Origin of the sequence: Pseudomonas sp. TMW22091, assembly GCF_022496705.1 — a bacterium.
GTDB classification, from domain to species: Bacteria; Pseudomonadota; Gammaproteobacteria; order Pseudomonadales; family Pseudomonadaceae; genus Aquipseudomonas; species Aquipseudomonas saxonica.
In genome coordinates this window covers 57,672-467,233 of sequence record NZ_SCFI01000004.1, presented here as the reverse complement: position 1 = coordinate 467,233, position 409,562 = coordinate 57,672, and the positions used below count along the sequence as shown (strand labels likewise).

Annotated in this window: 350 protein-coding genes, 3 tRNA genes and 1 pseudogene (1 of these 354 only partly in view); 202 read left to right on the top strand and 152 right to left on the bottom strand. The window is 55.5% G+C overall.

The window, feature by feature from the left end; all coding sequences use genetic code 11:
* Positions 1-51: 51 nt before the first annotated feature.
* The 8 genes from EQV93_RS11110 (at position 52) to EQV93_RS11075 (ending at position 10,324) form a co-directional block, all read left to right on the top strand.
* Positions 52-127 (top strand) — tRNA-Gly (locus EQV93_RS11110).
* A gap of 191 nt (positions 128-318) precedes the next feature.
* On the top strand, positions 319-1,260 hold the full coding sequence (locus EQV93_RS11105; RefSeq protein ID WP_240891562.1) for a fatty acid desaturase: 942 nt from the start codon (positions 319-321) through the stop codon (positions 1,258-1,260).
* Between the two features lie 18 nt (positions 1,261-1,278).
* Positions 1,279-2,070, top strand: coding sequence for a phosphate/phosphite/phosphonate ABC transporter substrate-binding protein (locus EQV93_RS11100; RefSeq protein WP_146426745.1), 792 nt, complete (start codon positions 1,279-1,281; stop codon positions 2,068-2,070).
* Between the two features lie 141 nt (positions 2,071-2,211).
* Entirely contained in the window at positions 2,212-2,760 is a 549-nt protein-coding gene (locus tag EQV93_RS11095) for a sigma-70 family RNA polymerase sigma factor (protein ID WP_240891561.1), read from the top strand.
* The gene (locus EQV93_RS11090; protein ID WP_122783928.1) at positions 2,757-3,779 is read left to right on the top strand and encodes an ABC transporter substrate-binding protein; all 1,023 of its coding nucleotides are present in this window, start codon (positions 2,757-2,759) and stop codon (positions 3,777-3,779) included. The genes EQV93_RS11095 and EQV93_RS11090 overlap by 4 nt, the downstream gene beginning before the upstream one ends.
* A gap of 21 nt (positions 3,780-3,800) precedes the next feature.
* Positions 3,801-4,652: an ABC transporter permease gene (locus tag EQV93_RS11085; RefSeq protein ID WP_122783929.1), complete on the top strand. Its 852-nt coding sequence runs from the start codon at positions 3,801-3,803 to the stop codon at positions 4,650-4,652.
* A gap of 5 nt (positions 4,653-4,657) precedes the next feature.
* Complete coding sequence (locus tag EQV93_RS11080) at positions 4,658-5,479, top strand: quaternary amine ABC transporter ATP-binding protein (protein WP_425281161.1); 822 nt, start codon at positions 4,658-4,660, stop codon at positions 5,477-5,479.
* A 114-nt stretch (positions 5,480-5,593) separates the two neighbouring features.
* Complete coding sequence (locus EQV93_RS11075; RefSeq protein ID WP_240891560.1) at positions 5,594-10,324, top strand: dermonecrotic toxin domain-containing protein; 4,731 nt, start codon at positions 5,594-5,596, stop codon at positions 10,322-10,324.
* A gap of 110 nt (positions 10,325-10,434) precedes the next feature.
* Here the strand turns inward: EQV93_RS11075 and EQV93_RS11070 are convergent, their stop codons facing one another.
* Positions 10,435-10,851 (bottom strand): PA2817 family protein, encoded by a 417-nt coding sequence (locus tag EQV93_RS11070; protein ID WP_122783932.1) that lies wholly within the window; start codon positions 10,849-10,851, stop codon positions 10,435-10,437.
* A 62-nt stretch (positions 10,852-10,913) separates the two neighbouring features.
* Entirely contained in the window at positions 10,914-13,361 is a 2,448-nt protein-coding gene (locus tag EQV93_RS11065) for an acyl-CoA dehydrogenase (protein WP_240891559.1), read from the bottom strand.
* A 133-nt stretch (positions 13,362-13,494) separates the two neighbouring features.
* Between EQV93_RS11065 and EQV93_RS11060 the strand changes: the two genes are divergently transcribed.
* The 3 genes from EQV93_RS11060 (at position 13,495) to EQV93_RS11050 (ending at position 15,972) form a co-directional block, all read left to right on the top strand.
* The gene (locus EQV93_RS11060; RefSeq protein ID WP_146426792.1) at positions 13,495-14,118 is read left to right on the top strand and encodes a glutathione S-transferase; all 624 of its coding nucleotides are present in this window, start codon (positions 13,495-13,497) and stop codon (positions 14,116-14,118) included.
* Between the two features lie 145 nt (positions 14,119-14,263).
* Positions 14,264-15,196 (top strand): ABC transporter ATP-binding protein, encoded by a 933-nt coding sequence (locus EQV93_RS11055; protein WP_122783935.1) that lies wholly within the window; start codon positions 14,264-14,266, stop codon positions 15,194-15,196.
* On the top strand, positions 15,193-15,972 hold the full coding sequence (locus EQV93_RS11050) for an ABC transporter permease (RefSeq protein ID WP_146383910.1): 780 nt from the start codon (positions 15,193-15,195) through the stop codon (positions 15,970-15,972). The genes EQV93_RS11055 and EQV93_RS11050 overlap by 4 nt, the downstream gene beginning before the upstream one ends.
* A 41-nt stretch (positions 15,973-16,013) precedes the next feature.
* On the opposite strand, the gene EQV93_RS11045 is transcribed toward EQV93_RS11050, so the two are convergent.
* A complete protein-coding gene (locus tag EQV93_RS11045) occupies positions 16,014-16,529 on the bottom strand; it encodes a DUF2062 domain-containing protein (protein WP_240891558.1) in 516 nt (171 codons plus the stop codon).
* A gap of 132 nt (positions 16,530-16,661) precedes the next feature.
* On the opposite strand from EQV93_RS11045, the gene EQV93_RS11040 reads away from it, so the two are divergent.
* The 8 genes from EQV93_RS11040 (at position 16,662) to EQV93_RS11005 (ending at position 23,804) form a co-directional block, all read left to right on the top strand.
* The gene (locus tag EQV93_RS11040; protein WP_240891557.1) at positions 16,662-18,878 is read left to right on the top strand and encodes a DNA internalization-related competence protein ComEC/Rec2; all 2,217 of its coding nucleotides are present in this window, start codon (positions 16,662-16,664) and stop codon (positions 18,876-18,878) included.
* Positions 18,879-19,055: 177 nt separating this feature from the next.
* A complete protein-coding gene (locus tag EQV93_RS11035; protein WP_146426791.1) occupies positions 19,056-19,691 on the top strand; it encodes a MotA/TolQ/ExbB proton channel family protein in 636 nt (211 codons plus the stop codon).
* Positions 19,688-20,116 carry an ExbD/TolR family protein gene (locus tag EQV93_RS11030; RefSeq protein WP_240891556.1) on the top strand — a complete coding sequence of 143 codons (429 nt, stop codon included), beginning with the start codon at positions 19,688-19,690 and terminating at the stop codon, positions 20,114-20,116. Before EQV93_RS11035 ends, EQV93_RS11030 begins: the two co-directional genes overlap by 4 nt.
* On the top strand, positions 20,116-21,120 hold the full coding sequence (gene lpxK, locus EQV93_RS11025; RefSeq protein ID WP_240891555.1) for a tetraacyldisaccharide 4'-kinase: 1,005 nt from the start codon (positions 20,116-20,118) through the stop codon (positions 21,118-21,120). The genes EQV93_RS11030 and lpxK overlap by 1 nt, the downstream gene beginning before the upstream one ends.
* A gap of 29 nt (positions 21,121-21,149) precedes the next feature.
* Entirely contained in the window at positions 21,150-21,335 is a 186-nt protein-coding gene (locus EQV93_RS11020; RefSeq protein ID WP_122783941.1) for a Trm112 family protein, read from the top strand.
* A complete protein-coding gene (gene kdsB / locus EQV93_RS11015) occupies positions 21,332-22,099 on the top strand; it encodes a 3-deoxy-manno-octulosonate cytidylyltransferase (protein ID WP_122783942.1) in 768 nt (255 codons plus the stop codon). Before EQV93_RS11020 ends, kdsB begins: the two co-directional genes overlap by 4 nt.
* Positions 22,100-22,118: 19 nt before the next feature.
* On the top strand, positions 22,119-23,138 hold the full coding sequence (gene murB, locus EQV93_RS11010; protein ID WP_122783943.1) for a UDP-N-acetylmuramate dehydrogenase: 1,020 nt from the start codon (positions 22,119-22,121) through the stop codon (positions 23,136-23,138).
* 54 nt (positions 23,139-23,192) lie between these two features.
* The gene (locus EQV93_RS11005; RefSeq protein ID WP_208727488.1) at positions 23,193-23,804 is read left to right on the top strand and encodes a transglycosylase SLT domain-containing protein; all 612 of its coding nucleotides are present in this window, start codon (positions 23,193-23,195) and stop codon (positions 23,802-23,804) included.
* Between the two features lie 71 nt (positions 23,805-23,875).
* Here the strand turns inward: EQV93_RS11005 and rne are convergent, their stop codons facing one another.
* Positions 23,876-27,160: a ribonuclease E gene (gene rne / locus EQV93_RS11000; protein WP_240891554.1), complete on the bottom strand. Its 3,285-nt coding sequence runs from the start codon at positions 27,158-27,160 to the stop codon at positions 23,876-23,878.
* A 712-nt stretch (positions 27,161-27,872) separates the two neighbouring features.
* Here rne and rluC point away from each other — a divergent pair.
* Genes rluC through EQV93_RS10985 form a run of 3 tightly spaced genes read left to right on the top strand, consistent with a single transcriptional unit; the run spans position 27,873 to position 30,494 of the window.
* Positions 27,873-28,832, top strand: a complete 960-nt coding sequence (rluC, locus tag EQV93_RS10995) for a 23S rRNA pseudouridine(955/2504/2580) synthase RluC (RefSeq protein ID WP_122783945.1) — start codon at positions 27,873-27,875, stop codon at positions 28,830-28,832.
* A complete protein-coding gene (locus EQV93_RS10990; protein ID WP_122783946.1) occupies positions 28,822-29,484 on the top strand; it encodes an HAD-IA family hydrolase in 663 nt (220 codons plus the stop codon). Before rluC ends, EQV93_RS10990 begins: the two co-directional genes overlap by 11 nt.
* A gap of 20 nt (positions 29,485-29,504) precedes the next feature.
* On the top strand, positions 29,505-30,494 hold the full coding sequence (locus EQV93_RS10985) for a S49 family peptidase (protein ID WP_122783947.1): 990 nt from the start codon (positions 29,505-29,507) through the stop codon (positions 30,492-30,494).
* A 256-nt stretch (positions 30,495-30,750) separates the two neighbouring features.
* On the opposite strand, the gene EQV93_RS10980 is transcribed toward EQV93_RS10985, so the two are convergent.
* Entirely contained in the window at positions 30,751-31,329 is a 579-nt protein-coding gene (locus tag EQV93_RS10980) for a Maf family protein (protein ID WP_240891553.1), read from the bottom strand.
* A 105-nt stretch (positions 31,330-31,434) separates the two neighbouring features.
* On the opposite strand from EQV93_RS10980, the gene EQV93_RS10975 reads away from it, so the two are divergent.
* The 25 genes from EQV93_RS10975 (at position 31,435) to EQV93_RS10855 (ending at position 54,759) form a co-directional block, all read left to right on the top strand.
* Positions 31,435-31,962, top strand: coding sequence for a YceD family protein (locus tag EQV93_RS10975; RefSeq protein ID WP_122783949.1), 528 nt, complete (start codon positions 31,435-31,437; stop codon positions 31,960-31,962).
* A gap of 13 nt (positions 31,963-31,975) precedes the next feature.
* Positions 31,976-32,158: a 50S ribosomal protein L32 gene (rpmF, locus tag EQV93_RS10970; RefSeq protein ID WP_003442519.1), complete on the top strand. Its 183-nt coding sequence runs from the start codon at positions 31,976-31,978 to the stop codon at positions 32,156-32,158.
* A gap of 4 nt (positions 32,159-32,162) precedes the next feature.
* On the top strand, positions 32,163-33,173 hold the full coding sequence (gene plsX / locus EQV93_RS10965) for a phosphate acyltransferase PlsX (protein ID WP_122783950.1): 1,011 nt from the start codon (positions 32,163-32,165) through the stop codon (positions 33,171-33,173).
* 126 nt (positions 33,174-33,299) lie between these two features.
* Positions 33,300-34,238 carry an ACP S-malonyltransferase gene (gene fabD / locus EQV93_RS10960; RefSeq protein ID WP_146383903.1) on the top strand — a complete coding sequence of 313 codons (939 nt, stop codon included), beginning with the start codon at positions 33,300-33,302 and terminating at the stop codon, positions 34,236-34,238.
* A 19-nt stretch (positions 34,239-34,257) separates the two neighbouring features.
* Positions 34,258-35,001, top strand: a complete 744-nt coding sequence (gene fabG / locus EQV93_RS10955; RefSeq protein WP_122783952.1) for a 3-oxoacyl-ACP reductase FabG — start codon at positions 34,258-34,260, stop codon at positions 34,999-35,001.
* Positions 35,002-35,192: 191 nt separating this feature from the next.
* Positions 35,193-35,429, top strand: coding sequence for an acyl carrier protein (acpP, locus tag EQV93_RS10950; protein ID WP_122783953.1), 237 nt, complete (start codon positions 35,193-35,195; stop codon positions 35,427-35,429).
* Between the two features lie 111 nt (positions 35,430-35,540).
* A complete protein-coding gene (gene fabF, locus EQV93_RS10945) occupies positions 35,541-36,785 on the top strand; it encodes a beta-ketoacyl-ACP synthase II (protein ID WP_122783954.1) in 1,245 nt (414 codons plus the stop codon).
* A complete protein-coding gene (gene pabC / locus EQV93_RS10940; RefSeq protein ID WP_240891552.1) occupies positions 36,785-37,603 on the top strand; it encodes an aminodeoxychorismate lyase in 819 nt (272 codons plus the stop codon). Before fabF ends, pabC begins: the two co-directional genes overlap by 1 nt.
* A 3-nt stretch (positions 37,604-37,606) precedes the next feature.
* Positions 37,607-38,701: an endolytic transglycosylase MltG gene (gene mltG / locus EQV93_RS10935; protein WP_240891551.1), complete on the top strand. Its 1,095-nt coding sequence runs from the start codon at positions 37,607-37,609 to the stop codon at positions 38,699-38,701.
* Between the two features lie 12 nt (positions 38,702-38,713).
* Positions 38,714-39,346, top strand: coding sequence for a dTMP kinase (gene tmk / locus EQV93_RS10930; protein WP_122783957.1), 633 nt, complete (start codon positions 38,714-38,716; stop codon positions 39,344-39,346).
* Entirely contained in the window at positions 39,339-40,325 is a 987-nt protein-coding gene (locus EQV93_RS10925) for a DNA polymerase III subunit delta' (RefSeq protein WP_122783958.1), read from the top strand. Before tmk ends, EQV93_RS10925 begins: the two co-directional genes overlap by 8 nt.
* A gap of 31 nt (positions 40,326-40,356) precedes the next feature.
* Complete coding sequence (locus EQV93_RS10920; protein ID WP_240891550.1) at positions 40,357-41,139, top strand: TatD family hydrolase; 783 nt, start codon at positions 40,357-40,359, stop codon at positions 41,137-41,139.
* 371 nt (positions 41,140-41,510) lie between these two features.
* A complete protein-coding gene (locus EQV93_RS10915) occupies positions 41,511-42,152 on the top strand; it encodes a TetR/AcrR family transcriptional regulator (protein ID WP_122783960.1) in 642 nt (213 codons plus the stop codon).
* Between the two features lie 89 nt (positions 42,153-42,241).
* The gene (locus tag EQV93_RS10910; protein ID WP_240891549.1) at positions 42,242-43,210 is read left to right on the top strand and encodes a GTP 3',8-cyclase MoaA; all 969 of its coding nucleotides are present in this window, start codon (positions 42,242-42,244) and stop codon (positions 43,208-43,210) included.
* Between the two features lie 236 nt (positions 43,211-43,446).
* Entirely contained in the window at positions 43,447-44,265 is an 819-nt protein-coding gene (locus EQV93_RS10905; protein ID WP_146426780.1) for an SDR family oxidoreductase, read from the top strand.
* Between the two features lie 60 nt (positions 44,266-44,325).
* Positions 44,326-45,330, top strand: a complete 1,005-nt coding sequence (locus EQV93_RS10900) for a substrate-binding domain-containing protein (RefSeq protein ID WP_240891548.1) — start codon at positions 44,326-44,328, stop codon at positions 45,328-45,330.
* A gap of 13 nt (positions 45,331-45,343) precedes the next feature.
* Entirely contained in the window at positions 45,344-46,885 is a 1,542-nt protein-coding gene (gene araG / locus EQV93_RS10895) for an L-arabinose ABC transporter ATP-binding protein AraG (RefSeq protein WP_240891547.1), read from the top strand.
* 10 nt (positions 46,886-46,895) lie between these two features.
* Positions 46,896-47,867 carry an L-arabinose ABC transporter permease AraH gene (gene araH / locus EQV93_RS10890; protein ID WP_146383897.1) on the top strand — a complete coding sequence of 324 codons (972 nt, stop codon included), beginning with the start codon at positions 46,896-46,898 and terminating at the stop codon, positions 47,865-47,867.
* A gap of 80 nt (positions 47,868-47,947) precedes the next feature.
* Complete coding sequence (locus EQV93_RS10885; protein ID WP_146426778.1) at positions 47,948-48,553, top strand: DUF4823 domain-containing protein; 606 nt, start codon at positions 47,948-47,950, stop codon at positions 48,551-48,553.
* A 15-nt stretch (positions 48,554-48,568) separates the two neighbouring features.
* Entirely contained in the window at positions 48,569-49,135 is a 567-nt protein-coding gene (locus EQV93_RS10880; RefSeq protein WP_122783967.1) for a DUF1285 domain-containing protein, read from the top strand.
* Between the two features lie 206 nt (positions 49,136-49,341).
* Complete coding sequence (locus EQV93_RS10875; protein WP_240891546.1) at positions 49,342-50,331, top strand: 2-dehydro-3-deoxygalactonokinase; 990 nt, start codon at positions 49,342-49,344, stop codon at positions 50,329-50,331.
* A gap of 1 nt (position 50,332) precedes the next feature.
* Entirely contained in the window at positions 50,333-50,962 is a 630-nt protein-coding gene (locus tag EQV93_RS10870) for a 2-dehydro-3-deoxy-6-phosphogalactonate aldolase (RefSeq protein WP_240891545.1), read from the top strand.
* Between the two features lie 40 nt (positions 50,963-51,002).
* Positions 51,003-52,151: a galactonate dehydratase gene (dgoD, locus tag EQV93_RS10865; protein ID WP_122783970.1), complete on the top strand. Its 1,149-nt coding sequence runs from the start codon at positions 51,003-51,005 to the stop codon at positions 52,149-52,151.
* 189 nt (positions 52,152-52,340) lie between these two features.
* Positions 52,341-53,645 (top strand): MFS transporter, encoded by a 1,305-nt coding sequence (locus tag EQV93_RS10860; protein ID WP_122783971.1) that lies wholly within the window; start codon positions 52,341-52,343, stop codon positions 53,643-53,645.
* A gap of 328 nt (positions 53,646-53,973) precedes the next feature.
* Complete coding sequence (locus EQV93_RS10855) at positions 53,974-54,759, top strand: IclR family transcriptional regulator (protein WP_122783972.1); 786 nt, start codon at positions 53,974-53,976, stop codon at positions 54,757-54,759.
* A gap of 686 nt (positions 54,760-55,445) precedes the next feature.
* Here the strand turns inward: EQV93_RS10855 and EQV93_RS10850 are convergent.
* The gene (locus EQV93_RS10850) at positions 55,446-56,504 is read right to left on the bottom strand and encodes an NAD(P)-dependent alcohol dehydrogenase (RefSeq protein ID WP_146383891.1); all 1,059 of its coding nucleotides are present in this window, start codon (positions 56,502-56,504) and stop codon (positions 55,446-55,448) included.
* 180 nt (positions 56,505-56,684) lie between these two features.
* Here EQV93_RS10850 and EQV93_RS10845 point away from each other — a divergent pair, with 180 nt between their 5' ends.
* Entirely contained in the window at positions 56,685-57,578 is an 894-nt protein-coding gene (locus EQV93_RS10845; RefSeq protein ID WP_240891544.1) for an AraC family transcriptional regulator, read from the top strand.
* Between the two features lie 191 nt (positions 57,579-57,769).
* Here the strand turns inward: EQV93_RS10845 and EQV93_RS10840 are convergent, their stop codons facing one another.
* The gene (locus tag EQV93_RS10840) at positions 57,770-59,434 is read right to left on the bottom strand and encodes an electron transfer flavoprotein-ubiquinone oxidoreductase (RefSeq protein WP_240891543.1); all 1,665 of its coding nucleotides are present in this window, start codon (positions 59,432-59,434) and stop codon (positions 57,770-57,772) included.
* A gap of 559 nt (positions 59,435-59,993) precedes the next feature.
* On the opposite strand from EQV93_RS10840, the gene EQV93_RS10835 reads away from it, so the two are divergent.
* The 11 genes from EQV93_RS10835 (at position 59,994) to EQV93_RS10785 (ending at position 68,972) form a co-directional block, all read left to right on the top strand.
* Positions 59,994-60,743 carry an electron transfer flavoprotein subunit beta/FixA family protein gene (locus EQV93_RS10835; protein ID WP_146383889.1) on the top strand — a complete coding sequence of 250 codons (750 nt, stop codon included), beginning with the start codon at positions 59,994-59,996 and terminating at the stop codon, positions 60,741-60,743.
* 2 nt (positions 60,744-60,745) lie between these two features.
* Positions 60,746-61,675: an electron transfer flavoprotein subunit alpha/FixB family protein gene (locus EQV93_RS10830; protein ID WP_122783977.1), complete on the top strand. Its 930-nt coding sequence runs from the start codon at positions 60,746-60,748 to the stop codon at positions 61,673-61,675.
* 137 nt (positions 61,676-61,812) lie between these two features.
* Positions 61,813-62,640 (top strand): substrate-binding periplasmic protein, encoded by an 828-nt coding sequence (locus tag EQV93_RS10825; RefSeq protein ID WP_240891542.1) that lies wholly within the window; start codon positions 61,813-61,815, stop codon positions 62,638-62,640.
* Positions 62,640-62,996: a DUF4398 domain-containing protein gene (locus EQV93_RS10820; RefSeq protein ID WP_146383887.1), complete on the top strand. Its 357-nt coding sequence runs from the start codon at positions 62,640-62,642 to the stop codon at positions 62,994-62,996. Before EQV93_RS10825 ends, EQV93_RS10820 begins: the two co-directional genes overlap by 1 nt.
* On the top strand, positions 62,993-63,808 hold the full coding sequence (locus EQV93_RS10815) for an OmpA family protein (protein ID WP_122783980.1): 816 nt from the start codon (positions 62,993-62,995) through the stop codon (positions 63,806-63,808). The genes EQV93_RS10820 and EQV93_RS10815 overlap by 4 nt, the downstream gene beginning before the upstream one ends.
* A 167-nt stretch (positions 63,809-63,975) precedes the next feature.
* Positions 63,976-65,415 carry an aminotransferase-like domain-containing protein gene (locus EQV93_RS10810; protein ID WP_122783981.1) on the top strand — a complete coding sequence of 480 codons (1,440 nt, stop codon included), beginning with the start codon at positions 63,976-63,978 and terminating at the stop codon, positions 65,413-65,415.
* A gap of 103 nt (positions 65,416-65,518) precedes the next feature.
* Positions 65,519-65,980 (top strand): translation initiation factor 2, encoded by a 462-nt coding sequence (locus EQV93_RS10805; RefSeq protein WP_240891541.1) that lies wholly within the window; start codon positions 65,519-65,521, stop codon positions 65,978-65,980.
* Between the two features lie 152 nt (positions 65,981-66,132).
* On the top strand, positions 66,133-66,387 hold the full coding sequence (locus EQV93_RS10800) for a YkgJ family cysteine cluster protein (RefSeq protein ID WP_122783983.1): 255 nt from the start codon (positions 66,133-66,135) through the stop codon (positions 66,385-66,387).
* 46 nt (positions 66,388-66,433) lie between these two features.
* Positions 66,434-67,039, top strand: a complete 606-nt coding sequence (locus EQV93_RS10795; RefSeq protein WP_146383885.1) for an START domain-containing protein — start codon at positions 66,434-66,436, stop codon at positions 67,037-67,039.
* A 269-nt stretch (positions 67,040-67,308) separates the two neighbouring features.
* The gene (locus EQV93_RS10790) at positions 67,309-67,650 is read left to right on the top strand and encodes a ribonuclease E inhibitor RraB (RefSeq protein WP_146383884.1); all 342 of its coding nucleotides are present in this window, start codon (positions 67,309-67,311) and stop codon (positions 67,648-67,650) included.
* Positions 67,651-68,252: 602 nt separating this feature from the next.
* Complete coding sequence (locus EQV93_RS10785) at positions 68,253-68,972, top strand: amidotransferase (RefSeq protein WP_240891540.1); 720 nt, start codon at positions 68,253-68,255, stop codon at positions 68,970-68,972.
* A 67-nt stretch (positions 68,973-69,039) separates the two neighbouring features.
* Here EQV93_RS10785 and EQV93_RS10780 read toward each other — a convergent pair whose 3' ends face one another.
* From EQV93_RS10780 to EQV93_RS10770, 3 genes are all read right to left on the bottom strand, one after another.
* Entirely contained in the window at positions 69,040-70,011 is a 972-nt protein-coding gene (locus tag EQV93_RS10780; RefSeq protein ID WP_122783987.1) for a magnesium and cobalt transport protein CorA, read from the bottom strand.
* A gap of 80 nt (positions 70,012-70,091) precedes the next feature.
* Positions 70,092-70,874, bottom strand: coding sequence for a lysophospholipid acyltransferase family protein (locus tag EQV93_RS10775; RefSeq protein WP_122783988.1), 783 nt, complete (start codon positions 70,872-70,874; stop codon positions 70,092-70,094).
* Between the two features lie 210 nt (positions 70,875-71,084).
* Positions 71,085-71,774 (bottom strand): crotonase/enoyl-CoA hydratase family protein, encoded by a 690-nt coding sequence (locus EQV93_RS10770; protein ID WP_240891539.1) that lies wholly within the window; start codon positions 71,772-71,774, stop codon positions 71,085-71,087.
* A 307-nt stretch (positions 71,775-72,081) separates the two neighbouring features.
* Between EQV93_RS10770 and EQV93_RS10765 the strand changes: the two genes are divergently transcribed.
* Positions 72,082-72,171 (top strand) — tRNA-Ser (locus EQV93_RS10765).
* A gap of 223 nt (positions 72,172-72,394) precedes the next feature.
* Here EQV93_RS10765 and EQV93_RS10760 read toward each other — a convergent pair.
* Complete coding sequence (locus EQV93_RS10760; RefSeq protein ID WP_240891538.1) at positions 72,395-72,868, bottom strand: DUF6392 family protein; 474 nt, start codon at positions 72,866-72,868, stop codon at positions 72,395-72,397.
* A gap of 275 nt (positions 72,869-73,143) precedes the next feature.
* Between EQV93_RS10760 and EQV93_RS10755 the strand changes: the two are divergent.
* Positions 73,144-73,275, top strand: a pseudogene (locus tag EQV93_RS10755) (DNA adenine methylase); the annotation flags it as partial.
* Positions 73,276-73,523: 248 nt separating this feature from the next.
* Positions 73,524-74,042 carry a DUF4142 domain-containing protein gene (locus EQV93_RS10750; RefSeq protein ID WP_240891537.1) on the top strand — a complete coding sequence of 173 codons (519 nt, stop codon included), beginning with the start codon at positions 73,524-73,526 and terminating at the stop codon, positions 74,040-74,042.
* Between the two features lie 54 nt (positions 74,043-74,096).
* On the opposite strand, the gene EQV93_RS10745 is transcribed toward EQV93_RS10750, so the two are convergent.
* The 5 genes from EQV93_RS10745 to EQV93_RS10725 all read right to left on the bottom strand — a co-directional run bounded on the left by EQV93_RS10745 (position 74,097) and on the right by EQV93_RS10725 (position 77,245).
* Entirely contained in the window at positions 74,097-74,516 is a 420-nt protein-coding gene (locus tag EQV93_RS10745) for a low affinity iron permease family protein (RefSeq protein ID WP_122783994.1), read from the bottom strand.
* A 142-nt stretch (positions 74,517-74,658) separates the two neighbouring features.
* Complete coding sequence (locus EQV93_RS10740) at positions 74,659-74,991, bottom strand: hypothetical protein (RefSeq protein ID WP_240891536.1); 333 nt, start codon at positions 74,989-74,991, stop codon at positions 74,659-74,661.
* Positions 74,992-75,113: 122 nt separating this feature from the next.
* Positions 75,114-75,410 carry a DUF6388 family protein gene (locus EQV93_RS10735; RefSeq protein WP_146383877.1) on the bottom strand — a complete coding sequence of 99 codons (297 nt, stop codon included), beginning with the start codon at positions 75,408-75,410 and terminating at the stop codon, positions 75,114-75,116.
* A gap of 166 nt (positions 75,411-75,576) precedes the next feature.
* The gene (locus EQV93_RS10730) at positions 75,577-76,779 is read right to left on the bottom strand and encodes an MFS transporter (RefSeq protein ID WP_122783997.1); all 1,203 of its coding nucleotides are present in this window, start codon (positions 76,777-76,779) and stop codon (positions 75,577-75,579) included.
* A 145-nt stretch (positions 76,780-76,924) separates the two neighbouring features.
* Positions 76,925-77,245, bottom strand: a complete 321-nt coding sequence (locus EQV93_RS10725; RefSeq protein ID WP_122783998.1) for a DUF883 family protein — start codon at positions 77,243-77,245, stop codon at positions 76,925-76,927.
* 189 nt (positions 77,246-77,434) lie between these two features.
* Here EQV93_RS10725 and EQV93_RS10720 point away from each other — a divergent pair, with 189 nt between their 5' ends.
* Positions 77,435-77,686: a hypothetical protein gene (locus EQV93_RS10720; RefSeq protein ID WP_122783999.1), complete on the top strand. Its 252-nt coding sequence runs from the start codon at positions 77,435-77,437 to the stop codon at positions 77,684-77,686.
* A gap of 9 nt (positions 77,687-77,695) precedes the next feature.
* On the opposite strand, the gene EQV93_RS10715 is transcribed toward EQV93_RS10720, so the two are convergent.
* Positions 77,696-78,178 (bottom strand): GreA/GreB family elongation factor, encoded by a 483-nt coding sequence (locus tag EQV93_RS10715; protein ID WP_146427815.1) that lies wholly within the window; start codon positions 78,176-78,178, stop codon positions 77,696-77,698.
* 127 nt (positions 78,179-78,305) lie between these two features.
* Here EQV93_RS10715 and earP point away from each other — a divergent pair, with 127 nt between their 5' ends.
* From earP to EQV93_RS10700, 3 genes are all read left to right on the top strand, one after another.
* Positions 78,306-79,439, top strand: coding sequence for an elongation factor P maturation arginine rhamnosyltransferase EarP (earP, locus tag EQV93_RS10710; RefSeq protein ID WP_240891535.1), 1,134 nt, complete (start codon positions 78,306-78,308; stop codon positions 79,437-79,439).
* A 49-nt stretch (positions 79,440-79,488) separates the two neighbouring features.
* Positions 79,489-80,061: an elongation factor P gene (locus tag EQV93_RS10705; protein WP_048382289.1), complete on the top strand. Its 573-nt coding sequence runs from the start codon at positions 79,489-79,491 to the stop codon at positions 80,059-80,061.
* A gap of 132 nt (positions 80,062-80,193) precedes the next feature.
* Positions 80,194-80,946, top strand: a complete 753-nt coding sequence (locus EQV93_RS10700; protein WP_146383874.1) for a sulfite exporter TauE/SafE family protein — start codon at positions 80,194-80,196, stop codon at positions 80,944-80,946.
* On the opposite strand, the gene EQV93_RS10695 is transcribed toward EQV93_RS10700, so the two are convergent.
* The gene (locus EQV93_RS10695) at positions 80,936-81,793 is read right to left on the bottom strand and encodes a LysR substrate-binding domain-containing protein (RefSeq protein ID WP_122784003.1); all 858 of its coding nucleotides are present in this window, start codon (positions 81,791-81,793) and stop codon (positions 80,936-80,938) included. The two genes, EQV93_RS10700 and EQV93_RS10695, sit on opposite strands and share 11 nt — an antisense overlap.
* Positions 81,794-81,889: 96 nt before the next feature.
* Here EQV93_RS10695 and EQV93_RS10690 point away from each other — a divergent pair, with 96 nt between their 5' ends.
* Positions 81,890-82,069, top strand: a complete 180-nt coding sequence (locus EQV93_RS10690) for a DUF1127 domain-containing protein (RefSeq protein ID WP_146384605.1) — start codon at positions 81,890-81,892, stop codon at positions 82,067-82,069.
* Positions 82,070-82,129: 60 nt separating this feature from the next.
* Here EQV93_RS10690 and EQV93_RS10685 read toward each other — a convergent pair whose 3' ends face one another.
* The gene (locus EQV93_RS10685; RefSeq protein ID WP_122784005.1) at positions 82,130-83,476 is read right to left on the bottom strand and encodes a class II 3-deoxy-7-phosphoheptulonate synthase; all 1,347 of its coding nucleotides are present in this window, start codon (positions 83,474-83,476) and stop codon (positions 82,130-82,132) included.
* A gap of 155 nt (positions 83,477-83,631) precedes the next feature.
* Here EQV93_RS10685 and EQV93_RS10680 point away from each other — a divergent pair, with 155 nt between their 5' ends.
* Both EQV93_RS10680 and EQV93_RS10675 read left to right on the top strand, forming a co-directional pair.
* Positions 83,632-84,387, top strand: a complete 756-nt coding sequence (locus EQV93_RS10680) for a spermidine synthase (protein WP_122784006.1) — start codon at positions 83,632-83,634, stop codon at positions 84,385-84,387.
* 371 nt (positions 84,388-84,758) lie between these two features.
* Positions 84,759-86,429, top strand: coding sequence for a DEAD/DEAH box helicase (locus EQV93_RS10675; protein WP_122784007.1), 1,671 nt, complete (start codon positions 84,759-84,761; stop codon positions 86,427-86,429).
* A gap of 106 nt (positions 86,430-86,535) precedes the next feature.
* Here EQV93_RS10675 and EQV93_RS10670 read toward each other — a convergent pair whose 3' ends face one another.
* Positions 86,536-87,303 (bottom strand): DODA-type extradiol aromatic ring-opening family dioxygenase, encoded by a 768-nt coding sequence (locus EQV93_RS10670; protein WP_240891534.1) that lies wholly within the window; start codon positions 87,301-87,303, stop codon positions 86,536-86,538.
* A 101-nt stretch (positions 87,304-87,404) separates the two neighbouring features.
* On the opposite strand from EQV93_RS10670, the gene EQV93_RS10665 reads away from it, so the two are divergent.
* Positions 87,405-88,070 (top strand): thiopurine S-methyltransferase, encoded by a 666-nt coding sequence (locus EQV93_RS10665; RefSeq protein WP_240891533.1) that lies wholly within the window; start codon positions 87,405-87,407, stop codon positions 88,068-88,070.
* Between the two features lie 63 nt (positions 88,071-88,133).
* On the opposite strand, the gene htpX is transcribed toward EQV93_RS10665, so the two are convergent.
* Both htpX and EQV93_RS10655 read right to left on the bottom strand, forming a co-directional pair.
* Positions 88,134-89,021, bottom strand: a complete 888-nt coding sequence (gene htpX / locus EQV93_RS10660; protein ID WP_122784010.1) for a protease HtpX — start codon at positions 89,019-89,021, stop codon at positions 88,134-88,136.
* 313 nt (positions 89,022-89,334) lie between these two features.
* Positions 89,335-90,546: a pyridoxal phosphate-dependent aminotransferase gene (locus tag EQV93_RS10655; RefSeq protein ID WP_122784011.1), complete on the bottom strand. Its 1,212-nt coding sequence runs from the start codon at positions 90,544-90,546 to the stop codon at positions 89,335-89,337.
* A gap of 222 nt (positions 90,547-90,768) precedes the next feature.
* Between EQV93_RS10655 and msrB the strand changes: the two genes are divergently transcribed.
* On the top strand, positions 90,769-91,167 hold the full coding sequence (gene msrB, locus EQV93_RS10650; RefSeq protein WP_122784012.1) for a peptide-methionine (R)-S-oxide reductase MsrB: 399 nt from the start codon (positions 90,769-90,771) through the stop codon (positions 91,165-91,167).
* 20 nt (positions 91,168-91,187) lie between these two features.
* Positions 91,188-91,676 (top strand): glutathione peroxidase, encoded by a 489-nt coding sequence (locus tag EQV93_RS10645; RefSeq protein WP_240891532.1) that lies wholly within the window; start codon positions 91,188-91,190, stop codon positions 91,674-91,676.
* Between the two features lie 64 nt (positions 91,677-91,740).
* On the opposite strand, the gene EQV93_RS10640 is transcribed toward EQV93_RS10645, so the two are convergent.
* A complete protein-coding gene (locus EQV93_RS10640) occupies positions 91,741-94,056 on the bottom strand; it encodes an ATP-binding protein (RefSeq protein WP_240891531.1) in 2,316 nt (771 codons plus the stop codon).
* Positions 94,057-94,224: 168 nt separating this feature from the next.
* On the opposite strand from EQV93_RS10640, the gene EQV93_RS10635 reads away from it, so the two are divergent.
* Together EQV93_RS10635 and EQV93_RS10630 are read left to right on the top strand one after the other, a co-directional pair.
* On the top strand, positions 94,225-95,115 hold the full coding sequence (locus EQV93_RS10635) for an ATP-binding protein (RefSeq protein ID WP_240891530.1): 891 nt from the start codon (positions 94,225-94,227) through the stop codon (positions 95,113-95,115).
* Entirely contained in the window at positions 95,112-95,594 is a 483-nt protein-coding gene (locus tag EQV93_RS10630; RefSeq protein WP_240891529.1) for a GAF domain-containing protein, read from the top strand. Before EQV93_RS10635 ends, EQV93_RS10630 begins: the two co-directional genes overlap by 4 nt.
* A gap of 12 nt (positions 95,595-95,606) precedes the next feature.
* On the opposite strand, the gene EQV93_RS10625 is transcribed toward EQV93_RS10630, so the two are convergent.
* The 8 genes from EQV93_RS10625 to EQV93_RS10590 form a co-directional block, all read right to left on the bottom strand.
* A complete protein-coding gene (locus EQV93_RS10625; RefSeq protein WP_240891528.1) occupies positions 95,607-98,555 on the bottom strand; it encodes an HD domain-containing phosphohydrolase in 2,949 nt (982 codons plus the stop codon).
* 107 nt (positions 98,556-98,662) lie between these two features.
* On the bottom strand, positions 98,663-102,277 hold the full coding sequence (locus tag EQV93_RS10620) for a transporter substrate-binding domain-containing protein (protein ID WP_240891527.1): 3,615 nt from the start codon (positions 102,275-102,277) through the stop codon (positions 98,663-98,665).
* A gap of 8 nt (positions 102,278-102,285) precedes the next feature.
* Entirely contained in the window at positions 102,286-102,912 is a 627-nt protein-coding gene (locus tag EQV93_RS10615; RefSeq protein ID WP_122784019.1) for a response regulator transcription factor, read from the bottom strand.
* 357 nt (positions 102,913-103,269) lie between these two features.
* Positions 103,270-104,601 carry a deoxyguanosinetriphosphate triphosphohydrolase gene (locus EQV93_RS10610; protein WP_122784020.1) on the bottom strand — a complete coding sequence of 444 codons (1,332 nt, stop codon included), beginning with the start codon at positions 104,599-104,601 and terminating at the stop codon, positions 103,270-103,272.
* Between the two features lie 102 nt (positions 104,602-104,703).
* On the bottom strand, positions 104,704-105,042 hold the full coding sequence (locus EQV93_RS10605; RefSeq protein WP_122784021.1) for a hypothetical protein: 339 nt from the start codon (positions 105,040-105,042) through the stop codon (positions 104,704-104,706).
* Positions 105,039-105,416: a phage holin family protein gene (locus EQV93_RS10600; protein ID WP_122784022.1), complete on the bottom strand. Its 378-nt coding sequence runs from the start codon at positions 105,414-105,416 to the stop codon at positions 105,039-105,041. The genes EQV93_RS10605 and EQV93_RS10600 overlap by 4 nt, the downstream gene beginning before the upstream one ends.
* A 1-nt stretch (position 105,417) precedes the next feature.
* Positions 105,418-105,732, bottom strand: coding sequence for a DUF883 family protein (locus EQV93_RS10595; RefSeq protein WP_122784023.1), 315 nt, complete (start codon positions 105,730-105,732; stop codon positions 105,418-105,420).
* Between the two features lie 152 nt (positions 105,733-105,884).
* Positions 105,885-107,621 carry a cation:proton antiporter gene (locus EQV93_RS10590; protein WP_240891526.1) on the bottom strand — a complete coding sequence of 579 codons (1,737 nt, stop codon included), beginning with the start codon at positions 107,619-107,621 and terminating at the stop codon, positions 105,885-105,887.
* Positions 107,622-107,823: 202 nt separating this feature from the next.
* Here EQV93_RS10590 and EQV93_RS10585 point away from each other — a divergent pair, with 202 nt between their 5' ends.
* A complete protein-coding gene (locus tag EQV93_RS10585) occupies positions 107,824-108,060 on the top strand; it encodes a glutaredoxin family protein (RefSeq protein WP_122784025.1) in 237 nt (78 codons plus the stop codon).
* 54 nt (positions 108,061-108,114) lie between these two features.
* Here the strand turns inward: EQV93_RS10585 and EQV93_RS10580 are convergent, their stop codons facing one another.
* The 4 genes from EQV93_RS10580 to EQV93_RS10565 all read right to left on the bottom strand — a co-directional run bounded on the left by EQV93_RS10580 (position 108,115) and on the right by EQV93_RS10565 (position 116,700).
* Positions 108,115-113,079 carry a DNA repair ATPase gene (locus EQV93_RS10580; RefSeq protein WP_240891525.1) on the bottom strand — a complete coding sequence of 1,655 codons (4,965 nt, stop codon included), beginning with the start codon at positions 113,077-113,079 and terminating at the stop codon, positions 108,115-108,117.
* Between the two features lie 93 nt (positions 113,080-113,172).
* Complete coding sequence (locus tag EQV93_RS10575; RefSeq protein WP_240891524.1) at positions 113,173-115,221, bottom strand: flotillin family protein; 2,049 nt, start codon at positions 115,219-115,221, stop codon at positions 113,173-113,175.
* Between the two features lie 85 nt (positions 115,222-115,306).
* Positions 115,307-115,951, bottom strand: coding sequence for a hypothetical protein (locus EQV93_RS10570; protein WP_240891523.1), 645 nt, complete (start codon positions 115,949-115,951; stop codon positions 115,307-115,309).
* Between the two features lie 47 nt (positions 115,952-115,998).
* Positions 115,999-116,700, bottom strand: coding sequence for a PspA/IM30 family protein (locus tag EQV93_RS10565; protein ID WP_240891522.1), 702 nt, complete (start codon positions 116,698-116,700; stop codon positions 115,999-116,001).
* 290 nt (positions 116,701-116,990) lie between these two features.
* Here EQV93_RS10565 and EQV93_RS10560 point away from each other — a divergent pair, with 290 nt between their 5' ends.
* Positions 116,991-117,881: a pseudouridine synthase gene (locus EQV93_RS10560; RefSeq protein ID WP_240891521.1), complete on the top strand. Its 891-nt coding sequence runs from the start codon at positions 116,991-116,993 to the stop codon at positions 117,879-117,881.
* 59 nt (positions 117,882-117,940) lie between these two features.
* On the opposite strand, the gene EQV93_RS10555 is transcribed toward EQV93_RS10560, so the two are convergent.
* Both EQV93_RS10555 and mobA read right to left on the bottom strand, forming a co-directional pair.
* Positions 117,941-118,162 (bottom strand): YgdI/YgdR family lipoprotein, encoded by a 222-nt coding sequence (locus EQV93_RS10555; protein WP_122784031.1) that lies wholly within the window; start codon positions 118,160-118,162, stop codon positions 117,941-117,943.
* Between the two features lie 104 nt (positions 118,163-118,266).
* Positions 118,267-118,836: a molybdenum cofactor guanylyltransferase MobA gene (mobA, locus tag EQV93_RS10550; protein ID WP_240891520.1), complete on the bottom strand. Its 570-nt coding sequence runs from the start codon at positions 118,834-118,836 to the stop codon at positions 118,267-118,269.
* Positions 118,837-118,915: 79 nt separating this feature from the next.
* On the opposite strand from mobA, the gene moaB reads away from it, so the two are divergent.
* The 5 genes from moaB (at position 118,916) to EQV93_RS10525 (ending at position 123,546) form a co-directional block, all read left to right on the top strand.
* The gene (moaB, locus tag EQV93_RS10545; RefSeq protein ID WP_122784033.1) at positions 118,916-119,455 is read left to right on the top strand and encodes a molybdenum cofactor biosynthesis protein B; all 540 of its coding nucleotides are present in this window, start codon (positions 118,916-118,918) and stop codon (positions 119,453-119,455) included.
* A gap of 22 nt (positions 119,456-119,477) precedes the next feature.
* Positions 119,478-120,665, top strand: a complete 1,188-nt coding sequence (locus tag EQV93_RS10540) for a molybdopterin molybdotransferase MoeA (protein ID WP_240891519.1) — start codon at positions 119,478-119,480, stop codon at positions 120,663-120,665.
* A gap of 97 nt (positions 120,666-120,762) precedes the next feature.
* Positions 120,763-121,701 carry a lipid kinase YegS gene (gene yegS / locus EQV93_RS10535; protein WP_122784034.1) on the top strand — a complete coding sequence of 313 codons (939 nt, stop codon included), beginning with the start codon at positions 120,763-120,765 and terminating at the stop codon, positions 121,699-121,701.
* 23 nt (positions 121,702-121,724) lie between these two features.
* On the top strand, positions 121,725-122,660 hold the full coding sequence (locus EQV93_RS10530) for a chemotaxis protein CheV (protein ID WP_122784035.1): 936 nt from the start codon (positions 121,725-121,727) through the stop codon (positions 122,658-122,660).
* A 79-nt stretch (positions 122,661-122,739) separates the two neighbouring features.
* Complete coding sequence (locus tag EQV93_RS10525) at positions 122,740-123,546, top strand: MOSC domain-containing protein (RefSeq protein ID WP_240891518.1); 807 nt, start codon at positions 122,740-122,742, stop codon at positions 123,544-123,546.
* Positions 123,547-123,691: 145 nt separating this feature from the next.
* On the opposite strand, the gene EQV93_RS10520 is transcribed toward EQV93_RS10525, so the two are convergent.
* A complete protein-coding gene (locus EQV93_RS10520; protein WP_122784037.1) occupies positions 123,692-125,620 on the bottom strand; it encodes a transglycosylase SLT domain-containing protein in 1,929 nt (642 codons plus the stop codon).
* A gap of 215 nt (positions 125,621-125,835) precedes the next feature.
* Here EQV93_RS10520 and EQV93_RS10515 point away from each other — a divergent pair, with 215 nt between their 5' ends.
* Entirely contained in the window at positions 125,836-127,752 is a 1,917-nt protein-coding gene (locus EQV93_RS10515; protein ID WP_122784038.1) for an ATP-binding cassette domain-containing protein, read from the top strand.
* 77 nt (positions 127,753-127,829) lie between these two features.
* Here EQV93_RS10515 and EQV93_RS10510 read toward each other — a convergent pair whose 3' ends face one another.
* Positions 127,830-128,288, bottom strand: coding sequence for a universal stress protein (locus tag EQV93_RS10510; protein ID WP_146383856.1), 459 nt, complete (start codon positions 128,286-128,288; stop codon positions 127,830-127,832).
* 102 nt (positions 128,289-128,390) lie between these two features.
* On the opposite strand from EQV93_RS10510, the gene EQV93_RS10505 reads away from it, so the two are divergent.
* The 7 genes from EQV93_RS10505 to EQV93_RS10475 all read left to right on the top strand — a co-directional run bounded on the left by EQV93_RS10505 (position 128,391) and on the right by EQV93_RS10475 (position 136,747).
* Positions 128,391-128,828 carry a hypothetical protein gene (locus tag EQV93_RS10505; protein WP_122784040.1) on the top strand — a complete coding sequence of 146 codons (438 nt, stop codon included), beginning with the start codon at positions 128,391-128,393 and terminating at the stop codon, positions 128,826-128,828.
* 424 nt (positions 128,829-129,252) lie between these two features.
* A complete protein-coding gene (gene fadB, locus EQV93_RS10500; RefSeq protein WP_122784041.1) occupies positions 129,253-131,400 on the top strand; it encodes a fatty acid oxidation complex subunit alpha FadB in 2,148 nt (715 codons plus the stop codon).
* A 27-nt stretch (positions 131,401-131,427) separates the two neighbouring features.
* Complete coding sequence (gene fadA / locus EQV93_RS10495; protein WP_122784042.1) at positions 131,428-132,603, top strand: acetyl-CoA C-acyltransferase FadA; 1,176 nt, start codon at positions 131,428-131,430, stop codon at positions 132,601-132,603.
* Between the two features lie 85 nt (positions 132,604-132,688).
* Entirely contained in the window at positions 132,689-132,940 is a 252-nt protein-coding gene (locus tag EQV93_RS10490; protein ID WP_122784043.1) for a DUF1653 domain-containing protein, read from the top strand.
* Between the two features lie 99 nt (positions 132,941-133,039).
* Complete coding sequence (gene topA, locus EQV93_RS10485; protein WP_240891517.1) at positions 133,040-135,667, top strand: type I DNA topoisomerase; 2,628 nt, start codon at positions 133,040-133,042, stop codon at positions 135,665-135,667.
* Positions 135,668-135,873: 206 nt separating this feature from the next.
* Complete coding sequence (locus tag EQV93_RS10480) at positions 135,874-136,395, top strand: DUF6586 family protein (RefSeq protein WP_240891516.1); 522 nt, start codon at positions 135,874-135,876, stop codon at positions 136,393-136,395.
* A gap of 118 nt (positions 136,396-136,513) precedes the next feature.
* Positions 136,514-136,747: a hypothetical protein gene (locus EQV93_RS10475; protein ID WP_122784046.1), complete on the top strand. Its 234-nt coding sequence runs from the start codon at positions 136,514-136,516 to the stop codon at positions 136,745-136,747.
* A 78-nt stretch (positions 136,748-136,825) separates the two neighbouring features.
* On the opposite strand, the gene sulA is transcribed toward EQV93_RS10475, so the two are convergent.
* Positions 136,826-137,299, bottom strand: coding sequence for an SOS-induced cell division inhibitor SulA (gene sulA / locus EQV93_RS10470; RefSeq protein WP_122784047.1), 474 nt, complete (start codon positions 137,297-137,299; stop codon positions 136,826-136,828).
* A gap of 12 nt (positions 137,300-137,311) precedes the next feature.
* A complete protein-coding gene (gene lexA, locus EQV93_RS10465) occupies positions 137,312-137,920 on the bottom strand; it encodes a transcriptional repressor LexA (protein ID WP_029611310.1) in 609 nt (202 codons plus the stop codon).
* Between the two features lie 261 nt (positions 137,921-138,181).
* Between lexA and EQV93_RS10460 the strand changes: the two genes are divergently transcribed.
* The 3 genes from EQV93_RS10460 to EQV93_RS10450 all read left to right on the top strand — a co-directional run bounded on the left by EQV93_RS10460 (position 138,182) and on the right by EQV93_RS10450 (position 140,820).
* Positions 138,182-138,889, top strand: coding sequence for a TetR/AcrR family transcriptional regulator (locus EQV93_RS10460; RefSeq protein WP_240891515.1), 708 nt, complete (start codon positions 138,182-138,184; stop codon positions 138,887-138,889).
* A gap of 169 nt (positions 138,890-139,058) precedes the next feature.
* Positions 139,059-140,069, top strand: a complete 1,011-nt coding sequence (gene nagZ, locus EQV93_RS10455; RefSeq protein WP_122784049.1) for a beta-N-acetylhexosaminidase — start codon at positions 139,059-139,061, stop codon at positions 140,067-140,069.
* A gap of 13 nt (positions 140,070-140,082) precedes the next feature.
* Positions 140,083-140,820, top strand: a complete 738-nt coding sequence (locus EQV93_RS10450; protein WP_122784050.1) for an S-methyl-5'-thioinosine phosphorylase — start codon at positions 140,083-140,085, stop codon at positions 140,818-140,820.
* Between the two features lie 81 nt (positions 140,821-140,901).
* Here the strand turns inward: EQV93_RS10450 and EQV93_RS10445 are convergent, their stop codons facing one another.
* Together EQV93_RS10445 and mfd are read right to left on the bottom strand one after the other, a co-directional pair.
* Entirely contained in the window at positions 140,902-143,604 is a 2,703-nt protein-coding gene (locus EQV93_RS10445; RefSeq protein ID WP_240891514.1) for a DEAD/DEAH box helicase, read from the bottom strand.
* Between the two features lie 21 nt (positions 143,605-143,625).
* A complete protein-coding gene (gene mfd, locus EQV93_RS10440; protein ID WP_240891513.1) occupies positions 143,626-147,075 on the bottom strand; it encodes a transcription-repair coupling factor in 3,450 nt (1,149 codons plus the stop codon).
* A 287-nt stretch (positions 147,076-147,362) separates the two neighbouring features.
* Between mfd and EQV93_RS10435 the strand changes: the two genes are divergently transcribed.
* On the top strand, positions 147,363-148,826 hold the full coding sequence (locus EQV93_RS10435; RefSeq protein ID WP_122784053.1) for a glyceraldehyde-3-phosphate dehydrogenase: 1,464 nt from the start codon (positions 147,363-147,365) through the stop codon (positions 148,824-148,826).
* Between the two features lie 197 nt (positions 148,827-149,023).
* Here EQV93_RS10435 and EQV93_RS10430 read toward each other — a convergent pair whose 3' ends face one another.
* Together EQV93_RS10430 and EQV93_RS10425 are read right to left on the bottom strand one after the other, a co-directional pair.
* Entirely contained in the window at positions 149,024-150,322 is a 1,299-nt protein-coding gene (locus EQV93_RS10430; protein ID WP_122784054.1) for an MFS transporter, read from the bottom strand.
* Between the two features lie 154 nt (positions 150,323-150,476).
* Positions 150,477-151,040, bottom strand: a complete 564-nt coding sequence (locus EQV93_RS10425) for a chalcone isomerase family protein (RefSeq protein WP_240891512.1) — start codon at positions 151,038-151,040, stop codon at positions 150,477-150,479.
* Between the two features lie 278 nt (positions 151,041-151,318).
* Here EQV93_RS10425 and sthA point away from each other — a divergent pair, with 278 nt between their 5' ends.
* On the top strand, positions 151,319-152,713 hold the full coding sequence (sthA, locus tag EQV93_RS10420; RefSeq protein ID WP_122784056.1) for a Si-specific NAD(P)(+) transhydrogenase: 1,395 nt from the start codon (positions 151,319-151,321) through the stop codon (positions 152,711-152,713).
* Positions 152,714-152,755: 42 nt separating this feature from the next.
* Here sthA and EQV93_RS10415 read toward each other — a convergent pair whose 3' ends face one another.
* Positions 152,756-153,478, bottom strand: coding sequence for a glycerophosphodiester phosphodiesterase (locus EQV93_RS10415; RefSeq protein WP_146383850.1), 723 nt, complete (start codon positions 153,476-153,478; stop codon positions 152,756-152,758).
* Between the two features lie 36 nt (positions 153,479-153,514).
* Positions 153,515-154,099 carry a PilZ domain-containing protein gene (locus EQV93_RS10410; RefSeq protein ID WP_240891511.1) on the bottom strand — a complete coding sequence of 195 codons (585 nt, stop codon included), beginning with the start codon at positions 154,097-154,099 and terminating at the stop codon, positions 153,515-153,517.
* A gap of 94 nt (positions 154,100-154,193) precedes the next feature.
* Between EQV93_RS10410 and EQV93_RS10405 the strand changes: the two genes are divergently transcribed.
* The 3 genes from EQV93_RS10405 (at position 154,194) to EQV93_RS10395 (ending at position 157,441) form a co-directional block, all read left to right on the top strand.
* Complete coding sequence (locus EQV93_RS10405) at positions 154,194-155,444, top strand: lipoprotein-releasing ABC transporter permease subunit (RefSeq protein WP_122784059.1); 1,251 nt, start codon at positions 154,194-154,196, stop codon at positions 155,442-155,444.
* A gap of 7 nt (positions 155,445-155,451) precedes the next feature.
* On the top strand, positions 155,452-156,135 hold the full coding sequence (gene lolD / locus EQV93_RS10400; protein ID WP_167654225.1) for a lipoprotein-releasing ABC transporter ATP-binding protein LolD: 684 nt from the start codon (positions 155,452-155,454) through the stop codon (positions 156,133-156,135).
* A 61-nt stretch (positions 156,136-156,196) separates the two neighbouring features.
* Positions 156,197-157,441 carry a lipoprotein-releasing ABC transporter permease subunit gene (locus EQV93_RS10395; protein ID WP_122784061.1) on the top strand — a complete coding sequence of 415 codons (1,245 nt, stop codon included), beginning with the start codon at positions 156,197-156,199 and terminating at the stop codon, positions 157,439-157,441.
* Positions 157,442-157,547: 106 nt separating this feature from the next.
* On the opposite strand, the gene EQV93_RS10390 is transcribed toward EQV93_RS10395, so the two are convergent.
* On the bottom strand, positions 157,548-158,912 hold the full coding sequence (locus EQV93_RS10390) for a heavy metal sensor histidine kinase (RefSeq protein ID WP_272492594.1): 1,365 nt from the start codon (positions 158,910-158,912) through the stop codon (positions 157,548-157,550).
* On the bottom strand, positions 158,912-159,592 hold the full coding sequence (locus EQV93_RS10385) for a heavy metal response regulator transcription factor (protein WP_122784063.1): 681 nt from the start codon (positions 159,590-159,592) through the stop codon (positions 158,912-158,914). Before EQV93_RS10385 ends, EQV93_RS10390 begins: the two co-directional genes overlap by 1 nt.
* Before the next feature lie 147 nt (positions 159,593-159,739).
* On the opposite strand from EQV93_RS10385, the gene copI reads away from it, so the two are divergent.
* Both copI and queF read left to right on the top strand, forming a co-directional pair.
* A complete protein-coding gene (gene copI / locus EQV93_RS10380; protein WP_146383847.1) occupies positions 159,740-160,261 on the top strand; it encodes a copper-resistant cuproprotein CopI in 522 nt (173 codons plus the stop codon).
* Between the two features lie 82 nt (positions 160,262-160,343).
* Positions 160,344-161,174, top strand: a complete 831-nt coding sequence (gene queF, locus EQV93_RS10375) for an NADPH-dependent 7-cyano-7-deazaguanine reductase QueF (protein ID WP_146383846.1) — start codon at positions 160,344-160,346, stop codon at positions 161,172-161,174.
* Positions 161,175-161,370: 196 nt separating this feature from the next.
* Here the strand turns inward: queF and EQV93_RS10370 are convergent, their stop codons facing one another.
* Both EQV93_RS10370 and EQV93_RS10365 read right to left on the bottom strand, forming a co-directional pair.
* Complete coding sequence (locus tag EQV93_RS10370; RefSeq protein WP_240891509.1) at positions 161,371-161,844, bottom strand: peroxiredoxin; 474 nt, start codon at positions 161,842-161,844, stop codon at positions 161,371-161,373.
* A gap of 12 nt (positions 161,845-161,856) precedes the next feature.
* Positions 161,857-162,417 (bottom strand): glycine cleavage system protein R, encoded by a 561-nt coding sequence (locus tag EQV93_RS10365; protein WP_016780071.1) that lies wholly within the window; start codon positions 162,415-162,417, stop codon positions 161,857-161,859.
* A gap of 318 nt (positions 162,418-162,735) precedes the next feature.
* Here EQV93_RS10365 and dapA point away from each other — a divergent pair, with 318 nt between their 5' ends.
* From dapA to EQV93_RS10340, 5 genes are all read left to right on the top strand, one after another.
* A complete protein-coding gene (gene dapA / locus EQV93_RS10360; RefSeq protein ID WP_122781965.1) occupies positions 162,736-163,614 on the top strand; it encodes a 4-hydroxy-tetrahydrodipicolinate synthase in 879 nt (292 codons plus the stop codon).
* Between the two features lie 17 nt (positions 163,615-163,631).
* Positions 163,632-164,747: an outer membrane protein assembly factor BamC gene (bamC, locus tag EQV93_RS10355; protein WP_122781966.1), complete on the top strand. Its 1,116-nt coding sequence runs from the start codon at positions 163,632-163,634 to the stop codon at positions 164,745-164,747.
* Between the two features lie 6 nt (positions 164,748-164,753).
* A complete protein-coding gene (locus tag EQV93_RS10350; protein WP_122781967.1) occupies positions 164,754-165,512 on the top strand; it encodes an MBL fold metallo-hydrolase in 759 nt (252 codons plus the stop codon).
* Positions 165,513-165,540: 28 nt separating this feature from the next.
* Positions 165,541-166,254, top strand: coding sequence for a phosphoribosylaminoimidazolesuccinocarboxamide synthase (purC, locus tag EQV93_RS10345; protein WP_122781968.1), 714 nt, complete (start codon positions 165,541-165,543; stop codon positions 166,252-166,254).
* Positions 166,255-166,346: 92 nt separating this feature from the next.
* Positions 166,347-166,436: transfer RNA gene (locus EQV93_RS10340), tRNA-Ser, on the top strand.
* Between the two features lie 181 nt (positions 166,437-166,617).
* On the opposite strand, the gene EQV93_RS10335 is transcribed toward EQV93_RS10340, so the two are convergent.
* The 5 genes from EQV93_RS10335 to EQV93_RS10315 form a co-directional block, all read right to left on the bottom strand.
* Positions 166,618-167,067 (bottom strand): DUF2846 domain-containing protein, encoded by a 450-nt coding sequence (locus EQV93_RS10335; RefSeq protein WP_240891508.1) that lies wholly within the window; start codon positions 167,065-167,067, stop codon positions 166,618-166,620.
* A 630-nt stretch (positions 167,068-167,697) separates the two neighbouring features.
* Positions 167,698-168,993 carry a cytochrome c gene (locus EQV93_RS10330; RefSeq protein ID WP_240891507.1) on the bottom strand — a complete coding sequence of 432 codons (1,296 nt, stop codon included), beginning with the start codon at positions 168,991-168,993 and terminating at the stop codon, positions 167,698-167,700.
* Positions 168,994-169,003: 10 nt separating this feature from the next.
* Positions 169,004-169,543 (bottom strand): (2Fe-2S)-binding protein, encoded by a 540-nt coding sequence (locus EQV93_RS10325; protein ID WP_231984400.1) that lies wholly within the window; start codon positions 169,541-169,543, stop codon positions 169,004-169,006.
* 2 nt (positions 169,544-169,545) lie between these two features.
* Positions 169,546-172,479, bottom strand: coding sequence for a xanthine dehydrogenase family protein molybdopterin-binding subunit (locus EQV93_RS10320; protein ID WP_122781971.1), 2,934 nt, complete (start codon positions 172,477-172,479; stop codon positions 169,546-169,548).
* Positions 172,480-172,631: 152 nt separating this feature from the next.
* The gene (locus EQV93_RS10315; protein ID WP_122781972.1) at positions 172,632-173,645 is read right to left on the bottom strand and encodes an XdhC family protein; all 1,014 of its coding nucleotides are present in this window, start codon (positions 173,643-173,645) and stop codon (positions 172,632-172,634) included.
* A gap of 526 nt (positions 173,646-174,171) precedes the next feature.
* On the opposite strand from EQV93_RS10315, the gene EQV93_RS10310 reads away from it, so the two are divergent.
* From EQV93_RS10310 to cyoD, 4 genes are read left to right on the top strand one after another with little or no spacing between them, the layout of a single operon-like run.
* Positions 174,172-175,113, top strand: a complete 942-nt coding sequence (locus EQV93_RS10310; RefSeq protein WP_240891506.1) for a COX aromatic rich motif-containing protein — start codon at positions 174,172-174,174, stop codon at positions 175,111-175,113.
* A gap of 11 nt (positions 175,114-175,124) precedes the next feature.
* Complete coding sequence (locus EQV93_RS10305; RefSeq protein WP_425281164.1) at positions 175,125-177,236, top strand: cbb3-type cytochrome c oxidase subunit I; 2,112 nt, start codon at positions 175,125-175,127, stop codon at positions 177,234-177,236.
* Entirely contained in the window at positions 177,233-177,865 is a 633-nt protein-coding gene (locus tag EQV93_RS10300) for a cytochrome c oxidase subunit 3 (protein WP_240891505.1), read from the top strand. Before EQV93_RS10305 ends, EQV93_RS10300 begins: the two co-directional genes overlap by 4 nt.
* Positions 177,862-178,197 carry a cytochrome o ubiquinol oxidase subunit IV gene (cyoD, locus tag EQV93_RS10295; RefSeq protein WP_122781975.1) on the top strand — a complete coding sequence of 112 codons (336 nt, stop codon included), beginning with the start codon at positions 177,862-177,864 and terminating at the stop codon, positions 178,195-178,197. Before EQV93_RS10300 ends, cyoD begins: the two co-directional genes overlap by 4 nt.
* Positions 178,198-178,340: 143 nt before the next feature.
* Here cyoD and EQV93_RS10290 read toward each other — a convergent pair whose 3' ends face one another.
* A complete protein-coding gene (locus EQV93_RS10290; protein ID WP_146383835.1) occupies positions 178,341-179,063 on the bottom strand; it encodes a pirin family protein in 723 nt (240 codons plus the stop codon).
* Positions 179,064-179,214: 151 nt separating this feature from the next.
* Between EQV93_RS10290 and EQV93_RS10285 the strand changes: the two genes are divergently transcribed.
* Positions 179,215-180,165 (top strand): GlxA family transcriptional regulator, encoded by a 951-nt coding sequence (locus EQV93_RS10285; RefSeq protein WP_146383834.1) that lies wholly within the window; start codon positions 179,215-179,217, stop codon positions 180,163-180,165.
* Between the two features lie 152 nt (positions 180,166-180,317).
* Positions 180,318-181,694, top strand: a complete 1,377-nt coding sequence (locus EQV93_RS10280) for an ATP-binding protein (protein WP_122781978.1) — start codon at positions 180,318-180,320, stop codon at positions 181,692-181,694.
* On the opposite strand, the gene EQV93_RS10275 is transcribed toward EQV93_RS10280, so the two are convergent.
* On the bottom strand, positions 181,624-184,410 hold the full coding sequence (locus EQV93_RS10275) for an ATP-binding protein (RefSeq protein WP_240891504.1): 2,787 nt from the start codon (positions 184,408-184,410) through the stop codon (positions 181,624-181,626). The genes EQV93_RS10280 and EQV93_RS10275 overlap by 71 nt on opposite strands.
* 121 nt (positions 184,411-184,531) lie before the next feature.
* Between EQV93_RS10275 and EQV93_RS10270 the strand changes: the two genes are divergently transcribed.
* The 4 genes from EQV93_RS10270 (at position 184,532) to ycaC (ending at position 188,642) form a co-directional block, all read left to right on the top strand.
* Positions 184,532-185,356 carry an alpha/beta fold hydrolase gene (locus tag EQV93_RS10270; protein ID WP_240891503.1) on the top strand — a complete coding sequence of 275 codons (825 nt, stop codon included), beginning with the start codon at positions 184,532-184,534 and terminating at the stop codon, positions 185,354-185,356.
* Positions 185,357-185,555: 199 nt separating this feature from the next.
* Positions 185,556-186,143, top strand: coding sequence for an antibiotic biosynthesis monooxygenase (locus EQV93_RS10265; protein ID WP_240891502.1), 588 nt, complete (start codon positions 185,556-185,558; stop codon positions 186,141-186,143).
* Complete coding sequence (locus EQV93_RS10260; protein ID WP_240891501.1) at positions 186,140-187,978, top strand: amidohydrolase; 1,839 nt, start codon at positions 186,140-186,142, stop codon at positions 187,976-187,978. The genes EQV93_RS10265 and EQV93_RS10260 overlap by 4 nt, the downstream gene beginning before the upstream one ends.
* Before the next feature lie 37 nt (positions 187,979-188,015).
* Positions 188,016-188,642 (top strand): isochorismate family cysteine hydrolase YcaC, encoded by a 627-nt coding sequence (gene ycaC, locus EQV93_RS10255; RefSeq protein WP_122781983.1) that lies wholly within the window; start codon positions 188,016-188,018, stop codon positions 188,640-188,642.
* A gap of 54 nt (positions 188,643-188,696) precedes the next feature.
* Here the strand turns inward: ycaC and EQV93_RS10250 are convergent, their stop codons facing one another.
* From EQV93_RS10250 to EQV93_RS10225, 6 genes are all read right to left on the bottom strand, one after another.
* The gene (locus tag EQV93_RS10250; protein WP_240891500.1) at positions 188,697-190,835 is read right to left on the bottom strand and encodes a lipase family protein; all 2,139 of its coding nucleotides are present in this window, start codon (positions 190,833-190,835) and stop codon (positions 188,697-188,699) included.
* A gap of 66 nt (positions 190,836-190,901) precedes the next feature.
* On the bottom strand, positions 190,902-191,708 hold the full coding sequence (locus EQV93_RS10245) for a hypothetical protein (RefSeq protein ID WP_240891499.1): 807 nt from the start codon (positions 191,706-191,708) through the stop codon (positions 190,902-190,904).
* The gene (locus tag EQV93_RS10240) at positions 191,705-192,478 is read right to left on the bottom strand and encodes a hypothetical protein (protein ID WP_240891498.1); all 774 of its coding nucleotides are present in this window, start codon (positions 192,476-192,478) and stop codon (positions 191,705-191,707) included. The genes EQV93_RS10245 and EQV93_RS10240 overlap by 4 nt, the downstream gene beginning before the upstream one ends.
* Positions 192,475-193,329 (bottom strand): DUF4123 domain-containing protein, encoded by an 855-nt coding sequence (locus EQV93_RS10235; RefSeq protein ID WP_240891497.1) that lies wholly within the window; start codon positions 193,327-193,329, stop codon positions 192,475-192,477. Before EQV93_RS10235 ends, EQV93_RS10240 begins: the two co-directional genes overlap by 4 nt.
* Positions 193,326-195,395 (bottom strand): type VI secretion system tip protein TssI/VgrG, encoded by a 2,070-nt coding sequence (tssI, locus tag EQV93_RS10230; RefSeq protein ID WP_240891496.1) that lies wholly within the window; start codon positions 195,393-195,395, stop codon positions 193,326-193,328. The genes EQV93_RS10235 and tssI overlap by 4 nt, the downstream gene beginning before the upstream one ends.
* Positions 195,396-195,575: 180 nt before the next feature.
* Positions 195,576-196,994: a mechanosensitive ion channel family protein gene (locus EQV93_RS10225; RefSeq protein WP_240891495.1), complete on the bottom strand. Its 1,419-nt coding sequence runs from the start codon at positions 196,992-196,994 to the stop codon at positions 195,576-195,578.
* A gap of 120 nt (positions 196,995-197,114) precedes the next feature.
* On the opposite strand from EQV93_RS10225, the gene EQV93_RS10220 reads away from it, so the two are divergent.
* From EQV93_RS10220 to EQV93_RS10210, 3 genes are all read left to right on the top strand, one after another.
* A complete protein-coding gene (locus EQV93_RS10220) occupies positions 197,115-198,011 on the top strand; it encodes a LysR family transcriptional regulator (RefSeq protein ID WP_146383825.1) in 897 nt (298 codons plus the stop codon).
* A gap of 259 nt (positions 198,012-198,270) precedes the next feature.
* Positions 198,271-199,647 carry a pyridoxal-phosphate dependent enzyme gene (locus tag EQV93_RS10215; protein ID WP_122784440.1) on the top strand — a complete coding sequence of 459 codons (1,377 nt, stop codon included), beginning with the start codon at positions 198,271-198,273 and terminating at the stop codon, positions 199,645-199,647.
* Positions 199,644-200,822: a trans-sulfuration enzyme family protein gene (locus EQV93_RS10210; RefSeq protein ID WP_240891494.1), complete on the top strand. Its 1,179-nt coding sequence runs from the start codon at positions 199,644-199,646 to the stop codon at positions 200,820-200,822. Before EQV93_RS10215 ends, EQV93_RS10210 begins: the two co-directional genes overlap by 4 nt.
* 53 nt (positions 200,823-200,875) lie before the next feature.
* Here EQV93_RS10210 and map read toward each other — a convergent pair whose 3' ends face one another.
* The 3 genes from map to poxB all read right to left on the bottom strand — a co-directional run bounded on the left by map (position 200,876) and on the right by poxB (position 203,742).
* A complete protein-coding gene (gene map, locus EQV93_RS10205; RefSeq protein ID WP_240891493.1) occupies positions 200,876-201,667 on the bottom strand; it encodes a type I methionyl aminopeptidase in 792 nt (263 codons plus the stop codon).
* Positions 201,664-201,906: a ParD-like family protein gene (locus EQV93_RS10200; RefSeq protein WP_146383822.1), complete on the bottom strand. Its 243-nt coding sequence runs from the start codon at positions 201,904-201,906 to the stop codon at positions 201,664-201,666. The genes map and EQV93_RS10200 overlap by 4 nt, the downstream gene beginning before the upstream one ends.
* Before the next feature lie 114 nt (positions 201,907-202,020).
* Positions 202,021-203,742, bottom strand: a complete 1,722-nt coding sequence (poxB, locus tag EQV93_RS10195; RefSeq protein ID WP_240891492.1) for a ubiquinone-dependent pyruvate dehydrogenase — start codon at positions 203,740-203,742, stop codon at positions 202,021-202,023.
* Positions 203,743-204,028: 286 nt separating this feature from the next.
* On the opposite strand from poxB, the gene EQV93_RS10190 reads away from it, so the two are divergent.
* The 5 genes from EQV93_RS10190 to EQV93_RS10170 all read left to right on the top strand — a co-directional run bounded on the left by EQV93_RS10190 (position 204,029) and on the right by EQV93_RS10170 (position 208,122).
* Entirely contained in the window at positions 204,029-204,514 is a 486-nt protein-coding gene (locus EQV93_RS10190; RefSeq protein WP_146383816.1) for an Hcp family type VI secretion system effector, read from the top strand.
* Entirely contained in the window at positions 204,511-205,233 is a 723-nt protein-coding gene (locus tag EQV93_RS10185) for a DUF4225 domain-containing protein (RefSeq protein ID WP_240891491.1), read from the top strand. The genes EQV93_RS10190 and EQV93_RS10185 overlap by 4 nt, the downstream gene beginning before the upstream one ends.
* A complete protein-coding gene (locus EQV93_RS10180; RefSeq protein ID WP_240891490.1) occupies positions 205,226-205,534 on the top strand; it encodes a hypothetical protein in 309 nt (102 codons plus the stop codon). The genes EQV93_RS10185 and EQV93_RS10180 overlap by 8 nt, the downstream gene beginning before the upstream one ends.
* A 410-nt stretch (positions 205,535-205,944) precedes the next feature.
* On the top strand, positions 205,945-207,324 hold the full coding sequence (locus tag EQV93_RS10175; protein ID WP_240891489.1) for a glutamine synthetase family protein: 1,380 nt from the start codon (positions 205,945-205,947) through the stop codon (positions 207,322-207,324).
* A 150-nt stretch (positions 207,325-207,474) separates the two neighbouring features.
* Entirely contained in the window at positions 207,475-208,122 is a 648-nt protein-coding gene (locus EQV93_RS10170; RefSeq protein WP_122784450.1) for a class I SAM-dependent methyltransferase, read from the top strand.
* Here the strand turns inward: EQV93_RS10170 and ampC are convergent.
* Positions 208,119-209,282, bottom strand: coding sequence for a class C beta-lactamase (gene ampC, locus EQV93_RS10165; RefSeq protein WP_240891488.1), 1,164 nt, complete (start codon positions 209,280-209,282; stop codon positions 208,119-208,121). The genes EQV93_RS10170 and ampC overlap by 4 nt on opposite strands.
* A 291-nt stretch (positions 209,283-209,573) precedes the next feature.
* Here ampC and rnd point away from each other — a divergent pair, with 291 nt between their 5' ends.
* From rnd to EQV93_RS10150, 3 genes are all read left to right on the top strand, one after another.
* Positions 209,574-210,707 (top strand): ribonuclease D, encoded by a 1,134-nt coding sequence (rnd, locus tag EQV93_RS10160; RefSeq protein ID WP_122784452.1) that lies wholly within the window; start codon positions 209,574-209,576, stop codon positions 210,705-210,707.
* Entirely contained in the window at positions 210,704-210,997 is a 294-nt protein-coding gene (locus tag EQV93_RS10155; protein WP_122784453.1) for a YcgL domain-containing protein, read from the top strand. The genes rnd and EQV93_RS10155 overlap by 4 nt, the downstream gene beginning before the upstream one ends.
* Before the next feature lie 127 nt (positions 210,998-211,124).
* The gene (locus EQV93_RS10150; protein ID WP_122784454.1) at positions 211,125-212,057 is read left to right on the top strand and encodes a D-2-hydroxyacid dehydrogenase; all 933 of its coding nucleotides are present in this window, start codon (positions 211,125-211,127) and stop codon (positions 212,055-212,057) included.
* Positions 212,058-212,205: 148 nt separating this feature from the next.
* Here EQV93_RS10150 and EQV93_RS10145 read toward each other — a convergent pair whose 3' ends face one another.
* Positions 212,206-212,799, bottom strand: a complete 594-nt coding sequence (locus tag EQV93_RS10145; protein WP_122784455.1) for a nitroreductase family protein — start codon at positions 212,797-212,799, stop codon at positions 212,206-212,208.
* Positions 212,800-212,955: 156 nt separating this feature from the next.
* On the opposite strand from EQV93_RS10145, the gene EQV93_RS10140 reads away from it, so the two are divergent.
* The 9 genes from EQV93_RS10140 to EQV93_RS10100 all read left to right on the top strand — a co-directional run bounded on the left by EQV93_RS10140 (position 212,956) and on the right by EQV93_RS10100 (position 224,016).
* Entirely contained in the window at positions 212,956-213,405 is a 450-nt protein-coding gene (locus EQV93_RS10140; RefSeq protein WP_122784456.1) for a YcgN family cysteine cluster protein, read from the top strand.
* Between the two features lie 29 nt (positions 213,406-213,434).
* Entirely contained in the window at positions 213,435-214,667 is a 1,233-nt protein-coding gene (locus EQV93_RS10135) for a hypothetical protein (RefSeq protein ID WP_146383810.1), read from the top strand.
* 108 nt (positions 214,668-214,775) lie between these two features.
* Positions 214,776-215,780 carry an RHS repeat-associated core domain-containing protein gene (locus tag EQV93_RS10130; protein WP_240891487.1) on the top strand — a complete coding sequence of 335 codons (1,005 nt, stop codon included), beginning with the start codon at positions 214,776-214,778 and terminating at the stop codon, positions 215,778-215,780.
* A 180-nt stretch (positions 215,781-215,960) separates the two neighbouring features.
* The gene (gene kdpF / locus EQV93_RS10125) at positions 215,961-216,050 is read left to right on the top strand and encodes a K(+)-transporting ATPase subunit F (RefSeq protein ID WP_146383808.1); all 90 of its coding nucleotides are present in this window, start codon (positions 215,961-215,963) and stop codon (positions 216,048-216,050) included.
* An 8-nt stretch (positions 216,051-216,058) separates the two neighbouring features.
* On the top strand, positions 216,059-217,753 hold the full coding sequence (kdpA, locus tag EQV93_RS10120; protein ID WP_240891486.1) for a potassium-transporting ATPase subunit KdpA: 1,695 nt from the start codon (positions 216,059-216,061) through the stop codon (positions 217,751-217,753).
* Positions 217,754-217,763: 10 nt separating this feature from the next.
* On the top strand, positions 217,764-219,836 hold the full coding sequence (kdpB, locus tag EQV93_RS10115; RefSeq protein WP_240891485.1) for a potassium-transporting ATPase subunit KdpB: 2,073 nt from the start codon (positions 217,764-217,766) through the stop codon (positions 219,834-219,836).
* 17 nt (positions 219,837-219,853) lie between these two features.
* Positions 219,854-220,405: a potassium-transporting ATPase subunit KdpC gene (gene kdpC, locus EQV93_RS10110; protein ID WP_240891484.1), complete on the top strand. Its 552-nt coding sequence runs from the start codon at positions 219,854-219,856 to the stop codon at positions 220,403-220,405.
* Positions 220,406-220,623: 218 nt separating this feature from the next.
* Entirely contained in the window at positions 220,624-223,290 is a 2,667-nt protein-coding gene (locus tag EQV93_RS10105) for a sensor histidine kinase (RefSeq protein WP_240891483.1), read from the top strand.
* Between the two features lie 36 nt (positions 223,291-223,326).
* Positions 223,327-224,016: a response regulator gene (locus EQV93_RS10100; RefSeq protein WP_122784464.1), complete on the top strand. Its 690-nt coding sequence runs from the start codon at positions 223,327-223,329 to the stop codon at positions 224,014-224,016.
* On the opposite strand, the gene EQV93_RS10095 is transcribed toward EQV93_RS10100, so the two are convergent.
* Positions 224,013-225,050 (bottom strand): patatin-like phospholipase family protein, encoded by a 1,038-nt coding sequence (locus tag EQV93_RS10095; RefSeq protein WP_146383803.1) that lies wholly within the window; start codon positions 225,048-225,050, stop codon positions 224,013-224,015. The genes EQV93_RS10100 and EQV93_RS10095 overlap by 4 nt on opposite strands.
* 161 nt (positions 225,051-225,211) lie before the next feature.
* Between EQV93_RS10095 and EQV93_RS10090 the strand changes: the two genes are divergently transcribed.
* From EQV93_RS10090 to EQV93_RS10080, 3 genes are all read left to right on the top strand, one after another.
* Positions 225,212-225,493, top strand: a complete 282-nt coding sequence (locus EQV93_RS10090) for a hypothetical protein (protein WP_122784466.1) — start codon at positions 225,212-225,214, stop codon at positions 225,491-225,493.
* Positions 225,494-225,521: 28 nt separating this feature from the next.
* Complete coding sequence (locus tag EQV93_RS10085) at positions 225,522-226,286, top strand: CHAD domain-containing protein (RefSeq protein ID WP_146425774.1); 765 nt, start codon at positions 225,522-225,524, stop codon at positions 226,284-226,286.
* A gap of 96 nt (positions 226,287-226,382) precedes the next feature.
* Complete coding sequence (locus tag EQV93_RS10080) at positions 226,383-227,180, top strand: acyl-CoA thioesterase (RefSeq protein WP_240891482.1); 798 nt, start codon at positions 226,383-226,385, stop codon at positions 227,178-227,180.
* Here EQV93_RS10080 and EQV93_RS10075 read toward each other — a convergent pair whose 3' ends face one another.
* The 3 genes from EQV93_RS10075 to EQV93_RS10065 form a co-directional block, all read right to left on the bottom strand.
* A complete protein-coding gene (locus tag EQV93_RS10075; protein ID WP_122784469.1) occupies positions 227,181-227,447 on the bottom strand; it encodes a terminase in 267 nt (88 codons plus the stop codon). It lies immediately after the preceding gene.
* Positions 227,448-227,563: 116 nt separating this feature from the next.
* Positions 227,564-228,958 carry a methyl-accepting chemotaxis protein gene (locus EQV93_RS10070; protein ID WP_240891481.1) on the bottom strand — a complete coding sequence of 465 codons (1,395 nt, stop codon included), beginning with the start codon at positions 228,956-228,958 and terminating at the stop codon, positions 227,564-227,566.
* Positions 228,959-229,139: 181 nt separating this feature from the next.
* Positions 229,140-229,961, bottom strand: a complete 822-nt coding sequence (locus tag EQV93_RS10065; RefSeq protein WP_240891480.1) for a TatD family hydrolase — start codon at positions 229,959-229,961, stop codon at positions 229,140-229,142.
* Between the two features lie 236 nt (positions 229,962-230,197).
* Here EQV93_RS10065 and EQV93_RS10060 point away from each other — a divergent pair, with 236 nt between their 5' ends.
* The 3 genes from EQV93_RS10060 (at position 230,198) to EQV93_RS10050 (ending at position 232,703) form a co-directional block, all read left to right on the top strand.
* On the top strand, positions 230,198-231,616 hold the full coding sequence (locus EQV93_RS10060; protein WP_146383800.1) for a transglycosylase SLT domain-containing protein: 1,419 nt from the start codon (positions 230,198-230,200) through the stop codon (positions 231,614-231,616).
* 101 nt (positions 231,617-231,717) lie between these two features.
* Positions 231,718-232,152, top strand: a complete 435-nt coding sequence (locus EQV93_RS10055) for a DoxX family protein (RefSeq protein WP_122784473.1) — start codon at positions 231,718-231,720, stop codon at positions 232,150-232,152.
* A gap of 242 nt (positions 232,153-232,394) precedes the next feature.
* The gene (locus EQV93_RS10050; RefSeq protein WP_146383799.1) at positions 232,395-232,703 is read left to right on the top strand and encodes a class I SAM-dependent methyltransferase; all 309 of its coding nucleotides are present in this window, start codon (positions 232,395-232,397) and stop codon (positions 232,701-232,703) included.
* Between the two features lie 5 nt (positions 232,704-232,708).
* On the opposite strand, the gene greB is transcribed toward EQV93_RS10050, so the two are convergent.
* Genes greB through EQV93_RS10035 form a run of 3 tightly spaced genes read right to left on the bottom strand, consistent with a single transcriptional unit; the run spans position 232,709 to position 236,428 of the window.
* Entirely contained in the window at positions 232,709-233,206 is a 498-nt protein-coding gene (gene greB, locus EQV93_RS10045) for a transcription elongation factor GreB (RefSeq protein WP_122784475.1), read from the bottom strand.
* Positions 233,207-233,240: 34 nt separating this feature from the next.
* Positions 233,241-235,745 carry an ABC transporter permease gene (locus EQV93_RS10040; protein ID WP_240891479.1) on the bottom strand — a complete coding sequence of 835 codons (2,505 nt, stop codon included), beginning with the start codon at positions 235,743-235,745 and terminating at the stop codon, positions 233,241-233,243.
* The gene (locus EQV93_RS10035) at positions 235,745-236,428 is read right to left on the bottom strand and encodes an ABC transporter ATP-binding protein (protein WP_122784477.1); all 684 of its coding nucleotides are present in this window, start codon (positions 236,426-236,428) and stop codon (positions 235,745-235,747) included. The genes EQV93_RS10040 and EQV93_RS10035 overlap by 1 nt, the downstream gene beginning before the upstream one ends.
* 10 nt (positions 236,429-236,438) lie before the next feature.
* Here EQV93_RS10035 and EQV93_RS10030 point away from each other — a divergent pair, with 10 nt between their 5' ends.
* The 3 genes from EQV93_RS10030 to EQV93_RS10020 all read left to right on the top strand — a co-directional run bounded on the left by EQV93_RS10030 (position 236,439) and on the right by EQV93_RS10020 (position 238,506).
* The gene (locus EQV93_RS10030) at positions 236,439-237,044 is read left to right on the top strand and encodes an arylesterase (protein ID WP_146383798.1); all 606 of its coding nucleotides are present in this window, start codon (positions 236,439-236,441) and stop codon (positions 237,042-237,044) included.
* A gap of 58 nt (positions 237,045-237,102) precedes the next feature.
* A complete protein-coding gene (locus EQV93_RS10025; protein WP_003446817.1) occupies positions 237,103-237,396 on the top strand; it encodes a hypothetical protein in 294 nt (97 codons plus the stop codon).
* Between the two features lie 96 nt (positions 237,397-237,492).
* Positions 237,493-238,506 (top strand): L,D-transpeptidase family protein, encoded by a 1,014-nt coding sequence (locus EQV93_RS10020; RefSeq protein ID WP_122784479.1) that lies wholly within the window; start codon positions 237,493-237,495, stop codon positions 238,504-238,506.
* A 122-nt stretch (positions 238,507-238,628) separates the two neighbouring features.
* Here EQV93_RS10020 and oprI read toward each other — a convergent pair whose 3' ends face one another.
* Positions 238,629-238,880 carry an outer membrane lipoprotei OprI gene (gene oprI / locus EQV93_RS10015; protein ID WP_003172710.1) on the bottom strand — a complete coding sequence of 84 codons (252 nt, stop codon included), beginning with the start codon at positions 238,878-238,880 and terminating at the stop codon, positions 238,629-238,631.
* Positions 238,881-239,297: 417 nt separating this feature from the next.
* On the opposite strand from oprI, the gene EQV93_RS10010 reads away from it, so the two are divergent.
* Positions 239,298-239,579, top strand: a complete 282-nt coding sequence (locus EQV93_RS10010; RefSeq protein WP_122784480.1) for a GNAT family N-acetyltransferase — start codon at positions 239,298-239,300, stop codon at positions 239,577-239,579.
* A gap of 60 nt (positions 239,580-239,639) precedes the next feature.
* On the opposite strand, the gene EQV93_RS10005 is transcribed toward EQV93_RS10010, so the two are convergent.
* Both EQV93_RS10005 and EQV93_RS10000 read right to left on the bottom strand, forming a co-directional pair.
* Entirely contained in the window at positions 239,640-240,716 is a 1,077-nt protein-coding gene (locus tag EQV93_RS10005; protein ID WP_240891567.1) for a 3-deoxy-7-phosphoheptulonate synthase, read from the bottom strand.
* A 131-nt stretch (positions 240,717-240,847) separates the two neighbouring features.
* The gene (locus EQV93_RS10000) at positions 240,848-241,291 is read right to left on the bottom strand and encodes a PilZ domain-containing protein (protein WP_240891478.1); all 444 of its coding nucleotides are present in this window, start codon (positions 241,289-241,291) and stop codon (positions 240,848-240,850) included.
* Here EQV93_RS10000 and EQV93_RS09995 point away from each other — a divergent pair.
* The 4 genes from EQV93_RS09995 to cysB all read left to right on the top strand — a co-directional run bounded on the left by EQV93_RS09995 (position 241,290) and on the right by cysB (position 244,302).
* Positions 241,290-241,676, top strand: coding sequence for a thioredoxin (locus tag EQV93_RS09995; protein ID WP_122784482.1), 387 nt, complete (start codon positions 241,290-241,292; stop codon positions 241,674-241,676). The genes EQV93_RS10000 and EQV93_RS09995 overlap by 2 nt on opposite strands.
* Positions 241,677-241,700: 24 nt before the next feature.
* The gene (locus EQV93_RS09990; RefSeq protein ID WP_122784483.1) at positions 241,701-242,618 is read left to right on the top strand and encodes a 5'-nucleotidase; all 918 of its coding nucleotides are present in this window, start codon (positions 241,701-241,703) and stop codon (positions 242,616-242,618) included.
* A 94-nt stretch (positions 242,619-242,712) separates the two neighbouring features.
* A complete protein-coding gene (locus EQV93_RS09985; protein WP_122784484.1) occupies positions 242,713-243,213 on the top strand; it encodes a universal stress protein in 501 nt (166 codons plus the stop codon).
* A 114-nt stretch (positions 243,214-243,327) separates the two neighbouring features.
* Entirely contained in the window at positions 243,328-244,302 is a 975-nt protein-coding gene (gene cysB, locus EQV93_RS09980) for an HTH-type transcriptional regulator CysB (RefSeq protein ID WP_122784485.1), read from the top strand.
* A 106-nt stretch (positions 244,303-244,408) separates the two neighbouring features.
* On the opposite strand, the gene EQV93_RS09975 is transcribed toward cysB, so the two are convergent.
* Together EQV93_RS09975 and EQV93_RS09970 are read right to left on the bottom strand one after the other, a co-directional pair.
* Positions 244,409-245,545 (bottom strand): catalase family protein, encoded by a 1,137-nt coding sequence (locus EQV93_RS09975; RefSeq protein ID WP_240891477.1) that lies wholly within the window; start codon positions 245,543-245,545, stop codon positions 244,409-244,411.
* A 39-nt stretch (positions 245,546-245,584) separates the two neighbouring features.
* A complete protein-coding gene (locus EQV93_RS09970) occupies positions 245,585-247,399 on the bottom strand; it encodes a di-heme-cytochrome C peroxidase (RefSeq protein ID WP_240891476.1) in 1,815 nt (604 codons plus the stop codon).
* 267 nt (positions 247,400-247,666) lie between these two features.
* Between EQV93_RS09970 and EQV93_RS09965 the strand changes: the two genes are divergently transcribed.
* From EQV93_RS09965 to EQV93_RS09950, 4 genes are all read left to right on the top strand, one after another.
* Positions 247,667-248,404: an FKBP-type peptidyl-prolyl cis-trans isomerase gene (locus tag EQV93_RS09965; RefSeq protein WP_122784488.1), complete on the top strand. Its 738-nt coding sequence runs from the start codon at positions 247,667-247,669 to the stop codon at positions 248,402-248,404.
* 396 nt (positions 248,405-248,800) lie between these two features.
* Positions 248,801-249,163 carry a helix-turn-helix domain-containing protein gene (locus EQV93_RS09960; protein WP_122784489.1) on the top strand — a complete coding sequence of 121 codons (363 nt, stop codon included), beginning with the start codon at positions 248,801-248,803 and terminating at the stop codon, positions 249,161-249,163.
* Positions 249,160-249,528: a hypothetical protein gene (locus EQV93_RS09955; protein ID WP_122784490.1), complete on the top strand. Its 369-nt coding sequence runs from the start codon at positions 249,160-249,162 to the stop codon at positions 249,526-249,528. The genes EQV93_RS09960 and EQV93_RS09955 overlap by 4 nt, the downstream gene beginning before the upstream one ends.
* The gene (locus EQV93_RS09950; RefSeq protein WP_122784491.1) at positions 249,529-249,975 is read left to right on the top strand and encodes a sel1 repeat family protein; all 447 of its coding nucleotides are present in this window, start codon (positions 249,529-249,531) and stop codon (positions 249,973-249,975) included.
* A gap of 69 nt (positions 249,976-250,044) precedes the next feature.
* Here EQV93_RS09950 and EQV93_RS09945 read toward each other — a convergent pair whose 3' ends face one another.
* On the bottom strand, positions 250,045-252,126 hold the full coding sequence (locus EQV93_RS09945; protein WP_208727485.1) for a carboxy terminal-processing peptidase: 2,082 nt from the start codon (positions 252,124-252,126) through the stop codon (positions 250,045-250,047).
* A gap of 139 nt (positions 252,127-252,265) precedes the next feature.
* Here EQV93_RS09945 and EQV93_RS09940 point away from each other — a divergent pair, with 139 nt between their 5' ends.
* Positions 252,266-253,228 carry a zinc-binding dehydrogenase gene (locus EQV93_RS09940; RefSeq protein ID WP_240891475.1) on the top strand — a complete coding sequence of 321 codons (963 nt, stop codon included), beginning with the start codon at positions 252,266-252,268 and terminating at the stop codon, positions 253,226-253,228.
* Positions 253,229-253,290: 62 nt separating this feature from the next.
* On the opposite strand, the gene EQV93_RS09935 is transcribed toward EQV93_RS09940, so the two are convergent.
* From EQV93_RS09935 to EQV93_RS09910, 6 genes are all read right to left on the bottom strand, one after another.
* Entirely contained in the window at positions 253,291-253,944 is a 654-nt protein-coding gene (locus EQV93_RS09935; RefSeq protein ID WP_240891474.1) for an HAD family hydrolase, read from the bottom strand.
* A 34-nt stretch (positions 253,945-253,978) separates the two neighbouring features.
* Positions 253,979-254,968: an ABC transporter ATP-binding protein gene (locus EQV93_RS09930; protein WP_122784495.1), complete on the bottom strand. Its 990-nt coding sequence runs from the start codon at positions 254,966-254,968 to the stop codon at positions 253,979-253,981.
* A complete protein-coding gene (locus tag EQV93_RS09925; protein WP_122784496.1) occupies positions 254,965-255,765 on the bottom strand; it encodes an ABC transporter permease in 801 nt (266 codons plus the stop codon). The genes EQV93_RS09930 and EQV93_RS09925 overlap by 4 nt, the downstream gene beginning before the upstream one ends.
* On the bottom strand, positions 255,752-256,588 hold the full coding sequence (locus EQV93_RS09920) for an ABC transporter permease (RefSeq protein ID WP_240891473.1): 837 nt from the start codon (positions 256,586-256,588) through the stop codon (positions 255,752-255,754). Before EQV93_RS09920 ends, EQV93_RS09925 begins: the two co-directional genes overlap by 14 nt.
* Positions 256,585-257,400, bottom strand: a complete 816-nt coding sequence (locus tag EQV93_RS09915; RefSeq protein ID WP_240891472.1) for an alkaline phosphatase family protein — start codon at positions 257,398-257,400, stop codon at positions 256,585-256,587. Before EQV93_RS09915 ends, EQV93_RS09920 begins: the two co-directional genes overlap by 4 nt.
* Before the next feature lie 174 nt (positions 257,401-257,574).
* Entirely contained in the window at positions 257,575-258,642 is a 1,068-nt protein-coding gene (locus tag EQV93_RS09910; protein WP_240891471.1) for an ABC transporter substrate-binding protein, read from the bottom strand.
* A gap of 335 nt (positions 258,643-258,977) precedes the next feature.
* On the opposite strand from EQV93_RS09910, the gene EQV93_RS09905 reads away from it, so the two are divergent.
* Complete coding sequence (locus EQV93_RS09905) at positions 258,978-259,700, top strand: UTRA domain-containing protein (RefSeq protein ID WP_122784500.1); 723 nt, start codon at positions 258,978-258,980, stop codon at positions 259,698-259,700.
* Between the two features lie 45 nt (positions 259,701-259,745).
* Here the strand turns inward: EQV93_RS09905 and EQV93_RS09900 are convergent, their stop codons facing one another.
* The 7 genes from EQV93_RS09900 to minC form a co-directional block, all read right to left on the bottom strand.
* The gene (locus EQV93_RS09900; protein ID WP_122784501.1) at positions 259,746-261,905 is read right to left on the bottom strand and encodes a mechanosensitive ion channel family protein; all 2,160 of its coding nucleotides are present in this window, start codon (positions 261,903-261,905) and stop codon (positions 259,746-259,748) included.
* 117 nt (positions 261,906-262,022) lie between these two features.
* The gene (locus EQV93_RS09895; protein ID WP_122784502.1) at positions 262,023-262,205 is read right to left on the bottom strand and encodes a hypothetical protein; all 183 of its coding nucleotides are present in this window, start codon (positions 262,203-262,205) and stop codon (positions 262,023-262,025) included.
* Between the two features lie 143 nt (positions 262,206-262,348).
* On the bottom strand, positions 262,349-263,638 hold the full coding sequence (locus EQV93_RS09890; RefSeq protein ID WP_122784503.1) for a M18 family aminopeptidase: 1,290 nt from the start codon (positions 263,636-263,638) through the stop codon (positions 262,349-262,351).
* Positions 263,639-263,824: 186 nt separating this feature from the next.
* Positions 263,825-264,460: an RluA family pseudouridine synthase gene (locus EQV93_RS09885; RefSeq protein WP_122784504.1), complete on the bottom strand. Its 636-nt coding sequence runs from the start codon at positions 264,458-264,460 to the stop codon at positions 263,825-263,827.
* A 90-nt stretch (positions 264,461-264,550) separates the two neighbouring features.
* Positions 264,551-264,805 (bottom strand): cell division topological specificity factor MinE, encoded by a 255-nt coding sequence (minE, locus tag EQV93_RS09880; RefSeq protein WP_019410761.1) that lies wholly within the window; start codon positions 264,803-264,805, stop codon positions 264,551-264,553.
* A gap of 3 nt (positions 264,806-264,808) precedes the next feature.
* A complete protein-coding gene (gene minD, locus EQV93_RS09875; protein ID WP_122784505.1) occupies positions 264,809-265,621 on the bottom strand; it encodes a septum site-determining protein MinD in 813 nt (270 codons plus the stop codon).
* Positions 265,622-265,810: 189 nt separating this feature from the next.
* Positions 265,811-266,551 carry a septum site-determining protein MinC gene (gene minC / locus EQV93_RS09870; protein ID WP_122784506.1) on the bottom strand — a complete coding sequence of 247 codons (741 nt, stop codon included), beginning with the start codon at positions 266,549-266,551 and terminating at the stop codon, positions 265,811-265,813.
* A gap of 118 nt (positions 266,552-266,669) precedes the next feature.
* Between minC and EQV93_RS09865 the strand changes: the two genes are divergently transcribed.
* Positions 266,670-267,602: a lipid A biosynthesis lauroyl acyltransferase gene (locus EQV93_RS09865; RefSeq protein ID WP_146383791.1), complete on the top strand. Its 933-nt coding sequence runs from the start codon at positions 266,670-266,672 to the stop codon at positions 267,600-267,602.
* 76 nt (positions 267,603-267,678) lie between these two features.
* Here EQV93_RS09865 and EQV93_RS09860 read toward each other — a convergent pair whose 3' ends face one another.
* From EQV93_RS09860 to EQV93_RS09835, 6 genes are all read right to left on the bottom strand, one after another.
* A complete protein-coding gene (locus EQV93_RS09860; protein ID WP_240891470.1) occupies positions 267,679-268,770 on the bottom strand; it encodes a fimbrial protein in 1,092 nt (363 codons plus the stop codon).
* A gap of 71 nt (positions 268,771-268,841) precedes the next feature.
* Positions 268,842-271,358 carry a fimbria/pilus outer membrane usher protein gene (locus EQV93_RS09855; protein ID WP_240891469.1) on the bottom strand — a complete coding sequence of 839 codons (2,517 nt, stop codon included), beginning with the start codon at positions 271,356-271,358 and terminating at the stop codon, positions 268,842-268,844.
* A gap of 19 nt (positions 271,359-271,377) precedes the next feature.
* Positions 271,378-272,118: a fimbrial biogenesis chaperone gene (locus EQV93_RS09850; RefSeq protein ID WP_122784510.1), complete on the bottom strand. Its 741-nt coding sequence runs from the start codon at positions 272,116-272,118 to the stop codon at positions 271,378-271,380.
* Between the two features lie 74 nt (positions 272,119-272,192).
* Positions 272,193-272,744, bottom strand: coding sequence for a fimbrial protein (locus EQV93_RS09845; protein WP_122784511.1), 552 nt, complete (start codon positions 272,742-272,744; stop codon positions 272,193-272,195).
* A gap of 221 nt (positions 272,745-272,965) precedes the next feature.
* Entirely contained in the window at positions 272,966-277,909 is a 4,944-nt protein-coding gene (locus tag EQV93_RS09840) for an RHS repeat domain-containing protein (protein WP_240891468.1), read from the bottom strand.
* Between the two features lie 26 nt (positions 277,910-277,935).
* A complete protein-coding gene (locus tag EQV93_RS09835; RefSeq protein ID WP_240891467.1) occupies positions 277,936-278,466 on the bottom strand; it encodes a hypothetical protein in 531 nt (176 codons plus the stop codon).
* A 192-nt stretch (positions 278,467-278,658) separates the two neighbouring features.
* On the opposite strand from EQV93_RS09835, the gene EQV93_RS09830 reads away from it, so the two are divergent.
* The 4 genes from EQV93_RS09830 to EQV93_RS09815 all read left to right on the top strand — a co-directional run bounded on the left by EQV93_RS09830 (position 278,659) and on the right by EQV93_RS09815 (position 290,053).
* Positions 278,659-280,446, top strand: a complete 1,788-nt coding sequence (locus EQV93_RS09830) for a hypothetical protein (RefSeq protein WP_240891466.1) — start codon at positions 278,659-278,661, stop codon at positions 280,444-280,446.
* 46 nt (positions 280,447-280,492) lie between these two features.
* The gene (locus EQV93_RS09825) at positions 280,493-282,871 is read left to right on the top strand and encodes a hypothetical protein (RefSeq protein WP_240891465.1); all 2,379 of its coding nucleotides are present in this window, start codon (positions 280,493-280,495) and stop codon (positions 282,869-282,871) included.
* Positions 282,872-282,964: 93 nt separating this feature from the next.
* Positions 282,965-286,372, top strand: coding sequence for a hypothetical protein (locus EQV93_RS09820; RefSeq protein ID WP_240891464.1), 3,408 nt, complete (start codon positions 282,965-282,967; stop codon positions 286,370-286,372).
* Between the two features lie 75 nt (positions 286,373-286,447).
* Positions 286,448-290,053 carry a sugar-binding protein gene (locus EQV93_RS09815; RefSeq protein ID WP_240891463.1) on the top strand — a complete coding sequence of 1,202 codons (3,606 nt, stop codon included), beginning with the start codon at positions 286,448-286,450 and terminating at the stop codon, positions 290,051-290,053.
* Between the two features lie 105 nt (positions 290,054-290,158).
* Here the strand turns inward: EQV93_RS09815 and EQV93_RS09810 are convergent, their stop codons facing one another.
* The 3 genes from EQV93_RS09810 to EQV93_RS09800 form a co-directional block, all read right to left on the bottom strand.
* Positions 290,159-290,794 (bottom strand): response regulator transcription factor, encoded by a 636-nt coding sequence (locus EQV93_RS09810; RefSeq protein ID WP_146425822.1) that lies wholly within the window; start codon positions 290,792-290,794, stop codon positions 290,159-290,161.
* Positions 290,795-291,008: 214 nt separating this feature from the next.
* Positions 291,009-291,797 carry an MlaA family lipoprotein gene (locus EQV93_RS09805; protein WP_122784519.1) on the bottom strand — a complete coding sequence of 263 codons (789 nt, stop codon included), beginning with the start codon at positions 291,795-291,797 and terminating at the stop codon, positions 291,009-291,011.
* Positions 291,790-293,088 (bottom strand): serine/threonine protein kinase, encoded by a 1,299-nt coding sequence (locus EQV93_RS09800; protein WP_122784520.1) that lies wholly within the window; start codon positions 293,086-293,088, stop codon positions 291,790-291,792. Before EQV93_RS09800 ends, EQV93_RS09805 begins: the two co-directional genes overlap by 8 nt.
* A gap of 230 nt (positions 293,089-293,318) precedes the next feature.
* On the opposite strand from EQV93_RS09800, the gene EQV93_RS09795 reads away from it, so the two are divergent.
* Positions 293,319-293,684 carry a hypothetical protein gene (locus tag EQV93_RS09795; protein ID WP_122784521.1) on the top strand — a complete coding sequence of 122 codons (366 nt, stop codon included), beginning with the start codon at positions 293,319-293,321 and terminating at the stop codon, positions 293,682-293,684.
* A 121-nt stretch (positions 293,685-293,805) separates the two neighbouring features.
* Here the strand turns inward: EQV93_RS09795 and EQV93_RS09790 are convergent, their stop codons facing one another.
* Positions 293,806-295,353 (bottom strand): glycoside hydrolase family 17 protein, encoded by a 1,548-nt coding sequence (locus EQV93_RS09790; RefSeq protein ID WP_240891462.1) that lies wholly within the window; start codon positions 295,351-295,353, stop codon positions 293,806-293,808.
* A 279-nt stretch (positions 295,354-295,632) separates the two neighbouring features.
* Here EQV93_RS09790 and EQV93_RS09785 point away from each other — a divergent pair, with 279 nt between their 5' ends.
* From EQV93_RS09785 to EQV93_RS09775, 3 genes are all read left to right on the top strand, one after another.
* The gene (locus EQV93_RS09785; RefSeq protein ID WP_240891566.1) at positions 295,633-296,487 is read left to right on the top strand and encodes a glycine betaine ABC transporter substrate-binding protein; all 855 of its coding nucleotides are present in this window, start codon (positions 295,633-295,635) and stop codon (positions 296,485-296,487) included.
* Between the two features lie 224 nt (positions 296,488-296,711).
* Positions 296,712-297,023, top strand: coding sequence for a DUF485 domain-containing protein (locus tag EQV93_RS09780; RefSeq protein ID WP_122784524.1), 312 nt, complete (start codon positions 296,712-296,714; stop codon positions 297,021-297,023).
* Positions 297,020-298,678: a cation acetate symporter gene (locus tag EQV93_RS09775; RefSeq protein WP_122784525.1), complete on the top strand. Its 1,659-nt coding sequence runs from the start codon at positions 297,020-297,022 to the stop codon at positions 298,676-298,678. The genes EQV93_RS09780 and EQV93_RS09775 overlap by 4 nt, the downstream gene beginning before the upstream one ends.
* A 221-nt stretch (positions 298,679-298,899) precedes the next feature.
* Here the strand turns inward: EQV93_RS09775 and gltA are convergent, their stop codons facing one another.
* The gene (gene gltA / locus EQV93_RS09770; protein WP_122784526.1) at positions 298,900-300,189 is read right to left on the bottom strand and encodes a citrate synthase; all 1,290 of its coding nucleotides are present in this window, start codon (positions 300,187-300,189) and stop codon (positions 298,900-298,902) included.
* A gap of 349 nt (positions 300,190-300,538) precedes the next feature.
* On the opposite strand from gltA, the gene sdhC reads away from it, so the two are divergent.
* The 10 genes from sdhC (at position 300,539) to brnQ (ending at position 313,684) form a co-directional block, all read left to right on the top strand.
* Positions 300,539-300,925: a succinate dehydrogenase, cytochrome b556 subunit gene (sdhC, locus tag EQV93_RS09765; protein WP_199750930.1), complete on the top strand. Its 387-nt coding sequence runs from the start codon at positions 300,539-300,541 to the stop codon at positions 300,923-300,925.
* Positions 300,919-301,287, top strand: coding sequence for a succinate dehydrogenase, hydrophobic membrane anchor protein (gene sdhD / locus EQV93_RS09760; RefSeq protein ID WP_003446906.1), 369 nt, complete (start codon positions 300,919-300,921; stop codon positions 301,285-301,287). Before sdhC ends, sdhD begins: the two co-directional genes overlap by 7 nt.
* Before the next feature lie 3 nt (positions 301,288-301,290).
* Complete coding sequence (gene sdhA, locus EQV93_RS09755) at positions 301,291-303,066, top strand: succinate dehydrogenase flavoprotein subunit (protein ID WP_122784527.1); 1,776 nt, start codon at positions 301,291-301,293, stop codon at positions 303,064-303,066.
* A gap of 11 nt (positions 303,067-303,077) precedes the next feature.
* Entirely contained in the window at positions 303,078-303,782 is a 705-nt protein-coding gene (locus tag EQV93_RS09750; RefSeq protein ID WP_122784574.1) for a succinate dehydrogenase iron-sulfur subunit, read from the top strand.
* A gap of 259 nt (positions 303,783-304,041) precedes the next feature.
* Positions 304,042-306,873, top strand: coding sequence for a 2-oxoglutarate dehydrogenase E1 component (locus EQV93_RS09745; RefSeq protein ID WP_122784528.1), 2,832 nt, complete (start codon positions 304,042-304,044; stop codon positions 306,871-306,873).
* A gap of 40 nt (positions 306,874-306,913) precedes the next feature.
* The gene (gene odhB / locus EQV93_RS09740; protein WP_122784529.1) at positions 306,914-308,134 is read left to right on the top strand and encodes a 2-oxoglutarate dehydrogenase complex dihydrolipoyllysine-residue succinyltransferase; all 1,221 of its coding nucleotides are present in this window, start codon (positions 306,914-306,916) and stop codon (positions 308,132-308,134) included.
* A gap of 105 nt (positions 308,135-308,239) precedes the next feature.
* Positions 308,240-309,676, top strand: coding sequence for a dihydrolipoyl dehydrogenase (gene lpdA / locus EQV93_RS09735; protein WP_122784530.1), 1,437 nt, complete (start codon positions 308,240-308,242; stop codon positions 309,674-309,676).
* Positions 309,677-309,900: 224 nt separating this feature from the next.
* A complete protein-coding gene (sucC, locus tag EQV93_RS09730; protein ID WP_122784531.1) occupies positions 309,901-311,067 on the top strand; it encodes an ADP-forming succinate--CoA ligase subunit beta in 1,167 nt (388 codons plus the stop codon).
* Positions 311,067-311,948 (top strand): succinate--CoA ligase subunit alpha, encoded by an 882-nt coding sequence (gene sucD / locus EQV93_RS09725; RefSeq protein ID WP_095002114.1) that lies wholly within the window; start codon positions 311,067-311,069, stop codon positions 311,946-311,948. The genes sucC and sucD overlap by 1 nt, the downstream gene beginning before the upstream one ends.
* A 422-nt stretch (positions 311,949-312,370) precedes the next feature.
* The gene (brnQ, locus tag EQV93_RS09720; protein WP_240891461.1) at positions 312,371-313,684 is read left to right on the top strand and encodes a branched-chain amino acid transport system II carrier protein; all 1,314 of its coding nucleotides are present in this window, start codon (positions 312,371-312,373) and stop codon (positions 313,682-313,684) included.
* A gap of 171 nt (positions 313,685-313,855) precedes the next feature.
* On the opposite strand, the gene EQV93_RS09715 is transcribed toward brnQ, so the two are convergent.
* On the bottom strand, positions 313,856-314,134 hold the full coding sequence (locus EQV93_RS09715) for a hypothetical protein (protein ID WP_122784533.1): 279 nt from the start codon (positions 314,132-314,134) through the stop codon (positions 313,856-313,858).
* Between the two features lie 233 nt (positions 314,135-314,367).
* Between EQV93_RS09715 and htpG the strand changes: the two genes are divergently transcribed.
* The 9 genes from htpG to EQV93_RS09670 all read left to right on the top strand — a co-directional run bounded on the left by htpG (position 314,368) and on the right by EQV93_RS09670 (position 325,758).
* Positions 314,368-316,275 carry a molecular chaperone HtpG gene (gene htpG, locus EQV93_RS09710; RefSeq protein ID WP_122784534.1) on the top strand — a complete coding sequence of 636 codons (1,908 nt, stop codon included), beginning with the start codon at positions 314,368-314,370 and terminating at the stop codon, positions 316,273-316,275.
* 59 nt (positions 316,276-316,334) lie between these two features.
* Positions 316,335-317,063, top strand: a complete 729-nt coding sequence (locus tag EQV93_RS09705) for a dienelactone hydrolase family protein (protein WP_122784535.1) — start codon at positions 316,335-316,337, stop codon at positions 317,061-317,063.
* A gap of 630 nt (positions 317,064-317,693) precedes the next feature.
* A complete protein-coding gene (locus tag EQV93_RS09700; RefSeq protein WP_240891460.1) occupies positions 317,694-318,959 on the top strand; it encodes a carbohydrate porin in 1,266 nt (421 codons plus the stop codon).
* Between the two features lie 65 nt (positions 318,960-319,024).
* Positions 319,025-319,558: a sugar dehydrogenase complex small subunit gene (locus EQV93_RS09695; RefSeq protein WP_122784536.1), complete on the top strand. Its 534-nt coding sequence runs from the start codon at positions 319,025-319,027 to the stop codon at positions 319,556-319,558.
* Entirely contained in the window at positions 319,551-321,197 is a 1,647-nt protein-coding gene (locus EQV93_RS09690) for a GMC family oxidoreductase (protein ID WP_146383776.1), read from the top strand. The genes EQV93_RS09695 and EQV93_RS09690 overlap by 8 nt, the downstream gene beginning before the upstream one ends.
* Before the next feature lie 3 nt (positions 321,198-321,200).
* Complete coding sequence (locus tag EQV93_RS09685) at positions 321,201-322,562, top strand: cytochrome c (protein ID WP_240891459.1); 1,362 nt, start codon at positions 321,201-321,203, stop codon at positions 322,560-322,562.
* A gap of 131 nt (positions 322,563-322,693) precedes the next feature.
* Positions 322,694-324,679, top strand: coding sequence for an FUSC family protein (locus EQV93_RS09680; RefSeq protein WP_240891458.1), 1,986 nt, complete (start codon positions 322,694-322,696; stop codon positions 324,677-324,679).
* Positions 324,666-324,872, top strand: a complete 207-nt coding sequence (locus EQV93_RS09675) for a DUF1656 domain-containing protein (protein WP_146383773.1) — start codon at positions 324,666-324,668, stop codon at positions 324,870-324,872. Before EQV93_RS09680 ends, EQV93_RS09675 begins: the two co-directional genes overlap by 14 nt.
* A 13-nt stretch (positions 324,873-324,885) precedes the next feature.
* On the top strand, positions 324,886-325,758 hold the full coding sequence (locus EQV93_RS09670) for an efflux RND transporter periplasmic adaptor subunit (protein ID WP_122784541.1): 873 nt from the start codon (positions 324,886-324,888) through the stop codon (positions 325,756-325,758).
* 177 nt (positions 325,759-325,935) lie between these two features.
* Here the strand turns inward: EQV93_RS09670 and EQV93_RS09665 are convergent, their stop codons facing one another.
* The 8 genes from EQV93_RS09665 to EQV93_RS09630 all read right to left on the bottom strand — a co-directional run bounded on the left by EQV93_RS09665 (position 325,936) and on the right by EQV93_RS09630 (position 334,089).
* Positions 325,936-326,817 carry an aldose 1-epimerase gene (locus EQV93_RS09665; RefSeq protein WP_240891457.1) on the bottom strand — a complete coding sequence of 294 codons (882 nt, stop codon included), beginning with the start codon at positions 326,815-326,817 and terminating at the stop codon, positions 325,936-325,938.
* Between the two features lie 26 nt (positions 326,818-326,843).
* Complete coding sequence (locus EQV93_RS09660; RefSeq protein ID WP_122784543.1) at positions 326,844-327,758, bottom strand: EamA family transporter; 915 nt, start codon at positions 327,756-327,758, stop codon at positions 326,844-326,846.
* Positions 327,759-327,897: 139 nt separating this feature from the next.
* Positions 327,898-329,178 carry a TRAP transporter large permease gene (locus EQV93_RS09655; RefSeq protein WP_122784544.1) on the bottom strand — a complete coding sequence of 427 codons (1,281 nt, stop codon included), beginning with the start codon at positions 329,176-329,178 and terminating at the stop codon, positions 327,898-327,900.
* The gene (locus EQV93_RS09650) at positions 329,179-329,706 is read right to left on the bottom strand and encodes a TRAP transporter small permease (protein ID WP_240891456.1); all 528 of its coding nucleotides are present in this window, start codon (positions 329,704-329,706) and stop codon (positions 329,179-329,181) included.
* 61 nt (positions 329,707-329,767) lie between these two features.
* Entirely contained in the window at positions 329,768-330,751 is a 984-nt protein-coding gene (locus EQV93_RS09645; protein ID WP_122784546.1) for a TRAP transporter substrate-binding protein, read from the bottom strand.
* 58 nt (positions 330,752-330,809) lie between these two features.
* Positions 330,810-331,697 (bottom strand): SMP-30/gluconolactonase/LRE family protein, encoded by an 888-nt coding sequence (locus EQV93_RS09640; RefSeq protein ID WP_240891455.1) that lies wholly within the window; start codon positions 331,695-331,697, stop codon positions 330,810-330,812.
* Between the two features lie 45 nt (positions 331,698-331,742).
* Entirely contained in the window at positions 331,743-332,570 is an 828-nt protein-coding gene (locus EQV93_RS09635) for an NAD-dependent epimerase/dehydratase family protein (RefSeq protein WP_240891454.1), read from the bottom strand.
* Between the two features lie 223 nt (positions 332,571-332,793).
* Entirely contained in the window at positions 332,794-334,089 is a 1,296-nt protein-coding gene (locus EQV93_RS09630; protein ID WP_240891453.1) for an OprD family porin, read from the bottom strand.
* Between the two features lie 233 nt (positions 334,090-334,322).
* On the opposite strand from EQV93_RS09630, the gene EQV93_RS09625 reads away from it, so the two are divergent.
* Positions 334,323-335,405 carry an AI-2E family transporter gene (locus EQV93_RS09625; RefSeq protein ID WP_122784550.1) on the top strand — a complete coding sequence of 361 codons (1,083 nt, stop codon included), beginning with the start codon at positions 334,323-334,325 and terminating at the stop codon, positions 335,403-335,405.
* Here the strand turns inward: EQV93_RS09625 and EQV93_RS09620 are convergent.
* The 25 genes from EQV93_RS09620 to EQV93_RS09500 form a co-directional block, all read right to left on the bottom strand.
* Positions 335,402-337,519, bottom strand: coding sequence for a TonB-dependent receptor family protein (locus EQV93_RS09620; RefSeq protein ID WP_240891452.1), 2,118 nt, complete (start codon positions 337,517-337,519; stop codon positions 335,402-335,404). The two genes, EQV93_RS09625 and EQV93_RS09620, sit on opposite strands and share 4 nt — an antisense overlap.
* Positions 337,520-337,822: 303 nt before the next feature.
* On the bottom strand, positions 337,823-344,800 hold the full coding sequence (locus tag EQV93_RS09615) for a hypothetical protein (protein WP_240891451.1): 6,978 nt from the start codon (positions 344,798-344,800) through the stop codon (positions 337,823-337,825).
* A gap of 184 nt (positions 344,801-344,984) precedes the next feature.
* Entirely contained in the window at positions 344,985-346,454 is a 1,470-nt protein-coding gene (gene nuoN, locus EQV93_RS09610; RefSeq protein ID WP_146383765.1) for an NADH-quinone oxidoreductase subunit NuoN, read from the bottom strand.
* Between the two features lie 7 nt (positions 346,455-346,461).
* Complete coding sequence (gene nuoM, locus EQV93_RS09605) at positions 346,462-347,994, bottom strand: NADH-quinone oxidoreductase subunit M (RefSeq protein ID WP_122784553.1); 1,533 nt, start codon at positions 347,992-347,994, stop codon at positions 346,462-346,464.
* Positions 347,995-348,032: 38 nt separating this feature from the next.
* Positions 348,033-349,886 (bottom strand): NADH-quinone oxidoreductase subunit L, encoded by a 1,854-nt coding sequence (gene nuoL / locus EQV93_RS09600; RefSeq protein ID WP_240891450.1) that lies wholly within the window; start codon positions 349,884-349,886, stop codon positions 348,033-348,035.
* A complete protein-coding gene (gene nuoK / locus EQV93_RS09595) occupies positions 349,883-350,191 on the bottom strand; it encodes an NADH-quinone oxidoreductase subunit NuoK (protein ID WP_122784555.1) in 309 nt (102 codons plus the stop codon). Before nuoK ends, nuoL begins: the two co-directional genes overlap by 4 nt.
* A 1-nt stretch (position 350,192) precedes the next feature.
* Positions 350,193-350,696 (bottom strand): NADH-quinone oxidoreductase subunit J, encoded by a 504-nt coding sequence (gene nuoJ / locus EQV93_RS09590; protein WP_122784556.1) that lies wholly within the window; start codon positions 350,694-350,696, stop codon positions 350,193-350,195.
* A gap of 9 nt (positions 350,697-350,705) precedes the next feature.
* Positions 350,706-351,254, bottom strand: coding sequence for an NADH-quinone oxidoreductase subunit NuoI (gene nuoI / locus EQV93_RS09585; RefSeq protein ID WP_122784557.1), 549 nt, complete (start codon positions 351,252-351,254; stop codon positions 350,706-350,708).
* 12 nt (positions 351,255-351,266) lie between these two features.
* Positions 351,267-352,274, bottom strand: coding sequence for an NADH-quinone oxidoreductase subunit NuoH (nuoH, locus tag EQV93_RS09580; RefSeq protein WP_122784558.1), 1,008 nt, complete (start codon positions 352,272-352,274; stop codon positions 351,267-351,269).
* The gene (nuoG, locus tag EQV93_RS09575; RefSeq protein ID WP_240891449.1) at positions 352,271-354,985 is read right to left on the bottom strand and encodes an NADH-quinone oxidoreductase subunit NuoG; all 2,715 of its coding nucleotides are present in this window, start codon (positions 354,983-354,985) and stop codon (positions 352,271-352,273) included. The genes nuoH and nuoG overlap by 4 nt, the downstream gene beginning before the upstream one ends.
* 132 nt (positions 354,986-355,117) lie before the next feature.
* Positions 355,118-356,473: an NADH-quinone oxidoreductase subunit NuoF gene (gene nuoF, locus EQV93_RS09570; protein ID WP_122784560.1), complete on the bottom strand. Its 1,356-nt coding sequence runs from the start codon at positions 356,471-356,473 to the stop codon at positions 355,118-355,120.
* Positions 356,470-356,967: an NADH-quinone oxidoreductase subunit NuoE gene (nuoE, locus tag EQV93_RS09565; protein ID WP_019412098.1), complete on the bottom strand. Its 498-nt coding sequence runs from the start codon at positions 356,965-356,967 to the stop codon at positions 356,470-356,472. The genes nuoF and nuoE overlap by 4 nt, the downstream gene beginning before the upstream one ends.
* Positions 356,968-356,969: 2 nt before the next feature.
* Complete coding sequence (gene nuoC / locus EQV93_RS09560) at positions 356,970-358,754, bottom strand: NADH-quinone oxidoreductase subunit C/D (RefSeq protein ID WP_240891448.1); 1,785 nt, start codon at positions 358,752-358,754, stop codon at positions 356,970-356,972.
* 75 nt (positions 358,755-358,829) lie between these two features.
* Positions 358,830-359,504, bottom strand: coding sequence for a NuoB/complex I 20 kDa subunit family protein (locus EQV93_RS09555; protein ID WP_016780200.1), 675 nt, complete (start codon positions 359,502-359,504; stop codon positions 358,830-358,832).
* A gap of 10 nt (positions 359,505-359,514) precedes the next feature.
* The gene (locus tag EQV93_RS09550) at positions 359,515-359,928 is read right to left on the bottom strand and encodes an NADH-quinone oxidoreductase subunit A (RefSeq protein WP_003446990.1); all 414 of its coding nucleotides are present in this window, start codon (positions 359,926-359,928) and stop codon (positions 359,515-359,517) included.
* Between the two features lie 699 nt (positions 359,929-360,627).
* Positions 360,628-361,953: an isocitrate lyase gene (gene aceA, locus EQV93_RS09545; protein ID WP_003446991.1), complete on the bottom strand. Its 1,326-nt coding sequence runs from the start codon at positions 361,951-361,953 to the stop codon at positions 360,628-360,630.
* A 234-nt stretch (positions 361,954-362,187) separates the two neighbouring features.
* Positions 362,188-362,931 carry a secretin N-terminal domain-containing protein gene (locus EQV93_RS09540; protein ID WP_146383762.1) on the bottom strand — a complete coding sequence of 248 codons (744 nt, stop codon included), beginning with the start codon at positions 362,929-362,931 and terminating at the stop codon, positions 362,188-362,190.
* Positions 362,932-363,150: 219 nt separating this feature from the next.
* Positions 363,151-363,573, bottom strand: a complete 423-nt coding sequence (locus tag EQV93_RS09535) for a GNAT family N-acetyltransferase (protein WP_122784562.1) — start codon at positions 363,571-363,573, stop codon at positions 363,151-363,153.
* Positions 363,566-364,732, bottom strand: coding sequence for a ribosomal protein uL16 3-hydroxylase (locus EQV93_RS09530; RefSeq protein ID WP_122784563.1), 1,167 nt, complete (start codon positions 364,730-364,732; stop codon positions 363,566-363,568). The genes EQV93_RS09535 and EQV93_RS09530 overlap by 8 nt, the downstream gene beginning before the upstream one ends.
* 83 nt (positions 364,733-364,815) lie before the next feature.
* A complete protein-coding gene (gene purB / locus EQV93_RS09525) occupies positions 364,816-366,186 on the bottom strand; it encodes an adenylosuccinate lyase (RefSeq protein ID WP_240891447.1) in 1,371 nt (456 codons plus the stop codon).
* A gap of 127 nt (positions 366,187-366,313) precedes the next feature.
* Entirely contained in the window at positions 366,314-366,937 is a 624-nt protein-coding gene (gene hflD / locus EQV93_RS09520; protein ID WP_122784564.1) for a high frequency lysogenization protein HflD, read from the bottom strand.
* A complete protein-coding gene (mnmA, locus tag EQV93_RS09515; protein WP_122784565.1) occupies positions 366,934-368,067 on the bottom strand; it encodes a tRNA 2-thiouridine(34) synthase MnmA in 1,134 nt (377 codons plus the stop codon). The genes hflD and mnmA overlap by 4 nt, the downstream gene beginning before the upstream one ends.
* 59 nt (positions 368,068-368,126) lie before the next feature.
* The gene (locus EQV93_RS09510; protein WP_240891446.1) at positions 368,127-368,573 is read right to left on the bottom strand and encodes an NUDIX hydrolase; all 447 of its coding nucleotides are present in this window, start codon (positions 368,571-368,573) and stop codon (positions 368,127-368,129) included.
* Positions 368,574-368,801: 228 nt separating this feature from the next.
* On the bottom strand, positions 368,802-371,024 hold the full coding sequence (locus EQV93_RS09505) for an NADP-dependent isocitrate dehydrogenase (RefSeq protein ID WP_122784567.1): 2,223 nt from the start codon (positions 371,022-371,024) through the stop codon (positions 368,802-368,804).
* Positions 371,025-371,526: 502 nt separating this feature from the next.
* Positions 371,527-371,805, bottom strand: a complete 279-nt coding sequence (locus EQV93_RS09500) for a cold shock domain-containing protein (protein ID WP_146384595.1) — start codon at positions 371,803-371,805, stop codon at positions 371,527-371,529.
* A 226-nt stretch (positions 371,806-372,031) separates the two neighbouring features.
* Here EQV93_RS09500 and clpS point away from each other — a divergent pair, with 226 nt between their 5' ends.
* Both clpS and clpA read left to right on the top strand, forming a co-directional pair.
* Positions 372,032-372,394 carry an ATP-dependent Clp protease adapter ClpS gene (gene clpS, locus EQV93_RS09495; RefSeq protein WP_122784569.1) on the top strand — a complete coding sequence of 121 codons (363 nt, stop codon included), beginning with the start codon at positions 372,032-372,034 and terminating at the stop codon, positions 372,392-372,394.
* 29 nt (positions 372,395-372,423) lie between these two features.
* On the top strand, positions 372,424-374,694 hold the full coding sequence (gene clpA / locus EQV93_RS09490) for an ATP-dependent Clp protease ATP-binding subunit ClpA (protein WP_122784570.1): 2,271 nt from the start codon (positions 372,424-372,426) through the stop codon (positions 374,692-374,694).
* A gap of 242 nt (positions 374,695-374,936) precedes the next feature.
* Here the strand turns inward: clpA and infA are convergent, their stop codons facing one another.
* From infA to aat, 3 genes are all read right to left on the bottom strand, one after another.
* Positions 374,937-375,155: a translation initiation factor IF-1 gene (gene infA, locus EQV93_RS09485; RefSeq protein ID WP_002553999.1), complete on the bottom strand. Its 219-nt coding sequence runs from the start codon at positions 375,153-375,155 to the stop codon at positions 374,937-374,939.
* Positions 375,156-375,253: 98 nt separating this feature from the next.
* Positions 375,254-375,961, bottom strand: coding sequence for an arginyltransferase (locus EQV93_RS09480; RefSeq protein WP_240891445.1), 708 nt, complete (start codon positions 375,959-375,961; stop codon positions 375,254-375,256).
* Positions 375,962-376,043: 82 nt separating this feature from the next.
* Positions 376,044-376,730, bottom strand: coding sequence for a leucyl/phenylalanyl-tRNA--protein transferase (gene aat, locus EQV93_RS09475; RefSeq protein WP_122783264.1), 687 nt, complete (start codon positions 376,728-376,730; stop codon positions 376,044-376,046).
* Positions 376,731-377,125: 395 nt separating this feature from the next.
* On the opposite strand from aat, the gene EQV93_RS09470 reads away from it, so the two are divergent.
* From EQV93_RS09470 to cysG, 6 genes are read left to right on the top strand one after another with little or no spacing between them, the layout of a single operon-like run.
* On the top strand, positions 377,126-379,528 hold the full coding sequence (locus EQV93_RS09470) for a DNA translocase FtsK (protein ID WP_122783265.1): 2,403 nt from the start codon (positions 377,126-377,128) through the stop codon (positions 379,526-379,528).
* 52 nt (positions 379,529-379,580) lie between these two features.
* Positions 379,581-380,204 (top strand): outer membrane lipoprotein chaperone LolA, encoded by a 624-nt coding sequence (gene lolA / locus EQV93_RS09465; RefSeq protein WP_146383757.1) that lies wholly within the window; start codon positions 379,581-379,583, stop codon positions 380,202-380,204.
* Between the two features lie 29 nt (positions 380,205-380,233).
* A complete protein-coding gene (locus EQV93_RS09460) occupies positions 380,234-381,559 on the top strand; it encodes a replication-associated recombination protein A (RefSeq protein ID WP_122783267.1) in 1,326 nt (441 codons plus the stop codon).
* A complete protein-coding gene (gene crcB, locus EQV93_RS09455; RefSeq protein ID WP_122783268.1) occupies positions 381,556-381,930 on the top strand; it encodes a fluoride efflux transporter CrcB in 375 nt (124 codons plus the stop codon). The genes EQV93_RS09460 and crcB overlap by 4 nt, the downstream gene beginning before the upstream one ends.
* Before the next feature lie 16 nt (positions 381,931-381,946).
* Positions 381,947-383,227, top strand: coding sequence for a serine--tRNA ligase (serS, locus tag EQV93_RS09450; protein WP_240891444.1), 1,281 nt, complete (start codon positions 381,947-381,949; stop codon positions 383,225-383,227).
* A complete protein-coding gene (gene cysG, locus EQV93_RS09445; protein ID WP_122783270.1) occupies positions 383,228-384,622 on the top strand; it encodes a siroheme synthase CysG in 1,395 nt (464 codons plus the stop codon). It begins immediately after the preceding gene.
* Between the two features lie 157 nt (positions 384,623-384,779).
* Here the strand turns inward: cysG and EQV93_RS09440 are convergent, their stop codons facing one another.
* The 3 genes from EQV93_RS09440 to EQV93_RS09430 all read right to left on the bottom strand — a co-directional run bounded on the left by EQV93_RS09440 (position 384,780) and on the right by EQV93_RS09430 (position 389,559).
* Complete coding sequence (locus tag EQV93_RS09440) at positions 384,780-385,967, bottom strand: osmoprotectant NAGGN system M42 family peptidase (RefSeq protein WP_122783271.1); 1,188 nt, start codon at positions 385,965-385,967, stop codon at positions 384,780-384,782.
* Between the two features lie 70 nt (positions 385,968-386,037).
* Positions 386,038-387,783, bottom strand: coding sequence for an N-acetylglutaminylglutamine synthetase (ngg, locus tag EQV93_RS09435; RefSeq protein WP_122783272.1), 1,746 nt, complete (start codon positions 387,781-387,783; stop codon positions 386,038-386,040).
* A 3-nt stretch (positions 387,784-387,786) separates the two neighbouring features.
* A complete protein-coding gene (locus EQV93_RS09430) occupies positions 387,787-389,559 on the bottom strand; it encodes an N-acetylglutaminylglutamine amidotransferase (RefSeq protein WP_240891443.1) in 1,773 nt (590 codons plus the stop codon).
* 261 nt (positions 389,560-389,820) lie between these two features.
* Here EQV93_RS09430 and EQV93_RS09425 point away from each other — a divergent pair, with 261 nt between their 5' ends.
* Positions 389,821-390,108, top strand: a complete 288-nt coding sequence (locus EQV93_RS09425) for a helix-turn-helix domain-containing protein (protein ID WP_146383753.1) — start codon at positions 389,821-389,823, stop codon at positions 390,106-390,108.
* Between the two features lie 21 nt (positions 390,109-390,129).
* Here EQV93_RS09425 and mnmC read toward each other — a convergent pair whose 3' ends face one another.
* Complete coding sequence (gene mnmC, locus EQV93_RS09420; RefSeq protein WP_240891442.1) at positions 390,130-392,106, bottom strand: bifunctional tRNA (5-methylaminomethyl-2-thiouridine)(34)-methyltransferase MnmD/FAD-dependent 5-carboxymethylaminomethyl-2-thiouridine(34) oxidoreductase MnmC; 1,977 nt, start codon at positions 392,104-392,106, stop codon at positions 390,130-390,132.
* Positions 392,107-392,245: 139 nt separating this feature from the next.
* Between mnmC and pap the strand changes: the two genes are divergently transcribed.
* Positions 392,246-393,760 carry a polyphosphate:AMP phosphotransferase gene (gene pap, locus EQV93_RS09415; RefSeq protein ID WP_240891441.1) on the top strand — a complete coding sequence of 505 codons (1,515 nt, stop codon included), beginning with the start codon at positions 392,246-392,248 and terminating at the stop codon, positions 393,758-393,760.
* Positions 393,761-393,815: 55 nt separating this feature from the next.
* On the opposite strand, the gene EQV93_RS09410 is transcribed toward pap, so the two are convergent.
* A complete protein-coding gene (locus EQV93_RS09410; RefSeq protein WP_240891440.1) occupies positions 393,816-395,207 on the bottom strand; it encodes a class II fumarate hydratase in 1,392 nt (463 codons plus the stop codon).
* Positions 395,208-395,402: 195 nt separating this feature from the next.
* Between EQV93_RS09410 and EQV93_RS09405 the strand changes: the two genes are divergently transcribed.
* From EQV93_RS09405 to EQV93_RS09375, 7 genes are all read left to right on the top strand, one after another.
* On the top strand, positions 395,403-395,918 hold the full coding sequence (locus EQV93_RS09405) for a DUF2059 domain-containing protein (protein WP_122783278.1): 516 nt from the start codon (positions 395,403-395,405) through the stop codon (positions 395,916-395,918).
* A gap of 11 nt (positions 395,919-395,929) precedes the next feature.
* Positions 395,930-396,226 carry a BolA family protein gene (locus EQV93_RS09400; protein ID WP_122783279.1) on the top strand — a complete coding sequence of 99 codons (297 nt, stop codon included), beginning with the start codon at positions 395,930-395,932 and terminating at the stop codon, positions 396,224-396,226.
* Positions 396,227-396,593: 367 nt separating this feature from the next.
* Entirely contained in the window at positions 396,594-397,532 is a 939-nt protein-coding gene (trhO, locus tag EQV93_RS09395; RefSeq protein WP_122783280.1) for an oxygen-dependent tRNA uridine(34) hydroxylase TrhO, read from the top strand.
* 2 nt (positions 397,533-397,534) lie between these two features.
* Entirely contained in the window at positions 397,535-398,167 is a 633-nt protein-coding gene (locus EQV93_RS09390) for a DsbA family protein (RefSeq protein ID WP_240891439.1), read from the top strand.
* 19 nt (positions 398,168-398,186) lie between these two features.
* Positions 398,187-399,977, top strand: a complete 1,791-nt coding sequence (locus EQV93_RS09385; protein WP_240891565.1) for an ABC transporter ATP-binding protein — start codon at positions 398,187-398,189, stop codon at positions 399,975-399,977.
* A 134-nt stretch (positions 399,978-400,111) separates the two neighbouring features.
* Positions 400,112-402,571: an EAL domain-containing protein gene (locus EQV93_RS09380; protein ID WP_122783283.1), complete on the top strand. Its 2,460-nt coding sequence runs from the start codon at positions 400,112-400,114 to the stop codon at positions 402,569-402,571.
* Between the two features lie 44 nt (positions 402,572-402,615).
* Positions 402,616-403,401 carry a TenA family transcriptional regulator gene (locus EQV93_RS09375; RefSeq protein WP_240891438.1) on the top strand — a complete coding sequence of 262 codons (786 nt, stop codon included), beginning with the start codon at positions 402,616-402,618 and terminating at the stop codon, positions 403,399-403,401.
* Between the two features lie 81 nt (positions 403,402-403,482).
* Here EQV93_RS09375 and EQV93_RS09370 read toward each other — a convergent pair whose 3' ends face one another.
* The 4 genes from EQV93_RS09370 to EQV93_RS09355 all read right to left on the bottom strand — a co-directional run bounded on the left by EQV93_RS09370 (position 403,483) and on the right by EQV93_RS09355 (position 407,027).
* Positions 403,483-404,223 carry a YciK family oxidoreductase gene (locus EQV93_RS09370; protein WP_240891437.1) on the bottom strand — a complete coding sequence of 247 codons (741 nt, stop codon included), beginning with the start codon at positions 404,221-404,223 and terminating at the stop codon, positions 403,483-403,485.
* 36 nt (positions 404,224-404,259) lie between these two features.
* On the bottom strand, positions 404,260-404,931 hold the full coding sequence (mupP, locus tag EQV93_RS09365; protein WP_146426297.1) for an N-acetylmuramic acid 6-phosphate phosphatase MupP: 672 nt from the start codon (positions 404,929-404,931) through the stop codon (positions 404,260-404,262).
* A gap of 3 nt (positions 404,932-404,934) precedes the next feature.
* Positions 404,935-405,633, bottom strand: a complete 699-nt coding sequence (ubiG, locus tag EQV93_RS09360) for a bifunctional 2-polyprenyl-6-hydroxyphenol methylase/3-demethylubiquinol 3-O-methyltransferase UbiG (protein WP_122783287.1) — start codon at positions 405,631-405,633, stop codon at positions 404,935-404,937.
* A 62-nt stretch (positions 405,634-405,695) separates the two neighbouring features.
* The gene (locus tag EQV93_RS09355) at positions 405,696-407,027 is read right to left on the bottom strand and encodes a TRZ/ATZ family hydrolase (RefSeq protein WP_240891436.1); all 1,332 of its coding nucleotides are present in this window, start codon (positions 407,025-407,027) and stop codon (positions 405,696-405,698) included.
* Positions 407,028-407,135: 108 nt separating this feature from the next.
* Between EQV93_RS09355 and mtnA the strand changes: the two genes are divergently transcribed.
* Entirely contained in the window at positions 407,136-408,212 is a 1,077-nt protein-coding gene (gene mtnA / locus EQV93_RS09350) for an S-methyl-5-thioribose-1-phosphate isomerase (RefSeq protein ID WP_146383748.1), read from the top strand.
* 386 nt (positions 408,213-408,598) lie between these two features.
* Positions 408,599-409,562, top strand: partial view of a DNA gyrase subunit A gene (gyrA, locus tag EQV93_RS09345; protein WP_146383747.1) — the 5' portion only. Its footprint extends 1,700 nt past the window's final position; only the first 964 of its 2,664 coding nucleotides appear in the window; the start codon lies at positions 408,599-408,601; its stop codon lies off the right edge, out of view.

Below are 409,562 nucleotides of genomic sequence, written 5' to 3'. Positions count from 1 at the left end.
CCCTTTCACGGCGGTAACAGGGGTTCGAGTCCCCTAGGGGACGCCATTATTGCGGGAATAGCTCAGTTGGTAGAGCACGACCTTGCCAAGGTCGGGGTCGCGAGTTCGAGTCTCGTTTCCCGCTCCAAATTTTGTTTTTTGGAGCTACGCAGTTTCAAAAAACACAGAAAAGCAGCCTAAGGGCTGCTTTTTTTGTGCCTGCGTTTTTTAGGTGATGCTTCTCTACAGTCAGTGCTAAGCAAATAACCAATCGATCTGCAAGAAATGCGCAGCTCGCGCCACACAGAGGTGACTTCCACTTCTTTGTTGAACTTCACGATGGCGCATTTTTTTGATCTTGCCCAGCAACGGGACATACAAGCACTGGCCCGCAGTTTTACCGGTCGCACCCAATGGCCAACCTGGCTGTTACTGATCGCGGTTCCCGGCGCATGGTTTGCGTTGCTGTTTTACAGCCCGCTGATAGGTGTCTTCTGGACAACCGTATTACTGATCCCGGTCGTCGTGTTGTGGATGTCAGTGCAACACGAGCTGTTGCATGGTCATCCCACCGCCTTTCAATGGCTGAACAAGTGGCTGGGGTATGCCCCCTTTGCCCTCTGGTACCCGTATACCTTATACCGCGACAGCCACTTGGAGCATCACCGCGACCACGACTTGACGTTGCCCGGCATTGATCCGGAAAGTCGTTACCTCAAGCGTAACCAATGGCTGCAAGCCCCTGCAATAATGCGGGGAGTACTTTGGCTGAACAAAACCGTAGTCGGGCGATTGCTGGTCGGGCCACCGCTGGCGTTGTTCGGCCTGGCGGCAAAAGAGCTCATGCGCTTAGGTCAAGGTGACCGACAGGCATGGCGTATGTGGCTGACGCACGGCTTTTTCACCCTGTTGATGTTTGCTTACATTGCCCATTACAGCGTGTTATCAATTGCTCAATACGTTTTTCTGGTGACGGTCCCCGCACTTTCTGTGGGCGCACTTCGTTCTTACTATGAGCATCGGCCGGCTGTTCTCCCTGAACACCGGACGGTGCTCAATGAAGCTGGCTGGCCATGGCGCTGGTTGTTTCTCAATCTGAATTTGCACTTGGTTCATCATGACCTGCCGGGCTTGCCATGGTTTCATCTGCCCAAGGTCTACAGAGCGCGTCGTGAACAATGGGTACAGCGCAGTGGCGGCTTTCTGGTTGAGGGTTATGGCGTGTTCCTGCGTAACAACAGCGTGCGCGTCATCGACAGCCCGCAGCATCCCTTCAGTTGATAGAGCACGGAACCCACCATGTCTGGACGTTATGCAGAACTCACCATGTACGTTGCTCCGGCGCCCGTGGAAGCGGCTAATCAGCAATGGTTGAAGCGCATCATGGCGCTGTTGGAGCAGACCCGCGAGAGGCCGCAAGATCTTGCCCCATTGGCGCTTTTTCGTGCACCGAACCTATTGTTGGCTCAAACCTGTGGTTACCCATTGGTGACTCAATTGCGCGGGCAGGTGCAACTGATTGGTCGACCTCATTACGACTTGCCTGATAGCACGGCTGGCATGCATTGCAGTTTGATCATCTGCCGCACTACTGATAAGCGCGAAGCGCTCGCTGACTTCAAGGGCAGTCGCGGGGTGGTCAATGACGAACATTCGAACAGCGGCATGAATCTGTTTCGTCATCGATTGGCCCCCTTGCAGGAGGGCGGGCGATTTTTTTCTTCGTTGGGCATGAGTGGCGCGCATCGGCATAGCCTGCAATGGGTAAAGGCGGAGCGTGCGGATCTGGCCGCCATCGACAGCGTCACCTTTGCCTATTTGGCGCGTTACGCTCCCGAGGAAATCGCAGGGTTGCGTGTCGTGGCGCGTACTGCGCCAAGTCCTACGTTGCCCTACATCACCGCGCACACTTCAAGCCATGCCGAGGTGGAGCGCATTCGCGCCGCCATGAACACAGCTCTCAAGCAAATGCCTGAAGTTAGCAGCTGTTTGGGACTGAACGAGGTGTTACCGGCACGTGCGGTGGACTATCAAATACTGCTCGATTATGAGTCTGAAGCGGCGAAGCAGGGTTTTGCCACGTTGTGCTAGGGAAGGGGGCTGACTGCGTTTATATATTCGAAATAGATGTTTAAATATTTTTTTAATATTTAAAAGAAATATAAGCCTTTGCTAGGATCGCTGCACCGGATCACCGGACTGACCGCTATCAACTCATTTTTTGGAGCCTTTATGTCCGGGGCCGACACCTCTCACCGTGAATACGTGAGGCAGCTCTTTAACGCCCACTATTTATGGCTAAGCGCACGTTTGAGCCGCTACCTCAATTCGAGCAGCTACGCTGAAGACATTGCGGCCGATACGTTCGTCCAGTTATTGAGTACCCCTCAAGCCTTGGATATCCGTGAGCCACGGGCTCTGCTGACCACCATTGCACAGCGTCTGATTTACCAGCTCTGGCGCCGTCGTGATGTTGAGCGAGCTTTTTTGATGACGTTATCCAGCAGCGACCTGGACACCGCGCCTTCGCCCGAAACAATGGTGCAGCTTTATCAGGCGTTGGACTGGGTGGAACACCAACTTGATAATTTGCCCGACAAGGTCAAAGCAACCTTTGTGCTTTCTCGTCTCAATGGCATGACCTACACACAAATAGCAGCACAGTTGGGCATTTCTCTGCGTTCAGTCAGCGATTACATGAACCTTGCGCAGAGTCGTTGTTCAAAACCTGACAGCACACTGCTGAAAAGCCGTCCCCCCAAAACAAGAGAATACGTATGAACAGACTAAAAAAGTGGCTCGGTGGCTCGCTTCTGGCGGTTGGGCTCATCGCGCAACCGGCTCTGGCACAAGAGCAGGCAGCGCCTGTTCATTTCGGTGACATCACCTGGGAAAGCGGCAGTCTGATCACAGAAGTACTGCGGTATATCACCGAGCATGGCTACGGTGTCGCGACGGATACCTTGCCTGGCAGCACGGTCAGTCTTGAGGCCGCGCTGGCCAAGAATGATATTCAAGTCATTGGCGAGGAATGGGCAGGACGCAGCCCAGTGTGGGTCAAGGCCGAAGCCGAGGGCAAAGTTTCAGGTTTGGGGGACATCGTCAAAAATGCGAGTGAGGGCTGGTGGGTGCCCGAGTACGTGATCAAGGGCGATCCGGCCAAAGGGATCAAGCCTCTGGCGCCGGACTTGAAATCAGTGGCGGATCTGGCCAAGTACAAAGACGTGTTCCGCGACCAGGAAGACCCGACTCGGGGACGTTTCCTCAATAGCCCGACGGGCTGGACCTCCGAGATTGTTAACAGTCAAAAGCTCAAGGCCTATGGTCTTGACAAGGACTTTGTCAATTTCCGAACCGGTTCAGGCGCGGCGCTGGATGCCGAAGTCAGTTCTTCGATTCGCCGTGGTAAGCCGGTGCTGTTCTACTACTGGTCTCCGACGCCGCTGATTGGTCGTTACAAACTGATCAAGCTGGAAGAGCCCGCCTTTGATGCCGAAGCGTGGAAGACCCTGGCTGACGCCAATAACCCCAACCCAAAAGGCACCCGCTCACTGCCAGCAAAATTGGCCATTGGCGTATCAGCCCCCTTCAAAGCGCAGTATCCGCAGTTGGTTGAGTTCTATGAAAAGGTAGATTTCCCCATCGATTTGCTGAATACCACCTTGGCCCAAATGAGCGAAAAACGCACTGAGCCGCGTAAAGCGGCACAAACGTTTTTGCGTGAACAGCCCAACATCTGGCATGGCTGGGTCACCGCGCAAGCAGCTGAAAAAGTTGATCAAGCACTTAAATCCAACTAACTGATCGAGCGTGGGCATTGAATGTTTCCTGACAACCTGACGTTTTCCATCGCAGGGTGGGTCAATGACGGGGTTGATGCGCTGGTCAGCAATTACGGCGATGTGTTCCGTCACATCTCTGACACGCTGTTATGGGCCATCATCAATCTCGAAAACCTGCTGCGCATGACGCCCTGGTGGCTGATGCTGGCGATAGTCGGCGTTATTGCCTGGCACGCCACACGCAAAGTGGTCAGCACACTGCTGATTGTCGGCTTGCTGTTTTTAGTCGGCGCTGTGGGCCTGTGGGACAAGCTGATGCAAACCTTGGCACTGATGATGGTGGCCACGGTGATTTCAGTGCTGCTGGGTATTCCTCTGGGCATTCTGGCGGCGCGCAATAACCGCCTGCGCGCGGTCATGATGCCGCTGTTGGACATCATGCAGACAATGCCCAGTTTCGTGTACCTGATACCGGTACTGATGTTGTTCGGCTTGGGTAAAGTGCCGGCAATCTTCGCCACGGTCATTTATGCCGTGCCGCCATTGATCCGACTCACCGACCTGGGTTTGCGCCAGGTTGATCGAGAGGTGATGGAAGCGATCAACGCTTTTGGCGCCACCCCGTGGCAACAATTGTTTGGTGTTCAACTGCCGCTGGCTATGCCCAGCATCATGGCAGGCATCAACCAGACCACCATGATGGCACTGTCGATGGTGGTTATTGCCTCGATGATCGGTGCGCGGGGCTTGGGCGAAGATGTACTGGTGGGTATTCAAACCCTCAACGTCGGCAAGGGACTGGAGGCGGGATTAGCCATCGTCATCCTGGCCGTGGTGATTGACCGCATTACTCAAGCGTATGGCCGACCTCGGCATGGCGGTCAGGAGTGAGTGAAGTGGCAGTAAATAAAATAGAAGTACGCAATGTCTTCAAGATATTTGGTCAGCGCGAAAGAGAAGTCATGGCGCTTATTCGCGAGGGCAAAAGCAAAGATGAAGTGCTGGCTAAAACCGGCTGCGCTGTAGGGATCAACAATCTATCGTTGACGATTGATGCAGGTGAAGTCTTTGTCATCATGGGCTTGTCGGGTTCTGGAAAATCGACTCTGGTGCGTCATCTTAATCGGCTGATTGATCCTTCCAGTGGCGAGATTTTGGTAGACGGGCAAAATATTCTTGAATACGACATGCCTGCCTTGCGCCAATTCAGGCGGCATAAAATCAGTATGGTGTTTCAAAGTTTTGGCCTTTTGCCCCATCGCAATGTCCTGGACAACGTGGCCTACGGTTTAAAGGTGCGGGGCGAAAGCCAGGCGCAATGCAATGAGCGTGCGCGGCACTGGGTCTCGGTGGTGGGGTTGCAAGGTTACGAGCAGGCATTTATCCAGCAGCTGTCTGGCGGCATGCGCCAGCGCGTTGGGCTGGCGCGGGCCTTGGCCACCGACACGGACATCATCCTGATGGACGAAGCGTTCAGCGCGCTCGACCCACTGATTCGCGCCGAAATGCAAGACCAACTGCTTGAGCTGCAACGCACGCTGCGAAAGACCATTGTCTTTATCACTCACGATCTGGATGAAGCTCTGCGTATTGGCAACCGTATTGCAATACTCAAGGATGGGCAGTTGATTCAAGTCGGTAGCCCCCAAGAGATCCTGCAGTCTCCGGCCGATGATTACGTGGGCCGTTTTGTTCAACGCCACCATGCTCGTCATTAACATATCCCGTTACCGCCTTGGGTAAGGCGTTCATGCGTTAAATCACAGAAGCGGGCTTAGCCGTCCAAGTGCATCGGCTAAGCCCTTTTTGTTAACTGACGCGATGAGCAGCCCATGAAAGAACTTACAAAAACCCCCGATCTGATAGCGGCATATTCAGTTTTTAGCAGTTTTAACGCCCAGAATTTTGGCCCGCGTCCCAGCTTTCAGGAGGTGGCCAAAGCAGTTTTCAAAAAAGCTCTGATAGATAAGTTTCCGACACTGCCTGTCTCCGTTGCTGATTTGGCGTTGGCAGAGCCATTAACGGCGGTTGATCCGCAGAATCCGCAACCCCGGCATTTTCGTTTTATGGCCCCGGAAGAGGTCATGATTCAGCGGTTTATAGACGACTCGTCCTTCACATTGATAGAGGGCGAGCATCGTCTTACTGCCAGTCGCGATCCTGTGAACCCCGCTGCTCAACGTGTGGGCATGGACAGCCTGCAAGCCATTATCAATGATCAATCCGCAACGTTGATCGAGGCCTACCAACAGGCTGTGGCGCAGTTTTGGAGTGAGCGGTCTGAAGGCAAAAACAGTCCTTTTCAATGGTTGTCCCGGTCACTTAAAGCGGGGGTGAGCTCGACGACTTCAAATCGGCACCGTGAGCCTGCGTTATCGAATGAAAAAGCAGTTTCATTGGCCGTGATTAGCGCTTTCCCAGAAAAAACCGAACGTTTGGGCGTTTCTTCTGAAACCCCGTTACACGCTTACCTGGTCAACATACAAAGCACTGAGAGAACTGGGCCGCAGCGTTTTCAATTACCGGGCACGCTGGTGGTCACACGGGACATGGCCGACCTGTCTTTTATTCTCAGTTATGCCCCTGAGCGAGGCGTTGAGCAGTTTCGGTCAATGCAATGGATGGGTAACAGCTTTATTGAGCGTGTCAGAGAGCGAGTGGCGGCGTCTCTGTTTACATGGACCTTGTACGAACCGCAGGGCGATATTTTTGAATCATTGGCCCTGACCTTGCTCGATGCGCAGCTTTATTCAATAAAAAAGCTGGGGCAAACCGCGCAGACCGAACGCTGGAGTGTGCCGCGGCTGGTGCGGGCGTTAGATGAAGCGGGCGCCCGGTTACCACTCTTTGATTCGCAAGACCGTACTTACCTTGAGCATGTACTCACCAACTTGCCACCGTGGCTGCAGCAGGCAGCCCCTGACGATCAGTTGTCATACAGCGAACTGTTATCGGCTCAAATCTTTTGGCAGCAAAAAACCAAGGGTCGCACTTTTCTTGAGGGGATAGATGCTTTACCCGCGTACGCCCAGCAGATGCTGACGCAGCGACTTCATCTCGATCATCCCGAGGAACGGGTCGATGTGACGAACCTGCAAGTCATCGAGCTGACTGTTGAAAACGTGCAAATGCCGCAGTTCAACCTGGAACCTACCTCCCTTGTGGAGTTTGCCTTGAGTTACAGAGGTGGATGGCCTGTCGGGTTGATTGAGGTTGGCGACAGTCAGGGCAGGCCGGTGCCAGAGTGGCTAACCGGCGGCTACGTTAAAAATCTGATTGATGAACTGGATATAAGTACCCATTACATCGAACTCATCAAGGGTTTGTTAATTGATGATGAAGCCGGGCTTGTCGAGCGACAGGCTTTGTTCAAATCGCAGATCAGCGTGCAGTTATCGATGTTGGCGCTCGAGAAAAAAATCAAGGGCGAAGATGGATTTACTGCGCAAGGCTGGCAAATTGTGGCGCGCCTCATGCGTCCTGATGACGAGATGGTCGTGGGTAATTGCAATGTCTGTGTTCGACCTTTGGGGTTCCATGCTTATGAAGGATCTGCCATTGATCCGGTAGCCAATATGTATGTATTGGGCCCATACGATATCGAGACCGGGCCTTTTATCCTGTATCGGCCTTTGACACCTGATCCATTGGTTGAGTTTGCGACCTGGGACGCACTGCTGGAGGGGATCAATCAGCCTGGCGAACTTCAGGAGAGTGTATTGGCCTGGCTTGATGAGCGCGCGCATGACTTTTATGCCGACGGCGGTTTTGAACGTCCGCACCTTGAGAGTGTATTGAACGAAGGCTTTTTAGCGTGGTTGCCAAGAAGCCCGGCGAGGTTGAGTACTCAACGCATAGTCGGCGATTACTTTGAGGCGATGTATCAGTCTCATGCCCAAGCGTTGATGACCTTGGCAGATAAGCAAACGGTGTCGGCCTCCGAGCGGCGCTGGGCATCGATCAAGCGTTATGGATGGAGCCTGTTCAATGGATTGACCTTTTTCATCAGTGGGCCGCTGCAAAAAGCCGCATGGATTTTTCAAACGTTGCTAAGCCTTGATGCCGGTCTTCAGGCCCGTCTTCAGGGTGATAAAGACGCTGCCATGCAAACCGTCATCGATTTACTGTTCAACATCAGTTTGGCTTTGTTGCACGAAGGCCTGAATTTTCGGCACACGGCTAACGAAAAGTGGCGACTCGAAGCCCCGGTGGATGAGCCGATGCTCTCGGTTTACCCAGATAAGAAACCTGAGCCTGACATGATTTCGCAGGCGCCTGCGCTGGTTCAGAAAAAGCTGCCTGATCTTCATACCCCGCAAACCATTGCTGAGTACTCCTCCTTGGATTATTCCTGGTTCAGTTCGTCAGTACGTTTAACACCTGCTCTTCGGGCTGCACTGGACACCTTTGCGGTGGAGGTCGATCTGACGCAAGGCATGCGTGTAGAAGAGGGACCGTTAAAGGGCTTGATCAAGCTTCAAGATCAGTACTGTGTGCAGTTGGAGGATAAAACGTATTTCGTAAGTGTTGACTCCGACAGTGTGGTGATTCACAAGGCGGATGGCACAGGAGTAGCTGGCCCCCGCCTTAAAGGCAGCCCTTCGGGTGAGTGGCGTCTTGATCTGCGGTTGGGCTTACGTGGAGGGGGGCCTAAAAAAACCATTCAGGCGCTACGTGCTAAAAATACTGAAACCGTGAACAGGTTGATTGAGCAAGCCGAAAATATTCAGAGTGTTGTCAATCGTCGCGAGATGGCCATGGTTATCCTGGAAGGTGTATTGGATACAGACATTGAGCGCAGAGACGTACATTTGGATCGCTTCGAGGGCGAGTTGGCCGAATGGCGAAAAAATGTGTTGGAAATTCTCAGGTTGATGGATGAGGCTAATAAAGTAGTTCCCATTGATAATCATGAAGAAACGACCCAAAGTACGTGGGAGCGCCTGGTTCTCAAGACGTTCAGGTATCAGAATATATTGGAGGAATATTTACGAGCCTTGACAGTTCGTAATTCTCACGCTGATTACGAATTGTCGATGAAGTCCGTGCTTGATCATTTGGCAGCAGGAGTCAAGGCGCCTTATGAAGAGTGGGTGGCTAGTTTGGCAGTTGCAGAGCGGATGGAGCGTCGCCTGTTCATGAATTCCATCCTCGAAGTAGAAGCGCTGGAACATGTTAAAAAAAGACCGGTGCCTAAAAATAATCCGTTGGCAGAAATCATTAATAAGCCACATCAAGAAAATTTTGATAGGCATTGGGGGGCTTCCTATTTAGAAACGTTGTGTGAACTATTGATTCGACGGGGAGGCGAGAACTTGATGCCCGAAGAACAGCACGCGTTTGATTTGTTCGGGCAGGGGACACTGGTAGATACCGCCTGGTCACAATTTAACCTGCACCGTGAATCTCACGGTTTTGCGGCTGATCATCTCGATTTTTTTGACAATGTACTGCAGCGCTATGACGCTGCAGAGGCTGTCTGCATGAATCTGTTGGAATTGAATTCTGACCATTTCCGAAATGAATACCTTCCCTCAATGCTGCATTTGATCAAGCATTTGCGGACTTTTGCTGAGCAGCAAATGGCTTCCGTCATTATTGATTCTGAAAGTTCATCCTCTGAAATTGATGAGCCGAGGCCTGGTCCTAGTCGAAAAGCGAGTACCCCACAAACAGAGCCCCGCGGGAAAAAAACTCAGCGAATTATCAAAACCAAAGAAAAACAGATGCTGGTCGGGACGTTGCGTGATTCGAGTTCAGAGTCGGGAGAAGAGATTGTCGATGTCGTGGAGGGTATGGATGCGTTGAAGATTCATTCCTATCGAAAAATGACCAGTGGTGAGTGGGAACCCATAGGTCCACAGCGGCCGTCCACATTACAGGCAACCCACGTCAAGACGTTATCCAGGCTTGAGTTGGAGGCTAGAACATTACTGGGGCAGTTTCGCAACGCGATTGCCAGTGCGCGCGCAAGTGCCGAGTTTTCCAGAATACCGGTTGAAATCCAGGAAATTTTAGACTTTAAAGCCATATCCCTTGAGGAGGTGGCCTCCCAGATGGACGCAGTTATTCAGTCCGCCAGCACTGAGGTTGAGGCGCTCAGTGATGAGCGCAGAGTTGCAGCCAATGCGATGAGTCACAATCTTAAAGAAGGTGCCACCCGATTGAGGGAAGAAGGGCGTAATCTTCGAGTGAGTATTATTAAACGCCTGCCGCCGACGGGGCAAAATGTTGATTACTTAAACAACCAGGGCGTTATTGAAATCGCCCGTCTTGGCCCAAGAAAACATTTAACCAAAGGACAAAGAAAAGATTACCTTCAGGAATATGTCATTAAAGATCTGGAGGGAAAAGAACTATGGTTTGCTCATTTTCATTACAAAACCATGGACGCTCCGGCAAGAGAGTTCGATGTAGCGCATTTGAAAACTGCTGAGCAGCGTACATTGAGTGAAAAAACCCTCTATGCCAAAGCTCAAAGTTCCAAGGATTATGTGGAGGTCTATCGAGCTAAACTAGATCCAGTGTTGGCCGATCGTCTTTTTTTAGCGCCCTCACCCTAAAACGCGCGCAGACTTGAGCGGGTATTGTGATTTTTACGCTGTAGTGCAAGTAAGGCAAAGGCCCGTCCGAAAAACGGACGGGCCTTTAAAGTTGGGTATAACAAAGGCGCTTAGTGTTGTGTGCTTTCTTCAGCTACCGGCATTGCCATAAACTGCTTTTCCTGATTCCAGTCGAACGGTTCGCCATTAACTTCGGCTTCATGGCGACGCTCTTCCAGGGCCTGGTACATGTCCAGTTCTTCATCTGAGAGGAAGTTAAAGCACGCGCCGCCGAAAAACCACAGCAGGTCGCGAGGCACCAGGTGAGCAATTTGCGGGTAGCGCTCAATGACTTGGCACATGATGTCCTGGCCCAAGTACTGACTCTCGATGGGGTCGACGGGCAACGCTGCGCGCATATCATCGAAACGTTCCAGAAAAAGCGCGTGGCTTTCTTCGGGAATTTGCTCGGCATCACCCACAGCAACCAAAATGCTACGCAAAATGTCGAGCAGAACAAGATTGTGGTTGAGATCGTTGGTGGCCATTGCGGTGTCCTCTAAAGCAAAACGGGCGCGAGAGTATAAAGCTCTGCGCGCCCGCTGTCGTGCTAGCGAATTTTTCCTTCGCTGTGAGTCAGTTCTTCTTTGGAGAAGTCGTCGACATCGATCACCTTGCGCCGCGCGGTTTGCGCAGCGCGTAACGTCTGGGCTTCATCGGCTTGCAGAACGCCTGCCTGAAGGGCCGAATCGATGGCCGGTTCGCCTGCTGCCGGTTTGAGCTGGCCACTTTTGAGGGCTTGATGCAGTTTTTTGTGCACCGGCTGGGCGTTGCGCAGCATATCGCTGGCATGTTGCAAGGCGCCTACGGCATCGTCGGGTGATTGCGGACGATAGCAGCCCGCCAGTATGGCTTCGAGTGCCGGATCGCCCTTGGCACGGCCCAGTACCGCAGCGACCTCAGCATCGAGAGCGTCAGAAGGACCGGTATGGCGGCGCCCAAACGGGAACACGATGCCACGCAACAAGAAGCCTAATGGGCGACTCGGGAAGTTTCTCAACAGTTCATCCAGTGCGCGTTCGGCATGCCCCAGGCTTTCTTCCATTGCCCACTTGAACAGCGGGTTCAGGTGCTCGGGCGAGCCAAGGTCGTGATAGCGCTTGAGTGCCGCCGACGCCAGGTACATGTGGCTGAGCACGTCACCCAGTCGCGCCGAAAGGCGCTCACGACGCTTCAACTCGCCGCCCAGCAGCATCATGCTCAGATCGGCAAGCAGGGCAAAGGCGGCTGCCTGGCGGTTCAGTGCGCGGAAGTAACCTTGGCTCAGGGCATCGCCGGGCACGTGATCAAAGCGCCCAAGGCCCAGATTCAGTACCAGCGTACTGGCTGCATTGCTTAGCGCAAAACCGATGTGCTTGAGCAGCAAACCGTCAAACTCCAACAAGGCCTGATCTTTGTCTTCGCGGCTGGCAAGTGCCATTTCCTTGAGTACAAAGGGGTGGCAGCGAATTGCACCCTGACCAAAGATCATCAGATTTCGCGACAGGATGTTGGCACCTTCCACAGTGATGAAAATCGGCGCGCCTTGCCAGTTACGGCCCAAATAGTTGTTAGGCCCCATGATGATGCCCTTGCCGCCGTGGACATCCATCGCGTGGCCAATGCATTCACGGCCACGCTCGGTCAGGTGGTATTTGAGAATGGCCGACAGTACAGAGGGTTTTTCACCCAGATCCACTGCATTGGCCGTCAGGATACGGGCGCTGTCCATCAGCCAGGCATTGCCGCCAATCCGGGCCAGTGCTTCTTGAATACCTTCGAAAGCGGCCAGAGGAACATTGAACTGTTCGCGAATTTGAGCGTATTGGCCGGTCACCAAGCTGGTGAATTTGGCCGCACCTGTGCCGACTGCAGGCAGCGAGATGGAACGCCCGACGGACAGGCAGTTCATCAGCATCATCCAGCCTTTGCCGAGCATGTCCTGACCACCGATCAGGTAATCCAGCGGGATAAAAACGTCCTTCCCCGAGTTCGGCCCATTCATGAAGGCGGCACCCAAGGGCAGGTGGCGGCGGCCGATTTCCACACCGGGGGTGTCTGTCGGTATCAGCGCGAGGCTGATGCCCAAGTCGTCTTTGTCGCCCAGCAGATGCTCGGGGTCATACGCCTTGAATGCCAGGCCGAGCAACGTAGCCACCGGGCCAAGGGTTATGTAGCGTTTTTCCCAATTCAGGCGCAGCCCGATGACTTCTTCTCCCTGCCATTGGCCTTTGCAAATAATGCCGGTGTCGGGCATCGCACCAGCATCCGAACCGGCCAGCGGGCCGGTCAAGGCAAAGCACGGGATATCGTCGCCGCGGGCCAGGCGCGGCAGGTAATGGTTGCGCTGTTCATCGGTGCCGTAATGCAGCAGCAGTTCAGCCGGGCCCAGCGAGTTAGGCACCATGACGGTCGAGGCAAGGTCGCCGCTGCGGGTGGCGAGTTTCATCGCTACCTGCGAGTGGGCATACGCTGAGAAGCCTTTACCGCCGAATTCCTTGGGAATGATCAAGGCAAAAAAGCCGTGAGTCTTGATGTGCGCCCACGCTTCGGGGGGCAAATCCATCGCCTGGCCTATTTCCCAGTCGCTGACCATTGCACACAGCTCTTCGGTAGGGCCGTCGATAAACGCCTGCTCTTCGTCGGTCAGCTGAGCTTTGGGATAAGCCAGTAGTTGTTCCCAATCCGGGCGGCCACTGAACAACTCGCCATCCCACCAGACCGTGCCAGCGTCAATCGCATCGCGCTCGGTTTGCGACATGGGCGGCAAGGTTTTCTGGAACCAGCTGAACAACGGGGCAGTGAACATTTTGCGCCGCAGATCAGGCAGTAACATCAGGGCGGCAGGAACGGCCAGCAGGATCCACAGGATGGCCAACAACCAGCCCGACACATGGCCAATGACCCCCATGGCCAGCAGGTACACCGCGACCACACTGATAATCGTCAAAGGGGCGACGCGTCGATGGGCCAGCCAGGCGATGCCCACGATCAACACCAATATCCACAACAACAGCATATTCAATCCTCCATGAAGCCAAGGTCGGGATCCCTGAGTCTAGAACACCGTATTAAGTGTGACTGCGTGCAAGAGGCGCAGTTCACCATCACGGCGTAGACTCCCCTGGCGTCTATCAATCAGGAGTCTGGTCATGCTGAAAGTGTGGGGTCGCAAGAATTCGTCGAATGTCAGAAAAGTATTGTGGTGCATTGAGGAACTGGCACTGACTTACAGCAGGGAAGAGGCGGGCGGTGTCTTTGGTGTGGTCGACAGCCCGGAGTATCGTGTGTTGAACCCCAATGGCCGTGTGCCCATGATTCAGGACGATGACTTTGTCCTGTGGGAATCTAACGCCATCGTCAGGTATCTGGCGGCAGAGTACGGCGATGATACGTCGTGGTATCCGCTCGTTAATCGGGTCAGGGCTCAAGCGGACAAGTGGATGGACTGGACAACGGCCTCCTTTGCCGTAGCGTTTCGCGATGTGTTTTGGGGTGTCTTGCGCACCCCGGCCGAAGAGCAGGATTGGGTCAAAATCAACGCTGCCATTAAAGAGAGCGCTGAGTTGTTGGTGATCGCCGATCAGGCCCTGAGTGAAAAGCCTTACCTCTCGGGTGAGGAAATTGGCATGGGTGACATTCCGCTGGGTTCTTTCATCTACGCCTGGTTTGAAATGCCTATAGAGCGTCCGCCGCTGCCCCATCTGGAAGCGTGGTATGAGCGGCTGAAACTGCGTCCGGCCTACCGTAGCGCCGTGATGACCGCGTTGACTTAATAGACACTATTAACACGGGTGACTGTACTTGTGCGGCAAGGCCAAGCACCATGGGTGGTGTTAAATGGCCTTGTCGGACTTGTCTTACAGACAGTCCGCCCTCATTGAGTCATCCCCATTCCCCCACCTTGGTGCGTAATCCGATATGAGTTCCGCTCTGTCCATACGGCAGCTAACCAAAACCTACGGCAACGGTTTCCAGGCCCTGAGTGGTATCGATCTGGATGTGGCCGAAGGTGATTTTTTCGCCTTGCTCGGCCCCAACGGTGCCGGCAAATCCACCACCATTGGCATTCTGTCCACACTGGTCAACAAGACCGGCGGCACGGTCAATGTGTTTGGTAATGACCTTGACCGCCAACCTGCTGCGCTCAAACGCTGCATTGGTGTGGTGCCGCAGGAGTTCAACTTCAACCAGTTTGAAAAGACCTTCGACATTGTTGTGACCCAAGCGGGTTACTACGGCATTCCCCCCAAAGTTGCCAAGGAACGAGCGGAAAAGTACCTGACGCAGTTGGGACTTTGGGACAAGCGCGATACGCCTTCGCGTTCATTGTCGGGTGGTATGAAGCGCCGCTTGATGATTGCCCGGGCTTTGGTGCATGAGCCGCGTCTGTTGATCCTTGATGAGCCGACGGCGGGGGTGGACATTGAGCTGCGTCGCTCGATGTGGAGTTTTCTCACCGGTTTGAATGAGCAAGGCACCACCATCATTCTGACCACGCATTATCTGGAGGAGGCTGAGCAGCTGTGCCGCAATATCGGCATCATCGACCACGGCACCATTGTCGAAAACACCAGCATGCGCAATCTGCTGGGACAGCTGCATGTCGAGACCTTTTTGCTCGACTTGAAATATCCATTGTCAGCGAGCCCGCAGTTGATCGGCTACCCCAGTCAGTTGCTTGACGCCCACACCCTGGAAGTCCAGGTGGATAAGGTGGTCGGCATTACCGGGTTGTTCACTCAATTGGCCGCGCAAAACATCGAAGTGGTGAGTCTGCGCAATAAAACCAATCGCCTTGAGGAGTTGTTTGTGTCGCTGGTCGAGAAAAACCTGGCAAAGGTGGCGGTATGAGTTCAGAGCTGCGTCCCAACCTGATTGCACTGAACACCATTATCTACCGCGAAGTTCGCCGTTTTATGCGGATCTGGCCGCAGACATTGCTACCGCCTGCGATCACCATGGTGCTGTACTTCGTCATCTTCGGGAATCTGATCGGTCGGCAAATTGGCGATATGGGCGGATTCACGTACATGGAGTACATCGTGCCCGGCTTGATCATGATGTCGGTGATCACCAACTCCTACGGCAACGTGGTGTCGAGCTTCTTCGGCAGCAAGTTCCAGCGCTCCATTGAAGAACTGATGGTGTCGCCCGTATCCCCTCACACGATCCTGATCGGCTTTACCGTGGGCGGGATCCTGCGCGGATTGATCGTGGGATTGATCGTCACATTGTTGTCGTTGTTTTTTACCCACCTTCAGGTGCATCACCTGGGGTTGACCATTGTAGTGGTAGTGCTGACGGCCACGATCTTTTCGTTGCTGGGGTTTATTAACGCCGTATTTGCGCGCAACTTCGACGATATTTCGATTATCCCGACTTTCGTGCTGACGCCGTTGACCTATCTGGGCGGGGTGTTTTACTCGATCACCTTGTTGCCGCCGTTCTGGCAGAGTGTGTCGCTGGCCAACCCGGTGCTGCACATGGTCAACGCCTTTCGCTACGGCATCCTCGGTGTCTCCGATATTAAGATCAGCGTTGCGCTGACCTTTATGGTGATTGCGACCATCGTGTTGTATATCGGTTGCGCCCGACTGCTGGTCAGTGGGCGGGGCATGCGCCAGTAAAGGTGTAGTTTTATATCGATGGCCCCTTTTGGGGCCATTTTTCATGGGCGATTGTTTTTACGTTTGCCCCACTTACGGCTAACCCACCAACGCCAGTACAGCATGGTCAGGCAATAAGCCAGCGCCCCGAAAACTACGCCACATACAACCGAGCCCAATAAAAACGGCTGCCACACAGTGGAAAGCTGAGCGCTGATCCATTCCCAGGTCAGTTCATCGGGCAAGGTGCGCGCGGGCACATTCATCAACCAGGCACCCAGCTTGTAGGTGCAATAAAACACCGGCGGCATGGTGATGGGGTTGGTCAGCCAGACCAGCCCTACAGAGATAGGCATGTTGCTGCGTACGTTAATTGCCAGAAAGGCGGCCAGCAGCATCTGAAAGGGCATGGGGATAAAGGCTGCGAAAATCCCTACAGCCATTGCCCTTGCCACAGAGTGTCGATTGAGATGCCAGAGATTCGGGTCATGCAGCAGTGTGCCCAAAAATCGTAAGGATTTATGTTCCCTAATCAGGGCCGGATCTGGCATGAAACGTTTGATCAAACGCCGTGGCATGGGCCTCTCCCTCAGTCAAGGGGCCAGTATGACCAAATTCGGCCGGATGCCTATTCAGACTTTGTGACAATTATTTAAGTGCCAGAAGTGGGTTTGAGCTAATCCGGGTGATGGGAAACTTTTGGACGGACGATGCACACAGGGATGTTGGCGCTGGCGTCGGGCTTGATTGCCTTGCGCTTTTTACCGGTACTGCCACCGGTGTGGTGTGTTTATCTGTTGCTGGCCGCAGGGCTGGTGTTGCTGATTGGGCGCAGGTATCCGGCCGGTTTGTTTTTGCTTGGAGTGGGTTGGGCCTGCATACAAGGGCAATCGGCCCTTGATGATCGATTGCCGCCTGCATTCGACGGGCGAACGTTTTGGGTCGAGGGGCGTGTGGTCGGACTGCCACAACCCACGGACAGGGGCGTGCGTTTCGAGCTGCAAGGCGCCCATTCGCGGCACGTCGAATTGCCGGAGACCCTGCTACTGAGCTGGTGGGGCGGGCCGTCGGTCAACAGTGGCGAGCGGTGGCGATTGGCGGTCACGCTCAAGCGCCCTAAAGGGTTGCTCAATCCGCAGGGGTTCGACTATCAGGCGTGGTTACTGGCCAAGGGCGTCGGCGCGACCGGGTCGGTCAAAGATGGCCAGCTCATCTCCCCAGCCACCCATGCATGGCGTGATGGGTTGCGCCAGCGCCTGCTCGGCACGGATGCCAACGGTCGTGCGCCGTGGCTGGCTGCGCTGGTCATGGGCGATGGTTCGGGTCTGAGTCGCGATGATTGGCAACTGCTGCAAGCGACCGGTACCGTCCATTTATTGGTGATTTCCGGGCAACACATCGGCCTGTTTGCCGGTTTGCTCTATGGCCTTGTCGCACTGCTGGCACGCTACGGGGTATGGCCCCGTCGACTGCCGTGGTTGCCTTGGGCGTGCGGGCTGGCGTTTGTCGGGGCGACGGGCTACGGCCTGTTGGCGGGGTTTGAGGTGCCGGTGCAGCGTGCCTGCGTGATGCTCGGGCTGGTATTGCTGTGGCGGTTACGCTTTCGTCATTTGGGCGTGTGGATGCCATATTTACTCGCGTTCAATACCGTTTTGATAGTCGATCCGCTGGCGAGCCTGAAGCCTGGTTTGTGGTTGTCCTTTGGTGCGGTGGCCGTGTTGATATTTACTTTTGGCTCACGCTTGGGGCCGTGGGGCTGGCGAGCTGCATGGCTTCGGCCGCAAGGGCTCATCGCTCTGGGGTTATTCCCGCTGTTATGGATACTGGGCTTGCCCATCAGTTTGAGCGGGCCATTGGCCAATCTGGTCGCCGTGCCCTGGATCAGTCTGCTGGTGCTGCCTACGGCGTTATTGGGTACATTCCTGCTGCCGGTGCCGTGGCTGGGTGAGAGCTTGCTCTGGCTGTCGGGCGGATTGCTGGATGTGTTGATCCGCGGGTTGAGCCTGTTATCGGGTGTGATCACACCCTGGTTGCCCATAGAAGTGCCTGTGTACGTCTGGCTATTGACCGTCATCGGCGTCTTGATTCTGCTATTGCCTGCCGGTGTCGTGCTTCGGCCGCTGGGTTGGCCGCTGGCGCTGCTGGCCGTTTTTGCGCCGCGCGAGCAGATACCCCACGGCCAAGCCCAGGTGTTGCAACTGGATGTCGGGCAGGGATTGGCGATGGTCTTGCGCACCCGTAATCACACACTTTTGTACGATGCGGGGCCGAAAGTCAGGGATTTGGATCAAGGCGAGCGGGTAGTGGTACCCGTGTTGCGTTCGTTGGGGGTTAAGGCGCTGGATGTGATGTTGATCAGTCACGCCGACTCGGATCACGCGGGAGGAGCCCTCGCGGTATATCGCGGCATGAAGGTTGCGCGAGTCATCAGCGGTGATGTGCCGGGGTTGCCTGCGCCATTGCAGGCGCAGCCTTGCCGCACCGATGAGCGCTGGGAGTGGGATGGGGTACGGTTTTCCCTATGGCAGTGGCAAGAGGCAAAGGACAGTAATCAGAAATCTTGCGTATTGCAGGTAGAAGCCCGCGGTGAACGGCTGTTGCTCACGGGCGACATTGACACTCATGCTGAACGAGCCTTGCTGAAATCTTCGCTGGCGGTTCCTACGCAGTGGCTACAAGCTCCGCACCACGGCAGCCGAACCTCATCTTCAATGGTGTTTCTCAAAGCACTGGCGCCCGGTGCGGTATTGATTTCCCGAGGCCATGGCAATACGTTTGGCCATCCGCATCCTCTCGTGTTGGCGCGTTATCAGGCGCTGGGGATGCAAGTGCTCGACAGTGCCCAGCAAGGAGCTATCACGTTTAGATTGGGCGCCTTTGGTTCGGCAAAGAGTTTTCAAGAGCGGCGCCGGTTTTGGCGTGATTAAATCTGCCAAGCCGGGTGTAACCAGTGCCTGGAACGCCAGTCGTGCAGTCGCTGACGAGGTACCAAGCTGCCACAGGCCCCAAGGGTCTTCAAAATGCTGATCCCGTAGCGCAGCAGTTGTTAAGTCAGCACTGAACGCTATGGTAGAGTGGCGCACTTTTTCGAGGGGATTGTCACTGTGTGGGAACTGGTCAAATCCGGCGGCTGGATGATGCTGCCGATCATTCTGAGCTCTGTTGCCGCGCTGGGCATTATTGTCGAGCGCCTGTGGACCCTGCGTGCCAGCCGTGTCACGCCGCCTCATCTGTTGGGTCAGGTGTGGGTCTGGATCAAAGACAAGCAGCTCGACAAGGAAAAACTCAAACAACTACGAGCCGACTCCCCGCTGGGTGAAATCCTGGCCGCCGGTCTGGCCAACTCCCGGCATGGCCGCGAAATCATGAAAGAGTGCATTGAAGAGGCCGCCGCAAGGGTCATTCATGAGCTGGAGCGCTACCTCAACGCCTTGGGCACCATTGCTGCGATGGCCCCTCTGTTAGGATTGCTGGGCACTGTGCTGGGCATGATCGATATTTTCAGCTCGTTTATGGGGTCTGGCATGACGGCTAACGCGGCCGTGCTCGCAGGGGGTATTTCCAAAGCGCTGATTACCACCGCCGCCGGTTTGATGGTGGGTATTCCTGCGGTGTTCTTCCACCGTTTCCTGCAGCGCCGGGTTGATGAGCTGGTGGTAGGCATGGAGCAGGAAGCGATCAAACTTGTCGAAGTGGTGCAGGGCGACCGTGAAGTCGACATGGCCGGGAGCAACGCGTGAAGTTTCGCCGCAAACCACGAGAAACAGTGGATATCAACCTCGCGTCGTTGATCGACGTGGTGTTTATCTTGCTGCTGTTCTTTGTCGTGACCACCACCTTTACCCGTGAAACCCAGTTGCGCGTGGATTTGCCGGAGGCTGTCAGCGGTACTCCTGAACAGGAACCGAACAGCAAGCAACTTGATGTCGCCATCAGCGCTGAAGGTGTGTTCTCGGTGAACAACCAATTATTGCCGAAAAACGACCTGGCGAGCCTGATCGAAGCGCTGCAAAAGGAGTCTGGAGGCGATACCAGCCTGCCCCTGTCGATCAGTGCTGATGGTAAAACCCAGCATCAAGCGGTCATTACGGCCATGGACGCCGCAGGCAAGTTGGGCTTCAGCCACCTGCGCATGACCACTGTCGAGGCGCAGACGACCCCCTGATGGCCATGTCCGATCGCTTGCTGCGCGCCTGGTATGGCGGGCATCCTTTGCTCAAGTTGTTGAGCCCTCTTGAATGCTTGTACCGCCGTGTGGTCGAGCGTAAACGTGCACGTTTCGTGGCGGGCGAGGGCGATATCTATCGTGCGCCGGTGCCATTGATCGTAGTGGGCAATATCACTGTGGGCGGTACGGGCAAAACGCCTCTGATCCTCTGGCTGATCGAACATTGCCAGCGTCACGGTTTGAAAGTAGGTGTAGTGAGTCGCGGCTATGGTGCCAAACCGCCGCACCTGCCTTGGCGTGTGCAGGCTGAGCACAGTGCTGACGTTGCAGGTGATGAACCCCTGTTGATTGTGCAGCGTACTGGCGTGCCGTTGATGATCGACCCGGATCGCAGTCGCGCCGTCAAAGCCTTGCTGGACAGCGAGCCGCTGGACTTGATTCTGTCTGACGACGGTTTGCAGCATTACCGGCTGGCTCGGGATCTGGAGCTGGTATTGATCGATAACGCCAGAGGCCTGGGCAATGGCCGTTGCCTGCCAGCCGGCCCGTTGCGCGAGCCAGCAGAACGCTTGAGCAGCGTCGATGGGGTGTTGTACAACGGCGCAGCCAATGATCCGCCGGGCGGGTTTGCCTTCCAGTTGAAGCCCACGGCACTGATTAATCTGGTCAGCGGCGAGCGTCAGGCATTGGATTATTTTGCGCCGGAACAGGCGTTGCACGCCGTGGCCGGTATCGGTAATCCGCAGCGTTTCTTCACTACCCTTGAAGCGCTACACTGGCGGCCAATAGCCCATGCTTTCGCAGACCATGCGCCATACAGCGCCGAGGTCTTGAATTTCAAACCGTCATTACCCGTGGTGATGACGGAAAAGGATGCGGTGAAGTGCCGCGACTTTGCGTCCCCCGACTGGTGGTACCTCGCGGTGGACGCTGTGCCGTCCCAGGCCTTTGTCCTGTGGTTTGACCAACAGTTGTCGCGGCTTTTACCTAATCATCTTTAACCCTAACTCATTCTTTTCAGGGGAACCCTATGGACACCAAACTGCTCGATATTCTCGCTTGCCCAGTTTGCAAAGGCCCGCTCAAGCTCAGCGCCGATAAAACCGAACTGATCAGCAAAGGGGCTGGCCTGGCTTTCCCGATTCGCGATGGCATTCCGGTGATGCTGGAAAGCGAAGCCCGTACCCTCGACACCGATGAGCGTCTGGATAAATGATCCCGGTTTTTACCGTCGTTATTCCGTCGCGCTTTGCGTCGACCCGTTTACCCGGCAAGCCGCTGCAAATGATTGCGGGCAAACCGATGGTTCAGCATGTCTGGGAACAGGCCTGTAAAAGCAGTGCTCAACAGGTGGTGGTTGCCACTGACGATCAGCGCATTGTCGACGCCTGCAAGGCGTTCGGGGCGCACGTGGTTCTGACCCGTGCAGACCATGAGTCTGGTACTGACCGTCTGGCAGAGGTCGCTACTCAACTTGGGCTGGCCAGCGACGCTATCGTGGTCAATGTCCAGGGCGATGAGCCGATGATTCCGCCGCAGGTGATCGATCAAGTCGCAGCCAACCTGGCCGCTCATCCTGAAGCCCGCATGGCGACACTGGCTGAGCCGATTGAAGACGCTCAAACCCTGTTCAATCCGAATGTGGTCAAGGTGGTCAGTGACATCAATGGGTTGGCACTGACGTTCAGTCGGGCAACCTTGCCGTGGGCGCGTGATGATTTTGCACTGCACCCCGATACGTTGCCGCAGGGTGTGCCTTATCGTCGTCATATCGGCATTTATGCCTACCGCGCCGGGTTCCTGCATGACTTCGTAAGCTGGGGCCCTTGCTGGCTCGAAAACACCGAGCGGCTGGAGCAATTGCGCGCGCTCTGGCATGGCGTGCGCATTCACGTGGCCGATGTGGTTGAAGCACCGCCGGCCGGTGTCGATACCCCGGAAGACCTTGAGCGCGTTCGGCGTTTGCTGGAGGCTCGATGATTGGGCTGAAGGGGCGTCTATGAGTTTGCAGTTGCAGGTCAATGCATCGCTCAAACCGTTCAACAGTTTCGGTGTGGATGTACGCGCCAGCCTGTTTGCCGAAGCCCACAGTGATGACGATGTGCGCGAGGCCCTGCAGTGTTCGGCGCAGCACAATTTGCCGCTGTTGGTTATTGGCGGCGGCAGTAACCTGCTGTTGACGGCCGATGTGCCAGCTCTGGTGGTGCGCATGGCGACCCGTGGGATTCGTCAGGTCGAAGCCGATGGTGAGCGTGTCGTGATTGAGGCCGAAGCAGGCGAGGTGTGGCACTCTTTTGTACTTTGGACGCTCGAACAGGGGCTGAGCGGGCTGGAAAACCTTAGTTTGATTCCCGGTACCGTAGGCGCTGCACCGATGCAAAATATCGGCGCGTATGGCGTTGAGATCAAAGATGTCTTTGCAGGGCTGACCGCGCTCGACCGTCAAACCGGCGAGTTGCGTGATTTCACTCTGGAGGACTGCAACTTTGGCTACCGTGACAGCGTGTTTAAACAGCAGGCAGGGCGCTGGCTGATTCTGCGGGTGAGGTTTGCCTTGAGCCGAGCCCCGCGCTTGCGTCTGGAATACGGCCCTGTTCGCCAGCGTCTGAGCGAGCAAGGCATAGAGCAGCCGACGGCCACCGATGTGAGCCGTGCCATCAGTAGCATTCGCAGTGAAAAACTGCCTGACCCGGCGGTGCTGGGCAATGCCGGCAGCTTCTTTAAGAACCCGGTGGTGTCTGCTGCCTTGGCAGCTGAATTGAAGTTGGCGCACCCTGGCGTAATTGGTTATCCGCAAGCCGATGGCCGAGTGAAGCTGGCGGCGGGCTGGTTAATCGAAGCGGCAGGCTGGAAGGGCTTCCGGGAGAACGATGCCGGGGTGCACCGTTTGCAATCCCTGGTGCTGGTCAACTATGGCTCGGCCACCGGCTTGCAGTTGCTGGCGCTGGCGCAGCGTATTCAGGCCGACATCGAACAGCGCTTCGCGGTGCAGCTCGAGATGGAGCCTAACCTGTATTAATGGAGCCAGCCTGACGCATGTACGCATGCGCAGGCTTTTCGGTCTGGATCATCAATGAAGTCACTTCCTGCTGTGTCGCTGGTTCTGTGTCTGGCGACGTTAACCGGGTGCATGACTGCCCCGCCTAAAGACCAAGGCAATCTCTGTTCGATCTATCGCCAGTATCCGGCCTGGTACAAGGACTCGGTGGCGATGGAGAGCAAGTGGGGAACCCCGCCCCATATCGCTATGGCAATCATGAAGCAGGAAAGCAGCTTTGTGGCCGATGCACTTCCGCCCCGTGCCTACCTTTTGTGGGTGATTCCGTGGGGCAGGGTCAGCCCTTCCTACGGTTACGCGCAGGCTCAGCCGCCCGCCTGGAGCGATTTTGAACGAAGCATGGGCAGTAGTGGCTCGCGCGATGACTTTGGTGACGCCATCATGTTTATCGGGTGGTACGTGGCGGGCACCCAGCAACAATTGGGCATTTCCAAGTGGGATGCCTATAACCAGTATCTGGCGTACCACGAAGGGCGGGGCGGTTTTAGCCGTAATACCTATCGGGCAAAACCCTGGTTGATGCAGGTGGCGCGCAAAGTCGATCAGCAGGCTAAAACCTACGGCGCGCAGCTCAATCAATGCCGTGGTGAGCTGGAGCGTGAACGTCGCTCCTTTTGGTTCTTTTAGAGCCTGAAACACGGCGCATAAAAAAGCCCCGCCAGTTCAGAACTGGCGGGGCTTTTTAGTGGCCTTCAGAATCAGGCGAGGGGTTTAGGCTCGTGCTCTGCTTCCGGGGCTACGGTTTCGCTGGCAGCTTGAGCGGCGGCAGCAGCAGCTGCGGCCTCACGCTTGCGGCGACGCACTTCGCGTGGATCGTTAGGAGCACGACCGTTGCTTGGCTGAGTGCTGACAACCGGTGCGGCCACTACCACTTCAATCACTTCGGTCGTTACTACCGTTTCAGCCGGAGCTGTTACAGCGGTCTCGATCACAGTGGCTTCAGTGACAACAACTTCAGCGGCAACGGGTGCAACTGGAGTCGGAGCTGGTGCGGCTTCTACGGCGGCAGGCTCGGCAATTGGCTCGCGAACGACGCGTGCTTCCTTGACGTGCTCAGGCGCTTTTTCGAAGACTGGCTTTTCGGCGGCCGGCGTTTCTGCGCGTGGCGCTTCTACTGCCGGCGCTTCGATGGCGGCTTCGATCACTGGTTCTGGCGCAGCAACCGGGGTCTCGATGGCTGGGGCAGGCTCAGCAGTGGCCTTGATTTCAGGTTCTGCTGATACCTGTGCGGCCACTTCAACTTCAGGTGCCTTGACAGCTTCGATTGCTGTTACCGCTTCAACCACAGGCGCTTCGACAGTCGGAGCTTCAACGGCTGGCGCTTGAACCGAAGGTGTCTCAACCACTGGCGCTTCTACCGCAGGGGACTCAACGATCGGCGCTGGAACAATGGCAACGGCAGTTGTTTGAGCTTCTGCTGCCACAACGGTCTGGGCCAGGGCCGAGTCGTGAGAGGCTTGATTGGCGCGTTCAGCTTGCTGGTGAGCCTGGGCTTCAGCGGGTGCGCTGATGACCGAGCTGGCAACGGCTTCAGTGACAGCCAGACCGGCAGCCAGTTCAGTGGTGGTTGCTGCAGCGTTTTCGCCGTTGGTTTCTTCGCTGTGCTCTTCCGAACCTTCAATCACGTTGCCATTGGCATCGCGTTGACGCTCGCGACGGTTGCTGCGACGACGCTGACCGCGTGAGCGACGACGTGGGCGATCGCCTTCGGCGTTCTCCTGCGACTCGTCCTGGGTGTTTGCTTCGCTGGACAGTACTTCTTCGTCTTCAGCAGCGGGAGCCGGCTTGACTTCGCGTGGTGCACGTTCTTCGCGCGGAGCACGTGGTTGACGTTCTTCACGCGGGGCACGGGCTGGGCGTTCTTCTTCGGTGGCCGCTACTGCTGGCGCAACGACAGGAGCAGCGTCCAGAGGCTCGCGCAGTTCGCGAACACGCTCTTCACGGGCTTCGCCACGTGGTTTGCGGTCTTCACGAGGAGCGCGCGGTGCACGTTCTTCACGCGGTGCGCGCGGTGCGCGTTCTTCGCGAGGAGCGCTTACAACCGGCGTTTCTTCGCGCGGCTCGCGCACTTCACGAGGAGCGCGTTCTTCACGTGGAGCACGTTCTTCGCGCGGTGCACGTTCTTCACGAGGCTTGCGCTCTTCGTCGCGGCGACCATTACGATTACGGCTTTGCTGACGGCCATTGCGACGCTCTTCGTTGCGTGCAGGGCGCTCAGGGGTGGCTGGTTTTTCAGCAACAGCAGGTGCGGCCGGCTCTTCTTTAGAGGCGAACAGGCTGACCAGCGACTTCACAAGGCCTTTGAACAGGCTTGGTTCGGCGATGCTGGCAGTCGGAGCCGATGCCGGGGTTGCAGTGGCTGGGCTTGCTTCAGTCGGAACCGGAGCCGTGGCGCGCGGCGGAGCTGTCTTGACGGCGGCTTCCTGGCGAACGAGGGTGCGGGTCGCAGCGGCAGGTTGAACTTCTTCAACTTCGGCAGCAGCGGCAGCAATTTCGTAGCTGGACTGGTTGGTGTTGGCTTCCGGGCTGTCATCACGCAGACGCTGAACTTCGAAGTGCGGCGTTTCGAGGTGATCGTTCGGCAGGATGATGATGCGGGCACGGGTGCGCAGTTCGATCTTGGTGATCGAGTTGCGTTTTTCGTTCAGCAGGAATGCCGCCACCGGGATCGGCACCTGAGCGCGTACTTCAGCAGTGCGGTCTTTCAGGGCTTCTTCTTCGATCAGGCGCAGGATAGCCAGCGACAGCGACTCAACGTCACGAATGATGCCGGTGCCGTTGCAGCGTGGGCAAACGATGCCGCTGCTTTCACCCAGCGATGGGCGCAGGCGCTGACGGGACATTTCCAGCAGGCCAAAGCGCGAGATACGGCCCACTTGTACGCGGGCACGGTCTGCTTCCAGGCATTCGCGGACTTTTTCTTCCACTGCGCGCTGGTTTTTGGCGGGTGTCATGTCGATGAAGTCGATGACGATCAGGCCGCCGATGTCGCGCAGGCGCAACTGACGGGCGATTTCTTCGGCGGCTTCAAGGTTGGTTTGCAGCGCGGTTTCTTCGATATCGCTGCCTTTAGTGGCGCGCGCCGAGTTGATGTCGATGGACACCAGGGCCTCGGTCGGGTCGATAACGATGGAGCCGCCGGAAGGCAGTTCAACAACGCGCTGGAAGGCGGTTTCGATCTGGCTTTCGATCTGGAAACGATTGAACAGCGGAACGCTGTCTTCGTAGAGTTTGATTTTGCTGGCGTACTGCGGCATTACCTGGCGGATGAAGGTCAGGGCTTCGTCCTGAGCTTCAACGCTGTCGATCAGCACTTCGCCGATGTCCTGGCGCAGGTAATCGCGAATGGCGCGGATGATCACGTTGCTTTCTTGATAAATCAGGAATGGCGCGGAACGATCCAGCGAAGCTTCTTTAATGGCGGTCCAGAGTTGCAGCAGGTAGTCGAGGTCCCACTGCATTTCTTCGCTGCTGCGGCCAAGGCCGGCAGTGCGCACGATCAGGCCCATGTCGGCAGGGGCGATCAGGCCATTGAGGGCTTCACGCAGTTCATTGCGCTCTTCGCCTTCAATGCGACGGGAGATGCCACCGGCACGCGGGTTGTTAGGCATCAGAACCAGGTAACGGCCAGCGAGGCTGATGAAGGTGGTCAGGGCTGCGCCCTTGTTGCCACGTTCTTCTTTCTCGACTTGCACGATGACTTCCTGGCCTTCGCTCAGGACGTCCTTGATGTTGACGCGACCTTCAGGTGCTTTCTTGAAGTACTCGCGGGAGATTTCTTTGAGGGGCAGGAAGCCGTGGCGCTCAGAGCCGAAATCGACAAAGGCAGCCTCAAGGCTTGGTTCAATGCGAGTAATACGGCCTTTGTAAATATTGGCTTTCTTCTGCTCGCGTGCACCCGACTCGATGTCCAGGTCGTAGAGGCGTTGGCCATCTACCAGTGCAACGCGCAACTCTTCAGGTTGAGTTGCGTTAATCAGCATTCTTTTCATGTTGTACCGTCGGTTTCCGGGCTACCGGAAACGGCGTTCGGCACACACGACTTCTCACGGTCGGTGTCAGGTGCGTCAGGAGTAGTTGGCCACTCCAGTGTCCAGCGAGGTTCGACCAATGGGGGCGAAGTCGCGACTTACGCTTCCTGCTTGCTGTGGTGACTTAAGTTAAGCACTCAGTCAGGAGGAGGAATCAACCAGCGGCTGTGGACGAGATGAAGCGTCTTGAAAAAGCCTAGTGCTACACAGTCCGACGGTTGTGCATCTCCACCCTACACGTATCCCTGATAATTCGGGTGCTGCCGCGCGCAGAATCCGCAGCGGGTTGGCATTTACCGTGTTCTCCAAAAGGGGAGTTCACGCATCATGGCTAATAAAGGCGAAGTTTCCGAAGCATTCGCTCGCATTACCCGCAGCTGACTGCACTTTGTGAACTGGCCGTGAATATCGGCGTAAAAGGCGAGTTTGCACTCTGCTTTCCAGGCTCGCTTCAGGCCTCATGTCACCTGCGCTTGTTACAACTCCAAGTGGTGCGTATGCAGCAAAAGCCCCGTAGGACGGCCTCGCGTCCTGATCAAGAGCGTTGGTCAGGGTCGGTGATTCACCGTTAATCCGCTGTCCAGGCCGCTTTTGGCGGCGTTCGCGACTATAGCAGCAATGATTAAGTGCTTCAATTCCATAAAAAATTGTTATCATTCGCGCCATGACGACCACGACCCCCCCGACCCCCAGCGTTCAGCTGCTTGAGGTCTCGCCGGAATATGCCGGCCAACGCATCGACAACTTTTTACTTGCACGGCTCAAGGGTGTTCCCAAGACCTTGATTTACCGCATTTTGCGTAAAGGCGAAGTGCGTGTGAACAAGGGGCGGATCAAGCCCGAGTACAAGCTGCAGGCGGGCGATATCGTGCGCGTGCCGCCGGTCCGCGTGCCTGAGCGCGATGAGCCGGTGCCACTTGCTCAAGGGTTGTTGCAGCGCCTCGAAGCCGCCATTGTCTATGAAGACAAAGCGCTGATTGTGCTCAACAAGCCTGCCGGCATTGCGGTGCATGGCGGCAGCGGCCTGACCTTTGGTGTCATTGAAGCCTTTCGTCAGTTGCGCCCCGATGCTAAAGAGCTTGAGTTGGTGCATCGCCTGGATCGCGACACGTCCGGCCTGTTGATGATTGCCAAAAAGCGCAGCATGTTGCGTCACTTGCATGCCGCGTTGCGCGGTGATGGTGTCGACAAGCGCTACATGGCTTTGGTGCGTGGTAACTGGGCGACGTCCATCAAGCAAGTGCGCGCACCCTTGATGAAAAGCAATCTGCGTTCCGGCGAGCGTATGGTTGAAGTCAATGAAGAGGGCAAGGAGTCGGTCACCGTATTTAAGGTGCTGCGCCGCTTCGGTGATTTCGCCACCATGATCGAGGCCAAGCCGATTACCGGTCGTACTCACCAAATTCGCGTGCACACCTTGCACGCAGGGCATTGCATTGCCGGTGATACCAAGTACGGCGACGAAGATTTCTCCAAAGAAATTCGCGATTTGGGTGGCAAGCGTCTGTTCTTGCACGCCTATATGCTGACCGTGCCGCTGCCCGAAGGTGGTGAGTTGAAATTGCAGGCTCCCGTAGATGAAATGTGGGCTAAAACCGTGGAGCGTTTGCTGAGTGCAGAATGACTACGCGCTGCTGATCTTCGACTGGGACGGGACGCTGGCTGACTCTATCGGGCGAATTGTCACTGCCATGCAGATGGCGGCGCAGCGTGCGGGTCACCCCGAGCGTGATGATGAGGCGGTGAAGGGGATTATTGGCCTGGGATTGCCCGAGGCTATCTTGACCCTTTATCCCGATATGACGCCTGAGCAGGTTGTTTCATTTCGCCAGCATTACGCAGATGTCTATATCGCTATGGATGCCCAGCCTTCACCACTCTTTGCGGGTGTGAAGGAATCGCTGGAGGCCTTCCGGGCTGCGGGCTATCGTCTGGCTGTCGCTACCGGCAAGGCCAGGCGAGGTCTTGATCGGGTGCTCAAGGCCAATGGCTGGGAAGATTTCTTTGATATCACCCGTGCAGCCGACGAGTCGGCCAGCAAGCCTGATCCTTTGATGTTGAACCAGATTCTTGCCCATTGCGATGTTCGCCCCGAGCAAGCCTTGATGGTGGGGGATGCGTCCTTCGATTTGCTGATGGCGCGTAATGCAGGCATTGATTCTGTTGCGGTGGGCTATGGTGCTCAGTCGATGCAAAGTCTGATGGCTTATGAGCCGCGATTGGCCATTGAGCGTTTTACCGAGTTGCGTACCTGGCTGGATCGTCAGGTTAATTAAAGTCTTTGCAGGGGTAGAGCATGGTTGATCAATGGAAAGCGCCTTCCGAGGCAGAGCCGACTGTCGGTGATGACAAGAGCTGGAAGCTTCTGGAAAAAACCTTGTTGGCGGGTATTCAGGAGCAGCGCCGTTCGCGTCGCTGGGGTATTTTTTTCAAGCTGCTGACCTTTTTCTACCTTATTGCCATGTTGTTTTTGTTCACGCCTTTGTTGGATATGGAACGCAGCGTAACCAGCAGTTCGGGTTATACCGCGCTGATTGATGTGCGTGGCGTGATAGCTGATAAAGAGCTGGCCAGTGCCGACAATCTGGTGACCAGCCTGCGCGCTGCGTTCGAAGATCCAAAGGTCAAGGGTGTGATTCTGCGCATCAACAGCCCGGGCGGCAGTCCTGTTCAGTCGGGTTATGTCTACGATGAAATTCGTCGTCTGCGTGGCTTGAACCCGAACATCAAGGTGTATGCGGTCATTTCCGATCTGGGGGCTTCAGGCGCTTATTACATTGCCAGTGCGGCTGATGAAATCTATGCGGACAAGGCCAGTCTGGTCGGTTCGATAGGTGTGACCGCGGCGGGCTTTGGTTTCGTGGGCGCGATGGAGAAGCTGGGTATTCAGCGCCGTGCTTATACCTCGGGCGACCATAAGGCCTTTCTTGATCCGTTCGAGCCTGAAAAGCCGGATGAGACCAAGTTCTGGCAGGGTGTGCTGAACATCACTCACGAGCAGTTCATTGCCAGCGTGAAGCAGGGTCGAGGCGATCGACTAAAGGACAAGGATCATCCTGAGCTGTTTTCTGGTTTGGTCTGGACAGGTCAGCAGGCCCTGCCACTGGGGTTGATTGATGGGTTGGGCAATGCCAGCTCGGTTGCGCGTGATGTGATTGGCGAAAAAGAGCTGGTGGACTTTACCGTGCAGGAGTCGGCGTTTGATCGCTTCTCCAAAAAACTCGGTACCAGTGTGGCTGAGCAATTGGCAATGTGGATGGGTTTTCAAGGACCTACGTTGCGCTGATTGGCAGTGATGCTCTCAAGAAACGGCCTTCGGGCCGTTTTTTTTTGTGGGGGCGGTTTGCATCTCAAGCGCGGAAATGACGTAGCAGTTGACGAGTAACGCGAGGCTACGTTCGACGATGCAATCGTCGCAACCTCTGTCAGTGCGGTGTGTCTGGTTTGCCGGGTCGAAAGGTTTAGCGACGGCTTTGCCGTCGAACGCAGCCTCGCGTTACTCGACAGCTGCTACGCAATTCGCGTTTCCCTATGGGGTTGCGTTAGGGGATAGCAACGCCTTCTGCTATCAGCATGTCGACCAGGCGGATAAGAGGCAGACCGACCAGGCTGGTGGCGTCCTCGCCTTCTGTGCGCTGAAACAGGCTGACGCCCAGACCTTCTGCCTTGAAGCTGCCTGCGCAGTCGTACGGCTCCTCGGCGAGCAGATAGCGCTCTATCTGCTCTGGGGTGAGCTTGCGCATGTGAACGGTAAAAGGGATGCAGTCGGTCTGATAATGGCCTGTCTGGCTATTTAGCAGGGTGAGGCCGGTCAGGAAGCTGACGCTGGCCCCGCTGGCGTTCAGCAGTTGCTGGCGTGCCTTGTCGAAGGTATGCGGCTTGCCGATGATTTGCCCGTCCAGCACGGCGACCTGATCAGAGCCGATGATCAGGTGTTTGGGGTGGCTGCTGCTCAGTGCTTGCGCCTTTTCCAAAGACAGGCGTTTGACCAGGTCGATGGCTGATTCGCCGGTTTGATGGCTCTCGTTGATGTCTGGTGAGCTGCAAGTAAAGGGTAAGCGCAGGCGAGACAATAAATCGCGGCGATAAACCGAGCTTGAAGCGAGTAATAAAGGTAGCATGCGCGACTCCTGTGGGTTGCTGACGATTCTAATGGTCGTACGCGATGTCGCACAGGCACAATTTCCTTTGACACGTGAAGGGGTCCTCCCTAGAATGCTGCGCCTATGTTGAATGACCCGATTCCACCTCACGTTGACCCGCGCAAATTGGCTGATCGTGGCACTACCCTTCAAGGTGAAGTGTTGCTGGCTGATTTGGAGAGACTCTGCGACCCGCTTTCCGACGATGTCGGTGCGGTCCAGGCTAAATTTGTTTTTGAGCGCGACGAGCGAAGATCTGTGGTCATACACAGCTCCATCGACGTCGAGGTCAAGATGGTTTGCCAGCGTTGTCTTGAGCTGGTCACCCTGCCGATCCACAGCGAGTGCAGTTATGCTGTGGTGAAAGAGGGTGCGAATACCCAGTCGTTACCGAAAGGTTATGACGTGCTGGAACTGGGCGAAGATCCATTGGATCTGCATGCACTGATCGAGGAGGAGCTTTTGCTCGCCTTGCCCATTGTGCCTGCTCATCATCCGGAAGAATGCCAGCAGCCGGCGGGTCTCGATGAGCCCGAGCCAGGCGAGGACGAGGTAACGCGGTCCAACCCGTTCAGTGTATTGGCGCAGTTAAAGCGTGACCCAAACGTTTAGGAGTTAATCAATTATGGCTGTTCAGCAGAACAAAAAATCCCGCTCTGCCCGTGACATGCGTCGTTCGCACGATGCTCTTTCGGCTAGCACTCTGTCTGTAGAAAAAACCACCGGTGAAATTCACCTGCGTCACCACGTATCGCCAGAAGGCGTATACCGTGGTCGTAAAGTGATCGACAAGGGCGCTGACGAGTAATCACTTGTCTGTCCAGGTCATCGCGATCGACGCAATGGGCGGGGACTTCGGTCCCCGCAGCATTGTTCAGGCCTGTATTGCTTGCCTGTCTGCTACTCCCTCGTTACACCTGACCCTCGTCGGTCAACCTTCCGAACTTGAATCCTTGATTTCCAGCTATTCGGCTGTTGATCGCTCGCGCCTGACAATTACCCCTGCTTCAGAAATCATTGCCATGAATGAGCGGCCTTCGCATGCATTGCGCAGCAAGCCGGACTCTTCTATGCGTGTAGCGCTGCAATTGCTGCGTGACGGTAAAGTTCAAGCCTGTGTAAGCTCCGGCAACACCGGCGCGCTGATGGCGTTGTCGCGGCATGTGCTGAAAACCTTGCCGGGCATTGATCGTCCGGCCATGGTGGCGGCGATCCCTACGCAAACTGGCTACTGTCAGTTGTTGGACTTGGGCGCCAATGTTGATTGCAGTGCGCAGCAACTGTTTCAATTTGCGGTGATGGGGTCGGTGGCTGCTCAGGCGCTGGGTGTTCTTCGTCCGCGGGTTGCCTTGCTTAATATAGGCACCGAGGACGTCAAGGGTAATCAGCAGGTCAAGGAGGCGGCGGCTTTGTTACAGGCGGCTGCAGGGTTGCATTACATCGGCTTTGTTGAAGGCGATGGGGTGTACCGGGGTGAAGCGGACGTGGTGGTGTGCGATGGGTTTGTCGGCAATATTTTGCTCAAATCCAGCGAAGGCCTGGCGACCATGATTTCGAGCCGGATTGAGGCTGAGTTCAAGCGCACGTTGTTCGGGCGCTTTGTAGGTGTATTGGCGATGCCGCTGATGCGTCGTTTGCAGGCTGAACTGGCGCCTGCCCGGCACAATGGGGCGAGCTTTCTCGGGTTGCAGGGCATTGTGATCAAGAGTCACGGTTCGGCAGGTGCTCAGGGCTTTCAAAGTGCGATAGAGCGCGCACTGATTGAAATCCATGAAGACCTGCCAAAGCGTTTGTATGGGCGCCTTGAAGGGTTGTTGCCATAGGCGTTTTACCTGCCGGGCGCTTAAATGTGACTGCCCGGTCAAATCAGCCATCCAACTGTCAGTTTCTTGCGTCCGCCAAGGCGAGACGTCAATTCTCCGACGACAAGATCATTAGGGGCTTGTTACATGTCTACATCCCTCGCATTCGTCTTTCCAGGGCAGGGTTCGCAGTCCCTCGGCATGTTGGCCGAGTTGGGCGCGGAGCACTCGCTGGTTCTGGACACCTTTAAAGAAGCGTCTGATGCTCTGGGTTACGACCTGTGGGCGTTGACTCAAAACGGTCCAGCTGAAGAACTGAACCGAACGGATATTACCCAGCCTGCCATTCTGACCGCCTCGATTGCCTTGTGGCGTCTGTGGCTGGCAGAGGGTGGCAAGCGTCCTGATTTCGTTGCGGGCCATAGCCTGGGCGAATATAGCGCGTTGGTGGCTGCCGACTGCTTGAGCCTGGCCCAAGCCGTCAAACTGGTGGAGCGTCGCGGTCAGCTGATGCAAGAAGCTGTTCCGGCCGGTCAAGGCGCCATGGCTGCCATTCTGGGCCTGGATGATGATGTCGTTCTGCAAGCCTGTGCGGATGCCGCTCAAGGTGAAGTAGTGAGCGCGGTTAACTTCAACTCCCCGGGTCAGGTCGTCATTGCGGGGGCCAAGGCTGCTGTTGAGCGGGCCATGGCGCTGTGCAAGGAGGCGGGTGCCAAGCGTGCCTTGCCTCTTCCGGTGAGCGTGCCTTCGCACTGCGAGCTGATGCGTCCCGCTGCCGAGCGTTTTGCCGAGTCCATCGAAGCGATCGACTGGAAAATGCCGAGCATTTCGCTGGTGCAGAATGTCAGTGCAGCCGTTGCCGCTGATCTGCCAACGCTCAAGCGCGATTTGCTTGAGCAGCTGTATAAGCCTGTGCGCTGGGTTGAATCGGTTAAGGCGCTGGCAGTCAATGGCCCTGTTGATCTGGTTGAATGCGGCCCGGGCAAAGTCCTGGTGGGCATCAGCAAGCGTTGCGCTGAAGGCGTGACGACACACAACTTGAATACACCCGAAGCATTCGCCGCTGCGCGTCTGGCACTGGTCTGAAGAATTAGGAGAAGCCTGCATGAGCTTGCAAGGTAAAGTTGCATTGGTAACGGGCGCAAGCCGTGGCATTGGCCAGGCAATCGCATTGGAGTTGGGTCGTCAGGGCGCCATTGTCATTGGCACTGCGACTTCGGCTTCAGGTGCTGAGCGTATCGCTGCCACACTGAAAGAAAACGGTGTTCAAGGCACCGGTATGGAACTCAATGTCACCAGCGATGAATCCGTTGCCGCGGTGTTGGCGAGCATTCAAGCACAGTTCGGTGCGCCGGCGATTCTGGTCAATAATGCCGGTATCACCCGCGATAACCTTATGATGCGCATGAAAGATGACGAATGGCATGACGTTATCGATACCAACCTGAACAGTCTGTTCCGCCTGTCCAAGGGCGTTTTGCGCGGTATGACCAAAGCCCGTTGGGGACGAATTATCAGTATTGGCTCTGTAGTGGGTGCCATGGGCAACGCAGGCCAAGTAAACTACGCCGCCGCCAAGGCAGGTCTGGAAGGTTTCAGCCGCGCGCTGGCACGTGAAGTGGGCTCGCGCTCGATCACTGTCAACTCGGTTGCTCCCGGTTTTATCGACACCGATATGACCCGTGAGCTGCCAGAAGCTCAGCGTGAAGCCTTGCAAACACAGATTCCGCTGGGGCGTTTGGGGCAGGCTCAAGAGATCGCCAGTGTGGTCGCTTTCCTTGCTTCAGACGGTGCAGCGTACGTGACAGGAGCTACAATTCCAGTCAACGGCGGGATGTACATGAGTTAAATGTGACGGCCTGTTTGAAAAAAATGTCATACGTGCTGTCCAAAATCCGTTATAAAGCTGCAATCTTTTTATAGGCGGCGGGTCATTGCGGTGTGAGTGCAAAGCTTTCAGTTGAAAAACTGAAAAGTCTTTCGATACACTTGCCCACTGGCCAGCTGCCTGAATTTGTCCATTAGGAGTGAAAACAAGGTATGAGCACCATCGAAGAACGCGTCAAGAAAATCGTAGCCGAGCAACTGGGCGTTAAAGAAGAAGAAGTTGTTAACTCGGCTTCCTTCGTTGAAGACCTGGGTGCCGACTCCCTTGACACCGTTGAGCTTGTGATGGCTCTGGAAGAGGAATTCGAGACTGAAATTCCTGACGAAGAAGCTGAAAAGATCACTACTGTACAAGCAGCTATCGATTACGTTACTAGCCACCAGGCGTAATAGTTTGTAATCGCTGTTTGCTGTCATGGAAAAACCGCACTGCCGCTCTGGCGTGCGGTTTTTTCTTTAGGTGTGATGCAAAGTGTCGTCAATAGAATAAAGGAGAGTGCTGTGTCGCGTAGACGCGTCGTAGTCACCGGTATGGGGATGTTGTCGCCACTGGGTGCGGATGTACCAAGCACCTGGCAAGGCATTCTGGCAGGCCGAAGTGGCATTGGTCTGATCGAACACACAGATCTTTCTGCCTATTCCACCCGTTTTGGCGGCTCGGTTCAGGGCTTTAACGTTGAGGATTACCTCTCCGTCAAAGAGTCCAGAAAACTTGACCTGTTTATTCAATACGGTCTGGCAGCCGGGTTTCAGGCTGTGCGCAATTCCGGCCTTGAAGTCACGGATGCCAATCGTGAGCGCATCGGTGTGGCCATGGGGTCGGGTATTGGTGGTTTGACCAATATCGAAGAAACCAGCCGCATTCTGCATGAGCAAGGCCCGCGACGGATTTCGCCGTTTTTTGTGCCTGGCTCGATTATCAATATGATTTCCGGTTTCCTGTCTATCCATTTGGGTACACAAGGGCCTAACTACGCCATTGCCACAGCTTGTACTACAGGTACTCACTGTATCGGCATGGCCGCGCGCAATATTGCTTACGGCGAAGCCGACGTGATGATTGCCGGCGGATCTGAAATGGCGGCCTGCGGTTTGGGTATGGGGGGCTTCGGTGCCTCGCGTGCGCTGTCCACACGCAACGATGATCCAACTCGTGCCAGCCGTCCGTGGGACAAAGGCCGTGATGGCTTTGTACTGGCTGACGGTGCCGGTGCGCTAGTGCTTGAAGAACTTGAGCACGCCAAGGCACGCGGCGCGACGATCTACGCTGAGCTGATTGGTTTCGGGATGAGCGGTGACGCTTATCACATGACCTCGCCGCCAGAAGATGGCGCGGGTGCTGCACGCTGCATCACCAATGCGTTGCGCGATGCCAGTATCAATCCTGATCAGGTTCAGTACATCAACGCCCACGGTACCTCGACACCTGCTGGCGATTTGGCAGAGGTTGCTGCGATCAAGTCGGTGTTTGGTGATCACGCCTACAACCTTGCCGTCAGCTCTACCAAGTCGATGACCGGTCACTTGTTGGGTGCCGCGGGCGCGGTTGAGGCGATTTTCAGCGTGTTGGCGATCAACAGCCAGATTGCCCCGCCAACCATCAACCTTGATGAGCCGAGCGAAGGCTGCGACCTTGACTTCGTGCCGCACACCGCTCGCGAAATGTCGATCGACGTGGTGCTGAGCAACTCGTTTGGTTTTGGCGGCACCAACGGCTCGCTGGTGTTCCGCCGGTACGCCGAGTAATGCAAAGTTGGGTCGACGGTCAGCCAGCGCACGCGTTAGCGTCGCTTAAAGACCGTGGGCTGGCTTACGGTGATGGTCTGTTTGAGACCCTTGTCGTCAAGGCTGGCCAACCGCTGCTGCTGGACCTGCACATGCAGCGTCTGGCGCAGGGGTGTTCCCGCCTGGCGATAGTTGCGGATCACTCATTGATCCGCAGCGAATTGCTGGCCTATGCGCAAGCGATGGGCGAGGGCGTCCTCAAGCTGATTGTGACCCGTGGCGACAGCCAGCGCGGTTACAGCGCATCACCCGAGGCTCTACCTCGACGAATTCTTCAAGCCAGTCCGCCTGCCGCCTACCCTGAGGCCAACGCCTTGGAGGGTATCCAGCTGTTTGACTGCGCCACACGTTTGGCCGAACAGCCGCTGCTGGCTGGGCTTAAACACCTCAATCGCCTCGAACAGGTGCTGGCGCGTGCCGAGTGGCAAGATCCGGCCTACGCCGAGGGATTGATGCGCGACACGTCCGGGCGAGTGATCGAAGGCGTGTTCAGCAACCTGTTTTTGGTACGCGATGGCAGCGTGTATACCGCCGACCTGCAACGCTGTGGTGTGGCGGGGGTGATGCGGGCCGCGCTACTGGTTGAAGCAGAGCGCCAGGGTATCGTGTGCCACGTCACAGACCTGAGCCTCACCCAGCTGCGCCAGGCTGATGAACTCTTTGTCTGTAACAGCGTGTATGGCATTTGGCCCGTGCGGGCATTTGCAGACCTGAGCTGGCCGGTGGGGCCGCTCACCCGTAAACTGCAAGGCATTGCTCGCACCCTATTGGATGTCTGATTCGTGAAACGTAATTTTTTGCTGCTGCTGGAGACCGGTCTGGTGCTGGCAGGCTTGCTGCTGGGCGCCAGTGCGTGGAAGCTCAATTCGGCGCTGGAGCAACCGCTCAACTTGACCGAGGAGCAACTGCTCGACGTTCCGGCCGGTGCAACCCCGACGGGTACGTTCAATCGCCTTGAGGCGGATAACACCTTGCACGATGCCTTCTGGCTGCGTCTTTACTGGCGCTTTAACCTTGAAGGTCAGCCGTTGCACAGCGGTGAATACCGCATGACGCCCGGCATGACCGCCCAAGACCTGATTGGTCTGTGGCAGCGCGGTGAAGTGGTCCAATACAGCCTGACCCTGGTTGAGGGCTGGAATTTCCGTCAGGTGCGCAGCGCGCTGGCCAAACATGAAAAAATCGAACAGACCCTCGACGGCCTGAGTGACAGTGAGGTGATGGTCAAACTAGGTCATGCGGGTGAATTTCCGGAAGGCCGGTTTTTCCCTGATACCTATCGTTTTGTCCGTGGCATGACCGATGCGCAGCTTTTGGAAAAAGCCTACGACCGCCTTGAAAAAGTACTGGCAGAGGAGTGGGAGCAACGAGCGCCTGATCTGCCCTATGCCACGCCCTATCAAGCGCTGATTATGGCTTCGCTGGTCGAGAAAGAAACGGGTGTGCCCCAAGAGCGTGGGCAGATTGCCGGGGTTTTTGTGCGCCGAATGAAAATCGGCATGCCGCTGCAAACCGACCCAACAGTCATCTACGGTTTGGGTGAGCGTTACAACGGTAAATTGACCCGTGCTCATCTGCGTGAGCCAACGCCCTACAACACCTACACCATTCCCGGCCTGCCGCCGACACCGATTGCCATGGTTGGGCGTGAGGCCATTCACGCCGCCTTGCACCCGGTCAGTGGCAGCAGCCTTTACTTTGTGGCCAAGGGTGACGGCAGCCATACGTTCTCGGATGATCTGGATGCGCATAACAATGCCGTGCGCGAATTCCAGATCAAGCGTCGCGCCGACTACCGCTCAAGCCCTGCGCCGACCCCAGCTGCTGAGCCGGCGAGCCCTGCGGCCGAGCCGCATAGCCCGAATGAAACTGATTAAGGATTGCTGCCTGTGACTGGCTTGTTTATTACCCTGGAAGGCCCCGAAGGCGCGGGCAAAAGCACCAACCGCGACTACCTGGCCGAGCGTCTGCGTGCGCAAGGTATCGATGTGGTATTGACCCGCGAACCTGGGGGCACGCCTTTGGCCGAGCGTATCCGTGAGCTGTTGCTCACCCCCAGTGATGACGCCATGTGTGCCGATACCGAACTCTTGCTGGTGTTTGCCGCCCGCGCTCAGCATTTGGCCGAGGTGATTCGCCCGGCGCTGGTTCGGGGAGCCGTGGTGCTGTGTGACCGTTTTACCGACGCCACCTACGCCTACCAGGGGGGAGGGCGCGGTTTGTCACATGAGCGCATCGCCACGCTGGAAACCTTTGTGCAAGGCGCGCTGCGTCCTGACATCACGCTGGTGTTTGATCTGCCGATTGAAGTCGGTATGGCCCGCGCCAGCGCTCGGGGCCGACTGGACCGCTTTGAGCAGGAAGGCCGTACCTTTTTCGATGCGGTGCGCAGTACTTACCTCAAGCGGGCCGAAGCTGAACCTGCGCGTTATCGCCTGGTCGATGCCGCCCAGTCGCTGACTGACGTTCAGCATCAGTTGGATGCACTGCTGCCGCAACTGCTGGAGCTGTACCGTGGCTGAAGCCTACCCGTGGCAAGACAGTCTGTGGCAGCAAATGGCCGGGCGTGCGCAACACGCCCACGCCTACCTGCTGCATGGGCCTGCGGGTATCGGCAAGCGCGCCCTGGCTGAGCGACTGATGGCCAGCCTGCTGTGCAAACAGCCGGTCGGGCTTGAAGCCTGCGGGTCGTGCAAGTCCTGTTCATTGCTGGCTGCAGGCAGTCACCCTGATAACTACATCCTTGAGCCGGAAGAAGCCGACAAAGCGATCAAGGTTGATCAAGTCCGCGAACTGGTCAATTTTGTGGTGCAAACCGCTCAGTTGGGCGGGCGCAAGGTGGTATTGGTCGAGCCCGTCGAGTCGATGAACGTCAACGCGGCGAACGCCTTGCTCAAAAGCCTTGAAGAACCGTCGGGCAACACCATTTTGTTGCTGGTCAGCCACCAGTCGAGTCGACTGTTACCGACCATCCGCAGCCGCTGCGTGCAACAAGCGTGTCCACTGCCCAGCGAGGCTTTGAGCCTGGAGTGGTTGGCCAAGGCGCTGCCCGAGTGCAGCGACGCCCAGCGCATTGAGTTATTGACGCTGGCCGCCGGATCACCCTTGGCGGCCGTCAAGTTGCAGGCCCAAGGTGTGCGCGAACAGCGTGCGGCGGTGGTCGAAGGGGTCAAGAAGCTGCTCAAGCGCGAGATCTCTGCCACTCAACTGGCGGAAAGCTGGAATGCCATCCCGTTGTTGCTGCTGTTTGACTGGTTCTGCGACTGGTCGAGTCTGATTTTGCGTTATCAATTGACCCAGGATGAAGCCGGACTGGGGCTTGAAGACATGCGTAAAGTGCTGCAATACCTAGCGCAGAAAACCCCGCAAGACAAAGTGCTGGCGATTCAGGACTGGATTCTCGCGCAGCGGCAAAAAGTGCTGGGCAAGGCCAACCTCAATAGAGTTTTGTTGCTGGAGGCCTTACTGGTGCAGTGGGCAAGTCTGCCCGGCCAGCGTTGATTTGATTGATTTGATAAACAGGTAATTTTGTATGTTGGTTGACTCCCATTGCCATCTTGACCGTCTGGACCTCAGCGCCCATGACGGTTCACTGGACGCAGCGCTGCAAGCGGCGCGTTTGCGCGGTGTCGGTCATTTTCTGTGTATAGGTGTCAGCGCCGAGAATGCCGCCGATGTCAAAGCATTGGCTGATCGCTATGACGATGTCGATTGTTCAGTAGGCGTACACCCGCTGGACGTGCAGCCGGGCGCGGCACCTGCACTGGACTGGTTGCTGGGCGAGCTGAGCCACCCCCGGGTCGTAGCCATTGGCGAGACCGGCCTGGACTACCACTACGAGCCTGAAGCCGCCGAGTTGCAGCAATTGTCGTTTCAGGTTCACCTGGAGGCGGCTCAGCAAACGGGCAAGCCCGTGGTAATTCACACGCGCGGTGCCCGTCAGGACACCCTGAACATGCTGCGCGACGCAAACTTGCCCAACGCCGGCGTGTTGCACTGTTTCACTGAAGACTGGGACATGGCCAAAGCGGCGCTGGACATGGGCTATTACATCTCGCTGTCGGGTATCGTCACGTTCCGCAATGCCGATGCGTTGCGCGATGTGGCCCGGCAGGTGCCTGCTGACCGTTTGCTGGTGGAAACGGATTCCCCGTACCTGGCCCCGATTCCTCATCGCGGCAAGCCCAATCTTCCGCAATACGTGCGTGAAGTGGCTGAGTTTTTGGCAATGTTGCGTGGTGAGCCTTACGAGCGGTTTGCAGAGCAGACCACAGAGAACTTCAAACGGTTGTTCCCGTTGGCTCGGGTTAAATGACCCTGTAGCCGCTGCCGAGGAACGAGGTCAGCGCACAATATCGACTTTTTGGGCAAAAAAAACCCGGACTCTGGGGAACCCGGGTTAAGACCATTAGGAGTAAAACAAAGGGCACATTCCGTTGTGACCTTGATCGGCAGCCACTTGGGGGGATGTGCCGCCGACTCCTTTAGTATTGGTCAGCTTTATCGAACGTCCAGTCGTGGCTGATCGTTTTTTAAACAGATTTGGAATACCTGTGATTCGTTTGTCTGCTCATAAGGGTTATATGAATGAGTCTGAAAACGCGAGTACACAGGATGGTCCGTGCAATTTAGCGTGACTAATGCATAATACTCCGCTTCGATTTTGACCCGAACAGACCTTTTCTTATGCACAAAGAACCCCGTAAGGTCCGTGAGTTTCGTCGCCGCGAGCAAGAAATTCTCGATACCGCGCTCAAGCTGTTCCTCGATCAAGGTGAAGACAGTGTCACCGTCGAGATGATTGCTGATGCCGTCGGTATCGGCAAAGGCACGATTTACAAGCACTTCAAATCCAAGGCCGAGATTTACCTGCGCCTGATGCTCGATTACGAGCGTGATTTGAACGAGTTGCTGCATTCCGCTGACGTCGATAAAGACAAAGAGGCGCTGTCGCGAGCCTACTTCGAATTTCGCATGCGTGACCCTCAGCGTTACCGGCTGTTTGACCGCCTTGAAGAAAAGGTCGTTAAAGGTAATCAGGTGCCCGAGCTGGTTGAAGAGCTGCACAAGATTCGCGCTTCCAACTTTGAGCGTTTGACCCTGCTCATCAAGGGGCGTATCAGTGAAGGCAAGCTTGAAGATGTTCCGCCATATTTCCACTATTGTGCAGCCTGGGCATTGGTGCACGGCGCGGTAGCGCTGTATCACTCGCCGTTCTGGAGCAATGTGCTGGAAGATCAGGAAGGTTTTTTCCAGTTCCTGATGGACATCGGTGTGCGCATGGGCAATAAGCGCAAGCGTGACACGGACACCCCGGCTGTCGAGTAGCGGGCAAGGGTTTTATCCTTCAGGGCCGTGTGCCCTGAACCCTTTTACCAGGTGTTGGCGCGGCTCTATCCTGCGCGTCGGAGTCATTCATGATTGTTGACCGCCAAGGCAGACGTTTTCGCAATTTACGTATCAGTCTTACGTCTGCGTGCAATTACGCCTGTACCTATTGCGTGCCCAACGGCAAGCGTCTGGTGGCGGCTCAGGATGAATTGTCGGCCGAAGCCATGATCCGTGGCGTGGCCTACCTGATTGAGGCCGCCGGCATAGAGCGCTTGCGCATTACCGGTGGTGAGCCACTGGTCAGCCCCAAGCTTGAAGCCTTTATGCAGGGTGTGGGTTCGTTGGGCTTGAGTGATATCAGCCTGACCACCAATGGTCAGTTGCTGGGGCGAAAATTGCCCTTGCTGCTGGAGGCGGGCATACGTCGCCTCAATGTCTCCCTCGATACCCTGAACCCGGAAGCCTTTCGCGCCATTGCCCGTGGTGGTGATCTGCCAACTGTGCTCGACGGCATGCGCCAAGCCAGTGAAGCGGGGATCAAAATCAAGGTCAATATGGTGCCGTTGCGCGGGCAAAACTTCGATCAGGTCATCCCTTTGCTGGATTATTGCCTTGAGCGGGGCTACGAGCTGCGCTTTATCGAGCTGATGCGCATGGGCCACCTGGCCAGTGATGGCAATTCATTCTTGCAACAATTTGTCAGCCTGCAACAGTTGTTGTCGCTAATCGGCGAGCGCTATGAGTACCAGCAAGCCGACGCGCCCGTCGATGCAACAGCGGTGCGCTATCAAATTGCAGGTCAGGGTTATTTCGGTGTAATTGCCAACGAGAGTGTGCCGTTTTGCCGGACCTGTTCGCGCTTGCGCCTGTCTTCAACGGGCTGGTTACATGGTTGCCTGTCGTCGAGCAATCGTCACTATGTCGGTGACTTGCTGAACAAGCCCCGTCATCAGGCCTTGCCTGCACTGCAAAGCTTGCTGATGAAAGCCTTGGGCGACAAACAAGACATTGCCTTTTCGGGCGGTGCCACCGTGATGAAGATCATCGGCGGATAACCTTTAAATCCCTAAATATGGGATGCAAAATTATATATTGAGACTTTGCAGTTTCCGGGTTTATAGTCGGCTTTAGCTCCACGCACTCACACTAAAAAAATAATATGGTGAAGTGATGCCGAGATATTCCAGGACGCCCCTGCGCGCACGCGGGACTCCCCAATGCCCCCTTTTTATTGGCCGGTCATCGAAAGATGCCCGGTTTTTTTCGTGCCTTTTTTGTGGAGTCCTGATTCATGGCTGAGCCTCTTTCTTTACCTGCGGTGGCCGAGCCGCCACGTGGCGAACGTCTGAAAAATAAAGTAGTGGTACTGACCGGTGCTGCTCAAGGGATTGGCGAAGCCATTGTCGCCAGCTTTGTGGCTCAGCAGGCGAAAATGGTCATTAGCGATATTCAGGCCGAGAAGGTCGAAAAGGTGGCGGCCCATTGGCGCGAGCAGGGTGCTGATGTGCAGGCGATCAAGGCTGATGTGTCGTGCCAGTCAGATCTGCATGCGCTGGTTGCGCAGGCCATGGAGCTGCATGGCCGCGTGGATGTGCTGGTCAATTGCGCCGGCGTCAACGTGTTTCGAGATCCGCTGGAAATGACCGAAGAGGACTGGCGACGCTGTTTCGCCATTGACCTGGACGGTGCCTGGTATGGCTGCAAGGCCGTGTTGCCACACATGATTGAGCAGGGTATAGGCAGCATTATCAACATCGCCTCGACTCATTCCTCCCACATTATTCCGGGTTGTTTCCCGTACCCGGTGGCCAAGCATGGCCTGCTAGGACTGACCCGTGCGCTGGGCATCGAATACGCGTCCAAAGGCATACGGGTCAACGCCATTGCGCCGGGGTATATCGAAACCCAGCTTAATGTCGATTACTGGAATGGTTTTGCAGACCCGCATGCAGAGCGCCAGCGTGCACTGGATCTGCACCCTCCGCGGCGAATCGGCCAGCCGCTGGAGGTGGCCATGACTGCTGTTTTTCTGGCGAGCGATGAAGCGCCGTTTATCAATGCGTCCTGTATCACCATCGATGGCGGGCGTTCGGTGCTGTATCACGACTGATTGACCGATCAGCACCATCAGGCTTCAAACACTTTAAAAATAACAACAAGAGGGTTTGCCATGAAACGTCGTCCCATCCTTCGTGCCCTGTGCTGCGCGGCACTGACAGCGACTGCGCTGAGTTTCGGCCATAGCGTGCTGGCTGCGGAGCCGGTGAAAATCGGTTTTCTGGTCAAGCAGGCGGAAGAACCATGGTTCCAGACCGAGTGGGCATTCGCTGAAAAGGCCGCCAAAGATAAAGGCTTTGAGCTGATCAAAATTGCTGTGCCCGATGGGGAAAAAACCCTGTCGGCCATCGACAGTCTGGCCGCTAACGGTGCCCAGGGGTTCGTGATTTGCCCGCCAGACGTCGGCCTCGGCCCGGCGATCATGGCCAAGGCCAAGATCAACAACCTGAAAGTTATCGCCGTGGATGATCGTTTCGTCGATGCCAAGGGTGCGTTTATGGAAGAAGTGCCTTATTTGGGCATGGCAGCATTTGAAGTCGGCCAGCAGCAAGGCAATGCCATGGTCGCCGAAGCCAAAAAACGCAATTGGGACTGGAAAGATACCTACGCCGTCATTAACACCTTCAACGAATTGGATACCGGCAAAAAACGCACCGATGGTTCGGTTAAATCCTTGAAAGAAGCAGGCTTGCCTGATGATCACATTCTTTACTCGGCGCTCAAGACGCTCGATGTACCCGGCAGCATGGACGCTACCAACTCGGCATTGGTCAAGCTGCCCGGCGCTGCAAAAAATCTGATTATCGGGGGGATGAATGACAGCACGGTACTGGGCGGTGTGCGCGCCACGGAAAGTGCCGGTTTTGCCGCCGCTAACGTGATCGGCATTGGTATCAACGGCACCGATGCCATCGGCGAATTGAAAAAGGCCGACAGCGGCTTTTATGGCTCCATGCTGCCGAGCCCGCATATCGAAGGCTACAAGACCGCAACCTTGATGTTCGAGTGGATCACTGAAGGCAAAGAGCCGCCGCTGTACACGGCCATGGACGAAGTGACGCTCATCACTCGGGACAACTTCCAGCAAGAGCTGACCAAAATCGGGTTGTGGAACTGAGTCGGAGGTTCTTATGCAGCCGCTTACAGAGACTCAAGCTTCATGCAATGACAGCCTGCGCTTCAATGCAATCGGCAAGCATTTTCCGGGCGTACAGGCGCTGGCCAATATCAGTTTTGTGGCGTATCCCGGTCAGGTCCATGCGCTGATGGGCGAGAACGGTGCGGGTAAATCGACCCTGTTGAAAATCCTCGGTGGGGCTTACACGCCCAGCAGTGGCACGGTGCAGATCGGCGAGCAATCAATGGTGTTCAAATCCACCGCAGATAGCATCGCTCACCGGGTTGCTGTGATTCATCAGGAGTTGCATCTGGTGCCGGAAATGAGCGTGGCCGAGAACCTGTTTCTGGGTCATTTGCCTGCGCGCTTTGGGGTGATCCGGCGCGGCGAGTTACGGCGCAACGCATTGACCTTGCTCAAGGGGCTGGCCGATGAAATTGATCCGCAGGAGAAGGTCGCACGCTTGTCGCTGGGCCAGCGTCAATTGGTGGAAATTGCCAAGGCACTGTCCCGTGGCGCTCATGTCATTGCCTTCGACGAGCCGACCAGCAGCCTGTCCGCTCGGGAAATAGACCGGCTGATGGCGATCATTGAGCGCCTGCGCGACGAAGGCAAAGTGGTGCTTTATGTCTCTCATCGCATGGAAGAAGTGTTCCGCATCTGCAATGCGGTCACTGTGTTCAAGGACGGTCGCTACGTCCGCACCTTTGAGCAGATGAGCGAGTTGACCCACGACCAACTGGTGACCTGCATGGTCGGTCGCGATATTCAGGATATTTACGACTACCGGCCTCGAGAGCACGGTGCGGTGGCGCTTAAGGTTGATCGCTTGATCGGCCCGGGGCTGCGCCAGCCGGTGAGTTTTGAAGTGCGCAAGGGCGAGGTCGTGGGGCTGTTCGGGCTGGTCGGGGCAGGGCGCACGGAGTTGTTGCGTTTGTTGAGCGGGCTGGCACGCCATAGCGCAGGACAGATTGAGCTACAGGGCCATGCGCTTACATTGCGCTCGCCCCGTGATGCGATTGAGGCCGGCGTTCTGCTGTGCCCTGAGGACCGCAAGAAAGAAGGCATCATTCCTCTGGCGAGTGTTGCTGAAAACATCAACATCAGTGCGCGCGTCGCACATTCCACCTTGGGCTGTGTGCTGCGCGGCAAATGGGAACGGGACAATGCCGATAAACAGATTCGGGCACTGAACGTGAAGACCCCCACGCCAGGGCAGAAAATCATGTTCCTGTCTGGCGGTAATCAGCAAAAGGCCATTCTGGGGCGTTGGCTGTCCATGCCCATGAAAGTGCTGTTGCTCGATGAGCCGACCCGAGGCATCGATATCGGTGCCAAGGCCGAGATCTACCAGATCATCCATGCCTTGGCGGCCAGCGGCATTGCGGTGATCGTGGTGTCCAGCGACCTGATGGAAGTGATGGGCATCAGCGACCGTATTTTGGTGCTGTGTGAAGGGGCGCTAAGCGGTGAGTTGCCGCGTGCGCTGGCCAATGAATCCAGCCTGTTGCAATTGGCCTTGCCCGGTCAGCGTGCTGACGGCGTGACCCACTGAGAGGTTTTTTATGACAACCCAAGATTCGACGTTGCCCACCACACCCCGAAAAAATCTCGATATGCGCCGCTTTCTCGATGATTGGGTCATGTTGCTCGCAGCATTGGCGATTTTCCTGCTGTGCACCTTACTGATCGACAACTTTCTGTCACCGTTGAACATGCGGGGTTTGGGGTTGGCCATTTCCACCACCGGAATTGCCGCTTGCACCATGCTGTATTGCTTGGCCTCGGGGCATTTCGACCTGTCGGTGGGGTCGGTGATTGCCTGTGCCGGGGTGGTTGCTGCGGTGGTCATGCGTGACACCGACAGCGTATTTTTAGGCGTCAGCGCAGCCTTGGGCATGGGCCTGTTGGTGGGCCTGATCAACGGTATCGTCATCGCCAAACTGCGGGTCAATGCGTTAATCACTACCTTAGCCACCATGCAAATTGTGCGCGGCCTGGCGTATATCTTTGCCAATGGCAAAGCTGTAGGTGTTTCCCAGGAGTCGTTCTTCGTGTTTGGCAATGGTCAGTTGTTTGGCGTACCGGTGCCGATCCTGATCACCCTCGTGTGCTTTGTGTTTTTTGGCTGGCTGCTCAACCACACCACCTACGGTCGCAACACCATGGCCATTGGCGGTAATCAGGAAGCGGCGCTGTTGGCCGGAGTGAATGTCGACCGCACCAAAATCATCATCTTCGCCGTGCATGGACTGATTGGTGCGCTGGCCGGCGTGATTCTGGCGTCGCGCATGACCTCGGGGCAGCCGATGATTGGCCAGGGGTTTGAGCTGACCGTGATTTCGGCCTGTGTATTGGGCGGAGTGTCGCTGAGCGGTGGCGTCGGGATGATTCGGCATGTGATCGCCGGGGTGCTGATTTTGGCAATCATTGAAAACGCCATGAACCTGAAAAACATCGACACCTTCTACCAATACGTCATACGTGGCTCGATTCTGTTGCTCGCGGTGGTGATTGACCGGCTAAAGCAGCGATAACTAGCCTGGCAAAACTGGCGCGCAAACTGCATCACGCGACTATTCGCCGGTTTTCTGTCACCGGCCATCGGGAGAATGGGATGCGTGGTCTGTGTGTGTTGCTGGCTTTTTTGGCGCTGGGTGGCTGCATGAAGGTCAGCGATCTGGGGGAGGGCGCCCGCTATCAAATGAGCGATGCGGGCCTCCTTGATCACAGCAATACGCGGCGCAGCAACTCGCTGCGCATCCAGCCAGATTCCTTTATCTACATCGCCCAAGGGCCATTTGCGCCCATCGGCGACCCTTATGTGCGGCCTAACGTGGTGGCCGAAGAGGCGTTTAACGGGTTCGTTGAATATTTCCCTATGGTGCGCCGCGCCAAGGAGCCGGCGGGGCTTGATCAGGCCATGACCGACGCCCGTGGTTTTGGCGCACATTATTTGCTTTACACCCGTTTTGCGCGCGCTGACGACCGTATCAGCAACAGTGACGAATGGCTGGATCAGGAAGAAATCAGCCGCTTGGGCGTCGACAGCGGAGTGATTCAGGTGATGCTGATCGAAACCAGCACCCAATACTTGATCGATACGGCGACCATTCGCAGCCGGGGTGGCCTGCTGACCTTTCATGACACCAAGCCTGCAGACTTGATTGGCCCGCCGCTGGCGAAGTACGCACGCAGCTTGATAGGCTTGAGCGATGAATAAGTCGAGGAGAGCATCATGAGTGACCCGGTAGACGTCAGTGACCTGTTGGCGCAAATCCCTAAAGCCGACAAAGGACTACCGCCGGTTCATTTATGGAACACGGCCTTCTGCGGCAATATCGACATGCGCATCGCCCGCGATGGCACCTGGTATTACATGGGCACGCCCATTGGCCGTAAACCGATGGTCAAGCTGTTCTCGACCATCATTCGCCGTGATGGTGACGACTACTTTCTGATTACTCCCGCTGAAAAAGTCGGCATTGTCGTCGATGATGCACCCTTTGTTGCGCAAATTCTTGAGGTCGAAGGTGAGGGCGAGCAACAAGTGCTGCGCTTCATCACTAACGTTGACGAGCAGATCACTGCGAACAGCGAACACCCGCTGCGTGTTGTCATCGATCCGCAGACCCAAGCGCCGGCCCCTTATCTATTAGTGCGCCGCAATCTTGAAGCACTGATCCATCGCAACGTGTTCTACCAACTGATCGAACTGGCCGTTTCTCGCTCCATCGACGGGCAAAACTGGCTGGGTGTGTGGAGCAGCGGGCAGTTCTTCCCCATAGGCCCTGAGCCCATTTAAGACCCAACACCGGTAGCCGCTGCGAGGGCAGCGCTCGGCGGCAAAGCCGTCGTAAGTCCACCCGTGGGCACGTGTCACAAAATACGCGTTATTAATTCCCTATATATGGGACTGCAATTTATATATTGAGATTTTGCCTGCTCAAGGTTTATAGTCGCCCGCACTGAGACACAGCATTCACTGCTAAAAACAAAACAGGTGAAGCGATGCAGGCGCAATTGATTGCACTCGATTGGGGGACAACCTCCCTTCGTGCTTACTTACTCGGTCCCGCAGGGCAGGTGCTGAACACGCGCTCGCTGGACTACGGGATCATGCAACTGCCCGTCACACCGCGTCAGGTGGCTGGCCAGCAGTGCGCAGATGGTTTTGAACTGGCTTTCGACGAAGCCTGCGGCGACTGGCTGGACGCCCATCCCGGTATTCCCGTTATCGCGTGTGGCATGGTTGGCAGCGCCCAAGGCTGGCGCGAGGCCCCTTACCGCGAAACCCCTGCCAGCCTTCAAGCACTGAGCACCGCCCTACAGATCGTGCGCAGTGTGCGTGGGGTTGATGTGCATATCGTGCCCGGTGTCATCCAGCGTTCTACCTTGCCCAATGTTATGCGCGGCGAAGAAACTCAAGTGCTGGGTGTGCTGCAAAGCCATCCGCTGATCAACGATTGTTTGATCGGCTTGCCTGGCAGCCATTCCAAATGGGTGCAAGTGCAAGACGGCTGCCTCGTGCACTTCGATACCTTCATGACCGGCGAACTTTACGCCGCCGCCTGTGACCACACTATTTTGGGCCGTACCCAGCAACGCGACGGTTCGTTTGATCAATGCGCTTTCGAGCGCGGGGTAGGGGTAGCATCGTCTACCGATGGTTTGCTCGGACCGCTGTCAACCTTGTTTAGCGCCCGCACATTGGGCCTGACAGGGCAATTGAGCGCCACGGCGCAACCTGACTATGTGTCGGGTTTGTTGATTGGCCATGAGCTGTGCGCTTTGGGCAATGCGTTGCATCACCGACGTGGCGAGCAGGCAATGCCCGCGGTCATTCTTATTGGCAATTCCCAACTCTGTGAACGCTACCAACTGGCGCTGGCCGCCTGTGGGTTTGGCGACGTGCGTCTGGCTGAACAGGCTACCGAACAGGGTTTATGGCACCTGGCTCACGCCGCCGGGTTAGTGCGACACAACACTCTGGAGGGCTGACATGCTCAAGCAAGCATTGGCAAAAAACGGGTTGATCGCGATTCTTCGCGGGCTGCATCCGCAAGAGGCGCAGGCCATCGGCAAAGTGCTGTACGACGAGGGCTTTCGTACCCTTGAAGTGCCACTCAACTCCCCGCAGCCTTACGACAGTATTCGCATTTTGCGCGACAGCCTGCCTGCTGACTGTCTGGTGGGTGCGGGTACGGTGCTGACGCCCGAGCAGGTCGAACAGGTCAAGGCGGCGGGCGGTCAAGTGATTGTGATGCCCCACAGCGACCCCAAGGTATTGCGCGCGGCCAAGACGGCTGGCCTGTACCTGGCGCCCGGTGTTGCCACCCCTACCGAAGCGTTTGCCGCCCTGGCCGAAGGGGCTGATGTACTGAAAATGTTCCCGGCCGAGCAAATGGGGGCAGCGGTGGTCAAGGCCTGGCTGGCCGTATTGCCCGCCGGAACCCTGTTGATCCCGGTCGGCGGAATCACCCCTGACAACATGCAGGTGTTTCTGGACGCCGGCGTTGCTGGTTTTGGACTGGGTTCGGGTCTATTCAAACCTGGCCTGACGCCACAAGAAGTGGCCGTACGGGCCAAGGCGTATATGAACGCCTGGAATACGCAGCGTTACGCTGATTGACCGGCGCTGCGGCGTCCCATCGAATAAGAGAGACAACACGATGAAAATTACCAAACTCACAACGTATCTGGTTCCGCCGCGCTGGTTGTTCCTCAAGGTTGAAACCGACGAAGGCGTTACCGGGTGGGGCGAGCCTGTGGTTGAAGGGCGTGCCCACACCGTGGCGGCCGCGGTAGAGGAACTGTCCGACTACTTGATCGGCAAAGACCCGCGCAATATCGAAGACATCTGGACAGTGCTCTACCGCGGCGGTTTTTACCGGGGTGGCGCGGTGCACATGAGCGCGCTGGCTGGTATCGACCAGGCCTTGTGGGACATCAAAGGCAAGGCGCTGGGCGTGTCGGTCAGCGACCTGTTGGGCGGGCAAGTGCGCGACAAGATCCGTGTGTATTCGTGGATCGGTGGTGACCGCCCGGCGGACACCGCCAAAGCCGCTAAAGAAGCCGTTAGTCGTGGTTTTACCGCGATCAAAATGAACGGCACCGAAGAACTGCAATTTGTCGACAGCTTCGACAAAGTCGATCTGGCGCTGGCCAACGTCGCTGCTGTTCGTGATGCGGTCGGGCCGAATGTGGGCATTGGTGTGGACTTCCATGGTCGGGTGCACAAGCCGATGGCCAAGGTGCTGATGAAAGAGCTGGACCCGTACAAGCTGATGTTTATCGAAGAGCCGGTGCTCAGCGAAAACTACGAAGCGCTCAAAGAGCTGGCGCCGTTGACCAGTACCCCGATTGCTCTGGGCGAACGCTTGTTCTCGCGCTGGGACTTCAAGCGCGTGCTCAGCGAAGGCTATGTCGACATTATTCAGCCGGATGCTTCCCATGCGGGTGGCATCACCGAAACCCGCAAGATCGCCAACATGGCCGAAGCCTATGACGTAGCGCTGGCATTGCATTGCCCATTGGGTCCGATTGCATTGGCCGCTTGCTTGCAGCTGGACGCGGTGTGCTACAACGCCTTTATTCAGGAACAGAGCCTGGGCATCCACTACAACGAAAGTAACGACCTGCTGGATTACATCAAGGATCCGTCGGTATTCGACTACGACAAAGGCTTCGTCAAAATCCCTAACGGCCCGGGTTTGGGAATTGAGATCAATGAAGAATACGTACGCGAGCGTGCACTCATAGGGCACCGCTGGCGCAACCCGATCTGGCGCCATGCTGACGGCAGCTTCGCCGAGTGGTGAGTCCACTCCGACCACTGTAGCCGCTGCCCAAGGCTGCGTCCGGCGACGAAGTCGTCGTAAATTCAGGTAATGAGATCGTCCAGATGAATCAGGATCTCAGGGTTTACGACCGCTTCGCAGTCGGACGTCGCCTTCGGCAACTGCTACGGATTTAGCGACCTCAATAACCATAAAAACGAGGCACACCCCATGACTATCACTGTCGCGCAAGCGTCTATGGTGACGCCTAGCCGTAAGCGTTTTTTCATCATGGTCCTGTTGTTTATCACCGTGGTGATCAACTATCTGGACCGCAGTAACTTATCGATTGCCGCCCCTGCGCTGACCAGCGATCTGGGCATCGACCCTATCCATGTCGGTCTGATCTTCTCCGCGTTCGGCTGGACGTACGCCGCTATGCAAATCCCCGGTGGCTGGCTGGTAGACCGCGTGCCGCCACGCATTTTGTACAGCGTAGCGTTGCTGCTGTGGTCGATCGCGACCGTCATGCTCGGCTTTGCTGCCAGCTTTATTGCCCTGTTTGTCCTGCGCATGGCGGTCGGTGCCCTCGAAGCTCCGGCGTACCCGATCAATAGTCGTGTGGTGACCACCTGGTTTCCTGAACGCGAACGCGCCACCGCAATTGGCTTTTACACTTCCGGACAATTTGTCGGTCTGGCATTTCTGACCCCGGTACTGGCATGGCTGCAACATCAGTGGGGCTGGCACATGGTGTTCGTCTGCACCGGTGCGGTGGGCATTATCTGGGCGGGCATCTGGTATGCGGTCTACCGCGAGCCGCGAGACTTCAAGGGCGCCAATGATGCCGAAATCGACTTGATCATCGAAGGTGGCGGACTGGTGGATATCCAGTCGCAAACAGCCAAGCGCAAAGCACCGTTCAGTTGGGCGGACTTGGGCATCGTGCTTACCAAGCGCAAGCTGTGGGGTATCTACCTCGGGCAGTTTTGCCTGAACTCTACCTTATGGTTCTTCCTGACCTGGTTCCCTACCTACCTGGTCAAATACCGCGGCATGGACTTCATCAAGTCCGGTTTGCTCGCTTCGTTGCCGTTTCTGGCTGCGTTTGTCGGGGTGCTGTGCTCGGGGTTCTTCTCCGACTGGTTGATCCGTCGCGGCTACACGGTGGGCTTCGCCCGCAAACTGCCGATTATTGGCGGCTTGCTGATATCGACCACTATCATCGGTGCGAATTTTGTTGAGTCTACGCCGTGGGTGATAGCGTTTCTGGCCCTTGCGTTTTTCGGCAACGGCCTGGCGTCGATCACCTGGTCGCTGGTATCCACCTTGGCCCCGGCTCGGTTGTTGGGCCTGACCGGCGGTGTGTTCAACTTCATCGGCAACCTGTCGGCGATTGCCACGCCTATCGTGATCGGCTTTTTGGCAAGCGGAGACTCTTTCGCCCCGGCCATCACCTACATTTCGGTATTGGCGCTGCTGGGTGCGTTGTCTTATATCTTGCTGGTGGGCAAAGTCGAGCGGATCGAACTCTAGGGTCTGTTCCCGTTTCATTGCAAGCCGCGTCGCTGGGTCAAATTTAGACAGGCAAGGCGCAGAGCGAAGGGAATGGTTGTTCCCTTCCCAAGCTCTGCAACACAGCCTGGCTAAATTTGACACGCGACCCGAAGGGACGAAAGCCCACGTGGCGCAGGGTGGCGTTGCTCGAAGCTTATTGGGAATAACCAAACCACGCTTCTCGCGCCTTGCCCTGCACCACGTGGGCTTTCGTCGCGGCTGCCATGAAACGGGAACAGACCCTAGCCGCGCGTCAACCGGGCGACCATAATGCCGCCCGGTATTCCCTCCAATCCAAAGGCTGGCTATGCAGGACGACACCCCGAAAATTGCACCGACCGGCACCCAAACCTTACTGCGCGGCCTGGCGGTCGTTCAGGCCGTGGCCAATGGTGCGCGTGACCTCAAGGACATCGCCCGGGCGATTGGTACCACCCGCAGCACCACGCACCGTCTGGCCAGTTGCCTGGTAGACGAACGCTACCTGCGGGTATTGCCGCAGGTGGGTTACTTGCTGGGGCCGAAGTTGATCGAGCTGGGTTTTCAGGCGCGCGAAGAAGTGCCGCTGGTGACATTGGCCGGGCCGTTTCTGGATGAGTTGTCGGTATTGACCGGCGATACCGTTCACCTGGCCGTGCGCGAAGGTGATGAAGTGTTGTACCTGCACAAAATTCCGGGGCGCAATGGCCCGGAAATGCGATCGCGTGTGGGGCATCGCATGCCGCTGGCGCGCACAGGAATTGGCAAAGCAATGTTGCTGGATGCGCCGTTGGGCGAGTGGCGACGTTTGTATGACGCTTGCCATCCGGCGGCAGAGAAAAACCCGTTATGGCCCAACCATGAGGAAGTGACGTGGGAGCAGTTTGAACAACGCATGCGCAGCTATGTTGCCGGCGGCTATGCGTTCGATCTGGAAGACAACGAACCATCGATTCGTTGTGTTGCGGCGCCGATAAGGGATGCCAGTCGCAAGATCGTTGCGGCCATCAGCATCGCCAGTACCGTGCCTTACATGTCTCTGGAAAAAATGACCGGCTTGATTCCTGTCATCACACATGCGGCGCAGCAGATATCGGCGGAGCTGGGCGGGTAAAGCCCTCACCCCAGCCCTCTCCCAGAGGGAGAGGGGGCCGATTTGTATGGGTTTTGGTACCGGATTCAGCGAGAAAAGCTGAATATACGCCGCTCAATAGGTCCCCCCAATCAGTCCGCTCTCCCTTTGACAGGGAGAGGGGGGCGATTTGTATGGGTTTCGGTACCGGATTCAGGGAGAAAAGCTGAGTAGACGCCGCTCAACAGTCCCCCCAATCAGTCCGCTCTCCCTTTGGCAGGGAGAGGGGGCCTATTTGTATGGGTTTCGGTACCGGATTCAGGGAGAAAAGCTGAGTAGACGCCGCTCAACAGGCCCCTTAATCAGTCCGCTCTCCCTTTGGCAGGGAGAGGGGGCCGATTTGTATGGGTTTGGTACCGGATTCAGCGAGAAAAGCTGAGTAGACGCCGCTCAACAGGCCCCCCAATCAGTCCGCTCTCCCTTTGGCAGGGAGAGGGTGTCGATTTGTATGGGGTTTGGTACCGGATTCAGCGAGAAAAGCTAAGTAGACGCCGCTCAACAGGCCCCCCCAATCAGTCCGCTCTCTCTTTGGCAGGGAGAGGGGGCCGATTTGTATGGGTTTCGGTACCGGATTCAGCGAGAAAAGCTGAGTAGACGCCGCTCAATAGTTCCCCCCAATCAGTCCCCTCTCCCTCTGGGAGAGGGCTAGGGTGAGGGGCTTTTGACGTTTAAGCCTTCAACGTTTTCATGTCGATCACAAAACGGTATTTCACGTCGCCTTTAACCACGCGCTCAAAGGCTTCGTTGATGTTTTTGATATCGAGCATTTCGATGTCGCAGGTAATCCCGTGTTCAGCGCTGAAATCGAGCATTTCCTGAGTTTCAGCGATACCGCCAATCAGCGAGCCAGCCAATACGCGGCGTTTGAACACCAGATTAAAGGCATTCAGTGCCGGCTCAACAGGTTCGATCAGGCCGACCAGAATGTGGACGCCGTCAAACGCCAAGGTTTCGAGGTAGGGGTTCAGGTCGTGCGGCACCGGAATGGTGTCCAGCAGGAAGTTGAAGGTGCCCGCTGCGGCTTTCATCTGCTCGGCATCGGTGGACACGATCACGTGATCGGCACCTTGGCGACGAGCTTCTTCGGCCTTGGCTGCAGAGCGGGTGAACAGGGTGACTTCAGCGCCCAGAGCCTTGGCAAACTTGATGCCCATGTGGCCCAGGCCGCCCATGCCCAGAATCCCGACTTTGTCGCCCGGCTCTACACCATAGTGACGCAGCGGCGAATACGTAGTGATACCTGCACACAGCAAAGGTGCAGCGCTGGCTGGGTCGAGGTTGTCCGGGATGCTCAGCACAAAATGTTCGCTAACAACCATTTTGTCGGAGTAGCCACCCATGGTCAGGGTGCCGTCAATACGATCAGGGCTGGCGTAGGTTTGGGTCATGCCTTCCAGGCAGTATTGCTCCAGGTCTTCCTGGCAAGCAGAGCAGGTACGGCATGAATCGACCATGCAGCCTACGCCAACCAGATCGCCGACCTTGTGCTTGGTGACCTTGTCGCCGATTGCAGTCACTTTGCCGATGATTTCATGGCCGGGCATCAGCGGGTAAGTGGCGAAGCCCCAGTCATTACGAGCCTGGTGAATGTCGGAGTGGCAAACGCCGCAGTACAGAACGTCAAGGGCAACGTCGTCCGGGCGCAGGGCGCGGCGGTTGAATTGCATAGGTGCCAACGGAGCCTTGGCGCTCTGAGCGGCATAACCGATTGCGTTGTAGGTGGACATGAAGAACCTCTCGAAACGTTGACTGTGAACAGGGGGGGATTTTGCGCTTCTGTGCCTGACAGGACTATGACGATTCCTACGCGTGTTATGCCTATTACTCCGGAGTCTCGGCTCAGATATGGCGTTGGCCGGTAATTCTGCGAAGATGCGTCTGTCTATTCCTCCTGCGAAGTTGTTTCCATGTTTCTGACGCGTCACCGAGATGAGAACGCCGCGCTAGTTTCGCTGATCCGGCCTTTGGCGTTAAAAACCGGCTTTGTTTCGACTTTATTGCCTGAAGTACGGGTGGTATCGGCGTGCAACGCCGTGGCGCGCATGCCGCAGATCTATGAGCCTAGCCTAATGGTCATCGCACAAGGCAGTAAGTTGGCTTATTTAGGCCAGCGGACGCTGGAGTACGGCGCTGGACATTATTTGGTGCAGGCACTTTCTGTCCCTTTTGAGTGTGAGACCTTCGCTTCTGCCGAGGTGCCGCTGCTGGGTGTGGCGATCAGCATTGACCGGGCCGTGCTCGGTGAGCTGGTGCTGGCGATGGGGCTGGATCCGGATCGCAGTGCCGTGGCGCAAACGCCGGAGTCGATGACTTCGGCGGAGCTGGATGACGAGATGCGTGACGCGGTAGAGAGGTTGTTGCGCTGTCTGCATGATCCCGTGGAGTGCCGGATCATGGGTAAGGCACGTTTGCGTGAAGTCTTGTTCGCGGCATTGCGTGGGCCGCAGGCCGGAGTATTGCGGGCATTGGTTGAGCAACAAGGGCAATTTGCCAGAGTCGCGGCGTCATTGAGCCATTTGCATGAGCATTTTGCCGAGCCCTTGAATGTCGACACACTGGCGCGTTGCGCCAATATGAGCGCCTCCACGTTTCATGAGCATTTCAAGCGCAGTACCTTATTGTCGCCGGTGCAGTACCTGAAACGACTGCGCCTGTTGCGGGCACAGCAGCTGCTGTTGAATGAGCGTTTGGGCGTGGCGCAAGTGGCCGAACGAGTGGGTTATCAAAGTGCCTCGCAATTCAGTCGCGAGTACAAACGCTACTTTGAACGTAGCCCTGGCCATGAAGGGGTGGGGTGCTGAAGAGCATTTTGTAGCCGCTGCCAAAGGCTGCGTTCGGCGGCGTAGCCGTCGTAATTCAGAGATCGCAGCGCATCTGTTAGAGCGCGAGCTCAGGTTTACGAACGCTTCGCCATCGCACGCAGCCTGCGGCAGCGGCTACAGGATGAGTACCAGGCGCCATAAAAAAGGCTCCTTCGCAGGAGCCTTTTAGCTTACATATTTGGATACGTCGGGCCGCCGGCACCTTCCGGGGTCACCCAGGTGATGTTCTGTGACGGGTCTTTAATGTCGCAGGTTTTGCAGTGTACGCAGTTTTGCGCATTGATCTGGAAGCGCTTCTCACCGCTTTCCTGAGTGATGACCTCATACACACCTGCCGGGCAGTAACGCTGTGCTGGCTCATCATAAAGCGGCAAGTTGACGCTGATCGGAATGCTTGGGTCGCGCAGCTTAAGATGGCACGGCTGCTCTTCTTCATGGTTGGTGCTGGACAGGAAAACCGAGCTGAGTTTGTCGAAACTGATTTTGCCGTCCGGTTTCGGGTAGTCGATCTTCTGGCAGTCTTTGGCCAGCTTCAGGCAGGCGTAGTCAGGTTTGGTGTCATGCAGAGTGAAAGGCAGTTTGCCGCCGAACAGGTTCTGATCCATCCAGTTGAAGCCTGCACCCATGATCGGGCCGAACTTGTGCATGGCCGGGCCGAAGTTACGGCTGGCAAACAGTTCTTCATACAGCCAGCTGGCTTTAAACCCTTCAACATACGAGGTGAGGGTGTCGCCGCCTTCACTGTCTGTGAGCAACGCGTCAGCCACGGCTTCAGCGGCGAGCATGCCGGACTTCATGGCGGTGTGGCTGCCTTTGATTTTGGCCACGTTCATGGTGCCCAGATCGCAACCGATCAACGCGCCGCCGTTGAAGACCATTTTTGGCAGCGAGTTCAGGCCGCCTTTGGCCAGTGCGCGAGCCCCGTAGCTGATGCGTTTGCCACCTTCAAGGTATTGCTTGAGCACCGGGTGATGCTTAAGGCGCTGGAACTCATCGAAGGGCGACAGGAAGGTGTTGCTGTAAGACAGATCGACGATCAGACCAACAACGACCTGATTGTTCTCCAGGTGATACAAGAAGGAGCCGCCCGTGTTCTCTTTGCTGACAATGTCCAGCGGCCAGCCTGCGGTGTGAACCACCAGACCCGGCTGATGCTTGGCCGGGTCGATCTCCCAGATTTCTTTCAGGCCGATGCCGTAGTGCTGGACATCGGCATCGCTGTCGAGGTTGAAGCGCTCGATCAGTTGCTTGCCCAAGTGGCCGCGGCAGCCTTCAGCGAACAAGGTGTACTTGCCGCGCAGTTCCATGCCGGGTGTATACAGGCCTTCTTTAGGGTTGCCCTCACGGTCAATGCCCAGATCGCCGGTGATGATCCCGCGAACCACATTGTTTTCGTCAAACAGCACTTCTTGTGCGGCGAAGCCTGGGTAAACCTCTACGCCCAGGTTTTCAGCTTGCTGTGCCAGCCAGCGGCACAGGTTACCCAGCGAAATGATGTAGTTGCCTTCGTTGTGCATGGTTTTCGGCACAAACAGGTCAGGCACCTTGGTGGCAGTGCTGTCGCTGCGCAGTACATAAATATCGTCGCGGGTGACCGGTGTGTGGAGCGGAGCGCCCAGTTCTTTCCAGTCCGGGAACAATTCGTTCAGGGCGCGGGGTTCAAACACCGCGCCCGACAAAATATGAGCACCGACTTCAGAGCCTTTTTCTACCACGCAGACGCTGATTTCTTTACCGGCTTCGGCGGCCTTCTGCTTCAAACGGCAGGCGGCGGACAAACCGGCAGGGCCGGCGCCGACGATGACCACGTCGAATTCCATGTATTCGCGTTCCACAGGTTCTCTCCTACTCAAGGCTCAACGGTATTTTTCTAATTGGAGGTTTGGCGTTTCATCCATTATTCCTTCGGCCCGAAGCTAAAGACTCAATGGATGAGGCGCCGCTCTCTCTATGGGGCGGGCATTATATCTACACCACTAACAGCGTCCAATACAAACGTTTGTTTGAATTGGCTGTAAGCCAGACAAATCAAAGATGCGCGGCTTAAAACTGGCCGATTTGCTGTATTGACCGCAAATGGCGTTCCGGTCAAGATACGGGCGGTTTTGCGCTCGCCGTAGGCTGATTGTCGGTTTCAAGAGCACCTCTAAAGACAGGGCATGGGCTCAACTCAGTAGGAGCCTGCCATTCTTCGAGCGGAGTTTACACGTCCTTTTGGTGTATGACTTGTAGTCGCACCTGACAGACGGTCGCATGTGAAGCCTTTGGCGCTCGTCATTCTTTCTATTAAGAACGGCACGGCAACGATCTTTGGAGGTGCCCTTGTGCCACTGTGCATCAACCGCCAGGTTCGCCTAGGCGACTTTCTTTTCACCGGAGAGTAACGAGGAATCCATGAAGGTTCTTGTAGCTGTCAAACGAGTGGTCGATTACAACGTTAAAGTGCGCGTCAAAGCGGACAACTCCGGCGTTGACCTCGCCAACGTCAAGATGTCGATGAACCCCTTCTGCGAAATCGCCGTGGAAGAAGCCGTACGCCTGAAAGAGAAGGGTGTTGCGACTGAAATCGTCGTCGTCTCCATCGGCCCGACCACCGCTCAAGAGCAGCTGCGTACCGCGCTGGCTCTGGGTGCCGATCGCGCCATTCTTGTTGAGTCCGCCGAAGACCTGACGTCGCTGGCCGTGGCCAAGCTGCTCAAGGCGGTAGTGGACAAGGAACAGCCTCAACTGGTGATCCTGGGCAAACAGGCCATCGACAGCGACAACAACCAGACTGGCCAAATGCTGGCTGCGCTGACCGGCTATGGTCAGGGCACCTTTGCTTCGAAAGTTGAAGTGGCAGGCGACAAGGTTGCTGTTACCCGTGAAATCGACGGCGGCGCACAAACCGTTTCGTTGAGCTTGCCGGCCATCATCACCACCGACCTGCGTTTGAACGAGCCGCGTTATGCGTCCCTGCCAAACATCATGAAAGCCAAGAAAAAGCCGCTTGAAGTGCTGACGCCTGAAGCGTTGGGTGTTTCGACGGCGTCGACCAACAAAACCTTGAAAGTCGAAGCGCCAGCAGCACGCAGCGCAGGCATCAAGGTCAAGTCGGTGGCTGAACTGGTCGAGAAACTGAAAAACGAAGCGAAGGTAATCTAATCATGACTATCTTGGTAATCGCAGAACACGACGGTAAAACGCTGGCTCCGGCTACGCTGAACACCGTAGCCGCCGCTGCCAAAATCGGTGGCGACATCAACGTTCTGGTCGCAGGCCAGGGCATTGGCGCTGTGGCTGAAGCGGCCGCGAAAATCGCTGGCGTGGCTAAAGTGCTGGTGGCTGATAACGCCGCTTACGCACATCAACTGCCAGAAAACATTGCCCCACTGGTCGCTGAGCTGGGTAAGGGCTACAGCCACATTCTGGCTGCCGCTACCTCGAACGGCAAAAACATCCTGCCGCGCGTTGCTGCCCAGCTGGACGTTGATCAGATCTCCGAAATCATTTCGGTCGTCAGCGCTGACACCTTCACCCGCCCAATCTATGCCGGTAACGCCATTGCTACCGTGCAGTCGACTGCGCCGGTCAAAGTGATCACCGTGCGTGCCACCGGTTTCGACCCGGTTGCCGCTGAAGGTGGCTCGGCTGCCGTTGAAGCGGTTGCAGCGGTTCACGATGCAGGCACTTCGTCGTTCGTTGGTGAAGAGCTGGCCAAGTCGGACCGTCCTGAGCTGACTGCTGCCAAAATCGTCGTGTCTGGCGGTCGTGGCATGCAGAACGGTGACAACTTCAAGCACCTGTATGCGCTGGCTGACAAGCTGGGCGCTGCCGTGGGCGCTTCTCGTGCCGCCGTGGACGCAGGCTTTGTACCCAACGATATGCAGGTCGGTCAGACCGGCAAAATCGTTGCGCCACAGCTGTACATCGCGGTCGGTATCTCCGGCGCGATTCAACACTTGGCGGGTATGAAAGACTCCAAAGTGATCGTCGCGATCAACAAGGACGAAGAAGCCCCGATCTTCCAGGTGGCCGATTATGGTCTGGTAGCGGACTTGTTCGAAGCCGTACCTGAGCTGGAGAAACTGGTCTAATCCAGTTGCTTCACTTATAAAGAGCCCGGTCGTTTGGGCTGTGGGAAAAACGCAACACTCTGTGTTTGCGTATTTCTTGCGGCTTGAGCGACCGGGCTTTTTTATGCCTATGAATTAAGTATGCGGAGTGCAGGGTTATGGATGTGCGTCAGATAAGCAGGCTGCTGTTGGGGTTGGTGTTCTTGCCACTCCTGTCCCAAGCTGCGGGCAAGTGCGAACGCCTTGTTGTTACGGGCAGCCCGGATGCACCGCCTTATTTGTGGCGAGATCCTGCTGATCCTGCGCACTTGATCGGAGCCAGCGCGGATCTTTTTCAACAGGTGGCTCAGGAGCTGGGAATTAAAGTTGACGTCCTCTACGCAGGCAAGCGTTCACAGGCACTGGCCGAAGTTCAATCCGGGCGAATGGACGTGTTGCTGGATGCTCCATTGACAGTGGCAGGGCTTTCGTCGCTGGACTACATCCATCCGCCGCTGGTGCGCAATGATTATCTGGTCTGGACCCGTAAAGACTCGTCGTTAACCTATGAAACCCCAGCCGATTTGCACGGGCATTTGGGTGCGCTGTCTGAAAAAGCGCGTATGACTGAAGCCTTCGACGCTTTTGCCCAGCACCAACTAACCCTGGAGCGACAGCCAGGGTTGCCGCAGGCGATTCAGAAATTGCTACTGGGTCAGGTCGAATATGTACTGGCGGGTCGTTATGCGGGCATCGCTACCTTGCAAACCCTTGGTTTAGCGGAAGATCTTGTGGCGCACTCACAACCGATTGACCAGCCAGGCCTGTTTTTGGCGATCTCCCATGACTCGGCTTGCAACGAGCCGTGGCTGCGCGGACAGCTCGCCAAAAAGATGACAGAATTGCCCGCCTCCGGCATGGCCGAGGCGGCTTTGCAACGCAATCTGGAACGTTGGAAATCGCAGTTGCAGCAACCTTCAGCGTCCCAAAACAGTAGGAATCCTTAGTGACAATTCGACCTCTTTTCGCTGCCTTGGCTGTTATGGCTCTGGCGGGTTGCGCAAATGATCCAGCGCCGAATGAACAATTGCGTTTGACTGAACAGGCCCTTGAACAAGCCAGAGCGGTAGGCGCCAGTGCTGACACGGTGGCTGAGCTCAAGCAAGCCGAAGATAAGTTGGCTCAGGCTCAGGCCGATATGGCTGAAGCTTCCTACAAAGACGCTCGTATGCAGGCTGAACAGGCCGAGCTGGATGCACGCTTGGCAGAAGCCCGCGTACTGACCCAAAAAAGCCAGGAACAATTGAACGTGCTCAATACCCGAATTACTCGCTTGCGCAAGCAGCTGGCGGAGGCGCAATGAACCTTGCGTCTGGTGTTTTCAGTGGTGTCTTGATCGTGGCTTGCGCTGGCCTGGCGGGTTGCGCCACGCACCCTGACAGTGAGCAGGCTTTGCAGCAGGCCAGCAGCGAGTTTCAGGCCGTCAAGGAAGACAGTAATGTGCTGCGCATCGCGCCTAAAGACGTCATCCGGGCTGGGGAATCACTTGCTCGCGCGGATCGCCTGTCCTCGTTCTGGGGCAGTGGTAACGACGTGGTGCATTACGCGTATCTGAGTCAGCGATACAGTGACATTGCTCGCGAACACACTCAGCAAGTGCTTAATCAGGAGCGGGCAGCCAAGCTCGAGCTGGAGCGCCAACGCCTGCAACTGGCTCTGCGTGAGGCCAAGCTACTGAGTGTCCAGCAGCAGGGTCTCTGGCTCGAAGAGCAAATTATCAATCTGGCAACAACTCAGACAGATCGCGGCTTGGTGATGACGTTGGGCGATGTGCTGTTTGATACCGGTGCCGCCGAATTGAAAAATTCAGCGAACCGTACAGTGCTCAAACTGGTGCAGTTCCTGCAATTGAACCCCAAGCGTGTTGTACGCATTGAAGGCTACACCGACAGCACGGGGGGGCAGGAGGATAACGTCAAACTTTCTCTGGCTCGCGCGCAAGCAGTGGCGGATATGCTGGTAGACCTTGGGATTGATGAAAAACGCATTCAAGTTGAGGGTTACGGTGATCAGTACCCTGTGGACGTGAATGCGACCGAGCGAGGCCGTGCACAGAATCGTCGGGTCGAAATCGTATTTTCTGACGAAAAAGGCCAGTTGGGCGCTGTCCGTTAAGCATTTAGCCGATCATAAGGGCGGTGGTTACTGATGTTTGTACCCATACAGTTGCCCCCGCGTATGCACTGTACGGCTTAGATGAGTGACAACTGTGCCCGTACACTTCTAAACTGTTCCGGTATTGTTCGACACAAAAATAAAGCCTGAACAGTGAGTGCTACGCCATGACCAATCTGTTGCTGTATCAACGTATTGCTCAGCAATTGGCTGAGGATATCCGGCGTGGCGTTTATCAGCCGGGCGAGCGCGTGCCTTCGGTTCGCAAGATGAGCTCCCAGCTCAATGTCAGCCATGCCACGGTGTTGCAGGCTTACGCCAACCTTGAAGATCAAGGCCTGATTCGGGCGCGGCCCCAGTCTGGCTACTATGTGCACCAAACTCCGGCCTTGACCGCGCCTACCCCCGATATTGCCCGCGTGGAGCGCCCGGGACTGGTCACCCGCAGCAGCATCATCCAGCAAGTTTTGGTTGAATCACGTCGTGAAGGTGTATTCCCGCTGGGCGCCGCCGTTCCGAGTGTCGACTATTTGCCCGTACGGGCATTGCATCAACAGTTGGCCAAGGTCACGCGCTTTCACAGCCCGCGAGCGTTCAGTTACATGTTCAGCCCAGGCTTTGAGCCGCTGCGCCGGCAAGTTGCGATCCGCATGCGTGACGCAGGGGTTGTGGTCGATCCGTCGGAAGTCATCATCACTCACGGTTGTGTCGACGCCTTGCAAATGTCATTGCGGGTGCTGACGCGTCCGGGTGACTTGATTGCAGCCGAATCACCAACCTATTACGGGTTACTGCAACTCGCCGATCTGCTGGGTTTGAAGGTCATCGAAATCCCCAGTGACCCTGCAACGGGCATGAGTCTTGAGGCACTGCAACTGGCCGCTAATCAGTGGTCGATAAAAGCCTTGGTGTTGACCACGCGCCTTAGCAATCCGCTGGGCGGCACCATGCCGGAAGAGCGACAAAAGCAGCTGCTACGCTTGGCCTCTGATTTCGATATCCAGATTGTTGAAGATGATATTTACGGCGAACTGATGTTTGAGGTGGGGCGCACCAAGGCCTTGAAAGCGTATGACCGCCTGGATCGAGTGATTTATTGCTCAAGCTTCTCGAAAACACTGTCGCCGGGGGTGCGAATTGGCTGGATGATTGCCGGTAAGTTTCAGCAAGAAATCCAGCGTCTGCAAACCTTCACCACCCATTCGGCCTGTAGCGTGACGCAGATGGGAGTGGCGGCATACCTTGAAAATGGCGGTTATGACCGCCATTTGCGGTATATCCGACAGGAGTACCGCAAAAATCTGAGTGCATTCCAGTTGGCCGTTCAGCAGCACTTTCCTCAGGGCACGCAAATGTCGCGTCCCAGTGGAGGCTTTATTTTGTGGGTAAGCTTGCCTGGGCGGGTAAATACTCAAGAACTGCATGTGCGGGCTTTGCAGCAGGGGATCAGCATCGCGCCGGGGCTGATTTTCAGCAACACCGAGCAGTTTAATCACTGCATTCGACTAAACTGCGGCATTCCCTGGAATCGCGAAGCCGAGCGGGCGTTAATGACCTTGGGGTTGCTGGCCAATCAGCTTTGCCAGGAGACGGCAAGCCTGTACTGATTGAGCTGTGTGTTTCCTGTAAATATCTGGTGCTGAAATTCGGCTTGTCAGCCTATGACTTAAAGCCCAGCATTTGCACCTTAACCGTTGAAGCTGTGGAGCTATGAAAGCGAGATATTGTCTGGGATTCATACTGGCGGGCATATTAACGGCGTTGAATGCTGGGGCGGCTACCGCTGCTCAGCCGCAGCCTGAAGCCACCAGCGTCAAGCCGCATGCCACCAAACCTGCGGTCAGCGCGAAACAGGCCGCCGCCCAAAAAAAATCGTCTGCAGCGTCCAAGTCCAAGTCGGTCCGCCGGAGCGCGAAAAAGCCTTTGCCCGCTGCCAAACTGGATTTAAGCTTGCCGCCCGATATGGTTCGCCAGCTCAAGCCTTTGGGCACTGTGCCTATGCCTGCACATAAGCCCCTGTTACCCAATATGTTTGGTGACAAGACGGCTCAAGACAGTCCTTTTCAATTGAACGGGCGCCTCATCAGCAACGAGATGGGCCTGCAATTGCGTAACGAAGCACGACAAAATGAAATCGAGGGTGCTGCATTGGAGTTTGAATTCAAGCAGTAAGCCGGTGAGATGCGGCTTTTTATTCCCGTACGCCTGACTGAAAACTGACTGTTCAGTCATCTCGTTTTCTGCTGAACGGTCAATTTCAAACGCCTGTTCCAGCGAGTACTATCCCTTGTCATCCACCCACTTTGCCCCTCAATGAGACGCTTATGAATTGCCGTGAAGGCTGTGGCGCTTGCTGCATCGCCCCCTCCATCAGTACACCCTTGCCGGGCATGCCCAACGGTAAGCCGGCCGGTGAGCGTTGCTTGCACCTTTCAGTCGACGCTCTGTGTGGATTGTTTGGCCAGCCTGAGCGCCCTGCGGTATGCAGTGATTTCAAGGCCAATATCGACGTGTGTGGCAGTGATCGGGAAGAAGCGATAAACCTGATCGGCTGGTGGGAGCGGATGACAGCGGCTTAGTGTGTTTAGCCTCAAAGAACAAACCTCAACAATAAGGAATAAGACAATGGGTTCGTTGCATCAAGTAGCACTGGCGTGTGGTTTGAGTGTTCTGTTGGCGGGTGTGGCCCACGCAGAAGACTGGAAAGTGGCAAAGGATGAAGACGGCATCAAAGTCTCCTTGAGCGAGGTCCCGGGCTCGCAGTACAAGGCTTATCAAGGTGTCACCACCATCAACGCGCCGGTCGCTAAAATCAGTGCCCTGCAAGAAGATGTTGCAGGTGCTTGTGCCTGGATTCACGAGTGCAAAACGCAAAAGCTGCTCAAGCACGAAGGCGACAAAAGTTGGACGTATACCCAATTCAACACGCCTTGGCCTGTGACACCCCGCGACTCGGTTCTGCTGGTCACCAGCAACACAGCACCTGACGGCACCCTGACTCGAACACTCGAGGGGCAGCCTACGTATCTTCCTGAAGAAAAGGGCTTTGTTCGGGTTGCCCAGGTCAAAGGCTTTTGGAAGCTAGTACCTAAAAGTGCGAATCAGACCGAGGTCACTTATCAGGTGCACACCGAGCCAGGTGGCAGCGTGCCTTCGTGGCTGGCCAACAAATTTGTAGTGGATGCACCCTTCAATACCTTGAAGGCACTGAAAGAGCGTGCGCAGAAGTAATACTGCTCTGCAGGAGTGATCGCCCGGTTCTGAACAGCGCATCTGTGCAGATATCGGGCGACGCCGTTAAGTCCTGTATTTAATCGTAAATATTTTTTGTTCAGCGCCTACTTGGCAGTTCGCGCCGCAGAGGACTACTCTGCTTCCAGGCCGGAAACGTATTCGACCGGTTCTGATCTTGTTCGCTACATGCTTATTACTCCCGGCTCGGCCCAACCTTTGCCGTCTCGGGAGCGCTAAATGTCTATCCATTGCGAGGAGGACGTTTCATGAGCACAGCCCATCAAGAAGACCTCAGCAGCTATGTGCTGCGCCGCATGAAAGAAGGCGGTTTTGATTTTGCACGCATTCATCCCATTGAGTTTTACGCCATCTTCCCGGATGAGGAGCGGGCGCGCAGGGCTGCAGGGAAATTTTGTGGTGAATCTCTTAATGCCCAGGTCAATGTACGTGATGACGGTGCCTGGCATCTTGAGTTGAGTAAGGTGATGTACGCAACCTACGGCGGCATTGGTGACTTTGAGCAGGACTTCGAAGCGGTCGTTGTTCCGCTGGGAGGAGTTATTGAAGGTTGGGGAGTCAAGCAGGAGGTGCGCAGCCTGCTTAACTAAATCTGAGAGGGGTGATCAACGGCTGGCCTTGGGGTCGGCCGTTGTCGTTTATGAAGCTCAGTGCGTGAGTCTGTTTTGAGCTGACGAGAATTTGTCATCCGATAACCTTGGTCAGATTCGGCAAAATCAGCAGCAGAGTGGTGGCGAAGAGAATAAGTCCGGCTTGACGTACTTTTGTGTGTTTAAACATGGCGACCTGCCTTTTGTTGTTATTCCTGAACGGCGACGCTCCATGACAGGGGCGCGCCCCCTGAAAAGCGCCGAACCCGTCACAAAGATAACCTTAGAGCCCCATAACACATGACTTAGAACCCTTTCACATCATCTAAGTGCAGTAGGTTTCTAAAACGCTATTACCATCGCTACGCTCGGCCTGTCAGGCCATTGCTAGACGTGGCGGGCAATTTGCCATCGCTCCTGCCAAGACACCTACCATTCGTCAGGGAATGTTTTTCAGGCGTCATTTGATTGTCGATTGAGCGTCAAAGCGGGAAGTGATTGCCGTTGAGGGTGGCGTTCATTGCTTGCCTTGGAATGTCGTTCAAGGCAGGCTTTACGGAGTTGTCCTCTTCACAATCGCCGTTATCGTGCCAGGAACTTATATGTCGCTACGCATCTGCATTCTGGAAACCGACATCCTGCGTCCAGAGTTTATTGATCAATACCAAGGTTACGGGCAGATGTTCAAACGTCTGTTCTCCCAGCAGCCCATTGCAGCCACCTTCGAAGTGTTTAACGTGATGGAGGGTGACTACCCTGCGGATGACGAAGTGTTTGACGCTTATCTGGTGACAGGCAGCAAAGCGGACTCTTTCGGTACGGACCCGTGGATTCAGGTTCTCAAAGACTATTTGCTAACCCGGTATGAGCGGGGCGATAAACTGCTGGGTGTGTGCTTTGGCCATCAACTGCTGGCGCTGTTGCTGGGTGGCAAGAGCGAGCGTTCGACCCAAGGGTGGGGCGTAGGAACTCATCAGTACTCGCTGGCTGCCAAAGCACCGTGGATGAGCCCCGTCGTTGAGGACTTGACGCTGTTGATCAGCCATCAGGATCAAGTCACGGCATTGCCAGAGAACGCTACGGTCATTGCATCCAGCGACTTCTGCCCATTTGCTGCCTATCACATCAACGACCAAGTGTTGTGTTTTCAAGGGCACCCCGAGTTTATTCATGACTACTCACGTGCCTTGCTGGATCTGCGTCAGGAGCATTTGGGCGCTCAGATCTATACGAGCGGCATTTCCAGTCTGGAGCGCGAGCATCACGGTCGCACCGTTGCTGAATGGATGATGCGTTTTGTCTCCCAGCCACACACGGTTTAACGCTGATCACTGACGAGCAGAAACGGGGCCCTACGGTCCCGTTTTGTTGTCGTGCAGTGGGTGCGTTTTATAGCCAGCCAGAACGCTTGAAGCTGGCCCATAACCCCGTTACCCCCAACGCAATAAACCCCAGCACGCCGAAATAACCGTAGTGCCACGTCAGCTCCGGCATGTTCTGGAAGTTCATCCCGTAAATACCGGCAACCGCCGTCGGGAAGGCCAGAATAGCGGCCCATGCGGCGAATTTACGCTGCACGATGCTTTGCCGTGACGATTCCAGTAGCACCACGATTTCGATGGTTTGCGTGGCGATATCGCGCAGGGTGGTGAGGTCCTCCATCTGGCGCGTGACGTGAATTTGCACATCACGAAAATACGGTCGCATGTTTTTGTCGATAAAGGGAAAGGTCAGGCGCTGTAATTCCTCGCTGATCTCCACCATGGGCGCGACATAGCGGCGTAACCGCAGAACATCACGACGCAGGCTATGCAAGTGCACGATGTTCGCTTCATTGAGGGTGTTGCCGAGAATGCTGCGTTCCAGTTGCTCGATCTCTGCGTGGATGGCCTCGCTCACGGGTTGATAGCTCTCGGTCACAAAGTCGAGCAGGGCATACAGTACAAAATCCTCGCCATGCTCCAGAAGCAACGGGCGTGCCTCACAGCGCTGACGTACAGCTCGGTAGGAGGCAGAGTGGCCATTGCGACAGGTAATGATGTAGCCATTGCCAGCGAAAATATGAGTTTCGATGAACTCTAGATTGCCGTCTGTGCGAATCGGCGAATAAATGACGATGAATAGCGCATCACCGAAGGTTTCGAGCTTGGGGCGACTGTGTTGTTCCAGTGCATCTTCGATAGCCAGTTCATGCAAATGGAATTGGCGTTGCAAGTCGGCTAATTGTTGCGCGTCAGGCTGTTCCAGGCCCATCCAGACAAAGTGGCCGGGTTTTTGAGCCCAGGCGCTACTTTCGTCCGGAGTAATGTCTGTGATTTTCTTGCCCGCGTTGTAAACCGCGGCCGCAATAACTTTCCCCATAGTTCTAATCGCTTCTTCTTCAAAGGGTTAAGGCACGCAGCAGCTTAGCGCGCAATGCCACCTTTTGAGTCAACAAACATTCAGAGGTTCGGGTTAGACGCTGTGGATTCAGATTTGGGCAGTGCAGTCAGACGACGGTTGTGTCGGATGAGAAGCTCTCGATCCATCGCCTCAATGCAGTTATGCATTTGTTCGCGACATTGCTCCATCAGAGCGGGCATATCATCCAGGGTCAGCCCTGCGGTTGGAATGGCAGGTAATGAGCGAATCTGGATATCGGCACTGTGCCAGCGGTTAAGTTTCAAATGCTGTGAATAGGTACTCACACAGACCGGCACAATGGGTACGCCTGCAGTGATCGCCATCTGAAACGCGCCTTTTTTGAAGGGCAGCAAAGTTTTGCCCAAGTTGCGCGTGCCCTCTGGGAAGACCCAAATCGAAGTGTCCTTTTCCTGGAGCGTGCGGGTGGTCATTAGCATGGATTTGCGCGCTTTGTGTGCATTGCCCCGATCAATCAGCACATTGCCGGCCAGCCAGAACAACTGCCCAAAGAGGGGCACCCATTTGAGGCTCTTTTTGCCGATGCACACGGTGCGGTGGGGCACCACGTTGCCAAACACAAACAGGTCATAGTTGGATTGATGGTTGGCAATGATTACGCAGCTCTGCGGTTTGTCCATCAACGGGCCGACTTCAGTCTTGAGCTTGTAGCCCAAAATCCATTTTGCGGGCCAGGCATAAATTCGCGCACAGAGCCTGCTGTTGTCCGGGTTGAAAGGTCGGCACATACCGAGCAGCACGCCCAAAATACCCGCGGCCACAAAATGCAGGCTCATTAAAATCATACGTAACGAAAGTAGCATTTACAGAGTCGCCGAATTCAAAGGTGGCGCAGTGTACGGATGTGCTCCGTATTCGGCAATTACCCCGATACACGTAGGAGATTACTGATGTTTAAGCATTTGTTTCAACGCCAGCCCTGAGGCGTGAGTTAGAGGTGTTTACAGTGGGTAAACAGGCTGGGAGATCATCCCGATTGCCGGGAGCAATCGGGATGACCTTTTCGCGGAAGGTTAGAGTGCGTGGTGTTTATCCAGGTCGATGGCCTTATCCAGTGCCTCCAGGAGTTCTTTGCGCACTTTAAGCTTGGTGTTCTTGTGCGCCCTCATATTGATTTTCTTCAATTGCTGCGCAACTTCCCTTGCTGTATCCAGCAACGCTTCAGGCTTGACGACCTGGTCGAGAAAGCCTGCATCTACGGCGCTGACCGGGTTAAACATTTCACCATTGATAACAGAGCGGTGCAGCGCCGATTTACGCAGGCGATCGCGGGCCAGCTCAATGCCTGCGTAATGCATGGTCATACCGATTTGCACCTCGTTCAGACCAATGCTGAACGGGCCTTCAACGCCGATTCGGTAGTCGACTGAAAGCAATAGAAATGCCCCCTTCGCTACAGCATGGCCCGGGCAGGCAACCACCACCGGGAAGGGGTGCGACAGCAGGCGTCGCGCCAGAGAGGAGCCTTGGCTCACCAGCTCAATCGCCTGTTCGGGACTTGCCGTCATCACCTTCAGATCATAGCCGCCCGACAGAATGCCCGGCTGCCCGGTAATAATGACCACGGCGCGATCTTTCTCGGCTTGATCCAGTGCCGCGTTAAAAGCAGAGATCACCTCAGGGGAAATGGCGTTCACCTTGCCATTACTCAAGGTCAGGGTGGCGACACCGTCGTCCAGCTGATAGGAAATCAAGTCACTCATGGCGCAATTCCTTGTAGTTAAGTGGGTCAGACGTTACCCAGCGCCGGGATGCAGGTAAAGCGCTGTGACTGACTGGTGAGTCAGGCCATTTGCACGCGCCTTCTATATAGAAGGCGGTGCGCCTGCGTTTTGGCTTTGGATGGGCATTGAGCCCAGGCTGGAGTTTGGCTGAATAGCCCCTTCGATAGGCCCCCAAAAACAGCTATTTCTGTAACCGCATGAAAAATCTGAAAAAAACATTTGTCATATCGAAAGCTTTCGACTACATTAGCGCGCCTCGACAGACAGAACTTGTTTGACGAGATACGGTGAAGTGTCCGAGTGGCTTAAGGAGCACGCCTGGAAAGTGTGTATACAAGAAATTGTATCGAGAGTTCGAATCTCTCCTTCACCGCCACATTAAGTAAACACAGACCCCCGATTTTCCTAGAGAAAGTCGGGGGTTTGTGGTTTCTGGCATCTGGAAAAGGGCGGTGTGAGGTTGAGATGGGGGTGTTTTCTGACATAGAGCCGTAACGGAAGACTGTGCCCAGAATCACTGTCACTTTCGAAAGTCTCCCAGAGGCAACCTTGGTATCCATAACGCTGGTCTGCGCCTTCAGGTGCTGGCTGAAAGTGCCTCAGTCGCTACCCTTTTCGATTAGGCAAAATGCCAGTCCACAAGCTGACTTATCCTTCAAATACTGAACAACCACTTCTGCATTAGTGTGGTCAATGCGATATGCATCCCACCCCCCCGTAATGCCGATTGGTGGAGGTAGCTTGACTGGTCCTTTCGATTGGTAGGGTTCCCCCATCAATGCTCTTACACCGTCCAGATCCATTTTGCGGGTAAAAGGTTTAAGTAGTTCACCTTCATATACTGGGTCGTCATTAAAGATCGGTGACAGAGTAATTACGATCCGTTCCAGCTTCCTGTTCTCTGCACAGAACCACAACTCAACCCCTGGGGCGGGCTTCTGGATAAGATCCTCATTTTGGCCCTCAGGAAACAGTGGGGTTGGTGATGAACCCAGCGCTAGACCCTCGGCGAGAAGCTTCTCGTAGGTGTGGCCTAGTCCTTTGATCAAGCTATTTATTGTCTCTGCGTCCATTAGTACCACCCCTGATCTTCGTTGATGTTGTGGATTTTACTTCGAGCCATCTCTAGGTCGGCCTCAGCAAACCCTTCTTCAAGCATATTGGGCTGATGGTGCCGAGCAAGTGAGCGCGCAGGTGTTCAGGTTTGTTCATGGGGTGGCCTGCTGTTGTTTGTAAATCATGTCGACTTGCGCTGCGCACTCGGCTCACGCGGCTTCGATCCGGTCTTGATCGGTGAGCAAGTCGCCGTTACTGCCGGGTCCGGTTGCCGGCAGCTGGAACGGCACCCCGGCCGGAAACCCAGGTCAATATTCATCGGGCGGCCAGGTTTTTTTAGCTGCAGCACCATGCGTTTGCAGGGAAAGTGAGCGCGCAGACGTTTGGCACTGCGGCCACAGAGCCGGCTATCAATACGCCCCGCGCACCTTCCTGCCCTCAACGCTCCTGCCGTCTAAACAGGTCTTTTTTTTCGCAGTTCTGCACCTGACCGACAACGGGCGGGCTAACTTTCCTGGGCATGATTTCCATGGGCAGCGCTTTCAGATTGGCGCTTTCTGTTGTCCGTCACCGTTCCGCTCGTCAGAAAAATGCAACCTTATCTAAACCTTTGCCAATCCAGGCCTTCAGATTACGTGCAAGGAATAAACCTGCCTTTTTCTGGAGGACGTTATGAATACCCTGAAGGGGCTTAATCGCTTTGTCGCCGGCTGTGCTTTGGCGTGTTGCGCTTTGGTAGCGGGTCCGGCGATGGCAAACAGCCCGGCCGAGTTCGTTGAGAAGGCCGCTGTAACAGGTGTTGCGGAAATTGAAACCAGCCGAATGGCAATTGGTAAAACGTCGTCCACTGATATCGAAAGTTATGCAGTAGAAATCATCAAGGATCAGACCGATGCCAATCGTGACTTGAAGAAAATTGCCAGTGAGCAAGATCTGCCCGTGCCGACGCACGAGCAAATACTGGGTCAAGCCAAGCCCATGATGCTTGAGGTGCAGGAGGGCGATTCATTCGATGCTGCCTATGCCGCCAGCCAGGTCAAGGCGCGCGAAGAGGCAATCGAGTTACTCAAGCAGCAAGTTGATGCCCCCGCGTCACCCGCACTGAAAGCCTTTGCAGAGAAGTATCTGCCTAAATTTGAAATGCATTTGGTAATGGCCAAAAAGCTCGTAGATGCTCATCAGAAGACTTGATACCTCTGCACTCGCCACTCCGTGTCTATAGCAGGCAGTGGCGGTGCCAGGGTCTTAATCCGTGACGTTGTCTTTGTGAGTCACGGTGGCGTTAAGGGATGTTTCAGTAACGCTGAAATGCATCTCTTGATGCTCGCCCATGCGTTGGTACTGTTTGCGAATTGCCGTGAGCTCTTTTGCTGTGAGTCGATCAAGGCCCAGTACGGCGTTCTGGGCTTGCTGCGTCGCTCGTAGCAATTCATCAATCTTGATGTGCAGCACATCGTTGTCCCGGTTTTGGGTGTTCTGGATCACGAACACCATTAAAAACGTGATGATGGTGGTGGAGGTATTGATGATCAGTTGCCAGGTATCGTTGTAGTGAAACCACGGGCCGGAGGCAGCCCATAGCACGATCATGAAAAGGGCGAACTGGAAGGTTCGGGGGCTCCCGGCCATTTTGGACAGGTTCTGGGAAATTTTTTCGAAACGCATGACAGCAGTCCGCAGAGAAGTGGTTCAGGTATGACCTCAGCCGTCCTCTGGAATTCTTTTTTTCGTCGCGTCTTATGGCACGTTTTTAGTCGGGAGACCTGGCCGCACAGGCTGCATCGTTTCGGATGCAGCCTGGCTGGGTTTAAGGTTTCATCGTGCCTGACGGTGCGGGTATTGCGCTGTCAGGGCTGTCATCGTCGTTACCCATCGGGCCGTTGCCGTCGGTATTCATACCGCCTTGACGGCCAGGATCATTGCCCTGCATGTGCGGATCCACAGAGGGATGTGTGGGTACATCCGAATCGTTATGGATCTTGGCATCGGGGGTAATGGTCGGTTTTATATCTTGACCCGCAGGTGGCTCCTGAGGGTTGGTGGGTACAGTCGAGCTTGGCGGCGTGGCAGCGAAACCGTTTGTAGAGAGCACACAAAGCAAAGCAGCCAGCGAGAGCGTTTTAAGCGATGAAGTGATCATGGTTGCGTCTCCAGACAATGGGGAGTCGTACCTGATATTGGTCTGCTGGCGTAGAGGTTTAGTGCAGTGCAGGCGACGAACGGCGATGTGCCGGCCCGGTGTCGCCTGCAAGCGGGATGGCATCAAACGGTGATGTCATTGAACCCGCAATATTCTTCCCAGCTCATATCAAGCGCTTCTGCGACTTCCTGATGAACTTCGAGGCGCATGGCCTTGAGCTCTTCGGGGCTGCGTGCGATCAGTTCCAGCGCCAGCTCCCAGGGGTCAAGTCCGCGGTTTTGAGCCTCGTCTTCGAATGCCCAGAGAATTTGTTGCTGGCGGTCTTCAGCGCTAAGGTCTTTCATTTCTTCAAGCAGCTCGGGGTGCGACTTGATGAAGGTGTCCAGGGCCAGCTCGTTACGGGATTCTTTAGGGATCATGCGGCGTCTCGAAACAATAAGGCGACCCGTGTGGGTGGGCCGTCTTCAGGTGGGTTACGCATCCTAGGGTCTGTCCCCGTTTCATTGCAAGCCGCGTTGAGGCTGCAATTAAACGGAAACAGACCCTGGCGACTTACCCCAGGGATGAAAAGTGTTCCAGTCGTGTTTATCCGACAGGTTGTAATTTGCTTTCGCGCTGTAGGCTCAAGCCCCACACCGCCAATGCCAGTGTTGCCACTACCACTCCCACAATGACGATGCCGTCCCAGCCAAATGCGGGATAGGTCTGCGCGCCCACCAGGGAGCCCAAAGCGCCACCTATGAAATAGCAGGTGATATAACCGGCGTTCAGGCGATTTCGTGCGGCTGGACGAACCTTGAACACGGCGTTCTGGTTGCTGACGTGCACCAGTTGTACGGCAAAGTCGAGGGCCAATACGCCGATCAGCAAAGCGGCCAATGAATGGCCGGCATACGCCATGGGTAACCAGCACGCGAGTAGAACCAGCAAGCCGATGGTGGTGGCCAGTTGGCCTTTGCCGCGATCAGCCATGCGCCCGGCCCAGTTTGCAGCCACTGCACCGACGGCCCCCGCGAGGCCAAACAGACCGATAACCGCGTCGGAGAAGTTGTAGGGCGGTACCGCCAGTAGGAAAGCCAGCGGTGTCCAGAACAAGGCGAATAATGAAAAGGTCAGCAAGCCCAGCAGGGCGCGCAGGCGTAGCACAGGCTCTTCGACAAATAACGAGAACACCGAGCCGATGAGTTTTGGGTAGCTCAGCCCGGCGCTGTGGTGATGGTTGGGGAGTGCGCAGAACAGGGCAATGGCACTGATCAGCATCAGAGCCGCCGCGAGCAGGTAGATAGCTCGCCAGTCACCGGCTGATGACAAGGCGCCAGCGACCGTGCGCGCCAGCAAAATGCCCAGCAGCAGGCCGCTCATCAATGTGCCCACCACGCGGCCTCGACTCTGTGGGTCTGTCAGGCTGGCCGCCATGGGCACCAGCACTTGAGCCGAGACCGAAAACAGTCCTGTCATCGCCGTGCCCACCAATAGCCAGGTCAGCGACGGTGCGAACGCGCTCATCAACAGGCCCAAGGCGCTGAGTACGGTCATGGTGACGATCAGTCTGCGTTGCTCAAACAAATCCCCCAGCGGAACCAGTAGCAGTAAACCTACGCCGTAACTGAGCTGCGCGGTAATCACCACGGTGCCGGCGCTGCTCATGCTCAGGCCCAGCTCTTGGGCGATGGTATGCAGCAAAGGTTGGGCGTAATAGTTGCTGGCGACCGCCAGGCCAGTGGCGGTGGCCATCAGCAGGATGAGGGCCGTGCTTAGCGGTTTGGTTGCAGGGGGAGAGGCGGACATTGACTGTCTCGTTGGCAGGGTGAGGTTATGAATTATCCGGATTGACGACCACAAATGTATTTAAATATGTATATGCGTCTGATTACTGAATTGAAAAAGCCCCTCACCATGACAGTGAGGGGCTTTCAGTGAATCGCTACGCTGACTAGTTGCGACGGCCCAGCAACAGGCCTACCACCAGGCCGAAACCGGCGGAGATGGCCACGGTTTGCCATGGATGGCCACCGATATAGTTTTCGGTCGCATCCACCACCGGTTTGGTGCGTTCACGCACATTGCTCACTGAGTCCAGCGCCTGTTTTAGCTTAAGGCCGACCTGCGCACGCAGGGTTTCGCCTTCTTCGCCCACCAACGATGCGCTATCACTGAGCAGCTTTTCAGATTCGGCAATCAAATCTTGCAATTCGCTGAACGCTTGATCCTTGATTTGATCTTCAGCAGCTTGTACGGCGTTTTTACGAGCCATTGCGGTACTCCTAGCAGGTCAAAGGGTGATGAGTTATGGAGTCAACCCGAGTCTAAAAAGTTGCATCAGTTTATGGGTTGATTTTGGGGGGCGGATTGAGCCTGAGGTAACAGCGTAGTTAAAAACCAGACTGAGACACTTCTTTCGACGGTGTAAGATGTCGCCTTATTTACACCGCAGGAAATTCTCATGAGCTTCAACCTCGCCAACAAGCCCCTCGCTGAGCGTGCGGCGCTTGAAGATGAAAAATCCCGTTTGTATGACCTTTGGCAGAGCAATCTGGGCAAGGCCAAAGGCGATGCGGCACGCCTGTTTGGTGAGCGCGCCAAGCGCAAGGGCAACTGGTCGCAATGGGTGCGCGCCGAGCTGGATGCGATGTCGCCCCCTGAGTACGCGAATATGGTGCGCAGTGAAGTCAATCGTTTGATGGCTGCCAAGTAGCACGCCGTGTCAGTAGGCGTCGCAAACCGTAAAGGTTTGTACCGTACCGCCGACGTTTATCTGCACGTCGTCGTCAGGCTGCTTGCGCAACAATGCAGCGCCCAAGGGGGCGCGTGGAGTGATGACGGTGATTGTCTGGTCATCTTGAATCAGCTTGAGTCCGGCCGCGTCAGGGGCCAGAAAGACCCATTGTTCATTGCCGTTAACGGCCTCCAGTCTGATTAAATCCCCGACCTGAATGCCTTGCGCCGTGTCATATGGCGCCTGTGTCATGGCCTGGCAGTTTTTAAGCGCCTGGCGTATCTCTTCGACCCGGCGCGCCTGGCCTGTCGCCAAATACGAGGCTTCAAGGCCCAGCGTGTCGTACTTGTTCTCGGCGATATTTTCTTTGTCTGTTGCGGCTTCATAAGCCGTTTGCGCTGCGCGTTGGAGCACATCAAGGTCGACTTCGAGTTTTTTCAGCAGCAACAGGTACACAGCGTTTTTATTCATGGTTTTCAATAGGGCAGGACGACAAGCAGGGATTGTCGCACGACTACCTGGCCGATTAATCCGTCGTAAGTCTTCTGTCGGCGTCGAAATATGCGGACAATCGGTCCTTTGAATGTGGGAGCCCGGAATGAAAGCCTCCTGGGATATTTTTTGCAGTGTGGTCGATAACTACGGCGACATTGGAGTCACCTGGCGTCTGGCCCGGCAGCTGGTTGCTGAGCATCAGCAATCCGTGCGGCTCTGGGTCGATGACTTAAAGGCCTTTGCTCCCCTTTGCCCGGAAGCTGACCCGAGCGTTGCCCAGCAATGGCAGCAGGGTGTTCACGTGTGTCAGTGGCCTGAGCAATGGCCCGTGGTAGAGGTCGCGGATGTGGTAGTTGAGGCCTTCGGCTGCAAGCTCCCGCAGGCTTATTTGCAGGCCATGAAAGCCCGCCCGACGCCTGCCTTATGGATCAACCTGGAATATTTGAGCGCTGAAGACTGGGTCAGCGGTTGTCATGGGTTGCCATCGCTGCGGCCTGATGGCTTGAAGCGAATGTTCTTTTTTCCAGGGTTCGGTGCTGGGACGGGAGGGCTGCTGCGTGAAGCCGATTTGCTTGCTCGGCGACGTGCATTTGATCAAGCTCCCCAAGCGAAACAGGCTTTTTTGCAGGGGTTGGGCGTGTATACGGCTGATAATGCCCGCCTTATCTCCCTGTTTGCTTACGAGAATAGCGGCTTGGCCAGCTGGCTGGATGCAATGGCCGCAGGCTCCGCGCCCACTCATCTGTTGGTGCCGCAAAGCCGCATTATGGGTGATTTGTTGCGCTGGCTCGGGGTCGACGAATTGGCGCTGGGTTCGGTCGAGCAGCGTGGGGCGTTGGTCGTTCAGGCGTTACCGTTTGTCCGCCAGCAGGACTACGACACGTTGTTATGGTGCTGTGATTTCAATGCAGTGCGCGGCGAGGACTCGTTTGTGCGGGCGCAATGGGCGGGACGGCCATTTCTTTGGCATATCTACGAGCAGGAAGAAAATGCGCACTGGGACAAGCTCAATGCGTTTCTCGCTTTGTATGTTAAAGGCCTTTCGCCCGGGGCCGCTGATGCGTTCACACGCCTGTGGCATGCCTGGAATGCGGGTTCAGATATGGCTGCGGCCTGGAATCAGCTGCTTGAGCACTGGCCAGAGCTGGCTGCGCATGCCGAGCGCTGGTGTCTGGAACAGTCATTGCAAGCGGATCTTGCTCAAGCGCTAGTACTGTTTTATAGAAATTGGATATGATACGCGGCCTAGATTTTTGTAAATCTCAATCCAAATTCGGATACTCGCAATGAAAACTGGTAAAGAGCTTAAACCCGGTACAGTCATCAAGCTCGAAAACGACCCTTGGTTGGTTCAGAAAGCTGAATTCACCAAGTCCGGTCGTAACAGCGCAATCATGAAGACCAAGCTGAAGAACCTGCTGACTGGCTACAAGACTGAAATCGTATACAGCGCTGACGACAAGCTGGATGACGTGATCCTGGATCGCAAAGAAGCGACCCTGTCCTTCATCAGCGGCGACACCTACACGTTCATGGACACCACTGACTACACCATGTACGAGTTGAACGCTGAAGACATCGAAGCTGTTCTGCCTTTCATCGAAGAAGGCATGACCGACGTTTGCGAAGCTATCTTCTTTGAAGAGCGTCTGGTTTCCGTAGAGCTGCCGACCACTATCGTGCGTCAGGTTGACTACACCGAAGGTTCCGCTCGCGGCGACACTTCGGGCAAGGTGATGAAGCCTGCCAAACTGAAAAACGGTACTGAGCTGAGCGTTGCAGATTTCGTTGAAATCGGCGACTGGATCGAGATCGATACCCGTGACGGTGGCTCCTACAAGGGCCGCGCCAAGGTTTAAACCTGGCGTTAACCGCACTCTGAAAAGCCCGGCCTTAAGGTCGGGCTTTTTTTCGCCGTTAAAAAGTATGCTCTGACGCTTTGCCAGGCGCGGGCGAGTGGATAGCATGCGGGTTCACGAAGAGGGGCCGTAATGCTGATCGATTTTGTAATGTATGGCGCCTTAGGTGTCGCGATGGGAGCGTTGGGCGGGTTGTTCGGGATCGGTGGCGGGCTAATCGCGATCCCGGTCCTTGGGTTGTGGTTCGGGCTGGATCAGCAGTTGGCGCAAGGTACAGCCTTGGCAATGTCAGTGCCCAATGTGTTTTTGGCGCTGTACCGCTATCAGCAGCGCAACCGGATCAATCTGCGTCAGGCGTTGCCGCTGGTGCTGATGAGTTTCAGCTTCGCATGGTTAGGCGCAATGCTTGCTGTCGGGGTTGATGGGCGCATTATTCGCTGGGGATTTGTCGCCTTCCTGCTCGTGATCACCCTGTATAACCTGATCAAAATGCTCACCTCGTCGGCCCCGCCAGTGACCGGCTCCCGGTTTGGCTGGCCATGGTTTGGTGTGTTAGGCGCGGTGGCGGGCACCACGGGCGGCCTGTTTGGCGTGGGCGGTGCAGTGGTGGCGGCTCCCGTGCTGACCAGTGTGTTTGGCACGACTCAAGTGGTTGCCCAAGGCTTGTCGCTGGCCCTTGCTGCACCCAGCACAGCGGTTACGCTGCTGACCTATGCGGCCCACGGGGAGGTCAACTGGGGCATGGGAATCCCGATGGCTGTCGGCGGTCTGTTGAGCATCAGTTGGGGCGTGAAGATGGCTCACGCCATGCCGGAGCGCCTGTTGCGAGGCTTGTACTGTGCCTTCTTGCTGCTGTGCGCCGCGTTGCTGGCGCTCAAAGCTTAAAACCTTCCACGATGTACTCGGCAAAGCACTCAATAATGGGTGAAGGGGTACTGTTGGGCTTACGCAGTAGCACAATGCTGGCAGAGGGGAGCGTAGGCAGGTTTTCTTCCTTGCCGATGATTCGCAGATTATCCGTCAGCAGACTTTGCAACTGGGCAGTAACAGCCAGGCCGGTGCTGACCACGGCATTGATCGCCGCGAGGCTGGCACTGGTGTAGGCCACACGGTATTCGCGTTGCTGAATATCCAGTGCATTGCAGGCCCAGGTTCGGCAAAAGCAATCGGTATTGAACATCGCCAGTGGCAAGGGTGTTTGTTCGTGGGGCGAGAAGCCTTGGGCCACCATCCACACAAAGCGCTCCTGACGCAGGATCTGGCCCATTTCAGTGCCGGGTTTTCGGGTCACGATGGTCAGGTCGAGGTCACTGCGCTGCAGCAACAATGCTGACGGCTCACAATGCACTTCGACATTGATCAGCGGGTAGTCCTGAGCAAAGCGAGACAGCACGCCGGGTAAAAATCTCATCACATAGTCATCGGGCGAACCGATTTTCACGGTGCCGACCATGTGTGGCTGGCGCAGGGTATTAATCACTTCACTGTGCAGTTTAAGAATGCGCCGGGCATAACTGAGCAGCACGACCCCTTCAGGGGTGAGGCTGACAGTGCGTCCATCACGCTGGAACAGTGCGCACTGCAGTACGTCTTCCTCCAGCCGTTTCATTTGCATGCTCACGGCTGATTGTGTGCGATTGATGACTTCAGCGGCACGGGTAAACCCGCCGTGATCGGCAATCGCGGCGAAGGTACGCAACAAATCCGTGTCGATACTGGGGAAGTCGGCCATTCATCAATCTCTGAGATGTATTGCATAAGAAACATTCGTTGGATTGATATTACGCCCGAGTAGAGACTTGAGCCATCTCAACGGAGGTGCCAAGTGATGAAAGGTCAAAGAGGCAGGATGTGGATGACTCAGGTTGCTCGCTGGTATCAGCTTTCGCGGGAAAGAGCGTACCTGAGGCGTATCAGCGATGCAGCGCTGAAGGATCTGGGGCTGAGCAGGGCGGACATTGAGACTGAAAGTCAGAGGGCTTTTTGGGATGACCCGTTTAACAAGTGAGTACGCGGTGTGCAAGGCCCTTAGCCCAACCCTCTCCCGTGGGGAGAGGGTTGGAAGCGTTTAGCGTTTAACCTGTTTCAGCGTCTCGGCAATTAAAAATGCCAGTTCCAGCGATTGGTCGGCGTTCATGCGCGGGTCGCAGTGGGTGTGGTAACGATCTGATAACCCGTCTTCGGTGATCGGGTTAGCCCCGCCAATGCACTCGGTGACGTTCTGCCCGGTCATCTCGATATGAATTCCGCCGGCATAACTGCCCTCGGCTTCGTGCACCTGGAAGAATTGCTTCACTTCACCGAGGATCTGCGCAAAATCACGGGTCTTGTAGCCGCTGCTCGCCTTGATAGTGTTGGCGTGCATCGGATCGCAGCTCCACAGCACTTGTTTGCCTTCGCCTTCCACGGCGCGAATCAGCTGAGGCAAGTGATCACCCACTTTGTCAGCGCCCATGCGCACGATCAGATTGAGACGGCCCGGATCGTTTTGCGGGTTGAGAATATCGATCAGGCGAATCAAGTCCTCGTTGTTCATGCTTGGCCCGACCTTGACCCCGATCGGGTTGTTGACCCCGCGCAGGAACTCGACGTGGGCACCATCGAGCTGACGTGTCCGATCGCCGATCCACAGCATATGGGCCGAGCAGTCGTAGTAATCGTTGGTCAGACTGTCGCGGCGCACAAAGGCTTCTTCATAGTTGAGCAGCAACGCTTCGTGGGCGGTAAAGAAGCTGGTTTCGCGCAGCTGCGGCGAGCTGTCCATGCCGCAGGCGCGCATGAATGCCAGGGTTTCGTCGATACGATCGGCCAACTGGCTGTATTTTTCGGCCAGCGCTGAGTTGGCGATAAAGTCCAGGTTCCACTTGTGCACCTGGTGCAGGTCGGCAAAGCCGCCTTGGGCAAATGCGCGCAGCAGGTTCAAGGTGGCCGTGGACTGGTGGTACGACTGCAACAAGCGCTCTGGATCAGGCACACGGCTTTTTTCATCAAAGCCGATGCCGTTGACGATATCGCCGCGATAAGCGGGCAGCGTGACCCCATTGATCGTTTCATCATTGGCTGAGCGCGGTTTGGCGAATTGCCCGGCCATGCGCCCGACTTTCACCACTGGGCAGCCCGCGGCGAAGGTCATGACAATGGCCATTTGCAGCAACACTTTGAAAGTGTCGCGGATCTTGGCGGCTGAAAATTCCGCAAAACTCTCGGCGCAATCACCGCCCTGAAGCAGAAACGCTCGTCCTTGAGTCACCTCGGCAAACTGTCGGCGCAGCTCTCGGGCCTCTCCGGCGAACACCAATGGCGGATAACTGGCCAGGCTTTGCTCGACTCGCAGCAGGTGCGCTGCGTCCGGGTAGTGGGGTTGTTGCTGGATCGGCAGGGCGCGCCAGCTGTCAGGGCTCCAGGATTGGCTCATCGCAGACTCTAGTTTTCGGAAGTGGGTGACGCATGTTAGCAGCAATTAGTGCGTGACCTATTAAGCCGCAATCGCTGACAATCGCGCCTTTGCGCTCATGATGAGTGGTTGATTTACAGTGCGGCGGGTGTGCCGGAGCGCGGTAAGGAGAGGAAATGTCTGAGGAGCGCGTGGAGCGTCTGCTCGCCGAAGTCCATGATGATTTCGGCATGATTCGAGTGCTGGAAGTGGCTGATTACCGCTTCCTCGAATTTGGTGATGCGATCGAGCAAAGCTGTGTGTTTACGGCGGACCCCAGCTGGCTGGAATACGACTACACCCGGGCCATGCTGATCGGGGCGCTGTGCCATGAAGCGCCGGAGAGTGCGTTGTTTCTGGGTTTGGGTGCCGGCACTCTGACGCAGGCTTGTCTTAAGTTCTTGCCCCTTGAAGACGTTGAAGCGATTGAGCTGCGTCCAGACGTACCGCGTCTGGCCATCGAATACTTGGGGCTGGACGATGACCCGCGGTTGTACATCCGCATCGGTGATGCGCTTGAACTGCTGGACAGCGCCGAGCCGGCCGACCTTATTTTCGTCGACCTGTATAACGATCTGGGGCCGGCAGCCGGGCATTTGGCGTGGACATTTTTGGAGAACTGCCAGAAGAAGCTCGCGCCCAATGGCTGGCTCATCATTAACCAGTGGGCAACAGACGATGGCAAACCGCTTGGAGCTGCTTTGCTGCGCGGGCTTTATCACCGTCATTACTGGGAACTGCCGGTCAAAGAGGGCAATGTCATCCTTATGGTGCCTGCCGAGCTTGACCAGACACTTGATCTAGACGCGCTGACGGCAAGGGCTCAAGCCTTGGCGCCGCGGTTGGGCTATTCACTTGAGTCACTGATCAAGGCGATTCGCCCTGCTACGTGAGGTGTAAAGATGAATCGTTTTAGCCTTTGCTCCCGTGCCGGCAGGCGTTTGATGATTTTTTAAACCGAAAAATATCGTTGAAGCCCGGCCTATAGAGGCATACAGGCTATTTTGTCTTAAAAAAGCGCTTCTTTTTTTTGATAAATCCGGTATAGTGCGCGCCGGCCTTTAGCCGGGCCACGTTTAGGTGTCGCATTTCCCGAAGCACGCTTCGGCTGCTCGTCCGTTTCGCGGACAACCCTGAACGCTCCATTCATTTAAACGTTTTCGCAAATCCCCGCCGACAAAGCAGCCAGGGCGACTCTTGAGTCTTACACGGCATGCGCAGCTTTGGAGCATGGGTCTTTGCGGATGCACTTAGAGGCAGACCCATGACCCAGGAAACCGGCGGCTTCGCCGCTTTTAATCTTAATCCGAACATTCTTGCAGCAGTCGCAGCGACTGGCTACGAAGAACCTTCGGCTATTCAGCATCAATCGATCCCGATCATTATGGCCGGTCACGACATGATTGGTCAGGCGCAAACCGGTACGGGTAAAACCGCCGCGTTCGCACTGCCGATTCTGCATCGCATCGATCCTGCTAAGCGCGAGCCGCAAGCCCTGATCCTGGCGCCAACCCGTGAGTTGGCGCTGCAAGTAGCAACCGCTTTCGAAACCTACGCCAAGCAAATGCCGGGCGTTACTGTTGTAGCCGTTTACGGCGGCGCCCCTATGGGCCCACAACTGAAAGCAATCCGTAATGGCGCTCAGATCGTTGTCGCCACTCCGGGCCGTCTGTGCGACCACCTGCGTCGCGACGAAAAAGTATTGGCGACTGTGAACCACCTGGTTCTCGACGAAGCCGACGAAATGCTCAAACTGGGTTTCATGGACGACCTTGAAGTGATCTTCAAGTCCTTGCCTGCAACCCGTCAGACCGTACTGTTCTCGGCAACTTTGCCGCAGTCGATCCGTGCCATTGCTGAACGCCATCTGCGCGATCCGCAACACGTGAAGATCCAGACCAAGACTCAGACCGTTACCGCGATCGAACAGGCTCACCTGTTGGTTCACGCTGACCAGAAGACCTCGGCTGTATTGAGCCTGCTGGAAGTTGAAGACTTCGACGCGCTGATCATGTTCGTGCGTACCAAACAAGCGACCCTGGATCTTGCCAGTGCCCTTGAAGCCAAAGGCTATAAAGCTGCTGCGCTGAACGGTGACATTGCTCAGAACCAACGTGAGCGCGTTATCGACTCCCTCAAGGATGGCCGTCTGGACATCGTTGTTGCGACCGACGTTGCTGCCCGTGGTCTCGATGTTCCACGTATCACTCACGTGTTCAACGTTGACATGCCTTACGATCCAGAGTCCTACGTTCACCGTATCGGCCGTACCGGCCGTGCCGGTCGCGAAGGTCGTGCATTGTTGCTGGTGACTCCACGTGAGCGCCGCATGCTGCAAGTGATCGAGCGTGTAACGGGTCAGAAAGTTGCTGAAGTCCGCCTGCCGGATGCTCAAGCTGTTCTTGATGCCCGCATCAAGAAGTTGACCAACAGCCTGACGCCGCTGGTTGCTGACGCTGAATCGACTCATGGTGATCTGCTGGATCGTCTGATTGCCGATATCGGTTGCAGCCCACGTGCTTTGGCCGCGGCCCTGCTGCGTAAAGCAACCAATGGTCAGGCCCTGACGCTGGCTGCTATCGAGCGTGAGCGTCCACTGGTGCCGAACAGCGCACCGCGTGAGCGTTCCGAGCGTTCGGGTGACCGTCCGGACCGTGGTGATCGTGAGCGTCGTGCTCCGGTTCCATTGGCCGAAGGCCGTGCTCGCTGCCGTACTGCGCTGGGCGCACGTGATGGCATCGCTGCCAAGAACCTGCTGGGCGCTATCCTCAACGAGGGTGGCCTGGCACGTGAAGCGATCGGTCGCATCCAGGTGCGTGACAGCTTCAGCCTGGTAGAGTTGCCGGAAGTGGGTCTGGAAAGTTTGCTGGCCAAACTGAAAGACACCCGCGTTGCTGGCAAGCAGCTCAAGCTGCGTCGCTACCGCGAAGATTAATCACTGTTGCAGTGATTGATCGCTAAAAAAATCCCCGACTGGTTCGGGGATTTTTTTTGCCTGTGGTTTGTGCTGAGCCTTCGTTCCTCGTCAGCGACTGCGCGAATTATCCAAACCGATAGATATCCATTCCCAGTGCGCCCAGCGTCCACCCTTTGTGCGCAACACTGAAATCGCCGCCGGCACCGCGAGCAAAATACAGCGGCAGCAAGTGCTCGTCGCTTGGATGGTTTCGTGCCGCAAAGGGCGCTAGCTGCCGGTAATCATGCAGAGCCGCTTCGTCGTTGGCAGCCAGCTTTTCGATGATCCATTCACGAAAGGCCAATGCCCAGGGCAACGCATTTTCAGTGCCTGCGTGCCAATCAAGTTCGCGCAGGTTGTGGGTAATGCTGCCTGAGCCGATCAGCAGCACCCCCTCACTGCGCAAAACGCTCAACGCCCGTCCTACCTGGGTTTGGCCTGCTGGCCCAAGGAGACTGGGCAGGGAAATTTGCACCACAGGAATATCCGCCGCCGGGTACATCAGCGATAGCGGTACCCAAGCGCCGTGGTCAAAAGGTCGGTTGGGGTCAAGACTGGCCGACAGGCCATGCTCGCCAAGCAGCTCTACAACATGGGCCGCAAGCGTCGGCTCACCGGGGGCCGGGTATTGCACGGCAAACAAGGCGGGCGGGAAACCGCCGAAGTCATGCCAGGTTGTCGGGGCAGGGTGGCTGGCGACTCGCAAGTCAGCACTTTCCCAGTGCGCCGAAACCAGCACAATGGCTTTGGGCCGTGGTAACTCGGCGGCCAAGCGCTCAAGCGCCGGGCCACTGGCGCCCGGTTCCAGCGCTAGCATCGGCGAGCCGTGAGAGATATACAGGCTGGGAAGCATGAACGATGTCCTCAAGGTTAAGATGGGTCATCTTCATCCCGATCATTGATCTAAATCCAATATAAGTTTTAGCGCTTATTTATCGAATTTAAAGGTGAATCATGCAGCCCGAATTTTGGCACGACCGATGGGAGCGCAATCAGATCGGCTTTCATCTTCAAGAGGTCAACCCTTACTTGAGACGTTTGTGGCCCACACTGGATGTGGCGCAGGGCAGTCGCGTTCTGGTGCCTCTTTGTGGCAAAAGTCTCGATTTAAGCTGGTTGGCGGCCCAAGGGTATGACGTGTTGGGCATAGAGCTCTCGCAGACGGCCGTAGAGCAGTTTTTCGCTGAGCAGAAGGTCGTGCCCAACATCCGGCAGCAGGGTGCCTTCAAGGTCTATGAGGCCGGCCCTGTGAGGATTATGTGCGGGGATATTTTTGCACTGTCGGCGGCAGACGTGGCTGACTGTTCGGCGTTCTATGACCGCGCGGCAATGATTGCCTTACCTGTGGAGATGCGTGCCGCTTATGCGGGGCACATGACACAGATTCTCCCGAATGGGTGCAAAGGCTTATTGATAACGCTCGATTACGACCAGTCACAGATGAAAGGCCCGCCTTTTTCAGTGCCGCACGCAGAAGTTGAAAGCCTTCTGTGTCCTGCCTGGTCACTGGAGGTAGTCGAGCAGCCGGACGTTCTTGATCAGGAGTGGAAATTTCTCAAGGGTGGCGTTACGCGTCTGGTTGAGCGTGTCTATCGGCTGAATAAAACAGCCATTAGCTGAATGCAGGCACAAAAAAGGGTGACCAGCGTCACCCTTTTTCTTTTTCGGCGTTTGCCGCAGGTTTTAGCCGCGGCGACGCAGTGCGTCGATGCGTTCTTCAAGGGGTGGATGGCTCATGAACATCCGTGCCAAACCTTGCTTGAGCCCGCCATTGATGCCAAATGCAGCCATTGTGTCCGGCATATGCACCGGCAAGCCCTGTTCGGAGCGCAGGCGCTGCAGGGCACTGATCATGGCGGTGGTACCCGCCAAATGAGCACCGGCTTCGTCAGCGCGGAATTCACGTTTGCGCGAGAACCACATCACGATGGCGCTGGCTAGGAAGCCCAGAACCAGTTCGGCGAAGATGGTCGCTACGTAGTAAGCAATCCCGCGGCCTTCGTCGTTCTTGAACACGACTTTGTCGACAAAGTTGCCGATGATACGGGCGAAAAACATCACGAAGGTGTTCACCACGCCCTGAATCAGCGCCAGTGTCACCATATCGCCGTTGGCGACGTGACCAATTTCGTGGGCCAGAACGGCTTTTACTTCGTCAGGCGAAAAACGCTCCAGCAAACCCTGACTCACCGCGACCAACGCGTCATTTTTGTTCCAGCCGGTGGCAAAGGCGTTCGCCTCATAGGCCGGGAAAATACCCACTTCGGGCATCTTGATCCCAGCTTCTCGCGAGAGCTGCTCAACAGTCTGAATCAGCCATTGTTCATGGCGGGTACGTGGTTGAGTAATCACTTGGGTGCTGGTGCTCATCTTCGCCATCCATTTGGATATGAAGAGTGAGAACAAAGACCCAGCAAAACCAAAGACGGCACAGAATATCAATAGCTGACTGAGGTTCAGATCAACCCCGTTGGCCGCCATGAACCCGTCAAAGCCGAACAGGCTCAAGGTAATGCTGGCAATCAGCACGACCGCCAGGTTAGTGGCCAAAAACAGCAGAATGCGCATCATGGTTGTAAGAATCTCCTCGTCTTAAAGGTGTTGCCGCATGCGGGTATATAAGGTGCTGCCACAGGCTATTCAACCGAGCGACTATTTCAAACTGTGTCCTACAAATGAATTCTAGTCACGTGCAAGAAATTTCCTAATAAAGTAATTGGCTTTTTTTTGGGGGATTGCTTAGCCATAGCCAGCAAAACCGGGATATCAGGGGTTTCAAAAAAAACGTTGGCCGTGGATTTTGCGGGGCGAGGGAGGAAATGAAGAATATTTAATTCGACACATGCTGTGCGACTTTTCTGTCATCGCACAGCACAGGATGAAATTACTGACGGTAGTTTTTAAGAAAACTTCCGATTCGACCGATGGCCATGTCCAATTCATCGACGCGCGGCAAGGTTACAACGCGGAAGTGATCTGGCCATGGCCAGTTGAACGCGGTGCCTTGAACCACCAATAGTTTTTCCGAAAGCAGCAGGTCCAGAACGAATTTTTCATCGTTGAGGATCGGGCAGACTTTTGGATCGATGCGTGGGAAGGCATAAAGTGCGCCCATCGGTTTGACACAGCTGACCCCCGGGATGTCGTTCAGCAGTTCCCAGGTGCGGTTACGCTGTTCCAGAAGGCGACCGTTTGGCAGCACCAGATCATTAATGCTCTGATAGCCACCGAGTGCGGTTTGAATGGCATGTTGGCTGGGTACGTTTGCGCACAGGCGCATATTGGCCAGCATGTCGATGCCTTCAATGTAACTTTGAGCATTGTGCTTGGGGCCGGAGATGGCGATCCAGCCGGAGCGGAAACCTGCCACCCGGTACGACTTGGACAGGCCGTTGAAGGTCAGGCACAACACATCGGGTGCCAATGATGCGGTGCAGATGTGCACTGCATCATCGTAAAGAATCTTGTCGTAGATCTCGTCCGAGAACACCACCAGGTTGTGCTGGCGCGCCAGTTCGAGCATGCCCAGCAGCACTTCTTTGGAGTACACAGCCCCCGTCGGGTTATTGGGGTTGATGATGACCATAGCCTTGGTATTGGGGGTGATCTTGGCCTTGATGTCAGCCAGGTCGGGCCACCAATTGGCCTGTTCGTCGCACAGGTAGTGCACGGGATGGCCGCCAGCCAGTGTTACGGCGGCGGTCCACAGAGGGTAGTCCGGTGCCGGCACCAGCACTTCGTCGCCATTGTTGAGCAAGGCTTGCAGTGACATCACGATCAGTTCGGACACACCATTACCCAGGTAAACGTCTTCGATACCGACGCCTTCGACCTGTTTTTGCTGGTAGTACTGCATGACGGCCTTGCGCGCGCTGAAGAGGCCTTTTGAGTCACTGTAGCCTTGCGCCGTTGGCAGATTGCGGATCACGTCCTGAAGGATTTCATCCGGCGCTTCAAAACCAAAGGGCGCCGGGTTGCCGATATTCAGCTTGAGGATGCGATGGCCTTCCTCTTCCAGTCGTTTGGCGTGCTTTAGCACTGGGCCGCGAATGTCATAACAGACGTTGGCGAGCTTGTTTGATTTGCTGACCTGCATGGCGATGTGATCCCGAAAATGAACGATCCAGACCGTGTGAGTACCACAGCTCTGGGAAATTCTGCGTTTTCACGCAGTGGCAAACACCGCCCTGCTTCAAGAATCCGTTTGTATGCAGATTGAGCGGGTGCCAGACTGGCGCATAACGAGGCGCAATCATACGTGCCACCCGATCCCTGGAAAAGCCACTGGTCGGGCTTTTTCAGTTGCAGAGGTAGAACCATGGAAAAGTTAAGTAAAACCCAAGAAGAATGGAAGGCGATGCTTGATCCTGAGCAATACAATGTCTGCCGCCTCAAGGGCACCGAGCGACCTTTCTCGGGGAAATACAACGCGACTAAAACCGATGGGGTTTATCACTGTATTTGCTGCAATGAGCCGCTGTTCGATTCCAGCACCAAATTTGATTCCGGTTGTGGCTGGCCGAGCTTTTACGCACCCATTGGTGACAGTGCGATGGTCGAGATTCGTGATGTCAGCCATGGCATGGTCCGAACCGAGGTGGTCTGTGCAAAGTGCGATGCACATCTGGGTCATGTCTTTCCAGACGGTCCTCCACCCACCGGGCTGCGTTACTGCATCAACTCGGTGTGCCTGAACCTGGTTCCCCGCCACGGCTAGTCCGCCTCTGAGGCTGCACAATGACTGACAAACTGTTCACTATTCCTTGCACCACGCTGGGCGGCGAGCAAAAGACGCTGGCGGACTTTGCGGGTAAAGCCGTGTTGGTGGTCAACACCGCCAGCAAATGTGGCTTCACGCCGCAGTACAAAGGCCTTGAGAAACTGTGGCAAGCGTATAAAGACCAAGGGCTGGTGATTCTTGGTTTTCCGTGTAATCAGTTCGGCAAGCAAGAACCTGGAGATGAAGCGGCCATTTCCGAGTTTTGTGAATTGAATTTTGGCGTGACCTTTCCATTGTTCAAGAAGGTGGAGGTCAACGGCCAGAATGCCCATCCGCTGTTCATTGAGCTCAAAAAACGGGCTCCGGGAGTCTTGGGCTCCAAAGGGATCAAGTGGAACTTTACCAAGTTTCTGATTGAGCCTGACGGACGCGTAAAGCGCTTTGCCCCGGCGACCAAGCCTGAAGCGCTCAAAGCGGACATTGAAGCACTGCTGGATAAAAGCTGAAGGGCACGTAGCGAGCGAGCCCCCCGCAGGAGATAACCTTCCCAAGGGCTGGCAATCACAGTGTTTACGCCTTGAGTGGCACCCATGTATCCAGCAGGGCTGCCAGTTCTTCACGCCGGAACGGTTTGGCCAGGTAGTCATTCATGCCCGCGGAGCGGCAGCGCTCCCGCTCCTCGGGCATGGCATTGGCCGTCAAGGCAACAATCGGCAGCTCTGACCAACGACTGCTCTGGCGGATTTGACGGCTGGTCTCATAGCCATCCATTACCGGCATGTTGCAGTCCATCAGCACCAGATCAAACAAATCGTCTTCCAGAAGGGTCAAGGCTTCGCCGCCATGAGCTGCAATCACCACTTCGCAGCCTAGCTTGCTGAGCATCCCTTTAGCGACTAACTGGTTCACAGGGTTATCTTCTACCAGCAATATTCGAGCGCGATGTTTGCTGGGCAAATTGCTGACTTGCACACTGAGGTTGTCGTCGCCGCCTTTATGCAACAAATGTTGCAAGGCATGATAAAGCGCGTGGCGTGACAGTGGTCTGGCTTTCTGCAGCAGCGGTGCCAGAGCATTGACTTGATCACCCGGCATAAAATTGCCATAGGCGGTGACCAGCAGAATAGGCGCAGTGATGGCTGGACGGACGCCAAGCAAGCATTCAGGGCAGTCGGTTATCAACAGATTCAGGTCAATGCCGACCAATGAAGTGCCGAGGTTGTAACGGCTATATTGCAGGCCCCAGAGGGGCAAATAGCTTTTTAACAGTTCATTCAGGCCGCTGCCTTCAGCGCTGACTGCAATCACTTGCCCTGACAGCGGAGCAAGACTGATCGCCGGGGTATGGCAAGGCAATGGAAGCTCAGCACAGAACTGACTGCCAAAACCAATTTCGGAACTGATAGTCAGGCGACCCTTCATGACTTCGCACAGGCTGCGGGTAAGCGCCAATCCCAGCCCGGTACCGCCATATTGGCGATTGATACCGGCTCCGGCCTGAGTGAATGGGCTGAAGATACGTATCTGAGCTTCTTGTGCAATACCGATACCGGTGTCGCACACCTGGATACTGACCTTGTCGTCGTGTGCGCTTAAACGCACATCGACACGGCCGAAGCGAGTGAACTTCAGGGCGTTGGATAATAGATTGCTGACGATTTGGCGTACGCGTGTGGGGTCACCCAGTACCAGTGCCGGAAAGTGCGGGTCAATCAAGCAGGTCAGCTCAACGCTGGGGGCTGCATTTTGCGAGAGCAGATTGGCAGTGTCTTCAACCAGGGTTCCCAGGTCGAAAGCTATATGTTCAAGCTCCAACTGCCCGGCGTCGAATTTCGACAGGTCGAGAATATCATTGAGCAGTTCGACCAGTACTTTGCCTGAGTCATGGGCAATCGACAGTTGCTGGTGTTGCTCAGCGTTCAGTGGGCTGTCCAGGCACAATGCCAGCATGCCCAGAAGCCCGTTCAGAGGTGTGCGTATTTCGTGGCTCATTGCGGCGAGGAACGCAGAGCGCGCCTGAGCCATTTTCAACGCGGTGCTGCGCGCGGCTTCCAGCTCTTCATTTGACTGGCTGAGGCGTCTATTGATCGCTTCGAGTTCCTGGGTGCGCGCCTTGACCATGTCTTCGAGTTGGGACAAATATTCATTCAGGCGATTTTCTGCGTTGCGTCGCTGCTCGATTTCTCGCGCGACTGCGTCAAATTGCTGATTGGCGGCGTTGACCAAAACACCAATTTCGTCATCTTCGTGTCGAGGTGGGCACTGAATGCGTGGTTGTTGCGGGTCTCCGGGTTTACTGCTGCTGAGGGCACGAATGACCCGCACCAATGGCTGCGTGAGCATCAAATAGAACAGGCCCAGAAGAATGAACGTCAGCAAAAAACTGCGGGCAAAACCGCTGAGCAACGTAATTTCGGCGCGATGCAGGAACCGGCTTCCAAAAGGGAATGTATCCACCTCAAGGTGCAACTCACCGACGCTTAGTTCGGGTAGGTGATTGAAATAAAGCCTGTCATCAAAGCTGCGCGTGGAGCCGTACAAAAAATCACTGAGCGCCCGGAAGCGGCCGCTTTCGGGTTGTTCCTGGACGGCGGCGAGGACATTTTTATCGTTGTCGCTGATTTTGGCGCCGGTGATGGCCGGTGAACGCAGCAGACCCATTACCAGTTCTTGTGCAAGTTCTGAGTCCAGGTTGTAAGCAATTCGCGACGCCGGATTATGACTGATATCTAAAAGGGACTGGATTTCACGATTGATGGCGGCGTTTTCACTGGCATAATCGATCCCAATTTGCACCACGCTCAGTATGGTGCCCAGAATGAAGCCGACCAGCACTGTCAACCTTGCCTGTTTATAAGACAGGCGATGGGTGAGTCTTATGTCCATGGGTGCTGCACCTGATTCCATTCCCTTTGGCGGGCAAGAGTAATCGAAATGTCGCTTGAGCCGCATCAATTTCAGGGCTGGCGGATTTGTCGTTTGTACCGCCTTGTGGGCGGGGACCGAGCGCTTAATTTCAACGCGCCATCATGTGTATCAGTCTGAGGAAATAGTGTGGAGTCTAAACTTGTGGCCTTTTTAGAGCGGGCTGAATCAGTTCTAGCGCGTCTTGAACCTTTACTGCCAGCGCATCGTGAGCCGATAGATTGGGGCGATTGTCTGGCGGCCCGTTGGCAACGTGAAGGCCGCTCGGGTTACTTGATGCCACTCCAAGTGAGCCTTGAGATGCGCCTTACTGACCTGATCGGCGTCGATAGCCAGCGTGATCAGTTGGGGCGCAATACTAAACAATTTCTGGAGGGGCTGCCGGCCAACCATGCTTTGCTGTGGGGCTCGCGCGGTACCGGAAAATCGTCAATCATTCGCGCGTTGCTTGCCGAGTATGCCCCGGCCGGCTTGCGTTTGATCGAAATTGAACGTGACCATCTGGCGGATCTCCCGCGAGTTGTCGAACAGTTGCAAGGTTTGTCACAACGCTTTGTTTTATTTTGTGATGACTTGTCATTTGAGTCCGGTGAAGGTGATTACCGGGTTCTGAAAAGTGTGTTGGATGGATCGCTTGAGCAAGCGCCAGACAATGTTCTGCTCTATGCCACCTCAAACCGGCGGCATTTGGTTCCCGAAAAAGAAAGTGATAACGAGAACTGGAAGAACGTTGATGGCGAGCTTCACCCTAATGAAGCGGTGGAAGACAAGATTGCATTGTCTGATCGATTTGGCCTTTGGCTATCGTTTTACCCTTTTACCCAAGATCACTTTCTGAGCGTGGTTGAGCACTGGATCGACGTGCTGGCCAGCAAGGCTGGCTTGCAATGGCAGCGCGATGCAGCGTTGGATATTTTAGCTGTGCGCTGGGCGACAGGGCGCGGCAACCGTAACGGGCGCTGTGCTTATCAGTTCGCGCGTTACTGGGTTGGATTGAAATTGTTGGAGCAAGCGAAATGATTGATTTGAACGCCACAGGCTCAGGCCTGGACGGTTACGCCTTATTGGCGGCGCAGTTGGAGTCTTTGTTTGAGGATGAGCGGGATTTTATTGCCAATGCCGCCCAATTCTCAGCTTTTCTGTACCACCAGATTGATGACCTGAATTGGGCCGGTTTTTACCTCAATCGCAATCAAGAACTGGTATTGGGGCCTTTTCAGGGGCAGATTGCCTGTGTGCGCATTCCGTTCGGACGGGGGGTGTGTGGTGCTGCTGCAGCGACTGCGCAAACCCAGCGGGTCGAAGATGTACACGCCTTCGCCGGGCATATTGCCTGCGACAGCGCCTCCAACAGTGAACTGGTGGTGCCGTTGATTAAAGACGGGCGTCTTATCGGCGTACTTGACCTGGACAGTCCGAGCATTGGCCGGTTCAGCGAAAATGACCAGCAGGGTATTGAAGCGCTTGCCGCAATTTTCTTGCGTGCAAGCGATTGCTGATCCTGAATTAGTTTAACGCCCGGCTTTGAGTAGTAGCTCTTCGATATCAACGGTGTCGATTTGATGTGGCTCAAGAAACTGCCGGGCGTACTGCATGTAAATCTGTTCGCGTAAAAACAGCTCGAACAGTTGCGCATCAATATGGGCATCACGGCACATGCCGGTCATGATTTTCAGCGCCTCACTCAGTGTTTTTCCGCGTTTGTAAGGGCGATCCGAAGCGGTCAAGGCTTCGAAAATATCGGCAATGGCCATCATTCGCGCCGCCAGGCTCATTTCCTCTCGTTTCAACCGTTTTGGATAACCGCTGCCATCCATTTTTTCATGGTGGCCGCCCGCAATTTCGGCAATATTTCCAAGGTGGCTGGGGAAGGGCAGGTGGCTAAGCATCAAAATGGTTTGCACGATGTGATTGTTGATGATGTAGCGCTCTTCGGGGGTCAACGTACCGCGGGTGATGCTCAGGTTATACAACTCACCCCGATTGAACTTGAATTCCGGTACGTCGAGCTTGAAGCCTGAGGGATTATCAGGGCTGATAATTTCAGTCTCGGGTCTTAAGAAAAGGTGTTCGGGTTTATCGTCCAGTAACCACTCGGTTACGGGAAGACTTTGCTCCTCGCGGCCCTCTTGACGTTTGTTCTCTTCCCAGGACACCCCGAGTCGGTCATCCAGCGTCCGCGTCCAGGTGTATTTGGCAATAGTGCTCAAGCGCTGAAGGTCTGCTGCAGCCATAGCTTCGCCGCCCAAATTACTACGGGCTACAAACGCAAAATCATCATCCAGTTGCGACAAGGCAGCGTCACGTTGCGAGGTCAACTGCTGATCATCACCGCCCAGCGCCCGTGCTTGCCAATAGTTGATCCAGGCGTCGCGTTTAAGCACTTCGAAGCGTGTGCGGACTTCGTGAATGCGGTCATACAGGGTCTCAAGTTTGGTGGCCTTGTCGACCACATACTCAGGCGTGGTGACCTTGCCGCAGTCATGCATCCAGGCAGCAATGTGCAACGCTTCCCACTCGTCATCTGTAGGGTTGTACTGAGCAAATTCAGGTAGCTGACTCGCAGCGGCAGCTTCGGCCAGCATAAATGTGAGTACCGGCACTCTTTGGCAATGCCCCGCTGTGTAGGGGCTTTTGGCGTCGATGGCCCCTGCCAGCAGTTTGATAAAGGCGTTGAGCAACTGTTTTTGTCGATCCTGCAGGCGCTGACTTTCAATCGATACCGCAGCGGCCCCGGAAACGGCCTTGATAAAGGCAATTCGGTCAGATCGCAGGTGTTCCTGATCGGCAGGGGTACCCGTGTTGTTTAGTAGCAGCGCCAGCACCCCGACGGTTTCGCCGTGACGGTTGTGCAGACGAATGCCAATGACATGTACGCTCTGGCTGTCGAGAGCCTGCATCACCGGTTTCAACTCTGCGGCCTGCGCCATCGTGAAGGTTCGCACAACGCTGTCATTGCCATCGCACAGCGCGCGAAGCCACTCGGGAGGAGAGTCTTGCTGGAGGTTGATGACCTTCGATGTCAAGAGGTCAACGGTCTGGGGCTGGTCGTTGACGATCACCCCCTTCAACACCAACTGCGTGCCCTCATTTTCCATGAGATAGATCAAGCCTGCCTGGGCTTGAGCGATTTTGATGGTTTCAACCAGAACTGACTGTAAAAGGGGTTCAAACCGAGTGTGTGCTGACAGGCTTGCAGTGATTTCAAAAAAACTCGAAAGGGTCTCTTTCATGCGGCGCATGGACATTTCGAGCTGATCAATTTCCAACACCGGTGAGTGTTGTTTGATCGGGTAATTGAAGTCGAAACGGCGAATGGCCTCTGCTTCCCCCACCAGGGTTTTCAGGGGTTTGACCATCAAGCGCGAGGTCAGCCAGCCCAAAGGTAGGCACAGCAGCAAAATCGCCAGCGTCACAAGCATCCCTTCCCATCGAAGCTGGTAGGCGTCGGCCAGAAGTTCTTCTTCCGGAACCATTAGAGCCAGTTTCAGGGTGTTTGAGCCCTTGTCATTGATACTGGCTTGAGACGTTATCCATTGGCGATTGCCGTCACTGAGCTGCTGTTGCTCGTCTGTGCTGTGTTGAGTCAACAGTTTCAACGCAGGGTTCAAGGTGCCAATTTCAGGGAGTTGCGTAGCATTTTTATCAGTTAAAAACTGATCTGAATCCGGGTAAGCCACGACTCGGCCTTCGGCATCGAACAAGACGATCTGCGTATTGGGCGTTACCCGATGTCGAGCGAGGGTCTCTGACAGTTGTGAAAGACTCAGATCAGCACCGATCACTGCTTTTGCCGTGCTGCGTTTAGACAGTGTGGTGCCAGCTTCCTGAGTAGTAAAAAACAGGTAAGGATCGGTCGTCGTGTGGTCAATGCTGGCACGTGCCGGAATAAACCAGCTTCGCTGCCGCGGGTCGTAAGTCTGATTCGGCTCGTTGCGCTCTTCCAAAAGTGTCAGCGAATCATCAAAGAAAAGTTTTTTTGATTCCACCTCGGAGGAGTCGGCAAACCGTTTGAGGGTCCACACGCTGTAAGCCGACTGCTGGGGGGCGTTAATTCGGGTTTTGATCGCCTGATTGCGCAACGGTCTGACCAGGAAGAAATTCCCTTGGTTATCACCTATAAAAAGCGCCGAGAGTCTTGGATTGTCTTCAAGAGCCTGCGCAAACGGGTGCAGCAGTCCCATCCGGGTTTCGAATGAGTCGGTCATGGCATTCGGGTTGAGTGCCAGCAGGTTTAACGCATGCCGGATGGGTTGATAGGTGTTAAGCAGATCCTGCTGTACATCCTGAGCAATCTGATTGAACTGTTTTTGGCTGCTATCAAGAATGATGCGGGTGGTTTGCAAATAGTTGAACACCGCCAAGGCAATGCCTATTAACAACAGTAAAAGTGTGAATACCGCGCTGATGTGCACGTGCAGCGGGAATTGACGCTTTTTTAGATAGGCAGTAAGGGACATGGCGGTGTCTGCGTAGTTGGGGTGGCAACAGTGAGCCTAAGCATAGTGAATGAGGGCTAACCTGCCGGAATATTAGCCTTGCACTCAAGACGGCCGCCTCGCTGGGTTCAATCCCCCTTGGCCAGTTCGTTGACCATGGCCTCTTCCAGTGATTCCATCGCGCGCTGCACGGCAGCTCGGCACGCTTGTAGTGTTGAGGGGCTGGCTTGCTCAAGCGCTTCACACTGTTCAATGAGGTCTTGGGCGCCGACAATTCGGGCTGCGCCCTTGATTCGGTGGGCCAGATTATTAAATGGTTCCGGGTCTTCAGTGAGTGGCAGTTTCAGGAGCGATTCAAGATCATCCCGGTTACTGCGCAGCAACTCCTCCAGCAAACGTTTAGTCTTCGATTCGTCACGCCCGGACAGTGAATAAAGGCTTTCGATATTGATAATCTCGGGCTTCTGAGCGGGAGGGTCTATTGCGTTTAAGCGCTGGCTCAACAGCGTCAGGCTGATGGGTTTGAACAAGCAGTCATCCATACCGGATTGCTTGCAGCGCAGGCGCTCTTCAGGCTGAGCATTGGCGGTGAACCCTAATATGGTGCAGGGTGGGCGTTGCAAAGCCTGTTCGTGCTGGCGTATCGCTCGCGTTAGATCGTAACCATTCATGACGGGCATGTTGCAGTCTGCAATGACCAGATCGAAAGTGTTTTCCTTCCAGGTTTCCAGCCCGGCAGCACCGTTTTGCTCCGTGGTAAATCGATGGCCTAAAAAGCCCAGTTGCTGGCACATCAACAATCGGTTGGCCGGATGATCATCGACCACCAGAACATTCAACTGGCGCGTGCCGGGTGAGATGTCTGGCTCTTGTGTGACGGTATTCAGGCAAGGAGCCAACGTGGGGGCTTTAAGCGTGATGTGAATGTGGGTGCCGATTGAGGGCTCGCTGGTTAAAGCCAGCGTGCCGCCCATCATTTCACACAGACTGCGGCAAATGACCAGGCCTAGGCCTGCGCCGTTGAGTGCCAGTTGGCCGCTGTTTTCGACTTGTGCAAAGGGCTCAAACAAGCGCTTCTGATCTTGCTGGCTGATACCAATACCGGTGTCTTTAACGCTCAGTCGAATCTCGACCTGATCCGGAGTCTCGGTCGCCAGCATGTTGAGCTCCAATGTTACTTGGCCGCGCTCGGTAAACTTGATGGCGTTACTGATCAAATTGGTCAGGATCTGCTTGAAACGAAGCGGGTCGATCAACACATCGGGGGCTATGCCTTCGGGTTTGAAAATCAGTATCAGCCCCAGAGACTTCTGACGTGCAAGACCATCAAACACCCGAATGACCGAATTGGCCAACTCTCGCAGGTTAACGCGTTCGGGGGTCAGATTCATGCGACCTGACTCGATGCGGGCGATATCGAGAATGTCGCCAATCAATTCCAGCAGGTCTTTGGCTGAATTGTAGGCAACCTCAATTGAGGGGCGATCGAGGTGCCCCTGATCTGCGCGTTTCAGGGTCAGTTCAAGCATGCCTATGACGGCATTCATCGGCGTGCGTATTTCATGACTCATGGTCGCGAGGAATGTACTTTTTGCACGATTGGCGTCATCAGCCAGTTCTTTGGCGGCGCGCAGTTCATCGAGGAGCTGGCGCCGATCGCTGATGTCAATCCAGCCGCCGATGATGCCCTGAACTTCACCCAGCGAATTACGATACGGAAGTATCCAGTGATAAATGGTCAGGGTGGTGTCGCCAATATGCAGGGGGCGGTCAATGATCAGAGGCAAGCCTTCGCGCATTACCCTCAGGTAGTCAGCTTGGTAGTCATTGGCTTCGTGAATGTTGTTCAGCATGCTGTGGGTTTGCATCACTGTTTTACCAATGACGTCTTCACGCCTGGCTGAAAAGGCTTTCAAGTAGCTGTCGTTGCAGGTTTGCAGAATTCCCTCGCGATCGCGGACATAGATAGGATGCGGGGTGCCATCGACAAGAGCACGCATGAACTCGAACTGATCGCTGAGTGCTCGTTCGGCCGTTCTGCGTTGTTGAATCTGGCGCCGCATATAGGCATTCCAGATCAATGACAGCACCAATAAAAGGCTGGTACCGATAATGATCTGGTAGATCAGGCGATGGTAATTACGCCAGTAACTGTCTGACGCTGGCACGTATCCGCGCCAGCGACTGTTGATAATGCCCAGTTCGTCCGGGGCAATACTTAACAGTGCCTTATTGAGGATAGAACTCAGCTCCGTGGCATCACGGGCGGTGGCCAGTGAAAACGTGGCAGGTTGGGTTCCAAGGGAAGCGCTAATCTGTAAGCGGTCCTGGAACACTTGGGAGGACAATAGGTAATTAGCCAGTACGAGTGTATTGACGGCCCCTTGTACCTTGCCTTCAGCCAGCAATTCCGTGGCTTGATAGATGTCGTCAGTTTCAACCAGCGTAATCGTCGGATGCTCGGTGCGCAGATACTCCGTCAGAGGGTTTCCGTGTGTCAGTGCAAGCCGCTTGCCTGATAACTGTTCAAGGCTTGTGGGCTGTTCGTAGCCCTTGGTTGTGAGCAGTACAAACGAATTTTCGAGGTAGGGCCGACTGAAGCTCAGAGCGCCTTCACGGGACATGGACGGACTGATGGCTGAGATGATATCTGTTTCGTGTTGATTGATCATCTGAATCATCGTGGCAAGGCTGCGCGCACGCTGGATTTCAAAGCGCAGACCGGTGCGCAGGCGAATGAGCTCGAGCAAGTCGGCGGTGATGCCTCTGAAATTGCCGTCTGCATCAAAAAAAGTCAGCGGAGCCATTGTCTCATTGACCACCACTTTCACTACGGGGTGCTGGGTGAGCCAACGCTCTTCGCGATCGGTCAGCTGGAGTTTCTGGTCGGTCAGCAGGATGTCGCTACCGGCACTCCAGCGCTTGGCAATACTCACTCGCTCGCTGTTAGGCACAGCCCTGAGTGTGGCATTGATAATGTCGAGCAACTGGGTGTTGTTACGGCTTACGGCAAAGCTGAAGCCATAGGTTTCCTGCTTGCCGAAATTAGCCATTTTGATGTTTTTCAAATAGCCCTTGTTGATCATGTAGTGAGTGGACACCGTGTCCCCCATAAACACATCAGCCTGGTCAAAAGCCACTGCATTAATGGCGTTTTGAGCAGACGGGTAAGACTGGATGATCGCTTTAGGATAGAGCGCCTTAACCTCTTCCAGAGGCAGGTAGTGGTAAACCATGCTCAGGCGCATGCCCTCCAGCCCCTCGGAGAGCGAGCGTGTCTCGCCTTCACGAGTAACCAGAACGGGTTGATCAATGGCATAGGGCGTGGAGAGCAGCAGTTGCGGGTGAGCCGCTTCGAAACCGTTTGACGTGCCCAGTACATCGATCTTGCCCTCTTCGAGCGCTTTGATTGCAGCGTCTCTTGTCGCAAAACGCTGCACTTTGATGGATACATTGAGGGCGGTGGCCAAGAGGCCAGCGTAGTCGGCGGTCAAACCCTCGTAGTCCTGCCCGCTGGCGGTCATGTCAAACGGTGGGTAGTCCGAGGATGATGTGCCCACAACGATCTGGCGCTTTTCCTGCAGCCAGTTGCGTTGTTGTTTATCCAGTGCAACGCCTATGTGGTAGGTGCCCGAGCGGCTGAGCAGCGAATAGCTTTCTATTCGGGACTGTTCGGCGAACACGGAAGTACACAGGATTAATCCTGTGAGCAGCGACAGATACTTCTTTAACCGCGTGGGCATCCTGGTTCTCACACTAAATCGTTGCGTTTAGCCAGTTCGATAAGATCTACCAGTGAATTGGCTCTTAGTTTTTGCATGAGCCGTTTTTTATAAGTGCTCACGGTTTTATTGCTGAGGAACATGCCGGTGGCTATTTCCTTGTTTGTTTTTCCTTGGGCAAATAGCTTCAGTACCATCAGTTCACGGTCGTTGACTTGTTTGAATAACTCAATCTCTGAAGATATGTCACCTTCATTTTTTTCAGGGCACAGTGCCTGGCTGGGGAAGTAATTGTACCCAGAAAATACAGCCTTGATGGCACTGACAAGTTCACTTAAGTCTTCTTGTTTACACACATAGCCCGCAGCGCCGGATTGCATGCAGCGCATGGCAAATAACGCGGGGGATTGCGCGGTCAGGACCAGCGTTTTCAGGGTCGAATTCATCGCGCTGAAGCGTGCCAGCACTTCCAGGCCATCCAGTTTAGGGATGCTGATATCAAGAATGATCAGGTCAGGAACACATTCGCGGATCATTTGCATTGCATCTACGCCGTTGTCGGTTTCGCCGACTATTTCATAACCTTCATGCTCTAACAACATACGTATGGCTAATCGGATTACTGGATGGTCGTCAACAATAAATACGGTGCTCATATTAATTTCCCATAAAGTACTGCATAGAAAGCGCGCACCTTAGCTCAGTTACACGAACGGGGGCACGAAACGAGTAGCCTACAAATGTAGTATGGGAATATTCCTACATTAAATAAGGCGCTAGCTCACACTTTGTATGAGGATGTAAGATTGTTTAATAATGTCCAGCGCGATTGTTAAACAAGATGAGTGCGGTGTTTGATTCTCTGGAGAATATTCCGTCGTATTGTTTATTTTTGGCTGGCAATGTTTAAGCGGGCTGTATGAATCCCTGTGGCTCAATGTAAGCCACAGGTTGTCAGGTTCGGTTACATGAGGGGGGCAGTTGCCCGCCCTGCTGTTAGAGGGCGGGTCTTGTCAGGTTGGGCTGGAGCGCCCGGTCATTTCTCTGGCCATTTGTGTGGCATAGCCGTCTGTCATGCCGGCAATAAAGTCGATAATTCGCATGAATGATCGATGCAGCGGCCACTGCGCGTCAGGGGCGTTGCTTCCCAGCAAGTCGAGGATGCGGCGATTTTTGAATGACGGTGTACGCCCCCCATGTTGCTCTAGAGCCGCCCCACAAAATGCATTCAATAAAATTTCCAGGGTGGTGTAGGCGCCGATTTCGTGAAGGGTTTTACGTTTGTCCTGGAATATCTTTACCCGTGCCATATTTTTGGCATCCAGCACGCAGCGCTGTGCTGCGCCATGCATATGCTCGACCAAATCTCCGGGTAAGGTTCCCGCCAGCAAAGCGTCCTGCTGCTCCACGAAAGCCAGGGCGGCCGCATTGGTGAGGTGTTCGATGGCTTTCCCGCGCAGAATCGCCAGCTTGCGGCGTTGCGAGTCTGAGGGCCCGAGCAGTCGATAGGTTTCAGGTAGATCATCGCCCACCAGCCCCAGCAACAAAGACTCCACTTCACGGTACTCAAGCAGGTCCATTTCCAGACCGTCTTCAAGATCAATGAGGGCATAACAGATGTCGTCGGCAGCTTCCATGAGGTACACCAATGGATGCCGCGCCCAGCGCTCGTCTTCAATCTGTGGCAAGCCCAGTTTATGGGCAATGCTTTCGAGCAAGTGCAGTTCGCTTTGGTAACACCCGAACTTGTGCTTCTTGTACCCCAGCGAGTCCGCATGACGTGCGGTCCAGGGGTATTTGAGAAAAGTACCCAGGGTTGCATGGGTGAGGCGGGTGCCTCCGTCAAATTGGTGATACTCAAGCTGCGTAAGCACTCTAAAGCCTTGTGCATTCCCTTCAAAGCTCAAGAAATCATTGCGTTCGGCATCGCTCATGTCATCCAGCCAACCGCGATCTGCAGCCTGTTGGAACCAGTTGCGGATGGCATCTTCGCCGGAGTGACCAAAGGGCGGGTTGCCGATGTCGTGGGCCAGGCAAGCCGATTGCACCACCATGCCCAGATCAGCCGGGTCGCACCATTCGGGTAGGGCGTCACGGATCGTTTCACCCACGCGCATACCCAGGGAGCGTCCGACGCAACTGACTTCGAGAGAGTGGGTCAGGCGGGTATGGATATGGTCATTACTGTTGACAGGGTGGACTTGTGTTTTGCGCCCTAAACGACGGAAAGCACCCGAAAAAATGATTCGGTCATGGTCTTTATGAAAAGGACTGCGCCCGAGCTCTTCGGGGCTGTGATGGGGTTTTGCAAGGCGTTCGCGGTTAAGCAGGGTTTGCCAATCCAAGGCGCTGTGCTCCGTCAATGACTGATGACGCAGCTTATCCCTTCACGGCTAAGTTATGTAGCCGCTGATGCGACGGCCTCAGCGGCTACACAAAGGGCAGCATCAGGGTTTGCGTGTTGCCTGGATCACCATCTTGATCAATGGCAATAACCCTGTGGTCAAACCGATCAATCGGGATGTCCCGCTGCCGTTTTTACTTTTGGCGCCTCTACCGGTCAGAAAGCCGAGCAGGGTGACAATCCCTACGCCCCAAAGAGGCCCGTGTTTCAGGCCCAGGTTGGCTTTGAAGTTGCTGGTCATGCCGCGCATTTTTTGCAGCGGCTCCAGTAACTGTTGCGATTCATGATGAATCTCCTGGCGGTGCATTTCCATGCGCAGGCGGATCAACAACTTACGCATTTCCTGGCGCGAGGCATTTTGTGGCATTTCGGGAAGGCTCATGGCATCAATCGCTCGCGGTCTTTGGCCAGCTCTTCGAGCGTGGCGTTGAAAGGAGAGGACTCATCGAACACCGCAGCCTTGAGACGCACCCCACAAAACACAGTGGCCAGTGCATAGAAAATGCACAGCGCAATAATCGCGGCCAATCGATGGTCATCCCAGAATACGATCAATACCAGCGTTGATAGTCCAACCAACAGAAGCAGAGCAAATACTAACGCCAATCCTGCAAACAACAGCAAGCTGACCGTTCGCGCTTTCTGTTCTTGCAGCTCAATGCCCAGCAACTCTACATGGCTGTGTAAAAGACCCAGAAACGCGGCACCCAGGCGCCGCGGTGAGGAACGGGGGGAGCCGGATTCTTCGTTTGTCATATCAGCGCCGGGTTGCCAGTAGACCAATCAAAAAGCCCACACCCGCAGCGATACCCACGGACTGCCATGGATTTGCCTGCACATAGTCTTCAGTAGCCACAACTGCTGCCTGGCCACGCTCTTGCAGGTTGTCTTTGGTTTCAGCCAGTGTTTCGCGGGCCTTGATCAGTCGGTCATTGAGCTGAGCGCGCAATTCTTCAGCTTGATCACCGGCCAGTGTCTTGGTGTGCTCCAGCAACCTTTCCGTGTCGATGACCAGCGCCTGAAAATCAGCAGCCAGTATTTGTTGAGCATTCTTTGCTGTTATGCGGGCCATGATGAACTCCGTGAGTGGCTTGATGATGGTTCGAGTGTAGGCATTAGCTGAAGGTTCATTGCAATTCTCCAAGCCATAGCGGTAGGAAAGCTCCGAAAATAGCGCTGAAGCAGACTTTTCTGGTTTGGCTTAGGGCAAAACTTTACCTTAGATTATTCATTTTCGGGGGTGAAAGCAGTTGTTTCACGCGACTCTGGTGTATCGAAGCAACCTTCCAGCAAGTGATAGCGGTCATGGCGGACTTGATTGACCCTTCGTTGCACCGATTTCTCTGGCAGCCCCAGCATGATCAATGCATGGGATGCGAGCATCAGGCTGGATTCCAGCAGTTCAGGCACGACTTCAGTTGCCCCGGCCCTTTTAAGCTCGGGGAGCAGGCTGTCATCGCGTGTTCTGACCAGAACGGGTACTTCCAGGGTGATTAAACGGGCTGTCTCCAAAACGCTCATGGCCACTTCGGTATTGTCTACCGCGATCACTAGCAAGCGTGCCCGATCAAGGCCGACAGCGCGCAGCAAATCAGCCCTGCGCGCATCGCCGTAATGGACGTTGTTATCACCTTTAGCTGCTTCCTGGATCTGGTCTGGATCATAATCCAAAGCAACAAATTCAAAATGTTCACTGCGTAAGAAACGCCCAATGGATTGACCGACCCGTCCGTAGCCGCACAGCACCACGTGCCCATGCAGTTCAGCGCTTTGAGCGGCAATCTCTTCCAGTTCTATTTCTTCATTGGGTTTGCGGTGCAGGCTGGCCGCAATTTTCGGCGCTGCACGCAACAGGAGCGGCGTCAGCAGCATCGAACAGAACGTGGCAGCCAACAGGTGCGCGGCAATGTCGGGAGGGATAAGGTTGCTCAACTGCATTTGTGCCATGAGCGCGAAACAGAACTCACCGCCCTGGGCCAGGGCCAAACCACTGCGCCATGCGGTTTCACCGTCGCGGCCATGCAGTTTAAGGATGATGGCGACCACGCTACCTTTGATCAGCATTAAGGCCAGGGTCAGGCCCAGAATCGTAAAGCCGTCGTGCAGGAACAATTGCAAGTCAATCAGCATGCCGATGCTGACGAAAAAAAGTCCCAGCAAGATATCGCGGAATGGTCGGATGTCCGCTTCAATCTGGTGCCGGTAGTGGCTTTCGCCCAGCAACATACCCGCCAGAAACGCCCCCAGTGCAGGCGATAAACCCAGCAGATGGGTGAGCCAGGCGGTCAACAGGACGATGACCAAGGCCAGCAGCACAAACAATTCGGCTGAACGGGACGCAGCCACTTCGTGGAAGAGGCGGGGCAGAATATAGCGGCTGGTCAACAGCAGACCGACAAATAGAATGACGGTTTTACCCAAGGTTATCGGCAAGGCCCAATACCAGGCCTGATCGCTGCTGCCTGCAAATACCGGCACCAGCGTGAGCAGCAGCACGGCGACTACGTCTTGAAACAGCAGCACGCCAATGGCGTTCTGGCCGTGCGTACTGAAGATTTCACCCAGGCTGGTAAGCTCTTTGCTGACGATGGCGGTAGACGATAGAGAGAGCCCCGCACCGAGCATGAAAGCGGTACTGGCGCTCATTCCGAATGCATACAACAAACTTCCCAGAACCGCGGTAGTGGCCACGACTTGCAGAGTGCCGAGGCCAAACACCACGCGGCGTAACTTGAGCATCTTGGGCAGTGAAAACTCCAGCCCCAGAGTGAACAGCAGAAAGACCACCCCTAGCTCGGCCAGGTCAGGGAGATCAGCACTTTCATGCACCCAGTCCAGTGCGGTCGGGCCAATCATTAAACCGACACACAAGTACCCCAGCACGGGTGGCAATTTCAGGCGCCGAAACAACGCAATCACAACCAGTGAAGACGCCAGGATGATGAGTAAATTGGCAAACACGAAATCTTCCTTGTCAGTTCGAAAAAACAGCCGCGAGCATCCAGCACCCCAGACAGACCGACGCTGATGTGGATCAAGCGTAGTCGTCCCAAACACAGTCTGGTGAATGTATTAGTCCCGTCAGTGAAAATGACACCGGCGCATGCGGGTCGACGGGTTGGAGCAAGGCTCCTAAAATGAGCTTTTGCGGGAGTCAGTCATCATGTCATCCGAATGTCAGTTGCTCGGCACCGTGGGCTGCCATCTGTGCGAACTGGCCGAATTGCTATTGATGCCTTTGGTCGAACATGGACTTATGGTCGAGCTGGTGGATATTGCCGACAGCGAAGCCTTGTTTGAAACTTACGGATTGCGAATTCCAGTCCTGCGTCGAGCCGATACGGGAGAGGAGCTGGAGTGGCCGTTTGAGAGTGAGCAGGTAGTGAGTTTTCTTCTATAAAAGGTGCTGGAGCCGAAAGCGCATGGTCTTTCGGCCTGTACGTGTTGCGAATTCTTATGGCTCACGCTGTAGATGGTTGCCCAGAATTCTGACCCCTTCGACTAGATCATTGAGCTGGGCGACCACCCGTGTACCGGTGTCACTATCCTTTCCACCCATGGTTTTGTTGCGCATGAAGTCGCGTTTGATTTGTGCCCAGCGTACTTGCTCTTCATCACTCTGAATGTTGCGCAGCTCGGACAGTTTGAGCAGATTCTCCTCTGCGTGGGTCGTCAATAACTGTGCTTCGCCCTGGTAGTGGTCACTTATCAATTGCAAGATTTCAGCGTCGTTCATCGCCGCGCTGATTTTCTCAGCCATTTTGTTCATGTTGCGGTAGCTGCCTTGCAACTTGAATGCTGGCTCTGTGCGGTATGCGTCATCTTGGGCAGCACTGTCTATGTAGTGCTGGTTGACCTGTCCGACTACATCGCGCACCTGCATCAATCGTTGCAGGGTAGAAACTATTTCGTTGATTTCGGCGTTGCTGTAGGTGTGCTGCAACTCGTTCGCGGAAAAGGGGTTGCCTTGGGCTTTGGCAATAAAGCGATAGATATCCTGCATGTCACGGGTGGCCAGAGGCGCAAGTATAGGGTTGGAAGTAAGGCTGTTCTCTATGTAGCTGAGGTCGAAGATTTCTTTCAGATTGCTGAGGGTATCGCCCAGGTTATAAATATCAGCACGGTTGGCCAGCATATCGGGAACCTTGAACACTTCGCCCGACTCGGTGTAAGGGTTACCAGACATCACAACGCACATGCGCTTGCCGCGCAGGTCATAGGTTTTTGTTTTGCCCTTCCAGACGCCCTCTATACGGCGGGTGCCGTCGCACAGTGAGATGAATTTTTGCAAAAACTCAGGGTGTGTATGTTGAATATCATCGACGTACAGCATCACGTTGTTACCCATCTCAAGCGCCAGGTTGAGTTTTTCCAGCTCTTGGCGTGAGGTGGCATCCGGAGCCTGCGCCGGGTCTATGGAGCGCACCTGGTGACTGAGGGAAGGGCCGTTTATTCTCATGAAAATCAGGCCGAGACGATGCGCGACGTACTCCATCAGAGTGGTTTTGCCGTAACCGGGCGGGGATATCAGCATCAGCAAGCCCATCAGATCTGAGCGTTTATGCTCGCCTGCGGCGCCTATCTGTTTAGCCAGGTTGTCACCGATAAAGCTGAGGTAGACGTCACTGATCAATTTGTTGCGCACGAAAGAAGACAGGGGCCGAGGTTTGAACTCATTGAGGCGCATGGCGTCGCGTTCTTGAGTGATTACGGCCTGACGCAACGTTTGGTAGCGGCGTACCCCCGCAACACAGTGTTCGTGGTGATGACGCAGACGTGAAAAAAAATCATCCAGCGCCAAAACCATGCGTCGTTCCTTAATGCGTGGGTGTTCACCCAGTAAGTTGTCGAGGGTACAACGCAGGTCCACTTCGCTTATTCGCTTGTTCAAAGCCTTGGGTGCCAGCGCCAGGGAAACGGCTTCGGGCACATAAGCAGCCAGTTCTGCCCAGGCTTCCTCGCTGCAAACGCCCTGTAGCCAGTTCTCTACCAGCGCCCATTTTTCGCCAGGAAACAATTTCAGATCGACAAGTGTTTGCTGGAAATCTTCCAATCCTTGCACCGCAATTAGTCGAGCCTCGAGAGCACTGAGCAAATCTCGGGCGTACCGACTGAACGCAAACTCCACGGAGTCTGCTCCAAGCGTGTGCACTAGATACTCGGACGCCTCGCCAGCGTCTCCTGCGGATAAGGTGAGCCCTTTATGCTCACAGAAGTCTTTCATGTGCAGGGCGATATCGATTTGTAACCGTTGTAGCCCCGTTTGCAGACCAAACAATTTCTGTATGCGAAGGCTGTTTTGCGCTCGTGATGACCATGTGCCTAGGATGGAGGGAGTGTCTGTTGCATTTTGTAGCAGGCCCCAATAAAAACTGGCGAGCCCCCGTGCCCTGGGCGAGAAGCGCAAGAGTCCGGCGCTCTCACGCAGCGGCAGCAGCTTGATGAGGATTAGTGCTGCGTCATGGTCATGAATACCTTTTTCGTATCCATCCCGATAACGAGGGGCTGCGAAGTTACGTACGCATCTGGCCATTTTGTTCGGATCGGCCAGCCATTGCTTGAGGGTGTCGATGTTGAGGCCTTCAAGATTGGCATCGGCTGCTGCCAGTACCTCAGCAGCCAGATATTCCGCGCGGTAGAGCTGATCGGATTCTGACTCGATGGAGGCCTGCCAGAAGGGCTGCAGGGTTTGTAATTCAGCGTGCACCAAGGGCTCGAGAAAATCGGTACCGGTCAGGTGCAGGTATAATTGATCGCCGCGTGGCATCAAGGTCAAGTCCAGTTCTTGAGCATTGACGCTGAAACGATGGCGAGGCCCCAGCCTGATGACTTTGCCACCTTGTTCAAACAGCTCACTCTTGTCGCGTAGAGACCGTACTGCCTGGTCTCGAGCCTCCTTGAGGCGAGCTTCGATGTCGTCTGCCTTTACGCTGTCATGCATCTCACGAAAGCGCTCGATCATGTCGTGCAGTTTTAGGATCAGTGGGTCGGCGGCAAAGAAAGCGTGTAGTTCATCCATATGTTGCAAGCGATCAGTTCGCCGACTCAGGCTTTCGAGTATCCGCAGTGCAGCGTCAAGCATGCGCTGTGCACGACGCTGTCGCTCATCCAGCAGGCTTTGCTTATGGGCTTCGAAGGTTTCGAGCAACGCTTCACGCTTGTTCAGAATGTCATCGAGAAACCGTTCATGATCGCCGAACTGGCTCTCCAGTTCTTCCAGTTGTATCAGCAGGCGCGACAGCTGTTCATCGCAGTGTTTCGGGTCCTTGGCTTGCGCGAGCGCTTGGGTAATGCCTTGATTGAATAGCTTGAACTGTGCACCGAACTGGGCGATCGCCTCCGTGAGGCCAAAGGTTTTACGGCGTTGTTCAGCGCTGGCCTTGGCCTGGTTGAGCAGGGCATAGACTTCGGTGATGGCTTCAACAATAAGCGTTTGCCGGGTCACATCGTCAATCTTTAACGAGGTCATGAGCCCGGAGAGCATGTCCAGATTACCCGCCATCTCTTGCAACAGCGCCAATGGTTCATTCAACTGGTGAACGGTTTCGAATTTCTGAATCCGGCCATTCAGTACCTCGAGATCCTGCACATAGGGTTGTAGCGCTGTTTCGCTGGCGAGAAAGGCTGAGGTGGCGGATGCCACGCTATCGCTGGCGGTCAACAGTTCGGCTTCCATGGCATCAATGCGGGCTACGTCGATGTACCGATGGCTGCGAATGGTCAGCAAGCGGCCACGTTGTGCAGTGATGGCATTCAACGTGTCAACGAAATGCTGCACATTGCTCCGGCTCTCGGTGGCCAGCCTGCTGTGCAGTGATTGCTGTTGTGCTTCTGCGCTAGCCATAACCTGGCGGGATTGATGGTGGATACTTTGGACCTTCTCGAATTCATCAAGGATCCGTTCGCCAGTATCAGTTATTGCTCGCAGTAGAGGTGCCAGCTCTGCGCATTGGGGGTCCCCCAGCCAGTGGTACTTATCGAACAGGCTGCGCGTGCTTTGGCAGAGCTGTGTGTAGCGTGCACTTGAAACTTCGCGACTCTCCATTTCGCGGCAAAGGTTCATCAGATCAGAGACGCCTCGCACTAGCTCGGCATTGCCAATGCGGCCAAAGAAGCCGTGACGGGCTGGCTGGCTGGCGGCGAATTCATCGCTGCTGAAGGGGGTTTGCCAGATTTGCATCGCATGAATGCGGGTGGGTTCGTCACCCTCGGCCGAGAAAATCACCATGCGCCCGTCTTCAAGGCTCGCGTACCCATGGCCGAAAATCGGGTTTTGCAATTGGCGGTTGATCACGTTGTAAGTGAAAAGCGCCGAACGCCCTAGTTGCGGGTCATAGAAGATGTATTGCACATCTTCCCCATTGGGTGAGCGGACCGAGCGCTTAAAACGCATGCCGTCCATGGGCTGTTCGAATGCCTTGTGTACACCGCTTTGCAGGTAACAACCGCCGGGGAAGATTATGCCGTGGTCTTCGGGGAGCTGAACGCAGGCAAGGCCTATAGCATCAATGCGCATCACTTGCTGAGTCAGGCTGTTAAATACCAGATACCGCCATTTTTGCTCCCTGTAAGGGAGAATTTTGAGCAGGATCAAGCTGCCTAGGCGAGCGAACTCAATGTGGGCATCGTCCAGGGATTGAGTCGTGTCTTGCACCGGTTCGCTAAAAATACCGAAACCGTTTTCGGTATTGTTTTCAACCTTTAGGGTCAGGTCGCCATTGATGGTTTCGACAAACAAAGTGTCGAGAATATTAATGTTCGGATGACGTCCCTGCACAATCATCTCGCGCGTGGTTTTTATCCATTCGAAGTCAAATGGCGCGGGCAGGGCAATATCTCGTTCGCCCCGGTTATCGATATAGCGAATGTCACGGCCGTCAGCGGAGATTGACCAACGGAAAACCCGAATATCGGTGACACGCTCGCCGATCTGGAAGCTGGCTAAAAGTTTGCCGTCACGAATGGCCAACTGTAGGAGTCGGGCCTCCTTGTAGTAGGTGTAGAGCTCATTGAAGTCGTTGACGAAGCCAGACTCCATGAGAAAGCTATCTGCCAGGGAGGCGGGCTGGGCGTCGTAACTGTCAGTTTCTGACCGCAGATGGTGAAGCGAAAACACATCGCTGACGGTGGTTTCTCGCTTCAGGCCGATGAATACGTTGTAGCCGAACAGCAGGTAGCCGCCCACCTCCACAATGTCTCGCGCTATGCAGTTGTGCTCAGTACGGACTCTGACTCGACCTACCACCGCCATCTGACTGCTGCCAAACTCGCTCAGGCGTTGTTGGTTAAGTGAGTCGCTCAATTGGCGTAGACGAAGACATTGTTCTTGCAGCCGCTTTTGCAGAACTTCATAAGCCCCGCCCTCTGCGACGGCATTATCAATGAGGTCTTGTCGGGGGATGACGGGAGCGTGCGACATGGCTGTAGTCCTGAGTATTCGATGTAGGAGGTAGCCTCCTTCGGCATGCAGCAAAAGCGCCGGTTTTCAGAGAGAAAACCGGTGAGTCAAACCTCAGTTATCGTTGTTGGCCGTAACCGCGGCGGGCTTTTTTTCGACGGCGTTCTGAGGAGTCAGCACTCGTGCTAGAAGATCCTGAATGACTGGACTCTTGCCGACGACACCTTCGATGGCCTTGCCCACAGACAGGGACTTGGCAAAGGTATTGAAAAAGTCGCCATCGCCGCCAACGATATCGATTTTTGCCTTGGACATGGCAGCAGCCAAAACCTGTGCCTGGTCTTTGGCGATGTCTTTGTTGGCTGCAATAGTCGCCATGCTTTCCTCAAAGCTTTTTTCCAGCTGCATGCGAAACTCTTCGTGCTGCCGGGCATTCTCACCGAGTGCTTCGAGAGCGCTGAATTTTTTGCTCAGGCCTTCAGCTTCTGCGCTCAGGCGTTGCAGAAGGATATGTGCTTCAGCGATTCCCAGGTCTTGGGTTGCCTTGGCTTTGGCACTGCCAAGTTGTTCTTCACCGCGTGCCTGGGCACTGAGCATTTCTTCGAGAATCCGGGCTTCTATCAAACCACTTTTCTCTTTGGCGCTGGCTTGGGCTTGCTGAACACGTGCTTGGGCCAAGCCTTTCTCTTCTTCGCCTTTCGCTTCAGCCAGTAATCGCTCTGCATGCACACGCGCCTCGGCCAGGCCTTCCTTTTCCTTGGCCGCAACTGTCACCTCAAGCACTCTGGCATCTGCAAAGCCTGGGGCTGCTCGCTCTGCGGATAGACCTTCGGCGATTTTTTTCTTGGCTTCGGCCTGTTTACCAGCGGCCTCCAGTTCAGCCTGGGCCAAGTTGTTAATTTCGATGGCTTTGTGTCTTGAGCAGGTTTCATCGATTTCAGCTTGCTTGACCCTGCGAACCAGCGACTCTTGCGCTTCAGCCTGGGCATGCAGTACCACCACTTGTTTGCCACGCTCCGCTTCAGACACTTCGCGCACCTCCTTAATGCGCTCTTCTTCCTGGGCCACGGTTTTCTCAACGGCGACCCTTTCGCGAATCACAGAGGCAATGTTTTTTCGTTCGACCTCAAGCGCTTTCTCCATATCGATACGCTGAAGCTCAACTTCACGCTCCCGTGCGACGATCTCCAGATCTTTGGCGCGGGTCACTTTTTCGACTTCTATGACCACAGCACGCTGACGGTTTTGCTGAGCCACTTCAACTTCGCGAAGATGGTTTTCAGCACGAATATCCAGCTCCTGCTGAGTCTGGATTCGAGCGCTTTCAGATTTTAGACGTTCCTCTTCCTGAACCTTGTCCGTCTCCGCTTCTTCGCGAGCGCGCAGGGTATCGATTTCGCGTGATTGTCTTGCTTCGGCGTCGGCTTGCTGGCGCTCCAGGGCCAGTGTGGCTTCGCGTGTTTCGACGTTCTTCTTTTTGATGGCGAGTTCTTCGTTACGCTCAAATTCGTTGGTGATGATGTTTTGCTGGGCCGTCAGCTCGGTAATTTTGCGTATGCCCTGTGCGTCCAGAATATTGCTAGGGTCGAGTGAGTTTTTAGGCGTTTGCTCCAGGTAATCAATGGCAACGTCCTCCAGCACGTAGCCGTTCAAGTCGTTGCCTATGACTTCAAGGATACGATCGCGGAAATTCTGTCTTTCTTCAAAAAGCTGTACGAAGTCGAACTGTTTACCGGCTGTTTTGAGCGCTTCGGAGAACTTTGCATTAAATAACTCGTTGACTGCCGTGCGGTCTGAGGCGCGTTCGGCCCCTATCGCTTTGGCGACCTTTAGGACGTCGGCAGTGGTCTCGTTGACGCGCAGATAAAACGCGATAGTGATGTCGGCGCGCAGGTTGTCCCGGCAGATCAGACCGTCTTTACTGCGGCGGTCAATTTCAAGCGTTATTAACGAGATCTTCATGAACTCTTTTTTATAGATCACCGGATAAACCAGTGCGCCCGTAAAGTGCACTTTGGGTGTGGGCGACATGTCATTAACGATCAGTGCCGTACCTTGCGCAACTTTGATATAGAAAGCTTTGAACAAAGCGAAGAAGCCGATAATCATCAGAACAACTAGCCCAATGCCTATCAGGAAAGGCATTAACATCGCAACGTTCATGTATTGTTATTCCTTGTTAAAGTACGGATTGGGTTTGCTGGATTACTGCTTTCAGTTGTTGTTTTGTGGCGTTGGCGGGCGGCGTTTACAGCCCCTTGAATGCCTGTTCGGATACCACCCGATAAGCATTTTGATTTTCCATATATTCGATCAAGACAAGTAAGTCCCCACGTTTGAAGCCAAGGGCCTCATCAGCTCTTATATGCAGGATCAAGCCTGCACCGCCATCTTCCAGCGTGGCTTCACCGAAAGCGGCCGTTACCTTGGCAGTGCGCACTTTCACGCATTGGCCCAACAGTGACCTGTGGGTGGTAGGCCCCACCTTGCGAAAGAGTGGACGCAATGTGCGAATCAGCAATGCGATTACGGGAACCGAAATCAGCACGCTGGCACTCGCAACGAGAAGCCCAACCGGATAGCGCAGCAGACCTAATGGTAGAGCGCTCAACAGAACGAGTTCGGCGTAGTAGCTAACAAGCCAGGCGAAGAAAAACAGCAGGGTCAAAATCAGGGTTAGAGGAATGCCATTAAGCCCCCACTTATTAAACAACCCAGCCAAGCCTTCGGGTGGCCCGACTTCGGCTTCAAAGGCTGAGTTCACATCAATATCCAGTAGGTCAACTTCAAGTACTCCCATTGCCACACTGAGCCAGTAAACGATTGCCAGGCACAGCAAAAAGCTGAACAGCACAACGGGAAATGACAGAGCTGTTTGCAGAAAAAGTGACATGTATGCATCCAGGTCAAGCACTGAAAAATGGGAGGGTTGACCGCTGATTACGCCTCGGGATGGGGTCGTGCTCGTAGTCGGGTTAACACACTAACGGCGCTGGGTTTGCTAGGCACGATACCGGCCGCCATAAGTTTGTTTTCAAGGGCTGCGTCGGGATCGCTCAATTCAGCCAGTTGGTCTGTAGCTTCGATTTTGGCACCCAGCTCAGCTTGTTTAAGCTTTATCCGGTCCAATGACTGCGCCGCGGCTTGCAGGCTGGCTTTAGGGGCTCCACAGCTTTGAGTAACGGCCAATTGAGCCGTCTGCACGCTTTCAGTGGTTTTTACGCTATCCATTTGCTGTTTGAGGGTCTGTAAGCGGTCTTGAGCCATGGTGATGGCTTTGCGAAGCTGGGCAGCGCTGCTGCCAAGGCTGGCTGTTTGTGCCTGGGTTTCAGGCATCCGTATTTCAAGGGACGCAATCTTCTCAGCCAGCTCTGTTGCCAGCGTTTCATCACCGGATGCCAAGGCTTTGAGCGTGTAGTGTTCAAGCTCCTCAATTTTGGCGGTGCTGTTTTTTTCCCGCTCAGTGGCGAGCATGTGTTTGGCCATGATTTGAGCCAATGCTTCTTTTGACTTGTGCAGTTGAGTGTCGGCATCTCGAATTTCTTGTTCTAGAATGCGCAGCGCCTGACCATCCACGAGTGCCTCGCCTACTTCGTTAGCGCCGCCACGCAGCGCCGTCAGTAATTTGCTCCAGACGTTCATCATGAGTTTCCTTTCAATGGGAGGCACCCGAATGTCATTGCATGATTAACGGGTGATCAGGGGGTGACGGCTTGTTTCGACACAAGCGCCTGCAAACGGGTCGCAATACGAGCTTTCAGTTAATGAATTCTTGGCGGTGGATATAATCGTTCCTGCACATAACTTGTATGTAGGCTCGTTCTTTAAAGCTTGTCGTCTAGGTACTTATCGGTTCTGTTTATTAATCGCTAGGCGCGGCTCAGCACGCTGCGCGATAATCCCTCGCTCGCCTTAACCGCCTTGAGTTGTCTATGTTGAACCCGCCTTTCAACCCCGCCGAGCATCAAGCCAGCACCTTGTACCTGCCACCCGGAACATGGCCGACGGTGCTCGACTGTTTGTGCGAGCACTTTCGTGCCATCAGCCGTGAACAGTGGCTTGACCGTATTGCCCGTGGTCGGGTGCTTGATGCCAGCGGTGCACCGATAAGCCCGTTCCTGGCATATAAGGAAGGCCTGCGCATTCACTACTTTCGTGAAGTGCCTAACGAAACGCCCATTCCGGTTCAGGAAGCAATTTTGTATGCCGATGAACATCTGGTGGTGGCTGACAAACCGCACTTTTTGCCCGTGACCCCAGCCGGTGAATACGTTGAGCAGACGTTGTTGCGCCGTTTGATCCGCACGCTGGATAACCCGCATCTGGTGCCGCTGCACCGCATCGATCGGCATACCGCCGGGCTGGTGTTGTTTTCCGCTAACCCGGACAGTCGTTCGGCGTATCAGTCGTTATTTCCTACGCGAAAGATTGAGAAGCGCTACGAGGCAATTGCCAGGGCTTTACCGGATCTTGAACTGCCGCGGGTGCATAAAAGTCGACTGGTTGAGGGCGAGCCTTTTTTCCGCATGCGTGAAGGCGAGGGCGTCAGTAATACTGAGACGCTAGTGGATGTGTGTGAGAAAAACGGCGATTTGTGGCGTTATGCGCTCTACCCGGTGACCGGCAAAAAGCATCAGTTGCGTGTACATATGGCGGCGTTGGGCGCAGGGATATGCAACGATCCGTTCTACCCCGAGGTACTCAATGACGCTCTGGATGACTATGCCAACCCGCTAAAGCTGCTGGCGCAGAGTCTACGCTTTGCCGATCCGCTGACAGGGCAAGAGCGCTGCTTTGAAAGCCGTATTCATCTGGATTGGTAGATGGCAGGCCTTAAGCAATACAACCCGCGCAAGGCGGGTTGTATTGAGGGGTCTGAAACTTACAGCTCTTTAACGGTACGAATCTGGTCTTTGTTGATGCGGGTTTCTTTTCCGTCCAATTGTTTGAACTGGTAGAAGCCGGAATCCTCATCGAACTTAGGTGTATCCACCGCCTGGATTTCACGACCGTCGTTGAGCGTGATCACGGTTGGCGAAGCGCAGCCAGCAAGGGCGGCCAGACCAGCAGCGAGCATAAGGGCGGCGAGCGAACGATGAGTCATGGTGTATCTCCAACGAATGAAAGTGCTTTAAAGATTATCTGTCCTTGAGACGTATACATCGCCTGCAAGTTCCTTGGCTAGTGGGACAAGTTCTGGGTGCGCTGTTAACCGAGCAAGTCCGGTGTATTGAAATTGGTCAGTCGAGGGTCATTGTCTGCGCATTGCAAGGCTCGGGCATTGAGCTGGAGCATGATTTTGCGCGGGCTGCGCTCTCCTGCCCGCCAGGCCTGTTCAAAATCTGCTGCCAGCGCCTTGGGAATGACGCAGAACAACGGCTCCCAGTGTTCACCATGACGCACCATTGCCGGTTGTTCTGGGTGCTCAAGAGCCACTTGCAGCAAGGCACGCAACAGCGAGGCGTCTACATGAGGGACATCGCAGGGCAATACCAGCAAGTGCGAATGCCGAGCTACAGCCAAACCGGCCCGGATGCCTGCCAGCGGCCCGTCAAAGTCCTGATTGCCATCACTGACCAACTGGTCGGCATAGCCTGCGTATTGTTCATGATTGCGATTGCACGAAATGATCAAGTCATCGGTCAATGGCCGGGCCGCACGTTGGGCATAAGCAATCAGTGGCTGCCCTCGCCATAGCACCAACCCTTTGTCCTGCCCGCCCATGCGCTGGCCGCGACCACCTGCCAGCAGCAATATGGAACATTCAAACTGACTCATGGGTGGCCTCCGCGCATCCAGGCAAAATTAGCGCTGTGATATAACACTGGGCTGTTTCTCCTACAACTGGACCTCGTCTATGAAAGCCAAGGTTGATACACCTTTCGTACCTTTAAATATTGCAGTTCTTACCGTCAGTGACACTCGTACTCTTGAAACCGACACCTCGGGTCAGGTGTTTGTTGATCGTCTGAGTGAGGCGGGGCATCGCTTGTCTGCGCGAGTATTGCTCAAGGATGATCTCTACAAAATCCGTGCTCAAGTCGCGACCTGGATTGCCGACGATGAAGTCCAAGTGGTGTTGATTACCGGTGGTACCGGCTTTACGGCCCGTGACAGCACACCGGAAGCCGTGAGCTGCCTGCTGGACAAACAAGTCGACGGCTTTGGTGAGCTGTTCCGCCAGATCTCGGTGGCCGATATTGGCACCTCGACCGTACAGTCGCGGGCATTGGCCGGCTTGGCTAACGGGACGCTGGTGTGTTGCCTGCCGGGCTCCACCAATGCTGTACGCACAGGCTGGGACGGCATTTTGGCTGAACAACTGGATTCGCGTCACCGGCCCTGCAATTTTGTCGCGCATTTGAAGCAGGCACCGGCTTGCGAAAGCCGTGGGTAAGCCGGGCCATACTGGCCCCTTGATGCCCGTTGAAGAAGCTCTTGCGCGGTTGTTGGCGTTGGCCGACGCGACCCCTGTCCGCGAACGCGAGTCGGTGACGATAGCCGCGAGCGAAGGCCGGGTATTGGCCAACGATCTGGTGTCGACATTGGATTTGCCGCCGTGGCCCAACAGTGCAATGGACGGTTATGCGCTTGATTTTGCGGAGTGGACGGGGGAGCCGCTGCCGGTCAGCCAGCGTATTTTCGCAGGTCAGGCTCCGACGCCATTGGTGCCAGGTACCTGTGCCCGGATCTTCACCGGGGCTCCCGTACCTGCGGGAGCTAACTGTGTCGAAATGCAAGAAAACGCTCATGTGCAGGCCGATGGCCGGATTGTGTTCGCCGAGCCTTTACAGTTGGGTCAGAACATTCGTCCTCAAGGGCAGGAAACCACGGTGGGAGAAATCGTACTGCCAGCCGGCACGCGTATAGGGCCGATCGAACAGGGGCTGGCGGCCTCGTTGGGTTGCGCCACACTGGAGGTCATTCGTCGGGTAAAAGTGGCGGTGCTGTCGACTGGCGATGAGCTGGTCGAGCCGGGCCAACCCTTGGGGCCGGGGCAAATCTACAACAGCAATCGCGTGTTGCTGTGCAGTTGGCTCACGCGTTTAGGCTGTGAGGTGGTGGATGCGGGAATCTTGCCTGATGACTTGCCGGCCACCCGTCAACGTTTGACGGAGTTGGGCGCAGTGGACCTGATTTTGTCTACGGGCGGGGTATCAGTGGGCGAGGCAGACTTCCTCGGTATTGCCCTGCGCGAAGAAGGTGAACTGGCCCTCTGGAAACTGGCCATCAAACCCGGAAAGCCGCTGACATGCGGGTATTTTCGCGGCGTGCCTGTCATAGGTTTGCCTGGGAATCCGGCGTCAACCCTCGTGACTTTTGCCCTGTTGGCACGGCCCTATCTGCTGCGTCGACAGGGCGTACAAGCGGTCGAACCTTTGAAGTTTCAGGTTCCCGCCGGTTTCGTCTGGGCTAAACCGGGTAACCGTCGCGAATACCTGCGCGGTCGTTTGGAGCAAGGACGCGCCGTGATCTACAAAAATCAGAGCTCCGGCGTGTTGCGCAGCGCTGCGTGGGCTGAAGGGCTGGTGGAAGTGTTGGAAGACCGCACGCTGTCTGAAGGCGATTGGGTCGGGTTTATTCCTTTAAGTGAAGTTCTGGGATGAATCTATCCCTGTCCAATCGATAAATAACTCGGATTGGTTGGGTCTTTTCGATTTGGCTGTTGTCCAAAAGCCTGACCGATTTTGTTGAGGGATAAGCATGAGTGCGGCAAAGGCTTTTTTGATTTTGCACGGTAAACAGGCGCTCAACGAAGACGTACGGGCTGCGGTTGAGCAGCGCCGTGCGCAAGGCTGGGAGCTGGCAGTACGGCTGACATGGGAAGGCGGGGATGCCCAGCGTCTAGTGCATGAAGCATTAGATGCCGGCTATACCCGCGTGATTGCCGGTGGCGGTGATGGCACATTGCGTGATGTCTGCGAAGCCATGGCGCAGGCCGGCACTGAGGCTAGCCTGGTGTTATTGCCGTTGGGGACTGCCAATGATTTTGCGCGGGCCGCCGGGGTTCCGCTGGCGCCTGACGAGGCCTTGGCGCTGCTTGACGCCCCTGCCCATGCCATTGATCTGGGCGAGGTGGATGGCCAGGTCTTTTTAAATATGGCAACGGGCGGCTTTGGCAGCCAGGTTACTGCCAACACCTCGGAAGACCTGAAGAAAGTCTTGGGCGGTGCGGCGTATTTATTTACCGGATTGTCTCGTTTCAGTGAGTTGCATGCCGCTTACGCTGAATTGGTAGGGCCGGACTTTCACTGGAAAGGCGACTTGCTGGCCCTGGGGATCGGCAATGGCCGACAGGCCGGCGGAGGCCAAGCGTTATGCCCTGATGCTCTGGCGGACGATGGCTTGCTCGATATCAGCATCTTGCCCGCGCCCCAGGAAGTGGTCGGCACACTGAAGAACTTGATGGCGGGTGGCTGGGGCCTGGATAACCTGTTTGTCCGCAAGCGATTGCCCTGGGTTGAGATCAAGACCAGCGAAGGCTTGTCCATTAACCTTGATGGTGAGCCCATGGAAGGCGACTCCCTGCGTTTTTCTGTGCGCAAGGGCGCGCTGAACATCCATTTGCCTCACGATTCGCCCGTGTTGAGTCAGTCAAGCCATAAAGCTATCTGCGCGCCAGCCGATAACCCTGAGCATTAAGTCCCCACGTTCAGGAGTTATCTATGGCCGGCATTCTCGACACGGTAGACCAGCGAACACAGCTGGTCGGTGAAAACCGACTGGAACTTCTTATGTTTCGTCTGGCCGGTCGCCAGTTGTTTGCCATCAACGTGTTCAAGGTGCAAGAGGTCTTGCAGCTGCCCCAATTGACCCTGATGCCTCATCGTCATCCGCATGTCTGCGGGGTGGTCAATTTGCGGGGCAAAACCCTGCCCGTGATTGATCTTTCTCAGGCAATTGGTATGCGGCCATTGGTGCCGGGGCCTGACAGCACAATTATCGTGACGGAGTACAACCGCTCTGTTCAGGCATTTCTGGTAGGGGGCGTCGACCGGATTATCAATATGAATTGGGAAGCCATTCTGCCCCCGCCCGGCAGTGCCGGACGCCGTCATTACCTGACCGCGATTACCAAGGTTGATGAGCATTTGGTCGAAATAATCGACGTGGAGAAAGTGCTGGCTGAAATCGTGCCGTACAACGCCAAAGTCTCACGCGATAAGCTCGAGGATCCGGTTCTGGAACAGGCTCGTGGCCGTGAAGTGCTGTTGGTCGATGACTCCAGCGTTGCGCTGGCGCAATTGCGTGAAACCCTCTCACAACTGGGCGTCAAAATGCATGTTGCCAGTGACGGGCTCAAGGCGTTGAACATGCTCAAGGCTTGGGCGGATGGCGGTCACGTCATGACCGACAAGTTGCTGATGATCTTCACTGATGCCGAAATGCCTGAGATGGATGGTTATCGCTTGACCACTGAGATACGCAATGACCCGCGCCTGCGTGAACTGTATGTGGTGCTGCACACCTCGCTGTCCGGGAGTTTCAACGAGTCGATGGTGAAGAAAGTCGGCTGTGACAATTTCCTGTCCAAATTTCAGCCGGATAAATTGGTTGATGTCGTGCGCCAGCGCTTGGTGCGCGATCAAGTGCCGGCATGACGTGCGGCATTTGCCTGATCTTTGCATCGCAGTAAGGCTCCTATAATCTGGCGGTTTTAACTCCGCAGGAAGCCGACTCATGCTGCGTCTAAGCGCGCTTTACCGTTATCCGCTGAAATCTGCGAAAGGGGAGCACCTGCCGCAAGCCGCTCTCGACAAATTAGGTGTGGTCGGGGATCGACGCTGGATGTTGGTGGATGAGGCGAGCGGGCGTTTTCTGACTCAGCGGTCCGACCCGCAGATGAGCCAACTGTCGGCTTTATGGAATGCTGCTGGCGGCTTGACCTTGAGCGCGCAAGGGTTTGAAGCCCTTGATGTCCAAGTGCCGGAACCGGAAAACGACCTGCGCGGCGTTACGATATGGCGCGATACCTTACGCGTGCCCGACGCGGGAGATGCGGCTGCCGACTGGCTGAGTCGTTTTATCAATAAGCCGGTGCGGTTGGTGCATGTACCTCTTCAGCGTGCCCGCATGACTGAAGCAGGTTATGGGCGAGACGATGACAAGGTGGCGTTTGCCGATGGCTACCCGCTTTTGCTGATTGGTCAGGCGTCGCTGGATGATATTACGAGCAGAGTGGGCCGGCCGCTGGAGATGTTGCGGTTCAGGCCAAATCTGGTCATTGAGGGCAGTGAGGCGTTCGCGGAGGATGGCTGGAAGCGGATCCGCATTGGTGATGTCGAGTTTCGAGTCGTCAAACCCTGCTCGCGCTGCATTCTTACCACCATTGATCCTCAAACCGGCGTACGTGATGAACATCGTGAACCGCTGACGACCCTGATGTCCTATCGCAAGCAAGAAGGCGGCACGATGTTTGGCCAGAACCTGGTCAATGACAGCAATGGTGTACTGGAAGTTGGAATGCCAGTGACAGTACTGGAGTAGCGGGTGAGACCTGTAGTCGCTGACAGGGAACGAAGGCTGCGATGGGCGGCAAAGCCGTAGTAGAGCCTCAAATTCCGAGGTGTCGCCTTTTTCGACCGCTTCGTGCTCGAAAGCGGCCGTTGTCAGCAACTACGGTCAATAGCGGTTATTGATCGTCGAAAAAGCGTTCATGCCAATCAACCAGTGGCTGCGGGATATTGAGCTTCTGCCCGTAGATCACCGAATATGACAGCACGTTCTGCACGTATTGGCGGGTCTCATCGAACGGGATGCTTTCAATCCACACATCGAAACCCAAATGGTTCGCACCTTTGAGCCACTGGCGAACACGGCCGGGGCCTGCGTTATAGGCGGCCGAAGCCAGCACCCTGTTGCCGTTGAACTGGCCATGTACCTGGCTCAGATAGGCAGCGCCCAGCTGAATGTTTTTATCCGGGTTAAGCACCTGCTGCGGGGAGGCCAGCGGAATATTGAATTTTCTCGCGGTCTCTTTGGCGGTGGCTGGCATCAATTGCATCAAGCCGCTTGCACCCACGCCAGAACGTGCGTCATCCATAAACGCACTTTCCTGTCGGGTAATGGCAAACACCCAGCTGGAGTGAAGGCCCCTAACTTTGGACTCTCGCACCAAGGTGTCGCGGTGAGCCATCGGGAAGCGTATATCCAGGTCGTCCCAATACTGCGCCTGGCTGATGGTGCGAATCGCCGGGAAGTACCATTTCAGGTCATAGGCCAGTTTGGCCTGCGCGACCATTTCATCGCGGTTGAAGTGGCGACTGACGTAATACCATTCTCGCCGCCCGTCGACGATCTGGCCGCGATCATGAAACTCCAGTGCCCGCTGAACGCCCGGGGTGTTGCGCACTTTATTGATGAGCTGCGGGCTGAGTACCAGCGGTTTGTTGTTTAGCTGATAAGGCGTCTGGGCGCGATCTGCGGCCAGGAATCCGTAAAAATCACGCTCCTTGGCGACATTTTTGAACAGTGCGAGTGACTGCGGGTTTTTTGGCTCGGCCAGCTCAAGGCTGCGGGCCTGCCAATAGCGCCAGCGGTTGGTGCTGGCCAGATCCTGCGGCAGCTTTTGCGTTAACTGGTAAGCATCTTGCCAACGCGCAAGGCGCAGCAACAGGCGCAGACGCCATTCGGTGACGGTGTTGTCGCGCAGCTCAGGGTCGTACTTGGTCATGATATCCAGGCCGCGGCTGTCATAGCGGCGGGCGAACGTCAGACCTATTTCACGGGCAATCGCGACTTTTTCGTCACGTGAAAAATGCATGTTGGTGGCGTAAGTGTCGAGCAGTGAGGCGGCTTTTTCCGGGTCTTGGCGTGCCAGGCGGCGCAAGCCCAGACCCACGGCATCAGACATGGCCTCGCTGGCCGGGGCGAAGCGTGAGGGCTGGCTGAGCATGTCGGGCTTTTGTGCCACGTCAATCATCAGCTTGGCCTGTGGGCCGAGGCTGGTAAGGCCGTTGGCCAGCGAAGTGGCCAAGCCGTAATTACGCGCCTCCGCTGCCAGCTTGACGCGCTGCCAGCGCTTCTGTTCAGTCAATTGACCTTCCGCGGCCCACTGGCTAAACAGAGCATCACACGCGGCAGGTTGCGCCTTGCCCACCAGCCAGAGTTTTTCGGCACTGGCGTAGCCCTCAGCCTTGCGGTTGTGCTGCAACTCATATTGACCGTTCAGGCAGTCCAGCTCTGTGAAATTAAGCTTGGGATCGTAGTACTTGGCGAAAGTCGCCCAGTCGCCACGGTCTGCCAGCCAGCGCAACCAGCGCAGTTTCATCCAGTTGGCTTGTGGCAAGTCACCATGCTCGGCCAGAAACTGCTCTATTTCAGCATTGTCGGCCGATTTTAGGCGCGCGGTCAGTTCGTCGTAGGCCAGGTAAGGCGTCAGTGGATACGAACGAAGGGCGGCGGCATTCTGAAAGTAGGGGCCAGAGTCACCTTTGGCTAATGCTCGTTTGGCTTCGTCATACAGTTGACGTTGTTGGGTAAGGTCTGCGGCATGGGCGGATTGCACGGCGCAGGTGGTGAGAAGCAGGCAGGATAAAAAGTTGAAAAGGCGACTGCGCATGGGGCTTCCGTACAAATAGAAAACGCGACAAGTGCAGACCCGGCCTGCACTGATTGTGCCGTAGCTTAGCCTTTTGCCAGCGCGCCGTGAAAGCATTGGCGGCCATGCGGTGCAAGTTGGCACTAAATGGAGGGAGAAGAGCACCGTCGACGAAATACCCGGCCGCCAAAGGGCTCAAATCAGGTAGAATGCGCGCCCAGTTTTCGGAGAAGATCATGACCCTGCTCAAATTCAGCGATGTGTCCCTTGCTTTCGGCTCTACGCCGTTGTTGGACAAGGTGTCCTGGCAGATCGCCCGTGGAGAGCGGGTGTGCATCATCGGCCGCAACGGCACCGGCAAATCCAGCATGATGAAGCTGGTAAAAGGTGATCAAAAACCCGATGACGGCTCTGTCTGGCGCGCACCCGGCCTCAAAATAGGCGAGTTGCCGCAAGAGTTGCCGGTAGCCGACGAGCGGACAGTATTCGATGTGGTTGCCGAAGGTCTGGACGGTGTGGGTGAGCTCTTGGCTCAGTACCACCACCTGAGCCAGAACATCGTGACCGATGCCGACCTGGACAAATTGATGCACGTCCAGCAAGACCTCGAAGCCCGTGATGGCTGGCGCTTGCAGCAATTGGTCGACAGCACCCTGAGCCGTCTGCAGTTGCCTGCTGATAAAACCCTGGCTGAATTGTCTGGCGGCTGGCGTCGACGCGTCCTGCTGGCGCAAGCACTGGTTTCTGAGCCAGATCTGCTGCTGCTCGACGAACCGACCAACCATTTGGACATCGGTGCGATTGCCTGGCTTGAAGAAGCGCTTAAAGATTTCCAGGGCGCTGTTCTGTTTATCACCCACGACCGTTCCTTCTTGCAGAACCTGGCGACCCGGATTCTGGAGCTGGACCGCGGCGGCCTGATCGACTGGAACGGCGACTACGCCAGTTTCCTGGTGCACAAAGAAGCCACGTTGGCGGCCGAAGAGACCGCCAACGCCTTGTTCGACAAGCGTCTGGCTCAGGAAGAAGTGTGGATCCGTCAGGGCATCAAGGCCCGTCGTACCCGTAACGAAGGCCGCGTGCGTGCCTTGAAAGCGCTGCGTGTTGAGCGCAGCGAGCGTCGCGAGCGTACCGGCAAAGCCAATATCCTGCTGGACACGGCTGACAAGTCGGGCAAGCAAGTGATGGTGCTTGAAAACGTAAGCTTCGCGCATCCGGGCGGTCCGTTCCTGATCAAGGACTTCTCGATGGTGTTGCAGCGTGGCGACCGTATTGGTCTGCTGGGTGCCAACGGTACCGGCAAGACCACGCTGTTGAAGTTGATGCTCGGTGGCCTGCAACCGACTGAAGGCAAAGTGGAGGAGGGCACACGCATTGACGTGGCGTACTTCGACCAATTGCGTCATCAGTTGGATCTGGAAAAAACGGTTATCGATAACGTGGCCGAAGGCCGTGATTTTATTGATATCGACGGCCAGAGCCGCCATGTCCTCAGCTACCTGGGCGACTTCCTGTTCAGCCCTCAGCGTGCTCGCACGCCAGTCAAGGCACTGTCGGGTGGTGAGCGCGCCCGTTTGTTGCTGGCCAAACTGTTCAGCAAACCGGCCAACTTGTTGGTACTCGATGAGCCAACCAACGACCTTGACGTTGAAACGCTGGAGCTGCTTGAAGAAGTCCTGCTGACTTTCCAGGGCACAGTGCTGATGGTCAGTCACGACCGGGCATTCCTCGACAACGTGGTCACCAGCACCCTGGTCTTCGAAGGTGAAGGCAAGGTGCGTGAATACGTGGGCGGTTATCAGGACTGGTTGCGTCAGGGTGGTTCGCCGCGTCTGTTGGGTGTGACCGAGAGCAAATCCGGTAAAGCTGACTTGAACTCTGCGGTCGTGGCAGCAGCACCGGCTCCAGCCGCTGCTCAGCCGGCCCCGGCCGCTAAAAAGAAATTAAGCTACAAGTTGCAGCGTGAGCTGGAATCGTTGCCAGGCGAGATTGATGCTAAAGAGCAGGCGATTGCTGCTGTCGAAGCCGAAATGGCTGACGCAGGCTTCTATCAGCGTCCTGCAGCACAAACAGCTGAAGTGATTGCCAAGCTTGAGAAACTGCAAGCTGAGCTTGAGCAATTGGTGGAGCGTTGGGCTGAGCTGGATGCCTGATTGACCGTCTGCTGAACTGAAAAAGCCCGGCCTTTTACAAAAAGGCCGGGCTTTTTTGTTGTTACATCCAGACTAAGTCAGTCATCCGATTTTTTCAGGCTGACCGCCAGGACATCACACGGTGCACCATGCAATACGTCGTTTGCCGTAGAGCCCAGCAGCAGAGCGAGACCGTGTCGGCCATGACTGCCAACGACGATCAGGTCGCATTTTTCTTTAATGGCGAAAGCGTGAATTTCCTGCCGAGGCTGGCCAAATTTAAGATGGCAGTTGGCGGTGGTAAGTTGTGAGTACTTATCGATCAGCCGTTCAAGGCGCTCGTTGGCCTGGTCAAACTGTTGTTGCTGCAATTGCGACAGATCCATCGGCACGTCGCCCCCAAATGCCATCGCCATCGGCTCGACGATGTGTATCAGAGACAACTTGGCGCCGTTAGCCTCGGCACTTGCGCTGGCGCGATAGATCACCGGATCACATTCTTCAGTCAGGTCGACGGCGACTAAAATATGCTTGTAGGACGTTAGCGTGGAAGGCATGTGAAACGCTCCTTTAGATGACAATGGTTTTGAGTATGGCCCTTTTTGAAGGGGCACGGTTCATGTCGGCAAATTCGTTTAACAGGTAATAAGAGTACAGATATGACGGTATGGATAGTGGTGTCAATCCTGGCGCTGGTTTTGAGTCCTCTGGCCTGGTTGCGGCCTTCGCGCCGTCAGAGCGGCCGTATGGCGCTGCGCATGGAGGCTCGACGCATGGGGTTGTCCATGCAGCTGGCCAAACAGCAATGGCCTCATTGGCTCGAGCCTGAGCCGCCGGGTTCCTGTGCTCAGTTTCTTCGACCGCGGCGCAGTACTAAGCCAGATGAGTGGTGCTATTGGCAATCATCTCCGGGAATATGGGTCAATCAGTGGCGTGAAGAGTGCGTGGATGAACGTTTGTTAACGCAGTTCAAAAAGTTGCCGGCTAGCGTGTACAAAATCGAAGCCACCTCGCAGATGATCGCGTTGTATTGGGGGGAGAAAGGCGAATCTGAAGTGCTGCTGGCCATTGACGAGGTGCTCAAGGCATTAGCCTGAGTACGCAGCACTGGTGGTCGCTGTGGAGGCACGAAAGCTGCGATGAGCCAGGCGCTCAGACCTTGATATTCAAGTTGCGCGACGTGTCAGATACTGAGGCGTCCTTGCATTTACGAAGGCTTTGCCGGCGATCGCAGCTTTCGAGCCTCGTCAGCGACTACAAATTGCGACCGACCAGTCGTTTTATCATCGTTGGTTTGGACAATTGACAATCGTTGGCTTTTCCGTGAAGGTGTCGACACCCAAATCAAACGGGCGTATGAATCGAGTGTTTGTCCTGTAAGACGATGCTCGCATCACCCCGATTATCGCGTTGGCGGGTGTGCCTGGCGGATTGGAATCTGTATTGGCCCAAAGGTCAGTGACGGCCAGACGCAGGCGTGCGACGTGTACTGTTCAGCTTCCATATCCTGGAGATCAGTTGATGATTTACGAAGGTAAAGCCATCACGGTTACGGCTCTTGAAAGTGGCATCGTCGAACTCAAGTTCGACCTCAAGGGTGAGTCCGTCAACAAGTTCAACCGTCTAACCCTGAACGAATTGCGTCAGGCGGTAGATGCGATCAAGGCAGACGCCTCGGTCAAGGGCGTCATCGTTTCCAGTGGTAAAGACGTATTTATCGTCGGTGCCGATATCACCGAATTCGTCGAAAACTTCAAGTTGCCGGATGCCGAGCTGATTGCTGGCAACCTCGAAGCCAACAAGATCTTCAATGATTTCGAAGACCTCAATGTTCCGACTGTCGCTGCCATCAATGGCATTGCGTTGGGCGGTGGTCTGGAAATGTGCCTGGCTGCGGACTTCCGGGTCATGGCCGACAGCGCCAAAATCGGCCTGCCTGAAGTCAAACTGGGCATTTACCCGGGCTTTGGCGGCACCGTCCGTCTGCCACGCTTGATCGGTGTTGATAATGCCGTTGAGTGGATTGCCTCCGGAAAAGAAAACCGTGCCGAAGACGCGCTGAAAGTCAGCGCTGTTGATGCTGTGGTGACGGCTGACAAACTGGGCGCTGCCGCACTTGATCTGATCAAGCGCGCTATCAGTGGCGAGCTGGACTACAAAGCCAAGCGCCAGCCGAAACTTGAAAAACTCAAGCTGAACGCCATTGAGCAAATGATGGCGTTCGAAACCGCCAAAGGTTTCGTGGCAGGCCAAGCGGGCCCGAACTATCCGGCGCCGGTTGAAGCGATCAAGACCATCCAGAAAGCCGCGAACTTCGGTCGTGACAAGGCGCTGGAAGTAGAAGCCGCCGGTTTCGCCAAACTGGCCAAAACCTCGGCTTCGCAGTGCTTGATCGGGCTGTTCCTGAACGATCAGGAACTGAAGAAAAAAGCCAAGATCTACGACAAGATCGCCAAAGACGTGAAGCAGGCTGCCGTTCTCGGTGCCGGCATCATGGGCGGCGGTATTGCCTATCAGTCGGCCTCCAAAGGTACGCCGATCCTGATGAAAGACATCAACGAACACGGTATCGAGCAAGGGCTGGCAGAAGCCGCCAAGTTGCTGGTGGGCCGCGTTGATAAAGGTCGCATGACCCCGGCGAAAATGGCTGAAGTACTTAACGGCATTCGCCCTACGCTGTCTTACGGCGATTTCGGCAACGTCGACCTGGTGGTCGAAGCGGTTGTCGAGAATCCGAAGGTCAAGCAGGCGGTGCTGGCTGAAGTCGAAAACCACGTACGCGAAGACGCGATTCTGGCGTCCAACACCTCGACCATTTCCATCAGCCTGTTGGCCAAAGCCCTCAAGCGTCCGGAAAACTTCGTTGGCATGCACTTCTTCAATCCGGTGCACATGATGCCGCTGGTTGAAGTGATTCGTGGCGAGAAGTCGAGCGATCTGGCGGTTGCAACCACCGTTGCTTACGCCAAGAAAATGGGCAAAAACCCGATCGTGGTCAATGACTGCCCGGGCTTTTTGGTCAACCGTGTTCTGTTCCCGTACTTCGGTGGTTTTGCCAAGCTGGTCAGCGCCGGTGTCGACTTTGTACGCATCGATAAAGTCATGGAGAAATTCGGCTGGCCGATGGGTCCGGCCTACCTGATGGACGTGGTCGGCATCGACACCGGCCACCACGGCCGTGACGTGATGGCTGAAGGTTTCCCTGATCGCATGAAAGACGATCGCCGTTCGGCGATTGATGCGCTGTACGACGCCAAGCGTCTGGGTCAGAAAAACGGCAAGGGTTTCTACGCCTACGAAGAAGACAAGCGCGGCAAGCAGAAGAAAGTCGTTGATTCCAGCGTGCTTGAAGTGCTCAAGCCCATTGTTTACGAGCAGCGTGAAGTGACCGACGAAGACATCATCAACTGGATGATGATCCCGCTGTGTCTGGAAACCGTGCGCTGCCTGGAAGACGGCATCGTTGAAACCGCAGCCGAGGCCGATATGGGTCTGGTTTACGGCATTGGCTTCCCGCTGTTCCGTGGCGGCGCGCTGCGCTACATCGACTCGATCGGTGTTGCAGAGTTCGTGGCCCTGGCCGATCAGTACGCTGAACTGGGCGCGCTGTACCACCCGACTGCGAAGCTGCGTGAAATGGCCAAAAACGGCCAGAGCTTCTTCGGTTAAGCGCCCCATTAGAGTGAGAGTGAAATTATGAGCTTGAATCCTAGAGACGTGGTGATTGTCGACTTCGGTCGCACCCCGATGGGCCGCTCCAAGGGTGGCATGCACCGCAACACCCGTGCTGAAGACATGTCTGCGCACCTGATCAGCAAAGTGCTGGAGCGCAATAACAAGGTCGACCCTAAAGAAGTCGAAGATGTGATCTGGGGCTGTGTGAACCAGACCCTGGAGCAGGGCTGGAACATCGCGCGCATGGCGTCATTGATGACCCAGATCCCGCACACCTCGGCTGCGCAAACCGTAAGCCGCCTGTGTGGCTCGTCGATGAGCGCTTTGCACACAGCTGCGCAAGCGATCATGACCGGCAACGGTGACGTTTTCGTCGTAGGCGGCGTCGAGCATATGGGTCACGTGAGCATGATGCACGGCGTTGATCCTAACCCGCACATGTCGCTGTATGCGGCCAAAGCCTCGGGCATGATGGGCCTGACCGCTGAAATGCTGGGCAAGATGCATGGCATTACCCGCGAACAACAGGATGCCTTCGGCGTGCGTTCTCATCAGTTGGCCCATAAGGCAACGATTGAAGGCAAGTTCAAAGACGAAATCATCCCGATGCAAGGGTATGACGAAAACGGTTTCCTGAAAGTCTTCGACTATGATGAAACCATTCGTCCGGAAACTACCCTTGAAAGTCTGGCTGCGTTGAAGCCGGCGTTCAACCCCAAGGGCGGCACCGTGACAGCGGGCACCTCGTCGCAGATTACCGATGGTGCTTCGTGCATGATCGTGATGTCTGCTCAGCGTGCTAAAGATCTGGGTCTTGAGCCGCTGGCCGTGATTCGTTCGATGGCGGTGGCTGGTGTGGATCCAGCTATCATGGGCTATGGTCCTGTACCGGCTACGCAAAAAGCATTGAAGCGTGCGGGCTTGAATATGGCCGATATCGACTTCATTGAACTTAACGAAGCCTTCGCTGCACAGGCACTGCCAGTGCTGAAAGATTTGAAAGTGCTCGACAAGATGGATGAGAAGGTTAACCTGCACGGCGGTGCCATCGCTCTGGGTCATCCATTTGGATGCTCAGGTGCACGTATCTCCGGCACCTTGCTCAATGTAATGAAGCAAAATGGCGGCACTTTCGGGTTGTCCACCATGTGCATTGGTCTTGGCCAGGGCATTGCCACCGTCTTCGAACGCGTATAACGCGTTGCGTTGATGGAAGCCGGGGCCATGTGCCCCGGTTTTGTTTTTTAAGCGTTTTAAATTTTTTTCTTTGAGGGGGCGCAATATGTCGGTACAACTTGGGCTCTATCAGCACTACAAAGGTCCGCATTACCGGGTGTTCAATGTGGCGCGTCACTCTGAAACCGAAGAGCAGGTCGTTTTTTATCAAGCCCTGCATGGTGAGTTCGGGTATTGGGTACGCCCGTTGAGCATGTTTCTTGAAACAGTGGAGTTTGAGGGCAAAACAGTCCCGCGCTTCGCCCTTGTTCAGGAAGAACCGAGTATTTTCCCCAAGGCTAAAGACGCAGTCGCGTAGCACCCTGCGCTTGACCTCACCTTGTAGCCACTATATATAGCGGTGCCGCGTCAGGCGCGAACCGCCTTTCACTTCTAGAATTCAGGAATTTTCTGATCCATGGGCAAATCGCTGGTCATTGTGGAATCCCCGGCTAAGGCCAAGACCATCAACAAGTACTTGGGCAACGAGTACGTGGTGAAGTCGAGTATCGGCCATATCCGAGACCTGCCCACCAGCGGTTCGGCTAGCGCCAGTAAAGAACCTGCTGCCAAGCGTGGTAAGGCCGCGGCCGGCGAAGCGCCAGCCCTGTCGCCTAAAGAGAAGGCTCAAAAGCAGCTGATCTCGCGCATGGGTGTCGATCCCGAACACGGCTGGAAAGCCAAGTACGAGATCCTTCCCGGCAAGGAAAAGGTGATTGAAGAGCTGCGCCGGCTCGCCAAGGATGCAGACACCATCTATCTCGCAACCGACTTGGATCGCGAAGGGGAAGCCATTGCCTGGCACCTGCGCGAAGCCATTGGTGGTGATGACAGCCGTTACAAGCGGGTGGTGTTTAACGAAATCACCAAGAAGGCGATTCAAGAAGCTTTCTCCAAGCCGGGTGAGCTGGACATCAACCGTGTCAACGCCCAGCAAGCGCGTCGTTTTCTCGATCGCGTAGTGGGCTACATGGTGTCGCCACTGCTGTGGGCGAAAATCGCCCGTGGCCTGTCGGCAGGCCGTGTGCAATCGGTGGCGGTCAAGCTGGTGGTTGAGCGTGAGCGTGAAATCCGCGCCTTCAACCCTGAAGAATACTGGGAAATCCATGCAGACCTCGGCACCGCCAAGGGTGCAAAAGTGCGCTTCGACGTCGCCCGTGAAAAAGGCGAGGCATTCAAGCCTCTGAATGAAGCCCAAGCCATGGCGGCGCTGGAGAAGCTAAAGGCTTCCAGCTACAGCATCGTCAAGCGTGAAGATAAGCCCACCAGCAGCAAGCCTTCGGCACCGTTTATTACGTCCACCCTGCAACAGGCTGCGAGTAATCGCCTGGGCTTCGGGGTGAAGAAGACCATGATGATGGCTCAGCGTCTGTATGAAGCGGGCTACATCACGTATATGCGTACTGACTCCACCAACCTCTCGGCTGATGCGCTGGAAATGGCGCGTTCGTACATTGAAGGTGAATTCGGCGCGGACTACCTGCCGCCAGCACCTAACGTATACAGCAGCAAGGAAGGCGCACAAGAGGCTCACGAAGCGATTCGGCCTTCGGATGTGAATATGCATCCAAGCAAGCTGTCGGGCATGGAGCGCGACGCTGAGCGCCTTTATGAGCTGATCTGGCGCCAGTTCGTAGCGTGCCAGATGCTGCCGGCCAAATACCTGTCGACCACGGTCACCGTGGCAGCCGGAGACTTTGAGCTGCGCGCCAAGGGTCGCATCCTCAAATTTGACGGTTACACCCGTGTCATGCCGCAAATTGCCAAGCCGGGCGACGATGATGTTCTGCCTGACATGGCTCAGGGCGACAAGCTGAAACTGATCGAGCTGGATCCGAGCCAGCATTTCACCAAGCCACCTGCACGGTACTCCGAAGCCAGCCTGGTGAAAGAGATGGAAAAACGCGGGATTGGTCGTCCGTCGACCTATGCCGCGATTATTGGCACCATTCAGGACCGTGGCTACGTGGCGTTGCATAACCGCCGCTTCTACTCCGAAAAAATGGGCGACATCGTCACTGAGCGTTTGTCTGAAAGCTTCTCTAATCTGATGGACTACGGCTTTACGGCCGGTATGGAAGAGAACCTCGACGACGTGGCTCACGGCGAGCGCGACTGGAAAAACGTACTGGACGAGTTCTACGGCGACTTCAAAAAGAAACTCGAAGTCGCAGCGGCGCCTGAAGGCGGCATGCGTGCCAACCAGCCGGTCATGACCGATATTCCGTGCAAGGAATGCGGTCGTCCCATGCAGATTCGTACGGCCTCGACGGGTGTTTTCCTTGGGTGCTCGGGCTACAGCTTGCCGCCCAAAGAGCGCTGCAAGGCCACCGTCAATCTGGTGCCGGGCGATGAGATTGCCGCCGATGACGAAGGCGAGTCCGAATCGCTGGTGTTGTTGGGTAAGCACCGTTGCCCGATTTGCAGCACGGCCATGGATGCTTACTTGCTGGATGAGAAGCACAAGCTTCATATCTGCGGTAACAACCCGGACTGCGTAGGCTACGAAATCGAAGAAGGTAACTACCGCATCAAGGGGTACGAAGGGCCGAGCCTGGAGTGCGACAAATGCGGAAGCGAGATGCAGCTTAAAACCGGGCGTTTCGGCAAGTTCTTTGGTTGCACCAACCCTGAGTGTAAAAACACCCGCAAACTGCTGAAGAGTGGTGAGGCGGCGCCGCCGAAAATGGACCCGGTGAAAATGCCGGAGCTCAAGTGCGAGAAGGTCAACGACACGTATATCTTGCGTGACGGTGCCTCTGGCTTGTTCCTGGCGGCCAGTCAGTTCCCGAAAAACCGTGAGACGCGTGCGCCGTTGGTGATCGAGATTGTTCCGCACAAGGACGAGATTGATCCCAAGTACCACTTCCTGTGTGAAGCGCCGAAGAAAGACCCTGATGGTCGTCCCGCAGTGATTCGCTACAGCCGCAAAACCAAAGAGCAGTACGTACAGACAGAAGTAGACGGCAAGCCTACGGGCTGGCGCGCGTTCTACGATGGCAATAGCTGGAAGGTCGAAGACAAGCGTAAAGACAAAGACGCTTGATCTGAGCTGACCGCTGAATAAAAAACCGCGCAAGGGCTGCATGCCTTGCGCGGTTTTTTTGTGATCTGCGGGTTTACGATTGCTGCGCGACCGGACGCAGCCTGCGGCAGCTGCTACGCAGGGCTATCAGCAAATGCTTGCTCCCATGGCCTGTAATCCCTGAGACTGCATGACTGCCTTTACCCCTTTCGTTGTGGAGCGCCCGCATGGCTCATGAACTCTATACCCGTACCAATCAGAAAATCTATTTCGCAGGTCTGGCGCTTGAAGCCATGAAGAAGGCGGGTGAAGGCCGGGCCATGAATGCACAGGCATTGCTGCAAGCTGAGCGTGAGTCGGCTGTCTTTCATTTATACGGCGCTTTGTTGGGGCTGTGCCATGAAATTGCCGGGTTTTACCGGCTGTCTCAAGCCAATGCGCCACGGGTTGAGCTGTTGCTCACTCAGAATATGCTGGATGAAAAGGCGATTCCTGAGTTGGCTGAGCTAGTAGAGCTGGCGCGAGCGCCTCAGACCTGGCTGGCACAATTGGTGGCCACTCATGCTGCGTTGTATTTGCCGTTGCAGGCACCGAAAAAAATCAAGGTTGATGTGTTTCAGCCCTTGATCGCGGCGGTCAATCTTGAAGAGGAGACGTCGCCGCAATTGACTCAAGAAACCCTGGAAGAGTGGCGACAAAACCTGAAGGGGTTGGCCATTCGCTTTCGTGATGGCCTGAATGAGTGCTAAGGGGCGCGCATAAAACTGTACAGTCAGTCATCACTTTCTAATGATTCCTGTGTATATCCTGGAAAATTGTCAAAGGATGACTGATATAATCTCGCGCTTTCGTGGAGAACAACTTTTTATGCCAACGTCCTTTCTAGAAATTGTCGAATTGCCAGATGGCCGTATCGAACTGCGCCGGGCTGATGACGAAGGGTCTCTGGTGACGCTGGACTTCTCTGAAGATGCCAAGGCATTTCTTCAGGGGCAGCATGTAGAAGTGGCGAAAGCCATGCTGAGTGTAGGTGTGCAAATGGCCGGCCGTTTGGCTGAAGGCGAACTTGTGCAGGATGAAGGGCCACGCATTCTTCATTAAGCGCTCCGCACAGCTCTGAACCACGGCAAGGCTAATGCGTTCTGCATTGGCCCTATACCTAATGGTTGTATTGGCTATTTACCCCAAGCGAATATTCAGACTTTGCCCGTTGCCTGTGCGTGCTGCGCCGATCAACTGTTGGCGCGCGGCGCTGTTCAGTGGGTTGATCCAGCTCACTACGGTGTGACTGCGGCCCAGTCGAAGGGCTTCGCAGGTCAGTTGTAGCGCGCTTTTATTGCCGTTGGGTTGTAACAGCAAAATACGCTCTCGGTTGAGGCCCGCATCGCGCAGCCAGCTTTGGGTCAGGCTCGGCGGCGGCGCAATCAGGGTCAGCCAGCGTGCATGTTGCTGTTCGCTTAGTTCGCGCAGCATAGGCGCAAGCAGGTTCAGGCAGTTCTCGGCGGCACCGCGTAAAGACAGTTCGCTGAATACTTCAGGTTCTGCGCTCCAGGGTGTTTCAAGCACTTCTTTGATCGTGGTGGGCATGGGTTGCGCCATGAACACTTCGAACAGGGGTAGTTGTGCAGGCAGCGGTGTGTGCGGGAACTGCATGGCGCCTCCTAATTAGCGACGTATAACGCCTACGCTCAGGCCTTCGATTACCAGTTCCTGCTCTTTGAGATTCACTTCAATGGGCGCGAAATCGGGGTTTTCAGCGATAAGCCAGACTTTGCTGCCTTCTCGTTTGAAGCGTTTTACGGTCACTTCGTCGTCGATACGCGCCACGACAATCTGACCATTACGTGCCTCGCGGCAGGTATGCACGGCTAAAAGGTCGCCATCAAATATGCCGACGTCTTTCATGCTCATGCCCTGAACCCGCAGCAGGTAGTCCGCCCGAGGGTGGAAGAAAGTCGGGTTGATGTTGCAGGATTCTTCGACGTGTTCCTGGGCCAGGATCGGGGCGCCAGCAGCGACGCGACCAATGATGGGCAGTGTTGACTCGTCGGCCTTGGCCTCAAAGCCCGGGATGCGAATGCCGCGAGACGCGCCTGGGGTCATCTCGATGGCGCCCTTGCGGGCCAATGCCTTGAGGTGCTCTTCGGCGGCGTTCGGGGACTTGAAGCCCAGTTCCTGTGCGATCTCGGCACGGGTGGGCGGGTATCCGTTGTCATCCAGGCATCGCTTGATGAAAGCCAGGATCTCTGCTTGGCGTGGCGTCAGTTTTAACATGGTGATCGCTCTGTTTTTTTATACAGTGACTGGGATTATATACAGTGAAGGCCTATTGGCAATCATCCATTTCCTGTAGTCCGCTGGACGGTCGCCTATAGGCTGCGTGTGCAGGCATTTATGGTGTGAGGCTGGATGAGTGATGGCTGTGTTTAAATGCCAGACCGACCAGTCGTAAAGCGAACACGTTACCTTGACTTTTTACAAACTGAAACGTATGTTTCAAACACCTGTTTTAAGTGTTTTTCAGCCGGAGTAAACATGGCCCAGTCGGAAACCGTTGAACGTATCCTTGATGCTGCTGAGCAGTTGTTCGCGGAAAAAGGTTTTGCCGAAACTTCATTGCGGCTGATTACCAGCAAGGCCGGGGTTAACCTCGCAGCCGTCAATTATCATTTTGGTTCCAAGAAGGCGCTGATTCAGGCGGTATTTTCGCGTTTTCTGGGGCCGTTTTGCGCCAATCTGGATCGTGAGCTCGAGCGCCGTCAGGGCAAGCCTGAGCAGCGTCCCTCGCTCGAAGAACTGCTTGAAATGCTGGTAGAGCAGGCGCTGGTGATTCAACCGCGCAGCGGAAATGACCTGTCGATGTTCATGCGCTTGTTGGGGCTTGCGTTCAGTCAGAGCCAGGGTCACTTGCGGCGTTACCTGGAAGACATGTACGGCAAAGTGTTCCGTCGCTATATGTTGTTGGTTAATGAAGCCGCACCGCAGATCCCACCCATAGAATTGTTTTGGCGCGTGCATTTTATGCTTGGTGCGGCGGCATTCAGCATGTCCGGGATCAAGGCTTTGCGAGCGATTGCGGAAACCGATTTTGGCATCAATACCTCCATCGAGCAGGTGATGCGCCTTATGGTGCCCTTTCTGGCCGCAGGCATGCGCGCCGAAAGCGGTGTAGTTGACCCGGCAATGGCCAGCGCTCAAATGCGCCCGCGGACCAAAACCCCACAGGTTGCCCTTAAGGTTTGACCTGTGCGGGTGGGCGCGGCAGCTCAGTTCCGCTAAGCTAGCCGCCATGCCCAACCCTGACTTATTCCCGTTTGCTGATGTACCGCTGCAATCCTCGATTGCGGCGCGCATGGCTGTGTCCGCACGTTCGCGGCAGGTAATGAGCGCTCTCTTTATTTAAGGAATTTCCATGAGTTCAGCCCTGAAAGGCTCCTTGATGGTGGACGTGGCCGGTACTTGGCTGACGGCCGAAGACCGGCAACTGCTGCGCCAGCCTGAAGTGGGCGGGCTGATTATTTTTGCGCGCAACATCGAGCATCCCCGTCAGGTACGGGAGTTGAGTGCGTCGATTCGCGCCGTGCGCCCGGATCTGTTGCTGGCGGTGGATCAGGAAGGTGGCCGGGTACAACGTTTGCGTCAGGGTTTTGTAAGGCTGCCGGCGATGCGCGCCATTGCGGACAACCCGAATGCAGAGTACCTGGCCGAACAGTGTGGCTGGATCATGGCCACTGAAGTGTTGGCGGTGGGGCTGGACTTGAGCTTTGCGCCGGTACTGGACCTGGACTATCAGCGCAGTGCAGTGGTGGGCAGCCGCTCGTTCGAGGGGGATCCTGAGCGCGCTGCAACGTTGGCCGGGGCCTTTATTCGCGGCATGAATGACGCTGGCATGGCGGCTACAGGCAAGCATTTTCCGGGTCATGGCTGGGCAGAAGCCGACTCGCATGTGGCTATCCCGACGGACGAACGCAGCCTTGAAGACATTCGCGCCCATGATCTCGTGCCGTTTGCACGTCTGAGCAAGCAACTGGCGGCGGTCATGCCGGCCCATGTTATTTACCCGCAAGTTGACAGCCAGCCCGCCGGTTTCTCGCGCCGTTGGTTACAGGATATTTTGCGCGGCGAACTGCAATTTGACGGTGTGATTTTCAGTGATGATCTGTCGATGGCCGGCGCTCACGTCGTGGGCGATGCGGCCAGTCGTATCGAAGCGGCCTTGTCGGCAGGCTGCGACATGGGCTTGGTGTGCAACGATCGCGCTGCCGCCGAACTGGCACTCAGTGCTGCACAACGCTTGAAGGTTACGCCATCGCCACGCATTGCGCGCATGCGGGCCCAAGCCTGGGCCAGCACCGATTATCGCCAGAACCCGCGCTGGCAGGTGGCAATGGGCGCACTTAAAGATGCTCAACTAATTGATTAAGGGATCTGCCTCAATGACGGTTTACGCAATTATTGGCGGTACTGGGCTGACTCAGCTTGAAGGCCTGACCATCAGCCGCTCGCTGGCACTCGAAACGCCGTATGGCCCGACCTCTGCGGATATTCATATCGGTGAATTTGGCGGGCGCGAGGTGCTGTTTCTGGCGCGTCATGGGCATCCGCATCGCGTGCCGCCGCATGAGGTCAATTACCGCGCCAATCTGTGGGCGTTGAAGCAGGCGGGGGCCGATGCGATTCTGGCGGTAAATGCCGTGGGCGGTATTCATATGGCGATGGGCACAGGGCATTTTTGCGTGCCTCATCAGCTGATTGACTACACCAGTGGTCGTGAGCACACCTATTTTGCCGGTGATCTGGAGCAGGTGACCCACATCGATTTCAGCTACCCCTATACCGAATCTTTGCGAGAGCAATTGATTGCTGCACTGGCGGCCGAGGGATGCTCCTACAGCAGTCACGGCGTCTACGCGGCCACACAGGGGCCACGTCTTGAGACGGTGGCGGAAATTGCCCGCCTTGAGCGTGATGGCTGCGACATTGTTGGCATGACCGGTATGCCAGAAGCGGCGCTGGCTCGTGAGCTGGGGCTGGACTACGCGTGTCTGGCGCTGGTGGTCAACCCGGCCGCAGGCAAGTCGACGGCAATCATCACGATGGCCGAGATAGAGCAGGCGTTGCATGACGGCATGGGCAAGGTCAAGGCAACGCTGGCGCGGGTGTTGGCGGGTTGATTTGACCTTTTGAATTGGCGATGGCTGCGCCGCTGGACGTAGCCTCGCTCCGCTCTGCAACGGTTACGAAGTCAGCTGGGTTCAGCGTTTCTCGACCTTCGGCGGCAGCGGAGCAAACAGGGCTTCGATGTCGTCGTCGTGAAGCTTCCAGTCCCCGGCGGCTCGTCCGTCCAGCACGCCTGCCGCCAAATCCGACTTTTCCTGCTGCAAGTGCTGGATTTTCTCTTCCACAGTGCCGCGGGCGATCATCTTGTACACAAACACCGGTTTTTCCTGGCCGATTCGGTAGGCGCGGTCGGTCGCCTGATTTTCCGCCGCCGGGTTCCACCACGGGTCGTAATGGATCACGGTGTCGGCCTCGGTCAGGTTCAAGCCTACGCCACCCGCCTTCAGGCTGATCAGAAAGATCTGCAAGGTGCCGCTCTGGAACTCCTTCACCGGCGTGCGCCGGTCTCGGGTCTGGCCAGTGAGCAGGGCGTAGCGGATATTGCGTTTTTTCAGCTCAGCTTCGATCAGGCGAAGCATTGAGGTGAATTGTGAAAACAACAGGATGCGTCGACCTTCGGCAAAGAGTTCGTCGAGCATCTCCATCAAGCTGTCGAGCTTGCCCGAGGTGCTGCCTTTTTTCGGCGGTGTATCGCTGACCAGTCGCAGATCGCAGCACACCTGACGCAGTTTGAGCAGGGCTTCTAGAATGATGATCTGACTGCGCCCCAGCCCTTTGCGGGTGATTTCATCACGGACTTTTTTGTCCATCGCCAAACGCATGGTTTCGTATACGTCGCGCTGGGCTTCGTTGAGCTCGACCCAATGAATAATCTCGGTTTTGGGCGGCAGTTCGGTGGCGACCTGCTCTTTGGTGCGTCGCAACAGAAAGGGTTTGATTCGCGCATTGAGGTGCTGCAAGCGCTCGTCATTGCCGTGGCGTTCGATGGGCACCCGGTAGTTGCGGTTGAAGGCTTGCGCGTCACCCAGCCAGCCGGGCAGCAAGAAATGGAACAGCGACCACAGCTCGCCCAAGTGGTTTTCCAGCGGAGTACCACTCAGGCACAGACGTTGGCGCGCGGTCAGTTCACAGGCGGCTTGTGAGGCTTTGCTGCCGGGATTTTTGATGTACTGCGCTTCGTCGAGGATAAGGATGTGCAGAGGCAGTTTTGCCAGGTGCTCGATGTCCTTGGGCAGCAAAGCGTAGGTGGTCAGAATGAGGTCATAATCGTTCAGGTTCGCAAAGTGCTTTTTGCGGGTGGGGCCATACAGCGCCAGCACGTTGAGCTGCGGTGTGAAATGCGCCGCTTCGTCGAGCCAGTTGGGGATCAGGCTGGTGGGCATAATCACCATCGCGGGCCGATCAAGTCGCCCGGCGTTCTTTTCAGTAAGAATATGCGCCAGTGTTTGCAGGGTTTTACCCAGCCCCATGTCATCCGCAAGAATCCCGCCGACTTCCAGCTGGCGCAATGACTGCATCCAGCTCAGGCCTTCCAGTTGGTAGGGTCGCAGGGTGGCGTTGAGGCCTTCAGGGGCTGCGACGGTGAAGTCCTTGATGTCACGCAGGCGCTGAGCAAAACCGCGAATATGTTCGCCGCCTTCCCAGCGCAGAGGCAAGGCGTCCAGTGCATTGAGGCGCGGGGCATCGGCACTTTTGATGCGCAGTGCGGTTGCCCCCGGTTCGCCCAGGTAAAACTCATCGAGGGTGGCCAGCACGGGTTTAAGCCGCCCGTATGGCAGGGCCACTTGCAAGGGGCCGTGGTTACTGTTGGGCGTGGCCGGGATGTTCACCAGAATCAGTTCGTCATCTCGACGTTTGGCAAGTCTTTCGGGGCTGAGAATGTCGGTGTGCGAACGCATCAGGTTGAGCAGGATCGGCAGCAGGCTCAGGCGCTGGCCGTTGACGATGATGCCCAGTTCCAGATCAAACCAGTCGTGTTCCGGCGCTTCTTCGACGTTGGCGTACCATTCTTCGACGGGGCTGAGATCAAATCCGAAGTCTTCATCAACCAACAACTCCCAGCCCTGTTCGCGCAAGCCGGCCATATGGTTGAGGGTGAAGTTGAGCCACGCACTGTCATTGACCATTTCGAACAATTCGCCCGCACTTTCAGGCAGTGCTTTGCTCTGGCGTGTCGCAATTTTGAACCCCAGCTCACGCAGTTGCTCTCGGTAGGCGTTTTCTGCGTTGGGATGACGCTTGATGCGCAGCGTTTGATGCTCCTGACGAACCAGGACGTCTGTATTTTTTTGCCCGCTGACGTAATGCTCAAGGTAATTGAAAGACAAGGCGGCACGATGCTGGGTATAGCGCTGCATTTTGCCGTTACGCGGTTCAAAGGCGCTGAATTCGGCACTGGCGAGCCATAGGCGTGGCACGGGTTGCACGTCATCGATCAAGACTTCAGGCAGGTTGGCAGGTCGGCGTGAATCGAGTACGGCCTGGAGTTTTTCCAGAAGCTCGGCGTCCTGGGCAGCGGCAGGGTAGTTCAAGGTGTCTTCAATCTTCAGTAATACAGCAGCGGTATGCTTGCAGTTAACGCGAACAGGGCACGTACAGTGCGCGCTGACCAAGAGCAGAGTACCTTTGGCCGACTCGCGCAGTTGAATGGTCTGGCGATAAGTGTTGTCACTTGAGCCTTGGCAACTGGCTGTGATCAGGCTGTTGCCGACCTGGGCAATTCTGACACGGTTTTCCAGAGCGTAGCGACGGCCACGCTCCAGGCTTTGTTCTTTGAAGCGGCTGACCCACGTCGGTGCGAGCGGTTTGGTCAGCCGGGGTGTCGTGCTCAAGGTCATGGCTGTGTCATTCAATAGCCATCAAGAAGCCTTCGGCGTCAGGCGCTCAAAGAGCGCTTCCAGAGTGTTGAAGCGTTCATCTGCACGCTCCATGGGCACCATGAACTTGAACAGGGTTGCGCCTTCGAACTTGTAGCGGTTGGGTTGGCCCTGAATCAGTTTGATCAGCACCAGCGGATCAACCGGGGTGTCGGAGGCAAACTCGATCCGGCCGCCTTGGGGGCCAGCGTCGACCTTTTTGATGCCCAATTGCTCGGCCTTCAATTTCAACGCGGTGATGCGCACCAGATTTTTGGTCGGTTCAGGCAGCAGGCCGAAGCGGTCGATCATTTCAACCTGCAAGTCCTTAAGGCCTTCTTCGTCACTGGCGTTGGCAATGCGTTTGTAAAGGATCAGCCGTGCGTGAACATCGGGCAGGTAGGCCTCGGGGATCAAGGCCGGGACGCGCAGGTTGATTTCCGGCCCGCCACCCAGTGGCTGGTCAAGGTTGGGTTGTTCGCCCTTGCGGATCGACTTGACTGCACGTTCGAGCATTTCCATGTACAGCGTGAAGCCCACAGCTTGTATCTGACCGCTTTGACCGTCGCCCAACAGTTCACCCGCGCCACGGATTTCGAGGTCGTTGGTGGCCAGAACAAAACCGGCGCCAAGGTCTTGGGTGTTGGCAATGGCTTCGAGGCGCTTTTGCGCATCGCCGGTGATTTGTTTGCGTGGCGGTGTCAGCAAATAGGCATACGCCTGGTGGTGACTGCGCCCCACACGGCCACGCAATTGGTGCAACTGCGCCAGGCCGAATTTGTCGGCACGCTCGATGATAATGGTGTTGGCGCTCGGCACGTCGATACCGGTCTCGATGATGGTCGAGGCGATCAGTACGTTAAAACGCTTGTGATAAAAGTCGCTCATTACCTGTTCGAGTTCGCGCTCACGCATCTGCCCATGGCCAATACCGATGCGGGCTTCGGGCACCAGCTCAGCAAGGTCGGCGGCGCATTTCTCGATGGTTTTAACATCGTTGTGCAGGTAATAAACCTGACCGCCACGCAGCAATTCACGCAGCAAGGCTTCTTTGATCGTGCTGTTGTTTTGCTCCATGACGAAGGTGCGCACCGACAGGCGACGAGCCGGCGGCGTGGCAATGATCGACAGGTCGCGCATGCCCGACACGGCCATGTTCAGCGTACGCGGGATTGGCGTGGCAGTGAGGGTCAGAATATCGACTTCACTGCGCAGGGCTTTGAGCTGTTCTTTCTGACGAACCCCGAAGCGGTGCTCTTCGTCGATGATCACCAGACCCAGATTTTTGATCTTGACGTCGTCTTGCAGCAGTTTGTGGGTGCCGATGACGATATCGATTTTGCCTTCGGCCAGATCGGCCACAGCGGCGTTGATTTCTTTGGCCGATTTGAAGCGGCTCATGACCTCAACCCGTACCGGCCAGTCGGCGAAACGGTCGCGGAAACTGTTGTAGTGCTGCTGGGCGAGCAGGGTGGTGGGCACCAAAATGGCCACCTGACGACCGCCATGTACCGCAATAAAGGCGGCGCGCATGGCCACTTCGGTTTTGCCGAAGCCCACGTCGCCACACACCAGGCGGTCCATCGGTTTGGGCGACAGCATGTCGGCGCGCACGGCTTCGATGGTGGTTTGCTGGTCGGGGGTTTCTTCAAACGGGAAACCCGCGCTGAAGGTTGCGTAGTCGGCCTTGGGGTCTTCAAAGGCATAGCCTTCGCGGGCGGCGCGACGGGCGTAAATATCAAGCAGTTCAGCGGCCACGTCACGCACTTGCTCGGCGGCTTTGCGCTTGGCTTTCTGCCAGGTTTCCGAACCCAGGCGGTGCAGTGGCGCCAGTTCGTCGTCGCTGCCGGTGTAGCGAGCGATCAAGTGCAGGTTGGCCACCGGCACGTAAAGCTTGGCGCCTTCGGCGTATTCGAGGGTCAGGAACTCGGCGATCTGATTGTCGACTTCAAGGGTGGCCAGCCCTTGGTAGCGGCCCACGCCGTGGTCGATGTGTACCACGGGGGCGCCTTCGCGCAGTTCGGTGAGGTTTTTGATGACCGCATCATTATTGGCGTCGGCGCGTTTGTCGCGGCGCCGACGTTGCATGACGCGTTGACCGAACAAGGGGCTTTCGGCAATCAGGGCCAGCGCTGGATCGTCCAGCAACAGGCCTTCATCCAGCGGGGCGATGGTGATTGCCAGGCGATGTTTGCTGGAGACGAAATCGCTCCAGCCATCGACCGTTTTAGGCTTCAGTTTCAGGCGATCAAGCAGCTCCAGCAGCACTTCACGGCGGCCGGCCGATTCAGCCGTAAACAGTACCCGGCCCTCGAACTGGTCTAAAAAGCCTGCCAGTGCGTGCAGCGGTTGGTTGGCCTTGGCTTCAATCGCCAGATTGGGCAGCTTTTGAGCCGCAAAGCGCTCGCCGCTGCTGCCAGGCTCCACGTCGTCCTGACTGACCACCACGCGGGGCCAGTTTTTCAGGCGGGCGAAGCAGTCCTCAACCGGCAAAAACAATTCGGCAGGAGGCAGCAACGGGCGCGATGGATCTACGCGGCGTTCTTCATAGCGGTTGCGTACGTCCGACCAGAAGTTTTCGCAGGCTTTTTCAACGCCAGGCAGCGAGAACACCTGGGTGTCTGCGGGCAGGTAGTCGAACAGTGTCGAGGTTTCGTCGAAAAACAACGGCAGGTAGTACTCGATGCCGGCGGGTGTAATCCCGCTGCTTAAGTCTTGAAAGATCGGGCAGCGACGGAAGTCGACATCGAAGCGTTCGCGAAAGCGTGCCTTGAAGCGTGTGACGGCATCTTTTTGTAGCGGGAATTCACGGGCGGGCAACAGGCGAACCGATTCAACTTTGTCGATGGAACGCTGGGTTTCCGGGTCGAAGGTGCGCAGGGTTTCGATTTCGTCGTCGAACAGGTCGATGCGGTAGGGCAGTTTGCTGCCCATCGGGAACAAGTCGATAAGCGCGCCGCGTACCGCAAATTCCCCGTGTTCATACACGGTATCGACGCAACGATAACCGCTGGCTTCGAGGCGGGTGCGCATTTGCTCGACGTCCAGCTTCTGGCCGATGTCCAGCACCAGGCTGCTACCGAGCAGGAACTTGGTTGGCGCCAGCCGATGTAGGGCCGTGGTAATCGGCACTACCAAAACGCCATGACTCAGCTCGGGTAGCCGGTACAAACTGGCAATACGCTGGGAAATGATGTCTTGGTGGGGCGAGAACAGGTCGTAGGGCAGGGTTTCCCAGTCGGGGAAATGCAGCACCGGCAAATCGGGCGCAAAAAACCTTAATTCCTGCTCAAGACGCTCGGCGCTTTGGCTGTCCGCTGTCAGCAGCAGTGTAAAGCGCTTGGCAGCGCTGGCGGCTTCGGCAATGGCCAGGCTCAGGGCGGCACCGGGCAGGTTGCTCCAGTGCTGTTTACCTGCCGTAGCAGGGAGTTTCGGTAGACGCAGGACGGGCACGGAAGGTTGAGCTCCAAGCGTTGCGGCAAAGTCGGCAAGTGTAACGGGCCAAGGGGCTGGCTGTCAGTTACCGTCTTTTAAGCGCCATTGAAATCAGCGGGTGTGAACGAACATGGGGGCGAAAGAGGCGCAGCGCAAGGGTATTTCACCCGGGAAAAGTGATGGTTTAGATTTTTTTTCGCCTATATTCGTTGGGGCTTAATCGTTTCAGTGATGGAGTGTGACAGGCGTGCATTGCCCCTGCTTGGGCACGGCGGCATAATGTAGCCCCTTTTTTCAGCCCCTACATGTGGAAGGTTCCCGTGACTCAGAAGCCCGACCAGTGTCTTGGTGAATGGATCGACCGTGAAGCACTCGCAGAAGCGATGATTCCGCTAATCGGCCAGCTTTACCGCAATAACAACGTGGTGAGCTCGATCTATGGCCGCAGCCTGATCAACCGTTCAGTCATTGCGATTCTTAAAGCGCACCGCTTTGCTCGCCACCGTCAGTCCGATGACATTGAATTGTCCGTGCACGATACTTTCCCGCTGCTCAAAGCAATGAGCGAGCTCAAGCTCGGCGCTGCTTCGGTAGACCTGGGCAAGCTGGCCGTCAAGTTCAAGGCTGAGGGCAATGGGCGTACTGCCGAGCAGTTCGTTCGTGATGAGTTGGCCGATGTCGTGGGTCAGCAGAATGCTGCAGCTCGTAAAGGCACCGACGTTGTACTGTACGGCTTCGGTCGTATCGGTCGTCTGCTGGCGCGCATCCTGATCGAAAAAACCGGTGGCGGCGACGGCCTGCGTCTGCGTGCCATCGTCGTGCGCAAAGGTGCCGAAAACGACCTGGTCAAGCGCGCAAGCCTGTTGCGTCGTGATTCGGTTCACGGCCCGTTCGACGGCACCATTGTGGTGGATGAAGAAAACAACACCATCACCGCCAACGGTAACCTGATTCAGGTGATCTACGCGAAGAATCCGACCGAGGTGGATTACACCCAGTACGGCATTGAAAACGCACTGCTGGTGGACAACACCGGTGTATGGCGTGATGCCGAAGGTCTGGGCCAGCACTTGCAGTGCCCTGGGATTGACCGTGTGGTGCTGACCGCGCCGGGCAAGGGCAAGCTGAAAAACATCGTTCATGGTATCAACCACGGCGAAATCACTGCTGACGACAAGATCGTCTCGGCGGCCTCCTGCACCACCAACGCCATCGTGCCGGTGCTCAAGGCGGTCAATGACAAGTTCGGTATCGTCAACGGTCACGTTGAAACGGTTCACTCGTACACCAACGACCAGAACCTGATCGACAACTTCCACAAAGGCGATCGCCGTGGTCGTAGCGCCGCGCTGAACATGGTGATCACCGAGACCGGTGCAGCGACTGCAGCTGCCAAGGCTCTGCCTGAGCTGGCCGGCAAGCTGACCGGTAATGCGATTCGCGTGCCTACGCCGAACGTATCGATGGCGATCCTCAACCTCAACCTTGAGAAGCCGGCGACTCGTGAAGAAATGAACGAGTACCTGCGTCACATGGCGCTGCACTCCGATCTGCATAAGCAGATCGATTTCGTGAGCTCGCAAGAAGTTGTGTCCACTGACTTCGTAGGTTCGCGTCACGCCGGTGTGGTGGATGCTGAAGCAACTATCTGCAATGACAACCGCGTTGTGCTGTACGTGTGGTACGACAACGAATTCGGTTACAGCTGCCAGGTAGTGCGTGTGATGGAAGACATGGCCGGGGTTAACCCGCCAGCGTTCCCGCGCTAAGCAACCGCAGCAACTGAAAACGCCCCGACATGTCGGGGCGTTTTTGTGTGTGCTGTCATTTACTTTTGTAGCAGCTGCCGCAGGCTGCGTCCGGCGGTGAAACCGTCGCAAAACCTTCTCTCAAACACACCGCGAACGCAGGCTTAACGATCGCTGCGCAATCCGACGCAGCCTGCGGCAGTGCTACGGAGCGTGAGTTAGGCGTTACCCGGTACTGCCGATTGCGCCGTACGCAGTTGGTGCTGATTGCCACGAAACAGCACCACGGTTGCGATCAAGCCCAACACAGCAGCGCCAGTCAACCACAGGCCGGGAGCCGCTTTGTTATCCAGCACATGGATCAGGTAGGTACAAGCGGCTGGGGTAAAGCCACCGAACGTTGCGGTCGCCAGGCTGTAAGCCAGCGAAAAACCGGTGGTGCGTACTTCAATCGGCATGATTTCAGTCAGCGCGACAACCATTGCGCCGTTGTACGAGCCATAGAGGAATGACAGCCACAACTCGACCATCAGCAAATGGCTGAAGCTTGGGTTGGCCACCAGCCATGACAAGGCCGGGTAGGCGGTCAAAATGGCCAGAATAGTCGAGCCCAGCAGCAGTGGCTTGCGCCCGATCTTGTCAGACAGCGAACCCATGACCGGCAGCCAGAAGAAGTTCGACAGGCCGATGCACACGGTCACCAGCAAGGCTTGCAGATCCGTCAGGTTCAGTTCTGCCTTGCCGAAGGTCGGGGTGTAGGCGGTGATCAGGTAGAACGACACGGTGGTCATGATCACCAGGGCCATGCCGCCGAGGACCAGGCCAAAGTTTTGTCCTACGGAACGCACGATTTCGCGCAGCGTGGGGTGATGCTTGCGGGCTTCAAACTCCGGGGTTTCTTGCATGGATTTACGGATGACAAAGATCACCGGCACGATCATGCAGCCAATCAGGAAGGGGATGCGCCAGCCCCATTCGCCCATTTCTGCGGGACTTAGCCAGTGGTTCAGGCCCACGCCCAGCAAGCCGGCAAACACCACCGCGGCTTGTTGACTGGCCGACTGCCAGCTTACGAAGAAGCCTTTGCGACCCGGGGTGGCAATCTCTGCCAGATAGACCGAAACCCCGCCCAGCTCAACGCCAGCAGAGAAGCCTTGCAGTAGACGGCCCAACAGTACCAACAGGGGGGCGGCGACGCCCAGCGTGGAATAGCCCGGCACACAGGCAATCAGCACTGTGCCCATGGCCATCAGGGCCAGTGTAATGATCAGGCCTTTACGGCGGCCGTGGCGGTCGATGTAAGCACCCAGAAAAATGGCACCCAGAGGGCGCATCAGGAAACCGGCGCCGAAAGTCGCCAGGGCAAGCATCAGTGAGGCAAAAGCGCTTTCGCTCGGGAAGAAGGTTTTGGCGATGGCCGTGGCATAAAAGCCGAAGACCATAAAGTCGAACATCTCAAGAAAGTTACCGCTGACAACGCGAAAAATCGCCTTGCCCGTGCCCGTACTGGAGGCCATCAGAAATCACCCGCTGTTATCTGTTTTATGCGTAATCCATGTTTTTTTGCTTGTCCGCACTGCAAGGGCATGGCGTTCGCTTTCCCCACAACAGTTTTGTAACCATATGTGTATCAAAATATGTAGGCAACTGTTGTGGGGACTACAGGGCAGGTCAGGGGGCAAGTTTCATCAACGTCTTACGCAGGTTTTCGGGCAAGCCGTCGGGCGCAAGCCAGATGCCGAGATAGGTTTTGGCCAATGCCGGGTTCTGGCTGGTGAAAATGACGCTGCCATTTCGCTCAAGGTGCAGGCCGCGCTGTGGTGAGAAGTTCAAGGCGAAGCGATCACCCCGTTTAATATCGCCGAAACTGTCTTGCAATTTTTTCAGCTCGGGTTTGAGGGGGGTCAATACGGTTGGCGGATGTTGGCGCTCAAGGATGGTGGCGGAAGCTTTGGTGATATCGCTGTGTTTCAGGTCGCGTAGATAGAACAGTTCCAGGCGCAGGTCGCGCTGCTGATCGAACGCTTGTTGAGGCGTCACGCCCGGCGCGGTGTACAGCGCGGCAGCGTAAATATCGGCCCATAGGTAAGTCAGCACGACTTGGCCTTGGCGCGGCAGGACTACAGAGCCATCGCGCCATAGCGCCGGGAACGCGGCGTCTTTTATCTGCGCGGCATCGTCGGCCGCTGCGGTGGCGCTGCAGGCTAATAAAAGAACGATCAACAACTGACGCATGCTGGCGATCCTGATCGATAGGTTGTTTGAGGTTATGTCAGTTTTAACAGGTGTGTGGGGTGCATTGAGTCCCTTCACCCTTCTGGAAGTCAGGGTGAATGGTTGCTGATTGTGTAGTGAATGCAAAAATAGCCAACGACCAGACCAAGGGTTAATGTTCGCAGCGTTCAGGCTTCTATAGACTGTGCCCCACGTTTTGATCTTTCATGGCGCTGACCGCGACATGATTTAGCCGTAGGTGCCCAAAGCGGTGCCACGGCCTGTTCTGAGGAGTACGCATGGCTGTCTACAACTACGACGTAGTGGTACTGGGCTCTGGCCCGGCAGGAGAAGGTGCGGCAATGAACGCCGCAAAAGCTGGGCGCAAGGTGGCGATGGTGGATAGCCGGCGTCAGGTTGGCGGCAACTGCACGCACTTGGGCACGATCCCGTCCAAAGCCTTGCGTCACTCGGTTCGCCAGATCATGCAATTCAACACCAATCCGATGTTTCGGGCCATTGGTGAGCCGCGTTGGTTCTCGTTCCCGGACGTACTGAAAAGCGCCGAGAAGGTTATTTCCAAGCAAGTGGCTTCGCGCACCGGATACTACGCACGTAACCGTGTCGACCTGTTCTTCGGTACCGGCAGCTTTACCGATGAGCAAACCATTGAAGTGGTCTGCACCAACGGCGTTGTCGAAACCCTGATGGCCAAGCAAATCATTATTGCCACCGGCTCGCGTCCGTATCGCCCGGCAGATATCGATTTCACTCACTCGCGTATCTACGATAGCGACACCATCCTCAGTCTGGGCCACACACCGCGTAAGCTGATTGTTTACGGAGCAGGTGTGATCGGTTGCGAATACGCGTCGATCTTCAGTGGTCTGGGGGTGTTGATTGAGCTGGTGGATAACCGCGAGCAACTGCTGAGCTTCCTCGATTCCGAGATCTCGCAAGCGCTGAGCTACCACTTCAGCAACAACAACATCACCGTTCGCCATAACGAAGAATATGAGCGGGTAGAAGGCGTCGAAAACGGCGTGATCCTGCACCTCAAGTCCGGCAAGAAGATCAAGGCGGACGCCTTGCTCTGGTGTAACGGCCGTACCGGTAACACTGACCTGCTGGGGCTGGAGAACATCGGCATCAAGCCCAACGGTCGTGGTCAGATCACCGTTGATGAAAACTACCGCACCACCGTGCCAAACATTTTCGCCGCAGGCGATGTGATTGGTTGGCCGAGTCTGGCCAGTGCTGCTCACGACCAGGGCCGTTCGGCCGCTGGCAGCATCGTCGACAACGGCAGCTGGCGCTTCGTCAATGACGTGCCAACCGGGATTTATACCATTCCCGAGATCAGCTCCATCGGCAAGAACGAGCAAGAGCTGACCCAGGCCAAAGTGCCTTATGAAGTGGGCAAGGCGTTCTTCAAGAGCATGGCGCGGGCGCAGATTGCCGGTGAGCCTCAGGGCATGCTGAAAATCCTGTTCCACCGTGAAACCCTTGAAGTGCTGGGCGTTCACTGCTTCGGTTATCAGGCTTCAGAAATCGTGCACATCGGCCAGGCGATCATGAATCAGCCGGGCGAGCTCAATACCCTTAAGTATTTTGTGAACACCACGTTCAACTACCCGACCATGGCTGAAGCCTATCGGGTAGCGGCTTACGATGGCCTTAACCGGCTTTTTTAAGCGGCTCCGGCCGGTGGCCTGAGCCGGCCGGGGAGACCGATTTCAGCCATTCCCAAGGGTGGCAGTGGCCAAACCGGGAAAGTCTGTAATCAGGCTGTCGACGCCGAAATCAGCGAGCCTGCGCATCAGCGCAGGTTCGTTGACTGTCCATACCGACACATGCAAACCCTGACGCTGGGCTTTGGCCAGACGTTCCGGGGTGCAGAGTGTCCAGTTCAATGCCAGCAGGTCACAGCCATAGCTTTGTGCGACCTTGATCGGGTCAAGCCAGGCGTATTCGGCGACCAGTCCACGCGACAAGTCCGGTGTCAGTTCCAGTGCGGCTTTAAGTACTTCGCGGGAGCTGGAGGTGACGGTGACTTTGTCCATCAAGCCATGACGTTCAGCCATCTCGCGAATCGCCAGCACGGTACTGGCTGCCCGCGTACGTGATGCACTTTTGACTTCAAGCTGCCAATGCTCGAAGTTACATTTTTCGAACAGTTCTTCCAGTCTCGGGATCGGGCAAGGCTGCAACCAGCCCGGGCCGCCTTTGCGTGCGTCATAGGTCATCAGGTCGGCTGCGGTGTGCTCGATCACTTTGCCGCGTCGGTCAGTGGTGCGCTTGAGGGTGGGGTCGTGAATCACCATCAGCTCGCCATCTTTGGACAAGTGCAGGTCGAGTTCGCAGCGACGAACGCCATGCTTGAGGCATTGCTCAAAGCTTGCGAGGGTGTTTTCCGGTGCTTCGCCTTTGGCGCCGCGATGGCCATAAATCAGGGTCACAGGTACTCCTTATAAGGGTGCGCGCAGCTTGAGTGATTACTCGGCTGCGGATTCGTGTTGTTCGCGGGCGAGGCGGCGTGCCTGTGCCTGTTTTTGCAAAATGTACCGTGCCAGCAACTGGCGCTGGGTGTCATTGAGGGCTTCGAATTCGGTGTCGATCACGTAACCTTCATCTTCGGCACGGCACGTGACAACGCGGGCACGCAGCAGCAAACCCAACGCTTGGGGCATCAGCACCAGCTTCAGAGACAGATGGGTATCCACGGGCAATGGCTGTTTCTGGTGAAACTCAATGCCACCTTCTGAAAGCTTCACCGGTTGCAGTTCACCGATTTTGCCCAACACTGTTTGCGCCACAATCTGGCTGAGCAGATCTACGCGTTTATTGAGTGTTTTAAGGTAGCTGGAAAGGGTGCGGTCACGTTCGCTGATCTGGCGCAGCAGGTGCTGGGATTCGAATTCGCTGAGGTGCAGTTCGCTGAGCAAATTGAACAATGGTGACGCATCCTGCAACACTTCGCCGCTCGCGGCGTCGGAGCCCGACAGCGGGGTTATTTCCAGTGCGATCAGATCCTCGATACGGTAGTATTCGCGGCGATCTTCTTCATTTAATGTCGACATGGCGAACCCATGATGGCGGCTGTGGTCTGAGTGTAAAGCTGCTTATCAGGCCTCGCCACAAGGACGTCTTCTTTTCCCTCGAACAAGCCCCGACATGTTCAGACCTCTCTTCGTATTTATCGGCACGCGTTATACCCGTGCAAAGCGTCGCAATCATTTTGTGTCGTTCATTTCTCTGACTTCAATGATCGGACTCGCCCTCGGCGTGGTCGTCATGATTGTGGTGTTATCAGTGATGAACGGCTTCGATCATGAAATGCGCACCCGCGTGTTGGGCATGGTGCCCCACGCGACCATCGTCGGCGATCAACCGATCAGCGACTGGCAAAGCCTGGCCGCCAAGGTTCAGCAAAACCCCAAGGTGGAGGCCGTAGCGCCGTTCACCCAGATGCAAGGGCTGCTGACCCATGACGGCAATGTGCAGAAAGTGCTGCTCAATGCCATCGACCCGGCGCAGGAGCGCAAGGTTTCGATCATTGATCACTTTATGCTTGAAGGGCAGCTCGATTCGTTGACCCCCGGCAGTTTCGGCATCGTGATAGGCGACAAGGCCGCTAAACAGCTGGGCGTTGGCATCGGCGACAAGCTGACCTTCGTTGCGCCGGAAGTTACCGTAACGCCTGCCGGGATGTTCCCGCGCATGAAGCGTTTCACGGTGCAGGGCATTTTCCATGTGGGTGCCGGTGAAATTGACGGCTACCTGGGTGTCACCAACCTGCAGGATCTGGCGCGCTTGCAGCGTTGGAAGCCTGACCAGGTGCAAGGCCTGCGGTTGAAGTTCAACGACCTGTTCGAGGCGCCGCGTGCAGCCTGGGACATTGCCCAGCAGTTGGGTGAAAGCCATTACTACGCCCGTGACTGGACTCGCACCCACGGCAACCTCTATCAAGCCATTCGCATGGAAAAAGCCATGATTGGCTTACTGTTGTTGCTGATTGTGGCCGTGGCCGCGTTCAACATCATTTCCACGCTGGTGATGGTGGTCAATGACAAGAAAGGCGACATCGCCATTCTGCGCACCTTGGGTGCGACGCCGGGCACGATCATGGCGATCTTCATGGTGCAAGGCACTGTGATCGGAGTGGTCGGCACGGCTATTGGCGCGGTGCTGGGCATGCTTGCAGCACTCAATGTCAGTGCTGCGATCTCGGCCCTTGAAGGGCTGATCGGTCACAAGTTTCTCAATGCTGATGTGTATTTCATCGACTACCTGCCTTCGCAGTTGCAAGCGCAGGATGTGTTGATGGTCTGCGGTGCAGCATTGGTTCTGAGTTTCCTCGCGACCTTGTACCCGGCTTGGCGTGCTGCACGCACCCAGCCTGCGCAGGCGCTTCGTTATGAGTGAGTTGGGCATGAAAGAACAAGCAGTGTTGAGTTGCCGCGACCTGGGCAAGTCCTACGAGGAAGGCCCGGAGTCTGTGGTGGTGTTGTCGGGTTTGCAGCTCGAACTGCATCCCGGTGAGCGCGTGGCGATTGTCGGTACGTCGGGCTCGGGTAAAAGTACCTTGCTCAACCTGCTCGGTGGCCTCGATACGCCCACCAGCGGCAGCGTGTGGCTGGCGGGTGAAGAACTCTCAGCGCTGGGTGAAAAGGCCCGCGGCCTGTTGCGCAATCGCTCGTTGGGTTTTGTGTATCAGTTCCACCACCTGCTGCCCGAGTTCACGGCGCTCGAAAACGTCTGCATGCCGCTGTTAATCGGCAAAACACCGATCCCGGAGGCGCGCGAGCGTGCCACCGCGTTGCTGACCCGTGTGGGGTTGGGCCATCGTCTGGAGCACAAGCCGGCCGAGCTGTCGGGTGGCGAACGCCAGCGTGTGGCCATTGCCCGTGCGCTGGTCAACAAACCGGGGCTGGTGATGCTCGACGAGCCCACGGGCAACCTCGATTCGCATACCGCTCAAGGCATTCAGGACTTGATGCTTGAACTCAGCACCTCGATGCGCACAGCGTTTCTGGTGGTGACTCACGACATGAGCCTGGCCCGGCAGATGGACCGCGTGTTGCACCTTCAAGAAGGTCGCCTGAGCGCGATGTGATCGGCCAAACCCGACGCCGTTTTTTGGGGTCGGGTCTTTTATTTTCATACGGTGCCCGCGAATGTTCAGACCGTTATCGATTTTTATCGGCACGCGCTATACCCGCGCCAAGCGCCGCAATCGTTTTGTTTCGTTTATTTCCATGACGTCGATGATCGGCCTCGCCCTTGGCGTGCTGGCGATGATCGTGGTGTTGTCGGTGATGAACGGTTTTCAGCGTGAAATGAGTAACCGCATTCTCGGCATGGTGCCGCATGCCACCGTGGTGGGCGTCAAGCCTATTGATGACTGGCGGCCAGTGGCTCAGGCGGCGATGAAGAATCCGCAAGTCACCGCTGCGGTGCCGTTTACCGAAATGGACGGCATGCTTTCCTATAAGGGTTCGATGCAGCCGATTCAGATCAGCGGCATCGATCCGGCGCAGGAAGGCAAGGTGTCGATCGTCACCCAGCATATTGTGCAAGGCAAGCTCGACGACCTTAAGCCCGGCGAGTTTGGTGTGGTGCTGGGCGACATTACCGCGCGGCGCTTCCGTCTGGCGGTGGGTGACAAAATCACCTTGATCGTGCCCGAAGCCAGCACCGCGCCGGGCGGGATTACCCCGCGTCTACAGCGGTTGAACGTGGTGGGCATCTTCAAGGTCGGGGCAGAGCTGGACGGCACCATGGGGCTTGTCCATATGGCCGATGCGGCAGCCATTCAGCACTGGGAGCCGAATCAGGTGCAAAGCGTGCGTCTGGCGGTCAAGGACTTGTACGCGGCGCCCCAGGTTTCGCAGCAGATCGTGGCCGGCCTGGGTGCCGATTACAAAGCAGATGACTGGACTCACACCCAAGGCAGTCTGTTCAGTGCCATGAAGATGGAAAAGACCATGATTGGTCTGTTGTTGCTCATGATCGTTGCCGTGGCGGCGTTCAATATCATTGCCACCTTGATCATGGTGGTGAATGACAAAGGGGCGGACATTGCCATCTTGCGCACCATTGGTGCCACACCGCGCCAGATCATGGCGATTTTTATGGTGCAGGGCACGGTGATTGGCATTGTCGGTACGTTGATTGGCGGCGTGCTGGGTGTGATTGCAGCGCTCAATGTCAGCGAACTGGTGGGCTGGATGGAGCGGGTATCAGGGCAACACATTTTCAGTTCGGACGTGTATTTCGTCAGCAACCTGCCTTCTGAATTGCAAGGCGCGGATGTGGCGTTGATTTGCGGTGCGGGCTTTGTGCTGAGCTTTTTGGCGACACTGTATCCGGCGTACCGGGCGGCGAAAATTCAACCGGCGCATGCGTTGCGTTATTCGTGATCGCAGAAAGTCCCTCACCACGCCTCTCCCGGAGGGAGAGGGGACTGATGGGTGGCATTGCGCAGATCGGATTTTGCTTTTAGTTCCCTCTCCCTCTGGGAGGGGGCTAGGGTGAGGGTTGCTTTTCTGGCAGCTCAATCACAAACCGCGTCACCCCATCCTGTGACTCAGCTCGAATCTGCCCGCCATGGGCGCGAATGATCGACTGCGTGATCGCCAGACCCAACCCCGCATGCTCACTGCTGCCTTCGCGCCTTGCCGGATCGGCCCGATAAAACCGGTCAAACAGGCGCGGCAGCAAATCGGCGGGAATGCCGGTGCCGCTGTTTTCAATAACAATGCGCACGCCAGTCGCCGACGCCCCTATCAGCACTTTGATGACTCCCCCGGTCGGCGTGTAGCGCAGTGCGTTATCCAGCAGGTTGGACAGGGCGCGACGCAACATGCTGCGGTCACCCACTATTTGCCCGTCACCCTCGCGGCTGAGTTCAATCTGCGAGTCCTCTGCCAGCAACGCATAAAATTCCAGCAGGGCATCCACTTCCGTGGCCAACTCAAGCGGCTCGCGACGCGGTGCCAGCAAGCCATGATCAGCTTTGGCCAGGTACAGCATGTCGTTGACCAGTTGCGCCATCCATTGCAGCTCTTCAAGGTTGCTGTGCAGGGTCTCGCGGTACTCGTCAATGCTTCTGGGGCGGGTCAGGGTCACTTGGGTGTGGGTCAGCAGATTCGACAGGGGGGTACGCAATTCATGCGCAATATCGGCGGAGAACGCCGACAGTCGCTGAAAAGAATCATCCAGACGTTCCAGCATGGCATTGAACGCCCCGGCCAGTTCGGCCAGTTCGGCAGGCATGTCCTGCTGCGGCAGGCGGGCGTTTAGGGAGTCGGCCGAAACGCTGGCTGCAATCGCGCTCATGCGGCGCAAGGGTCGCAAGCCGCTACGGGCCGCCCACGCACCGAGAAGCGCCGTGGCCAGTGCTGAGAGGCCGACGGTGAGCCATATCAGGTGCTGCATGCGTTGCAGGAAGTGTTGGTGGTGGGTGATGTCCAGCAGCAATGTCAGACGTGGTTCACCAGTTGTGTCAGGAAGTGGGTTGAGTACCCGGTAATCCGTGCCATTTATTTGCAGGCTTCCCAATCCGGGGTGAGCGGGCAGTACATCCGGCAAACTCTGAGAGCTGTCAAACCAGACGTCACCGTCAGGGCTGCGCACTCGCATCGTCAGGTCAGGCTGTTGGCGAAGGTTCTCCAGCAGGTCAGGCAAGCGCTGCTTGAATCGTTCAAGGGTGTCGGCGTTTTGCAATGTGCTGCGCAGGACGGCGAGACGGCTCTCCATCAATTGTTGGTCGAGTTCGGCGAAGTGCGCCTCGCTGGCCCGGCCGAACAGCACTCCGGCCAACAGCGACACCACTGCGGTGCAGGCGGCAAACAGCAATGCCAACCGACTGCTCAGTGACAGGCGGGGCATCAATGGGCGCGCTCTTCTAGCACGTAACCCATGCCGCGTACGGTATGGATCAGCTTATGTTCGTGGTTGTCGTCGATTTTCAGACGCAGGCGACGAATCGCCACTTCGATGACGTTGGTGTCGCTGTCGAAGTTCATGTCCCAGACCTGTGACGCAATCAGAGATTTGGGCAAGACTTCGCCCTGACGGCGCAGCAGCAGTTCGAGCAAGGCAAATTCTTTGGCGGTCAGGTCGATGCGCTGGCCGTTGCGCTCGACACGGCGCCGTATCAAATCGAGGCGCAGGTCGGCCAGTTGCAGGCTGGTTTCTTGCGTTGTGCTGCTGCCACGGCGCAGCAGGCTGCGCACCCGAGCCAGTAGCTCCGAGAATGCAAAAGGTTTGACCAAGTAGTCGTCAGCGCCCAGTTCCAGGCCGTGTACGCGATCTTCGACGGCATCGCGGGCGGTCAGAAACAGCACGGGCATGTCCAGCCCGGCACTGCGCACAGCGTGTAAAATTTGCCAGCCATCACGCCCGGGCAACATGACGTCGAGAATAAGCAGGTCGTAATCACCGGTCAGGGCCAGGTGCTGGCCCATGATGCCGTCTGCCGCCAGCTCGGTGGTAAACCCGGCTTCGCTCAATCCCTGACGCAGGTATTGGCCGGTTTTGGCCTGGTCTTCGACAATCAGCAGCTTCATGGGTGGCTCATCCAAAAATATCCTCAGCCTTATACATGGGGCCGGAGAATGTAGGTCCAATCTGACAAACTTGTAATCTTGCGGTCAGTTGAATGCCAGTAGCGGTCGATAAAGTGGTGCTAAGTATTTTGCGTTCTGGGAGTGAGTATGCGTATTCGTAGCGGTTTGTCTCTGGCTGGGTGCTGGTTGGCGTTAAGTTTGCCGGTGATGGCGTCGCCTGCAAGCCAATTGGATTTTGGTCATCCAGCACCTGCCGCCAGCGCTACGCGCACGGTGGAGGTGGACATGAGCGACATCGCGTTCAGTCCCAAATCTTTGGACGTCAAGGCCGGGGAAACGGTGCGCTTTGTGCTGGTCAACAAAGGCCAGCTGCTGCATGAATTCAATCTGGGCCATGCTGCCATGCACGCGGCGCATCAAAAAGAGATGCTCGAGATGCAGCAGAACGGCATGCTTACGCCGACCGGAATGAGTCACGAGAGCATGGACCATTCGGCCATGGGGCATGGTGCAATGAAGCACGATGACCCCAACAGCGTGTTGGTGGCGCCCGGTAAAACGGCTGAGCTGACCTGGACTTTTACCAAGACCGATAACCTTGAGTTTGCCTGCAATGTGCCGGGTCACTATCAGGCGGGCATGGTTGGCGCGGTAAAAGTTGCACCTTAAAAGTGGCTGATCGTCTGCGGGCGCTGAAAGCCTGGTCTAAACCCGATAGAATCGTCGGGTTTTTCTAGCCAGGTTTTTTACCATGCATCCCGCAGCCGAACACTCGCCGCTGGGCAAGTCCAGTGAATACATCAGCACCTACACCCCGTCCTTGCTGTTTCCTATCCCGCGTGCGGCTAAATGGGCAGAGCTGGGCCTGAGCGCCGACACGTTGCCGTATGTCGGGGTGGATTATTGGAATTGCTTTGAGCTTTCGTGGTTATTGCCATCGGGCAAGCCGGTGGTGGCCATTGGCGAGTTCTGCTTTGCCGCAGACTCACCGAATATCGTCGAGTCCAAATCCTTCAAGTTGTACCTGAACTCGCTCAATCAGACCGTTTTTGCCGATAAACACACCCTCGAGGCGACCTTGATCGCCGATTTGTCAGCCGCGTCAGGTAAACCTGTAGGCGTACGCGTACGCAGCCTGGATGACGTTCAGGCTGATGGTGTGGGTATTTTGCCGGGCGTTTGCATTGATGATCTGGATATTACGGTCAGTGATTACGAACAGCCGCGTCCAGAATTGTTGAAGTGCGATGAGTCGCGGGTCATTGAAGAGAGCGTATACAGCCATTTGCTCAAATCAAACTGCCCGGTCACAAGCCAGCCAGACTGGGGCACGGTGGTGGTTGAGTACCGCGGTGCAGCGCTCGACCATGCCAGTTTGCTGGCGTATCTGGTGAGCTTCCGTCAGCACTCGGACTTTCATGAGCAGTGTGTGGAGCGAATCTTTTTGGACGTGCAGCGCTTGCTCAAGCCCGAGAAGCTAACCGTATATGCGCGCTATGTGCGACGCGGCGGGCTGGACATCAACCCGTACCGCAGCACTGAGACGGCTGAGTTCCAGAATGTGCGGTTGGTGCGTCAGTAAGTCAAGAGCCCCTCACCCTAGCCCTCTCCCAGAGGGAGAGGGGACTAAAAGCAAAAGCAGATTTGCGTAACGCCACCAATCAAGCTTTCTCCCTCCGGGAGAGGGGGCTACAGGCAAATGCAGATTTGCGTAACACCGCCAATCAAGCTCCCTCTCCCTCTCCCTCTGGGAGAGGGTTGGGGTGAGGGTCGGTCGGTCAGCCGTTATTCAGCGCCTTGGCCTGTTCCAGCACCGCCTCGACATGGCCCGGCACTTTCACGCCGCGCCATTCGTGACGCAGCACACCGTCCTTGTCGATCAGGAAGGTGCTGCGATCCACGCCCATGTATTCCTTGCCATATAGCTTCTTCAGCTTGATCACGTCAAACAGCTGGCACAGGGCTTCGTCCTTGTCGCTCAGCAACTCAAACGGAAAACTTTGCTTGGCCTTAAAGTTCTCATGGGACTTGAGGCTGTCACGCGACACACCGAAGACTTCGGTGTTAGCCGCCTGAAACTCGGCATAGTGATCGCGAAAGCCTTGTCCTTCTGTGGTGCAACCCGGCGTGCTGTCCTTGGGGTAAAAGTAAATCACCACCTGTTTGCCCTTCAAAGCCGACAACCTGACGGTCTGCTCGCCAGTAGCCGCAATCTCGAAATCGCTGACGGGTTGGTCAATTGCAACGGTCATGGTCATGTTTCCTTACATCGGGTTTTGTGGGCGCCACGGTTCAATCAGCGCATCCAGATTCAACGCGTCGGCGAAATCCAGGAACTGGTCACGCAACCAACTGATTTGTACGCCAGCCGGCAGGGTCACGGTAAACGTGGCGTTGAGCATGGTGCCGCCGGTTTGAGGTGCCTGATAGGTGTCGCAGGTCAGGTTTTCGAGCTCGACATTGTGGTCCATGAAAAACTGGCACAACTCGTTGATGATGTCAGAGCGGTAGGCCGAGCTGACATACGCCACATAAGGCAACGCTTGAGGGCGGGTTTCGAGTGCAGCACTGCGCACCACGTTGACGCTGAAAGCATGCTTTTTGGCCAGTGCAGGCAAGCCGGCTTCGAGACGTGCCAGCGCATCCCAGCTGCCGGTGACTTCCAGCACCAGCGCGCTGCATTCACCATGGCGAGTGAGGCGGGAGGTCACGACGGCACAGCGATTTTCATGGCTGGCGCGGCACAGGACGTTAGTCAGCTCCATTGGGTTGGCGCCAAGGGCACTGATGACAAGGAATTGTTCGCGAACTGTGGGGGTGGACATTCAGCCTTCCTAAAACGATGAGCGGTCGGTACGGTGGATGGGCTGCGCAGTTGATTCAGGCCGTGCCAAGCGCTCCAAAGGCCCGCCTGCTGGCCGTTTGCACGGTATGCAAACACGTCCCGGAGGGGCGGGGGCAGGGCGTTGGGCGCTTACAGAAAGACCTGTAAAACACACGCACACACACATCAGTACCAATCAAAGGATGAAGGGTAGCGAAAAGCAGCGCGAAGGGGAATGCTCATCGGGCGCGCTGTTGCTTGTGCAAGGGTCAAGGCGCCAGTACCATTACGGCTCTCTTTTTCCGGCAGGAGCGGTTGCATGATTGCGGGCAGTATGGTGGCACTGGTCACACCTATGGATGCACAAGGTCGTCTTGACTGGGACGCTCTGAGCAAACTGGTTGACTTTCACCTGCAAGAGGGCACCAACGCCATTGTTGCCGTTGGCACTACAGGTGAATCGGCAACTCTGGATGTGAACGAACACATCGAAGTGATTCGTTTCGTCGTCAAACAGGTGGCAGGGCGTATCCCGGTTATCGCGGGTACGGGCGCCAACTCGACGCGTGAAGCGATCGAACTGACCAAAAATGCAAAAGATGCTGGCGCCGACGCGTGCCTATTGGTCACTCCGTACTACAACAAGCCAACCCAGGAAGGCTTGTATCAGCATTTCAAGGCCATCGCTGAAGCAGTCGATATCCCGCAAATTCTTTACAACGTGCCGGGTCGTACGGCCTGCGACATGCTGCCAGCCACCGTTATTCGCCTGTCCACCGTGCCAAACATCATTGGCATCAAGGAAGCCACGGGTGATTTGACGCGTGTACCAGCCATTCTGGCCGGTGTGAGCGATGAGTTTCTGGTGTACTCCGGTGATGACGCCACCGCAGTCGAGTTGATCCTGCTCGGCGGCAAGGGCAATATTTCGGTGACCGCCAACGTCGCCCCGCGCGACATGAGTGACCTGTGTGCCGCCGCGATGAAGGGCGATGCCGTCAAGGCTCGCGCGATTCACGAAAAGCTGATGCCGCTCAATAAAACTCTGTTTATCGAATCCAACCCTATCCCCGTGAAATGGGCGCTGCACGAGATGGGCCTGATGCCGGACGGTATCCGTCTGCCGCTCACCTGGCTCAGCGAACCCTGCCACGAACCGCTGCGTCAGGCTCTGCGCCAGTCCGGTGTTTTGGTTTAATTGAGGAAGCACTACGCATGAAGCGATTGGCCGGACTTTCCGCACTAGCCGTGATTATTTCGAGCACCAGCGGCTGCGGTTGGCTGTGGGGTCCAGAAGGTTACTTCCGTGACCGTGGCAGCGATTACCTGGAGGCGCAACAGACCGCGCCGATGAAATTGCCGCCGGGTGTTGTGACAGACAAACGCCTGGTGCCGTTGTTGCCGATCCCGAGCAACGTGCCCGATGACAACATCAAGGGCGAGTTCCAGGTGCCGCGTCCGCAGCCATTGGGCGCGATTGCCAGTGCCAGTGACTACACCCTGCAAAAAAGCGGCGACAACCGTTGGGTGATGGCGCAACACGTGCCGTCAGAAGTCTGGCCGGTGGCCATGCAGTTCTTCCAGGACAACGGTTTCCGTATTGACGAGCAGCGTCCGCAAACCGGCGAGTTCACCACGAGCTGGCAGCGTGCAGACGAGCTGTCGCAGCCAATGGCTCGGCACATCGCCAGCAGCGGCCTGTCGGCAGACAGCGAAACCCGCCTGCGTGTTCGTATCGAGCCGGGCGTTCAGCGCAATACCAGCGAAATCTACATCGTCAGCGCCAATCGCCCAGCGGGTAGCACGGCCAATGTTGATTTCGGTCAGCGGTCGGTGAATACCGGTCTGGATGCGGCATTGGTCGACGAAATGCTGATCAGCATGAGCCGTAACGCCGAGAAGGGCAGTTCGGTTTCGCTGGTGGCTGCACGTGATTTCGACACCCCGGCTCGCGTCAGCCTGAGCGAAGACGGTAACGGCAATCTGGTCTTGAGCCTGAACGAAGACCTCGACCGCGCCTGGTCGAGCGTGGGTCGTGCGCTGGAGCAGGGCGAGTGGCGCGTCGAAGACATCAACCGCACCTTGGGTCTGTACTACATCAACCTGGCCGAAAAAGCCGAGAAGAAGGATGACAAGCCTGGCTTTATCTCCGGTCTCTTCGGCAGCAAACCGGACAAGGAAGAAGTGGACGCGCGCGCGCAGCGTTATCAGGTTCGTCTGAGCAAGGTTGGCGACACCGTGCAGGTCACTGTCGAAGAAAACATCAACAAAGTTGCACCGCCAGAAGTGGCTCGCAAAGTGTTGGGCGTTATCCAAGACAACCTGGGCTGATCATTTATGCGTTTTGCCGTTCTCGGCAGTGGTAGCCAAGGGAATGGCACGCTGATAGCCAGCGATAGCACGTATGTACTGGTTGATTGCGGTTTCTCGTTGCGAGAGACCGAACGCCGCCTGGTTCGGTTGGGCGTCAGCCCGCACCAGCTGAGCGCGATTCTGGTGACCCACGAACATGCCGATCATGTGCATGGCGTGGGTTTGCTGTCTCGGCGTTACAATTTACCGGTGTACATGAGCCGTGGCACACAGCGCGGGATGCGCAAACCGATTGAGCCTGCCGGTTACGTGGCGGGTGGCGAGACCTTGCAGATCGGCGCGCTGGAAATCAGCGTGACTCTGGTTGCCCATGATGCCCAGGAGCCTACGCAATACGTTTTCAGTGATGGTCAGCGGCGTTTTGGCTTGCTGACCGATCTGGGTTCGTACTGTGCTGGCGTACTGGCCAGTTACAGCAACCTCGACGCGCTGATGATCGAGTCCAACCACTGCCGCGACCTGCTTGCCCGTGGCCATTACCCTGCCTTTCTCAAGCAGCGTGTTGGCGGGCAGGAAGGACATTTGAACAACCACCAGGCTGCAAGCCTGGTGGCCGAGTTGGGCTGGCAAGACCTGCAACATTTGGTGTTGGCCCACCTGAGCAGCAAGAACAACCTGCCGCAGCTGGCCCGGCAATGTTTCGTCGACACCCTTGGGTGCGACCCGGACTGGCTGCAACTGGCCGATCAAGATTCAGGGCTCGACTGGCGCACAATCGCCTAGCCCACCTACTTAGCATGCGGAGCCCATCATGGAAAAACGTGAAGAACTCTATCGCGGTAAAGCGAAATCGGTTTACACCACCGACGACGCAAACCGCTTGATCCTGTTGTTTCGTAACGACACTTCGGCGTTCGACGGCAAGCGCATCGAACAGCTCGACCGCAAAGGTATGGTGAACAACAAGTTCAACGCCTTCATCATGCAGAAACTCGAAGAAGCCGGCGTGCCGACTCAATTCGACAAGCTGCTGGGCGACAACGAATGCCTGGTGAAAAAACTCGACATGATTCCGGTCGAGTGCGTTGTGCGTAACTACGCTGCCGGTAGCCTGGTCAAGCGCCTGGGTGTGGAAGAGGGCATGAAGCTCAACCCTTACACCTTTGAGCTGTTTCTGAAAGACGACGCCAAAGGCGACCCGTTCATCAACGAATCCCACGTTGTGGCATTTGGTTGGGGCACGGCCGAGCAACTGGTTCGCATGAAAGAACTGTCCCTTAAGGTCAACGACGTATTGAACAAGCTGTTCGACGACGCTGGCTTGCTGCTGGTGGACTTCAAGCTTGAGTTCGGTGTATTCCACGATGGCAGCATCGTGTTGGGCGACGAATTCAGCCCGGACGGCTGCCGCCTGTGGGACAAAGCCACTGGCAAGAAAATGGACAAAGACCGTTTCCGTCAGGGCTTGGGTGACGTGATCGAAGCGTACGAAGAGGTTGCCCAGCGCCTCGGCGTTCCGCTTTAAGCCTTAAAGGCGCGCAAGCAACTGATAGCACGCGGTTTTTTTGAAATAAGGCTTTGCCAGATTCGAAAACCGCTGTTATTATTCGCGCCGTTGGAGAGATGCCAGAGTGGCCGAATGGGACGGATTCGAAATCCGTTGTACTGGCGACAGTACCTAGGGTTCGAATCCCTATCTCTCCGCCATTATTGAACAAGACGAAGCCCCCGTAATCATTGATGATTGCGGGGGCTTTTTCGTTTCCGGCATTTGACCACTCCCAATACCCCATCCGAGCCAGCTGGCACTTTTTGTTCAGCTATGTGATTCGATGGGGGGGGGGTCCTATGAGCTCAGTCAATGTGCCCACAGGATGATCCAGCGACGTTATTGCGAAGCGGCTAGCTCGCATTTTTGCAGGTGGGCTTGACCTACAGCCTCAGGCACCACAGTAAGACTGGCACCACCTACAAATACGCCGATCTTTATTGACTGTCGGATGTAGTAATTCTTGCCACCTACCGCGACCAGGTTAATCACGTTATCGCTGAATTCCGATTCTGTACCAATCTTATGGCTACCAGCGTTTACAAGTCGGTAGAAGTAAACGCGATTAGCTGTTTCACCAATTGTCTCGCCATCAAGAGTGACTGTCTTCTTCAAGCCCTGCCCAGCGAAGCTGTCTCGGTAAATGTACAGCCCGGCTTGATCTTGTGGGGGCGCTGAGAAGGTCTTGAGTTTGGCGTCTGCATCAGGGGCGCCCATTGGCACGGATGCGCAGCCGGTGAGGATGATTAGGCCAATGGCGGCGACGAGCAACTTAAAGTGAGTGCGCATTCAAATTCCTTGTAGTGCAGCGGTTGAGCGTTCATGTGAGGCGACTCCAGATCACCGATAGTGGCATTTTGACATATTTGAATGAGAGGGCACACGGTTTTACTGCCTGATCACGCTGGGTGAATAGCATCAGCGTGAAATGAACCTGAAGATATCCGGTCGTGCAGGACGCCGTTTGTAGCCCTTGGCGACAGGTTTCGATCAAGGTTTCAACGGCAGAAAAGTAGGTGCTTGAGGCTGGAATATTGTCGTTGTGCCGCAGGCTTCCGAGCTATGATTTCGCATTGATGCGCGAAATAAAGACGTTTCCAGCAGCGAGCATGTATGAGTGTGGAAGTACCGACTTCTTTCAACACCACAAGCCAGTAGCAGGTACGTGCTGATGGTCCACTCTAATCAGGGTTGCGCAATACATGGCCGCGAGGGTAAAGGCGGGTGACGGTTGGGGTAATACAAATAGTAGTCTGAGAACGGTGGGCAGCAATCTTCCAGCAACCACTCTCAAGCTTTGCGATAGCAGAACACTCACGTATATACCCCACCGCCCTGGCAAAAAAATGCACAGCCAAACTGGCGTTTGATCTCCCGAAAGGGGAGGTTGCCTTAGCCAGTAGCTGTGCTTAGATGTGCCTACTTGGCGGGGGCGATTGATTCAACTTGCTCCGCTGTAATGGCCTTGCCCTGGCGTCCCCATTGAGCACGCATCCAGGAGGCCAACCCCGCAACTTCTTCAGCGCTCATTCGATCCGCAAACCCTGGCATGGCATACATGCGCTGATTACCCGCGAACGTTTGTGTGGGAATGCCCTGCAAGATAACGGTAAGCAAATTGACCGGGCTGTCCATGAGTACAGCAATATTGCCATTCATGGGAGGCGCCACATTAGGGATTCCTTCGCCCTGGGTACCATGACAACCCGCACAAGCGGACATGTAGCTCAGTCGGCCGATCTGCAATGCAGGATCAGTGGCCTCAGGCAGTGGCTCAGGCCCTTTTGCTGGGGTCAGTAATTGGCCGTCGTTGTCTGTCATCAAGTAGGTCGCGATAGCCTCTACATCTGCCGGTTGCATTGCACTGGTAGAGAAGTGGGTGACCGTGTACATGCTGCCAAAAGCCGTGCCTTGGTCAGACACACCTGTACCTAAATACTGACTCAAGGAGGAGGGGGTGAAGCCGCGTGTTGCCAGGGTGTGTGCGGTGATGCTCGGTACAACCAGGCCATCGACTACGTCTCCACCCTCTAAAGAGCGTGAGAACGAAACACCCATCGTCACATTTCGCGGCGTATGGCAGGCACCGCAATGCCCTAAGCCTTCCACTAGATAGGCACCGCGCAACCATTGTTCCGATGCTCCCTCCCGTGCAGGCGGTTGACGGTCTGGAAAGTTGATCAATGCCCAAAAGTTCATGAAGGGTCGAACCGGGAGCCTGAACACACCGGTGTTAGCCACGTTGGGCTCTGCAATCGGCGGCACATTCATGATGTAGGCATACAAGGCATCAATGTCTTCAGGGCGCGTGATGTGTGTGAAAACAAAAGGCATGCCCGGATACAGATTTCTGTTGCCGGGTGCGATGCCATCACGCAGCACACGATGAAAGTCTTCACGTGTGTACTTGCCTATCCCAAAAGTTTTGTCGGGCGTGATGTTGGTCGAATAGAGCGTGCCAAAGGGGGTGCCAATGGGTACGCCGCCGGCACCTCGTGGCCCATCAGGCAAAGAGTGACAGCCCATGCAGTTGCCGGCTAATGCCAGCTCACGACCACGTGGGAGCAACTCCTGGATTTGCGCTTCAGTCAATGGCTGTTCTACACCCGGTGCAACGGTGGAGGGGCGGAACAGACCCAGCAGTATGGCGATAGCAATCAAAGCGACTACCACTGCCAAAACCAGCAAGCCATTGCGTAAACGATTACGTCTCATCGCCTGCTCCTTAGTCGATTACACAGCCAGGCGTCTTAAGCGCGACGTCCTGAACGGCTTGGTAGTAACGGACATAGCCAGTACAACGACAGATGTGGTCATTGAGGGCTGTTTCTATTCGACTTTGTAAGTCGGCCCGTTTTACAGGTTGGCGCTTTAAGGACTCCACAAAAACGGTGGCTGCGGTAACGAAACCCGGCGTGCAATAGCCGCACTGAAATGAAAAGTGCTCGATAAATGCCTGCTGAATCGGGGTCAGGTCGCTCACCTCGCCATGCTCATCCCGCTTGGCTTGCCCTTCAATGGTAATCAGCGTTTTGCCATTGAAAAAATGGGCGTCAAAGATGCACGTACGCGTCTCTATGGGGATCCCGTCGGGTTGTATTTCCATGACGGTGCATGCATGGCAAATACCTTGCCCGCAACCAAAACGAGTGCCTGTCAGATCAAGGTGATCATGCAAGAAATCGATCATGGGCATGCCCACGGGTGCGTCTACCGGGCCCACTTTCTGACCATTTATCGTGAGAGTCAGTGAGCGTTTCTCAATACTCATATCATCAACGCCTTTTTAATTTTGCTGGCTGTCACAGGAAGACGATAGAAACGCGTTCCAATGGCATGGGTGATGGCGTTACCTGTCGCCGCTACCACCGGAATCATCACCACCTCGGCCATGCCTTTGGGGGGCGATGTTTCAGTGAGAGGATCGAGATAGGTGGCTGTTTGCGTCCATACGGCAACATCTTTGGCTCGTGGCAACCTGTAGCGGTTGAAGTTCCAGGTGCCGTTCCCGGGCCCATCACCGTACAACGGAAGTTCTTCCATCAGCGCGTGGCCAATGCCCATGGCCAGGCCTCCTTGCTGCTGACCCGACACCAGGGCGGGCACAACGATATTGCCGGGATCGAGCAAGCTGTGATGACTCATGATCTCAACATGCCCTGTGAAGGTGTTGACATTGAGTTCTACCAGGCAAGCTGCGGGTGTGTAGGTGGTCACACCTGCGTTATTGCGCTGTGCAGCGGGAAATTGAACGCGACTGCGCTTGATAAAGTCATAGCCGCCGGTCGTCATTCTCCCTTTGAGCGACTCGGGAGCATTCTCTCCATAGCGCACTGCGATGGCATCTACGGGCAGGCTTTTAACCCCTAGTCCCGGAATGTCGAAATCCGCGCGAGCCCATTCCCAGCGGCTAAAGCAGTGCAGCGCGACACCCGTGACAAGCCCCATTTCATGCGCTTTACGGGCTATTTCTTCGAAAGGGATTGGCGTCATGCCACCACCGCCGATCCCGCCAGGCACCGCCCTGAGGTCTTTGGCGGTCATATAGCCACTCGCCAGTTGCCCCCCTGCTGGACCACTGCTCCAGATTGCCTTGGCGGCAGGCCAAATAGTATTTTCACTCAGAAACTCAGCGGCTTGACGTGTACCAAATCCGAGGAAGTAGACACTGTTCGAAGCACTCATCGCGGGCAAAATGGCCGGCACCCAGAAGGGGTCGCGTGCAAGCTCATCCTGCTGTTCTTGGGTGATAGAGAAAGGCTCGAAATTACTTTTGAGCGGTAGTTGCGCGAAGTCGGTTTCACCGAAAATGGCCACATCCGGCGCTTTGCCCAATATGCGCTGCACCATGACCTGCTGCGCCGTTGTAGCACCGGTACCAATTTCTTGTACGCAATGGCGCATGGTTATCTTGCCGGTTTTATCGAACTCCAAGAGCAGTGCCGTGGTGTCAGCTCCCGTTCCATAGTCTTTCTGAACTTGTGCGAAGCCCACGCCATAGCGACGACCGGGATTGGCGGCGTCATATCTGGCTTTTTCCTGTTCGCGTTTTTGCCACAGTGGGTGCTTTGAAGCGAGGTCGAGCATTTCCAGATTACGTGGGTCACCCAGTTGCACTGCACCTTGAGTGTTTGGATCTCCTGCCCGTAATGCATTTCGCTTTCGCAACTCAATGGCATCCATTTTCAACTCTGCAGCCACTTCGTCCACCAGCAGTTCGGTGATCGACATTGCCTGGAGAGTGCCGTAGCCGCGCATTGAGCCCGCTTCGACTGCAGCGCTTGCAATGGCTGCGGTGGCCAGGTCGGATTTAGGGAAGTAATAAATCGACTGGGCTGCGGTAGCAGCAACTTGCGCCACTGAGAAAGAGAAGTTGGCGCGACCACCGCCATTGCAGTTGTAGAACGTTTTGAGCACCTCAAACTTCCCGGTCTCGCGATCGGCTACCAGCGTGAGGTCCATCTCAATACTGTGACGCTTCATGCCCATCTGAAACTGGTCGTAACGGTCATTCGCCAAGCGCACAGGCAGGCCATCGCCATAAAAGCAGGCAGCAATGGTGTAGAAGGGAAAAATGGAGTGATCTTTAGAGCCATATCCAACGGTTGTGCCAGACACAAGCTCGATGTTCTCAACGGGAAAGCGCTTGTTGTCTTTGACCATGAACGCGGCCACCCGCGCAACTTCATACGGAGATTGCGCCGCAATCAGTATATGAAGGGTACGCGTCGATGCGTCATACCAGGCGTTGCCGTTATCAGGCTCCATGGCACTGGGGTCAATAGACTGTGAAAACCCTTGGCGTTCTATCACCAGCTTTTCAGGGTTGTTGCGGGCCGCTTCGATCTCGGCCTCAATAACAGCTGCCGCCGCCATACCCCGGCGCATCGGCTCATAGGTCTGCTGGGCCACTTTTAAGGGGTCGCGAACACCTCCGCCACCGCGATGAGGCAACAAGACTGAGCGCGGAACAAATAGGCCGTCTGGATCTGCTTTGGGCCAAGTCGGCGTATCGCCGTCAAAATTGCCCCATATGACAGCATCTTGCATAGGTGCAAACGCTGGAGGGTCAGATGGCTTCTCGCCTCCAACTCGTACATAACGCGCCGCGCCATAGTTGGGAGGGGGTTTCAATCCTGTCTGCTTGCCATATTTGATTGCAGTGGCTTCGAATCGCAAACGCCGCCTGGCCGCTTCGAAGCGGTCAAAATCATGGTAGATCAACAAAGCCACGGGATGTCCGTAAAGTGGCGCGGTATCACCAGCAGGAAGCAGAAAGTTTTCGCCATAAAAGCCAATGCCTAAATCGGCTAATTCGGGGACGCGCACACCGTCTTTTGCCATGTCCTCATGCTTCAACACGCGATCTGGCTGCAAGTCTGGCCCGAGCATGGAAAGGTCAATGTCCTCGAAAGCGTGTTCGACATCGATGGCCTTGAGGAAAAAACCATGCGCCTGTTTGTCAGGCCAGCCAGGCAGATTTTTTGCACGGAAGTCACGTGCAAACACTTTTTGACCTGTGACTTTTCTAATCGCATCCCATCGGTATTTAACACTGCCATTGGGCGCCATCCATTCGGATGTTTGCGGTCCTGAATGTATTTCACGCGCTTGAAGAGCAGGTAAGCGGCCAAACATGACAGTGATGCCGGCAAACGTTCCTAGCTTGATAAAATCGCGTCGATTGATACCTGAAGCCATTTTTGCTTCCTCTAAACACTGCCTTACCGGTTTGAGTCGTTATTGAACATAGGTACAAGCGTATGCAGAAAATGAGTAGATGTACGATTGAAACCCTTGGCAAAAACGATTAAGCATCCTGTCCAAGTTATGGACTATGGTTGTCGGGCGGTTCAACTCACCCACGTGCGCTCAAGTCGCTCTTTTTTTGATTTGCCTGCACTAACTTGCATCACAGGTTCAAGGGCGACGCCATTTTTAATGGCAATAATCTCCGCCATAATGCTCACCGCAATTTCAGCCGGCGTTTTGCTGTCGATGAATAAACCTATCGGCCCGTGCAACCGTTGCATCGTTTCTTTTTCAATCTCGAAGTGCTCCATCAATCGTGTGCGCCGGGCCTCATTGTTCTGACGCGAACCAATGGCTCCTACATAAAATGCGGGACTCTGCAACGACGCGATCACGGCCAAATCATCAAGTTTGGGGTCATGACTCAGCGTCACCACACATGAACTTGGATCTGGCCTGAAATGGATAACTGCATCATCGGGCATGCACCGTAACAAGGGGACTTCGCACTCATTCCAACTGTAAGTATGTTCCGGGCGGGGATCGCACACGGTGACTGTAAATCCTGTGCTCTGTGCTATCGATGCCAGGTATTTGGCCAACACACCTGCGCCGATTAGCAACATGCGCCATTGTGGCCCGATGTACATGACCAACTGCTGATTATCCAAGAATAAAGGTGCGTGTTTATTGACGACGGTCAATTGCACATTGCCCGACTTGCACTCCACAGTGCGCCGAACTAAAGCACCGGCATTTAGATAGTTCAGAAGTTGTTCAAGCTGCTCTGCGCAAGGATTGCGCTCCACCAGCAACTCAACGGTGCCCCCGCAAGGCAGGCCAAACCGATGGGCTTCCTCTGCGCTCACGCCATAACGAACCAGCGTGGTGGGTGGCGTCGCCTCAATATCTGTAAAACGATCAAAAAGGTCGTCTTCAATACAGCCGCCAGAGACAGACCCCACCATTTCTGCGCCTGCTCGCAGAGCTAGCATCGCTCCAACAGGGCGAGGTGAAGACCCCCAAGTCTTTACAACGGTGATGAGTAATGCGGCATGTCCTGCTTTTCGCCATGCGTGTAGTGCACGCAGAACCGTTATATCAACAGCATCCATGGCTTCTCCGCCAACAACGATTTGAAAAATAACAGTGGTGATTGATGCAACGCCAGCCCGCGGGTTTGCGAGAATGTTCGTTGGTGTTGATCTCATGCTCGATGCTTATTCTTCAACCAACTAACGGTGCCGGGTGCCTGCACTGTAAGTGTGCATTCTCTATCGCCGCGTTCCTGTTTGACGTGTGCAAGCGCTTAGAATCTTTTATCCGTCAGCGCTTGATTGACTGAGGGACTATAGTTGTTTTTTTGTTTTGGTCAACTCTTGGGCGGCTTTAGTAATCTGCAACTTTTGATATGAGCCGCCCGGCTAGCGCCTATGTTTCGATGATCGTAGTCGTTGCTTATGCCGTCAATGGCAGAGGCTTCTTCAATGGATAGATTGTGTATTGATAGTTATTCTCAGTACGCGCCCTTATCCTTAGGCCGAAACTCTTTATATTTGACATTAGTTAAAACGTAGACTTTTCTATAGTCGCTTTTTATAAACGTGCTGACAAAGTTGTAAGGCTCAAGGAGATTGTTGCGTGAAAGGAGTCACCACTTGTGGTCTGGTTGTCTCGACCTTATTACTGTCCCTATTGGCACATGCCGCTTCACCTGCAGACACTGCGATAACTAACGCTGGTTTTATCGACGCAGCAGGCCCTGTTGCTGCCGCGCAGTTTGAGCACTTCAAAACCATTATTTTGTTGATGCTCATTGTGGTGGTGCCTATTTTCATCCTCGTCCCGTGGGTCCTCTGGCGCTATCGTCGAGGAGGCCGCGGCGCCTATCGTCCTGACTGGGACTTCAGCTGGGGCAACGAAGCGGTATTGTGGGGCGTTCCCATCATCCTGATCATTGTTCTCAGCTCCGCGCTGTGGGCACACGCTCACAAATACGACCCTTTCCGCCCGTTGGGCGCCGATCCCCTGGAGATTGAGGTCGTGTCGCTGGACTGGAAGTTCCTGTTCATTTATCCGCAACAGGGCATCGCAACAGTGGACTATCTGGCCTTGGAGCAAGACCGCCCGGTCAGATTGAAGCTCACCAGCGGTACCGTCATGCAGTCCTTCATGATCCCGCAATTGGCGGGGCAGATTTACACCATGGCAGGCATGACCACTCAACTGAATTTACTCGCCGACCGCGCGGGTGAGTATCTGGGCCGAAATACCCAATACAACGGCAATGGTTTTGCCACCCAGTCTTTCCGCACGGCAGTGATGCCAAAGTCACAGTTCGACAACTGGGTACACAACACGCAAAAAAAAGAACAGACCCTGGACTTAACGGCCTACGAGGAAATGTTAAAGCCCAGTATCGAGCATGCACCTCGTTATTTCGGCACTGTCGAAGCCGGTTTGTTTGACCATGTTTTAGCCAGTTTTACCTCCGGGCATTCCCATTCCAATGGCAGAGCCGCCGAGGTCATATCAGGGCGCGAGCACCACCCATACACCAGTCATAAAGGGGCAGAGCAGTGAGTTGGGAGACTATATTCGGGCAACTTAACTGGGACTCATTGGTCTTTACCGGCGCCATAAAACACCCTTCTACGAGCGAGTTCGTTGCTTCGGCTGCAGGCAGTATTGTGATCCTGGGTGGCCTCGCTGTTGTGGTTTTGCTAACGGCAATGCGCTGGTGGGGACCGCTGTGGCGAGACTGGTTAACCAGTGTCGATCACAAGAAAATTGGCATCATGTACATCGTCATCGCGCTGGTCATGTTCTTGAGAGCACTCATCGAAGCCGGTGTGATGCGCTCCCAGCAACTGGCAGCCTACGATGGGGCGGGCTACCTCTCAGCCGATCACTTCGGCCAGTTATTCACGACCCACGGCACCATCATGATTTTCTTCGTGGCGATGCCTTTCATCACGGGGCTCATGAATTACGTCATGCCCCTGCAGATCGGCGCGCGCGATGTCAGCTTCCCGCTGCTGAATGCGATTTCCTTGATGCTTACCGCCGCAGGTGCCGGGCTGATTATGGTGTCGCTGGTCGTTGGCAAGTTCTCTACGGGCGGCTGGAGCGCCTACCCTCCGTATACCGGTATCGAATTCAGCCCCGGTGAAGGTGTGGACTATTGGATATGGTCGGTCACCCTGGCCTCGATCGGCTCGACGCTGACCGGGCTCAACTTCGCCGTGACGCTCTATAAAAAGCGTTGCCCTGGCATGGGTTTCTTTCGCATGCCGCTGTTTTGCTGGACGACGCTTTGCACCGCTATTTTGATGATTTTCGCTATGGCGCCGTTAACCGTCGCTACCTTGATGCTGGCCCTGGATCGCTACGCCGGTTTCCACTTCTTCACGAGTGGTGACGGTGGCAACATGATGAACTTTGCCAACCTGTTTTGGCTGTTCGGGCACCCAGAGGTCTACATTCTGTTGCTACCGGCACTGGGGGTGTGGTCTGAAGTGGTATCGACCTTCGTCAGCAAACGAATCTACGGCTACACCTCGCTTGTATACGCCACCATGTGCATCGCGGTGCTCTCGTTCGGCGTGTGGTTGCATCACTTTTTCACGATGGGGCAAAGCGCCAACGTCAACGCCATATTCGGTATTGCCACGATGATCATTGGCATACCGACCGGGGTTAAGGTCTACGACTGGATTCTCACCATGTATCGGGGGCGTATTCGTATCACCACGCCCATGCTGTTCCATATCAACTTCCTGTTGACGTTTGTACTGGGCGGTATGACCGGCATATTGCTGGCTAATCCTACCGTCGACTTTCAAGTTCACAACTCACTGTTTCTGATCGCACACTTTCATAACATGATCATTCCGGGGGTTCTGTTTGGCATGTTTGCCGCCGTTCAATACTGGTTTCCAAAAGCCTTTGGGTTCCGCTTGCACGAAGGCTGGGGCAGGGCGGCATTCTGGGCAATGGCGCCCGGCTTTTTGCTGGCATTCTTCCCGCTCTACTGGCTTGGCATGATGGGCGCGCCGCGCAGAACCGTGATGTGGTCAGACCCTGCATTTTTGCCTTGGCTTGCGTTGGCGATGTTGGGAGCCGCGTTGCTGCTTGCCGGTACCGCTTTCTTACTGATTCAAATTGCAGTTTCGATTCGCCAACGCCGCCAGCTTGCAGTTCCGCTGGGCGATCCGTGGGACGGCCGTTCTCTGGAGTGGTCGATCCCTTCGCCTCCACCCGCCTGGAATTTCGCGGTCGTGCCCCAGGTCAACAGCCGCGACGCTTTTACCGAAGCCAAAAAGAACGGCGTCGCCTACCAATCGCCCGCGAGCTACAGCGACATCGAAGTGCCGGGCAACTCTGTGGCCGCGCCGCTGATTGGGATCTTTAGCTTTACCTTGTCGTTTGCTCTGGTGTGGCATATCTGGTGGCTCGCAGTGCTCTCGTTCATCCTGGTCTGGGGTGTGGTCATCGCCCGTTCGTTTGTTTCGCACACCAGCGAAATCATTCCGGCAAGTCAGCTCGAAGCTGCAAACGAAGCCTTCCTTGCAGCCGTTCGAGCGGCGCCTGGCGTTACCCGGGATCTGGAAATGAGCCCACAAAATCATGGCAAGGCCGCACCGGATCGGGTGGAGCAGCCCAATCAAAAAGTTCCTCGTCAGATCATGGAGTCAGCGATATGAAGGCGCCTCAATCCCTGCACCCAGGCTTGAATTTGGGCGTGACTGACTGCAAGAGCCACAAAAAGGCCGAAGAAGTCATTTTCGGGTTCTGGATTTTCCTGATGAGCGATCTGGTGCTGTTCGCAGCACTGTTTGCAACGTATGCGGCCATGAGCACCCAGGGCATCGCTCATGGCCCTGGCCCGTCAGACGTCTTTGACCTTGGCCCGGCGTTGATTGAAACCCTGTTACTGCTGCTTTCCAGCTTCACGTTCGGCTTCGCGATGCTGGCGATGAAGTACAGCGCCAGCCGCCGAACGCTCCTCACGTGGCTGGGTTTTACTGCATTGCTGGGCATTACCTTTGTCGCTTTTGAACTCCACGACTATTACGTGATGATTGTCACTAAAAATGCGTGGCCGCAAACCAGTGGCTTTCTGTCCGCTTACTACTTACTGACAGGAACCCACGCCGTACACGTGTCGGCCGGCATCTTGTGGATGCTCGTGCTGGCCATACAAGTGATGACTGTCGGGCTCAATACGCCCGTCAAATTGCGCTTGCTGCGTCTGGCGTTGTTCTGGCACATGCTGGACATCGTGTGGGTTGCAATTTTCACCTTCGTCTACCTGTTCGGAGTCGCAGTATGAACCCGCAAACCTCTCCAACCCGCGACCTTCAGGCCGAGTCTCGCCGCGAAAAACGCAGTTATTACATCGGTATCTGCGCGGCACTGATCCTGACCCTGATCGCCTTTGGCCTGGTGTGGCTTAAGGTCGTTGCAGGTACTCAAGCCTTGGTCGTATTGGGCGTGCTGGCACTGCTGCAAGTGGTGGTGCACTTGCACTATTTTATGCACATTGATTTGGGCCAATCCCATCGCGACGACCTGATGCTCATTCTGTTCACATCGCTGATACTGCTGTTAATTATCGCCGGCACTGTGTGGATCTTATGGGACTTGCATGCGCGCATGATGTGAATCAGGGGCAATTGAGCGTCTGCTGATCATTGCCGTCTTTGCGAATTACCAAGCCTTGATCAACATAAAAACCCCTGAGAGGACGAACCTCTCAGGGGTTTTTTATGTAAATCGCCGCTGTATGCCACTCCACAGACAAGCCATCACGGCATTTGCGGCAGTTCTTGTGCGCGTAAATCGAACACCAGCACTTCGGCGTTATTCCCGTGGCTTAACGTCAGCAGATGTTCCTCGCGGACTCGCACACCGTCACCTGCCTGAAGTTGCAGGCCATTAAGCTGAACGCTGCCGCTGGCCACATGCACATAGGCGTAACGATTGGCGGCGAGTTCCAGCGTGGCAGTTTCATCGCCATCGATCAGTGCGGCGTAGACGCGCGCATCCTGACGCACGAGCAGCGAGCCCTGCTCACCCGTCGGCGAGATGATCAGTTGCAGGCGTCCGCGTTTCTTTTCTGCGCTGAAGTGCTCTTGTTGATAGCGCGGTTCGGCGCCGCTGACGTCAGGCACGATCCAGATTTGCAGAAAGTGCACGGGCTCAGTAGGTGAGTGGTTGTATTCACTGTGCGCTACGCCGCTGCCTGCGCTCATCAATTGCACGTCACCCGGACGTATCACCGAGCCTGTACCCAGCGTGTCTTTATGTTCCAGCGCGCCTTCGAGCACGTAGGAAAATATTTCCATGTCGCGGTGCGGGTGTTGGCCAAAGCCTTTGCCGGGTGCGACGCGATCGTCGTTGATGACCAGCAGATCAGAGAAGCCTTGTTGATTCAGATCGCGATAGTTGGCGAATGAAAACGTGTGGAAGGATTTCAACCAGCCGTGGTCGGCTGCGCCGCGATCCGAAGCTTTACGAAGAGTCAGCATGATGAAATCTCCTGAGGGGACGTTGATTCGTCCGGGTGAGGAGAAGGTTAATAGTTATTCATGCGTGCAATAAGTAGGTGAAAATTGTAAGACTGTCATTATCAAGTTGACAATCCGCAGCGACGAACTTTGGATAAAGGCGATCTACCCGATGAAAACCGTGGCAATGGTGTTGTTCCCCAATTTTCTTCTGCTCGACATGGCGGGGCCCATGGAGGTGTTTTCCATTGCCAATCGTTATTTACAACCCGATAAGCACTATGAACTGACCACCATCGGCACCGAACCTGGGCTGCTGCGTGCTTCCTGCGGCCTCAACGTACAGGCCGATCTGCACATGGATCAGGCAGGCGAGTTCTATGACCTGTTACTCATACCGGGCGGGCCGGGTGCCTATAACGATAAACCGCCTTTGTTACTTGACTGGCTCAGAGGCGCTGTCACCCGGGCCGGTCAATACGGTTCGATTTGTACCGGGGCTTTTGTGCTGGGCTTTGCCGGTTTACTCGACGGCTTTCGTGTCACCACTCACTGGCATTACACCGAGCGGCTGATCAAGGCCTTTCCGGCAGCGAGTGTGGAGACCGATCAGATTTTCGTGCAGGACCGTCAATTGATTACATCAGGCGGCGTCACGGCCGGTATTGACCTTGCGTTGTCAGTGGTCAGTAACGATCACGGTAAAAAAGTCGCTCAGGATGTCGCCAAGGTGTTGCTGGTAGTGATGAAACGCCAGGGCGGACAGGCGCAGTTCAGTCCATTGATGGCGGCAATTGGGCCACATGAAACGACGATCACCCGGGTTCAGCAGCAGGTGCTGGAGCAACTCGATCAGACGTTCACTGTCGAATCGCTGGCGCGGATGGCCAGTATGAGCTCGCGTCATTTCGCCAGAGTGTTCGCACACGAAGTAGGCATGACCCCTATGGCGTTTCTTCAGAACGCGCGTATCGATCACGCCAGACAGTTGCTGGAGACCAGTGATTTGCCTTTAAAAACCGTGGCTTTTAAAAGCGGTTTCGGCAGCGTACGGCATATGCGGTTTCTGTTTAATGAACGGCTTGGCCTGACTCCGGCCCAATACCGGGAGCAGTTCAGCTAGCGCGTTATGTCCGTAAGGCGCACCGAAATGGCAGTTTCGCTCCCATCGTGGCCGTTGTGCTGTAACAGATGCCTGCCAAGATAGGTGAGAACTATTTGCAATGGAGGTGCGGGTCGCTGTGGCTGTTATTCAGTGACTCGCCAGCGACAAGTATGGGCAGTCTTTCGAACATTAACAGCGATGGGGTGCTGCTCTTTGGCTCGTACACCTTCCACGTCCGGCAGCGACTGATCCTTGACGGTGATCGGCCACTCAATTTAGGCGGGCGCGCACTGGACATCTTGCAGTTGCTGGTCGAGCGGGCAGGCGAGGTGGTCAGCAAGGATGAGTTGATCGCTCGTGTGTGGCCCGACACGGTGGTCGAGGCGATCAACCTTCGTGTGCATATTGCGGCCTTGCGTCGGGCTTTGGGCGAAGGACGCGCCGAACGGCGTTACATCACCCACGTTCCTCGACAGGGATACCGTTTTATCGCGCACGTACAGGGCCCGGGAACCTTGGGCGAGCCGGTGCTCAAGCCGTTACACAATTTGCCTGGACGGCTCACAACCCTTGTTGGTCGGGATTCTTACGTCGCCAGTCTGGTCAGGCATATGCTCGGTAAACGCCTTATCACACTGGTCGGCCCGGGCGGCGTCGGCAAGTCCACAGTGGCCTTACGCACTGCCGAGCTGCTGATGCAGCACTACCAAGACGGCGTTTGGCAAATTGATGCAGGCGCTATCGAGGATCCTGTCGAGGCGTTCGAGCAGATGGCCCTCAGGGTGGAACAAGCGCAGTGCCATGCCTTGCTGGTGCTGGATAATGCGGAAAACCGGCTGCAACGTTGCTACGAACTGGTCGAACATGTGCTGAGGGTCGCTCCCCGCGTGTCAATTCTGATCACCAGCCGTGAACCTTTACAGGTCGCAGGGGAAACTGTCTTGGCTGTGCCGGCGCTGAGCGTACCCCCGAGCGAAGGTTCGCTTTCGGTTGAGCAAGTTTTTGGCTATTCAGCCGTGCAACTGTTTGTCATGCGTGCGCGAGCCCGTCAGCAAGACTGGATCCTGCGCGAGCAAGACCTCGACGCCGTGGGGGAACTCTGTCGACGGCTGGACGGCCTGCCGTTGGCCATTGAACTGGCCGCATGTCACATCGATACGCTGGGGTTGGTCGGCTTGCTCGCACTACCGGACCACGGTTTACAGGGGCTGGCTCAGGGAAGACGAACGGCCGTTGAGCGGCATCAAAGCCTCAGGGCCACGCTGGACTGGAGCTATCAGCACCTTAGCCCGCTGGAGAAAACGGTATTGCAGCGGTTGTCGGTATTCAGACAGGCTTTCACATTGGCCGCACTGACCCGAGTGGCTGCTTGCCCAAGCGTAGTGCCGGCGCTGTTGGCCGCAGCCGTGGAACGCTTGGTGCTCAAGTCGTTTTTGACGATGGAGCAGGGCAGCCGCGCGCCCCGTTACTGTTTGTTCAATACGAGCCGGGCTTATGCCCGTGCGATACGTGAAGAACCTGACGAGCCCAAGCCAGGTCCGGCGTAGCCAACCCTTCTGTGAAACGGTTATAAATCGGCGCCAATAGCGTATGGGCTTGCGCGTTACGGCCTTGCTCGTGCCAGAGCAGAGCCAGAGATGTAGCCGTGCGTAGCTCCCAGGCCAGCGCGCTCTGAGCTCGCGCCACCGTCAAGGCATTGAGCAAGAGTGCTTGGGCCGCATTGGCGTTGCGCGCTGGGTCGTCGACCAGAAGCGCTTGGGCTTTAGCCCGCAGAATTTCCGCAGTACACCAGCCAGCCGCCCCCGTTTTGGCGTTGAACAACAGTTGATCGTCGACCGTGCTGGCGTCCAGCGTGAGCACAATGTCCTTGATCAGTCCTGTCGCCGGTTGTGCGGGTGCTGGGGCTGCTGAGCTGTCGATCACTTGCGCGTAATGCCGCGCCCACGTGTAAAACAGCAGCACCGAATGTTTCTGCGCCTGCTCCAGCAATAAACGCAACAGCTTTCGCGCTGTCAGAGTGTCGCCATTGTATTGGGCGATCAGGCAACTGCCGAGCGCCAGGGTGTAGCAGATCGAGTTGCCATGGTTGATCTGCAGCGCAATATCCAGCGCCTGACGAGCTGTGCGCCAAGCGTGTTCGGGTTGGCCTTGCAACCACAGGATGCGCGCCAGAATCGTCAACGCCGCCACACTCTGGTCGTACTGCACCCCAAAGCCGTGGGTAAAACGGTTGCGGTGCCCGCTATGGGCCATCCGCTGGATCACTTGTTCAGCATTCACCCGCGCCTGCCCCTGATCCCCGCTAAAGTGCAGTGCCAAGCCGCGCAAGCGATCCGTGCTGAGGGCCAGCACGGCGTCGTTGTTTAACCTCAGAAGGTCGAACTCCCGGCTTTGCTCCAACGCTCTTTGATAATTGCCACAACTGAGATTGACCGCCATATGCCCCGACACGGCACGCAGTTGCCCGGACACATCGTTGCATTGTTGGCCCATGATTCGGGCGCTGACAAAGGCGTCAATGGTCTCTGTCGTGCCGCCTTGGGTGTGATAACACGCGCTGCCCAAGGCCAGTTTGAGGGTCATTTCCAGTTCAGGTTGTGGCTGCGGCGGGACAGTCAGCAGCAAGAGGGCTTTGCGCACATAGTGGCCGTGCTCCTTGAGCAGCGACAGTTCCTGCCACAACGGTGCGGAGTGTGCGGCCAAACGGATTGCCAGCGCCTGTGGGCCATCACCGTTCAAACCCCAGTCCAGCACCCCGCGCACATCTTCCAGGCCGCGAGCGTAACGCTCGATCCAAAGGCTTGTCGTCACTAACTCCCAGTCATGCCCGGCATATTGCATCAGCTCAAGACAACGCTCGGCATGGCGCGTACGGGTGGCAGTCAACTCATCGCACTCGTCGAGTTTTTCCAGGGCATAGCTGCGGGTTGTGTCCAGCAGACGGTAGAACACGTTTTCGTCACCGATTTCGACATTGAGCAGCGATTTGGCCACCAATTGCGTAATGGCCCCCAGCACTTCGCCACCGATCACCGCCGCGGCTGATTTGACAGTGAAGCCACTGCGAAACACGCTCAGTCGACGCAGGCAGGTTTGCTCTAAGTCGGTAAGCAGGTCGAAGCTCCAGTCGAGAGTCGCACGCAGGGTTTGATGCCGGTGCAGGGGACTGTGCGAACGTTGGGCCTGCAGGCTGAAGCTGCTTTGCAACTGACTGAGCAAACCCGCCAGCCCCAATTGAGCGACGTGCCCGGCTGCCAATTCAATGGCCAGCGGAATGCCGTCCAGTCGCTGGCAAATGTCGATGGCCAGCGGCAACTGAGCGTCGTTGAGTTCAAAGTTGTCCTGACAGGTCATGGCCCGCTCGATAAACAGCTGCAGCGCCGAAAAACTCAGGGCATGCGCACGGTTGAAGGCCGCGCTGGGCGGCGGGCAATCCAGTGAATCCAGACGCTGCACGAATTCACCCTCGGCCCGCAGGCTTTCGCGGCTGGTGGCCAGAATATGCACCTGCGGCGCACCGCGCAGAATGTCTTCGCAGAGCACAGCGATGGCATCCACCAAGTGTTCGCAGTTATCGATCACCAGCAGCATCTGCCGGTCACTCAAAAATGCTACCAGTTCCTTTATGGGCTCGCCGTCAAGCAGCGACAGTTCGAGCAGCGTCGCCAGATGCGCAGTGATCAACTGTGGGTCAGTGAGCGCCGCCAAGTCCAGAAAACCAATACCGTCGCGATAGCGTCCGATCAGGTGCTCCGCCACGCGCAAGGCCACGGTGGTTTTACCGATACCGCCGGGCCCGACCAGCGTGATAAAGCGCTGGCGCGGCAATGCTTGCACCAGGCGCTCGACCAGCGGTTGACGCCCGAGCATACGGGTTTGACGCACGGGTAAGTTATGGCCTTCAGCCACAGCGTGAACGTCAACGCGCTCGATGGTTTCGACCGAGTACGGGGCGACAAAGCTGTAGCCGCGCTGGGCCACGGTAATGATGAAGCGCTGACCGTTCTGACCGTCGCCCAGCGCTTTGCGCAATGCAGCCATGTGCACGCGCAGGTTGATGTCCTCGACTACACTTTTGGGCCACACCCCGGCAATCAGGGTCTGCTTGCTGACCACTTGACCGGCGTGCGCCAACAGGATCAACAAAATGTCCAACGCCGGGCGGCCAAGGCGCACGGGTTGTTCGGTGTCCATCACCCGACGTTGTTCGGGGTAGACCCGGTAGGGGCCGAAGTGAATGGCCTCAGCTGCGGGAAAAGTCAAAGGAGCGCTCCGGCAAAAATTAACAACGTTTAACTCGTTCGATATCCGTTTACGCCTGACACTCTGAAACCTCAAGCGAAGCAGAAGGCATCGGCCTTCCCGGCACAAGGATGAACAGCTCATGAGCACTTTCACCACCCGCGACGGCACCGAAATTTACTACAAGGATTGGGGGTCTGGGCAGCCTGTCGTGTTCAGCCACGGTTGGCCGCTGAATGCGGATAGCTGGGAATCGCAGATGTTGTTTCTGGCGTCCAAAGGTTATCGAGTGATTGCACACGACCGCCGTGGGCATGGCCGTTCCAGTCAGCCGTGGACAGGCAACGACATGGATACTTACGCCGAAGATCTGGGGGAGTTGATTGCACGGCTTGATCTGCAGCGCGTGGTGCTGATCGGCTTTTCTACGGGGGGCGGTGAAGTGGCGCGCTACATTGGTCGTCATGGCACGGCCCGGGTGGCCAAAGCGGCGCTGATTTCGTCTGTACCGCCCTTGATGCTGAAGACTGAAGCCAACCCCAAAGGCTTGCCGATTGAAGTGTTTGACGGTATTCGTCAGGCCTCTCTGGCCGACCGTTCGCAGTTGTACCTGGACTTGGCCAGCGGCCCGTTTTTTGGCTTCAACAAGCCAGGCGCCAAAGCTTCGCAGGGCATGATCGACTGGTTCTGGATGCAGGGCATGACCAGCGGCCACAAAAACGCCTACGACTGCATCAAGGCGTTTTCCGAAACCGACTTCACCGAAGACCTGAAAAAATTCGACGTTCCGACGCTGGTTGTACACGGCGATGCCGACCAAGTGGTGCCCATCGAGGCGGCCGGGATTGCGTCGGCCGCGTTGATCAAAGGGTCGACCCTCAAGATTTACCCCGGCGCACCACACGGTTTGACCGACACCCACAAGGACCAGTTAAACGCCGATCTGCTGGCGTTTCTCAAGGCTTGAGACTCAATTTTCGCTAAAACGGTGTAGCCGCTGACGAGGCACGAGGCTGCGCTCGAGTGCGAAGCGCTCGCAAAACCTGTGAAGGCGGTCAATTTTTAGCGCCGCGTTATCGGGTTTTACGACGACTTCGTCGCCGATCGCAGCCTTCGTTCCTCGACAGCGGCTACAGAGCGTGTTCAGAGTGATGGAGCCTTGCGCAATGGCTGAAACCAACGAGATGGAGGTCGTGACCCTGGTGATAAAACATCGGGTCAAGGCCGGTTTTGAGGCCGCTTACAAAACCTGGCTGCGGCATATCGTCAGCATCGCCGGGCAATGGGAAGGCCACTTGGGTGTGGATGTGGTACCCGGCAAGCAGTCCGGCCTCGATACCTACACCTGCATCCTGCGTTTCTGCTCCACCGACGCCATGCAGCGTTGGCTCGACTCCCCCCAGCGTCGTGAGTTGGTCAATGAAGCCCTGCCAATGCTGGCGGACGGCGACCAGACCGAAGTGAATCCGGCCAACGAGTTCTGGTTTACGCCGCCGGACGAAACCCGATCTCCACCTCCTCGCTACAAGCAAGCAGCGCTGACGCTGTTGGTGATCTTCCCGCACACCTTGCTGGTGCCGATGATCTGGAAGCCCTTACTGGCCTTTAGCCCGGTGCTGTCCAACTACGTAGTCGCCACCTTTGTTATTACGCTGACCATCGTGTTGTCGGTGGTTTATCTGTTTATGCCGATGGCGACGCGTGTGTTCGCGCCTTGGCTGACGTCATCCACTGAGCCCAAGGAAACGAGATGAGTGCCGATCTGATTTTGTTCAATGGTCAATTTCACACCGTTGACCGCGAAAACCCGCGTGCCAGCGCCGTGGCCATCAGCGATGGCCGTTTTGTTGCGGTGGGCACCGATGCGCAGGCCATGGCCCTTCGCGGCGCAGTCACACAGCTGATCGACCTCAACGGCCGCTGTGTTATTCCCGGCCTCAATGACTCGCACCTGCACCTGATCCGGGGCGGCTTGAATTACAACCTTGAACTGCGCTGGGAGGGCGTGCCGTCGCTGGCCGATGCCCTTCGCCTGCTAAAAGAGCAGGCGGATCGCACCCCGACTCCGCAATGGGTTCGCGTGGTCGGCGGCTGGAATGAATTCCAGTTCGCCGAAAAACGCCTGCCGACGCTTGAAGAGCTCAACCAGGCGGCACCGGATACCCCCGTGTTTGTTCTGCACCTGTATGACCGTGCTTTGCTCAACCGGGCCGCGCTGCGGGTGGCGGGTTACACCCGTGATACGCCTAACCCGCCGGGTGGCGAGATCGTACGTGATGCCAATGGCAACCCGACTGGCATGCTGGTGGCGCGGCCCAACGCGATGATTCTGTATGCGACGCTGGCCAAGGGACCGAAGCTGCCGCTGGAGTATCAGGTCAACTCGACCCGCCAATTTATGCGCGAACTCAACCGTCTCGGTCTCACCAGTGCGATTGATGCCGGGGGCGGCTTTCAGAATTACCCCGATGATTACCAGGTCATCGAGCAGTTGGCCAAGGATCAACAGCTGACAATACGTATCGCCTACAACTTGTTCACGCAAAAGCCTAAAGAAGAGTTGAGTGACTTCAAGAACTGGACGAGCAGCGTGACTCTGCATCAAGGCGATGATTACCTGCGGCATAACGGGGCCGGAGAAATGCTGGTGTTCTCAGCCGCAGACTTTGAAGACTTCCTTGAACCGCGCCCGGATTTGCCGCAGAGCATGGAAGACGAGCTGGAGCCGGTGGTGCGCCATTTGGTCGAGCAGCGCTGGCCATTCCGCTTGCACGCCACCTACAACGAATCCATCAGCCGCATGCTCGACGTGTTCGAGAAGGTCAACCGCGATATTCCGTTCAATGGCCTGCCGTGGTTCTTCGATCACGCCGAAACCATCACCCCGCATAACATTGAGCGGGTGAGGGCGCTGGGCGGGGGCATTGCGATCCAGGACCGCATGGCCTTTCAGGGTGAATATTTCGTCGAGCGGTACGGTGCCAAAGCAGCTGAAGCTACGCCGCCGATCAAGCGGATGCTGGCCGAAGGCGTGCCAGTGGGTGCGGGCACTGATGCGACGCGGGTGTCCAGCTATAACCCGTGGACATCCCTGTACTGGATGGTCAGCGGCCGCACCGTAGGCGGTCTTGAGCTGCATGACGAAGGCTTGCCCCGGCTCACCGCACTGGAACTGTTTACCCACGGCAGCGCCTGGTTCTCGTCTGAGCAGGGCAAAAAAGGCCAGATCAAAGTCGGCCAATTGGCGGATCTCGCCGCCTTGAGCGCGGACTTTTTCAGTGTCGAGGAAGAAGCCATCAAGTGGATCGAATCCGTACTCACCATAGTCGGCGGTAAAGTGGTGTATGCCGCTGACGATTTTGAAACACTCGGCCCGGCCAGCGTGCCGGTGCTGCCGGACTGGTCGCCGGTGGTCAAGGTGCCCGCTCACTGGCGGCCCCATTCGCCATTGCACACGCAGGCCCACCAGTGCAGCGGGCCGTGCGGCGTGCATGCCCATCGTCACGAAACCGCTCGTTTATCCAACGCTCCGGTTAGCGACTTCGCCGGCTTCTGGGGCGCCTTTGGTTGCTCGTGCTTCGCATTTTGATGCAGTGCTTTAACACCCATCCCTCAAGGAGTTTTATATGAGCAATGTTCCGTACAAACGCCTCAATAAAGATGACGCCGTGGTGTTGCTGGTGGATCACCAGACGGGTTTGATTTCGCTGGTGCAGGATTTTTCGCCCAATGAATTCAAAAACAACGTGCTGGCGCTGGGTGACGTGGCCAAGTTTTTCAAACTGCCGACCATCCTCACCACCAGTTTTGAAAGCGGCCCCAACGGCCCGATGGTGCCCGAGCTCAAAGAGCAGTTCCCTGACGCGCCCTACATTCCACGGCCCGGTCAGATCAATGCTTGGGACAACGAAGATTTCGTTAATGCGATCAAGGCCACGGGCCGCAAACAACTGATCATTGCAGGCGTTGTGACCGACGTGTGCGTGACATTCCCGACCTTGTCGGCACTGGCCGAAGGGTATGACGTGTTTGTGGTGACCGATGCCTCGGGCACCTTTAACACGGCCGTTCAGCAAGCGGCATGGGCACGCATGACGGCGGCGGGCGCGCAATTGATGAACTGGTTCTCGGTGGCATGCGAGCTGCAAGGGGACTGGCGCAACGACATGGAAGGCTTGGCCAACTTGCTGTCCCAGCGTATTCCCAACTACCGCAACCTGATCAACAGTTACACCGTACTCACGTCCAAGTAAGCCGGCTGGGGGGTTAACGCCCCCTGATCCCGGGTATTGATAGCCCCGCGCGCACTAACCTAAATCCAGAATGTCGCCGGTAAAACAGCCCGTTATAGTTTCAGCGTTAAGCAGCGGGTCTTTCAGCGAGGAGAACCTGAACATCTCTTTGCGGGGTTCAGGCAGCATCGCCAGTTGTTCGGTGCGGTGGTTTTCAGTGTGAGCCAGCCAGCGTTCCACGCACTCATTGAGGTGCTCGGGCTGCTCGGCAAAGTGCCCGTATACATCAGCGCCGGTCACCGGTTTAAGGCTCAAGGGGTACAAGCGTTTGACGGTGTGGGTGATGTTTTCGACTTCTTTTATCAGCCGCAAATTCATGTCTTTGTGCGCCTCCCGGTATTTGTCCGGGCGATTTTGTGAGTCTTTAAAAGCGGCGCGCAAGTCGCGCTGGATCTGCTCAAGCCCACGGGATACGAAGGTGTATTCAACTCTGGTTACCAGCGGGTTTTGGGTTTCCAGAGCCTCCATGTAGCGCTTCAATGCGGCCCAGCAGCGCGGGATGTAACTGTCGACCATAAAGTGCTGAGCCATGTCGAATAGCTGGCGCAAAAAAGTGCCGCGCTCGGGCAACCCGTCTTTGTAGCCTACGGCCACACTACACACCGCGTGCTGGACGGCGGTATCGCACAGCGGTTGCCACATGATGTGCGAGACCGTGCCCTGACCAAAATCCACCGGCATAAAGTGACGCAAAGTGCCGTGATGCTGATAGGGCTCACCGGTCAGATTGGCCAACCCTGCGGCGAACAATGAAAGGCCGGCAGGCGCATTGGCAAAGGCCAAAACCGCGCCGGAGCCATAAACGGCACTTTTGGTGTTCATCCAGGTGGCCGGAACGCTGGGGATCGGGTCGTTATGGTTGACCATGCGGTGATGAACAAGAGATGCAGCGGCGTTGATAAAAGTGGCATCGGCCGCACGGGGGGCGCCGTAGGTGTAGAGCAGGACGTCGTACTGTTCAGGCCGGTTTCGCAGCATTTGCGCGAGCAACAGGGCAATGGCACCGCCAAGGCTGTGGCCGCAGATCATGATTTTTTGGCCGGTGTGAAACATGCGTAGGTAATCAAGTGCCCATGTACTCACTACTTTCGCTGCTTCGTAAAACCCGCGATGCACCTTGCCTTCTCCTTCTTCGAAGGGCACTTGAAGTGCATCGGCATCGCGCAAGAAGTCCGGCCCGGCACTGGTGCCCCGCACAGCAATCAGGATGATGCTGTGGTTATGGGTTACGAAGGCTTGGGTGTCCGTGCCTGTGTTCCCGCGTAAGGTATCGTCCAAGAAATGGATGTTGGCGGGATTTTCTTGAGCCGAGCCCAATAATGGATTGTTGGAGGGGTATAGGGCCGGGTCGAAAGGCACGATCTCCAGTCGCTCGGAGTAAGGCACCTCTTCATAGAATGGGTAGTAGGGTTGGGTTTGCTCCGGGTTGACTTGCCAGTTCTCCATGAAGGCAGCCAGCTTGTCCCCAAACCAGTTACCCACGCTCGGTTCATGCTTAAAGCTGACGCGGGGTGTGGTCACGGGTTGCTCGTCAGGTTCCTGGCCGAAGGGGCAATAACTCAAGGTGGCCATCAGGGCCAGTTGATACAGATTAAGCGCGCAAAATTCAGGCGTTGTGGAAAGCAGGGGGCGCAAGGCCCGTAAGGGCCGCACTTCAAGCACCGTCAGGCGCTGCGGCGCGATACAGACACCTTGGGTGCCAAACCTGCCCATGAGCCGACGATCCGCCACGTTCAACGGGAAGTGACACTGCACCTTGGGCGGCAGGTGGGACACATGCTTGACCAGTTGACGAACCTCGACCTGGCAGTATTCATCTGTACCACTGATGGATAAAGGTTTTACATGGGTGCGTGAACCGTCTTTTTTAAAGTAACGAGTCTGCTCAGCTCTGACTTGTAGCTCGGTGATTTGAAGAGGGTAGTGCTTTCTTTCGATTAGGTCTTGATAGTTCTTTATTGTGCCGTGGTAAGCCGTGTTGAAGGTAAGTGAAATGGCGCCAGCACAATGATTTTTGATTTCGCCTATGCCGTTAGCATTTAAAAATCCCTTGTATTTGAGGTTCTCGGAATCTGTAACTTCGTAAGCCAGTCCCGCGTAAGGCTCACCTGAACCAAATTCATCGACTAGTTGAAAGCTGGTTGTCTTTCCCATGGCTGGGCAGGCTAGCACGCGATCCTTTAGATTGATGTTTTTCAGTCTTTCTTGAATATCCACAGATTAATCCTTTTTTTCAGTGCAGCCTGGGTAAATAGTGCACTTTTTGCCGTCAGGCATTATGTATCCGCTAAAGTCCTTGTGGTTGTTGTTGCAGTAAGCACTCTGGTCTTCATACCCTTCACCCATGCAGCGTTTCCAACCATTGGGTACTTTTACCCAAGTGTTCCCCATGTAAGGTTCTTCTTCATGATCCAAGGTGATCTTTATTCGCACTGTCTTGCCGGGTAGTTGATTTAGTGTGTAGGGAGCCCACGGGTTGTATAACGTTAATTTGCCATTGGCATCGGCATCTTTGCACATGAGGAGTTTTCTAAGTACGCGGGTTTTACCTATGGTGCGGAAATACCATTTGCAGCGCCCATAAAAAGCACTGACGCCTTCGGGGGTAAATTCTTTCTTGAATTCGGTGGGTATAACTTCACGGGCCACAACTATTGCATTGTCGCCACTATAATCATCACGGTCTTCACCGTAGATGCCGTAAATTTTCAATCTGAAACTACTAATCACCAGCGGGCAGCCACTGACCGTGCGGTAAAGCGCAATAGTCGACTCATTTTTGTAATCCTTGCGCCAGTGCCGGTTATATTCGACCCATGTATTTTTATTTCCCGGTACGGTGCAAGTTTCACCCTTGGCGGGTACATAGACTGCATCCGCATGATAATAAAAGTTGGGCGGTAAATCAGCCGTAAAGGTGAATGTCTCGGACTTGCCTGTCGAACACCCTGTCAGTATTCCCATGCAGGCCATGATGCTGAGTAGTTTTAATAGGCGGTGATTCAAGGCGTGACTCATGCTGTTCATTCAGTACACCCCGGATAAATAGTGCACTGTGTGCCGTCAGGCATTATGTATCCGCTGAAGTCCTTGTAGTTGTTGTTGCAGTAAGCTCTTTGGTCTTCATATCCTTCGCCCATGCAGCGTTTCCAACCATTGGGTACTTTTACCCAAGTGTTCCCCATGTAAGGTTCTTCTTCATGATCCAAAGTGATCTTTATTCGCACTGTCTTGCCGGGTAGTTGATTTAGTGCGTAGGGAGCCCAAGGGTTGTATAATGTTAATTTGCCATTGGTATCGGCATCTTTGCACATGAGAAGTTTTCTAAGTACACGCGTTTTACCTATGGTGCGGAAATACCATTTGCAGCGTCCATAAAAGATACTGACGCCTGCGGGGGTAAATTCTTTCTCAAATTCGGTGGGTATAACTTCACGGGCCACAACTATTGCATTGTCGCCACTATAATCATCACGGTCTTCACCGTAGATGCCGTAAATTTTCAGTCTGATACTACTAATCACCAGCGGGCAGCCACTGACTGTGCGGTATAACGCAATAGTCGACTCATTTTTGTAATCTTTGCGCCAGTGCCGGTTGTATCCCACGCGCGTATTTTTACCTCCCGGTACGCTGCAGGTTTCGCCTTTGGCAGGTACATAGACAGCAGAAGCCCGATAATAAAAATTCGGCGGTAAATCAGCCGTAAAAGTGAAGGTCTCAGACTTGTCTGATGTGCAACTTGCCAATAATGCGGCGCTGGTCAATACAGCCAGCACGTTGAGTGTCCGGTTCATGACCGCCCCTTGATAGTCAAAACATTCGCCAAGTGGCTGACGCGTGCAAAGTGCGTTGCAGGGTCTTCGTCGTCACGCGGGTACCACGTGCGAGGCAGTTCAAAATCGGGGCTGTCGAGGCTGCGCGTAAACAAAAACTCCAGCTTTTGCTGATCCCGCCAACCCCATCTGAAGGCCTGATTGCGTTTGCTTTTCAGCCACGCAAAGGGCATTTGACGGGCTGCCAGCTGTCGATACTGATCGTAGTGTTTATCCAGCACATGCCGGTGGGCATTGAGCGCGTGTATGGAATCAAGCTTGTCGAGATTGGGCGGTATGTTGAGCCAATCAAGGGTCTCGCTCAGCGGGTGTTCGCCTGGGGTGGGGTTGTCGGTGATTACCCAGTGCTCGTCCTGCCAACGGCACACGCTGATGGCAGGGCCAAGGTAGGCGCCCTGCTGCTCGGGCGAAAGGTGCGCCAGTGCCCGGTTGAGTACGCGGTTGTCTTCAAAGCGGTACAGCACTTGATGGGGCGCAGCCCCTGCCAGGCAGCGTGCTCGCCAATGCTGCGCCAGCGCGGGGAGGTCGCCCGAGGCAATACTGGCCAACCAGCCCCAGTTGCCTTCGGGGGTATTGAACAATTGGGTCAACTGCTCACGGTCGCTGCTGTTGAGCACGATGATAAAGGGCCCGGCACTGGCCAGTCGGGACACAAGGGTCTGGCTGTAGACGCTGCAATAAGTGTCCGGCGGGCGGCCGTTGAGTAAGGTGTGGGAGGTGAGGCTTTCGCTGTTTTGATTGAGGATCAAACAGACGTCACGCACGTGGCGACGCTGCATCTCCAGCCATTGGTCTGGCGGCAGGGTAGTCATCGTGGATCTCCTAGGGGTAAGCACATGCCGTCTGCACAGGCCTCGCAGACCGGGCAAAAGTCACTGTCAAAAAGCTGTGCGATTTGCATCAATGCCTGCTGGTAAGGCGCTGGCTGTACCGGCAGATCGTGGTGCGCAGGCAGCCTTTCGGTTTGCCCGGGGAGCAAGGGCAGGGCAGGCATGCCCGGCACTGAGGCGCCACCCACCTGAATCGCGCTGCTGCAGTGAATGCCGGCTGCGCTGATCACCAAGTGTTGCCCGCCTGCCATCAAGGTGATGTCTGCCCCGGCATCCAGCACCACGCGGGCGCCCGCTTTGAGGTGGACCTGTTGCCCGGCCTCGACCGTGAATGTTTGGCCCAGCGCGATGTGGCTGCTGGCGTCCACGTGCAGGTAATCGTTGGCTTTGAGGTGGGTTTTGCGGTCATGGCTGACGGTGTGTTGCTCGTCGCCCTTGAGTACCGTCACGCTGCTGCCTTTGACCGTGGCCTGGTAAACACCATCGACTTGCAGGCTGCTGTCATTTTTGACGTGCTGCTCCATGTTGCGCTGGGCGCGCACGTGGATCAGTTCCTGGCCTTTGCGGTCTTCGATGCGCAGTTCGTTGTAGCCGCTGCCATCGGGCGTGCTGCGGCTGCGCAAGAGGCTTTGGGTTTTGTTGGCGGGCAAATCCAGCGGGACAGGGTTGATGCTATTTGGGAGGCAGCCCGCAAGAAGCGGAAAATCAGGGTCACCATTTATAAAATTGATCAGCACTTCCATGCCCACTCGGGGGATGGTGATGGCGCCATAGGTATCACCTGCCCAACTGGAGGCGACGCGCACCCAGCAACTGCTTTGGTCGGACTCTATGTCGCTGCGGTCCCAATGCAGTTTTATGCGCACCCGGCCAAACGCATCGCAATGGATTTCTTCGCCCTCAGGCCCGGTGACGCGGGCGGTTTGGCTGCTGGATATGCGCGGCTTGTCGTAGATTTCTTGCGAGCGATAGGTGACGTCTGCCGGGATGGCCTCAAAGGTGTTGCGGTAGCCCTGGATAAATTCGCCAGGCCCGAACGGTTGCTGGCTGTGGCCGTGCTCTTCGAGCACTTGCGGTTGTTTGCCTTCATGGTGAACCTGGGTCAACAACCAGCGGCAATTCCACGCTGCACAGTGATGCTGGCTCAAAGGCATGAAATAACCGCTGCGCAATTGTGACTGGTCACTCTCGCCACTGACTTGGCAATAGCCGCTTTGATGACGTTCAAGCGCTCGGTCGCTTAAGCGCTCGCCTTGCCCCTGCTCGGTGAAGCCTCCCGGGTAGCTGTAGTGTTCGAGGGTGCGTTCGTCGGTCCGCGTACGGCTGTTGGCCTGCAATGTACGGCTGGCTTTTTTGAAGTCGTAGTCACGGCGGACGGTGCGGTTGGGCTGTGATTGCACGCCCCATTCAAAATGGCTGACTGAAGGCTCATCGGCCACCATGCCCTTACCCGGCACGTAAGGTGTGGGGTGCGTCAGGGGCGTGAACGCCTGCTGCTTGTCGCCGAAAATTAACAGGTGATGGTCGGGCGAATGCTGGAAGTAGTAATGAAAGCCCTCTTCGAAACACAGACGCTGAATAAAGCGCAGATCGGACTCCCCATACTGCACGCAATATTCGCGCTCGCTGTAGGGGGAAAACGCCTTGAAGGCGTAGACGTCGCTCAGGATGCCGTGCTCTTGCAGCACGGTTTCGATAATGCGCTGCACGGTCAGGTGCTGGAATATCCGGTGGTTGGTGCGAAGGGCCAGCTCGGCCAGGCGCGGTTCCAGGCTGAGGCGATAGTGCGACATGCGTTGATCGGAGCGGGTGATGCGCACACTGGACACTTGGCCGTGGATACCGTTGCCGTTCTGGTCAAAGGCCAGGAAGGCAGGCCGGTGCAGTAGCAATTCAAGGTTCAGTTCAAGGCGCTCACTCACCAACTCAAGGGTGAAGGAGAAGGGCGTGCTGATGCCCTCGTCGCCCGTGAATGACAACACCCTGAAAGGATGTGAACACCCATGAATGGACAGGCTGAAACGGTGTTGGCCATGTGAGGAGGGCATGCAGGCTCATCCCTGGAATGTAGGGATAAACGCTAACTCAAAGGCCATAACCTTCGTTGTAAGAAGATTCTGAAGTTTTTAAAAAAAACTCGTGCGGATTCAGTTCGCGCTCTAAATGCTGCAAAACCGAGGCTGTACCAGCCCCCGTCTCATGCCAACTGATGCGGGCTTTCGCACGCTTCAGCGTGTCTGTAACCAGCTTAGGAAACCGCCTTTTTTTATCGGGGGCGGGGCAGCCATTAAAGCCGAGCGGCTACTTTGCTCGCGCACGGCCTTTAAGGTGTTCAAGGCGCGACCCACGTCTGCCCGTTGCGCGATGCATTCACGGGTCAGGGACTTGTCAATCCGGTATATGAGGGTGGAGGTGAAGGTTGCCTGTGACGGTGCGTCGGCGAGCACACTCTCTTCGCCCATGATCTCTCCCGGCCCCATGCGCCCGGCTTCAACGGGCCCGGTTGCCCCGGCCACGCTGACGCTGATAACGCCCGTGGCGATGACCATCAGACTGTCCGGCACTTCGTCCACGGTCAGCACCACCTGCCCGGCGGCGTAGGTTTGGGCAACCATGGAGCGTGCAATCTGGTTGCGTTCGTCTTCACTGAGCGAACGAAAAATTTTCACTTCGTCAAGCAACGCACGGGCACGACTCGCAGGTTCGATCACGCCGTCGAGCTGACGCGAAATACCGGCGGCCTCCAGATGGCGGTGGGCGAGGTCGAAGAGTTGATTGCGCACCTCACTTTTGTGCGTCAAATCAGCGATAAACCCACTGATGACGTATTCGGACAGGTTCTCGCCCGCGTCTTTGAGCACTGCTTTTGGCGCCGGGTTCAGCAACAAACGGCTGCTGCCTTGCAGCGTACGCTCCAGCGCATCCAGTACCCGGCGCGGACGAATGTGGTTGGGCACCTGCAAGCTGATCGATACCCCGTGCAGGTTGATCGGCCGGCTCAGGTTGACAATTTTGGCCTTGGCCGCCACCGAATTCGGCACCACGGCCGTGCTGCCGGCGCTGGTCAGCAGGTGAGTGGCGCGCCAGTCGATGTCCAGTACCTTGCCTTCAACCCCGTCGATCACAACCCAGTCGTCGACTTGATACGGTTTGGTGGTGTTGAGCACGATCCCGGAAAACACGTCGCTCAAGGTGCTCTGCAAGGCCAGACCGATAACAATGGCCATCACGCCTGAAGTGGCCAGCAAGCCCTTTACCGGGAGTTCCAGCAGGTAAGCGGCGGCGGCCACGATGGCCGCCAGAAACACCAGCGCGCCGATGACATCCTGCAACAAGCGCCCGCTGTGGCCGATGCGGCGCATCAGCACCAGACCGATCACTTCAGTGAGCACCCGCGCTGCATACAGCCACCACAGAATGCCTAATGCCGTGGCGCCCAATTGCATCACGGGGTCATCTGTAAACAATGGTGCCTGCAACGGGCTGACCCCAGCGTTGATAATGACTGCGCTGAACAGCATAAACAGTGCCAGTCGCACGCCGACCCGCAGAACCCGCTGCTTGAACGGCTGAGCGTGCCAAAGCAGGGTGTCGATCAACAGCAACAGGGCGCCCAGGGACAGCGGGTGAGCGAGGAGAAAGGACATGGGCAAACTCCATGGACGAGCGAGGCAGGCGTGATTGGGAGACCATGAACACAGACTAGTCGGGTGTTGCCTACGTAAAAAGCCGCTATAAAGGGTTTAACTGTCTACCAGGTTGAGACAATGAACCCCTTTGAAGATATGCGTATATTTTGTCAGGTCGTTGACTCGGGCAGTTTTACGGCTGCCGCTGACCAATTGGACCTGTCCAAACAATTTGTCAGCCGCCGGGTGATGCAACTGGAGGAGCGACTGGGGGTGCGGTTGCTCAATCGCTCGACCCGACGGCTGGATGTCACGCCTTTAGGGCAGACGTATTACGACTCGGCCATGCGCCTGCTCAATGACGTGGAGCAGATGGAGCAGGGGATTGCCGGGCAAACCAGTGACCCGCGCGGCACCCTGCGCCTGAGTGCACCGTTATCCTTTGCGATGGCCCATTTGGGCTGTCTGCTGCCGTTGTTTTTACAGCGTTACAGCCAAGTTGCCGTTGAAGTGGACCTGAGCGATCGACCGGTTGACTTGCTCAGCGAGGGCTACGACTTGGCACTGCGCATTGGCGTACTTGAAGACTCCACACTGATTGCCCGGCGCATCGCCCTCATTGACCGTGTGTACTGTGCCAGCCCGGCTTATCTGGCCGAGCGCGGAACACCGCGTGTACCTGCAGACGTGCACAGCCATGATTGCCTGCCTTATGGTCATGGCCGCCAAGTACCGTGGCGGTTTGAAGAGGCCGGCAAGCCATTGACCATTCACGTCAGCGGGCGCATGCGGGTCAATAATGGTGAACTGCTGAGGGACGCGGCCATTGCGGGCTTGGGTTTGACCTATCTGCCGACGTTTATTGTGGGCGCGGCCCTTGAGGATGGGCGACTGGTGCGGGTGCTGGACGATTTTCGCAGTGCGCCACTGGCCCTGTCGGCGGTGTATCCGCAGCACCGCCAGCGCTCCCTGGCGGTTCAGGCCTTGATTGAGTTTCTGCGTGAAAGCCTTGATCAGACGCAAGAATCTTTATAGGCATAGGTGCGCAACTATGTTGTGTGGCCGCTGACGAGGTACGAGGCGGCGATTGGGCGCGTAGCGTCCATATAACCTGAGCGCTCAATGTACCTGACACCCCAGCGTGTCAGGCCCACGACAGCTTCGCTGCCGATCGCAGCCTCGTACCTCGTCAGCGGCTACACGGCATGGGCGGTTGCAGTCCCATGTTGCAGGCAAAGAAAGGCGACTATGGTTACTGCATGGATGTTCGCCGTAAACCACACGAGGTGACGACATGCCCCACAACGCCCGTCCCGCCGTTCTCGAATTGATCGGCAATACGCCCATGGTGCGCGTCAGCCGATTCGATACCGGCCTGTGCACGCTTTTTCTCAAACTCGAATCACAGAACCCTGGAGGTTCAATCAAGGACCGTATCGGTTTGGCCATGATCGACGCCGCCGAGCGCGACGGGCGCTTGCTGCCGGGCGGCACCATCGTTGAGGCGACTGCCGGCAACACCGGCCTTGGGCTGGCGTTGGTGGGGCGGGCCAAGGGCTATCGGGTGGTGCTGGTGGTGCCAGACAAGATGTCCACTGAAAAGGTCTTGCACCTCAAGGCCATGGGGGCCGAAGTGCACATCACTCGTTCCGATGTGGGCAAAGGCCATCCCGAGTATTACCAGGACGTGGCCGCAAGGTTGGCAGGTGAAATCCCCGATGCCTTTTTCGCTGACCAGTTCAATAACCCGGCCAACCCCCTGGCTCATGAGTGCAGCACTGCACCGGAGATCTGGGCGCAGACTCAACATGACCTTGATGCGATTGTCGTCGGTGTCGGATCGGCCGGCACCTTGACCGGCCTGACCCGTTTCTTCAAACGCGTGCAGCCCGATCTTGAAATGGTACTGGCCGATCCAGTGGGCTCGGTGATGGCTGAATACAGCCGCAGCGGGACGATTGGAAAGGCAGGATCATGGGCCGTTGAAGGCATCGGCGAAGACTTTATTCCTTCGATTGCCGATTTGAGCAGCGTGCGACATGCCTACTCGATCAGCGACGAAGAAAGCTTCGATCACGCCCGTCAGTTGCTGCGCGCCGAAGGTATCCCGGGCGGCTCCTCAACGGGCACCTTGCTGGCCGCTGCACTGCGATATTGCCGTGAGCAAACCGTGCCCAAACGGGTCGTCAGTTTTGTCTGTGATACGGGCACCCGCTACTTGTCCAAGGTCTATAACGACCAATGGATGAAAGATCAGGGGCTGCTCCAATACAAACATTACGATGACCTGCGCGACCTGATTGCCCGGCGTTTTGAAGATGGGCGGGTGATCAGTGTCGGCCCGGATGACACCTTGCTGACCGCGTTTCAGCGCATGCGTCTGGCGGATGTATCGCAATTGCCGGTGCTGGAAGAGGGCAAGCGTCTGATCGGCGTGATCGACGAATCCGACATTCTGCTGGGCATGCAAGAAGACCCTTCACACTTCAGCGCGTCGGTCGCCAGCGCCATGTCCCGCACCTTACAGACCTTGCCGCCGAGCGCCAGTCTGGCTGAGCTTCAAGCTGAGCTCGACCGCGGCCTGGTGGCCATCATCGCCGACGCCTCGGGTTTTCACGGCCTGATAACCCGCGTTGACCTCCTTAATCACTTGCGCAGATCCCTTGTATGAGCCTTGACGATAAAACCGCCGCGCCCCGCGCGTTTGCCACCCGCGTAATTCACGCAGGGCAGGTGCCAGACCCTTCAACCGGCGCGCTGATGCCGCCGATCTACGCCAACTCCACCTACTTGCAGCAAAGTCCCGGCGTCCACAAAGGGCTGGATTACGGGCGCTCGCATAATCCGACGCGCTTCGCGCTGGAGCGGTGTGTTGCCGACCTTGAAGCGGGTACTCAGGCGTTCGCCTTTGCCTCCGGTCTGGCGGCCATTTCAACGGTGCTTGAGTTGCTGGACGCCGGTTCACATGTCGTCTGCGGCAATGACCTGTATGGGGGCACATTTCGCCTGTTCGACAAAGTTCGCCAGCGCAGCGCCGGGCATCGCTTCAGTTTTGTCGACATGACTGACCTTGCGACCTTCGAAGCCTCATTGTGCGATGACACGCGGATGGTCTGGGTCGAGACACCGAGCAATCCCCTGTTGACCCTCACGGATCTGGCCGCTGTCGCAGGCATTTGCCGAGCGCGCGGCATTTTGTGCGTGGCCGACAACACCTTTGCAAGTCCCTGGGTACAGCGCCCGCTGGAGCTGGGTGTGGATATTGTGGTGCACTCCACCACCAAGTATTTGAATGGTCATTCCGATGTCATCGGCGGCATTGCAATTGTCGGGTCAAACCCGGAGCTGGCCGAGCGCTTAGGCTTCCTGCAAAACTCCGTTGGGGCCATCGCCGGGCCCTTTGATGCCTTTCTGACCTTGCGTGGGGTGAAAACCCTGGCCTTGCGCATGGAGCGTCATTGCAGCAACGCGCTGGCGCTGGCGCAATGGCTGCAAAATCAGCCGCAGGTTGCACGCGTGCATTACCCGGGCCTGAGTTCCCACCCGCAACACGCATTGGCATGCCGGCAGATGCACGGTTTTGGCGGAATGATCAGCGTTGAGCTGAATACTGATCTGGCGGGTGCCAAGCGCTTTCTTGAAAGCGTGAGTATCTTTGCTTTGGCGGAAAGTCTGGGGGGCGTTGAAAGCCTGATCGAGCATCCGGCGATCATGACCCATGCCAGCATTCCGGCTCAAACACGTGCACAACTGGGGATCGGTGACGGGCTGGTGCGCTTGTCGGTGGGTGTTGAGGCGGTGGAGGATTTACGCGCGGACTTGGCCCAAGCGTTGTCCAGAATCTAGCGTCGGCCCAAGACCTGCGCCTGCCCAATGAGCAGGCGCAGGTCTTGATTCGGTCAGACGATGGCGGGGAAGTCGGCCATCGAGTCCGGCCACGGGCTCAACACTTCAAAGCCATCATCGGTCACGGCGACCATATGTTCCCACTGGGCCGACAAGGATAAATCCTTGGTGACTACCGTCCATTGATCGGCCAGGGTTTTGACATGGCGTTTGCCTGCATTGAGCATCGGCTCAATGGTGAAAATCATCCCGGCCTTGAGCTTCATGCCCTGGCCCGGGTAGCCGTAATGCAATACTTGAGGCTCGTCGTGGTAGACCTTGCCGATGCCGTGTCCGCAGTACTCGCGCACCACACTGAAGCCTTCTTTCTCAGCCAGGGTCTGGATGGCATGGCCAATGTCGCCCAGTGTGGCGCCGGGGCGCACAACCCGAATACCGGCACACATGGCCTCGTAGGTGGTCTTCACCAGATGCCGCGCCTCGGGGGAGGGTTCGCCGACGAAGTACATGCGGCTGGTGTCGCCGTACCAGCCGTCCTTGACCACTGCGATATCGATATTGACGATGTCGCCGTCCTTGAGCGGTATGTCTGAAGGAATGCCGTGACACACCACCTCATTGACTGAGGTGCAGACCGTTTTCGGGAAGCCGTGATAGCCCACGTTACCGGGAATGGCCTTTTGTACATTGACGATGTAGTCGTGGCAGATTTTGTCCAGCTGGTTAGTGGTCACGCCCGCCTTGACGTGTTCGCCGATCATGGCCAACACATCGGCGGCCAGTTTTCCCGCCACTTTGGACTGGGCAATCTGTGCCGGGCTATTGATAACGACGTTGGCCTTCATGAGTGCGCTCCAGTGGTCACAGGTGTGTCTTGCAAGGCTGCATTCAGATCAAGGCCGCCCGACTGCTCGGCACGCACCAGCAAGCGGCAGATTTGGTGGTGATCCAGATTGGGGTGCAGCTCGGTGAGCATGCCGATGCGCATCCAGTGTTCAGCTTGCGCATTGATGGAGCGGCTCAGCGCGTTACTGGCGACCCGCAGGTTTTCATGCATTTGTTCGGAGATTTTGACGATGCCCATCAGGCTGTCCATATGAAATGTATATGGAACGTATATTAGGCGAGGGTTGGGCGCTGCCGCAACCCTCAACTGGTCAAGCAGGGGTAATGTGCCCCGTACTGGACCTTGTGGTGCTTAACGCCACAAATTGACTTTGGCCAAATCAATCAGCTCGCGCGCACGGCCATCCATCACGGTTTTGAGCATAAACAGACTGAAGCCTTTGGCCTGTTCAAAGGTTTTGCTCGGCGGCATCACCAACTCCTGTCGGGCACTCACGACATCCACCAGCACCGGGCCGTCATGGCTGAAAGCCTCACGCAACGCCCCTTCGAGTTCTGCGGGATGTTCGACCCGAATGCCCTTGACCCCCATCGCCTCAGCCATGGCTGCAAAATTGGGGTTTTTCAGATCACAGCCCACATCAGGAAAGCCCGCAGCTTTCATTTCCATCTCGACAAACCCCAGCGTGCCGTTATTGAGCACGATCACCTTGACCGGCAAGCCCACCTGACTGAGGGTCAGAAAATCACCCATCATCATGGTGAAACCACCATCCCCCGACATGGAAATTACCTGCCGGAACGGGAAGGCCGCCTGAGCACCAATCGCCTGCAACATCGCATTGGCCATTGAACCGTGGTTAAACGAGCCAACGAGTCGCCGTTTGCCATTCATCTTCAAATAGCGGGCAGCCCAAGCGGTGGGCGTGCCCACATCACAGGTGAAAATCGCATCTTCCGTGGCCAGTTCACTGACCAGGCGATTGAGGTATTGCGGGTGAATGATCGAGCTCTCAGGCCCGCTCTCGGCCAGCGCGTCGAGGTCTTGGCGGGCGACTTTGTAGTCGTCGAGTGCTTTATCCAGATGCTCGCGGTCAGGGTTTTGGTCGACCTTGGGCAACACCGCCTGCAATGTCAGCTTCACATCGCCGATCAGGCCCAATTCCAACGGGCAGCGGTTGCCCAGCGCTTCGGCGCGCAGATCGATTTGTGCGATATAACCGTGCTCCGGGTAAAACTGGCGATAGGGAAAATTAGTGCCGAGCATCAGCAGCGTGTCACAGCTCATCATTGCCTTGTAGCCCGAGGCGAAACCGATCAGCCCGGTCATGCCGACGTCGTAGGGGTTGTCGTACTCGACATGTTCCTTGCCGCGCAAGGCATGCACGATTGGCGCATTCAGGCGTTCGGCCAGTGCCAGAATTTCGGTGTGGGCACCTGCGCAACCCGCGCCGCAAAGCAGGGTGACCTTTTTGCCGTTATTGAGAAACGACGCTAATTGGTCGATATCACTCAGAGTGGGGCAAATCAGCGGTTGGGTAGGGGTTATCCAGTTAGGCACTTTGGCCTCGGTGGCTTGCAGCGCAACGTCTCCGGGAATCACCACCACTGCCACGCCGCGTTTAGCGATGGCCACGCGCATGGCGCGTTCAAGAATTTGCGGTAACTGCTCGGCATGGGATACCAGCTCGACGTAATGGCTGCACTCCTTGAACAGGCTTTCGGGGTGCGTGGCCTGAAAATAATCGATGCCGATTTCACTGCTGGGGATATGTGCGGCCAACGCCAGCACGGGCACACCGCTGCGGTGCGCGTCGAACAGACCATTAATCAAATGCAAGTTACCTGGCCCGCAACTGCCGGCACAGACTGCCAGTTCGCCAGTCAAATGCGCTTCGGCACCGGCGGCAAAGGCCGCTGACTCCTCGTTGCGCATATGAATCCATTCAATCTGCTGCTGACGGCGCAGTGAGTCGGTGAAGGCATTCAATGAATCGCCCACGACGCCAAACACACGCTTTACCCCTGCTTGCTGCAAGGTTTCGGTGATGAAATCGGCAACCGTTCTGCTCATGGGGGGAGGCTCCTTGAAGTGGGAAATCGGGTGGCTTGAGTCAGGTTAGAAACCGTTGCCAAGCAGGATAGACACTGCATGCGACCCCATAGGTTTTTAAAACGTTCGATGAAGATGTGTTCATGTCACACCTACCGTTCGTGGTGAAGGAGATCAGCGGATGTAACCGGGCGTTACACCGCATAAGAAAAGAGAAGACGAGAATTATTTTAAATACAGAGAATTCCTACATAAAAGTAATGAGTTCTCCGCTAGCTTGCGTTCTTTAACCAGGGGGGAACAGCAAATGGCAAGTCACGGTTACATGAGCATTTCGGGCAAAAGCCAAGGCTTGATCTCGGCAGGCTGTTCAACTGCGGAGTCCATTGGCAATAAATGCCAAATCGGGCATCGCGATGAAGTCATGGTGCTCTCCTTCAATCACACCATGTTGAATCTGGGCAACCTCGACCGAGCCACTCATCAACCCATCGCGATCGTAAAAAACATAGACAAGTCGACCCCTTTGCTGGCGCAAGCCCTGACCAATAGAGAGATCCTTGAGTGCAAGATCAACTTTTACCGAACTTCGCCGATGGGCGTTCAGGAGCGTTTTTTTACCGTTGATATATCGGGTTGTATTTTGACGGAGCTGACGCTGGTCATGCCCCATGCCACGTTGGAAAACGATGCCGACATTCAAGAAGTCATGGCCCTGAGTTATCGAGAGATTTGCTGGATGCATCATATCGCCGGCACCAGTGGCTACAGCAGTTGGGATGAGGACAAATGAGGCCTGATAAATCGCAGCATTCATTGGCAGACGATGAAGTGAGGGCGTTAGATCAGGCGGTGAATCTTTTGACGAATCAGGCCTGTACGGTTGGGATACAGCGACTCAAAAATTTGTCTGTTCGCTTGCAATTTAATCGAGACATAACGGAGTACACACGGGGTATTGTTCAGGACGTTTATAGCGGTAAGAAAAGCACCGCACAGGGGCTTGAAGCCATTAACAAACAACGCAGTGCGCTGATTAAGCACACCTTACTGGACCAAACGTTATTAGGGGTGGGCATTGCGGCTGGAGGAATGCAAATCGCCATGGGTGGAGGCATTTGTTATTTCTCGGCAGGTACCTTGTGTTTAGGCATAGGGGCGCCACTGATGCTTCAGGGCGGGAATAATATTTATGAAAACGGTCGTAATCTTTTATCGGGACGCTCCGATACGCAAGGCCCCATCCGAAAGGTCTATCACTCTGTAGCCAAAGCAGTGGGCGGGACAGAGCGAGAAGGCAATATTGCTTATGGCGTCGTGGATTTGGCAGGGTCTGCTTATGGTGCGGGAAGGTTGGTGTTAAAGCCTGAATCGTGGAGGTTGTTCAGGCATATTCGTTCTGATTATCTTTATGGTTATCAGCGAAATACTGTAGGTGGTGCCGCAATTGGAAAGGTCTCAGATGTAAATACATTGCAGACATTATTCGAGTATTGGGGGGCGGATGAATAGCTATTTATTCTATGTGGTCTTTGTTTTTTTAAGTTTGATATGTTACTTGCCATCCTTTTGGGCAAGTTTTGCATGGTCGGGAGATGATAATGACGCGCTCAAGTTTTACGGGGTTGCGATGCTTAATATCTTTTTTATAGGTATTCATGTCCTTCATGCGAAGACGGGGTATTTACCCATCATCGATAAAAATACAAGTTATGGAGCGCAGTGGTTCTCTTTCTTTGTCGCCATGGCCTATGTGTTCTCTCTCCCTGGAGGAAAGAAAAAACACATGTGGTTCACACGTAGAAAGTTCTGATTCGTCTTCGCAACTAAAGGGAATTAAAAGAGGATCGTTCGATATGTTTACCCGGAATGAACCTGAAGGTCGTAAATCCTGCATTTGATAAACCCTATAAATCGTGTGAGGCTGGGCATCCCCAATGCGGTGTGGTTGTGAGCATGGTTGTCAAAAAGGCTGAGTGTCCCAGTCCTGAATCGCCGCAGCGCCATGCGCTCCTTTCTGAGAGCTGCCTGGGTTTTCTTCTGCCCGCCCATAATCTCTGCCCCCTCCCTTCGAAACTGGCCTTCTGGGCTTTGTTTCACTGTCGACATGCCCGCCCGCCGGATACCCGTACATTCCGTTAAGTCTTGAACGTCTGTTACCCCTCAGGGTTGCAGTCACGGCGTGCCTTTACGCCTTTCAGATATGAATTTACGAGTATTGCCATGAGTACCACGACTGCGTTTGCTGCCCTGCAAGAAGCCCAGAGCTTTCTGTCGGATAACCCTGATATCGAAATGTTCGAGCTGTTTATCCTCGACAACAACGGTGTGCCACGGGGCAAGTTGTTGCACCGCGATGAATTGCTGGAAATCTATAAGAGCGGGCGCCCACTGCCGAGCACTATCCTGGGCCTGGACATCAATGGCGATGATGTCGAAAACACCGGGCTGGTCTGGGACGTGGGCGATATTGACTGTCGCGCGTATCCCATCAGTGGCAGCTTGCAGCGCATGCCGTGGCGTTTGATACCCACGGCGGCGGTACAAGTCAGCATGCACCCGCAAGAAGGCATGCCGGCCACTGTGGCCGATCCTCGGCATCTGTTGTCCAAAGTTATCGAGGGGTTGAAGGCCGACGGCTATTACCCGGTAATGGCGGCTGAGTTGGAGTTTTATCTGCTGGATCGCCAGCGCGACAGCAATGGGCGACCGCAACCGGCACGGGACGTAGACGGTCAACGTCCGCGTGCCACTCAGGTGTACGGACTGCGAGAGCTGGAGCAAATCGAACCGTTTTTGGCGGATCTGTACAGCGCCTGCAAGCTGCAAGGGATTCCAGCCCGCACGGCCATTTCTGAATACGCGCCGGGGCAGGTGGAAATCACCCTTGAGCACCGCAACGACGCCTTGCAAGCGATGGATGAAGCCGTACGTTACAAGCGCCTGGTCAAAGGCGTGGCGCATAAACACGGGATGCTTGCCTGTTTTATGGCCAAGCCCTTTGATGACTTGGCGGGCACAGGCATGCATATGCACGTGAGCCTGGCCGATAAAGACGGCAACAACCTGTTCGCCAGTGAAGCGCCTGACGGCACACCCTTGCTGCGCCATGCCGTAGGCGGGATGCTCAGCACCTTGCTTGATTCATTGCTGATGTTTTGCCCGAATGCCAATTCGTACCGCCGTTTTCAGAGCAACAGCTATGCGCCGTTGGCCGCGACCTGGGGGGTCGATAACCGTACCGTGAGCCTGCGAGTTCCGGGAGGTCCGGCGTTTTCGCGGCATATCGAACACCGAATTTGTGGCGCTGACGCCAACCCCTATTTGGCGGCGGCTGCGATTTTGGCGGGAATCCATCGGGGTATCCGCGAAGAGCGTGATCCAGGTGCGCCGGTAGAAGGCAATGGCTATGCGCTGACCAGCGAAAGGCTGCCGACCGATTGGTTGACCACCTTGCGGGCATTGGAAGCCTCGCATTGGGCGAAAGAAGCCTTTGGCCCTGAATTTCTGAAGGTTTATCTGGCGGTCAAAAATGCCGAGTATCGGCAGTTTATGGGGCAAGTGGGGGAACAGGATTGGCGTTGGTATTTGCATCAAGCGTAAGGGGAGAGGCTAGCGGCAAGCCTCAAGTAAGAGCGGATCGGCTTCTAGCGTGCAGCCAGATTTCCCGATCTGGCTTTTTCGTGACATTTTTTTCACTGGACCACGGTTAACCTGCTCGCAGAACATCAATAAACCTACGAGTCAGCGGGCATGTCCACTCAGCCACCGTCCACCTTTGAGCTTGAATTCGCCGAGCGCTATGGCCGCGAACATGCGCAGGTCTGCCGTGAAGTGCGCCCGCAAGGGTTGACCCGACGGTGGACCGCGTGGCGCGAAAATCAATTGGTACGTCGCGCCCTCAAGGTTGCCGGTGAACCGGGTCTGGTACTGGATATTGCTTGCGGCGCAGGGCGCTTCTGGCCTGTGCTGGCAGAACACGGCAATCGGGTGATTCTCGCTGCCGACTCTTCTCAGAGCATGCTCGATCATGCACAAACACATCATCCCGCGAGTTTGCTGGCCCGTATCAAGTTGTTCAAAAGCGCCGTGTTTTCTATCGACATGCCCGCTAACGCTGTAGACAGCATTTTTTGCATGCAGCTGTTTCACCACGTGCACAACGCTGAGCATCGTCTTGCCATCTTGCGCGAATTACACCGCGTGAGCCGCGATAGCCTCATCGTTTCGCTGTGTGTGGGACGTTCGTCGGAACTGCTCAATAACGCTCCACGGATTGTCGTACGCAAGGACGATGTGGAAGGGCAGTTTGCCGAAGCAGGCTTCAGCATCCTCAAACATTACGATGTGCTGCCCGGCCGCCGGCTGGGCAGTATTTATGTGTTAGTTAAAAAAGCCTAGTTCAATGCGTTGAAGATTTTGTACGCCAGTTCGATGCGTTCACTGTTGGGGTAATTTTTGTTGGCCAGGATCACCACGGCCTGTTTTTTAATGGGGATCAAGGCGATATAGCCACCAAAGCCAGAAGTTGACCCGGTTTTGTTCATCCATACAGCCTGTTGTGGCGCCATGGGCGGGTTCAGGGCCAGGGCGCCATTATTCTCGTAGGCCATTTTGTTTGAGTTGCCTGTCAGCAGGTTTTTCAGTGTGACCGGGTAGGGGTATTGCTCCCAGATCAAATCCTGGGTCATTGGCCCGATCTGGAAGTAGCCGGTGTGGGTCTGCGCAATGGCACGCTGGGTCTTGGGCTGGGGGTTGCCCAGCCCAATGTTAAGTTCGGCAAAATGAATCAGGTCATGCACGCTGGTTTTCACGCCATAAGCTTCATTGGCCAGTACGCCGGGATTGACTCTTACCGGCTGGTCATCTGAGTTGTAGCCCTGTGCGTACAGCGACATTTTGGCCGCGGGTACCTGCAAGTAACTACTGCTCAGACCCAATGCCGGAAACAGGGTGTTTTCCATCGCTGCCACAAAAGGCTGGTTCATGCTTTTGGCCGCAATCATTCCCAGCATGCCAATGCTGGGGTTGGCATAGCTGCGCTGTGTGCCGGAAGGGTAGATGGGCTTCCAGGCTTTCAGGTAATCCATCAATTGCTGCTCATTTTTCACGCTCTCGGGTACTTGTAACGGGAACCCACCCGCGGTGTGGGTTGCCAAATGCATGAGGAGGACTTTGCCGAAGGCACTGCCTTGCAGTTCAGGCAGATATTTTTCGACGGGATCAGTGAGGGAAAGCTGACCATTGGCCTGTGCATAGGCGGCCAAGGTGGCCGTAAACAGTTTGCTGATCGAGCCAACTTCAAACAGGGTGTCAGGTGTGACGGGTGCTTGGGTGGCTTTGGAGGCCACACCGAAGCTGTAGAACTGCTGGATGCCGTCATGGCTGACAGCAATCGCAAGGCCGCTAATGTCGTGAGCCTTCATGACCTCGGTGGCGGCTTGTTGCACGACGCTGTCCAAGGTTGCCGGCACAGCGTTTTCTGCGATGGCTGCACGGGTAAAAACACTGAGGCCAATCAGGGCGCAGGCGGCGAGTGACATTTTGGGGGGTGATAACATTCAGTTCATCCTCTTGTTTGTCGATCAGTCGCGCGTGTGCTTTCAAGGCGAGCTGATGGGGAGTGTCCCGTAACAGGCCAACGCGTGAGGTATCAAATTCCGTGTTGCCCGTTCGCCTGGCACCGACCTGCGTTGACACAGGTCGGTGAAACCTACCTGTAAAAATGTAAAAACTCATGCAGGTGGTTACTTTAATTTCTGTAGGTATTTTCGTCGTTTAGATTGTCAGTCATTACCCGATAAGGTCGGGCGGCGATATATACTGCGCGCCATTCTTCAAGGGAGAGCCGTGTGGCCATCGATATTCACTGGATTCGCGACAACGATAGCCTCGGCCAGCATTGTGCCAAATGGCAGCATTTGCCATTTGTAGCCCTCGACACCGAATTTATGCGGGTCGATACCTTTTATCCGATTGCCGGTCTTATCCAGATCGGTGACGGCGAGCGGGCTTACCTGATCGACCCCCTGACCATCGACAATTGGCAGCCTCTGGCCGCCTTGTTGGAGAACACGTCAGTGGTCAAAGTGCTGCACGCTTGCAGCGAAGACCTCGAAGTGCTGTTGCGTCTCACGGGCAGTTTGCCGGTGCCGTTATTCGACACCCAGTTGGCAGCGGCTTATCTCAATCTCGGTTTTTCCATGGGTTATTCGCGTCTGGTCAAAGAGGTTCTCGACCTCGACCTGCCCAAAGGCGAAACCCGTTCTGACTGGCTGCAACGCCCACTGTCGGACACTCAGATCAGCTACGCCGCTGAAGATGCCCTGCATCTGGCTGAAGTGTATGTGCTGTTGCGTCCGCGTCTGTCGGATGAAAAGTACGCCTGGGTGCTTGAGGACGGTGCAGAGCTGGTTGCCAATCTACGCCGCGAAGTAGACCCTTATGAGGTGTACCGTGAGGCCAAGCTGGCCTGGAAACTGTCACGGGATCAGTTGGCGGTGTTGCGTGAGCTCTGCGCCTGGCGTGAAAAAGAAGCCCGTGCCCGTGACCTGCCACGTAATCGAGTGGTGCGTGAACATGCATTGTGGCCTTTAGCCAAAACCCAACCCGACAATCTGGTGTCGCTGGCGCGCATTGAAGACATGCACCCGCGTACCGTGCGTCAGGATGGCGAATTTTTACTGGACCTGATCAAGCGTGCTGGCAGTCTACCGCCTGAACAATGGCCACCCGCTGTACCTGAACCCTTGCCGGTTGAGGCTGCACTGCTGATCAAACGCTTGCGCGCCGTTGGCCAGGAATTGGCCGAGCGTCTCAATATTGCGCCAGAGCTGATGCTGCGCAAAAAAACCCTGGAAGCGCTGGTAAAAAGTGGCTTTCCCAATGGGCCTTATCAATTGCCGGACTCACTGCGCGGATGGCGCCGTGAGCTGATGGGACAGGCGTTGCTTGATTGCCTGTCCTGCGCTGGAGAACCTTCTTGAAACGTATTTGCTCGATCTATCGCAGTACCAAACGCAACGAAATGTATTTGTACGTGCTCAAGGCCGATGCCCTGGAGCGTGTACCCGAAACCCTGATGCTGGCTTTCGGCAAACCTGTTCACGCGTTTGATCTGGTGTTGACGCCGGAACGCAAACTGTCGCGCGAAGACATTACCAAGGTGTTGGATAACCTGGAAACGCAGGGCTATCACCTGCAAATGCCGCCTGCCGAAGACGAATACATTGAGCACTTGCCCGAAGAGCTTCTACGTCGCAACGACCCTATGTAACGGCTGCCTCAGGTGCCCGGGCCCGGGCACCTGTCTCACATTGACTGAATTTGATTGACGGTGGCCGAGCGCGACGGGGCAAACCTGGGCGATGGGCGCTGACAGTGTTTTAAGAAGGTTTAGAAGCATGCGCGTCCTGATTGCCGAGCACGATTACCCCCTTTACGCCAAGCTCCTCCAACAGGCTGCACCGCAGCTGGACATACAAACCAGTGGCGATTCTGCGCAGCTGGCACAAATGGCCGCTGATTGCCCCGTGTGGCTAGGGCAACCCGATTTATTGGCGACCCTGTTGCGCCAAGGGCACACGCCGCAATGGCTGCAATCGACCTGGGCCGGAATCACACCTTTGCTGGCGCCAGGCCTGGGGCGTGACTATCGACTGAGTCGGGCAGTGGGTATTTTCGGGCAGGTCATGGCCGAATACGTGTTGACCTACATGCTGGGTCACGAACGCGAAGTGATGGCGCGGCTGGTCAGTCAAGTCGAGCGCAAGTGGGACAGCCGAACCGGGCAAAGCCTGGTCGGTCGCAAGGTGCTGATTGTCGGTGCTGGGGACATTGGTCAAACCGTGGCGCAGTTCCTGCTTCCGTTCGGAGTGCAGTTGTATGCCATCGCCAGCAGCGCTCGTGAACAGGCGCCGTTTAAAGAAGTGGCAACCCTAAGCGACTTGCCGCGACTGGTCGGGCAGATGGATTACGTCATCAATCTGTTGCCCAACACGCCGGACACCCATGACTTGTACGATGCCGAACTCTTCGCGTTGTTCAACCCCAACGGCGTGTTTATGAACGTTGGTCGGGGTGTGGCGGTAGTGGATGCCGACCTGGTTGAAGCATTACGTCTGGGCCATCTGGCCGGTGCAATCATTGATGTGTGCCGTCAAGAACCGTTGCCGGCCAAGCATCCCTTCTGGACAGCCTGGGGCTTGCTGTTGACCGGGCACAGCTCGGCACCGACATCGCCGCAGATGATGGTGCAACTGTTTGTCGACAATTTACGGGCGTTTCAAGCCGGTGAAACGACCTACGGCGAAGTGGATTTCGAGCGCGGTTATTGAGATTAAAGCCTGTAGGAGCTGCCGCAGGCTGCGATCGGCAGTGTAGCCGTCGTAAATTCAGAAACAGCGGTTCACACGGTGAACCGCAGGCTCAGTCATTGCGATCGGTTGTGCAATCGAACGCTGCCTGCGGCGTCTGCTACGGGTCTTACAAGCTGAAATCGCCCTCGGCGACCAGCGTGCTCAGCGGTACGCGCTGGCTGGGCACTTCTTTGGCTTGCAAGTAATCCACCAGGCTTGCCTTGTCACCCCGTTTGCCGATGGCAACCATGGCCTGGACCGCATAACCCTCAGGGATTTTCAGCTCCTGGCGGGCGCGTTCGTAATCCAGGCCACTCATGCCGTGGGTGTGCCAGCCGCTCAGGTGCGCTTGCAGCGCCAGATGACCCCAGGCAGCGCCTGTGTCGAAGGCATGGGTCGGCGCCGGCTTTTCTTCAGTGGTACCCGGTGCCGCAAACGTGGTTTTCGACACAATGACCACCAGCGCGGCAGCATGCTTGGCCCAACCCTGGTTGAACTCCACCAGCAAACTCAGGTAACGCTCGAACTCGGGGGTGCCACGCAACGCATACAAGAATCGCCAAGGCTGGGCGTTGTAGGCAGAAGGTGCCCAGCGTGCGGCCTCGAAAAAGCTCAGCAAAGTAGCTTTATCAATGGTTTCGTCGGTAAAGGCACGAGGTGACCAGCGTTGAGTAAATTGCTCGTCTATTTGATGTTCAGCAGTGCGGTTGGAAGCTGGCATTCACGTTTCCCGAGTGTGTAGGTGTCAGTGCAAAACTACTGTTACCGCTTCGATGTGACAAGTCCTGTTACACCGTCTGGCCCTAACACTTGGCTCGCGAGGCCTTGGGCACTAGACTGGCGGCCTTTTCCACTCCCCGATGTAGATGTTTGAGCCATGGCCGCAAAAGTTGAACCGTTCTGGATCCGCAAGACCCTCGATCAACTCGATCAAGAGGAATGGGAGTCGCTGTGCGACGGCTGTGGGCTGTGCTGCTTGCAAAAACTCGAAGACGAGGAGGACAACAGCGTTTACTACACGCGCATTGCCTGCAAGCTCCTCGACTTGAAAACTTGCCAGTGCACCGATTATCCCAAGCGTCGGGACACGGTCCCCGATTGCATTCAGTTGTCGCCTGGCAAGGCCGAATCGTTCAAGTGGCTACCGCCGACGTGTGGTTACCGATTGGTCAGCGAGCGCAAAGATCTGCCGTTGTGGCACCACTTGGTTTGTGGCGACCCTGATGCCGTGCATCACGAGCGTATTTCCCAATCAGGGCGCATGCTCGCCGAAGGCAGCGTGGCGGAAGAGGACTGGGAAGATCATCTGATTTTCCGCGCCGGTTAAGTGCCGGAGCGGTGGCCAAAGGAGTGTGTATGCCGCTGCGTTACCAATTATCTCTGGGCTTGGCACTGGTGATGGTCAGCAGTCTGCTGTGGGCCGCCAAAAAAGTGGACCTGGACTATCACGTGCGCCTGTTGCCGCAAAGCAATCAGGCGCAGGTGCGTATGACGCTGGCGGATGGCGCTGCGGTGCGTAGTCTGGATTTCGATTTGGGCGCTACGGGCAGCTACAGCGACTTTAAAGCCGACGGCCAATGGCAGCTCAGTCCGGACGCTACCCATAGCCGAGGCCTCTGGCATCCGACGCCGGGCAAAGCCAGCCTGTCCTACCGCGTGCGCTTGAATCAATTACGTAAAAACGGCAGCTTCGAGACGCTGATTACCCCCCAGTGGGCGTTGTTTCGGGGCGAACAACTGGTGCCACCGGCTGCGCTGGATCAGCAGGACGGCACAGAGTTGGTGTCGCGTCTGGAGTTTGAGCTGCCTGATGGCTGGAAGAGTGTCGAAACCGCGTGGCCACGCATCGGCAAGAACCGCTTTCGCATCGATGACATATCGCGTTTATTCGATCGGCCCACGGGCTGGATGCTGGCTGGCACGCTGGGCAGTCGCCGCACCACCTTGGGTGAAACCGAAGTCACTGTCGCCGCCCCGAAAGGTCAGGGCATGCACCGCATGGATGTGTTGACCCTATTGACGTTCGTCTGGCCGCACGTTCAAGCCGTGTTCCCGCGCAATCCCGCCAAATTGTTGATCGTGGGTGCCGCGAGCCCGATGTGGAAGGGCAGTTCGGCGTCACGCAATTCGATCTATCTGTACAGCGGCTTGCCATTGGTCAGTGAGAGCGGCAGCAGCCCATTACTGCGTGAAGTGGTTCAGGTGTTCAGCGCCATCAACGATGAGCCAGGGCATGTATGGATTGGCGAAGGCTTGAGTGAGTACTACGCCATAGAGCTGATGCGCCGTGCCGGTGGCATGAGCGACGAGCGTTATCAGGCGTTGCAACACAGGCTAAATACTGCCGGCAAGGGGGTGACCCGTCTTCGTGGCCAGCAGGTAAGCCCGGCCATGGTGGCGCGGGCCGTCACACTCATGCAGGCCCTGGACCGCGAAATTCGTTTGCAAACCCACAACAAACGTTCGCTTGATGATGTCAGCCAGGCGCTGATGCGCATGGGCAAGGTCAACACTGAGTCCTTTGTTCAGTTGAGCGAAAGTGTATTGGGTGCAGATTCTGAAGTACTGGACACGCCTCTTTTGCGTTAATCCGGTGAGAGTGGGCGGGCAATGGACGAAGCGCCCCGTCAACTCTGTCAACTAGGACGCCGGCATGTGTTTGCGCAGACTTAGGGCCCTTTACCGGAGCCTCTTCCTATGTCGGCGTTAAAAAATACAGAGCTGTATGAATACCGATTTGATCCGCTTGATCGATGCATTGGCTTTACCTCGGAAGGCCGAGGGTTAACGCAGCGCTTTTATCATCTCGATCGTGTCGCCACTGAAACTCAGAGCACTGGGCAAACCAGTGTATTCCGGTGCGATCACCAGTTATTGGCCCAGCAGTGTCTTGATCGCTCAACCTTGTTACTGGCCACCGATGTGCAAGGCTCAGTCATGAACGATTTGAGTAACCCCTTACACATCTCACAACGCTATACCCCGTATGGGTATCTTCATGACCCAAGCGTCGAGAGCAGTCTGCTGGGGTTTAACAGCGAGTGGCGAGATGAGTTGACCGGATACTACATGCTGGGCAATGGCTCACGTGTCTATAACCCTGGATTGATGCGCTTTTGCAGCCCCGACACGTTGAGTCCGTTCGACAAGGGAGGGGTTAATGCCTACGCCTATTGCTCAGGTGATCCGCTCAATTGGCAAGACCCCAGCGGCCATATTCGGTTGCCTGTGCGACTGACTTCTCTGGTGGCGTTATTGACTGCGGCGAATCCAGCTCAGGTGCCAAAGGCCATCAGCAAGGCGAAAGAGACCGTTACCCTGGCGTCTCAGGCCCTTGTCGGGAGTAAAAGTGTTCCGGATTTCACTTCGGCAGGACGTCAGATAATTCACAGCGCAACTTCAGAACAGCCTTTAACTCAGACCTTTTCCCGCGCCTTGTCTTTGGTGAACCACAATCTGGCCAGCCATGGCATACCCCTTGATCGCGCTGCGGGTGCGCACTACGGCGCTCTTGTGAAGTCTGTAGAGGGAGGGGAAATCCACAATTCGACCGCCCACTTCAAAGCGGCCCACCATTGGATGACCAAAACCTTTGGCCCTGAAAGGGTCGTCGGTGTCACTTTCAATGTAGGCGGTGGGTTACTGGCGGGTGCCCACGATGCCAAAGCGCTAAAAACAGGTAATGCCATACGTGGACTCTGACGTTCCCCATTGCCCAGCCTGTGGCGTCATTTGATACGCCGGTAATGCCTTGTTTCAGGGTGTAGAGAGTGTTTTTTACATTTTCTTTACGGCCCTGCTCCTGCTCAATCTCGATCCTTTACACCCTGACTCCTCACAATCCTCCTACACGCGGCGCATGCCGTTCTGGGGAGAGTTGTCATGGGTGTACTGGATGGAGTGTCACTGCTGCTGGCCCTCGGGCTGTTCGTTTACCTGCTGGTTGCGCTGTTGCGCGCAGATCGGAACTAGGAGCGGGTATGCACAGTTATGACTATGCGTTGGTGCTGGCCTTTTTTGCGCTGGTACTGTTGCCCGCACCTTGGTTGGGCCGTTTTTACTACAAGGTTATGGAAGGTCAACGGACATGGCTTACGCCTGTCGTCGGGCCTGTAGAGAAGCTCTGTTATCGCGTAGCGGGCGTTGATCCGAGCACTGAGCAAAGCTGGCGCAATTACGCCCTGGCATTGCTGATGTTCAATCTCGCGGGTTTTGTGCTGTTGTTCTCGGTGCTGGTGTTTCAACAATACCTGCCTCTCAACCCGCAGCAATTACCTGGGCAGGAATGGACTCAGGCGTTCAATACGGCAGTCAGTTTTGTCACCAACACGAACTGGCAAAGTTACAGCGGCGAAGCCTCGCTCAGTGACTTAAGCCAGATGGCCGGTCTGACTGTGCAGAATTTTGTCAGCGCTGCCACAGGTCTGGCGGTGCTGGTCGCTCTGTGCCGCGGTATCAGCCGGCGCTCGGCAAGCACGCTGGGTAACTTCTGGGCCGACATGACTCGCGCTACGTTGTATGGCCTGCTGCCGCTGTGTCTGCTGCTGGCACTGTTTCTGGTGTGGCAGGGCGTACCGCAAACCTTCGCCCATTACGTCCACGCCGTGACGATGCAGGGTGCCGATCAGGTGATCCCGCTGGGACCGGCAGCCAGTCAAATTGCCATCAAGCAATTGGGCACCAATGGCGGCGGTTTCTTTGGCGTCAACTCGGCCCACCCGTTCGAGAACCCGACCGCGTGGAGCAACCTGTACGAGCTGGCGTCAATCATTCTGATCCCGGTTGCACTGGTATTTACCTTCGGCCATTACGTTAAGGATTTGCGTCAGAGCCGGGCCATCATCGCCTGTATGTTGGCGCTGTTTCTGCTCGGCGGCGGCACCGCGTTGTATGCCGAATATCAACCCAATCCAGCATTCAACAGCCCACTGGTAGAGCAACACGCACCGATGGAAGGCAAGGAAGTACGCTTCGGCACCACCGGGACGGTGTTGTGGACTCAAACCACTACCGCGGCTTCCAATGGTTCGGTGAACGGCATGCACGACAGCCTTAACCCGCTGAGCGGGATGGTTGCGCTGGTCAATATGATGGTCGGCGAAGTGATCTTCGGTGGGGTTGGCGCAGGGCTTTACGGCATGTTGCTTAACGTCCTTATCGCCGTATTTCTGGCCGGATTGATGATTGGTCGAACCCCGCAATACCTCGGTAAAAAACTTCAGGCCAAGGAGGTCCAGTGGCTGGTGATCACGCTGCTGGTGATGCCGGTCGGCGTATTGGTCCTGGGCGCAGTGGCGGCTATTTTGCCCAGTGCTGTGGCCTCGGTCAGTAACCCCGGGCCCCATGGTTTTAGCCAGATTCTTTATGCCTTTACCTCGGCCAGCGCCAACAACGGTTCAGCCTTTGCCGGGCTCAATGCGAATACCCCGTTTTACAACCTGATGCTGGGTGTGGGCATGTTGATCGGGCGATTCGGCTACATCCTTCCCGTGCTGGCGTTGGCAGGCAGCCTGGCGCTGAAGAAAGCAGCCCCCATTGACCGGAACAGTTTTCCCACCCATGGCCCGCTGTTTGTGGTGCTGTTAACCATGACCATTTTGCTGGTGGGCGGCCTGACGTTTTTGCCCACTCTGGCCCTTGGCCCCATCGCTGAACAACTGACTCTGGGTTTCTAAGGACACGATGATGAATATGCCTGCTCCTGGTTCAAAGATTTCCTCCGTGCCTGAAGCCCATCCTCATGAGTCACCCAAGACGGCGTTTGCCGACCTGTGGCGACCGGCCTTATGGCAAGCGTTCGTCAAACTCGACCCGCGCCAGCTCAAGCGATCGCCGGTGATGCTGGTGGTGGAGTTAACGGCTATTTTCACCACCCTGTTGTGCCTGCTACCGGAACCGGCAGTGCCCACTGCGGTGGCGGTGCAAATCGCCTTGTGGCTGTGGTTTACCGTGCTGTTTGCCAATTTTGCCGAAGCCTTGGCTGAAGGCCGTGGCAAGGCCCGCGCGGACAGTCTTAAAGCCGGCAGCGTCGGCTTGAGTGCGAGGCGCATGACCAGTGCCGGCAGTTTTGAAGTCATCCCCGCCACGCGCCTGCGCAAAGGCGATGTGGTGCGCGTCGAAGCGGGTGAAATGATCCCCGGTGATGGCGAAGTGATAGAAGGCATTGCCGCCGTCAACGAAGCTGCGATTACGGGTGAGTCTGCGCCGGTGATACGAGAGTCGGGGGGCGATCGCTCGGCGGTCACCGGCAACACCCGGCTGGTGTCGGACTGGTTGCTGGTGCGGATCAGTGCCAACCCTGGCGAGTCGACTCTGGATCGCATGATTGCACTGGTCGAAGGCGCCAAGCGGCAGAAAACCCCCAACGAAGTGGCGCTGGATATCCTGCTGATCGGTCTGACCCTGATCTTTCTGATTGTTGTCGTGACCTTGCAGCCCTTTGCCTACTTTGCCGGTGGCAGCTTGCCGCTGGTGTTTCTGGTGGCACTGCTGGTGACACTGATTCCGACCACCATTGGCGGTTTGCTCTCAGCCATCGGCATCGCTGGCATGGACCGACTGGTACGACTCAATGTGATTGCCAAGTCCGGCCGTGCGGTAGAGGCAGCAGGCGATGTGCATGTGCTGATGCTGGATAAAACCGGCACCATTACCTTCGGTAACCGCCGGTGTACGGCGTTGTATGCCTCTGCCGGCGTGACCGCCAAAGAGCTGGCAGAAGGGGCATTGCTGGCTTCGCTGGCGGACGAAACCGCTGAAGGCAAGTCTATCGTCGAGTTTATTCGCGGCCTGCACACCTTGCCGGAGCCTGACGCTGCTCAGTTCAGTGCGGTGCCTTTTACCGCTGAAACACGCTTGTCGGGTATCGACTGTCAGGGTCGGATCTACCGCAAGGGAGCGGTGGACTCGGTGCTGGCATTCGTAGGCCTGGCCCGCAACGAAGTACTGCCCGCCCTGTCGCGCGAAATAGACAAAATCGCTCAAAGCGGCGGCACGCCTTTACTGGTCTGTGCCCAGGGCAAGTTGCTGGGTGCGATTCATCTTAAGGACGTGGTCAAGCCGGGGATACGCGAGCGCTTTGCCGAACTGCGTAAGTTGGGCATTCGCACGGTGATGGTGACGGGCGACAACCCGCTGACGGCTGCAGCCATTGCGGCCGAGGCGGGGGTTGATGACGTATTGGCTGAGGCCACACCGGAGAAAAAACTGGCGCGTATCCGCCACGAGCAAAATGACGGGCGACTGGTGGCCATGTGCGGCGATGGTGCCAATGACGCACCGGCCCTGGCTCAGGCGGACGTGGGCATGGCGATGAACGACGGTACACAGGCGGCACGCGAAGCCGCCAACATGGTCGACCTCGACAGTGACCCGACCAAACTGCTGGATGTGGTGCAAATCGGTAAAGAATTGTTGGTGACGCGCGGTGCGCTGACCACGTTTTCCATCGCCAATGACGTTGCCAAGTACTTTGCGATTTTGCCGGCCCTGTTCGCCTCGATCTACCCGCAACTGGGCGTGCTGAACGTGATGCACCTGCACAGCCCGCAGAGCGCCATCCTGTCGGCCATTGTGTTTAACGCGCTGATCATTGTCGTGCTGATCCCGCTGGCATTGCGGGGCGTGCGGGTGCAGGCGGCCAGTGCGGCGCAACTGCTGCGACGCAACCTGCTGATCTATGGCGTGGGCGGTTTGGTGGTGCCTTTTATTGGCATCAAACTGATCGACATGCTGCTCACTGCGCTGCATCTGGTTTAGGTTTTGGAGAAAAAATCATGACTTCATTATTACGCCCGGCCCTGAGCCTGATGCTGTTGATGACCGCCATTACCGGGGTGATTTACCCGCTGGCCGTGACTGGAATTGCCCAATTGGCCTTCCCCGAGCAGGCCAATGGCAGCCTGATCCATGGCCGTGATGGCCAGGTGCAAGGTTCGGCCCTGATCGCGCAAGATTTCAACGGTGAGAGCTGGTTTCATCCTCGGCCCTCTGCGGGAGCCTTTGCCACTGTCGCGAGTGCGGCCAGTAACCTGGCGCCAAGCAATCCGGCGCTGGCCCTGCGGATCAAGGCCAGTGCCGCGGAGCAGGCGGTTGCGGATCAGGGGCCGGTGCCCTTGGCGCTGTTGACCACCTCGGGCAGCGGGCTCGACCCGCACTTGCCACCAGCGGCAATTCGCTATCAACTGGCACGCGTTGCGGCATCACGCGGTTTGCCAGAACAGACCGTCGAACAACTGGTGAAACAGCATATCGAACAGCCCCTGGTAGGTCCGCCAGTGGTCAACGTATTGCTGCTTAATCGGGCGCTGGCACAGATGGCGCCATAACCTGTAGCCGCTGACGAGGAACGAAGGCTGCGATCGGCGGCGTAGCCGTCGTAAAGTCATTCAATCCACGGTATCAGTAAACCACTTAACATTGGCGTTTCAGATAAATCACGCTGTTGGCACTTGCGACGATTGCATCGTCGAACGTAGCCTCGCATTACTCGTCAACTGCTACGGGGATCAGCGGCGTAGCGCCTTCAAATAACGGGTTAAATCTCATGTCGAACGCCTCGCGCGCCGATGCACTGTTAGCCGATTTACCCCGCGCGGGCCGTGGCCGACTCAAGGTGTTTCTGGGCGCGGCGCCCGGAGTGGGTAAAACCTACGCCATGCTGCAAGCCGCGCACACGCAGTTGCGCCAAGGGGTAAAGCTGCTCGCAGGTGTGGTCCAGACCCACGGTCGGGCTGAAACCGAGGCGCTGCTCAACGGCTTGCCTCAGCAGCCTTCGTTGCGCTCGGAATACCGAGGGGTTCAGCTTGAAGAGATGGACCTCGACGGTCTGCTCGGCGCCAATGTGCAGTTGGTACTGGTGGATGAACTGGCCCACAGCAATGCCCCGGGCAGCCGGCACACCAAGCGCTGGCAAGATGTTCAGGAGTTGTTGGCGGCTGGCATCGACGTCTACACCACGGTCAATGTCCAGCATCTGGAAAGCCTGAACGATCAGGTGCGGGGCATTACCGGGGTACAGGTGCGCGAAACCGTACCGGACTGGATCGTTCAAGAAGCGTATGAGTTGGTGCTGATCGACCTGCCACCGCGTGAGCTGCTTGAACGCTTGCGCGAAGGCAAGGTGTATGTGCCGGAACAGGCGCGGGCCGCTATTGACGCCTTTTTTTCCCAGACCAACCTCAATGCCCTGCGCGAACTGGCCATGCAGACCGCCGCCGTGTACGTCGACGATGAACTGGACAAAGGCTATCGCCAGCTCGGTCAGAGTGCGCCGGCGTTGCGTGGTCGGTTAGTGGTCGGAATTGACGGTGACGAGCAGGCCGAGCGACTGGTGCGCCATGCCAGTCGTGTGGCTGAACGTCGGCATTTGCCCTGGAGTCTGGTGCACGTTGATAACGGTCGCCCCCGCGACGAACAATCGCGGTTGCGTCTGCAAAGTGCCCAGCTTTTGGCTGAGCGCCTTGGCGGTGAAGTGGTGTTGCTGCGTGCTGGCGAAGTGGCCAAAACCTTGATTCAGCACGCCCGTGAACGGCGCGCCAGTTTGTTGCTGGTTGGCCAGTCGCGCTTGCGCTGGCACCGTCGCCTGCTGGGTGGAGGGCTGGCGGCGCGGTTATTGCGTGATGCTCATGGGTTGGAAATCAACGTGCTCGACCATGAGCAATCAACTGCCCCTGTCGCGCGTCGTGCCAGTCACTCGGTCGGCTGGTTTGACTACGCATTGGCAGTGCTTGCCACAGGATTGGCCAGCGCTTTGGCCTGGGGGGTGTCCAGCGTACTGGCGCTGCCCAATATCTCATTGGTGTTTCTCGCTGCTGTGTTACTGGTCGCGGTACGCAGCAGCCTGGGGCCTGCGCTGGTCTGTGCGGCGCTGTCATTTCTGGCGTATGACTTCCTGTTTATCCCGCCCAATTTTTCGTTCAGCATCCAGCGCGAAGAAGACGTGCTGACGTTGCTGTTTTTCTTGTTGATGGCGGCCCTCACCGGCAACCTTGCCGCGCGTCAGCGTCGACAGCTACAGGCACTGCGCGAAACTCAAGAAGAGACCACGCAACTGCTCGACCTGTCACGCAAACTCACCGCCGCCACTGACCGTAAAGCCGTGATCAGCGCAGCGGCTCAGCATTTCAGTGGCTGGAAGGACCTTGAGATGTGCCTGCTCAACCGCGATGGCGCGCAAGGCTGGCTGATAGAAACCGGCGGCCCGCTGCAATTCAATGAAGCCGAGCGCGCTGCCGCCGACTGGGCCTGGAGCCATGACCAGCCCGCCGGACAGGGAACGGATACCTTGCCGATCAGCAATTGGTGGTGGTGGCCCTTGACGGTGGAGGATGGCCCCCTGGCATTACTGGGTGTGCGTAGCCGCGCCGGTCAGCCGCTTAACGGGCAACGCCGGCGTTTGTTGATGGCGCTCAGCCAGCCGCTGGCGCAAGCATTGGCGCGTGCCCGGTTGGCGCAAGACCTCGAAGCGGCACGCTTGCACGGTGAGACCGAACAATTGCGCAGCGCACTGCTGGCGTCCGTGTCCCATGACTTGCGCACGCCTTTGACCACCATGCGCGGCAGTATCGATACGTTATTGGCTCTGGGTGAGGCAATCCCTTTGCATGACCGGCGTGAATTGCTCGAAGGCACCCGTGACGAAGCGGAACGCCTTGATCGCTATATCCAGAACCTGTTGGACATGACTCGCCTGGGGCATGGGGCGCTCAAGCTGGCCCGCGACTGGGTTTCCCCGACGGATATAGTCGCCAGCGCCTTGAGCCGCTTGCGCGCGGTGCTGGCGCCCTTGCAGGTGCAGGTTGAGGTGCCGGGGCAACTACCGCTGTTGCATATCCACGCGGCCTTGATCGAGCAAGCATTGATCAATGTGCTGGAAAATGCAGCGCGCTTTTCACCGCCTCAGGGGCGATTGGTACTGCAGGCCGGTGCGGATGAGCGAGAGCTGTGGTTTGCCGTCAGCGATCAGGGTCCGGGAATCCCAGAGGTTGAACGGGCACAGATTTTCGACATGTTTTACACCGCCGCCCGAGGCGACCGCGGTGGCCAGGGTACCGGGCTGGGGTTGGCGATCTGTCAGGGAATGGTCGGTGCGCACGGCGGACGCATTACGGTGGCTGAAGGTATTGACGGGCAGGGCACCTGCATCACCTTGTTTTTGCCATTGCCCGAACAGCCCGAGCCAGGGACTGAAGAGCTGGAACATGAAGACTGATACTCTTTGGCCATTCTTTATTCACGATGAGCAGCCATGAGCCAGAACGCGACTATTTTGGTCATCGACGACGAGCCGCAGATTCGTAAATTTCTGCGCATCAGTCTGGTTTCCCAAGGCTACATCGTGCACGAAGCCGCAACGGGCACGGAAGGTTTGAGTCAGGCTGCGTTGAAAAAGCCGGATTTAGTGGTGCTGGATCTGGGCTTGCCTGACATGGATGGCCAGCAGGTGCTGCGCGAGTTTCGGGAGTGGTCGAACGTGCCAGTCCTGGTGCTTTCAGTACGTGCCAGCGAAGCGCAAAAGGTTGAAGCGCTGGACGGTGGGGCCAATGATTACGTCACCAAGCCGTTCGGGATTCAGGAGTTTCTGGCGCGGATTCGTGCGTTGTTACGTCACGCACCGGCAGGAGAAACCCTCGATGCAGCACTTTCGCTCGGTCCGCTGACCATCGATTTTGCTTTTCGCCGGGTGCAGCTCAACGGTGTCGAAGTGGCTCTGACGCGCAAGGAATACGCCGTGTTGGCACAACTGGCGCGGTACCCGGGGCGGGTCATTACCCAACAGCAATTGCTCAAGGATATATGGGGCCCCAGCCATACCGAAAACAGCCATTACCTGCGCATTGTGGTGGGTCATTTACGGCAAAAGCTCGCAGACGATCCCACCCGGCCACGCTTTATCGCCACTGAAGCCGGGGTCGGTTACAGACTGCTTGAGGTTTAGTGTTCCTGACTTTCGTAACGGTCCAGCGTGTCTTTGGCAATTTGCCGGCCCAGTTCGATCAATTCGGGTGCCTTGTAAAACTCGAAAAAGCGGCAGACCTTCTTCGGCACATTGATCAGGATGTCGGGCGGGTAACCGGCGATCTTGTACTGTGCCAACGAGGTTTGCATCACTTCAAAACTTTGGTTGATCAAATCCACCAAAGAGGCTGGCCCCACCGTATCAATCACCACCGAGCCGTCTGCCGAGTGGGGAGTCGCCGGGTCTGCCGGTTTGGGATTTGGGTAGGATGACTCGAGCCAGGGATCGCGTGGCGTTTGCGCAAGCGGCTCAATGATGGGCTTGAGCATTTCACGTTCCAGGTTGAGTAATTCCTCGACATGCCTGGTGCGGAACGGCATGCGCGATCCCAGCGAGCTGATCAAATTATCAAAACGCCCTTTAAAACTCGCAGGGCGCGCAATGACGGGCAGTTGGTAACTGCTTTGAATCGTCGAGTTCAGATTGACCGCGACGATCAGGTCGCAATGGCCGGAAACGACCGCCACGATGGGCAACGGATTGAGCAGGCCGCCATCGACCAGCATGCGGTTACCTTGCACCACCGGGGTGAACAGGCTCGGAATGGCTGCCGAAGCGCGCATGGCCTGATGCAGACAGCCTTGTTGAAACCAGACTTCCTGCTGGTGGGTCAGGTCGGTGGCAATGGCGGTGTAAGGAATACGCAGGTCTTCGATATTCATCGGGCCGACAATATTGCGGATATGCCCGAAAACTTTTTCACCGCGGATGGCACCCAACCGAAAGCTCACATCGACCAGACGCAATATGTCGAGGTAATCCAGGTTTTGAATCCAGTTGCGGTATTCGTCAAGCTTGCCGGCAGCGTAAATGCCGCCGACGACTGCGCCCATCGAGCAGCCAGCAATGCAGGCGATGTCGTAGCCGCGCCGCTCCAGCTCTTCAATGACACCGATGTGGGCATAACCGCGGGCACCGCCGGAGCCTAATACCAATGCAATACGCTTTTTCATGACTCGATCCTTCGACTGGCAGGTGAACATTGCCTGTGAGTGAAGTGTAGCGACAGCTCAAACTATTTCGGTGGGCTAGTATACGGATCAGTACGCAGGGCACTTTTATGCCGTTTTTTCGTCTTAGCTTGTTCTGACTGTTTATTTTTGAGGAAACCCCCATGAAAGCCTGGATGTGTGTTCCATTTATTGCGTTGGCTCTGGCAGGTTGTGCGGGCAATAAATCTGCTTACCGAGACAGCTGTGCCACTCAGCTGGACGCCGCCTGGCATGAGCTTGATCTGGCCAAGGCTGAAGGTTTTGCAGGCACGGTCAGCTACTCCAAAGCGCTGTCCTTGCTGACTGCGGCTAAAACACAGCAGCAATTTGAAGCGTTTGAAGGTTGCACCATCAAATCAGAAAAAGCGCGCTTTTATATCAAAGAGTCCCGTGCCGGACGTTAAACCGGCAGGGTGAAAGAGGAGGGGACGGATGGCTGAGTTGGCGGACCGGATAATAGAAAATGTAGTACGCCTGGAGGTCAAGCTGTTGGCCTGTCAGGCGCGCCTGCAAGCCGAAACGGATCCTGAAGCGTTGCACGATTTACGCACCACGGTGCGTCGATTGCGCAGTTTACTGCGACCGTTGCGCGGCTTGCCGGGTGTGGTGCAATTGGAAATGGCGGCGTCCCAGGTGGGGAGTTACACGACTCCCTGGCGTGACCTGGAAGTGCTGGCGGCCTATTTGCAAGAGCATGACCAGCCTCTATTGGCGGCCCGTCGACGCGAGCAACTGGCGGGGATTTACCCGACGGTGGCCGACAGCGTCCAGTTGGCTCAGTTATTGATGATTGTTGACGTGTTTCCTCGCTTTATCCGGGCCGCTGAACGCGAGGGGCTGTTGCGAGGGCTGCGTCAACGCGTCGAAAAGGTGCTCGAGAAGCAATGGCTGACGCTTGAAAAAGCACTGAATGACCCCGGCCATGATCGTCATCGCGTGCGCTTGTTAATCAAGCGCGTGCGCTACGGAGCTGAGGCCTACCCCCAACTCAACGAATTGTCCGCGCGGGTGCTCAGCCGTTTGAAACAGGCGCAACAGGCGCTGGGTGAGTGGCATGACGCGTGGCAATGGCTGGTTCAGGCCGAGCAAAAGCCCGATTTGCAGCCATGTGTGGAGCAATGGCGCGCGGCGTTGGTGCGTGGCGAGAAACGCGCAGATCGGGCTCTGGTCAAGCTCAGTGCGGCTTGTTTTCAATAATCGGCACAAAGCCCGGAGTTTGGCGCATTCAAGGCCTGTACACGGGATAAGCCCTGCGTAGTATTGCCCGGTGTTTTATCCACTTGTGAGGTGCTCATGGAATTTTCAGCATTGGTCGCTGCGGTGCGTCACGACCCGAAGGCAGTGACTATTCCGGCAGATTGGGGGCAAGGGCGCGCAACATTTGGCGGTCTGATGGTGGCTCTGCAATACGAAGCCATGCGCGCGCAAATTCCGGCCGAACGAACATTGCGTTCATTGTCGGTGAGTTTTGTCGGGCCGGCTGAACCGGGTGTGCCGGTCAGTTTTGAGGTCGAGATACTGCGCGAAGGCAAGGCAGTCACTCAGGTGCTGGGACGGGCGATGCAAAATGGCCAGGTTGTCACACTGGTTCAAGGCAGCTTTGGGGCTGCACGTGAATCTGTGGTGAGCGTCGACAGTGTGCCGGGGCCTGAAATGAAAGCACACGCAGACTGTCAGCTATTACCCTATATCAAGGGCATCACCCCTGAGTTCATGCGCCATGTGTCGATGGCGTGGGCAGTGGGTGGGCTGCCGTTCAGCGGTCGTGGCACACGTGAAATGGGTGGCTGGGTGCGCCTCGGCGGGGATCTGCTCGACGAGCCCTTGACCGAAACCCATCTGCTGGCGCTGGTTGATGCCTGGCCGCCTGCGTTGCTATCGATGCTCAATAAACCGACGGCGGGCAGTACATTGACCTGGACCATTGAGTTTGTGCAGCCGTTTCGAAACGTCCGCACACTGGACTGGTGCAAATATTTGGCGGTTATCGAGCATGCCCGCGATGGCTACGGCCATGTGGCGGCTAATCTGTGGTCGCCCGAGGGTGAGCTGATTGCGATCAGCCGCCAGACCGTAACCGTTTTCGGTTAATCAGAACGTTTTGCTGCGCTGACGATCTTTGGCCTGCCCTTCAAGTTGGCGGCCTTGATGCTGGATGACCATGCCTGCGATCAGCGCAACCAGTCCGATCACGGCACTTGTTGCATTGTTGCTGAATACGCCTGAAGCCATCAGCAAAAAGGCAACGACCATGATCGGAATGGCGATCAGGTCAAGCGCTTGCAGTGCAGCGCTCTGTGCGTTAAGTGGGCTGGAGCGCCATTGCCAGGCAGGTTGGTCAGGATGTTGTTTGCCCATGATTGCTCTCCTTGTGTTGTTTGGGTTCAGTCTTGGCTGAACCGGATAAACAAAGAATAGGGCGCAGCGCCAAGAACGGCGAATCAACAATGGCTATTGGCCTTATAGGCAGTTGCCTATAGCTTTAACTGGCCAATGGCGCGGTTCAATTCCCCTGCCAGAGTTGCCAGTTGGTTGCTGGTGGTGGCCGAGTCGACGGTCTGCTGTACGGTGTTTTCGGTGACGTCGCGAATGCTGACCACCGCCCGATTCATCTCCTCGGCCACTTGGCTTTGCTGCTCGGCGGCCACCGCAATCTGGGTGTTGCTTTCGCGCATCTGCGCCACGGCCTGAGTGATCTCGGCCAGCGCAGCACCCGCTTCTTGCGCTTGCTGCACGCAGTCGTCAGCCTTGAATGAGCTCTCCTGCATAAAGTCCACCGCGTCGCGAGTCCCTGACTGCAAGGCTGACACCATGAGCGTAATTTCATCGGTGGAGGCTTGTACGCGTTTGGCCAGGTTGCGCACTTCATCCGCCACGACCGCAAAGCCTCTGCCCATTTCGCCGGCACGAGCGGCTTCAATAGCGGCATTGAGCGCCAGCAGATTGGTTTGTTCGGCAATACTGTGAATGACCCCGACCACGCTATTGATCTTCTGACTGTCCAGAGCGAGTTGTTGAATCATCTCGGCGGTGGTTTGCACCCCGGTGGACAAGCTGGCGATGGAGTATTGCACGCGGCTTACCACCTGTTGACCGCTGCCCGCCAAGGTATCTGCGGTTTGTGAGAGGTCGCGTGTGGCGCCCGCGTGTTGAGCAATGTGGTAGACAGTGGCGGACATTTCATTGATGGCTGTCGCTGCCTGATCTGTTTCGCTCTGTTGTCCGAGCATCCCCTGACGCACCTCATCCATGCTGCTGGCCAGCCGCGCCGCACCCACATCCAGCTGCGCAGCAGTTTGGGCGACCGTATTGACGACGCGCTGAAAACCAGCCTGCATGGCGTTGAAGGCGCTGGCCATCTGTCCGACTTCATCGGTGCAGGCCAACGGCACACGGGCTGATAAGTCACCGGTCTGTTCGACATTCAACATCACGTCCTTGAGCGTGTTGAGTTGGCTCAGCAAAAAGCGGATGAGCAATTGTGAGGCCCCGAGCATGGCCAGCATCAGCACCAAAACGGCCACTGCATAGTGGGGTAGGCGCTCTAGAAATACCTGTTTGAAGCTCGGGGCATCAGCCTTGACCGCAAGGTTCTGGCCGTCGTCGCGCGTAACTCTGAGGGTTCCTGGTGGCGTCGGCTGGCCGGCTGGTACGCGCAGCAGATAAGAGGGCTCAGGCAGTGGCTGACCGGCGGGCCAGGCACTGAGTACCCGGGCGTGCTCTTGGGCGTTGGCCAGTGCAGCGTCACTGCGTGCTTGCTGCTCAAGGTGTACGGCATACAGCACCAGCAGCAAGGTGGTGACAAAGGCCACCGCATTGACGGCCCAGAATTTGTATTTGAGCGAGATGTTGCTAAGCCAGGTACCCATGGGAGGTCTTCTCTGTTTTGCACGCACAATATTGGCAAGGTGCCATCATTGTGCCGGTATTCCAGAAGGGCCTGTTGATATGGGTCAAGGTTGGGGGCAGAGGCAACTGACCGGTGTGTGTTGCTGAAGGCGACGTCCGCGGATTGACGCTGCTGTCGCCGGACGAAGCCTTCGGCAGTTACTACGCTTCAGGTGAGCCAATGATCACGGGCAGTCCAAAAAACGCCCGTGCGCAGGCGGTGGTGTGGGCGGCCAGGTCTTGTTGGCTTTCTTCGCGGTGCAGGGCCACTTCGCGCAGCACTTCGGTCAAATATGCCGGTTCGTTGCGGCCATTTTTAGGCTTGGGTCGCAAGGTGCGTGGCAGCAAGTACGGTGCGTCGCTTTCCAGCATCAAGCGGCCACGGGGGATGTCGCGCACCAACGGGTGTAAGTGAGTGCCACGTCGCTCGTCACAAAACCAGCCAGTGATGCCGATGTGCAAATCCATATCCAGGTAACTGAACAGCGCGCGTTTTTCGCCGGTAAAACAGTGCACCACTGCCGCTGGCAAGTGATCGCGGTAGTTACGCAGAATTTCCAGCAGGCGCTGGTTGGCGTCGCGCTCATGCAAAAACACGGGTAATTGCAAGTCAACGGCCATCGCCAAATGTTCCTCCAGGACCTTTTCCTGCTGCGGTCTTGGGGAGAAGTCTCGGTTGAAGTCCAGCCCGCATTCGCCAACGGCGCGCACGTTGGGCTCTTTGAGCAGTGCCAGTAAACGTTGGGCGCTATCGCCATTCCAATCACTGGCCGAGTGGGGGTGGATACCCGCCGTTGCAAACAGGCGCTGCGCGCTTTCATCCAGCTCGCGGCACAGATTCAAGGCTTGTTCACTGCCTTCAACACTGGTGCCCGTGAGCACCAATTGTGAGATGCCTGCCGTGTAAGCACGCTCTAAGACGGCTTGGTGTTTGCCGTCAAAGCTGGGGTTGGTCAGGTTGACGCCGATATCGATGAGTTGCATGGTGCTACCTCAGGCCAGAGGCCGGGAAGCATATCAGAGCTGTAGATTGATAAGAAAAACCAAGAACTACAGACAGTTATGGTTGTCTTTGAATGCCGCATCAACGTAACGCCAGGTTTGCAAAGACTGCCGCTGTACGTTTGCTTACTGTTTTCAGCGCTTTTTTAATCCCAAAAGGGTAACCGGTGGTCGGGTAAATCGATCCAGTGCTGAAGGCCATTCACTCCGGAGAACGGATGATTAGACCCACGCTATTGATTGCCCTGTGTCTCATGATCTTGCCCGTATCGGCGACGGCGCGTCTGGCCGGACCTTCGCAGGTCGGCAAACCGAGTCAGGCCCGTGATCTGGCGCAGATTCGCAGCAGTAAGGTACTGCGGGTGCTGGTCAATCAAAGCCGCAACAGTTCGGGTGAGGTTCAGGGTCAGGACATTGGCGTTGAATACCATCGCTTGCGCGCTTTCGAACGCTACCTCAATGGCCATGCCCGTGATGGCCAGAAAATCACCCTCAAGATCATCCCTAAAGCCAAAGACCAATTGCTCGGCGCCCTGTCGCGTGGCGAGGGTGATGTGGTGGCCCCCGGCGAACTGTTCAACCTCAAGCCCGGCCGTGCAATCAGTGCCAGCGCCCCGATTGTCGATGACGTGCCCTTGCTGCTGGTGGGCGGCAAAGGGCAGCGGCGTTTCACCCGTCTGGAGCAGCTTTCTGGGCGTACAGTGGCGCTGACCACCGGCAGCGCGGCGGGGGCCGCGGTGAATGGGGTCAATCAAAAGCTGGCCCTGCGCAAATTGCCTCCCGTAAAGATCGAGTGGGTCGACCCGACGCTTGCAGTTGAAGATGTACTGGAGATGGTGCAAGCCGGTATTTTTCATCTGACGATCGTTGAAAAGCCAATTGCTGAGCGTTGGGCCACGCTGATGCCCAAGCTGCACTTCGATCGCAAGGTACTGATCAGTGAGCCCAGAGCCATGCGCTGGTACGTGCGGCGTGATGCCTCAATGTTACGGGCGAGCATTGATCGTTTTTTAGTTGGCTATAAAGCGCCGTCCAATCAGGACATGGCGTTTGAGCGGGTTTATCGGCGTTTGTACCGTGTGCATAACCCGCTGGCCCGGGCCGACCGCAAGAAGCTTGAGCAGTTACGCCCGGTGCTGCAAAAACATGCCGGTCAACAGGGTATGGACTGGCTTAATCTGGCCGCGCTGGCTTTCAAGGAGTCAACCCTGAACCCCAATGCCAAAGGCGGCGGCGGGGCAACAGGATTGTTGCAAATTACCCCGTCGGCAGCCCAACGGGTGGGCGTCAATAACATTCAAAACGTTGATAACAATGTGCAAGCCGGGGCCAAGTACCTGGCGATGATTCGGCGCAAGTTTTTTTCCAGTCCCAAGCTCAATGAGAGAGAGCGCATGGCCTTTGTACTGGCGGCTTACAACATGGGGCCGGAACGTGTGCAGGGGATGCGGGCCGAAGCCCGGCGACGCGGGTTGAACCCGGATCAATGGTTCTTTCAGGTTGAGCGCATTGCGATGGAGCAGGTTGGGATGGGGCCGGTCAGTTACGTTAATAGTGTGAATAAATACTTTTTGGCTTTTGATCGGGTTCGGGGCTCTTTAGAGCCCGCAAAGTCAGCGGTGGCATCACGCAAGTGATCTAAAAAATCGATTGTTTAGTTGGGTTTATTCGACTTTTAACATTTTAAAAACTGATTAATATGGCGCCATTCCCACCTGAATAGTCAAAGGACTTCACCATGAGCAAATTCATCCAGATCCTACTGAGCACGCGTGCAGGTTATGGCTTGACCCTTTTGCGGATTTTTGTCGGCATCATCTTCGCCGCTCACGGCTCGCAAAAACTATTCGGCTGGTTTGGTGGGGGCGGTCTGGCGGGTACGGCTCAATGGATGGAAAGCATTGGCCTGGCGCCGGGCACGCTAATGGCGCTGTTGTCGGGCGGCACGGAGTTCTTTGGCGGGTTGGCCTTGATCATTGGTTTACTGGCTCGCCCAGCAGCACTGGGATTGTCTTTCACGTTGCTGGTAGCGATCTTCTCGGTGCATATCCATAACGGCTTGTTTATGGCCAACAATGGCTACGAGTTTGCCTTGGCCCTGTTGGGCGGCACGCTTGCGGTGCTGATCGAAGGGGCGGGCAAACTGTCGTTTGATCGTGTCATCGCCCGGTAAACCTCTGCGCAGCTCCAAGGCCCGTCTAGTACGGGCCTTTTTCGTTGTACGAGATTCTTGACAGTTGCAAGGCGGTTTATCTAGGATGTTTTCTTGCGCCGATTTAAACAGCTACTTGCGGGGCGCCAGAGGGTCACTAGACTTTCTAAGAGGTTTGCAGCAAACCTCGAAATACCGCTAAAGCGCTGGTTCGGTGTTGCCTCTCACCTGCCACGCAGAATCCTGAGGCGGAGAACCGAAACATGAGTCAACCACGTCCCGTTGCAAGCTTGGCACCTGTCACTGCCAACTCGTACCTGCGCAATCCAAAAATCCTTCTGGGTGGTAAGCATCAACCTACGCTGCTGCGTTGGCTGGACGGCTGGCCACGTCGCAAAGGCCGTGCTTCGGCCTTCTTGATTCAATTTGTGGAAGAGGGTGACGAACTGGCGCGTTTTGCCAGCGACAGCTTTGATCTGGCGGTCATTCAATCGCCGAGAGCCGAAGAGGCCGAAGTCGTTATCCGCAACTTGATCCGGGTCTCGCGTCAGGGCTTGATTGCTTTAGGCTAACGGCGTTACGGGTACTCAATCGCAACGATATACACCCATTGCTCACCGGTGGGTGTTTGCACCTGGACTTCAGCATCCAGCGCTTTGCCGATCAAGGCCCGTGCCAGCGGAGAGTCGATGCTGATGAGCCCCTGCTTGAGGTCAAGCTCGTCAGGGCCGACGATGCGGTAGCGTGATTGTTTGCCTTCTTCGTCCTCGATCGTGACCCATGCGCCGAAATAGACTTTATTCGGATCGCTGGGCTTCTCGCTGACTACCTTGAGACTCTCCAGACGTTTGGTGAGAAAGCGTACGCGACTGTCAATTTCGCGCAGCATTTTCTTGCCGTAAGTGTATTCAGCGTTTTCTGAGCGATCCCCTTGGGCCGCGGCCTCACTGACCGACTGGGTCACTTGCGGCCTGCGTACATGCCATAGCTCATGCAGTTCGGCGCGCATCCGCGCTTCACCTTCGGGGGTGATTAGCGCGGTGCCAGCAGGGCGAGGAGGGCGATAGCGGCTCATGGGCAATCCGTTGGCAGAGAAGGGCGCGAGTCTATCAGCCCTCGCGCAATACTGTCAGCGGGCTGGCATTGAGCGCTCGGCGGGTGCCAAAGACCCCTGCGCCGCCGACCATAAGCGCACCCACTACCGGGAGTAATAGAAGCCACGGGTGAGGATGCCACGGCAGGTCAAAAGCAAAGCGATACAAGACCAGGCTCACCAATTCAGTGCCCAGAGCCGCCAGCAAACCACTGGTTGCACCCAGCAAACCGAACTCAATGCGACGGGCTTTGACCAACAGTTGCCTTTCTGCCCCCAGAGCCCGCAGCAGAGCACCTTGGCGAATGCGCTCATCCAGGGTCGATTGCAGGCCGGAAAACAACACCGCCAGGCCGGCTGCCAAAACAAACAACAGCACGTATTCAACCGCGATGGTCACTTGGGCCAGGATGCTGCGCAGCTGCGCGAGCAAAGCTTCGATGGGCAGAATGGTCACCGCCGGGAAACTGCGTGAAAGTTCGATGATTTCCTTGTCATGCCCTGGTGCCAGATAAAAGCTGGTGAGGTAGGTGGTGGGCAAGTCCTGCAACGTTCCAGGCTGGAAAATCATAAAGAAGTTCGGCTGGAAGTTGTCCCAGTTGATGCTGCGCAAACTGGTGACTTGCGCCTCGCGATTAACCCCGCCGACGGTAAAGGTCAGATGGTCGCCCACCTTCAGTTTCAGGCTCTCGGCGACTTTGGCCTCGACCGATACGCCGGGAATATCCCCTTCAGGTTGTGCGCTCCACCACCTGCCATCTGTCAACTTATTGCCCTCGGGCAATTGAGCTGCCCAGGTCAGGCTCAAGTCGCGCTGGATGGCTTTGTCGCCACTGGAGTCTTTAGTGACGATCTCTTGCACCGGCTCGCCATTAATGCTGACCAAACGTCCAGGGACAACGGGATAAAGCGGCGCGGCCTGAGCTTGTAGCTCGTGCAGGCGAGCGCCGAAAGCGTCTTTGTCGGCTGGCAGAATGTTCAGGGCAAAATAATTGGGCGCGTCTTTGGGCAACTGGTTTTGCCACGTGTCCAGCAGTTCGCCACGCAGCAGTGCGATTAAAGCCATCGACAGCAAAATCAGGCCAAAAGCCAGGGACTGGCCCGCTGCTGCCAGCGGGTTACGCAGAAGCTGGCCCAGCCCCAGTCGCCACGCCAGTGTCGAACGTGCCAATAATCGACGCAGGCTTTGCAGCCCCAGCAATAACAGCCCGCCGAGCACCAATGCGGCAATAACGCCACCGCCGAGCAGGGCAAAAGTCAGCACCAGATCCAGACTCATGCGCCACATGATCAGACCGAGCGCCAACAGGGCCGCTCCGTAAACCGTCCAGGTGCTGGCGGGCACAGGCAGTATGTCGCGGCGCAATACGCGTAAGGGGGGCACGCGCCCCAGTGCAGCCAACGGCGGCAGGGCGAAGCCGGCCAAGGCGACAAGCCCGGTGCCCATGCCTGCTATGGCTGGCATCAGGCCTCCGGGCGGCACGTCGGACGGCAGCAGATTATGCAGGATCGCGAATAAACCGAGCTGCGCCAGCCAGCCCAGCAAGGCGCCGGCGAGACTTGCCAGTAGCCCAAGCAATGCGAGTTGCAGAGTGAATAACCACAAGGTTTCGCTGCGCGACAAGCCCAGGCAGCGCAGCAGGGCGCTTGCATCAAAACGTCGGTTGGCAAACCGGGTGGCCGATAATGCCACGGCCACACCCGACAACAGCACGGCCACCAAGCTGGCCATATTCAAGTAGCGTTCGGCCTTGCCCAGAGCGCCGCCAATTTGCTGGTTGCCGTCACGCCCGTCGAGCAAGCGCTGGTTAGCATCAAGGCCGGGCTTAAGTGTTTGTCGATAAGACTCAAGCGCAGGCGCGTCCCCACGCCACAGCTCGCGAAAGGTGACTCGGCTACCCGGTTGCACGATGCCCGTGGCTGCCAGATCATCAAGATTGATCAGAACCCGGGGGGTGAGGCTGTAAATATTGCCGGCACGGTCGGGTTCATAGGTCAGAACCCGGGTGATTCGCACGGTTTTTGAGCCGACATCGATCTCATCACCGACTTTCAGGTCCAGTGCCGTGAGCAGTCGTGATTCCGCCCAGGCCTCTCCGGGTTTTGGACCGCCCCCGGGCTGCTCCTCGGCGTAAGGTTGGGCCGCACTTTTCAACTCTCCACGTAAAGGGTAAGCGCTATCGGCCGCCTTGATACTGGACAGTTGAATGCCGTTGTCAGTGGCGATGACGCTGGAAAATTCGACAACACGCGCGTGTTCCAGGCCAAGATCGAGGCCAGTGCGCACTTGTTCTGCGCGGGCCGGGGTGCTGCCGTCAAGGACCAGATCAGCCCCCAGAAACTCGGTGGCACGCAACAGCATGGCGCCATTGAGACGCGCACCGAAGTAGCCGATGGCCGTGCTGGCTGCAACGGCCACCAGCAGGGCGAAGAACAGAACTCGCAACTCTCCGGCGCGGGCGTCGCGTAGCAATTGGCGCACGGCGAGGCTGAACAGACGCAACAACGGAAGGCGTGCCATCAGGGCTCCAGAGGGCCGACCAGATGGCCAGCTTCAAGGCGGATCAGGCGCCGGCAACGATGCGCCAGGCGTTCGTCATGCGTCACCAGCACCAGGGTAGTGCCGCGCTCCTTGTTCAGCTCAAAGAGCAGATCAGTGATGCGCTCACCCGTGTGGCTGTCCAGATTGCCAGTGGGTTCATCGGCAAACAGCACGTCGGGGTTGGCGGCAAATGCGCGGGCGATAGCCACCCGTTGTTGCTCACCGCCAGACAGTTGGCGTGGCGAGTGACTCAGACGTTGACCCAAACCGACCCGTTCCAGCAGGTGCCGGGCATGGGCGCGGGCATCTTTGCGGCCGTCAAGCTCCAGCGGCAGCATGACGTTTTCCAGCGCATTGAGGCTGTCGAGCAACTGGAATGACTGGAACACAAAGCCGACATGTTCAGCCCGTACTCGCGCGCGCTGGTCTTCATCCAGCGTGCTCAAGGCCCGCCCGGCCAGTATGACTTCGCCTTCGCTGGGCAGGTCCAGACCGGCCAGCAAGCCCAGTAATGTGGATTTACCCGACCCCGATGCGCCAACAATCGCCAGGCTGTCGCCCTTGTTCAGCGCTAGGCTCAAGGGGTGAAGGATGGTTAACTCGCCTTCCGCGCTGTGAACCACTTTGCTAAGGTTCTGCGCGGTGAGAATACTTTCGCCCATGGAGAATCCAATGCGTGTGTGGTTTTTAAGTGCTGCTCTGACCCTGATGTGTATAGCTCAGTCTGCAACGGCGGGAACACTATTGATCGTCGGCGATAGTATCAGCGCGGGTTTCGGCCTGGATACCCGTCTTGGGTGGGTGTCCTTGCTGGAGCAGCGTCTCAAGCAGCAAGGGTATGACGACAAAGTGGTCAACGCATCCATCAGCGGCGACACCAGTGCGGGCGGGTTGGCGCGGCTACCAGCACTGCTTGCAGCGCATAAGCCCGACGTAGTGATTCTAGAGCTGGGCGGTAATGACGGCTTGCGTGGCCAGCCTCCGGCGCAATTGCAACAAAATCTTGCGAGCATGATTGATCAGTCACGCGCAGCCGGTGCCAAAGTGCTGCTGCTGGGTATGCAGATACCGCCCAATTATGGTGTGCGCTATACGACGGCGTTTGCCAAGGTGTATAGCGATCTGGCTCAAGAAAAGAAGGTAGCGCTTGTGCCGTTTTTCCTTGAAGGAATAGGGGGGCATCCCGATTTGATGCAGGCAGATGGCGTACATCCTGCAGTCCCGGCGCAGGAGAAGCTGCTGAATAATGTATGGCCGGTGCTAAAACCCCTGCTTTGATGCTTCTCTACTGGCAGTGTTTCGGCTAATGTGGCGCCCCCCTGATTTGGAGCCCCAGATGTCGCGTCCTGCCTGGTCTTTATATGCCTATCAACTGATCGAGCCTGACGAACAGCTCGATCTGTTCGCCTGCCAGGAAGTTCGGGTGCATCTGGTCACGCGCCAACTTGAACTGGGCGGCACCATTGATCGCACGTTATGCGGCTCGCTGTTGCCTGCTCAACCGCGCTGGTCGGATGTCACGCGCAAGGTCTTTCAGGATCACCGGCTCTGCCCGTTGTGCCGGGCGATCATCGAGTCGCAGCGTCGCGGTACAGAGCCTATCTGGCCGGAACTGCGCTTTGAACTATGATGTTACCTGACTGACGCCTTAGCCGGCTCACGAACCCTGTGGGCGCGGTGTACACTCCTTTTTTTTATCCCCGTTGCTTTGCGAAGGATGTTCCGGATGTTGTCGCGCCTACCTGCGGTCACCCGCTACCTGTCAGTTGCCGCACTGTGTGTTGCCGGCCCCGTCTCTGCGCTTGAGTTTGCGCTGCCGCCGCCCGGCGAAGATGTTGTGGGGCAGGTGCAGGTGATCAAGGCTCAATATGAAGACTCCTTCGCCGATCTGGGCGAGAAGTATGAATTGGGCTACTCGGAAATGATTGCGGCCAATCCTGGCGTGGATGCCTGGCTGCCGGTCAAACGCAAGGGTGAAGAGACCGACGTGGTGCTGCCAACCCAGTTTGTTTTGCCGCCGGGCAAGCGAGAAGGCATCGTGATCAATCTGGCCGAGTACCGCTTGTACTACTTTCCGAAAGACCGCGACGTGGTTTACACCTTTCCACTGGGGATCGGTCGAGAAGGTTGGGGTTCGCCCGTAGGCACTACCAGGATTACCGCTAAAACGCCTAACCCGACCTGGACGCCCCCTGCGTCGATCAAGGCCGAGCATGCCAAGAATGGCGATCCCTTGCCGAACGTTGTCCCGGCTGGCCCGGATAACCCCCTGGGGCCTTTTAAATTCACCCTGGGCATGCCTGGCTATCTGATTCATGGCTCCAATGCCAAATTCGGCATCGGCACGGGCACCAGCCACGGCTGTTTCCGTATGTTCAACAAGAACGTGCTGCAAATGGCGAGCATGGTGCCGGTCGGTACGCCGGTAAGAATCATCAACGAGCCGTACAAGATCGGTGTCAGCGGTGGCAAGGTCTATCTTGAGCTGCATCAACCCTTGAATGTCAGCGATGGTTCTCTGGTCGCCGTAGGGGCGCCTTCGGCAGCTTCAATTGAAGAACTGAACGAGCGCTATAACGCAGTGATGAATGCGGTGCTTAAACGCCCTGATTTGAAAGAGACTATTCAGATTGATCGGGACAAGGCGTGGGAGGTTGTTCGCGCCGAAACTGGAGTGCCTACCGAAGTGGGTTTTGATATCTCGGCACCCGTGGGTCAGTCGTTGGACTACATACCCTGATTGCAGTGTTAAAAAAACCGCCACGGCATTAGCCCTGGCGGTTTTTTATTGCCTGCTTAGTTGCCGGCAATAAAAAAGCCGACCCATAAATGGATCGGCTTGGTAACAATCCTGACGGACTATTACTTGCGGCTAGCTTTTTCAAGCATACGCAGAGCGCGCTCGTTAGCTTCGTCAGCAGTCTGTTGTGCTTTTTGAGCAGCAGCCAGAGCTTCATCAGCTTTACGGTAAGCTTCATCAGCACGAGCCTGGGAGCGAGCTGCTGCATCTTCAGTTGCAGTCAGACGGGCTTCAGTTTCTTTAGATACGCTGCTGCAACCGGTAGCCAGAACTGCGGCCAATGCCAGAGCAGAGAATTTCAGAACGTTGTTCATCGTGTTCCCCTTCAAGGACTTTCTAAATGAAGCTGCTCCTTCAAAGTGAGGAAACAGCCGGCGTACATACTACCCATTACTTGTAGTAAGTAAACTGACCTAGCGCAAGAACCAAAAAAAATTTCTAGTAATCAACGCCTTTCGACTAACGTTAACCAATTGTGCTTGAAAAATAGCCTGCTCAGTATTGACCGAAGTCAAAATCATGGCCCCATTAGGTGACTTTAAGTGGGGGCATGCGTCATAGCCTCGACCGCAAGAAAGCGCTGCTATCCCCCAGAATAGGCTCTTGCAGGGGCTATTCTTGAACACAACTCACCTTGCACAGGCAAGGTGTATGTGATGGCAGGCAGTTCCCTCGGCCCAAAAACAACAGTAATGTAGAGGTCACGGTTCAAGACCCGCTAAGGAGCAATGATGAGCGAGGCGTTGTCTATCCACCATGACCAGGCAGGTCACCAGTTTGAGACCATTGTTGACGGTCACCGCGCTTACCTGACCTACATGGATCTAGGCAAGCAGACGCTGGATATCTACCGCACATTTGTGCCCAATGCACTGCGTGGGCGGGGTATCGCGGCTGCCTTGACCGAGGAGGCCCTCGACTACGCCGATAAAATGGGCTACGGAGTGATTCCTTCGTGTTCATACGTCGAGCGATATATGGAGCGCCACAAGCGCCCTCAGGCGAGTACCTGAACCAGCACGCAAAAAAAACCGGGCCAGGCCCGGTTTTTTTGTGCGCGTGTAACCGGCCAATCAGCCGCGCGAACGTTTTGGCAGTACATCCCTGAGCTTGGCGTGCATGCTGCGCAGTGTGCTTTCGGTGCTCGCCCAGTCGATGCAGGCATCAGTGATCGAGACGCCGTACTGCAAGTCTTCCAGGTTTTTAGGGATGGGTTGGCAGCCCCAGTTCAGGTGGCTTTCTACCATCAGGCCGATGATGGACTGATTGCCTTCAACGATCTGGTTGGCGACGTTCTCCATCACCAGCGGTTGCAGGGCCGGGTCCTTGTTGGAGTTGGCATGGCTGCAATCGACCATGATGTTCGGCAAGATTTTCGCTTTGTTCAGTGCTTGCTCACACAAGGCGACGCTGACTGAGTCATAGTTTGGTTTGCCGTTGCCGCCACGCAATACCACGTGCCCGTAGGCGTTGCCTTTGGTGGTGACGATCGAGACGCCGCCTTCCTGGTTGATGCCCAGGAAGCGATGCGGGCTGGAGACCGATTGCAAGGCATTGATGGCAACCGTCAGGCCGCCGTCGGTGCCGTTCTTGAAGCCCACTGCCGAAGACAGGCCGGATGCCATCTCGCGGTGAGTCTGCGACTCGGTAGTGCGTGCGCCAATGGCTGACCAGCTGATCAGGTCTTGCAAGTACTGTGGCGAAATCGGATCAAGTGCTTCGGTTGCTGTTGGCAGGCCCATTTCAGCCAGATCCAGCAGCAGTTGACGACCGATATGCAGGCCATCTTCAATTTTGAAGGAGTCATCCAGATACGGGTCGTTGATCAGGCCCTTCCAGCCAACGGTCGTGCGCGGTTTTTCAAAATAGACGCGCATGACCAGATACAGCGTATCGCTGACTTCAGCCGCCAGCACCTTGAGGCGTTCGGCGTACTCGTGGGCAGCCTTGAGGTCGTGGATCGAGCAAGGCCCGATGACAACGAACAGTCGATGGTCTTTGCCATCCAGGATGTTGCGAATTACCTCACGTCCTTTGGTCACAGTCTGCAGAGCGGTCTCACTGAGAGGAATCTCGCGCTTGAGCTGTTCAGGGGTGATCAGGGTTTCGTTGGAGGCAACGTTTAGGTCGTCGATCGGTAAATCAGCCATCGTGTTACTCGTCAGGTCACGGGTGCCGGCCGCCAGCGATCCCCGTGCGGCGGAGCACAGCTTGATTGAGCGCATCGGGGAGCCGAACCTTAACGCGTTAACCGGTTATTCGACAATGGGCATGCAGCGCTTTAATCCACCAGCGGAGAAGCAAGTGCGCGATCAAGGGTGGCCTGAGAGAACTCGACGGCATGATGACCGATCCATTCCAGGGCCAGTGTTTCGATATTTCCGGGGCTCTGGCTGTGCTGTTGAAGGCGGTAATAGTGTTCGATTTGGCAGACTTGCTCGCCCATGCGTGCGCCGAACAATATCTGGTCATCGGTAAATGCAACGCCGACCCGATAACCGTCGGGGCGTTTTTCGCACCATGCAATATAGCCGGGGTATCGGGCGTTCTCGCCCAGGGTCGGCATGCTGAGTTCTACAGCAGTGCCACGTCGCCAGCCTCTGTCGCTGTTGCATGAAACGCCGGCAAGGCTGATAGAGTGCAGTTTGTGGCGTGAAAGAGCGGGTTGTTTGCGGGGTTGGATCTCAACAGGAATATCGTCTGGGTGAGGTAGAAAACGACCCATGTATGCACACTCCGAGTGCCAGCATTTCAATATTGTTTTACTAAGTATAGTGAGTGAAATGGATCTGACTGACTTTGATGCGGATCAGCGTCTGTTGGCGCTGCCCGGCACCTCGCTGGTGGTATTCACTAGCGTGGGCTGTGGCAGTTGTCGAACGGCACGTGCCCAATTGCCTGAAATGCAGTTGCCGATCAATCAGTTGTGCTGGATTGATGCGGGCAACAACGGCGGCTTGGTCGAGCGCTATGAGATTTTTCATTTGCCAGCATTGTTCGTCGTGCATGACGGCGCCTTTTACGGCGAATTGAAGTCGCGTTTGAGTGAGGGCGAGCTGGCGCACCATATCCGCCTGGCCTTGACCCGTGAGCCTGACGAGCTGCCTTGAGACATCACACCGTGCGGAGGCAACATGAGCAAAGGTTTAAAAGGCAAGCTGGTACTGGCCATTTCATCTCGGGCTCTGTTCGATTTGAGCGCTAGCCATCAGGTGTATCTGACGCAAGGAATCGAAGCTTACCGCCAGTACCAGATTGAGCATGAAGATGAAGTACTGGAGCCGGGCGATGCATTCGAACTGGTGAAAAAACTCCTCAGCTTCAACGCAAGCCTTGGTCGTGAGCGAGTTGAAGTGGTGCTGGTGTCTCGTAACAGTGCCGACACCGGGTTGCGAGTATTCAATTCCATACAGCATTACGGTCTGGCCATTTCCCGCGCCGCCTTTTCCGGTGGTCGAAACCCCCACCCCTATCTGAATGCGTTTGCATGCGACCTGTTTTTATCGACCCATGCGGACGATGTACGCAGTGCGTTGGATGCCGGTTTTGCCGCCGCGACGATTCTGTCGGGAGGAGCGCGGCGCGCCGAAAGTGCAGAGCTGCGCATTGCCTTCGATGGCGACGCGGTGCTGTTTTCCGATGAGTCGGAGCGGGTCTACCAGTCGGGGGGGCTTGAGGCGTTTCAATCCCTGGAGCGTGAGTCGGCTCGCAACCCTTTGCGGGGTGGCCCTTTCAAAGGCTTTCTGGAGGCATTGAACCTGTTGCAGCGTGAGTTCCCGGCCGACAGCTGCCCGATACGTACAGCGTTGGTTACTGCGCGTTCCGCACCCGCCCATGAACGGGTGATCCGTACTTTGCGCGATTGGGATATTCGCCTCGACGAGTCGTTGTTCCTGGGTGGGCTGGATAAGTCGGCTTTTTTGGAGGCGTTTGCCGCTGACGTGTTTTTTGATGACCAGGCCGGTCATTGTGAGCGGGCGCGGCAGGTGGTTGCCACCGGCCATGTGCCCCACGGTATCAGTAACGAGACGCGCAGCCTGAGCTCAGACTGAGCATGACGTGTAAGTCATCGTGTGGGTCATCGTACAGGTGAGGGCGCTGCTAAGCTGATGGTGTCTCGGCCATTCTGGCACTCGGGGAGGCCGCATGATCCGCTCAATACTCTATGCCACTGACCTTGGAATATACGCGCCGGTCGTGATGCAGCATGCATTGGGTATGGCGCGGGGCTTCAGCGCAGATTTGTATGTCATCCATGTGGTAGAGCCCATGGGGCTGTTTGCAGAGTCAGTGTTGCAGAGTTATCTCGACGAGCAGTCGCTGAATCAATTGCAGCAGCAAGGCATGCACACCATGCTCATGAATATAGAGCAGCGTGTACTCGACAGTTTTCGCGATGATTTGCTTGAAGGTGATCAGGAGCTTGCATTGATACGCTCCGTCAAGGTTCTCCAGGGGGAGCCTGCGCAGATCATTCTGGAGCAGTCCCTCAAACTGGAGGTCGACCTGTTGGTACTCGGCAGTCATTGCCAGCCGACGGGGGCTATAACTCATTTGGGGCGCACAGCCGCGCGGGTGATCGAGTTGGCGCAGATGCCGGTGTATATGGTGCCACTGTTACATCGGCGGCACCGTTCAGGAGTGTAAGGCGCAGGGAATGGATAAAATGATAATAAAGTTCTAGATTTATTCTCTTGCCCTTCCATATAGTTATATATCGCCGCCGATACCCTTGGCGTCAATCTGCTTTGAGGGATGCATATGAAGCTTCAACAATTGCGCTACATCTGGGAAGTGGCGCACCACGACCTCAACGTTTCAGCGACCGCGCAGAGCCTTTACACCTCACAGCCGGGTATCAGCAAACAGATTCGCCTGCTTGAAGACGAGCTGGGCGTCGAGGTCTTTGCTCGCAGTGGCAAGCACCTGACCCGCGTTACACCTGCGGGGGAGCGGATTATCACCACGGCGGGTGAGATCTTGCGCAAGGTCGAGAGCATCAAGCAGATCGCTCAAGAGTTTTCCAACGAGAAAAAAGGCACTCTGTCGATTGCCACCACGCACACCCAGGCTCGCTATGCTTTGCCGCCGGTGATCAGCAATTTCATCAAGCAATACCCGGATGTCGCCTTGCACATGCATCAGGGCTCACCGATGCAAATTGCTGAAATGGCCGCAGATGGCACCGTTGACTTTGCCATCGCCACAGAAGCGCTGGAGCTGTTTGGTGATTTGGTCATGATGCCCTGCTATCGCTGGAATCGTTGCGTGGTAGTGCCACAAGGCCACCCGCTGACCAAATTGCCCAAGTTGACCCTTGAAGCGCTGGCTGAATACCCGATTGTCACTTATGTATTTGGTTTTACGGGTCGCTCCAAGCTGGATGAAGCTTTCAGCCATCGTGGCTTGACCCCCAAAGTGGTCTTTACCGCAGCTGACGCTGACGTGATCAAAACCTATGTGCGATTAGGACTGGGCGTTGGCATCGTGGCCAAGATGGCTGTCGATACCAACCTGGACAAAGACCTGGTGGTGTTGGATGCCAGTGAGCTGTTTGAGTCGAGCATTACCAAGATCGGCTTTCGCCGTGGCACGTTCCTGCGTGGATTCATGTGCGACTTTATCGAAAAATTTGCGCCGCACCTGACCCGCGAAGTGATGGCCAAAGCGATTCAATGCCATAACAAGCAAGAACTTGAAGACTTGTTTGAAGGGGTTGAGCTGCCTGTGCACTGAGGCTGTGTCACGTTTAACCAAGGCTTGCGTCACCGTGATCACGTATTGAACTGATCACGAGGGCGCAAGCCTTTTTTATGCGCCCCACGCAGGGTTTATGTACCGGTCACTGCTCTGCGTTTCGTGCATGTCGGTATTGGCTGACCGCTTCATACACCGCTTTACGCAGCCGGTTGATTCCACCAATCGGTTGATGCTCCTTAATCCCGTGCCAGGGGTTGAAAGACAGGTTGTCACACGCCAGATTCTCGCCAGGGGTGTCGAAGTCTTGAGCGGGAATCGTGACCCTGGCTACCGTTTCAAACGGTGCATCCGACTCTTTCCACTCGATGCTGGTGTCTTCAATCGGCATATAACGGTTGGCATTCTGTCGTTGAATTTGCAGTACAAAACAGGCCGGCACGCGATCCCTTGAAAGCTGCTGGTTCAATGCGCTGCGCAAGAAGTTGGGCAGTGCTTCATTTTGTGCGGGCAGGGTGTAGGCGGGGCAACTGTCAGGGTCAGGCGCTACCCGGTATTTGGCATTGGCTGCACCAAATTTGTAGGGCGAGACTGAAAAGTATGTGGTTTGGGTCGGACTTGGAGGGGGCGGCGCCAGCGTGGCCAAAGCGATAAACAAGTGGCGGATCTGCCAGCTGCGAGGGTCCGGGGACGGGAAGAACGCCATCACTTTCTGACCATCAGCTTGCGCGCCGATGTTCTGGCGGTATTCAGCTACATCGCTGACAAAGAAATTGGGATGGTTGAACATCACAAAATCCTGCTCGCTACGTCCGTGCTGGCTCGGCATAAGCTGAGTACCGGGCACGTCCAGCAATTTAAGGGCCATGCCCCGGGCATCGCGCAGGCTGTCAAATTGCGGGTAGGCGTTGCCATTGGACAGGCGCATGACGGCTTGCCAGGTTTTACCCGGTTCTGCGAAAACCCCGTGGCGCAGCATCGGATCAAGGTTTTGCAGCACCGTGACTTCTGCTTTTACGCATCCGTGAGCTTTGGCATGAGCGTCACGCAGATAGCGTGTGTTGTCGCGATGTTGATCCACTATTTTGATGGCGGTTTGCAGAATGTCTTGAGTCATGGCGGCTTCGCCCGCCGGGATTTCTTCCTGAGCGGGCACCGGGCCGCGGTGGTGCCACGAGAACCAGCCGGTGGCCAGCGCCCAGCCGATCAGGCCCAGCGCAATCAGCGTTAGCACAAGCTTGCCCAGCCAGGTGCCGAGACGAAGCCAAAGTTTAGTGAGCATGAATACTTCCTTTTAGCGGGCACGATAAGGCGTGGCACTTCATAGTGATGGCAACTGTTGTTCCAGCGGCCCACCGAGTACTTTCAAATACTCCAGCAATGCCCAGCGCTCTTCGGGTTGCAGCAGACGACCAATCACGCCGTTGCCACGTGGGCCGGCGCGGAATTCATGACCGCTGTTGTGGTTGCCGCTGATTCGCGTGTCGAGAACAAAGCCACCGTCAAACGCTTCGGTGTGATAACCCAGATGGCGCGGATCGTATTCAAAACTGCCGCGGTAAAACGTCTCGTCCCGCTCAGATTGGGGTGAGAGCAGTTGATACAGCGTGGGCACTGAGCCGTTGTGCAAGAACGGCGCAGTCGCCCAGATGCCTTCCAGCGGGCGGGCCTTGTAGCCGCGAACTTCCTGAACCGCAATAGGCAAACCATAGCCATTGAGGCGTGCTTGCTCTTGGGGGTCGATCCCGGCCTGAGCATACGCATGCTTTTCTACAAAGGCGGTGATGTAGGCAAGGCCTTTGGCCACTGACAGAGAATGCAGGTTCAGAGGTTCGTCGCTGGCGGGAACCAGATCGACATTGAGGTTTGCCAGTTCGGCAGGGTCCCATTGCAGGGCGCTGACGTCATAACGGTTATTGGCAATATTGTTCGCGCTGTTAGGGTCTGTGCCAATCACCTCCAAAGGAATGACTCGCAGCTGTTGTACCTGGCGGCCGTTTTCGTCTTTGACGGGCGGCACGTGACACGCGGCGCAGTTCTGCGCAAAGAGAGCACGGCCTTTTGCGGCCAGGGGGCGGTCGATCTGACCGAAGAGTGTTTCTGGCCAAACCGGCGGTTTGAGCCGTTGCAACGTTTCTTCGATGAGGTGCAAATCATGCACTCGCACGCTGGAAGGGTAGCGTGCGTCGCCTTGCAGGGGCTGGCCGTGGCTGTCGAAAAAGTTGAGGGTGGCACCCACCCCCAGCGCTTCCCCGATATTGCGGGCCATTGGCTGCTTGGCTGACGCGTTCCATTGCACCCAATCAAACGTCCACATGTCCCACAAGTGCGGGTAATCAACTGGGGCGTTGGCGACGCGATAGTTGTCCGGGGTAATGGCGTCACCAAAGCTGGCATTGGCGATACGCCCGAATGCATCGGTCCGCCCAGGCCCTTCAAGGGTCGGATACAACCCGCGATGGGTGTCGTTCCAGGCCACTGCGAGAAAGGTGTTCAGCGATGCCTTGAACTCAGCGCGCAACTGCTGGTGCTGCTCGTCGTAGTTGTCGCCCAATACATGGCGAGCGAAGCGCTCGAACTTCCACGGGTTGTAATACGTTGCGGCCAGACTGGCAACCAACGCCTGGCCAAAGCTGCCTCCGCGCAAAGTCGGCACGCTGGAGGGGAGTACATGCTGCGCGGGGGCGCCATCGACACGCAGGGCTTGGCCCTTGTAACGCAGTTCGCCGGTGTGGCAGGCCGCACAGGTTATGTCCAGATACTCGACATTGCTGCCTGGATTTTGATGGCGTGTAAAACCTACGGGCAAATTGCCCGGGTTGGCGGCACTGGCTTTTTGCTGTGGATCCACCAGAAAACCAAACCTGGCCAGATAGTCAGGCGCTGCAAACGGTTGTTCAGAGAAAGGCAGTTCCAGGGCAGTGAACCAGTTATAGCGCAGACCTTTAACTTGAGTCCCTTGAGGGGTGTAGTAATAAATCTGGCGATCTGCAGCACTCCACTGATCCTGATAATGCAGCTGCTGCGGCACCGTGTAATCGGGCAGTTTGGGGTGGGCGGTGAAATAGAGGATCAGGCCTATGAGAGCACCTAGAGCCACTAACAACATCAGAAAAACCCGGTAAAACACACGCACAGTAACGCTCCATGTAAGAATTTTTACAGTCTTATGCCCCAGGTTCTTTCTGGCATCAAGTAGCCATGAGTCTCCTGTGCATGAAGAGTGCTAGTCTTGACAGGTTGTCAGGTGTGTAAGCAAAGGTTGCTATATTTATGAATTGTCTTTTAGGCATGAACTTATCTGTGCTTTGTGGCTCTCATGCCGGTAGCCATTGGTCGCGGCCGCCTGATAAGCTCGCGGCTTTATTCGATTGCCCATTTGGCGCATGAACAAGGAAATAGCATGAAACAGCATCGGTTGGCGGCAGCTGTTGCCCTGGTAAGTCTGGTACTGGCGGGTTGTGATTCGCAGACCAGCGTAGAGCTGAAAACCCCGGCGCAAAAAGCCTCTTACGGCATTGGCCTGAACATGGGTAAAAGCCTGGCTCAAGAAGGCATGGACGATCTGGACTCCAAAGCTGTTGCTCTGGGTATCGAAGATGCCGTTGGCAAGAAAGAGCAAAAGCTGAAGGATGACGAACTGATCGAAGCTTTCGCAGCGCTGCAAAAGCGTGCTGAAGAGCGTTTGACCAAAATGAGCGAAGAAGCCTCTACTGCAGGCAAAAAATTCCTCGAAGAAAATGCCAAGAAAGCCGGTGTTGTTACCACGGCTTCGGGCCTGCAATACGAAGTGATTAAAAAAGCCGACGGCCCTCAGCCTAAAGCAACTGACGTGGTGACCGTTCACTACGAAGGCAAACTGATCGATGGCAAGGTGTTCGACAGCTCGGTTGAGCGCGGCAGCCCGATTGACCTGCCGGTTAGCGGCGTGATCCCGGGTTGGGTCGAAGGTCTGCAACTGATGCACGTGGGTGAGAAGTACAAGCTGTACATTCCTAGCGAGCTGGCTTATGGCGCGCAAAGCCCAAGCCCGGCTATCCCGGCCAACTCGGTGCTGGTATTCGATCTGGAACTGCTGGGTATCAAAGACCCTGCAAAAGCTGAGCAAGACGCTGCTGCTCCACAAGCTGCTGCCCAGTAAGTCGTTTACGTACACCTGACGCCCCGTCTCGACGGGGCGTTTTTATGTGTGCCGATTTTTGACCCGTTTCTCTGAGGGCGGAGCGCAATGTCCCGCACTTAGTGGTTGTTGACTGGCAAGTCAATGAATTTATGGGTTTTTTTATGTGTGTAAAAAATGCCCGATTTGAGCGCAGCCCTTACAGAACGTGCCTTTCAGCCGTAAAAATCGGCTCTGTTCACAAGGTTATCCACAATTTGTGTGGATAACATTTACCCCTCTTCCCCCTGTTTTTAGCGTTTCAGTATGAAACTTGCGTTTCACATCAAAAACCCCAGAGACCTTGGCGACTGATAGGATTAAGCTTCTAGGGAAAGTTCCGACTCAATTTGCTTAAAATTCTGACGGGGTTTAGTAATGGATCTGCAAGTTATCAAACGTAATGGCGAACCCGAATACGCGGTTTTGTCATGGGAAAGCTATCAGGCGCTGCTCAAGGCTGCAGGTGTTCAGGAATTACCAACTGCCAGCGAAGTGTTGCACGCCCCTGATGCCGAGCGATCAACATCTGATGAACCTGCTCAGATGCCACCAGGGCTCGATCAGTTGCGAGGTTTGCGTGAAACCAAGGGTCTAGCCCTTGAAGCGCTGGCACGGACTGTAGGCATTAGCCCTTCTTATCTGGAAATGATCGAAGCCGGTGAGCGTCTACCCGACCTTGCCATTCGTCGTAGCTTGGCCTGGGAGCTGGGTTTACCAGGCTGGAGGGAAGGAAAATGAACGTACGCATCAGTCGTCAACACTGGGATGGGTTACTGGCTGAGCTGGATCAAGCGCGTCGACAGCGCCATTTATTGACGTATCGCGCACTGCTGGAGCGTTTGCAATTGCCAAGCCCGGCGATGCTCACACTGACTGCGGCTCTGGAACATTTGGCTGCTATGGATGTGAAAGCCGATCAGCCATTGCGCAGTTCGCTGGTCATCAGCCAAGGGGCTAGCCGTTTACCGCGCACAGGGTTTTTTGAGTGTGTAGAGCGGCTGGGGCGTTTCTCGGGGCCGCCGGATGGTGTTGCAGCTGCATCGTGGCACGCGAGTGAAGTGGTGCGGGTATTTGAATTTGCCTACGAAACTGAGGCGGTTTGAGTGTTATGGAGGCTTAGGGCACGTTGTTGCTATAGCGTGGCGCGCACATTTTTCCGCCGCGCTTGGTGCGTTCGTCAGCCCTATCTCTGGCGGTGGATGGAAGGGCAGTTTTCGCGGATGGCAAGCCTGGGTGATACCCGCGCTCAAAGCTTTTACGGCCATGTTCTAGCCTTTCGCGGTGAAGGGCCGGGTGCAGCTGAAGAGGGCGTCCGTTTGTTGCATCTGGCGGCTTTGGGAGGCGATGCAAAGGCTGCCTACCAATTAGGCGCTTTCAGTCTGGCAGGCACCGTTGTGCACGGGCCAGATGCGGGTGCAGCCGTGCGCTGGTGGACGATGGCGAGAAATGCCGGGCATCCGTTGGCGGCCCTCAGGCTGGTTGAACTTTATCGGCTGGGTGGTCCCGGTTTGCTGGCCGACCCGAAGCTGGCCGCGCACTATCAGGTTTAACCGTAAGGCAATAAAAAGGGCGGGCCGCATTACGCGGCCCGCCCTTTTTACATCTTGATGCTGGCTTTCTTACTTCTTGGCGACTTGTGAAGTCAACTTGAGGTAGTCCAGCAGAATGCGCCCGGTCTCACTCAGGTAGGCGTCATCTTCCGGTTTGGTCTTTTCAGGCTCGACCGGCAATGCATCTTCGTCTTCTTTTTTCATTTCCTTGAGCGGCGCTTCGCCTTTAGCCTGACGGCGGGCGTTCTCCATCACCAACTGCTTGGCATCAATATCAGCATGTTGAGCACGACGTTCTGCTTCGTTCAGGCTGACCGTTTTTTCGGCCATCAATTTCTCGGCCAGGGCCAGCTTGTCGCGGATGAAGATGAACTCGGCATCTTTGGTCACCCGTGCATCGTGCTCAGCTTTGAGTTGATTGATGAAAGGCTTGAACGGGTCAGATGCAGGCTTGATCGCGGGGCGAATGGTGTCCCACGGCATGGCCTCGGGCAGTGCGCTTTCACCGATTTCCTTGGTGTCGATAATCGACGGGAAGGCGATGTCAGGCAGAACGCCCTGATGCTGAGTGCTCTGGCCAGAAACCCGGTAGAACTTGGCCAGTGTCAGCTTCAGCTCGCCATGGTTCAGGGGCTGGATTGTTTGCACCGTCCCTTTGCCGAAGGTCTGGCCACCGATAATCAATGCGCGGTGGTAGTCCTGCATCGCACCGGCAAAAATCTCTGAAGCCGAGGCCGACAAGCGATTGACCAGCAACGCCATCGGGCCTTTGTAGAACGCACCCGGGTTTTCATCTTCAAGCACATCAACTTTGCCGTCTGCATTACGCACCAGCACGGTTGGGCCCTTGTCGATAAACAGACTGGTCAGCTCGGTCGCTTCTTGCAGCGAACCGCCACCGTTATTGCGCAGGTCGATAATTACGCCATCGACTTTTTCTTTCTGCAATTCGGTCAGCAGCTTTTTAACGTCGCGGGTGGTGCTCTTGTAATTCGGGTCACCCGCACGGAACGCTTTGAAGTCCAGATAGAACGCTGGAATTTCAATCACACCCAGTTTGTAGTTCTTGCCATCCTGCTTGAGGTTCAGAATCGACTTTTTCGCCGCCTGCTCTTCAAGCTTCACCGCTTCGCGGGTGATGGACACGATCTTGCTGGTCTGGTCATTCGGTGCGTTGCTCGCCGGAATTATCTCCAGGCGCACTACAGAGCCTTTAGGCCCACGAATCAGTTTGACCACTTCGTCCAGACGCCAGCCGATGACGTCGACCATCTCTTTATCGCCTTGGGCAACGCCGATGATCTTGTCAGCCGGAGCCACCTGTTTAGTCTTGTCGGCCGGGCCGGCAGGCACCAGTCGCACCACCTTGACCTGGTCGTTATCGCTCTGCAACACCGCGCCAATGCCTTCCAGCGACAGGCTCATGTTGATGTCGAAGTTTTCCGCACTGTCTGGTGACAGATAGTTGGTGTGCGGATCGTAAGACATGGCGAACGTGTTGATATAGGCCTGGAAGATGTCTTCGCTGCGGGTCTGATCAAGACGCGACAGTTGGTTCTTGTAGCGCTTGGTCAGCAGCTCCTGAATTTTCGCAGGCTCTTTGCCGGCGATTTTCAGGCGCAGAACTTCATCTTTGATGCGCTTGCGCCACAGGTCGTTGAGTTGGGCTTCACTGGTGAGCCACGGAGCGTCCTTGCGGTCGATCTCCAGGGTTTCCTTGGCCGTGAAATCGAACGAATCAACGCCTTTGTTCAGCTCGGCAAGGGCAAAGTCCAGACGCGACTTAACGCGATCCAGATAGCGCTTGTAGATGATGAAGCCGGGGTTGAGATCGCCGCTTTTGAGGAAGTCGTCAAACTGGAATTTCCATTTGTCGAATTCGGCAATATCGCTGGCCAGGAAATAACTGCGCGATGGATCAAGCAGCTTCAAGTAGCTGTCATAGATGATGGCGGAGCGTGTGTCATCCAGTGGGGGCTTGCTGTAATGATGGCGCTTGAGCAGCTCAACGACGTTAAGACTGGCAATCACCTCATCACGATCGGGCTGAAGGTTATCCCAACTGTTAGCGGCGAACGAATTAGCCGAAAACGGCAAAACGCCAAGGCCAATGAAGAGGGCAAGTGCGGTGCTAGGGAATAAATGCTTCATGCTGATTCGACGCGGGGGCAATTGATAACGCATATTAGGCCGTCTTTGAAGTCGCCGGTTCCATCAAGGACCGGTCGCATAATGCAAAAAGCCCGGTGCTTCAGCGCCGGGCTCAGTCCAGACTCACTATGGAGGCACTGTGAAAGCATTGCAAGGCGTTGAAGGTCTAGTGAAGTGGGTAGAAGAGCCAAGCCCCACCTGTGATGTAGGGCAAATCCGGATTCGTGTAGCGGCTGCCGGGCTTAATCGGGCTGATTTGTTACAAAGCGCGGGCTTGTATCCGCCGCCGCCAGGGGCCAGTCAAATGCTGGGGCTGGAGTGCTCGGGTATTGTCAGCGAAGTGGGGCCGGGGTCGGCATGGCAAGTCGGCGACCGTGTCTGCGCGCTGTTGGCAGGGGGGGGCATGGCCGAGGAAGTGGTGGTCGATGGCCGTCACGCGTTACCTGTGCCGGATGGCTTGTCGTTACAAGAAGCCGCTGCGCTGCCCGAGGTGTACACCACTGCGTGGTTGAACCTGTTTCAATTGGCGGGCCTTAAGCCCGGCGAAAAAGTTTTGCTGCATGCCGGGGCCAGTGGTGTTGGTTCAGCCGCCATTCAGCTGTGCAAGGCGTTTGGTAGCCCGTGCTGGGTGAGCGTTGGCTCGGCCGAGCGTTTGGCTTACTGCGAAGCGCTAGGGGCTCAAGGGGGATCATTACGCACAGAAGGACTGGACAGTCTCAAGGCCTTGGGGCCGTTTGATGTGGTGCTGGACCCTGTGGGTGCCAACTATGTTCAGGACAACCTCAAATTGCTGGCGCTGGACGGCCGTTGGGTGCTCATTGGTTTGATGGGTGGGCGCAAGGCCGAGCTGGATTTGGCGTTGGTGTTGGGCAAGCGTATTCAATTGCTGGGTTCGACGCTGCGCAGTCGTAGTGATCAGTTCAAGGCTGACTTGCTCAGTGACCTGGGCCAGCAAGTGTGGCCGTTGTTCACTGAGGGGCGGTTAAGCCCGCAATTGGCCAAGACTTACCCGATTGAGCAGGCCCAGGAAGCCTTTGCCGAATTGGCCAGCAATCAAGTCTCGGGCAAGCTGGTGTTGGTCATTGACGAAACGCTGGTTTAACCCGTTGTAATGAATACACCCCTTTCACTGCCACAGGCTGGGGCAGTGAAAGGGGTGAAGTGTTACTGCCAATGATGGATCGGCCACCCGGCTTTTTCTGCGTGTTCACGTAACACCGGGTCCGGGTTGACCACGTTTGGATAATCCACTTTGAGCAGCAACGGTAAGTCGTTGCGTGAGTCCGAGTAAAAGCTGGCCCCTTCAAGGTTTTCTTCTTCAGCGTCTAGCCATTCCAGCAGTCGTGTGATTTTACCTTCGCGGTAAGTGAGGGTTCCCACGGTTTTGCCGGTGTACACGCCGTGTTCGACTTCAAGCTCAATACCCAGCACTTCATCGATGCCCAAGCGTTCGGCAATCGGTTTGACCAAGTGCGTTCCCGATGCCGAAATGACCAGAATCCGGTCGCCCTTCTTGCGGTGCGCGGCAATGGTTTTACAGGCGTCACTGAAAATGATCGGTTCGATGAAGTCTTCAACCCACGGCCCGACCAGATGCGCCACTTCTTCTGGCGAGCGGCCGATCAAGGGCTCAAGGCTAAAGGCCATATACTCTTCCATTTTCAGCTTGCCTTGGCTGTAGGACTCCATAAGCTTGTTATTGCGCTTTATAAAGGATTCAGAATCGACCCACCCCAGGCGACCCATTTGCTCGCTCCACAACGTGGCGCAATCACCGTGAATCAAGGTTTCATCCAGATCAAAAATTGCCAGGGCCATCAGTCCAACTCCCTTTTCTGCGACTTCAAAAGCATCAGGCTACCTCACACAGCGTGCTGTTATCGATGGAAAGCGACACACGCTGCCCATCTGGGTACAAGTCGGCCGGTGAGCGGTTAAGCACGTCCACCAGCAGTTCTACGCCTCGCACCTCGACGCGATAGCGAATCACATTGCCCAGCAGGCTATGACTGAGAATCAGCGTGTCGGGCTCGCCGTGCAGGCTGAGCCCAAGGGTTTCAGGACGAATCGCAATCCGGCTGCTTACCGGGTGTTGCAAGAGCCGGCTGGCGGCGTCGACGTCCAGCAAGTTGTAGTTGCCGATGAACCCTGCGGCAAACACATCCACCGGGGCAGCGTAGAGGCTTTGCGCATTGCCGCTCTGCACGATGCGGCCCTGATTCATCAAAAAGATGCGATCGCTCATGACCAGCGCTTCTTCTTGATCGTGGGTGACGAATATCGTCGTGAGGCCCAATTCACGTTGAATAGCCCGAATTTGCTCGCGCAAATGTTTACGAATACGCGCATCCAGGGCTGACAGCGGCTCATCGAGCAATAACAGGCGCGGTCGTGTCACCAGCGAACGGGCCAAGGCAACACGTTGACATTGGCCCCCTGAGAGTTGATGAGGATAGCGCGTGGCAAAGTCGTTCAGTTCTACGAGCTGCAACACCTCGGCCACGCGTTTTTGGGTGTCGTTGGCGCTGACTTTCTGCATGCGCAAGCCGAAGGCCACATTTTGCTCGACGCTCATGTTGGGGAACAGCGCGTAACTCTGAAACACCATGCCGATGTCGCGCTTTTGCGGGCTCAGTGGAACGATGTCCTGACCCTCCAGCAGGATTTGGCCGGCATCCACCGGGGTTAACCCGGCGATGCAGCGCAACAGGGTTGATTTGCCGCACCCCGAGGGGCCAAGCAGGGTGACAAATTCGCCCTTGCTGATGGTGAAATTGATATCGCTGAATACCGGGGTCGCAGAATAAGTTTTTTGCAAATGTTCGACGCTGACGAAGCTCATTGGCTTTTGTCCTTGTTCAGGAAGGTGGCAACCCAAGTCAGCACCAGTACAAAGAGGAAGTACGAGATCACCAGTGCACTGGTGAAATGGCCGCTGCTGTTACGCATGTTATTGAGGAACACCTGCAAGGTTTCATAGCGGGTGCCCACCAGAATGTTGGCGAATACAAATTCGCCGAACAGGAACGAAAATGACAGCAACAGCGCTACCAGCAAGCCTTTGCGCAGGTTAGGCAAAACCACCAGAAATGCGGCTTGCCAGGTGTTGGCACCGAGCAATTGGGCCGCGTCCATCAGGTCTCGCAGGTGAATGGCTTGCAGGTTGTTGGTGATAGCCCGGTACATGAAGGGGAGGGCGATGGTGAAGTAGCAGCCGATCAGGATCCAGGGAGTGCCGACCATTGCCATCGGCCCGGAGCCATACAGTTGCAGCAAGCCGACTGAGGAGACAACAGGCGGTACCGCGAACGGCAGCAGGATGAGGATATTCATCAACGCGTCGAGTTTGGGGAAGTGGTAATGGACCACAAACAGCAACGGCAGAATCAGCACCACGGACAGCACCAGTGCGCCGACGCAAACCAGTAATGAGCGACCGAAGGCGGATAAAAAGCGCGGGTCGCTCCACAATTGGCTGTACCACTTGAAGCTGAATCCACTGGGCAGAATGGTCGCCGACCAACTGCTGGAGATTGAGTAGATCAGCGTGCCAAGCAGGGGCAATAGCAAGATGAGAAACAGCAGGTAAACCACGCTACGGTGGTAAACGCTGGCGGTTGGGGCTTCAGCGCGCGACATGGTAGCTCCTCTTTAACAGCCATTGATGCACCAACGTGACCAAGGTCATCAACCCCACCAAAATCACCGCCAGGGCGCTGGCCATATTAGGGTCCAGGCTGATATCTCCCGACACCATGGCCGCAATGCGGATCGGCAGTACGTTGAAATTGCCGGTGGTCAAGGCATACACCGTGGCGTAGGCGCCCAGGGCGTTGGCCAGCAAAATCACAAATGTGCCCAGCAGGGCGGGTGTCAGGACGGGCAGTCCGATATGGCGCCAGAACTGCCAACTGCTAGCACCCAGTAACGAAGCTGATTCGCGCCAGTCTTCGCGCAGCGCATCAAATGCCGGGTACAGCAGCAATACGCCGAGTGGGATCTGGAAGTAGGTGTAGAGAATGATCAGACCGGTTTTCGAGTAAAGGTTGAAGTCCTCGATGATGCCTGCCTGTTTAAGCATGATCGTGATGCTGCCGTTAAACCCCAGCAGGATGATGAACGCGAACGCCAGTGGGACGCCCGAGAAGTTGCTGGTCATATTGGCGAAAGCGTTAACGAAGTTGCGCAACCGCGAATCTACTTTGTGCAGCGAGTAACTGCCCAGCACGGCAATCACAATGCCGAACAGGCTGGACCAAAAGCTGATCTCAAGGCTGTGCTGGATGGCTTGAAGATAAAACTTTGAACTGAAAATTTTGCTGAAGTTAGCCAGTCCCCAACCGCTTTCTTCAGATTGCACACTGTGTATCAGTACCCAGAACAGTGGGGCGATTTGGAACAGGATAAAAAACACCGCGAAGGGCACCAGGCACAGTAGCGCTAACCATTTTCCGCGGGTCATGGCGCGGGCCTCAGTAAATCACGGCACAACGGTTTATCGTGGGCGATGCCAAGCAACTCGCACACAGTGCCGCACAGTTCAGTTTGTTTAGGCATGACGTCGGGGTTCAGGCTGAAGGCATCACCCAGCACAAACAGGGGCACTTCGCGCTCTTCGGGCAGCAGACCGTTGTGCGATCGGTCGTTGTTCATGCCGTGGTCGGCGGTGATCAGCACTTGATAGCCTGCGAGCAGCCAACCCTGGAGGTAGTCGGCCAGAATAATGTCGGCAGAGCGGGCGCTGTTGCGGTATTGCGCCGAGTCCAGGCCGTGTTTGTGACCGGCGTCGTCGATGTTCATGGGATGAACCAGCAGAAAATCCGGTGTGTGGTTGACGCGCAAGTGTTCGGCGTCTGCGAACAGGTGTGAGTCGGGGTAGTGATCGCTCCAGTAAAAATGCCCGTACTGGATGGGCAAGTCGCTGTCTTGCGTGTGACGGTCGCGTGCGGTGATAAAAGGCGAGCGGTTGTACAGTTCGCTTATCCAGTGATACGCCGCAGCCGCTGTGCTTAAACCGGCCTCTCTGGCGTAGTGAAACACGCTGCGCTGATGAGACAGACGAGAAATATTGTTGTGCACAATGCCGCTTTCGATGGGCGTTACACCGGTCAGGATGCACTCGTAGAGCGGGCGGGACAGGGCGGGGAGTTCACACGTGAGTGTGTACAAGGCGGCGCGCCCGGAACCCACGTACGCCTGCAAATGCCCCATGGCATGGTTGGCGACGGTGTAATTCAGACCGTCGAGAACCACCAGAATGACCTTGTGTTTCATGTGCGACTCCGCGAACAAGCTGGATATGGCTCGTCTGACCCGTAGCAGCTACCGCAGGCTGCGTCCGATTGCGCAGCGATCGTAGACCCAATTATCACGGTCTGAACCGTGAATGAATTTACGCTGGCCATGCCGCCGGACGCCGCCTGCGGCAGCTGCTACGGGATCACTCGTTTAATTCATTTGGATAATGACTTGTTCCTGCCACAGTTGCGGTAGCGCTTTGGAGGTTTTTTCCCACGCAGCAGCGTCTTTGATTGGCGTCACGTTTTTGTATTGCTCGTTCGGCAGCAGCTTGGCCTGTACTTCAGGCGGCAACGTGAGGTGTTCTGCGCGAATAGGTCGGGCATTGCCGTTGGCCAGGTTGATTTGCCCTGCATCGCTGAAGATAAATTCGCGGGTCAATTTGGCTGCATTCGGGTGCTTGGCGTATTTGTTGATGATGGTGGTGTAACCCGAAATCACAGTACCGTCCGAAGGAATCAGCACCACGTAGTCATCCGGGTTCGCCATCTTGGCCTTGTAGCTCAGACCATTGAAATCCCAAACCACACCCACCTCTACTTCGCCCTTTTCCATGGTTGCAATGGTCGGGTTGGCCAATGAGAGACGCTTCTGTTTGGCGATATCAGCGAACATCAGTAGCGCAGGCTGGATGTTCAATTCGCTCCCCCCCTTGGCAATCGCGGCAGCCAGAACGCCGTTGGAGGCTTGAGCGGCAGTGCTGACGTCACCGATGGACACCTTGTATTTGCCGTTTACCAAGTCAGCCCACTTGGTCGGGACTTCAGAACCATGCAGCAGTTTTTTGTTGACGATAAAAGCAATGGTGCCGGTGTAAGCCAATGCCCAGTTGCCGTCCTTGTCCTTGGCCCAGTCCGGGATTTGATCCCAGGTGGTCGGTTTGTATGGCTGGGTAACGCCCTTGGCCACCGCAATCGGGCCGAATGCCGCGCCGACGTCACCGATATCGGCGCTGGCGTTGTCTTTCTCTGCATCAAACTTGGCCACTTCTTGAGCCGAGCTCATGTCGGTGTCCATGTGTTTGAGGCCGTATTTTTTTTCCAGATCTGTCCACGTGGCTTTCCAGTTGGCCCAGTCATCGGGCATGCCGACACTGTTCACTGCACCTTCGGCTTTTGCAGCGGTTTCGAGGGCTTGCAGGTCAACGTCGGCGGCCATGGCCGAGGTGCAAAGGGCGATGCTCGTGCCTAACAGTGATGCCAGGAAAAACTGTTTCATCCGAAGCTCCTTGGGCGTTTTCAACGCTGGGTTTTATTGATCTTTTGCGGTGGTTTGGTCTAGGTCAGCAATACCTGAGCCAATTTAAGGGGCGCTCATGACACTTTAATGTCGGTATGGGTTGTGCAAGCTCTTTAAGCCATTAAAAGCAACGCTCTGGCTAAGCGTAGACCATGCTCAAAGCCTTACCGGGCCTGGCCTCCAAGCGTTGGCCGGGGTGCGCTGTCATCGAACAGTCATCTGCGCGGCCTAGGCTGATAGTCCGATGATTTGAAGCATTTACAGGCGCAGCCTGCCCACATTTGGTGCTGGACTAGTCCAGATAGGTAACAGTGATGCGAGATGATGCGCCCAAGGCGGTGACAGCCATAAGCCGGACGCTGCAAGAGCAGATAGAGCGAGGACTGCTGGCAGGGGGTAGCCAATTACCGGCGGAACGCAAGCTGAGTGAGTTGTTTGCCACCACCCGCGTTACGCTACGGGAGGCGTTGCTGCAGCTTGAATCCGAGGGCTTGGTCTATCGAGAAGAGCGTCGCGGCTGGTTTGTGTCACCGCCACGGCTGGCCTACAACCTGATGCAGCGCAGTCATTTCCACGCCATGGTCAGCGCTCAGGGGCGGGTGCCAACCACCGAAGTGATTTCAGCGCGCTTGCAACCCGCCACGGCGGCGGTGTGCGAGCGTTTACAGCTGCCAGCGCTGTCGAGCGTGATCCAGATTTGTCGGGGGCGACGCATTGACGGTCGACTGGTGCTGTACGTCGAGCATTATCTGAACCCGCAATACTTTCCGCAGATACTGGGGTTTGATCTCACTCAATCAATTACCGAGTTATACGCCCGGCATTACGACTTGCACTACGGTCGAGTGCGTTTCGAGATTGTGCCTACGGCTTTACCCATTGAAGCGGCAGCCACATTGAAAGTGTCCACTGGAAGCCCTGGCTTGAGAATTGTGCGAGTCAATTACGACCAGCACGATCGGCTGATCGACTGTGATCTTGAATACTGGCGACATGATGCGATTCATGTCGGCGTGGATGTAGGCACGCGCGTGTAGAAGCGAGCTTGCTGATCTTCACGCGCCCGTGCCGTCATGCCCCCCTCAATCCTTTTGCAACACACCGCTTCCCGCAGTAATCACTTGCACGCTCAAACGCGGAGTTGCCAAATCCAGCCCTGCTTCATCCAGATGGCGTTTGAGCGACAGATTGAACGCCCGCGACACTTCCCACTGCTTAATAGGTGCAGTCTTGAAGCGGGCCCGCAAAATCGCGCTGCCGGACTCGAAACTCTCCACACCCTGAATCTCCAGCGGTGACCAGATGTTGCGACGTTGCAGCGGATCGCTGCGCATCTTTTGCCCCACGTCGCGCATCAGCTTGATCGCGTCGTCTATTTCCATGTTGTAAGGGATGGCTACACGAAAGATCGCGTAGCCGAATTCGCGAGAATAGTTCTTGATGCTTTTGATTTCGCTGAACGGGATGGTGTGCACAATGCCGTCGATGTCTCGCAGGCGCACTGTGCGAATGGTCAGGCCTTCTACTGTCCCCAAATGGCCACCTACATCCACGTAATCATCGATCGCCAGTGAGTCTTCAATGATGATGAACAGGCCGGTGATCAAGTCAGCCACCAGCGATTGGGCGCCGAAACCAATGGCCAGACCGATCACACCTGCACCTGCCAGCAGCGGCGTTACATTCATGCCCATATTGGCCAGGGCGACAATCAGGGCAATGATGAATATGGCTGCAAACAGGACATTGCGAATCAGCGGCATCATGGTTTGCGCGCGAGCATTGGCCAGGCCTTTGCGAGAGCGGGTCAATGCATGGTGGATGGCGGTATCGGAAATAATCCAGATAAACCAGGCAAACAATAAGGTGCCAGCGAGTCCAAACAGTTTGACGCTGATCTCGTGGCCGTCACCCTCGGTAAAACTGATCAGCGACATGCCCCACACGCGCAGCCCCAACTCTATGAACACCAGCCACACCACCATATGAATCAAGGTGTAGACAAAGCTTTTCAGGCGTTCGGAATACAGGGCGTGACGCTTGATCCCGCGTTGAGGTTTTTGCGCGTGGCGCCGCACCAGTCCGTTGATCACCATGCACAGCACAACCAGTACGGTGCAGATCAGTGACTGACGCAGGGCGGTGCTGCTGTCGCCCGCCGAGATAAAGGTCGCGGCCAGAGAAATGGCAACCAGAATCAAGGCCGCCACATACCAGTAAGTGCCCAGAATCTCGATGCTCTCACTCAAGGCGCGTCGGGTGAGGCGGCGCGACAAGGGTTGGTTGCGGATCAGGTGGGCGATGGGACGGCGGAACCGGATGATAAACAATCCTGCAGACAGTGCTGCCATCACATTCGCAAACGTGGCTGCGGTGTGCGCCAGATGCACACCCAGGGTCGCCACAAGTCGTGGGTCGCTCAGTGCCTGACCAAATGCAGCAAAGCTGCCGATCCACCACAAAGGACGAAATGCCTGATGCCGCAGGATGTGCAAGGCGCGATGGCGATGCGGGCCGTCTAGCAGCGAAAAGGCGATGACACAGATCGCCGAGAAACAGGTGCCAATCACCAGCGCATAGGCCAGCACCATCGCGAGGTCTTTACCCAGGGATGAGGGCAGCGCGTAGCTACCGTAAACCGTGATGACCAATGCCACGAGCCAGGGGCCCAGTTTGCGCAAGGCAAAGCGCAGCATGTCGACTGCCTTGGGGTGCTGCGGCAACTCCTCGCTCAGGCCAAAGCGCAAGCGCACACGGTGACTGACCCAGATCAGCAGCGCCGCCAGCAGGCTCCAGACCATAATGATCAGCGCAAACGCGAAGATGATCGGCAGCCATTGATTGGCCGGCAACATGAGTTGCGTAAGTTCTTCTTTGGCCTGACTGATTTCTTTGGACCAGCGATAGGTGGGGCTGTCAGTTCCTGAAAACTGCTTTTCGAGGTCTGACAGCGTGCTGCCAATGAGTCCCAAAACGCCAATTTCAGCTTCAGGTTGGGCTTGCTTCGTGGCGTCGCGGAGCTTTTTCAGGTCAGTCAGCAGCTTGCTGCGCTGTTGATCGTTTTCGAGGTTTTTGATTACCTCGTCCAGTGACTGGCCCAAGGGTTCGGTCGGTTGCGACTGGGTCTTGTCCGACCCGCCGAGCATGCTGGAGATACCAACGGCCTGAGCTGATGTCAGTGGCAGCAGAGTCAGCAGGCAGGCAAGCAAGAGGGAAGGTAAGGTAAAAAGACGAAAAAGCACTGGGCGATCAACCTCGTAGGCGGCGAATTGACCGAGTGTACGCTAGGGGCCGCAATCATTCATTTCTTGTCACATTTAAATAAATGACGGCAAATGTGGCCGCTAAGGGAAGCGTGATTAGTCGTTAAGCTTTGCGAGAATCTTGAACACAATGGTGCCGAAGATCAGCAACATGCCACACCAGATCATCAATACGCCGAAACCGCTTGGGCGCTCGCGAAAGGTGAAGCCAAGGGTCAGTAACAACATGCCGCAGACGATGGGAATGAACACTGACTGAAATTCGGATACCGAGACCATTGTTTTAGACCTGAAGGAAATAATGCTTCGAGTCTAGGATGCTTTTCTGAAAAGTGTGGTGATATGCGTCAAAAATGAATGAGGCTGGCGCGCAGCCTGTGGTCACTACCGCACATTGCGGCAGCGACCACGCAGGGCTTTGTTCAGGGTAATTGGTTGCTGGCGTAAAACGCGCTGAGTACTTTGACCAAGTGCGCGAGGTCGTGACTGCCGGCAAGCTCGCGAATGGAGTGCATGGCAAAGGTTGGCAGGCCGATGTCTACAGTGCGCACACCCAAATGGCTGGCAGTGATAGGGCCAATGGTCGAGCCGCAGCCCATGTCGCTGCGTACCACAAAGCTTTGCACGGGCACTTCTTCAGCCATGCACAGGTGGCGGAAAAACCCGGCGGTTTCGCTGTTGGTGGCGTAGCGCTGGTTGCTGTTGACTTTGATCACCGGCCCGGCATTGAGTTTAGGGCCGTGGTTGGCGTCGTGCTTGTCGGCGTAGTTGGGGTGAACACCGTGGGCATTGTCGGCCGAGACCAGCAGCGACTTTTGAATCGTGCGCACGTATTCGTCGCCTTCAGGCAGCACCCGTTGCAGGATTTGCTCCAGCATCGGTCCGTCGGCACCGCAAGCCGAGCAAGAGCCGACTTCTTCATGATCGTTGGCCACAAACAGGCAGGTTTCTTCTGTTTCGGCATTGAGCAGCGCTTGCAGACCGGCGTAACAGGACAACAGATTGTCGAGGCGTGCGCCGGCGATAAAGTCGCCGTTCAGGCCAATTACCGCTGCGCTTTGGGTGTCGTAGAAACTCAGCTCGTAATCAAGCACCACGTCGGCATTCAAACCATGCTCACGGGCTAACTGGTCGGTCAGCAAGGCACGGAAATCGGCGCGCTCGTCACCCGCAACCTGAGCGAGAATTGGCGGCAATTCGGTTTGCGGGTTGATTGCCCAGCCTTCATTCGCAGCACGATTGAGGTGGATGGCCAGATTGGGGATGGTCGCAATCGGAGCCCTGAAGTCGATCAGTTGGCTTTCGACCTTGCCATCACGGCGGAAGGTGACACGTCCGGCCAGTGAAAGATCACGATCGAACCACGGAGCCAGCAGAGCGCCTCCGTACACTTCGACACCCAATTGCCAAAAGCCCTGGCGTTGCAGTTCGGGTTGTGGCTTGACGCGCAGGCAAGGGCTGTCTGTGTGTGCACCCACCATACGAATGCCGCCGTGCAGAGGTGAATGGCGACCCAGCTTGAAGGCGACGATGGATGAGTCATTACGCGTGACGTAATAGCGGCCATTGGCTTCGGTGAACCAGGTTTCGCGCTCGTCCAGGCGCTGATAACCGGCAGCCTCCAGACGTTGCACCAGACTGGCAGTGGCATGAAACGGGGTAGGGGAGGCCTTGAGGAAGTCGATCAGGCCTTGGTTCAACTCTTCGCGCATAAGTTACTCCAGACAGCAAGGCCGCGAGTTTAGCGCATTGATCGCAAGAATTGTTGTTAGGGCTGGAGTAGTCGATGTCACCTGTAGTCGCTGGCGCAGGCTGCGGCAAGATCCGAAGGATCATCCAGAGCGCGACCGCTTCACGCGCGGTCGCAGCCTGCGGCAGTGGCTACCGGTTCAGGGGCTTCAAAACGGTGCCGGACACTCGAAGCGCAGTCGCTCGCCTGTCTGCGGATGGGTAAAGCTGAGCATGCTGGCGTGCAGACACAGGCGTGGCCAAGCGGCCAACGCTTGAGGGTGTGCGTAAAGCCCATCACCCAGTAGAGGGTGGCCGATAGACAGCATGTGTACGCGCAATTGATGGGAGCGCCCGGTGATCGGTGTCAGCTCAACCCGGCAGTAATCGCCACACCGGTCCAGCACTTTCCAGAACGTCAACGCGTTTTTGCCAAACTCATGGTCGACCACGTGACGAGGCTTGGTGGGCGGGTCATAGCGCAGGGGCAGGTCAATACTGCCGCTGTCCAGTTCGGGTTGGCCCCATGCCAGTGCGGTGTAGGCTTTTTCGGTTTCACGATCATGAAACTGACGGGACAACTCGCGGTGAGTGTCGGCGTCACGAGCCAGCAGGATGATCCCCGAGGTTTCCCAGTCCAGCCGATGCACGATGCGCGCTTCCGGGTAACCGTTTTCTTGCAGGCGGGTAATCAGGCAATCCTTGTTGTCATCGGCGCGCCCCGGCACTGACAGCAACAGGGTAGGTTTGTTGACCACCAGAACGCCAGCGTCCTCATGAAGGATGTGAATATTGGACAACGGCATTAAAGCAGCCTCTTAACAAACGCCAACGGCGACAAGGAAGTCTTCTCGGTAGAGAAGACGACCAGGTCGCCGTGGTGTCTGCCGGATCGATTAACGATCTGGCAGTGTGATATTGAGTTCCAGAATCGAGCAGCTACCTTCATTCTCGAGGGCGATCTGAACTTGATCGTCGCCGATATTGACGTATTTGCGGATCACTTCAACCAGCTCTTTTTGCAGGGCAGGCAGGTAGTCCGGGGTGCTGCGTTGGCCGCGCTCGTGCGCCACGATAATCTGTAGACGCTCTTTCGCGACCGACGCGGTGGTAGGCGTTTTGCGGGTACGAAAGAAGTCAAAAATGTTCATTGTTTAGTTGCCTCCAAACAGGCGCTCGAAGAATCCCTTCTTCTGTACATCAAGGAACCGATGCTCCACGGTTTTGCCCAGCAAGCGATCAACAGCATCGCTGTAGGCCTGACCGGCGTCGCTCTGATCATCGAGGATCACGGGCACACCCTGGTTGGAGGCTTTAAGAACGGCCTGAGATTCAGGGATTACGCCCAGCAAGGTTACGGCCAGAATCTCTTTAACGTCTTCAACACCCAGCATTTCGCCTTTGGAGACGCGGTCCGGGTTGTAACGAGTCAGCAGCAAGTGTTCTTTGATCGGGTCTTCACCCTTCTCAGCGCGACGTGACTTGCTGGCCAGCAGGCCCAGCATGCGGTCGGAGTCACGTACCGAAGACACTTCGGGGTTGGTCACGACAATGGCTTCGTCAGCAAAGTACATCGCCAGGTGAGCACCGGTTTCGATACCCGCCGGAGAGTCGCAAACTATGTATTCGAAGGATTGCTTAAGTTCCATCAGAACTTTTTCGACGCCGTCTTTGGTCAGTGCGTCTTTGTCACGGGTCTGACTGGCGGCCAGCACGTACAGGTTTTCAAGGCGTTTGTCCTTGATCAGCGCTTGTTGCAGGTTGGCTTCGCCGTTAACTACGTTAACGAAGTCATACACTACGCGGCGCTCACAACCCATGATCAGGTCGAGGTTACGCAGGCCAACGTCGAAGTCGACGATGACTGTTTTGTGGCCGCGCAGAGCGAGACCGGTACCGATAGCGGCGCTGGTGGTGGTCTTACCCACACCACCCTTGCCGGATGTAACCACTAGAATCTTGGCCAAGGTGCTTCACCCCTAAGGAAAAAGGACTTTCTAGTCCCTGAATAACATCTTTATAAACGACAGCAGGTGAACAGCCTTGAGGATTTCTGTATAGGTCAGGTTTACACAAGGGAAAAACTGCCGATTATTTCCTACAAGATTGCTGTTCGCCTACGATTTCAAGATGCTTGGAAATGGCGAGAGTATCCGTTAAAGACGGGTGATGTTCAACATGTCACTTGACAGACTGATCTGCACCGCTGTGCCCCATAAGGGGTCGCGACGCAGGTCTTCTGAAACTTTGTACTTACCAGCAATTGACACCAGTTCGGCGCTCAATTGCTGGCAAAAGATTCGTGCTTTGGTATTTCCTTTATGGCCGGCGAGTGCACGGCCACGCATAGGCCCGTACACATGGATGTTGCCATCGGCCATAAGTTCCGCACCGGGGCTGACTGAAGCGATGACCACCAGGTCGCAGTTTTCGGCATACACGGTCTGACCGCCGCGTATCGGAGTGGTAATGATCTTGGTCGGCTTTATCGTTGGCTCAGGCGGTTTTTCAGGTTTTTTCGCAGGCGCCGGGGCTTCAACAGGTTCAATCAGTCGCTCGCGCGCGCCTGAGGGCGGCAACACGGGAAGGTCGATTGCGATGGCTGCGGCAATGTCTTCAATACGGCTGGCGCGAATCGCCAGGGTGCGCAGGCCGTGTTGGCGGCAGATACGCATCAGGCCCGGCAAATCGATTGGCCCTATACCGGCGGGAAGCTTGTCGAGTGCCAGTACCAACGGGGTGTTGCTGAAAAAATTGGGTGCTTGCGCCACTTTCGCAGCCAGTTGGCGGTCAAGGGCTTCAAGGTCGTTTTTGGCCAGTTCCAGCACCGTAATGGCGAGCATACTGCCCTTTAGCTGGAACACAGGGGCTTGGTCTAGCGATTCGGTTTGGCTCATGGTCTGTTAACGCGGCTTGTCACTTAAAGTGTTGAGACTTATAACGAGAACGCTCGCGAGCCGCAAGCGGGGTCGAACGATGTAGAATGGCCGGCCTTGTATCTGCCCGGAATCATTAATGGATCGCCCGCATTTTCGTGCTGCTTTTTTTCACCCCAGGTTTTGGCTGCTATGGCTAGGGCTCGGTGTGCTGTGGTTAGTGGTACAACTCCCTTATAAAGTTCAACTGTGTATCGGCCGCGTCCTGGGTGGCCTGATGTATCGAGTCGCTGGCGATCGACGGCGCATTGCTGCGCGCAATCTTGAGCTGTGTTTTCCGGAAAAAACGGCGGCTGAGCGTGAGCGCTTACTCAAGGATAACTTCGCTTCCACCGGTATTGCCTTCTTCGAAATGGCCATGAGCTGGTGGTGGTCCAAGCCGCGACTGGCCAAGTTGGCTCATGTTGAAGGGCTGGAACACCTTGAGCACGCACAACGAGAGGGGAAGGGCGTCATCTTGATGGCGTTTCACTTCACCACGCTGGAAATCGGCGCAGCGTTGCTCGGTCAGAAGCACACCATTGATGGGATGTACCGTGAGCATAACAACCCGCTGTTCGATTTTATTCAGCGACGCGGGCGTGAACGGCACAACGCTGATTCGTTAGCCGTAGAGCGCGATGATGTTCGCGGTATGCTTAAGTTACTGCGGTCCGGGCGGGCTATTTGGTACGCCCCCGATCAGGACTACGGTTCAAAGCAGAGTATTTTCGTGCCGCTGTTCGGTATTCCAGCCGCTACCGTTACGGCCACCAGTAAATTCGCCAAGTTGGGCAAGGCGCAGGTTGTGCCTTTTACTCAACAGCGACTGGCGGATGGCAGCGGTTATAAGCTAGTGATCCATGCGCCTTTGAGCGATTTTCCCGGAGAAAGTGATGAAGCAGATTGCCTGCGCATCAATCAATGGGTTGAACGTGCCATTCGTGAGTGCCCTGAGCAATACCTGTGGGCCCATCGACGTTTCAAAACCCGTCCGCCCGGTGAACCGAAGCTTTATGACAAGCGTCGCTGACACACGGCTGCCCTAAGAGACTATTCGGTTAGAGGGCGGTGCACCGGTTCGAGTACACCGCACCCACTGGGTTGAACTATTTATAAGTAATGGTGAAACCCAGCGCACCATCTGCGGCGCCAGCAACAATAGCGTTTGCTGGCGCGGTCTGATAATAGCGTGCATTAAACTGAAGCATCATGCCTCCTGTAGCTGGAATTGCGCCTTGGAGTACATCCGTTTCCAGGGTTACGGGAGTTAGTGCATCGCGCCCCAAAATTTGAATACCGATGCCTTGCGCGGTAGAGCCTGGCATCAAACTCATCAGTCCCAGGCTGGCGTCCAGGGTCACCGCGCCTGCCGTGGGCTCCAGGCGGATATGTGCATGGGTCACAGTTCCTCCGGGTTTGTCGGAGATACAAGCATTCAACGCGATCGTGAAGGGCACTGCATCGCTCGTATGGCCTTCACCAATGAATTCGGTATTTGGCCAATCACCGAGTTTGACCGGGTCAGCGCTTACAGGGTTGGCTGAAAGGGTGCATTCTGCACGTGTTACAGAACCGCTCAAGGCCACGCCGAAGGCATCCGGGATATCGTTAAACGAGCCTTTGACCAATTCTTTTCCCGAGTCCAGCGTCTGCATGCCGGGATCGATTTCGCCGGTTTTGATCAGGGTGATGGTGCCCCTTAACAGGTTGTGTTGAATTGGAAATGGGGTGTAAAAATCGATGTGGGCATTGAATGGCACCGAGCTGTCAGGCCCGTCCAGTTTCCACAGACCTGGGTTGAGACCATCATAGGGGCTGCCGAAACTGATTAGGGCGCCAACACCCGAGATGTTGGTCTGTAACAGGGCGCCGGTTGTCATGCCGCTCTTAAGTGAAATGGGCCCGGCTACCGTTGCCCCGGCGCTTCTGGCATTGAACCTCAGTATGACTGTGCCGTCATTCTCACAGAAGATGGCGCTCCTGCTGTTTCTTGAAACAAATAGCTTATCAACCGGGCCTATAGGATCACCTACCTGAGCATCCCTGGGAACAAAGAGTGCGCCGACATCGACCGTATACTGAATGGGTCCCTGCCCGGTTCCCCAGTAACAACTGTTGCTGGAAGCGTAGGTAGTGCCAAGGGGTAATAGCCCGCTGGCTGCGAGTAAGAACACGCCAGGTGTTAATCTTTTCAGCATGCTTTGTTTCATCCCGGCAAAAGTAACGCAGGCAGTGCAAAGTGCCCGCGTATTAGTAAACGAAGAGTGAATCAGCGGCACACCAGGTCTTGAACCCGGTAGCCTTGTTCCAAGGGCATGCTGTGAGTGTCGAACTGCGCCTGGCATTGCTCTGCGGACGTTTTGCCCCATCGCACATAGATGATTTGCTGTCCCTCATCAGTGCTCAACAGGGCCTGACCGGCCTGACCGACAATACCCAGAACAAGGCCATCGGCGTTGCTGATCTGAGCGCCAAAGGGTAGGGCTACGCCATGATGATCACGGGTGCTGACGAGGATCCTCTCTACTTTACGGGCAGGAAAACTCGCCTTGACCACGGCGCCACGTCTTGGAACCACTTGGGTAACGCCGTTATCAATTTCTACATTTGGATCCAGCTGGGCGGTATCAAGGATTACCCGGTTGATTCGAAAGGGTTGCAGGTAGGGGATCAAGGCATAACCACGGTCGTTGGTTCTGGCACTGGAATCATTCAACTGGCCTACGTTGGCGATATTCGGGACATGGATCAGGCCGCTGGTTTCACCCAAATAGGGTCCGGTTTCCAGCCCATCGGCATGCAACAGCAATGCGCCGCTGGCGTTAAGCGAAAGGGTGTTGAAATCGGTCCCTTGCGTAAGGCCCGCGCCAAGGCTGGCAAAGGGGGCCTGATAGCCAAGCGACAGTTCAGCGCTTTGTTGACCGGTTTCATTATGGGTCACGGAGGCCCTGTAATTGAGCAAGCTATTTTTGGCGCGGCCTGACACAGAGGCACGGTGGTTGAGCTGACCTCTGTTCTGGCGCACGTCGTAGGTGGCGGTGGTTGATCGTCCGAAATTCAGAGGTACTGAGATGTTCAAGCCGAACTGACGCTCGTTGAACTCATCATCGTTCAACGATTGAGAGGCGTAGAGGGAGTAGTTCACCGTATTGAAGCGACTGCTGAAACTGAACTGGAATTGACGCTGAGCGTCATCCTGCTGCCAGTAACTCTCCTGGGAAAATATCAGGTTCAGTGAGCTATAGAGACCGATGTCCTGAAACACCGAAGCTTCCAGCATGCTGCGTCGGCTTCCACGAAAGCGCTGGTCTGCGCTGCGTTCGCGCACAGCTTCATTAAAGTCACGATAGCCTTCGGTGGAGTAGCGATAACCCGCGAAGCGCAGGTTTGTTCTAGTCTCGAATGACTTGCCGTACTTCACGGCGTAGCTCATGCCCTGGACGTTGTGCTGGCTATTATCGGGATTGGTTTGCGCGTAGGAGCGTGTCAGGTCAAATGACAGGGCCCCTAACACCCCAAGGCCTTTACCCAGACCCACCGTAGTGGCCTGATAGAAATCATTGCCCATCAAGCCGCCGTACACTGTCGAATCCCATCGTGTACCCATAGCCAGGGTGCCTTGCCAGAGCATTGAATCATCCGTGGCGTAAAACGGTGCGTTGTAGCGACCCATGCTGGCGCTATAACGCCACACGCCCTCGCGCAGTAAATGAGTGAGCGTTGCATACGGTTGAGTGAAACGCCGCACTTGGCCATCAGCCTCGGTCAGAATTATTTCCAGTTCACCGCTGCCGCTGGCCAGAGTGAGGTCATTGATTTCATAGGGGCCTGCACTGACATAAGTGGAATAGATCGGGAAACCGTTCTGACGTATCTCGAGCTTGGCCCGTGTTTGCGCAACGCCGCGTATTATCGGCGCATAGCGTTGTTGCGAGTCGGGCAACATGCTCATGTCCGAGGCGATCTGTACACCTCTGATCGGGACGCTGCGGAATACATCTCCCGGCGTGAAAGTTTCGCCCAGTGTCAACTGCGAATGGACACTCGCAAGGTCGCGTTGCAGATAGGTATAGGCGCGCGACCATGTGCGACCGCCTGTGGCGTCACTGCGAAAAGTGTTATTGCTGCGCAAGCGCCAGACGCCCAGGTTCAGCCCGCTATTCAAGTACAGGTTGTGACTGTTGTCCTGACCGGTTCGATCATTACGGCCTTGCTGCGCCGAAAGTTGATAATTTACAAATGCGGAGTTGATGCCGTAATCCCAGCGTTGTGGGTCGACATAACCGGCAATGTCACGGCGCATGGCAATCTGCGGAATGGAGATAGTGAGGGTCAGTTTTGCGCTATCCATTTGCACCGTTGCGCCCGGAATCAGCCGTTGTATATCAACGCATGTTTCGAGCACCACATCCGATTGCTCCAGGCTGTCGAGCTTAACGCCCATGTCGTTGAGCAATTTTTGGGGTAAACAAGGCGTCAATTCATCACCCGGTTGATTGGCTGCAAAATCGATCTCTTGACTGTCGAAAAAGGTCTGGTTGATGTCGATACTGACCCGGTAACGTCCGGGTGTCAGATGCAGGCTGTTGGACAATGTTTTCAGGGCAAGCGCACCCGCATCGATGTCATGGGTGTCCATTTGGCGCATGAAGGTTGACTGGAACTCCACTGGCTTGGACGCGTGAGCAGAATCTGGTTTTAACCCGGTGATGCTGGCGCCGATTAATACAATGCACTGTGAAAACCGCTGCACAGGCGAACAACTTCCGTGCGGTGAAAAAGGCATGGCGGGAGTCCGCGAAATGTTAAAGATCAAGGGCCACGGGCAATGTCATGGGCTCAGTGATAGCACCGTAATCATTGATAACCGAGAAGGTCACCTGCATTCCCGGGGTCGGCTTGAAGCCATCCAGTTCATATGTCTGAGTGTCGAGAGGGTGTGCCATGGTTGTGTCCTTCAAACTGAACGTTTGCCCGTTAGCGCTGAGTTCAATGCGTATGAAAGACACATGAAAGGGGCTTGAGTTGTTAACAATCAGATGAGGTTTGCCGTCGGTGCTCTGTATTGACCATTGCAAGCTTTTCAGACTGTCCAAAGGGCTGCCGGTGAGTTCAGTGGGGCGCCAGAACATTTTGATACGGGTACGCAACGCAATGTTCAATTGGTTGGTTTCGCGGGATTCAAGTTGTGGTATTTCCTGAATATTGAAATAAAAGAGTGACTCGCGATCCTTGGGTAGCGATTGAGGTAAACCATTGATCTGCACCTGCTGTTCTTTATTTGCGTTTAGGCGAAACAACGGTGGAGAAGCGATGAATGGGACGGCGGTGGTTTGATCATCTGCAATCGTATTAACCCAGGTCTGAACGGCAAAAGGTTTAGAACTGGGGTTTAGAACCCTTAGAGATACATTTCGTTTGTCACTGTCGAATACCACTCGAGTACTGCTTATCGTCAAGGCGGCATGGCTGTTGGGGAGCCAGACTAAAAAACAGGCCAGAACACCACTCTTTATTCGAATGGCATTTTTAATACAACTGAGCATAGGCACTCCAGGTATCGAAGTATTGGCGTGAACAACGGGCTATCAGGCCCGTTGTTTTAAAGAGAGTGGGGCAATCAGTGTATGTCTACGCGGAAATTGACATCAGCGTCGGCAGGCCCAGCGCCCACTGATGCGGCCGTGGAGATGTATGAAGCAACAAAATACATGAGAGTGGGATCATCCTCACTCAGCGGATAAACGGTGGATGCTGTCCCGGTGGGGATGAAGTTGCCAGTATTGTCTTTGATTGCCACGGCTATACCTTCGGCAGCCCCAGGGAGGCGTTTGATTCCGTAGTATTCCCCGGCACCTCCCTGTACCGAGGTGAAGGTAACCGTTGCATTCAGCTTGTTCTTGTCAGTGAGGCAATTGCTGTCAGGGCTGATGCGCATTTGAAAGCCACGACCGCCCACCTCTGTGCCGGATGAGGTGAACTCACTGACGTCCACCTCTCCCATTGGGACGAGATTGCTGACTGCACCACTTTCAGGATTAACGATTTCAATCGGACAGGTTGCACTGGTTATTTTGCCGGAGAAATTGATTGTGCCGTCGAATGCGAATGCTGAAGTTGTTGCAAAACTTAAAGCAAGGCCCAATGGTAGAGTCAGTAAAGATAGTTTCATTATATTAAGTCCCTTAATAGTATATTTCCGCAATTATCGAACCGGATGTTGCCAAATTTGTTAGCACCATGCGGGACGATTAGAGCCGCCAAATTCTAGGAGGGGAGCGATTAGCTGGATATGAGAGAACTCTCATTTTTTGTGAGATGTGAATGACGTCATGGGCGCAAATGCCCCAGCTTTATTAAGCTGGAGCATTAGGTGATTCGTTCAATAGCTGGTTATAGTAAATTAAGTTTTGCGCCTATTTGTTTTCTGAGTTCTGCAACCGTCGATTTTGGAGGTCGATCAATACTTTTCGTATTTACTTTGCTGTCACTGCCTCCGGTGGCTTTTGCCCAAGTCCCATCAGGGTTAACTGCCCCTCCTGTGTGTCTTTTGGGCTGTTTCGGTGATGCTGGAGGACTACTATCATAATCGGTTGGCGGTATAACAGGTTCGGAGCTGCTTTTTACCTGTCGGCTCGGACTATTGAGCTCCGCCACTGGTTTATAAACCATGGGCGATTCACCGACAGAGCTTTGACCACTGGCCGAACGGACACTGCTGTTTCGAGAAAGCCCGGCGGGTGTTTCGATGCCTGCACCACTGGCATTGCGTGAAGCATTACGAGCCGCATAAGCTCCATCCACTTTACCCAGACTCTCCTGGACCATGTTGTGCCAGCTCACTCTTGCCGCCGCTGTTTTTTTTGCAGCGCGGATGGCTCCCCAAAGGCCCCATGCACCAAACGCTACATCCAGACCGCCAGAGATGAGAGCACTGGTCTCGTTTTTTTCACGGTCCTTGAGTCGAGTCGCATGGGTTGCCATGACACCTTCATACATACCATAGGCGCCGCCACCAATGCCTATTGCCGTGAAAGCTGCGGTAGTTGCAATCGCGGCTACTCCTATAGGGGGAGCAATGACAACGGCGGCGACTGTAAGAGCGATACCGACCGCAGCCATTGCGGCCCCAAACACCCCCATCCAGTTCACCCCCCGATTGGCATGCCCCGTAGGGTCGACAAAATTGATGGGGTCGCCAGCGCAATACGTATACGGGTTAATTCCGCCCGCGCTGAATGGGCTGAGTGAGTCCGGGCTATGAAAGCGCATCAATGTCGGATTATAGGCCCGGTATCCCTGGCCCAGCAGGTACCAGCCACTTTGTTGGTCGCGTACCTCTCCGTTGAAGCCTAGCGTGCACTTAAGCTCATCATCCAGGTTGCGTGCACCATAAGCATCATAGGTAGCTTTGCGCAGTTCACGTTGACCACACTCAGCTAGTACGCTGTTTTTGCCGTCGGTCATCAGCAGAAGGGTTTGAGCAGGGTCGTCCTGCTGCTGTTGACTCAAGGGCTGGTTATCGAAATACAGATAATGAGCCTGACTATCTCCTTGTTCTGTCCGACACAGCATATCGTCTTGATAAAAGCGCAGAGTTTCGTGTTCTGTGCCGTGCTTGACACCCAGCAAAGAGCTATGAGCGTCGTAGCGGTACTGACTGACGTCCTGACCGTCGGTGCCTGTCACTCTTACCAGTCGGCTCTGACTGTCGTAATGCAGGATTTGGCCGGTTTCATCCTGAACAAGATTGCCATTCTCGTCATATTCGAGTTCGATTTCGCCCTCGAGTACATAGTCGGGGTGGCTGTGAGTGATCCTGATCAATTGGCAAGGATCACTCTGGGCAAACGAGCTCACAGCTTCGTCCATAGTGCCGTCAGCAAAGGTGGTGTACACCGCAGTGATATTGTCCAGTGCATCGAACGTGAACAGTTGATTGTGAATGGCATTGCCATAGCGGTCTTTTGGCTGACGTTCACCCTCGCAAATGTACTCCATCATCCGCCCGTGCTGGTCGTAGCCGAAGGTTTCCAATAGTTCAGTTTGCTCACCAACTTGCAGGTGTCGATTTTTCAGCCTGTTATCGTCCCTGTAGGACTGGGTAATGGTTTGCGCGGGGTGATCACCGCCCAGGGATATATGACGCACGGTTTCACGGCCCTGGTCATCAAAAGTCAATCGTGTTTCAACGATCTGTTGGCTGCTTTGATCCTGCACGCTAATCAGGTTCATTTGGCCCAGTTCGTCATAGTCGAACGTGGCGAGAATTTGCCCTTGGGTAACGCTCTTTATACGTGCCAAGTGGTCGTAAGCGTAGACGCAAGTCATACCATTGGTATCGATGCGAGATAACGGACGCCCGCTCAGGGTTTGGGTGAAGGTGGTCGCGGATTCTTTACCCGAGACGTGGTCCTTCCAGGCTTCAGTGATTAATTGACCAGTGAAGTTGTACTCAAACGTGTGTTCACTTTGAAGGTTCTGCGACCCTGTCAGTTGAGCAGTGTGAGGGTCATAGTTGAAAATTGAGGCGTCATCGGGTGCAGTGCTGGTCACTGGCGTTTGCGCAAGGCCAGGTATGTAGGTGTAGGAAATAGTTTTTTGGCCAGCGGTGATCATCCTGCTTGCCTGAGACTGGCCACCGTCATAAAAGAACTGTTGACGGCGTGGCCCGACCTGCAACGTGGTCCGTCGGTCGAGACCGTCAAAGGTCTGGTTGCCGACACAGGATGTTGTCCCGCCATAAACCACGCTCATGCGCACTGGCAATTGCGCTGCTGTGTGTGCTGCATATTCGCGATGTATTTCAGTGTAATCCGGCAGTATTGTGGTCTGAACGCGGGAAAAAGAATCGTACTTGAAACGAGTAGGCACGCCCATTTCGTTGAACTGCTCTACGCAGTTACCCAAGCCGTCGTACAAGTACCGCCGCTCGCTGACTAGCCGCCCGTTGGCGTCCAGAGCTTCAATTTTGTCTTCTTTGCCGAACAGGTTGAGTGTTGTTCGACGCTTACCACTGACTTTCACCGGCATACCGATGTTTTGTATCCACGTGGTAGAGGTCTGACGGGCGGGATCGTTTTCAGTAATGCGCACCACGCCATCAGCGCCGGTGACTTTATATTGTTCGCCCCAGGCGTCGTATTCGAATGTGTTGGTCAAGGCGATGTTTTTGTCGCCTTCCCAATCCACAGTGGTTTCATGGGTCAATTGGCCCAAATGGTTATACGTTGCGCTGTAGGTCGTTCGAAAAAGACTCGGGTCCCCGCCCAAAGCGTCCTTGTCCTGGCGCTCCACTTTTAATGGCCGATTCAAACCGTCGAGCCATGTGCGGGTCGTAACACCCTTGATGTCTGTCGTGTAGTTGATTGCTTGTTGAACGGCGGAACCATTAGCCAATACATATTGATATCGACGATTGGCCACATAGGGCGTGCCAGGCGCAACGACCTCTTCAGTCACACGGCCAAGACGGTCATGGTGATAGATGATTTCAGAGCCGTCTGCATCCTGGCTCCTGAGTTTGATGCCGTTGAGTAACGAGTGTTCCTCAGTGATGACCTGGCGTACCTGCTTGTCTGGAGCGTCGTCATGACCGATCAGGGTGCTGACGGTTCGCCTGGCCATTACATTGGCGTGACGGCTGTGCGCGAAGTCATAGTCATAGGTTGTAGTGGTCGAGCTATCTATTTGATCGTTTACGGTCAGTGTCATCTTTCGGATGAGTCCATACAGTAGCGGATCATCCAGGTCGTTTTGATACTCATGAGTAATGGTGCGTAACACCGCAGAGGCATCACCCTTGCTCACTTGAGTGAGCGTTTCCTCGCTCATCGCAAGCCAGGGCTGGCTGCCATTTAAACCTTCATGTGCGGTATAGCTATAACGGTGTTGCAGTGTCGGTGCATCGCCATAAGCGGAGGGTGCCGGGGTCACCGTTTTACTTTTCAGATTACGCACAAACTGTTGCGGATCGGCAGGGCAGCCCTCTTCGCCGTTCTTGTCATACCACGTGTAAGTTTCTGTCACTCCATCGGCATTGGTCTGAATCAACACGTTGCCGAAATTGTCATAAGTGGTACTTACCACTTCGGTATGACGGGGGTGTGTGTAACTTGCCTTGCGCCAGATTTGAGTGATCGTTTTAGGTAATTGGCAATAGTTCGGCTGGTCTTTAAAGTCCATCCAAGGGTAAATGTGGTACTCGATGTCAGTCACAAACAGGGTGTCGTTGTCGTCGAGTAATGCGTTTTGTTTGACTTCTTCGGTCCGCATGAGATGAAAGCGGTTGTACACCCGCCGAGTGCTACGTATGGCCCGGTTGCTGGAAGCATCCCATAGGTGCTCTTGGGTTTCATATTCATAGTTGGAGCTCACCTTATAAAGGTTGTCCAGACCATCGTCAGACCACGCAATGTTGCTGCCATAGCCTAGAAAGTTATGATCGTTAGCATTGTTAGAGTCATTCGAGCCATAGGTATAACGGGTTTCGATCCTAGGCTGACCAAATCCGGGATCGCGTATATGGGTGCCTACGCGGGGCAATTGGCGATCGGTAATACCGGGAAAGTAATGGGGGGTGCCCGAGTAGGTGACCGTTTCATGGCCTGCCGTTGGCGTGTCGACCTGCTTAAGGCAGGTTAGATCGTTCAAAGTGATGTAGGTGAAACGCCAAGAGGCACTGTCCTCGGTGGGTAAGACAATACGTTTGGTTTCCCCCCCACTTATATTCAACACGAACACGGTTTCTAATGCAGTATCAGGGAACAGCTTGACCTTCATTTCGTTTGGGGTACGAAGCAGACTGATTAAGGATGAGCCGTCTTCGTTGTTGATGCTACTGAGCAATGGCTGAGTACCAAAGGCTTCGTAGTTGAGCGAAACACTGTGGCCCTGGGGTGAAAACATTTGCACAGGCATGGCCAATTGGCCCTGGCCGACCTCAAGGATTTCTACCAAGCCTGATTTATGCTCAACTCTGTAACGATTTTTGTCCAGAATATGGAAGTGAAAAGAGTCGATTTTTTTCTCTGGGATAACGATTTCTGCACCTTGAACATTAACTTTAAATGTTTCGCCGGTGTGCAGGGCCAATATACCGTTGGCAGGGTTGAACTGCGTGAGCTGCAAGTTCCAACCTCGGCCAAAACCGCTGTCGGCGTTGTTCAAGGGGTTGAAGTTGAGGTGCAAGGGAACAGTGGGGCCTGCTAATTGATTGGCTTTGAGTTCGGGCAATCGAAGGGCGCACGTGTATTGGCCCGTTCGGGGGTCAACTTGGCTGTTTATAAAGTTTAGAAAATTAAAGGCGTTAGACGTGACGGCAGCAGAAATGGTCATAATGTAAGCCTGGCTTGGGATAATGATCAGTTAACCGGTTGAGACCGCTCAATATAAACGCAGCTGAGTTGCTCATTCAGGCTCTTGTTGTTGAAGTCAGCGCCCACAAAAGTGGATTCGATGCGTACATTTTTTTTGGGGATCAGCCATCCTTCTCTGAGGTTTCTCAAGCCGTCAACCGTAGTAACGTTATTTGGGGTTCCCCAGTCAGTAGGCTCCTTTACTGTTTTAAATTTTATAAAAAAATTATCTTTTGATAGGCCGTCGGAACAGCTTTCAGCGGAGTGAAAATTTATCAAGGTGGCTGACGGCACGTCCTCTAACCAAAATGCGGTAACCATATTGTTTTCACAATATTCATTGCTGGCCCCGAAGTTGAAAATTTGATTGAACTCTGGCACTGCCAAGGTGCATTTTTCTTCATATTTATCATTCAAAAAATGAATGATACCTCTGTTTTGCTTCGTGGTCTCAAGCGGGGTTGCGCTGCTGAGGCTGGTGAGTGCCATTAGCATAAGTACGAACATCGAGTTGAACGGTTTTTTAAAGTGCAACATGGTTAACCTCATGTGTGAGTCCTGCGGAAGATAATTGACAAGATTGCAGACTGTAGCAGGCGAGGGTGTTGTGGGAACCTGGCACTTCTGTGAGTACTCGGCACTTATAAATGGGCGTACAAATACTGATCTATTCACGTTGTCGGTTAGAGACACTACGTGCACACATACACAATAAGTGAGGAAAGAGTCATGGCAGTCGAAGACGCTCTTCAAGGGCCAGTCATTCCACTTTTGATTAATAATACCGTTGACCCGCAAGCCTTGAACGGTGGGCCGTTGTTAACGTATGCGAAATATGACAACCCGCAACTGGGGGATGAGCTGTATCAAAGTTGGCTCGGGGTGACGGAAAACGGCGACCCTGTCGATTATCCGGGGATTCCTATTCCTATTGATCCCGACCATGAGTATGAATTGGGATTTGTAATGCCGGTTTCCAATCACGTTTTGATGAGCTTGGACAAGGGGCAGGTTTTCTACTCTTATTATCTCCAGCGTGTTACCGACGATCCTGATGAGCCGAAGGTGGAATCCAAGAGGATTCATTTTGGTATCGGTAAGGCTGGCCGGTTGTCGGCTCCCCAAGTAAAAGAGTCACATGATAACCAACTCCACATGGACAATATACCCGGTGACTCAATGACTATCGCTGTTGCACCTTATGCCGCCATGTCCAACGGAGATAAGGTTCAGCTCGTTTGGAAAGGGGTAAAAAAGGATGGAACTGACGGCCCATCGGTACCTATTAGTGCATATATTCTAAGCGATTCAGACACTGAACCCGGTAACAATCCTGGGCAAGTGTTGAGTTGGACTTTATACAAATCAAACTTGGCGGCGTTGAATGGAGGCGTCTTCAGGCTGCATTACGAGATCACCTATGCATCACCTGATGAAGCGCGTCAGACCGTGTCTGCTGAGCGCAGCATTGTGGTGAAGAGTCCCTTACTTGAAGCACTGCCAGCCCCAAGTGTCAGGGATCTAGTGGGCACCGAGATCAATCCAAGCCTGTTTCCCGACGGGATACGGGTAGTGATACCCCCCTACCCGGGTATACGCGTCGGTGATGATGTGTTGGTGTATGGCACAGGCTCGAGCACCGACCGTTCAAAAAATACAATCGTTCACCTTAAAGTCGATGCTTCCAACATTGAAAGCGGCAAGCTTGAGGTGCCCCTTGCTGCGTCCTGGTTGTCTTCCAACAGAGGGAAGGCCATTGACGTGCGCTATCAATATGCCCGTGCAGACAGTGCGGGGACGGGGACCCCATTAGAGTTGACCGTGCGTGAACCCATGGTGTTGCCTACACCCACCGTCGATAAAAGTGTCGTCAATTCTAACAGGGACGAGTTGGATCCGATGCTCGCCTACAGCGGTGCCTATATTGTGATTCCTGCAGACGCCACCATTGGTGAGGGAGATTCAGTCACGGCATACTTCAAAGGTTTTGATGCCAGTGGTTCTTGCGAAATTAACGACCCCAGTCAGTCTAATCCCACGAAGTTCAAAGTGCCTGCAACTGTATTGCCGTCTAACTTCGGTAAAACCGTCGAAGTCACCTACAGCGTGGCTGGGCAAATGGCAGATCATTCATTGTTTCTCTTTATTCGTGAGCTGAATATTACTTCGAGAATTACCTGCGAAGGGGTTCAGATCGGCTCACCGGCAACGCTTCGACTGTCGGATATTCCAGCAGACGGCGCACAACTGGGCATTGGGCTTTGGCCTTTTATTTCGACACAACAAAAAGTGCGTCTTTGGTTGACCGCCAACGGTATGGATGATCGAGACATTATTACTCTTCGTGAGGTGTTGCCAGATGAGTGTGTCAATGGGGTTGCCGCTCATTTAACGCGTGCGGATCTAGAGGGGGTGGCCGTTAACGGATATTTTACGTTGCATGCAAGTGTCAGTTTTGATGGTGGGTATTCAACCCATCTCTTAAACAATCCGTTAAAGCTAAAACTGCTGGCCTGACAGGCAGTCATAAACTCCAGAAGAGAAATAATCAATAATGAGTAAAATGACGCTGGTCGAATTAGTCAACGCCATGAAAGGCAAGTCTCTGACCCATGGCTGGGATGCCGTAACGCTGTATGATCAGAGAAAATCCAATGAATTATTGTTTCTGCGATACCTAGAGCGCTTTGATACTGAAGGTGGTTACATTGAACCCCTCTCGATGGTGATGTGCTGGGGGGAAGCAAATAAAAAAGAGCATATTCAACATTTAAAACTCGGTGCGCCAAGGCTTTCCTTTGAGATTTCCAACCCCCAGCAGGATCCTCGCGCCCGACTGACTATGAATATGATTGCAGGGATGATTGTCAGTACGGATAAATTTTTGGGAGGGCCGCCCTATATTAACAGGATACTCCGGGTGTTACCGGTTGGCGGCCCTAGTCTATGGATGGATCAACCCCTGACCAAAGGCAATGTTAATGGTGTAGGCGAGGTCATCATTGATATCGATAATGCCGATACTTTTATGGCTGACTTTGTAATGGGTACCCTCGCCCAGGAAGACGTGGGTAGACGTTTTAAAGAGTACTTCAGTACTTTGCCTTCCGAGCAAAAAAAGTTTTCCTTGGGGGCGATTGACGGTTATGAAAGTGGCGTATTAACGCCCATTAATTTTGAAATAAAGGTGGTTAAATCCAGCTATCTTTCTGTCTTGGGTGATGAAGATTATGGTGATGGCGCCGTCATGCTGTTTATTACGTTGAAAGACGGCGCAGACGGTACATCATTTCCAAATCAAAGCTCTATTTATCTGCTGCCTTCGGATCAATGCGGTTACACCTTTACAGGTGCTATGTTGCTGTCCAGCCGTGTATTGTTCGATGTCATTATGCGCGGCCCTGCAATGGCTGATATTGGTCATGGCATCGAGTTTTTGGATTACACACCAGAGAATGGCGGGGGTAAGGATATTGCCTGGAGTTTAAAGGCGGGGGCGGGCAGCATAAGAAATAAGTTTGTTCATAAATACAAACGCCGCGGTGATGATTTTGATGCTACGTTTGAAGCGAACTTGCACGTTACCTTTGAAGTCGATGCGGGTGGTCCGGCATTGACGATAAGGGGGCGTGGCGAACGAATCGAATTTGTGCTGGATAAGACTTATGCGATTCCTTTCAGTCGTGTTGTTTACTGGCAGCCTCCGTGGAAACCAGAGTGGGATTTTGGCACTCTTGAACTCACCTGTCAGTACACGGTCAACTTTGATGTGGTGTTGGACAACGATACCGGTCGCGTCAGTTTTACCCGCGATGAGAGCTCTTCCAGTTTTGCGATGTCTGTGACAGGCATTGAGGCTCTGGAAGACTTGAGGTGGGAGAGTTTACAAATTATCACTCGTATGAAGGATGAGTTTAGACCGGTACTAGAGGGCATTCTTAAAACGCTCACCACACCTGTCCTCGAAACTTTCGTACTGCGAAATCTTCTTTTTCCAGGCGATAATGCCTTGCACTTGACCGAGGCATTCGTGCCCGGTGATCTTGCTGTATTCGGGCAAATAGATCCCCTGCGCACAACCGCCGTATTGACGCCATTGAATTCGAACATCGAGGCCGGCAGTGCATTGCAATTCCGATTGACTCCCACGCCAGACAACGTCACCTGGAAAGTACGTGATATGGATGGCGTCAGTGAGCAGGTAGGCACTATCAGCGCCAGCGGTGTATACCGTGCGCCTTCTCAGGCTGAACTGATTGACGGATTACTGACTGTTATTGTTACTGCAGAAGGGGACATCAAAGGGCAGCCTGTAAAAAGCTCGGCTTTAGTGTCGGTGTCTAATGAGATGATCTCGGTAAACCCTCTGTTTATCAGTTGCGATCCCGGGGGCACGACTGAGTTCTCTGCGCAGTCATTAAATGACGACACTTTGGAGTGGACGCATTTGACCCCGGAGTGGGGCTCAACGCTGACTGAAGTTGCAGGTAAACCTAATAGCCGTATGTACACTGCAGGTGATCTATCTACGCCTGTTACGCCCTTTTTTATGGACAGGTTTGAAGTTAAAACAACGCGCAATGGCAAGACAGCTAATGCTGTTATTCATGTACTAATAGTCGGGCAGAGGGTCGGAACGCCGATGTGGCTATCTGAGGACAGCGACCCTTCAAGTGGGACCGTTCAATTTGAACTCAGGGGTAAAAATGGCCCAATTGAATCGAGTAATGTGATCTGGAAAATGCTCGGAGGCGTAGGTTCATTCGACGATAAAACAGGTATTTATACCGAGCCTGCCGTCATTGTACCGGGCAGTTTTGTTGTGGTGTCCGGTACTGTGCTTGGCACCCAAAATAATGTGCATACCTATGCCGCCGTTCCTTTGCCTTTGACTAAGTACACGGAAATACTGACTGCTGCCCAAGAGTATGTGTGTCCCTAGCAACGCCCTAATTCATTGTCGTCAATTAAAAGGCGGGCCTGCTACGGCAGTGCTCGGCACTTTATTTATCATTTTATTGAAGGTCTATACCCCATGAGTTATTCATTGGCAGAATTAACCCAGAAAATGTCAGGCACGTCCGTTACTCTCGGTTGGGATGCTGTTGTCTTTATGAACCGAGCCAAGGTCAACAGCTTGCTGGAACAGCAATACATTACTCGTTTCAATCGCGACAGCTTTATGAAAAGTATTACAGGCGTCGCCAATATGACGAAGGAAGGCGATGAAATACTGGAAATTAGCGGTTTGATACTGAGTCAGCCTCGTTTAAGCTTTGAGACAGCGTCGTTGCGTAACTCTAGAGTGACTGCCACCCTGGATATTGTCTCGGGTACTGTTACTTATGTGCGTAAAGGTTCCAATTCAGCACCCGGCAGTGTTGTGTATAGCTACGTGGTGACGGCGAATCAAGGCTATACCTTGACGATGGATATTGATTTGACTGCCAGTAAAGGCACGGTCAATGAGCAAGGTAAAGTCATAGTCGATATTGGCGAGAGTTATAACTGCCGCTGTGATCTGGTGAGGGAAGAATCGTCACAAGAACTGCTGGGTAAATTTTTCAAAGACTTGTATATGGAGCAAAAGCCGGAAGATCGCGTCTACGAATTGGGAGCCCTTGATCTTCGGGATGTGGATCTGCTGGCACCTCGCTCATTTATCATTCGCACCATGGCGGCCGAACCAGGTGCGCTGCGTAACTCTGACGGTTACGGTGATGGAGCCGTGGTGTTGTTGGTCAGAACCAAAGGGAATCCCAAAGAGGGGGAAACCCCTATGGAAGGCTCGTTCGATTATCTCATTCCTAATGATGTGGATCCCACGACTAAAAAAGCCAAGTATTCGGGCGCCGTAGTATTGGCCAGTCGGGCAGTATTTGACTGGTATTTTCAGTACCCTATCCAGAATATGTTGGGTCATGGAACAATTTTTGAGCGCTTGCATGAGGGGGACACAGTAGCCGGGTCTCTGAAGGCTGTGAGTGGAGCTCTACCGTTACCCGGTTATTATCACCGATGGCACAATAGTCCTGGACTTAAAGAAGAAGTGGCGAGCGTTGGTGAACATAAGCTCCCGTTCTATAATCCGGAGAGTGATAAAGCGTTAAGAATCACTTCGACCTCAGACGGCGCACTCTCACTTGTCTGGCACTTAGGCACCATCAAGCAACCTTTCAGTGTGCGTACTTGGGACTTCATTGGTGGGGCGAAAGATTATGATTCTGATGGCGAAGTGTCAGGGGATGTGAGTGTGTTATTCGACCCTGTCGTTGATCCCGCCGATAATACCGTGTTGTTTAAGGTCAGAGAGCTAGCGGCAAATTTTTCACTCAATTATCAGCCTGTTATTGAGAGTTATACCAATATTGAATTTCACGATGCATTTTACGATAATTGCATCCCTGTAGTTCAAGATCAGTTGAATAAGTATTCGAATTTTTTTCAGGATGCCTCAAGCTTCTATAATTTTGGCATCCCTGAAATAAATGCACTGGCCATTAGCAACCTGCTTTTCCCTGAAAAAAATGCTTTGCAGTTGACGGATGCCCGACTGCCGGGGGATCTGCTCATGGTTGGGCAGATCGACCCTAAAGAAACAACGTTTACCCTTTCGCCACTGCTGCCAGTGATCAAGGCGGGTGAGACGATCACTTTCGACATTGTTCAGCTAGCTCGTAAATCCACGCAGGTGAACTGGTCTGTTCGTAGTGTCGACGGCGCCAGAGCTTTGGGAACGATTGATAACGGCACCTATACGGCGCCGGCGGTTCATTTGCTTGAGGGCAGCGCATCGCGCAATGTGATTACTGCGACTTACATCGATGAGATGACAGGCAAAGAGGTGACTGCTTCGGCTCTGGTCACTGTGGTGATGGTCGGTGTAGTTGTCACCCCCGCAATATCGTTGATTGATATGAGTGAACCCGAAACCGTGGCACTCAAGGCCTCAACGTTGGGTTCGGGTTCTTTGAAATGGACGCTGCGTGATGATATTGGCAGTTTGGTGGTCGAGGGCTCAGAGGCTATTTATACCCCGCCGACAATGGATATGCCTGACAATACATTGCAGGCAGTTTTGATCGATGTTGAGGATACAATTACCGGTGATAAAGCTCTTGCAACGGTATTGTTCCGGCAAGGGTTTTATTCACTTGATATTTCACCTGCCATTCACCCAGGGTTGAGGTCTTCTAACTCTGCACTGTTGAAAGTTTCGGGCGATACTGAACCTGCCACCTATAAGTGGGAGGTTGTAGTCGGAGAGGGAGAAGTCGACCCTGCTACCGGCGTATTTACAGCCCCATCGGTTATCTCTCTTCCCTACAGTGTTGTCAAAATAACGCTCGAGGAGGAATTTTTCGATAATTACGGATACAGCGTTATTCATCTGTCTGACCATGCCAGACAATCACAATGGTTTGAAATGGATGTGTTCTTATTCGAAGTGACAGAGATGCCACCTACGGTATATGCCAACGGTTTGCAGCAGGCCAGAGTGGTGGTGAGGGCGCGACCGACAGATGTGGATGGCAAAGAGGTTATGTTGTCGGACGCTGAATTCGCCAGCATCTGTCTGGTAAGTGCTGATGAACACAACCCTCTTCCGCAGGTTGGCGCAGGCGGAGTGCCAAAGGATGGTAAGTGGCACTATACCGAAGTCGCTGATGTGCTGTATGACCCTTACCCTCGCCCGGGCTTGGCTTCACCTGTTGCGGTGAACAATCATTCGGCCAAGGCGGTGCAGGTTAAAGAGTTTTATGTTCAGTGTCATAAAATTGAAGACCTGCGCATAGCGGCCATGTTGATCAGTGACAGTTACAAACCTTTTTATTCTAATTCATCACCCGATGACGGTGAGGTGAATAAAAAAGTTATTAACCTTGTAGCAAAAGAACCGCCTCAGGGAGGAACGGTAGGAGGGGTCATTTTGACCTTTGGTAATCCTGGTGAGTGGCCGGACCGTATGGAAGGCGGTCAGGATGACGACGATCTAAGCTCGCTGGATTATTATTATTTAAAACTTAAAATTCATGATGTACAGAAGAAAATCAAACGTGTTGAGTTTCATGGCAACACGAGCATGGTCAAGTGGGAGAGTAATACGACACTGGAAGATGTTCATAGTATTACGGGCTATTCTTTTGGTGGCCAAAAAAATGAACAGGGTGAAACGATCTTGCATTATGATGAGATTCTTTTGCGCCGAATTGATGGGCAGGTTCAGCCTCCGCGACTCACCCTCGTTAATGGCCTTAACGTACCTGATGGTCAAGTCTTGTTCAGCGTGCAACGACGCGAATACTGGCAATACGATCGCTATATGAAAGCTGATTTTGATCGGCCGCTCGATATCAACGTTTATGACAATTACGGCAATAAACATCCCGTACAGATTGGTTTCGAAGGCACTAATCGAAACAGACTTAAAATTGTCGGTTAGGGTATCGCTGCTTTAGCTGATGCGCACCCTTTGCAGGGTGCGCTTTCAAATTCGTCTTTTTGATAGAGGCCCGAGATGTCAACTTCTACGTCGGTTCATAGTAATGCATTCAACTTCATGAGTTTTATTGAGGGGCAGGTTGATCCGCGAACAGGGCAATATACCTGTTCAATCAAACTTCCTGAATTGTTGGGTAATAAGTTATGTGGTCCTGTGGTTCCCTTGCACCTGAATTTCAATCCTCTGAACAGTGGTGACAGTGGATTTGGGAAGGGTTGGAACTTGCAACTTTCGCAATTCAACCCGGCCAACGGTGTTTTGGCACTGTACACCGGTGAGGTCTTTAAAGTTAATGTACAAGGTTCAGAAATCAATATTCCGGAGAAGAAGCTCGACTCGTTTCATTTTCATGCCCTGAGCAATCAGCGTTATCGCATTGAGCATAAATCCGGATTGGTAGAGATCCTGGAGGTCGGACAAGGCCGGCTTGCCATGCCAGTGCAACTGCTCTCACCGCAGGGCCATAGCGTAACGCTTCACTACGGAGCTTTTGGCACCGACCCGCTGCTCAGCAGCATCAACAATGCCGATGGTTCACAATTACTCCGGCTTGTACGTTCCAACAATGAGATGAAACTCATACTGCATCCCGGCACAGACCGCGAAGCGGTGTTTGTACTCAATATCAGCGGTGGTCAAACACAGAGTATTGTCTTACCCACTCATGACAGTGCTTCCTGGCGATTCATCTATGTTGTTGTGAACGGTCTGACCTGCCTCAAGCACGTTTACACCCCCACAGCAGGTCATGAAACTGTCACTTATTCGGGTGAGCCCCATTATTTTCCGGGCACTACCGATCGCACATTGCCACGTGTAGCCTCGCATACTCGAGATCCTGGTTTTGGCCAGCCTGCGATCGAAACCCGTTATACCTATGGCTCGAATGACTCTAACAAAGCTAACGATCATAACTTTCTAGGCTATGGCAGCAACATTGCGTGGTCTGACGATGGTCTGGACAACCTTTATAAGGTGAGCTCCAACTATGAATATGAAACCCAGGAGCACCTTTGGGATGTATCCAGTAATCGGGCTTTACGCACAACACGGCGGGTATTCAACCGTTTTCATTTGATTGTGCGCGAAGAAGTGACGCATAAGGCGTTAGATCAGGTCGACGACACCCTGTTAGTGACCGAGACTGAGTACTACATTAATCCATCAGTGGAATTCAAAGACCAGCCTAACTACTTTCAATTACCTAAAACAGTGACTCAGACGTGGCGCAAGGTAAGCTCAACACAACCCCGTCACAGCGAAGTGGTGAGCACTACTTATGATAATTTCGGCAACGTGTTGATTCAGACCAATGCCAATGGAGTGACAGAAACTTACACGTGGTATGACAAGAACGGCGAAGAGGGCTGCCCAGCCGATCCGCAACAGTTTGTGCGTAACCTGAAAAGCAAAACGGTGACTCCCGTGACCTCCGTATTCGGAAAAGCACCGATCCTGCAAACCCGCTATCGCTACAGCCAATACGAAGGGTTGGCCGGTAATAATCCCTGGCTGGCGATCAGCGATGAGACGTTATGCAAGGATGAGCTCATTCTGCAAAATAGCACCGTCAGCTACATTGAAATTCCCGACAACCCGTTCTTGCACGGGCGCAAATTGCGCGACACCTTGACCCTCAACGGTAATACCACCACTACAGACTACGAGTACGGCGAAACTAAAAATGCCCGTGCTGGCGAGCTCGTATTACAAACAATTACCACCTTGATGGGTTATGACGACGTACCTGACGATCCAGGCCAGTGGGTACGTAAAACCGTAACGCTTGAGCATTCATTGCTCAGTGGTGAGCCTTTGCTCACTCGCGATGACAATGACGTTGAAATTGCATACGAGTACGACTTGCTGGGGCGTGTGACCAAAGAGACCGTGGCGCCGGGTACTGACGCTGTTGCCAGTCGCACTTACAGTTACAGGCTGTGCAGCACCACTGGCCAGCAGGCCAGTCAAAGCGCAGTAAATGTTAAAGGTGTTGAGACAATTACCTGGCTGGACGGGCACCACCGGGTACTGAGTGAAACTCGACAGGATGCCGATGCTTTATGTGGTAACCCTCATGCAGTGCGTGAGATCTATCGTGCGAGCTATAACCAACTAGAGCAGAAGATCAGTGAAACAGTTATTGATTGGGAGCGAGAAAAAGACGTTCGTCTGACCAGTCTGTTCAAATACGACGTGTGGGGTGAGCAGCGCAGCATGATTCGTCCCGACGGTGTGGAGGAGCATGAGATCACTGATCCGATTAACCGCACAACCACCACATGGGTCGAGGGTCTGGGTAAAACCATCACCCTCAATAATCTGTTCGACAAACCCGTCAGCGTGAGGCGCATAGGCTTGGGGGGCGGACAGTTAAGCGAACATATTTATCGTTATGATGGGCTTGGTCGTACCGCTGAGGAGGTTGATGCTGTCGGGAGCTGGACGCGTTATGAGTACGACGCTTTCGACCGAATGACCAAAACTATATTGCCGGACAGTAGCGAAGTCGTACGCGAGTACGTCGCGCACAACAGGGAAAACCTTCCGGTAAAAATCAGTGTCAATGGCCGAGTCTTGGGAGAGCAAGCATTCGATGGTCTTGATCGGATGACTGTCTCAATCACGGGTGGACGAAAAAGTATCTACACCTTCACTGCAGGACAGCGACAGCCCCAACGCGTCACGCGTCCAAGCGGTAATCAAATCGAGTATGTTTACAGGCCTGAACTGGGTGATGAGCCTGCGCAAAGAATTGCAGCAGAAAGCACGGCCAATTATGAGTACGACTTACAAAACGCCCGCCTTTTACGCACTGTAGAGTTGGGCACGACGCTGGAACGCAGCTATTTCAGTTCTGGAGAGTTGAAAAGTGAGCATATTAACCATGGGGGCAAAGAGGCGTATGTCATGGGCTATGAATACAGCCTGCAAGCTCGATTGCTCAGCTATACCGATGTACTTGGCCAGACACAGACCTATGAATATGATAGCTATACCCGATTGAAATCCACCCGTATGGGGGGGCTGTGCTCAAACTTTCGTTACGATGCTCTAGGGCAACTGATAAGCCTCGAAACCATTGATGAAACTGCCGGTTACCTCCAGCGGTTGTGTATAGATCTTGAATACGATGAGTTCGGTCGAGAGTGCAAGCGGACCTTTGATTTGGGTGCAGGGTTGGTTCAAACACTCGAACAAACTTACGACGAAGTGGACAGATTGACCCGCAGAACGTTAAAAGCCGGGAGCGAGCTATTACGTGATGAACTTTATTACTACGATTCACGCTCACGCTTGTACGACTACAAGTGCAGTGGCAGTCAAGCCCCTGTTGATCCCTACGGAAAGATCATAAGTCGTCAGATATTCATATTTGATGCTACTGACAACATCACTTTCGTAGAAACGGCCTTCGAGGGCGGGAGCAATGCGAGTTTCTATGAGTACACTAACCCTTCTGATCCTTGCCAACTAACGGCCCTGACCAATGACTTCCAGCCGGACTATCCTGCCCGGTTAGAGTTTAGTTATGACGCTGACGGCAACATGGTGCACGATGAAGCAGGTCGTACGCTGGTTTACGACAGTTTGGGGCGTTTGAGCAGTGTCAGTGTATAAGTAATCGCCGCTTAACGTACCGCTAGGGAAGGGGGCACGTTAAGCCTTACCTGTCATTGCGCTGTATATAAAATGCAATGAGCGTCTGCACCGTTCAAGGGATTACTAAGTCAATCCATTCATGCGGATATATTCCATCAGATCACTGTTGCATCGAATGCCAAGTTTTTGCATGGCCATGCACTTTTGCCGGCTGATGGTTTTTTCACTTCGATTCAAGTGTTCGGCTATTTCTCGCCCCGATCGATTCTGGCCGAATAATCTGAGCACTTCCAGCTCGCGCCCTGTCAGAGGTTTATGTAGCGTATCACCACGTCGCGGGCTGGCCAGCACGCTTGAAAACGTATCGCTGATATACGTGTTGCCTTTACAGACGCGTGTGACTGCTTTGATGAGCCCTTCCAGGGGTTGGTGTTTATCAAACAGGCCATGTACCCCGGTTTTTAATATTTCATGAAGCATCAGTGGATTACTGAGCATTGTCATGACAATTATTTTCAGGGAGGTGAAGTGGCTTCTGATATGTTTTATCAACACCATGCCATCAGGGAAATGTCCATTTGGCATTGAAAAATCTGTAATGAGAATATCGCAGTGTTGTTGCTTGAGACGTTGCATCAGCTCATCAGTGCTAACGGCCTCAGCCGAAATGGAGGACGCATAGCGCGAGTTACCCAGTGCCATGCGAATACCCATCACAACGACAGGATGGTCATCAGCCACAAATATGCGTGGGCTCATGAAGTCATGCAGCTTGAGAGTTTGGGGGGGAAATACGTAGAGATTCGCATGCTAATCCAGTAGCGGTGGGTCAGCCCGTATTTTAGTAAGTTTGGAGTCCTCAAAGCTGTAGGCAGTATCTGTTCAAAGCTGGGTATTATTGCTTGCGAAAGGGTTATTTCGTACACCAAGTGCAGTACATAGGGTTGAGGGCTGCACGCAGCCCTGAATAGTCCTACTCAGCGATCTGCAGTTTTCTCGCTTCGGTGTAGATGTAGCGCAACTTGTCATATTCAAACGGTGAATCGAATTGCCCGTAGCGATAACTGGTGTTGTAGCGTTTGTCGACTGCTCCCAGCACCCAGATTTCCGGGTGTCTGGTGCTTTCGTGAGGGACGTTGAGGAAGTTGATTTCCTGATTGGCGCCGTAATCGACTACCAGCCCTGTGGTATCGCGCAAGTTTGAAGGGCCCAGGATAGGCAGCATCAAGTAAGCGCCGCCGGGTACGCCATAAAAACCCAACGTTTGTCCGAAATCCTCGCTTTGGCGCGGCAGGCCCATGGCCGTTGCTGGATCCCACAAACCGGCAACACCTAACGTCGTATTCAGCAAGAGCCGGCCTGTAGTTTCCAGCGAGCGGTGCCCTTTGAGTTGTAGCAGGCTATTGAGCAGATTAGGTACATCGCCAAGATTATTGAAAAAGTTGGTGACGCCCGTCCGCAGAAAGCTCGGGGTGACATACCGGTAACCATCGACTACGGGTAGGAACACCCACTGATCGAAGCGGTAGTTGAAGTGGTAAATGCGGCGGTTGATGGGCTCCAGCGGGTCGTACACGCTGAGGGCGCTCATTGTTGCTCGTTCGAATTCACGCTGATCCAGCCCGGGATTGAACTTCAGGAGTTTCAAAGGCTGGGTAAAGCCGTCGATGTCCTCGCTGCGCTGCGTGTCAGTCTTGGTGTTATCCGCTTGGGCATAGCTTGCGCTGAGTAGGGCGGCGAGAAGCAAAAGATGTTTAGCCACGGAAGAACTCCAGCATATCGTCAGCGTTGACACGGTAGTTGAGGTTGCCGCAATGGCCGCCGTAGGGGTAGACCGTCAAGCGATCACCGAAGGTTTTGCGCAGGAACCCAAGATCACCCGGGCCCAGGATGATGTCGTCCGCATTATGCATGACGGCAATTTTCGGGCTGTTTTGCAGGTAGTCCTTGAGTGCATACAGGCTGACTTGGTCAATCAGCTGTAACAGGCTGCCGCCATCAGTTTTGGCCCGCCACATCGGTATGACTTGTTCGGTGAGGTAGCAGTCAAAGTCGCACAGCAGTGAGCGCTTCAGGAACGGTGTGAGGCTGGTCCCTTCAGTGATCGGGTAGTTGGGCGGGGTAATCAGGCCTCGGCGGTTGATCAAGTCAGAGGTGAACACGATATCGGCCGACGAGAAACGAAACATGGTGCCAATCAGCATGGCCATTTGTTCGTTGGTCAGACGTTCCTTGGAGTTCTGTATGTCGTAGACCAGCGCGGCATTGATATCGACATAGCCTTTTTGCTTGAAGTAACGGGTGAGTTTGCCCAATACCAGTTCATAGAACGTCGTGCTGTTATTGATGCCTTTAACTTCGGTCTGCACCAATCGGTCGAGGTTGCTGATCGAGGTGTAAAGATTGACCGGAGGGTTGAGCATCAACACTTTTTTGAAATTGAAGCTTTTCCGGGTCTCATCGAGGTGGCTGACAAAGGCTGCATCCAGTGCGCCCAGGCTATAACCCGCGAGGTAAAAATCAGTTACCGGTACGCTTGCTTGTTGCGCGCGTACGGCCTGCATCACCCGGTACAAATCTTCAGCGTCGTATTGACTGATGCCCGGTGTGGCATAGCGTGAGGCCGCGCTCATAAAGTCATAGCTGGTGGGCGATGACAACTGCACTACGTGATACCCCGCCTGATAGAACAGCTTTTTCAAAAATTCGTTGAGGCTGCTGTCATAGGGAGCGCCCGTGCCGGCGATCAAAAACATCAGCGGCGCGGGGTGATCCTGCTTTGCCATGCGGTAGCTGAGTTTTTTCACTGCCCAGAAGTTAGCAGGCAGTGTGAACTCGCGATCTGGTCGCATCGTCAGGGTGTAATCGGATTGATTGATATCATCTTCGCTGGGCAAATACGGACGCATTTGCGGAGGCGTGGTAGCAATTGTCGCTTCAAAAGGGTTGGTAATGGGGTAGCCATAGGTGGCGGGATCAACATCAACCGCCTGTGCAGACGCACTCACAATAAGGCCGACCAGAAGGGCGGCGAGGGGCAGAGAACGAAGCATGAAGACTATCCCTAGAGAAGGTGCGGAGAAGATTCGCAGGCTATGACCGCAGGGCGACTGCCAAAGTGCCATGCCGGGGCACTAAATAATTACCACACAGTCGCGAGCAGGCAAATGGCTATCGGAAGATACACGTTGAATGACTTTAGTGAACAGATATCTGTTTGCAAGGCTTGCATAGCGATGAAGGGCGATTAAGCTGGGCGCCGTTTTGCTTATCGGAGTTTTCTATGCGTGCTCGTTTGCCATTAATCGTGCTGTTTTTCGCTCTGGCCATATGGCTGGTTGCCAGTTATGGCCTGCGTTATGGCTTGATGGAAGATCCGCAGTGGGTGGGCACATGTGTTGCACAGACGGCGCGTTGGGAATGCCAACTGCGGGCCAACTTGGGTTGGTTGATTCATTTCAGGGTATTGGGCTGGATTGCCTTAATCACTTCAGTGTTGGCGTTTTTTGTGCGCGGGCGAGTCGGTTATGCGCTGGCAGTGTTGGCGCTGCTGTTTGGTTTTCCGGCATTGGCGCTCTATAACGCCAGCTTGGCTGTGTTCGCTGTGGTGATTGCGGCGCTGCGGCTGGTGCGAGCCCCCAGGTCGTAATCATTGCCGACCGTTACAGGCAAGAATGAGTGCGCGAGCGCGCGATACCTGATGGCTTGCAATGATTTGACTGTCGGGCTTGGCCCTGGGCATTGGCAAGCATCAGGTCCGCGCACCTGTTTCAGCGTTTGCGCACGCTACGACTCAACGCCAGAACCATCAGCACGCACACCAGTGCCCAAACCCAGGCTTGCTGGTTGTTAAGCCCCTCGCGGTAAAGTTGCACCGGTATCCCGGCACCGATGATAAATGCCAGCAGGCCAAGCTCACGGCGCGGCCCACGTATTGGCCGCATGAGGTAGACGAGTGCCGGAAGCAGCAGGGCGGCACTTGGAAAACTGCGGTAACGCGGCTCAAAGACCAAGCCCAGCATCATTACGGCTGCGGCGAAACCTGCGCCGGCCAGCCACCAACCTGCGCGGCGCTCCAGTGCGTTAAACCAACGGCCCCGCCAACCTTCTTTCTGGCCAACGGCCAATGCAGCATGGGTCAAAACAATCAGATTCAATCCAATCAGCAACCCGGCCCATAGCCATTCCCCGGCAAAGCGGCTGGTGACGGATGCCAGCTCTGCCCATGCGACGATGCTGCAACCTGCGACTGCTCCCAGGGCGGGCAACAGCAGTGCTGAACGGGCAGTCGTCACGCGTCCGCCGATCAGCAGCGTGCTGAACAACAGTGCAAGACCAAGACCCAGCCAGGCAGGCCAATGCGGCAGGTTGGTCACAGGGCCCGCAAGAATGCCTTTATCCTGGCGGTCAGCATCAAATAAGCCCCAGTAACCTCCTACAGCACCTTCGCTTGTGCGTTTCCAGGGTTGGTCGAAGGCTTCTATCAAGTTGTACTTCCAGCCATTTTGTTCTGCCAGGGTGACAAAACCGCGGATGAATTTGGCTTCGTTTACGCGGCTGGGCAAGGCTGTTTCACGCTGGCGGCCTTCGCTTGGCCAGCCGGTTTCACCAATCAAAATGTCTTTGGGGGCGAACTTGTTACCAAAAACCTGGCGAATCTCTGCAACGTGATTGACCGCACGGTCGATCCCTGCAGGATCATCTTCCCAGTAGGGGAGCAGGTGAATAGTTAGAAAGTCGACTGCGGGGGCAATTTCCGGGTGCTGTAACCAGAACTCCCATACATCGGCATACGTGACTGGCTGCTTGACCTGGCTTTTCACCTGGTTGATCAGTTTGACCAGTTGAGTGGCTGTCACCTCTTTGCGCAGCAGTGTCTCGTTGCCGACGATCAAGGCGCTGATGACATCGGAGTTGGCATTGGCCGACTTGATCAGGGCTGAAATTTCTTTCTGAGTGTCTTCGGTGTTTCCATTGACCCAGGCACCGCTCATGATTTTCAAACCATGCTTGCGCGCCAGCTCCGGCAGGGCTTCAAGCCCCGTCTGTGAATAGGTGCGAATGCACTCAAAGCGTGTGGCGAGCAGGGCAAGATCTGCGTCCATGCGTTCTACGCGAGGCACGAAGGGCTGGTCGAAGGGCGACTGATCCTTGTCGAACGGCGTATAGGACGCGCATTGCAGTTTATGCGTAGGGGTGGCCGCGTCAGGCAATATGACCGGTTGGCCCAAGCCGTACCAGAAACCGGCTATAGCAAGTACGGCCAGTAAAGAGGCGAAGAAATAAGGCAGGGCAGGGAAGCGTTCGGTCGCGGACATTGTCAGGCCATATGTAAGCAAAGGCGCGCATCTTACCTGTAATTAGGCCTCCGAGCGTGGTTGGCAAAATTTGGACATGTAACGAGAAAAGCACGTTTTGGTATTAATCAGGCAATGCGTTCAGTGTCGTTACTGATTGTATCGGGGTCGCCGTCAGAGCAGGCCGCTGGCCTGGAGCGGTTAATGATCAAGGCGCATAGAGGATGGGTGGGGTATGCCCGCCTCAATGTCTTGATGCGGCCCGGCACTCGTCGGGCCACGCACGGTGGGGGATCGACAATGAAGATGCGACGACTATTGCGCACCACAGCTGCCTTGATGCTGGCGATGAGTGCAGGTTTGGCAATCGCCGAAGAAAAGCCGACCTTGAGCATCGGTTATGTGGATGGTTGGTCCGATAGCGTGGCTACAACGCATGTAGCCGCTGAGGTGATCAAGCAGAAACTGGGTTATGACGTAAAACTTATGCCGGTTGCGACCGGGATCATGTGGCAGGGCGTGGCGACGGGCAAGCTTGATGCCATGTTGTCCGCGTGGTTGCCCGTGACACACGGTGAATACTGGGCAAAGAACAAAGACAAAGTGGTCGACTACGGGCCTAACTTCAAGGATGCGAAAATTGGGCTCATCGTCCCTGACTATGTGAAAGCCAAGTCCATTACGGATTTGAAAGATGACACGGGTTACAAGCAGAAGATCGTCGGTATTGACGCTGGCTCCGGGGTGATGCTGAAAACGGATGAAGCGATCAAGGATTATGGCCTGGGCTATAAACTGCAAGCCAGTTCAGGCGCGGCGATGACCTCGGAGTTGGGCCGTGCTTATGCCAAGCAAGAGCCTATTGTTGTTACAGGCTGGGTGCCGCACTGGATGTTTGCGAAATGGAAGTTGCGATTTTTGGACGATCCAAAAGGGGTTTATGGCGCAGCTGAAACTGTTAATAGCATCGGCAGTAAAGACCTGAAGGACAAAGCCCCTGAAGTTGCCGCTTTTTTGAAGAAGTTTTCGTGGAACTCAAAAGATGAAATTGGTGAGGTAATGTTGGCAATTCAAGAGGGCAAAAAGCCTGACGTTGCTGCTAAAGAGTGGGTTGCTCAACACCCGGAGCGAGTTGCTGAATGGGTCGCTAAGTAATCGCGAGGTCTCTAGCTCGCAGCACACAGAACCGTTTGGCGTTTACGCCAAACGGTTTTTGCGTCTAAGGGGGCTTCACAGGGTGCTTGATAGTCGTGAGGGCCAGAGAATACGTGCGCTGTAGCTAAATCAAGAGCTCTACTACTAAAGTCGTCTGGTGTTGATTTTGAAGCCCGCCAATAGTGAAAACGTTCCATCTCATCTGTGCTGCGAGGACAAAAATAATGAACGACAGCATTTACCTCACGATTCAAAACAGCCCCCGATTCAAGGAGCTGGTCAAAAAAAGAGAACGATTTGCCTGGATTCTTTCGGCAATCATGCTCGGCTTATATGTTGCTTTCATCCTGTTAATTGCTTACGGGTCACACATCATGGGGGCCAAGTTAAGCCCTGGTTCGTCAATCACCTGGGGTATCCCGATAGGCGTGGGGTTGATTCTTTCGGCCTTTATTCTGACCGGTATCTATGTGCAGCGGGCCAATGGCGAATTTGATGACCTGAACAATGCAATTCTCAAGGAGGCAGGGCAATGATCAGGCGTCTACTGGCAATTCTGGGCGCTGCTGCCTTTGCTCCTGCTGTCCTGGCGGCTGACGCCCTGACTGGCGAAGTGCAAAAACAACCTTTGAACGTCGCTGCAATCATCATGTTTGTTGTGTTTGTGGGGGCAACGCTTTGTATTACGTATTGGGCCTCCAAACGTAATAAATCAGCAGCGGACTACTATGCGGCCGGAGGCAAGATCACAGGCTTTCAGAATGGGTTGGCGATTGCGGGTGACTATATGTCCGCCGCGTCCTTTCTGGGTATTTCCGCGCTGGTTTACACCTCTGGCTACGATGGCCTGATCTATTCGATCGGTTTTCTGGTGGGCTGGCCCATCATCCTGTTCTTGATCGCAGAGCGTTTGCGTAACCTGGGCAAGTACACTTTTGCCGACGTCGCTTCGTACCGCTTGGGCCAAACTCAGATTCGCTCGCTGTCTGCCTGCGGCTCGCTGGTGGTGGTGGCGTTTTACCTGATCGCGCAGATGGTAGGGGCCGGTAAGCTCATTCAGCTGCTGTTTGGTCTGGATTACCACGTTGCAGTCGTCCTGGTGGGCATCCTGATGTGCTTGTATGTGTTGTTCGGCGGCATGCTGGCAACTACATGGGTGCAGATCATCAAGGCCGTATTGCTGCTGTCCGGTGCGACATTTATGGCTGTGATGGTCATGAAGCACGTCAACTTTGACTTCAATGCGCTGTTTGCCGAGGCGGTCAAGATTCACCCTAAAGGTGAAGCGATCATGAGCCCGGGCGGTTTGGTGAAGGATCCGATTTCGGCCTTCTCGCTGGGTCTGGCGTTGATGTTCGGGACGGCGGGCTTGCCGCATATCCTGATGCGCTTCTTTACCGTGAGTGATGCCAAAGAAGCCCGTAAAAGTGTGTTTTACGCTACCGGCTTTATTGGTTACTTCTATATTTTGACCTTCATTATCGGCTTCGGCGCAATCATTCTGGTGAGCACCAACCCTGCGTTCAAAGACGCGGCAGGCGCTTTGCTGGGTGGCAACAACATGGCGGCCGTGCATTTGGCTGATGCGGTGGGCGGCAGTATCTTCCTGGGCTTTATTTCTGCAGTAGCCTTTGCAACGATTCTGGCGGTAGTTGCCGGTCTGACGCTGGCCGGTGCCTCGGCGGTGTCGCACGACCTGTATGCCAGTGTTATCAAGAAAGGCAAAACCAACGATAAAGATGAGATTCGTGTTTCGAAGATCACCACTATTGCGTTGGGCGTGCTGGCAATTGGTCTGGGCATCCTGTTCGAAAGCCAAAACATTGCGTTCATGGTCGGTCTGGCATTCTCGATTGCGGCGAGCTGTAACTTCCCGGTGTTGCTGCTTTCCATGTACTGGAAGAACTTGACCACCCGCGGAGCCATGATTGGTGGCTGGCTTGGATTGATCAGCGCGGTTGGCTTGATGATTCTGGGCCCAACCATCTGGGTGCAGATCCTGCATCATGAAAAAGCTATCTTCCCTTACGAATACCCGGCGTTGTTCTCCATGATTATCGCGTTCGCGGGTATCTGGTTCTTCTCTATTACAGACAAGTCCAAAGCTGCAGAGAAAGAGCGCGCATTGTTCTTCCCGCAGTTCGTGCGTTCACAAACGGGGCTGGGGGCGAGCGGGGCGGTGGATCATTAAGGCAATGGTCGGTATTAAGCTGCACACTGCACGTTAGAAACAGTCTGTGTAATGAAATCCCCCTGTCGTGAGGCAGGGGGATTTTTTATTGGCCCCGACATCTGTGGCATACACCGCTGCTACGAAATGGGTTTAGGTTTTGTGGGCACAAAAAAATACGGCCTCTATTGGATAGAGGCCGTATTCGGTGCAGCTAAGACACTATCGTGGAATGACAGGTCTTACTTGCGGTCTTCCAGCTTGGTCAGGTCACGCTGTTCGTAGCCTGTGTACAGCTGGCGTGGACGGCCAATTTTGTACGGGCTGGAGAGCATTTCTTTCCAGTGCGAGATCCAGCCGACTGTACGGGACAGGGCGAAGATCACGGTAAACATGCTGGTTGGAATGCCGATCGCCTTGAGGATGATCCCCGAGTAGAAGTCGACGTTCGGGTACAGCGAGCGCTCGATGAAGTACGGGTCGGTCAGTGCGATCTCTTCCAGGCGCATGGCCAGTTCGAGTTGCGGGTCGTTTTTGATCCCCAGCTCTTTAAGCACTTCGTCGCAAGTCTTCTTCATGACGGTGGCGCGCGGGTCGCGGTTTTTGTAAACGCGATGACCGAAGCCCATCAGTTTGAACGGATCGTTCTTGTCCTTGGCCTTGGCGATGAATTTGTCGATGTTGGACACATCGCCAATTTCGTCGAGCATGGTCAGCACAGCTTCGTTGGCGCCGCCGTGAGCAGGGCCCCACAGTGCGGCAATACCGGCAGCAATACAGGCAAACGGGTTGGCACCCGAAGAGCCTGCCAGGCGTACGGTAGAGGTCGACGCATTCTGTTCATGGTCAGCGTGCAGGATAAAGATCTTATCCATTGCCTTGGCCAGTACCGGGCTGATCGGTTTGATCTCGCACGGCGTGTTGAACATCATGTGCAGGAAGTTTTCGGCGTAGCTCAGGTCGTTACGCGGGTACATCATGGGCTGACCCATGGAGTACTTGTAAACCATCGCTGCCAGCGTTGGCATCTTGGCAACCAGACGCACCGCAGAAATTTCGCGATGCTGCGGGTTATTGATGTCCAGGGAGTCGTGGTAGAAGGCCGACAAGGCGCCGACTACACCGCACATGACCGCCATCGGGTGGGCGTCACGACGGAAGCCGTTGAAGAAAGTCTTCAACTGCTCGTGAACCATGGTGTGGTTCTTCACGGTGCTGACAAACTGCGCTTTCTGTTCTGCGGTCGGCAATTCGCCGTTCAGCAGCAGGTAGGCAGTTTCAAGGTAGTCAGAGTGTTCAGCCAGCTGTTCGATCGGGTAGCCGCGGTGAAGCAGGATACCGTTGTCACCGTCAATATAGGTGATCTTCGACTCGCAAGACGCGGTCGACATGAAGCCAGGGTCAAATGTGAATCGGCCCGTGGCCGTCAGGCCTCGCACATCGATTACATCGGGACCCACGGTGCCAGTTAAAATGGGCAGCTCGACGGGGGCTGCGCCCTCGATGATCAACTGCGCTTTTTTGTCAGCCATGTGGCCTCCTATTTATGCTTGAAATCATCAGACTGCCCCCCACGCAGGGCCCGCACCACTATAGATAGATAAATTCGAATGTCAATTTGCCTAAAGTCTTGCTGTACAAGGCTTTGGTATGTCTTTTTTTAAGATGATCAGCGGCGTTTACGCCTTTTATCGAGCTAGCGCAATGCGCTATTAGAGGGAGGTGATTGCGTTGTCATTAGTAACCTAACTGTCTATACTCGGCAGCCGACCGCCAGAGGCTTTTGGGCCTGTTTAGATGGGGGTCGTCACTCCCGGGTGGTGGGTACCTGACCAGTGCGCATCCCAACAAACTTGCCCTGATAGTTAGGGGCTCTTCAGTGTGAAAAAAGCCGTGAATAGCCAACGACCTGTAAACCTAGACCTAAGGACCATCAAACTCCCGATCACCGGCGTTACGTCATTTCTGCACCGTGTTTCGGGCATCATTCTTTTTCTCGGCCTGGGCTTCATGCTTTACGCATTGAGCAAATCCCTGGGTTCTGAAGAAGGTTTTGCCGAGGTGAAGGCATGCTTGACCAGTCCTCTGGCCAAGTTCGTAGCGTGGGGCCTGCTCTCTGCCTTGCTCTATCACATGGTTGCCGGTGTGCGCCATCTGATCATGGACATGGGCATTGGTGAGACGCTGGAAGGCGGCAAACTGGGCTCGAAAATCGTAATCGTCATCTCTGTAGTGATGATTGTTCTGGCGGGAGTTTGGATATGGTAACCAGCGTTACAAACCTGTCGCGTTCGGGCCTCTATGACTGGATGGCGCAACGTGTGTCTGCGGTTGTTCTCGCGGCTTATTTCATCTTCCTGATCGGGTACCTCGTTGCGAACCCTGGCATTGGCTACGCCCAATGGCATGAACTGTTCGCAAGCAACTGGATGCGTATCTTCAGCCTGCTCGCCCTTGTTGCACTCGGCGCTCACGCCTGGGTCGGCATGTGGACCATCGCGACCGACTACCTGACGCCAATGGCGCTGGGCAAGTCCGCGACAGCAGTACGTTTCCTCTTCCAGGCAGTCTGCGGCGTTGCAATGTTCGCTTACTTCGTCTGGGGTGTGCAGATTCTTTGGGGTATCTGAGTCATGGCTAACACAGTTAATACACTTTCGTTCGACGCCATCATCATTGGCGGCGGCGGTGCTGGTATGCGCGCAGCTTTGCAGTTGGCGCAAGGCGGTCACAAGACTGCTGTAATCACAAAAGTTTTCCCGACCCGTTCGCACACCGTATCGGCTCAGGGTGGTATCACCTGCGCGATCGCGTCTGCAGATCCAAACGATGACTGGCGCTGGCACATGTACGACACCGTCAAGGGCTCCGATTACATCGGCGACCAGGACGCTATCGAATATATGTGCTCCGTGGGCCCGGAGGCTGTGTTCGAGCTCGAGCACATGGGCTTGCCGTTCTCCCGTACCGAGCAGGGCCGTATTTATCAGCGTCCTTTCGGTGGTCAGTCCAAGGACTTCGGTAAAGGTGGTCAGGCTGCCCGTACATGCGCTGCAGCTGACCGTACCGGTCACGCACTGTTGCACACTCTGTACCAGGCCAACCTGAAAGCCGGCACTGTATTCCTCAACGAATACTACGGTGTCGATCTGGTCAAGAACGAAGACGGCGCCTTTGTCGGCATGATCGTCATCTGCATTGAGACAGGCGAGACTTCCTACGTTCGCGCTAACGCCACCGTACTGGCGACTGGCGGTGCAGGCCGTATCTACTCCTCCACGACCAACGCCCTGATCAACACCGGTGACGGTATTGGCATGGCTCTGCGTGCAGGCGTTCCGGTACAAGACATCGAAATGTGGCAGTTCCACCCAACCGGTATCGCCGGTGCCGGTGTACTGGTTACCGAAGGTTGCCGTGGTGAAGGTGGATACCTGATCAACAAGCACGGCGAGCGTTTCATGGAGCGTTATGCTCCGAACGCTAAAGACCTTGCTGGTCGTGACGTTGTTGCTCGCTCGATGGTTAAAGAAATCATCGCGGGCAACGGTTGCGGTCCTGATGGCGACCACGTAATGCTCAAGCTTGATCACCTCGGTGAAGAAGTTCTGCATAGCCGTCTGCCAGGCATCATGGAGCTGTCCAAAACCTTCGCTCACGTCGATCCTGCTCTGGCGCCGATCCCGGTCGTGCCAACTTGCCACTATATGATGGGCGGCGTTGCCACCAACATTCATGGTCAGGCGATCACTCAAGACGCCGAAGGCGTTGACCAAATCATCCCTGGCCTGTTTGCAGTGGGTGAAGTGGCTTGTGTATCCGTACACGGTGCCAACCGTCTGGGCGGCAACTCGTTGCTCGACCTGGTGGTATTTGGTCGTGCTGCTGGTCTGTTCCTTGAGCAAACACTTAAAGAAGGCGTTGATTACGCCCGTCCACGTCAATCTGACATCGATGCTGCCCTGGCGCGTCTGGATGGCCTGAACTCGCGCACAGATGGCGAAGACGTAGCGACCCTGCGTAAAGAGCTGCAAAGCTGCATGCAGAACTACTTCGGTGTATTCCGTACTGGCGAATACATGCAGAAGGGTATTGCTCAGCTGGCTGATCTGCGCAAGCGCATCGCCAATGTGAAAATCAACGATAAGAGCCAGGCGTTTAACACGGCCCGTATCGAAGCCCTTGAGCTGCAAAACCTGCTCGAAGTGGCTGAGGCGACTGCAATCGCTGCTGAAACCCGTAAAGAATCGCGCGGTGCACACGCCCGTGAAGACTTCGAAGATCGTGACGACGTGAACTGGCTGTGCCACACCCTGTACTTCCCGGGTGAAAAACGCGTAGCCAAGCGTGCGGTGAACTTCTCGCCGAAAACCGTTCCGACCTTCCAGCCAATGATTCGGACTTACTAAGGGTGGCCGATATGTTGAAAGTCAGTGTTTATCGCTACAACCCGGATCAGGACGCCGCGCCGTTCATGCAGGAATTCCAGGTCAATACCAACGGTAAAGACTTGATGGTGCTGGACGTACTGGCCTTGATCAAAGAGCAGGACGAAGGTTTCTCCTATCGTCGCTCTTGCCGTGAGGGCGTTTGCGGCTCCGACGGCATGAACATCAACGGCAAAAACGGCCTGGCGTGTGTCACGCCGCTGTCCTCTGTCGTAAAAGGTAACAAGTTGGTTGTTCGTCCTCTGCCAGGTTTGCCGGTTATCCGTGACCTGGTCGTCGACATGAGCATCTTCTACAAGCAATACGAGAAGGTGAAGCCGTTCCTGCAGAACGATACGCCGGCCCCGGCCATCGAGCGTCTGCAATCTCCGGAAGAGCGTGAAAAGCTCGACGGTCTGTACGAGTGCATTCTGTGCGCTTGCTGCTCGACCTCGTGCCCGTCCTTCTGGTGGAACCCGGACAAGTTCCTGGGCCCTGCTGCACTGCTGCAAGCCTATCGTTTCCTGGCTGACAGCCGTGACACCAAGACCAATGAGCGTCTTGCTTCACTGGATGACCCGTTCAGCGTATTCCGCTGCCGCGGGATCATGAACTGCGTAAACGTGTGTCCGAAGGGCCTGAACCCGACTAAGGCCATCGGTCACGTGCGTAGCATGCTGCTGCATAGCGGCGTTTGATACACAAGCTGTACCGTAGATCGCTGTAACCGTAGATGCTACGGCGCAGGCTTCAACCGGCGCCGTAGTTATAACCTGAGCAACAGCTCATAAGCTGCGGCTCTTATTTTGAAGAAATGAGACCAGCAGGGGCATCCGGGCTGGTACCCGGACTATCAGCGTGATCCTAAGTGGCTTGTTTTAGTCGCTGTATTCGGACTTTCTCAAGTGTGCTCTGGTGTTTTCGCCGATGGTGTCCCCTAACCGAGGGTGACCAAGCATGCAAGAAAGCGTGATGCAGCGCATGTGGAACAGCGGCTATCTTTCAGGTGGTAACGCTGCCTATGTGGAAGAGCTCTATGAGCTCTACCTGCACGACCCTAACGCTGTGCCAGAAGAATGGCGCACCAAATTTCAGACGTTGCCTACTGAAGGGAACTCTGCCAACGATGTTTCGCACTCCACAATCCGCGATCATTTCGTGCTGCTGGCGAAGAACCAGCGCCGCGCCCAACCGGTTTCTGCCGGAAGCGTGAGCAGTGAGCACGAGAAGAAGCAGGTTGAAGTGCTGCGATTGATCCAGGCCTATCGGATGCGCGGCCACCAGGCAGCCCAGCTTGATCCGCTGGGGCTGTGGCAGCGTCCTGCACCTGCAGACCTGTCAATCAATCATTACGGCTTGACCAATGCCGATCTTGATACGACCTTCCGTGCCGGCGACCTGTACATCGGCAAAGAGGAAGCGAGCCTACGCGAAATTCTCGACGCGTTGCAGCAGACATATTGCCGCACCATCGGCGCCGAGTTCACGCACATCGTCGATTCCGAGCAGCGCCACTGGTTTGAACAGCGCCTCGAAAGCGTACGCGGCCGCCCAACGTATTCGGCTGAAGTCAAAAGCCATCTGCTTGAGCGTGTTACAGCCGCTGAAGGCCTTGAGAAGTATCTGGGTACCAAATACCCGGGCACCAAACGTTTCGGCCTGGAAGGCGGTGAGAGCCTGATTCCTTTGCTGGACGAGCTGATCCAGCGTTCGGGCAACTACGGCACCAAAGAAATCGTTATCGGCATGGCCCACCGTGGTCGTCTTAACGTATTGGTGAACACCTTCGGCAAAAACCCGCGCGAGTTGTTCGACGAGTTCGAAGGCAAGAAGAAGATCGAGTTGGGTTCCGGTGACGTTAAGTATCACCAGGGCTTCTCCTCCAACGTCATGACCTCAGGCGGCGAAGTTCACCTGGCAATGGCGTTTAACCCGTCCCACCTGGAAATCGTTTCTCCAGTGGTTGAAGGGTCTGTACGTGCACGTCAAGACCGTCGTAATGACAAGACTGGCGATAAAGTGCTGCCTATTTCCATCCACGGTGATGCTGCTTTCGCAGGTCAGGGCGTGGTCATGGAAACCTTCCAGATGTCGCAAACACGCGGCTTCAAGACGGGCGGTACTGTTCACCTGGTGATCAACAACCAGGTTGGCTTCACCATCAGCAACCCGGAAGACTCCCGTTCGACCGAGTACTGCACTGACGTCGCGAAAATGATTCAGGCGCCGATCCTCCATGTAAATGGTGATGATCCGGAAGCCGTATTGTTCGTGACCCAGCTGGCTATCGACTACCGCATGCAGTTCAAGCGTGACGTCGTGATCGACCTGTTCTGCTACCGCCGTCGCGGTCACAACGAGGCCGACGAGCCAAACGGCACGCAGCCGCTGATGTATCAGCAAATCGCCAAACAGCGCACCACCCGTGAGCTGTATGCCGAGCGTCTGACCCAAGAAAACGTGGTTGACGCAGATCGCGTTCAGGCCAAGATCGACGAATACCGCAACGCGCTGGACAACGGCCTGCATGTTGTGAAAAGTCTGGTCAAAGAGCCGAACAAAGAGCTGTTCGTTGACTGGCGTCCATACCTGGGTCACGCCTGGACTGCGCGTCACGACACGCGTTTCGATCTGAAAACCCTGCAAGAACTGTCTGCCAAGCTGCTGGAAATTCCAGAAGGCTTCGTGGTTCAGCGTCAGGTTGCGAAGATCTACGAAGATCGTCAAAAAATGCAAGCGGGCGGTCTGCCGATCAACTGGGGTTATGCCGAAACCATGGCATACGCGACCCTGGCGTTCGAAGGTCACCCGATCCGCATGACTGGTCAGGACATCGGCCGCGGTACGTTCTCGCACCGTCACGCTGTGTTGCACAACCAGAAAGACGCAGGCACCTACATTCCGCTTCAGCACCTGTACGAAGGTCAGCCACGCTTTGACCTGTACGACTCGCTGTTGTCCGAAGAAGCGGTGCTGGCCTTCGAATACGGTTACTCGACAACCACGCCTAACGCGCTGGTTATCTGGGAAGCCCAGTTCGGCGACTTCGCCAACGGTGCACAGGTTGTGATTGACCAGTTCATCACCAGCGGTGAGCACAAGTGGGGCCGTCTGTGCGGTCTGACCATGTTGCTGCCACACGGTTATGAAGGTCAGGGCCCTGAGCACTCCTCGGCACGTCTTGAGCGCTACCTGCAACTGTGCGCCGAGCACAACATTCAGGTGTGCGTACCAACCACTCCAGCGCAGATCTATCACCTGCTGCGTCGTCAGGTCATCCGTCCGCTGCGCAAGCCGCTGATCGTCCTGACACCGAAGTCGTTGTTGCGTCACAAGCTCGCCGTCTCGACCCTGGAAGATCTGGCCGAAGGTTCGTTCCAGACCGTTATTCCAGAAATCGATGCACAAGATCCGGCCAAGGTCGATCGCATCGTGCTGTGTAGCGGCAAGGTCTACTATGACCTGTTGGAAAAACGCCGTGCCGAAGGTCGTGAAGACATCGCCATCGTGCGTCTTGAGCAGTTGTATCCGTTCCCTGAGGACGACTTGATTGAAGTCCTGGCTCCGTACAAAAACCTCAAACACATTGTTTGGTGTCAGGAAGAGCCGATGAACCAGGGTGCTTGGTACTGCAGCCAGCATCACATGCGCCGCATCATTGGTGGTCACGATAAATCTCTCGTACTTGAGTACGCGGGCCGTGATGCTTCTGCTGCACCTGCTTGTGGTTATGCATCGATGCACGCTGAGCAACAGGCAAAACTGTTGCAAGACGCGTTTACTGTTTAACGCCTTCGCGCACTGAAACCGAATTTAAGGAACCACGAACATGGCTATCGAGATTAAAGCCCCTACTTTCCCGGAATCGGTTGCCGATGGCACCGTTGCCACCTGGCACAAACAACCGGGCGACGCTGTAAAGCGTGATGACCTGATCGTTGACATCGAAACCGACAAAGTTGTGCTGGAAGTGCTGGCAACAGCGGACGGCGTACTGGGCGCAATCGTCAAGAACGAAGGCGACACCGTTCTGTCCGACGAAGTGCTGGGTTCCATCGTTGAAGGCGGCGCTGCTGCTGCCGCTCCTGCCGCCGCTGCTGCACCGGCTGCTCAAGCTGCTGCCCCGGCTGCTGATGGCGAAGACGACCCGATTGCTGCTCCAGCTGCTCGCAAGATCGCTGAAGAAAACGGCATCAACATCGCTTCCGTTGCCGGCACTGGCAAAGGCGGTCGTGTGACCAAGGAAGACGTAGTAGCCGCTGTCGCTGCCAAGAAAGCCGCTCCGGCTGCTGCTCCGGCCAAGCCTGCTGCACCTGCCGCTGCTGCCCCGGTATTCGCTGCCGGCGACCGCGTCGAAAAACGCGTTCCGATGACCCGCGTTCGCGCCACTGTAGCCAAGCGTCTGGTTGAAGCTCAGTCGAACATGGCGATGCTGACCACGTTCAACGAAGTTGACATGACTGAGATCATGGCCCTGCGTTCGAAGTACAAGGACCTGTTCGAGAAGTCCCACAACGGCGTACGTCTGGGCTTCATGTCGTTCTTCGTGAAAGCGGCTACCGAAGCGCTGAAACGCTTCCCGGCTGTTAACGCCTCGATCGACGGTTCCGACATCGTTTACCACGGCTACGCGGACATCGGTGTTGCTGTGTCCAGCGACCGTGGTCTGGTGGTTCCGGTTCTGCGTAACGCCGAACTGATGAGCCTGGCTGAAATCGAAGGCGGCATCGCTGCTTACGGTAAAAAAGCCCGTGACGGCAAACTGTCCATCGACGAAATGACCGGTGGCACATTCACCATCACCAACGGTGGTACTTTCGGTTCGATGATGTCGACTCCGATCGTTAACCCGCCGCAAGCCGCTATCCTGGGCATGCACAACATCCTTCAGCGTCCAATGGCAATCAACGGTCAGGTTGTTATTCGTCCGATGATGTATTTGGCTCTGTCTTACGATCACCGCTTGATCGACGGCAAAGAAGCTGTAAGTTTCCTGGTAGCAATCAAAAACCTGCTGGAAGATCCGGCACGTCTGCTGCTGGATATCTAATAGAAGCAGCTGCAAGCTTCAGGTGACAAGCTGCGAGAAAAAGCAGTTTGGCTTGGGCTTGCAGCTCGCTGCTGACAGCTTGTAGCTAATAGAGGATCTATTTTCATGTCTCAGAAATTTGACGTTGTAGTGATTGGTGCGGGCCCTGGCGGCTACGTTGCAGCCATCAAGGCCGCGCAATTGGGCCTTTCGACTGCTTGCATCGAAAAATACACCGACAAGGAAGGCAAACTGGCGCTGGGCGGTACTTGCCTGAACGTTGGTTGCATTCCCTCCAAGGCGCTGCTGGACAGCTCCTGGAAATATCACGAAGCCAAGGATGCATTCGCCATCCACGGCATCACCACCGGTGAAGTGAACATGGACGTGCCAGCGATGGTAGGCCGTAAAGCCAACATCGTTAAAGGTCTGACTTCCGGCGTTGCGACCCTGTTCAAGGCTAACGGCGTTACTTCCCTGCAAGGCCACGGCAAACTGCTGGCCGGCAAGCGTGTTGAACTGACCAAGCCAGACGGCAGCGTTGAAATCATCGAAGCCGAGAACGTGATTCTGGCTTCCGGTTCGCGTCCAATCGACATTCCACCGGCTCCAGTTGATAACAACGTGATCGTTGATTCGACCGGCGCACTGGAATTCCAGTCCGTACCTAAGCGTCTGGGCGTTATCGGCGCTGGCGTTATCGGTCTGGAACTGGGTTCGGTATGGTCCCGTCTGGGCGCTCAGGTCACTGTTCTGGAAGCTCTGGACACGTTCCTGATGGCTGCCGACGCTGCCGTTTCGAAAGAAGCCTACAAAACCCTGACCAAACAAGGTCTGGACATCAAGCTGGGCGCTCGCGTAACCGGTTCCAAGGTTAACGGCGAAGAAGTCGTTGTGACCTACACCGACGCCAACGGCGAACAGACCATTACCTTTGACAAGCTGATCGTAGCCGTGGGTCGCCGTCCGGTGACTACCGAACTGCTGGCAGCTGACAGCGGCGTGACCATCGACGAGCGCGGTTTCGTGTTTGTTGACGATCATTGCGCCACCAGCGTACCGGGCGTATTCGCCATCGGTGACGTGGTTCGCGGCATGATGCTTGCTCACAAAGCTTCTGAAGAAGGCATCATGGTTGTTGAGCGCATCAAAGGTCACAAGACCGAGATGAACTACGACCTGATTCCATCGGTTATTTACACTCACCCTGAGATCGCATGGGTCGGGAAAACCGAACAGGCCTTGAAAGCTGAAGGCGTTGAAGTTAACGTCGGCACTTTCCCGTTCGCAGCCAGTGGCCGTGCCATGGCAGCAAACGACACCGGTGGCTTTGTTAAAGTCATTGCTGATGCCAAAACTGACCGCGTACTGGGCGTCCACGTGATTGGCCCGAGCGCAGCAGAGTTGGTACAGCAGGGCGCGATCGGTATGGAATTCGGCACCAGCGCTGAAGATCTGGGCATGATGGTTTTCTCCCATCCAACCCTGTCCGAAGCCTTGCACGAAGCAGCACTGGCAGTGAATGGCGGCGCCATCCACATTGCCAACCGTAAGAAACGTTAAGACCAGACAATAATAAACCACGGCGGTATGCCCGTCGTGAGCCTTGCTTGCAAGCCTCACCGCGGAACTTCCGCCGGACGCAGTCTTGTCTGATTTGCGCCAGGCCGTCTCTGCTCACGCAGTGCCGGCTTGTCGAAAACAGAATAAGCAGCAGTCACAGGTGGTGCGGCACTAATTAAAGTGCAGCGCCGAATGCGCAGTACCTAACGAAGACGGTAAAAAGCATGAATCTTCACGAGTATCAGGGTAAGCAGCTGTTCGCTGAATACGGCCTGCCAGTATCCAAGGGTTATGCAGTAGATACCCCGGAAGCGGCCGCAGAAGCGTGCGACAAGATCGGCGGAACCGAATGGGTTGTAAAAGCTCAGGTTCACGCAGGTGGTCGTGGTAAAGCGGGCGGCGTAAAGCTGGTTCGCAGCAAAGAAGACGCTAAAGCATTCGCACAACAATGGTTGGGCAAGCGTCTGGTGACTTACCAGACTGACGCCAATGGTCAGCCGGTCACCAAGATCCTGGTTGAATCGTGCACTGATATCGCTAAAGAGCTGTACCTGGGCGCTGTTGTTGACCGTTCGAGCCGCCGCATCGTGTTCATGGCTTCCACCGAAGGTGGCGTGGACATCGAGAAAATCGCTCACGACACTCCAGAAAAAATTCTGAAAGCAACGATCGATCCGCTGGTTGGCGCTCAGCCATTCCAGGGTCGCGAGTTGGCATTCCAGCTGGGTCTGGAAGGCAAGCAAGTTACTCAGTTCGCCAAAATCTTCGTAGGTCTGGCGAAACTGTTCAAGGATCACGATCTGGCACTGCTGGAAGTGAACCCGCTGGTTATCAAGACTGACGGCGATCTGCACTGCCTCGATGCCAAAATCAACATCGACGCAAACGCCATGTACCGTCAGCCTAAGCTGAAAACTTTCCACGATCCGTCGCAAGACGATCCGCGCGAAGCGCACGCTGCCAAGTTCGAACTGAACTACGTGGCGCTGGAAGGCAACATCGGTTGCATGGTCAACGGTGCTGGCCTGGCCATGGGCACCATGGACATCGTCAACCTGCATGGCGGCAAGCCAGCTAACTTCCTTGACGTTGGCGGCGGTGCTACCAAAGAACGCGTAACCGAAGCGTTCAAAATCATCCTGTCCGACAGCAATGTCGCTGCAGTGCTGGTTAACATCTTCGGCGGCATCGTTCGTTGCGACATGATTGCCGAAGGCATCATTGGCGCCGTGAAAGAAGTCGGCGTAAAAATCCCGGTGGTTGTACGCCTTGAAGGCAACAACGCTGAACTGGGCGCTAAAGTACTGGCAGAAAGCGGCTTGAACATCATCGCTGCTACCAGCTTGACCGACGCTGCTCAACAAGTAGTTAAAGCTGCGGAGGGCAAGTAATGAGCGTCCTGATCAATAAAGACACCAAAGTTATCTGCCAAGGCATCACTGGCTCGCAGGGCAGCTTCCACACCCAGCAAGCCATTGAATACGGCACCAAGATGGTCGGTGGCGTTACTCCGGGCAAAGGCGGTACCACTCACCTGGACCTGCCTGTTTTCAACACCGTGAAAGAAGCCGTAGAAGCCACTGGCGCAACTGCCAGCGTTATCTACGTACCGGCTCCTTTCTGCAAGGACTCGATCCTTGAAGCAGCGTTCGGCGGCATCAAGCTGATCGTGTGCATCACTGAAGGCATTCCTACCCTGGACATGCTGGACTGCAAAGTTAAGTGCGACGAACTGGGTGTTACCCTGATCGGCCCTAACTGCCCGGGTGTTATCACTCCAGGCGAATGCAAGATCGGCATCATGCCAGGTCACATTCACTTGCCAGGCAAAGTAGGCATCGTGTCGCGTTCCGGCACCCTGACTTACGAAGCTGTGAAGCAAACCACTGACGCCGGTTTCGGCCAGTCGACGTGCGTAGGCATCGGCGGTGACCCGATTCCAGGCTCCAACTTCATCGATATCCTGAAGTTGTTCCAGGAAGACCCGAAGACCGAAGCGATCGTCATGATCGGTGAGATCGGCGGTTCGGCTGAAGAAGAAGCGGCTGCCTACATCAAGGCAAACGTGACCAAGCCGGTTGTTTCCTACATCGCTGGTGTGACTGCCCCTCCAGGCAAGCGCATGGGCCACGCGGGCGCAATCATCTCTGGCGGCAAGGGTACTGCAGACGAGAAGTTTGCAGCCCTGGAAGACGCAGGTGTAAAAACCGTGCGTTCGCTGGCAGACATCGGCAAGGCTCTGTCCGAGCTGACTGGCTGGGCAATGAAGTAAGCCTCGCGCTTAACTGACTGCTTCACCAGGCAAAGGCCACCTTCGGGTGGCCTTTGTGCGTTTGGACGATAACCCCTGAGTTTCTACAGGTTTTGATCAAGCCTTCGAGGCGCTGACGAGAATCGAATCACCCTCCAGTCATGTAATTACATGTAGGAAATAGAGATATTGTAATTACGAAATCACACCCCATCTATTTTCGATGTCAACAAGGCGACAACTGCGTGCGTTCATCGGACAGTTCGCCCTGTAACAGTGCGTTTCATGTGAAAAATCGGTAGGCTAACAGCCAAATCTGCGTAGGCATCCCACAAGGAAGCCGCGCGCTAGACGGGTCGGTCTTACTAAGGCTGGCAGCATTTCCCACATCCGCACGGGAAATTCCCCTCTAAATTCCGATTCAGTAGTGTGGTATTTCCGTAATGAAAGTATTGAAAGGCCAGGATATCCTGGCACTTGGGTTTATGACTTTTGCCCTGTTTGTCGGGGCTGGCAACATCATTTTCCCGCCTATTGTTGGCCTGCAAGCGGGGCCGCATGTCTGGATTGCTGCATTGGGCTTTCTGGTCACAGCAGTAGGTTTGCCGGTCATCACCGTGGTAGCGCTGGCTAAAGTCGGCGGTGGCATGGACGCTCTGAGCAGCCCGATTGGCAAATTCGCTGGAGGCTTGTTGGCGGCTGTCGCGTATCTGGCCGTTGGCCCGCTGTTCGCTACACCGCGTACGGCCACTGTATCGTTTGAAGTCGGCCTGGCACCGTTGACGGGCGAAAGTCCACTGGCGCTGTTTCTGTACAGCTCCGTTTACTTTTTGATCGTGTTCTTCGTTTCACTTTATCCGGGCCGTCTGCTGGACACCGTCGGGCGTTTTTTGGCGCCGCTGAAAATTATCGCTCTGGCGATTCTGGGCATTGCGGCTTTCGCGCTACCTGCCGGGGATACGGGCGTTGCGACTGCGGAATACGTTAGCGCACCGTTTTCCCAAGGCTTTATCAATGGTTACCTGACCATGGATACCTTGGGCGCCCTGGTATTCGGCATTGTGATTGTGAACGCCATCCGCTCGCGCGGTGTAGAGTCGCCGAAGTTGATTACCCGCTACGCCATCATTGCCGGGCTCATCGCGGGTGTTGGTTTGGCGCTGGTTTACATCAGCCTGTTCCGCCTGGGTGCGGGCAGCCACGAAGTGGCAATGGGCGCAACCAACGGCGCTGCGGTACTGCATGCTTACGTTCAGCACACCTTTGGTTCGCTGGGCAGCGGCTTCCTTGCGGTGCTGATCGCGTTGGCGTGTCTGGTCACCGCGGTAGGCCTGACCTGCGCGTGTGCTGAATATTTCAGTACTGTGCTTCCGCTGTCCTATAAAACACTGGTAATTATTCTTGCCGTGTTCTCGTTGGGTGTATCGAACTTGGGGCTGACTCAGTTGATCGCATTCTCGATCCCGCTGCTGACTGCCATCTATCCGCCATGCATCGTGTTAGTGGCGCTGAGCTTCTGCAAAGGGTTCTGGCATGCGCAATCGCGGATTGTCGGCCCTGTGATGTTGGTGTCTTTCTTCTTCGGCACTATCGATGCGCTTAAAGGTGCCGGCTTTGGCGATTGGATTCCAGGCACACTGGCCAACATGCCATTTAGCGAACAAGGTTTGGCTTGGTTAGTACCTTGTGTAGTCACACTGTTTGGCGCAGTTATTTGCGATCGTTTGCTGGGTAAACCTGTTCAAGCGCTTGCCTGAATAACTATCCGGCTCGCCAAAAGCACCGCTGGATAATAAAAATGCCCTGCATCAATTAGATGCAGGGCATTTTTTATGGCCGGTATTTAGTCGGTTAATCCACTCATGTTAAAAGCCAGATACAACAAAGCCCGCACTTGGCGGGCTTTGTCGTTGTCGCAGAAAGCGTAATTACTTGCTTTCTGGAGTAGCCACAGGTGCAGCTGGAGCAACCGGGGCAGCCTGACCGGCTTCTTCAGCGGCGGCTTTGTTGGACTCAGCCTGAGCTTTGGCCGCTTCGGCATTTTCTTTCGCCGCGTCGTTCACTTTGTCCTGAGCTTCAGACATTTTTTCCTGAGCTTGCTCAGCGTGCTGAGTAGCATCTTGCGCTTTGTCTTCGGATTTTTTATCGCAGGCAGCCAGGCCAAGCGAAGCAGCAAGCATCAAGGCAACAGCAAAAGTATTACGCATGGGGTGTTTCTCCTTATGAGTAGATCTACGGGGCGTTTGAGCATTGGCCGATCGCTTAAGTTCCATGGCCGTGCACATATATAAGTAAAGCCCCGCGGGCGGCGATTATTGTTAAAAAGCCCGCAGGTTTCAAGTAGCCCTTGAAATCTTAATCCAAGACCCCAACTTTAAACTCATCCCGCCGCCAACCCTCTAGGGCGTGGCTCATGCCATCTAATCGGAGTTTGATAACAATGAGCGTGGAAACTCAAAAGGAAACCCTGGGCTTCCAGACCGAGGTCAAGCAACTCTTGCACCTCATGATCCATTCGCTGTACTCCAACAAGGAAATTTTCCTTCGCGAATTGATCTCGAACGCCTCTGATGCTGTCGATAAATTACGTTTTGAAGCGCTGTCCAAGCCAGAACTACTGGAAGGCGGCGCCGACCAGTTAAAAATCCGTGTGAGCTTCGACAAGGACGCTAATACCGTCACGCTCGAAGACAACGGTATCGGTATGAACCGCGACGATGTGATCACCCATCTGGGGACCATCGCCAAATCCGGTACAGCCGACTTCATGAAGAACCTGACGGGCGATCAGAAAAAAGACTCTCACCTGATCGGTCAGTTCGGTGTGGGCTTCTACTCGGCCTTTATTGTCGCTGACAAGGTTGACGTCTACAGCCGTCGCGCGGGCACCCCGGCAAGCGAAGGTGTGCACTGGTCCTCCAAGGGCGAAGGCGAGTTTGAAGTTGCCAACATCGAAAAAGCCGAGCGCGGCACCAAAATTGTTCTGCACCTGAAGTCTGGCGAGTCCGAGTTCGCTGACGGCTGGCGTCTGCGTAACATCATCAAGAAGTATTCTGACCATATCGCCTTGCCGATCGAACTGCCAAAAGAGCAGAACGTTGCCGAAGGTGAAGAGGCGCCTGCGCTGGAATGGGAAACCGTTAACCGCGCCAGTGCCTTGTGGACGCGTCCTCGTACCGAAGTTACAGACGAAGAGTATCAGGAGTTCTACAAGCACATCGCTCACGACTTCGAGAACCCGCTGGCCTGGAGCCACAACAAGGTTGAAGGCAAGCTGGAATACAGCTCGCTGCTTTATGTACCGGCGCGTGCTCCTTTCGACTTGTACCAGCGTGAAGCGCCTAAAGGGCTGAAGCTGTACGTACAGCGTGTATTTGTCATGGACCAGGCAGAATCGTTCCTGCCGCTGTATCTGCGCTTCATCAAAGGCGTGATCGACTCCAATGACCTGTCGTTGAACGTGTCGCGGGAAATCCTGCAAAAAGACCCGATCATCGACTCCATGAAGTCGGCGTTGACCAAGCGTGTGCTCGACATGCTGGAAAAACTGGCGAAGAACGAGCCTGAGAAATATCAGGGTTTCTGGAAAAATTTCGGTCAGGTCATGAAGGAAGGCCCTGCTGAAGATTTCGCCAACAAGGAAAAAATCGCCGGTCTGCTGCGTTTTGCCTCGACTCACGAAGAGGGTGGTGAACAGGTTGTGTCGTTGGCTCAATACCTTGAGCGCGCCAAAGAAGGTCAGGACAAGATTTACTACCTGACCGGTGACTCCTATGCGCAGGTTAAAAACAGCCCGCACCTCGAAGTCTTCCGTAAGAAAGGCATCGAAGTTCTGTTGTTGACCGACCGTATCGACGAGTGGCTGATGAGCTACCTCAGCGAGTTCGACGGCAAAAACTTTGTTGACGTGGCGCGCGGTGATCTCGATCTGGGCAACCTGGACTCCGAAGAGGACAAAAAGGCTGCTGAAGAGGCTGCCAAGGCTAAAGAAGGTCTGGTTGAGCGTATCAAAGCAGCCTTGGGCGAAAGCGTCAGCGAAGTGCGTGTATCGCACCGTCTGACTGATTCGCCAGCCATTCTGGCTATTGGTGAACAGGACATGGGCATGCAGATGCGCCAGATTCTTGAAGCCAGCGGTCAGAAAGTTCCGGAGTCCAAGCCGATCTTCGAATTCAATCCGGCTCACCCCCTGATTGAAAAACTCGATGCGGAGCAGAGTGAAGAGCGTTTTGGCGACCTGTCGCACATTCTGTTCGATCAGGCAGCACTGGCTTCTGGCGACACTTTGAAAGACCCGGCAGCCTATGTACGTCGGCTAAACAAATTGTTAGTAGAGTTGTCGGTCTAACCGCGCTATAAAAACCCGCTTCGGCGGGTTTTTTTTGGTTTTGAATTCAGGAGCTTTAAATGGAACCGATCACGGTCATGTCAGTGGCGTACCAAATCGACGGCCAGCCATTCGAAGGGCGTCTTGCCTTTGACCCCAGCCGGGAAGATCCGCTGCCGGGTTTGCTGATGGCGCCTAACTGGATGGGCATCAGCGCTGGGGCAGAAGAGATTGCCAAGTCCGTGGCCGAGCAGGGCTATGTGGTATTGATTGCCGATTTGTATGGCAAAAGCATTCGTCCGAGCAATGCAGACGAGGCGGGTGCGGCCATGATGCCCTTGAAAAATGACCGTGCCTTGTTGCGCAAGCGGATGTGGGCGGCTTATGACCTGTTGAAGAACCAGGAACAGGCCAAGGTGGACAGCAGCAAACTGGCAACATTCGGTTTCTGTTTTGGCGGTTGCTGTTCGCTGGAATTGGCGCGCGGTGGCGCGCCACTGCAAGCGGCGGTGTCATTCCACGGAACGCTGGACACTCCCAATCCTGTCGATGCCCAAAGCATTAAGGGGTCGGTGTTGGTGCTGCATGGTGCCTCGGATCCATTAGTGCCCCGTGATCAACTGCCAGCTTTCGAAGAAGAGATGAACGCGGCAGGTGTCGACTGGCAGTTGACCAGCTATGGCGGCGCAGTGCATTCCTTTACTGATCCGCATGCCAACGTGCCGGGCAAAATGATGTATGACGCCAAGACAGCCAGCCGGGCGTTTACCGCCATGCACAACCTGTTGGATGAAGTGTTCCGAGATTGAAATGAATCAAGAACACCTTCTTGTGCAGGGAGTGGTGCTGAAGAGGTGTGACTACCCCCGCATTGTTGAGATCTGAAACATCTTTTCGAAAACAACTTGATCAAACCCCCTCTCCCTCGGGAGAGGGTTGGGGTGAGGTGAGGGGTTACACCGCACGCTCCAGCGTTTCACTCACCGTTAAATCCCGCATCAACACCCCAGACTTCAATCCAGCTCACGCCCCGCCGCAACTCATCAACCGCCTTGGGATGGCCCACAGCGTGCAGTGCACGTCAGTGCTCCTGATGCGGGTGCACCTCTTTCTCGTCTACAGCGGTCTGGGGATCAGTCCATGGCACGGAAATCTTGCCGAATTGTTTATCACTAAATTCCCCCTTCAAACCTGTGAGCAGTTTGTCTCATCGTCCCATTCCGTAGCCCGAGTGTTATTGCGCTCAATCTAAATATATTAGTTAGCTAAGTATCTTGTTATAGTTTCTTTATTCCGATGCATATCTGTCGGCTGTAGCGCTGTATTTGACCAACAGAACATGTTCGAGAAGGGTCGGAATGAGAAAAATAAGCAGTACCGTAGTCGCGACAGGATTCATTTTGAGTGGGTTGGCCACGAGTGCCTGGTCAGATGAGCCGATGTTTTCTTCATCGTCACGCTGGATGACGGGCGACTGGGGCGGCCTTCGAACTGAGCTGCTCGACAAGGGTTATGACTTCCAGTTCAGCTATCAGTCGGAAAGCGCTGCCAACTTGCGTGGAGGTTATGATCACGACCATACCGCGCGTTACACCGATCAGTTCAATCTGGGCGGCGCCATCGATCTTGAAAAAGTATTGGGCTGGAATGATGCCAACTTACAACTGCTGATCACCGAGCGCAGTGGACGAGATATTACCAATGACCGGCTTACCGACCCTCGCACCGGGACCATTGGCTCTTCGGTTCAGGAAAACTATGGGCGGGGCCAGACCTGGCGGATTACCACTTTCGCCTATCAGCAAAAGTACTTTGATAATGTTCTCGACATCAAAGTAGGTCGGTTGCCGATTGGCAGCGACTTTGACTCCACGGGTTGTGTGTTCCAGAACAACTCGATGTGTGGCGGGCTGGTCGGGCACGCCTCGACGGTGTGGTACAACTCGCCGGTGGGTCAATGGGGTGGGCGGATTAAAGTCAACTTTACCCCGCAGATCTATGGGCAAGTCGGGGCTTACGAATACAACCCGACCTTGCTGGACAGTAACAACGGTTTCAAGCTGAACACTTCGGGCCGTGAAGGCACTACCTATGTGGCAGAGGTGGGCTGGACACCGTCCTTGGGCGCGGCCGGCATGGCGGGCAAATATATGGTCGGTGGCTACTGGAACAACGCGACAGCCAACGATGTGTTGAAGGACGGCAACGGTAACTTCAAGCAAGTGTCCGGACAATCAGCGGACCAGTTGGATGGGCGTTATGGCATGTATGCCTATGCCCGACAACAGATCACTACGGTCAATGGTGATGCCAAGAGGGGACTGAGCCTCTTTGCCCATTACTCCCAATATGACAAACGCAGCAGCACGCTTGATTGGCAAGCGCAGGTCGGCGCGATTTATGCAGGTCCTTTTGACGCCCGTCCCCAGGATTCGCTTGCGATAGGGTTCAGTGCGCTGCACGTCAACCCGGCTTTATCGAGAAACCAGAGTTTGCACAACACAGTCAACGCTTTAGACAACTACAGTGACCCTGCCTTCCAGCCTGTTCAACACGCCGAATATGCCGCCGAAATTCACTACGACTTTAAGTTGACGCCGTGGCTGATGGTGCGTCCCAACATTCAATATTTGGGTAGCCCGGGCGGGGTTTATGAGGTGGATGACGCCATCGTTGTTGGTTTGACCGTCAACACCGTGTTCTGAGTTGGCAACGAATGACTGCATAAAGCGCTATACCCTAACGATAACCTGTGACTACAGGACAAACCATGAATAGCTTGAATGAAGTAACGCGCCCAGACGACTTGAAACCGACCCGACGGACATTGCTTAAGGGGATGCTGACGGCCTATACCGCGTCCTTGATTCCATTTGCACTGGCGGCACCGGTCGACAGCAAAGAGCAGGGCGCGTTTTTGGCGCTCTCGGCGATTATCGCGGGTCGTCAAAGCCTGGACACGGTTCTGGCAACCAACCTGTATCAGGCACTGATCGAGGATGACCCCACATTCGCCAAGGGCGTTGAGGGTTTGCTGGCCTTGGTCAATGAGCGTCATCTGGACCCGGCACAGATGCAGAAAATTCTGGATGACGAAAAGTCGCCTTTGGCTGGCGTGCCACGCCAGATAGCGACGGCCTGGTTCATGGGCGTGGTAGGCAGCGGTGTCAAGGCTCGCTGCCTGGCCTACGAATATGCGCTCAACGCAGTAATCGTCGCCGATGTCCTGAAGCCCCCCACCTATGCTTACGGTCCCTACGGAAGCTGGGCACGTAATCCAACCGCCGGGGTGAAAAATGTCTGATCAATTGTCTGCGGACATCGTCATCATCGGTTCCGGGATTTGCGGTGCAATGGCTGCGACCAAACTGCTCAAACAAGGTGCTTCGGTCCTGATTCTGGAAGCCGGCGGGCCGATTGAGCGAGGCCGGATTGTCGCAGCATTTCGCAACTCTACGCGCAAGAGTGACTGGATGTCGCCCTACACCTGCTACGACTGGGCACCGTTTCCGGTCTATAAACCGGTTGATAACGGTTACCTCATCCAAGGCGGGCCTTATCCATACCCTGCAGAATATATTCGTGGCGTCGGTGGCACGACATGGCACTGGGCGGCCCAAGCCTGGCGTGTCGTGCCGGGTGACATGCAGATCAAGACCTTATACGACGTGGGCGTTGACTGGCCCATTACCTACGAAGAACTAGACCCGTTCTACCAGGAGGCGGAAGAGATCTGGGGCGTATCGGGAGCCGATAACACCGGCTCGCCGCGCAGCAAACCGTTCCCGATGGAACCCGTCACCGAGCCTTATGCCATGCGGCGCATCCGTGAGCGACTGGCGCCAACCTACGCGGTGGTGGGCAACACCACCGGGCGCAACAGCCGCCCCTACGATGGGCGTCCAGCCTGCTGTGGCAATAACAGTTGTCAGCCGATTTGCCCCATTGATGCGCAATACCACGGTGGCATTGCCATTCAGACAGCAATTGACGCGGGTGCCAAGCTGCAGATAAACGCTGTGGTCTATCGCATCGAGCATGATGACAAAGGCCATATCGTTGCCGTGCATTACTATGATCCGGACAAGCAATCTCATCGGGTCACCGGCAAGACGTTCATCCTTGCCGCCAATGGCATTGAAAGTCCGAAATTGTTGCTGATGTCGGCCAGCGCTAAATATCCCAACGGCTTGGCTAACAGCTCCGGCATGGTAGGTCGTAACCTGATGGACCATCCGAGTACATCCATCACCTTCGATGCCGATGAAGAGTTATGGCTGGGTCGCGGGCCGCAAAGCCCAAGCTCAATCAATACCATGCGCGACGGTGAGTTCCGAAAGGAGCACGCTCCGTATCGGCTGGACTTCACCAATATTTCCAGGGTCAACAGCGCCACAGACGCACTGATTGCCAACGGCGTCTACGGTGCAGAGTTCGAAAAGCAGCTGCGTCACCGTGCGGGTTTTGAAATGAGCCTCAAGGACGTGCTGGAAGTACTGCCAAACCCTGAGAACCGCATCAGTCTGAGCGATCAGAAAGACAAACTTGGCCTGCCCAAGCCCAAGGTCAACTACGCCATTCACGAATACACCCGCAAAGGCGCCATGGAGTCGCACAAAGACTTCACCCGCATTGCACAGCTGATGGGCGGTACTAACCTGCGCTACAGCGCCGAAGGCAGCTTTGCCAACAACCAGCACATCACTGGCACCATGAGCATGGGGATCGACCCAAAAACCTCGGTTTGCGATAGCTACGGCCGAACCCACGATCACGACAACCTGTTCATTTGCAGCACCGGGATCATGCCGACCTCAGCCACCATGAACTCGACCCTGACCGCCGCGGCACTGACCCTGCGCACGGCGCAACACATCTTGCCGGACCGGGTCATTGCTCGAGTTTGGTCGTCCGCGTCTGCCACTGAACAAGGGCGGGCGTGAACCATGAACTGGAAAACCACCTCGCTGACTACCTTAATGTTAGTAGCGCTAAACGTCAGTGCGGCAGACGACGCGCAGATCAAACGCGGCCAATACCTGTCCACTGCGGGTGACTGCGTTGCGTGCCACAGCTTACCCGGCGGCAAGCCGTTTGCGGGCGGCCTGGAGCTGCCTACACCGATTGGCGATATCATCGCGACCAACATCACCCCCTCAAAAACCGCCGGCATCGGCAACTACACGTTGGAGCAATTCAGTGACGCCCTGCGCAAAGGTATTCGCGCAGATGGCAAACATTTGTACCCGGCCATGCCTTACACCGCTTACGCCAAAGTCAGCGACCAAGACATCAAGGACATGTACGCCTACTTCATGAACGCCGTGGAGCCGGTGGACACACCAACAAAAGCGACCGACTTGCCATTCCCGTTCAACATTCGTTTCTCGATGGCGGCGTGGAATTTGCTCTTTCTCGACGATAAGGTGTTCGTACCCAATGAGTCGCAGAATACCGAGTGGAACCGTGGTGCCTATCTAGTACAGGGGCTGACCCACTGCGGCACTTGCCACACCCCGCGCAACTTGCTGATGGCTGAAGAGTCATCAAAAGAATTGGCGGGCGGTGACGTCGGTACCTGGCATGCACCGAACATAACGTCTGACCTCAACAGTGGTATAGGTGGCTGGGACAGTTCCGAGCTGGTCGCCTACCTGAAAACCGGTGAAACCCTGGGTAAGGCGCAGGCTGCCGGACCGATGGCCGAAGCGGTAGATCATAGTCTTCAGTACCTTGAGGAGGGCGACCTGAAAGCCATTGCCGCCTACCTCAAAGCCGTGCCGGCTCGGCACAACCCGGCAGACAGCAAACCGGTATACGCGTTGGGGCAGCCTTATGACGACCTGGCCAGTATCCGTGGGGTCTCCTTGCCGGCGGATGGCGACAAAATGACCGGTGCACAACTTTACGAGGCCTATTGCGGCACGTGTCACCAAGACCGGGGCCAGGGCAGTTTTGAAGGCGGCCTGCCTTCGTTGTTTCATAACACCGCCGTTGGGCGCAGCAACCCCGACAACTTGCTGATGGTGATTCTGGAGGGCGTCAAGCGTGGCGCTGATGGCCAGGACATCCGAATGGAGGGCTTTGCCCACACCTTGAGCGATCAACAAGTAGCTACACTCACCAACTACCTGACCACACACTTTGGCAACCCCGACGTCAGCGTCAGCGCAGCCAAGGTCAAGGAGGTCCGCGCAGGCGGTCCGACCTCGCACTTGGCTGCATTGGCCCAGGGCGCGATCGCTGTTGGCGTTATCGTGGTGATCCTGCTGTTGATTTGGTGGGCACGGCGCAGACGTCAGTCATAACGTCTGGCTCGTTCGTTGTTTCTCCACGAGAGAGGCAACGAGCAGCCTCGCAACATCTCACATGATCAGCAGGCAAAATGGCTACGCAAGGTAGCTATTTTGTCTGCTGATCTTTGCTTAAGGTGGTTTTTTTGGGCACGACTTTCAGGGCGCTTTTTGCGCCTGGCATGGCTGCCGTACAGTTTTCCATCAAAACACTGATTGGCGGTGGCCTAGCTTTGTGGCTGGCCATGCGGTGGGGGCTCGAGCAACCGTCATGGGCGCTGATGACCGCTTTTATTGTCGCCCAACCCCTTTCGGGCATGGTGCTGCAAAAGGGGCTCGCTCGATTGCTGGGTACCCTTGTGGGGACCATCATGTCAGTGGTGTTCATGAGCATAGCGGCTCAGGCGCCATGGCTTTTTCTCCTGAGCTTGGCGCTTTGGCTCGGTTTGACGACCGCTGTTTCTACGATGTTACGCAGCGCGTTCTCTTACTCGTGGGTATTGGCAGGTTATACCGTCGCGATCATTGCGTTGCCGGCGTTAAACCATCCGTTGGGGGTGTTTGATCAAGCCGTCGCCCGGTGTACGGAGATCAGTCTGGGAATCATCTGCGCAACGCTCACCAGTGCCTTGTTATGGCCCTCGAAGGTGGAGCTCGCCCTGACCCAGCAAGCGCGCGATATCAGCAAGCGTGGCACTCAGGCAGCACAGGCCAGCCTGTTCGGCGCAGACTCCGCTCGTAACGATCTACTTGAGCTGCTTTCCGGGATCATCGCAGCAGACGCCCAACGCGAGCACGCATGGTTTGAAGGTCATACTGGACGTCAGCGTGCCCGGGCTATCGGAGCACTGGTACAGTCATTATTGATGCTGCTACGACTTTGTCGTTCAGTGCGCAGGCAATGGCTACAGTTGGATGAAAAGCAAATGCATGCCCTGGCGCCCAGTTTGGAGGCGGTTGGGCAAGCGCTGTCGGATCCACACCCATCTGACATTGAGGTGTTGAGACACCAGTTTTGGGAGAAGTCCAGCGATCCGCAAAACACAGGCGTCGAACGATCCTGTCTGGCACGTATGGCGCTGGTTCTGGATAACACCATGGCCAGCCATCTGGCGCTTCGTGATGTGGAGGAGGGCCGAAGCACTGCTTCAACAGTCAGCCTTGCTGTGCAGCGTGACGGGGTATCGGCCATCTTGTTTGGCACGCGCAGTGCCTTGGCTTTTCTCGCGATGGCCTGTCTTTGGCTGGCGACCGCCTGGCCAGCAGCGATTAGCGGAATGTTGCTGACCTGTGTGGTCTGCGGGTTGTTTGCAAGCAAAGAAAACGGCGCTCAAATAGGCATGAGTTTTTTACGGGGTGTGTGCCTGGCAGTGCCGGCCGCCTTATTTGTGGGGCAGTTCATTCTGCCGCAATGGAGCAGCTTTGCCATGCTCTGCCTGGCGATGGGTGTGCCGTTGTTTTTCGGTGCACTGGGCATGGCCAATCCAAAAATCGCAGGCACAGCCACCTCGTTTTGCCTGCATTTCATAGTCTTGATATCAGTAAGCAATCACATGACCTACAGCGTGGGGGCGTTCCTCAATAACGCGATGGCAATTGCGGTAGGTGTATTCGCCGCTGTGCTGGCATTCAAATTATTGGTGTTTCGTTACCCGCTCTGGAAAAGCCGGCGATTGCTCAATTCAACCCGCCAGGATCTGGTGCAATTGACCTATCGTGACCTTGCCAATGCCGAAACCTGGTTCGGAGGACGCATGGCTGACCGTCTGCTGCAGTTTGCTCAGTTGGATAAAGACTTATCCAGTGCTGAACGTCTGCGCATTGAAGCTGACATGCATGGGCTGGATATCGGTGATGAGTTGATTCACCTGCGCAAATGTCTCTCCAAGTCAAAGATCTCGATGGAAGGGGCTGACCGGATGTTTCTCAGTCGCGTAGCCGACGTGCTGAAAGACCCGCCTGCGAGCGGGCGAGCCAGTGCTCTTGATTCGGCGTCTGAAACGATGCTGCGAGCATTGGATCAGTATCCGCAAAGTAGCGACTTGCGCCTCGCGCGAGGGGCAGTCCTGCAACTTCAACAGAGTTGGCAACGCTGGTGTGTCAGCCAGGAGGCGGATAATGGGATTGCGTGAGTGGTCATTGGGCGGAGTGCTGCTTAGCCCGTTTTTGTTTTATATGTTGCTCGCCTTGCTGATCACGGCTGGTTTACGGGCGTTACTGCAATTAACAGGTTGGCATAGATGGATCTGGCACGAAGCGCTATTCGATGTCGCCATTTACGTTTGTGTCTTGACGCTAGTCACCAAAGGGTTAGGCCCGTTATGAAAAGGAATAACTCATGCGCATGTTAATGCGGGTTGTAGTGACCCTGGCGTTGGTGCTGGTCGCCGTGTTCGCGGGATATGAACTGTGGCGTTACTACATGTTGTCGCCGTGGACGCGTGATGCGCGTATCCGTGCGGATATCATCACGCTCGCACCCGACGTGTCGGGTTGGGTAGAGACACTGAATGTTGTGGACAACCAAGCGGTAAACGCAGGGGATGTGTTACTGACGATTGACCCTGAGCGTTTTGAAGCCGCGTTGCAGAGTGCGCGTGCTGTAGCTGAAACCCGACAGCAAAAACTCAAGCAAAGTGAGCACGAAGCACAGCGCCGGATTACGCTCGGATCGGGAGCTATCAGTGCTGAATTGCTGGAGAACGCAAAATTCAATGCAAAAGTCGCGCAAGGCGAGCTCGATGAAGCGCTGGCTGATGTGCGACTGGCCGAGATCAATCTGGCCCGGTGTGTGATGAGGGCACCGCGAAGCGGGTACATCACTAATTTGCAGTTAGCGCAGGGAAACTACGTGACTGCCGGACAGCCCATCATGGCTCTGGTGGACGACTCGACTTTCTACGTTCAAGCCTATTTTGAGGAGACAAAACTGCCCAGGGTAAAAGTCGGTGATCCAGTGACTATCTGGCTCATGAGTGCCAACGAACCTATGCACGGGCATGTGCAAAGCTTCAGTCGCGGCATCACGGACTCCAATACCAATCCCGATCCGCAATTGTTGGCGCAGGTTGAACCCACCTTTAACTGGGTGCGCTTGGCACAACGGATCCCGGTGAGAATCAAAATTGAACAAATTCCCGAGGGGAGTGTTTTGAGCGCGGGGATGACGGCCAGTGTTCAAGTGAATCATGAAGAAAGTTCCGACAATTAAATTGGCGAAAAAATTGGCAACATGCGCACCGTAAGCCTTTGAGAGAGGATGGCCTTCGGCGGTGCCGAGTACGAACACCCATTACGGGTGATAAGACGCCAGTTTGGCTATATGACAGTGCCCTTTGGCGACCTGATGCAAAACACCGCGTAACAGCCCACGCGTTAATTCCTTCGGTTATTGGTCTGTGTTCAAGGTTTTAGCGACAAGCTTGCAGCTGACTCCCATCGTTTGCCCCTTGTGCAGCAACGTCAGGCCCGGATGACCGGGCAGGTGGTGGGCGTTGACGGGGTGAGTGACGGGCTCGAAACAGAAAAAGTCTTCCCCCGGTGGGCAATACACCAGGCAGTACTCGGTGCCGCTTGCCTGGCATTCCAGCGTGTAGCCCAAGTCCGGCTGGATAATCCGCGCATGGCCGTCCCATTCGGTAAAACAGTTGTCCAGCCGTGACTGGGGCAGTGAATTGCCTTGATTAAAGTCCCATTCGGCCGGTAGGGGCACGCAGTCCGTGGGCAACCCTTGGGAATCGCACAGCCACACCTTCGCGGTTTTCGCCTGTAAGCGGGTGTTCGCGGTGCGCGGCAGGTAGGGGTGCAACCCCAAGCCATGCCAGGCGGCATGTTTGTCTTGATGGGTCACCTTCAACTCGATGTTCAATTGCCCATCTCGCAGGGTGTAGATGAGTTGTGCGCTATAGGCGAACGGGATCGTGCTGTCGAGTTGCAGGCAGGCATGCCGGGAACTGTGTTCTTTTACGGCCCAGGCTTGCTGCCAGGCGCTGCCATGGATCGGCAGCGGCCCGGGCGGGCTGTTAGGCGCCAGCGCAAACCAGTGGTCAGGGCCATTGAAACCGCCACCGCCTACCCGGTTAGACCATGGCACCAGCGGATAGCATGCCAACTGGTTGGCTGAGCCGCTGGCCAATGCATCGGCACGGCTGTTGCGCAATAAGGGCTGGTTGCTGGCAATTAGGCGCCAGTCAAGAATACTGCCGCCTATAGATGGAGCAAGGATCAGACGTGTCATGCCGTCTTCAAGGGTCAATAGGTGTGGGGTCATGAGACGCTACCGTAAAAAGTGTCAGATCAATCTGTGGCACGTCGCCAGGTCAGCATCACAATGCCTGCAACCACAATCAGCCCGCCGATAATCTGACCGCTGCTAAGCAGTTGATCCAGGATCAACCAACCAAACAGCAGGCTCGCCACTGGCTCCACGTTCATCACTGGTGCGTTGCGGGCCATGTCCAGGCGGGTTACGCAGATAAACAGCAAACAAAAGCCTAGCCCATACAGCGCCACCAGAAAGGCGAGGGCGGTCCAGCCGGTGGACGAACTCGGCAGGGATACGCCGCCGGGCAACACGCCGCTAAACCCGGCCACTGCCGCAGCGCTGAAGACAATCAACATCGTCAGCATGCTGCGTACGGTACCGCGCAGACTGGAAAGTTTGTGATCGGTGATCCACAGCGCGCAGGCAAACACAGTGGCCGCAGCGAAGCCAAAGGCGATACCTTCAAGCCATTGCGCTTCAGTGGTGCCTTGGCTGGACAGGCGCTCAGGCACATCAAGGGCAAAGACCAGACCTAGCATGATCATGCCCATCAGCAGAGCGGCACGTCGGGTGGGAGCAGCGCCGCCCAATGCCCAAGTCAGCAATACCAGCAGGATCGGTGCCACGTTGGCGATCAGCAAGGCCAGTGCCACGGGAATCCGCGCCACTGCCGAATAAATAAAGAAACTCTGTGCCGCAATCAGCAGTCCCAGCAGGAGTTGCCAGCGCCAGTTGGCGGGTGTCAGGCGAGGCCGTTCGCGTTGCCACAGCACCAGACTGGTGAGCACCAGCAAGGTCACACCGGCACGGCACAGGATAGCCAGAAGCAGACCGGTGTCGTGGTCGAACGCGATGCGGGCGGCAATATGGTTGCCAGCGAAAGCACAGGCCAGCAGCACCAGAATCAGCACCGCAATATGACGGGGAAATAAAGCAGGAGCAGACATAAGCAACCAGCCTCCTTGGCTGGAAAAAGCTACCTGTAGCCGCTGCCGCAGGCTGCGATAAGGGGCGAGTGAATCTCGAAAGCGGGTCGCTTCGCAACCCATCGCAGCCTGCGGCAGCGGCTACAGGTAAGGATGCGCCTTACAACACCATACTTGGCAGCCACAGCGAGATGGCCGGAACGTAGGTCACCAGCATCAGCACCAGAAAAAGGGCGATATAGAACGGCAGCAGGGCCTTTACAGTGTTCTCGATCGTGACTTTGCCCACGGCCGCGCCCACAAACAGCACCGCGCCCACAGGCGGCGTAATCAAGCCGATACCCAGATTCACCAACATGATCATGCCGAAGTGCACCGGGTCTACACCGATACCCACGATCACTGGCAGCAGAATCGGTGTCAGGATCAGGATCAGTGGCGCCATGTCCATCACGGTGCCCAGCAGCAGCAACATGACGTTGATGCACATCAGGATCACGTAACGGTTATCCGACAGCGTCAAGAACGCAGTGGTGATCTTCATCGGGATTTCCATCAGCGTCAGGATGTAACCGAAGCTGGCTGCAAAACCGATCAGAATCATCACGATTGAAATGGTTCTGACTGCCCGGTGCATCAGTTTGGGCAAGTCGCGCCATTTGTAGTCGCGGTAGATGAACATGGTGACAAAGAACGACCATACCACCGCAACCGCCGCTGACTCGGTAGCGGTAAAAATGCCGCTCAGAATCCCGCCGAGAATGATGACCATCGCCATCATGCCCCACATGGCTTCACCGGCGATTTTCAGCGCCTGGCGAAGCGGAATCACTTCGCCCTTGGGATAGTTGCGTTTACGCGCAAAAATCATGCACAGGCCCATCATCACCGCGCTGAGCAGCAGGCCCGGCATGATCCCGGCCATAAACAGCGACGCGATCGACACCGTGCCGCCAGCCGCGAGCGAGTAAAGCACTGAGTTGTGGCTGGGCGGTGTGAGCAGGGCTTGTACCGAGCCGCTGACCGTGACCGCTGTGGAGAACTCACGGGGATAGCCGGCCCGCTCCATTTCCGGAATCAGTACCGAGCCGACGGAAGCTGTGTCGGCTACCGATGAACCGGAAATTGCACCGAAGAAGGTCGACGCCACAATGTTGACCAGTGACAGACCACCCCGAACAAAGCCCACCAGCACTCCAGCGAAGGCCACGAGCCGGCGCGACATACCGCCCTCGGCCATAATCGCGCCGGCAAGCACGAAAAAGGGAATCGCCAGCAGGGAAAATTTGTTGACGCCACCGGCGACCTGAATCATCAGTGCATCGAACGGTATGTCAATCCACCAGGCACCCACCAGTGCAGACAGGCCCAAGGCGTAAGCAACGGGCATGCCGATAAGAATCAAAGCAATAAAGCTGCCCAACAATACAAAAGCGTCCATTTAAACGGCCTCTTCGCTGGCTTCAACGATGTCGAACCGCACGGCGCGGCGATGGCTTTGGTCACCCAGCACGAGTTTCTCCAGGACGAAGATCAGCGTAACAATGCCGCCCAAGGGGATGGGCAGATAAGAAATGCCGACCCGCAAATCCGGCATTTCGCCCAGAAATTGATTCCAGGTGGTCATGCACAGCTTGAAGCCCTTGACGGTCATGAACAGGCAGACGATGACCATCAGGATCTGGACCAGTACCGCAGCCTGTTTGCGCAGCATGGCAGGCATGCGATCGACGGCCATCGACACCGCCATATGGGCCCCCGCACGATAACTGGCGGCGGCGCCGAAGAAGGTAAACACCACCATTAACAAAATGGCCGTTGGCTCGGGCCAACTGGAGCCACTGCCGAGCACATAACGGGCAAAAATGCCCCAGGGAATAATCAGGGTCATGGTCAGCACCGACAAACCGGCGATCCCGATACAGACCCTGTACAGCAAGTCGTTGAAGCGCAGTACGGTATTTTTCATGTGCTCACCACTGCGGCGGCAAACGGGCCAGAGCCCGCCACCGCGGCGTTATCGAACTGACTTATTGGACGGCTTCAATGCGGGCAATCAGGTCTTTGTAAGCGGCACCGTATTTGTCGCGTACCGGCTGGGTGGCGTCGTAGAACGCTTTTTTCTGTTCTGGGGTAAGGGTGATGAACTCAACCCCTGAGGCCTTGAGTTTGGTTTCACTGTCGGCGGACTTTTTGTCCCATATCACACGCTCTTCCATCTGCGCTTCGCGGGCCAGTTTTTGCACCAGGGCTTGCTGCTCGGGGCTGAGCTTTTGCCAGGTGGTTTTGGCGATCACGATGGGCTCCGGAAGGATCAGGTGATCGGTCCAGGTGAAGTACTTGGCATTCTGATAGTGGTTGTGTTCGAGGTAGGTCGGCGGGTTGTTTTCAGCGCCATCAATCACGCCGGTCTGCAAGGCGCTGAAAATCTCGCCCGTGGCCATGGCGATGCCGTTACCGCCCATGTCGTTAATGGTGTCGATAAACACCGGGTTGCCTTGAACGCGGATTTTCATCCCTTTGAGGTCAGCCATTTCGCGCACAGGTTTCTTGGTATACAGATTGCGCGTGCCACCATCCATCCACGCCAACGCGACCATGTTGAAGTCCGAGTTAGTGATTTTATCCAGCATCTCCTGACCGATTTCGCCGTCGATGATCTTGCGCATGTGGGCTTGATCACGGAATACAAACGGCAGGTTGAACGCGTTGGTTTCAGGAACAACAGGCCCCAGGATGCCCAGGCTCACGCGGGTCATTTGCACCGCGCCTGATTGAAGCTGCTCGACCACTTCTTTTTCGGAGCCCAGTACGCCACCAGCAAACATCTTGAAGCTGATATCACCGTTGCTCTGCTCTTGCAGTTTTTTGCCCATCTCTTGCTCAGCCTGAACAGGCGGGTAGCCGGTTGGGTGAACCTCGGCAAATTTGATTTTGATTTCGGCCTGAGCCACGCCACTGAGGCAAAAAGCCAGCGGCAGTGCAGCGAGCAGCAAGGTGCGTTTGAAATTCATGGGGCACTCCAACTCTTGTTGTTTTTATTTAAGGGGGTGAGTCAACAGGGTTTAACGATTACAGATTGAACACGGGTTCTGGCAGGCCCTTGACCCCTGGGTAGAGCGCAAACACGCCGCCGGCCAGAGGTTGGTCACTGACATCACCTTGCGGGCGAATTGAGGTGACAAACAGGGTGTCCAGATTGGCTCCGCCAAAGGCGCACATCGCAGGTTTTTTCACGGGCACAGCCAAGGAACGGTCAAGCTTGCCCTGTGGCGTAAAGCGATGGATCAAGCCAGCATCGTTGCCGCAGATCCAGTAACAGCCGTCTGCGTCGATGGCGGCGCCATCGGGGCGACCCGGATGTTCATTCATGTCCACAAACAGGCGGCGGTTGTACGGCGTCGCGTTGTCGGTGTCGTAATCGAAGACCCATATTTTTTGCACGTCCGGATGTGAGTCCGAGAGGTACATGAGAGTGCCGTCAGGGCTGAAAGCCAGGCCGTTGGGCACGGTCAGGCCGCTTATCTGTGCCTTGAGCGGTTCGCTTTGTCCGGCGGTGTAGCGGTACAGAGCGCCCACCGGCAGCCCTGCGGCCATGTCCAAGTGCATGGTGCCTGCCCAGAAACGGCCTTGACGGTCACAGCGGCCATCATTGAAACGCATGTGCGGTTGTGCATGAGCGGCACCGCACAGCAGGCGTGTTTCGAGGCGGCCATTGACTTGCGGGGCAAGGGCGAACACACCGCTCTGCATGCCGCCAATCCAGCTGCCATCACTGCTTCTGGCGATGCAGGCCAGCATTTCGTCAGCTTCCCAGCTTTGGGTATTGCCGTCGACGAGGTTCCAGCGATGCAGACGTCGGGCAGGAATATCGACCCAGTAAAGCGCCTGTTCGGCGGTACTCCATACCGGGCTTTCGCCGGTGGCATTGCGTGCATCGAGAATGAGCTCAGCAGTCATGGCGACTCGATCCTTGTTCATTTTTATTGTTATGAGCGCCGGGGTTTACTCGTCCCCGAACGGGCCGGCGGCCACGAAGGCACCGCCTTGATAAATCATGCTCGGGTCATCGGCAGCCGGCATTGGCTGCGCTTCGACCTTGGCGCGGAACACTTCTGAAGAGTCTTTTGGCTCAAAGCCCAAATGCGCGGCAAAGCGATTGTCCCACCACAGCTTGAGATTGTTCGAGGCGCCATAGACGACGGTGTGGCCGACATTCGGGGTGTACAGTGAGCGTTCGATCAATTGCGTGAGGTCGGCAAAACTGAGCCAGGTGCTCATCATTCTGCGGTTTTGTGGTTCCGGGAATGAGGAGCCGATGCGGATACTGACGGTTTCGATTCCGTAGCGATCAAAATAGAAAGTCGCCATGTCTTCGCCGTAGGACTTGGATAAGCCGTAATAACCATCCGGGCGGCGAGGGGAGTGGGCGTCAAGGGTCTCACTCTGCTTGTAAAAACCAATGACATGGTTGGAGCTGGCGAAAATCACGCGCTTAACGCCATGACGGCGTGCGGCTTCGTAAACATGGAACACGCCGGAAATGTTCGGCCCCAGAATTTCTTCAAAGGGGCGTTCTACAGAAACACCGCCAAAATGCAGGATGGCGTCGACGCCTTCTACGAGTTGATGAACCGCCTGCTTATCGGAAAGATCGCATAGGAAGACTTCTTCACTGCTGTCAATGGCGGGAGCCATCGGGGCAATGTCAGAGAGTCGCAAGGTCTTGGCGTAAGGCTTGAGGCTTTCGCGTAGAACCTTCCCCAAGCCACCGGCGGCACCGGTGAGAAGAAGGCGATTGAAGGGGGTTTGGACAGTACGGGTGGTTGTCATCAAATATCCCTGTATTTCTTATTAGTGTCATCTGTTGTCGTATGACTTGGGTGGATTATTCGCAGCCATTACAACGCTTGTCAATAGAGCTCCTGACCCTGACCCTCTCCCGAAGGGAGAGGGGACTGAAGGCAAAAGCAGATTTGCAATACGCCTTCAATCGGCTCCCTCTCCCTCGGGAGAGGGTTGGGGTGAGGGGCAGGCCCAACTCAAATCCAGGGCCTTACATCAACGACAACGGATAGCTGATAAAGATGCGGTTTTCATCGAACTCATTGGTGCTGTAGTCGCGACGTATGGACGCGTTACGCCAGCGTACGTTGAGGTCTTTGAAGGTGCCGCTTTGAATGGTGTAAGCCAGCTCCGACTCACGCCCCCATTCCTTACCGTCCGTAATAACGCCGGTATGGATGTTATCGCCGCTGATGTAGCGGTTCATCATGGTCAGGCCCGGCACACCGAGCACGGCGAAGTCCAGGTCATGGCGCAGCTGCCAGGAGCGTTCCTTGGCATTGTCGTAGCTGGAGTTGTAACTATCGTTGGCCAGCGTGCCCCCGCTGGTGCCATTGACGCGGAACCAGGCATCATCGCCGCTGACTTTTTGCAGGCCCAGGTACAGCGTGTTGCCTTTGTACCGGGCGGACAGCAGGGCGTAAGCGGTTTTGTTGTCCAGGTCACCGGCCAATTTGCTGCCGTCTTCCTTGCCCCAGAAATAACCGAGGTTGGCCCCCAGAGTCACATCGCCCATGGGTTGGCTGTGCAACAGGTTAATAAACTGCTGCTGGTAAATGTCTTCGAGCTGCGCATACCACAGTCCGACTTGGGTGCGTTTCTCGTTGAAGCTGTAATCACCGCCAGCAAAGTTGAAGCGATCAGAGGTAAAGGCACCTTTGCCGTTGAGCGACATGTCTTCCATGCTCGCATCGTTGCGCGGGCTGTTGGCCCGGAACTGGCCGCCGTAAAGGTTCAGGCCGGCAATTTCTTTAGAAGTAATCTGGCCACCACGAAAGGTTTGCGGCAATGAACGCCCGTCGTCCGAACGCAAAATAGGCAGCACTGGCATCCACTCGCCGATTTTCAGCTCGGTGTTGGAAATTCTGGCTTTGCCTGCAACACCCAATCGACCGAAGTTGTCGGCGGGTTCGCCATTATCGTGGGTCGGTAAAAGCTGAGTACCGGCAGTGCCTTTACCGCCATCGAGCTTTTGCGAATACAGTCCCAGAACATCCACGCCGAAACCGACAGTTCCTTGGGTAAATCCGGATTTGACGTCGAGAATGAAGTTTTGAGTCCATTCCTCGGCTTTGCTTTGTGGATGATCGGGGTTGGTGAAGTTCCGGTTGATATAGGCGTTGCGTAAATTCAGTGTGGCTTTGGTATCGTCAAGAAACCCTTCGGCCATCCCGGTGATAGGCAGGGCCAGAGCCATGCTGCCCAGCCCGATCAAAGCCAGAGAGCGTGTGTGCGGCGAGAGTGTTGAGCGTGCGAGACGGGTGCGCGAGCGGGTGGCCGTGAGCATGAGTGAATTCCTTGACTATTATTATTTTTGTCATCTGTTGTCGTACAACAGTGGCGGGATTATTTTCCGTTTACAGCGGCTTGTCAATGCAATATGCCACTACGCTTTGCGCGACAAATATAGGAATAATCGCGGCACACCACGCTTTATCCAGAAAAGAGGGCACTCGTCTGTATATTGGCTGACTAAGCTTCGGTTATCCCCTTACACGCGCTTTCAAGACATGGACGCATATGAACGAAACGAGCCTTCAACGAAAAACCCTGCTTCTGTTGCTGGCCTTAGTCACAATTGCCTTTATCTGGATATTGTTGCCGTTTTACGGAGCGATTTTTTGGGCTGTTGCGCTGGGGATTCTATTCGCGCCGTTGCAACGCAAGATGCTGCTCAAGCTCAGGGGCCGGCGCAATCTGGCCACCTTCACCACACTGGGTGCCTGTACGGTGATTGCGATCATCCCGGTGGTGCTCACCACCGGCTTGCTGGTGCAGGAGGTGGCACTCCTCTACAAGGATGTGGAAAGCGGCAAGATCAACGTTGCCAGCTACGTCATGCAATTCAAGGACATTTTGCCCTTCAGTGTGCAGGAATGGCTGGACCGCTTAGGCCTGGGCAGTATCGACGGGCTGAGCGAGAAAGTCGCCAAAGGCGCGCTGGAAGGCAGTCAGTTTTTCGCCACACAAGTCTTCAGCTTTGGCCAGAGTACCTTCGATCTGGTGGTGAGCTTTTTCATCATGTTGTACCTGCTGTATTTCTTTATCCGCGATGGTCAGCAGATGGTTCGCATGATTCGCAACGCGGTGCCCCTGGCCGAACAGCAAAAGCGTTTGCTGCAACTGAAACTGCGCCGTGTGGTGCGTGCTTCGGTCAAAGGCAACCTGGCGGTGGCGATCACTCAAGGCGCATTGGGCGGGATCATTTTCTGGATTCTGGGCATACACAGTGCGCTGTTCTGGGCGGTACTGATGATGTTTCTGTCGTTACTGCCGGCCGTGGGTGCAGGGATTGTATGGGCGCCAGTGGCGGTCTACTTTCTGGTCACGGGGGCCATCTGGGAAGGCGTCGTGCTGGCGCTCTACGGGGTGTTTGTCATTGGCATGGTCGACAACGTACTGCGCCCGATCCTGGTCGGCAAAGACACCAAGATGCCAGACTTTCTGATTCTGATTTCAACCCTGGGCGGCATGGCGATTTTCGGCCTGAACGGGTTTGTGATCGGCCCGTTGATCGCCGCCCTGTTCCTGTCGAGTTGGGGGTTGTTCAGCGGCACCCGCCGAAAAGTGCGGCTGCCCGCTGACATTCAAACCGAGGATTAACGAAAGCTGTAGGAAACTCCGACGTAGGCACCCCGGCCTTCGCCGGGGGTTGAGCGCGCTGCGTCCAGCCCTTTGTCGTCATAGCCGGGGGTGACCGTGGCGGCGTAATGTTCATTACTCAGATTGCGCAGGTCGAGCCAGGTGTGCCAATCCTGCTTGGGTGAGGCATAGCCCAGTGTTGCCCCCCACAGCATGTAGGACGAGGTGTAAAACGTGTTGGCATAATCCACTGCCATGCGTGAGGCCACTTGTGTATTGACCCCGGCGTAGAAACCTCGAGGGTGGTCGTAGCGCATCTCAGCCTGGTAGTAATGCTGCGGGATACCCGGCAATTTGTTGTCGCCAAAGCGCTCATCATCTCGGTAATGAAAGTCGCTAAACGTGTAAGCCTGACGCAACGACACCTTGCCCGCCGCTTCGCCTTGCCACAACACGCTGTTCAAGCCTGCTTCAATGCCTTGATGCACCGTGGGGCTGGCATTGGACTCTCCGACAACAGGGCTTTGTGTGGCGGTAGCAGCCTGGGTTTCGACACTGAGCAATTCATGGCGAATGGCTGAGTAATACCAGGCCAGATCCCATTGCCCGATCCAGGCATCGCCGCGAGTGCCCAGCTCCAACGTGGTTGCGGTTTGATTGTCCAGCGACACGGGGGTGCTTTGACGGCCTGTTGCCGGGCCGCTGCCAGTCGGGAAGGTAAACGGCGAACCCCATATCATCGACCACGGGTGAGGCGGTTCAACCGAGCGACTGAGATTGCCGTATACCTGCAGGTGCGGGTTGAACTCATAGCGAAGGCCGAGCCGTGGTGCGTAGTCCCAGTCGTGCTGACTGACCTTGCCGCCACTGTCGGGGTAACTCACATCACTTTCGCGGCGGGTATAGATAAGTGCCATTCCCGTTGTAAGCCATAGGTCTGGCATCAACTCCAGATCATTGCTGGCATGCAGAACCGTGTCCGAACCTTGATAACTGAAATCACGGATTTTGGTGCCAGGTGCATATCCAGCCGTGTTACCCAGGGGAATGCGCACATACTCCGACGCGCCACTGTTGGGCAGATGCTTGGTTGAGCGCAGTCCTACCGTGGTTTTGCTTTCAAGTCCGAACAGCGTGTCGCGCCGCTTATAATTCAACGTACCGCTGACATCGGTGTAAGCGACCTTCAAGCGGTTCGGCCCTTCGCGCAGGTCCATCGGGTAATCGTGATAGACGAGGCCGACTTCCAGCTGCGAGTCATCATCCAGATACATCGTGGTCTTGTTGCCCAACCATGTACTGCCCGGCTGCGGGCGGTTGTAATCCCCTGCGACGTAGGCAGGGTTGGCGGCACGCGGGTGGTGTTTGATGTTGTCTTTGGTCACGCGCCCGGCCAGTTGATTGTCGGTTTCGCGATAACGCAGGTAAAAGCGGGTTTCAAGTTGCGGATTGAAGCGATAGCCGACATTGGCTGCAATGCCTTTACTGCTGCCAGCGGTGTGATTCTGATAACCGTCGGTGTCGGAATCGGTCAACGATACGTAGTAATCGAGATCCCCGAGCACCTGTCCGGAACTGATCTGGCGTTTTTGATAGCCGTAGCTGCCTGCTTCGTAGCGCACTTGCAGCGGTGCGGCATCGTAGCCGGTATGGGTGACGTAATTGATGGAACCGCCCAGCGCTAAAGCACCCGTGTCAAAACCATTGGCACCGCGTAGTACCTCCGCGCGACTGAGCCACAATGGCTCGAACAGCTCATAAGGCGTGCCCCCTGGCCCGGTGAGCGGCAACCCGTCGAACATCACGTATAAACCGGAGCCATGAGCGCTTGGCGCGCGGTTGATGCCCGAGCCTCGCACCGACACCTTGGCCCCGTCATTACCGGCCGACTGCGCATAAATACCCGGCTGGTACGCCAGCACATCGGTATTGCTGGCGGTGCGCCCATTTTCGACGCGGCTCAAGTCAATCACGTTGCTGGCGCCGGGGACTTCTTCGAGCGCACTCCGAGCGGCTTCCAGCTCGCTGCTTTCTTCGCTGCGCACCTGTACTTCACCCAGCTCAAGGGTATTGCCATAGACGGGGGCGGCGCATATGAGCGCCAAGGGTAGAAGCGAAGAAAGGGCGGGGCGCATTGGCTGACAGTTCCACAACGATGGGCGGGCGGCGCGCAAGCCTATACAAGCGCTCTATGGCTGGCAACCTCGCATACTCACGGTTAAGGACGTTATTTAATCGAGTTGAAGTAATCAGCCAGCAAGGTGATGTGTTGATCTTCGATCTCCGTCATTACCCGATTCATGGGTGTTCCTTGTCGAGTTGCGGACTTGTATACCTGTATGTTTATTTCAAGGAAAAATTTAGGCCGACGCTTTAAAGACGGGTTATTGCCTATTTTGGCACCTTGTCCTTAAGCGCCATGGCAATTGACACAACCACTACTCAGGATTTTGGGTCTGTGGAAGGTACGTGGTAGTCTGGTTGTTTCTAATGTTATGGTGAGTGACTTCACTGTCTAAAAAGTTACTGAGCGCTTGCACAATAGGCGGTTCTTTGTCGCGCTCTACATAAGATGACACTACATAAGTAACAGCGATACCAAACGTCGCGTCAGTCTTTAGGAGTAGACCCCGCGCGTTCCATAAGTGCTCAAGTGGAGACATGCTCAAGAACGTATAAAGTGGGTCGTCAGCACCGGGTGATCTGATCATCTCGATAGTTATTACGTTATTGGCACCCTTTGTAATCTTAGACCCTTTGCCCAGAAAGGTTTCAAACGTAAGTTCAGCTTTATTAATTTCACCCGACGCTAAACTGAACTTACCAATCTTACCTTGGACCATCTTCTGTTTCAGAGTTTCAGCGGTAATAATACCATTGGATCTTGGTAAACTTGAGTCAACCTCATCAAGACGGTGCGCAGCAAACTTACCGTTGCCCAGGCTGAACAAAACATGGTGATGAAGATCACCATCAGATATCACTACGACCTGCGAAGCTGGGACCGAACTCAGTTGTTCTCCAGTGGTAATGGGTTTAGGCTTATTCAAAAGTCGAGAAATATATTTGCTTTTGCTGTCTGCGCTCCTTTTGGTAAGGGTATCTGATAGTGCCTTGAATAGAACAGACTCTTCCGTTGTAAGGTTGGCCATGGAAGATGCAGTGTCAGTCACGTAGGCTGGGCTGATCAATGTTTTAAACCACGTGGGCTCGGTCAAGTTGATGGTGGAGTTCGCGTTATAGCCGCTGAGGCTTGGCGGGGTGAGCGGATTAAAACGATGACTTGCCAGCGTGGGACTTGAAGTGTCCAGATATTTGATCATTAGATCGCCATCGAAAGATCTGTATTTTTCAAGCCATTGGGCTTCTGTCAGAATAAAGGGATCATCAATTGCAGCGATATTTAGGTTGCCTAGTCGCCTCGCTGTCAGATCAAATACATAGCGCTGGCCATCTTTCTCACCTGTTATAACGATGTGACGCATGTAAGTGTGTTGGTCGCTTTCGCTCCAAAAATAGACAACACGATATTGGATATCAGTCATGCCAACATCTGATTTTGACAAGCGAGCTCCCACGTTCTGTAGAAAATTTCTACTGACTGTTCCAAAAGGGGGGTCCATGGCAAGCTTTATTGCTGGCTCGACTTTTAGTTTGTCGAGCATAGTTGCCATGGAAGATTTCAAAGGGTCATCAAGGTCAGTCACGACAGAAGTGCTGAGGGGAATAGGCGTTTCAGTAGTAGGTAACTGGGTATCAGTAGCTTGTCTTGTCAAGGGTGGCATTGATTCTGTATCGTTTGCTGCGCTAAGGGTTGTGTTGTTAAGGTTAACGTCTGGCGTCTCGACCTCGGTGACTATTTTGATAGGTGTATTACTGCTCTTAAGTGTCCAACCATTCTCGGAATGAGTTAAGATATCAGCGTCGGATAAGTCTATCGTTACCCAACTATCAGATTGTTCAGGATTAATCAGTGTGTTGTTGATCCCTGCTACTTTTCCTTCGCCCAAGTTGATGCCCGTAAAGATAACATTGTTATCTGCATCGCGTATGCTCATTCGGCTACCTGGTGTCATGTCAATAAATTGGGTAGCATTTTCTATTTTTTTACTTGAACGACTCAGGAATGTATCCGCAGATACCCCTTGCGCAGCTGCCACCTCAGGCGTGATGACGCCTGTCTCTACTTGAAGATTCAATACCGCACCTTGACGGCTAGTGCTCCCTGGGGAGATACGGTTTTTAAATGAAGCATCCGCCGCGCCATGTTTGGCCGATAAAACTGATTTTTGCTTCGGTGTCAGCTTCCTGGCAGCGACTCTTTCTTTTGCTAATTTAGAAGCCTTATTGTAAATATTGGACAGTCGAGTGGAGGTATTGCCTACCGTATTAATTAATACTTTACGGCCCATCCACACTTCGGGAAGTACACCTAACGCTAACAGTATTCGGCCAGTTTCGATACTTTCTTCAGACGATTTATAACTGTCTCCCTGATCGGTATTCGCCATATTTATACGCTCAACAACTTCGCCAGCTGCGGCAAAGCCTAAACCAAAAAAAATCCCCAAAAGGGTCTGTGGAACAGTGGGGACTCCTAATAACAGGATTAAAGTGGCAAACTCGGCGAATTGTAGTATCGATTTTGTGTAGGCAATTTTCCGGTCAAATGCTTGCTCACTTGTCGTGTACACAAAACCATTCAAATTGCTTTTCATTTGTTCGATTTTTGCAGACCATAAGGCTGTTTCCCAATCCGAGGTTTCGCCTATCCCTATCCTCGGGTCTGTTGGGTAGTCTTCAATATGGGCTAGCCCAATTGATTGCTTAGGACTGTGTTTGTCAGATGCCTTAGCCGCCAAGACGTCATACACTGAAAGATGTGGGCGAATAAATTGCCACATTGATTTGTTTTCGTCATTTTTCATGTAAATAAAACTGGTGTTGTGCTCATAAGAGACAAGCAGCATTTTATCTTCAGTCCCGTAGGCAATCACCCCTGGTAAGATTTTGCCGATAAACTTGAAGGGTTGCGGGTCTAAAAATCCATGCCATGCAAGTTTAGACATTCGGTGTTTCTCAGAACTGGATGGACCCGCCATATTCGCCAGTAAAATGGCAGACGTTTGTTGTTTTGCATGTGCGCCATATTTAATTTTTGCTTCTTCGTTATCTTTCAAGGCTCCCAAGTCTGATGAAAATTTCTGCGCAATACCATCACGGATGCCACCGTTTTTGAGTGCTGCTACCACGCTTCCGGGTGTCCCTTCTTGATTGGGAATAATGTTATGCACTCGCGTTGATCCCACTGTGAATGTACTTTCTTCACGCCACGGCGTACCCAAGGCAACATCTGTTAGGCTATGAGTTTTTGAGGCCTGTGCAAAGTTAGCACCGCCGTTACCGTATGGACCAACGGGACCTCTCATCTCAGTGTTTACAGTAAACGAGTCGCTGAGTTTAACCTTCGCCGCATCCTCAGCACCGACTTTATGTGCAATGACAGTCTTCACTGTATTGCCGATATAGCTTTTTATTGATTCATCATCTTTGTCAACTGGTTTGCTTTGGCGTGCGGTCATGTCCAAGATTTCATTGCTACTCAACGTCATGGAACTATTATTTTCTAACGGATCAGCAACCCTGTCTGATAGAGAGTTTTTGAGGCGATATGCCTGTAGCTTAGATCTATATTTAGTATAAATTTTATAGGCGCGATTGGTATTTCTGGTGGAGTTACCGTGGTTGCCCCTAAGACGACGCTCCAAATCTGCTTGCACTTTCAATAAGCCTGCAAGTGTATTACCAGCAGTTCTTGCATGTTTGGAACTTGCGCCTTTCATGGCCTCTTTGAGCTTTTTCAGTTCCGACTGGACTTTTTTCAATTTTTTTCCGTGTTTCGACCTTAGCGCTTGTAATCTGAGGCCCTCTTTAATATGAGTTATATAGGCTGACCGGAGATCAACCAATTCACGCTGTTCTTGCGCCTTGGGTTCCAGATTTTTGATTTTAACTTCAAGGTCCTTAATATCGTTATTATTTTTATGTATGTTCTTCTGAAAATTAGCATTGTCGGCTTTGAGTCTTCTGGTTGTATTTCTGCGTTCGATCACTTTTTTTCTGGGTAAGTATGTGTGTCCTTGCGCATAGTCAGCAGGGCCTTCCGTGTACCTAATGCGTGCTGATGTTGCGTCATTAGCATTTATTTTTGAGCGAAGTTGTAGGTTATTTTGTTTTAGTGCTTGTATTGATCGTTTAAGCCGCTCCTGTTCTTCGTACTCAGGGAATTCGACGGTTTCCTGGTTTTGCAGAGGCGGAGCAGGGTTTACGAGTGCCGGAACTGTATTTTCAGCCGGCTCTGTCCCCACTCCATAGGCGGGTTCATCTCCTTGAGGTAGTTCGTCATTCATATTCAAGGGTTGAGCATTCGGTGGAGCTATAGATGCAGCGGGGTGACTTATAAGGGGCGGTTTAATTGACCCCTGATCTTTAGTCTTAACCGCTGTTGAAATCGGAGCGCTGTCCCTTAAAGGAACTGATTTAGTAGCTTCGGCGGCTTCTTGGAGTTTTCGAATTTCTGTTTTTAGTGCGCTCACAGCCTCTTTACGATTTGCGCTGTATTTGAGAAACGGTTGTTCCAGGCCAGCGAACACAATATCTCCCATTGCCCTTTTTTTTACGCGCTCTAAGAACTTACTTCGGTTTTCACCGCCTTTGTACAGCCCGTGCAAGAAAAATGCCCCCGCCAGCGCAGTATTAATCCCGCGGGGCAATACACTGGTTACAATCCTGAAAGCCAACTTTTGAACCTCACGTCCTACAAAGTCTTCAATCGCTAACGTCGGATCTTGACCTGGGCGGGTTCCTTTTTTAAGTTTTCGAATGCCCCACATTATAATCAGCGGGGCAAAAATAATTTTAAAGTAACGTAAGCGTGGCCAAAGATAGTTCTTTCTTGGGCTTATCGACGTTAGTCTATCCAGTGCTTCATGCCCGTTTTTAAGACAACCGGCCATTGCTCCGACGATAGAATTATAAGCGACCTTTTTTTCACCCCACTGATGCAGGTAATCGGATATCTTGGGGAATTGGGCCAGGACTTGTTCTATTGTTTCTGGCCAGTAGAGGGAATCGTTTTCAGCATCGTGTAGGGCTAGATCCATCCATTTACCCAAGACAACGGCATCCGGGTCCTTATCTGAGGTAAAATTGCCTTGCAGACGCCGTAGCATTTTATCAACAGCCTCATCAACCTCCTTATGCTTGTCAGGGTTATCAGGATAATCTTTTAGATAGGCTTTCTTTTCCTCAGTGATAACTTGGCCAATATCTTTGGCCAATATTCCTAAGCAGGAATAATTATTCAGGGGGGCGCCAGTCAGGTCTGTGGTGGCTAGCTTGATTCTATCTTTGACCCTGGCGGCCAGTTGTAAAACTTTCCGACATGTCAGCACTATATATTCAGCGTCAAAACGGCTTGTATCAATAGGGTAGGTTATATTTTTCAATTTAGCGGTTGCAGTCATTAATTCAACGACGGCTGGGCGCAGTGAATCTTCCAATCTCAAGAGTCTGGCTTTTCCTTCTGGATGCCTGCTGGCAGGGATGAATGAAATTGTCTTTTTCAAATCAGCAGTAACTGCGTCTTCCGAAGCATTTGTTTCAACTAACGCTGCGATTTTGTGGGCGTTTGAAATCGCATTATTGAGTGAGTCGGTTGCCTCTTTGCGGTCTTTGATTTTATTGCTAAGTTTGATGGATTCCTTTGTCTGGTCAGCGTACATAGTTCCTAAAACATGTTGCAATGCCTGGCTAACGGCGTGTTTCAATTTATCGTCTTCTTCAAAAAAGGGTTCAGGCTGTCCGTTGACTTGCGCATCAGCACTGGTGATAGGTTGTCCAAACACACCTTTTCTAGATGAGCTATTTTTCTCTGCCAGTGACGCTATATTCAGTAAGTTAGTCGTGACCTCTTGAATGCTTTGCGTAGCGTTTAACATGCCCAGTGGCGCTGCGCTTATTAATGCATACATTCTAAGAAGGTCGTCATCACTGGCGTCTGACTTATTGGTTGGCGTATGCACGTTCAATGCGATACGTGATTTTCGGAAGACTGTTTTCACAAGCGGGGTAAAATAGGCAATTGTATTGTTTGCAAGCCGATCAAATGAAGTTGATGCCCTAATTAATATCTCTATAGGTTCATCTGCCAACTCAGTCCCAAAATGACGAATTCCTTTCTTGACGCTCTCAATGCTGTTATGGATTTTAATACCCGTTGGCTCATAAGGTTTGACTTTTCTTTTAATTGACTTTAATTCAGTAACCGTCGCCAACAATGCAATTTTAGAATGCTGAAATACCTGCAGCAGATCTGAGTGTACATCGTCCGGTTTGGCTGTTTTTTTTACAAGCGTGGGGGCGTTGGCTGAGAATGGAACCACCTCTCTGCCAACGTACAAATAGTTATCTAACGTTTTTATTTGCTCTTTCATTGGTGAGTAAGCAGTCTTTGCCAAGCTCGCCATGTGATGTCTCAGGTCTTCGAATTTCAGTTCTAAAATCGTTTGTGCAAAACTTTTTGTTGCGATAGATGCGCTGTTATATACAGCTTCTACATAAGTCTCTGCTGCTTTTTTATCCTCGGGCGAGAGGCTATTTTGTGTGTCTGATGTTAATAGGTATTCGGCAGTTAACTGGAAGATTTCTTGGGTGGCCGTGTCTTTAAATTGTTGCCAATACTGAGGGTTGTTTAAGCTCATGATTTGATTAATGTCAGCCGATGCTTGAGCTAACCAACCCCCCACTGTATTCAGCTGTTCTATCAACCTTGAGTACTCAGGCGCTGCCAGTTTTTCCCATTGGGCATTCGTTATTGTTGTTATTTCTTTTATGGCCACCGCTATCAGGCGCAGCGCAGCGGAGTCAGACGTGTAAATAGACTGCTCAGCGATAAGTTTTTCTAACTGTTTTATTTGTTGGCGATCTAATTGTGGCCTGTTTTTGCCGCGCTTTTCGAATTCCGTCCACTTATCTATTTGGGCATTAACTTTCTTCTGGAGAACCGCTTCAAATCCCGTCTGAGGTACTTCGGACTCATCACCTTCTGCCAGTGAATCCAGTAGCGTCTCATTAACCCCCAGCTCACTTAAAGTAGCTGTTGCAAGCTCCTCCTTCGCGATTGCGTCGTCGTGATTGTCTGTTCGATCCGTAGCTGACCGGCTAGCCGCCTTCAAGTGGGGGACGGCTAAAATTAGGTTTTGTGGCGAAACACCCGTATATGACGCCTGAGCTAAAGACGTTTGTGGAAATGCCTGCATGCCAACTGGGGCATTGTGAGGCTCAATTACCGCTTGACTGATCTTGGACTTCTCAGCAGCCGTTCGACTTGGTGTATCACTTGTCTGGCTCGGCATTGATGCTCACCCATATTTGGACGAGGGGATCTTTGAGGAAATCTCTTACGCTATGAGTTAACAGTAGCTGACAGGTGTGATCGCGAGAGTGAACCGTTCACCTCAGGTATACCGGCTGTCTTAAATCAATAAAAAACCCCGTGAAGGCCAGGCCTTCACGGGGTTTTTGTACAACCTGTGGAAATTAGCCAAGCAGGCCCAAGGTCGCGCGCTGTACCAGTTCCAGCATCGGTTGCGGGTATACACCCAGCACGAATACCAGTACCGACACGGCCAGCAGCATCACGCCGCCTGCTTTCTGCTCCCAGTTCAGCGGAGCATCGTGGCGATGCAGTTTTGGCTCGACCAGATACAAGGTCACCATCACACGCAGGTAGTAGAACACGCCGATGGCGCTGCCCAGAATCAGCGAGCCGACCAGCCACCATTGGTGAGCTTCAACGCCGGTGGCGATGATGTAGAACTTGCCGATAAAACCAGCGGTCAGCGGGATGCCGGCCAGCGACAGCATCATCACGGTTAGTACCGCAGTCATGTACGGACGACGCCAGAACAGGCCGCGGTATTCGTACAGGGCGTCTGCATCACGGCCTTTGTACGGCGAGGACATCATGGTAATGACACCGAAGGCACCCAGGCTGGTAAGCACGTAGGTGATCAGGTAAACACCGATGGCTTCCATGGCCATGCCTTTGCTCGCGATCAAAGCAATGACCAGGTAGCCAAAGTGAGCAATGGAGGAGTAACCCAGCAGACGCTTAAGGTTGGTTTGGGTCAGGGCCAGCAGGTTACCGAACAGGATCGAGGCAATCGCGATCACGGTCAGTACGTCGCTCATCACGCCGGTAGTCGCGGCAGGCGAAATCTGGAACAAACGCACCATCACCGCAAACACAGCAACTTTGGAGGCGGTCGCCAGAAAGGCAGCCACAGGCGCCGGAGAACCTTCGTACACGTCCGGCGTCCACAGATGGAACGGCACCAGCGACAGTTTGAACGCCAGACCCACCAGCATCATGCCCAGACCCAGCTGTGCAATGGCGCTAGGCGCGCCTGTCGCTGCCAGTGCGTGACCGATGCCGCTGAAGCTCAGGCTGCCGGCTTCGGCGTACAACAGCGCCATACCGAACAACAGGAACGCAGAGCCCGCCGCCGACAGCACCATGTACTTGATGCCAGCTTCCAGGGAGCGCTTGTTGAAGAAGGCATAGGCCACCAGACCGTAAACCGGCACCGAGAGCAGCTCCAGGCCGATAAACAAACCGGCGAGGTGTTGCGCGCTGACCAGAACGATACCGCCCGTGGCGGCCAGCAGGATCAGCAGGTAAAGCTCTTCGCGGTTGCCCGGATACCCAGTGCCGCCTTCACCCAGATAAGCATGGGCAAGGGTGACGCAGGCCAGTGTGGAGACCAAAATCAGCCCGATGTACAGGTAGGCGAAGTTGTCCATCATCAACAGCGGAGTCACCGCTAATGGTGCCACTTTCAACGCCGGGAAGATCGACAGCAGGGCCAGGTTGAGACCCGCCACCGAAAGCAGGAAGGTCTGTGAGTGGTTGCGGCGCCACGCGATTGCCAGCATCACCACAACAACGGTGAGGCTGGTAATCAGCAGTGGAGCAAGCGCGATAAAGTGTTGGATCGTAAATTCCATAGCGCTCTTACCGGGCCGAAGCGAGTTGAGTGAAGGCGGTGCCGATCCATTGCTGCACGCCATTCATAGTGGCAGCCGAAGTATCGAGGAACGGTTGTGGGTACACGCCGATGAAAATCAGCAGTACCGCCAGACCGAGCACCATGATCAGTTCACGTGCATCCATGCCGGCCAGTACTGCGTCGGACTTGGACGGGCCAAAGTAGGCACGGTGAATCATGATCAGCGAGTAGACCGAACCAAATACCAGGCCGGTTGTTGCAATCGCCGTGACCCAAGGGAAGCTGGCAAACGAGCCCATCAGAATCAGGAACTCACCCACGAAGTTACCGGTACCCGGCAAGCCCAGTGATGCGGCGGCGAAGAACAGGCTAATGGCTGGCAGGTAAGCAATCTTCGACCATAAGCCGCCCATTTCACGCATGTCACGGGTATGCAAGCGCTCGTACAACTGGCCGCTGAGGATAAACAGAGCGGCAGCCGAAACACCGTGAGCGAGCATCTGGATAACGGCCCCTTGCAAGGCCAGCAGGCTACCGGAGTAGATGCCGATCAGGACGAAGCCCATGTGCGAAACGCTGGAGAACGCGATCAAACGCTTGATATCGGTTTGGGCGAAGGCCAGGAACGCGCCGTAGAAAATCCCGATCAGACCCAGGGTCATGGCAATCGGCGCAAACTCGGCCGAGGCATTCGGGAACAACGGCAGGGCGAAACGCAGCAGACCATAGGCAGCGGTTTTCAACAGGATACCGGCCAGATCGACCGAACCCGCGGTCGGTGCCTGGGCGTGAGCGTCAGGCAACCACGAATGGAAAGGTACGACCGGCAGCTTCACGGCAAAGGCAATGAAGAAGCCGAGCATCAGGATGTACTCGGTAGTGAGCGACATCTTGGTTTTCAGCAACTCGGCATAGCTGAATGTCAGCACGCCGGTGTCATTGAAGTGCACCAGCACCAGACCGAGGATCGCCACCAGCATGATCAGGCCGGATGCCTGAGTGAAGATGAAGAACTTGGTCGCGGCGTAGATACGCGTTTTTTTGCCGTCCGACGAGCTGTGACCCCAGAGCGCGATGAGGAAGTACATCGGCACCAGCATCATTTCCCAGAAGAAGAAGAACATGAACAGGTCGATGGCGAGGAACACGCCAACCACGCCGCCCAGGATCCACATCAGGTTCAGGTGGAAGAAGCCCACGTGACGCTGAATTTCTTTCCAGGAACACAAGACCGACAACACACCCAGCAAGCCGGTGAGCAGGATCATCAGCAGCGACAGGCCGTCCAGCGCCAGGTGCACACTGATGCCAAAGCGCTCAATCCAGACGTGCTTGAACTCAAGTGCCCAGGCCGGATCGGCGCCGGGGTTCGGCGCCAGATGGTAATCCCCGTGCGCCCATAGCCAAAGGCCAAGGGCAAGTTCGAGGGACATGGTCAGCAACGCAATCCAGCGTGGCAGGGTAGGGCCGAAGCGCTCACCCAGCCAGCACAGCAGGCCGCCGATAAAGGGGATCAGGATTAGCCAAGGCAGAATCATGACGGGCTCAATTCCTTTCGCAATGTCGAAGGTTCATATCAGACCGCTACCAGTACGATGGCGCCCATGACCAGTACAGCACCGGCGGCCATGGAAGCAGCGTACCAACGCAGTTGACCGGTTTCGCTGCGGCTCAGGGCGTTATGCCCGGCCTTGGCCACTTTGGGTATCAAACCGATGGTCTGATCCAGAGGGTCTTTACGCAGTACACGGCAGATCAACAGATACGGTTTGACGAACAGTTTGTCGTACAGCCAGTCGAAGCCCCATGCGGCGAACCACCAGGCCGTGAGGAAGCGGCCGATGCCACTGTTGGCGACGGCGTTCACGAAGCGGCGTTTGCCCAGATACAGCAGGCCTGCCAGCAGGATACCGGCCAGCGCGATGGCACCCGAGGCGATTTCCAGACTGTGCTGTGCTTCGCCGCCGGCATGGCCCACGCTTTGTGGCAATACGCCCGCCAAGGGTGGTGTGATCATGGCGCCTATAAAGGTCGACAGGACAATCAGCACGCTCAGTGGCAGCCAGTAGGTAACGCCGTGACCCGGGTGCGCTTCAGTCTTGGCTTCACCGTGGAAAGTGATGAAGATCAGGCGGAAGGTGTACAGCGAGGTCATGAACGCGCCGACAAGGCCCGCGTACAACAGTTCGGTGTTGCCGCTGGCGAAGGCTTCCCAAAGAATTTCGTCCTTGGAGTAGAAACCTGCTGTCAGCAATGGCAGGGCAGACAGCGCCGCGCCGCCGACGATAAAGCTGGCGTAGGCCAATGGCAGTTTCTTCCACAGGCCGCCCATCTTGAAGATGTTCTGCTCGTGGTGGCAGGCAACAATCACCGCACCGGAGGCAAGGAACAGCAGGGCCTTGAAGAAGGCGTGGGTCATCAGGTGGAAAATGGCTCCGTCCCATGCACCCACACCCAGCGCCAGGAACATGTAGCCGATCTGGCTCATGGTCGAGTAGGCGAGGATACGTTTGATGTCGGTTTGCACCAGTGCGGCAAAACCGGCCAGTACCAGCGTGACACCGCCGACGATGCCCACCAGGTGCAGCACTTCAGGTGCCAGGGAGAACAGACCGTGGGTACGGGCAATCAGGTAGACACCGGCGGTTACCATGGTTGCGGCGTGAATCAATGCCGACACCGGGGTAGGGCCTGCCATCGCATCAGCCAACCAGGTTTGCAGGGGCAGTTGAGCCGATTTACCAACCGCACCGCCCAGTAGCATCAGGGTTGCCAGCACGATCCAGAAATCACCGGCCTGAAACTTCTGCGGCGCCAGCACCAGCAGCTGTTGAATGTTCAGCGTGCCCAGTTGTTGGAACAGGATGAACAGGCCGATGGCCAGAAATACGTCACCGATGCGGGTCACGATAAAGGCTTTCAGTGCTGCATTACCGTTGTTGCGGTTGCTGTAGTAGAAACCGATCAACAGGTACGAGCACAGGCCTACACCTTCCCAGCCGAAGTACACGAACAACAGGTTATCGGCCAGGATCAGGAACAGCATGCTGGCGATAAACAGGTTGGTGTAGGCGAAGAAGCGCGAGTAGCCGACTTCACCGCGCATGTACCAAGAGGCAAACATGTGGATCAGGAAGCCGACGCCGACCACCACACCGAGCATGGTCACCGACAGGCCATCCAGATGCAGGGCGAAGTTGGCATTGAAGCCGCCGACCGCCATCCATTGCCACAGCACTTGGGTGTACTGGCCGCCTGCTGGCGGTGCCACATTGAATTGCCAGATGACGTACGCGGCCACAATAGCCGACAGGCCAATGGAGCCGACGCCGATCAGGGCCGAGAGGTTTTCGCTGAAGCGTCCACGGGAGAACGACAGCAACAAAAAGCCGATCAGGGGGAATACGAAAGTCAGAAAGAGTAGGTTCATCCGCGCATCTCACTGGCAGCATCGATATCAAGCGTGTGGAAGCGGCGATACAGCTGCAACAGGATCGCCAGGCCAATACTGGCCTCGGCGGCTGCCAGGGTGATCACCAGAATGAACATGACCTGTCCATCCGGCTGCGCCCAGCGTGCACCGGCCACAATGAACGCCAGCGCTGCAGCGTTCATCATGATTTCCAGACTCATCAACACGAAGAGAATATTACGGCGAACCATCAGTCCAACCAGACCGAGGCAGAACAGGATGCCGGCAACCGCCAGACCGTGTTCGAGTGGTATTGCTGGCATGTTATTGCTCCTTCGCCTCGTTACGGCCCAAATGGAACGCCGTCACCGCTGCGGCAAGCAACAGCATCGAGGCGAGTTCGACCACCAGCAGATACGGGCCGAACAGGCTGATGCCCACGGCTTTTGCATCAATGGTGGTTTGACCGATTGCCACGCCGCTCTGTTGTGCGAAAAGCACGTACAGCAGTTCGGCCAGCAGGATCGCAGACAAAATACTCGGCCCGATCCAGATGCCGGGCTTGAGCCAGTGGCGTTCTTGCGTCACCGAGGCCGGGCCTTGGTTGAGCATCATCACCACGAACACAAACAGCACCATGATGGCGCCAGCGTAAGCGATCACTTCGAGCACACCGGCAAAGGGTGCGCCGAGGCTGAAGAAGGTCATCGCCACGGCAATCAGCGAAATAATCAGGTAGAGCAGGGCATGCACAGGGTTGGTGTTGGTGATCACGCGTAGCGTGGACACGACAGCGACACCCGATGCGAAATAGAAAGCGAATTCCATCGTTCTTCCTTAAGGCAGCAAGCTCTTCACGTTGATCGGCTCGGCTTCATTCTGGGCAGCGCCTTTCGGCTTGCCTTCAACGGCCATACCTGCAACACGATAGAAGTTGTAATCAGGGTTCTTACCGGGGCCGGAGATCAGCAGATCTTCTTTCTCGTACACCAGGTCCTGACGTTTGAACTCGGCCATTTCGAAATCCGGTGTCAGCTGGATCGCGGTGGTCGGGCAGGCTTCCTCACACAGACCGCAAAAAATGCAGCGTGAGAAGTTGATGCGGAAAAACTCCGGGTACCAACGGCCATCTTCAGTTTCGGCTTTTTGCAGCGAGATGCAGCCTACCGGGCAGGCCACGGCGCACAGGTTGCAAGCTACACAACGCTCTTCGCCGTCAGGGTCGCGGGTCAGGACAATCCGGCCACGGTAACGCGGTGGCAGGTAGACCGGCTCTTCCGGGTATTGCAACGTGTCACGCTTGCGGAAGGAGTGGCTGAACACCATCACCAAGCTGCGAAGCTGGGTGTAGGTGCCATGCACGATGTCAAACAAGTACTTGAACATGGGTCTCTATCCTCACTGAACCGCGCCGGCAGGCGTGTTCAACAACACGATTGCGGCGGTCACCAGCAAATTGATCAGGGTCAGCGGCAGGCAGAACTTCCAGCTGAAGTCCATCACTTGGTCATACCGAGGGCGCGGAATGGAGGCGCGCAACAGGATAAAGATCATGATGAAAAACGCGGTCTTCAGGGCGAACCAGATAAACGGAATCTGTGGCAGCAGCCCGAAAGGACCGTGCCAGCCACCGAAGAACAAAGTCACCAGCAACGCCGAGATCAACACGATCCCGATGTACTCACCGACGAAGAACATGCCCCATTTCATGCCGGCGTATTCAATGTGGTAACCATCGGCCAGTTCCTGCTCGGCTTCAGGCTGGTCGAAGGGGTGACGGTGAGTCACGGCCACGCCAGCGATGAAGAAGGTCAGGAAACCGAAGATCTGCGGAATGATGAACCACAGGTTCTGTGCCTGGTATTCAACGATGTCGCGCATGTTGAACGAGCCAACCTGCACCACGATGCCCATCAGCGACAGGCCCATGAATACTTCATAGGACACGGTCTGCGCCGAGGCGCGCAAGGCGCCCAGCAGGGCAAACTTGTTGTTGCTCGACCAGCCGGCGAAGAGCACCGCGTAGACCGACAGACCGGCCATGGCGAAGAAGAACAGGATGCCGATGTTCAGATCCGCAACGCCCCAGGTCGGGGTGATCGGGATAATCGCAAAGGAGATCAACAAGGCGCTCATGGCCACCACGGGTGCCAAGGTGAAGATCACCTTGTCGGCAAACGGCGGTGTCCAGTCTTCCTTGAAGAACATCTTGATCATGTCAGCGGCAATCTGGAACGCGCCAAACGGGCCGACGCGGTTCGGACCGTAACGGTCTTGCCACAAGGCCAGCAGGCGACGCTCTACCCAGCTGAGCAGTGCGCCGCAGACCACCACGGCGAGCAGAATCACCACGGCTTGCACCACCGAGATAATCACGTCGATCACTTCAGGCGTGAACCAGGTCATTGGGCTGCCTCCTGCAAACCGTCAACGGTAAGGCCAAAGATCGCTGGTGGAATGCCCGGCAAACCGGCGGGCAATGCCACCAAACCTGCACCCAGCTCTTCATTGATACGCAGCGGCAGACGCAGGGTCACACCGGCAACGTTCAAGCTGAGCAGTGCGCCATCATTGACGCCCAAGCGGTCGGCTTCGGACTTGGCCAGCGCAATATAGGCCGCTGGAATACGTTCTTGTACCGGCGCGGCTTTCGACGAGTTCTCTTCGCTGCCCAGCAGGTGGTAGAACGGAACGACTTGCCAGGTGCCACGGGCCGGGTTGAAGGCGCCCGGAATATTGGCAAACCAGTTCAGCGAGTCACCTTTGCTTTCGATCAGGCGAATGCCCGGATCGCCCGCGCGGATATGCCCACCGACTTCGTCCTGGAACTTGTTCCACGCTTGTGGCGAGTTCCAGCCCGGCGACCAGGCGAACGGCACTTGTTGACGTGGTTCGACGGAGCCCGAGTAGCCTTCCATCGAGAACGCGAACGCGGTGTCCGGGTCTTGTGGGGTACGCGGTTCGTGCACGCTGATATTGGCGCGCATGGCCGTACGGCCACTGTAACGCAGTGGTTCGCGAGCCAGTTTCAAGCCTTTGATGCGGAATGCTGCCGACGGTGCTGCATCAATGATGCCCGCCAGTTCCGGTGTGCTTGCCGCTGTTTGTTGCGTGACGTGATCGAGCAGGGTCCAGTCAACCGGCTTGTTCAGCAGGGTGCTGCGCAAGGCGTGCAACCAGCGCCAGCCTTCGTGGATCAGGATGCTCGCATCCAGGTAGCGAGGTTCAAACACCTGGAAGAAGCGCTGGGCGCGGCCTTCCTGGCTGACCAGCGTACCGTCGCCTTCGGCGAAGCTTGCGGCCGGCAGCACCAGATCGGCACGGTCGGTGGTTGCAGTTTTCTGATGATCGGCAACGATCACCACTTTGGCGGCATCCAGTGCAGCATTGACCTTGACTGCATCAACCCGGGTAAACAGATCGTTTTCCAGTACCACGATGGCGTCGGCGTTGCCGTCAATCACCGCTTGCAGGGCAGCGTCTACCGATTCGCCGCCGAGCATGGCCAGACCCAAGCTGTTAGCTTCCGGCACGACCAGGCTGATAGAGCCGGCTTTCTCACGCAGGTGCAGCGCCTTGGCGATATTGCCTGCGGCTTCGATCAGGGCTTTGGAGCCCAGCGAAGTACCGGCAATGATCAATGGGCGTTTGGCGGCGAGCAGGGCGTCAGCGATGCGTTTGGCCAGCTCCAGGGCTTCAGCGTCCAGACCGGCTACGGCAGGGGCGCTGGCGTCGATGGCGTGGGCCACAGCGAAACCGATGCGGGCCAGATCGTCTGGTGCGGCGTGGACGCATTCTTCGGCAACGTCGTCGAGCTTGGTTTCAGCCAGGCTGGCGATAAACAGTGGGTTCAGCGCGTGCTGGCCAATGTTTTTCACCGCGGCGTCAAGCCAAGGCTGAACGCGCATGGCGTCGGCCATTTCTTCGGCTTTGCCCTTGACCGATTGACGCAGCGACAGCGCCATACGGGCGGCGGTCTGAGTCAGGTCTTCACCCAGTACGAAGATGGCGTCGTGATCTTCGATCTCGCGCATGTTCGGCACGGGCAGCGGGCTGTCTTTGAGCACTTGCAGCACCAGGCGGATGCGCTCCAGCTCACCGGCTTCAATGCCCGAGTAGAAGTGTTCGGCGCCGACCAGCTCGCGCAACGCGTAGTTGCTTTCAAGGCTGGCACGGGGCGAACCGATACCGACAATATTGCGACCGCGCAATAGATCGGCGGCTTTATCCAGTGCGGCGTCGACGCTTAATTTCTTGCCGTCGGCCAACAATGGCTGACGTGGGCGGTCGGTACGGTTGACGTAGCCATAACCAAAGCGGCCGCGGTCACACAGGAAGTACTGGTTAACCGAACCGTTAAAGCGGTTTTCGATGCGACGCAGCTCACCGTAACGCTCACCGGGGCTGATGTTGCAGCCGCTGGAGCAGCCGTGGCAGATGCTCGGTGCAAACTGCATGTCCCACTTGCGGTTGTAACGCTCGGAGTGGGTTTTGTCGGTGAACACGCCGGTCGGGCACACTTCGGTGAGGTTGCCCGAGAATTCGCTTTCGAGCACGCCGTCTTCAACGCGACCGAAGTACACGTTGTCATGGGCACCGAATACGCCCAGGTCAGTACCACCCGCGTAGTCTTTATAGAAACGCACACAGCGATAGCAGGCAATGCAGCGGTTCATTTCGTGGGAAATGAACGGGCCGAGTTCCTGGTTCTGGTGAGTACGCTTGGTGAAGCGATAACGGCGCTCGTTGTGACCGGTCATCACGGTCATGTCTTGCAGGTGGCAGTGACCGCCTTCTTCGCACACAGGGCAGTCGTGCGGGTGGTTGGTCATCAGCCACTCGACGACGCTGGCGCGAAAAACTTTCGCTTCTTCGTCTTCGATGGAGATCCAGCTACCGTCGGTGGCCGGGGTCATGCACGACATGACGATACGACCACGGGTGTCGTTTTCGTCGGTGTACTGCTTGACTGCACATTGGCGGCACGCGCCAACGCTGCCCAAGGCAGGGTGCCAGCAGAAATACGGAATATCGAGGCCTAGCGACAGACACGCCTGTAACAGGTTGTCTGCCCCATCGACTTCGAGCTCTTTGCCGTCTACGTGGATAGTGGCCATGGTTCAAAGTTCTTCGTTGGCCCGGTGTCAGCGGGCGTGGCTAATGGAATCTTGTTATGCGTTCGAAGCAACCCAGCCTTACGGCGTTATCGAACGATCAGAGGGCGGCACGGACCACCCTCATTCAGAGCGTTACGCACCGATAACAATCGGGCGTGCCAGAGGTGGAACGCCCGGTTTTGCTTGCGCAATACCGGCTTCGAACTCTGGACGGAAGTATTTGATCGCGCTGCCCAACGGCTCAACGGCACCCGGTGCGTGAGCACAGAACGTCTTGCCCGGGCCGAGGAAACCGACCAGACCCAGCAGGGTCTCGATGTCACCAGGCTGACCTTCACCGTTTTCAATGGCCATAAGCAGCTTGACGCTCCACGGCAATCCATCACGGCAAGGGGTGCAGAAACCGCACGATTCACGGGCGAAGAACTGTTCCATGTTGCGCAGCAACGACACCATATTGACGCTGTCGTCGACGGCCATCGCCAAGCCTGTCCCCATACGGGTTCCGACCTTGGCGATACCTCCGGCGTACATTTGCGCGTCCAGGTGCTCTGGCAGCAGGAAACCTGTACCGGCACCGCCAGGCTGCCAGCATTTAAGCTTGAAGCCGTCGCGCATACCGCCAGCGTAGTCTTCGAACAGCTCGCGAGCGGTCACGCCGAAAGGCAGTTCCCACAGGCCAGGGTTCTTCACTTTGCCGGAGAAGCCCATCAGCTTGGTGCCGTGGTCTTCGCTGCCTTCGCGGGCCAGGGATTTGTACCAGTCAACGCCGTTGCCAATGATGGCCGGGACGTTGCACAGGGTTTCAACGTTGTTCACGCAGGTCGGTTTGCCCCATACGCCCACAGCGGCCGGAAACGGCGGCTTGGAGCGCGGGTTGGCGCGACGGCCTTCGAGGGAGTTGATCAGTGCGGTTTCTTCACCGCAGATGTAACGCCCGGCACCGGTGTGCACGAACAGTTCGAAGTCAAAGCCCGAGCCCAGAATGTTCTTGCCCAGCAGGCCGGCGGCCTTGGCTTCTTCCACTGCGCGGCGCAGGTGCACTGCGGCAGTGGTGTATTCGCCACGCAGGAAGATATAACCGCGGTAGGTTTTCAGTGCGCGGGCACTGATCAACATGCCTTCGATCAGCAGATGGGGCAGTTGCTCCATCAGCATCCGGTCTTTCCAGGTGTTGGGTTCCATTTCATCGGCGTTACACAGCAGGTAACGGATGTTCATGGACTCGTCTTTAGGCATCAGGCCCCACTTCACGCCCGTGGGGAAGCCTGCACCGCCGCGACCTTTGAGGCCCGCGTCTTTCACGGTCTGGACGATGTCGTCCTGAGCCATGTCGGCGAACGCCTTGCGCGCAGCGGCGTAGCCGTCTTTTGCCTGATATTCGTCGAGCCATACCGGCTCGCCGTCATCACGCAGACGCCAGGTCAGCGGGTGAGTTTCAGCCGAACGCTTGATCAGGTTGGCTGGGCCGAAGGAAGTCAGGGTCATGGGTAGCCCTCCAGCAACGTAGCGACGCCAGCAGGCTGCACGTCACCGAATGTGTCGTCGTCGATCATCAACGCCGGCGCCTTGTCGCAGTTGCCCAGGCAGCACACCGGCAGCAGCGTGAAGCGGCCGTCGGCAGTGGTTTGACCGAGGCCGATGCCCAGTTTGTTCTGGATCTCGCCAACCACCGATTCGTGGCCGCCGATGTAGCAGACCATGCTGTCGCACACACGGATGATGTGACGGCCAACCGGCTGACGGAAGATCTGGCTGTAGAACGTGGCCACGCCTTCGACGTCGCTGGCAGGAATGCCCAGCAGCTCGCCGATGGCGTAGACGGCACCGTCCGGTACCCAGCCGCGTTCCTTCTGAACGATCTTCAGGGCTTCGATCGACGCCGCGCGCGGGTCTTCATAGTGATGCATCTCGTGCTCGATGGCCGAGCGCTCGGTTTCGCTCAGGGCGAAACGGTCTGTCTGGATAAGCGTGCTGTTCATGCTTAGCGGTCCACGTCGGCCATAACGAAATCGATACTACCCAGGTACGCAATCAAGTCCGCGACCATTTCACCTTTGATCACCGAAGGGATCTGTTGCAGGTGCGGGAAGCTTGGGGTGCGAATCCGGGTGCGGTAGCTCATGGTGCCGCCATCGCTCGTCAGGTAATAACTGTTGATGCCCTTGGTCGCCTCGATCATCTGGAAGGATTCGTTGGCCGGCATCACCGGGCCCCACGAAACTTGCAGGAAGTGCGTAATCAAGGTCTCGATATGTTGCAGCGTGCGCTCTTTAGGCGGCGGCGTGGTCAGCGGGTGATCCGCCTTGTACGGACCTGCCGGCATGTTGCGCATGCACTGCTCGATGATCTTCAGGCTCTGGCGCATTTCTTCTACACGCACGATGCAGCGGTCGTAGGCATCGCCATTGGCGGCCAGTGGCACTTCAAACTCGAAGTTCTCATAGCCGGAATACGGGCGAGCTTTACGCAGGTCGAAGTCACAACCGGTCGAACGCAGGCCAGCACCGGTGACGCCCCATTCCAGGGCTTCTTTGGTGTTGTACTGAGCGACGCCGATGGTACGACCGCGCAGAATGCTGTTGTCCAAAGCGGCTTTCTGGTATTCGTCCAGACGCTTGGGCATCCAGTCGATGAATTCTTTGACCAGGCGTTCCCAGCCGTTCGGCAGATCGTGGGCAACGCCGCCGATGCGATACCAGGCCGGGTGCAGACGGAAACCGGTAATGGCTTCGATCACTTTGTAAGCGCGCTGACGGTCGGTGAACGTGAAGAACACCGGGGTCATGGCGCCCACGTCCTGGATATAAGTCCCCAGGAACAGCAGGTGGCTGGTGATACGGAAGAACTCGGCCATCATGATGCGGATGGTGTCGACCCGATCCGGCACCTTGATGCCTGCCAGTTTTTCGACCGAAAGCACATAGGGCAGGTTGTTCATCACGCCGCCGAGGTAATCAATACGATCGGTGTACGGGATGAAGCTGTGCCAGGACTGGCGTTCAGCCATTTTTTCGGCACCACGGTGGTGGTAACCGATGTCCGGCACGCAGTCGACGATTTCTTCGCCATCGAGCTGCAGGATGATACGGAAGGCACCGTGAGCCGAAGGGTGGTTCGGGCCCAGGTTGAGGAACATGTAGTCCTCGTTATCACCGGAGCGTTTCATGCCCCAGTCTTCGGGCTTGAAGCGTGCGGCTTCTTCTTCCAGCTGGATCTTGGCCAGGCTCAGGCTGTACGGATCGAACTCAGTGGCGCGTGCCGGGAAGTCCTTGCGCAGCGGGTGACCTTCCCAGGTCGGCGGCATCATGATGCGCGACAGGTGCGGGTGACCTTTGAAGTCGATACCGAACATGTCCCACACTTCACGCTCGTACCAGTTGGCGTTTGGCCAGATACCGGTCACGGTCGGCAGGCTCAGATCGCCTTCAGACAGCGCCACCTTGATCATCACGTCGCTGTTACGTTCCAGCGACATCAGGTGGTAGAAGACGGTGAAGTCTGCGCCCGATGGCAAGCCCTGACGCTTGGTGCGCAAACGCTCGTCCACACCGTGCAAGTCATAGAGCATGACGTAGGGTTTTGGCAGGGTGCGCAGGAAGGTCAGCACTTCGACCAGTTTGCCGCGGGCAACCCAAAGCACCGGCATGCCGGTGCGCGTGGTCTGAGCGGTGAATGCTTCAGGGCCAAAACGGTTATTCAATTCAACGACCACATCTTGGTCGTCAGCCTTGTAAGGCGGGATGTACAGAGCGGAGCCTGTAGTCATGGTTTTTTTATCGCTTTCGTTCAACGTAAAGAATGAAGCCAGTGATTCGTTCTATTGCTTAGAAACGGCTCTGGGTCAGACTTCGTCGGGGCTGCGCAGGTTGGTCACCTGGATACGCTGTTCGCGGCGCTGTTCCTTTTGCGATGGCATCTCGGCGCGGTAAACGCCTTGTTCGCCAACGACCCAGGAAAGTGGGCGACGCTCCTGGCCAATTGACTCTTGCAACAGCATCAAGCCTTGCAGAAAAGCCTCTGGGCGGGGCGGGCAGCCGGGTACGTAAACGTCCACGGGCAGGAACTTGTCGACCCCTTGAACCACGGAGTAGATGTCGTACATGCCACCGGAGTTGGCGCACGAACCCATGGAGATGACCCATTTAGGTTCAAGCATTTGCTCATAGAGACGCTGAATGATCGGCGCCATCTTGATGAAGCAGGTACCGGCGATCACCATGAAATCCGCCTGACGCGGCGATGCCCGGATCACTTCGGCGCCGAAGCGTGCGATGTCATGGGGGGCTGTGAAGGCGGTGGTCATTTCCACGTAGCAGCATGACAGGCCGAAGTTGTACGGCCACAGGGAGTTTTTACGTCCCCAGTTGACCGTGCCGTTTAGCACGTCTTCCAGCTTGCCCATGAAAATGTTTTTGTGGACTTGATCTTCTAACGGATCAGCAACGGTTTCCCGTGTGCCGATCGGATACTGCTCGTTAGGAGCGTCCGGGTCGATCCTGGTAAGTTCGTATTGCATTGCCAAAGCCTCATTGTTTCAGCTTGGCCTGCCGCTTACGACGAGCTTCCGGTGCCCAATCAAGAGCACCCACCCGAAATAGGTAGACAAGGCCTGCCAACAGAATTGCTATGAAAACGAGAGCTTCGACGAATCCGGTCCAGCCGCTTTCGCGTACAGACACAGACCATGCAAAGAGAAAGAGGGCTTCGATATCGAAGATCACGAACAGCATCGCGACCAGATAGAATTTGGCTGAGAGCCGTAAGCGGGCGCCACCGGTGGGCAGCATGCCGGATTCAAACGGTTCATTTTTGCTGCGACCCCAGGCTTTTGACCCAAGGAGGCTGGACACGCCGAGCATGAAGGCACAAAGGCCGACAACGCCGAGAAGGAAAATGGCAAAGCCCCAGTTGTGGGCTATGAGTCCTGTCGCTTCGGGCATGCTGGAAATCCTTAACAGAGAACACGCGTCTCTGAGCTTGAAAAGGTAATAAAGCAGTGACGAAATGTCGCAGCGCAATTGATGGGCGGGATTTTATGGCTAAACACCCAGCAAGTAAATTTTCTATGATGAATTAATTCAGTCCTTTAGTTGTAGAACACTCGGTAATGTCGATGCAGGCCTTGTGGCACGGGCGTTCCAGCGCATTTCAATGATTGTATTTCGGCAGCCCTGTATCCAACAAAAGCAACTCGTAATGATAATTAATATCGTTTAAGAAGCCGTCTATTGTGTCGCTATGTCGCAGGTGTCTAGAACTTGGCTTATATAAGCGCAGTTAGCAAGTTTGGAACTTGGCTTTTTAACCTGTTCAGGCGATTGAGGTATGGACCTGGGTCAGTGTTTTGTTGGAAAGAGGTGCTCTGGACTCGTAGCAGCTGCCGTAGGAACGAGGCTGCGTTAGGCGGCGAAGCCGCCTTAAGATCAGACGCTCTGGTGTAGTAATCAAATCTGACTCGCAAAATTTACGACGACTACGGCGGGGTGCCGTATCACGCCGGACGCAGCCTCGTTCCTACGGCAGCTGCTACGTGAGACTGGTTAACTGTGGACAAAAAAATGCCCCGAACCAGTCGGGGCATGATGTTCAAGGCATTGCGTCTGTTCTTTACACGCCGGGCAATTGCCGTGCTCGCACTATTAGTGGAACTGTTCTTCTTCTGTAGAGCCGGTCAGTGCGGTCACCGATGACGAGCCACCTTGAATGACGGTGGTCATGTCGTCGAAGTAGCCGGTGCCCACTTCCTGCTGGTGCGCCACAAAGGTGTACCCTTTGGCGGCGTCAGCAAATTCCTGCTCTTGCAGCTTCACGTAGGCGGTCATGTCGTTGCGGGCGTAGTCGTGCGCCAGGTTGAACATGCTGTGCCACATATTGTGGATGCCAGCCAGGGTGATGAACTGATGTTTGTAGCCCATGGCCGACAGTTCGCGCTGGAACTTGGCGATGGTCGCGTCGTCCAGGTTTTTCTTCCAGTTGAAGGAAGGCGAGCAGTTGTAAGACAGCAGTTGGTCCGGGTATTCCTTTTTGATCGCTTCAGCAAAACGGCGGGCTTCATCCAGGTCCGGCTTGGCAGTTTCGCACCAGATCAGGTCGGCATACGGAGCGTAAGCCAAACCGCGAGCGATCGCTTGGTCCAGGCCGGCGCGTACTTTGTAGAAGCCTTCCTTGGTGCGCTCGCCTGTAACGAACGGCTGGTCGTACGGGTCGCAATCGGAAGTCAGCAGGTCAGCTGCGTTAGCGTCGGTGCGGGCCAGAATGATAGTCGGTGTGCCAGCGACGTCAGCCGCCAGACGAGCAGCCGTCAACTTTTGTACGGCTTCTTGAGTGGGGACCAATACCTTGCCGCCCATGTGGCCGCATTTCTTGACCGAAGCCAGCTGATCTTCGAAGTGAACGCCGGCGGCGCCTGCTTCGATCATGCTTTTCATCAGTTCATAAGCGTTCAGCACGCCACCAAAACCGGCTTCAGCGTCAGCCACGATCGGTGCGAAGTAGTCGATATAGCCTTGGTCACCCGGGTTTTTACCGGCTTTCCACTGAATTTGATCCGCACGGCGGAACGAGTTGTTGATGCGCTTGACCACGGTTGGAACAGAGTCCACCGGGTACAGCGACTGATCGGGGTACATGGATTCGGCAGAGTTGTTGTCTGCCGCCACTTGCCAGCCCGACAGGTAAATGGCCTGGATGCCGGCTTTAACCTGTTGTACTGCCTGGCCCCCGGTCAGGGCGCCCATGCAGTTGACGAAATCTTTCTCGGGACGGAAGGACGGGTGTGCGCCCTGTGTCACCAGTTTCCACAGCTTGTCAGCGCCCATTTTTGCAAAGGTGTGCTCGGGTTGAACCGAGCCGCGCAGGCGGACCACGTCAGCAGCGGAGTAATCGCGAGTCACGCCTTTCCAGCGTGGATTTTCGGCCCAGTCTTTTTCAAGGGCTGCAATTTGCTGTTCGCGTGTCAGTGCCATGGTGATAAACCTCGTCGCATAGGTCTGGGTTGAAAAGTTTTGCTCCACCAGGCACACATCAATGTTGTTTGTGTAAGTGCGTGATTGGCTTCTCGCTAACGGCTTTCAGAGGTCTTGTGTAAGGCCTCTGAATCGCGGGAGCGGGGCCATCATGCCTTTGCATTTTTGCGTCGTCAAACACTTTGTAGTGCTTTTTTCATGGCACTACATATTTGCTCTGATTCGACTCATCAGTCAGTTTTGGGCCTTTTGGTCAAGTGCGTCGACTTTTACCCGTACGGTCATGTCATCGCGGCTTTGAGTAGAGTAGGTAAGGGTTTCACCTTGTTGAGCGGTCGGATTCTGGCCATTGATCCCCGCTACAGTGATCCACTGCCCCAGTGGTCCGCTGACCTGTGTGTCGGTGTTTTGCACGTTCACTACATCGGGCTGCTCCTGGCTCATGCGGTCGCGCTGGGCGCTGATCGCCAGGTGAACCGTATTGCCCGTCACAGTGGCGGTGACATAAAAGCCGCGGGTCACGTCTCGGTATTCGGTCTGCGTCAGCAAGCGGCCATAGCCATCTGTCTGGGTGCTGGTGAGCGGAACACTTTGACCGGTCTGAATAAACGCGGGAACGCCTTCAGTCACTTGAATTTGCTGAGTCCCGCCATCGCGGCTGGCGGTGCTGTAGACGCGGGTGCTGCTGTTGGTTTCGGGCAAGTTGTTGTCACGGGTATCGACGGTGACAAGCAGGCGTTTGGCGGGTGTGTCGAGTTGGCTCAGCAGGTCCTGAAGGTTTTTGATTTTTGAGGCGGACGCCTCGACGATCAATTGATTGCCGTAAGCACTGACTTTACCGTTCTTGCCGATAAAGTCCTGAGCGATGGGCAGAAGGTCAGTGCTGGTACGGTTTTGCAGGGTGATGACTTGGGTGTCGGCCAGCGCCATGCTGCTGGTCAGCAGCAACAGACTGGCGACGAATGTGCGTAGGGACATGTCCGTATTCTCCGCAATGCTTGGAAGGTCAGAGTGGAGTGTGCCAGATAGCAAAACGCCCTGCGATCCAGAGAGGGCAGGGCGTTGCTTAATTCGTAGCAGCTGCCGCAGGCTGCGTTCGGCGGCGAAGCCGTCGTAAATCCTGTGTGCACATTTGCTGGATTAACGATCGCTTCGCAATCGGACGTCGCCTTCGGCAACTGCTACGGGAGGGTTACGTTAGCTGTCGCGCACCATATCAACATGAGGAATGCCTGCTTCCAGGAATTCTTCGCTGACGATATTAAAGCCCAGTCGTTCGTAAAACGCTGAGGCATGCACTTGTGCGCTGAGCATTTGCTGCTTGAGCCCGCGCTTTTCTGCTTCGCTGACCGCCGCATTCATCAGCGCATCACCGACTTTCAAGCCGCGCCAGTCCTTGAGCACGGATACCCGGCCGATATGGCCGTCGAGCAGCAAGCGCGCAGTGCCAATCGCATAGTCGCCCTCATAGGCCAGAAAATGCACAGCGTCAGCGTCGTCAGAGTCCCATTCAAGCTCAGGCGGGACCTGTTGTTCATTAATAAATACCGCCTCACGAATGCGTCGAAGGTCGGCGATGTCCTTTTGCCAATTGGCGACACGTACGCGAATTTTATTCATCAGCGAATCCCAAGCTTCCTTGTTTGACCAGCTCACAGAGCAGGTTGCGTCCATCTTCATCGGCCAACCATGGCTCGAGGTTTTCGATGTGCAGGGCATCAGCCGCGCAAATCATCTTTAGCAGTTCGCGTAATTTGCCCGGCAGCAGGCGACTCTGACCGCTTGCAAACAAGAGCAGGTCGTCGTCCACTTCAGACCAGGCCAGGCGCGCACTCGGATTGCGGATCAGGACTGCGCCCTGTTCCAGGCTGCCCAGCAGATCTTCTTCTTCGAGTTCAGGCCCTGTCACGAGTTCCGGATAACGCGGCTCGGTCATGAATTGGCCGAACCATGTCAGCAGCATGCGCTCGTCGCTCATGTGCTCGGCCAGCAAGCCTTTAAGGCGATCAAGGGCATCATGCTGGATCTGGTGCGGGTCGCTCACCGGCTGGGCGTCAGCATCGGTGTAGCGTTCTTCATCAGGCAGGTACTGGCTGAGGAAGTCGGTGAAGTGAGTCAGTACTTCAGCTGCGCTCGGTGCGCGGAAGCCCACGGAGTAGGTCAGGCATTCATCCACAGCTACACCGCAGTGAGCCAGACGTGGCGGCAGGTAGAGCATGTCGCCCGGCTCCAGCGTCCACTCGTCGGTGGCCTGGAAATCAGCCAGAATGCGCAGGTCTGCATGTGCCAGCAGCTTGCTCTCGGAATCGCACATCTGGCCGATCTGCCAGTGACGCTTGCCGGCGCCTTGTAGCAAGAACACATCGTAGTTGTCGAAGTGAGGGCCAACGCTGCCACCGGGGGCTGCGTAGCTGATCATCACATCGTCGATGCGCCAGCTTGGCAAGAAGCGGAAGTTTTCCAGCAGCTCACCCACTTCGGGTACGAACTGATCAACGGCTTGAACCAGCAGCGTCCATTCGCGCTCTGGCAGTTTGCCAAATTCGTCTTCTGCAAACGGGCCGCGGCGCAATTCCCATGGGCGCTCGCCGTGCTCGATGACCAGGCGCGACTCGACTTCTTCTTCAAGTGCCAGGCCAGCCAATTCGTCGGCATCGATCGGGCTTTCGAAGTCAGGAATGGCCTGACGGATCAGCAACGGTTTCTTCTGCCAGTAGTCGCGCAGGAATTCGCGTGCAGTGATGCCGCCCAGTATTTGAAGAGGAGTATCAGGATTCATGTGTAACCTATTGAAAAATTGCACTTTGTAATCGGGAATAAAAACGCCCGGCACGGCCGGGCGTTAGTAGGTCGTTGCTGCGATCAGATGCGCTTGGCCTGTTCGACCGCGTTGCCAATGTAATTGGCAGGGGTGAGCAGTTTCAGCTCGGCTTTCGCCGCTTCCGGCATTTCAAGGCCGTCGATGAACGTTTGCAGTGCTTCTGGGCTGATGCCCTTGCCGCGCGTCAGCTCTTTAAGCTTCTCGTACGGGTTTTCAATATTGTAACGGCGCATCACGGTCTGAATCGGCTCAGCCAGCACTTCCCAGCAGGCGTCCAGGTCAGCAGCGATCTTCTGAGCGTTGAGCTCCAGTTTGCTGATGCCTTTAAGGCTGGCTTCGTACGCGATCACGCTGTGGGCAAAGCCCACGCCGAGGTTGCGCAGTACGGTGGAGTCGGTCAGGTCGCGCTGCCAGCGGGAGATGGGCAGTTTGCTGGCCAGGTGCTGGAACAATGCGTTGGCGATGCCCAGGTTGCCTTCGGAGTTTTCGAAGTCAATCGGGTTGACCTTGTGCGGCATGGTCGAGGAGCCGATTTCGCCTGCGATGGTGCGCTGCTTGAAGTAACCCAGGGAGATATAGCCCCAGATGTCGCGGTCGAAGTCGATCAGGATGGTGTTGAAGCGCGCCATGGCGTCGAACAGCTCGGCAATGTAGTCGTGCGGCTCGATCTGGGTGGTGTAGGGGTTGAAACCCAGGCCCAGTTCGTCTTCGATAAAGGCGCGAGCGTTTTCTTCCCAGTCGATCTGCGGGTAGGCCGAGAGGTGGGCGTTGTAGTTGCCCACGGCGCCGTTGATTTTGCCCAGTAGCGGTACAGCTGCCACTTGAGCAATTTGACGCTCAAGACGGTAAACCACGTTGGCCAGTTCTTTGCCCAAGGTTGTCGGCGAAGCCGGTTGGCCGTGGGTGCGCGACAGCATCGGTACGTCGGCGAACTTGATCGCCAGCTCGCGGATGGCTTCGGCGGTCTGACGCATCAGCGGCAACATCACATCATCGCGGCCTTCGCGCAGCATCAGGGCGTGGGACAGGTTGTTGATGTCCTCGCTGGTGCAGGCAAAGTGGATGAACTCACTGACGTTGGCCAGCTCTGGCAGCTTGGCGGCCTGTTCCTTGAGCAAGTACTCAATGGCCTTGACGTCATGGTTGGTGGTGCGCTCGATCTCTTTGACACGCTCGGCGTGCTCCAAAGAGAAGTTTTCGGCCAGTTCATTCAAAACGGCGTTGGCTTCGGCAGAGAAGGCCGGAACTTCAGGGATGGCAGCGTGTGCCGCGAGGCGCTGAAGCCAACGGACTTCAACCAGAACGCGAGCACGAATCAGGCCGTACTCGCTGAAAATTGGGCGCAAAGCCTGGGTTTTGCCGGCGTAGCGGCCGTCAACAGGGGAAACCGCAGTGAGCGAAGAAAGCTTCATGGGGTGTTCTCGGACAGTCGGGCAACGAAATGGGGCGCGTATCATACATGAAAAAACGGCCGGTCCGTTGCCAAGTGACCGGCGTCATACGCGTATCGATTTATAAATCTGTGACTACTGGCGGGTTTCAGTGACCGCGCAGCATCGGGTAAAGCTCTTTGAGCAGCTTGCGGCGGCTGAACACCAGCTGCCAGCGATGGCCACCCAGTTGGCGCCAAAGCCGTGCCGAGCGGATGCCGGCCAGCAACAGGGCGCGAATTTTTGAGGCGTTGCTCGGTTGTTGCAGATTACGCATGTCTCCATGCACCTGAATGCGCTGGCGCAAGGTGCTTAACGTGTCCTGATACAGCGCGCCACACGCGGCCACCACGTTTTCGTGTGCCGGGCCGAAATGTTCGACCTGAGACTGAATCTGCGGCAAGCGTTTGCCGATCAGTTCCAGCATGTCATCACGCTTGGCCAGTTGGCGCTCGAGGCCGAGCATGGACAGTGCGTAGCGTAAAGGCTCGCGTTGCAAGGTGTTGGGGTCGCGCTCAAGGGCGCCGATCAAGGCGCGATAGCCTTCACGCAGGTGGCTGTCGTCGCCGCCAAACACTTCAAGCGTGTCCTTGGGGTCGCGAACCAGCAAGGTCCCCAGCATGCAGGCCAATTCGGCTTCGCCGACCTGACCCGTTTTGGCGATCTTGTCGACCAGCACGGCAGCGAGGAAAACCCCGCCCAGGGCTACCAACTGCTCTTGGGTGGGGTTCATGCCTGGTTGCCTTTGCTGGTCCAGGGTTCAGCGATTTCGATCACGCCGCCGCCAAGACAGACTTCGCCGTCGTAAAACACCACGGATTGACCGGGGGTAACGGCACGTTGTGGGTCATCGAATGTGGCGCGATAACCGTCTGCGGTTTTTTCCAGCGTGCAGGGCTGGTCGCTTTGGCGATAACGAACCTTGGCGGTCAGGCGCAGCGGGCTGCTCAGGTCGATTGGGTTGACCCAGAAAATTTCGGAGGCGAGCAGGGCGCGGGAGAACAGCCACGGATGATCGTTGCCCTGACCTACGATCAATTCGTTTTTTTCCAAGTCTTTAAACAATACATACCAAGGCTCGTCGCTGGCGTCCTTGAGGCCGCCGATGCCCAGCCCTTGACGCTGGCCGATGGTGTGGTACATCAGGCCGTGGTGGCGGCCAATGACTTCACCTTCGGTGGTCTTGATCTCGCCCGGTTGTGCAGGCAAGTACTGCTTGAGGAAGTCGCTGAAGCGTCGTTCGCCAATAAAGCAGATGCCTGTTGAGTCTTTCTTCTTGGCGGTGGCCAACCCGTGTTTTTCGGCGATTTGACGCACCTCGGGTTTTTCCAGTTCGCCAACCGGGAACAGGGTGCGGGCAATTTGCTCGCCGCCGACCGCGTGCAGGAAGTAGCTCTGATCCTTGTTCGGATCAAGGCCTTTGAGCAGCTCTGTACGGCCGTCAATGTCGCGACGACGCACATAGTGGCCCGTGGCAATCAAATCGGCACCCAGCATCAGGGCGTAGTCGAGGAACGCCTTGAACTTGATTTCGCGGTTGCACAGGATGTCCGGGTTCGGCGTGCGTCCAGCCTTGTATTCGGCCAGAAAGTGCTCAAACACATTGTCCCAGTACTCGGCGGCAAAGTTGGCGGTGTGCAGCTTAATGCCAATTTTGTCGCAGACGGCCTGGGCGTCTGCCAGATCATCCATGGCGGTGCAGTAATCCGTTCCGTCGTCTTCCTCCCAGTTCTTCATGAACAGGCCTTCCACCTGATAGCCCTGCTCCATGAGCAGAACGGCGGAAACGGAAGAGTCGACACCACCGGACATGCCGACAATGACGCGCTGTTTTTCGGGGGCGACTAAGGCTGGATCACGCATAAGGATTCAATGAGTGTCTTTAAAAAGGACGCGATTCTAGCAGGCCCGAGCGCTCAAGGCTAAACCGAAGGGCGGATTAACGAGAGGTCGAACAGTTTGCCGCTCAAATAATCGTCAATGCATTGCAAGGTCAGCTCGCTGCGCCAGCGTTCGCGTTGTTTCAGCAGTTCGTCGCGAGTCAGCCAGAGCGGGCCGATTATGCCGGTGTCCAGGGTGTACGTGGGGTGGTGCTTGATGGCTTTGCCCGCAAAACATACGCGTTGATACGTCACGCCATTGCTCGGGGCGGTGTACAGATAAATGCCAATCACGCCGGTCAGTTCGACGTCGTAACCGGTTTCTTCAAGGGTTTCGCGGATAGCCGCGTCGATCAGGCTTTCATTTGGGTCCAGATGGCCGGCCGGCTGGTTGAGGACTGCGCGGTCGCGTTTGAGCTCTTCAACCATTAGAAAGCGACCATTGTCTTCGACGACTGTTGCGACGGTGATGTGGGGTTTCCATTCCATTGAGTTGATCTCTTTGTATGAATTGTTCGTAGCAGCTGCCGAAGGCTGCGTCCGGTTGCGAAGCAATCGTAACGCCTGAGTGTGCGGTGTAACTGACAAATTGCAGGTATTGATTTTACGACGACTACGTCGCCGGACGCAGCCTTCGGCAGCTGCTACGAGATAGTGGGGCCCAAAAACACAAACCCCGGCGTCGTGGGCCGGGGTTTGTGGTGTTGCCTGTTGCTCTTACACTGAGGCGATAATCGCATTCAGTGTGGCGCTTGGGCGCATTACTTGGCTGACCTTGTCGGCATCAGCGTGGTAGTAACCACCGATGTCTACAGGTTTGCCCTGCACAGCGTTGAGTTCGGCAACAATTTTTGCCTCGTTCTCGGCCATGGCTTTTGCTACAGGGGCAAATTGGGCTTGCAGCTCTTTGTCTTCGGTCTGAGCTGCCAGGGCTTGTGCCCAGTACAGCGCCAGGTAGAAGTGGCTACCGCGGTTGTCGATGTTGCCGACTTTGCGCGATGGCGATTTGTTGTTGTCCAGGAACTGACCGGTAGCCTGATCCAGAGTCTTGGCCAACACCAACGCTTTCGGGTTGTTGTAGGTCGTGCCCAAGTGCTCCAGGGAAGCTGCCAGCGCCAGGAATTCACCCAGCGAGTCCCAGCGCAGGAAGTTTTCTTCCAGCAACTGTTGAACGTGTTTCGGAGCGGAGCCGCCTGCGCCCGTTTCGAACAGACCGCCACCATTCATCAACGGTACGATCGACAGCATTTTGGCGCTGGTGCCCAGTTCCATGATCGGGAACAGGTCAGTCAGGTAGTCGCGCAATACGTTGCCGGTCACCGAGATGGTGTCCAGGCCTTTACGGGTGCGCTCCAGAGTGAACTTCATGGCATCAACGGGTGCCATGATGCGAATGTCCAGGCCGCTGGTGTCGTGATCCTTCAGGTAGGTTTCAACCTTCTTGATCATCAGGGCGTCGTGGCTACGCTTTGGGTCGAGCCAGAACACGGCAGGCGTGTTGCTGGCGCGGGCGCGGTTGACAGCCAGCTTGACCCAGTCGCGGATCGGCGCGTCTTTGGCCTGGCACATGCGCCAGATATCGCCTTCAGCGACCTTTTGCTCCATCAGCACGTTGCCGTTGCTGTCGGTTACACGCACAACACCGTCCGTCTTGATCTGGAAGGTTTTGTCGTGAGAACCGTACTCTTCGGCTTTCTGTGCCATCAGGCCAACGTTTGGCACGCTGCCCATGGTGGTCGGATCGAAGGCGCCGTGTTGCTTGCAGTCTTCGATGGTTGCCTGATAGATGGTGGCGTAGCAGCGATCCGGGATCACAGCTTTGGTGTCGTGCAACTGACCGTCAGTGCCCCACATTTTGCCCGAGTCACGGATCATCGCTGGCATCGATGCGTCGACGATAACGTCGCTTGGCACGTGCAGGTTGGTGATGCCTTTGTCGGAGTTCACCATGGCCAGCGCAGGGCGGTTGGCGTACACCGCCTCGATGTCAGCTTCGATTTCAGCTTGTTTCTCGGCTGGCAGCGCCTTGATGCGTGCGTACAGGTCGCCAATGCCGTTGTTCAGGTTGAAACCGATTTCTTTCAGGACGTCAGCGTGTTTTTCCAGCGCGTCCTTGTAGAACTCAGCCACGATCTGACCAAACATGATCGGGTCGGACACCTTCATCATGGTGGCTTTCAAGTGCACCGAGAACAGCACGCCTTGCTTCTTGGCGTCTTCGATTTCGGCCGCTACGAACTCGCGCAGGGCTTTTTTGCTCATGACCGAGCAGTCGATGATCTCGCCGGCTTGTACGGCGGTTTTTTCTTTCAGAACGGTGGTGGTGCCGTCTTGAGCGATCAGTTCGATTTTAACGGTGTCAGGGGCTTCGATCAGGGCGGCTTTTTCGCTGCCGTAGAAGTCGCCTTCGCTCATGTGAGCCACGTGAGACTTGGAGTCTGCTTTCCAGGCGCCCATTTTGTGCGGGTGCTTGCGAGCATAGTTTTTGACCGACAGCGGAGCGCGACGGTCAGAGTTGCCTTCGCGCAGCACCGGGTTTACGGCGCTGCCCATGACCTTGCTGTAACGCGCTTTGATTTCTTTCTCGGCGTCAGTGGTCACGGTTTCCGGGTAGTCCGGAATGTCAAAGCCCTGCGCTTGCAGTTCTTTGATTGCGGCCTGCAATTGCGGGACCGAGGCGCTGATGTTAGGCAGCTTGATGATGTTGGCTTCAGGTGTAACGGCCAGCGCGCCCAGTTCGGCGAGGTGGTCGGGTACAGCCTTGGCACCCAATTGCTCGGGGAAGCTGGCGAGGATTCGACCGGCCAGAGAGATGTCACGCGTTTCGACATCAATATTGGCGGTGGCCGTAAACGCTTCAATGATAGGCAGCAGTGAGTAGGTGGCGAGCGCCGGAGCTTCGTCGGTGAAGGTATAAATGATCTTCGAACGGTTGGGCATTTCGGATTAACTCTCTTCTTTGCTGAGCGTGCTCAGATACTCGAGATGCGCAGGGTAGGCGCTTTCGTTCACAGTGAACAATGAGCCGAAAGTCGAGGTTCTTCGCGGTGATGTGAATGCATCAGTAGAGCGTCAAGCGGTCGAACCGGGGTAACGGCTCAGCCTTTCTAGGCCTGAAAGACTCAATTCATAGATGTTGCTCGGTGACTCAATGGTCACCGGCGCAGTATACATAGGTCCCTCAGGTTGCTGCGAGGGGTCTGGTGAATCACGGATCATCAATTGGTCTAAGAGCGTGCTTTCTTTGGCTTCTTGCCCAGTGTTTACGGTTGTTGCAGCGGGGCGGGGATGCTTTTGGGCGGGCGTTCTTTTCTGTATTTAAACAGTCGGCGTGAGAGGGCTCTCAGGACTCAGGCCCAAAAAAACCGCCAGATCGATGGCTCGACATGGCGGTATTTTTTTTAAATTTTTTAAAAGTGCGGCTTATCTTCTCGCCTGGTAGTCAGACCGCAAGGGAGTGTCCCTCGGCTTCTGTCACTGTAAGTGGTGCGGTGGCCTTTGCATCAGTGATTGCGACAGCGTGCAGGCCTTTGGGGCCCTGGATGATTTCAAAACTCACCGGTTGGCCAGCCTTGAGCGTTTTGTACCCGTCCATATTGATGGCCGAAAAATGAGCAAAAAAATCGATCATGTTTCCGTGTTCATCGAGGCCTTCCTTGGCTTGCGTATTAATGAAGCCGAAGCCCTTGGCGTTGTTGAACCACTTGACCTTGCCTTGCATACTCATATCCCTCTGCTGCAAACGACTCCATCACTGGAGTATCATCCAGTTCATCCGCACAAAAACCAGTAAATGTGGTTGACTGCGCGGGTCTTTACTACCCACTGTGGGCCCTATTGGTTGTAACACCGTTTTACCGATAGTCAAGGTCACGCGGCAGGCGCAGTTGAAATTTAATGTGCTTGCCTCCATCTCTGTAATCGATCAATGACGAACCTTTCATTCCATGCATGCATTTAGCCAGATTCGACTAACATTCAATCAGGATCAACCCGGTTTTGATGACGACGATGCCGCTGGCTTGGCTGTGCAAGAGGCTAAGCCTGCGCTTCAGGTGCCGCCTATGTACAAGGTGGTTTTGTTCAATGATGACTACACACCCATGGATTTCGTTGTCGAAATACTTGAGGTGTTTTTTAACTTGAATCGCGAATTGGCGACCAAGGTCATGCTGGCCGTTCATACAGAAGGACGGGCTGTGTGTGGTATCTACACCCGCGACATTGCCGAGACCAAGGCAGCGCAGGTAAATCAGTACGCACGCGAAAGCCAGCATCCGCTACTCTGTGAAATCGAGAAGGACGGTTAACGCCGACCACTTGGGTATGAGGTGAAGCCATGTTAAATCGCGAGCTCGAAGTCACCCTCAATCTTGCCTTTAAGGAGGCCCGTTCCAAACGTCATGAATTCATGACGGTTGAACACCTTCTTTTAGCGCTACTGGATAACGAGGCGGCCGCAACCGTTCTACGCGCCTGTGGCGCAAACCTCGACAAACTCAAGCATGACCTGCAAGAGTTTATTGATTCCACCACCCCTTTGATCCCTGTTCACGATGAAGACCGTGAAACCCAGCCAACACTGGGCTTTCAGCGCGTGCTGCAACGTGCCGTTTTTCATGTGCAAAGCTCCGGCAAGCGTGAAGTGACGGGTGCCAACGTTCTGGTTGCGATTTTCAGCGAACAGGAAAGCCAGGCTGTGTTTCTGCTCAAGCAGCAGAGCGTTGCCCGCATTGATGTCGTCAACTTTATTGCCCATGGCATTTCAAAAGTGCCAGGCCAGGGTGATCACTCTGACGGGGATCATGAAATGCAGGATGAGGAAGGGGGTGAGTCGTCCTCTTCCAGCAATCCGTTGGATGCCTATGCCAGTAACTTGAACGAGCTGGCTCGTCAGGGCCGTATTGACCCGCTGGTGGGGCGTGAAATGGAAGTTGAGCGCGTTGCTCAAATCCTTGCGCGCCGGCGCAAAAACAATCCGCTGCTGGTCGGTGAGGCAGGCGTGGGTAAAACCGCGATTGCTGAAGGGCTGGCCAAGCGTATCGTTGACAATCAAGTTCCAGACTTGCTGGCCAATAGCATTGTCTACTCGCTTGATCTGGGCGCCTTGTTGGCGGGTACCAAATACCGTGGCGATTTTGAGAAGCGCTTCAAGGCGCTGCTCGGCGAGCTGAAAAAGCGTCCTCAGGCGATTTTGTTCATCGACGAAATCCACACCATCATTGGTGCGGGTGCTGCCTCGGGCGGTGTGATGGATGCGTCGAACCTGCTCAAGCCACTGTTGTCTTCGGGCGACATACGTTGCATTGGTTCGACCACGTTCCAGGAATTTCGCGGTATTTTCGAAAAAGACCGTGCCTTGGCGCGTCGTTTCCAGAAAGTGGACGTCTCCGAGCCATCGGTTGAAGACACCATCGGCATTCTGCGTGGCCTGAAGGGTCGTTTTGAGCAGCATCACAGTATCGAGTACAGCGATGAAGCCTTGCGCGCCGCTGCTGAGCTGGCGTCGCGCTATATCAATGATCGGCATATGCCGGACAAGGCCATCGACGTCATTGACGAAGCGGGTGCTTACCAGCGCTTGCAGCCGGTAGAGAAACGCGTCAAACGCATCGATGTGCAGCAAGTTGAAGATATCGTTGCAAAAATTGCCCGTATTCCGCCTAAGCACGTGTCCAGTTCTGACAAAGAACTGCTGCGCAACCTTGAGCGCGACTTGAAAATGACCGTGTTTGGTCAGGATGCGGCCATTGATTCGCTGTCTACGGCCATCAAACTGTCCCGTGCGGGGCTCAAGTCACCTGACAAACCCGTGGGTTCGTTCCTGTTTGCAGGGCCGACCGGTGTCGGCAAGACCGAGGCGGCGCGTCAGTTGGCCAAGGCCTTGGGGGTTGAGCTACTGCGTTTCGACATGTCGGAATACATGGAGCGTCACACCGTTTCACGTCTTATCGGTGCTCCTCCGGGCTATGTCGGCTTCGATCAGGGTGGGTTGTTGACTGAAGCCATCAGCAAACAGCCGCATTGCGTGTTGTTGCTGGATGAAATCGAGAAGGCGCATCCCGAGGTCTTTAACCTGTTGTTGCAGGTGATGGACCACGGCACGTTGACCGATAACAACGGGCGTAAAGCTGATTTCCGTAATGTTATCGTCATCATGACCACCAACGCGGGGGCTGAGACCGCATCGCGGGCTTCGATCGGCTTTACGGTTCAGGATCATGCGACCGATGCGATGGAAGCGATCAAGAAAAGCTTCACGCCCGAGTTCCGCAATCGTCTGGACACTATCATCCAGTTTGGTCGCCTCAGTCATGAGGTTATCAAGCACGTGGTGGACAAGTTCCTTACCGAGTTGCAGGCGCAACTGGACGACAAGCATGTGCAATTGGTGGTGACAGACGCCGCACGTGGCTGGTTGGCAGCGGGAGGTTACGATGTGCAGATGGGTGCGCGGCCAATGGCGCGTTTGATACAAGACAAGATCAAGCGTCCGCTGGCTGAAGAGATACTCTTTGGTGAGCTGGCTGATCATGGCGGGGTAGTTAACATCGACCTGGTCGATGGTGAACTGACGTTCGAGTTTGAAACGTCCGTCGAGATGGCTTGATCTAGCTCTGAAATAAAAAAAGCGCCGAAAGGCGCTTTTTTTTGATCAGCAAACCCTCACCCTAGCCCTCTCCCAGAGGGAGAGGGGACTGATTGGGTCGATTTAGAAAAACTCGAATTTCCCCCAACCTGCTCCCTCTCCCTTTGGGAGAGGGTTGGGGTGAGGGTGCTTTTGATCTCAAGCCCACAAATCGCAGACAAACAAAAACGCCCGGCAGAACCGGGCGTTTTGTATTGACTTGATTAACGAGCGCGGTAAGTGATGCGCCCTTTGCTCAAGTCATAGGGCGTCAGCTCGACGCGCACTTTGTCGCCGGTAAGAATACGAATGTAGTTCTTGCGCATCTTGCCGGAAATATGCGCGGTTACGACGTGCCCATTTTCCAACTCCACACGAAACATGGTGTTGGGCAGGGTGTCGACGACAGTGCCTTCCATTTCGAAGCTGTCTTCTTTCGACATGCAGTAAAGCCCTCGGTGTCCAATGAATGGCCCGGTGCAACTGCGCCAGGCAAAAGCGGCGTGCATTGTGCCCGAAAAATGGGGTTTAAGCCAAGGGTTCAGTTAACACTGCTCCATCTCTGATTTATCAGCAGCTCAATCGGGCGGTATTCAGTCTTGTAATTCATCTTCTTGCAGTTCTTGATCCAGTACCCCAGGTACAGGTTATCAAGCCCCATGCGCCGTGTTTCTGCGATCTGCCAGAGGATCCCGTAACGGCCCAGGCTGCGGCGTTCTTCCTCGGGTTCGTAGAAGGTGTACACAGCCGATAACCCGTTTGGCAGCACATCGGTTACCGCAACGGCCAACAAGCGTCCGTCGAGACGGAACTCATAAAATGTCGAGAACGGCAGGTCGCGTACCAGAAAAGTCGAAAATTGATCGCGGCTGGGCGGGTACATGTCGCCATCGGCATGGCGTTGTTCGATATAGCGCTGATAAAGATCGAAGTTTTCTTCGCTGAAGCACGGCTTGACCGCCGTAACCTGCAAGTCGGCGTTGCGTTTCAGAATGCGCTTTTGCTGACGATTGGGTACGAATCGTGCCACTGGAATGCGTGCAGCCGTGCAGGCATCGCACTTCAGGCAATGGGGCCGGTAAAGGTGGTCGCCGCTGCGTCGAAAGCCCATTTCGGACAAATCGGCATAGACCTGCACATCCATTGGCTGGCTGGGGTCGAGAAACAGCGTAGTCGCCTGTTCTTCGGGCAGGTAGCTGCAAACGTGAGGTTGAGTGGCATAAAACTTCAAGCGCGCCAGCTCGGTCATGATTGGCCCTCGGGAAATCTTTGAATTAAGTGTAAGACAGTGCGCAAAAAACGTCTGTAAAACGCCCGTTATCTTGCGGTACCTACAGGTTTAAGTCCCATTGTGCCGTTGTAGGCTGGTCCAGATGGTCGCGCAAGTAGTCGGCGAATTGCTGGCGCGGGATGGATCGTGCGCCGAGACTTTCAAGGTGGCGAGTCGCCATCTGGCAGTCGATGAGCACGAAGCCCCATGCCTGAAGGTGCTTTACCAGCGTGACAAAGCCAAATTTTGATGCGTTGTCAGCACGACTGAACATGGATTCACCAAAAAAAAGCTGACCCATGGCCAAGCCATAAAGGCCTCCAACCAGTTCGCCGTGGTCCCACACTTCCACAGAATGCGCATGGCCTCGAGCGTGGAGCTCGGTGTAGGCATTTTGCATGTCGTCGGTAATCCATGTGCCGTCTGCATCGCGGCGAGGGGCGGCGCAGGCTTGGATGACTGCCTCGAAATCGCGATCAAAGCTCACCTGATAGCGTTGCTGGCGCAAAAGCTTGGCCAGGCTGCGTGACACATGCAGTTCTTCAGGAAAGAGCACTGTGCGTGGATCAGGCGACCACCAGAGAATAGGCTGGCCTTCGGAAAACCACGGGAAACAGCCATGACGATAGGCCTGAACCAAGCGGTCTGCTGACAGGTCTCCGCCCGCTGCCAGTAGCCCGTTGGGCTCGCGCATGGCCTTGGTCAGGGGCGGAAATGTAAGGGTGTCGCGTTTTAACCAGGTCAACATGATGATTCGTCTTGTGCAGGTGGGGGGGAGGGCGCCTGCAACTCTACTGCGCCAATGCGGTCTCAATCGGTCTGCCGATCAGATCCAGTTGCTGTTTTGCAGTGCTATAAGTCTTTGTCACAAAAGATAATGCATGCTCAAATCAGCGCTTCACATGTATTTACGGTGCTCATGGGCCTGGCGCATGCGTCGGCGTGGCAACAGCGGCTTAAACCCGTACAATGGCTCGCCTGTTTGAGCTGATCTAAACTGCATGCGTACCAGCGTTGACAACGGTGGTTGATAGTACCAAGCGTCACGCAGCGCGAGTCCAGTATCCGGTAGCGCGTAGTAGCTTGCAGTCAATTTAGTCAATTAATAGTTGGGCGCGCCACAGGCGCAGGAAAAGACCCGTTTTGAAGAAATCCACAGCAGCACCCAAAGTAGTTCCTCTCTGGCGTCAGCAATTGCACTACCGGCTCAAGGAAGGTGCGCTGATCGCTATCGGCGCCCTCTGCCTGTTCATGATCATGGCCTTGCTGACCTATGCCAAGGATGATCCTGGCTGGAGCCACAACAGCCGTATCGTCGATGTGCAGAACTTCGGTGGGCCTGCGGGTTCCTACAGCGCTGACATCCTGTTCATGGTGCTGGGTTATTTCGCCTACATCTTCCCGTTGTTGTTGGCAATCAAGGCTTATCAGATCTTCCGCGAACGGCATCAACCGTGGCAGTGGAGCGGTCTGCTGTTTTCATGGCGTCTTGTCGGGTTGCTGTTCCTGGTGCTCTCCGGAGCGGCATTGGCCCATATTCATTTTCATTCAGCGGCGGGGCTGCCTGCTGGCGCGGGTGGTGCACTGGGCGAAAGCCTGGGTGATCTGGCCAAAAATGCCCTGAATATCCAGGGCAGCACCCTATTGCTGATTGCCTTGTTCCTGTTCGGTTTGACGGTGTTTACCGACCTCTCATGGTTCAAGGTCATGGACATGACCGGCAAAATCACACTCGACCTGTTTGAGCTCATTCAGGGCGCTGCCAATCGCTGGTGGTCGGACCGTAACGAGCGCAAGCAACTGGTCGCGCAATTGCGTGAAGTCGACACTCGCGTCAATGAAGTGGTTGCTCCCAGCGTTTCCGACAAGCGTGAACAGGCCAAGGCCAAAGAGCGTTTGATCGAACGCGAACAAGCGCTGACCAAACACATGTCCGAGCGCGAAAAGCATGTGCCGGCGGTGATCACGCCTGTGCCGACCAAAGCGCCTGAACCCAGCAAACGCGTGCAGAAAGAGAAACAAGCGCCTTTGTTTGTCGACAGCGCGGTTGAAGGTACATTGCCGCCCATTTCCATTCTCGATCCGGCAGAGAAGAAACAACTCAACTACTCACCGGAATCCTTGGCGGCCGTGGGCCACTTGCTTGAAATCAAGCTCAAGGAATTCGGGGTTGAAGTTGCCGTTGACTCGATCCACCCCGGCCCGGTAATTACCCGCTACGAAATTCAACCGGCAGCCGGGGTCAAGGTCAGCCGTATCGCCAACCTGGCCAAAGACTTGGCGCGTTCACTCGCGGTGACCAGTGTGCGGGTGGTTGAAGTAATTCCTGGCAAAACCACGGTCGGTATCGAAATCCCTAACGAAGACCGTCAGATCGTGCGTTTCAGTGAAGTGCTGTCCACGCCTGAATTCGACAACGCTAAATCACCTGTGACGCTGGCTTTGGGCCACGACATCGGTGGCAAGCCGGTGATCACCGACCTCGCCAAAATGCCGCACTTGCTGGTGGCCGGTACAACAGGCTCCGGTAAGTCGGTCGGTGTCAACGCCATGATCTTGTCGATCCTCTTCAAGTCTGGGCCTGAAGACGCCAAGCTGATCATGATCGACCCGAAAATGCTTGAGCTGTCGATCTATGAAGGCATCCCGCACTTGCTGTGTCCGGTCGTGACCGACATGAAAGATGCCGCCAATGCCTTGCGCTGGAGCGTTGCCGAGATGGAACGCCGCTACAAGCTGATGGCCAAGATGGGCGTGCGTAACCTCGCCGGCTTCAACCAGAAGATCAAAGATGCCGAGGCGGCGGGCGAACCGCTGAGCGATCCTCTGTACAAGCGTGAAAGCATTCACGACGAAGCGCCTTTGCTGACCAAGTTGCCGACCATTGTGGTGGTGGTGGACGAGTTTGCCGACATGATGATGATCGTCGGCAAAAAGGTTGAAGAACTGATCGCCCGTATTGCCCAGAAGGCGCGGGCGGCAGGTATCCACTTGATTCTCGCTACCCAGCGCCCGTCGGTGGACGTGATAACGGGTCTGATCAAGGCCAACATTCCGACCCGCATGGCGTTTCAGGTGTCGAGCAAGATCGATTCGCGCACCATCATCGATCAAGGCGGTGCCGAGCAACTGTTGGGTCACGGTGACATGCTTTACATGCCGCCGGGCACCAGCCTGCCGATTCGGGTGCATGGTGCATTTGTGTCTGACGAAGAAGTGCACCGCGTGGTTGAGGCATGGAAGCTGCGCGGCAGCCCGGACTATAACGACGACATTCTTAACGGCGTTGAAGAGGCCGGCAGTGGCTTTGAAGGTGGCAGCGGCGAAGGCAGCGAAGACAGCGAGACCGACGCGCTGTATGACGAAGCTGTCCAGTTTGTACTGGAAAGTCGTCGCGCCTCCATCTCTGCCGTGCAGCGCAAACTTAAGATTGGCTATAACCGCGCCGCCCGTATGATCGAGTCCATGGAAATGGCCGGTGTGGTTACGGCAATGAACACTAATGGCTCGCGCGAAGTGCTGGCGCCAGCTCCGATGCGCGATTGATCTGCTCGCGGGTACCCCGCGAGTGGCGTTCAACTAATCAATGAGGATTCTCATGCGTTTTACCAGCATGTTGTTGCTACCGATTTTGGCTTTTTCGTCACTTTCAGCTCATGCTGATGCCCAGGATGTCACGCGTTTGAGCCAGTTGCTTGAGAAGTCGAAGACCATCTCGGCTAATTTTTCGCAACTGACGCTGGCCGCCGGTGGCACGCAGTTGCAGGAAGCCAAGGGTGAAATGTCGGTGCAGCGCCCGGGCCTGTTTTACTGGCACACCGAAGCTCCGCAAGAGCAAACGATGATTTCAGACGGTCAGAAAGTAACCCTCTGGGACCCGGATCTGGAGCAGGTCACCATCAAAAAGCTGGATCAGCGCCTGACACAGACGCCAGCTTTGTTGTTGTCGGGTGACGTGTCGAAGATCAGTGAAAGCTTTGATATCAGTTCAAAGCAGGCAGGAGAGGTCATGGAATTCACCCTTAAGCCCAAGACCAAAGACACGCTATTCGATTCGCTGAACCTGTCCTTTCGCAATGGCATGATCAACAACATGCGCCTGATGGACAGCATAGGTCAGCGTACTGACATTGTGTTTAGCGGTGTAAAGGCCAACGAGCCGATCCCTGCCAGTAAATTCAAGTTCGTTATCCCGAAAGGGGTTGATGTCATCCAGGAATAATCCTGGAACAAGAGGTTTAAGCGTTGCCCATGGATTTGTTTCGAAGTGCCCCGATTGCTCAACCCTTGGCTGCTCGCTTGCGCGCGGCCAATCTGGACGAGTACGTCGGCCAGCAGCACCTGCTCGCCCGGGGCAAGCCCTTGCGCGAAGCGCTGGAGCAGGGGGCGCTGCATTCGATGATTTTCTGGGGGCCGCCGGGGGTGGGTAAAACCACCTTGGCCCGACTTCTGGCTGAAGTCTCCGAAGCGCATTTTGAAACGGTGTCTGCCGTGTTGGCCGGGGTCAAAGAGATTCGTCAGGCGGTAGAAATTGCCAAACAGCAGGCCGGTCAATATGGTCGCCGAACCATCCTGTTTGTTGATGAAGTACACCGTTTCAACAAGTCACAGCAAGATGCCTTTTTGCCTTATGTCGAGGACGGTACCCTGATTTTTATCGGGGCCACCACCGAAAACCCTTCGTTTGAGCTAAACAACGCACTGCTCTCGCGGGCGCGGGTGTATGTGCTCAAAAGCCTTGATGAGACGGCTCTGAAAAGGCTTGTTCAGCGTGCGCTGACTGAAGACAAGGGGCTAGGCAAACGCGGTTTGACCCTCAGCGATGAAGGCTTCCAAATATTGCTGCGTGCAGCCGACGGCGATGGTCGGCGCTTGTTGAATTTGCTGGAAAACGCCGCCGATCTGGCTGAAGACAACAGTGAAATAGGCTCTGACCTGCTGCAAAGCCTGCTGGGCGATACTCAGCGTCGTTTCGACAAGGGCGGCGAGGCGTTTTACGATCAGATATCGGCCCTGCATAAATCGGTGCGCGGCTCCAATCCTGACGGCGCCTTGTATTGGTTTGCGCGGATGATTGATGGCGGTTGTGACCCGCTGTACATCGCCCGCCGTGTCGTGCGCATGGCCAGTGAAGATATTGGCAATGCCGACCCGCGGGCCTTGAGCCTGTGCCTGGCGGCCTGGGACGTGCAGGAGCGCCTGGGCAGTCCGGAAGGCGAGCTGGCTGTGGCGCAGGCCATCACCTATCTAGCGTGTGCGCCTAAAAGCAATGCGGTGTACATGGGGTTTAAAGCAGCACTGCGCAGCGCTTCCGAGTACGGCTCCCTCGAAGTCCCTTTGCATTTGCGTAATGCACCGACCAAGCTGATGAAACAACTGGGGTACGGCGACGAATACCGTTACGCCCATGATGAGCCCGATGCTTACGCGGCGGGTGAAGATTACTTCCCGGATGAGCTGGAGCCTTTAGCGCTCTATCAGCCGGTGCCACGCGGTCTTGAGCTTAAAATCGGCGAGAAGCTCAAACACCTCGCTGCACTGGATCGCGCAAGCCCCCTGAAGCGGAGAAAGCCTTGATTCCATTGGTCTTGGCCGTCTCGGCGGGCGGCATTGCCGGAACCTTGTTGCGGTTCGCCACAGGCAACTGGATTAATGCCAATTGGCCGCGGCACTTCTATACCGCGACATTGGCCGTTAATATCGTCGGCTGCCTGCTGATAGGCGTTTTGTACGGCCTTTTCTTGATACGCCCAGAGGTGCCAATCGAAGTCCGAGCAGGACTGATGGTGGGCTTTTTGGGTGGCTTGACTACTTTTTCATCCTTTTCACTGGATACGGTGCGCCTGCTTGAAAGCGGGCAAGTGCCATTGGCACTGGGCTATGCAGCTCTCAGCGTATTCGGCGGGCTGCTCGCAACATGGGCTGGCCTGTCCCTGACCAAACTTTGATAAACGAGAAACCGACATGCTCGATTCCAAACTGTTACGTAGCAACCTTCAGGACGTAGCGGATCGCCTGGCATCCCGAGGCTTCAAGCTGGACGTGACGCGCATCGATGCGCTCGAAGCCCAGCGTAAAGAAGTCCAGACTCTGACCGAAAAGTTGCAGGCCGAGCGTAATGCGATCTCCAAAAGTATCGGTCAAGCCAAAGCGCGCGGTGAAGACATCGCGCCGTTGATGGCCAGCGTCGAGACCATGGGCACTGACTTGGCCAACGCCAAAGTGCAGCTGGAAGCGATCCAGACTGAGTTGGATTCAATCCTGCTGAGCCTGCCCAACCTGCCGGATGCTTCCGTGCCGGTAGGGGCTGATGAAGACGACAACGTTGAAATTCGCCGCTGGGGCACGCCTAAGGTCTTTGATTTTGAAATCAAGGACCACGTGGCGCTGGGCGAGCAGTACGGCTGGCTGGATTTTGAAACCGCCGCCAAATTGTCCGGTGCGCGTTTTGCGTTGCTGCGTGGCCCGATCGCACGTCTGCATCGCGCGTTGGCGCAGTTCATGATCAACCTGCACACCGGTGAACACGGCTACGAAGAGGCCTACACGCCTTATCTGGTTCAAGCGCCAGCGCTGCAAGGCACGGGTCAACTGCCTAAGTTCGAAGAAGAACTGTTCAAGATCAGCCGCGAAGGCGAGGCTGATTTTTACCTGATTCCAACGGCTGAAGTCACGCTGACCAACATCGTTGCCGGTGAAATCGTCGAGCACAAAGCCCTGCCGATCAAGTTCGTGGCTCACACGCCGTGCTTTCGCAGTGAAGCGGGCGCATCGGGTCGCGACACTCGCGGCATGATCCGCCAGCACCAGTTCGACAAAGTTGAGATGGTGCAGATCGTTGAGCCTTCCACTTCGATGCAAGCACTGGAAGGTTTGGTTGGAAACGCCGAGAAAGTCTTGCAACTGCTCGAATTGCCTTACCGCACACTCGCATTGTGCACGGGCGACATGGGTTTCAGCGCTATCAAGACCTACGACCTTGAAGTGTGGATCCCGAGCCAGGACAAATACCGCGAAATTTCGTCGTGCTCCAACTGTGGCGATTTCCAGGCCCGTCGCATGCAAGCACGTTTCCGTAACCCGGAAACCAACAAGCCCGAGCTGGTGCACACCCTTAACGGCTCCGGTCTGGCAGTAGGCCGTACCCTGGTTGCCGTACTGGAAAACTACCAGCAGGCTGATGGCTCGATTCGCGTGCCAGAAGTACTTAAGCCCTATATGGGCGGTATTGAGGTTATCGGCTAAATGGAGTTTCTGCCGCTGTTTCATAACTTGCGGGGCAGTCGTGTGCTGGTGGTCGGCGGCGGGGAAATTGCCTTGCGCAAATCCCGGCTGCTGGCCGATGCCGGCGCCGTATTGCGGGTTGTCGCACCCGCTATAGAACCGCAGCTATGCGAGTTGATTCTCAGCAGTGGCGGTGAGCAGATCTTGCGCGGCTATGTTGAGTCGGACCTTGACGGGTGTGTGCTGATCATTGCCGCCACCGATGACGAGCCGCTTAATGCGCAAGTCTCGGCGGATGCCCATCGGCGCTGTGTGCCGGTTAATGTGGTGGATGCGCCAGCCTTGTGCAGCGTTATTTTCCCCGCCATTGTCGACCGTTCTCCGTTGGTCATCGCTATTTCCAGTGGTGGCGACGCGCCGGTACTGGCGCGCTTGATTCGGGCCAAGATTGAAACCTGGATTCCGTCGACTTACGGACAGTTGGCCGGTCTTGCCGCGCGCTTTCGTACTCAGGTCAAAGGGTTGTTTCCCGATGTTCAACAGCGTCGCGGGTTCTGGGAAGACGTCTTTCAAGGCCCCATTGCTGATCGCCAATTGGCCGGGCAGGGCGGTGAAGCGGAACGTCTGCTCCTCGCCAAGATTAACGGCGAAGCAGCGATTACCACGGGTGAGGTCTACCTTGTGGGCGCCGGGCCGGGGGATCCTGACCTGCTGACTTTCCGCGCTTTGCGGCTAATGCAGCAAGCGGATGTGGTGCTTTACGACCGTCTGGTGGCGCCAGCGATTCTTGAACTGTGCCGCCGTGATGCCGAGCGTGTATATGTCGGCAAGCGTCGCGCTGATCATGCCGTGCCGCAGGAGCAGATCAATCAGCAACTGGTCACGTTGGCCAAGCAAGGCAAGCGTGTCGTGCGGCTCAAGGGCGGCGACCCGTTTATCTTTGGCCGTGGTGGTGAAGAAATCGAAGAGCTGGCAGCACATGGCATCCCGTTTCAGGTCGTGCCGGGTATTACCGCCGCCAGCGGGTGTGCCGCCTATGCCGGGATTCCGCTGACGCATCGCGATTACGCGCAGTCTGTGCGTTTCGTGACGGGTCACTTGAAGGATGGCACCAGCAATTTGCCGTGGAACGATTTGGTTGCTCCGGCGCAAACGTTGGTGTTCTACATGGGCCTGATCGGCTTGCCGATCATCTGTGAACAGCTGATCAAACATGGCCGTTCTGCAGATACTCCGGCGGCCTTGATTCAGCAGGGCACGACGTCCAATCAGCGGGTGTTTACTGGCACGCTGGCGGATCTGCCGACCTTGGTGGCTGAACATGAAGTGCATGCGCCGACACTGGTCATCGTCGGTGAAGTCGTATTGTTGCGCGAGAAACTGGCTTGGTTTGAAGGGGCGCAATCGCAGGTGTAAAAACGCCCTCACCCCAACCCTCTCCCGGAGGGAGAGGGAGCTCAATCAAGTCGATTTCAGATTCAATGCAATGCCTTCGGAATCTAGAAAACCCCAAGCCTCCCCCATTCAGTTCCCTCTCCCTCTGGGAGAGGGCTAGGGTGAGGGGCTTTTGATCTTAGTCCCGATTATCCCCCACCAAACTCTCCACTGACGGCACTCGCGTGTCGCTCTCCATCTGCGCATCGTGCTCAATCTGATGGCTAAAGCGGTCCAGTGATCCTTGCGCCGGTTGCGCATCGCTGGCAAAGACCGGCGGGCTCATCATGTAAGCTCCCAACAGACGACTTAGCGCTGCCAGGCTGTCGATGTGGGTTCGCTCATAACCGTGGGTCGCATCACAACCGAAGGCCAGCAGCGCACAACGAATGTCATGCCCCGCCGTTACGGCTGAATGCGCATCGCTGAAGTAATAGCGGAACATATCCCGGCGCACCGGCAATTCGTTTTCTGCACCCAGACGCAACAAGTGCCGCGACAAGTGATAGTCATACGGCCCCCCCGAATCCTGCATGGCCACACTGACCGCATGCTCACTGGAGTGTTGTCCGGGAGCCACGGGCGCAATATCAATCCCGACAAACTCGCTGACATCCCAAGGCAATGCAGCCGCGGCGCCACTGCCGGTTTCTTCGGTAATGGTGAACAGCGGATGGCAGTCAATTTGAGGTTGTTCGCCACTTTCCACAATCGCTTTCAAGGCCGCCAGCAGTGCAGCAACGCCGGCCTTATCGTCCAGATGACGGGCACTGATATGCCCACTATCGGTGAATTCAGGCAGCGGATCGAACGCAACAAAATCGCCAACATTAATACCCAGCGAATCACAGTCCGCTCGCGTGGCGCAGTACGCGTCCAGTCGCAACTCGATGTGATCCCAACTGATAGGCAATTCGTCGACGCCCGTATTGAATGCATGGCCTGAAGCCATCAGCGGCAGTACGCTGCCACGTATCACGCCATTGTCAGTAAACAGGCTGACGCGGCTGCCTTCAGCGAAACGGCTGGACCAGCAACCGACAGGCGCGAGTACTAACCGACCGTTGTCTTTAATGGCGCGAACACTGGCGCCGATGGTATCCAGATGCGCTGAGACGGCTCGGTCCGGACTGCTTTTCTGACCTTTCAACGTCGCGCGCAGGGTGCCACGTCGCGTCAACTCAAAAGGAATGCCCAGCTCTTCAAGGCGTTCGGCCACATAGCGCACGATGGTGTCGGTGAAACCGGTGGGGCTGGGAATGGCCAGCATCTCCAGTAATACCCGTTGCAGGTAATCGAGGTCGGGTTCAAGGATGGTGCGGTTCATAAGGCCTCCTGAGGCGAGGCTCGCCGCGCAAGTGAATGCGGCGAGCCCGAATGACGTTCAGCGGCTGCACTCAGGGCGCAGGCTGACTGTGAGGGAAGAGCAAATCTATAAAGCGCTCGGCGGTGGGTTGCGGTTCGTGGTTGGCCAGCCCGGCGCGTTCATTGGCTTCGATAAACACGTACTCGGGCTGATCAGCGGCTGACACCATCATGTCCAGCCCGACCACTGGAATATCCAGCGCACGGGCGGCACGAATGGCCGCGTCCTTGAGTACAGGATGCAAAATGGCGGTGACATCTTCCAGGCATCCACCCGTGTGCAGATTGGCGGTTTTGCGCACCGCCAGCAGTTCGCCTGCCGGTAATACACTGTCATATTCATAGCCCGCTGCTTGCACGGCGCGCAGCGTTTCTGCGTCTTGCGGGATGCGGCTTTCACCATCGGTGGCAGCCTGACGTCGACGGCTTTGAGCTTCGATCAATTGAAGGATGCTGTGATGGCCATCACCGATAACCTGTGCCGGTCGTCTGATTGCCGCAGCCACCATTTCAAAACCGATGACTACAATGCGCAGGTCAAGCCCTGGGTGAAAGCTTTCCAGCAGTACGCGATGGTCGAACGAACGAGCGGCCTCGACGGCGACCTGTACCTGTTCGAAGGTGTCAAGATCCACCGCCACGCCATTGCCCTGTTCGCCGTCCAGCGGCTTGACCACGATGCGACCGTGTTCTTCGAGAAATGCCAGATTGTCATCAGCATTGCCGGCCAATTGCTGCGTTGGTACGTTCAGGCCGGCCAGGCTGAGGGTTTTATGGGTCAGGCTTTTGTCCTGGCACAGGCTCATGCTGATCGAGCTGGTCAAATCGGTCAGTGACTCTTTACAGCGAATCTTGCGCCCCCCGTGACTCAGGGTGAACAAACCTGAAGAGGCATCATCGATCTGTACGTCAATCCCGCGTCGGTAGGCTTCTTCCACCAAGATACGCGCATAGGGATTGAGCCCTGCCTCAGGCCCCGGCCCTAGAAAAAGAGGCTGATTGATCCCGTTTTTTCGTTTGATGGCGAACGTCGACAGGTTACGAAAACCCAACTTCCCATACAGGTTCTTGGCCTGCTGGTTGTCGTGAAGCACGGATAGATCCAGATAGCTCAGGCTCCGGCTCATAAAGTGTTCGATCAAGTGGCGCACCAGTACTTCGCCTACACCGGGGCGAGAACACTGCGGATCGACGGCCAGGCACCACAGGCTGCTGCCGTTTTCCGGATCATGGAAGGCGGTGTGATGATTGAGGCCCATCACACTGCCAATCACTGCGCCGCTGTCTTCATCTTCAGCGATCCAGTACACCGGGCCGCCCTGATGCCGTGCGGTGAGCAAGGCAGGGTCAATCGGCAGCATGTTACGCATCATGTACAACGAATTGATTGCACTCCAATCGGCGTCGTTTTGCGCCCTGCGGATGCGAAAGCCTCGAAATACGCGGGTAGCGGGGCGGTAATCTGTAAACCAGAGGCGCAGCGTGTCGGACGGATCCAGAAAGAGTTGCTGGGGCGATTGCGCCAGCACCTGCTGAGGAGCCGCCACATACAACGCAATATCACGCTCGCCCGGTTGTTCATTCAACAATTCGTCGGCAAGGCTGGCGGGGTCGGGAAACGTGTGCCCGATCAGCAGTCGCCCCCAGCCGCAATGTACGGCCACGGGCTGCGCATCCAGAGCGCTGCCGTCTTCGGCAAAACGCGCTTGCAGCCGTTCATAAGAGGGTGTTTGACCGCGCAGCAAGCGCTGGCTATAAGCCGTAGCAAGGGGTTTCATCGATCAGATTCCTTGTTCACTCAGCCACAGGTTGAGTGCCGCCAGTTGCCAGAGCTTGGAGCCGTTGAGGGGAGTCAGTTGGCTGTGCGGATTAGTCAGCAGCGTGTCGAGCATGGCCGGCTGAAAAAGACCTCGGTCCTGGCTGGGGTCCAGCAGCAGATCGCGGACCCAATTGAGCGTGTCACCTTGCAGATGCTTGAGGCCCGGCACCGGGAAGTAACCTTTCTTGCGATCAATCACCTCGCTGGGAATGACCAGCCGTGCGGCTTCTTTAAGCACCTGCTTGCCGCCATCCGGTAATTTGAAGCGGGCCGGGATGCGCGCCGAAAGTTCGGCGAGGCGGTAATCGAGAAACGGCGTGCGGGCTTCAAGGCCCCAGGCCATCGTCATGTTGTCGACGCGTTTGACCGGGTCATCCACCAGCATCACCGTGCTGTCCAGACGCAAGGCTTTGTCTACGCCTGCATCGGCACCGGGTTGGGCGAAATGTTCACGAACAAAGTCGCCAGCCGCGTCATTGGCTGTCAGCCATTTCGGTTGCACCGTGGCTTTGTATTCATCGTAACTGCGGTCGAAAAAGGCTTGGCGATAGGCTTGATACGGATCGCTGGCGCCATCCACTTGCGGATACCAGTGATAGCCTGCAAACAGCTCATCTGCACCTTGGCCGCTCTGCACCACTTTGCAGTGCTTGGCGACCTCGCGTGAAAGCAGATAAAAAGCAATGCAGTCGTGGCTGACCATCGGCTCACTCATGGCACGGAAGGCTGCGGGCAACTGCTCAATGATCTCGTGTTCACCAATGCGTAGCTGGTGATGGCGGGTGCCGTAGTGCTTGGCAATCAGATCCGAATACTCGAACTCGTTACCGCGTTCCCCTCCTGCATCCTCAAAGCCGATTGAAAAAGTCGACAGATCTTGTACGCCTGCTTCCCTCAGCAGGCCCACCAACAAGCTGGAATCGACACCGCCCGAGAGCAGCACGCCGACATCAACGGCCGCGCGCTGGCGAATGGCAACCGCCTCGCGGGTGCTATCCAGTACGCGATCGCGCCAGTCTTCCAGGCCAAGATGAGTTTCGTCGGCATGGGGGCCGTAGGGCAGGGTCCACCAGGTTTTTTGTTCGGTCTGCCCGTTGGAGTCAATACGCATCCAGGTCGCTGGCGGCAGTTTTTCAATGCCGGCAACCAGTGTGCGTGGCGCTGGTACCACCGCATGAAAATTCAAGTAATGATTGAGGGCGACCGGGTCGAGCATCGGGTTGATATCACCGCCTTTGAGCAACGCCGGTAGCGTGGAGGCGAAGCGCAGTCGTTGGCCAGTACGCGACAGGTATAGAGGTTTTACGCCCAACCGGTCGCGGGCGATGAACAGGCGTTGAGCGTCTCGTTCCCAAATGGCAAAGGCAAACATGCCATTGAGTTTCGGCAGGAGGGCTTCGCCCCAGGCGTGATAGCCCTTGAGAAGAACTTCGGTGTCACCGCCTGAGTAAAACCCATATCCCAGGTTTTCCAGCTCGGCCCGTAATTCAGGAAAATTATAGATGGCGCCGTTGAAAGCCAGTGACAACCCCAGCTGACTGTCGACCATTGGCTGCGCCGAGGCGTCTGACAAGTCCATGATTTTGAGTCGGCGGTGGCCGAGGGCAATTGGCCCCTGGCTGTGGAATCCCCAGGCATCGGGGCCACGGGGGGCCAGGTGATGGGTAATGCGTTCGATGGCTGCCAGATCGGCAGGTTGTTGATCAAAACGAAACTCGCCAGCTAATCCACACATACTGCTTAAACCCTTTTGTCTCCGGGGCCTGTTACATTTTGGCCCGGTTTTGGATCGGGTTTAGCGCTCTGACCCGTCTCCCGATCCTTTCGGCGCGAGTGGCTCATCAGAGCGCGCCGCCGTAAGTTGTCTGTTTTTTCGAGTGCATGGGCAGCCTGATCGTTCAATTAAATCTTTGAACAGCCATTTTGAGTTGAGCGGTATTAAGGAACTTAGCCACTGATAGCGGCCTCTTAATATTAGTTTCAGGGAGTATCGAGCATGACTATTGGCGCACGATTGAAGTCTGAGCGAATGCGCTTAGGCCTTTCTCAAGCAGCTTTTGCAGAGGTAGGTGGCGTGGCTGTTAACGCCCAAGGTAGGTACGAAAGCGGTGCACGAATTCCCCGTGCTGATTATTTGGCCTTGGTTGCGGCCAGGGGAGTGGATGTTCAGTTCGTCATAATCGGGGAGCGCTGCGAAAACGGTAACGCTGCTTCAATAACAGCCGTTGCTGCGATCGACAGCGCCACCGATTGCCTGGAAAAAGCCAAAGAGCTTATTCGCTGACCTTTTATCTCGAATCGCCTTCTACAGCCCTTTGATCAAGGCTCGTACGTTAAACCTATTGGGATGGCACGCCTCTGCTATACCGCGAGGCACGGGCAGGGGGTCGTTGTTTATCCACGCCGCCAGGATTTCTCCTGACAGAGGGGCGGTAATCAAACCACGAGACCCATGGCCGCTGTTGACGTATAAGCCCTGCAGCCAAGGGCACTGGGTATTGGGAACCTGTCGGGCGTCCTTACGTAAAACGGCGTAAGCGTCGGGGAAAAGTTCCGGGTCTGACACAGGCCCCACAATTGGCAAGTAATCAGGGCTGGTGCAGCGAAAGGCGGCCCATCCTTGTAAATGTTCGGGGTCAAGTTGCTCGCCAAAGCGTTCAACCAGATCACCCGATATTTCCTGCAACAGATCGATATTGCTCTGATGTCCAGCTGGTGTGGTGGTCAAATCATCATTATGAAAGTCAAAGCTGGCGCCCAGCGTATGCTCACCCAGACGGCCGGGTGCTACATAGCCTTCTGCACACACGACGGTTTTCAGAACAGCCGTTTGCGCCGTCTCCATCAATTGTGTGATTTGCCCGCGAATTCGCTTGAGTGGTAAATCGGTGGTGGCCGCAAAGCGTTTGACTTCGGCGGCCCCGGCCAGAATGACCACAGGGGCACTGGCCAATACCTGCTCGCCCTGGCGGGCCAGCCACTGGCCATCAATCTGTTCCAGTTGCAGCACATCATGATGGGTCAGCACTTGGATATTCGGGTGCAAGGCCTGGAACTGGCACAGTGCCGGCGGATGAACCCAGCCGCCTTCAGGGTAAAACAGCCCACCATGGGACAGTTCAATACCTGCGAGTGCCTGTGCTTGTGGCTGATCAAGCAGGTGGACCAGTGCTGGCGGGAATGCCGCAGCCAATTGCGCCTGCCGGGCAGCTTCCTTGGCATTAAACCCCAGTTGCAGAACGCCACAGTCGTCCCAGTCGCGACCGCGTTGCAATTGCTCCAGTAAACGACGTGTATAGCCGAAACCGCTGACAATCATCTGCGACAGCGTCGTGCCGTGAGCCGATAACTTGAGATACAACACGCCTTGTGGGTTGCCCGACGCTTCTTTGGCCAGTCGTTCGTGCCGTTCCAGCAACATCACCTGCCAGCCCCGGCGGGCCAGACTATTAGCGCTGGCGCAACCGGACAGCCCGCCACCAATCACCAGTACCTTGCGTTCGCCTGCCGGTTGAGGCGGGCGGGCATACCAGGGTTTTATCGAGGTGACGGCCAGCGGGTGTTCAGGTAAACCCACAAAAGTGCCACGCAGAATTTCCCATTTATGGCCAATGCCCGGTGTACGGCGCATTTTAAAGCCTGCGTCGTTCAGTGCACGGCGTACCCAGCCGGTACTGGTAAAGGTACTGATTGTGGCGTCGGGTGCGGCCAGGCGTGCCAGTTGGGCAAACAGTTCGGGTGTCCACATGTCTGGGTTCTTCGCGGGGGCAAACCCGTCAAGAAACCACGTGTCAATCTGTGCATCCAACTGCGCAAATTGTTCCTGCGCATCCCCGATCAGTAGCGTCAATGTCACCCGGCCATCGGCCAGCGTCAGCGTCTGAAACCCGGGATGGATGGCAAAGTAAGCCGCCATCAACTGCCCGCTGTAAACGGCAAGTTCGGGCCACAACGCTAAAGCCTTCTCTAAATCTTCACGGGAGAGGGGATATTTTTCAGCACTGATGAAATGCAGCCGCGCATTCGGTGGGGCGCATTGATCGAACAACTGCCAGGCACATAAAAAGTTCAGCCCGGTACCGAACCCTGTTTCGCCAATGACCCATTGACCATTAGCGGGGAGTGCTGCAAAGCGTTCTTTCAGCGCGTTTTGTTCAATAAACACATAACGCGTCTCTTCCAGACCCGATTTGTCAGAAAAATACACATCGTTGTACACCCGAGAGTGGGGGCGACCTTGTTCATCCCAGTCGATCTGGGCATTGGGCATTTCAGTAGTCATGTGCGGCTCGGCAACGGCAAGTCGGCCATTCTAGCTGATCGGTCCACGCGAGATTGATCCTTGGCAGGGTGATGCAGGTTTCTTGCTGCATGGCGGGCACAATCCGCTAGTCTTGTGACAACTTGACAGGGAGTTTTCCATGTTCGAATCAGCTGAAATCGGTCATTCAATCGATAAAGAAACCTACGACAAAGAAGTGCCTGCCTTACGCGAAGCCTTACTTGAAGCTCAGTATGAGCTTCATCAGCAGAAGCGGTCGGCGGTCATCGTGCTGATCAACGGCGTTGAAGGTGCAGGCAAGGGCGAGACGGTCAAGCTGCTCAGCGAGTGGATGGACCCGCGCTTGATCGAAGTGCGCACGTTTGATACTCAGACTGACGAGGAACTGGCGCACCCTGCGGCCTGGCGTTATTGGCGACATTTGCCGGCCAAAGGCCGTATGGGGACGTTCTTTGGTAACTGGTACAGCCAGATGTTGCAGGGCCGGGTCCATGGTGTTTTCAAGGATGCGGTCCTGGATCAGGCAATAAATGGCGCAGAACGACTGGAAAAGATGCTGTGCAATGAAGGCGCAGTGATTTTCAAATTTTGGTTTCACCTGTCCAAAAAGCAAATGAAAGCCCGCTTGAAGGCCCTTCAAGATGACCCATTGCACAGCTGGCGGATCAGTCCGCTCGATTGGCAGCAATCAAAGACCTATGACCGGTTTGTGCGCTTCGGTGAACGCGTCATTCGACGCACCAGCCGGGACTATGCACCGTGGAACATCGTTGAAGGGGTGGACCCTAACTATCGCAGCCTGACGGTAGGCAAAATTATCCTTGAGGGTTTACAGGCAGCGCTCAATACACCCAAGCCCAAGGCTCGCCCAACAAGTGCTGCCCCCTTGCCTGAAGTGATTGACGGCCTGAGCCTGCTTGATTGCCTGGACTTAACTCTGCACCTTGAGAAAGATGACTATCAAGAACAGCTGATTACCGAGCAGGCTCGTCTTTCGGGGTTGATGCGTGACAAACGCATGCGTCGTCATGCGCTGGTGGCCGTCTTTGAAGGCAACGATGCGGCGGGCAAGGGCGGGTCGATCAAACGTGTGGCGGCAGCACTGGACCCGCGTCAATACAGCATCGTGCCCATTGCTGCGCCCTCTGAAGATGAACGGGCACAACCCTATCTTTGGCGTTTTTGGCGACAGATACCGGCACGCGGCAAATTCACCATTTTTGACCGTTCGTGGTATGGCCGCGTGCTGGTTGAGCGGATTGAGGGGTTCTGCACTCAAGCCGACTGGATGCGTGCATACGGTGAGATAAACGATTTTGAAGAACAACTCAGTGATGCAGGGGTGATCGTCGTCAAATTTTGGCTGGCGATTGATAAAGATACCCAGCTCCAACGCTTTCAAGAACGTGAAACCATACCGTTCAAACGTTACAAGATCACTGAAGAAGACTGGCGCAATCGTGAAAAATGGGACCTGTATCGCAAGGCTGTGTGCGACATGGTTGATCGCACCAGCACTGAAATATCCCCCTGGACATTAGTAGAGGCCAATGACAAGCGCTGGGCGCGGGTCAAGGTATTGCGCACCATTAATGATTCGTTGGAAGCCGCGTTCGAAAAACGCGACAAGCAGGATAAAAAGCACAAAAAATAAGTGCACGCTGAAAAGCGAAGACGGCGCTAGGGCGACAGAGTCGCCCTAAAACCTGTCAATGCTTGCCTGAACCCAGCATATTCTCGGGTCGCACCCACTGATCAAATTCTTCGTCGGTCAGATAACCCAACTCCAGGGCGGCTTCGCGCAAGGTCAACCCTTCGGCGTAGGCTTTCTTGGCAATTTCGGCAGATTTGTCGTAGCCAATATGCGGGTTGAGTGCGGTAACCAGCATCAAGCCTCGCTCCAGATGTTCAGCCATTTTCGCAGCGTCTACTTCCAGGCCGTTGACGCAATGTTCCTGGAAGTTACTGCAACCGTCCGCTAGGAGCTGGATGGACTGCAAGAGGTTATGAATGATGACGGGTTTGTAGACGTTCAGTTGCAGATGCCCCTGACTGGCGGCAAAGCCGATGGTGACGTCGTTACCCATGACTTGGCACGCCAACATGGACAGTGCTTCGCACTGGGTGGGGTTGACCTTGCCCGGCATGATTGAGCTGCCTGGCTCATTGGCTGGCAGTTTGATTTCGGCCAAACCCGCACGCGGTCCTGAGCCCAGTAAGCGGAAGTCATTGGCCAGTTTCATCAAGGCAACTGCCAGGGTTTTCAAGGCACCGGACAGATTGGTCAAAGGTTCGTGGCCCGACAGGGCGGCGAACTTGTTAGGCGCCGTGATGAACGGTAAACCGGACAAGGCTGCCAGCTCTGCGGCAATGGCCTCACCAAAACCATGCGGGGCATTGAGCCCTGTGCCCACGGCTGTGCCACCTTGCGCCAACTCGTAAATGGCCGGCATGGCAGCATTGATAGCTCTTTCTGCGTAGTCCAGTTGTGCGATGTAAGCCGAAACTTCCTGCCCAAAGGTGATCGGGGTGGCGTCCATCATGTGCGTGCGCCCGGTTTTCACCAGTTTCATGTGACGAGCCGACAATTCAGCCAGCCCCCCGGACAACTCATTGATAGCTGGTAACAAATGATTGTTCACCGCTTTGGCCACTGCAATATGCATGGCGGTCGGGAAGCAGTCATTGGAGCTTTGCGAGCGATTGACGTGATCGTTGGGGTGTACCGGCGATTTGCCGCCCCGGCCTTTGCCAGCCAGTTCATTGGCGCGCCCGGCGATCACTTCATTGGCGTTCATGTTGCTTTGCGTGCCGCTCCCGGTCTGCCAGACCGCCAACGGAAATTGATCGTCGTGTTGCCCGTCGAGTACTTCATTGGCGGCCTGTTCGATCAGGCGGGCGATGTCGGCGGGTAGATCGCCATTGCGATCATTGACCCGTGCTGCAGCCTTTTTGATGAGCGCCAACGCGTGCAGCACGTCCAGCGGCATTTTTTCGTTGCCGATGGCAAAATTGATCAGCGAACGCTGGGTCTGAGCGCCCCAATAGGCCTCCTCAGGAACGTGCACTTCACCCAGGCTGTCGGTTTCGATACGGCTCATCGTGCTCTTTCTCCTAAGTGGGTTGATCCATCAGCTTAGGCGGTGTTTACAAAGAGAGGTTCAAACTTTGGTTTTAGAGACGTTTGTCGGGTTATTGAGAAACGCTATCAGGCTTGGGGTTGAGTGACACACTTTGTTAGGCGCAGAATGGTCGGCCTTGGGGTATGACCTCGTTTGCTAGATAAAGGAAATTCGATGACCCGTCTACGCGCCATCTGTACTGCAGTTGCTCTGGTATGCGCCAGCGGCCAGGTTTTTGCCGATGCTGCCAGCCATGCAGCCAGTGCTGAAACATTCCTGAAGCTGGCGCATGCCGACAAGCTGGGAACGCCGGTCTACATGCAAGTGCAGCAAATGTTTGCTCAACGTTTTGAACAAACCAAAGCACCTGCAGCCAAGAAAGCTGTTTTGGAAACCTACCAAGCCAAAGCCAACACTGCTCTGGACCAAGCGATTGGCTGGGACAAGCTGAAGCCGGACATGGTCAAGCTGTACACCACCAACTTCAGCGAATCCGAACTCAAGGATCTGGTTGCTTTCTACCAGTCTCCATTGGGCAAGAAGGTCCTGGAAAAAATGCCGCAACTGACTCAACAATCGGCACAGATGACTCAGGCCAAGCTGGAAAGCGCAGTGCCGGTAGTCAACAAGCTGTTGGCTGACATGACCGCCGAGCTGGAGCCAAAAGCGGCCCCGGCCAAAAAGAAGTAAGCGGAGCCTGAATGAGCATGCAACAACGTATTGAAACGACGCTGAACGCGTTGCACCCCGAGCATTTGAGCGTGCTGGACGAGAGTCACATGCACAGTCGCGGGCTTGAAACGCATTTTAAGGCCGTGGTGGTCAGCGAGCAGTTTGTCGGGCTCAATAGCGTCAAGCGTCACCAAAAGGTTTACGCCACTCTGGGTGACTTGATGGGCGAATTTCATGCGTTGGCCTTGCACACGTACACGCCTGAAGAATGGGCGAAAATCGGCACAGCACCGGCTTCGCCGACCTGTGCCGGCGGTGGGCACTAAGTCGTCTTTTTGCTAGAATCCGCACGCGCCGCTGTAGGGTCTGTTGGAGCTTCATTGAGACCGCGACGAAAGCTCACGTGGTGCAGGGCAAGGCGCGAGCAGCGTAGTTTGGTTGTTCCAAATAAGCTGCGAGCAACGTCGCCCTGCGCCACGTGAGCTTTCGTCCCTTCGGGTCGCGTGTCAAATTTCGCCAGGCTGCGTTGCAGGGTTTTAGAAGGGAACAACCATTCTCTTCACCCTGCGTCTTGCCTGGCAAAATTTGACCCAGCGACGCGGCTCCCAATGAAGCGCCAACAGACCCTGACTGGCGCGTTTTTTTTGCATCCGGTTTGCCCTTTACGAGGGTAGCCACCTGGAGAGATTCACAATGACTGCACCGATTGTTGTAGCTGCACTGTATAAATTCGTCACCCTTGAAGATTATGTCGAACTGCGCGAACCCTTGCTCAAGGCCATGGTTGATAACGGCATCAAGGGCACCTTGCTGATTGCCGAGGAAGGCATCAACGGCACGGTTTCGGGCAGCCGTGAAGGAATTGACGGTCTGATGGCCTGGCTCAAGAGCGATCCGCGGATGGTCGATATTGACCACAAGGAATCCTACTGCGAAGACCAGCCGTTCTATCGGACCAAGGTCAAACTGAAGAAAGAAATCGTGACCCTCGGTGTAGAAGGCGTAGACCCGAACAAAAAAGTCGGAACCTATGTCGACCCCGAGAACTGGAACGCGCTGATCAGCGACCCAGAGGTCTTGTTGATTGATACCCGTAACGACTACGAAGTCTCGATTGGCACGTTTGAAGGTGCCATCGATCCGAAAACCACCAGTTTTCGCGAGTTTCCAGACTACATCAAAGCCAACTTCGATCCGGCCAAGCACAAGAAAGTCGCCATGTTCTGCACCGGTGGCATTCGTTGTGAAAAAGCCTCGAGCTACATGCTCAGCCAGGGTTTTGACGAGGTCTATCACCTTAAAGGCGGGATTCTGAAGTACCTCGAAGAGGTGCCGCAGGAAGAAACCAAGTGGCAAGGTGACTGTTTCGTGTTTGATAACCGTGTAACGGTGCGCCACGACCTCACCGAAGGCGAGTACGATCAGTGCCACGCCTGCCGCACGCCGATCAGTGTTGCCGAGCGTGAATCCGAGCACTATCAACCCGGTATCAGCTGCCCGCATTGCTGGGACACGTTGAGCGAAAAAACCCGTCGCAGCGCCATTGATCGTCAAAAACAGATCGAACTGGCCAAGGCCCGCAACCAGCCGCATCCGATCGGTCACAACTACCGTAAATCGGCCGAGGCCTGAGTATGTCCGCGCGCTTGCTCTATGTAATGGACCCAATGTGTTCGTGGTGCTGGGGCTTTTCGCCAATCGCCGAAGCATTGGTTGAGCAGGCGCGTGCCAAAGGTGTGGCGCTGCACGTGGTCGTAGGTGGTTTGCGCACTGGCAGCGCGTCTCTGGAACCGGCCAAGCGCCGCTACATTCTTGAGCACTGGCAGGCCGTCAATGAGGCCACCGGGCAGCCGTTTACCGTTGAGGGGGCATTGCCCGAAGGCTTTGTTTACGACACGGAGCCCGCTTGCCGAGCGCTGGTAGCAGCCCGTAGCCTGGCGCCGGAGTGTGCCTGGAAATTGGTCAAGCTCATCCAGCATGCCTTCTATGTTCAAGGACGTGACGTCACCCAGGCCAGCGTGCTGGTTGAGTTGGCTGAAACCGCGGGCGTGTCGCGTATTGATTTTGCCGCAGCCTTTGATAGCGCTGAGCAACAGGCTGCCACCGCGGCTGACATTGCCTGGGTGCAGGATTTGGGGATAGCCGGTTTTCCCACATTGTTGGCAGAGCATAATGGCCAACTTGCTTTATTGACCAACGGCTATCAGCCGCTGGAACCCCTTGCTGATCTGCTCGGCCGCTGGTTAGAGCGCGCTGCGAGTGTCTGATACAAAGGATTTACCTCTGATTAACTCGGCACCCGATCGGCTGACATGGGTCGAAATCAGACGTTTGGCCCTGCGCAATAAAAAAGCGTTATGGATTGCCAATGGCGTTGCGGTGCTGGCTACGCTATGCAGCGTGCCGATCCCATTGCTCCTGCCTTTGTTGGTTGACGAAGTGTTGTTGGGTCATGGCGATGCAGCGCTCAAGGTCATGAATCACGCGCTGCCCTCTGCGTGGCAAACCTCGGTCGGTTACATCGGTCTGATGCTGGTCGTGACGCTGTTGCTGCGCAGCGGCGCATTGTTGTTTAACGTGCTGCAAGCCCGGCTGTTTTCAAGGCTGGCCAAAGATATTGTATTGCGCATCCGTCTACGTCTGATCGAGCGCTTGAAACGTATTTCGCTGGCCGAGTATGAGAGTTTGGGCAGCGGAACGGTCACCACGCATTTGGTCACCGACCTCGACACCCTCGACAAATTTGTCGGGGAGACGTTGAGCCGTTTTTTGGTGGCAATGCTCACCCTTGTAGGGACTTCGGCGATTTTAGTGTGGATGCACTGGCAACTGGCGCTGGTCATTCTGCTGTTCAATCCGCTGGTCATCTATGCAACGGTGCAGCTCGGTAAGCGGGTTAAGCACCTTAAAAGGCTCGAGAACGACAGCACTGCACGCTTCACCCAGGCATTGACTGAAACCCTCGACGCCATTCAAGAAGTACGGGCGGGCAATCGTCAGGGCTTCTTTTTGGGGCGCTTGGGCCACAAGGCCAAAGAAGTGCGCGATTTTGCCGTCGCCTCGCAATGGAAAAGCGACGCTTCAAACCGCGCCAGTGGTTTGTTATTTCAGTTTGGCATCGATATTTTCCGTGCGGCTGCAATGCTCACGGTCCTGTTTTCTGACCTGTCGATTGGTCAGATGCTGGCCGTGTTCAGTTACCTGTGGTTCATGATTGGTCCTGTTGAGCAATTGCTTAATTTGCAATATGCGTTCTACGCTGCAGGGGGAGCCATTACGCGCATCAATCAGTTATTGGCGCGTGCGGATGAGCCTCAATACCCCGGGGGCAAAAATCCGTTTGCCGGTCGCGAGACAGTGTCCATTGAAGTGCGTGACCTGAGTTTCAGCTATGGCGAAGAACTCGTGCTGGACCACCTGAACCTGACCATCGCACCGGGTGAGAAGGTCGCCATAGTGGGCACCAGCGGTGGGGGCAAAAGCACCTTGGTGCAATTGCTTCTCGGGCTGTATACACCGCAGTCTGGCAATATTCTTTTTGCTGGCGAAAGCCAGTCGTCCATTGGCCTTGAAACCATCCGCGAGCATGTCGCGGTCGTCCTGCAACATCCTGCGTTATTCAATGATACGGTGCGCGCCAATCTGACCATGGGCCGTGAGAGAACCGATGCGGCTTGCTGGCGGGCACTGGAGATCGCCCAGCTGGATGGCACCATACTGAATCTGCCCCAGGGGCTCGACAGTATCGTTGGTCGCTCGGGTGTGCGCCTCTCTGGTGGTCAGCGTCAACGCCTTGCGATAGCCAGAATGGTGCTGGCCGACCCCAAAGTCGTGATTCTCGATGAGGCCACCAGTGCTCTGGATGCCGAGACGGAATACAACCTGCATCACGCTTTAGGAAAATTCTTGAGCGCTCGCACGACTTTGATCATCGCTCACCGTTTATCTGCGGTAAAACAGGCAGACCGTGTTCTAGTATTTGATGGCGGGCGCATTGCCGAAGACGGCGATCATCAACAACTGATTTCCGAGGGCGGTCTCTACGCCAAGCTGTACGGCCATTTGCAGCAAACTTGATGGCGAGGCACACAGGCTTATTTTGATCTGTGCGGCACGACTCCTTGTCATAAATGTCAGAAATTAGCCTAGGCTCAGCGGTGTTGAGGCTTTTTCTCTGGTTTTCATTGGGTAGTTTGAAGCAAAGGGAACTCATGAAGCAAAAACGTGCTCTCGGTACGCCACGTTTATTGGGAATCGTCTGGCCTTTTATTGCGGTCGTGCTGTTTCAGGCGCTGTTAGGTTGTATGAGTCTCTACATGCTCTCTGCGGTGAGAGGCTATGTTGCAGGTGAAAGTCTGTGGAGCAAAGGCCAGAAAGACGCCATCTACTACCTCAATTTATATGCTGATAGTCGTGATCCAGTTATTTTCGAGAAGTATCAGCAAGCCATTAGAGTTCCGGAAGGCGGGCACCGCTTGCGCGTTGCCCTTGATCAATCTCCGCCTGATCTGCAAGCAGCCCGTGAAGGTATTTTGCAGGGAGGTAATAATCCGGACGATGTGTCGAGCATCATTTGGTTTTATCGTTATTTTCGTAACTTCAGTTACCTGAATACGGCCATCGAGAAGTGGGCCGTGGGTGATGATCACCTGATTCGACTCAACGACTTGGCCCAAAAGATGCGCGGGCTCATTAACAGTCATCAAGTCAGTGAGGATGACGTCAAGCGTTGGAAGTCCGAGATTTACGCCATCAATGAAAGTGTCACGCCGGCGGCGAAAGCATTTAGCGATGCTTTGGGTGAGGGTTCGCGCTTTATTTTGCAGTTACTGGTGTTTATCAATCTGGCTACAGCGCTGGGTTTGATCATTCTGGCCTTGTTGCGCACTCACAAAATTCTTGCCCAAAGCCGCGAGTTTGCCGAAGCGCTGCAAGTGGAAAAAGAGCGTGTACAGGTCACTCTTGAGTCCATAGGTGATGGTGTAATCAGTACCGATGTGAACGGCTCTATTGTTTACATGAACCCGGCGGCTGAACAACTTACACACTGGAAGTCCGAGCAGGCACGGGGTGTTCCTCTGGCGGCATTGTTCAAATTGCTCGACGAGCATGCGCTGGATGATGGGTTCAAGCTGATAGACCACATTCTCAGCGGACAGTTGGGCAATAGCAGTGAGCATTCCAAGCTGATTCAGCGCATGGACGGCAGTACTGTTTCCGTAACGCTGGTGGGTGCGCCGATCCTTCATGCGGGCACTGTCAGTGGGGCAGTGCTGGTGTTGCATGACATGACGCGAGAGCGCCAATTCATTGACAATCTGTCGTGGCAGGCAACCCACGATGCCCTAACCGGATTGGCCAACCGCCGTGAGTTTGAATATCGCCTTGATCTGATCCTGCAAAATCTGTCGCGTCAGCAAGGCCGACACGCGTTGATGTTTCTTGATCTGGACCAGTTCAAGCTGGTTAATGATACGTGCGGTCATGCGGCAGGTGATGAACTGTTACGCCATATTTGTGCGGTATTGCAGTCCGGTTTGCGCGAAGGCGATACGCTGGCACGCCTTGGCGGAGATGAGTTCGGCATCCTGCTAGAGAATTGCCCTGCTGATGCTGCAGAAAAGATTGCCGAAGGCTTGCGCCAGACGGTGCAAAGTTTGCACTTCGCCTGGAAGGGCCGCCCGTTTTTGAACACGATCAGCATTGGTCTGGTTCATATCCATCAGGCCCCGGTGACGCTGGAGACTTCGATGCGGGCCGCCGATATGGCGTGTTACATGGCTAAAGAGAAAGGTCGAAACCGGGTTCAGGTTTATCATGCCGATGATTCGGAGCTGTCTTTGCGTTTTGGTGAGATGGCTTGGGTTCAACGCTTGCATGTGGCGTTGGAAGAAAACCAGTTTTGCCTTTATTCGCAGGAAATCGCTCTGCTCAATCATGAGCATGAGGACTCAGGGCATATCGAAATCCTCCTGCGATTGCGCGATGAAAAAGGCGGCATGATCATGCCTGACAGTTTTATTCCCGCGGCTGAGCGTTATGGGTTAATGACATCAATTGACCGATGGGTAGTCGAAAATGTATTCAAGACTATTTCCAGCTTTACGGCACTCAACCCGGGCCAGCCTATGGTCATGTGTGCGATCAACTTGTCGGGCACAACCATTGGTGATGAAGACTTTCTGGCGTTCTTGCATGAGCAGTTCGAGTGTTATGGGGTTGCCCCCGAGCGCATATGTTTTGAAATCACCGAAACCAGTGCAATTGCCAATTTAGGCAGCGCTATTCGTTTTATCAATGAGCTAAAAGGGTTGGGCTGTCATTTCTCTCTCGATGACTTTTGCGCAGGTATGTCTTCTTTCGCCTATTTAAAGCATTTGCCGGTCGACTTTTTGAAAATAGATGGGAGTTTCGTCAGGGACATGCTTGACGACCCCATTAATCGGGCGATGGTTGAGGTGATTAATCACATCGGGCATGTTATGGGTAAACGGACTATTGCCGAATTTGTCGAAAACCCGCAAATTGAGCATGCTTTGGCCGAGATCGGTGTCGATTATGCTCAAGGCTACAACGTTGAGCGTCCGCGCGAATTTACGCGCGACAGTTTGCGCTGTCGGCCTAGGCGCCCTAAGGCTTTTGCTTTGAAGTCACCGGGCACATTACGTTAAGTGCTGCCCTGTTTTGCAAATCACCTCTCAGAAGGAACCCGATAGTGATCGATGCATACGAAAGAACTGGGCCTCTCATGGAAGCGACCAGCTATCCGCAATGGGCTCAAAAGCTGATCCGCGATTGCTATGAAAGCAAGCGCAGGGTTGTTGAGCACGAGATATTCCAGCGAATGCGCGACAACACGCTTAGCGCGAAGACCATGCGTATGTATCTCATTGGGGGTTGGCCAGTCGTTGAGCAGTTTTCGTTGTATATGGGTCATAACCTGGGCAAAACCCGATATGGACGTCATCGCGGCGAGGACATGGCTCGACGCTGGTTGATTCGCAACATTCGTGTGGAGCTTAACCATGCGGATTATTGGGTGCATTGGGCAAAGGCGCATGGTGTAAGTCTTGAAGACATGAATGCGCAAGATATCCCGGCTGAATTCCAGGCCTTGAACGATTGGTGCTGGCATAGCTGTGCAACAGATTCGTTGGCTGTTGCCATGGCGGCGACCAACTACGCGATCGAAGGCGCGGTGGGTGAATGGGCTGCGGTGGTGTGCTCTAAAAACGTTTACGAAGAATCATTCCCTGAAGAGGGTCGTAAACGCACCATGAAGTGGCTGAAGATGCATGCTCAATACGATGACGAGCACCCATGGGAGGCGCTTGAAATTATTTGTACGCTGGCTGGGATGAATCCCAGTGAAGCGCTGCAAACCGAGCTGCGTAAAGCCATCTGCAAGAGCTATGACTACAAGTATCTCTTTTTGCAGAGCTGCCTTGAGTTCGAAAAAAAGTCGGTTGTCCGTGAGTCGCATCTCTTGGCGGAAGCCTGAGACGTTTTAAAGGCTTTTTTACATCAAAAAAAACCGCAGGTTGCGTGATTCGCGACCTGCGGTTTTTTGTTTGTGTTGCAGTTATTGGGCGTCGAATGCTTGACCGTTGATCCCGGTACTGTCCGGGCCCATCAGGTACAGATAAACCGGCATGATCTGGTGCGGCTCCGGATTGTTTTGCGGGTTTTCCCCTGGGTAAGCCAGGGCCCGCATGCTGGTCCGGGTGGCGCCAGGGTTGATGCTGTTGGAGCGTACCGGGGCGATAGAGTCGACTTCGTCCGCCAATGTTTGCATCAGCCCTTCGGTGGCAAACTTGGAAACGCCATAAGCGCCCCAGTACGCACGGCCTTTGCGGCCCACGCTGCTGGAGGTAAATACTACGGATGCATCCTGTGAAAGTTTTAGCAGGGGCAGCAGGGTGCTGGTGAGCATAAACGTGGCGTTGACGTTCACATGCATCACGCGCATGAAATTCTCGCCAGACAGTTGCTCCAGTGGTGTGCGCGGGCCAATGATGGATGCATTGTGCAGCAGCCCGTCCAGGTGGCCGAACTCACGCTCGATCATAGCCGCCAGTTCGTCATATTGGTGAGGCTGAGCCGTTTCTAGATTGAACGGGATAACCGCCGGTTGCGGGTGGCCGGCAGCTTCAATTTCATCGTAAACCTCAGTCAGATTGGCCTCGGTTTTACCCAGCAGCAACACGGTTGCGCCGTGTGCGGCGTAGGTTTTAGCCGCAGCAGCACCAATGCCGCGGCCTGCGCCGGTAACCAGAATGACCCGACCCTGAAGCAGGTTGGGGCGTGCGCAATAATCAAACATAAAGACCCTCAGCAGAAAACAGGAGTGGCGCGCTGGTCAGCAGCTGCATACGGCGTTATCCAGCACTTTGCGCAACTCGCTCGGATGATCGACGACTACATCGGCGCCCCAATGGCTAGGGTTATCGTCCGGGTGAATATAGCCAAAACGTACGGCAGCCGTTTTTGTGCCTGCATCGCGACCTGACTCAATGTCGCGCAAGTCATCGCCCACAAACAACACACTGGCCGGATCAAGACCGAGCATTTTGCAGGCCAGAATCATGGGCTCGGGATCAGGCTTGCTGTGCGTGACATGATCCGGGCAGATAAGCAGGGCAGAGCGCTGTGCCAGCCCCAGGCGCTCCATGATCGGCTGCGCAAAGCGCAACGGTTTGTTCGTGACCACGCCCCATACCAGGTGCGCTTTTTCGATATCGGCCAACAACTCTTCCATGCCATCAAACAACTTGGTGTGAACAGCGCAGTCGTGCTGATAACGATCCAGAAACTCCAGGCGCAGTTCTTCAAAACCTGGCGCCTGCGGGTCCATGCTGAAAGTGGCTGCAACCATGGCGCGAGCGCCGCCAGAAATCTCGTCGCGGATCAGCTTGTCGGCAATGGGAGGCAGGCCACGCTCGGCGCGCATGGCCTGACAGATAGCGATAAAGTCTGGCGCGGTGTCGAGCAGGGTGCCGTCCATGTCAAAAAGAACTGCTCTTAAACGCATGTATTACTCCTCTCGCAGGGTTTGAATCATGTAGTTGACATCAACGTCGGCGGCCAGCTTGTAATGCTTGGTCAGCGGGTTGTAAGTCAGGCCAATGATGTCTTTGACACTGAGGCCGGCCTGGCGGCTCCATGCGCCCAGTTCGGAAGGGCGAATGAATTTTTTGAAGTCGTGAGTCCCGCGCGGAATCAACTTCATGATGTATTCGGCGCCGATAATCGCGAACAGGTAAGACTTGGGGTTGCGATTGATGGTCGAGAAAAATACTTGGCCGCCCGGTTTGACCATGCGGTAGCAGGCACGAATCACTGATGCTGGATCAGGAACGTGTTCGAGCATCTCTAGGCAAGTCACAACGTCAAACTGTTCTGGCATTTCTTCTGCCAACGCTTCGGCCGTGATCTGGCGGTAGTCAACATTTACGCCAGATTCGAGTTGATGCAGTCGTGCCACCGCCAGCGGGGCCTCGCCCATGTCGATGCCCATGACGGTTGCGCCGCGTTGAGCCATCGACTCGCTCAGGATTCCGCCGCCACAGCCCACGTCCAGCACTTTTTTGCCGGCCAGTTGTACGCGCTCGTCAATCCAGTTAACGCGCAGCGGGTTGATGTCGTGCAGTGGCTTGAACTCGCTTTCGCGATCCCACCAGCGATAGGCAAGCGCCTCAAATTTGGCGATCTCGGCGTGGTCGACGTTGCTCATGGGTAAATCCTCAAAAACTAAAAAAACAGGCAGTGCTTAGGGGGCGTAGCCCTGACACTCAATCAGTGAGTATGGCTGCTAATACGCTCACCCCAGGCTTTGGCGGTTGCGCAGAGCTGTTGCTCGTCCATTCGGGTCAGTTTGCCATTATTTAACAGGTGTTTGCCTGCGACCCACAGATGTTTTACGCAATCACGGCCGGTGGCATAGATCAATTGTGACACAGGGTCGTACACCGGCTGCTGGGCAAGGCCACTTAAGTCGAATGCGACCAGGTCTGCCGCCTTGCCTAGCTCGATTGACCCGACTTCACTTTCAAGGCCCAGTGCGCGAGCTCCATTGAGGGTGGCCATGCGCAATGCCCGGTGCGCATCCAGTGCCGTGGCAGAGTTGGCGACAGCTTTGGCAAGCAGCGCTGCGGTGCGAGTTTCGCCCAGCAGGTCGAGATCGTTATTGCTCGCTGCACCGTCAGTGCCCACGGCAACATTGATCCCCGCCAGCCACAGGCGTTCGACCGGGCAAAAACCGCTGGCCAACTTCAGGTTGGACTCAGGGCAATGGATCACGCTGGCATTGTTTTCTACCAGCAGACTAAGGTCTTCATCGCTGATTTGCGTCATGTGTACAGCCTGGAAGCGCGGTCCAAGCAAACCCAGCCGGGCGAGGCGGGCCATCGGGCGCTCGCCGTAAACGTCAATGGATTGCTGAACTTCGAAGGCAGTTTCGTGCACGTGCATTTGAATCGTCGCATCGAGTTCATCAGCAATCACCCGGACTTTTTCCAGGTTTTCGTCACTCACGGTATAGGGCGCGTGCGGGCCAAAAGCGATTTTGATACGCGGGTGGTACTTCAAGTCACCAAAGAGTTCGATCGCCTGACGCAGGGCTTCATCTGCCGAGCTGGCTCCGGGCACCGCGAAGTCGAGAATGGGGATGGCGATTTGCGCGCGTATGCCGCTGTTATGGACGCGCTCGGTGGCGGTTTTGGGGTAGAAGTACATGTCGCTGAAACAGCTGATGCCGCCCTTGAGTTGCTCGGCAATGGCCAGGTCGGTGCCGTCCCGTACGAAGTCTTCATCGACCCACTTGCCCTCGGCGGGCCAGATGTGGTCTTGCAGCCACGTCATCAGGGGGAGGTCATCGGCCATGCCTCGAAATAGCGTCATTGCTGCATGACCGTGGGCGTTAATCAGGCCAGGGCTGAGCAGCATGTCGGGCAGTTCGCGGGTTTCGATAGCCGTGTGTTTCAGCGCTTCTTCACGCGGGCCAATAAATACGATGCGTCCGCCTTCAATGCCTACGCCGTGATCCTTAAGCACAACTCCGGCGGGTTCAACAGGTACTAACCAGGTGGGCAGCAACAGCAAATCGAAGGAGAGAGGCTGGATAGGCATAAATGCGGCTTCCGGAGCTAAATAAAAAGGAGGCGAAGTATACCCGAGCGTCTGAAAGGCGGGACCGTTATAATCGACGGTTTTGTATCTGGGTAAATAGGGGAAAGCATGCGCGATCGACTGTTGGCGGCAGAAAAAGTTAAGGCCATCGATTGGCGGGGCGAGGCCCTGTACCTGCTGGATCAGCGCATTTTGCCCTTTGAAGAAAACTGGTTGTCATTCACCAATGCCGAAGGTGTGGCCAAGGCCATTCGCGACATGGTTGTGCGTGGCGCGCCTGCCATCGGTATTGCTGCCGCCTACGGGATTGTATTGGCGGCTCGTATACGCAAGGCCGCGGGTGGTGACTGGGTTGCGGCGCTGGAAGCGGACTTCACGGTGCTGGCAGACTCGCGACCCACCGCAGTGAACCTGTTTTGGGCGCTGAATCGCATGCGCGATCGACTGAATCGCATCCAGCACAGTGCCGATGCTCTGCGCGTGCTTGAACTAGAGGCGCTGGCTATTCATGAGAGTGACCGTGAGGCCAATCTGACAATGGCGCAGCTGGGCGTCGATGTGATTCGCCGGCACCAAGGCAATGCGCAAACGGTATTGACCCATTGCAATACGGGCGCATTGGCTACCGGTGGTTTTGGCACGGCGTTGGGGGTGATTCGGGGTGCCTGGCTCGAAGGCATGATTGAGCAGGTCTACGCCGACGAAACCCGGCCCTGGTTGCAAGGCTCACGTCTGACCGCCTGGGAATTGGCCAATGAGGGCATTCCGGTGATCCTCAACGTCGATTCTGCAGCGGCGCACATCATGAAAACCAAAGGTGTGACCTGGGTGATTGTGGGCGCAGACCGAATCACGGCCAATGGCGATGTGGCCAATAAAATTGGTACGTATCAATTGGCCGTTAACGCCATGCATCACGGTGTGCGCTTTATGGTGGTGGCCCCCAGTTCGACGATCGACATGGAGCTGGCCACTGGCGAAGACATTCCGATTGAAGAGCGTGAAGGCGCTGAGCTGCTGAATGTGGGGGGCAAGCGAGTAGGTGCTGATGTTCAGGCTTTCAACCCGGTGTTCGATGTCACCCCGGCTGATCTTATTGACGTGATCGTGACCGAGAAAGGCATCATTGAGCGCCCGGATGCGGCCAAGCTCGCCCAGTTGATGTGTCGCAAGCGGTTGCATTAAACCCTGACCCGGTCGTCGTTGCCGAAGATTGCGAAGGGTTGCATGGCAACCCATTGCGTGAAGATCCTGCTGCCACTTTTCGCAGTCTTTGGCATCGACTACGGGCTTCAAATCGCCTTCAGAGTCCTCCTGAGGCCTCTCAGGCCTATAAACGGCTGAATTACTACGCTCCATGCGCATCACAGGGATAGGTGCGTGGCGGCGTTTGTGATAACATTCGGCGGTTTCCAGGGTTGCCCGTCAAGGGTGCCCTTAATGCGCAAATCCGTGACATAACGTATTGATTTGTCGTAAGTCGCTGTATGGCACATGGTCAGCAGTGGCGAGCTTCGTTGATCCCGAATGGATGTGGCGAAGTTTCACCCGAAAAAGGAATCAGGCTTCTCATGGGCGAACTGGCCAAAGAAATCCTCCCGGTCAATATCGAAGACGAGCTGAAACAGTCCTACCTCGACTACGCGATGAGCGTAATTGTCGGGCGCGCACTGCCTGATGCACGTGATGGCTTGAAGCCCGTGCACCGGCGAGTGCTGTTCGCGATGAGCGAACTGAATAACGACTGGAACAAGCCGTACAAGAAATCTGCCCGTGTGGTCGGTGACGTAATCGGTAAGTATCACCCACATGGTGATACCGCGGTTTACGACACCATCGTTCGAATGGCTCAGCCATTCTCCCTGCGCTACCTGCTGGTAGACGGTCAAGGCAACTTCGGTTCGGTCGACGGCGACAACGCTGCTGCGATGCGATACACCGAAGTACGTATGACCAAGTTGGCCCACGAACTGCTGGCCGACTTGCATAAAGAAACCGTGGACTGGGTGCCGAACTACGACGGCACGGAAATGATCCCGGCTGTCATGCCAACGCGCATTCCCAACTTGTTGGTCAACGGTTCCAGCGGTATCGCTGTGGGCATGGCCACCAATATCCCGCCGCACAACCTCGGTGAAGTCATCGATGGTTGCCTGGCGCTGATCGACAACCCGGAACTGAGCATCGATGAACTGATGCAGTTCATTCCGGGCCCGGACTTCCCGACGGCTGCGATCATCAACGGTCGCGCCGGCATCATCGAAGCCTATCGCACCGGTCGTGGCCGTATTTACATGCGCGCCCGTTCGATGATCGAAGACATCGACAAGGTCGGTGGTCGTCAGCAGATCGTCATCACCGAACTCCCTTACCAGTTGAACAAGGCGCGCTTGATCGAGAAGATCGCCGAGCTGGTTAAAGAGAAGAAGCTCGAAGGTATTACCGAGCTGCGTGACGAGTCCGACAAAGACGGCATGCGTGTTGTCATTGAATTGCGTCGCGGCGAAGTGCCGGAGGTTATTCTCAACAACCTGT

Coding starts and splice junctions, on each gene's coding strand:
- EQV93_RS11105 (WP_240891562.1), top strand. CDS start 319: ATGGCGCATTTTTTTGATCTTGCCCAGCAACGGGACATACAAGCACTG.
- EQV93_RS11100 (WP_146426745.1), top strand. CDS start 1,279: ATGTCTGGACGTTATGCAGAACTCACCATGTACGTTGCTCCGGCGCCC.
- EQV93_RS11095 (WP_240891561.1), top strand. CDS start 2,212: ATGTCCGGGGCCGACACCTCTCACCGTGAATACGTGAGGCAGCTCTTT.
- EQV93_RS11090 (WP_122783928.1), top strand. CDS start 2,757: ATGAACAGACTAAAAAAGTGGCTCGGTGGCTCGCTTCTGGCGGTTGGG.
- EQV93_RS11085 (WP_122783929.1), top strand. CDS start 3,801: ATGTTTCCTGACAACCTGACGTTTTCCATCGCAGGGTGGGTCAATGAC.
- EQV93_RS11075 (WP_240891560.1), top strand. CDS start 5,594: ATGAAAGAACTTACAAAAACCCCCGATCTGATAGCGGCATATTCAGTT.
- EQV93_RS11070 (WP_122783932.1), bottom strand. CDS start 10,851: ATGGCCACCAACGATCTCAACCACAATCTTGTTCTGCTCGACATTTTG.
- EQV93_RS11065 (WP_240891559.1), bottom strand. CDS start 13,361: ATGCTGTTGTTGTGGATATTGGTGTTGATCGTGGGCATCGCCTGGCTG.
- EQV93_RS11060 (WP_146426792.1), top strand. CDS start 13,495: ATGCTGAAAGTGTGGGGTCGCAAGAATTCGTCGAATGTCAGAAAAGTA.
- EQV93_RS11055 (WP_122783935.1), top strand. CDS start 14,264: ATGAGTTCCGCTCTGTCCATACGGCAGCTAACCAAAACCTACGGCAAC.
- EQV93_RS11050 (WP_146383910.1), top strand. CDS start 15,193: ATGAGTTCAGAGCTGCGTCCCAACCTGATTGCACTGAACACCATTATC.
- EQV93_RS11045 (WP_240891558.1), bottom strand. CDS start 16,529: ATGCCACGGCGTTTGATCAAACGTTTCATGCCAGATCCGGCCCTGATT.
- EQV93_RS11040 (WP_240891557.1), top strand. CDS start 16,662: ATGCACACAGGGATGTTGGCGCTGGCGTCGGGCTTGATTGCCTTGCGC.
- lpxK (WP_240891555.1), top strand. CDS start 20,116: ATGGCCATGTCCGATCGCTTGCTGCGCGCCTGGTATGGCGGGCATCCT.
- EQV93_RS11020 (WP_122783941.1), top strand. CDS start 21,150: ATGGACACCAAACTGCTCGATATTCTCGCTTGCCCAGTTTGCAAAGGC.
- kdsB (WP_122783942.1), top strand. CDS start 21,332: ATGATCCCGGTTTTTACCGTCGTTATTCCGTCGCGCTTTGCGTCGACC.
- murB (WP_122783943.1), top strand. CDS start 22,119: ATGAGTTTGCAGTTGCAGGTCAATGCATCGCTCAAACCGTTCAACAGT.
- EQV93_RS11005 (WP_208727488.1), top strand. CDS start 23,193: ATGAAGTCACTTCCTGCTGTGTCGCTGGTTCTGTGTCTGGCGACGTTA.
- rne (WP_240891554.1), bottom strand. CDS start 27,160: ATGCTGATTAACGCAACTCAACCTGAAGAGTTGCGCGTTGCACTGGTA.
- rluC (WP_122783945.1), top strand. CDS start 27,873: ATGACGACCACGACCCCCCCGACCCCCAGCGTTCAGCTGCTTGAGGTC.
- EQV93_RS10985 (WP_122783947.1), top strand. CDS start 29,505: ATGGTTGATCAATGGAAAGCGCCTTCCGAGGCAGAGCCGACTGTCGGT.
- EQV93_RS10980 (WP_240891553.1), bottom strand. CDS start 31,329: ATGCTACCTTTATTACTCGCTTCAAGCTCGGTTTATCGCCGCGATTTA.
- EQV93_RS10975 (WP_122783949.1), top strand. CDS start 31,435: ATGTTGAATGACCCGATTCCACCTCACGTTGACCCGCGCAAATTGGCT.
- rpmF (WP_003442519.1), top strand. CDS start 31,976: ATGGCTGTTCAGCAGAACAAAAAATCCCGCTCTGCCCGTGACATGCGT.
- fabD (WP_146383903.1), top strand. CDS start 33,300: ATGTCTACATCCCTCGCATTCGTCTTTCCAGGGCAGGGTTCGCAGTCC.
- fabG (WP_122783952.1), top strand. CDS start 34,258: ATGAGCTTGCAAGGTAAAGTTGCATTGGTAACGGGCGCAAGCCGTGGC.
- acpP (WP_122783953.1), top strand. CDS start 35,193: ATGAGCACCATCGAAGAACGCGTCAAGAAAATCGTAGCCGAGCAACTG.
- pabC (WP_240891552.1), top strand. CDS start 36,785: ATGCAAAGTTGGGTCGACGGTCAGCCAGCGCACGCGTTAGCGTCGCTT.
- EQV93_RS10920 (WP_240891550.1), top strand. CDS start 40,357: ATGTTGGTTGACTCCCATTGCCATCTTGACCGTCTGGACCTCAGCGCC.
- EQV93_RS10915 (WP_122783960.1), top strand. CDS start 41,511: ATGCACAAAGAACCCCGTAAGGTCCGTGAGTTTCGTCGCCGCGAGCAA.
- EQV93_RS10910 (WP_240891549.1), top strand. CDS start 42,242: ATGATTGTTGACCGCCAAGGCAGACGTTTTCGCAATTTACGTATCAGT.
- EQV93_RS10905 (WP_146426780.1), top strand. CDS start 43,447: ATGGCTGAGCCTCTTTCTTTACCTGCGGTGGCCGAGCCGCCACGTGGC.
- EQV93_RS10900 (WP_240891548.1), top strand. CDS start 44,326: ATGAAACGTCGTCCCATCCTTCGTGCCCTGTGCTGCGCGGCACTGACA.
- araG (WP_240891547.1), top strand. CDS start 45,344: ATGCAGCCGCTTACAGAGACTCAAGCTTCATGCAATGACAGCCTGCGC.
- araH (WP_146383897.1), top strand. CDS start 46,896: ATGACAACCCAAGATTCGACGTTGCCCACCACACCCCGAAAAAATCTC.
- EQV93_RS10885 (WP_146426778.1), top strand. CDS start 47,948: ATGCGTGGTCTGTGTGTGTTGCTGGCTTTTTTGGCGCTGGGTGGCTGC.
- EQV93_RS10880 (WP_122783967.1), top strand. CDS start 48,569: ATGAGTGACCCGGTAGACGTCAGTGACCTGTTGGCGCAAATCCCTAAA.
- EQV93_RS10875 (WP_240891546.1), top strand. CDS start 49,342: ATGCAGGCGCAATTGATTGCACTCGATTGGGGGACAACCTCCCTTCGT.
- EQV93_RS10870 (WP_240891545.1), top strand. CDS start 50,333: ATGCTCAAGCAAGCATTGGCAAAAAACGGGTTGATCGCGATTCTTCGC.
- dgoD (WP_122783970.1), top strand. CDS start 51,003: ATGAAAATTACCAAACTCACAACGTATCTGGTTCCGCCGCGCTGGTTG.
- EQV93_RS10860 (WP_122783971.1), top strand. CDS start 52,341: ATGACTATCACTGTCGCGCAAGCGTCTATGGTGACGCCTAGCCGTAAG.
- EQV93_RS10855 (WP_122783972.1), top strand. CDS start 53,974: ATGCAGGACGACACCCCGAAAATTGCACCGACCGGCACCCAAACCTTA.
- EQV93_RS10850 (WP_146383891.1), bottom strand. CDS start 56,504: ATGTCCACCTACAACGCAATCGGTTATGCCGCTCAGAGCGCCAAGGCT.
- EQV93_RS10845 (WP_240891544.1), top strand. CDS start 56,685: ATGTTTCTGACGCGTCACCGAGATGAGAACGCCGCGCTAGTTTCGCTG.
- EQV93_RS10835 (WP_146383889.1), top strand. CDS start 59,994: ATGAAGGTTCTTGTAGCTGTCAAACGAGTGGTCGATTACAACGTTAAA.
- EQV93_RS10830 (WP_122783977.1), top strand. CDS start 60,746: ATGACTATCTTGGTAATCGCAGAACACGACGGTAAAACGCTGGCTCCG.
- EQV93_RS10825 (WP_240891542.1), top strand. CDS start 61,813: ATGGATGTGCGTCAGATAAGCAGGCTGCTGTTGGGGTTGGTGTTCTTG.
- EQV93_RS10815 (WP_122783980.1), top strand. CDS start 62,993: ATGAACCTTGCGTCTGGTGTTTTCAGTGGTGTCTTGATCGTGGCTTGC.
- EQV93_RS10810 (WP_122783981.1), top strand. CDS start 63,976: ATGACCAATCTGTTGCTGTATCAACGTATTGCTCAGCAATTGGCTGAG.
- EQV93_RS10805 (WP_240891541.1), top strand. CDS start 65,519: ATGAAAGCGAGATATTGTCTGGGATTCATACTGGCGGGCATATTAACG.
- EQV93_RS10800 (WP_122783983.1), top strand. CDS start 66,133: ATGAATTGCCGTGAAGGCTGTGGCGCTTGCTGCATCGCCCCCTCCATC.
- EQV93_RS10795 (WP_146383885.1), top strand. CDS start 66,434: ATGGGTTCGTTGCATCAAGTAGCACTGGCGTGTGGTTTGAGTGTTCTG.
- EQV93_RS10790 (WP_146383884.1), top strand. CDS start 67,309: ATGAGCACAGCCCATCAAGAAGACCTCAGCAGCTATGTGCTGCGCCGC.
- EQV93_RS10785 (WP_240891540.1), top strand. CDS start 68,253: ATGTCGCTACGCATCTGCATTCTGGAAACCGACATCCTGCGTCCAGAG.
- EQV93_RS10780 (WP_122783987.1), bottom strand. CDS start 70,011: ATGGGGAAAGTTATTGCGGCCGCGGTTTACAACGCGGGCAAGAAAATC.
- EQV93_RS10775 (WP_122783988.1), bottom strand. CDS start 70,874: ATGCTACTTTCGTTACGTATGATTTTAATGAGCCTGCATTTTGTGGCC.
- EQV93_RS10770 (WP_240891539.1), bottom strand. CDS start 71,774: ATGAGTGACTTGATTTCCTATCAGCTGGACGACGGTGTCGCCACCCTG.
- EQV93_RS10760 (WP_240891538.1), bottom strand. CDS start 72,868: ATGGACGCAGAGACAATAAATAGCTTGATCAAAGGACTAGGCCACACC.
- EQV93_RS10750 (WP_240891537.1), top strand. CDS start 73,524: ATGAATACCCTGAAGGGGCTTAATCGCTTTGTCGCCGGCTGTGCTTTG.
- EQV93_RS10745 (WP_122783994.1), bottom strand. CDS start 74,516: ATGCGTTTCGAAAAAATTTCCCAGAACCTGTCCAAAATGGCCGGGAGC.
- EQV93_RS10740 (WP_240891536.1), bottom strand. CDS start 74,991: ATGATCACTTCATCGCTTAAAACGCTCTCGCTGGCTGCTTTGCTTTGT.
- EQV93_RS10735 (WP_146383877.1), bottom strand. CDS start 75,410: ATGATCCCTAAAGAATCCCGTAACGAGCTGGCCCTGGACACCTTCATC.
- EQV93_RS10730 (WP_122783997.1), bottom strand. CDS start 76,779: ATGTCCGCCTCTCCCCCTGCAACCAAACCGCTAAGCACGGCCCTCATC.
- EQV93_RS10725 (WP_122783998.1), bottom strand. CDS start 77,245: ATGGCTCGTAAAAACGCCGTACAAGCTGCTGAAGATCAAATCAAGGAT.
- EQV93_RS10720 (WP_122783999.1), top strand. CDS start 77,435: ATGAGCTTCAACCTCGCCAACAAGCCCCTCGCTGAGCGTGCGGCGCTT.
- EQV93_RS10715 (WP_146427815.1), bottom strand. CDS start 78,178: ATGAATAAAAACGCTGTGTACCTGTTGCTGCTGAAAAAACTCGAAGTC.
- earP (WP_240891535.1), top strand. CDS start 78,306: ATGAAAGCCTCCTGGGATATTTTTTGCAGTGTGGTCGATAACTACGGC.
- EQV93_RS10705 (WP_048382289.1), top strand. CDS start 79,489: ATGAAAACTGGTAAAGAGCTTAAACCCGGTACAGTCATCAAGCTCGAA.
- EQV93_RS10700 (WP_146383874.1), top strand. CDS start 80,194: ATGCTGATCGATTTTGTAATGTATGGCGCCTTAGGTGTCGCGATGGGA.
- EQV93_RS10695 (WP_122784003.1), bottom strand. CDS start 81,793: ATGGCCGACTTCCCCAGTATCGACACGGATTTGTTGCGTACCTTCGCC.
- EQV93_RS10690 (WP_146384605.1), top strand. CDS start 81,890: ATGAAAGGTCAAAGAGGCAGGATGTGGATGACTCAGGTTGCTCGCTGG.
- EQV93_RS10685 (WP_122784005.1), bottom strand. CDS start 83,476: ATGAGCCAATCCTGGAGCCCTGACAGCTGGCGCGCCCTGCCGATCCAG.
- EQV93_RS10680 (WP_122784006.1), top strand. CDS start 83,632: ATGTCTGAGGAGCGCGTGGAGCGTCTGCTCGCCGAAGTCCATGATGAT.
- EQV93_RS10675 (WP_122784007.1), top strand. CDS start 84,759: ATGACCCAGGAAACCGGCGGCTTCGCCGCTTTTAATCTTAATCCGAAC.
- EQV93_RS10670 (WP_240891534.1), bottom strand. CDS start 87,303: ATGCTTCCCAGCCTGTATATCTCTCACGGCTCGCCGATGCTAGCGCTG.
- EQV93_RS10665 (WP_240891533.1), top strand. CDS start 87,405: ATGCAGCCCGAATTTTGGCACGACCGATGGGAGCGCAATCAGATCGGC.
- htpX (WP_122784010.1), bottom strand. CDS start 89,021: ATGATGCGCATTCTGCTGTTTTTGGCCACTAACCTGGCGGTCGTGCTG.
- EQV93_RS10655 (WP_122784011.1), bottom strand. CDS start 90,546: ATGCAGGTCAGCAAATCAAACAAGCTCGCCAACGTCTGTTATGACATT.
- msrB (WP_122784012.1), top strand. CDS start 90,769: ATGGAAAAGTTAAGTAAAACCCAAGAAGAATGGAAGGCGATGCTTGAT.
- EQV93_RS10645 (WP_240891532.1), top strand. CDS start 91,188: ATGACTGACAAACTGTTCACTATTCCTTGCACCACGCTGGGCGGCGAG.
- EQV93_RS10640 (WP_240891531.1), bottom strand. CDS start 94,056: ATGGACATAAGACTCACCCATCGCCTGTCTTATAAACAGGCAAGGTTG.
- EQV93_RS10630 (WP_240891529.1), top strand. CDS start 95,112: ATGATTGATTTGAACGCCACAGGCTCAGGCCTGGACGGTTACGCCTTA.
- EQV93_RS10625 (WP_240891528.1), bottom strand. CDS start 98,555: ATGTCCCTTACTGCCTATCTAAAAAAGCGTCAATTCCCGCTGCACGTG.
- EQV93_RS10620 (WP_240891527.1), bottom strand. CDS start 102,277: ATGCCCACGCGGTTAAAGAAGTATCTGTCGCTGCTCACAGGATTAATC.
- EQV93_RS10615 (WP_122784019.1), bottom strand. CDS start 102,912: ATGAGCACCGTATTTATTGTTGACGACCATCCAGTAATCCGATTAGCC.
- EQV93_RS10605 (WP_122784021.1), bottom strand. CDS start 105,042: ATGAGCCTTCCCGAAATGCCACAAAATGCCTCGCGCCAGGAAATGCGT.
- EQV93_RS10600 (WP_122784022.1), bottom strand. CDS start 105,416: ATGACAAACGAAGAATCCGGCTCCCCCCGTTCCTCACCGCGGCGCCTG.
- EQV93_RS10595 (WP_122784023.1), bottom strand. CDS start 105,732: ATGGCCCGCATAACAGCAAAGAATGCTCAACAAATACTGGCTGCTGAT.
- EQV93_RS10585 (WP_122784025.1), top strand. CDS start 107,824: ATGTCATCCGAATGTCAGTTGCTCGGCACCGTGGGCTGCCATCTGTGC.
- EQV93_RS10580 (WP_240891525.1), bottom strand. CDS start 113,079: ATGTCGCACGCTCCCGTCATCCCCCGACAAGACCTCATTGATAATGCC.
- EQV93_RS10575 (WP_240891524.1), bottom strand. CDS start 115,221: ATGAACGTTGCGATGTTAATGCCTTTCCTGATAGGCATTGGGCTAGTT.
- EQV93_RS10570 (WP_240891523.1), bottom strand. CDS start 115,951: ATGTCACTTTTTCTGCAAACAGCTCTGTCATTTCCCGTTGTGCTGTTC.
- EQV93_RS10565 (WP_240891522.1), bottom strand. CDS start 116,700: ATGAACGTCTGGAGCAAATTACTGACGGCGCTGCGTGGCGGCGCTAAC.
- EQV93_RS10560 (WP_240891521.1), top strand. CDS start 116,991: ATGTTGAACCCGCCTTTCAACCCCGCCGAGCATCAAGCCAGCACCTTG.
- EQV93_RS10555 (WP_122784031.1), bottom strand. CDS start 118,162: ATGACTCATCGTTCGCTCGCCGCCCTTATGCTCGCTGCTGGTCTGGCC.
- mobA (WP_240891520.1), bottom strand. CDS start 118,836: ATGAGTCAGTTTGAATGTTCCATATTGCTGCTGGCAGGTGGTCGCGGC.
- moaB (WP_122784033.1), top strand. CDS start 118,916: ATGAAAGCCAAGGTTGATACACCTTTCGTACCTTTAAATATTGCAGTT.
- EQV93_RS10540 (WP_240891519.1), top strand. CDS start 119,478: ATGCCCGTTGAAGAAGCTCTTGCGCGGTTGTTGGCGTTGGCCGACGCG.
- yegS (WP_122784034.1), top strand. CDS start 120,763: ATGAGTGCGGCAAAGGCTTTTTTGATTTTGCACGGTAAACAGGCGCTC.
- EQV93_RS10530 (WP_122784035.1), top strand. CDS start 121,725: ATGGCCGGCATTCTCGACACGGTAGACCAGCGAACACAGCTGGTCGGT.
- EQV93_RS10525 (WP_240891518.1), top strand. CDS start 122,740: ATGCTGCGTCTAAGCGCGCTTTACCGTTATCCGCTGAAATCTGCGAAA.
- EQV93_RS10520 (WP_122784037.1), bottom strand. CDS start 125,620: ATGCGCAGTCGCCTTTTCAACTTTTTATCCTGCCTGCTTCTCACCACC.
- EQV93_RS10515 (WP_122784038.1), top strand. CDS start 125,836: ATGACCCTGCTCAAATTCAGCGATGTGTCCCTTGCTTTCGGCTCTACG.
- EQV93_RS10510 (WP_146383856.1), bottom strand. CDS start 128,288: ATGCCTTCCACGCTAACGTCCTACAAGCATATTTTAGTCGCCGTCGAC.
- EQV93_RS10505 (WP_122784040.1), top strand. CDS start 128,391: ATGACGGTATGGATAGTGGTGTCAATCCTGGCGCTGGTTTTGAGTCCT.
- fadB (WP_122784041.1), top strand. CDS start 129,253: ATGATTTACGAAGGTAAAGCCATCACGGTTACGGCTCTTGAAAGTGGC.
- fadA (WP_122784042.1), top strand. CDS start 131,428: ATGAGCTTGAATCCTAGAGACGTGGTGATTGTCGACTTCGGTCGCACC.
- EQV93_RS10490 (WP_122784043.1), top strand. CDS start 132,689: ATGTCGGTACAACTTGGGCTCTATCAGCACTACAAAGGTCCGCATTAC.
- topA (WP_240891517.1), top strand. CDS start 133,040: ATGGGCAAATCGCTGGTCATTGTGGAATCCCCGGCTAAGGCCAAGACC.
- EQV93_RS10480 (WP_240891516.1), top strand. CDS start 135,874: ATGGCTCATGAACTCTATACCCGTACCAATCAGAAAATCTATTTCGCA.
- EQV93_RS10475 (WP_122784046.1), top strand. CDS start 136,514: ATGCCAACGTCCTTTCTAGAAATTGTCGAATTGCCAGATGGCCGTATC.
- sulA (WP_122784047.1), bottom strand. CDS start 137,299: ATGCAGTTCCCGCACACACCGCTGCCTGCACAACTACCCCTGTTCGAA.
- lexA (WP_029611310.1), bottom strand. CDS start 137,920: ATGTTAAAACTGACGCCACGCCAAGCAGAGATCCTGGCTTTCATCAAG.
- EQV93_RS10460 (WP_240891515.1), top strand. CDS start 138,182: ATGGCCCAGTCGGAAACCGTTGAACGTATCCTTGATGCTGCTGAGCAG.
- nagZ (WP_122784049.1), top strand. CDS start 139,059: ATGAGTTCAGCCCTGAAAGGCTCCTTGATGGTGGACGTGGCCGGTACT.
- EQV93_RS10450 (WP_122784050.1), top strand. CDS start 140,083: ATGACGGTTTACGCAATTATTGGCGGTACTGGGCTGACTCAGCTTGAA.
- EQV93_RS10445 (WP_240891514.1), bottom strand. CDS start 143,604: ATGACCTTGAGCACGACACCCCGGCTGACCAAACCGCTCGCACCGACG.
- EQV93_RS10435 (WP_122784053.1), top strand. CDS start 147,363: ATGTGGAAGGTTCCCGTGACTCAGAAGCCCGACCAGTGTCTTGGTGAA.
- EQV93_RS10430 (WP_122784054.1), bottom strand. CDS start 150,322: ATGGCCTCCAGTACGGGCACGGGCAAGGCGATTTTTCGCGTTGTCAGC.
- EQV93_RS10425 (WP_240891512.1), bottom strand. CDS start 151,040: ATGCGTCAGTTGTTGATCGTTCTTTTATTAGCCTGCAGCGCCACCGCA.
- sthA (WP_122784056.1), top strand. CDS start 151,319: ATGGCTGTCTACAACTACGACGTAGTGGTACTGGGCTCTGGCCCGGCA.
- EQV93_RS10410 (WP_240891511.1), bottom strand. CDS start 154,099: ATGTCGACATTAAATGAAGAAGATCGCCGCGAATACTACCGTATCGAG.
- EQV93_RS10405 (WP_122784059.1), top strand. CDS start 154,194: ATGTTCAGACCTCTCTTCGTATTTATCGGCACGCGTTATACCCGTGCA.
- lolD (WP_167654225.1), top strand. CDS start 155,452: ATGAAAGAACAAGCAGTGTTGAGTTGCCGCGACCTGGGCAAGTCCTAC.
- EQV93_RS10395 (WP_122784061.1), top strand. CDS start 156,197: ATGTTCAGACCGTTATCGATTTTTATCGGCACGCGCTATACCCGCGCC.
- EQV93_RS10390 (WP_272492594.1), bottom strand. CDS start 158,912: ATGCCCCGCCTGTCACTGAGCAGTCGGTTGGCATTGCTGTTTGCCGCC.
- EQV93_RS10385 (WP_122784063.1), bottom strand. CDS start 159,592: ATGAAGCTGCTGATTGTCGAAGACCAGGCCAAAACCGGCCAATACCTG.
- copI (WP_146383847.1), top strand. CDS start 159,740: ATGCGTATTCGTAGCGGTTTGTCTCTGGCTGGGTGCTGGTTGGCGTTA.
- queF (WP_146383846.1), top strand. CDS start 160,344: ATGCATCCCGCAGCCGAACACTCGCCGCTGGGCAAGTCCAGTGAATAC.
- EQV93_RS10370 (WP_240891509.1), bottom strand. CDS start 161,844: ATGACCGTTGCAATTGACCAACCCGTCAGCGATTTCGAGATTGCGGCT.
- EQV93_RS10365 (WP_016780071.1), bottom strand. CDS start 162,417: ATGTCCACCCCCACAGTTCGCGAACAATTCCTTGTCATCAGTGCCCTT.
- dapA (WP_122781965.1), top strand. CDS start 162,736: ATGATTGCGGGCAGTATGGTGGCACTGGTCACACCTATGGATGCACAA.
- bamC (WP_122781966.1), top strand. CDS start 163,632: ATGAAGCGATTGGCCGGACTTTCCGCACTAGCCGTGATTATTTCGAGC.
- EQV93_RS10350 (WP_122781967.1), top strand. CDS start 164,754: ATGCGTTTTGCCGTTCTCGGCAGTGGTAGCCAAGGGAATGGCACGCTG.
- purC (WP_122781968.1), top strand. CDS start 165,541: ATGGAAAAACGTGAAGAACTCTATCGCGGTAAAGCGAAATCGGTTTAC.
- EQV93_RS10335 (WP_240891508.1), bottom strand. CDS start 167,067: ATGCGCACTCACTTTAAGTTGCTCGTCGCCGCCATTGGCCTAATCATC.
- EQV93_RS10330 (WP_240891507.1), bottom strand. CDS start 168,993: ATGAGACGTAATCGTTTACGCAATGGCTTGCTGGTTTTGGCAGTGGTA.
- EQV93_RS10320 (WP_122781971.1), bottom strand. CDS start 172,479: ATGGCTTCAGGTATCAATCGACGCGATTTTATCAAGCTAGGAACGTTT.
- EQV93_RS10315 (WP_122781972.1), bottom strand. CDS start 173,645: ATGGATGCTGTTGATATAACGGTTCTGCGTGCACTACACGCATGGCGA.
- EQV93_RS10300 (WP_240891505.1), top strand. CDS start 177,233: ATGAAGGCGCCTCAATCCCTGCACCCAGGCTTGAATTTGGGCGTGACT.
- cyoD (WP_122781975.1), top strand. CDS start 177,862: ATGAACCCGCAAACCTCTCCAACCCGCGACCTTCAGGCCGAGTCTCGC.
- EQV93_RS10290 (WP_146383835.1), bottom strand. CDS start 179,063: ATGCTGACTCTTCGTAAAGCTTCGGATCGCGGCGCAGCCGACCACGGC.
- EQV93_RS10285 (WP_146383834.1), top strand. CDS start 179,215: ATGAAAACCGTGGCAATGGTGTTGTTCCCCAATTTTCTTCTGCTCGAC.
- EQV93_RS10280 (WP_122781978.1), top strand. CDS start 180,318: ATGGGCAGTCTTTCGAACATTAACAGCGATGGGGTGCTGCTCTTTGGC.
- EQV93_RS10270 (WP_240891503.1), top strand. CDS start 184,532: ATGAGCACTTTCACCACCCGCGACGGCACCGAAATTTACTACAAGGAT.
- EQV93_RS10265 (WP_240891502.1), top strand. CDS start 185,556: ATGGCTGAAACCAACGAGATGGAGGTCGTGACCCTGGTGATAAAACAT.
- EQV93_RS10260 (WP_240891501.1), top strand. CDS start 186,140: ATGAGTGCCGATCTGATTTTGTTCAATGGTCAATTTCACACCGTTGAC.
- ycaC (WP_122781983.1), top strand. CDS start 188,016: ATGAGCAATGTTCCGTACAAACGCCTCAATAAAGATGACGCCGTGGTG.
- EQV93_RS10250 (WP_240891500.1), bottom strand. CDS start 190,835: ATGGGAAAGACAACCAGCTTTCAACTAGTCGATGAATTTGGTTCAGGT.
- EQV93_RS10245 (WP_240891499.1), bottom strand. CDS start 191,708: ATGAACAGCATGAGTCACGCCTTGAATCACCGCCTATTAAAACTACTC.
- EQV93_RS10240 (WP_240891498.1), bottom strand. CDS start 192,478: ATGAACCGGACACTCAACGTGCTGGCTGTATTGACCAGCGCCGCATTA.
- EQV93_RS10235 (WP_240891497.1), bottom strand. CDS start 193,329: ATGACTACCCTGCCGCCAGACCAATGGCTGGAGATGCAGCGTCGCCAC.
- tssI (WP_240891496.1), bottom strand. CDS start 195,395: ATGCCCTCCTCACATGGCCAACACCGTTTCAGCCTGTCCATTCATGGG.
- EQV93_RS10225 (WP_240891495.1), bottom strand. CDS start 196,994: ATGTCCTTTCTCCTCGCTCACCCGCTGTCCCTGGGCGCCCTGTTGCTG.
- EQV93_RS10220 (WP_146383825.1), top strand. CDS start 197,115: ATGAACCCCTTTGAAGATATGCGTATATTTTGTCAGGTCGTTGACTCG.
- EQV93_RS10215 (WP_122784440.1), top strand. CDS start 198,271: ATGCCCCACAACGCCCGTCCCGCCGTTCTCGAATTGATCGGCAATACG.
- EQV93_RS10210 (WP_240891494.1), top strand. CDS start 199,644: ATGAGCCTTGACGATAAAACCGCCGCGCCCCGCGCGTTTGCCACCCGC.
- map (WP_240891493.1), bottom strand. CDS start 201,667: ATGAAGGCCAACGTCGTTATCAATAGCCCGGCACAGATTGCCCAGTCC.
- EQV93_RS10200 (WP_146383822.1), bottom strand. CDS start 201,906: ATGGGCATCGTCAAAATCTCCGAACAAATGCATGAAAACCTGCGGGTC.
- poxB (WP_240891492.1), bottom strand. CDS start 203,742: ATGAGCAGAACGGTTGCCGATTTCATCACCGAAACCTTGCAGCAAGCA.
- EQV93_RS10190 (WP_146383816.1), top strand. CDS start 204,029: ATGGCAAGTCACGGTTACATGAGCATTTCGGGCAAAAGCCAAGGCTTG.
- EQV93_RS10185 (WP_240891491.1), top strand. CDS start 204,511: ATGAGGCCTGATAAATCGCAGCATTCATTGGCAGACGATGAAGTGAGG.
- EQV93_RS10180 (WP_240891490.1), top strand. CDS start 205,226: ATGAATAGCTATTTATTCTATGTGGTCTTTGTTTTTTTAAGTTTGATA.
- EQV93_RS10175 (WP_240891489.1), top strand. CDS start 205,945: ATGAGTACCACGACTGCGTTTGCTGCCCTGCAAGAAGCCCAGAGCTTT.
- EQV93_RS10170 (WP_122784450.1), top strand. CDS start 207,475: ATGTCCACTCAGCCACCGTCCACCTTTGAGCTTGAATTCGCCGAGCGC.
- ampC (WP_240891488.1), bottom strand. CDS start 209,282: ATGTTATCACCCCCCAAAATGTCACTCGCCGCCTGCGCCCTGATTGGC.
- EQV93_RS10150 (WP_122784454.1), top strand. CDS start 211,125: ATGCGCGTCCTGATTGCCGAGCACGATTACCCCCTTTACGCCAAGCTC.
- EQV93_RS10145 (WP_122784455.1), bottom strand. CDS start 212,799: ATGCCAGCTTCCAACCGCACTGCTGAACATCAAATAGACGAGCAATTT.
- EQV93_RS10140 (WP_122784456.1), top strand. CDS start 212,956: ATGGCCGCAAAAGTTGAACCGTTCTGGATCCGCAAGACCCTCGATCAA.
- EQV93_RS10135 (WP_146383810.1), top strand. CDS start 213,435: ATGCCGCTGCGTTACCAATTATCTCTGGGCTTGGCACTGGTGATGGTC.
- EQV93_RS10130 (WP_240891487.1), top strand. CDS start 214,776: ATGTCGGCGTTAAAAAATACAGAGCTGTATGAATACCGATTTGATCCG.
- kdpF (WP_146383808.1), top strand. CDS start 215,961: ATGGGTGTACTGGATGGAGTGTCACTGCTGCTGGCCCTCGGGCTGTTC.
- kdpA (WP_240891486.1), top strand. CDS start 216,059: ATGCACAGTTATGACTATGCGTTGGTGCTGGCCTTTTTTGCGCTGGTA.
- kdpB (WP_240891485.1), top strand. CDS start 217,764: ATGAATATGCCTGCTCCTGGTTCAAAGATTTCCTCCGTGCCTGAAGCC.
- kdpC (WP_240891484.1), top strand. CDS start 219,854: ATGACTTCATTATTACGCCCGGCCCTGAGCCTGATGCTGTTGATGACC.
- EQV93_RS10105 (WP_240891483.1), top strand. CDS start 220,624: ATGTCGAACGCCTCGCGCGCCGATGCACTGTTAGCCGATTTACCCCGC.
- EQV93_RS10100 (WP_122784464.1), top strand. CDS start 223,327: ATGAGCCAGAACGCGACTATTTTGGTCATCGACGACGAGCCGCAGATT.
- EQV93_RS10095 (WP_146383803.1), bottom strand. CDS start 225,050: ATGAAAAAGCGTATTGCATTGGTATTAGGCTCCGGCGGTGCCCGCGGT.
- EQV93_RS10090 (WP_122784466.1), top strand. CDS start 225,212: ATGAAAGCCTGGATGTGTGTTCCATTTATTGCGTTGGCTCTGGCAGGT.
- EQV93_RS10085 (WP_146425774.1), top strand. CDS start 225,522: ATGGCTGAGTTGGCGGACCGGATAATAGAAAATGTAGTACGCCTGGAG.
- EQV93_RS10080 (WP_240891482.1), top strand. CDS start 226,383: ATGGAATTTTCAGCATTGGTCGCTGCGGTGCGTCACGACCCGAAGGCA.
- EQV93_RS10075 (WP_122784469.1), bottom strand. CDS start 227,447: ATGGGCAAACAACATCCTGACCAACCTGCCTGGCAATGGCGCTCCAGC.
- EQV93_RS10070 (WP_240891481.1), bottom strand. CDS start 228,958: ATGGGTACCTGGCTTAGCAACATCTCGCTCAAATACAAATTCTGGGCC.
- EQV93_RS10065 (WP_240891480.1), bottom strand. CDS start 229,961: ATGCAACTCATCGATATCGGCGTCAACCTGACCAACCCCAGCTTTGAC.
- EQV93_RS10060 (WP_146383800.1), top strand. CDS start 230,198: ATGATTAGACCCACGCTATTGATTGCCCTGTGTCTCATGATCTTGCCC.
- EQV93_RS10055 (WP_122784473.1), top strand. CDS start 231,718: ATGAGCAAATTCATCCAGATCCTACTGAGCACGCGTGCAGGTTATGGC.
- EQV93_RS10050 (WP_146383799.1), top strand. CDS start 232,395: ATGAGTCAACCACGTCCCGTTGCAAGCTTGGCACCTGTCACTGCCAAC.
- greB (WP_122784475.1), bottom strand. CDS start 233,206: ATGAGCCGCTATCGCCCTCCTCGCCCTGCTGGCACCGCGCTAATCACC.
- EQV93_RS10040 (WP_240891479.1), bottom strand. CDS start 235,745: ATGGCACGCCTTCCGTTGTTGCGTCTGTTCAGCCTCGCCGTGCGCCAA.
- EQV93_RS10035 (WP_122784477.1), bottom strand. CDS start 236,428: ATGGGCGAAAGTATTCTCACCGCGCAGAACCTTAGCAAAGTGGTTCAC.
- EQV93_RS10030 (WP_146383798.1), top strand. CDS start 236,439: ATGCGTGTGTGGTTTTTAAGTGCTGCTCTGACCCTGATGTGTATAGCT.
- EQV93_RS10025 (WP_003446817.1), top strand. CDS start 237,103: ATGTCGCGTCCTGCCTGGTCTTTATATGCCTATCAACTGATCGAGCCT.
- EQV93_RS10020 (WP_122784479.1), top strand. CDS start 237,493: ATGTTGTCGCGCCTACCTGCGGTCACCCGCTACCTGTCAGTTGCCGCA.
- oprI (WP_003172710.1), bottom strand. CDS start 238,880: ATGAACAACGTTCTGAAATTCTCTGCTCTGGCATTGGCCGCAGTTCTG.
- EQV93_RS10010 (WP_122784480.1), top strand. CDS start 239,298: ATGAGCGAGGCGTTGTCTATCCACCATGACCAGGCAGGTCACCAGTTT.
- EQV93_RS10005 (WP_240891567.1), bottom strand. CDS start 240,716: ATGGCTGATTTACCGATCGACGACCTAAACGTTGCCTCCAACGAAACC.
- EQV93_RS09995 (WP_122784482.1), top strand. CDS start 241,290: ATGTATGCACACTCCGAGTGCCAGCATTTCAATATTGTTTTACTAAGT.
- EQV93_RS10000 (WP_240891478.1), bottom strand. CDS start 241,291: ATGGGTCGTTTTCTACCTCACCCAGACGATATTCCTGTTGAGATCCAA.
- EQV93_RS09990 (WP_122784483.1), top strand. CDS start 241,701: ATGAGCAAAGGTTTAAAAGGCAAGCTGGTACTGGCCATTTCATCTCGG.
- EQV93_RS09985 (WP_122784484.1), top strand. CDS start 242,713: ATGATCCGCTCAATACTCTATGCCACTGACCTTGGAATATACGCGCCG.
- cysB (WP_122784485.1), top strand. CDS start 243,328: ATGAAGCTTCAACAATTGCGCTACATCTGGGAAGTGGCGCACCACGAC.
- EQV93_RS09975 (WP_240891477.1), bottom strand. CDS start 245,545: ATGCTCACTAAACTTTGGCTTCGTCTCGGCACCTGGCTGGGCAAGCTT.
- EQV93_RS09965 (WP_122784488.1), top strand. CDS start 247,667: ATGAAACAGCATCGGTTGGCGGCAGCTGTTGCCCTGGTAAGTCTGGTA.
- EQV93_RS09960 (WP_122784489.1), top strand. CDS start 248,801: ATGGATCTGCAAGTTATCAAACGTAATGGCGAACCCGAATACGCGGTT.
- EQV93_RS09955 (WP_122784490.1), top strand. CDS start 249,160: ATGAACGTACGCATCAGTCGTCAACACTGGGATGGGTTACTGGCTGAG.
- EQV93_RS09945 (WP_208727485.1), bottom strand. CDS start 252,126: ATGAAGCATTTATTCCCTAGCACCGCACTTGCCCTCTTCATTGGCCTT.
- EQV93_RS09935 (WP_240891474.1), bottom strand. CDS start 253,944: ATGGCCCTGGCAATTTTTGATCTGGATGAAACCTTGATTCACGGTGAT.
- EQV93_RS09930 (WP_122784495.1), bottom strand. CDS start 254,968: ATGAGCTTCGTCAGCGTCGAACATTTGCAAAAAACTTATTCTGCGACC.
- EQV93_RS09925 (WP_122784496.1), bottom strand. CDS start 255,765: ATGTCGCGCGCTGAAGCCCCAACCGCCAGCGTTTACCACCGTAGCGTG.
- EQV93_RS09920 (WP_240891473.1), bottom strand. CDS start 256,588: ATGACCCGCGGAAAATGGTTAGCGCTACTGTGCCTGGTGCCCTTCGCG.
- EQV93_RS09915 (WP_240891472.1), bottom strand. CDS start 257,400: ATGAAACACAAGGTCATTCTGGTGGTTCTCGACGGTCTGAATTACACC.
- EQV93_RS09910 (WP_240891471.1), bottom strand. CDS start 258,642: ATGAAACAGTTTTTCCTGGCATCACTGTTAGGCACGAGCATCGCCCTT.
- EQV93_RS09905 (WP_122784500.1), top strand. CDS start 258,978: ATGCGAGATGATGCGCCCAAGGCGGTGACAGCCATAAGCCGGACGCTG.
- EQV93_RS09895 (WP_122784502.1), bottom strand. CDS start 262,205: ATGGTCTCGGTATCCGAATTTCAGTCAGTGTTCATTCCCATCGTCTGC.
- EQV93_RS09890 (WP_122784503.1), bottom strand. CDS start 263,638: ATGCGCGAAGAGTTGAACCAAGGCCTGATCGACTTCCTCAAGGCCTCC.
- EQV93_RS09885 (WP_122784504.1), bottom strand. CDS start 264,460: ATGCCGTTGTCCAATATTCACATCCTTCATGAGGACGCTGGCGTTCTG.
- minE (WP_019410761.1), bottom strand. CDS start 264,805: ATGAACATTTTTGACTTCTTTCGTACCCGCAAAACGCCTACCACCGCG.
- minC (WP_122784506.1), bottom strand. CDS start 266,551: ATGAGCCAAACCGAATCGCTAGACCAAGCCCCTGTGTTCCAGCTAAAG.
- EQV93_RS09865 (WP_146383791.1), top strand. CDS start 266,670: ATGGATCGCCCGCATTTTCGTGCTGCTTTTTTTCACCCCAGGTTTTGG.
- EQV93_RS09860 (WP_240891470.1), bottom strand. CDS start 268,770: ATGCTGAAAAGATTAACACCTGGCGTGTTCTTACTCGCAGCCAGCGGG.
- EQV93_RS09855 (WP_240891469.1), bottom strand. CDS start 271,358: ATGCCTTTTTCACCGCACGGAAGTTGTTCGCCTGTGCAGCGGTTTTCA.
- EQV93_RS09850 (WP_122784510.1), bottom strand. CDS start 272,118: ATGCTCAGTTGTATTAAAAATGCCATTCGAATAAAGAGTGGTGTTCTG.
- EQV93_RS09845 (WP_122784511.1), bottom strand. CDS start 272,744: ATGAAACTATCTTTACTGACTCTACCATTGGGCCTTGCTTTAAGTTTT.
- EQV93_RS09840 (WP_240891468.1), bottom strand. CDS start 277,909: ATGACCATTTCTGCTGCCGTCACGTCTAACGCCTTTAATTTTCTAAAC.
- EQV93_RS09835 (WP_240891467.1), bottom strand. CDS start 278,466: ATGTTGCACTTTAAAAAACCGTTCAACTCGATGTTCGTACTTATGCTA.
- EQV93_RS09830 (WP_240891466.1), top strand. CDS start 278,659: ATGGCAGTCGAAGACGCTCTTCAAGGGCCAGTCATTCCACTTTTGATT.
- EQV93_RS09825 (WP_240891465.1), top strand. CDS start 280,493: ATGACGCTGGTCGAATTAGTCAACGCCATGAAAGGCAAGTCTCTGACC.
- EQV93_RS09820 (WP_240891464.1), top strand. CDS start 282,965: ATGAGTTATTCATTGGCAGAATTAACCCAGAAAATGTCAGGCACGTCC.
- EQV93_RS09815 (WP_240891463.1), top strand. CDS start 286,448: ATGTCAACTTCTACGTCGGTTCATAGTAATGCATTCAACTTCATGAGT.
- EQV93_RS09810 (WP_146425822.1), bottom strand. CDS start 290,794: ATGAGCCCACGCATATTTGTGGCTGATGACCATCCTGTCGTTGTGATG.
- EQV93_RS09800 (WP_122784520.1), bottom strand. CDS start 293,088: ATGCTTCGTTCTCTGCCCCTCGCCGCCCTTCTGGTCGGCCTTATTGTG.
- EQV93_RS09795 (WP_122784521.1), top strand. CDS start 293,319: ATGCGTGCTCGTTTGCCATTAATCGTGCTGTTTTTCGCTCTGGCCATA.
- EQV93_RS09790 (WP_240891462.1), bottom strand. CDS start 295,353: ATGTCCGCGACCGAACGCTTCCCTGCCCTGCCTTATTTCTTCGCCTCT.
- EQV93_RS09785 (WP_240891566.1), top strand. CDS start 295,633: ATGAAGATGCGACGACTATTGCGCACCACAGCTGCCTTGATGCTGGCG.
- EQV93_RS09780 (WP_122784524.1), top strand. CDS start 296,712: ATGAACGACAGCATTTACCTCACGATTCAAAACAGCCCCCGATTCAAG.
- EQV93_RS09775 (WP_122784525.1), top strand. CDS start 297,020: ATGATCAGGCGTCTACTGGCAATTCTGGGCGCTGCTGCCTTTGCTCCT.
- gltA (WP_122784526.1), bottom strand. CDS start 300,189: ATGGCTGACAAAAAAGCGCAGTTGATCATCGAGGGCGCAGCCCCCGTC.
- sdhD (WP_003446906.1), top strand. CDS start 300,919: ATGGTAACCAGCGTTACAAACCTGTCGCGTTCGGGCCTCTATGACTGG.
- sdhA (WP_122784527.1), top strand. CDS start 301,291: ATGGCTAACACAGTTAATACACTTTCGTTCGACGCCATCATCATTGGC.
- EQV93_RS09750 (WP_122784574.1), top strand. CDS start 303,078: ATGTTGAAAGTCAGTGTTTATCGCTACAACCCGGATCAGGACGCCGCG.
- EQV93_RS09745 (WP_122784528.1), top strand. CDS start 304,042: ATGCAAGAAAGCGTGATGCAGCGCATGTGGAACAGCGGCTATCTTTCA.
- odhB (WP_122784529.1), top strand. CDS start 306,914: ATGGCTATCGAGATTAAAGCCCCTACTTTCCCGGAATCGGTTGCCGAT.
- lpdA (WP_122784530.1), top strand. CDS start 308,240: ATGTCTCAGAAATTTGACGTTGTAGTGATTGGTGCGGGCCCTGGCGGC.
- sucC (WP_122784531.1), top strand. CDS start 309,901: ATGAATCTTCACGAGTATCAGGGTAAGCAGCTGTTCGCTGAATACGGC.
- sucD (WP_095002114.1), top strand. CDS start 311,067: ATGAGCGTCCTGATCAATAAAGACACCAAAGTTATCTGCCAAGGCATC.
- brnQ (WP_240891461.1), top strand. CDS start 312,371: ATGAAAGTATTGAAAGGCCAGGATATCCTGGCACTTGGGTTTATGACT.
- EQV93_RS09715 (WP_122784533.1), bottom strand. CDS start 314,134: ATGCGTAATACTTTTGCTGTTGCCTTGATGCTTGCTGCTTCGCTTGGC.
- htpG (WP_122784534.1), top strand. CDS start 314,368: ATGAGCGTGGAAACTCAAAAGGAAACCCTGGGCTTCCAGACCGAGGTC.
- EQV93_RS09705 (WP_122784535.1), top strand. CDS start 316,335: ATGGAACCGATCACGGTCATGTCAGTGGCGTACCAAATCGACGGCCAG.
- EQV93_RS09700 (WP_240891460.1), top strand. CDS start 317,694: ATGTTTTCTTCATCGTCACGCTGGATGACGGGCGACTGGGGCGGCCTT.
- EQV93_RS09695 (WP_122784536.1), top strand. CDS start 319,025: ATGAATAGCTTGAATGAAGTAACGCGCCCAGACGACTTGAAACCGACC.
- EQV93_RS09690 (WP_146383776.1), top strand. CDS start 319,551: ATGTCTGATCAATTGTCTGCGGACATCGTCATCATCGGTTCCGGGATT.
- EQV93_RS09685 (WP_240891459.1), top strand. CDS start 321,201: ATGAACTGGAAAACCACCTCGCTGACTACCTTAATGTTAGTAGCGCTA.
- EQV93_RS09675 (WP_146383773.1), top strand. CDS start 324,666: ATGGGATTGCGTGAGTGGTCATTGGGCGGAGTGCTGCTTAGCCCGTTT.
- EQV93_RS09670 (WP_122784541.1), top strand. CDS start 324,886: ATGCGCATGTTAATGCGGGTTGTAGTGACCCTGGCGTTGGTGCTGGTC.
- EQV93_RS09665 (WP_240891457.1), bottom strand. CDS start 326,817: ATGACCCCACACCTATTGACCCTTGAAGACGGCATGACACGTCTGATC.
- EQV93_RS09660 (WP_122784543.1), bottom strand. CDS start 327,758: ATGTCTGCTCCTGCTTTATTTCCCCGTCATATTGCGGTGCTGATTCTG.
- EQV93_RS09655 (WP_122784544.1), bottom strand. CDS start 329,178: ATGGACGCTTTTGTATTGTTGGGCAGCTTTATTGCTTTGATTCTTATC.
- EQV93_RS09650 (WP_240891456.1), bottom strand. CDS start 329,706: ATGAAAAATACCGTACTGCGCTTCAACGACTTGCTGTACAGGGTCTGT.
- EQV93_RS09645 (WP_122784546.1), bottom strand. CDS start 330,751: ATGAATTTCAAACGCACCTTGCTGCTCGCTGCACTGCCGCTGGCTTTT.
- EQV93_RS09640 (WP_240891455.1), bottom strand. CDS start 331,697: ATGACTGCTGAGCTCATTCTCGATGCACGCAATGCCACCGGCGAAAGC.
- EQV93_RS09635 (WP_240891454.1), bottom strand. CDS start 332,570: ATGACAACCACCCGTACTGTCCAAACCCCCTTCAATCGCCTTCTTCTC.
- EQV93_RS09630 (WP_240891453.1), bottom strand. CDS start 334,089: ATGCTCACGGCCACCCGCTCGCGCACCCGTCTCGCACGCTCAACACTC.
- EQV93_RS09625 (WP_122784550.1), top strand. CDS start 334,323: ATGAACGAAACGAGCCTTCAACGAAAAACCCTGCTTCTGTTGCTGGCC.
- EQV93_RS09620 (WP_240891452.1), bottom strand. CDS start 337,519: ATGCGCCCCGCCCTTTCTTCGCTTCTACCCTTGGCGCTCATATGCGCC.
- EQV93_RS09615 (WP_240891451.1), bottom strand. CDS start 344,800: ATGCCGAGCCAGACAAGTGATACACCAAGTCGAACGGCTGCTGAGAAG.
- nuoN (WP_146383765.1), bottom strand. CDS start 346,454: ATGGAATTTACGATCCAACACTTTATCGCGCTTGCTCCACTGCTGATT.
- nuoM (WP_122784553.1), bottom strand. CDS start 347,994: ATGATTCTGCCTTGGCTAATCCTGATCCCCTTTATCGGCGGCCTGCTG.
- nuoL (WP_240891450.1), bottom strand. CDS start 349,886: ATGAACCTACTCTTTCTGACTTTCGTATTCCCCCTGATCGGCTTTTTG.
- nuoK (WP_122784555.1), bottom strand. CDS start 350,191: ATGCCAGCAATACCACTCGAACACGGTCTGGCGGTTGCCGGCATCCTG.
- nuoJ (WP_122784556.1), bottom strand. CDS start 350,696: ATGGAATTCGCTTTCTATTTCGCATCGGGTGTCGCTGTCGTGTCCACG.
- nuoI (WP_122784557.1), bottom strand. CDS start 351,254: ATGTTCAAGTACTTGTTTGACATCGTGCATGGCACCTACACCCAGCTT.
- nuoH (WP_122784558.1), bottom strand. CDS start 352,274: ATGACCTGGTTCACGCCTGAAGTGATCGACGTGATTATCTCGGTGGTG.
- nuoG (WP_240891449.1), bottom strand. CDS start 354,985: ATGGCCACTATCCACGTAGACGGCAAAGAGCTCGAAGTCGATGGGGCA.
- nuoF (WP_122784560.1), bottom strand. CDS start 356,473: ATGACCCTGACTTCCTTCGGCCCAGCCAACCTGATCAAGCGTTCGGCT.
- nuoE (WP_019412098.1), bottom strand. CDS start 356,967: ATGAACAGCACGCTTATCCAGACAGACCGTTTCGCCCTGAGCGAAACC.
- nuoC (WP_240891448.1), bottom strand. CDS start 358,754: ATGACTACAGGCTCCGCTCTGTACATCCCGCCTTACAAGGCTGACGAC.
- EQV93_RS09555 (WP_016780200.1), bottom strand. CDS start 359,504: ATGCAATACGAACTTACCAGGATCGACCCGGACGCTCCTAACGAGCAG.
- EQV93_RS09550 (WP_003446990.1), bottom strand. CDS start 359,928: ATGCCCGAAGCGACAGGACTCATAGCCCACAACTGGGGCTTTGCCATT.
- aceA (WP_003446991.1), bottom strand. CDS start 361,953: ATGGCACTGACACGCGAACAGCAAATTGCAGCCCTTGAAAAAGACTGG.
- EQV93_RS09540 (WP_146383762.1), bottom strand. CDS start 362,931: ATGTCCCTACGCACATTCGTCGCCAGTCTGTTGCTGCTGACCAGCAGC.
- EQV93_RS09535 (WP_122784562.1), bottom strand. CDS start 363,573: ATGAATAAAATTCGCGTACGTGTCGCCAATTGGCAAAAGGACATCGCC.
- EQV93_RS09530 (WP_122784563.1), bottom strand. CDS start 364,732: ATGAATCCTGATACTCCTCTTCAAATACTGGGCGGCATCACTGCACGC.
- purB (WP_240891447.1), bottom strand. CDS start 366,186: ATGAAGCTTTCTTCGCTCACTGCGGTTTCCCCTGTTGACGGCCGCTAC.
- hflD (WP_122784564.1), bottom strand. CDS start 366,937: ATGAACCCCACCCAAGAGCAGTTGGTAGCCCTGGGCGGGGTTTTCCTC.
- mnmA (WP_122784565.1), bottom strand. CDS start 368,067: ATGCGTGATCCAGCCTTAGTCGCCCCCGAAAAACAGCGCGTCATTGTC.
- EQV93_RS09510 (WP_240891446.1), bottom strand. CDS start 368,573: ATGGAATGGAAACCCCACATCACCGTCGCAACAGTCGTCGAAGACAAT.
- EQV93_RS09505 (WP_122784567.1), bottom strand. CDS start 371,024: ATGCCCAACCGTTCGAAGATCATTTATACCTTCACCGACGAAGCTCCG.
- EQV93_RS09500 (WP_146384595.1), bottom strand. CDS start 371,805: ATGCAAGGCAAGGTCAAGTGGTTCAACAACGCCAAGGGCTTCGGCTTC.
- clpS (WP_122784569.1), top strand. CDS start 372,032: ATGCATGCATTTAGCCAGATTCGACTAACATTCAATCAGGATCAACCC.
- clpA (WP_122784570.1), top strand. CDS start 372,424: ATGTTAAATCGCGAGCTCGAAGTCACCCTCAATCTTGCCTTTAAGGAG.
- infA (WP_002553999.1), bottom strand. CDS start 375,155: ATGTCGAAAGAAGACAGCTTCGAAATGGAAGGCACTGTCGTCGACACC.
- EQV93_RS09480 (WP_240891445.1), bottom strand. CDS start 375,961: ATGACCGAGCTGGCGCGCTTGAAGTTTTATGCCACTCAACCTCACGTT.
- aat (WP_122783264.1), bottom strand. CDS start 376,730: ATGTTGACCTGGTTAAAACGCGACACCCTTACATTTCCGCCCCTGACC.
- lolA (WP_146383757.1), top strand. CDS start 379,581: ATGCGTTTTACCAGCATGTTGTTGCTACCGATTTTGGCTTTTTCGTCA.
- EQV93_RS09460 (WP_122783267.1), top strand. CDS start 380,234: ATGGATTTGTTTCGAAGTGCCCCGATTGCTCAACCCTTGGCTGCTCGC.
- serS (WP_240891444.1), top strand. CDS start 381,947: ATGCTCGATTCCAAACTGTTACGTAGCAACCTTCAGGACGTAGCGGAT.
- cysG (WP_122783270.1), top strand. CDS start 383,228: ATGGAGTTTCTGCCGCTGTTTCATAACTTGCGGGGCAGTCGTGTGCTG.
- EQV93_RS09440 (WP_122783271.1), bottom strand. CDS start 385,967: ATGAACCGCACCATCCTTGAACCCGACCTCGATTACCTGCAACGGGTA.
- ngg (WP_122783272.1), bottom strand. CDS start 387,783: ATGAAACCCCTTGCTACGGCTTATAGCCAGCGCTTGCTGCGCGGTCAA.
- EQV93_RS09430 (WP_240891443.1), bottom strand. CDS start 389,559: ATGTGTGGATTAGCTGGCGAGTTTCGTTTTGATCAACAACCTGCCGAT.
- EQV93_RS09425 (WP_146383753.1), top strand. CDS start 389,821: ATGACTATTGGCGCACGATTGAAGTCTGAGCGAATGCGCTTAGGCCTT.
- mnmC (WP_240891442.1), bottom strand. CDS start 392,106: ATGACTACTGAAATGCCCAATGCCCAGATCGACTGGGATGAACAAGGT.
- pap (WP_240891441.1), top strand. CDS start 392,246: ATGTTCGAATCAGCTGAAATCGGTCATTCAATCGATAAAGAAACCTAC.
- EQV93_RS09410 (WP_240891440.1), bottom strand. CDS start 395,207: ATGAGCCGTATCGAAACCGACAGCCTGGGTGAAGTGCACGTTCCTGAG.
- EQV93_RS09405 (WP_122783278.1), top strand. CDS start 395,403: ATGACCCGTCTACGCGCCATCTGTACTGCAGTTGCTCTGGTATGCGCC.
- EQV93_RS09400 (WP_122783279.1), top strand. CDS start 395,930: ATGAGCATGCAACAACGTATTGAAACGACGCTGAACGCGTTGCACCCC.
- trhO (WP_122783280.1), top strand. CDS start 396,594: ATGACTGCACCGATTGTTGTAGCTGCACTGTATAAATTCGTCACCCTT.
- EQV93_RS09390 (WP_240891439.1), top strand. CDS start 397,535: ATGTCCGCGCGCTTGCTCTATGTAATGGACCCAATGTGTTCGTGGTGC.
- EQV93_RS09380 (WP_122783283.1), top strand. CDS start 400,112: ATGAAGCAAAAACGTGCTCTCGGTACGCCACGTTTATTGGGAATCGTC.
- EQV93_RS09370 (WP_240891437.1), bottom strand. CDS start 404,223: ATGTTTGATTATTGCGCACGCCCCAACCTGCTTCAGGGTCGGGTCATT.
- mupP (WP_146426297.1), bottom strand. CDS start 404,931: ATGCGTTTAAGAGCAGTTCTTTTTGACATGGACGGCACCCTGCTCGAC.
- ubiG (WP_122783287.1), bottom strand. CDS start 405,633: ATGAGCAACGTCGACCACGCCGAGATCGCCAAATTTGAGGCGCTTGCC.
- EQV93_RS09355 (WP_240891436.1), bottom strand. CDS start 407,027: ATGCCTATCCAGCCTCTCTCCTTCGATTTGCTGTTGCTGCCCACCTGG.
- mtnA (WP_146383748.1), top strand. CDS start 407,136: ATGCGCGATCGACTGTTGGCGGCAGAAAAAGTTAAGGCCATCGATTGG.